Origin of the sequence: Saccharopolyspora erythraea NRRL 2338 (assembly GCF_000062885.1) — a bacterium.
Lineage (GTDB): Bacteria > Actinomycetota > Actinomycetes > Mycobacteriales > Pseudonocardiaceae > Saccharopolyspora_D > Saccharopolyspora_D erythraea.
In genome coordinates this window covers 7673943-8123642 of record NC_009142.1, presented here as the reverse complement: position 1 = coordinate 8123642, position 449700 = coordinate 7673943, and the positions used below count along the sequence as shown (strand labels likewise).

Genomic DNA, 449700 nt, shown 5'->3' with positions numbered 1-449700 from the left:
GTCTGAGAGGTCACGTCCCACTGCTTGGTGCCCCAGAACTTCACCGTGATCGACGACGGCGTCCACTGCGTGGTGATCATGATGCCGCTCTTGCTGGTGTTCTTGAACTTCACGTCGATGATGCTGCGGCCGTCGGGGCTCTGGAACACCGTCGCCTCGCGCCCGGCGGGGTAGCGGCTGATGTAGTAGCTGTGCGCCTTGTGCTCGACGTCCTGCATGCCCGCGAAGTACGAGGCGTTGTAGATCGTCGTGGCGAACTGCGAGATGCCGCCGCCGACGGCCTTGCCGGGACGGCCGTCCTGGATGATGCCCGACTCGACGTAGCCCTGCGCGGCACCGCGCGGACCGGTGTGCCCGTTGAGGCTGAACGTCTCGCCCGGCTTGACCAGCGCGCCGTTGACCTGCTCGGCGGTGCGCCGGATGTTCACCCCGGACGCCGGCTCGAAGCCGCCGGTGGTGAACTCGCCGACCACCTCGCGGACGCCGAGCTGGTTGGCCTGGTCGGTGGTGAAGCGGGCGGGCTGGTGCACGTAGATCGCCTGCAGGCTGCGGTTCCCGGGCTGCTTGAGGATCTCCGGCAGCCGCTCGAAGCTCTTGTTCCAGTCGATGCCGATGCCGTCGGTCGACGGCTTCACCACCGGGGCGCCACCCTCCAGGACGATCTGCGCGTCCTTGCCGGGCACGATCGTGCTCGCCAGCTGCGGCTCGACACCGGCGACGGCGGTCCGCATGTCCACCACCGGCTTCAGCCCGCCGTTGCCGTCGGGCTCGAAGCGCAGCGACTTGGCGATCGCCTCCGGCGCGAACGTGGCGTCCTTGCCCTGGCCGCGCACCGTCACCGGCGCCGACACCGCGGGCTTGGCCACCTCGTTGAGCGCCCGCTGCACGCCCTCGCGGGTGGTGGTCACCGGCTGCTCGGTGAAGGGCAACGCGACCGGGTCCGGTTCGGCCCAGCCCGCGAGCACCGCGTCGGTGGCGCCCTGGAGGTCGACCTGGCGGCCGGTCACCGGGTCGCTGGGGACCGGCTTCGCGCCCTCGAAGGTGATGTCGCCCTCGGCGGGCGCGCGGTCGAGCTGCGGCTTGACCTGCTCCAGCACCTGGGTGAGCTGGGCCCGGTCACCGTGGCTGACCGGGTGCACCTCGCGGGTCGTGAACAGCGACGAGACGCGGGTGAAGGGGTTCAGCGGCTGGGCGCCCGCCTGCTCGACGGTCTCGGCCCAGTCCATCTCCAGCCCGGCGGCCGCCGGGTCGATCGTCGCGGTCTGGTCGCCGGCCCGCAGCTCGACCGGCTCGCCCAGGCCGGGCCCGAGCCGGTCGCGGAGCTCGGTCTCCGCCGACGCCTTGTCGAGCCCGCCGATCGCGACATCGGCGACGACCGTGCCGCGCGGAACCTTGCCGCTGCTGAACACGAGGTCGCCGACGTAGAGCAGGGCGAGCGCGCCCACGACGGCACCCGCCGCGATACCGGCGCGCACCAGGCCCCGCCGCTTGTCGGCACCGCCGTCACCGGACTCGGCCGAGGGGCGCGGCGGCACCGGTGGCGGCTGCTGGCTGTTCGGCGCCTCGGACCAGACCGGGATCGACTGGGTCTGGCTCGCCGAGAAGTCGGGGAAGTCCGACGGGACCGCGGTGAGGTTCTGCGTCCGCTCGTTGTCGGACTCGGGGACGACCTGGGTCCGGGTGTCCGTCGCCGGGCGCGTCCGCTCGGTCGCCTCGTCGGGGACCGCCGAGATCCTCATGGTCTTCTCGGCGTCGCTCTCCGGTCGGCTCGGCGTGGGCCGATCGACCGGCATCCGCTCGGTGGCGTCTGCGGCCTTGGGGTGTTCGTGGTTATCCGGCACCGCTTCCCCTTCTCGATCGGTCGTGCGGTGGGGGTCGACAGCGAACTGCGAACGTGGTCGGCGAACGGCGGCCACGGTAGTGGATCCGGTTGCGGCGCTGATCGGGCGATGGGCCGTCTACGCCACGCGTGCACGGCCGGTCACAGGTACAGGCCGGTGCCCTGCTCGGTCTGCTCGGTCGCGACGGCGTGCAGGTCGCGCTCCCGCATCACCAGGTAGGGCTGGCCCTGGACCTCGACCTCGAACTGCTCCTCGGGGTTGAACAGCACCTGGTCGCCGACCTTGACGGTGCGCACGTGGCTGCCCACCCCGAAGACCTCGCCCCAGAGCAGCCGCTTGGCCACCTGGGCGGTCGCCGGAATCACGATGCCGCCACTGCTGCGACGTTCCCCGGATTCCTGAGAGATCCGCACCATGACCCGGTCATGCAGCATCTGGATCTCGAGCTTGGCATCGGTCACCCGAAAAGTTTACTTGCCGCCCTCACGGGCCTGACACCCCGGCGGGGACATCACGCCTCGTCGTCGAGACCGCCCATGACCAGCGGCAGCCGGTTCGGGCCACCCGCGGCCACCCGCACCGGCACGCCCCAGTCCTGCCTGGTCAGCCGGCAGGCGGGGTGCTCGACCGACGGGTCGTCGTCGCAGCTGGCCGCCTGGGCCACGACGTGCAGCACGCCGTGGGCGATGTCGTCGGCCAGCACGAGCCTGCGGTTCAGGTCGGTCCCGACCCCGGCGCCCTCCACCAGCAGCCCCTCGGGTGAGGAGCTGACCTCCAGCCGCGTCGACGGTCCGTAGCGGTCGTCGAGCTTGGTCCCCGGCGGCGGGGTGAACACCACGGCCAGCTCCAGCTCACCCGGCCCGACCTCCGTGTCCGGCCGCTTGACCTGCTGCGACGTGCCGCGCACGAGCTTGGCCGCGACGCCGGGCGGCACCGGCCGCTCCAGCCGGTGCGAGGCAGAGGCGACCACCACCAGCTCACCGTCGACGACCGCGGCCCCGGAGGGCTCGGCGACGTGGTCGGCCAGCGTCGAGACCTCGTCGCTGGCCGGGTCGTAGCGCCGGATCGCGCCGTTGTAGGTGTCGCACACCGCGACCGAGCCGTCCGGAAGCACCGCCACCCCGAGGGGGTGCTGGAACAGCGCCTGGTCGGCCGCGCCGTCGGCGTGGCCGAAGTCGAACAGCCCGGCCCCGACGGCCGTGCGCACGGCGAACCCGTCGCCGCCGGCCTCCACCCAGCGCAGCGCCGACGTCTCGGAGTCGGCCAGCCAAAGCCGGTCGCCGCCGTCGGCGAGCCCGGACGTCTGGGCGAAGAAGGCCTCGTCCGCGTCACCGTCGCGCAGGCCCTCGACGGTGGTGCCCGCGAACCGCCGCACCTGCCCGGCGCGCGGATCGAACAGGCCCAGCGTGTGGTTGCCCGCCATCGCGATGACGACACCGCCCGCGGGCTCCCACCACGCCACGTCCCACGGGCTGGTCAGCGGCGTCTCCAGCGCGGGACCGGCGTCGGAGCCGTCGCGCCACTGCTCGCCGGTGCCCGCGACCGTGACGACCTCGCCGTCGGCGAGCTGGACACCGCGCAGCAGGTGGTTCACCGTGTCGGCGACCACGACGTCGTAGCCGACCTCGGCCGCGACGTCCTCGGGCAGCAGCGCCAGCCCGGCGGGTTCGGCGAAGCTCGCCTCGTCGGCGGCGCCGTCGGCCCGCCCGCGCTCGCCGGAGCCGATGCGGCGCACCGGGGTCTCCCCGTCGGCGGTGAACTCGACGAGGCTGTGGTGCGCGGAGTCGGAAACCAGGAGCGTGCCGCCGTCGAGCGGGAGGACCTTGGCGGGGAAGCGCAGCGTGGTGTTCTCGGTCTCCGCCGGCACGTAGGGGCCGTCGCCGCGGTGCAGCGTGCCCTTGGCGTCGTGCTCGGCGACCAGCTCGGCCACGACCCCGCGCAGCGTCTCGACGTGGCCCTCACCCGCGGCGACGTGCACGACGTAGCCCTCGGGGTCGACCACGACCAGCGTCGGCCACGCCTTGACGGCGTAGTGCTGCCACGTCGTGAGCTCGGGATCGTCGAGGACCGGGTGGTGCACCGCGTAGCGCTGCACGGCGGCGGCGACCGCGTCCGGGTCGGCCTCGTGCTCGAACTTCGGCGAGTGCACGCCGACCACGACCACCTCGTCGGCGAACTCCTCCTCCAGCGGACGCAGCTCGTCGAGCACGTGCAGGCAGTTGATGCAGCAGAACGTCCAGAAGTCCAGGACCAGGACCTTGCCGCGGAAGTCGTGGAGGGACATCTCGCGGCCACCGGTGTTCAGCCACCGGCGGCCCACCAGCTCGGGGGCGCGGACACGGGCACGGCGCTTCTGCTGCTCAGCACTCACGCCCGGAGTCAACAACACCGCCTCGGGTGCTGTTCCGAGGGGGTGCCGGCCGTCTCGTGGGGCCGCGATCGGCAACGTCGAAAGCCGAGCAGCGCGCCACGGCCCGGCCAGCGATCACTGTGGCTTGTGCTCAGCAGGCCTGCGATCATGGTCCGGACTCGCGGCGGGCACGAGGGGCGACATGAGCGACGACGAGTGCGTGTTCTGCGCAATAGTGCGCGGGGATGCGGAATCAAGCGTTGTTCACGACGACGCCGAGGTCCTGGCGTTCATGGACCTTCAACCGGTGACACCTGGACACCTGTTGGTGGTGCCGAAGACCCACGCTGTGGGTCTCGAAGACCTCGACGTGGAAGACGGCCAGAAGGTCTGGGCGGTCGGCCACCGGCTCTCCAGGGTTCTTCGCCGATCAGGACTCCGGTGCGACGGCATCAACCTGTTCCTGGCCGATGGAAGGGCGGCGTCCCAGGAGGTGTTCCACGTTCATCTCCACGTGTTTCCCCGGTTCGCCGGAGACACCTTCCGCATCAGCGCGGACTGGCGCGAGCGTGAACGAAGCGAGCTCGACGAGACGGCTGCCGTTCTGCGGAAAACTCTCGCGGCCCTCACCGCCGGAGCCCCCGCACGTCCGCAGCAGACGAGTTGATCCTGTGGTCTAGAACGTCCAGAAGTCCAGGACCAGGACCTTGCCGCGGAAGTCGTGGAGGGACATCTCGCGGCCACCGGTGTTCAGCCACCGGCGCCCGACCAGTTCGGGGGCGCGGACACGGGCACGGCGCTTCTGCTGCTCAGCACTCACGCCCGGAGTCGACAACACCGCCTCGGGTGCTGTTCCGAGGGGGTGGCGGCCGTCTCGTGGGACCGCGCTCCCGGAAGCGAACCGCGCGCGGCCGATCACTCAGCGCGCGCCGCATCCAGCAATGTGAGCACTCGGACGCGGAGGGTTTCGTACTCATCGCGGAGGCGGCGGATCGCGGGCGGTCGTTCGATTACCGTGGCGGGGCCGACGGTCTCGCCCGGAGCGAACTGCTCCCGGGTGAGGTCGATCTCGATGCCGTCGGCGAACCGGTTCCACCAGTGGAAATCGACTCGCATCCCGTCGCGGTGCACCTCGCCGCGCACTAGGTCGCCGCCGAGCAGGTCGTTGAGCACCAATGCCGTGACGCCGCACTGGCCCCGGGCGGGATTGGCGGGGTGCCAGTCGGGCCGGTCTTCAGGAGCGCAGGTGTCCGCGCCCCACGAGGACCGGATCGCGTGCTCGACGTCCGCCAGAGTCCACACCGCCACGCCGAGCAGCCTGCCGAAGGCCACCGACATCCACGTCCGCAGGTCGCCGTCCAAGAAGGGCATGCGGCTCGTCTTGCGCCCAGCACCAGGGACCCGTAACGTACAACCATGTGGTTGTAGATCAGATGACCGCGGACGAGGTGGACCGCATCTTCCACGGCCTCGCCGACGCGACCCGGCGCGACATCATCGGGCAGGTGCTGCGGCAGGAGCAGTCGATCTCCGCGCTGGCGAACCGGTACGACATGAGCTTCGCGGCGGTGCAGAAGCACGTCGCGGTGCTCGAGCGGGCCTCGCTCGTCATCAAGCAGCGGCGCGGACGGGAGCAGCTCGTCCGCGGCAACCCCGATGTCCTGCACAGGACCGCGCGTCTGCTCGACGAGTACGAGGAGATCTGGCGCCACCGCGCCCGGGGCATCGAAGAACTCCTGGCCGAAGACCGAGAGACGAGGGCCGAGCAATGACCGTGACCAGCACCCACAAGGACGTGGACGCGCTGACCCTGACGTTCGTCGCGGAGTTCGACGCGCCGGTCGGACGCGTCTGGCAGGTGTGGGAGGACCCGCGCCGGCTCGAACGCTGGTGGGGGCCGCCCACCTGGCCCGCGACCTTCGAGCGCCACGACTTCACCGTCGGCGGCTCCTCGCTGTACTTCATGACCGGCCCGAACGGCGAGAAGGCGTACGGCTGGTGGCGGATCACCGCGATCGACGCGCCGCACCGCCTGGAGTTCGACGACGGCTTCGCCGACGAGAACGGCGAACCCGTCACCACGATGGAGTCCACGCACGCCGTGGTGACGCTCGAACCCGCCGGGACGGGAACCCGCATGGTCACCGTCAGCACCTTCGCCAGCGCCGAACAGCTCGAGCAGCTGGTCAAGATGGGCATGGAGGAAGGAATGCGGCAGTCCATGGGGCAGATCGACGCACTGCTCGCCGAAGGCGAGGCCTGAGCTGCGCTCCGGCGTCACCTCGGGGCCACGATGCGTGGTCCCGAGGTGCTCGGCCCTGCACGCCCCGGGGCCTAACGGGCACGGCTGTCCCGCGTGGCGGGAGTGCCCCGCGTCTCCGACGATTCCTGCGTGCGCGGTGTCGAACCGCGGCGAGCCCGTTCGTGTAGTGGGTGCAGTGGAACCGATCGGAGGGATACCGATGAAGCAGTACCTGCTCAGCATCTACCAGCCCGACGGCGAACCGCCCGCACCGGAAGTGCTCGACCCGATCATGCGCGACGTCGAGGCCGTGAACCAGCAGATGGGGGAGGCCGGGGCGTGGGTCTTCGCCGCCGGGCTGCACCCGCCGGACACGGCGGTGGTGGCACGCGGCCGAGGTGCGGGGGCGATCACCACCGACGGCCCGTACCTGGAGGGCAAGGAGCACATCGGCGGCTTCACCGTCATCCGGGCCGACGACTTCGACGCGGCGCTCGAGTGGGGTCGCAAGCTGGCCGCGGCGACCACGCTCCCCGTCGAGGTGCGGCCGATGCAGGACGGTAGCTGCGGCTGAACACTTCGAGTGATCTACCCGCGGATCGACACGACCGGCGGCGTCCCTCGCCAGGAAGCCTGACCGCCCCGCGGCGGAACGGGGCGGAGCGGGCCCGGCGGTCGGCGAGAGCGTGTCGGTCCGGGTGAGCGACGGCAAGCAGGCCGTGGCGACGGACGGCCGGGCGAGGCGTGGCAGCGGATGCGGCTGCGCGTCACCCGGCGCCGCTCTCCCGAGCACCACCTCGACTGCGTTCTGCACTCGTCCGGCGAGGTGAGGGACTTCTTCGTCGGCCACCCGTGCCGTTCACCGGCCAGGACGCTGGTGCCGTTGGACGTCGGCGCAGGCAACGCCGTCGCCGTGTCGATCGCGTGGGTGCGGACCCGCGGTTGATGGACGCGATCGGTGCTGTTGCCGCCGCCGTGAAGCGAGGGCTCACGGCGAGCGGCAGGCCATGGGCCGGATCACCTGGTGCGCTTGGCAGGGCGGAGCCATTGAAGGGCCGCGATCAGGCCGAAGGGCAACGTCGCGGCCAGGGGTAGCCACTGCGACAGCACTTCCGAGGGGCCCAGGACGTCCAGTGCTATTCCGGTGACCACGGCGACCACCACCGCTGCCCCGCCGATGCCGCCGACCGCGGCGCCTCGTCGCCGCGGCCCCGAGGCGCCGCCGGTGCCAGGGCCCGCGCCGCGGTCCAGCACGGTTGCGGCGGTGATCGTCGACAGGACGAACGCCGCGCACAGCACGATGCCCCCGGCAATTCCGCCGAGGATCGTGAACACCGCGGCGCACATCGCGCCAACCGACGTGGCGATGCCTCCGAGCAGGGCCGCGCCGGCGACGTGCACCCACGGCCGTCGCCGGCCGACGGGGAGCTCCGGCGTGTCCGGGCCCTCACGGCGCAGGAGGCGGTGGCACAGCAGCGCGGCCCCGGCCAGGGCCAGCAACACGAGGACGACGGCGACCAGCGTCAGCACCGTGGTCTTCGCGGGCGAGATGTAGTCGTGGACGAGCGGCGCCGAGCCGTCGTCGAAGGTGATGACGCACTGCGCGCTCGGCGGGAACTCCGTCTTCACGACGCGCAGCGAAGCGCCCTCCGGCTCCGGGCACGAGTCGCCGGGGTCGAACCACGACGGCATCGCGGCCTGCACCGCGAACGACCACACCATGCCGCCGGCCAGGCCGGTGCCCAGCATCGACCAGCCCAGGCCCCGCCCGGCCGAACTTCCCCCAGAACTCACGATCAGATCATCGCAGGGAAGCGGTGGGGCGAAGCGGAGAACGCCGTGCTCGGGCCGCGAGTCCGGCGCCCGCGCGGTGACCCCGGCTTGTCAGTCCTGGTCGTCGGAGCGGTGGCCGGTCACGTAGTAGACGCTGGCCGCGAGGGTCGGCACCAGCGCGCTGATGACCGTGATGACGGTTTCCACGAGTGCCTCCTTCGACGCCGAGGCGATTCGCCAATGCGAATCGAGGTTTGCGGGAATATGCCTGGGATCGGCCGGTTGTAGTGGGTGTCGCGAGGTTCCCGGTGATGTGGGCACCGACCGCACGAGACCGGAGGAGACCGGAGAAGAACCCCGGAAATTGGAAGGCCCCGCGGTGCTGCCAGGTCGGGGGTCCGACAGCATCGCGGGGTCATCCGGAGTATCGGCGCGCGACGGCTTCTCGTTACACGCATGACGGTATGTGACTCGCGTCACAAGAAAGACCACCCGATCGAGGAGCTGACCTGCACTGATCGAGTTACCTGAATCCTCCCGCTACGGCTGAGGCCGGCTAGTCCTGGGTGAGCAGGTAGCGGCCGAAATGCGGCACGGTGAACGCGATCCGGCCCCGCTCGGCCGAGTAGACCAGCCCCTTCTTGATGAGGCTGTCCCGCGCCGGCGACAGCGACGACGGCCTGCGCTCCAGGAACTCCGCGACCGACGACGTGCCCGCGGCCTCGTCGCGGCCCTCGACGACCTCGGCCATCGCGCGCAGGTACTCGCGCTCGGCCGGGGTCGCACGCTCGTAGCGCGAGCCGAAGAAGCCGACAGCCAGCTCCCCCTCGGCCTCCGGTGCCGCCAGGCGCACGTCGTCGCTGCCGATCGGTGCCCTCGGCGCCGCGTCCCACGCCGCCTTCCCGTAGGCCTGGACGAAGTACGGGTAGCCGCCGGAGACCGAGAACAGCGCGTCGAGCGCTTCGGAAGTGATCTCGGCTTCCTCCCGCTCGATGGGCGCGATCACCGCGTGGTCGGCGTCGGAGCGGGCGAGCCGGTCGATCCGCACGTACCGGAAGAGCCGCTCGGAGTAGGACTTGCTCGCCGACAGCACGGCGGGCAGGTGCGGCAGCCCGGCGCCGACCACGACCAGCGGGGCGCCCGACTGCGACAGCTCGTGGCAGGCCGCGCACAGCGCGGACACGTCCTCCGGCCGCAGGTCCTGCATCTCGTCGATCAGCAGCGCGACGCCGGTGCCGACGTCGGCGGCCAGCTCGGCGACCTCGGTGAACAGCTCGACGAGGTCGATCTCGACGTCACCGGAGTCGGCGCGGCCCTGCGCTGCGGGTACGTCGATGCCGGGCTGCCAGCGGTCGCGCAGTTTGGCGTCGGCGGGGTTCGCCTTGAGTGCGAACGCCTTCAGCACGCCGAGCACCTCGTCGACGCGGTCTGGTGCGCGGTGGCGCACCGCGAGGTCGCGGATGGCACGGTGCAGCGCCGCCGACAGCGGCCGGCGCAGGCCCGCCTCCGGGCGGGCCTCCACCTTGCCCGCGCCCCAGCCGCGCCGGACCGCCATCGACCTCAGCTCGCCCAGCAGCACGGTCTTGCCGACTCCGCGCAGGCCGCTGAGCACCAGGCTCCGCTCGGGACGGCCGCGCGCGACCCGTTCGAGGACGACCTCGAAGGCGTCGACCTCGCGGTCCCGCCCGGCGAGCTCGGGCGGCCGCTGACCGGCGCCGGGGGCGAACGGGTTGCGCACCGGGTCCATTCCTCGGACTGTATCCAGCCGTATAGGGCTGAACCGATACTCCGCGAGAAACCGCCATCGGCGTGTCGGCCGCCGGTTGCCTTGCTCAAGAGGCGAGGGCCGCCCGTCCAAGTGGAGCGCGCTGGCTCGACCAGCGGACACGTCGGCTCAACCAGCGGGCGCACCGGCTCGGCCAGCGGGTCTGTTCCGCGATCCGGTCAGCTCGGCGAGCCGGTGAGGTGCTCGATGAGGAGGTCCAGCGCCTCGGCCCAGCCGTCGTGGACGTAGCCGTCGCCCGGGTGGCCCGCGATGCCGCGCAGGTGGAACGTCATCGCCGTGCGCTCGCCCCGTTCCTGGAGGGTCACGGTGACGACCGGGGCCGACTCGGCGGACTCGTCCAGGTCTCCCCAGGTGAACACCAGGCGCTCGGGCTCGGCGATCTCCAGGTACGTCCCGCCCGTCGGGTACTGCTCGCCGGTCTTCTCGTCGACCATGGTGTAGCGGTAGGTCCCGCCCTCGCGCAGGTCGACGCTGATGCTTTCGGGCGGTGTGGCGAACCCCCGCGGGTGGTACCAGTGGGTCATCTCGGCCGGGTCGGTCCACGCCCGCCAGACGGCCTCGCGGGGCGCGTCGAACTCCCGGGTGATCGTGAACTCCGCTGCGGTGGTGCTGGGCGTCTCAGTCATCGTGGTCGTCCTCCTTGGTGCGCCGGAGCCGCTCGTCGAGCAGGTCGAAGCGCTCGTTCCAATCCCGCCGGTGCTTCTCGACCCATTGCGCCACCTCGTCGAGAGGTTCTGTGCGCAGCGACACCGTGCGCCATTGCGCCCGCGCGGTTCGCTCCACGAGTCCCGCGCGTTCGAGCACCTTGAGGTGCTGCGAGACGGCAGGGGCGCTGATCGCGAACGGCGTGGCCAGGTCTCCGACGGTGGTCGCGCCCCGGGAGAGCCGGGTCAGGATCGCCCGGCGCGTCGGGTCGGCCAGGGCCGAGAACACGAGGCTCAACGGATCGGCGGCAGTCAATTAGCCAACTCCTTAATTAAGGAAGTGCTTCAACGCTAGGCCCGTGCGGGCGGCTCGTCAATGCTGACCTGGTTGTAGGTCTTTATATCCATCTATTGAATAAATCCGATATTGATCAATACGACGCCATGGAGCCGCCGGAGTGCTTGGGTGGCGGGCATGGCCGAAGTCGTGACCAACGGAAACGGGCAGGTGCTGCGCACCGCCGACCGCGCAACGCTCACCGTCTCCTTCAGCGCGTCGGCGCAGGAGAGGCGGCCGGCTGTCGACGCGCTCGCCGACCGCGTCAGCGGCATCGAGGACCTGCTGTCGACGGTCGAGGTGCGCAGCAGGAATCTCACCGTGCACCCCACCTACGAAGAGGGACGCCAAATCGGCTGCCAGGCGCGGCAGTACTACACCCTGCGCGTCGCTGGTCGGGAGGAGCTGGAGCGCCTGGCGGGAGCGCTGCTGGAGGCGGAGCCGGAACGGCTCGACGGCCCGCGCTGGGAGCTGAGTGACCAGGCCGACGCGGCGGCCGAGGCGCAGCGGCGGGCCGTGGCCGACGCCCGCGGGCGCGCGGAGGCGTACGCCGACGCGCTGGGGCGGGCGCTCGGGCCGCTGGTGCGCCTGGTCGACGGCGGCGCGGAGCGCCGCGGGCCGGCGGCGCCCGCGTTCGGCGGAGCCGCCGCGCCGGGCGCGCGGAGCGCGGCCGACAGCGTGCGGGCGCTCGACCTCGCGCCGGGGCAGGTGAGCGTCACGGCCTCGTGCACCGTCACCTGGGCGCTGGACTGACGCGGGCCCGGGCTCGCGGGTGGCGGTCACCCGCGAGCCGGTCGCCGGTCAGCGTTCGACGATCGCGGTGACCCCCTGGCCGCCCGCGGCGCAGATGGAGATCAGGCCGCGGCCGGAGCCGCGCTCGGCGAGCAGCTTCGCCAGCGTGGCCACGATCCGGCCGCCGGTGGCGGCGAACGGGTGACCCGCTGCGAGCGAGGAGCCGTTGACGTTCAGCTTCTCCGGGTCGACCGAGCCCAGCGGGGCGTCCAGCCCGAGCCGGTTCTTGCAGAAGTCCGGGTCCTCCCACGCCTTCAGCGTCGCCAGCACCTGGGAGGCGAAGGCCTCGTGGACCTCGTAGAAGTCGAAGTCGCCCAGTCCCAGCCCGGCCCTGGCCAGCAGTCTCGGCACCGCGTAGGCGGGCGCCATCAGCAGCCCCTCGTCGCCGCTGACGTGGTCGACCGCGGCCGACACGAAGTCGTTGAGGTAGGCCAGCACCGGAAGCCTGCGCTCCTGCGCCCATTCCTCGCTGGCCAGCAGCACCGTCGAAGCGCCGTCGGAGAGCGGCGTCGAGTTGCCCGCCGTCATCGTCGCGTCCTCGCCGCCGCCGAAGACCGGCTTGAGCTTGGCGAGCTTCTCGGCCGTGCTGTCCGGCCGCAGGTTCTGGTCCTGGGCGAGGCCCTGGAACGAGGTGACCAGGTCGTCGAAGAACCCGCGCTCGTAGGCCGCCGCGAGCCGCTGGTGGCTGCGGGCGGCGAGCTCGTCCTGCGCCTCGCGCCCGATCTGCCAGGCCGGCGCGGTCCTGGCGGCGTGCTCGCCCATGGAGAGCCCGGTGCGGGGCTCGGAGTTGCGCGGGATCTCGGGCACGACGTGCTGGGGCCGGATGCCGGCCAGCGCCTTGAGCCGCGCGGCCGGGGTCTTGGCGTGGTTCGCCGCGAGCAGCACGCGCCGCAGGTCCTCGTTGACGCCGATGGGGGCGTCGCTGGCCGTGTCGACGCCACCGGCGATGCCGCTGTCGATCTGGCCGAGCGCGATCTTGTTGGCCACCGAGATGACCGACTCGAGCCCGGTCGCGCAGGCCATCTGCACGTCGTGCGCCGGGGTCCGGGGGTCCAGCCTGGAGCCGAGGACCGTCTCGCGCGCCAGGTTGAAGTCCCGGCTGTGCTTGAGCACCGCTCCGGCGACGAACTCGCCGACCTGCTCGCCCTGCAGGGCGAAGCGGGCGATCAGCCCGTCGAGTGCCGCGGTGAGCATGTCCTGGTTGGAGGCGCGGGCGTAGGGGCCGCCGGCGCGCGCGAACGGGATCCGGTTGCCGCCAACTACCGCGACCCGGCGAACGGAGGACATACCTGACTCCCTCACTGGTGCTGACTCTCTGGGCAATCTAACCTACCGATGAGTAGCTTATGCGTCGAGCCGTCAGTCCGCAGGAGTGTCGAATGTCCGACCGGTACCTACAGTTCACCTCGTCCCCGCTGGGACGGCAGATCAGCAAGCGCCTCGGTCTCCCGCAGCCGACCCCGCTGCGGCGCCACCGCCCGGGCGACCCGGTCGTCTCCGGCCCGGTGCTCACCGGCGCCGCCGCCGGCTCGCGCCTCGGCGCCTCGGTGGCCGCCACCCTCAAGGACGTCCACGCCCAGGTCCACGACGTGCGCACCGACGGCGCCCGCTACGCCGGGCTGGTCTTCGACGCCAGCGGCGTGCACTCCAGCACCGACCTGCGGCAGGTCTACGAGTTCTTCGCCTCGACGATCCGGCAGGTCGACCGGTGCGGCCGGGTGGTCGTGCTCGCCGCACCGCCCGAGGAGGCCGCCGACCCGCGCGAGCAGGTCGCCCGCCGGGCGCTGGAGGGTTTCACCCGCAGCGTCGGCAAGGAGCTCAAGCGCGGGGCGACCGTGCAGCTCGTCTACGTCTCCGAAGGCGCCGAAGGGGCACTCGACTCGACGCTGCGCTTCCTGCTCTCGGCGAAGTCCGCCTACGTGTCCGGGCAGGTCGTGCGGATCGGGCCGGCCGAGGTCCCCGAGGTCGACCAGGCGCAGCCGCTGCGCGACAAGGTCGCGCTGGTCACCGGCGCGTCCCGGGGCATCGGCGAGGCGATCGCCGAGACCCTGGCTCGCGACGGCGCGCACGTGGTCTGCCTCGACGTCCCCGCCCAGGGCGGTGACCTGACCCGGGTCGCAAACAGCATCGGCGGCTCGACGCTCCAGCTCGACATCACCGCCCAGGACGCGCCGCAGCGCATCCTCGAGCACTTCACCGAACGACACGGCGGCATCGACGTCGTCGTGCACAACGCGGGCATCACCCGGGACAAGACGCTGGGCCGGATGACCGAGCAGCAGTGGGACGCGGTGATCGCGGTCAACCTCACCTCGCAGGAGCGCATCAACGAAGCGCTGCTCGCGGAGGGCTCGCCGCTGCGGCCGGGCGGGCGGATCATCGGGGTCGCCTCGATCAGCGGCATCGCGGGCAACGTCGGCCAGACCAACTACGCCACGTCCAAGGCGGGCGTGATCGGTCTGGTCCAGGGCACCGCCCCGGTCGCCGCCGCCCGCGGGGCCACCGTCAACGCGGTCGCGCCCGGGTTCATCGAGACCAAGATGACCGCCGCGGTGCCGTTGTTCGTGCGCGAGGCGGGCAGGCGGATGAACAGCATGTCGCAGGGCGGCCTGCCGGTGGACGTCGCCGAGACGATCGCCTGGTTCGCCGGCCCCGCCTCCGCCGGGGTCAACGGCAACGTGGTCCGGGTCTGCGGCCAGAGCCTGCTGGGAGCCTGACATGCCGGAGCTGACCAGCGCACCGAACCTTTCTTCCCTGTACCTCAGGGCGGTCGCCTCCGGCCCGGCGCGGCGGGGCTCCAGCCTGCCCGACACCGAGTACGTCCGGCACGGCATCACCGTCGACCGCGAGCACCTCGCCGACTACAACCGGGTGTGCGGTTTCGGGCTGCGCGACGAGCTGCCGCTGACCTACCCGCACGTGCTGTCCTTCGGCATGGCGGTGCGGCTGATGACCGACCAGGGCTTCCCGTTCCCGCTGGTCGGGCTGGTGCACGTGGCCAACACGATCCAGCAGGATCGGCCGCTGCTGGTGACCGACGAGCTGAGCCAGCAGGTGCGGGTGCGGAACCTGCGCCCGCACCCGAAGGGCAGGCAGTTCGACGTCATCACCGAGACCAGCACCGGCGGCGAGGTGGTCTGGCGGGAGGTCAGCACCTACCTGCGCAGGGGAAAGCAGGAAGACGGCGCCGAGGCCGCGCGTACGGAGCGGGCGGGCATCGAGGCGGGCGAGGCCACCGCGCGGTGGCGGCTGCCCGGCGACCTCGGCCGCCGCTACGCCGCGGTGTCGGGCGACCGCAACCCGATCCACATGCACCCGCTGACCGCGAAGGCGTTCGGCTTCCCGCGCGCCATCGCCCACGGCATGTGGTCGAAGGCCCGCTGCGTGGCCGCCTTCGAGGGCAGGCTGCCCGAGGCGTGCGGTGTGGAGGTCGAGTTCCGCAAGCCGGTGCTGCTGCCCTCGTCGGTGGAGTTCACCGAGCGCGGCCAGGAGTTCGCCTTGCACTCCGGGTCGGGCAAGCCGCACCTGTTCGGCACGATCACCCGCTGAGCGCGGGGTGCCGGTTCCATCCGGAGCCGGCACCCGGGTCACTCCGGTTTCCAGTCGCGGCCCTCGACCAGGTCGCCGAAGCCCATCCAGACCATGTTCATCAGGCGCATCGCCATGCCGTCGGCGGTGTGGTCGGGATTGTCCAGCCACCAGTCGACCAGCGACTCGCCCGCGCCGACCAGCGCAGCGGCGAACGGCTGCATCTGCTCGGGCTGCATCTGCTGCTCGGCCGACTCGGTCGCCCGGGCCAGCAGCATCGCGATGACGTCGCGGGTGCGGCTGCGCCACTGCGCGAGCTCGATGGAGAACGGTTCGCCCTGGGCGTTGGCCTGCCGGTGCAGCACCGCCCAGCTCGACCGGTACTGCTGGGTGTACTCGAAGAACGACCGCAGCCCGCGCCAGAGCTGCTGGTCGGGCCGCAGGCCGGTGTCGACCGCGCCGCGGATGGCGTCGAGCAGCCTGGCCGCCTCCCGCTGGATGCAGGCGACGAACAGCTCCTCCTTCGACCCCAGGTAGGCGTAGATCATCGGCTTGGAGATGCCCGCGACCTCGGAGATCTCGTCCATCGACGCCTGGTGGAAGCCGTGCGCGGCGAAGACGTCCACCGCCGCGTCCAGGATCTGCCGTTCCCGCACCGAGCGCGGCAGCCGCTTGGTGCGGGGGCGGGGGCGATCCGAGTGCTCCACGTCGGCCTTCATCTCACCTCTCACCACGGCGGCCTGCCGGCCGCGCCTCACCCAGGGTGCTTCCCCCAAGGCTAGAACAGCCGCGATCAAGCCGGGGCCGCGTCCGTTGAACCTGCTCGTTCGCAAGTTCACCGGGAGTGGGTCGGACGGAGGCCGCCCGATGCCGTCCGGCCCGAGGGCGCGCCCGGTGGCATCGCGTCCGTTCCGCCGTGGGGGCACGACGCCGTGCGGTGGGCTCCCTTCCCTCATTCGGCCGCGTTGCGGAAGGCAGGAGTGGCGCTCGCCACGGTGCGGAATTGCACAAAGCCCGAGCGGGTTTGACCGAGAACAGGCAGGATTTCGTGGGCGCCATGCCCGCGCGGGTGGGCAGAAGCACTATCTGACTCACCCGAACAGGTGAAAATGGGCGGCTGACGCGACACTTGCTCGGTCAGCGCGCGTCCCAACGGCGCGATCGGCCACGCGTGGAGCCGAACGCGCCGGGTGGGCCCATCGGGGAGGGACCACACCAAGCGCGACCGGGACCGGCGAGGGCTCGCGAGCCCCGGCCGGGACCGGGCACGGCTTCGAGAGCGAAACGGGAGGGCGAAGCGGTGAACACCACCCACGACCCGAAGACTCCGATCTTCGGAGAACTGAACAAGGAACTCGGCGAGCTGCCCGAGATCGACGTGCACGACTTCGACATGCACGCGTTCGACTTCATCCGCGAGGCGGAGGCCGAGAGCGCCAAGCGCCACGAGCAGGCGAAGGTCGCCGACTCCGAGAGCGCGACCGCGTCCGCGGGCAAGAAGGGCGGCAGGCGCCGCAAGCAGGACTGATCGCGTCCCGCCCCCGGGCGGGACGAACGGGCTTCACCGGTTCGCACCGGTCTGTCGGTGATCGGTGCGAACCTGGTGCCCGTGGTCAGCTGGAAGCAGTTCTCCGCCGAGGAGCCGCGGATCGCGGCGGACGTGCGGCGGCGGTTCGGGGCGAGCAGGCGCCACGTGCTCGCGACCCTGCGGCGGGACGGCTCGCCGCGACTCAGCGCCATCGAGGTCCACTGGCGCGACGACGTGCTGGAGCTGTGGTCGATGCCCGGCTCGCACAAGGCGCTCGACCTGCGGCGCGACCCGCGCATGTCGGTGCACGCACAGCCCGGTGAGGCGGGTCTGGGCGATCCCGACGTCAAGCTCTCCGGCAGGGCTTTCGAGGTCACCGCCCCCTCCGAGCGCCGTGCCTGGATCGAGCGCGCGAAACCCGCCGGTGACGACTCGCACCTGTTCCGCGTGGAGATCACCGAGGTCGTGACCACCGGTGTGGACGAGGCCGCGGGGCAGTTGCTGATCAAGCTGTGGCGGCCTGCGCGGGGCGTGGTGGTCTTCCGGCGCCATTGATCGCGGGGGCGTGCGCACCATCCCGATTGCGCCGTCCGGCCGCTCCCGCTGTTGCTTGTCGTCGGAAAGCATGACGTTGTTCGTCAGAAGATCACGAGCAACGGAGACCAGCATGCGCCGACTCCTGGTCGTGGCCGCCACCGCGGTGCTGGCCGGGGCGCCCGCCCTGCCCGCCGCCGCAGCGGCCCCCGAGGCACCCGCCCAGGTGCGGGTCGCGGCCGCGAAGTCCCTCGACGTCGACTACCAGGTGCAGGAGACCGGCTACTGGTGCGGTCCCGCCGCCACCCGCATCGCGCTGTCCGCCCGCACCGGCGACCTGCCCAGCCAGGAGACCCTCGCCGCCGAGCTCGGCACCACCGAGAACGGCACCGACCACATCTCGCAGGTGACCGGCGTGCTCAACAACCGGCTCTCGGGAACCGGCAGCGAGTACTCCACCGTCGAGATGCCCGACGACCCGCCGACGCAGGAGCAGAAGGACAAGCTCTGGAGCGACATCGTCGCCGACATCGACTCCGGGCACGCGATCGTGGCCAACATCGTCGCGCCGCCCGGCAACCAGCCGCCCGGCTACCCGCCCGGGCAGACGATCTACCACTACTTCACGGTCATCGGCTACGACAGCGAGAACATGACCGTGCACATCGCCGACCCGGCGTCGTTCTCCGGCAACCAGCTCTACTGGCTCAGCTTCGACCAGCTCTCGACGCTGATCCCGCCGAAGGGCTACAGCGCCTGACAAGCGAGAAGGGCCCCTCGTCCACAGCGGGGGTTCTAGCGGTCCTCGCAACACCTGCGACCTGTGGGAGTTGCGAGGACCGTGGCATGTGAGGGTGACAGTGCCGAGCTGAAGCAACGTTTCCTGGACCGGCTTGATGCGGTTGGGAGCGTCACTGTGGCGGCCCGTGAGCTGGGCCTGAACCGGAACACGGCCTTTGGTTGGGCCCGGCAGGCTGGGCGGCGGTCGATTCGGGCGTCGCGTCGACACCCACGGCGCGAGGAGTACGAGCGGTTGCGTTCCGAGGGTGTGGCCCGACGTCGGGCGGCCGAGCGGGTGGGCATCAACGAGCGCACGGCGAAGGACTGGGACTACGGGGTCCGCAAGAGCCGGAACGCGCGGACCTACCCGAACGGGGTTCGTGTCGATTACGCGGCGGGGACCAGCACGATTGTCGACGTGAACTCCCCAGCGCCCAAGCTGTCCGCACTGGACAAGCAGTTGCATCCTCGGCTGCTGACCTTGGTGGAGCGGGAGCGGATCCGGGACCTGCGGGCCGAGGGCCACTCACTGCGGGCGATCGGGAAGGCGTTGGGGCGGTCGGCCAGCACGATCTTGCGGGAGATCCGCGCGAACTCCACCCACGGCGCCTACCGGCCGTATGCGGCTCACCGAGCGGCGGCCGCCCGTCGACCGCGCCCGAAGCAACGCAAGCTGATCGCGCAGGGACCGTTACGCCAGTTCGTGGCCGACGGGCTGCGCGAGCGCTGGTCACCGGAGCAGATCTGCCACGCTCTAGGCAAGGAGCATCCCGGCGACCAGAGGATGCGAGTGAGCGTGGAGACGATCTACCAGGCGCTGTACTTCCAGGCCCGCGGTGGTCTCAAACGCGAAGTACAGGCCGCGATCCGCACCGGCCGGACCCGCCGCAAGCCACGCCGCAACCCGAACCAGCGCACCGCGCGGTTCATCGACCCGATGGTGATGATCAGCGACCGCCCCGCCGAGGCCGCCGACCGGGCCGTGCCCGGCCACTGGGAGGGAGACTTGATCATTGGCGCTGGCAGCCAGTCCGCGATCGGCACCCTGGTGGAACGCACCACGCGGTACACGATGCTGGTCCACCTACCGAACGGGCATGACGCCGAAACGGTCCGGGACGGACTCGTAGCGACTATCACAACGCTGCCGACTCACCTTCGTGGCTCGCTGACCTGGGACCAGGGAGCCGAGATGGCCCGCCACAAGCAGTTCACCATGGCCACCGACATGCCGGTCTACTTCTGCGACCCGGCCAGTCCCTGGCAGCGCGGCAGCAACGAAAACACCAACGGACTGCTGCGCCAGTACTTCCCCAAGGGCACCGACCTCAGCGTTTACGGACCCGAGGACCTTGAACACGTCGCCCAACAGCTCAACGGGCGACCACGCAAAACGCTCGGCTGGGACTCCCCAGCCGAGCGCCTCGCTATGCTCCTGACCAAAGCCAGTTGACCATCTGTGTTGCGACGACCCCTTGAATCCGCCCACCGGAACGAGGGGCCCTTCTCGCGTGCGTCAGTAGGTGATCGCCATGCTCGGGTCCGACAGCAGCGCCCCGACGTCGGCGAGGAACTGCGAGCCCTGCTGGCCGTCGACCACCCGGTGGTCGAAGCTCAGCGCGAGCTGGCAGACCTTGCGCGGCACGACCTGGCCGTCGACCACCCACGGCATGTCCCGGACCGCGCCGAACGCCAGGATCGCCGACTCGCCGGGGTTGAGGATCGGGGTCCCGGTGTCGACGCCGAACACGCCGACGTTGGTGATCGTGATCGTCCCGCCGACCATGTCGGCCGGGGGCGTCCTGCCCTCGCGGGCGGTCGCGGTCAGCGACTCCAGCGCCTCGGCCAGCTCCCGCAGCGACATGCCGTCGGCGTCCCGGATCTTCGGCACCACCAGGCCGCGCGGTGTCGCCGCCGCGATGCCCAGGTGCACGTAGTCCTTGTAGACGATCTCGCCCGCGGCCTCGTCCCACGTCGCGTTCACGTCCGGCGTGCGCCGCGCGGCCAGGCACAGCGCCTTGGCCGCGAACGCCAGCGGCGTGACCTTGACCCCGCGGAACTCGGGGTGGGACTTCAGCCGCTCGCGCAGCTCCATCATCGGCGTGACGTCGACGGTGAGGAACTCGGTGACGTGCGGTGCGGTGAAGGCGCTGCTGACCATCGCCTGCGCGGTGGCCTTGCGGACCCCCTTGATCGGCACGCGCCGCTCGCGGGCGCCCGGTGCCGCCGCCGGGGCGGCGGCCGGAGCCGCGGCGGAACGCACGTCTTCGCGAGTGATCACGCCGCCCTCACCGGAGCCGGCGACCCCGTGCAGGTCCACCCCGAGGTCCTTGGCGAGCTTGCGCACCGGCGGCTTGGCCAGCGGCACGTATCCGCCGTTGCGCGCGGGCGCCGACGGCTGCGCGGGCACCTGGACCTCGGCCGCGACGGCGGCGGGAGGCTCGGCCGCGACCGGCGGCTCGACGGGTGCCGCGGAAGCGGGGGGCGCGGCGGAAGCGGCGGGTGCGGCCTGGGCCGAGCCCTTGCGCGGGCGGCGCTTCGCCGAGCTGGTCCGCGGGCCGTAGCCGACCAGCGTGGCGATCCGCCCGTTGGACTCCTCGCCGATCTTGCCCTCGCTCTCGGCGGGGGCGGCCTCCTGCGGTGCCGCCGCGCCGGACGGGTCCAGGTCGATCGTGATGATCGGGGTGCCGACCTCCACCGTCTGACCGGTGTCGGCGAGCAGCTCGCTGACCTGGCCCGCGAACGGGCACGGCAGCTCCACGGACGCCTTGGCCGTCTCGATCTCGACGATGATCTGGTTCACCGAGACCGCGTCGCCCGGCTTGACCTTCCAGTCCAGGATCTCGGCCTCGGTCAGCCCCTCGCCGACGTCGGGCAGCGGGAAGTGCTTGAGCTGTGGCATCGATGACTCCCTCAGAAGGCCAGCGAGCGGTCGACGGCGTCGAGTACCCGGTCGAGGTCGGGCAGGAAGCCCTCCTCCAGTTTGCTCGGCGGGTACGGGGTGTCGAAGCCGGTCGTCCGCAGCACCGGCGCCTCCAGGGAGTAGAAGCACTCCTGCTGCACCCGGGTCGCGATCTCCGAGGTGATCGAAGCCTCCGGCGGAGCCTCGCTGACCACCACCAGCCTGCCGGTGCGCCGCACCGACTCGTAGACCGGACCGAGGTCCAGCGGCGACAGCGTGCGCAGGTCGACGACCTCCAGGTCGTGGCCGTCCTCCTCGGCGGCCTTGGCCGCGTCCAGGCAGGTGCGCACCATCGGCCCGTAGGTGGCCAGCGTCAGCGACGACCCCGGGCGCAGCACCCGCGACGAGAACAGCGGTGCGGGCTCGGCGGTCGGGTCCAGCTCGGCCTTCTCGTAGTAGCGGCGCTTCGGCTCGAAGAAGAGCACCGGGTCGTCGCACTCGATGGCCTGCTGGAGCATCCAGTAGGCGTCCACGGCGTTGGAGCAGGAGACCACCTTCAGCCCGCCGATGTGGGCGAACAGCGACTCCGGGGACTCCGAGTGGTGCTCGACGGCACCGATGCCGCCGCCGAAGGGCACCCGCACGACCACCGGCATCTTCAGCTTGCCCTGGGTGCGGAAGTGCAGCTTGGCGAGCTGGGAGACGATCTGGTCGAAGCCGGGGAAGATGAACCCGTCGAACTGGATCTCGCACACCGGCCGGTAGCCGCGGATGGCCAGGCCGATCGCGGTGCCGATGATGCCGGACTCGGCCAGCGGCGTGTCCAGCACGCGGTGCTCGCCGAAGTCCTTCTGCAGGCCGTCGGTGACGCGGAAGACGCCGCCGAGCTTGCCCACGTCCTCACCCATCACCAGGACCTTGGGGTCGCGTTCCATCGCCGCCCGCAGCCCGAGGTTGAGGCCCTTGGCGATGGTGACCATCTGGGTGGCGACCGGGGCCGTGGGACGTTCCAGTGCAGGTGCGGCCATCAGTGCACACCTCCCGCGAGCGAGTCGTCGGCGAAGCTGTCGAGGTAGCGCAGGTACTCCCGCTCCTGTTCGGCCAGCTGCGGGGTCTGCTCGGCGTAGACCTGGGAGAACATCCGCTGAGGCGGCGGGTCGGCCAGGTTGAAGCAGTAGTCGCGGAAGCGGGCGGCCAGCTCGTCGGACTCGGCCTCCACCGAGTCGAAGAAGTCCTGGCCGGCGATCTGCTCGCGCACCAGGTGCACCCGCAGTCGCTCGATCGGGTCCTTGAGCTTCCACGCCTCCAGCTCGTCGGCCAGCCGGTAGCGGGTGGCGTCGTCGGAGGTGGTGTGCGCGTCCATCCGGTAGGTGAACGCCTCCACCAGCACCGGGCCGTTGCCGTGGCGGCACTCGTCCAGCGCCCACTTCGACACGGCCAGGCTGGCCAGCACGTCGTTGCCGTCCACCCGGATGCCGGGGAAGCCGTAGCCGGAGGCGCGCTGGTACAGCGGCACCCGGCTCTGGCGCTCGGTCGGCTCGGAGATCGCCCACTGGTTGTTCTGGCAGAAGAACACCAGCGGCGCGTCGTAGACCGCGGCCCAGACCATCGCCTCGTGCACGTCGCCCTGGCTGGTGGCGCCGTCGCCGAAGAAGACCATCGTGGCCTCGCCGTCGTCGTCGCCGACGCGGCCCTCGAAGCGCTGGCCCATCGCGTAGCCGGCCGCGTTGAGGCACTGGTTGCCGATGACGATGGTGTAGAGGTGGAAGCCGGTGGCCTTCGGGTCCCAGCTGCCGTGGTCGGTGCCCCGGAAGATGCCCAGCACCTCGGTCGGGTCCAGGCCGCGGCACCAGGCGACGCCGTGCTCGCGGTAGCTGGGGAATGCCATGTCCTGCGGCTTGAGCGCGCGGCCCGCGCCGATCTGGGCGGCTTCCTGGCCGAGCAGCGGCACCCAGATGCCGAGCTGGCCCTGCCGCTGGAGCGCGTTGCCCTCCCGGTCGGTGCGCCGCACCAGCACCATGTCCCGGTAGAGGTCGCGCAGCTGCGCGTCGGTGACGTCGATGTCGAAGTCCGGGTGCGAGACCCGCTCGCCCTCTGGGGTGAGGAGCTGAACCAGGTCAGCTCCGCCTTCGCTTGTCGCCCGCAAACCGGCGATCACCTGCTCCCGTGTGGGTTTGGCTGCGGTTGCGGCAGGTGGGCCGGTGTCGGTGGCTTCGCCGGAGTGGCCTTCTCGCGTCCATCGTTCCGGGGACATGTGGATCTCCTCGTCTCGCGCCGGCCGGTCGCTCGTGACGACCGCCGGCAAGCTCCGGCCGCGCCCCGCGGTGGACGTGGGTGGTCGCCCGCGGAACCCGGCCAAGCGTTGGATCGCTCCCCGCCATCCTGGCACGAAAACCGCCGAACCAGTGAGCCCTGCCACAGCGGTCGGCGGCCGGCGCGCACGCCCGCCACCAACCTGCCTACTGCACCGTAAAGCGCCGCGGATCCGGCTGAATTCCCAGGTCATCAAAGCAATGGAGGTCCGACTAACGCGGTTGGGACCATCGCGGTCCCGATACTGTGTGCCCCTGTTCGCACGATCGCCACTCGAGGGCGCGGCCGAGGTTGCACACTTGGGTGCATGAGCGAGCCGACCTTGAACCTTCCGGAGCAGTTCGTGCTGCTGCTCTACAAGTCCAACGGCAGCTACCGCAGCACCGCCGACCACACCGGCGCCGCCGAGCTGGGTGAGCTGGTGCTGCGCGGCCGCGTCGAGTTCGAGGGCAAGAAGGTGCGGGTGCTCGACGGCTCGCCCACCGGGGTCGGCTGGGTCGACGACGCCGCGTCGTGGCTGGTGGCGAAGTCAGGAGCGAAGCAGAAGCCGGTCGACGGGGCGCGCTTCATCATGAGCCGCAAGTCCGCGCGCAAGACGCACTGCGCGGCGCTGGTCCAGCGCGGCGTGTTCCGCGAAGAGAAGAGGACCTTCCTCGGCTTCCGCGCCGACCGCCACTACCCCGATCAGGCGATGCAGCAGGCGCTGCTCGCGGAGCTGCACCAGGTGGCCTCCCAGCAGCGCGACCCCGACGACCGGCTCGCGCTGCTCGCGTCCCTGGTCCACGCCACGGGCCTGGCGTACTCGCTCGGCTTCGACCGCCCCGAGCGCAAGCGGCTGAAGGAGATCAGCAAGGGCGAGAACCTCGGCAAGGCGGTCCAGGCAGTGATCGCCTCCACCGCGGCCGTGATCGGCGCGGTCGCGGCCACTTCCGCCGGCAACGGCGGCGGCGGAGACGGCGGCGGAGGCGGCGGAGCCTGACGCGTGGCCGGGCTCGCCCTGGCCGCCCAGCTCGCCCTCGCAAGCCACTCCTGCACCGGTGGCCTGTTCCCCACCGTGCGCCACTTCCCCGAACCGAACGCGCGGGCTGCCGTGCTGGCGGACCTGTGCCACCTGTTGCAAGGCCTGGCACCGCCGGAGCGGCGAACGGTGGCGCCGGCCGGGCTCCTGCACGGCAGCGGGATCGGCAGGCACGTGGTCCCGCACCGCGCCGACCGCGTGGCGATGCGCCACTACGGCATGCTCGACACGCTGGGGCGGGCCATCGCCTGGATCCTCGCCGTGCGGACCGCCCACCGGTCGAGCGCACGCCGCTCATAGCTCGGCCCGCGTGTCGGCTTCCCGTCGCGGGCGGCCGGGAGGGTCCGGAGCGGCATATCATCGCGCCCGTGGATCACGCAGCAGTGAAGCGAACCGTTGAGGACACCTGGGACACCTCGGTCGTGCCGAGCCTGTCCGACCTGGTCAGGGTGCCCGCGCTGTCGCCCGCCTTCGACGCGGGGTGGGAAGCCTCCGGGCACCTCGACGCCGCCGTCGCGCACGTGCGGGAGTGGATCGCCGCGCGCGGCATCCCGGGCGCGCGGCTCGACGTGGTGCGGCTGCCGGGACGGACTCCGCTGCTGCTGGTCGACATCCCCGCCACCGGCGGCGGCAGCGGCGACGAGACCGCGCTGCTGTACGGCCACCTCGACAAGCAGCCGCCGGTCGGCGGCTGGTCGCAGGGCCTGGGGCCGTGGAAGCCGGTGGTGCGCGACGGCCGCCTCTACGGCCGCGGCTCCGCCGACGACGGCTACGCCGGGTACGCCGCCATCACGGCGATCGAGGCGGTCCGGGCGCACGGCGGCGCGCACACGCGCTGCGTCGTGCTGCTGGAGACCGGCGAGGAGTCCGGCAGCCCCGACCTGCCCGCCTACCTGGAGCACCTCTCCGACCGGCTCGGCCGGGTGTCGCTGGTGGTGTGCCTGGACTCCGGTGGCGGCGACTACGAGCGGCTGTGGCTGACCACGTCGCTCCGCGGCATGGCGGGCATGGACGTCCGGGTCCAGGTGCTCGACCAGGGGCAGCACTCCGGGATCGTCAGCGGCATCGTGCCCAGCAGCTTCCGCGTCCTGCGCCTGCTTCTCGACCGCCTGGAGGACCCGGCGACCGGCGAGGTCCTGGTGCCCGAGCTCAACGCCGAGATCCCGCCGAACCGGGTCGCCGAGACCAAGGCGGCCGTCGAGGCCGTGCCGGGCATGGTGCGCGGCAGCGTGCTGCTGTCGGAGGGCGTCCGGCCGGTGACCGACGACGAGGTCGAGCTGGCCCTCAACGGCACGTGGCGCCCGACGCTGTCGGTGATCGGCGCCGACGGACTGCCGCTGCCGGCCGACGCGGGCAACGTGCTGCGCCCGTTCACGACGCTGTCGCTGAGCTTCCGGCTGCCTCCGACCGTCGACGCCGACGCGGCGCTGCGCGCGGTCGAGCAGCGGCTCACGACCGACGTGCCCTACGGCGCCCGCGTCACCATCGAGCACAGCGAGGCCGGGCCGGGCTGGAACGCCCCGGACACCGCGCCGTGGCTGCGCGCGGCCCTCGACGACGCGAGCGCGGACGTCTTCGGCAGCGGATGGCGCACGATGGGCCTGGGCGGTTCGATCCCGTTCATGGGCCTGCTGCACAGCGTGTACCCGGACGCGCAGTTCGTCGTCACCGGCGCGCTCGGGCCGGACAGCAACGCGCACGTGCCCGACGAGTCGCTGAACCTCGGCTTCGCCGCGAAGGTGACCACCGCGGTCTCCTACGTCCTGGACGCCCACGCCCGGCGCTGAGCCGCCGATCCTGCCCGGACATCCGAACCTGCCCGAAAGGCCGAGCCCGCCCGAAAGGCCGAACCCGACCGGACAGCCGTCCTGGCCGGAATCCGGCCGCGGCGACGGTTCGCGGACTATGTTTGGCGGCGTGGAGTCCACTTCGCTGCTTCGGCTGCACGGGGTCACGAAGCGCTACGGCTCCGGCTTCCAGGTCCTCCGCGGCGTCGACCTCGTTCTCGAACCCGGGCAGGTGACGGGAATCCTCGGCGCGAACGGTTCCGGCAAGTCGACGCTGCTGCGCATCCTGGCCGGGCTGTCGCGGCCGTCGTCGGGCCGGATCACCGGGCACCCCACCACTTCCTACGTGCCAGACCGGTTCCCCGCGCGCCAGCGCATGAGCGCCCGCGCGTACCTGTGCCACATGGGACGCGTGCGCGGGCTGCGCACCGCCGATGCCAGGGCGCGCGCCGAGCACTGGCTGGTGCGCTTCGACCTCGCGGGCGGCCCGGCGACGCCGCTGCGCGAGCTGTCGAAGGGCAACGCGCAGAAGGTCGGGCTGGCCCAGGCGCTGCTGGAGCGGCCCGACCTGCTCGTGCTCGACGAGCCCTGGTCGGGCCTGGACCTCGCGGCCCGCGAGGTGCTGACGGAGGTGATCGGCGAGGTGCGGGCCGAGGGGACCGCCGTGGTTTTCACCGACCACCGGTCGGCGTTCGCGCGGTCGCCTGCCACCAGCACGCACCGGCTCGTCGGCGGCAGGCTGGTCGCCGTGGCGGGGGCCGAACCGACGGCCCGGGTGCTGCTCTCGGGAGGTCGCCCGGTCGACTGGAAGGCGCGGGCCGGTGTGGTCGAGCACCACGGCGACGACCAGGAGGTGACGCTGACCGTGCGGGTGTCCGAGCGCGAGGCGGTGCTGATGACCGCGATCCGCGCGGGCTCGTCGGTGCTCTCGGTGGAGCAGGCGCGTTGATCGCACTGGTCAGGTACCAGCTCGCAGTGCTGGGCCACTCCCAGCGCTACCTCGCGCCCGTGCTGCTCCACGTCGGCGTGGTCGGCACGCTCCACCAGGACAACCGCGGCGCGGTGCTGCCGGTGTTCGCGGTGACGGCGGGCTCGCTGCTGGTCGTCGCGGGCTGGCTGACGATCGCGCTCGTCGACGTCGAGGACCCGGTGCAACGCATGGTCACCCAGGCCCACGCCGGGTCGCCGTGCCGGCTGACGGCGTCGGCGTCGGTGGCGGTGCTGATGTGCTCGGCGGCTCTCGGGGCTGTGCCGGTGGTGTGGTCGGCGCTGGCGCACGACCCGCGGCCGACCGGTCCGGAGCTGCTGACCGGGGCGCTCGCGCACCTGGCGTGCGCGGCGGTGGGGATCGGGCTGGCGCTGCCGTGCTCGCGGCTACTGGTGAACGGGCTCGGCCGCAGTCTGGTCCTCTCGGCGGTCCTGTTCGCCACCGTCCTGCTGGCCAGGTGGGTACCGCTGGTCTTCCCGCTGCTGCACGCGATGAACTCCGAGCTGCCCGGCCCGGCCCTGCTGGGTTGGACGGGGCTCGCCGCGAGCGCGGTGCTCGCGGCGAGCGTCCTGCTGACCGCGAAAGCCGCGGCCAGGCGAGTCGGCTAGTGGGCGGTCATCGGCTCTCGGGGTTCAGCGGCTCTTGGGGATCAGGATCCAGAGGACGATGTAGATCAGCACCTGCGGGCCGGGCAGCAGGCACGACAGGATGAACAGGAATCGGACCAGGCCCCGCGACATGCCGAAGCGGTCCGCGAGGCCGGCGCACACGCCGGCGATCCGCTTGCCGTGCTGGGGGCGGGTGAGCTTCATTTCCGGATGCCTTTCGCCGTTGGTGCTTCCATCGTCGGCTCCGGGAGCCGACCGCACCTCATGGTGGTACCCGGATTTCAGCCTCCGCCAACCCCTAGGTGCGTCCGCCGGCGAGGGGACGCGGCTCAGGCGAACCGGGAGGGCACGAAGCCGCGCAGCAGGTCGGCGGCCGGGCGCATGGGGTCGCTGTGCGAGCCCGGGGCGGTTCCCGCGACGTCCGGCGCCCCCGCCGGGGGCGGAGGCGCCGAACCTTCAGCGGGCGAGCTCGACGAGGAAACCGGGGTGGTCGGAGCCCTCGATGGGCAGGTTCTCGGTGCGCTCGAAGCCGAACGCGCCGGTGGCGAACACGTGCTGCATGGTGCCGTCGCCCTTGCTGTACCAGCCTTGCGGGACGCAGGCGCGCACGTCGGGGTTGCCGCCCTCGGCGAGGTTCAGGTCCCCGCCCAGCAGCGTCGCGGCACCGAGTCCGGCGGCGGCCTGCGCGAGCTCCACGCACTGCTGGGCGGCGACGTTGCCGTCCATGGAGAGCTGGCCCGTGCATGCGGCGAACTGCGAGAACGGCGCGCACAGCAGCACCCGCGCCTCCTTTCCGCCGTCCTGCGCGGCGAACTGCTTCTCGACCAGACCGTCCACGAGCGACCCTTGGTCGGGGTGGGCCAGCACCGCCACGCCGTAGTCGCCGCGGCCCTCCGAGCAGGGCTGGGGCGCACCGGTGACCTTGCTGCCGATCGGGGTGAACTCCCCGGCGTAGCCGGTCTCGTGCGTGAGGCGCGTGATGTCGGGGGCGCAGACCTCGTTGAGCGTCACCACGTCCGGACGCCGCTGCCGGATCGCGGCGATCGCGGAGTCGACGGACCTGCCCGCCGAGTAGCAGTGTGCGAACCCACCGTTGCAGAGGTTGAGCTGGAGCACGTCGAACGAAGCCGCCTTCGGCGCCTCGGCCTGGGCCGGGGTCGCGAAGGCGGTCGCGATCGCGGCCAGCGCGGCCACCAGGACCGCCACCGACCGCCGCCGTCCCGCTGTGACGGCACGCATCATCCTTACCTCCTCCGTGGTTGTGCGCTTTCGGCACCGCCCGGTCCTCGGACGGTCCACGAGGAGTGTTGTCAACTCGTGATGTGCGGCTCGACCGCCATCTGGTCTAGCTCGGTGCGCAGCCCCGTCGGTGCGCACTCGAACGACCTTGATGATCACCTACCGTGACGGCCTATTCCGGCTGCCACGACCGTCCCACCAGCCCCGCACACCGCTTCCGTAACGCGTTCGAAACTGCTGTTGACCGGTGGCATGCGTCACACGAAACTGAAGTTCTCCATCGCGAGAGGCACAACAACCGGCCGGAACGGGGGCGGAAACGCGCAAGAACAGTGTCGTAGCGGTGGTTCGCCCACAGAGTTTCCACTTCGGGCATCCCGGACGGGCCGGGCGGCCGCGAAAACTTGACGGGTTCGCAATACGCGAGTCTGGGATTGCGCCCATTCGAGTGGCAGTATTCCGGAACTCGCGTTCTCACCTACTAGGAGTGACACCGTGGCGCGTCGGACGATGAAACGAGCGGCAGCCGTGCTGCCCGCCCTGGCACTGGTGTTCGGGCTGGCGGGCTGCGCCCAGCCGACCACCGGCGGCGGCGGTACCGCGGCGGGCGGGGTGCAGCTGATCGAGAGCGGTCACCTGACCACCTGCACGCACATGGACTACAAGCCGTTCCAGTTCCACGACCAGGGCAAGATCGTCGGCTTCGACGTCGACCTGGTCGACCTGATCGCCCGGGATCTCGGCGTGCAGCAGAAGATCGTGGACACCCCGTTCGAGGGCATCCAGTCCGGTGAGGACCTCAACACCCGCCGCTGCGACGTCGCCGCGGCGGCCATGAGCATCACCGACGTCCGGGAGCAGAACTTCGACTTCTCCGACCCGTACTTCGAGGCGACGCAGGCGCTGCTGACCAAGAAGGGCACCGGCCTCAACAGCCTCGAGGCCCTGCGCGGCAAGAAGCTCGGCGTGCAGCTCTCGACCACCGGTGAGACCTACGCCAACGAGAACAAGGCCGCCCACGGCTACGAGGTCGTGCAGTTCGAGGACCTGCCGCTGTCGGTGACCGCCGTGCAGACCGGTCAGATCGACGCGGCCATCAACGACAACAGCGTGCTGGGCGACTTCATCAAGAACAACCCAGAGGTGGAGATCACCACCGAGTTCACCACCGGCGACCAGTACGGGATCGGGGTCGCCACCGGCAACGAGGCGCTGCGCAACGCGGTGAACCAGTCGCTGAAGAAGATGAAGGAGAACGGCGAGTACGACGCGATCTACCAGAAGTGGTTCGGCAAGAAGCCGGAGTGACCTCCAGCGGCTGCTGAGACCCCGGGGCCGGCGGGCGGGAGCCGCCGGCCCCGACCACTGACAGGAGATTCGATGACAACCCAACTCGAGCGGCCGGCCAGGGCGGGCATGGGCCGCAGGCAGCGGGCGCGGCTCAACCGCGGGATCCAGTACGCGGTGCTGGTCGTGGCGGTCGTCCTCGCGGCCGTGCTGGCCGACTGGGGCTCGATCGTCCGCGCGTTCTTCAACGTCGAGGTCGCGGTCGCGCAGTTCCCCGCCGTGATCACCACGGCGCTGGTCAACACCGTCGTCTACACCGTGCTCGGCTTCGGCTTCGGTCTCGCGCTGGGCATCGTGCTGGCGCTGATGAAGCTTTCGCCGGTGGGGCCGTACCGCTGGATCGCCACCGCCTACATCGAGCTGTTCCGCGGGCTGCCCGCGCTGCTGGTGTTCATCGCGCTGGGCTTCGGCGTGCCGATCGCCTTCCAGATGCGCTTCGACATCTACTCGACCGTGATGCTGGCGCTGGGCCTGGTCGGTGCCGCCTACATGGCCGAGACGATCCGCGCCGGCGTGCAGGCGGTGCCGCGCGGTCAGGTCGAGGCGGCGCGTTCGCTGGGGATGTCGCCGACGCGGACCATGCTGACCGTCGTCATGCCGCAGGCGTTCCGGATCATCCTGCCGCCGCTGACCAACGAGCTGATCCTGCTGACCAAGGACTCCTCGCTGGTCTACCTGCTCGGTCTGGCCAGCAACGAGTACGAGCTGGCCAAGTTCGGCCGCAACGCGCTCAACGAGTACGCCTCGCTGACGCCGCTGCTTGTCGCCGGGCTGTGCTATCTGATCATCACCATTCCGCTGTCCCGGGTGTCCAACGTGCTCGAGCGCAAGTACGGCGGCGGCGTTTCCGCGACCACCCAGTGAGGAGCCCGAGCATGAGCGACGTGATGATCGAGACCTCCGGGCTGCGCAAGGCGTTCGGCTCGCTGGAGGTGCTGCGCGGTGTCGACCTGCGGGTCGGCCGCGGAGAGGTGGTCTGCGTGATCGGGCCTTCCGGTTCCGGCAAGTCCACCCTGCTGCGCTGCGTGAACCTGCTGGAGGAGCCGACCGAGGGCAAGGTCGTCGTGGACGGTGCCGAGCTCACCGACCCCGACGCCGACCTCGACGCCGCGCGCAGGCACATCGGCATGGTCTTCCAGCAGTTCAACCTGTTCTCGCACCTGACGGTCGTGGAGAACCTGACCGTGGCGCAGCGCAAGGTGCTCCGCCGCGGCAGGACCGAGGCCGAGCGGATCGCCCGCGAGAACCTGGCCCGGGTCGGGCTGTCGGAGAAGGAGCGGGCGATGCCGGCCCAGCTCTCCGGCGGTCAGCAGCAGCGCGTGGCCATCGCCAGGGCGCTGGCGATGAACCCGCACGTGATGCTCTTCGACGAGCCGACCTCGGCGCTGGACCCCGAGCTCGTCGGCGACGTGCTCGGGGTGATGCGCCAGCTCGCCAACGACGGGATGACCATGCTGGTCGTCACGCACGAGATGCAGTTCGCGCGCGAGGTCGCCGACCGGGTGCTGTTCATGGACGGCGGCGTGATCGTCGAGCAGGGACCGCCCGCGGAGGTCATCGGCGCCCCGAAGCAGGAGCGGACGCGCACCTTCCTCGCCCGCGTCCTCGATCCCACCCACACGAGAGCCGAGTGAGCGCACGGCCGTGCCGGGATCTCCACCCGGCACGGCCGTTGCCGTTTCACGTGGAACCACACCGCCGCACGGCCCGACGCGGAAACGGCGATCGGCGGTCGTGGGGATTTCAATCAAATTCAACTCGATGTTCCGTTGTTCCGGGGACGGGCAATGCGCTTTCCGCGATCGCGACGCGCGCGTCCAGAGTGGGCGTGAGTGCCCGCGCGGCGGCGAATCGACTGGTCGGCGGCCCTTCCTCCGAACGGTTCCACGGCATAGCGCGATCTTCGGCCATCTCGGTGCAGTAATCGCCGACCGCAACTGATCGGCCTCGCCACGCGTCATATTGGTAGTGGTGGTTGATCGACTACCGTTCGTGCAAGTCGTCGGTTCGACAGCGATGGAGCATCGAGTGCCGGGCAGGCCGTGGGACAACAACGGGCCGCTGACCGCGGCCGAGCAGCGCTTCGACGAGCTGCTCAGGCAGGGCAGGTCGGAGGTCCGGCGCAGCGACGAGTCCGTCCGCACGCTCGACGTGCACGCGACGAACTTCGCCCGGGAGCGGGAGATCCGCGGCGAGTACCTGAGCCGCAGGCTGATCGACTCGCTGGAGGAGGGCGGTTGGCGCCCCTTCAGCAAGCGCAGCGCCCAGCAGCTGGTGATCCCGATCGAGAACGCGGTCATCACCGGTCAGGTCGACCTGCGCGCCGCGGAACTGCCTTACCTGCTGGAGTTCGTGCACTGCCGCTTCGAGCACGCCCCGGACCTGCGGCAGACGCGGCTGGCCGGGCTCGTGTTGTGGCACTGCCGGTTCCCCGGCATCAACGCGCGGAACCTGAGCGTCACCAACGACACGGTTCTGCGCAACTGCAACAGCATCGGCGGGATCGTCGACATCGCCGACGCCGACCTCGGCGGTTCGCTGGTGCTCAACGACAGCGAGCTGCGCAACCCCGGCGCGCGTGCGGTCTACGGCGACCGCCTCTCGGTCGGCGGTGCCCTGCTGGGAATCCGGTTGCAGGTCGCGGGCGAGATCCGCATCCCCGGCGCCAAGGTAGGCGGCAACCTGACGCTTTCCGGTGGCGCGCTGCGCAACCGCGGCCGCTACGCGCTCAACGGCACCGGCATCCAGATCGGCGGCTCGCTGCGGCTCGACGTCGACCCGCTGACGCGCAGGCCGTTCACCGTCGCGGGCAAGATCTTCCTGCCCAGCGCGCACATCTCAGGCGACCTGCGGATGCGCGACGCCATCCTCGAACCCGGCGTCAGCCCGCCCCGGCGCGGGGAGTCCAAGTACGACGACCCGACCAGCACCCTGATCGCCGACCGCAGCGAGGTGCGCGGCGACGTGCAGCTAGACCAGGGTTTCCGCAGCGGCGGCACGATCCGCATGGTCAGCGCGACGGTCGGCGGCGACCTGCGGATGTCGGGCGCGCAGATCGACCTCGGCTGGCTGCGCTCGCCGAGGGCGTCGGTGGAGGAACCGCTGCGCGCGGTGCACATCGACGGCACGCAGGTCCTCGGCAACCTGGAGGCCGCCAAGGTCGAGTTCCGCGGCCAGTTCCGGATGACCGACGTCCGGGTCGGCGGCAGCTTGCAGATCAACAAGGCCAAGCTCGACGGGCCGCGCACCGATGTGCTGCTGGCCAGCAGGGTCGTCGTGGGCAGCAACCTGGACGCCCGCGACGCCGACATCACCGGCTCGATGCAGCTGCAGGGCGCGCAGGTCGGCGCGAACCTCGACCTACGCTCGACCTACCTGACCAAACCCGCCTGGCACCGGCACCGGATGGCCTACAAGGCGTCGCTGGACCTGCGCGCGGCGCGCATCGAGCGCGACCTGGTCTGCGCCGAGGGCAGCAGGAAGTTCCGCGCCGAGGGCACGGTGCAGCTGCGGCGGGCGACGATCGGCAGGCAGCTCAACTTCTGGGGTTGCGTGCTGGGTGACGGCACGTCCACGACCGCCATCAACGCCTTCGGCGTGGTGACCCAGGAGCTGACGCTGTTCCCGTCGGAACCACCGCGCGGCCGCGTCACCCTGCGCCAGGCGCAGTGCGAACTGCTGGCCGACAACGCCGAGCTGTGGGACGCCACCGGCGGCGTCGACGTGGAGGACTTCAGCTACGAGAACTTCACGACGCCGTTCGAGATCGCCGACCACGACCGCGTGGAGGAGCGCCTGGCCTGGCTGCGGGCCACCACCGGTGGCAAGTACCAGCCGGGGCCCTACGACCAGCTGGCGAACGTGTTCCGGGGCAACGGCAACGAGGAGCACGCGGTCACGGTGCTGATCGAGAAGCAGTTGCGGCGCTACCAGGCGATCGCGAAGGCGACCCGGCCGGCGTTCCGCTGGACGGTGCGGTTGTGGAGCCTCCTGCAGCGGATCACGGTCAGCTACGGCTACCGCCCGCTGCGCGCGCTGGCGTGGCTGTTGCTGTTCGGCGTGGTGGGCACGGCGTGGTTCAGCTTCCACGAGCTGGTGCCCATCAACCAGGACGACCACCCGGTGTGGAACCCGCTGCTGTACACAGTGGACCAATTGGTGCCGATCATCAACCTCGGCCACGACGGCATGTGGCAGGCGCGCGGGCACTCGCAGTGGATCACGGTGCTGCTCATCGCCGCGGGCTGGATCCTGGCGACCACGGTCGCGGCAGGTATAAGCCGGGGACTGCGCCGAGAGCGTTGATACCACTCGGCGGAAGAGTGAACTTCGCCTAGGCCAAGCCGTTTCTGTGCTACTTCCTTATGAGGTTCCGCCCAGCGCAGGAGGTCCTCGTGGGAGACCAGCTCGGCCGTCGCCTCGCCCGCACGGGTGTCGCGGCGGCTTTTTCGTTGACGTGCGTGTTCACGCCCGCGAGCGCGCAGGCGGCCGACGTGCTGGACTACGTCGCGCTGGGCGACTCCGCGGCGGCCGGTCCGCTGATCCCGGGCCCGGACCCGAACCTGGCCTGCCTGCGGTCTGGGTCGAACTACCCGGGTGTCGCCGCCGGGCTGCTCGGTGCGCGGCTCACCGACGTCACCTGCTCCGGTGCCGAGCTCAACGACCTCACCGGCAGGCAGCACGGTTTCGTGCCGCCGCAGTTCGACGCGCTCGGGCCGCAGACCGACCTGGTGTCGGTGACCATCGGCGGCAACGACGCAGACCTGGTGCAGGCGGCCATCTCCTGCATCAACCTGCTGCCCGAACCGATCGGCCGGTCCTGCGCGGACGGCTTCACCTCCGGCGGCCGCGACGAGCTGGGCGCCCGCATCGACGCGGTCGCACCGCGGTTCGGCGAGGCCCTCGACGCGATCCGCGACCGCGCGCCGAACGCCGAGGTCGTCGTGGTCGGCTACGGCACCTACATCCGTCCGGGCGGCTGCTACCCGGTCCAGCCGATCTGGGCGCGCGACGCCGACTACATCCAGAACAGCGTGGACCGGCTCAGCGCGATGCTGCGCGCGGAGGCGGCCGAGCACGGCGCGAAGTTCGTCGACATCGGCCCGCTGAGCAGGGGCCACGACACCTGCGCCGCCCCGTCGGAGAAGTACTTCGAGGGCGTGATCCCGACCTCGATCGCCGCGCCGCTGCACCCGAACGCCAACGGCATGCGCGCCTTCGGCCAGGCACTGTCCGAAGCGGTGCGCTCGGAGGCACCGACCGTGAGCTGACCGGGCTCGGACGCCCCTGAACGGGCCTTGGACGTCCTCCCCGCACCGGGCCGGAATGCCGGGAAGTGTTCGTGCCGGTCGGTGGTCTGGGGCACGCTGGAGGCATGTCCACACCTGCCGCCTCGACGTCATCCGATCCGCTGTCGGCGGTGCTCGGCTCCGTCGCGCGCCACGCCGCCACGCAGTTCCGCGACCGCAACCTCGTCGTGCGCAACCGCGGCACGGTGCACGCGGTCGCCTGGACCCGGTGGATGGGCGGCCACGAGCTGCCCGCGCCCGCCTGCCACGTCGGCGTCGCGGGCTGGGCGGTGGAGGACATCCACCCCACCCGCGATCCTGTGACGTGCAAGCTCTGCCTGCGCCGCACCACCGGCGCACCGCCCGCCACCGACGCGGAGACAGCCGGTCAGCTCGCGCTCGAGCTGACCTGACGCGCGGCTACGAGCCGAGGAGCGTGGCCAGGCGCGGTGAGTACGCGTGGTCGAGCACCAGCGACGCGGCGCCGACCGCTCCCGCGTCCTCGCCGATGAGCGCCGTGCGCACGCGCACCGGCCGCACCGCGGGCGCCCACACGTGCGCGGCGAGGGTCTTCTCCACCCGAGATCGGACCAGTTCCTCGACGTGGCGCAGCGCCGGTCCGCCGAGCACGACGTGGTCGACGTCGAGCACGCTCACCACCGTCGCCAGCGCCTGTCCCAGCTTGGTCGCGGCCTGCCGCAGGAGCCGTACCGCCGTCGCGTCACCACCGGCCGCCGCGCGGCAGATCTCCTCGTAGTCCGCCGAAACCGAATCGCCCTCCGGGCTCCCGGTGGCCGACAGCCACTCGTCGACGATCGCCCGCATCGAGCAGTAGGCCTCCAGGCAGCCGCGCTTTCCGCAGGAGCACGGCCGTCCGGCGCCGCCTCCGTTGACGTGCCCGATCTCGCCGGCGTTGTTGCTGGTGCCGCGGTGCACCTGGTCGCCGAGCACGACCCCGACGCCGACGCCCGCGCCGAGGTAGACGTAGACGAACGAGCCCCGGCGCGCCTTGCCCGCCGCCCAGCGCTCGCCGATCGCCGCCGCGGTGGCGTCGTTGTCCATCACGACCGGCATGCCCGCCCGCTGCTCCACGAGGTCGGCCAGTGCGACGTCGTCCCAGCCCGGGAGGTTCGGCGGGCCCAGCACCCTGCGGTGGTCGGCGTCGAGCGGTCCCGGGACGGCGAGCCCGACCCCGAGCACGCGCGACTCGTCGATGCCCGACCGCCGCACGAGCTGCTTCAACGTCCGGGTCAGGGCCGCGGCGACGGTCGCGGGCGAGGCGTCCTGCGGTACGCGACGGCGGCTGCGCAACCGCACGCCGCCCGCGAGGTCGAGCAGGACTCCGGTGATGGACTCGGGATCCAGGTGCAGCCCGACCGACGAGTACGCGTCCGGCACCACGCGCAGCAACACGCGCCGCTTGCCGCCGGTGGAAGGCGCGTGGCCGTTCTCGGCGACGAGCCCGTCCGCCATCAGCGCCCGCACGATGTTGGACATCGTCTGCGCGGTCAGCCCGGTGCGTTCGGCGAGTTCGACGCGGCTCACCTCGCCGTGGGCCCGGATCGTGTCGAGCACGACCGCGCGGTTGAAACCGCCGACCCGCGGCAGGTTGGTGCCCTGCCAGAACTCATGAGGCATCGGTGCTCTCCCGAGTGGCTGCGCTGGAACGGACGACGAGGTGGACACCCTGGCAGACCGGGCCCGTTCCCGGAACAGCCCGCGGACCTCGGCGGACAAGATCGTTGACTTGCTTCATCGAATGGAATTAAGTTGCACACGTGTGATCCCGGTCTCAGCATAGGCGCAAGATTCCTCGGAGGACCACGATGCGGCGCAGGAAAGCAATGGCCGTGCTGACCGCCGGTGTGCTGGGGTTCTCCCTCGCCGCCTGTGGCGGTTCCGCCGCCGGTGACCCCAACACCATCACCGTCGCCTACCACCGCTACGGCAACACGCAGAACGTCGACCAGTGGATGCAGCGCGTCAAGCAGCAGTACGAGCAGGCGCATCCGGGCAAGACCGTGAAGCTCGACCCGGTCGTGGCCCCGGAGAGCGAGTACCTGTCGAAGCTGCAGCTGCGGATGCGCTCGGCCTCGACCGCGCCCGACGTCATCTACGAGGACTCCTTCAACCTCAACTCCGACGTGGAGGCCGGTTACCTGGCCCCGCTCGACGAGCGGTTGGCGCAGTGGCCGGAGTGGAACCAGTACATCGAGACCACCAAGCGGGCCGGCCGGGCCGCCGACGGCCGCACCTACGGCGTTCCGCTCGACACCGACACCCGCGGCCTCTGGTACAACCGCGACCTTTTCGCCCGCGCCGGACTGCCCGCCGACTGGAAGCCGCGCACCTGGGACGACGTGCTCGCCGCGGCGCGGCAGGTCAAGCAGCGCTTCCCGGACGTCATCGGGCTCGACCTCTCGCTGGGCAAGGCCGAAGGCGAGTCGGTGAGCATGCAGACGGTGGAGATGCTGCTCTACGGCACCGAGACCGGCACGCTCTACGACGAGCAGCAGAAGAAGTGGATCGCGCCCAGCCGCGGTTTCGCCGACGCGATGCGCTTCCTGTCCACCGCCATCGGCGAGAACCTGACGCAGAGCAAGGCCCAGATCGCCGACGCCCAGTACGACAAGAACGCCCGCGACAACCTCGCGCAGCAGGGCAAGGTCGCGATCCGGCTGGACGGCAGCTTCGCGGCGGGCAACTGGGACGCCGCGGGCTGGAAGAACTGGAGCGAGACGATGTCGGCGACCGCGATGCCGACCCAGTTCGGCCAGGCGCCGGGGTCGGTGTCGATGTCGGGCGGCTGGACGCTCGCGCTGAGCGCGTCGGGCAAGAAGCAGGACGACGCCTTCGAGTTCGTGAAGCTGGCCATGTCCAAGGACAACGTCGTCGAGTACTCCGTCGCCAGCGGCAACCTCCCGGCCAGGGAGGACGCCGCGGCCGATCCGCGGGTCGCCGACGCCAGCCCGGTGAGCCGCTTCTGGATCGGGTTGCTGGGCAACACCCACTACCGGCCCGCGCTGCCGGAGTACCCGAAGGTCTCCGAGGAGATCCAGCAGTCGGTGCTCGAGGTGGTGGACGGCAGGCCTCCGGCCGAGGTCGCCGACCAGTGGGCGCAGAAGGTGAGCCGGATCGTCGAGGCCGCGAACACCCGGGCGGGCTGATGGCGGTCCTGCGGCCCCAGCGGGTGGGGAGCTGGCTGGCGCCGATGGCACCGGCGCTGGTCCTGCTCGGCCTGTTCGTGGTCGGGCCGATCCTGTGGAGCTGCTACGTCGCTTTCACCGACGCCGCGCTCACCGGCAGCGGCGCGACCGACCCGCAGTTCGTCGGCCTGGACAACTTCCGGCGGCTGTTCGCCGATCCCGCGCTGTGGCACTCGGCCTGGCTGACCGTGCTGTTCACGCTGGGCTCGGCGGTGATCGGGCAGAACTGCCTCGGCATGCTCATCGCGCTGCTCACCCGGCACCGCAGCCGGTGGCTGCGCAACAGCGTGGGCATCGTCGTGGTGTCGGCGTGGGTGCTGCCGGAGCTGGTGGCCGCGTTCGCGATCTACGCGTTCCTCAACCCGGAAGGCACGCTGAACAACCTGTTCGCGGCGGTCGGAGCCGGCGAGCAGGACTGGCTGTTCAGCGCGCCGATGGCCGCGATCGTGCTGGGCAACGTCTGGCGCGGCACGGCGTTCTCGATGCTGGTCTACCAGGCCACGTTGTCGCAGGTGCCCGGCGACCTGTCCGAGGCCGCCGAGGTCGACGGCGCCGGGCCGCTGCGCCGGTTCTGGCACGTCACGCTGCCGATCATCCGCGGCGCGGTGCTCACCAACCTGATGCTGGTGACGTTGCAGACCATCGGCATGTTCACCCTGATCTACGTGCTGACCGCGGGCGGTCCCGGCGACGCCACGCAGACGCTGCCGCTGCTGATGTACGACACGGCGTTCGAGTTCGACGAGATCGGCTATGGCGCGACGATGTCGCTGGTGCTGCTGGGCATCGGCGGTCTGTTCGCGGTCGTGTACGCCAAGAGCCTCCGGGACGAGGTGTGAGCATGGTGGCCATCACCTCCGCGCGCAGGAGTTCGGCGTCGGCCGTGGTGCACGTGGTGCTCGGCCTGATCGCGCTGGCCTTCCTCGCGCCGCTGCTGTGGCTGGTCACGGCGGCCTTCGACGCCGACGCGCCGCTGTCGGCCGGAGTGCCGAGCAGCTTCACGCTCGACAACTTCACCCAGGTGCTCAACTGGGAGACCAGTCTTCGTCCACTGTGGAACGGGCTGCTGATGTGCGGCGGTGCCGCGCTGCTGGCGGTCGCCGCGGCGGTGCTCTGCGCGTACCCGCTCTCGCGCTACCAGCTCCGCTTCAAGCGGCCGTTCCTCTACACCGTGCTGTTCGCGACCGGGCTGCCCATGACGGCGGTCATGGTGCCGGTCTACAGCATGTTCGTGCAGTTCTCGCTGATCGACTCGATGTTCGGCACGACCCTGTTCCTGGCGTCGAGCTCGCTGCCGATCGCGATCTGGATGACCAAGAACTTCATGGACGGCGTGCCGATCAGCCTGGAGGAGGCGGCCTGGGTGGACGGCGCCTCCGGCATGCAGGCGCTGCGTTCGGTGGTGCTGCCGCTGGTCGTGCCGGGCATGAGCGTGGTCGCGATCTTCACGTTCATCACGTCGTGGGGCAACTTCTTCGTGCCGTTCGTGCTGCTGCTCGACCCCGCCAAGCAACCCGCCGCGGTCGGCGTCTACACGTTCTTCGGACAGGGCGGCCTGATCGCCTACGGACAGCTCGCGGCGTACTCGATCCTCTACACGGCACCGGTGATTCTGCTCTACCTGGTGGTTTCGCGTTCCCTCGGCGGCGCCTTCGCCCTCGCGGGTGCGATCAAGCACTAGCGTCCGGACCTCGCGACGACCTCCCTTCCGGGTGAGGATTCGCTGACATCTGTCACATGAAGTGCTGACTACTGGTTCTACTTCGATTTCTGTTCGCTCGATGGAATGAACGTCGTGATCACGAGTGGTCACGACGCCGCCAACTCGAAGGCGGCGCCCATCGAACAAGGGGAATCGATGCGCAGACTGATGATCGGCCTGGGGGTGACCGCGGCGGTGGCCGGCCTGCTGGCCACCGGCCAGCCGGTGCCGGCCGAGCCGGCAGCGCCGCCGCAGGCGCCGTCGCGGGCGTTTCCGGAGGCACCGGCGGAGTACGCGGGTCAGCGGATCCAGTGGCAGCCCTGCTTCCCGCCCGGGCAGCCGCTGCCGCCCGGCCTTCCGCCGGGCTCGGAACGGCTCGAGTGCGGCGAGCTGACCGCGCCGCGGGACTGGCACCACCCGGCAGGCGGCGAGGACGTCACCATCGCCGTGACGCGGCTTTCGCCCGCGAGCGGCCCGGCGGGGCGCGCACTGTTCACCAACCCCGGCGGTCCGGGCGGTGCCGGGGTGGAGATGCCGCTGGCGATGCTGGTCCAGAACCGCACCAGGGTGCTGGAGAACTTCGACATCTACGGCATCGACGTCCGCGGCACCGGGCTGAGCAGCACCGTCTCGTGCGGCCCGCAGGAGGCCACCAGCGCGCTCGACGCCCGCGACCGCAGCCCGCAGAGCATCCGCGCGCAACTCGCGCTCACCGAGGAGTTCGCCGCGGACTGCCGGCAGCACAGCGGTGAGCTGGGCCGGTACGTCACGACCGAGCAGACCGTCGCCGACCTGGACCTGCTGCGGCGCGTCGAACAGCGTGAGAAGGTCAACTGGTACGGGGTCTCCGGCGGCACCTGGCTGGGCGCGTACTACGCCACCTACTTCCCGGAGACCGTCGACAAGTTCGTGCTCGACTCCAACGCGCAGTTCACCGGGAGCTGGCAGGAGGTCTTCGGCTGGCAGCCGCTGGCCTTCGAACGCCGGTGGCGCGAGGACCTGCGCCCGTGGCTGGCCGCCCACGACGACGTCTACGGTCTCGGCGCGACGCCCGACGCGGTGCAGAAGACCGTCGACGAGCTGCGCGCCGAGCTGAAGCGGAACCCGCTCCCGAACCCCGAAGGCGCGCCGCTGGACCACAACGCGTTCGACTCGATGCTGCTGTGGACCATGTACAGCAAGCAGGCGTTCCCGTCGCTCGGCGACGCGCTGGCCGGGTTGCGCGGCGGCACCGTGCCGCAGCGCGAGGACGCCGTCCGCACGATGGCCCGCGCCAACGCCATGGCGCTGCCGATGCGGCCGACGCCGGTGGCCGACGGCCAGGACCCGGTACTGGACAGCCAGACCGCGACGATGTTCTCGATCCGCTGCAACGACACGCGGTTCCGCGGTCGTCCCGGCGACCTGGTGTGGAACTCGGAGCTGCAGGGACGGCTGTTCCCGACCTACGGCTACAACACGATCTTCCAGCCCTGTGCGTACTGGGACCGGCCTGACGTGGAGCTTCGCGAGCCCACCGGCGAAGGCGTGCCGCCGGTGCTGATGCTGCAGTCGGAGAACGACCCGGCGACCGCGGTCGAGGGCGCGCGCATCGCGAACCGCGACTTCGCCGGCTCGCGCATGGTCACCGTCGCGGACGAGGGAGACCACGGGGTCTACGCGGCGGGCAACGCCTGCGTGGACGACGTGGTGGAGTCCTACCTCGTCGACGGCGTCGTGCCGGCGCGGGACGTGACGTGCCAGGGCGTCGGTCTCCCCGAGCCGCGGCAGGCGCGCACGGCCGCGGCGAAGCCGGCCGGACTGCTCGACGTGCTCGCCGACCTGGCGGACACCCTGGGCTGACCCCGCAAAGCACGCGGGCGGTGATCGGGATTTCTCCCCTCACCGCCCGCGTCGCTCGTTTTCGCAAATTTCATCGCAGCATTGTCCTCCCTTCGCGGTCTAGCTCGGACTCACCGCGGGGTAATGGGATGCCGTCGATCTCGCCATCGGTCTTCTCGCCGGTCTCGTCGTCGTCGACGCGCATCGCCACGAACACCGCGGCGACCGCGATCAGCGACAACGCCAGCATCGCCAGATCAGCCATGACACCTCCCTCCACGCCCTCGGAACGCTGATTGTGACAGCGGATACAGATAGGACGCCGTGTGCCGGGAAGCGGTTGCTGATCGACTCCGGTTTTTCGCGACTACCCGTTCGGCGTAGTCAAACCGCACCTTCGAATGCAAAAAGCGGCACTTTCCCGAAAGAGACTCATCTCTCTCCGGGAAAGCGCCGCACGATTGCGCACGCTGGAGGCGGGACCGGCACGTCCGGGTGGTCTACTCGCCGAAGCGCCGTTGCTCCGACCCAAGACCACCCGGACGGGCGATCCGCGGATCAGGCTCCGAGGCGCTGCTTGAGGGCCTCGAACTCGTCGCGCATGGAGCTCGGCAGCGAGTCGCCGATGCTGGCGAACCACTCCTCGATCAGCGGCAGCTCGGCCTTCCACTCCTCGACGTCGACGTGCAGCGCCGTCTCGACGTCCTCGCGCGGGGTGTCCAGGCCGGACAGGTCGATCTGGTCCGCGGACGGGACCCGGCCGATCGGGGTGTCCTCGGCGGCGGCGTTGCCGTCCAGGCGCTCGACGATCCACTTGAGCACCCGGGAGTTCTCGCCGAAGCCCGGCCACACGATCTTCTTGCCGGACTCGTCGCGGCGGAACCAGTTGACGTAGAAGATCCGCGGCAGCTTGGAGGAGTCGGCCTCCTTGCCCACGTTCACCCAGTGCTGGAAGTAGTCGCCGACGTTGTAGCCGATGAACGGCAGCATGGCCATCGGGTCGCGGCGGACCTCGCCGACCTTGCCCGCCGCGGCGGCGGTCTTCTCCGAGGACAGCGTGGCGCCCATGAACACGCCGTGCTGCCAGTCGAACGCCTCGTTGACCAGCGGGATCGTGGTCTTGCGGCGGCCGCCGAACAGGATCGCCGAGATCGGCACGCCGTTGGGGTCGTCCCACTCGGGCGCCAGGATCGGGCACTGCGACATCGGCGTGCAGTAGCGGGAGTTCGGGTGCGCGGCCTTCTCGTCCGACTGCGGGGTCCAGTCGCGGCCCTTCCAGTCGGTGAGGTGCTGCGGCTCGCCCTCCATCTCCTCCCACCAGACGTCGCCGTCGTCGGTCAGCGCGACGTTGGTGAACAGCGAGTTGCCCTGGTCGATGGTGCGCATCGCGTTCGGGTTGGTCTTCCAGTTGGTGCCCGGCGCGACCCCGAAGAAGCCGGCCTCCGGGTTCACCGCGTAGAGCCTGCCGTCCTCGCCGAAGCGCATCCAGGCGATGTCGTCACCGAGGCTCTCGACCCGCCAGCCCGGGATGGTCGGCTGCAGCATCGCCAGGTTGGTCTTGCCGCAGGCCGACGGGAACGCCGCGGCCACGTAGTGGACCTTGTCCTCCGGCGAGATCAGCTTGAGGATCAGCATGTGCTCGGCCAGCCAGCCCTCGTCGCGGGCCATCGCCGAGGCGATCCGCAGCGAGAAGCACTTCTTGCCCAGCAGCGCGTTGCCGCCGTAGCCGGAGCCGAAGCTCCAGATCTTGCGCTCCTCGGGGAAGTGGGTGATGTACTTGGTGTCGTTGCACGGCCACGGCACGTCCTGCTGGCCCGGCTCCAGCGGGGCGCCGACGGAGTGCAGAGCCTCGACGAAGTCCTCGTCCTCGCCCAGGCGTTCCAGGACCTTCGACCCCATGCGGGTCATGATGTGCATGGAGACCACGACGTAGGCGGTGTCGGTGATCTCCACGCCGAGCTTCGGCTTGTCGGCATCGAGCGGGCCCATGCAGAACGGGATGACGTACATGGTGCGACCACGCATGCAGCCCCGGTAGAGCTCCGTCATGATCGCCTTCATCTCGTCCGGCTGCATCCAGTAGTTGGTTACACCGGCGTCTTTCTCCTCGCGGGAGCAGATGAACGTGCGCTCCTCGACGCGGGCGACGTCGCTAGGGTCGGAAGCGGCGTAGAAGGAGTTCGGCTTCTTCTCCAGCCGTTTGAAGGTGCCGGCCTCGACCAGCTGTTCTGTCAGCCGCTGCCACTCGTCCTGCGAACCATCGCACCAGACCACCCGGTCAGGGGTCGTCAGCTCGGCGACCTCGCGCACCCACGACAGCAGGCGCGCGTGCGTGGTCGGTGCCTGGTCGAGACCGGGGATGGTCAATGAGGTCATCGCGTCTTGTCTCCTGACTGGGCGCCGCAGCCCGGAATCGGGTCTTTAGGGAAAGCTCCGCCCAACCCGCAGATCGGGCAGATTCAAAGGGATGCAATGAGGCTAACCGCGCCGGGCGCCCGCAATGCAGATCAGGATTGTCGGTTCTCTCACAAGAACGATAAGGGAATCGATTCAGAATCCAACGACGCAATGGATCGTCCGTGACCGAGGTCCCAGTCGCCCAAGAATTTCCGGCGAAGTGGACACGCGTGCGAACGGAGGGTGGCCGGGACGAGGCGGCCGAACGGCGGTTGATCGACGCCGCGAGGAAGCGAACCGCCCGGTGCCCTCGCGTGGAGGGCACCGGGCGGCGGGTGTCGCGTCGGAGCGGGCGTCAGCTCCAGAGCGTGTCCGAGTCGGCGGCGGGCGCCCCCGAACCGCCGTGGGAGCTGCCGGCGGCGCGGCCTGCGCCGCCTTCCGGCTTCGGCTCCGGCTGGGGCTCCGGGTCGCCGAAGCTCCAGGCCGCGTCGTCGGTCGGGCCGACGGCCGGGCTCGGCGTGTACTGCCCGTGCTCGTCGATGCGCCCCTGCTCGACCACGGTCCACTGCCCGTCGCCGGTGTGGTGGGCCGTGGTCACGTCGCCGGTGCTGCTGATGTCGATGATCTGGTCCGCCGACCCGTCGCCGTCGACGTCGGTGACCAGCCTGGTGCCGTCGGCGGTGCTGACCACGGCGGTGTCGGCGACGCCGTCCTGGTTGGTGTCCTCGGTGGCCGGGCCGATCTGGACGTCGCCCTCCGGGGTGTCGACGACCATCGCCTGGCCGCCCTGCTGCCTGGGGTCGGCCTCGCCCGGGTGCTGCTGCGGCTGCTCGGCGACCCAGTCGCCGGTCGCGGCGTCGAAACGGGCCTGGCTGACGACCTGGCCGTTGGCGTCGACGGTCTGCATGACGTCGGCGGCGCCGTCGGCGTTCTCGTCGACGTAGCCCACGTAGCCGTCGTCGGCCATCACCGCGACGGTCTCGTCGACCCCGTCACCGTCGAGGTCGAAGTTGGCCTCGGCGGTGTACTCCTCGCCCTCGACGGAGATCTTGATGTCGCCGTCGTTCGCGCCCGTCTCCTCGATGTACACGTGCGCACCCCTCAACTCCGCGTCCGCTTCCACAGCTATGACGCAGAGTAGAGGCAGCGGGTTCCCGCGCGACAGCCGCGCTCAGGCCGCGTGCGCCATCCCGGGCCGGATGTTCTGGTTCAGGTGGAAGAGGTTGTCCGGGTCGTAGCTGCGCTTGATCGCGGCCAGCCGCTCGTAGTTCTGCCGGTAGTTGGCCCTGATGCGCTCCTGGTCGTCGCCCGCCATGAAGTTGATGTAGCCGCCGGCCTCGGCGTGCGGTGCGGTCGCGGCGTAGAAGTCGCGCACCCAGGCGATGTTGGCCTCGTTGTCGGCAGGATCGGGCCACATGCCGGCGATGACGCTCGCGAAGTTGGCGTCCCGGTAGGCGAAGGCGGTCCCGTCCTGGCCGACCCGATGGCACGCGCCGTTGATCGGGTAGATGTGCACCGCGGTGTTGACGGAGGGCACCCGCGCCCCGTAGGTGATGTGAGCCTCGATCGACTCGTCGGTGAGCTCCCGGACGAAGCTTGCTTTCCAGTAGTGCTGGAGCCCGGGAGGCACCAGGGCGTCGAACGCGCTGTTGAGCAGCGGGTACGGCATGACGCCGACGTGCTCGGCGACCACGGGTGCCACTTCGCGCAGCCGGCCGATCACCTGTTCGCCTTCCCGGACGTCGCCGGTCCAGCACGTCACCACCAGCTGGTGCGGCAGGCCGTGCCGGTTCTGCGGGATGAACGGCAGCGGCGGTGCGAGGTGGAACCCCGGGAACCCGCCGAACTCCTCGGGAGCCTCGGCGATGAACTCGCGGAAGAAGCGGAGCACGTCGCCCGCGCGGTCCAGGTCGAAGAACATCGGCCCGCCGTAGATGTCGGCGACCGGGCTCAGGCGGAACTCGAAGGAGGTCACCACCCCGAAGTTGCCGCCGCCTCCGCGGATCGCCCAGAACAGGTCCTCCTCGGAGTCCTCGTCGACCAGGCGCATCGTGCCGTCGGCGGTGACGACGTCGGCGGAGACGAGGTTGTCGGCCGAGAGCCCCAGCCTGCGGCTCAGGTACCCGATGCCGCCGCCCAGCGTGAGACCGCCGACGCCGGTGGTGGAGATGATGCCGCCGGTGGTGGCCAGTCCGAAGGCGTGCGTCGCGGCGTCTAGGTCGCCCCACGTAGCCCCGCCCTCGACACGAGCCGTCCGGCGCACCGGGTCGACCCGCACGCCGCGCATCGCCGACAGGTCGATCACCACCCCTTCGTCGCAAGTGCCGAACCCGGGCACGCTGTGCCCGCCGCCGCGCACGGCGACGTCGAGCCGGTTCGCCCTGGCGAAGTCGACCGCCGCCATGACGTCCCCCGCGTTGGCGCACCGCACGACTACCCACGGCTTGCGGTCGATCATGGCGTTGTGGACCCTGCGCGCTTCGTCGTAGCGCTGGTCGGTCTCGGTGATGACGGGGCCGCGGACGCGGTCCCGCAGGTTCTCGATCGTGACGGTCATGGCCGCCTCCCGTCCACGGGAGTTCTGCCCGCGCGGCCGGATATCCGCGCGGTGGCACCAACGTCACGGCATGTCGCGGCGACCCGCCAGGGTCGAGAGACCCGTGGGCGTCACGACGGGTCCCGCGTCTCGGCGCGGAGCCGGTAGTGGATCCGCACGTCGCGGTAGGTGACCCCGGCGCGCACCGGTTCAGGCAGTCCGGTGCGCTCCGACTCCGACGTGCCAGCCGCGTCGCCGGTGAACTCGACCCGGGCGTCGGGTTTCACGTGGAACCGAAGGCGCTGCGCCCGCACCGTCGCGGTGAAGCTGATGTCCGGCCCGCTCACGACGGCCGGTCCCCGCGGCGGCCCCGGCGACTCGGGGGAGGTTCGCGCCGGGGGCGCCGGCGCTCCGGTTCGGCCCGGGTGGCCGGGCGACGGCGCGGTCGTGCGGTCTCCGCGCGCTCGGTGCTCTCGGCGTCGGCTTCGCTCTCGCGCCGGGGCTGGTCTCGGTCGGCACGACTGCGGGACGGGGTTCGGCGCGTCGAGCGCCTGGGGGCCTCCGCCGCGCGCTCGACCGTTTCGCCGACCTCGCCGCCCAGGTCCTCGGCCGCCGCGCCGACGTCGTCGGCGGCTCGCCCGGCACCTCGGCCGACGTCCTCGACCGCTCGCCCGGTACGGCGCCCGACATCCTCGACCGTCTCCCCGGCGCCCCGTCCGACGTCCTCGACCGCCCGCCGCGCGCCGCGTCCGGCTTCGCCGACCGCCTCTCGGGCACCTCGCCCGACTTCGCCGCCGAGCTCCTCGACGGCTCCACCCGCGCCGCGGCCGACCTCGCCGACCGCTTCCCCGACACCGCGCAACGCGGGCTCGACGCCGCGCACGAGCTGTTCGAGCAGCTGCGGGTTCCGGTCGATCGTCGCGAGCACCCGCTCGATGATCCGGGCCACCCGGTCGAGCCGCACCTTCAGCAGCGCCTGCGCCTCGACCCCGGTGATGGTCAGCGACACCTTCCCGAGCGTCACGTCGGCGCCGACGTTGAGCTTCAGCAGGTCGAGCACCTCGGCCCGCAGCGAAACCCGCGCTGCGAGGTCTTGCACCTCGAGGTCGATCTCGTCGACCGACAGCCCGGGGACGTCCAGGAGGACGTCGGGTTCAGCGCTGTCCGGACCGTCGGACGCGGTGTTCTCACGGGCGTCGGGCTCGGTGCGTTCCCGGGCGTCGGGCTCGGTGCGCTCCTGGTCATCTCGTTCTTCTGCCGGGACTGCCTCGTCGTCCGCTCCTGCCACGCGACCACCTCCCAAGACGCACACCGTCTCGGCGGCCACCGCTCGGCGCCAGGGGCGAACGTCCTCGCCGGCTAGGGGCTCTCCCGGACCGGCGAGTACTGCTGAGGTCGAGGTGCGGATCCGTTCGCGGGCCGACGCGTGCGTACCCGCCGAACACCGAGGGTGTCGGCATGACGACGAAGAAGTGGGTCCTGGCCGCCGCCGCGCTCGGCATCGTCCTCACCGCGGCCCCGGCCGCCGCCGACGTCCAGCCGAAGATCGTCGGCGGCACGCCGGCCGGCACGGACGACAACCCCTGGATGATGTGGATCACCGACGCGCCGGACGCTCCGGAGGGCGACACGCTGCACTGCGGGGGCACGCTGGTCACCCCGACCAAGGTCGTGACCGCCGCGCACTGCGTCGACGAGCACCCCGCCGACCGGATGCACGTCGTGGGCGGGCGCACCGACCTGCGCACCGACGACGGTGAGGTGCGCGGGGTCGTGTCGGTGTGGAAGCACCCCGGCTGGCAGCACACCCCGCCGCCGCCCGGTGAGCTGCCGCGGATGCACCCCGACGTCGCGGTCGTCACGCTCGACCGCCCGATGCCGTTCCCCGCGCTGCCGCTCGCCACCGTCGAGGACGCGGCGCTGTACCGCGCGGGGGCGCCCGCCCGGATCCTCGGCTGGGGCGTCACCGACCCGGACAAGACCTACCCGCCGGACCCCGGCGAGCCGCTGCCGACCACGTCCCGCATCCTCCAGCAGGCACAACTGCCGATCACCGAGGACGAACCCTGCCTGGCGGCTTCGGAGAGCGACCCGTACCACGCCGTGACCTTCGACCCCCGGCAGTACGTTTGCACCCGGTACGAAATGGGCGAGGTCACCACGCACGGCGGCGACAGCGGCGGGCCGCTGGTCGCGGGCGGCAAGCTGATCGGCGTCGCCGCCGGCGGCACCTACGGCCTGCACGCCAACTACAGCACCTTCACCGAGCTGATCACCTTCAGCGAGCAGATCCAGGAGCAGCTGCGCTGACCCCTGGGGCCCTCGGCGGTCCGGCCGCCCGACCTCCGTCAGGCCGCGCGGTCGCGGAGGTTGCGGATGCTCTCGAGCAGCTTCTCCGCCTTCTCCCGGCCGGTGGTGGCCTCGGTGAGCCTGCGGCCGACGGTCTGCAACCGGCGGCTGCGTTCGGCGGCGTCCATCTTCAGCGCCTTGTCGACCTCCCGCAGCTCGCCCTCGATGGCCTCGATCCGCCTGGTCAGGGCGTCGTCGAGGGCCAGCGACAACTGCTGCTCGGCCTCGATGAGCTGCTCGGACACCAGCTGGTCCAGAGTGGAGCGCGCGTCGGCGATCGCCTCGGTCAGCCACTGCTTCATGTGCTGCTTGTCGGCCGCGTGCTTGCGGGTTCGCGCCATCCACCAGCCCGCACCCAGCCCGAGCACGATCGTCACCGGCAGCACGATCGGGTTCAGCACGCCGATGCCGACCCCGGCCAGCGGCATCGCCGCGGCCCGCCCGACGCCGAGACCACCCGAGATGCCCATGAACACCAGCAGCTTGTCCTCGGCGGTCGGCGGGCGCTTGTCCGGCGGGCGCAGCGCGATCGGCGCCTGCGCGCCACGGGCGAACTGCGAGCGGATCACGTCCAGCTCCTCGGCGGAGAACAGCTCCGCCAGCGAGGACTCCGCGACCTTGGCCAGCCGCGTCGACAGCATCGTCGCCACCCGCGTCGAGACCATCTGCAACGCGATGTCGACCTGCTGCGGCAGCTCGGGAAGCTGCTGGCGGTCGGCGCCGTCGATCGAGCGGCGGAACCAGTTCTGCACCTCGCGGACCTGCCGGGTCACCTCGTGCCCGGCCTCGACCCGGGTGCGCTGGATCTCGCCGCGCAGCCGGACCTGCCAGCCGCGGGTCGACGACCGGCGCGCCGTGGTCAGCTCGTCGCGGCGTCCGCGCAGCGACTCCGCCTCGTCCTCCCCGACGGTCAGCGCCCGCTTCTCGGCCTCGAGCTTCGCGGTCAGCTCACCGAGCACGGTCGACAGCGCGCGCATCGTGTTGGCCTCGCCGAGCATGGCCGAGCGGCCCGCGACGAGCTGCTCCAGCGCCGAGCGCAGCTCGGTGATGCCGGACTTCTCGCGCAGCATCGCGCCGGCCTGCTCGCTCGGCGCCTTGGCCGCCATCTCCTGCATGCGGGCCGACACCGGGTAGATCGGGACGTCGGCGAACCGCGGCGCATGCTCGGCCAGCAGCCTGCGGTCCTCCTCCAGCACCTGCCGCCACCCGCGGTGCTGGTCGGTCTTGGCCAGCGCGAACACCACCGTCTCGACCCGGTCGCCGACCGTGCGCAGGAAGTCCAGCTCACCGCGGGTGAACGGGGCGGAGGCGTCGACGACGAACAGCAGCGCGGTAGCCGATGCCGCCGCCTCCAGGGCCAGCTCGCCGTGCACGGAGTCGAGCCCGCCGACGCCGGGGGTGTCCACGACGGTCAGCTTCGACAGCGCCTCCAGCGGCGCCTCGACCCGCACGTAGCGCGGCGGGAGCTGACCGTCGGGCAGCTCGTGGCCGACCGCGGACCAGGCGGGCAGCTCGGCGATCGGGAAGGCGACCGGCTCCTGCTGGCCCGGATAGCAGGCCAGGCCCGCCCACTGCTCGCCGTACTGGAACTGCAGGTAGGTCGCGGTCGCCACCCCGGCGTCCACAGGGGACATCCCGGGGCTCTCCAGCAACGCGTTGACCAGCGAGCTCTTGCCCCGGTTGGTCTCGCCGACGACGACCACGCCGGGCGTGGCCGGGCGGGACCGGCGCACCTGGTCCACCCACTCGGCGGCCCCCGGATCGGCCTCGCGCAGCAGCGCGAACAGCTTGTCGCGGGTCTGCTTGACCAACTGCGGCAGCGCCGTCGCGACCGCCTGTCCCGGGCTCGGCGCACTCATCGTCGTCCTCCCTCGCGCACGCCGATCACCGCGGCGGGGTGTCGTGCAGGCGGTACACGGTGACGATCGGGGCGCGCAGCACGCGGTCGCGGTCGGCGAAACCGAGCACCTCGGTCTCGGCGATCATGCCGTCCAGCGCCGGGTCGTCGGTGGGCATGGTGCCGCCCGCCTCGTGGTGGGCGGGGTCGAAGCGCATGCCGTCCGGGCGCAGCGCAACCACGCCGATCCCGCCCAGCCCCTCGGACAGCCGCTCCACCACGCCGCTGCTGCGGGCGCGGTCCATGGCGTACATGCAGAGCTGGATCAGCGTCGCCCGCTCGGCCAGCGCCTGGTCGAGCGGGCTGGCGAGGGCGTCGGTGTCCACCGCGGTCATGTCTGCCCCCAACTCGGAGTCGGAATCGGGGGCCGTGGCCGGCCCCCCTTCCGGCTCCGACGCCGCGGACGCCGCTCCGGTTCCACTGACGGGTGAACTGCCGGACAGGCGGAACCAACCCCGCATGGCCATACCCTCACGTCCCCTGCGCCCGCAAGTGCTGCCAGATCAGGAAGTAGGCGCGGTGCACGACGTGGGCGATCCGGCTCTGCGCGGGTGTAGCCCCGAACGAGGAGAACGAGCGCCACCAGCCGGCGCGCTCCAGCGCGTAGTCGGTCAGCTCCTGCCTGCCGCGGCCGGGCAGCCCGAGCTGCTCGCCGACGTCGGAGGCGCTGCCGACCCGCATGACTTCCTCGGCGAGGTCCTCGGGCATCTCCACCGCGCCGGAGGCGACCAGCGTCAGCGCCTCCAGCAGCCGCAGCTGGTGGGCTTCGGGCTTGGCGAGCAGCACCTCGATCGCGTCGTGCACGCGCTGGCGCTCACCCTGGTCGCCGGAGGCGTGGGCGAGGGCGGTGACCGACGCCAGCGCCGCGGCGGCCTTGATCCCGTCGGCGCGGGCGCGGAACACCGAGTCGAGCCTGCTCATCACCCCGGCCAGTCCGGAGGAGTCCAGCAGCCTGCGGCGCAGGTCGCCCGCGGTGATCTCGGGCTCGGCGTCGATCGCGGCCAGCGCGTGCCGGATGCCGTAGAGGTCCATCCGCTCCAGCAGCCGGGTCCGCACCCCGGCGGGCACGTCGCAGTCCCAGCTGGTGAACAGGTCCGCCGACATCAGCAGAGTCTCGCGGGTGACCTCGTCCAGCGCCGCGAGCCGGCGCAGCGCGTCGGCGTCGGCGGAGGTGAACCCGCCGGTCTCGGCGGTCTCGGCGAGCAGGCCGATCACCGGCAGCACGTCGGCGACGCGGGGTTTGAGCAGCTGGGCCTGTTTTCCGGCGATCAGCGTCGCCGCGGTCCACACGTCGCCGCCGGACTCGGAGACCGAGTCGGGCTCGATGGTGTCGGCCTTGTTCAGCAGCGCGATGGCGTTGACCGGCCCGGCCTCCCGGCTGGCGGTGGCGGCGGTGAAGGACGCCAGGGCCTGCTGGTCGTCGGCGCGCACCGCCTGGGTCACGACGTAGAGGACGGCCTCGGCGCCCGCGACGGCGTTGCGGGAGACGGGGTCGAGGTCGTCGCCGGCCTCGCCGTCGCCGCGCCTGGTGCCCAGCAGCTCCTCGGTGCGGGCGACCGACGCCGCGTCCAGCGACCCGAGACCGGGGGTGTCGATCACGGTGAGGTCGCGCAGCACCGCGTTGGTGAGGTAGGCCTCGAGGTGGGAGATCTTCTCGAGGTCGATGCCCAGGTCGGCGGGGATGCCGCCGTCGGCGTCGAACGGGATGGCCTGCTTGCCGCCGTCGTGGAACACCACCTCGACCCGGTCGACGGTGCCGTACTGGAAGCGCGTGACCAGCCGGGTGCACTCACCCACGTCGGTCGGCGCGACCCGGCGCCCGATCAGGGCGTTGACCAGCGTGGACTTGCCGGACTTGATCCGCCCGGCGACCGCGACCTGCAGCGGCGCGGAAAGCCGGCGCAGCACCTCCCGGAAGCCCTCGGCGGTGCGCTCGGAGACCTGCGGCTGCAACCCGGTGCAAAGCGCGGCCACGGCGGACGACAGCGGACCGGGCCAGTGCTGATGCTCGGTTCCCGTACCCACCACGGCCCTTTCGATCAGCGGCGACATCCGCGCCGGTCGGCGCGTGCGCAACATCCTGCCACGCCCCGCGCGCGCATCGCGCCGATCTGCACGAACCCGGCCGCGGGCCCGGGGCGGTGGTGGAGCCTCCTACGGGCCGGGGCCGGCGGCTCCGAGCGAGGGGACGTACGGCACGGACGCCGTGCAGACGAGCTATCTCGGCTCCGTCTCCTTGGGATGGCCCGTCATGCACCGTTCGAGCAGCACACGGCCAGCGACCTTGGAACGGGGTGTCGGCTCGACGAAGTACCAGAGCCGCCCGCCATTGGTGATCTTGTACTGGTAGCGCTCGAAGGTACGACGGCCGTAGGTGCCGACGGCGAAGTCAGCCGAGAGCCGGTAGAGCCGCTCATCTTCGTGCGTGGGTGCCGTGGTGAGACGCTCCCACGCCTGCACCGTGGCGTTCCGGGCGACGGCAAGGCAGTCCTGCCACCCCTTCTGCGCCTCCCGGGTGATGAAGAAGATCTCGTACTCCACGCGTTTGAGCGGTCGTTCAACACGTTCGGACTTGCTCATCCGGTCTCACGCGGGTCGTCGGCCACCTCGGCGGTGGGGAGGTAGTCCAGATCGGAGCCGTCCGGGGTCACGGACGGGTCGGCGTAGGCCTCGGCGGTGGCTCGCCAGGAGTTCAGGGTGATCGTCAAGCGTTCGAAACGCCCGATGGAGGCGCAAGCGCGGGCGACTCGGAGGAACTCGCTGACGAATTCCCGGCGTCGATCCGCGGGCAGGAACGTCACCCAGGGGAACGGTTCGGTCAGCCGCGTGACGATCCGGTCGCAGGCATCCTCGTCCAGTGAAGCGGCGATCAGCTGGGCCAGCGCTTGCAGGGTGTCGACCTCCCGCTCGGCGTCGCCGGCCTTGGACAGCCGCAACGACTCGCCGTCGCGACGGGAGAGGAGCACGTCCCCGTGATCGAGCTGCTTGACCACCTCGTTGGGTTCGCGCAGAAGCTTGGAAAAGGACACTGTGGTACTCACACCTCCATACTTCAGAACTAGTTCTGAAGTGTCAAGTGGCGGCATCCGTCCGGGCCTCGGTCTTCACGCGCGAGGCGGAGATCGAACGCGCCCTATACCGCGTCCTCCAGCAGCGGGCCTGATCCCTCCGTCGTACGACCTGGGGCGTACGACGGCGTCGCCGCCAGGATGACGCCTGGCCCGGTGGGGCCTGCCTAACCTCGACGGGATGCGAAGGCTGAGTCTGTGGATGCGGGAGCACCCGGTGGTCGGCGACTCCACCATCGCCGCGCTCGTCCTGCTCCTGGACCTCAGCGAGCTGCTGGTGGGCGTCGAGGACCGGGGTGTCCCGCCGTGGCTCTACGCCGCGGTCGGTGTGGTGACGGTGGTGCCGCTGTGCGTGCGCAGGCGGTGGCCGCTGGCCTCCGCCTACGCGGTGCTCGCCGGCCTGGCGCTGATGGTCCTCACCCAGGACGGCGCGATGGTGCGGGTCGCGGGCCTGGCCGTGTGCGTCTCCGTCTACACGGTGGTGGCCTACGCCGGCCGGCGACCGGCCGCGCCGTACACGTTCCTCGCCGCCGTGGTCGTGGCCTGCCAGGTCCTGTTCAAGACGCCCACCTTCGACGACCGGGGCAACGCGATCACCGTGATGGCGGTCGTCTACGTCCTGGTCGCCGCCGTCTGCTGGGTGCTCGGCGAGTTCGTCGGCGCCCGCCGCGCCTACAACGCCGAGGTGGAGCGGCGGCTGCGCCACCTGGAGTTCGAGCAGGACCAGCAGTCGCGGATCGCCGTCGCCGAGGAGCGCAACCGGATCGCCCGCGAGCTGCACGACGTCCTCGCGCACTCGGTAAGCGTGATGATCACGCAGGCCGACGGTGCCACGTTCGCGCTGCACGGCAAGCCGGAGATGGCCGAGAAGGCGCTGCGGGCCATCGGCGAGACCGGCCGCGACGCGCTGTCGGAGCTGCGCGGCCTGCTGGAGGTCCTGCGCAATCCGGACGAAGGCGGTGGCCGCACCCCGCAGCCCACCGCGGCGGGCCTGCGCGAGCTCGCCGACCGGGTGCGCGGGCTCGGGCTGCCGGTCGAGCTGCGGCTCGACGGCGACTTCGAGGTGCTGCCGACCGGCATCGGGCTCGCCGTCTACCGCATAGCGCAGGAGTCGCTCACCAACGTGCTCAAGCACGGCGGACGCGACGTGCGCGCCGCGGTGCACGCCGCCAACGACGGCGAACGCATCGAGATCGAGGTGCTCGACGACGGCGCGCGGCGGGAGCCGACGACGCTGGTCTCCGGCGGCAACGGACTCATCGGCATGCGCGAGCGGGCCACCGTCTACGGCGGTGAGCTGCACGCGGGACCCCGCACCGAGGGCGGCTGGCGCGTGCGCGCGGTGCTGCCGCTCCCCCGTGGTTAGGCTGGCGAACATGGCTCGTGTCCTGCTTGTGGACGATCAGGAACTCATGCGGATGGGCTTCCGCATGGTGCTCGAGTCGCAGGACGACCTGGAGGTCGTCGGCGAGGCGGGCAACGGCGAGGAAGCCGTGGAGCTGGCCAGGAGCCTGCGGCCGGACGTGGTGCTGATGGACGTCCGGATGCCGGTCGTCGACGGTGTGGAGGCCACCCGGCGCATCGTCGCGGAGGGCAGCTCGAAGGTCCTGGTCATGACCACCTTCGACCTCGACGAGTACGCGCTGGCGGCGCTGCGCGGCGGGGCCGGCGGCTTCCTGCTGAAGGACACCCCGCCGGACGGGCTGGTCACCGCGGTGCGCTCGGTCGCAAGCGGCGACGCGGTCGTCTCGCCCAGCGTGACCAGGCGGCTGCTCGACCGCTTCCTCGGCGGCGACGGCGGCGCGCTGCGCGACCCCGGTGTCCTGGACGTGCTCACCGAGCGGGAGCGCGAGGTGCTGGTGCTGGTCGCCAAGGGGCTCTCCAACGCAGAGCTGGCGTCGCGGCTGTTCCTGTCGGAGGCCACCATCAAGACCCACGTCGGCCGCATACTGTCCAAACTGGACATCCGCGACCGGGTGCAGGCCGTTGTGCTGGCCTACGAGACCGGACTGGTGCGTCCCGGTGAAAAGTGAGGCGGGACCGTGAGATCTGCCGCGTCACGCGGCGCACCGGCGCCGGACGCGCATAGCCTGCACTGGTGTCCTCCGCCTGGAAGCCCAAGCTGATCGCCCTCGACGTCGACGGGACCCTGCTCGACCCCGAGACCCAGTCCGTCTCCGAAGTGGTCCGGGCCGCCGTGCGGCGGGCGGTCGGCAGCGGGGCCCAGGTCGTCGTCTCCACCGGCAGGAGCACGCTGGGCACGCGGCCGATCCTGGCCGAGCTCGGCCTGACCGGCGGTGTGGCGCTGTGCTCCAACGGCGCGGTCCGGATGGACGCCGCCACCGGCGCGGTCCTGGCGGTGGAGACCTTCGACCCCGCGCCCGTGCACGCGGCGCTCTCCGAGCGCCTGCCGGGCGCGATCTACGCGGCCGAGCGGGTCGGCGTGGGCAGCCTCGTGAGCAGCCTGTTCGGCGAGGAGGAACTGCACGGACCGCAGCAGCTCGCCGGGCTCGACGAGTTGGTCGCGCGGCCCGTACCGCGGCTGATCGCGAACTGGACCGGCCACGCCCCCGAGGAAGTGCACCACGCCATGGGCGGTGTCGAGTTCCCGGCGTGCACGATCACCCTCGACCACTACGAGCCGTGGGTCACGGTGGTGCCCGCCGGTGTGACGAAGGGCTCGGCGCTGGAGAAGCTGCGCACCGAGCTGGGCATCCCCGCCGAGGACACCTTCGCCGCGGGTGACGGCGACAACGACATCGAGATGCTGGAGTGGGCCGCGCACGGCGTGGCGATGGGCCAGGGCCCGGCCGTCGTGCACGCCGCCGCGGACGAGGTCACCGGCCCGGTCTCCGAGGACGGCCTGGCGGCCGTGCTGAACCGCATCTTCGGCTGATCCCGCCTGTTCTCCGGGTGACTGCGGGAAAACCCTGAGACGACTGTCACCGCGCGGGCGCGCGAGTACGACCTGAGGACGATCGTGTTCTGGCCCATCGACCGATGACGGCGACCGGCGCCGCCCGGCAGAGTGGGGCCCGCAAATCGCGAGAACGCCGCCGCGAACGGGAGAGATCATGATCGAGGCTGTCGGCCTCACCAAGCGCTACGGATCGACGGTCGCGGTCAACGACCTGTCGTTCACCGTGAAACCGGGCAAGGTCACCGGGTTCCTCGGGCCGAACGGAGCGGGCAAGTCGACCACGATGCGGATGATCCTCGGGCTCGACGCGCCGACGTCGGGACGGGTGCTCATCGACGGGAAGCCGTACCAGGAGCTCAAGCACCCGCTGCGCAAGGTCGGCGCGCTGATCGACGCGAAGTGGGTGCACCCGAACCGTTCGGCGCACTCCCACCTCAAGTGGCTCGCGCGGTCCAACGACCTGCCGCTGAGCCGGGTGGACGAGGTGCTGGCCATGGTCGGGCTCGAACAGGTGGCCAAGCGGCGCGCCGGCGGCTTCTCGCTCGGCATGTCGCAGCGGCTCGGGATCGCGGCCGCCCTGCTCGGCGACCCCGAGGTCCTGATGTTCGACGAGCCGGTCAACGGCCTGGACCCGGAGGGCATCCACTGGATCCGCCGGTTCATGCAGGGCCTGGCCGCCGAGGGGCGCACCGTCTTCGTGTCCAGCCACCTGCTCTCGGAGATGTCGCTGACCGCCGAGGAGCTGGTCGTCATCGGCCGCGGCGAGCTGATCGCGCAGTGCAGCACCGAGGAGTTCGTCGAGGGCGCGAGCATCGCGTCGGTGCGGGTGCGCACCCCGCAGGCCGAGGAGCTGCGGGCGCTGCTGGACGAGCAGGGCCTGACCGTCCAGCAGCCGCTGGACGGCACACTGCTGGTCGGCGACGCCACCAGCGAGCAGCTCGGCGAGCTCGCCGCCCGCAACGGCATCGTGCTGCACGAGCTGACCACCCAGCGCGGCTCGCTGGAGGAGGCGTTCATGCAGCTCACCAGCCAGGCGGTGGAGTACCAGACGGACCTCGGCGGCACCGCCGCGCTGACCACGGCAGGGAAGTGAAATGACACTGCTCGCAGTTGAACGCATCAAGCTGTTCTCCACCCGCTCGCCGTGGTGGTGCACGGTCGTCGCGCTCGGCCTGACCATCGGCTTCGGCTGGCTGTTCGTGGCCAACATCGACAACCCGACGCTGTCGATGAGCCAGCAGGGCTCCCAGTTCGGGCAGATGGTCGTGATGGTGATGGCCGTGCTCGCGGTCACCACCGAGTACCGGTTCGGGACCATCCGCTCGACGTTCCAGGCGGTCCCCAACCGCACCGCGGCGCTGCTGGCGAAGACGACGGTGGTCGCGCTGATGGCGCTGGTCGTCGGCGAGCTCGCCGCGTTCGGTTCGTGGCTGGTGGCCAAGGTGGTCGCGCCCGCGGGCATGGAGCTGGCCACGGCGGAGGACTGGCGGCTGGTGGCCGGGGTCGGACTGGTCTTCGCCCTGGGCGCGGTCTTCGCGGTCGCCGTGGGCGTGCTGGTCCGCCAGAGCGCGGGCGCGGTGACCATCCTGCTGATCTGGTCCATGCTGGTGGAGAACCTGGTGGCGGCGATCCCGAACATCGGCGTGGACATCCAGCGCTGGCTGCCCTTCACCAACGCCAACCACTTCCTCTCGGAGGCCTCCCCGTTCGGCTCCTCCATGCCCTTCGGGCCGTGGGGATCGCTGGCGTACTTCGCCGCGATCGTGTTCGCGGTGCTTGCCGCCGCGCTCGCGGTGGCCAACCGGCGGGACGCCTGACCAGGCCGGATGTGATCGGGGTGAAGCGCGAGATCAACTTCGTCGAAACCCCTGATGGGGCCGGAGATAACGAAACGTTACCCCTCCCGGCCGAGAGGCTGGTCACGTCAACCGATAGGATCTCCGCAAAGCATCGTCCGCGGCAGCGCCGCGCGACACGCCGGTACCGATCCGGTGGAAGACGTCCGATGTGGACGTCCTGACCGGTCGGTGGTGGAGCCCGGGCAAGCGCCCGGTGCGCACAACAGGATCGACCGACTGCACAAGCGCTCGGGGGCGCCGCGGTCGGGACGGGGGAGGGCCCGGGCTGTCATTCGGGGGATGGCCCGGGCCCTGTGCTGTCCAGGGTCTGTTCGAGTGAGCCGGTCCAGGGCCGCCGCGAGGCCGGCCGGTGCGGGCGAGCCGACCGCCTCCCGGCGCCCGCACCGTTCCGGCCGCGCCCCTAGATGTTCGGGCGGACCACCAGCACCGGGCACGCCGCATGCCGCACGACCTGCTCGGCGACCGAGCCGAGCATCAGCCCGGCGAACCCGCCCCGGCCGCGGTGGCCGACCACGAGCAGGTCGGCGCCGCGCGAGGCCGAGAGCAGGGCCTGCGGGGACGGCGAGTGCACTATGTGGAGCTCCACCGGCACCGCGGGCTCGGCACCCAGTTTGCTGTTGACGATCCGCTGGGTGTCGGCGATGACCGCCTGCTGGTACTGGTCGGTGCTGGGCACCGTCCCGGGCGGGCACTCCTCCGGTCGCGGCGCCGTCCGCATGCTCCACGCCCGCACCACGTGCAGCACGGTTTGTCGCCGCTTGGCCTCTTCCGCGGCCATGATCAGCGCGCGTACCGACGAGGCCGAGCTGTCCACGCCGACGGCGACCCCGCCGTCGATCTCGACTCGTTGCATCGTGTGGTCCACGTCTCCCACTTCAACGTCCCGCGCCCGGCTTGTCGAGCCGAGTTGCCGGTTGCATCCCCAACGAGATGCGAAGTTGTGACGTTGGACACAATTGTGCACGAAGTGTCACGTTCTGGCGCCCCAGTGGTAATGCATGGGTAGAACGTTTTGTCCCGAACCAGCGTCGCTTGGGGGCATGCGCCGTTCGGGGGCCACCAACGCGGTGTGCTCGCGACCTTCTCAACAGCAGATGGGGTGGGCGAAATGGTGCGTTCCGCTGAACGTCCGACTGCGCAGGCACAACCGGACCCTGCACGACGGAGCCGGCAGCACCCGCGACCCGGGACCGACGTGCACCTGGAGCCGGTGCCGCGCCTGGAGTGGTCGCTGGCGACCGAGATCCATCCGCTCGTGGACGAGCCGGCCCGGCCTGCGGCGCTGCGCAACAGCTGGATCCACACCGCCCCCGAGGAGCAGGTGCTGGAACTGTTCCGCAGGCTCCAGGGGGCCCGGCGGCGGTTGCCCGCGCCGTGGTGGCTGCGCGCGCTGGACCGCGGCGAGCTGCCGTCCCGGGCCAGGGCGTTCGAGCTCGAGGACGAGGTCCACACCCTGCTGACGGGTCGTCCCGGCTGGGTGTTCGTGCCGTGGCGCGCGCTCGGCGAGGTCGGCTACTGGGAGTACGGCCCGTCCGACCGCGGCCCGATGAAGGCGCCCACGACGGTGCTGTTCACCGACCAGCACCCCGGCTGGGTCCACGTCTTCGCCGCGCACCGCGACACCTCTCCGCTGCCGGTGCCGGTGGACCGGGCGCCCGGGCTGCTCTCGGCGTTGCCGCAGATCGAGTCGTGGTGACGGGGCCGGCGCCAGTCCCGAGCCTGCCGGCCGCATGGGCCGATGCGGCGCCGGGCGACCGTGTGAGGGCGGGGTGTCCAGCCGGGCGGTGAGGTCGGCCGCCGGAGCCGGCCGGACGGTGGCCCCAGGACGGCCGCCGTCCCGGCCGACGCGTCCGGCTCGTGTCCTCGCGGCCCGGCGGGCAATGCCCGCCCACCATCGGCGGTTTGCGATACTGGCTCCTCGTGAATGCCTCTGACCAGCAGGTTCCGTTTCGTCGTACGGTCGTCAGCTACGTCCAGCGCGGCGAGCGCATGACGAGCGGCCAGCAGCGGGCCTGGGACCAGTACTGGCCGGATTTCGGCGCCGAGGTCACCGCGCTGCCGGAAGGCCCGCTCGACACCACGTCGTGGTTCGGCCGCCAGGCGCCGGTGGTGCTGGAGATCGGTTCGGGCATGGGCGAGACCACCGCGCAGCTCGCGGCCGCCGCGCCCGAGGTCAACTACCTGGCCATCGAGGTCTACAAGCCCGGCCTGGCCCAGCTCATGCTGCGGGCCGAGAAGCTGGAGCTGACCAACCTGCGGCTGCTGCGCGGCGACGCGATCGTCCTGCTGCGCGACCACGTCGAGCCCGGGTCGCTGTCGGAGGTGCGGATCTACTTCCCGGACCCGTGGCCGAAGAAGCGCCACCACAAGCGCAGGCTGGTCCAGGACGCCTCGGTCGAGCTGATCACCTCCCGGCTCGCGCCGGGCGGCGTGCTGCACATGGCGACCGACTGGGAGAACTACGCCGAGCAGATGCTGGAGGTCTGCCAGGCCCAGCCGCTGCTGCGCAACCGCTACGCGGCCGAGCCCGGCGGTTGGGCCCCGCGTCCGGACTGGCGGCCGGTGACGAAGTTCGAGAACCGCGCCCACGACGAGGGCCGCGTGATCCACGACCTGATCTTCGAGCGCATCTGAGGGATGTTTCAGAAGTGGTTCGCGCGGCGGTGTGGGTGGCGGAACCTCAGAAGCCTTCTCGCTCCGGGATCGCCGACATCATGAATGCCCGACTCACCACGTCGGCGCTGTCCTCGCGAGAAGGGCTTCTGAGAACCGCCGGCTGAGTCCCGCACCGCAAGCGGCTCACGCCGCTTGTAAAACAGCCCTGGCCGGATTTCCTCACCCGATCGGACGATCAAGAGGTGGCGTGGCCGCGCCGATGCACACCACAGTGGGTTGGGAGACCACCGGATCAGGTGGCGAAAGTTCACAACAAAGACTGGCTGTGCGAGAGTGCCGCGTGAACGTTGATCGAGACTATTTTACGGGTCCGTGACGGCTATTCGCGGCGATGCAACCCCGGCTCAGCAGAACGCTCCCGCAGGTCCCGGTTCGGCGGCGACCGACGTCGCGGCGGCCGAGAAGTTCCTGCGAGCGTTCCACGACGCCCACCCGGAGGCCGGGGAGCTCGACCCGCGGCTGGCCGAGGTCCGCGCCGAGATCGCCAGGACCGGTACCTACCGGCACACCCCGGAGGAACTGGCCTACGGCGCCCGCGTCGCGCTGCGCGACAGCGGGTGGTGCACCAGCGGCGTTCCCTGGCGGCGGCTGCTCGTGCGCGACCTGCGCGGGCTGCGCAACGCCACCACGGTGGCCAAGGAGTGCTTCGAGCACCTGCGGCTGGCCACCAACGCCGGTCGCATCCAGCCGCTGATCAGCGTCTTCGCCCCGGATACCCCGCACGAGCCGGGTCCGCGCATCTGGAACGAGCAGGTGGTGCGCTACGCCGGCTACGCGGGTCCGGGCGGGGAGGTGCTCGGCGACGCCCGCTACGTCGGCTTCACCGCCGCCGCGCAGCGGCTGGGCTGGCGGCCGCCGAAGACCCGCGGGCGCTTCGACCACCTGCCGCTCGTCGTGGAGACCGCCCACGAGGGGCCGAGGACCTTCACCGTCCCCAGGGACCTGGTGCAGGAGGTGCCGCTGGAGCACCCGGACCTGCCGTGGTTCTACAAGCTGGGGCTGCGCTGGCACAGCGTTCCGCTGGTCAGCAACATGCGGCTGCTCATCGGCGGGATCACCTACCCGGCCGCGCCGTTCAACACGTGGTTCGTCGGGACCGAGATCGGCACCCGCGCTCTGGCCGACGAGATGGCCTACGGGTTCATCCGCGAGGTGGCGGACCGGATCGGCCTGGACACGACCTCGGAGCGGACGCTGTGGCGGGACCGGGCCATCGTCGAGATCAACCGGGCGGTGCTGTACTCGTTCGACTCCGCCCGGGTCACCATCACCGACCACCACAGCGAGACGCTGCACCGGCTGGCGTGGCTGCGCACGGCACCCGAGGAGGGCACCGAGCGGCCCGCGTTCGTCGCGGGCGGGGAAGCCGACAGGCGGGCCAGGAAGGGAGCACCGGCGTGCTTCCCGCTGGTGGCCCGGACGGCGACCGCCCGGGCCACCGGCGAACCGGGCTGACGGCCGGACTCCGGCCGGGCGCCCGTCTGGAACGCGGTGCTGGACATGGTTCGGATCAACTCTTCCTCGTCCGGCCCCTTCAGTGCCGGGCTCGGGACGACTCCGAGAGGTCGGGTAGTACCGAGCTGGCCGCCATCAGCAGCAGCACACCCACCGCGAGCACGGTGCCCGCGACCGTCAGCAGAGTGGTGAACATTTCGTGAACCTCCTGGTGGTCTTGCGTTTTCCGGTACTCAGAATCGCTGTCGGAAGGCGCTGGACGTATCGGCCAAGTGGCTGGTGGCCCCGGCCCTCCGGCCGGTCTCGGAGTGACCGGACCGGCCGGACGGGTGACGTGCGGGCGGTTCAGCGAACCGATCGGCGCAACGGGACCAGCCGCCACCAGGTGGCGCAGCGCCAGAGCCACTCCAGCGGCCCGTGGCCGAACCGGCGCAGCCACCAGCGCGAGAAGGCCCATTGGGCGGCCAGGACGCCGATCGCGAACAACAGCATCCGGTCGTACCGGATGGAGCCTTCGCCAAGGCCGATCAGCGGCCCGAACGACAGCGTCAGCAGCGTGGCGCTCACGAAGTTCGTCAGCGCCATCCGGCCGAGCGGGGTGAACACCGCGGCCAGCGCGCCCCGCAGCCGGGTGCGGAACAGCAGCAGGAACCCGGATGCGTAGGCGACCGCGCCGAAGAGTCCCGCCGTCGCCCAGATCAGGAAGAACGTCGGCTCCTGTTTGGAGATCACCTGGATCCACACGCCGATCCCGGCCGGCACGACCGAAATCCCGAAGACGACCCCGAGCTGCCTCGTCCGGTGGTCGAGCGTCTCCACGAGTCCGCAGCGCACCGCCGCCGCGCCGAGCACCAGCAGACCGGGTACCAGGAAGACACCGCCGTCGGCGGCGATCAGCCCCGTCAGGAGCAGCGCGAGCCCGCCCCACAGCAGAACCCATCGCGGCAGCCTCGCGGTCGGCAGCAGCACGACCATGCCGGCGACGGCGTAGATCAGCAGCGGTTCGCCGGGCATCAGGAACTGGTGCCCGACTCCGATGAGGGCCAGCACGGCGAGCCTGCGGAACAGCAGGACCCGCGGATGGGCCACCCGGGCGCCCGCCCGGTCGAGAAACAGCGCGAACCCGACGCCGAACAGGAAGGCGAAGATCGGGTGGAAGCGCTGCTGCACGAACATGTTCAGCGCCGTCCGCACCGGGTCGGCCACCCCGATGGCCGGGCCCCAGCCCATGTGCGCGATCGAGGGGATGTTGACGAACAGGATTCCGCACAGGGCGAAGCCGCGCAGCGCGTCGAGATCGTGGATCCGGCCGGTGAGGCGTTGTGTCCGCACGTCGAGGGTCGTCATGGCTCACTCCTCCGCGAACGGCTCGGAAGCGACCCGGCGCAGCATCGGGCCGCTCGCCGACGCCGCCAGGACCGCGACCAGTACGCCCAGCGCGACCGGCGCGAACACCCAGGGACTTAGCGCCCCGTCGATCTTGAACAGGCTCAGCAGGCCGTAACCGACCCCGACACCACCGGCACCCGCACCGAGCGTCGCCACCAGCGCGGGCAGCGCGGCCTCGGTGCGCAGCGCCCGCGCCAGCACCCGCCGGGGCGTACCGGCAGCGATCAGCGCGCCGAAGGTCCTGCGACGGTCGACCACCGACGAGGCGGCCGTGATCGCGGCACTGCACCCCGCCAGCACGGACGCGATGACCAGGCCGATCGCGGTGATCCGGCGCAGGTCGCCGAGGATCGTCTGCTGATCGGCCAGCACAAGCTCGCGGCTCTGGACGACGGCACCGGGTGCGGCCAGCGCCATCGCGGTGCGCACCTCCTCGCGGTCGGCGTCGTTGCGCGGAGCGACCGCGACCGTGGTCTCCCCGGTGGCCAGCACGCCGGGCACCAGGCTCGGGTCGACCAGCACCGAGTCGACGAGATCGGGGTCCTGACCCCCGAGCGGGCGCACCGGAGTGCCGGGCGGCACCGGCACTCCGCCTTCCGAGCCGTTCGACTCGCCGTAGCCGCCGGTGGGCACCACCCGCAGCCCGACCGCCTGCAGGTTCAGCGCCGGATCGGCGCGCACGCTCGGCGGACCGGCGCACGCCCCCACGGCCATGCGGGTCACCTCGGCCGCTTCGGCGCAGCCGATGACCAGGCCGGAGTACGAGTTCCCGGGCGTCTCCACGACGACCCGGCCTGCCGTGGCCACCGTCGCCTCAGTGCCGCCGCGCGCGAGCTGTTCGGCGATGAGTCGCCGCTGCTCGGCGGCCTGGGCGGCGGGCACGTTCAGGTACAGCACGGAGTCCTTGAACGACCGGCCGCCGCCGGCCTGCGACTCGAAGCCGGGCAGCAGCGTCAGCGCCATCGAGCCGACGAACACGGCGAGCACGACGCCCGACGCCGAGCGGTAGGCGGCCTTCGGGTCGTTGCGCAGCCGGCGTCCGGCCAGCAGCGTCGACGGCCGCCGCCACAGCTTCGAGAACAGCGTCCCCAGCACGGCGGTCAGCCACGGTCCGACGACCGACGCCGACAGGACGATGACCACGAGCGAGGCGAGCAGCACGGCGATGTTGCCGGTCTGCTGCGCGAACGCGAGACCGAAGACGAAGAACGCGGCCGCCGCGGCGATGGCCACCAGCCGCCACGCCTTCGGCGCCTTCTTCGAGTGCTCCATCGCCGCCCCGACCGGTGCGCGCACCACCCGGCGGAGTCCGAGCACCGCCGCGAGCACGACCAGCGCGGGAATCCCGGCGGCCACGCCGAGGACGGTGGCCGACGACGGCGTGAAGTCCGAGGCGAGCCAGGTGCCGCCGCCCCACGGCACGTGCATCACGAGCATCCGCAGCGGCCAGCCGAGCAGCAGCCCGCCCGCGGTGCCCGCCACGGCGGCGAACCCGGTCTCGGCGGCGACGGTGGCCACGACCTGGCCCGGCGTCGCACCGGCTAGCCGCAGTGCGGCCAGGCGCCGTTCGCGCCGGGCGGCCGTCAGCCGCGACGCCGAGGCGACCAGCACCAGGCTCGGCGCCGCCAGCAGCGCGATCCCGACCCACGCCAGGAACTTCAGCAGGAAGTCCTGCGTGCCGGCCTGCCCGGCGGCCCAGCCGCCCTCGTGGCCGGCGGCGGTCGCGTCCAGCGCGCCCGGCGGGTGCGCGACCACCGCGACGAGCTGTTCCGGGTAGCGCAGGTGCTCGGGGCCGATCGTGCCGGCGACCTCACCGGGGAAGCGGTCGGCGAGCTCGCCCGGCGGCATCGTCCTGGTCAGCTCGGCCAGGCGCGGCGAGAGCAGGACCTGCCCCGGCGCGGGAAGGCGCGGCGCGTCCGCCGGAACTCGCGGGTCTCCGGAGACGTCGAGCCGGGTGATCTGCTCGCCCCGCACGAAGTCCGCGCTCGACAGCGCGGTCCCGGTGGGCTCGGCGTGCTCGGAGTACTGCCACTGCGAGCGCTCCCCGCGGGCGTCGACGGCGCCGGGCAGGCTCGAAAGCAGCACGACCAGCGCGGTGCCGACCGCGACGCCCAGCGCCGTGAGGACCGCCGACAGCCGGGAGCGGGAGTCGCCCCGCAGAACGCGCAGCGCCAACTGCACGGGATTCATGCCGCTACCACCCCGTCGGCGATGCGGCCGTCGCGGATCTCGACGATGCGGCCCGCGCGGGCGGCCAGGTCCCGGTCGTGCGTCACGACCACCACGGCCGCGCCGGTCGAGGCCGCCGCGCCCAGCAGCGCGCTCATGGTCTCCTCGCCGGTGCGCGTGTCCAGCGCACCGGTCGGCTCGTCGGCGAAGATCACCTTCGGCTGGTGGGCGAGCGCCCGCGCGATGGCCACGCGCTGCGCCTGACCGCCGGAGAGCTCGCCGGGACGCCGGGTCTCCATGCCCGCCAGCCCCAGCCTGCCCAGCCACTCGCGGGCCCCTGCCATCGCCCGCTGCCGGTTCGCGCCCGCCAGCAGCAGCGGCAGCGCGGTGTTCTCCTCGGCGGTGAGCTCGGCGACGAGCATGCCGTTCTGGAAGACGAACCCGAACTCCCGCCTGCGCAGCTCGCTGCGCTTGGACTCGCCGAGGCGGTCGACGCGGTGCCCGTCGAGCACCACCTCGCCGTCGTCGGGGCGCAGGACACCGGCGAGCACGTGCAGCAGGGTCGTCTTGCCCGACCCGGACGGCCCGACGATGGCCAGCACCTCGCCGGCCGAGATCCCGATGTCCACCCCCGCCAGGGCGCGGTGGTCGCCGTAGCGCTTGACCAAACCCCGCCCGGTCAGCACCGGACGCCCGGTGGCCGGACCGGCCGCGAGCCGGCCGGACGCCATTGGACCTGACACTGTGATCCTCCTGGTTCCCTGCGCCGCGGCCCGACGCCGAGCGCGATCGGTGACAAGGTTCGCCGCGGAGGGGCGGTCGGCGGCTCCACCAGCGGGCCGGAGCACGCGCGCGGGCGGTCGGCCGATCGGTCGGCCGTTTCGGACCTATCGGCCAAGGGTGTGGCGATCACGCGCCCTATACGGTCGTGCCGTGAGCGAGCTCCCCACGCACCCCACCGCTTCGACCTGGCCGGCCCGGCTGTGCGGGCTCGTGCGCGCGCAGTGGATCTTCGCGCTGGTCATCGGCCTGGCGTGGTGCGGGGAGATGGTGCACTCGATCGATCGCTCCGAGCGCGACGCCGTCGTGCTCCCCGGGCTCACCGCGATGGCGGCGCTCGCGGTGCTGGCCAGCCGCTGGCCGGTGTTCTGCGGACTGGCGGGCGCCTTCGCGCTCGGTGCGAGCACCGTCGCGATCGACTACTTCAACGCCGACTCCTACTCGTTCGGCCTGCTGGCCGTCCGGCCCACGGAGAACATCGCCGGCCTGGCCATGGTCGTCCACGTCTTCTGGCTGCGGCGCAAGCGCTACGCGATCCCGGTGACCACCGCGCTCGTCGTGTCGTGCCTGGCGGCGCTCTTCGCGCGCACCGGCACCTCCTACGTCCACGCCAGCCAGGACGTCTCGCGCTCGATCGGTGTCGGGTTCGTGGAGCTGGTCCTCGCCGTCGGCACCGGTGTGTACCTGCGAGGGCGCAAACCCCGCTCCGACGACACCCCGCTTCAGGCCCTGCTGCGCCGGCAGTGGCCCGTGATGGGCGTGCTGTTCGCGTTCCTGTGCCTGGAGCTGCTCAGCGGCCAAGGGGTGATGTCGACGGTGATCGTCGCGCTCGGCGGCGCGGTGCTGGCCGTGCTCGCGGTGCTCGCGCCGCTGCGGCCGTCGGAGACGGCGATGCTGGGCGCGGTCGCGCTGGCGACCACGGCGTTGACGATGTGGATCACCGGCGCCGGGGCCAACACCTGGCTGCTCGGTCCGATCTCGCCGTCGGCGATCGCTTCGGGGATGATCCTGCTGGCCTTCAGCACCCGCTACGCGCCGCCCCGCAACGCCGTCCGGAATGGCTGCGCGCTGGTGGGCGCGGCCTTGTTCGCGCTGTTCGTGACGCCTTCCGACGACTCGACCCGGGTCGGCGACTACCTGAACTACATGTTCATGGGCGGGTTGCTGCTCGTGCTGTCGGTGGGCACCGGCGTCTACTTCCGGGCCCGCGACGACGAGCGTGCCAGGACCGTGCACAACGCGGTCAGCAGCGCCCAGCAGGCCGAGCGGATGGCGCTGGCCCGCGAGCTGCACGACGTCGTGGCCCACCACGTCACCGGCATCGTGGTGCAGGCGCAGGCCGCACAGCTTGTGTCGGAGAAGAACCCGCGGGCAGCGACCGAAGCGCTGGCGCGGATCGCCGACAGCGGGACCGAGGCGCTGACCGCGATGCGCCGCCTGGTGGCCAGCATGCGCGGTGCCGAACCCGCCGGCGCCTCGCGCGCCACCGAGCAGGCCACCACGGACCTGGAAGCCGACCTGCTTGCGCTGGTCGAGGGCGCCCAGCGGCACGGCGCCGAGCGCGCGGACCCCGCCCGCATCGACCTGTCGGTCGACATCCGGCACGAGATCCCGCTGGAGGTGGCGCGGTCCGCGTTGCGCGTCGTGCAGGAGTCGCTGACCAACAGCGGCAAGCACGCGCTCGACGTCTCCCGCGTCGAGGTCGCGGTCACCTCCAACGAGACCCACCTGCACACCCGCGTCTCCGACGACGGCACCGGCACGCACGCCCGCCCGGTCGGCGGGTCGGGCGGATACGGTCTGGTCGGAATGCGCGAGCGCGTGGAACTGCTCGGCGGGCGGTTCCACGCCGGTCCGGGAGACCACGTCGGCTGGCGCGTCGAGGCCTGGCTCCCGCTGGGCGAGCAGAACAAGGAAGAAGAGGGCGCTGCATGATCCGGGTGCTGATCGCGGACGATCAGGAGATGGTGCGGGCGGGTTTCCGGATGATCCTGGAGTCCCAGGGGACCATCGAGGTCGTCGGCGATGTCGCCAACGGTGTCGACGCGGTTCGCGTGGCGCGCGAGAAGCGGCCCGACGTGTGCCTGATGGACATCCGGATGCCCGGCATCGACGGGCTGGAGGCGACCAAGCGGCTCGCCGGCCCCGGAGTGACCGACCCGGTCAAGGTCGTCGTGGTCACCACCTTCGACCTCGACGAGTACGTGGACGCCGCGCTGGCCAACGGCGCCAGCGGTTTCCTGCTCAAGGACGCCGGGCCGGCGCTGCTCATCGAGGCGATCCAGGCCGCGGTGCGCGGTGACGCGCTGGTCTCGCCGCAGATCACGGTCCGGCTGCTCAAGCACTTCTCGCAGTCGCGGGAGAGGGTTCGCTCGGCGGTCGCGCCGCCGAAGGAGGAGCTCACCGAGCGCGAGCTGCAGGTCGTGCGCGCGACGGCCAAGGGGCTGACCAACACCGAGATCGGCCGGGAGCTGTTCATGTCCCTGTCCACGGTGAAGACCCACCTCGCCGCCGCGCAGGCCAAGATCGGCGCCCGCAACCGCGTCGAGACCGCGGCCTGGGCGTGGCGCAGCGGCCTCATGGAGGACCTGTGAGCCTGCTGGGACGTGTTTCAGAGGTGGCTTGCGCAGTGGGGCGCTTGGCGGAACCTCAGCCGCCTTCTCGCTCCGGGATCTTCGACTGATGCATGTCCGGACGCGGCGTCGAAGCTGTCCTCGCGAGAAGACGGCTGAGAACCCGCGGGTGGTCAGGCTGAGTCCCACACCGCCGCTTGTGGAACAGAGCCTGGGCCGCCAAGGCGACCCACAGGACCCGCGGCTCTGCCCGCGGTCGGCCGGAAGGCCGGGCCGCGCGGCCGATCGACCGAGGTGACCGGGCCTTTCAGCCGAGGTCGGCGGCCCGCCCGGCGCGGATGCTGGAGGCATGGAACAGCGACTTCCCGGCAAGGTCACCGACATCGTCGTCCTCATCACCGTCGTCGCGTTCGTGCTCGCGGCGGGCGCTGCGATGTGGCTCTCGATGAGCACGATCGGCGGCCGGTAGGTCCGGCAGAATGCGGGCCATGCCGATCGCACTACGCCTCCACGCGCCGATGGCGCTGCCCTGCGACCCGAACTGCTCGATCATCCGGGACGCGGTGGTGGACGTCGACGCGGAAGGTCGAATCCTCTACTGCGGTCCGCGCGTCGACGCACCGGCTCGGCCCGCGGACGCCCTGGTCCGGGAGTGCAGCGGAATCCTGCTGCCCGGACTGGTCAACTCCCACGCCCACAGCCCGATGACCCTGCTGCGCGGCATGGGCGCGGACCTCCCGCTGCTGCCGTGGCTGCAGGACGTGATCTGGCCCGCCGAGTCGCGGCTGCGGCCCGCCGACATCCGGGCGGGCATGGAGCTGGGCTGCGTGGAGATGCTGCGCGCGGGCGTGACCACCAGCGCGGAGATGTACTTCGGCGGTGAGTCGGTCGTCGAGGGCGTGCTCGCCGTCGGCTCGCGGGTGGTGCTGGCCTCCGCCGTGATCGACACGCCCGCGCTGAGCGCCTTCGGCACCTGGCAGGGCATGGTCGACGGGATCAGCGGCTGGATCGACGCCGACGGGCTGCGCTTCGGCTCCGGCGAGCGGGTCGAGCTCGCCTACGGCCCGCACTCGGCCTACACGCTGCCGCCGGAGGCGCTGGAGACCATCGGCGGGGCGGCGCGGCAGCGCGGCGCGCTGGTGCACACCCACGTCGCGGAGACCCTGCAGGAGGACGTCGCCCAGCGCGAGGAGTTCGGTTCGGTGCCCGCGCTGCTGGAGAAGGTCGGGCTGCTGGGCGGGCGGGTGCTCGCCGCGCACGGTGTGCACCTCAGCGACGACGACATCGCGCTGTTCGCGCGGCGCGGCGTCGGGGTCGCGCACTGCCCCGGCTCCAACGCCAAGCTCGCCTCCGGCACGGCGCGGCTGGTCGACCTGCTGGCCGCGGGGGTCGCGGTCGGCCTGGGAACCGACGGTCCGTCGGCCAACGACGACCTCGACCTGTGGGAGGAGGTCCAGCTCGCGGGCCTGTTCGCGCGCACCGTCACCGGCGAGGCCACCGCGCTGAGCGCGGACGCGGCGCTGCTGGCCGCCACCCGCGGCGGCGCCGACGCGATGCACCGCGACGACATCGGCGCGCTGGAGCCCGGCCGCTGGGCCGACGTCGTGCACCTGGACGTCGACAACCCGGCGTTCGCCACCGGCCTGGACGCCCCGGACGACCAGGTGCTGGCCAACGTGGTGTGGGCGGCGGGTTCGCGCTGCGTGCGCGACGTCTGGGTCGCGGGCGAGGAGGTCCTGCACGACCGGGAACCCACCCGCGTCGACCGCAGGCGCGTCCAGGCCGCGGCCCGCACCGCCGCCGCCCACGTCAGGGGCTGACCGCCCGGCTCCTCCGGGTGGCCGCACCGGCCGCCCGGAGGGATGGCGTGTTCAGAGCTGTCTTCGGGCTCACCTCGCGTGGCGGAACCTCAGGCGCCCTCGGGGCTCCGGGATCTTCTTCTCACGTATCACCCATACGCCGCGAAAAAGCTGTCCTCGCCGGAGAACGCCTGCGAACCCGCGGCGGTGCCGGTTGCGAGAGTGGGCCAAGCGGCCGCTTCAAAGACCGGAAACAGGCTCTCAGGCCGGGCGGATGACCAGCTCGGTCATGTGCGCGTCGCGGGAGGACCGCACGGCGGAGACGATCGGCTCGGCCACCGACTCCGGGCGCAGGTAGTTCTCCGGCTCGAACTCGCCGCCCTCGGCGGCGCGCACCCCGCGCTGCATCTCGGTGGCGGTCCGGCCGGGGAACACCGAGGTCACGCGGACTCCGCTGGCCGCTTCCTCCGCGCGCAGCACGTCGGCGAACGCGCGCAGCGCGAACTTGCTGGCCGCGTAGGAGCCCCAGTTCGGCTTGGCCGACAGGCCCGCGCCGGAGTTGACCAGCACTACGTGCCCCTTCGCCGCGCGGAGCGCGGGCAGCAGCAGGCGGGTCAGCTCGGTGACCGCGAAGAGGTTGAGCTCGAAGGTGCGGCGCCACGAGTCCGGCGGCGCGTCGGCGACCGGCGCCAGCTCGACCAGCCCGGCGCTGTGCACGAGCACGTCCAGGCGGTCGATCTCGGCGACGGCGGCGGCCACCGACTCGTGGTCGGTGAGCTCGACGGGCCAGGGGCGGGCGCCGGGGATGTCGGCGGTGACTTTCTCCAGAGCGGTGGTGTCGCGGCCGCCCAACAGCAGGTCGTGCGTGTCGGCCAGCGAGCGGGCCACGGCGGCACCGATGCCACGTGAGGCACCGGTGACCAGGGCAATCGGTCGTTCGGGCATACCCAGAACGGTAGTCGGGCCGTTCCGGCGCCCCTCGACCGGCCGTCCCACCAGGCGGTCGCGGTCTTGACTGCGGCGGGTGCGTCGGCTTAGGACTGCCCGGTGAACAGCGCCGAAGCCGCCGCACCCGGGCTGGAGAACCGCGTGGTCCGCAAGGTCGCGGTCCGGCTCATGCCCTTCCTCTGCCTGCTCTACTTCGTCAACTACCTGGACCGGGTCAACATCGGCTTCGCCGGCCCGAACGGGATGAACGAGGAGCTCGAGCTCACGGCCACCGTGTTCGGGTTCGCCTCGGGGATCTTCTTCCTCGGCTACCTCGTGCTGGAGGTGCCCAGCAACCTCGCGCTGCACCGCTTCGGCGCCCGCAAGTGGCTGGCCAGGATCATGATCTCGTGGGGCGTGGTGGCCACCGCGATGGCGTTCGTGCCGAACGCGACGACGCTGGTGGTGCTGCGCTTCCTGCTCGGCGTGGCCGAGGCGGGCTTCTTCCCCGGCATCATCCTGTACCTGACCTACTGGTTCCCGGCCGCGCAGCGCGCGAAGGCGGTGGCGCTGTTCATGGCGGCGGTGCCGGTCTCCAGCGCCATCGGCGCGACCGTCTCCAGCGTCCTGATCAGCAGCGGCGAAGGGGTCTTCGGGCTGTCGGGCTGGCGGTTCATGTTCGTGGTCGAGGGCGTCCCGGCGATGCTGCTGGCCGTGGCCACCTGGTTCTACCTGACCGACCGCCCCGACCAGGCGAAGTGGCTCGAGCCGGAGGAGCGCCGGTGGCTGACCGAGCGGCTGGAGGCCGAGCGCCGCGAGACCGAGGCGAGCCACCACTGGCCGCTGCGCAAGGCGCTGACGCACCCGCGGATCATCGCCCTGGCGTTCGTCTACTTCGGAATCGCCTACGGCCTCTACGCGCTGGGCTTCTTCCTGCCGACGATCATCGCCGGGTTCGAGCAGCAGTACGGCACCGAGATGACGACGGTCGAGTCCGGGCTGGTGACCGCGGTGCCGTACGTGGTCGGCGCGGTCGCGATGGTGATCTGGGCCGCCCACGGCGACCGCACCCGCGAGCGCGTGTGGCACGTGGCGCTGCCGATGCTGCTGGGCGGGGTCAGCATTCCCATCGCCCTGTACATGGGCAACCCCTACAGCGCGATGGTGGCGGTGACGATCTGCGCCGTCGGTGTCTGCGCCGCGCTGCCGACGTTCTGGGCTCTGCCGAGCAACTTCCTGTCCGGCGCGGCGGCGGCGGGCGGCATCGCCCTGATCAACTCGCTGGGCAACATCAGCGGTTTCGCCGCGCCCTACATCACCGGTGCGCTGCGCGACGTCACCGGCTCGCAGCGGGCCGGGCTGTGGGTGGTCGGCGCGGTGATGGTCGTCGCGGCGCTGGTGGTCCTCGTGCTGCGCGCGGCTCCGCGGGAGCGGACTCCGGTGCAGGCCGAGCCGGGCAGCGGCGTGGGCTAGCCGCTGAGCCTGCGCCCGAGGTCGCGCACCCGGCGGGTGATCTCGCCGGGCGCGTCCAGGCTGTACTCCGCGCCGAGCGCGGCGACGGCCGCGACGTACTGCGTCACCAGCTCCGGGGACTCCGCGCTCACGCGGACGGTGCACCGCTGGGGGCCGTGGTCCTCGATGTCGCCGGGCAGCGGCGCGAACAGGCCGGCCCGCACGTCCTCCGCCGGCAGCGCGACGCTGATCCGCGCCGTGTAGGTGTACCGGGCGCTGGCGAAAGACCTGGTCAGGTAGGTCGCGGCGTCCGGAGCGGGCAGCTCGCGGGGTTCGTGGTGCCGTCGGGTGGGGCTGGGCCGTTCGATCCGGTCGACGCGGAAGGTGCGCCAGTCCGCGCGGTCCGGGTCGTGGGCGAGCAGGTACCAGAAGCCCTGGACCGTGACCAGGTGGTGCGGTTCGACGCGACGCGCGCTCGGCTCGCCGCCGCGGCCCCGGTAGTCGAAGGACAGGATCTCCCGGTCCCGGCAGCACGCGGCCAGCACGGCCAGGACGGCCGGGTCCACGCGCGGCGTGGGATGGCGGTGCGGTGCCGCCGCGGTCGCGCCGGTTACGGCCGCCAGCCGCGGGCGCAGGCGCGCGGGCAGCACCTGTTCCAGCTTCGCCAGCGCCCGCATCGAGCTCTCCTCGATCCCGGCCACCCCGCGGTTGTCGGCCGTGGCCAGACCGATCGCCACCGCGACGGCTTCGTCGTCGTCGAGCAGCAGCGGCGGGAGGTCGCGGCCGGACACCAGCCGGTAGCCGCCCGCCGTGCCGGTGGTGCTCCGCACCGGGTAGTCCAGCTCCCGCAGCCGCTCGACGTCGCGCCGCACGGTCCGGTCGGTGACGCCGAGGCGGTCCGCGAGCTCGGCACCCGACCACTCCCGCCTGCTCTGGAGCAGGGACAGCAGACGCAGCAGCCGTCCCGGCATGCCCTTGCGGGTGGAGCCTCCGTCCATGCGATCGAGACTGCCACGCTTGCGGACAAGGTGTGTCCGGAACGCGCCCTAGCTTGGCGGTATGTCTGGAACAACAACGGAACTGAGCACCGCCATCGCCTCGCTCGCCGACCGCGTGCGCGGCCCCGTCTTCACCCCGGACGCCGCCGAGTACGACGCCGAACGGACCGGGTTCCAGCTCCTGGGTCCGCACCGCCCGGCCGTGATCGTGGGTGCGACCGACGCGCGGGACATCCGTGCCGCGGTCGGGTTCGCCGCCGCGCACGGTGCGCGGGTGGCGGTGCAGGCTGGAGGTCACGGGCTGAACGCGGCGCTTGAGGGCGGCGTGCTGATCGGCACCCGCCGCATGTCGGACGTCCGGGTGGATCCACGGGCCCGCACGGCGTGGGTCGAGGCGGGCGCGAACTGGCAGCAGGTGATCGACGCGGCCGCCCCGCATGGCCTAGCCCCGCTGGCGGGCAGCTCGCCAGGCGTGGGCGCGGTCTCCTACACGCTCGGCGGCGGCGTCGGGCTGATGGCCCGGCGCCACGGGTTCGCCTCCGACCACGTGCGCCGCTTCGACCTGGTCACCGCCGACGGGCACCTGCGGCGCGTGACTCCCGAGGAGGAACCCGACCTGTTCTGGGCGCTGCGCGGCGGTGGCGGCAACTTCGGCGTGGTCACCGGCATGGAGATCGACCTGGTGCCGGTCAACGCGCTGTACGGCGGTGGTCTGTACTTCGACGTCGAGCAGGTGCCCGGCGTGCTGGAGTCCTGGCGGCGCTGGACGGCCGACGTGCCGGAGGAGCTGACCTCGGCGGTGTCGATGCTGCCGTTCCCGGACCTGCTCGTGGTGCCGGAGGCGCTGCGAGGTCGGCACGTGGCTCAGATCCAGATCGCCTACCTCGGGGCGGAGGAGGAAGGCGCCAGGCTGGTCGAGCCGCTGCGCGCTCTCGGCCCGAGCTTGCGCGACACGCTGCGCGTGCTGCCCTTCAGCGAGTCGAGCAAGGTCTTCGACGAGCCCGACCAGGCCCACGCGTACCGGTCGGCAAACCTGCTGCTGCCCGATCTCGACCCCGAGGCGCTCGCCACGCTGCCCAAGCTCGCCGGACCGTCGGCGCCGGTCATGTGCGTGGTGGGCATCCGCCACCTCGGCGGCGCGCTGGCCCGTCCGCCGAAGACCGCGAGCGCCGTCGGCCACCGCGACGCCGGGTACTCGCTGGGGGTCCTGTCCCCCGTCGCACCCGGCGAGGAAGACCTCGTGCGCGCGACGCACCTCGAAGCCCTCGAACCGTGGCGGGGCGAGGAAATCGGGCGCTCGCTCAACTTCAGCTTCGGTCCGCTCGACGAGGAGCAGGTGCGCTCGGCGTTCGCACCGCGCGACTACCGGCGCCTCACGGAGCTGAGGGCCCGCCACGACCCGCACGCGCTGTTCCACAGCAACCACCCGATCCCGCCGGCGGGCGGCTGAGTCCTGTCTTTGCGGCTGCGCCGCTTCGAAGTCGAAGACAGACTCCGGAACGCGACGAGGCCCCCCGGCCGGCCGGCCGAGGGGCCTCGTGCTGCGACCGGTCACCGTGAGCCGGTACCGGCCGGGTCCGCGCGGAGCACCCCTGCGCGCGGACCCGCTGTCAGAACGCCGCCACGTCGACGTCCATCAGGGAGTTGTCCGCGGCCTCGACGATCTTGCGGCGGGACTTCAGCTCCGGCAGCACGTTCTTGGCGAAGAAGCGCGCCGCGGCGAGCTTGCCCTGGTAGAACGGCTTGTCCTTGGCCGACGAGCCCGCGTCGAGAGCGGCCAGCGCGACCTCGGCCTGCCGCAGCAGCATCCAGCCGATGAGCAGGTCGCCCATGCTCAGCAGCAGCGTCACCGCGTGCTGGCCGACCTTGTAGAGGTTGTCGACGTCCTCCTGCGACGAGGTCAGGAACCCGAAGATCGCGCCGAGCATGCCCTGCGCGTCCTCCAGGGCCGCGGCGACCAGCGCGCGCTCCTCCTTCAGCCGCTCGTCGGCGCCCTCGGCCTGCAGCGACTTCTGGATCTCACCCGCGAGGTGGCCCAGCGCCTGGCCGTTGTTGCGCACGATCTTGCGGAAGAAGAAGTCCTGCGCCTGGATCGCCGTGGTGCCCTCGTACAGGCTGTCGATCTTGGCGTCCCGGATGTATTGCTCGATCGGGTAGTCCTGCAGGTAGCCGGAGCCGCCCAGGGTCTGCAGCGACAGCGTCAGCATCTCGTAGGCCCGCTCCGAGCCGACGCCCTTGACGATCGGCAGCAGCAGGTCGTTGACCGCCTCGGCCAGCGCGACGTCCTCACCCGCGCCCTTGCCCTGAGCGACCTGGTCCTGGTAGGTGCCGGTGTAGAGGTACACCGCGCGCAGGCCCTCGGCGTAGGCCTTCTGCAGCATCAGGATGCGGCGCACGTCGGGGTGGTTGGTGATCGGCACGCGCGGCGCGGTCTTGTCGGTGGCCTTGGTCAGGTCCGCACCCTGCACGCGCTCCTTGGCGTAGTCCAGGGCGTTGAGGTAGCCGGTGGACAGCGTGCCGATGGCCTTGGTGCCGACCATCATCCGGGCGTACTCGATGACCTGGAACATCTGCGCGATGCCGTCGTGCACCTCGCCGAGCAGCCAGCCCTTGGCCGGCGTGCCGTGCTGGCCGAAGGTCAGCTCGCAGGTGGCCGAGGCGTTCAGGCCCATCTTGTGCTCGACGTTGGTCACGAAGGCGCCGTTGCGCTCGCCAGGCTCGCCGGTCTCGGAGTCGAAGTGGAACTTCGGCACCAGGAACAGGCTCAGGCCCTTGGTGCCCGGCTTGGTCTCCACGCCTTCGCCCTCGGGGCGGGCCAGCACCAGGTGCATGATGTTCTCGGTCATGTCCTGGTCGGCGGAGGTGATGAACCGCTTCACGCCGTCGATGTGCCACGAGCCGTCGGCCTGCCTGACCGCCTTGGTGCGGCCCGCGCCGACGTCGGAGCCGGCGTCCGGCTCGGTGAGCACCATGGTGGCGCCCCAGCCGCGGTCGATCATCAGCTTGGCCCAGCCGCGCTGCTCCTCGGTGCCGTTGTTCCAGAGGATCGTCGCGAAGTTCGGGCCCGCCATGTACATGTAGATGGCCGGGTTGGAGCCGAGGATCAGCTCCGCGGCCGCCCACACCACGGTCGGCGGGATGCCGTAGCCGCCGAGCTCGTCCGGCAGCCCCAGCCGCCACCACTCGCCCTCGATGACCTGCTGGTAGGACTTCTTGAACGCCTCGGGCAGCGTCACCGAGTGCGTCTTGGGGTCGAACTCGGCAGGCGTGCGGTCGCCCTCCTCGAAGGACTCCGCCAGCGGCCCCGTCGCGAGCGCGTTCAGCTCACTGAGCACACCGCGCACGGTGTCCTCGTCGGACTGCGCGAAAACACCGGTTCCCAGCCGCTCCTGGACCTTGAGCACCTCGAAGAGGTTGAACTCCAGATCGCGGACGTTGCTCTTGTAGTGGCCCATGCGAAGGCTCCCTCTTGCGCGCTTTGGACGGGCGGGGCCGGCTCACCCGGATTCCATGCCCTTACTCGTCGGTAACAAGAGGGTATTACCTGGCGGTAACTTCTGCCAAGGTGCTGTGGCGAAGCAGGCATGACTTCGCCATCCGGAACTCCACGTGCTCCGAAGTCGTTCCAACCGGCCATTTTCTCACTCTGCGTGTCTGGATGATGACAGTGCGGCCACGGAGCCGCAGGGGCAGCTCCCACTGCGAGTGACCAAGGCAACACTGGTTCCCGTGCGGCCACCGCCGGAATTCAGGTTGACCCTCACGTCGCGTGGGGCCGCAGGCTCGGAGCCGTGGAGGTGGGCGAAGTGAGCTACTCGGTGGGCGAGGTGGCCCGGCTGTCGGGAGTGACGGTGCGGACGCTGCACCACTACGACGAGGTCGGGCTGCTGGTGCCGAGCCGCCGGACGCGCGCGGGCTACCGCAGCTACTCCGACGGCGACCTGGACCGGCTGCGCCGGATCCTGTTCTACCGGGAGCTCGGCTTCGGCCTCGACGAAATCGCGGGCATCCTCGCCGACGGTGACGCCAAGGATCACCTGAGGCGGCAGCAGCACGCGTTGCTCGGCCGGATCGAGCGGCTGCGGCGGATGCTCGCGGCGGTGGAACGCGAGCTGGAGGCGAGTGACATGGGCGTCAACCTGACGCAGGAGGAGAAGTTCGAGCTGTTCGGGGACTTCGACCCCGACGACTACGCGGAGGAGGCCGAACAGCGCTGGGGCGGCACGGACGCGTACAAGCAGTCGCAGGAGCGGATGAAGTCCTACACCAAGCAGGACTGGGCGCGGTTCATGGAGTCGCAGCAGGCCATCGGCACGGCGTTGGCCGAGGCGTTCACCGACGGCGTCGCGCCCGACAGCGAGCGGGCGATGGACCTGGCCGAGCAGCACCGCGCCCACATCACGAAGTGGTGCTACGACTGCACGTACGAGATCCACCGCGGCCTGGGCGAGATGTACGTGTCGGACGAGCGCTTCACCGCCACCTACGACGAGATCGCGCCCGGTCTGGCGGTGTTCGTCCGCGACGCGATCATCGCAAACGCGAACCGCGCGGGGGCGTAGCCCTGCGAGGATGCGCGGATGGCGGGGTACGGCGTGCAGAGAGCGGTCCGTGCGGCGGTCGGTGCCGCGGCGGCGCACGGGGTGCGGGTGTCCGAGCCGGTCGTGCTGGCCGCCGGCTACAACGTGGTCGTCCGGCTCGATCCGGCACCGGTGGTCGCCAGGGTGGTCCTGGTCCCGGCCGTGCTCCGCTCCGATGTGGACGGTCTGGTCGCGCGCGAGATCGCGGTCACGTCGTTCCTGGCCGAGCGCGGGGTTCCCGCGGTGCGGCCCAGCGCGGTCCTGCCGCCTGGGCCGCACCACCACGACGGCCTGCGGGTGAGCTTCTGGGAACCGCTGCCGGCGATCTCGGAAGGCCTGCCCGGCGCGGCCGAGTTCGGCACCCGCCTGCGCGAGCTGCACGAAGCCCTGCGGGACCACCCCGCCCCGACACCGGCGCTGGACGTGCCGATCGGAGACGTCGAGGCGTTCCTGCGCAGCCCCTTCGCCACCCGCGACGACCTGGAGATGGCGCGGACGCTGGAGCGGATCGTGCCCGAGGTGACCGCGGTGCGCCCGGTGCAGCGCGTGCACGGCGACGCGCACCCGCGCAACCTGGTGCGCGCGGGAGGCACGTGGACGTGGACCGACTTCGAGGAGTCCTGCACCGCCCCGGTCTCATGGGACCTGGCCGTCATGCGCGGTACCGGCAGGCTCGACGGCGCCGAGGCGCTGCGCGCCTACGGGGGTGATGATGGGGAGCTGGAGCCGTTCCGGCTCCTGCGGGAGTTGCAGGCGACGGCCTGGGTGCGCACCCGGGCGGCGGTTGGAGGCGCATGACCGAGCAGCCGGCGTTCCCGCGGCAGGCGCGGTGGCGCCCGGCCGGGGCGAGCTGGGACGTGCTGGGCGCGGTCGCGCTCGGCGGCGCCCTCGGCTCGCTGCTGCGCTACGGCGCCGGGCTGGCGTGGCCGGGACCGTGGTCGACGCTGAGCGTCAACGTGGTGGGCTGCTTCGCCATCGGGGTGCTCATGTTCGTCATCACCGAGGTGGTCAGCACGCACCGGCTGGTACGCCCCTTCCTCGGTGTGGGCGTGCTCGGAGGGTTCACGACGTTCTCCACCTACGTAGCCGACGCCGTGCACCTGGTCGTCGACCATCGGCCCGGCCTCGCGCTGGTCTACCTGGGCGCGACGGTGGTCGCCGCGCTCGCGGCCGTCGTCGCCGGGGTCGTGTTCGCCCGCGTCTGCACCGGCTGGAGGAGGTGAGGAGCGTATGGGGCTCGACGGCAGCGCGCTGCGGCTCACCGCGCTCATAAGCGAGGCCGACACCTACGAGCACCGGCCGCTGTTCCACGAGATCGTCCGGCGCGCCCATCGCGCCGGACTGGCCGGCGCCTCGGTCTTCCGGGGCGTGGAGGGCTTCGGCGCGTCCTCGGCGATCCACACCACGCGGGTTCTTTCGCTGAGCGAGGACCTGCCGGTCGCGGTGGTCATCGTCGACACCGAGCAGCGGATCCGGGACTTCCTGCCGCAGCTCCGCGAACTGGTCGCCGGGGGATTGGTGCTGCTGGAGCACGTCGAGGTGGTCGTCGGCGGCCGTGAGGAGGAAACGTGACGTTCGTGCTGGTCGCGGTGGGTGGAGCGGTCGGCGCGTGCGTGCGGTTCCTTCTCGACCGCTGGATCCAGCGCAGGCACGACGCGGTCTTCCCGTTCGGGACGCTGACGGTGAACGTCGTCGGCTCGTTCGTGCTCGGCGTGCTCACCGGCGCCGCGCTCTCCGGCGTGCAGGCGCCGGCGGTGCAGCTCCTCGTGGGCGTGGGGTTCTGCGGCTCCCTGACCACCTACAGCACCTTCGGCTACGAGACCGTGCGGCTGTTCACCGAGGGCGCGCGGCTCCTGTCGGCGCTCAACGCGGTCACGACGGTGCTCGCCGGCATCGGGGCGGGAGTGCTCGGCGTGGTGGTCGCCGCGGCGGTGTGCGGCTGGCCCGGCTGACGCCCCGAATTCCGTTGGCACGGCGGGAAAATCGGTGGAGACGGCCGTCCGCTGCCGCCTACTCTGCTTCCCATGTCGTTGACGCTGCTCACGGGCTTCCTGCTGGTCATGCTGCTGACCTACGTCGTACCCGGCCCGGACTTCGCCATCGTGCTCCGGTACGCGACCAGGAGCAGGCGCGCGGGCAGGCTCGCGGCGGCGGGCGTGCTGACCGGCGTGTGCCTGCACGCCACCGCGGCGGCGCTGGGGCTCTCGGCCCTGCTCGCGAAGTCGGCGACGGCGTTCATGGTGGTCAAGGTGGTGGGCGCGGCCTACCTGCTGTTCCTCGGTGCGCAGGCCCTGTGGTCGTCGCGCCGCGGCGCCCCGCGGTCGGCCCCCGCACCGGTCGAGGACGGCACCCGCGACCGCCGGGCGTTCGTCCAGGGCTTTCTGACCAACGCGTCCAACCCGAAGGCGATGCTGTTCTTCGTCAGCCTGCTCCCCCAGTTCATCTCCGACGGCATGCCCGTCCTGCCCCAGACCCTGCTGCTCGGCCTGATCACGGTGGCGTTCGGCATCGTCTGGTGGGGCCTGTTCGTCGTCCTGGCCGACCGCATCCGCGGCTTCCTCGGCAGGCCCGCGGTGCGCCGCGTCCTCGACCGCGTCACCGGCGTCGCCTTCATCGGCCTCGGCATCCGCCTCCTGCGCACCCCCGCCGCCGCGGCGACGTGATCAGGCCGAGGGCCGCATCCAGCCGCGACGCACGCCCTCGTCGATCATCTCCCGCGCCGCGGACCACAGCGACGACGACGCGTCGCCGATGACGGACTTGCGCCTGCGGACGTCGTCGACGGTCACACCGGGTGCCTGCCAGGTACCGCCGCGCGCCATCCAGTTGAGCAGGAACGGCTGGAGGCGGTCCATGGCCTTGGCGAAGCGCGCTTCCGGCGTCCGGCGCTGCTCGAACTCGTCCCACAGCGCGCGGAAGTGCTCGGCCTGGTCGGCCGGGAGCAGCGGGAACAGCCGGTCCGCCGCGGCCCGCTCCCTCGCCTCCTGGTCGTGACCCGCCTCGGCGTCGTACAGCGGGGTGTCGCCTGCGTAGATCTCGATCAGGTCGTGCACCACGACGAGCTGGATCGTGCGCCCGACGTCGATCGGCTCGTCGGAGTACTCGGCCAGCACCGGCACCATCATCGCCAGGTGCCAGCAGTGCTCGGCGTCGTTCTCCCTGCGCTCCACCGCGGCCAGCGGCGACTGCCGCAGCACGGTCTTGAGCTTGTCGACCTCGACGAGGAAGTTCAGCTGCGCCCGAAGCCGCTCGGGAATGGCGGTGGGAAGGGGATTGCGCTCGCTCAGCAGGCGTTCATCGCTCACGTGCCCCGATGTTTTCAGCGCTGGCCAGCGCCGCGCAATCGGATTCTCCGCGCCGCCGACGGGCCGCGCGGCGTGCGCGACCCGTCGGTCGCCCGGGTCAGTCGAGCGGAGCGCAGGTCGCCGGGTCCGCCTGGAGCCGCGGGTCGTCGCGGCCCGCGCCCTGGACCGGGACGTCCGCGACGAGCGTGGCGACGCCGTCGCGAACCGCGTAGGTCACCCGCTCGCCCTCGAACGCCGAGTCGTCCGGCGTCGCGAAGGCGTTCACCCCGACCAGCAGGCGTCCGTCGGCCGCCGGGGTGCAGCCGTAGGAGGACAGCGCCCTGGCACCGCCGCCTTCGGCGAGGGTCAGCGGCTTGCCGTCGGCGGTGCGCACCGGGTGCAGCCCGGCCTCCGGGGTGTAGCGCCACGTCGTGTAGATGACCGTGTTGGCCCCGACCGACTCCGGGACCATCACCTCGTCGATGCCGTCGGCGTTGACGTCGACGGGGATCAGCGGCAGCCCCCGGGCGTTGCCGCTCACCACGGCGTCGGTGAACTCCTCGCTCAGCCCGGCACGCAGCAGCATCTGGTCGTCGGAAACCTGCCGCAACGACACCGGATCGGCGCGGCCGTCACCGTCGATGTCCGCCTTGACGCCGGGTTCCTGCGCGTGTGCGGGTGCCTGCGAGAGCACCGCCATCGACGCCGCGGCCACGCCGGTCACGAGCTTGCTCCTCATCTTCGACCTCCAGGTTCGGGTCCGGATCTGGAGACCGATGTGCACATCGTCTTCACCCCGGAAGACGTGGTGAACGCCTTCCGGGTTGCCTGCCGCCGCGATCTTCACGCCATCGCTGGAACTCCGGCGCCATGAATTGCGATGATGTCCCGGCGCGCCCGGGCGGTCCGGTGCCGCGCGAACTGCGGAGAAGGACGTGGACCTCGACACAGCGGACAAGCTCGCGTCGGTGCTGTCGGCCGGGCTCGCCGGCATCAGCCTGCTGCTGACGCTCGGCGCGCTGTGGATCACGCTGGCCGACCGCCGCGAACGCCGCCGCGGCGACCAGCTGATACGGGCGTGGATCCTGCAGAACCAGCAGGTGAGCGCGTTCGCGCCGGAACTGGCGGCGAATCCGCCGGTCGAGGGTCCCACACGGCCGTGGAACGCGGGGGCGACGGCTTCCGCGCAGGAGCAGCCGCCGGACATGTCCGCGAGCGCACCGGCGAACCCGTCGCAGGCGCCCTCCCCGTTCGTTCCGCCACGCCACGAGTGGGTGCCGTCCGCGGACCTGCGGCCTGCCCCGGGTTACGGCCAGCCACCTGACGCGGACCCCTACCCCGCGGCCGACGAAGACGCGGAGCAGGAGTCCGGGTGGTACGCGGAAGCCGGGGAAGTCGTCGGTTACGACCAGGGGTACGCACCACCGGTCAGCGGCGAAGAGACACCACCCGCCGGTCAGGCGCTACCACCCGCGGGCCCTCCACGGAGCGAGACGACGCAGAGCGTCCCGCCCCCGCCGAGCCGGCCGCAGCCGGCGTGGCCCGCGCAAAGCCGGCCGGTGCCCGCCTCGCCCCGGTTCCCCTGGGGCCAGCCCGCCTACGGTGAGGCACCGCGGACTCCGGCCCCGGCGGCCATGAGGCCCGCGCCGCGGTCCCGGCGGGGCGCGGTCGTCGCCATGCTGGCGGCCGCCGCCACCTGCGCGACGCTCTCCGCGGTCCTGTTCGTCGTCCTGTGAAGCACCACTGACGGCACTACGCTCCCGGCATGTTCAGGGACGGGCGCGGCGGCGGACCGATCGGAGCGAGCTCCGCTCGGGGCCGTCGAAAACGCCGCCGGACTGCCAGAATCAGGCCATGGTGACGAAGAATCGAGCCAGGGTGTCGGAGGGGGCGTCCCGGCACCGGGTCGCGGTGCTCGTCCGGGACGGGCTGCTGCCGATGGAGCTGGGCCTGGTCCACCAGCTCTTCGGGCAGGCCGCCGACGCCGACGGCGAAGCCCTGTACGAGCTGGTGACATGCGCGCTGGTCCCGGGGCCGGTGCGCACCGACGCCGACTTCCCGATCCTGGTCGACCACGGTCCGCAAGCCCTGGCCGACGCCGACACCGTGATCATCCCCGCCTCGCACGAGTTCGACGCCACCGAGACCGAGGGCAGGCTGCCCGAGCCGCTGGCCGACGCGCTGGGCAGGATCCGTCCGGGCACCCGGATCGCCTCGATCTGCACCGGGGCGTTCGTGCTCGCCGCCGCGGGCATGCTCGACGGCCGCCGCGCGACGACGCACTGGAAGTCCGCCGAGGACTTCCGGCGGCTCTACCCCGCTGTGCGGCTGGACCCCGACGTCCTCTACACCGACGAGGGCGACGTGCTGACCTCGGCGGGCGAAGCCGCCGGGATCGACCTGTGCCTGCACATGATCCGCAGCGACCACGGCGCGGCCATCGCCAACGACGTGGCGCGCTCGACGGTCGTCCCGCCGCACCGCGACGGCGGCCAGGCCCAGTTCATCAAGACGCCCGTGCCCGAGCCGGAGAGCTCGTCGACGGGCAGCGCCCGCGCCTGGGCCCTCAAGAACATCCACCTCCAGCTCAACCTCAGCGACCTGGCCAGCAGGGAGTCGATGAGCACGCGCACCTTCACCCGCCGCTTCCGGGAGGAGGTCGGCATCTCGCCCGGCCAGTGGCTGATCCAGCAGCGCATCGAGCGCGCCCGCCAGCTGCTGGAGGACACCGACATGCCGGTCGAGCAGGTCACCGAGAACGCGGGCTTCGGCACCACGGCCTCGCTGCGCCAGCACTTCCAGTCCGCGCTGGGGGTTTCGCCGAGCGCCTACCGCAACACCTTCCGCGGCACCTCGGTCGTCGAGGACGGTGAAGCGGAGCTGCAGGGCGCGGGCACATGAGAACGCGGTGATGGCCGAAGCCACCACCGCTTCCGCCGGATGCCCGGACTAGTGCGTCGTCGGGCGGTCCAGGTTGCCCCGCCACCACGTGACGAGCAGGGTGCCGTCCAGCGCGAAGGCCAGTCCGGCGACGACCGCCGGCAGCAGGATCGCCAGTGCGTCCACGAGTAATCCCTCCCTTGTGCCGAATCCGGTTCAGTCGACGCAGACCGCCGACCTGCGCTCGGTGTCGAGCGCGTTCCCGTCACCGCTGCCACCGCGGATCAACGGGGAGAGCAGCGCCGCCAGCACGCAGAGCCCGCCCGCGGCGACCCACACCAGGTCGTAGGAGCCGAACAGGTCGCGGGTCACGCCGCCGAGGAACGCCATGAGCCCCGCGCCGAGCTGGTGCGAGGCGTTGACCCAGCCGAAGACGATGGCGCCGTCCTCGCCGTAGAAGCGGTGCGCCAGCGCGATCGTCGGGGGCACGGTGGCCACGTCGAGCACGCCGAAGACGACGACGAACGCCACCAGCGACGGCCGCACCGTCGCGGCGAACAGCAGCGGCAGGCACATCAGCGCCACGGCGCGCAGCGCGAAGCAGCCGGCAAGCAGCCACCGCGCGTCGAAGCGGTCGGTGAGCCAGCCCGAGCCGACCGTGCCCACCACGTTGAAAACGCCGACCATCGCCAGCAGCGACGACGCGATCGTGACCGGCATGCCGTGGTGGTTCGCGGCGGGCACGAAGTGGCTCCACATGATGCCGTTGGTCGACGCGCCGCAGATCGCGAACGTGCCCGCCAGCAGCCAGAACGGCCCGGTCCGCGCCGAGGACAGCAGCACCCGCACGGTCCGCCGCGCCGCACCGGGCACCGGCGCGGGCTTGCTCTCGAACTCGGTCGCGCCGTAGTCCTTCATGCCGGCGTCGGCCGGGTGGTCGCGCAGCAGCAGCCACACCAGCGGCACGACGCAGACGGCCGTCAGCGCGACCGTCACCAGCGAGGCACGCCACTGGTAGGTGTCGGCGATCCAGGACAGCACGGGCAGGAACACGAACTGCCCGAACACGCTCGCGGCCGTCAGGATCCCGGTGACCAGCCCGCGGCGGGCCACGAACCAGCGGCCGGCGACGGTCGCGGCGAAGGCCATCGCCATCGACCCGGTGCCGAGCCCGACGAGCAGCCCCCAGTACAGCGTGAGCTGCCACGCCGCGGTCATGGCGGTGGTCAGCACCGCGCCGAGCGCGACCAGCGACAGCGCCCCGGAGACCACCGAGCGGATACCGAAGCGGTCCATCAGCGCCGCCGCGAACGGCGCGGTCAGGCCGTAGAGCACCATGTTGACCGACACGGCGACGCTGATGGAGCCGTGCGACCAGCCGTACTCGTGGTGCAGGGGAGTGACCAGCAGCCCCGACATCGTGGTGAAGGCGCCCGCGGCGATGATCGCCAGCCCGGCGGCGGTGATCACCCACCACGCGCGGTGGATGCGGGGCTTCTCGATGGGAGATCGGATGCTCTGTGCCATGTCTCCGAGCGTGCGCGCCGGGCCCGGCGGCCACGAGTGTCCCGACGGACAACATGCGAAAGAATCGGGACAAGCTGCGCTGCCGTGGAAGCGTTGCTCGGTTGCGGTCCTGAGGGTGTGCTCTTGACCCAGCGCCGCTCGCCTTCCACCGCTGACCCGCTGGCCCTGCTCGCCGCGGCCTCTGGTGCCATCGGTGCCCGGAAGGCTCGCCCCAAATCGATTCAGCGCCGATCAGACGCTCGCAGTGTGACGTATACGTAGGGGTCTGAGAGCTATCCGAGGCCGCGCTCGGGCCTTACTCTGAGGACGTCCGAGAACGCTCCGCCCGCGGCGCAAACCCGGCAGCACTGCACGGCAGCGTGTGAACGTCGATCAAGACAGGAGTTCAACTTGAGCGAGCCGACGTACTACGCCCCCGAGGGCGGCCTTCCGTCGCAGACCGCGCTGCTGACCGACCGGGCCATCGTCAAGGAGGCGTACACCGTCATCCCGCGCGGCGTGCTCCGCGACATCGTCACGAGCAACCTGCCGGGGTGGAACGGCACGCGCGCATGGATCCTCGCCAGGCCCATCGCCGGGTTCGCCACCACGTTCGCCCAGTACATCGTCGAGGTGTCGCCGGGCGGCGGCAGCACCGAGCCGGAGCCGGAGAGCGGCGTCGAGTCAGTGCTGTTCCTGCTCACCGGCAACCTCGACGTGCAGATCGAAGGCGACAAGCACGCCCTCACCCCGGGCGGCTACGCCTACCTGCCCGCCGGCGCGAACTGGTCGGTGGCCAACGAGTCGGGTGAGAACGCCACGTTCCAGTGGGTCCGCAAGGCCTACGAGCCGCTGGAGGGCTACACGCCGAAGGCGTTCGCGGTGCAGGAGCAGGACGTCGAGCCGACCCCCATGCCCGACACCAACGGCGCGTGGGCGACCACGAGGTTCGTCGACCCCGCCGACCTGGCCCACGACATGCACGTCAACATCGTCACCTTCGAGCCGGGCGCGGTGATCCCCTTCGCCGAGACCCACGTGATGGAGCACGGCATCTACGTCCTGGAGGGCAAGGCCGTCTACCGGCTCAACGACGACTGGGTGGAGGTCGAGGCCGGTGACTTCATGTGGTTGCGCGCCTTCTGCCCCCAGGCCTGCTACGCGGGCGGTCCCGGCAAGTTCCGGTACCTGCTCTACAAGGACGTCAACCGCCAGATCAAGCTGACCTGACGCCAGGCGCCGCTCGGCGGACCCCCAGCCGCCGAGCGGCGCCCCTCACACCCGCGCCGCTTCAGCGCGGATCTTGGTCACGGCGTTTTTGCCGTCGTCGCAACGGAATCGCACCCGATTCGCCATGCCGCTCGTGCCGTCCGGTTTCGTCACGGACACGGCTTTCTCCAGCTTGACAACGACATCTGTCCAGCCGCCCACCGCGATGTGCAGCTCCGGGACATCCTTGTCGGCGAACTGGATCGCCGCGCCGCTGTGCCGTTCGCGTTCGGCGCGCACGGATTCGACCAGCGTCAGCGGCACTTCCACTTCGAAAAGGGCACCTCCGCGCAGGAGCCGCCGACCACCGCCGACCAGGTGCGGCCGCGTGACGGCGACCGCGGCGACGGAAAGCACCTGGAGCACCGCGAGGACGTCCAGCACGTGCACGATCGGCCAGGGCACCAGCAGCCCGACGACAGCGGTCTCCAACCCGAGCACGAAGGCCAGCGCAAGCACCATCGGCACCAGCTCGCGCGCATGTCCAAGCGCGACGTCACCCGTGCCGACCCCGATGCGCCGGCGCAGCAACCACGCGCCCAGGCAGACCAGCCCGCGAACCTGATGCCAGGCCAGCCGCCGCGCGACCCTGTTCACGACGTCGCCGACCGAGCGGCGAGCATCCGGATGACCTGCCTCAACACCTCTGCCTGTGCCGGGCCGACCGACCCCGGCAAGGCGGCGCTGAACGAGTCGCCCATGTCGAGGTCCCGAAGCCCCTCCGCCTCGAGCGCCGCCACGACCTCCGCCGGAACGCCCTCGACGATTGCCGCGGCCAACGCTTCCACCCGCGGATCGTCCACCGCCGCATCCGCCAACTCGTCGAGCCGGAGGTGCAGCTCATGCCCGCGGACCGCGTCCTCCGGCGTCACCGGGAGCATCGCCGCCAGCGGCCGATCGCCACCGCCGGTCGAGTCCATCAGCGCCAGCAGCTCGCGCTCGCGCTCGGCCATTTCCGATTCCGGCAGGACCCGGATTGCCGAGTCGCGCTTGCTCAGAAACCGCCGCATGTCTTCGGAAACCGCATCGTCGGCTTCGAGTTCTCCCCGCTCGGCGCTCTCGATGAGCACGGCGAGCCGCCCGCGGCGCTCCCGAATCCGCTGCTCCTGCACGGCAAGGTCTTCGTCCAGGGCGAGCAGGATCTCGTGCAGCTCACGCCCCTGATCGTCGGCCAGCACGTCCCCGACCTCGTCGAGGCTCAGCCCCAGCTCCGTGAGCCGCCGGATCCGCGCCAGCACGATCGCATCCCGCAGCCCGTACACCCGGTATCCGTTGGCCCGGCGCACGGGCTCCGGCATCAACCCCCGCCGGTGGTAGTGCCGAACCGTTCGCGTCGACACCCCGACCAACTCGGCGAGCTCACCAATCCGCATGCACCGAGTAAAGACCTTGACGTCGCGGCAAGGTCAACGCTTCTCCGGCATCGACGCCTCAGCCCCGACCGGACTCCCCGCCCGCCGCCCGCACGAGGCGCAACTGCCCGATCTCGGCGACGTTCTTCATCAGCTCCGCGTTCACCCAGGCGACCATGTGCGCCACGGACTTCTCCGGATCGTCCTGCCACGGAAAGGGTGCCGGCGCGTCCAGATCCGCTTCCTTCAGCCGCCCCAGCACGTCCAGCCACTCGTCACGCAGACCCCGCAACCACTCGACGGCCGCTTTCCCGTTCCCGGGCCAGGTGATCTCCGTCCTGTCGCGCGGCGCGCGTCCCTGCGCGTGGTCGATGGTCACCGACCACCACCAGCCGATGTGCCAGGTGACCCACCCGATCGTCGGCACCGGGATCGGATCGGGCTCCGACTCGGCCCAGTCCGGCACCCACACCCCGTCGGCCCCCGGCCGCACCGTCCAGACGACCGGAGCCGGCTCCCACAGGAAGTCCTCTTCCTCCAACGCCTCCAGGTGCAGCTCGAACAACGACCAGTTCAGCTCGAACTGCCACCGCAACAACCCACCACGCGAAACGGACATACCGCGATCGTGCCACCGCCCCGTCCGCCGACGCACCTGATTTGGCACGCCACCCGATGAGCACGAAAATCCAAGCGCCATCAGGATTTCCTGACCCCGACGCCATGCGCTGCGCGCAATGCGCGGCTTCATATCGCCCGCTGTTTCCGCGCGTTCAGAGACGCACGGGGACAGCCCGGGTTGCTTCTTCATCGCGGACCCCACACCGACGCATCCCCACATGCCGATGCGCGTCTTCCGGGATGACGAACCGATGAGGAGGAACTCCGATGATGAAGCACTTCCGCCGTACTGCCGTGGCTCTCGCCGTCACCGGTGCCGCCGCCGGAGCCGCCCTGTTCGGCGCTGGTGCCGCGTTCGCGAACCCTAGCGACAAGCCGTGCTCGAGCGAAGACGTCCGGGTCCAGGTGACGAAGGACCCCTCCCACGCGGCCGGCCACGAGGCTTTCCTGATCACCTACACGGCCACGAGCCCCACCACGAACTGCTCGTTGCAGGGCGCCCCCACCGGCGTGTCCTTCACGTCCGCCGACGCTCCGGTCGACGGTGTGGTGGTCGCCCCCGATTCCTCGCAGGCGCTGCCGGTCAACCTCACCGCCTCGCACCGCGCCGAGTCCCGCATCATCCAGCGGACCGCGGCCGAGCCGAACCCCTCGGTGCCCACCTCGGTGACCTTCGACCTGCCGACCGCGGCAGCGGGCCAGCCCACCCGGGCGACTGCCGCCTGGCCGGCTGCCGAGATGCTCAAGGGCAGCTCCCTCAGCGCCACGCCCGTCAGCCCGGCACAGCTGCCGACTCAGGTCCCCGTGGGCAGCCCGGGCGACGCCAACAACAACGGCCAGCTGGATTCGAGCGAGACCCCGGACAACCCGGACCAGTTGGCGGCCTGAATCGCCAGCCCTGTCGGGCGCAATCGAAATTCCGGGTGCTTGGCGACATGGAAGGAAATCGATGGCTGCGGCTATCGCTCCATCGTTGGGATGATGTTGAGCACCCAGGACTGCTCTGAAAAGCACCGAAGGCCTAGGCGAGAGCATCAACGCTCTGACCTGGGCCTTCGTGTCTTGAGCGGATGACGGGAATCGAACCCGCGTTCTCAGCTTGGGAAGCTGATGTTCTACCATTGAACTACATCCGCAGTGCCGCTTCCGGCGCGTCACAGCCTAGCATGATGGGCGTCGAAGATCCGCAACCGGCTGCCCGATACGCTTGCCGCGTGTTGCTGAGTGACCGGGACCTGCGCAAAGAGCTCGAAGACGGCCGCCTCGAACTCGATCCGTTCGACGCCGCGATGATCCAGCCGTCGAGCATCGACGTGCGGCTGGACCGCTACTTCCGGGTGTTCGACAACACCAAGTACACCCACATCGACCCGTCCCAGCAGCAGGACGAGCTGACGTCGCTGCGGGAGGTGCCCGACGACGAGCCGTTCGTGCTGCACCCGGGCGAGTTCGTTCTCGGCTCCACCTTCGAGCTAGTCGGCCTGCCCGACGACCTCGCCGGTCGCCTGGAGGGCAAGTCGTCGCTGGGGCGGCTGGGGCTGCTGACGCACTCCACGGCGGGCTTCATCGACCCCGGCTTCTCCGGTCACATCACGCTCGAACTCTCCAACGTCGCCAACCTGCCGATCACGCTGTGGCCCGGCATGAAGATCGGCCAGCTCTGCCTCTTCCGCCTCTCCAGTCCCGCCGACCACCCGTACGGCACCAAGCAGGCAGGGTCGCGGTACCAGGGCCAGCGGGGGCCGACACCGTCACGCGCGTACCTGAACTTCGTTCGCGCGGACACGAAGCGCTGACGGGGTAGGGGCCGAGCAGCGTTTACGCGGGTAGGCGCCAAGGTCTGACGTACCCGGCGGCATCGGGCGCTGGTGCTCGCCGCTGATAGCAGCCAGTGCCGCGAGTCGCGGGCTGTAGCCGGGTGGATGCGCGCTGTTGCCGCTGGTCAGCGGCGGCAACGTACGACATGAACGATTCAGAAGGCAAGGTGAGAAGCGTCACTCTGAATCGTGGAAGTCAAGTTCGGGTTCAGAACTTACGGTGTCGTGGCCCGGCGCACTGGAACGATCCCGCAAAGGGGCGGGGTCGGCGAGCGGGCAGCGGGAGACCTCGATGTCGGTATCGCAGTCGCGAGCCCCTGGCGCTTCGACCGAACACCTGGGCCACGTGGTGATGATCGCCGGAGCGGCCGCCCTGGGCGGCTTCCTCTTCGGCTACGACACCTCCGTCATCAACGGAGGCGTCGACGCCATTCAGGCGCACTTCAACGTCGGGTCCGCGATGACCGGACTCACCGTCTCGTCGGCGCTGCTGGGCTCCGCCGTCGGGGCGGGGATCGCCGGCGGCCTGGCCGACCGGATCGGCCGGATCCGGGTCATGCAGCTCGCCGCGATCCTGTTCATCGTCAGCGCCGTCGGTTCGGCGGTCCCCTTCGCGATCTGGGACCTCGCCGTGTGGCGCGTCATCGGCGGCGTGGCGATCGGCATCGCCTCCGTGATCGCCCCCGCCTACATCGCCGAGGTCGCACCCGCCGCGTACCGGGGACGGCTGGCCTCGCTCCAGCAGCTCGCGATCGTCCTGGGCATCGCCCTGTCGCAGCTGGTCAACTACGGGCTCGCCGCTGCCGCGGGCGGTAGCGCCTCCGGCATGCTCGGACCGTTGCAGGCCTGGCAGTGGATGCTCGGCGTCGCCGCGATCCCGGCGGTGATCTACCTGGTCGTCGCCTCGGCGATCCCCGAGTCGCCGCGCTACCTGGTCGCCGCGGGCAAGCTGGACCGCGCACGTGCGGTCCTCGCCAAGATCGAGAGCGGCGACCCCGACGCCAAGATCGCCGAGATCAGCGACGCGCTCGGCGGTGAGCAGAAGCCGAAGCTGAGCGACCTGCGCGGCAAGTTCGGCGTGCTGCCGATCGTCTGGGTCGGGATGGCGATCGCCGCGTTGCAGCAGTTCGTCGGCATCAACGTGATCTTCTACTACTCGTCGTCGCTGTGGCAGTCGGTCGGCATCGACGAGAGCAGCTCGCTGCTGCTGAGCCTGTTCACCTCGATCGTGAACATCATCGGCACGCTCATCGCCATCGCCCTGGTCGACCGCATCGGCCGCAAGCCGCTGCTGGTCATCGGCTCGCTGGGCATGGCGGTCTCGCTGGCCGTGACCGGCTGGGCCTTCAGCTTCGCCGAGGTCGTCGGCGAGGACGCGCACCTGCCCGCCCAGTGGGGCGTTGTCGCCCTGGTCTCCGCTTCGGCGTTCGTCCTGTTCTTCGCCGGCTCGTGGGGCGTGGTGATGTGGGTGCTGCTGGGCGAGATGTTCCCGGCCCGCGTCCGCGCCGCCGCGCTGGCGGTCGGCACCGCCACGAACTGGGTGGCGAACTGGCTGGTCACCGTCAGCTTCCCGAGCCTGCGCGACTGGAACCTGCCCGCGACGTACTTCATGTACGCGCTGTTCGCGCTGATCTCGCTGGTGTTCGTGCTCCGCTACCTCAAGGAGACCAACGGCCGGTCCCTCGAGGAGATGGGCCGCTGAGGCGAAGACCGCCGCGACACGGCTCCTGAGGGCGCCTCCTGACGACGTCGGGAGGCGCCCTCAGGCTTTCCGGGGACTGGGGAATACGGACGCCACCCTTCGCGTAATAGATACCGTACGGCGTACGGATTGTCTGGGAGGGCGGTGGCCGTTGGCCCCGACGGATCGTGCGGTGCAAGCGACGGAGAACGGGGCATCGGAAGCGCCGGAGCTACTGGAACCAGCAGAGGTAGCGGTCGGCGCGGAACTGGCGGGCTCTCGGAGGCGGGCCGCGGTGGACGCAGCGCTCGGGCAGCGGGTGCGCGAATCGGCGCGGACCGGGCTGCGGGAGGCCGGTCCGGCGGCGGCTGAGTCGACGGTGAGCAGGGCTGCAGTGAGCGGGGCAGCGGTGAGCGAGCCGACCGCGCCCGGCTTGGCCGTGCCCGACCCGGCTGTGCACGAGTCGCCGGTGTGCGACTCGGCGGTGTCGGTGGCGGCGCCGACGGAGTCGCAGGAGGGTACGGATCCGAAAGCCCGGCCGGAAGCAGCCGGACCGCCGTCGCCGGGCCGGATCACCGCGTCCGTCGACGGGGACCACGACACCCACCGGACGTCGGTGTCGGTCGAGGTGCTGAACGACGCGGAGTGGTCGCGGCTGCTGGACCGCGTCGTGGCCCGCTCCGGGCACATCGCGGCGCTGCTCGACGGCGAGATGCCGCGCGAGCTGGTGGAGTCGGCCGACGACGCGGGTGTCCGTCTGCTGCCCGGCATCGGCGACCTGGAGCCGGACTGCGACTGCCCCGGCTTCGAGCACCCGTGCCGGCACGCGGCCGCGCTGGGCCACCAGGTGTCCTGGCTCCTGGACGCCGATCCGTTCGTAATGCTGCTGGCCCGCGGCCGGGGTCGTGAGGAACTGCTCGCCGAACTGCGGTGGCGCCGCACCTGCGCCGAACCGGATGCGCCGCTGCTCGAACCCGGCGAGTTGTCGCGGTTGGCCGACGGCGCGGTGGCGCGTGCGGCGCGGTTGCTGGCCGAGTGGGACGACGCGGATCAGCTCCTGGAGCCCTTCGCCGGATAGGAGCCGCGATACCTCCCGCACCGGGTGCTCCAAGATCGAAAAGCATTCGGACGTGTGTCCCTCGGTCCAGTGGCGGCGGCGGAGAACGACGCGGCGCGGCACCGGGGTGGGGGATACCGTTCGGGTAAGCGCCACCTGCGGAAACGCTGCGCTCCACCGGCCTTTCCGGGATGGTGGGCGGCTTCCGCCGCATCACCGCACCGGTGGGCGCGATGATCCACCCGCCCCACGGTCCCGCCGGAAAGCGACACGCTTTTCGACCTGCGCCGTTGCGGCTCGTACATCATCCGGCGACGAAACGTGAAACTACAACGGGTAGTCGCGGGCGAATTTTGCAGCCTATCGAAGGCTCGAAGGCACCGGGACGGGTGGTCGTGCCCGATTGGGTCAGCGGGGCTGATCAGTTGCCCGTACTACTTGTCAACAGGCGATCTGATCAGTCGCCGGAGGAAAACCCAGAGTCAGATGAAGAGAGGTATTCACCAATGAAGGCTTCGAGCTTCCTCAAGCTGGCGGCGGCGGCCGGAATCGCTGTGGGGCTGAGCGCGTTCGCCGCTCCTTCGGCGCTGGCCGACGTCAACATCTCGGGTGGGGACCAGGCAGTCGTGGAGCAGGACGGCCTGGTCAACAAGTCCGACCTCACGGCGAACAACAAGTTCGACCTCCACCAGCACATCGTGGACAGCCTCCTCATCGAGCGCCACCACTGATTCTCCGCGCAGGGAAGGGCGGACCCCGAGTGGCACGCCCTTCTCCGCGTCCGCGCCCCGATTCCGGGTGCGGAAGAATTCGGTCCCGACGAGTACTTTGAACTTTTCGCTTACCGCGAATGCGAAGGAGGGGCGGACCCGGCCGGGTCCGCCCCTCCTTCTTTCGTCATCCGATCATGCTTCGGCGCTCTCGGACTCCTTCGGAGTGTCCTCGGTGCCGCGTTTGACCGAGGTGAGCAGCAGCTGTGCCACGTCGACGACTTCGACGCTTTCGGCTGCGGTCTTCTCGTTCTGGCGTGCGGTGAGGCCGTCGGTGAGCATGACCCGGCAGAACGGGCAGCCGGTGGCGATCTTCGACGGCGCGGTGCCGAGGGCTTCGTCGACCCGTTCCAGGTTGATGCGCTTGCCGACGCGCTCTTCCATCCACATCCGGGCGCCGCCGGCGCCGCAGCACATCGACCGGTCGGCGTGCCGCGGCATCTCCCGGTAGGTCGCGCCGGAGGCGCCGACCAGATCCCGCGGCGGGGTGTAGACCTTGTTGTGCCGGCCCAGGTAGCACGGGTCGTGGTAGGTGACGTCCTCGGCCACCGGGGCGACCGGCACCAGCCGCTTTTCCCGCACCAGCTTGTTCAGCAGCTGGGTGTGGTGCACCACCTCGTAGTCCCCGCCGAGCTGGGAGTACTCGTTGGCCAGCGAGTTGAAGCAGTGCGCACAGGTCGCGACGATCTTGCGCTTGCCCGGCTCGCGGCCCTCGAACACCGAGTTGAGCACTTCGACGTTTTGCTGGGCCAGCATCTGGAAGATGAACTCGTTGCCCGCGCGCCGCGCCGGGTCACCGGTGCAGGTCTCCTCCGGGCCCAGCACGGTGTAGTTGACCCCGGCGATGTGCAGCAGCTCGGCCACCGCGCGGGTGGTCTTCTTGGCCCGGTCCTCGAACGCGCCCGCGCAACCGACCCAGAACAGGTACTCCACGTCGTCGGCGAGCTCGCCGTCGAACACCGGCACCTCGAAGTCCAGCTCCTCGGTCCAGGCCAGGCGGTCCTTGGCGTTCTGGCCCCAGGGGTTGCCCTTGTTCTCCAGGTTCTTGAACATCCCGCCCAGCTCGGTGGGGAAGTTCGACTCGATCATCACCTGGTAGCGGCGCATGTCCACGATGTGGTCGACGTGCTCGATGTCGACCGGGCACTGCTCCACACACGCACCACACGAGGTGCAGGCCCACAGCACCTCCGGGTCGATCACACCCATCTCGTCCGGCCCGCCGACCAGCGGGCGCTCGGCCTCGGCCAACGCCAGCGCGTCGATCTTGGCGAGCTTGTCCTCGGCGCCGTCGCCGGTGATGCCGACCTCGTCACCGGCCATGTCCTTGCTGCCCCCGGCCAGCAGGTACGGGGCCTTGGCGTAGGCGTGATCGCGCAGCGAGGTGATCAACAGCTTCGGCGAGAGCGGCTTGGCGGTGTTCCACGCCGGGCACTGCGACTGGCAGCGACCGCACTCGGTGCAGGTGGTGAAGTCCAGCCAGCCCTTCCACGAGAAGTCCTCGACCTTGCCCGCGCCGAACACGTCGGTGTCGGGGTCGGCCTCCTCGAAGTCCAGCGGCTTGCCGCGCGACATCATCGGCTTGAGCGCGCCCAGCGCCACGTCGCCGTCGTCCTCGCGCTTGAAGTAGATGTTGAAGAACGCCGAGAACCGGTGCCAGGCGATGCCCATGGTCATGGTCCGCGAGATCACGATCAGCCAGACCGTGGCGCTCATCAGCTTGACGAAGGCGAAGAACGACACCAGGGCCGGGCTCGCGGGAAGCAGCGCGCCGACGGGGCCGGAGACGAACTCCGCCCACAGCGGCATCTCGTGGACGCCCAGCGCGGCCTTCGCCGCGCGCACGCCGAGGATGCCGATGCCCTCGATCAGCACCACGGCCTCGATGAAGTACGCCCAGGCGAAGTTCGACCCCTGGAAGCGGGAGACCCGTCCGGCCCGGCGCGGGTGGTTGCGCTGGCGGACGACGATCAGCACCACGATTCCGACGATGGTGCCGACCCCGAGGATCTCCATGAGCAGGTGGAAGACCGCCAGGTCGTCGAGCACCGGCCAGCCCCACGTCGGGACGAAGACCTCGCCGTAGGCCTCGAACAGCGCCAGGGAGCCGATCAGGAAGCCCCACATCACCAGCCAGTGCCAGACGCCGACGTTGCGGAACTTGTTCATCCGCGTGTGCGCGGCGAACTCCTTGACCATGGTGGCCAGCCGGGCCATGACGGGACCGTTGCGGGTGCCGTCCGGTTGCCCGAGGCGGATGATCCGCACGAACCGGGCGATGGTCATTGCGAACATGCTCCAGGCGACGACGCCGAGCGCGACCGAGATCGCACCAAGCGTGAGCTGTACAGCACCCATGCTCGCGGCCTCCTGTTCGGGGGGTTGTCCGTTTGGGGAGCGTACGCCCTATTACTCGTCGGTAACCACTGGGGCGGTGCTCTGCGGTGGGAACGCGGTGATTCTGCGAGGTCCGCTGGGCGAAAATCCAGCCCAAACTAACTGTGCAGTCGTACAGTTTTCTCGGATACGATGGCTCCGCGAACGGAACTGGGGTTCGGAGGAAGCATGCCGTCGCTGCTGGGGTTCTACGGGTTGTCCCTGCTGGACGCCCTCAATCCGTCGGCGCTCGTGGTCACGGTGCTGCTGCTGTTGCGCGGCGGTCCGTACCGGACGCGGGTGGCCACTTACGTGAGTGCGATATTCGCCACTTACCTGGTTCTGGGGGTCCTGATCTACTTCGGGCTCGACGGGGTGATGCGGCTGGCCGACAGCCTCGTCGTCGAGCGGGCCGGGTACGCCCTGGCCGCCGTGGGCGGCTCGGCGATGCTGCTCTACGCGCTGTTCCCGCCGAAGTCCGTGCGGGGCGGGGTGCGGATGCCGAAGCTGCCCGAGAACCTGCCGCTGCCGCTGGTGTTCACGGCGGGCCTCACGATCACCGTCGCCGAGTTCACCACCGCGCTGCCCTACCTGGGCGCCATCGGCGTGCTGCGCTCGCACACCGCCGAGCCGCTGGCCGCGGTGCTGCTGCTGGTCAGCTACAACGCGATCTTCGTGTTCCCGCCGCTGCTGCTGATGGCGGGCTTCGCGGTGTTCGAGCCGCGCGTGCGGCCGAGGATGGCGGGCTGGCTCGCGCGGCGCCGGGAGAAGAAGGACGACACCTGGTTCTGGATCCTCGGCATCGTCGGCTTCCTGCTCGCCAGGGCCGGGATCATGTACTGGGTGGGTGTCCTCGGCCTCCTGCCGCCCGCGAGCTGAAGCCGTGGGGCCCGAGGGACTGGCTGGGTATCGTCGGTTGCGCACCGGTGAGAGCCGGAGCGCCGCGTCGGTGGTTCCGGGCTCGGCCCGGCATGCCTGGTGGGGGTGTCTGATGTCTGAGCCGGACTCGGTGCGCGCGTCCGACGCCGACCGCGAAGCGGTCGCCGAGCGGCTGCGCGCCGCCATGGGCGAGGGGCGCCTGGACCTCGCCGGGTTCGACGAGCGGGTGCGCGCCGCTTACGCCGCGCGCACCCTGGCCGATCTCGCGCCGCTGACGGCCGACCTCCCGGCGCCGGTCCCGTCGAAGCAGTCCGCCGAGGTCGCGCGAAAGGAGCGCGAGCGCAAGAAGCTCGCGAAGGAGTGGCGGGACTGGGCCGGCACCTCGTTCATGCTCACCGGCATCTGGCTGGTGACCTGGCTGCCGTCGGGACAGCCGTACTTCTTCTGGCCGATCTTCCCGATGGGGATCTGGGCCGTCGTGCTGGTCGCCGGGATGCTCTTCGGCGGCAGGGGCGGCGACGACGCCAAGACCTAGGAATGTTCGGTGGCGGTGCAGGCGGAGCCCCGCACCGCCCGCTCGTTGAACAGACCGTAGGCGGCCTGGGTGAAGACCTCCCGCGCTCGGCGGATGGTGTTCAGGGTCGCCTCGCGGGAGCCTGCGCCTTCGGGCATGAGCAGGACTCGGCCGACACCGAGAGCCGCCGTCCGGTCTGCCAGTTGCGCCGCGCAGTCGGCGACGTCCCCGGCGACGTGGCAGTCCGCGAGCTCCGCCGCCTCGGCGCGGGCCTGGTCGGCCGTCGGCGCCGGGCACGGCACCAGGGGTGTGACCAGCCGCGCGAGCTGGTGGTTCAGCTCCGCGATCCCGGTGGTCAGCAGCTCCCGCGCGGCGGGAGTGTCGTCGGCGACGGCGAAGTACGCCGAGTCGATGTTGTCCCGCGGGTCGAGCCGGTGACCGCGTTCCGCCGCCGCGGCCGCGTGCTCGTCGAGCAGCGCGCGCTTGGTCCGCACGTCGACGAACGGGCTGAGCAGCACGGGCAGCCCGCGCTCGCCCGCCATGCGCGCGGACTCCGGTGACGACGACGCCAGCGCGAAGGGCGGGCCGGACCGCTCGGGTGCCGGCATCACCGCCACCTCGTCGAACCGGTACCGCTCACCGTCGCCCTTCGCCCGCCCGTGTCGCAACGCGTCGTCCAGCAGCGCCACCGACTCGCCGACGTCGCGGAAGCCGGCCAGCCCGGTGCCGAGTACGTCCAGGTCCACCAGCGGTTGCCCGCGTCCGACGCCGAGCGTGAAGCGGTCGCCGGACAGGTGTTGCAGCACCGCGGCCTGTTCGGCGAGTGCGATCGGGTGGTGGTTGGGCAGCACGGCCACCGCGGTGCCGACGTGCAGGTTCGTGCGGCCGAGCAGGAACGCCGCCATGGCCAGGGCCGAGGAGTTCTGGGCTCGCGGGTTGAAGTGGTGCTCGGTCGTCCAGAGCTCGTGCCAGCCGTGCCGCTCGGCCTCGCGCGCGTAGTCCAGCGCCCACTCGAAGACCTCGCGACTGCCGGCATCGCTGCCGAAAGAGTCGGTGAACAGGACGAGCCCGTACTGGGTGGTCATGCCCCCTCCATTTTTTCGTACTTAGGACGAAAAAGGTAGCAGCAGGGAGCGGCGCGATCGAGCAGGTGCGTTAGGTTCGGTGCGTGACCATCTCAGACGCCCCGCGGCGGCGCGGCAGGCCGCCGAAGCTGACCCGCGAAGCCGTCGTGGCGGCGGCGCTGGAGGTGCTCGACGAGTCGGGGCACAACGGGCTGACCATGCGCGCGGTCGCCGAGCGCCTAGGCGTGGGCAAGATGAGCCTGTACCACCACGTGGCCGACCGGGCGGAGCTGGAGCGGCTGGCCATCGAGCACCTGCTCGCCGAGCTGGACGTGCCGGCGCCGTCGCTGCCGTGGCAGGAGCGGATCGCGGCGCTGGCGCACGGCGTTCGGGCGCTGGTGCGCACGCACCCGAACGCCACGCCCCTGCTGGCGATGCGCGAGTACACCGACCCGGCGGCTCTGCGCCTGCCGGAGGCCGTGATGGCCGCGCTGCACGAGGCGGGCCTGCGCGGCGCGGACGTGGTCGGCGGGGCGCGCCTGGTCTTCGGCTACGCCATCGGCTTCGCCCAGCTCGACCTCATCGGCTCACCTGATCCGGGTGCCTCTCCGATGGAGTCGCTGCCCGAGTCCGACTTCCCGCACGTCGTGGCGGGTGCCCGCGAAACCCGGCACCACGGCCTGGACGCCCAGTTCGTGCTGGGCCTGCGGCCGCTGCTCGCGGGCCTGGCCGCCTGCGCCGGGTAGGGCGTCCTGCCCGGCGCAGGCGGGAAGGGTCAGGCCGCGTCGGCGACCCAGGGCGGCGGCGTGCCCTGCGTCCACTGGACCGCCAGCGACACCTCCCGGAAGCGCCAGCCGCCCGGCGTGCGCACCGCCTCGGCGGTGAAGTGCGCCCCGACGTCGAAGTGCGTGCCCGGCTGCTCGCCGCGCTGGTCGGTGGTCTCCCGCGCGTGCACGTGGGTCATGATCGCGTTCCACCGCACGCGCGCCCGGTCGCCGTCGAGGTCGATGACGTGGTTGCCGGTCAGGTGCTGGGTCCGCTCGTACGGGGCCATGAGCGCGAGGTTGGACTCCTCGTAGCCCTCCAGCGTCCTGCCGTCCCCCACCGGGTAGGAGAAGCGCACGTCGTCGGTGAACAGCCCGGCCGCGGTGGCCGGGTCGAAGCGCCGCTCGTCGAGGCTCAGCGCGTAGCGGTCGACCAGCTCGCCGAGCTCGGCGCGGTCGGTCAGCAGCCGGATCTGCGTGCGCAGCTCGGCGATCTCGTCATCCCTGGTCATTTCGGTCTCCCCGGTCCGCGATCTCGTTCGCGCCGAAAGCCTGCGATCTCCAGTCGGGTAGAGGTCAAGTCGGCGGCGGGAGCAGTCGGAGGAGGCCGTATCCTGGACAAGTAGTGCGACCGTACAGGTTTTTCGCGGGAAGGTGATGACAGGTGGCGTACCTGCTGTTGGCCGTGGCGATCCTCTCCGAGGTGACCGCGACGGTGTCGCTGAAGCTCTCCGAGGGGTTCAGCAAGCCGGTCCCGTCGGTCATGGTCGTCGTCGGCTACCTGGCCGCCTTCGCCGCGCTGGGCGCGGTGCTCAAGCTCGGCCTGCCGGTCGGTGTCGTCTACGCCATCTGGGCCGGAGCGGGCGTCGCGCTGGTGGCGGTCATCGGCGCGGTGTTCCTCGGCGAGACCATCACGCCGGTGCAGATCGGGGGTGTCGTGCTGATCGTCGGTGGTGTGCTCGCGCTCGAGATGGGAGGCGCGCATTGAGCTCGCAGAAGCCGGAGGTCGACGGCCGCCGCGCCAAGGGCGCGCGCAGGCGCCGCGCCATCGTCGACGCCACGCTGCGGGTCGTGGCCCGCGACGGCATCGCGGGGGTGAGCCACCGCAACATCGCGCGCGAGGCCGGGGTGCCCGCGGCCTCGGTCGGCTACTACTTCGACAGCATCGACGACCTGCTGGTGGCGACGCTGCTCGACAGCGTCGAGGTGCTCATCGCCGAGATCGACCGGATGACGAGCGAGGTCGGGTCCGACGAGCAGTGGCCGGGAGTGGTGGCCCGGATGCTCGCGCGGATGATCGACGAGCACCGGGAACGCACCCTCGCCGAGTACGAGCTGTACCTGCTGGCCGCGCGCAGGCCGGCGCTGCGGCCCGCGGCGCGGCGCTGGATCGAGGTGGCCACCGGCTACGTCAACGGCGGCGAGGGCGGCGACCCGCACGCGATGCGCGCGTTCTTCGCCGCCATCGACGGCCTGGTGCTGCAGGCGCTGGTGGCCGACGAGCCGCCCACTGCCGAGGAGCTGGAGGCGTCCCTGCGCTACGTGATGCAGCCCGGGAGCTACCTGCGCTCGCTGGGCGTGATCTCGTGAGTCACTCCCGGGCGGCTGCCTCGGCGGGCGCGGTGCCGCGCACGCGGCCGCGCATCGCCAGCCAGTAGATGAGCCCCGGCACCGCGAGCCCGAGCAGCCACGCGATGTCGGCGCCGCCGAGCCAGGGCACCGCGAACCCGGTGAACACCTTCTCGACGTGCGAGAACGGGATCTGCACGAGGATGCCGAGCAGGTAGGCCACCAGCGCGGGCACGCACCAGCGCCCGTAGCGGCCGTCCGGGTCGTAGATCTCCTCCAGCGCGTACTTCTCCTTGCGCAGCAGGTAGAAGTCGACGAGGTTGATCGCGCTCCACGGGGTCAGGAAGTACAGCAGGAAGTGCAGGAACAGCACGAAGTTCGACAGGAAGTCGCCGCGTCCGAGCACCGCGATCGCGCCGCCGGCGACGCCGACCAGCGCGATGTAGGCGATGCGCGTCGCGGGTGAAAGCCTCCTGGTCCCGCTGTTGAACGCGGTGAGCGTGGTGGCCACCGTCATGTAGCCGCCGTAGATGTTGAGGACGTTCACCGTGAACTTGCCCAGCGCGATGGCCAGCAGCAGCGGCAGCACCAGCGCCTCGCCGCCGAGTCCGACGACGTAGGCGACCTCGCGGCCCTTGAAGGCGTTGCCGGACACGGCGTAGGCGAGCGCGCCGAAGGACATCGCCCAGACCGCGCCGATCACCGTTCCGGCGTAGGTCCACCAGAACGTCGCGCGGATGGAGGTCGCCGACGGCAGGTAGCGGGAGGTGTCGGCGACGTAGGGCCCGAAGGTGAGCTGCCAGGACGCGGTCAGCGACAGCGCGAGCAGGAACGCGGGGAAGTCGAGCTCCGCGCCGGCCAGGACCGCCGCGAAGTCGTGGCTGCCGAGCAGCCGGAACGTCAGGTACACGAACACCACGACCGACAGCAGCGACGCGATCCAGCCGAACCGGTGGATCAGCCGGTAGCCGACGATCGCGATCAGCGCCGACATGCCGGCGTAGACCAGCACGCTCAGGTCCACCGGGAGGCCGGTGATCTCGGCCAGCGCCTGCCCGCCCAGCACGTTGCCGCTGGCGAAGTAGCCGAGGTACATCAGCACGACCAGGAGCAGCGGCAGCACCGCCCCGTGCACGCCGAACTGCGCCCGGCTCTGGATCATCTGCGGGATGCCGAGCTTGGGACCCTGCGCCGCGTGCAGCGCCATCGGGACCGCGCCGAGCGCGTTGCCCAGCGCGATCGCGACCAGCGCCCACAGCGGGTGCAGCCCGACCAGCACCGTCAGCGCCCCGGTCACAGCCGATGTGATCTGCATGTTCGCGGCGAACCAGAGCGTGAACAGGCTGCGCGGGCGCCCGTGCCGCTCGTCTTCCGGGATCGGGTCGATGGACCTGCGTTCGACTTCCAGGGATGTTGCCATGTCGCCTCCTCGGCGCTGCGCGTTGCGTTCCATTGGCGGGGCACGACGCCGGTGGGCCAATGCCCGATCCGGAGCTGATGTCTGCGATCCAAGACACCGGAGGCGTGCGTTCGGCCGGTCCGCCGCCGCCGATCGGCGGCACCCGGACTCGGGGACCGGTTCAGGGGCGACCCCGATGTACGGGCCTCGGGCCGGGCGTAACTTCTGTCCGGAGCGGAGATGGGGGCGACGGCATGGCCCGAGTGGGATTGGCGGTCGGCGGCGCGGCACTGGTGCTGCTGGGTGGAGCGGCGCTGGCCTGGGGGCAGATCGGCGGCCGGGAGCAGACGCGGACGGTGCCGGTGGACGGCGTCAGCGCGGTCGAGCTCATCGGGGGTGCGGGCTCGGTCGAGGTCCGGTACGCGCCCGGAGCGCGCGGGGAGGTCCAGGAGCGGATCAGCTCGTCCTGGGGCGGCGGTGATTCGCGGCTGCGGGTCGATGGCGGCAGGCTCGTGCTCGACACCGACTGCGGGTGGAACTGCAGCGTCGACTACCAGGTGACCCTGCCCGCGCCGGTGCCGGTGACCGGCGAGCTCGGGTCGGGCGACCTCGAGGTGGCCGGGATGGCCTCGGTCGACGCCAGGCTCGGCTCGGGCGGGGCGGACGTCCGGGACGTCGCCGGGGCGGTCTCGGTGGAGACCGGTTCGGGGTCGGTCTCGCTGGCCGGCCTCGGCGGCGACGTCGACGTGCGCACCGGCAGCGGCGGTGTCGACGGCCGGGACCTGCGGGGCGGCCGGTTCCGCGCCGAGCTCGGCTCGGGGACAGCCGCGGCCGAGCTCACCGCACCGCAGGAGGTCGACGTGCGGACCAGCAGCGGCGGAATCGAGCTCGAGGTGCCGCAGGGGGCCTACCGCGTGCGCGCGGACACCGGCAGCGGCGGCGAGGAGATCGGCGTGACCCAGGACCCGAACGCGCCCCGGAGCCTGGAGCTCTCCACGGGCAGCGGGTCCATCCAGGTCGTGCCCCGCTGACGACCGCGCTCACCCCGCTCCCCTGGTCGCGGGTTCTCGCCGCCGGTGTCCTCCAGCGGTCTCGGCGGGTACCCGGACGGGCGAACACGCGTGCGGAAGCGGCCGCCGGGAACTCCAACGCCTGCTCAGACGTTGTCGAGGCAGAAAGCTTGAGTGTGACCGGCTCAACCGGCGTTTGACGAGACGCGGTCGGGCTCGGTAAAACTTGAGTCAGCAAGGCTCAAGGACTGATCACGTCCTGGGCGCACGGGCAATGAGCAGGAGGAACCATCCATGGCGCGAGCGGTCGGTATCGACCTGGGGACGACCAACTCCGTCGTTTCCGTCCTCGAGGGCGGTGAGTCGACGGTTATCGCCAACTCCGAGGGCTCGCGGACCACGCCGTCGATCGTGGCCTTCGCGAAGAACGGCGAGATCCTGACCGGTCAGCCCGCGAAGAACCAGGCCGTGACCAACGTGGATCGCACGATCCGGTCGGTCAAGCGGCACATGGGCACCGACTGGAAGACCACGATCGACGACAAGGCCTACACGCCGCAGGAGATCTCCGCGCGCGTGCTGATGAAGCTCAAGCGCGACGCCGAGTCGTACCTGGGCGAGGACGTCACCGACGCGGTCATCACGGTCCCGGCCTACTTCGAGGACGCCCAGCGGCAGGCGACCAAGGAGGCCGGCCAGATCGCGGGCCTGAACGTGCTGCGGATCGTCAACGAGCCGACGGCGGCGGCGCTGGCCTACGGGCTGGACAAGGGCGAGAAGGAGCAGACCATCCTGGTCTTCGACCTGGGTGGCGGCACCTTCGACGTCTCGCTGCTGGAGATCGGCGAGGGCGTGGTCGAGGTCCGGGCCACCAGCGGTGACAACCACCTCGGTGGCGACGACTGGGACGAGCGGATCGTCGAGTGGCTGGTCGAGAAGTTCAAGTCCTCGAACGGGATCGACCTGACCAAGGACAAGATGGCCCTCCAGCGGATCAAGGAAGCCGCCGAGAAGGCCAAGATCGAGCTGTCCTCTTCGTCGACGGCCAACATCAACCTGCCCTACATCACGGTCGACTCGGACAAGAACCCGCTGTTCCTGGACGAGACGCTGTCGCGGGCGGAGTTCCAGCGCATCACCTCCGACCTGCTGGAGCGCACGCGCAAGCCGTTCGAGGCGGTCATCCGCGACGCGAGCATCAAGGTCGGCGACATCGACCACGTGGTGCTGGTCGGCGGCTCGACCCGCATGCCCGCGGTGAGCGACCTGGTCAAGGAGCTGACCGGCGGCAAGGAGCCGAACAAGGGCGTCAACCCCGACGAGGTCGTCGCGGTGGGTGCGGCGCTGCAGGCGGGTGTGTTGCGCGGTGAGGTCAAGGACGTCCTGCTGCTGGACGTCACGCCGCTGTCGTTGGGCATCGAGACCAAGGGCGGCATCATGACCAAGCTGATCGAGCGCAACACCACCATCCCCACCAAGCGCTCGGAGACGTTCACCACCGCCGACGACAACCAGCCGTCGGTGCAGATCCAGGTGTTCCAGGGCGAGCGCGAGATCGCCGCGCACAACAAGAAGCTCGGCATGTTCGAGCTCACCGGGCTGCCCCCGGCGCCGCGCGGCGTGCCGCAGATCGAGGTCTCCTTCGACATCGACGCCAACGGCATCGTGCACGTCAACGCCAAGGACCTGGGCACCGGCAAGGAGCAGTCGATGACCATCACGGGCGGCTCTGCGCTGCCCAAGGACGACATCGACCGCATGGTCAAGGACGCCGAGGCCCACGCGGAGGAGGACAAGAAGCGCCGCGAGGAGGCCGAGGCCCGCAACCAGGCCGAGACGCTGGTCTACCAGACCGAGAAGGTCCTCAAGGACAACGACGAGAAGCTGCCGCAGGACGCCAAGGACAAGGTCAAGGCGGCCATCGACGAGGTCAACGAGTCGCTCAAGGGCGAGGACGTCTCGGCGATCAAGACCGCGGTGGAGAAGCTGGCCACCGAGTCGCAGGCCCTGGGCCAGGCGCTCTACGCCGACGCCGGCGCCGGCGCCGCCGGGGCCGACGCGGGTGCCGGTGACGGCGCCGCGGGTGCCTCGGGTTCGGCCAAGGCCGACGACGACGTGGTGGACGCCGAGATCGTCGACGACGAGGACGAGAAGAAGAAGTGACGTCGGACAGGCCAGAGATGTCGCGGAACGAGGGTGAGCAGGAGCCGGTAGTGGTCAGGGATCGGCGCCGGATCGACCCGGAGACCGGCCAGCGCCGGACTCCGGCACCGGCGGAGAGCGAGCCGAAGATCGCCGAAAGCATCTCCGGGACGCTCGACGACGAAATCGCCGAAGCCGAGGCCGAAGCCGCGGTGGGAGAGGCCCCGTCGTCCGGGCTGCAGCAGCAGGTCGACGAGCTGACCGCCGACCTCAAGCGGGTCACCGCCGAGTACGCGAACTACCGCAAGCGGGTGGAACGCGACCGCGAGGCCGTGATCGAGGCCGCGAAGGCGTCGGTCGCGGGTGACCTGCTCACGGTGCTCGACGACGTCGAGCGCGCCGAGTCCCACGGCGACCTCAACGGAGCTTTCAAGGCCGTTGCCGACAAGCTCATCGGGTCGCTGAACGGGGCGGGGCTGGCGCCCTTCGGTCAGGAGGGCGACGAGTTCGACCCGTCGGTGCACGAGGCGGTGCAGCACAGCACGTCGCCGGAGGTCTCCGGGCCGACGGTGACCGCGGTGCTGCGGCGCGGCTACCGGTTCGGCGACCGGGTGCTGCGGCCCGCGATGGTCGCGGTCACCGACCACGAGCCGGGCGAGCAGCCCGCGGAGTCGGCGGCGGGTGAGCAGGCGCAGGCCGGTGAGAAGTCGGCAGACCAGGGTTGATGCGAGCGGGAGGAGGGGCGTCCAGTGAGTGCAAGGGAATGGCTCGACAAGGATTTCTACGCCGAGCTGGGCGTCTCTTCCGACGCTTCGGCGGACGAGATCAAGAAGTCCTACCGGAAGCTGGCGCGGGAGAACCACCCCGACGCCAACCCCGGTAACAGCAGGGCCGAAGCCAAGTTCAAGGCCGTTTCCGAGGCGTACGGCGTGCTCTCCGACCCGGAGAAGCGCAAGCAGTACGACGAGGCCCGCAGGCTGTTCGGTGCCGGGTTCGGCAGCGGCCAGGGCGGTGGCGGCTTCGGCGGCTTCGGTGCCGGTACCGGCACCGGCGGCTTCGACCTCGGCGACCTGTTCGGCGGCGCGCAGGCCGGCGGTGGCATCGGTGACCTCTTCGGCGGCCTGTTCGGCAACCGCCGCGGCGGTGCCACTTCGGCCAACCGCCCCCGGCGCGGCGCCGACGTCGAGACCGAGGTGACCATCGACTTCACCGAGTCGGTGCGCGGCGCGACCGTGCCGCTCCGCCTGTCGAGCCCGGCGACGTGCGCGACCTGCCACGGGTCGGGCGCGCGTCCCGGCACCCGGCCCCACAGCTGCGCCACGTGCGCGGGGGCGGGGCTCGTGACGCGCAACCAGGGCGCTTTCGCCTTCAGCGAGCCGTGCCCGGACTGCCGCGGACGCGGGCAGATCATCGACGACCCGTGCCCGGAGTGCCGGGGCGAGGGAGTCAGCACCCGCACCCGCACCCTGACCGTCCGCATTCCGCAGGGCGTCTCCGACGGCCAGCGGATCCGGCTGGCCGGTCAGGGCGAGCCGGGCAGGCACGGGGCCGCGGCGGGCGACCTGTACGTGGTGGTGCACGTCAACCCGCACCGCGTGTTCGGCCGGTCCGGCAGCGACCTCACGATCACCGTTCCGGTCACTTTTCCCGAACTCACCCTTGGAACCACGTTGACGGTGCCCACGCTGGACGGCAAGGTCTCCTTGAAGGTCCAGCCCGGCACCAGCAGCGGCCGCACCCTGCGGGTCCGCGGCAAGGGCGTGGAGGGCAAGAGCGGCAGCCGAGGGGATCTCCTGGTGACCCTGCAGGTCGCCGTTCCGTCCAAACTGGACGGCAAGGCGGAGGACGCGTTGCGCGCGTACGCGGAGGCGACCGCGGATCACGACCCTCGCGGGGACCTCGACGAGCTGCTCGGGAGGTAAGGCATGACCACCGGTCGGAGTCGCACGAAGCTGAGCATGACGGTCGGGTTCCCGCCAGGTGCCAACGAGGACACGCCGGTCTTCGTGATCTCGGTGGCCGCCGAGCTGTCCGGGCTGCACGCCCAGACGCTGCGCAGCTACGACCGGCTCGGCCTGGTCTCTCCCGGACGGACCGCGGCGGGCGGGCGCCGGTACTCGGCGCGTGACATCGCCCTGCTGCGCGAGGTCCAGCGGCTCTCCCAGGAGGAGGGCGTCAACCTCGCGGGCATCAAACGCATCATCGAACTGGAGAACGAGGTCGACGCGCTGCGCGAGAAGGTGCAGGAGCTGATGACCGAGGTCGCCGCGGCGCACGCCGCCGCGGAGCAGGCGGCGGCGCAGGTGCACGCCTCGTACCGCCGCGACCTCGTTCCGGTTCGCCAGGAAACCGCGCTGGTCGTCTGGAAACCCGACCGCAAGCGCTGACCACGCCGTGCCGCCCCCCACGCGGGGGCGGCACTGTCATGTTGGGGGCACCGGGTCAGGAGCGGACCCGGCAGGACTAGCTGGACTGGCGATGTCGGCCGGAGCGGCGGTTCGGTCCGGATGTGTCCGTGGGCCGACGCAGAGGCGGGGCCTGCGCCCGCGTCCTAAGTAGACTCTCGCTGCGGCGTGTGTGCCGCACTCAAACCGGTAGGGGCTACCGGTAGCTCACAGCACGCGGGTGACCGCAACGCTGGCTGGCGGTACCCCGCAGCTCGCACTGGCGGTGATCTGCGGCGGGCCTTGGCGGCGGCTGTGGCGCTGCCTGTCGGGTGAGCCCCGGTCCGCATTGCCGGTATTCGGCCTCGATGATCTTGGCTCCGCTCTCCAGGAACCGAGCGGCACGGCTGTGCCCGGCGTGTGCCGCGGCCACGATCTCCCGGCGTCGCCGGAATCACCAAGGTCGCCCAGATGCAGTCGCACGCCTGGACGGACGTCCGGTGCCTCCCCGGCGAGACGCTGTCGCGTGTGGCCTCACCGGTCCGGCGACGTTCCCAGGCAGAGCGACCTGTCCGCGCCCAACGATGTGCTCTGCCCGGGAGGCCACGCGGAGACGTCCGCCGCCTTGCGACCGTCCCGCGTTCCTCGTGACGTCCCCGCGCTCAGTCCAGCGTGAACGGGTCGTACTGGATGTGGTCGAGCGGCGTGCCCGCGACCAGCATCCGCGACACGGTCGCGCGGATCATCGCCGGTGAGCCGCTGACCAGCACGTCGCGTTCGGACCACGCGCCGTAGCGGGTCACGACGTCGGCGAGCGTGCCGTGCTCGGCGCCGGTGGCGCCCGGGTCGTTCTCCAGCACTGGCGTCACCGTCAGCCACGGGTTGCTCATCGCGACGCGCTGCAGGCCCTCGAGGTCGTAGAGGTCATCGCGGTTGCGTCCGCCGTAGAAGAGCTGCACGCGCGGGTTGTCGCCGTACTGGGCGAGGTCGTCGATGATCGCGCGCATCGGCGTCAGGCCGGTGCCTCCGGCGATCATCAGCACGTCCCGGTCGCGCTCGCGGTCCACGCTGAGCCGCCCCATCGGGGAACCGATGCGCCAGGTGTCGCCCGGCCGGGCGTGGCCGACCAGCGCGCGGCTGACCCAGCCGCCCTCCACGGACTTGATGTGGAACTCCATGGTGCCGTCCTCGCGCGGCGCGTTGGCCGGTGTGAGGTAGCGCCACAGCCGCGGGCGCTGCGGAACCTCGACGCTGACGTACTGCCCGGGCTGGTATGGCACCGGGTGGTCGGGTTGCACGCGCACGATCGCGACGTCCCAGCTCAGCCGCTCGTGGTGCACGATCTCGCCGTTGTACCAGGCGGGGCCCTCGTCGGCGGCCGCCGCTTCGGTCATCGCCGAGGCCATCACGGTGTAGGCCTCGGCCCAGGCGCGCTCGACGCTCTCGGTCCACGCCGGGCCCGCGTGCTTCTTGATCGAGGCCAGCAGCGCGGTCCCCACCGCCTCGTAGTGCGCGGAGACCACGCCGAACTTGCGGTGGTCCCGGCCGAGCTGGTGCAGGAACGGCAGCAGGTCGTCGGGGCGGTCCACCATCTGGATCACGTGGACGAGCGCCCGCAGCAACCGGCTGCGCTGCACCTCCATGTTCACCGCGAACAGGTCGCGGGTTGCCGGGGAGAGGCTGAAGAGCATGCCGTAGAAGAACCTGGCCACGTCATCGGCCTGCGGCTCCACTTCGGCCCAGCTCTCGCGGATCAGGCGGACCATCTGGCTGACCCCGGGTGATGGCTCGCGGTTCGGGGGAGGACCGGGGCTCAGTACGGCGTTCGCTGTCATGGTTCGGGCGCAGTCTTCTCCACGTAGGCGGTCGCACCGTTCGGGCACGTCGCTGTCGGCCAAGCGTCCCCCGACTAGGGGGGACCCTAACGTGTCCGCTGTGCCGCGTGCGCCTTGATGGCACTTTTGAGTGCATTTTAACTACGTCTTGTTGATAAACCGGGTCTCCGTTGGGCGAACCTGGTAGCCATCGCTGTTCGAACGAAGCGATGCGTGACACGGTGAGGCGCGTGATCCCCGACCACTTACCCCCGACCGGCCGCTTGCGTCCCCCGACCGGCCCACCTCGTCCCCCGACCGGCCCTGTGCGCTCCACGACCGGAGCAGCGCGTCCCGCCGCCGGTCCCCTGCGCCCCCCGGCCGGAGCCGTGTTCCCGCAGCTCACCCCGAGCGGCACCGCCGACGACGACCTGCTGGAGCTGGAGCTCGCCGACCCTCCGTCCGCGCGGCCGTCCCAGCCGCAACCGTCGCCCGCGAGGGCGGACTCCCCGAACCGCTCCGACGACCCGAACGACCCCTTCACGGAGGGTCACCAGGGCGCCGCGCTGCCCGGGTCGGCGGGTGAGCACCTGCTGCAGTGCGCATACGGCACCGCCAAGCGCGCCCGGCGCTTCTACGACGACCAGGTCCTCGACCACCTGAACCCGCAGATGAAGGAGTTCATCTCCCGGATGGAGATGGCCTTCGTGGCCACCTCCGACTCGCGTGGCGAGTGCGACTCCAGCCTGCGCGCCGGTCCCCCGGGCTTCATCGAGGTGCTCGACGACCGGCACATCGCCTACCCCGAGTACCGGGGCAACGGCGTGCTGGCCAGCCTCGGCAACATCAGTGAGAATCCGCACATCGGGATCCTGATGTGCGACTTCGTGTCCGACCTGATCGGTCTGCACGTCAACGGCAGGGCACGCATCGTCGAGGACCCGGACCTGAGGGCCATCCACCCGGCCCTGCCCGCGGAGTTCGACCGCGGCCGCACGCCCGAGCGGTGGGTGGTCGTGCAGGTCGAGGAGTCCTACGTGCACTGCCGCAAGCACATCCCGCGGATGGCTCCGGTCGTGCGGCAACGCAGCTGGGGCACCGACGACATCAAGCGCAAGGGCGGCGACTACTTCGAGGCGAAGGGCACGCCGCGGCCGTGGCACCGCGTCGACGCCGAGGTCGGCGCGGGCTAGACGACGCCGACGCCCGGGCCGGGGCCTGGCTGCGTCCGAGGGGCGGGCGATGGGACGGTGGTGCTTCCCGCGTCGACCGGCCCCTCCCACTCGGCGGGATGTCCCTGTTCGCTCGAAGGGATCAGGGCCACGACCTGCCCAAGCCAGACATTTCGCAAGATACTGTCACCGGGGTCGCCGTGCGGGCGACCCCGGTCGGCGGAGCGCGCCAGCGCGGACGGTAGGAGAGTCGTGATCGAGCAGGAAGAGGCCGGTGCTGCCGGCTCCGCCGGTGGCGTGCGGGACGAGGGCATCGACCGCCGCACGGCGGCCGAGTCCATCGAACGCGAGCTCGTGATGATGTTCCGCCGGGCGCGCAACGTGTCGAGCATGGTCGCCGAGCAGGTGCACCCGGACCTCGACCCGGCCTCCTACAGCCTGCTGCTGATGGTCGACGAGCACGGGCCGCTGCGGGGCATGGACGTCGCCGACCGCACGCGGCTGGACAAGTCCACGGTGAGCAGGCAGATCGCGACGCTGGTGGAGCTGGACCTGCTGGAGCGGGTGCCCGACCCCGACGACGGCCGGGCCCGGCGCATCCAGCTCTCCGAGCTGGGGCGCGCCCGCCTGGAGCAGGTCCGCAACCAGCGGCGCAAGCACCTGCACGGCCAGTTCGCGAGCTGGACCACGCAGGACCTCAAGGACATGGCCCGGCTGCTGAACAAGCTGAACGGCATGATGTGACCCTCTGATGGCCGAGCGGGCCGCCGGTCCCGCGACCTGCGGTGACCTGCGGACGACGGGCCCGGCGGCAGCCGCTGCGCGGCCCTCGCGGTCTTGGCGCGCATGAAATCGGCGGTGGGGCACGGTTCCGCTGCTGGCACATGGCTTGGGATAGCGGCGCACGGCTCGGGCTGCTGGCGCACAGCTTGGGCGGCGGCGTGCGGCTTGGGCGGTGGCACATGGCTTCGGCTGGTGGCACATGGCTTCGGCGGCGGCGCGCGGCTTGGGGTAGCGGCGCGCAGCTTGGGCAGCGGCGCACGGCTCTGCTGCTGGCGCACGGCTTCGCCTGGTGGCGCGGTTTCCGGCTGAAGGCCACAGGTCTCGGCGGCGGTGGGCCGATCCGGCTGCTGGGCCGTAGGTCCCGGCTGCGGTGGGCAAATCCGGCTGTCGGTGCGTAGATCGCGGCTGTCGGCCCGCGTGTCGGTCTGGTGGTCCGGCCCCTTCTCCCTTCTTGTTGATCCACCTCACACGGCAATCGTTCGACTGCCATCAAGTTGCCTAACGCAACTAACCTTTGTATAGTTGCCTCGAACAACTAAAGGGATGTAGCCAATGGGACCCACGCCTGAACTCTGCAGCGAGCTGCTGCGCCCGCTGCGCTTCCTGGTCGGCCTCAAGCACGTGGCGTTGCAGAAAGGCTTCCAGTTCAACGACGAAGTGCCCTACGCCGCGACCGGTCTGCTGGCCGAGCTCGTGTACCGCGGCGAGTGCCGGGCCTCCGACCTCGCCCAGCACCGGGTCGTCGACGCCTCGGTGGTCAGCAGGCAGGTGCACCAGCTCGAACAGGCCGGGATGATCACGCGCCGCCCCGACCCCGCCGACCGGCGGGTCTCGCTGCTGCGCGCGACGCCCGACGGCGAGCGCGCGCTCGCCGCGCTGGAGCGCCGCAAGGCGGAGTGGCTCAGCCGGGCGCTGAGCGAGTGGGACGACGACGCCGTCCGGCGGCTGGTCGACCTCCTGTCGACGGCGGCGAAAGACCTGCACCGCGCGGCCCACGCGCAGGAGGAGGTCCCGGCGGACGCGCGGCGGGGCGCCGAGCCGTCCACCGGCGCGGAGCCCACGTCCTCCGCGGCGACGCCCGCAGCCGAGCGGCCCGCACCCGAACACCCCGGGTCCGAGCGGCCCACGCCACAGCCGCCCGCACCCGAGCCGCCCGCACCCGAGCGGCCCACGCCTGAGCGGCCCGCACCTCGACAACCCGCGCCGGCCGCGACGCCCGCGCCCGCGGCGCAAACGCCCACGACGACGGAAGGAGCCTGATGACCAGCTCGACGATCCGGCACGCGGCCCCCGAGCGGGTCGCGCCCGCGCATGCGGACGGGACGTCCGAGCCGATGACCCACCGGCAGATCATGGAGGCGATGTCGGGCCTGATGCTGGCCCTGCTGGTCGCCATCCTCAGCTCGACCATCGTGTCGAACGCGCTGCCGCGCATCCTCGCCGATCTGAACGGCAGCCAGAGCCAGTACACCTGGGTCGTCACCGCGATGCTGCTGACCTCGACCGCGAGCACGCCGATCTGGGGCAAGCTCTCCGACCTGTTCAGCAAGAAGGCGCTCTACCAGCTCGCCATCACGATCTTCACGGTCGGCTCGGTGCTCGGCGGCTTCGCGCAGTCGATGCCGGTGCTGATCGGCTTCCGCGCGGTGCAGGGCATCGGCATGGGCGGGCTGCAGGCGCTGATCCAGGTCGTGATCGCCGCGATGGTCTCGCCGCGCGAGCGCGGCCGCTACAGCGGCTACATCGGCGCGACCTTCGCGGTGGCCACGGTCAGCGGACCGCTGGTCGGCGGCGTCATCGTCGACACCCCGTGGCTGGGCTGGCGCTGGTGCTTCTGGGTCACGGTGCCGATCGCGGTCATCGCGTTCATCGTCCTGGGCCGCACGCTGAAGCTGCCGGTCGTCAAGCGCCCCATCAAGATCGACTGGTTCGGCGCGCTGTTCCTCGTCGGCGGTGTGAGCCTGCTGCTGGTCTGGGTGTCGATGGCGGGCAAGCAGTTCGCCTGGGCCTCGCCGGAGACCGCCGCCCTCGTCGGTGGCGGCGTGGCGGCGCTGGTCGTGGCGGTGATCATCGAGAGCAGGGTCGGCGAGCCGATCGTGCCGCTGCGGATGTTCCGCAACGGCACCGTCACCTGGCCACGATCGGCACCGTCGCGGTCGGTACGGCGATGTTCGGCGGCGCGGTCTTCCTGGGCCAGTACTTCCAGATCGCGCGCAGCTTCAGCCCCACCCACGCCGGCCTGATGACGCTGCCGATGGTCGGCGGGCTGTTCCTGTCCTCGACGATCTCCGGCCAGATCATCTCCCGCCGCACCGGGCGCATCAAGCCGTTCCTGGTCGGCGGCGGCATCGTGCTGGTGGCCGGGATGGCGCTGCTGAGCACGATCGACCACGAGACGAACCTGGTGCTGGTCGGCTGCTACCTGGCCATGATGGGCATCGGCGTCGGCGCGCTGATGCAGAACCTCGTGCTGGCGGTGCAGAACACCACCGACAGCCGGGACATGGGGTCGGTCACCTCGGTCGTGACGTTCTTCCGGACGCTGGGCGGCTCGGCGGGCGTCTCGGTGCTGGGCGCGATCCTCGCGACGCGCGTCTCGGACTACATCGTGGCGGGACTGGCCGGAACGCCCGCCGCCTCCGGAGCGGGCGGAGGCGGTTCGCTCGACATCGACTCGCTGCCAGCGCCCGTCCAGGTCGTGGTCCGGGCCGCCTACGGAGACGCGATCGGGGACATCTTCCTCGTGTCCGCGTGCATCTCCGTGGTGACGCTGCTAGCTGTGCTGTTCATCAAGGAGGTCCCGCTGCGCACCACGGTTGATTCACAGCCCGCGCAGGGGGCTGTGGACAACTCCGCCGAATCTGTGGACAAGTCGGTGGATACCAGCGCGCACGAAGCCGCCGCCACCAGCGGCTATCCCCAGGTTGGGGGTGTGCGCGAAGGCACTGTGCACAGCCGCCGCGAACCTGTGGACAACTCTGTGAACAACGGGTCCGATGCCTGGTCAGAGCCGGTGAGGCCGCGGCCGTACACCACCGAAGGAGTGCAGTTGACGGGAATCCTCGACGATCTCCACCTACACGGTTCGGTGACAGACGCTTCCGGCGCTCCGGTCGAGGGCGTGGTGCTCACCCTCACCGACTCCAGCGGGCGCCAGGCGGGCCGGGTGCGCACCTCGGGCGACGGCCGCTACCGCCTCGCGGTCCCGCACGGCGGCAGCTACGTGCTGATCGCCTCCGGCGGCAGCTACCAGCCGACCGCGTCGATGGTCGTGATCGGCGACCGGCCGGTGGCCCACGACGTGCGGATGTTCGGCGCGGGCGGGGTCAGCGGCGTGGTCCGCGCCGGCGCGCGGGAGGTCTCCGGCGCGATGGTGCTGCTCACCGACGTCCGGGGCGAGGTCATCGGTTCCTGCGCCACCGGCGAGGGCGGCCGGTACGTGTTCGGCGGTCTGGTCGGCGGCGTGTACGCGCTGACCGTCACCGCCGACGGCTACCGCCCGACGGCGACCTCGGTCCACGTCGACGACGGCGAGCAGGTGCAGCTGGACGTGGCGTTGCAGGCCGGCACGACGCTCAGCGGCGTCGTGCGGGCTCCCGGGCTCGACGCCCCGGTGCCCGACGCCAGGGTCACCCTGCTGGACGTCGACGGCGTGGTCGTCGCGGCGGCCACCACCGGTGCCGACGGCGGCTACGAGTTCACCGACCTGCCGGAGGGCGAGTACACCGTCATCGCCACCGGCTATCCGCCGGTCGCGTCGTCGCTGCGGGTCGCGGGCGAGCAGGTCGCCCACGACGTCGAGCTGGGCCACCCCGGGAACTGAGCAGGAAGGGCATGCTGAACATGGACAACGGCCACGGCGCGGTGACCGCCACCGTGCGCGCCGGCGACGGCTGGCCGGTGCCCGGCGCCGCGCTGACTGTCATCGACCCGGCGGGCGCGCAGGTCGCCAGGGTTCTGGGCGACGACGACGGCTCGGCGGTCGCCGCCGGGCTGCCCGCGGGCACCTACACCACGATCATCACCGCGCTCGGCTACGAGCCGGTGGCGCGGACGACGATGGTGCACGAGGGCCGGGCGGCGGCGCTCGGAGTGGTCGAGCTGCGGCAGGCCGGTGGGTTCGACCTGCCCGCGCCGGGGCGGTGGCGGATCGACCCGGTGCACTCGTCGATCCGGGCCAGCGCGCGGCATCTGGGGATCAGCAGCATCCACGGCCGCTTCACCGACTTCACCGGTGACGTCCACGTCGGCAACCCGATCGAGACGTCGGTCGTGGAGGTCGTGATCGACGCCAGGAGCATCGACACGGCCAACGAGCAGCGCGACGAGCACCTGCGCGGCGCGGACTTCCTCGACGTCGAGCGCTACCCGGAGATCGCGTTCCGCTCGACCGCGCTGCGCCCCCGCGGCGGCGACGCCTGGGACCTCGACGGCGTCCTGATGCTGTGCGGGGTGAGCAGGCAGGTGCGGCTGGACACCCGCTTCGCAGGCGTGGGGCCGGACCCGTGGGGCGGTACTCGGGCTTCGGCTTCGGCGTCGGTGCAGCTGCGCCGGGAGGACTTCGCGATGAACTTCAACCAGGCGCTGCGCACGGGCATCGCCGCCATCGGCACCACGTTGCGCGTCGACATCGACATCCAGGCGGTCCGGCAGGGCTGAGGCCGTGCGGCGGAAGGGCTGGTCATCGGCTCCCCGGGGGTTGCGGGAGCATCCGAGGCGCGTGCGGTCACCGGCGGGTGGCTGCACGCGCCTCTTCTTGCCGCTAGACTTGAGTGCGGGCCGCTCAACTTTCCTAACGCCGGCTCGTGACGGCGGCGGGGTACCGGGTGGCAGGCAAGTGCGACGAGGTGAGGAATGGACGCTTTCAACCCGACCACGAAGACCCAGCAGGCGATCTCTTCGGCGGCGCAGGCCGCGACCGTCGCGGGCAATCCCGACGTCACGCCCGCCCACCTGCTCGGCGCCCTGCTCGCCCAGGGCGACGGGCTCACCGCGCCGCTGCTGTCCGCGGTCGACGCCGACCCCGCCGAGGTGCGCTCCGAGCTGGAACGGATCATCAACGCCCTCCCGGCGGCCAGCGGCTCCACCGTCTCCGCGCCGCAGCTCTCGCGCGAGGCGGTCAGGTCGCTGACCCACGGCCAGCACCTGGCCACCGAGATGGGCGACGACTACGTCTCCACCGAGCACCTGCTCGTCGGGCTGGCGACCGAGGGCGGCCAGGTCGCCGACCTGCTGCGCAAGCACGGCGCCACGCCGGAGGCGCTCAAGGACGCCTTCGCCAAGGTGCGCGGCTCCGCCCGGGTGTCCAGCCCCGATCCCGAGGGCACCTACAAGGCGCTGGAGAAGTACGGCCAGGACCTCACCGACCGCGCCCGCCGCGGTGACGTCGACCCGGTGATCGGCCGCGACGCCGAGATCCGCCGCGTCGTGCAGGTGCTGTCCCGGCGCACCAAGAACAACCCGGTGCTGATCGGCGAGCCCGGCGTCGGCAAGACCGCCATCGTCGAGGGGCTGGCCCAGCGGATCGTGGCCGGCGACGTGCCGGAGTCGCTGCGCGGCAAGCGGGTGGTGTCGCTGGACCTGGGCTCGATGGTCGCGGGCGCGAAGTACCGGGGCGAGTTCGAGGAACGCCTCAAGGCGGTGCTCAAGGAGATCACCGAGTCGGCGGGCCAGATCATCACCTTCATCGACGAGCTGCACACCATCGTCGGCGCGGGCGCGACCGGTGAGGGCGCGATGGACGCGGGCAACATGATCAAGCCGATGCTCGCCCGCGGCGAGCTGCGCATGGTCGGCGCCACGACCCTCGACGAGTACCGCGAGCACATCGAGACCGACGCGGCCCTGGAGCGCCGGTTCCAGCAGGTGCTGGTCGGCGAGCCGAGCCCGGAGGACACCGTCGCCATCCTGCGCGGCCTCAAGGAGCGCTACGAGGTCCACCACGGTGTGCGGATCACCGACGGCGCGCTGGTCGCCGCCGCCACCCTCTCCGACCGCTACATCACCGCGCGGTTCCTGCCGGACAAGGCCATCGACCTCGTCGACGAGGCCGCGTCCCGGCTGCGCATGGAGATCGACTCCCGTCCGGTGGAGATCGACGAGGTCGAGCGGGCCGTGCGCAGGCTGGAGATCGAGGAGATGGCGCTGGCCAAGGAGGAGGACCCGGCGTCGCTGGACCGGCTGGCCGCGCTGCGCTCCGAGCTGGCCGACCGGCGCGAGAAGCTGTCCGAGCTGACCGCGCGCTGGCAGGGCGAGAAGGAGTCGATCGACAAGATCCGCGTGCTCAAGACCCAGCTCGAGCAGCTGCGCGGCGAGTCCGAGCGCGCCGAGCGCGACGGCGACCTCGGCAAGGCCGCCGAGCTGCGCTACGGCCGGATCCCGACGCTGGAGAAGGAGCTCGACTCGGCCACCGCGGCCCAGAGCAGGCACAAGGCGATGCTGCAGGAGGAGGTCACGCCCGACGACGTCGCCGACGTGGTGAGCGCGTGGACGGGCATCCCCGCGGGCCGGCTGCTGGAGGGCGAGACGACCAAGCTGCTGCGGATGGAGGACGAGCTCTCCGCCCGCGTCGTCGGCCAGGCCGAGGCGGTGCGCGCGGTCTCCGACGCGGTGCGCCGGGCGCGCGCGGGCGTGTCCGACCCGGACCGGCCCACGGGCTCGTTCATGTTCCTGGGGCCCACCGGCGTGGGCAAGACCGAGCTGGCCAAGGCGCTGGCGGGCTTCCTGTTCGACGACGACCGGGCGATGGTCCGCATCGACATGAGCGAGTACTCCGAGAAGCACTCGGTCGCGCGCCTGGTCGGTGCGCCGCCCGGCTACGTCGGTTACGACCAGGGCGGCCAGCTCACCGAGTCGGTGCGCCGCCGCCCGTACTCGGTGGTGCTGTTCGACGAGGTGGAGAAGGCGCACCAGGACGTCTTCGACGTGCTGTTGCAGGCCCTCGACGACGGCAGGCTGACCGACGGCCAGGGCCGGACGGTGGACTTCCGCAGCACGATCCTGGTGCTGACCTCGAACCTGGGGTCGCAGGCGATCGCCGACCCCAACCTCACCGAGCAGCAGCGCGACGAGGCCGTCCGGGCGGTGGTGCACCAGCACTTCAAGCCGGAGTTCCTCAACCGGCTCGACGACGTCGTGGTGTTCCACGCGCTGTCGACCGAGGAGCTGACGTCCATCGTGGACATCCAGGTGGAGCGGCTGGCGCAGCGGCTGGCCCAGCGCAGGCTGGTGCTGGACGTGCAGCCCGCGGCTCGCGACTGGCTGGCGCTCAACGGCTTCGACCCGGTCTTCGGCGCCCGGCCGTTGCGGCGGCTGGTGCAGTCGGCCATCGGCGACCAGCTCGCGAAGAAGCTGCTGGGCGGCGAGATCCGCGAGGGCGACAAGGTGCGGGTGGACACCAACGACGACAGCTCGGCGCTGGTCGTCGAGTCTGCCTGACGACGCAGGGGGCGGTTCTGTCCGGAACCGCCCCCTGCGCGCACCGCGCTGACCGGCTTTTCGCCATCTGCGCCCTGTGAACCGGCTCGCACGCGGTGTCAGCGCCGGGCCAGCGTGGAGATCCCGGCGACCGCAGCGAAAGTCCCGGCCGCCGCCGCGAACACCACGGTCGCCGCGGTCAGGCCGAAGGCGGTGGTGAGGAATCCCAGGGTGACGCTGGGAACTCCGGCCGACAGGTAGGCCACGACGTAGATCATCGCCGAGGTGCCCGCCCGGTGCTCCGGGGTGGCCATGGCGGTGAGCAGCCGGAAACCGCCCATGAACATCATTCCCCAGCCGACGCCGAGCACGATCGAGGCGGCGAAGAACAGCACCGGGCTGCTCGCGACGACCGAGGTCGCCACCCCCGCCAGCGACGCGATGAGCAGGGGCGTCGCGACCAGCACCGCGCGCCTGCCCGGCCACCCGGAGAACACCAGCTGCGCCAGTCCCCCGACCCCGGCGAGCGTCGCCACCGCGAGCCCGCCCACCAGGTACGGCGCCCCGCTGACCATGCCCTTGGCCACCGACGGACCCAGCGACATGTACATGCCGCCGACCGTCCAGGCCGCGAGCATCGTGGTCGCCAGCAGCGCGAAGTCGCGGCCGCGTCCGGCGGGAACCGTCGGTCGCTGCGGGCGCAGCAGCTCGCGCCACGTGCGCCCGCTGCCGGTCACCCGCTCGGGCATGGCGAGCACGGCGGGCACCGCGGCGGCCAGCCCGATCAGGATCACCACGTAGCTCAGGGTGGTGGGGCCGGGCGCGTACTGCACCAGCGCCCCGGCCATCAGCGAACCGAGCGCCATGCCCAGGCTCGCCGAGACGCCGTTGATCAGTGGTCCGCGGTTGGTGCCGGGAGGCTGGAAGTCCAGCAGGGCGCCGCTGACCGCGCTGGTCGCCGCGCCCGTCGCCAGGCCCTGGAGGATGCGGCCGAGGTAGAGCCAGCCCACCGCGGGCGCCGTGGCCAGCACGATCACCGAGACGATCTCCACCAACAGCGAGACCAGCAGCACCGGCCTGCGGCCGACGTGGTCCGACAGCGAGCCGAACATGATCAGTGACACCAGGATCGCCACCGCGTACACCGCGAACACCTCGGTGAGCACGGTCGTGGTGAAGCCCCAGCGCTGCTGGTAGATCGAGTACATCGGGGACGGCGCGGTGGAGGCCATCAGGAAGACGCACAGGATGCCGCCCACCAGCCAGAAGGAGAGCGATCTGGGCAGCCGCCGCGGCGGCGCGGCGGTGCTGCGACCGGGGGTGGGGGCGAGCTCCTGCGTGGTCATGTCGGGTCTCCCTCGGAACGGATCATTCCGTTCCGGAGCAACGCCCGCGGCGGAACGAAGTATTCCGCTCCGCGTGGAAAACTTTCACGTCGTGATCAGTCGGGCTCGGCGGGCGCGAGGAAGTCGTCTGCCGACGGGTCCGGTTCGCCCTGTTCGTCCACCTGCGGAACGGATGGTTCCGCTCCGGGGTATCGTGGGGGGATGGCGGCCCCTGGTAAGACGGTCTCGTACGACGACCGGGTCATCGCCGCTGCTCGCGAGGTGTTCGGCGAGCAGGGCTTCGCGGCTCCGATGTCGGAGGTCGCCAAGCGCGCGGGGGTCGGGGTGGCCAGCGTGTACCGCCGCTATCCGAGCAAGCAGGCGCTCGCCGAGGCGGTCCGCATGGCCTCCCTGCGCCGCATCATCGCCGAGGCGGAGGCCGCGCTGTCCGAGGAGTCCGACGCCTGGGCGGCCCTGGTCCGTTTCATGTCCCGCTGCCTGGGCGCGGAGACGCCGATCGGCACCGTGCTCCCGCCGGTCGACGAGCTGCACGTCCACTCCGACGAGTTCCTGCTGTTGCAGGACCGGATGGCCGAGCTCGTCGAGCGGATCGTCACGGCGGCGCAGCGGTCCGGCGCGATGCGCGCCGACGTGCACTGGACCGACATCCCGCTGCTGTTCAAGCACCTCAACCCGAAGCTGCCGATCGGCGAGGACCGCCGGGCCGAGCTGCGCGCCCGCTACCTGACCCTGGTCCTGCAGGGGCTGCGCGACGACCGCGCCGGGCCGCTGCCGACTCCCGCGCCCGACGTGGACGAGTGGCGCGCGATGTGCGACAGCCGCGCCCGCGGCTGACGGCGGAACCAGGATTCTCCGGCGAAGGGCCGTCCGCGCCCGCGGCTGGCGGAAGCGGGAGACTCCGGCGAAGCAGCTCACGCCCGCGGCTGGCGGAAGCGGGAGGACTTCGGCGAAACGACCTCCGCGCCGGCAAGCCGCGGCCCGGGGACTGCGCGCCCGCCCATCGGGGGTGGGTGCCCGGCGTACCCCCATACGCCGGGCACGCGGTGCGCACGGCCTCGGGCCACGTCGCTGCCTGCCGGGTTGTGCGGTGCGCCGCGGCTCGCCGGCCGCCCGCGCACGGGTGGGCCTGGAACATCGCGATGCTGATCACCAGGACACCACCGCGTCGTGGTTGTGGCGCGCGGCGACCGCCGCGGACGCGTCCGGGCACGACGGCCCGAAGTGATCACGTGAACACCGGCAGACACCTCAGCACGCGAGGGCCGGGCCCCACATCCGCAACCGCTACTGAGGGGGGCACGGAGTTTAGTGAGTACGTAGTGGCCGCTGACTAGAGTTGACCTCCGCGTTCGAAGGAGGTTGGGCAGTGTGAGCAGGGCGGGGGAGCTACCCGCGGAGGTCACGCGGTTCGTCGGCCGTGCGGAGGCGCTGACCGAGGGCGCCCGGTGGCTGGCTTCGGGCAGGGAGGCCGCGGGCGAGGGGCGGCTGCTCGTGCTGACCGGGATCGGCGGTGCGGGCAAGACGCGCCTCGCCGTCCGGCTGGCGCGCCAGGAGCGCGACCAGGGCCACTACGACGAGGTCAAGCTCGTCGAGCTGGCCGGGGTGAGCGGCGGGGACGACGTCGTCATGGAGGCGATCGGCCGGGCCCTGGGCCTGCGCCGCCACGACCAGCGCCCGCGCGCCGAACGCGTCGTGGAGCACCTCGGCGACCGCCGCGTCCTGCTCGTGCTGGACAACTGCGAGGAACTCGTCGAGCCGGTGGGCCGCTCCCTGACGGACCTGCTGCGCGCCGCTCCCGGCCTGTCGGTGCTGGCCACCTCGCGGCGGAGCCTGGGCCTGCACGCCTGCGGCGAGTACGACCTGCGCCTGGGACCGCTGGAGGTGCCGGCGGCGGACGCCGCGCCCGATCGGGCCGACGCCTCCGAGGCGGTGGAGCTGTTCCGGGTGCACGCGGTCCGCAGCGCACCGGGTTTCGTCCTGGACGCCTCGACGAGACCGCTGGTCGTCGAGATCGTCCGGTTGCTCGACGGCCTGCCGCTGTCGATCGAGCTGGTCGCATGCCGGTTGCGCGGCGCGAGCCTGCCGTCGCTGGCCGCGATGGTGCGCCGCTGGCTGCACGAGCTGACCGATGACGGCAAGAGCGTGCCTGCGCCGCTGGCGGCGCTGCGCTCGGTGATGTGGTGGACCTACGAGTCGTGCCCGCCCGAACAGCAGCGGCTCTGGCGGCGCCTGTCGGTCTTCCGCGACGGTTTCACGCTCGCCGCGGCCGAACACGTCGGAGGTGACGACCTCGGCGGCGCCCCGGTGGACGAACTGCTGCTGGAACTGGTCGACCGCTCGGTGCTCACGCTCGGCCGCGACGGCCGCTACCAGATGCTGGAAACGCTGCGGCAGACCGGACTCGACCGGCTCCGCGCGGCCGGTGAGGAGTCGCGGATCGCCGATCGCCACCTCGGCTACTACCGCCTGCTGGCCCACGACGCCGCCCGCGGCTGGTACTCGGAACGCGAGATCGAGGCGCTGCAGGGCATGGGCCGGGAGATGCCCAACGTGCGGGCCGCGCTGTCGTGGTGCGAGACCGGAAACCGCAAGACCGACGCCCTGCTGCTGCTGTGCGACCTGGGGGCGCTGCGGATCTGGTGCTACGACGGCCTGCTGCCCGAGGGCGTGGACTGGTTCCGGCGGATCCTGGCGCTGCCAGCCGAGGCGCCGCCCGAGGTCGAGGCCGTGGCGTGGGCGCACACCACGGTCATCGTGGTCTCCCAGGGGCTCGGCGCGCGCAGCGGGCGAGAGGTGCTGGCCAACGCCGAACGCGCGCTGGAGCGGACCGACGACCCCGGTGCCGCGGCGGCCGTGGAGTACGCCCGGGGCACCTACCTCGGGTTCGCCGCGGCTTCGGCGGAGTCGGCCGAGGTGCTGGCCAACGCCCTCGACGCGGCACGCCGCGTCGGTGCCCCCGGCGGCACGGTCCACATGATCTCGCTGTTCCGCGCGGTGTTCCTGGCCAGCTACCGCGACGACCCGCAGGAGGCGCTGTCCGCGGGCCGCGAGCTGGTCGCCGACGCGGACCGGCACGGCGCGCGGTGGGCGCAGAGCTGGGCGGTGTGGCCGCTGGCCGTCGCCGAGACCGGCCAGGGCCATCCCGAGCGCGCGTTGCCCCGGCTGCGTGCCGCGCTGCGCACCCAGCTCGACATCGAGGACGCGTGGGGCCCGCCGTGGTTCGTCGAGCTGTGCGCGTGGGCGCTGGAGTCGCTGGGCCACAACCGGGCGGCGGCGCAGGTCTTCGGCGCCGCCCGGGCGTTGCAGGACGCGGTGGGGGCCGACCTCTTCGGGCTCGGGGTGTTCAGCGCGCGGCACACCGCGGCCTGCGACCGGGTGATCGCCGCGATCGGCCGGCGCGCCTTCGACACCGCCTACGAGCAGGGGCGCTCGGCCGGCGCGGCGTCCCGCGGCGGCGCCTCCCCGCGCCGGGACCACGCCGAGATCGTGCGGATGGTCCTGCGGATCATCGCGTCCCTGGAGGGGACGGCGACGCCCGTGCCGGGCGACGTCGTGTTGACGCGCCGCGAGACCGAGGTCGCGCGGCTGGTCGCGCACAACCTCACCAACCGCGAGATCGCGGCCAGGCTGGTGCTCTCCCCGCGCACCGTGGAAACCCACGTGCAGAACGTCCTCAACAAGTGGGGCGTCTCCAGTCGCGAAGCCGTGGCGCAGCTCGTGCCGGTCCGTCTGGCGAGCGCCGACGAGACCGAGCCAGGCGGCTGACGGCCGAAGTAAACGCCTCGACCCCGCGCGCACGGTCGCCTCGACTGACTCGTACTACCCCGCAATCACCGCCCCGAATTCCGTCTTGGGGCGGTTTTCGCTGTTCAGAGGCCGATTTCGGGACTGTGGCTTGACCAAGATCGCAGTCTGATTATCCTATGGTCATAGGTAATTAGTACGTTAGGAGAAGGTGCTTGATCGAGTTCAGGGTCGACACCGGTTCGGGCGTGCCGCCCTACCGGCAGCTCGTGCACCAGGTCGAGCACGCGCTGCGGCTGGGGCGGCTGCGCGTCGGCGACCGGCTGCCGACCGTCAAGGACGTCGCCAAGCGGCTGGTGATCAACCCGAACACGGTGCTCAAGGCCTACCGCGAGCTGGAGCACAAGGGGCTGGTGAAGGGCCGCCCCGGCCAGGGCACCTTCGTCGAGCGCGGCCTGACCGGCCTGCCCGCCGACAAGCAGGCCGAGCTGCGTGCCGGCCTGGAGCGGTGGCTGGCCGAGGCATACCGGGCCGGCATGGATTCCGACGGCATCGCCGCTCTCGTGGCGACGGTGCTGCACGACTTCAAGTCCTGAGGGGGACGCATGACAGAAACCGCGATCTCCGCGGTCGACCTGGGCAAGCGGTACGGCCGCAGATGGGGTTTGCGGCACTGCTCGCTGGAGGTGCCCGCGGGCCGCGTCGTCGGCCTGGTCGGGCCCAACGGCGCAGGCAAGTCGACGCTGATGAACCTGGCGGTCGGGCTGCTGCGCCCGACCGAGGGCGAGCTGCACCTGCTCGGTGAGCGCGTCGGCCCTGGCACCGTGCTGGAGCGGGTGGCCTACATCGACCAGGAGCACTCGCTCTACCGCGACTTCAAGGTCCGGGAGATGCTCAGGGCCGGGCGGGTGCTCAACCGCCGCTGGGACGAGCGGATCGCGCTGGACCGGCTCGGCGAGCTGGGCATCCCGCTGGACCGCAAGGTCGGCGGCCTTTCCGGCGGTCAGCGCGCGCAGGTCGCGCTCGCGGTGGCGCTGGCCAAGAAGCCGGACCTGCTCATCCTCGACGAGCCGGTGGCCAGCCTGGACCCGCTGGCCCGGCGCGAGCTGATGAGCGTGCTGATGGCGACCAAGGCGGAGTGGGACTGCACCGTCGTGCTGTCCTCGCACGTGGTCTCGGAGCTGGAGCGGCTCTGCGACCACCTCGTGGTGCTCGACCGCGGCACGGTCAAGCTCGCCGCCGACATCGACGACCTGCTGGAGGAGCACCACCTGCTGACCACCACCGCCGACGCGGTGGAGGGCGTGGTGGGGGCGATCTCCGGCGAGGTCCTGCACCGCGAGGACGACCGCGGCGCGGTGTCGCTGCTGGTGCGCGGGCGCCCGCCTGCCGGTGCCGTCCACGACGTCCAGCCGGTCAACCTCGAGTCGCTGGTCATGCACTACCTGTCCGCGCCGGGACGGCAGGAGGTCGCCGCGTGATCTGGTTGACCTGGCGCCGGCACCGGTTCGCCGTCGCGGCGTTCACCGCGCTGTTCCTCGCGATCGTCGCGGTCTACCTGCTCTCCGGGCCGCTCGGCAGCGACGCCCGCACCGTCTACACCTTCGCCTCCGGGTTCGCGCGGCTGGTCAAGGCCGGCGAGGACGTGTGCGGCTTCATGCTGCTGCCGCTGCTGGTCGGCATGTTCGCCGGTGCCCCGCTGGTTTCCCGCGAGCTGGAGCGCCGCACCTTCCGCTACGCCTGGACGCAGGGCGTGTCGCGCACGCACTGGCTGCGCACCGAGGTCCTGCTCGTCGGCGGTGCGATCCTGCTGATCAGCACGCTGTACTCGGCGACGCACATGCTCTGGTTCGCGCCGCTGGTGCCGGAGGAGGGCTGGTTCCGCATCTTCAACCAGGGCGTCGTGGTGTTCCCGGCGAGCTGCCTGTTCGCGTTCGCCTTCGGCGTCCTCGCGGGCACCGTGCTGAAGCGGACCGTGCCCGCGATGGTGGCGGCGCTGGTCGGTTCGGCCGTCGTGTTCAGCGCGCTCGGCTACCTGCGACCCCACTACATGGCGCCGCTGCACCGCACCCAGGTCGAGGACGGCCGCCTGGCCCCCACGACCGGGGAGTCGCTCCGCGACGACTTCATCGTCTACAGCCAGTCGGGTCCCGCCGGCTACTCGCCGGACACGGGCGTGAGCACCTGGGCGTACACCTACCACCCCGCCGAGCGGTTCTGGACCTTCCAGGTCGTCGAGGCGGGCATCCACCTCGGTCTCGTCATGGTCTGCCTGGTCGCCGCCTTCTGGTGGCTGAACCGCAAGACCGCCTGACCCTGGAAGGGAAAACCCGTGCGCGTATCCAAGTCGATGACCGCTGCCCTCCTGTCCGCCGCCGCGCTGCTGACCGGCGCGGGCACCGCGGGCGCGGATCGTGGGCGGAGGCCCCGCCGACGAGCCCTACCCGTTCATGACCTCGCTGCGGGTTCCCGGCGAACCCGGGTTCCAGTGCGGAGCGGCGCTGGTGGATGAGCAGTGGGTGCTGACCGCGGCGCAGTGCGTCGACAGCTTCCAGCCCGGGTGGATCACGACCCGCACCGGCAGCGCCGACCGCCTCGACGGCGGTGAGGAGCGCGGAGTCGCCGAGATCGTCCTCCATCCGCGGTACGGGCAGGACAGCGCGGCGCGGCACGACTTCGCGCTGCTGAAGCTGGACCGGCCCGTGGAGCTGCCCGCGGTGCCGATCGCGGCTCCCGGAGTCCCGGCGGGCAAGGACACCCGGCTGGTCGGCTGGGGCCGGGAGTGCGGCGAGGCCGAGTACGGCGCGGACACCGCCGGCTGGCTCACCGGGATCGTCTACGTGGACCGCTCCGGTGCGGAGTACGGCATCAGCGAGGCGCTGTCCCGCATCGGGCAGTCCTCGCAGGGAGTCGGCACCGAGCAGTTCACCCAGCTCGAGCGGGCCGGGTACACCGCGCAGTACCTGCTCCAGCCCGCGGACCGGTTCTGGACCTTCCAGTTCATCGAGGCCGGGATCTTCCTCGCCCTGGCCGCGGTGTGCGCCGGTGCCACGTACCGGTTGCTGCGGCGGAGGCCGGTGTGACGGCGGCGGGGAACCGGGCACGCACCGGTTCCCCGCCGTCACCGCAGGTCATCCGGCGACGACTAGCCCGGTCCGGGCCGAACCCCCAGGTGATCTTCGTGTTCTGCGGCGATCGGACTACCCTGCGCTGTGTGGGTATGCCTGCGTGGGTCTGGTTCGCCGTAGCCGTCGTCGCGATCGGAGCCGGGGTCGCACTGCTGATCACCGACCGGTCGCAGCGGACCTCGAAGAACAACCGCGAGCGACGACGCTGGGCCGCGCTGCGCGGCTGGCAGTTCGCCGAGGCCGACCAGGTGCTGCCCACCCGCTGGGAGCGCGGCGCGCTCGCCCAGTACGGCGGGGCCACCGCCACCGACGTGGTCGCGGGCTCCACCTTCACCGCCGACGGCCGCCGCCAGGTCTATGTGCTCGACCTCGAGGCCGGTGGCCGCAGCGCCGCCGTCCTCGCCGCGATCCGCTGCCGCCGCAGCGTGGCGGCCACCGTCGAGCTGTGGCTGCCGGACGTGCCGGTGCCGCAGGACTCCGGCCTCGATCTGCTCGGCCCGGTCGGGTCGCGCTACGCCTTCGTCACCGACGTCGCGGCCGCGCGCCCGCTGGTCACCCCCGATCTGGTCGACGCGACCGAGGACATCGGCACCGACGTCACGGTGGTCTGGCTGGAGGGCGACTGGGTGCTGGCCGCCATCGACCCGGCCGAGGCCGAGCCGGCCCGCCTGGAACGCCTCCTGCGGGCCCTCGGTGAACTGGCCGACCTGGTCGACCCGTTCGACAGCGACCCGAACGAGGAACCCGGCGTGGCCGAACGCACCATGGAGGAGTCCGAGCAGGCGTGACGCGCTCGGCGGCCGGTGGATACCGTTCCGGTATGCCGACCGCACTCGTCACCGGTGCCACCTCGGGCATCGGCAACGCATTCGCCCGCAGGCTCGCCGCGGAGGGCTTCGACCTGGTCCTGGTGGCCAGGGACGCCGAACGACTGACCGCGCTCGCCGAACGGCTGAGCGCCCGGCACGGCATCCACGCCGAGGTGCTGCCCGCGGACCTGACCGACGCCGGTCAGCTCGCCACCGTCGAGGAGCGCGTCGGCTCCACCGGCCGGCCGGTCGAGGTGCTGGTCAACAACGCCGGGTTCGGCACCTCCGGGGCGTTCTGGGACACCCCGGTCGAGAAGTTCCAGACCCAGCTCGACCTCAACGTCGCGGCCGTGCTGCGGCTGACCCACGCCGCCGTCCGCGCGATGCGCGAACGCGGTCGCGGTGACGTGATCAACGTGTCCAGCGTCGCGGGCTTCTTCGCGGTGTCCGGCTCGACCTACGCGGCCTCGAAGGCCTGGGTCACCGCGTTCTCCGAGGGTCTCTCGGTGCCGCTGACCGGTACCGGTGTGCGGATCATGGCGCTGTGCCCGGGTTTCACCCGCACCGAGTTCCACGAGCGCGCGGGGCTGGAGATGAGCGGGATGCCCAGGGCGTTCTGGCTGGACACCGACACCGTCGTCCACGAGGCGCTGGCCGACCTGCGTGCGGGCCGGACCGTGTCGATCCCCGGCATCCAGTACAAGGCGCTGGTCGCGGTCGGCCGGCTGATCCCGCGCTCGCTCCAGCGGCGCATCGTCGCCCGATCGGCGCCTGACCGCACCTGAGCAGCGGGTACGATGGCCGCTCGTGGAAAAGGTCGACGAACAGCAACGCAAGGAACTGGCCCGGCTGATCGAGCAGCTCGCCGTCGTGCACGGGCGGGTCGTGCTCTCCTCCGGCAAGGTTGCCGACTACTACGTCGACCTGCGCAGGGCGACGCTGCACCACGCGGCATCCCGCCTGATCGGCACTTTGCTGCGCCAGCTCACCGCTGACTGGGACTACGCCGCCGTCGGCGGGCTGACGCTCGGCGCCGACCCGGTCGCGACCGCGATGATGCACGCCGACGGCCCGGTGCTCGACGCCTTCGCCGTCCGCAAGAGCGCCAAGACCCACGGCATGCAGCGGCGCATCGAGGGGCCCGACGTCGAGGGCAGGCGGGTCCTGGCCGTCGAGGACACCTCCACCACCGGTGGCAGCGTGCTGACCGCCGTCGAGGCCCTGCGGGAGGGCGGTGCGCACGTCGTCGGCGTGGCGACCGTCGTCGACCGCGACACCGGCGCCCGCGAGGCGATCGAGGAAGCCGGGCTGACGTACCGTTCGCTGCTCGGGCTGGCCGACCTCGGCCTGCGCTGACCGATCCCCGGAGGAGTGGGCATGGGAGCCATCGTCCTGATCGCGCTGGTCCTGATCGTGCTGATCCTGGCGGGTGGCGTGGGAGCCGGTCTCCTGCTCCGCAAGCGCCAGTTCGGCAAGTACGGCGAGCTGGTGCGCCAGGGCGCGGGCTGGCGCCAGGTGCCCGCGAACCCGCAGCTCTGGCAGCGGGTCGCCGCGCTGCGGTGGTTCGCGGGCAGGCGCGGCCTGCAGGACTTCTTCCACATGGCCGGTGAGCACCGCGGCGTGCCGTTCGAGGTCGTGCAGTACCGGCGCCCGCCGGGCGTCGGCGAGCGGGTCTACACCGCCGCGGCCGTCGTCTACGTGCCGCGCCCGGTCCCGGGTCCCGGGCTCCACCTCGCCCACCGCGACTCATGGACGCCGCTCGGGCAGGACGTGGAGGTGCCGACCGGGCACCCGGAGTTCGACCGCTCGTTCCTGGTGTCGTCGCAGAACCCCGACTTCGCCCGCGCCATCATGCAGCCCGGGCTGGTCGAGGGGCTGCTGCGCGACGGCCGGATGCGCTCCCGGGTGGTCGAGTTCGCCCCGGAGCACCTGGTGGTCTTCGCGACGGTGGTCGCGACGAAGGACGCGGTGCTGCCGATGCTGGACATGTTGGTCGACATCCGGGAGAACGTGCCGTGGCAGAACTTGGCGCGGTAGTGGACGAGCAGGAACCGGGCCCCACCGAGTGGGGCACCACCGTCGGCGTCGGCCCCTGGGAGGGGCCCTGGCCCGACGACGAGCGCTACGACCCGGAGCTGCTCGCGCACGGCGACCGCCGCAACGTCGTCGACGAGTACCGGTACTGGCGGCGCGAGGCGATCGTGGCCGACCTGGACCGGCGCAGGCACGGCTTCCACGTGGCGATCGAGAACTTCCAGCACGACCACAACATCGGCACGGTCGTGCGCACCGCCAACGCCTTCGCCGCGCGTGCGGTGCACATCGTCGGCCGGAGGCGGTGGAACCGGCGCGGGGCGATGGTGACCGACCGCTACCAGCACGTGCACCACCACCCGGACCTGGAGTCGCTGCGCGCCTACGCGCGCGAGCACTCGCTCGCGGTGGTCGCGGTGGACAACACCCAGGGCTCGCGACCGATCGAGCGGACCGCGCTGCCCGAGCGCTGCGTGCTGCTGTTCGGCCAGGAGGGCCCCGGCCTGCGGGACGAGTCGCGGGAGGGCGCCGACCTGGTGGTGTCGATCGCCCAGTTCGGCTCGACCCGCTCGATCAACGCCGGTGTGGCCGCGGGGATCGTCATGCACACCTGGATCGAGCAGCACGCCGACCTCGCCACCGCCTGGTAGCCCGGCGCCGCGCGCGAAGTCCCCGCAAAACAATCGCGCGGGCCCCGGACGGACCGGGACCCGCGCGTGTGCGGCTCGTGGCTCAGGCGGCTGCCTTGGACTTGCGGCGCCGCTCGCGGACGTACTCGATGATGATCGGCACGACCGAGATCAGCACGATCAGGATCGCCATGGCCTCCAGGTTCTCCTTGATCCACGGGATGTTGCCGAGGAAGAAGCCGAGCAGCGTCATGCCGACGACCCAGGCGACACCGCCGATGGCGGAGTAGAGGAAGAATTTGCGCTGGTCCATCTTGCCGACCCCGGCGACGGCCGTGATGAAGGTCCGCACGATCGGCACGAACCGCGCCAGGATGATCGCGCGGGCCCCGTAGCGCTCGAAGAACTCGTGGGTCTTGTCCACGTGTTCCTTCTTGAACAGCTTCGAGTCGGGTTTGTTGAACAACGCCGGGCCGACCTTCCGGCCGATCCAGTACCCCGTCACGTTGCCCACGAACGCGCACACCGTGAGGATCAGGCAGGTCAGCCAGATCGGCGTCTGGATCGCGTCGGTGGCCACGAACAGGCCGGTGACGAACAGCAGCGAGTCACCGGGCAGGAAGAACCCGACCAGCAGGCCGCATTCGGCGAAGATGATCAGCGCAACGCCGATCAGCGCGAACGGGCCCAGCGACTTGATGATGTGCTCCGGATCGAGCCAGTCCGGCAGCAGAGCGAGCGATGACGTGCTTGCGGCGTCGATGAGCGCGGGCAATTCGGGCGTCACGCCTGCCAACGGTACCTTGGCCGTGCGCGGACCGGCGGACAGCCCGATCGCAGCCGGTGACCGCCTGGTCGCGGCGGCGGTGCGCGGCCTGATCGACACGTCGCGCAGCGGCGGACCGCCGGGCTAGAGCGTCGAGACCACTCCGGCGACGGCGCCCGCGAACAGGCCCAGCGCCAGCGCGAACAGCAGCACCCGGGCAACCGGCAGCCGCCTGCGCACCTCGGCGGGCGGCGGAGGGGCGCCGGGCGCGAGCGGGGCGGGCGGGGCGCCGTGACCGGTGCGAGCGCCGTGGCCGGTGGGGTCGCCGCCGGGACTGCCGACGGCCTGGGCGCGCAGGGCCGCCGACAGCAGCCGCTCGGGGTTCTGCTCGTCCACGCGGCCAGCCTAGGGGGTGACCGCCGCCGCCCGCGGCCGAACCGCCCAGCGCCTGTTCGGCCGGATCACCGAGACGCGGCATCCCGCACCGGGCCACCTGGAGCAGCCGTCAGCGCGCTCAGGCGTCGACCCAGCGCCCGTCCTTCATCACGCGGTGCAGGCCGAGGTCGTCGTCGAGCACGACCAGGTCGGCGGCCAGGCCCGGCCGGATGGCGCCGATACGGTCGGACAAGCCCAGCAGCGCGGCCGGGCGGGCGGACGCGGCGGCGACCGCGTCGGTCACCGGCAGCCCGCACGCCACCAGGTTGCGGAACGCCACGTCCATGGTCAGGGTGCTGCCCGCCAGCGAGCCGTCGGCCAGCCGGGGCTCGCCGTCGGTGACCGTGACCGGCAGCTTGCCCAGCTCGTAGACGCCGTCGCCGGCCGCCGTCGCGCTGATGGCGTCGGTGATCAGCACCGTCCGGCCCGCCCCGGCGTGCCCGGCGGCGAGCTTGACCACGCCGGGGTGCAGGTGCACCAGGTCGCAGATGAGCTCCACGGTCACCCGCTCGTCGTCGAGCAGGGCGCCGATCGGACCCGGCTCGCGGTGGTGCAGCGGCCGCATCCCGTTGAACAGGTGGGTGGCCACCGTCGCACCGGCGTCCACGGCGGGCACGACCTGCTCCAGCACCGCGTCGGTGTGCCCGACGGCCGCGATCACGCCGTGGTCGACGAGCCGGCGGACCGCGTTCACCGAGTTGTCCAGCTCCGGCGCCAGCGTGATCATCCGGATCGTCCCCTGGCCGGCGTCGAGCAGTTGCTGGACGGCGTGGGTCTCCGGCGGGCGCAGGATCGCCGGGTCGTGCGCGCCGCAGCGGGCGGCCGAAAGGAACGGGCCCTCCAGGTGGATGCCCGCGATCCTGCCGTCGGTGACCAGCTCGCCGAGCGCGCTGATCTGCTTGCACAGGTCGGCCGGCGGCGCCGACACCAGGCTGGCCAGCATCGTCGTCGTGCCGTGCGCGCGGTGGGTGTCGATGGCGGCCAGCGCCTGGTCGACCTCGGTGCCGGTGAAGGAGCCACCCCCGCCGCCGTGGCAGTGGATGTCGACGAAGCCGGGCACCAGCCACCGCCCGCCCAGGTCCACCGCTCCGGCGACCGCACCGGTGCCGACGGCTTCGATCGTCGAACCCGACACGCGCACCCAGCCGTCGTCGAGGACCCCGTCCGGGGTGACGACGCGCCCGCCTGCGAGTGTCAGCGAGGGGGACTCGTTCACCGTTGCAACCCTTCCGTCGCCAGCAGTGCCGCGCCCAGGCAGCCTGCCGTGTCACCCAGTTCCGCCAGTTCCAGCCGCGGCCTGCGGTGGAACGGCAGCAGCATCTCGTCCAGCCGCGCGGCCAGCGGGTCGGTGAGCAGCCGGCCCGCCATCGCCAGCCCGCCGCCCAGCACGATGCCCTCCGGCGCGAGCACCGCCGTCAGCGTCACCAGCCCCCTGGCCAGCGCGTCGACCGCCTCCTGCCACACCGCGGCGGCGTGCGGGTCGCCCGCGCGGACGGCGTCGGCGACCGCGGCGGCTCCGTCGACCGGGGTGCCGACGCGCGCGGTGTAGCGGCGGGCGACGGCGGCCGAGGACGCGACCGCCTCCACGCAGCCGGTGCCGCCGCAGGGGCACGGCTCGCCGTGCCCGATGTCGACGTGGCCGATTTCGCCCGCGTGCCCGCCCGCGGAGTAGATCTGGCCGTTGAAGACCAGGGCGGCGGCGATGCCGGTGCCGATGGGCATCACGATCACGTCGCGCATGCCGCGCGCCGCGCCGAGGCGGGCCTCGGCCAGGCCGCCCGCCCGGACGTCGTGGCCGAAGGCCAGCGGCAGGTCGAAGCGGGCCGCCAGCTTGTCGCGCAGCGGTTCCTCCCGCCACCCCAGGTTGGCCGAGTAGACGCCCATGCCCCGCTGCTCGTCGACGATGCCGGGCACGACGACGCCGATGGCGTCGGCGTCCGCGTCGGCGCGCAGCTCCGCCACGATCTCGGCGACCGCGTCGATCACGCTCTCGGCGGTGGAAGGGCCGTCGGCACCGCGCGGGGTCCGCCGCCGGGTCTGCCGCAGCGTCCGCGCGGCGCCGGGCTCGACGGCCACCAGCGCGGCCTTCATCTCGGTACCGCCGACGTCGACGGCGATCGCATGTGAGGTCACGAGCCGATCCTCCGCTACGGTTCCCCCAGTGGTCTACACCAACACGTGTGGTGTTGATTCTGGACGAACTGTCCCCGGCGGGGCGAGCCGGCCGTCGCGCCTCGCGCGGGACCCGCCCGCGGAGTACCCGCTCGGCGCCCTTCATCGCTCAACTCGCGTGGCGGTGCCCGACGGTGGGGCCCAAGCGGCTGCGCCGCTTCGAAGAACGAGAACAGGCACTCAGGTGCGGCGTGAGCCGCAGCGGTGAGGGGCCCGCTCAGTGCGAGCGCATGATCCGTTGCAGGGCGTCCAGCGCCCGGCTCGCGGTCGACTTCACCGTCCCCTTGGACACGCCGGTGGCCTCTGCGATCTCGGCCTCGGAGAGGTCGCCGTAGTAGCGCAGCACGAGCACCTCCCGCTGCCGCGGCGGCAGCTCGGCCAGCGCGGCCACGACGGCCTGGTGCTCGGCGGTCAGCATCGCCAGCGACTCCGCGGACCTGGCGTCGGCCTGGTGCGGCGGCTGGTACTCGCGGGCGGTCTTGCGTCGTCGCAGCACCGAGCGGCTGCCGTTGACCACGGCGGTGCGCAGGTACCCGATGGCGGCCTTGGCATCGCGAAGGCCAGACCAGTTGCGGTAGAGCCCGGTGAACGCCTCCTGAACGACATCCTCGGCCGTGGCGGGATCGTCGACCAGCAGGATCGCCAGCCGGACCATCCGCATCCGCTGCTGCCGGTAGAGGTCCTCCAGCGTCAACGGCCGCTCGGCGGCCTCGGCGGAGGCGGTGTCCAGCGCTCGCAGGTGCCCCAGGGTGCGTTCGACGCTCCGCTCGACTCCGAGTCCGGAAGAATCGCCGACCATGATCCGGGAACCTACCGGCTCACCGATGCCGGCCGTCGCCCGACCGGGTAGCGTGCCTGCCGGACCTGGGATCGAAGGCGTCCGGAAGCGGAGGACGAGGATGGCGAAGTTCGTGGTCGAGCTGGTGTACGGCGAGGATCGGGACCACCGGCTGGAGGTCCGGCCGGCCCACCGCGAGTACTCCAGGGACCTCGCCGCGCGCGGTGTGCTGCTCGCCGGCGGGCCCTACGCCGACGAGCGCGGCGCGATGCTGGTCTACGAGGTCGCCGACGCCGACGAGCTGCGCCGGGTGCTCGACGCCGACCCCTACACCGAGGCGGGCGTGATCGCCGGGACCACCGTCCGGGAGTGGAACGCCGTCACCGGATCGTGGGTCGCCTGAGCCGTACCCCCAGGCGGGACGGCGTGTGAGTATGTCCACAGGGGCAGTTCTCATCTGAATCCTGTCACCGGCTGGAACGCCGGCCCCGAGTGCGGCACTGTGACTCGAAAGTGTCGTGCCGATCAGGCACGCCCGAGCGCGGTCCCTCACTAGGATGCGGCGCAACTCCCGCCACCCACACAGACTCCACCCCCGAGGAGGACGACCGATGCCCATCGCGACCCCCGAGGTCTACGCGGAGATGCTCGACCGGGCGAAGTCGGGCGAGTTCGCCTACCCGGCCATCAACGTGACTTCGTCGGAGACGCTCAACGCGGCGCTGCGCGGCTTCGCCGAAGCCGAGAGCGACGGCATCATCCAGTTCTCGACCGGTGGTGCCGAGTTCGCGTCCGGCACCAAGGTCAAGGACATGGTCACCGGTGCCACGGCGCTCGCCGAGTTCGCGCACGTGGTCGCCGCGAAGTACCCGGTCAACATCGCCCTGCACACCGACCACTGCCCGAAGGAGAAGCTGGACGGCTTCGTCCGGCCGCTGATCGAGATCAGCCAGGAGCGGGTCAACCGCGGCGAGAACCCGCTGTTCCAGTCCCACATGTGGGACGGCTCCGCGGTCGAGCTGACCGAGAACCTGGAGATCGCCGCCGAGCTGCTGGACCAGGCGGCCAAGGCCAAGATCGTCCTGGAGATCGAGGTCGGCGTCGTCGGCGGCGAGGAGGACGGCGTCGCCAACGACATCAACGAGAAGCTCTACACCGCCCCCGGCGACTTCGAGCGCACCGTCGACACCCTCGGCGTCGGCGAGAAGGGCCGCTACCTGCTGGCGGCGACCTTCGGCAACGTCCACGGCGTCTACAAGCCGGGCAACGTCAAGCTGCGCCCGGAGATCCTGAAGCAGGGCCAGGAGGTCGCCGCGCAGAAGCTGGGCCTGGACGCCGGGTCCAAGCCGTTCGACCTGGTCTTCCACGGCGGTTCCGGCTCGCTGCTGGAGGAGATCCACGAGGCGGTCTCCTACGGTGTCATCAAGATGAACATCGACACCGACACCCAGTACGCCTTCACGCGTCCGATCGCGGACCACATGTTCAAGAACTACGACGGCGTGCTCAAGGTGGACAACGAGGTCGGCAACAAGAAGACCTACGACCCGCGCAGCTACCTCAAGGCCGCCGAGCAGTCGATGGCCGCCCGGGTCGCCAACGCCTGCGAGACCCTGAAGTCGGCCGGCCGGATGCTGGCAGGCTGAGGTCCGCGGACCGTCGTCGACGGCCCGTTCGCCGCGCGGGGCCCGCGCGGTGGACGGGCCGTCCGCTTTTCCGCGCGGGTGAGAGGATGTCGGCATGACGCACGGGAACCTGCTGGAACCGCCGGCCACGCTGCTGCCGGAGAACGAGCCGGCGCAGGCCGAGCTCGCCGCCGGCACCGACGCCGCCGAGGTCGCCGCCCACCACCCCGCCTTCAGCGCCGCGTGGGCGCAGCTCGGTGAGCTGGCCCTGGAGTCCGGCGAGACCGTCGCCGCCTACGCCTACGCGCGCACCGGCTACCACCGCGGCCTGGACGCGCTGCGCAGGTCCGGCTGGAAGGGCTTCGGCCCGGTGCCGTGGAGCCACGTGCCGAACCAGGGCGTGCTGCGCGCAATCGCGGTGCTGGCCAAGGCCGCCAGGGAGATCGGCGAGTACGACGAGTACGACCGCTGCCGCCAGCTGCTCGCCGACAGCGACCCGGCTTCGCTGGAGGCGACGGGCCTGGCCTGACGACCGTCGCGGCCCGGCGCCCCGCGCGCCGGGTCAGCGGGTCCGCTGGTATCCGAGCGCGGCGAGGCCGAACAGGACACCGCCCGCGAGGAAGAACGGCTCGTAGAGCACCGTCGCGAAGTACGCCATCGGGTCCAGCTCGGACAGGTGCAGCCGGCCCAGCGCCAGCGCCGCCCAGTCCACCATCGACGGCGCGCTGTGCACGCCGAGCAGCGCGGCGGTGCCCCACGCTCCGGCCAGCACGAGACGGCGCGGGAACCGGCGTCCCCAGCCCCGCACCAGGGCGAGCGCGAGCGCTGCCGCGCCCGCGCACAGCGGGATCGCGACGAGGTCGATGACCAGCAGCGGCAGGTTGCCCCGCACCGACAGTGCGGCGGGCAGGCCGAGCCGCCCGCCGAACAGCCAGTAGGCGTGGACGAGCGCGAACAGCGCGCCCCACGTCGCCGCGCCGTACGCCGCGGCTCGTCGCGAATCCATCGAGATGTCCATGCGGAGACGATCGCCCGCCGCTGCCCCTGTCCGGTTCCCGCTCGGGAGCGGTCGTCCTCCGTCCCGGGAGGGATTCGCCGAACTCAGCAGTACTCCAGGCGGGACTTGAGGTCGTCGAGCCGCGCGTGCCAGTACTCCCGGGTCGGCTCGACGTCCTCGGCCGAGTCGAGCCGGTGGTGCTCGACGTGGACGCTGCTCTTGTCCGCGTCCTTGGCGATGATCGTGATGCTGACCCGGGAGCGCTCGCCCCAGTCGAAGCGCGCCGATCCCGGTGCGGTCGCGGTCCGCAGCCGCAGCGGCGCGTCGGCCAGCCACTGCCTGCGTTCGCGGTCGTCGGTGAACGCGCGGTGCACCTGGGCAGCACCCGCCGCGATGGTCCTGGAGACGGTGACCGCGGTGCGCATGCCGCGTTCCTGCTCGTAGCCGACGGTGATGCTCTGCGCCGACCAGTCGTCGACCCCGTGCTCGGCGCTGAGGTGCGCCGCTATCTCGCGGTGGGTGCGCCCGGCGGCTCCCCACCGGTCCAGCAGCGCGAACCACTCGTCCCAACCCCGCCCGGTGCGCTCGGTCAGCACCCCGTCGGACAACCGATCACGTTGACGCCCCGCACCCACCACGCACCTCCGACTCGCCGATCCGGATCAGAGACACCCCGTCCGCGGCGCTCACCAACGACGCGGACACCCGCGACGCCGCGCGTCGCGTGACGGACAATGCCCAGTGTGCATCGACTGCGCGAGGAGCTCAGCCGCCGAATGCGCCGCCTGCTGCGCACCGGGACGCCGATCGTGCAGTGCGCGGTGGCTGCCGGGCTGGCGTGGGCGCTGGCCAAGAACGTGATCGGACACCCGCAGCCCTTCTTCGCGCCGATCGCCGCGGTGATCTCGCTGGGCGTCTCGCTGGGTCAGCGGATGCGCCGGGCGCTGGAGCTGGTGGTCGGGGTGAGCATCGGCATCGGGGTCGGCGACATCCTGATCTCGGTGATCGGCACCGGCTGGTGGCAGATCGCCCTGGTCGTCGCGCTGGCGATGAGCACGGCCGTGCTGCTCGACAGCGGCGGCGTGATCGTGCTCCAGGCCGCGTCCTCGTCGGTGCTGGTCGCCACGCTGCTGCCGCCGGCGTCGGCGGGCGGGCTGACGCGGATGATCGACGCGGCCGTCGGCGGCCTCGTCGGGTTCGTGGTGGCCGCGCTGCTGCCGGCCAACCCGCTCACGGTGGCCCACCGCAACGGACGCGTGGTGCTCGGCGCGCTGGCCGACGCGCTGCGCGGGGTCGCCGGGGCGGTGGCCCGGCTGGACACGGCGATGGCGTCCAACGTGCTGGCCGCGGCCCGCAAGAGCCAGCGCTCGGTGGAGGAGTTCCGCTCGGCGCTGGAGGCCGGGCGCGAGATCGCCCGGTTCGCGCCGATCCGCTGGCGGCGCCGCGGCGACCTGGAGCGCTACGAGACCGCGGCGACGCCGATAGACCGCGCGCTGCGCAACACGCGCGTGCTGGCCAGACGCGCGCTCGCGGCGTTGCAGGACGGCGAGCCGGTGCCGAGACCGCTGCCCGGTCTGCTGGAGGAGCTGGCGGGCGCGGTGGTGCTGCTGCGCGACGAGCTGGCCAGCGGCGTGGAACCGTTGCAGGCGCGGGAGACCGCCCGCGCGGTGGCCCGCAAGTCCACAGTGGAGCTGCTCGGCGAGGGCGACTTCTCGATGCAGGTGGTGGTCCTGCAGGTGCGGTCGATCGCGGTCGACCTGCTGCAGGCCACCGGGCTGAGCCGGACCGAGGCGATCTCCGCCCTGCCGCCCCTGCACCCGCGGGAGGAGCAGAGGGAGGACTGAGCCGCCCGCGCCGGGGCGCCGGTCACCGGCGCCCCGGTCCGGGGAGGTTTCAGCAGGTGCCGAGGGCGGTGTCGAGGGCGCCCTTCTCGGAGTCGGTGATGGTGAGCTTGTACTTGTGCTTGGAGGCCACCCACATCGAGGCGTAGGTGCAGTGGTAGTCGGTCTTGGACGGCATCCACTGGTCGGGCGTCTGATCGCCCTTCTCCTGGTTGATGTTGTCGGTGACGGCGATCAGCTGCGGGCTGTCGAGGTCGTTGGCGAAGGCCTCGCGCTGCTGCTGGGTCCACTGGGCGGCGCCGGAGCGCCAGGCGGCGGCCAGCGGGACGACGTGGTCGATGTCGACGTCGCTGGGCTTGGTCCAGCTGCCGCCGTCGTAGGGGCTGTTCCAGGTGCCGGAGGTGGGGTAGCAGTCGGAGCCGGTCTGGACGTTCTCGCCGTCGCGCTTGAGCACGGCCTCGCGGGTGTCGCAGTTGTCGGCGCCCTCGCTCCAGTGCGGGAACTTCTCGCGGTCGTAGCCGTCCATGGAGCCTTCGGGGGCCACGGTCAGCTCGGCGAGCCAGCTCTTGGCGGTGGATGCGTCCGGGATTCCGGGCGGCGTCGCCCCGGCCGGAACGGCCAGCCCGGCGGTGAGGGCACCGGCGAGGGGCAGGGCGAGCAACGTGGCGCGCAGCGATCGGTGGAGTGTCATGGCGTCCCTTTCGCAGGCAGCTTTCGCCGATGACCATGAAGCAGCCAGGTGGCCGGATCAATGCCAAAGGGTGGCCGACGGATGACCTGACGTGAATTCGCCACCTATCGTCACACCGATCGGTGACTTGTGCACGGCGTTCAGCCGGAGGCCAGCCGCAGGTCCTCGGTGTGCCGGTACCAGCCCCACTTCTCCGCAGGTCGCGGGTGCGCCACGCCGTCGCGGACCACCGTCGCCGAGCGGAAGCTCGCCTGCAGCGCCCGGCCGCGCACCACCTCCTCGCGCCTGCGCAGGAACGCGCGGCGGGTGGTGGTGACCCGGATGCCGTCGGAGGCGGGTTCCAGCATCGCCGACAGCGGGTCGGAGGTCGGCTCCGGCAGCGGCGCCGCGTCCGGGTCCGGCGCGACCTCCATGCGCAGCGCCGAGCCGTTGAGCACCTGCTGGTCGTCGCAGTAGACCTGCCCGGTGATCGGCTCGACCACGCCGGAGGCGACCAGCACGCCGCCGGAGTCGTCCCTGATCAGCGGCACCGGCCGGACCGCGCCGTGTAGCGCTTGCTCGAACCCTGCGTCCCCGGTGGCCAGGCCGTAGAGGCGGGTCGCGGGCGACTCCGCGACCGGCACGTAGCCGACCTCCACGTGGGCGATCCGGTCCTTGCGCAGCAGGCGCAGCACGACGGCGGCGAGGTCGGCGTCGGTGCCGTGCACGAGCAGCCGGCCCTCGAGACCTGCCAGCAGCGAGTCGACGTCCGCGCGGCCCGGCGTGGCCGGGACGTCGAACCATCGCACACCGTGTCCGGAAGGACGCGCTGTGCGATCGACGTTTCCGCAGGACAATGCAGTCGTACTCACGTTTGGCTCCTGGTTTACCCTGATCGACCGGCATACCCGTGGTGGACGCAGGTCCGCGTGAGCGACCACCCCAGTCCAGGTTGGAGTTTCACATGCCGGCGATCGTGCTGATCGGAGCCCAGTGGGGCGACGAGGGCAAGGGCAAGGCGACCGACCTGCTCGGCGAGCAGGCGCAGTGGGTCGTGCGCTACCAGGGCGGCAACAACGCCGGCCACACCGTGGTGCTCCCGGACGGGCAGGACTTCGCGCTGCACCTCATCCCGTCGGGGATCCTCACCCCCGGTGTGACCAACGTGATCGGCAACGGCGTCGTGGTCGACCCCGGGGTGCTGCTCGACGAGCTGGCCGGGCTCGAGGCCCGCGACATCGACACCAACAGGCTGCTCATCTCCGCCGACGCGCACCTGATCATGCCCTACCACGTGGCCATCGACCGGGTCACCGAGCGCTACCTGGGCAAGAAGCAGATCGGCACCACCGGCCGCGGCATCGGGCCGTGCTACCAGGACAAGATCGCGCGGGTCGGCGTCCGGGTGCAGGACGTGCTCGACGAGAAGATCCTTCGGCAGAAGGTCGAGGCCGCACTCGACATCAAGAACCAGATCCTGGTCAAGGTCTACAACCGGCGCGGGCTGGACGTCGACGAGGTCGTGGACACCGTGCTCGGCCAGGCCGAGAAGTTCGCGGGCCGGATCGCCGACACCAAGCTGCTGATCAACCAGGCGCTGGACCGCGGTGAGACGGTGCTGCTGGAGGGCTCGCAGGGGACCCTGCTCGACGTCGACCACGGCACCTACCCGTTCGTCACCTCCTCCAACCCGACCTCGGGCGGCGCGTGCGCCGGGTCCGGCATCGGGCCGACCAGGATCAACGGCGTGGTCGGCATCCTCAAGGCCTACACCACCCGCGTCGGTGCCGGTCCGTTCCCGACCGAGCTCACCGACGACGCCGGGGAGAACCTGCGCAAGGCGGGCGGCGAGTTCGGCGTCACGACCGGGCGCTCGCGCCGCACCGGCTGGTTCGACGCCGTCATCGCCCGCTACGCGACCCGCGTCAACGGCATCACCGACTACTTCCTCACCAAGCTCGACGTGCTCACCGGGCTCCAGACCATCCCGGTCTGCGTGGCCTACGACGTCGACGGTGAGCGCGTGACCGAGATGCCGATGACCCAGACCGGCGTGCACCACGCGGTCCCGGTCTACGAGGAGCTGCCGGGCTGGTGGGAGGACGTCAGCGGCGCCCGCAGCTTCGAGGAGCTGCCCGCCAACGCCCAGGCGTACGTGAAGCGGCTGGAGGAGCTCTCCGGTGCCCGCATCTCGGCGATCGGCGTCGGCCCGGGCCGCGACCAGACCATCGTGCGACACACGATGGCGTGATTCTCGCTCTCGTCGACAGGCCCCGGTGCTCCGCGCCGGGGCCTGTTCCTTTCCCGGTGTCCTCGTCGTGGGATCACACCCGTTCGCCGGAATAGCGTCATCCGGAGCGCGGTTGTGGTGCACCGTCCGATCACCGCGAGAGAGGTCGTCATGCGCGCACTCCTGATCACGCCGGGCACCGCGTCCGGCCTGTCCCTCGGCGACACCCTGGATCCGGTGCCCGCCGCGAACGAGGTGCTGGTCGACGTCGAGCACGTGTCGCTGAACTACGGCGAGATCGGTTTCGCGCGGGCGCCGGAGGCCGAGCGCGGCGCGGTGCACGGCTGGGACGCCGCGGGTGTCGTCGCGCGGGCGGCCGCCGACGGCTCCGGCCCGGCCGTCGGTTCCCGGGTGGTGACCTTCGGCGGCGGCGGGGCGTGGGCGCAGCTGCGCGCGGTCCCGGTCGGCGAGCTGGCCGTGGTGCCCGACGACGTGTCGCTCGCGGTGGCCTCCGCCGTCCCGGTCGCGGGCGTGACGGCGCTGCGCGCCCTGCGGCGCTCTGGCCCGTTGCTGGGGCGTCGCGTGCTGGTGACGGGCGCGTCGGGCGGTGTCGGACGGTTCGCGGTGCAGCTGGCGGCGCGGGGTGGCGCGCACGTGGTCGCGGTCTCCGGCCGCGGGGCGGGCCTTGCCGAGCTGGGCGCGCACGAGGTGGTGAGCAGCCTCGACGACGTGGGGCCGCTCGACGTGGTGATCGACAACGTGGGCGGGCCGCAGCTCGTGCGGGCGTGGGAGTTGTTGGAGCCGGGCGGTGTGGTGCAGAGCATCGGCTGGACCTCCGGCGAGCCCGCGGTCTTCCAGCCCTACTCGACGGTAGGCCCCGCCAAGTCGCTCACGGCGTTCCAGATGGGTAGCGATCTGAGTGCGGATCTCGAATATCTGACCAGCCTGATCGCCGCGGGAGCGCTCACCGTGGACATCGGCTGGCGCGGTTCGTGGTTGCGCTACGACGAGGCGGCCGAGGCACTGCTCGGACGGGAAGTCACTGGCAAGGCCGTGCTCGACGTCGAGTGAGATGCCGCGGCGGCCGTGACCTTCATCGCCCCGACCGACCGATGGGGTGTCACTCGTTCGTGTTCGGCTGTCTCTAGGATTCACCGGTGCCCCGCGACGATCACGCACCACCGCGCGGCACTGCTCATGGACCGGCTGTCTGAGGATGAACCTTGAGCGACCAGCAGAACACGAGCAAGAGCAAGGGCCTTTGGCTCTCCCGCGCGGCGCTGGGCTTCGTGGCGATGGCCGCGGTGATGGGATGGGGCGCCAGCTTCGTCGGCCTGCACGCCTACGGCCAGGACCAGATGGTCGGCTTCAGCTACTGGTCGGCCTGGCTGATCCCGGCGACCTTCGACGGCGCCGCCTTCGGCGCCACGCTGATCACCTACCGGGCCTCCATCCACGGCCGCAGCGCCTTCCGCGGCCGGCTGCTGATGTGGATCTTCACCGCGATCAGCTCGTGGATCAACTGGATCCACCAGATGACGCCGGAGGCGCGCATCGTCGCCGCCGGGCTCCCGGTCGCCGCGGTGGCGGTGTTCGACGTCGTGCTCGCCGAGCTGCGCGCCGACTACGAGGAGCGGCACGGCAAGCGCCGGCTGCGGCTGCGGCCCGGGCTCCTGCTGCTGCGGTGGCTGGTCGACCGCGGCGGCACGTCGGTGGCGTTCCGCAGGCAGGTCACCGACATCCCGGTCTCCGAGATCGCCGGGCTCGGCACGTCGACCACGGTCTCGACCGAGTCGCCGGCTTTCGTCGAGCCGTCGCGCGACGTCGCACCGGCGGTCGCGCCGCAGGGCCAACCGGTGCGGCAGCAGGCGGTGGCCGCGGCGGAACCGGCGGAGGCTCCGACGGTCGCGGTCGCACCGGCTGCGCCTGCCGCGCGGCCCGTGGTCGCGGCCGAGGAGCGGGAGCGCGCGGTGCCCTCCGCGCCGAGCGCGGGCGAGCCGCAGGCGGTCCCGCACAGCGCTGCCAGGGCGACCGGCGCGCCCGAGGAGCCCGCCGCGAAGGCCGATGTGCCCTCCGCCGACCGCGAGCCCGCGAAGACCGCCGTGGATGTCCACGCCCCGGCGCAGCGCTACGACAGGTCCGCGGGGAAGGCCGCGGCTGAGCCGGCACCGGCGCCCGCCGAGGCTCCCGAGCCGCTGCCGGAGACCGCGGCGGACAAGGCCGTGGAGGCCGCCGAGCCGGCTCCCGCGAAGGCGAGTGACACCGCCACCGTGGAGGCCGCCGAAGGCGACGCCGAGAAGGCAGCCGCCGCCGAGGACAAGGCCGAAGGCCCGTCGAAGAGCGACGCCGACGACACGTCCAGCAGCGAGGCCGGCGAGTCGGCGACCGTGCAGACGGACACCGCGCAGAAGGACACCGCCCGGAAGGACGAGGACCCGGGCGAGAAGACGGAGGTCCTGCCCGTCGTGAAGCCGGAGCAGATGACCGACCAGGACAAGCGCGAGGCCGCCCGCCGCGACTACCGCCGTTCCCTGGAGGACGGCCAGCCGCTGAGCGGGGTGGCGCTGGGACGCCGCTACGGCTTCTCCGAGCGCTGGGGCCGCACGCAGATCGCCGCGGTGCGCGACGAGCGCCGCAGCCAGGAGCAGGCGGAGGAGCAGGAGCACGGGCTGGTCGGCGCCGACCACGCCTGAGCGCCTGTCCGCCGACTCACCTTGCCGGTTGCGGAGGTGGGCCGAGCGGCTGCACCGCGTCAAAAGACCAAAGGGCAGGCCCACTGCCCTCAGCGGTTGCGCCAGGAGTTCTCCAGCGCGGCCTCCTGCAGGTCCAGCTCGCGCAGGACGCGGCGCAGGACCTCGTCGTCGAGGCGACCCGCGTCGCGTTCGTCGGCCATGGCGGCCCGCTGGACTTCCAGCAGCTCCCGGCGAAGGTCGGTGAACACCTGCCGGGTGGTGTCCTCCCGCTCGTCTGGGGTCTGGCCGACCTGGTCGGCGGCGAGCATGCCCTGGTGCTCCAGCATCTTCCGGATGCGCGGCAGCACCCGGTCGAAGCGCTCCTGGTCGCAGCGCAGGTCGCGGGGGCCGAGCCGGCCGAGGTGGGCCAGCGCGGCACCGGTGGCGATCCGCCTCGCCTCCGCCTCCGACCGGTCGTCGTCCTCGGCCTCGCGCGGGTCGGCGACGCCGAGCCTGCGGATCAGCCACGGCAGCGTCGTGCCCTGGATGAGGATCGTCCCGACCGTGACGACGAAGGCGATGAACTGGACCGTCTCCCGCGCCGGGAACGGCGCCCCGCTGGCCGTCGTCTCCGGGATGGCGCCCGCCGCGGCCAGGGTGACCACGCCGCGCATGCCCGTCCACGCCAGCACCGCGCTGCGCCGCCACGTGCCGCGGGGCTCGCCCGAGCGCAGCAGGTGCGACAGGCCGGGCAGGTAGTTCGACGTGTACATCCAGACGACGCGGAAGGCGATCGTCGCGAACAGGATCAGCAGGGCCGCAAGCACCACCCACCGGATGTCGCGCCCGGTCGACACGACCTGGGCGATGACGTCGCTGAGCTGCAGGCCGATGTAGGCGAAGACCAGGCTCTCCAGCAGCAGGTTGATCGACTCCCAGACCGTGTGCTCCTGGAGGCGCCCGGCCGCGCGGGCGCGCGGCTGGTCGTGCCCGACGTAGAGGCCCGCGGCGACCACGGCCAGCACCCCGGAACCCCCGAACTGCTCGGCGAGCAGATACGCCGAGAACGGCACGAGCACGCCCAGCAGCGTGGCGACCTGGACGTCGGGCACCCGGGTGCGCGCGGCGTGCGCGAGCACGCCGAACAGCAGCCCGACCGCGACGCCGACGACCACGGCCTGGCCGAAGACCCGCAGGTCCTCGGCGAGCGTCGGCGCGGTGCTGACGACCGCGACCATCGCCATCCGGTACAGCGTGAGGGCGGCGGCGTCGTTGATCAGGCTTTCGCCGCCGAGGATCGTCATCAGTGCCCGGGGCAGGTGGAGCTGCCTGCCGATCGCAGAGGCCGTCACCGCGTCCGGTGGCGCGATCACCGCTCCGAGCACCAGCGCCGGGGCCAGCGGCAGGTCGGGGATGAGGACGAAGGCGAGCCAGCCGACGAGCAACGCGGTCACCACGACCTGGATCACGCCGTGGTAGGCGATCGGCCGGATGCGCGAGCGGAAGTTGGTGTAGGAGCTGCCCAGCGCGGCGGCGTAGAGCAGCGGCGGCAGGACCGCGGTCAGCAGCAGCTCCGGGTCGATGCGGAAGTCCTCGGTCCCCGGGATCAGCGACACCACGAGCCCGGTGAGCACCAGCAGCAGCGGTGCGGCGATCTCCCGGCTGCGCGCGAGGGCGGTGACCAGCAACGCCCCGATCAGGACCAGCAGCAGTTGGGCCACCGCGCACCACCTCCGTCCACGGTGGACAGGCTACGCACGGGAGGCGCCCGGTGGCTCTTGCCGCGGCCGGAGGTCCGCGATGCGGACGGGGCCCTCGGCGCGGCACCGGGGCGCCGCGCCGAGGACGGCCTCAGCGCCCGGCGTGCTCGTCGCGCGCGATGACGGCGGTGTCCGGGTGGTCGGCGAAGATGCCGTCGATGTCCTGGGCGAACAGCGCGGCGTAGAAGCCGAACACGTCGCCGTAGGCCGACGGCACGTCCGAGGAGCGGAAGTCCGCGGGCAGGAAGTGGTTCTCGGCGCGCACCGTGTACGGCACGACCTGCAGGCCCGCCGCGTGGGCGTCGGCGACGACGGTGGTCGGCTCGGTGAGCCGGCCCTGGTCGTCGACCGGCAGGACCACCTTGGTGTCCGGGCCGATGACGTCGGCGTAGCCCGCGATCTCCCGCAGCCCCTCGGGCTTGACCAGGTCGGCGTAGGTGCGCGGGTCCCCGGCCTCGACGAAGTCCTGCGGCGCGCCGCTGTTGCTGATGAGCTGGACCAGCCCCACCTCCAGCGACTCGTCGAGCCGCTTGAGGTTGCCCACCTCGAAGGACTGCACCACGACCTTCGCCTGCCGCTTGTTCAGCCCGTTGCGGTCGAGGGTCTGCACCACGCCCGGCTCCAGCGGCAGGCCGATTCGGGCGAAGTAGCTGGGGTGCTTGGTCTCGGGCGCGACGCCGATCTCGCGGCCCAGCTCCTTGGACAGCCGGGCCCGCAGGTCCAGCACCTCCTGGAACGTGGGCACCTGCCAGCGGCCGTCGTAGACGGTGTTGTTGGGGCGGATGTCGGGGATGCGCTCGACGGCGCGCAGCGTCTTGAGCTCCGCCAGCGTGAAGTCCTCGGTGAACCAGCCGGTCAGCTCCTGGCCGTCGATGACCTTGGTGGTCCGGCGGTCGGCGAACTCCGGGCGCCGGGCGACGTCGGTGGTGCCGCTGATCTCGTTCTCGTGCCGGGACACCAGCACGCCGTCCTTGGTGGGCACCAGGTCGGGCTCGATGTAGTCGGCGCCCATCCGGGCCGCCAGCTCGTAGGAGGCGAGGGTGTGCTCGGGGCGGTACCCGGAGGCGCCGCGGTGCCCGAAGACCTCGATGCGGTCGCCCGGCTGGGAGGGGGCCGCGCTCGCGGGAAGCTGGACCACCGTGCCCAGCACCGCGGCTCCCGCGACGGCCAGCGCCGTCAGACGTGCCCGGATCATGTTTGGACCTCCGTGTGTGCTCCGGCGGCCTCGCGCCGGTCGACGATCAAGGCTCGCGCCCAACCCGAACCGGTGCAAGCGACCATTCGCCCACCGGGAGTGGGACCGGCGCCGACCGGTGGGTGAACAGTGCCGGCCGGGGCGGGGACGGGGAGCTGAACAGGTGACACCGGCCACTCCGGCGGCGCCCGGCTTGCGCCGGATGTCCGATCCGACACACCTGAACGGGGGCAGGGCTCGCCCGCGGCACCGGAAGTTCTACGCTGCGCCCGTGCGAATCCTCGTGATTGGTGCCGGCGGCCGGGAGCACGCGATCGTGCTGGCGTTGTCCCGCGACCCGTCGGTGACCGCGCTGGCCTGCGCTCCGGGCAACGCCGGGACCGCCGCGCTGGCGGAATCCTATGGTGTGGACGTCGCCAAGCCCGCCGAGGTCGCGGAGCTGGCCAGGAAGTGGGCCGCCGACCTGGTCGTGTTCGGCCCGGAGACGCCGCTGGTCGCCGGGGCGGCCGACGCGGTGCGCGCCGCGGGCATCGCCTGCTTCGGGCCGTCGAAGGCGGCCGCGCGGATCGAGGGCTCCAAGGCCTTCGCCAAGGACGTGATGCTCGCCGCCGGGGTGCCCACCGCGCACAGCGAGATCGTGGACAACCCCGCCAAGCTCGACGCCGCCCTGCACCGCTTCGGGCCGACCTGGGTCGTCAAGGACGACGGACTGGCCGGGGGCAAGGGCGTGCTGGTCTCCTCCGACTTCGACGCGGCCCGCGCGCACGCGCTGACGCTGCTCGACGACGGGCACCCGGTGCTGCTGGAGTCGTTCCTGGACGGTCCGGAGGCGTCGCTGTTCTGCTTCGTCGACGGCACGACCGTGGTGCCGCTGCTGCCCGCGCAGGACTTCAAGCGGGTCGGCGACGGCGACCACGGCCCCAACACCGGCGGCATGGGTGCCTACGCCCCGCTGCCGTGGGCCCCCGACGACCTGGTCGAGACCGTCGTGCGCACCGTCGTGCAGCCGACGGTCGACGAGCTGGCCGAGCGCGGCACCCCCTTCTCCGGGCTGCTCTACGCGGGTCTGGCGCTGACCTCCACCGGACCGCAGGTGATCGAGTTCAACTGCCGGTTCGGCGACCCCGAGACCCAGGCGGTGCTCTCGCTGCTGCGCACGCCGCTGGCGTCGGTGTTCGACGCGGTCGCCCGCGGCGAGCTGGCAGGCCTGCCGCCGCTGGAGTGGGAGCCGGGTTGCGCGGTGACCGTCGTCATCGCCGCCGAGGGCTACCCCGGCCGCCCGCGGGTGGACGACGTGATCAACGGCGGCGACGGCCGGGGCGTGCTGCACTCCGGCACCCGCAGGCGCGAGGACGGTGCGGTGCTCTCGGCCGGTGGCCGGGTGCTCTCGGTCGTGGCGACCGGCGACGACCTGGAGTCCGCCCGCGAGGAGGCGTACCGGCGCGTCGCCGGCGTGCACCTGCCCGGATCGCACCACCGCACCGACATCGCGCTGCGCGCCGCGCGCGGCGAAGTCGCCGTGCCCACAGCCTGAGCGCACCCGCCGAAAACGGGAGAACAGCGCGAAAATCGCATAACCGGCGAGAAAGCCGCGACGGCGCGGCGGAAACGGCGCCGCGAAACGAGTGAACCGCTCGGCGATTCCGGGAAATCCCGGTCGCCGGGCGGTTCGTTTTGGTATGCATGAGCTGGGGATCCGATCTCCGCCGCGGATCGTTTCGCGTCATCGGCGGAAAAATCCAGGAGAGCGATTGTGACCAGAGCTGGTTACAACATGGAGGCGCTGGACGACTGCCGTGCGGCGCTGGACTCCAAAGCGGGGCCGGTCGGCGCGATCGGCGACGGTTTCGAGCACCAGCACGTGGACGCGGCGATCTTCGGCGAGCTGGATGCGGCGGGCGCGATCGCCTCGGCGATCAGGAACTTCGACATCACGGCCAAGCAGCAGTTCGACGCGGCTGAGCAACTGCTGCGCAGCGCCGGCTCCGCGCTGGACGCGGTCCGCACCGACGTCGACGACGTCGACGCGGCCAACGCCGAGTCGATGCGGGCCTGAGGCGGGCCGATGGGGATATCCGGGGAGATCGCGGGCCTGCCGGGCGGCGGCGAGCTCGCGGAGCAGGTGCGCAGGATCGAGAACAGCCGGCCGGGCGAGATCCGCCAGATCGGCACCAGGTGGCGCGAGTCGGCGGGCAAGACGGGCGAGAGCGGACAGGACCTCTCGCTCGCGGTCACCGGGCTGGACGGGGCGTGGGGCGGCGCCTCCGCCGACGCCTTCGTCGCCTACATGGGCAAGCTGACCGGCGCATTCGACACCGCGCGGCAGTCGGTGGAGAGCTCGGCGGCGGCGCTGGACCGCGCGGCGCAGGTCGTGGAGACAGCCAGGGAGGCGGTGAACGCGATCGGCGAGCGCGCGCTGGCCGATGCCAGGCGCGCCGAGCAGGACTACCAGAAGGCGGTCCGGGCCGCGGGCGACGATGAGGAAGCCGAGAAGCGGGCGGCGCAGGAGCGCGACGACACCATCAGGCGGGCCATGCGGCAGCATGCGGGCGAGGCACGCACCAAGATCGCCGAGGCCAACCAGGGGCTGGGTGCGGTGCAGGGTGAGCTGAGCGGTGCCGCGGCCGGGATGGCCGACGTCTTCTCGAAGCTGCCGAAGACAGGTGACGAGAGCTTCACCCCGGCGCCGGGCCGCAAGGTCGACTGGGACATGATCCCGCCTCCACCGCCCGCGACGTCCAACCCGCAGAGCACGGGTCCTTCGGGTGAGTCGGGTTCCGGCTCCGGCGGCTCCGGTTCAGGCGGTTCCGGTGGCTCGGGCGGATCCGGCGGAGGCGGCGGATCGGACTCCGGCTCCGGCGGTGGTGGTGGCGGAGCCGGTGGCCTCGGCCCGAGCGGTGGGCCGCCGAGCGGCGGACCGCCCCCGGGCAACGTGGAGGAATGGATCCGCGAGGCGATCAAGATCCTGCAGGCCAACGGCATCCCGGTGACCGAGGAGAACATCGACGAGATCTGGACGATCATCGAGAAGGAGTCCGGCGGAAACCCGCACGCCATCAACAACTGGGATTCCAACGCCGCCAAGGGCACGCCGTCCAAGGGCCTGATGCAGTGCATCGACCCGACCTTCCAGTCGTACAAGCTGCCCGGCCACGACGACATCTACAACCCGGTGGACAACATCATCGCCGGTGTCCGCTACACCTTCTCCCGCTACGGCGGCTTCGAAGGCCACCCGGGGCTGAAGTCGATGTCGCAGGGCGGCGGCTACCGGGGCTACTGACCGGACGCCGGCCGCGGGCACACCGCGGCCGCACCCGCTCGCCCTGCCTGGGACGGCGTTCCCCGGCGTGCCGGTGCCGAGCCGGCGGTCCGGCCCACCCGGTTCGTGAGCCGTCCGGTCTCTCTACCCGCCGTTCGAGTCGGCCGCTGCCCGTGCTCGCCGGTCCGGCCGCTCGACGCCCTGGGACTACGTCCGCTCCGTCGGAGCGTTGCTCCGCTCGGAGGCCGCGGTGCGGGACTGGGCGTTGGAGTGCCGTGCGGAGCCTGGCACGCTGGGGCCATGCCAGACTCGTTGCTCGCCGCCGCCACCAGGGCCGACGTCCCGCCGTTCCACGTGATGGAGGTCGTGTCCGCCGCGGCGGCCCGGCAGCGCACCCGCGGCGACGTCGTGTCGCTGGCCGCGGGTCAGCCGTCCTCGCCGGCCCCGCGGGCGGTGCGGGACGCCGCTGCCGACGCGCTGCACCGCCACCCGCTCGGCTACACCGAGCAGCTCGGCCTCGCCGAGCTGCGCGAGGCCATCGCCGGGCACTACAACCGCACCTACGACGTGTCCGCCGAGGCGGGCGACGTCGTGGTCACCACCGGTGCCTCGGGCGCCTTCCTGCTGGCGTTCCTGGCCGCCTTCGACGCCGGTGACCGGGTCGCGCTGGCCAGGCCCGGCTACCCCGCCTACCGCAACATCCTCGCCGCCCTCGGCTGCGAGGTCGTCGAGCTGCCGTGCGACGAGTCGACCCGGTTCCAGCCCACGGTGGAGATGCTCGAGGCGCTGGACGAGCCGGTGCGCGGACTCGTCGTGGCCAGCCCCGCCAACCCGACCGGCACGGTGCTGGCGAAGCGCGAGCTGGCCGAGCTGGCCGCCTGGTGCGAGCGCAACGACGTGCGGCTGATCAGCGACGAGCTGTACCACGGCATCAGCTACGAGGAGCCGCTGCACACCGCGTGGGAGTTCTCCCGCGAGGCGATCGTGGTCAACAGCTTCTCGAAGCTGTGGTGCATGACGGGCTGGCGGCTGGGCTGGATGCTGGTGCCGCCCGGGCTGCTGCGCGCGGTCGACTCGCTGACCGGCAACTTCACGCTGTGCCCGCCCGCGCTGTCGCAGTACGGCGCGCTGGGCGCGTTCACCTCCGACGCCTACGAGGAGGTCAGCGCCCACGTGCAGGTCTACCGGACCAACCGTGAGCTGCTGCTGGCCGGGCTCGCCGAGCTCGGCATCACCCGGGTCGCCCCCGCCGACGGCGCCTTCTACGTCTACGCCGACATCGGCCACCTCGCCGAGGACTCGATGGCGTTCTGCCGCAGGCTGCTCGAGGACACCGGCGTCGCGGTGGTCCCCGGCATCGACTTCGACCCGGTCGACGGCCACCGCTTCGTCCGGATGTCCTTCGCGGGCAGCACGGCCGACATCTCCGAGGCCCTGGCCCGGCTGGCGACCTGGCTCCGCCGCTGACGCGGCCCGGCGGCCGGAACACCGCTGGTCAGAGGGGGCTGGCCGGGGCGACCCCGAGAACCCTGAGTTTTCCCGGAATGTCGGTTCGGGGCGGTCGCGCGAGCCGGTTCCTCTGGCAGGCTGGACGTACGGTCCGCTCGGGGCCGCTGTCGGCCGAGTTGAGGTGGCTTCGGATGTTGTGGAAGGTGATCGGCGGGCTGCTGTTGCTGTGGCTCGTGATCTCGGTGGCCGGCGTGGTCGTCAAGGGCCTGTTCTGGCTCGCCGTCATCGGCGGCGTGCTGTTCGTCGCCACGGCGGCGCTGGGCTGGGCGCGCGACCGCAAGCAGATCAAGTGACCAGGCGCCGCTAGCCCAGAACGCCCAGCTCCCGCAGCTTCCGGCGGGCCGCCTCCGCGCCGGTCCAGGTCTCGGCGTGCAGGCCCGCCTCACGCGCCGCGTCGATGTTCTCCCGCCGGTCGTCGAAGAACAGGCAGTCCTTCGGCCGGGCCGCGATGGTGTCCAGCAGGTGCAGGTAGATCGCCGCGTCCGGCTTGCCCAGCCGCAGGTCGCCGGAGAACACCAGGTGCTCGAAGTTGCGCGCCCACGGCTGCTGCTCGGCCACGCGGGCGAAGGTCGATGGCGCGTTGGACAGCAGCGCCAGGGTCACCCCGGCGTCCACGAGCTCGTCGATGAGGCGCAGCGTCTCGGTGTCGGTGTCCAGCCAGCCCTCGGTGTCGGTGCCGGTCAGGGCCTCGACGCGGGTGTCGTCGACCTCGACGTCGAAGTGCGCGCCCACCGCGCGCCAGTAGTCGGTGTCCGTGCCGCCCCGGTCGTAGGCGACCCGTTCGGCGAAGTAGGCCGTCTCGAACGACTCCGGGTCGGTGCCCAGCATCGCGGCCAGCTCCGGCAGCGCCCGCGTCCGCACGCTGATCACCTCGCCGTAGTCGAAGACCACCCAGCGCAGCACTCCGACCTCCCCGTCGGCCGACGCTCGCGATCCGGCCCGGCTCATCGGTCCGACCGGCCGATCCGGCGCAGCGCCTCCTCGATCGTCGCCTTGCCGACGTCGCGGTGGGTGACGAACCGGACCTGGCCGTTCATCGGCACGGCCAGCACGCCGGCCTTGCGCAGCCGCTCCAGGGTGCGGCCGACGTCGGGGACCCCCGCGAGCACGATGTTGGTCTGCGGGGTCGACACGTCCCAGCCGCGTTCGGCGAGCCCTTCGGCCAGCAGCCGCGCGTTGCCGTGGTCCTCGGCCAGCGAGTCGATGCGCTCCAGCGCCACCAGGCCCGCGGCCGCGAGCACCCCGCCCTGGCGGACGCCGCCGCCGAGCATCTTGCGCATCCGCCGCGCCTCGGTGACGAACTCCGTCGACCCGGCCACCACCGAGCCGACCGGCGCGCCGAGCCCCTTGCTCAGGCACGCCTGCACGGTGTCGACGCCGACGGTGAGGGCGGCGGGCGGCAACTCCAGGGAAACCGCCGCGTTCCACAGCCGCGCCCCGTCGAGGTGGACGCGCAGGCCGCCGTCGCGGGCCGCGGCGGCGAGCAGCGCGTGCTCGTGCGGCGGGATGACCGCCCCGCCCGCGCCGTTGTGGGTGTTCTCCAGGCACAGCAGCGTCGTGTGCAGTGCGTCGTAGCGCGCGCTCTGAACGGTGTAGGTCCGGATTAGGTCCGCCGTGGGGCGCCCCGGTCCCGCGTTCCACTCCAGCGGTTGCGGCATGCCGCCCGCCAGCCAGGCCGCGGTGCCGAGCTCGAAGTCGAGCACGTGCGCGCCGCGCGGGGCGAGGAACCGGTCGCCGCGCTGGAGGTGCAGGGAGAGCGCGATCAGGTTGCCCATGGTGCCGCTGGGCACCCACAGGGCGGCCGCGGTGCCGAGGAGGCCGGCGGCCTTCTCCTCCAGCGCGCGCATCGTCGGGTCGTGGTCCAGCACGTCGTCGCCGACCTCGGCCGCGGCCATCGCCGCTGACATCTGCCCGTCGGGACGCGTGACCGTGTCGGAACGGAGATCGATTGGCGCCGCTTTGGTCACGAACCGATCACACCACACGAACACCCGTTCAGGGAATCGGCCCGGTGTGTGGCACGGGCCCGGGCTTCGGTATGAAGGTCCGGTGTGAGCTGGATCGCCGCGGTCCGCCGTGCAACGGTTGGGGCCGGGCGTTCCGTCCAACAGGTGGCAGTACTGACGAGCGGAGAGTTCCGCGTGGACCAGCGCGAGGAGCAGGAGTTCGCGGAGTACTTCGCGGCTCGGCGGGAGGCGGTGCGTCGGATGGCGTACATGATGTGCGGTGACTGGCACCGCGCGGACGATCTCGCCCAGACCGCGTTCATCGCGCTGCACCGCCATTGGCGCAAGGTCCGGGACAAGGGCGCGCTGGACGCCTACGTGCGCCGCACGCTGACCCGGGCGGTGATCGACGAGTCCCGGCGGCCGTGGCGCCGGGAGCGTTCCACCGAGGTCCTGCCGGACGCACCAGAGGTCTCGGGAGAGGTGGCCAACGCGGTGGCCACCCGGCAGACGCTGCTGGCCGGGCTGCGCAAGGTCCCGCCGAAGCAGCGGGCGGTGCTGGTGCTGCGATTCCTGGAGGGACTCGACGTCGCGGGAGTGGCCGAGGTCATGAAGTGCAGCGAGGGCACGGTCAAGAGCCAGTGCGCGCGCGGTCTCACCGCGCTGCGCGAGGCCCTCGGTGACGAGCTCGGCGATCTCCGGTCGGCGTTGTGAGGAGGTGCGGTCAGGTGGACGAACGCAAGCTCGAGGAGCTGTTCCGCGAGGCGGTGCCCTCGGCGCCACCGGCGTCCTTCGACGAGGGCGACGTGGTGCGGGGCTCCCGCCGGATCACCGCGCGGCGCCGGATGGCGGCCGCCGGCGGTGGTGTCGCCGCTGCCGCGGTGCTGTTCGCCGGGGTCGGTTTCGGCACCGGCCTGTTCACGCCCGGTGAGCAGAACACCGTCGCCTCGCTGCGCGAGTCCGACCCGAAACCGCCCGCGCAGCCCGCGCCGCCGACCAACGGCCCGATCGTCATGAGCGACCCCGGCACGCGGTCCGCGTGCGGCGCCCCCGACGCCTGGCTGGCCGACGCCCTGGTGGGCGCGCTGCCGGAGGCGGCCGGACGGGCCGCCGTGTCCGCGTCCGGCCCCTGCCCGTCCGGCTCGCGGTCGGCGGCGTTCGAGCTGGCCGAGGGCGCGTCGACGGGCAACGTGAGCGTGATCGTCAGCCCCGCGTCGTCGGTCGGGGCGGAGCAGGCCGAGCCGACCGAGGTCCGGCGACCGGACGGCACCGAGCAGGTCGTCCGCAAGGCCGTCAGCGGCCAGGTGCTCGTGGTGCGCAGCGACCCGGACGGCGCGACGGAGGCGCCGTTCGCGGAGCGGCTCGTCGCCATCGCCGACGGCCTCGCCGGCCGTCTCTGAACGGTCCGGAGGCCGCCCGGTCGCGCTGCCGACCGTGAGAACGGCCTGGAGCTGACGGCTGTTCGCAACCGCGCGGCGGACGCGTGCCTGCCTGCGGCGCTCGGGTCGGGACCGGCGGCGCCGGTGACGGGATCGGTGGTCACGGCAGCCGCGATGTGAGGCGACTGCGGTAGGCGTTGGTCCGGCGGTCCGGCCTGACCTGCGGTGTGCGTGGCGTTGGCCCGGTGGCCCGCTGAGCCGCCGCGACGGTGGCGGCCATCCGTTCTCGCGCCCTGAAGGCCCAGGCCAGAGCGATCTACCGCGATGCCGGTCGGTGTCTTCCCTCACCGGAACGGTACATGCGTACCAAATTTTTGTACGGTAGTACCAGTCCGAGGTGGCCGGGGCTGCACCGGTCGCCGAGCGAGTGGAAGTGAGAGGAACTCATGGCCTGGGTCGTGCTGATGCTTTCCGGGATGCTGGAAGCGGGTTGGGCCATCGCGCTGAAGATGTCCGACGGCTTCAGCCGGCTGTGGCCGACGGTCTGGTTCGCCGTGCTGGCCACCGGCAGCTTCGCGGGCCTGGCGTGGGCGATGCGGACCCTGCCGGTCGGCCCGGCCTACGCCGTCTGGGTCGGCATCGGTGCCGCGCTGACCGCCGTGATCGGCATGGTGTGGCTCGGCGACCCCGTGTCGGTGCTGAAGGTCGTCTCGATCGTGCTCATCGCGGCCGGCGTCATCGGACTGAACCTCAGCGGTGCCGCGCACTGACGCGTGCGGCGGCCGCGGCGCAACGCAATAGGATCGGCGACCATGACGACGGCCAGCACTCCCAAGGGTGAGCGACGACGGCAGGCGCTGGTGGTGGCCGCCGCGCAGCTCCTGGCCGAGGGCGGCTTCGACGCGATCCGGCATCGCGCGGTCGCCGACCGGGCGGGGTTGCCGCTGGCGTCCACCACCTACTACTTCTCCAGCCTCGACGACCTGGTCAGCGCGGCGGTCGAGTTCGAGGGCAGGCAGGAGCTCGCCGCGGCGCGGGAGTGCCTCGCCGGGCTGGGCGACGAACGGCTGCCCGCCGAGACCGTGATCGACCTGATCCTCGACCTGCTGCTGGGTTCCCGGTCCAGGGACGGGGGTGTCGAGCCGGTGCTGCTGCGCTACGAGCGCCTGGTCGGCACGCCGCGGCGGCCCTACCTGGCTCCGCTGATCAGGGAGCTCAACGCGGAGTTGCAGGAGCTCGTGCGCGAGATCCTGGAACGCGGCGGCGCCGCCGGTGGCCCGGAGCAGGTGCGCCACCACTTCGCGCTCGTGGACGGCGCGGTGGTCAACGCCCTGATCGAGAGCGACCCGGACCCGCGCGGAGCCGCCCGCCGCATGCTGAGCAAGCAGTTCTAGGTTCCGTTCCACAAGCGGCGGAGGCCGCTCGCGGTGTGGGACTCAGCCGGATCACTTGCGGCTGAGGTTCCGCCAGGCGACCCACTGCGCAAGCCACATCTGGAACACGTTCCAGCCCACCCGCGTCAGGCGCGTTCCGGGGTCGCGGCCCGGTGCAACTCGGCGTAGGAGCCGCCCGCCGCGAGCAGTTCCGCGTGGGTGCCGAGCTCGACGATGCGCCCCGCCTCCATCACCGCCACCTGGTCGGCGTCGCGCGCCGCGTGCAGCCGGTGCGCGATGGCGATCACGGTGCGGCCCGCCAGCAGCGTCGACATCGACCGCTCCAGGTCGCGCGAGGTCTCGTTGTCCAGCAGCGAGGTGGCCTCGTCCAGCACGAGGGTGTGCGGGTCGGCGAGCATGACGCGGGCCAGGGCGATCTGCTGCGCCACGGCGGCGGGTACCGGGTGTCCGCCCGCGCCGAGCACGGTGGAGAGCCCTTCGGGCAGCCGCGACGTCCACTCGCCGAGGCCGACGGTCTCCAGCGCGGCGAGCAGCCGCTCGTCGCTCCAGCCGTCGTCACCGGCAGGCAGGCACAGGTTCTCCCGCAGCGAGCAGGCGAACACGTGGTGCTCCTGGGTCAGCAGCACGACCTCGCGGCGCAGCCGGTCGGTCGGCAGCGACGTGATCTCGGTGTCGCCGAAGGCCACCGAACCGGAGTCCGGCGCGTTGACCCCGGCGATGAGCCGTCCCAGCGTGGACTTGCCCGCCCCCGAGGGGCCGACGATGACCAGGCGCTGCCCGGCCCCCACCGTCAGGTCGACGCCGTGCAGGATCTCCTGGCCCTCCCGGTAGGAGAAGCGCACGCCGCGCACGGACAGGTCGTGGCCGCGGTCGCGCTCGACGGCGGCGCCGCCCTCGCCCGGTCCGCTGACCGGCGCCCGGCCGACGCCCAGGATCCGGCGCAGCGCGGCGTTGCCGATCTGCAGCTCGTCGATCCACGCGAGCAACTCGTCCAGCGGGTTCGACATCGCCTGGGCGTAGAGCACGACCGTGGTGATCGTGCCCAGCTCCACCGAACCCGCCGCGTACGCCCAGCCGCCGATCAGCAGGATCACCCCGATCGGCAGGACGTAGGACATCTCCAGGCACGGCAGCCAGATCGTGAGCAGGTTGCGGTGGCGCTGCTCCTTGTCCACAGCGTTGCCCAGCACCCGCTCGTTGTGCGCGATGCGGCGATCGGAGAGCCGCAGCGCGTCCACGGTCCGCGCGCCCTCGACCGACTCGTGGGTGCTCGACTGCACCTCGGCCCACCCGGCCAGCACGCCCTGCAGCACCGGCCGGGCGCGCGGGTAGTACCAGCGGGTGCTCAGCACGATCAGCGGCACCGCGATCAGCATCCCGCAGGCCAGCAGCGGTGACGTCACGACCATGGCGACCGCGGTCAGCAGGAGGGTGATCAGCGCGACGGTGATCTCCGGGACCGCGCTGCGCACGGTGTAGTCGAGCCGGTCGACGTCGGTGGTGGAGCGGCTGAGCAGGTCGCCGGTGCCCGCCGACTCCACGGTGCTCAGCGGCAGCCTCAGCGCGTGGCCGACGACCTCCTCGCGCGACTTGGCCAGCAGTTGCTCGCCGAGCAGCGTCGCGCGCAACCGCGCGGCCCGCGCCAGCAGCGCCTGCGCCACCAGCACGGCCAGGAACACGCCTGCCAGCACGTCCACCCGCGCGGTCGACGCGCCCGCCACGACCGAGTCGACCAGCATACCGAGCAGCTGCGGACCGGCGAGCCCGACGACGGTGGCGGAGACGAACAGCGCCATCATCGCGGCGTACGCACCGCGGTTGGCCAGCGCGGTCCGCCAGACCCAGGCGCGCACGGCGCTCTGGCCGGCCAGCGGAAGCCGGGTGTTCACGAGGTCCGTCCTTCCAGCGTCGCGGTCTCGTCGGCGGCCTGCCGCCACAGCGGGCTCTGGCTGAGCACGACCGTGGTCCGCCCGGCCCGCAGCTCGCGGACCCGCCGCACGATCCGCGCCTCGGTGTGCGCGTCGACCGCCGAGGTCGGCTCGTCGAGCACGAGGACGTCGGCGTCCGAGCACAGCGCCCTCGCCAGCACCAGCCGCTGGCGCTGGCCACCGGACAGCGACCGCGCCCGCTCGTCGAGCACCGCGTCGGCGGGCAGCGCCTCGATCACGTCGTGGGCGTCGGCGGTGTGCAGCGCGGTCGGCACGTCCACGGCGGTGCCGAGATCGAGTTCGGTGTGCACCGGACCGGAGAACAGCAGGTCCTGGTTGTGCGCGAGCACGATCCGGCGGCGCAGCTCCGCGGGCGCGACCTCGTCGAGCGGGACGCCGTTGGCGAGCACGCGCCCGCGGGCATCCCGCGCGTTCGCTTCCGCGGGCCGGTCGTCGGAACCGTTCTCCACCGCAGGGCGTTCGCCTGCGCGTGCGTTCGCTTCCGAGGCGCGGCCATCGGAACTGGCGCTGGGAGCCTGTTCGTGTCCGCCGGCAGCTTCGCCGTCGAGCACGAACCGGTGCCCGGCCAGGCGTTCCGCCAGCGCCTCCCCGTCAGCGCCCGCGTCGATCACCGTCAGCTTGCCCGCGGCGATCTCCAGGCCGCGCGACTCGTCGCGCAGCGCGAGCGGACCGCTGTCCAGCGGCCTCGGCCGCTCCGGCGGTCCGGGCTCCGGCCGGGTGCGCAGCAGGCCGCACATGTGCCGGGCGGCGACCTTCGCCGTCGCGTAGGAGTAGGCGGCCTCGGTCGCCGTGCGCACCGGGATCACCAGGAAGGCCGAGACGCCGTAGAAGGCCACCAGCTCGCCGACCGAGATCGTGCCGGCCAGCGCCAGCCGCGCGCCGAGCCAGGTGACCAGCACCGTGACCAGGCCGGGCAGCAGGATCTCGGCGAAGGCCAGCCACGCCTCCACCCGGCCGGACGCCACGCCCGCCGCCCGCACCCGCTGGCTGGACTCGACGAACCGCGCGTGGAACCGCGACTCCCCGCCGACGCCGCGCAGGATGCGCAGCCCCGACACGATGTCGGTGGCCAGCGCGTTGAGGTCGGCCACCCGCTCGCGCTGGACCTCCTCGCGGCGGTGCAGCGGCGACAGCAGCGGTCCGATGCCGATGGTCGCCAGCGGCACGCCGACCAGCACCACCGCGCCCATCACCGGCGACAGCGCCAGCACCACGCCCGCGGCGATGGCGAACGAGACGAGCGAACCCGCGGCCCGCCCGATGACCTCGAACAACGCCGCGATCCGGTAGATGTCGGAGGAGCCGATGGCCACGACCTCGCCCGCCCTCACCTTGCGCGTAAGCGTGGCGCCGAGGCGGGCGACGTGGGCGAGCGCGAGCCGCTGCGAGGTGGCCGCCGCGTCGATCCACATCGTGTGCGAGACCCATTCCAGGCCGGCCGCGCTCGCCGTCTGCACCGCACCGAGCCCGAGCACCACGAGCAGCCACGCCAGCAGCACCGGGACCTCGCCGGTGCGGATGCCGCCGTCGATCGCGTTGCCGATCGCCAGGGGCATCAGCGCGGTCGGCAGCATCCAGAGCGCGCCGGTGAGCACCGCGATGGCCGGCAGCCCGGGGCGCCGCCGCAGCAGCGACCACAGGAAACGTGATGAACCGCGCGTATCGGGAGTCATGGCGGACCGAACGGTAGTCCGGCCCGGTCAGCGCGGCGACTCATTTTCGCGCCGTCGCACCGCGCGGCCCGGGCGGACGTGCCCGGAAGTCCGGGTGGAGGTGCTCAGAAGTCCCAGGAGATCGTGGAGAAGCCGCAACGCTCGGCTTCTTCGCTGCATTGCGGGCAGCGTTCGGTGATGCTTTTCGAGTTCGGTTCCCGGCCGCTGGGCGTGGCCTGCGGGACCTTGATCAGGTCGTCGCAGAGCGTGGGCACCTGCTGGCCGGAATACGCCGCACCAGGGCGCATCTTGGTCGCGTGCCTGAGTTTCAGGCCGGACCCGACGATCCAGAACACGTCGTGGCGATCCGGGCCGAACATTTCACCAGACCATCCGTTCGTTTCTATTCCGGTCGGTTGACGATGAACGACGAACTGGTGAACAGCCTGTCATTCGGCCGCCGACCTGGCTATTATTTACCCTTCAATCAAGGAATAGCACGTTCTCCGATTAGGGCCGTTCGCCGGTCCGGAGAGCCGATGAAGCGTCGATATGCGTGAAATCTGGTCGTTCGTGCTGTTCTGAACGCCCCTGCCGTTCGCTCTCGACAGCCCTTCGTACGAACCGGCATGACGAGCATCACAACCGGGTCGGTCCTGCCTGTGGCGGGTTCCCGCCGCCTGGCAACCGCGCGCCCGCCCGCGCGTCCACCGACACGTGCAACCCCCTCCCGGCGCGGTCCGTACTACGAGGTGGTGGCGCGGAGAGGAAATCAGGTCGATGCGGGCGGAAGAGGAGCGGTCTTTCCGCGAGTTCGCCAGGAGCCGTGCCGTGGTGCTGCGCCGCTCGGCGTACCTGCTGTGCGGTGACTGGCACCTCGCCGAGGACCTCGTCCAGAACACCCTCCTCAAGCTCTACCGCGCCTGGCGCCGGGTGGACGGGGACGCGGCCGACGCCTACGCGCGAAAGGTGCTGATGCGCGTGTGGCTCGACGAACGGCGCAAGCCCTGGCGGCGTTCGGAGAACCGCGACGGCGTCGTGCCCGACCCGGGAGACCCGCTGGCCGACCCGGCCGTGGCGGGCCAGCGCGCGCAGGCGCGCGACCTCGTCCTGAGCGCGCTGGCCGAGGTTCCGCCGCGGCAGCGGGCGGTGCTTGTGCTGCGCTACTGGGAGGACCTGCCGACGGCCGAGGTGGCCGCGGCGCTCAGGTGCTCCGAGGGCACGGTCAAGAGCCAGGCGTCGCGCGGCCTGCGCAACCTGCGGGCCGCGATCGCCAGGACCGCTCCCGACCTGGCCGGGGCGGGCGCGAGGAGGAGTGCGTGATGGATCCGGAACTGCTGCGCGAGGGCATGCGGACCGCCGTCGCCGACGAGCCGCCGCTGGGGTTCGACCCCGACGACGTGGTGACCGAGGCGGCGCGGCGGCAGCGGCGCCGCCGGACGACGGCGGCGGCGGTCGCCGCGGTCGTGGTGGCGACCGTCGCGGGCCTGGTGCCCGCATGGCTGACCGAGCCCGACCTGACCCCGGCCGCACCGCCCGCCGCGCGTCCGGTGGAGTGGCCGCCGCGGGCGGTGGCTCCGCTGCGGATCAGCGAGCCGGAACTGGCTGCACGCGCCGAACGGTTCGAGGCCGACCTCACGCGAATGGTGTCGCGGGAAGTCCCGGACGCCAGGGGGCTCCGCGCCGGCCACCGGACCGGTTTCGTGCCCGCTGCCCACGGCGGCGGCTCGGCCAACGTGAACGTCTCCGCCGATTTCGTCCGCCCGGTGAACAGCCCCGGCGTGGGGACCGCGCCGATCGGGGTGCGACTGGAGACCACCGTCTACGCACCCGGTGCCGCGGGGCTGTCGCCGCGCGAGTCGTGCGGCCAGGAGGACCGGTACAAGGCGGTGCTGGACTGCCGGAGCTGGCCGCGGCCCGACGGCTCGCTCGTCGTCGACGTGCTCACCCGGCTCCACTCCGGCGCGACGGGGACGCCCCTGCACGACGTCTACCACTTCCGCGCCGACGGAAGCGCCGTGCTGACCTCGGCCGCCTTCCTGACCGCCGAGGCCGGGGAACCCGCTTTCGAGCTGGAGCGCGTGATCATCCAGCACGACCTCCGAACCCGCGATGAGCTCGAAGGAGCTCGCCGCGATCGCCACCGACCCGCTTCTGACCCTCTCCCGCTGACCACGGCGGTGGCGCTCGCGCGGGACCGCCACCAGGCCCGCGCCGACGTGCGCGTGGGACCAGCACAGCGTCCGTCCCGAGGTGCGCTCCACCGGGCCGCGGCTCGCGCTCCGACCGGTCGTCGGACGTTTGACCTGGTCAGCGGCAGCGGGGTGAGCGTCCCCGCAACCAGGGGCGGCAGTATCCTGGCTGCTCGTGACGGTCAAGCCCAACCTCCCGAACGTGCTCGCCGCCCGCTACGCCTCGCCGGAGCTGGTGGAGCTGTGGTCTCCCCAGCACAAGGTCGTCCTCGAGCGGCGGCTCTGGCTGGCCGTGCTGCGCGCCCAGGCCGACCTCGGCATCGACGTCCCCGAGCAGGTGCTCTCCGACTACGAGCGGGTGGTGGAGAGGGTCGACCTCGACTCCATCGCCGAGCGCGAGCGCCAGACCCGCCACGACGTCAAGGCCCGCATCGAGGAGTTCAACGCGCTCGCCGGGCACGAGCAGGTCCACAAGGGCATGACCTCGCGCGACCTCACCGAGAACGTCGAGCAGCTGCAGGTGCGCCGCAGCCTCGAGCACGTCCGCGACCGCGTCGTCGCCGTGCTGGTCCGCCTCGGCAGGCTCGCCGCCGAGCACGGCGAGCTGGTCATGGCCGGTCGCTCGCACAACGTCGCCGCGCAGGCCACCACCCTCGGCAAGCGCTTCGCCACCGCCGCCGACGAGCTGCTGGTCGGCTTCCGGCGGCTGGAGGAGCTGCTCGACCGCTACCCGCTGCGCGGGATCAAGGGCCCGGTCGGCACCGCCCAGGACATGCTCGACCTGCTCGGCGGCGACCCGGACAAGCTCGCCGAGCTGGAGCGCAGGGTCGCCGAGCATCTCGGCTTCGGCCGGGCGCTGACCAGCGTCGGCCAGGTCTACCCGCGTTCGCTGGACTACGAGGTGCTGACCGCGCTGGCCCAGCTCGCCGCCGCGCCCTCCAACGTGGCGACCACGGTCCGGCTGATGGCCGGGCACGAGCTGGTCACCGAGGGCTTCAAGCCCGGCCAGGTGGGCTCCAGCGCGATGCCGCACAAGATGAACACCCGCTCGTGCGAGCGGGTCAACGGCCTGGCGGTGGTCCTGCGCGGCTACGTGTCGATGACCGGCGAGCTGGCGGGCGACCAGTGGAACGAGGGCGACGTGTCGTGCTCGGTGGTCCGCCGGGTCGCGCTGCCCGACGCGTTCTTCGCCTTCGACGGCCTGCTGGAGACCTTCCTGACCGTGCTGGACGAGTTCGGCGCGTTCCCCGCCGTGGTCGCCCGCGAGCTCGACCGCTACCTGCCGTTCCTGGCCACGACCAAGGTGCTGATGGCCGCCGTGCGGGCCGGTGTCGGCCGCGAGACCGCGCACGAGGCGATCAAGGAGAACGCGGTCGCGGTGGCGCTGGCCATGCGGGAGAAGGGCGCCGAGCGCAACGACCTGCTCGACCGGCTGGCGGCCGACGACCGGCTGCCGCTGGACCGCGAGGCGCTGGAGGCGCTGCTCGCCGACCGGCTGGCCTTCACCGGCGCCGCGGCGGCGCAGGTCGGCGACGTGGTCGCGCAGGTCGAGGAGATCGCCGGGCGCTACCCCGGCGCGGCCGCCTACACCCCGTCGCCCATCCTCTGACCTGTCGGGGCGGGCGGCGACCGCCGCCCGCCTACCGGTCGCGGAGGAAGAAGAACAGCAGCAGCGACATCAGCGTCACGACGATGCAGACGAGGATGCCCACGGCCAGCAGGGCGCCCGTGCTGTCGCTGATCACGGGGATGTCGGGCCGGCCGGGACCGCCGTCCACGGTCACCCCGTCGTAGACGACGATGTAGCGGATCATGAGCACGAGCCCCGTGCCGGACGCGATGGCCAGCAGGGGCAGCCCCCACAGCACCGCGGTCTCGCCGTCCCGGCGGGGCAGGTGGCCCGGCGCGTTCGGGCAGTGGCTCGTCAGCGCCTCGACGACCCGCGCGCCTTCGGCGGTGTGGTCGTCGATCACGACCTTGGACCCGTCGGTGAACCTCGCGGTGCACGGCACGGTCGCGGTGGGCCGGGCCCGGGGCGACGGATCGAGCGAGCTGACCTCCTGCCAGGTCCAGCTCCGGCGTCCGGTCAGGGCGAGGCGCGCCAGGCCGCGCTCGTAGAGCTCGACCGTCTCCCGACGCCCGCCGCGAACCGCCCGGGACAGCCGGACCACCGCCACCGGCAGCCCGACGGCGATGAACACCAGCGCTAGGCCCATGAACCCGCCCCTGCCGGGCACCGCCGCCCAGACGAAGAACACCAGCATGCCGACGCCGGTCAGGCAGGCCGCGAGCGCCACCGCACCGGTCCACCAGCGGCGGCGGTTGTCAACGGGGTGCGTGCTGAGCAGCCTGCCGAGCCGCGCGTCTGTCGCCACCGGTTCCATCGCCCGTGCCCTCCCGCCCGGAGCCGCGGCCCCGCGGCTGTGGTCGGGCGCATTATCGGGCCGGCCGCCGGCGAGTCCGGCCGGTCCCGCCGGTGTTCACCTGTATGGCCCAGCGGGGCGGGCGGGTCAGTCCCAGTGCGCGTTGAAGAAGTCCAGCTCGCAGCGCGTGGCCTGCTGGAACAGCCGCAGGCAGCGCGCCCGCGCGCGTTCGTCGAGCGCGGCGCCGACGCGGTCGAGCTCCCCGCACAGCCACTGCACCCACCGCCGGAAGCCGTGGTTGTTGTGCAGCTCGATCCACTCCGCGTGCACGAAGTTCTCCGGCGCGGCGGCGGGCGCCCGCATCGCCCACTCCAGGTAGCTCCACTCCGCAACGGTGAGCACCGTAAGCACCTCGGCGTAGCCGCCGCGCGCGTTGGTGTCGGCCATCAGCTCCCGGAACGCCGTCGTCGCCGGGTCCAGCGCCGGGCTCGTCCGGTCGGACTCGCCGACGCCGAGCGCGTCGAAGGCGCGCTGGAAGTAGGTGTTCTCCTCGCTGGTGACCACGCCGATGCTGCCCGCGATGGCGAGCCTGGAGGAGTAGCGGTCCGCCTTGGCCAGCGCCGAGCCCAGCAGCGCGAGGAAGTCGTCGACGAACTGGAAGTCCTGCACCAGGTAGGAGCGCATCTTCGCGGCCGGGACCAGCCCCTCGAACAGCGCGTCGGTGAACGGGTGGGTGGTCACGGCGGTCCAGTCCGGTTCGCTGCGGCCGCGCAGCCACTCGGTGAAGGACGGTGCGGATGTCTCGGTCACGGCAATCCTCCTCGCCAGCCAGTCATACCAGCCCCGTCCGGCCGGGGCGCGGGACCGATGGGGGACAATCCGCCACGTGGTTGCACTCGCCGATTACCCCCAGATCGCGGCAGGCAAGGTCCGCCAGCTGCACGCCGTGGACGACGAACACCTGCTCCTGGTGGCATCCGACCGCATCTCGGCGTTCGACCACGTGCTGAGCACGCCGATCCCGGACAAGGGCCGGGTGCTGACCGCGATGAGCGTGTTCTGGTTCAACCTGCTCTCCGACGTCGTCCCGAACCACCTGGTCGCCTGGGACGACCCGCGCATCCCCGCCGAGGTCCGCGGCCGCGCGCTGCTCGTGCGCAGGCTGGAGATGCTCCAGGTGGAGTGCGTCGCGCGCGGCTACCTGACCGGCTCCGGGCTGCTGGACTACCAGCGCACCGGCGCGGTGTGCGGGGTCGTGCTGCCGGAGGGCCTGACCGAGGCGTCCCGGCTGCCGGAGCCGATCTTCACCCCGGCGACCAAGGCCGAGCTGGGCGCGCACGACGAGAACGTCAGTTTCGAGGCGGTCGCGGAGGCGGTCGGCCAGGAGCTGGCCGCCGAGCTGCGCGAGCTGACGCTGCGGGTCTACGGGCGGGCCGCCGAGCACGCCCGCGAGCGGGGCGTGATCCTGGCCGACACCAAGTTCGAGTTCGGCGTCGCCGGTGGCGGGGCGCTGGTGCTCGGCGACGAGGTGCTGACCCCGGACTCCTCGCGGTACTGGCCCGCCGACGGCTACGAGCCCGGCAAGGTGCAGCCGTCGTTCGACAAGCAGTACGTGCGCAACTGGCTGACCTCGGCCGAGTCGGGGTGGGACCGCGCCTCGGACACGCCTCCGCCGCCGCTGCCCGACGACGTCGTCGCGGCGACGCGGGCGCGCTACGTCGAGGCGTACGAGCGGATCACCGGCCTGGACCTCGCCGACTGGCCTTCCCCGGCGGCCTGATCACGCGGCCGGTCAAGCCACCGCGCCACGCGGTCGCTTGACCGCGCCACCTGGCCGCTCACTGCTCCACCTGGCCGCCTGCCGAGCCGCGGTAGCGCTGGATTCGCCGGATCTGTTCCCGCCGGACATCTGCGGGTCAGGCGCAGGTCACCGGCGCAGGGCCCAATGGTGTGCCGTGAGCATGCCGCTCGTCGTCTCGCTGTCCGGGCTCGACCACCGGGTCCTGGACCAGTGCGCGGACTTCGCCGCCGAGATGGACCGCCGCCGCGTACCGCTGTCGCTGCTGTTCGCGCCCCGGCCGGGCACCGACGAGCAGCTCCTCGACTGGATCCGGCACCGCCGCCGCGGGCGGGACACCGTGGAGCTGCACGGCTTCGGGCGAGGGGAGACCGCGATGGGCGTGCTCAGCCGCCTCGGACGCCCGGCCGCGACGCTGCGCAGGGCCGAGTTCGCCACCATCCCGGCGCACGAGGCCGGGCTGCGGCTGCTGCCCGCGCTGGCGTTGCTCGACCGGCTCGGCCTGCGCACGGACACCTTCGTGCCGCCGAGGTGGTTCGCCTCCCCCGGCACGCTCATGGCGCTGCGGCGCCACGGCTTCGCGGTGTGCGCGGACGCGCTCGCGGTCCGCGAGCTGGAGGCCGGCCACGCGCACCGGGCCCGCGTGCACTCGCTCGGCTCCGGCGAGCGCGCCGAACCGTGGTGGTGCCGGGCGCTGGTGCTGGGCGTCGGACGCGCGGCCCGGCGCGGGCGCATGGTCCGGATCGCGGTGGACGCCGCCGACCTGCGGCGCAGCGGGCCGAGGCAGGCGGTGCTGGACGCCGTCGACCTCGCCCTGCACCACGGCGCCCAGCCCACGACCTACGCCTCCTACGCGGGGCCCGTGCGCATCCCGCGTCCCCGCGAACCGCGGCACCGGTCGCGCAACACCGACCCGCTGTCGAGCTGAAAGGGCAGATGAAAAGCCCTTCACAGCGGGTTCAGGGGCATCTCACCGGCGCCTCCGATGCTGGTTCCTGTCAGGGCGAGAAGCCGATCGGAAGGAACCGAGGCGGAAGATCATGCGTATTCGCAACACGAAGCGGGCCTGGCTGGTGGCGACCGCGGTGACGGCGGCGGTGGGAGTCGGCGGTGCGGGTGTGGCGCTGGCGGGCGAGACCGGCGCACCTCCGGCGCCGCCCCAGCAGCAGGTGCCCGGACAGCCCGGTGCGGTGGTGCCCGGCCAGGTCCCGGCTGCCGTGCCCTGCGTCGACGACGACCGCGACGACCGGTTCGACGACCGGGACGACAGGTTCGACGGCAGGTTCGACAACGACGCCGACGACCGGTTCGACGACTGCGATGACCGGTTCGACGACGACCGGTTCGACAACCCGGCGGATGACCACGACGACCGCTTCGACGACCCGGCCGACGACCGCGACGACCACCACGACGACGCCGACGACGTCGCCGGGCGCGACGACTGATCACGAGTGGGGAGCACGGCCGTGAACCCCGCCGAGGCCGGCGGCCATCACGGCCGCCTCCCGGCGGCGGGTCAGAACCGGGTCGGCACCTCGCGGTCGAGGACGTTCACGGTCGTGTCCTCGGGGCCGAGCTGCTCGAACATCCGGTAGTGCATCTCGGGGCGGGCCAGCACCGCCTCGTGGATCGGCACCGCGACGCGCGGCCCGACCGCCCGCAGGAAATCCACCGACTCGGAGAGCTTCAGCCACGGGGCGCCCGTCGGGAGGCCGAGCACGTCCACCCGCTGCTGCGGCACGTGGAACGAGTCGCCCGGGTGGTAGAAGGCGCCGCCGTCGACCAGGTAGCCGATGTTGTCGACCAGCGGGAGGTCCGGGTGGATCACGGCGTGCTTGCCGCCGACGACGTCGACCGTCGTGGCGCCGAAGGACAGCGTGTCCCCCGGCGCGGCGGTGGTGACCCCGAAGCCCTTGCTCTCGGCGATCTCGGCCGAGCCGTGGTCGGCGATGAAGCGGGCGTGCGGGTTGTGCTCCAGCAGCGCGGGCACCCGGTCGAAGTCGAGGTGGTCGGGGTGCTGGTGGGTGATCAGGACGCCGTCGAGGTCCCGCAGGTCCTCGAAGCCCGACGAGAACGTGCCGGGGTCCAGCAGCAGCCGCGCCGAGCCGGTCTCCAGCAGCACGCAGGAATGTCCGAAGTGGGTGATCTGCACCTTCGCGCCCTTTCTCGCCCGCGTCGATTCCGGTTGTCACTCTGCCACAGCGGCGCGGGCGCGATACGACTCCTCACCAGGCGCGTTGCGGGAGATCGGCCAGCAGGGCGGCCTCTTGCCCCGGGGTGAGCCCGGCCTTGCGCTCCCGGTCGGTGCCGAGGCGGCGTTCGGTGTCGAGGGCGTCCTGGACGGTGCCGCCGAGCGGCCGGATGCCGAGCCCGGCGCCCCACGCGGCGGAGGCGTCGCGGGTGACCACGCCGTAGTGGGTCTTCGGCGCCCAGAACGGCAGCGACTTCGGGCCGGACCACGGGTTCACGCCCGCCCCGGTCAGGTCGGCGGGTGCGACCGCGGCCAGTTCGGTGCCTTCCGGTGCGACGAGTGCCGCGACCTCCCGCAGCAGGTCGCCCAGTTCGAGGACCGGACCGGTGGCGTCGAAGGTGCCCGTGGTGCGCTGCTCCGCGGAGTCGACGATCCACTTCGCCAGCGCCACGACGTCGACGTGCTGGATCGGCTGCGCCGGCTCGTCGGGGACCAGGACCCGGCCGCCGCGCGCGAACCGGGCCACCCAGTAGCCGAAGCGGTCGGTGGCGTCCCGAGCCCCGGTGATCAGCCCGGGCCGGACTATGAACGCGCGGTCGCCGACGGCGTCGCGCACCGCGTTCTCGCTCGCCACCTTGATCGCGCCGTAGACCTCGGCGAGCTTGTCGTCGGGGATCTCGGCGGGCGGCTCGGCAAGCGGTTCGAGCAGCTCGTCGGTCGCGGTCGCGGTGTCCGCGTAGACGTTGACGGTCGAGACGAACGTCCAGTGCCCGGCCGTCGCGCCGACCGCCGCGAGCGCGTCCCGCACCCAGGGGTACGACATCTTGGCGACGTCCACGACGGCGTCGAAGCGCTCGCCCGCGAGCACGTCGACGCTCCCCGGGGCGTCGCGGTCGACCTTGACCAGCCGCGCGCCTTCCGGCACCGGGCCGGTGACGCCGCGGGCGGCGCACACGACGTCGTGGCCGCGGCGCACGCCGTCGGCCGCGACCGCTTGGGACAGGAACTCGGTTCCACCGAGCACGAGGAGTCTCATGCGATCACTCTGGTCCGCGATCCCCGCTACGGCGACCGTTCTCGCTACCGGCGAACGCCGCTGCGCGCCCGTGAGCCTCTTCGGTCGCTACAGCAGACCAAGAGACTCGCGGGTTCGAGCGATCACTCGACGACGGTGATGGTCGTGCTCGGGCCGACGCCGCCGCCGACGCGGGTGTGGACCTCGTACACGCCCGGCGGCACGTCGGCGATGGTGGCGACAGCCGAGGCGTGGCCGTCGTGGTCGCCGACGATGCGGGCCACGCCCTCGTCGGCGCCCATGGGGTGCTCGGCGTCACGGACGAAGGCCGGCGACGAGATCCAGCTCACCGCCTCCTGGCCGTGGTCCAGGTCCAGGTGCAGCGTGTTGCCCGCCCGGACCACCGAGAGGTCGGCCGTCAGCCCCGGCTGCCCGGCGGGCCGCACCGCGGCGGCGGGCGCGGTCGCCTGCGCCGCGAGTGCCGGAGCTGCGAGCATCGGGGTCGCGGGCGCGAAGGCGAGGCCGCAGGCCAGGGCGGCGGTCACGAGAACGGTTGGCTTGCGCATGGGTCTTCCTCCCCGGTCGCGGTTCGGCGAGCTGGTCGCTCGCCGCCTTTCCACATCAGGAAGACGCGTGACCCGGGTGGAGGTTCAACAAGAAGTCCAACCGTGATGTCGGGAACCGGCCGCTGCGATGCCGGGAACCGGCCGCCACCTGTCGGCCGTGAGCCACGCCGCAGCTCGGCGCCCCTGTCCTCACGGGTGAACTCCCAGGTCAGTTACCCTTTCAAAGTACTGCTGGCCATCCGACCGGCTCGCGAGCAGCCGGTGGATCCGCACGGAAACCGGGAGCAGCACCAGTGGCCCGAGTCGTTGTCGACGTCATGCCGAAGCAGGAGATCCTCGACCCCCAAGGTCAGGCGGTGGCCAACGCGCTGCCCCGGCTCGGTTTCGAGGGGATCTCCGAAGTCCGCCAGGGGAAGCGTTTCGAGCTGGAGGTCGCCGACTCCGTCGACGACGCGACGCTCGCCCGGATCGCCGAGACCCTGCTCGCCAATCCCGTGATCGAGGACTTCGCCGTGCGGCGGGTGGAAGCATGAGCCCGGCCGAGGGCGCCGGCACGGGCGCCAGGGTCGGTGTCGTCACGTTCCCCGGCACCCTCGACGACGTCGACGCCCAGCGCGCGGTCCGCCGCGCGGGCGCCGAGGCCGTGCCGCTGTGGCACGGCGACCACGACCTGCGCGGTGTCGACGCGGTCGTGGTGCCAGGTGGGTTTTCCTACGGCGACTACCTGCGCTGCGGTGCGATCGCCAAGTTCGCGCCGGTGATGACCGAGATCGTCTCCGCCGCGGGCAAGGGCATGCCGGTGCTCGGCGTGTGCAACGGCTTCCAGGTGCTGTGCGAGGCGGGCCTGCTGCCCGGCGTGCTCACCCGCAACGAGGGCCTGCACTACGTGTGCCGCGACCAGTGGCTGAAGGTGGAGAACAACACCAGCGCCTGGACGGCCCGCTACGAGCGCGGTGCCGAGCTGCTGATCCCGGTCAAGCACGGCGAGGGCAACTACGTCGCCGACGAGGCCGTGCTCGACGAGCTCGAGGGTGAGGGCCGGGTGCTGTTCCGCTACGCCGGGGAGAACCCGAACGGGTCGCGCCGCGGCATCGCCGGCATCACCGACGCCCGCGGCCGGGTGGCGGGCATGATGCCGCACCCCGAGCACGCGATCGACCCGCTGACCGGGCCCACCGACGACGGCCTCGGCATGTTCCTGTCCGTTCTGGATGCACTGGTGGCAGCGTGACCGACACCGACCTGCACGTGGACAGCGTCCAGCACGCGAAGTCCACCCCCGAAACCCCGCAGCCCTACGCGGAGCTGGGGCTCAAGGACGACGAGTACGCCCGCATCCGGGAGATCCTGGGCCGCAGGCCCACCGACGCCGAGCTGGCGATGTACTCGGTGATGTGGAGCGAGCACTGTTCCTACAAGTCGTCGAAGGTGCACCTGAAGTACTTCGGCGAGACCACGACCGCCGAGATGAAGGCGAAGATGCTCGCCGGCATCGGCGAGAACGCCGGGGTGGTCGACATCGGCGACGGCTGGGCGGTGACGTTCAAGCTGGAGAGCCACAACCACCCCTCCTACGTCGAGCCCTACCAGGGCGCGGCCACCGGTGTCGGCGGCATCGTCCGCGACATCATGGCGATGGGCGCGCGGCCGGTCGCGGTCGCCGACCCGCTGCGCTTCGGTCCCGCCGACGCCCCGGACACCAAGCGGGTGCTGCCGGGTGTGGTGGCCGGTGTCGGCGGCTACGGCAACTGCCTCGGCCTGCCCAACATCGGCGGCGAGGTCGTGTTCGACGAGAGCTACGCGAGCAACCCGCTGGTCAACGCGATGTGCGTCGGCGTGATGAAGACCGAGGACCTGCACCTCGCGCACGCCAGCGGCACCGGCAACAAGATCATCCTGTTCGGTGCCCGGACCGGTCTGGACGGCATCGGCGGCGTTTCGGTGCTGGCCTCGGAGACCTTCGAGGGCGACGAGAGCGGCGCCGGCCGCAAGAAGCTGCCCAGCGTCCAGGTCGGCGATCCGTTCGCCGAGAAGGTGCTCATCGAGTGCTGCCTGGAGCTGTACCACTCGGGACTGGTCGTGGGCATCCAGGACCTCGGCGGCGCCGGGCTGTCCTGCGCCACCTCCGAGCTGGCCTCCGCCGGTGACGGCGGCATGCGGGTCGACCTCGACCAGGTGCCGTTGCGCGCCAAGGGGATGAACCCGGCCGAGATCCTCTCCAGCGAATCCCAGGAACGCATGTGCGCGGTCGTGAAGCCGTCCGATGTGGACGCCTTCATGGACGTGTGCGCCAAGTGGGACGTCACCGCGACCGTCATCGGCGAGGTCACCGAGGGCGAGAACCTGGAGATCTACTGGCACGACGAGCTGGTGGTGGACGTGCCGCCGCGCACCGTCGCGCACCAGGGCCCGGTCTACGAGCGGCCGGTCGAGCGGCCGGCCGAGCAGGACCTGATCGCCGCCGACAGCGCGGCCACCCTGGCGCGGCCGTCCACTCCGGACGAACTGCGCCAGACCGTCCTGCGGATGGCCGCCTCGCCGAACCTGTGCTCGCGGGCGTGGGTCACCGACCAGTACGACCGGTACGTGCGCGGCAACACCGTGCTCGCCCAGCCGTCGGACGGCGGCGTGCTGCGCATCGACGAGGAGACCGGCCGCGGCATCGCGGTCTCCACCGACTGCAACGCCCGCTACACCCGGCTCGACCCGTACGCGGGTGCGCAGCTCGCGCTGGCCGAGGCCTACCGCAACGTCGCCACCACCGGTGCGACGCCGCTGGCGGTCACCAACTGCCTGAACTTCGGTTCGCCGGAGGACCCGGGCGTGATGTGGCAGTTCCAGGAGGCGGTGCGCGGGCTGGCCGACGGCTGCCGGGAGCTGGGCATCCCGGTCACCGGCGGCAACGTCAGCTTCTACAACCAGACCGGCAGCAAGCCGATCCTGCCGACGCCGGTCGTCGGCGTGCTGGGCACCATCGACGACGTCACCCGCCGCATCCCCACCGGAATCGGCGGGGAGCAGGGCGAGACGCTGATCCTGCTCGGCGAGACCCGCGAGGAGTTCGGCGGTTCGGAGTGGGCCAAGGTCGTGCACGACCACCTCGGCGGCACGCCGCCGCAGGTCGACCTGGCCCGGGAGAAGCTGCTGGCCGAGGTGCTGGTCGCCGGTTCCCGCGACGGCATGATCTCCGCGGCGCACGACCTGTCCGAGGGCGGCCTGGCGCAGGCGCTGGTGGAGACCGCGCTGATCGGTGAGACCGGTGCGCGCGTGGTGCTGCCGGAGGACGCGGACCCGTTCGTCTGGCTGTTCTCCGAGTCGGCCGGCCGGGTGCTGGTCGCGGTGCCGCGCAGCGAGGAGCTGCGGTTCACCGAGATGTGCTCGGCGCGTTCGCTGCCGTGGGCCAAGGTCGGCGTCGCCGACGCCGGCTCGAAGAGCCTGGAGATCCAGGACATCGCCGACATCCCGCTCGCCGAGCTCCGCGAGGCGTGGGAAGGCACTCTGCCGAAGCTGTTCGGCTGAGGTCGGGACCCGTGGGTCTTCCCGGCTGCTATTGCGGCGCGGAAGACTCACGGGTCTCTCCCAGTTCCGGCACCTCCCCTTGCCAGGTGGTGCCTGCGAGGTCCACGTGACCGGCGAAGCGGACCGCCTTGAAGTTGGCGTCGTCGGCGAACGCGCAGCCGGTCATCGACAGCGATCCCTCCACTGTGGAGTCGGCGAACTTCGCCCTGCCGCGGAAAGTGGTTCCGTCGAATTCGGCCCGGCCGTGGAAGTGCACCTTGCTGAACCAGGCGCGGTCCTGGAATTCCGTCTCGGCGCAGCGAAAACGGCTCGACAGCCGACCTGATCCCGTCGTCATGCCGGTGAACCACGCGGGGCCGGTGACGACGCAGCGGCTCAGGTTGGAACTGCTGAAGAGCCGCGCATACCGCAGGACCAGCGTGCCCATCCTGCGGTCGGACAGGTCGAAGTACTCCAGCGTCGCGCCGGTGAGATCGAGGTCGTAGCGCGGTGCTTCGGCGTCGCCGGCCTCGGGCAGCAGATCGGCGATGATCCGCTGCGCGCTGAGCCGGACCTGGAGCTTGCGCTCGGCGTTGGCGGTGGCCGGACCGGGCCACCCGCCGTCGTCGTCCGGTTTCGCCGGCGCGTCGCCGTAGCGGGGGTGCAGGAACGGCCGCCGCAGGTAGGAGCACAGGACGTCGAGCACGGTCTGGGTGTAGGAGGGGTTGCTGCGCGCGAGCCCGGCGAGCGCGTGCAGCGCACCGACCCTGACCTGGTCGGCCTCGCTGCCGAGGAGTTCGACGGCGCGGGCGAAGCGTTCGTCGGAGACGCGATCGCGGTCCAGATCCGTGCGCCGGGTCTCCAGCTCCTGGCGCTGCCGCTCGACGTCCTGCCGCTGCTCCTCGACGCGGCGCCTGCGGTCGTTGAGCCACAGCGCGTAGAGCGCGACGATCGAGCCTGCCGCGAGTCCGCCGGTCCGCAGCGCGTCCGCCCCGGTGGTCCGGGGGTCCAGGACGAGCAAAGCCGCGCTCACCCCGACCAGTGCCAGCACCGCCAGCGCGATCGTCACGACCAGACCAGCCCCGCGCTCACCCATGCGGATGATTATCGGGGCCGTCATCCGCTGTCGGTGCCCGTGGGCACACTCCCCGCCGAAGCGGCGAGAGGAGAGACGATGCGGACGTTGTTCGACGGCGAGGTGCACGTCCACTACGGCCAGATCTACGTGCAGAGCGAGATCGGCGCCCTGACCCTCGAAGAGCACAGGGCGGGGCAGTCCAACGGGCTCTGCGGAGCCGCGGTGCCCGGACAGCTCTTCCTGACCACCGGCCTGCACACCGGCCACGTCGGGTTCACCGTCGAAGTCCACGACGAGCGGCCCGACGTGGACGAGGCGTGGGAGGAGGCCGTCGAGGCGTCGTTCCGGCCGTTGTCACCGGAGGTCGCGCTGGTCGAGTGGGGCGGCGAGGCCGCGTGGTCGCTGGACCTGGAGGAGATCGACTACCGAGTCCGCTACTGCGCCGTCGCGATGGACGAGAGCCGCCGGGTCGACACCAGGACCGACGGCGAGCCGATGGTGGACCGGTACCTGCTCCAGTTCTGGCCGGCTCCGCCGGGGCCGGACGCCGTGGTGAAGCAGACCAGCGTGACCGCCGAGTACTGGCACCAGGTCGCCCGCAGCCTCCCGCCGCCGCCCACGCCGGAGGAGAAGGCCGAGGCCGAACGTGAGCGGCGGTTGGAGGAGGAGCGCAGGCGCGAGGAAGTGCGTGCTCGCGCCGAGGCCGAGAGCTGGGCGGGACGGGCTCCGAGCGAACGGCTCCGCCAGGCCGGTGGCCACGCGTGGGCGATGGCGCAGCTCGACCGCGACCTGGTCGACGAGATCGCCGACCTGGACGCCGACGCACAGCGGTCCTTGGCGCGGTGGGCGGTTCGCCGGGCGTACGAGCTGGCCGGGCTCGACGGCATCGACTGGATCGCACCCGCGCTCGCGGCCCTGGAGCAGGGGCGAGAGCTACCGCCGCCCTTCGACGACAAGCTCGGCGTGTGGGAGGTCCTTCTCAACGATCCGCGAGTCCCGCACACGACCGTGACCCTGCCCGACCGCAGCACCGAAAACTTCCTGCAGCAGGCGGCGGCGCTTCCCGCCATCTTCGGTGCGACCGAGGACGATCCGCTGTCCGCCGCGTTCGAGGCGCTGCACTCGGCGGCCGGTGCCTTCGGCACCGACTACCCGGACCTGTTCGCCGAGGTCCGGCGCGAGTTCACGCGGCGGACTCCCTGACCAGGTAGCCGTCATCGGGGGAGGCGACCAGCTCCCAGCTCACCGGCACCGACGACTCCCCGGACACCCGGATGTCGTGCAGGTACGTCCGGGTGGCGTCGGTGCGCGGGGAGAACTCCACTCCGCCGTCGAGGCGGGCGTGGCGCAGGTCCAGCTCTCCGCCGAAGAACGTGCGCCGCAGGTAGATGCGATCGGCGGCCTCGACGTGCTTGAGGTCCAGCGTGCCGTGGAACTCGGTGCCGTCGAAGCTGCACGGCTCGAAGGTGGTGCAGCTGTGCAGTTGCAGCCCGCCGTGGAACACCGCGCCGTCAGCGCGGATCCGCCCGAGGAAGCGGCTGTCCCGCAACGCCACGTCGCCGTGGATCCTCGCGCCCTTGAAGTTCGTCGTGTGCCGGAACCGGCACCGGTATGCCGCGATCCGCCCGACCACCCGGTTCGACAGGTTGAAGCGCTCCAGCCACGCCCTGGTCAAGTCGAGGTCGTAGACCGCGGGGTCGTCGTCGCCGGTGGTGGGCAGCAGGTCGGTGATCAGGCGTTGCGCGGTCTGGCGCACGTGCCGTTCGCGCTCCACCTCGTGCGGGATGTCCGGCCGGTCCGCGTCGTCCTCCGGAAGGTCGCCGGGCCAGGTCCACTTCGGATGGTCGAAGGGGCGGCGCAGGTACGAGCAGAGCACGTCGAGGACGGTCTGGGTGTAGGCCGGGCTGCTGGCGGCCAGCCCGGCCAGCGCGTGCAACGCTCCCACCCGCACCTGGTCGGCCTCGTGGCCCAGCAGCTCGACGGAGCGGGCGAAGCGTTCGTCGGCGACGCGTTCCCGGTCGTGGCCGGTGCGCCGGTCCTCCAGCTCCTGGCGGCGCTGCTCCAGCGCGTAGCGCTCGCTGTCCAGCCGCTGCCGTTCGGCTTCCAGCTCCTGGCGGCGCTCCTCGACCACGCGGCGCCGGTCGTTGAGCCACAGCGCGTAGAGCGCGACGACCGAACCGGCCGCGAGACCTCCGGTGCGAAGCGCCTCGGCGCTGGTAACGCGGGGGTCGAAAACCAGCAGGGCGGTACTGGCGCCGACGAGCGCCAGTACCGCGAGGGTGATGGTCAACGGCAGGCGGCGATCACGCATGGCGTGATCTTCGCGCCCGCGGTCAGCCGTTGGCCAGTGCCTGCAGGCGGTCGTACCCGCCGTTGAAGGAGTTCTGGTCGATCGGTGACGAGGTGTACTGCCAGATGGTGTGGAAGCCCCAGTTGTACGGCAGCTTGCCCACCGTGCTGGCGTAGCGGGCGACCCACAGCGGGTTGGTCGAGCTGAAGTCGCCGTTGACGCACGAGCTCCACCAGCTGGTGCTGGTGTAGATGACGGGCCAGCGCCCGGTGCGGGCGTGGTAGGTGTCGCTGAAGTCCTTGATCCACGCGGTCATCTGCGCGGGCGTCTTGCCGTAGCAGGTGCCGCCGTAGGGGTTGTACTCCATGTCCAGCGCGCCGGGCAGCGTCTTGCCGTCCTTGGACCAGCCGCCGCCGTTGTCGACGAAGTAGTTGGCCTGGGCCGCGCCGCTGGAGCGGTCCGGCAGCGCGAAGTGGTATGCGCCGCGGATCATCCCGATGTTGTAGGAGCCGTTGTACTGCTGGGCGAAGTACGGGTTCTTGTAGCCCGTGCCCTCGGTCGCCTTGACGTAGGCGAAGCGCTTGCCCTGGTTCCACCAGTACTGCCAGTCGACGTTCCTCTGGTGGCCGCTGACGTCGATGCCAGCCACGGTCGCCTGCGCGTCGACGTCCTGCGGGGCCGCCTCTGGGTCTCCGCCTTCGTGCTTACGGATCTGTGAGCCCATCTCGGCGTCGTCTGCCTGGTTGCTCATCGGCCGTTCCGTTCCTGGAGGGGGAGTTGCGGTTGCGTGCGCGGGAGCGCCGAACAGCAGAGCGCTCGCGCAGGCAACCGATAGTAAGGAGATCAACCGGCGCTTGCGACCACGTCCACTCGGATGGTTCATCGTCGTCCCTCTCGGGGGATCATCGCCGCAGCTACCCTCGGGGGAGGAGGCCGGGCGGCGTCTCACCTGAAAGTGTGGGCAGCTTTTTTCTTAATAGGTAGATCTCGTGTTATTTTCTCACCGTATTGGCCCAATCCGGACATTCCGCGGAAGGGCCCGCTGGTAAAGGTGGGATTTCGATGACCTGCACAACCCGGCGCCCGGGATGAGCGTCGAACACAGCACGGACCGCACGCGTTCCGTCACCGACCACGGGTTGCGCGCCACCGCGGGAACCCGCTCCGCAGACATCATCTGTCCTGCTCACCCGGCGTTCATCGTTACTCTGGGTGCGGTGGGTGGATGTTCGACCACCGGGTAGTCGCGACCGTATGCTCCGGACGAGATGGCCTAGGCGACTACGACGACTGGAGGGCGTCGCAGGCATGACCGGCTGGACAGCGCCTGTGCCCGGCGCTCGCGAGGCGGCTGGGGTCGTGAGGCGGGCGGACAGGCGGCGTTACGCGTCGGCCTGGGCACAGGCACTGATGGGAACCAGCTACGTGCCGATGACCAGCGCCGAAGTGGAAGGCCGCCTGTGCGGCTACACCGACCGCCTGGTCGACGCGCTGCTCAGCGAACCCTTCGACGCCGCACCGGCCCGCGACGTGGGGGTCGACCTGGTCGGCGTGCACTTCACCAGCGCCGAGTCCCTTGCCAGGACCGTCGACCTGATCGGCGCGAACCTGCTGCGCACCCTCAAGCTCGGCCCGGGACCGGACTGGGACTGCCGCATCGCGGCGCTGCAGGGCGCGGTCTGCTCCGGGTTCGTCCAGGCCGTGCGCAAGCGCACCCTCGACGAGCAGGAGGCCATCCGGCAGGCCGTGCTCGACGCCCGCGACTCCGTCGAACAGGCGCTGCGCACCAGCGAGGCCCGCTTCCGCGCCATCTTCACCGAAGCCGCGATCGGCATCGGCATCGCCGACATGAGCGGCCGGATACTCGAGGTCAACGCCTCGCTGCGGCGAATCCTGGGCCGCCCGGCCGAGAAGCTGCGCGGCTCGATGGTCAACGACTGGATCCACCCCGCCGACAACGCCGGGATCTGGCGCCTCTACGAGGAGATGGTGCGCGGCGAGCGCGACCAGTACCGCGTGGAGAAGAAGTTCAGCAGGCCCGACGGCGGCACGGTGTGGACCGAGATGATCGTCTCGCTGGTGCGCGGCGAGGACGGTCTGCCGCTGTACCAGGTCGCGATGATCGAGGACGTCACCGACCGCAGGCTGCTGCAGGAACGATTGCGGCACCAGGCCATGCACGACCCGCTGACCGGGCTGCCGAACCGGGCGCTGTTCCTGGAGAAGCTCGGCGTGGCGCTGGAGAACCACGGTCCGGGCGAGCGGGTGGCGCTGTGCTACATGGACCTCGACGGCTTCAAGGTGATCAACGACAGCCTCGGCCACCACGTCGGCGACGACCTGCTGATCGCGGTGTCGGAGCGGCTTGCGCTCAGCGCGCGCGGCGAGAACCGGCTGGTCGCGCGGATGGGCGGCGACGAGTTCGTGATCCTCGTCCAGGACTCCCCGGGCACCGAGCAGGCCATCGAGGTCGCCGACCGGGTACTGGACGCGCTGGTCGAGCCGGTCCGCATCGGCGGCCACGAGCTGTCGGTGTCGGCCAGCATCGGCATCGTCGAGCGCCCGGTGCGGGGGCAGACGGCGGCGGAGCTGATGCGCGACGCCGACGTGACGCTGTACTGGGCGAAGGCCGAGGGCAAGGGGCAGTGGGCGCTGTTCGACCCGGACCGCAACGCCACCGAGGTCGCCCAGTTCCGGCTGTCGGCGAAGATGCCCGCGGCGCTGGACTCCGAGGAGTTCTACGTCGAGTACCAGCCGCTGATCGGCCTGCGCGACTTCGGCGTCGTGGGCGTGGAGGCGCTGGTCCGCTGGTGGCACCCGGAGCTGGGGCGGCTCGGCCCGGACCGGTTCATCGGGCTGGCCGAGGAGACCGGCCTGATCGTGCCGCTGGGGCGCTGGGTGCTGCGGCAGGCGTGCCGGCAGGCGCGGCAGTGGCAGGACGAGTTCGGCGACGCGGCGCCGTTCGTCAGCGTCAACCTCGCGGTACGCCAGTCCCGCGACCCGAACCTGGTCGACGACGTGGCCGCGATCCTGCGGGAGACCGGGCTGGAACCGTCGAGGCTGCAGCTCGAGCTCACCGAGAGCGCGATCATGGGCACCGCCGACGAGCCGCTGGACGCACTGCGCGCGCTGTCGAGGATGGGCGTGCGCATCGCCATCGACGACTTCGGCACCGGCTACTCGAACCTGGCCTACCTGCGGCACCTGCCGGTGCACGAGCTGAAGATCGCCGGGTCGTTCATGGAGGGCCTGCGCGACGCCGAGCGCGCCGACCCGGTCGACGCGCGCATCGTCGGCACCCTCGTCGACCTCGCGCACGCGCTGGGGCTGACGGTCACCGCGGAGGGCGTGGAAACCCATGCGCAGGCCCGGCGGGTGGCCGACATCGGGTGCGAGACGGGGCAGGGCTACTTCTTCGCGCGTCCCTGCTCGCCCGAGCGGATCAACGCGATCATCGCCGACCACTTGGCATGAGCACCTGTCCTCCCACTGATCGGGTGAAATCAGCGATCACTTTCGGATGCCCGCCGATCGAGTGCTGATCACCCGTTCGCGCAAGTCGGTCGTTCGGGCGATGACCGGGGACCTCCGAGTTGCGAGCCCAACGGGTTTTCGCTCAGCCGCGGCGCGTTCCACCGACCGCACGGCGGTCGCGACGCGCGTACACGTTCGACCGCATGCGCTCTGCCGCCCGCGACGGGCCGCGCGCGGTCCTCCCTAGGGCTTTGTCCTCAAAGCCAGATGAGAAGTGCGCCAGTCGATCATTGCTCGGTAGGAGTGGGCGGTTCTGTCGTAGCGGGTGGCGATGGCTCGGTGTTGTTTCACGCTCGATGCTGGAGCCCACCGACACAACACATCTAGCTCATCGATCGCTTCGGCGATCACTCTTACCCGAGTGACGAGCATGCAGCGCCAGAACCGGTTGTAGACGGTCTTCGACGGCCCATACCGCTCGCGCAGACCCCGCCACGCGATGCCGGTCCTCGTGCGGCATCCCGTTGATCGACCGACGGCCATCCGCCCGAGACCGACCCGCCACACCCGACGCCGGCAACAACGGCTCGATGACCTGCCACTGCTCATCGGTCGACTCATGCTTACGCACCGTCGACCAAGATCAAATCAGGTCACACACACCCACATTGAGAACGCCCCTAGCGGTCGCCGCGGCCGTCGCGCCTGCTGGCTTCGTGCCGTGCGTGCCCGCCGTAGAGCACCGCCGCCGAGTTGACCAGCGCGACGTGGGTGAACGCCTGCGGGAAGTTGCCGACGAACCGCCCGCTGCGCACGTCGTACTCCTCTGCGTAGAGCCCGACGTCGTTGGCCAGCGCGACCAGCTTGGAGAACATCTCCTCGGCCTCGTCGCGCCGTCCGCCCAGCGCCAGCGCGTCCACCAGCCAGAACGAGCACGCCAGGAACGCGCCCTCGCGGCCGGTCAGCCCGTCGACCCCCACGACGCTGGTGTCGTCCGAGGTGCTGTAGCGCTCGACGAGCAGCCCGCCGGGCTGCAACTCGCGCTGGATCGCGCGCACCGTGCTCCGCATCCGCTCGTCGTCGGCGGGCAGGAACCCGACGGCGGGCAGCAGCAGCGTCGCCGCGTCCAGCGTCCGGCCGCCGTAGTACTGCGTGAACGCGCCGACATCGTCGTTCCAGCCGTGCTCCAGCACCTCCGCGCGCACGGTGTCGCGGATGCCGCGCCAGCGGTCCAGCGGCCCCGGCAGCCCGTCCTCCTCGATGGCGCGCACCGCGCGGTCGAAGGCCACCCACACCATCACCTGCGAGTGCGTGAAGTACCGCTCCGGACCGCGCACCTCCCACAGTCCGCGGTCGGGCGCGCGCCAGATCTGTTCCAGGTGGCGCATCATGCCGCGCTGCACCGCCCACGACTCCGGCGTCTCGGTCAGGCCGCGCTCCCTGGCCAGGTGCAGCGCGTCCATCACCTCGCCGTAGACGTCGAGCTGGCGCTGCCGGTGCGCGGCGTTGCCGATCCGAACCGGCGCGGCGCCCTGGTAGCCGGGCAGCCAGTCCGCCTCCCACTCCAGCAGATGCCGCTCACCGCCGACGCCGTACATGATCTGCAGCTCGCGGGGGTCGCCCGCGGTCGCCCGCACGAGCCACCGCCGCCAGTCCCCGGCTTCCATCTGGCAGCCGAAGTTGTCCAGCGCCAGCAGCACGAACGTCGCGTCGCGAAGCCAGCAGAAGCGGTAGTCCCAGTTGCGGTCACCGCCCAGCGTCTCCGGCAGCGACGCGGTCGGGGCGGCGACGATCCCGCCGGTCGGCGCGTAGGTCAGCGCTTTGAGCGTGGCCAGCGACCGGTAAACCGCGTCTCGGTGCGGACCGCAGTAGGTGATCTTGCGGGTCCACGTCCGCCAGAAGTCCTCGCTGTCGCGGGTCTCCTGTTCGGGGTCCATCGGCGCGGGCAGCTCGTCCGGGTCGGGGGACCACTGCATCACCCACGACTTCCGCTCGCCGGCACGCACGGTGCAGACCGCCTCGTGCGCCCGCTGGTGCGGCACCCGCCTGGGCAGGTCGTCGCCGCGCAGTACCACCGTGTGCGGGCCGGCGACGGCGAGGATGTACTCGTCGAGCACCGGGTCGGTCTCCCGTACCCGCCGCACCCACGGCGTCGTGTCGCCGTAGGCGAAGCGCACGACCCAGCGCATCCGGACCGCGACCTCGCCGGAGACGCCCTCGACCATCCGCACCAGGCACGGCTGGTCGTCGTGGTTCTTCTCGTGCGGCGGCATGCTGTCGACGACCCGCACGACCCCGTTGTCGGTGTGGAAGTCGGTCTCCAGCACCAGGGAGTTCTCCCGGTACCTGCGTTCCACGCGGCGCACCGGCGCGACGGGGGCGATCTGCCAGTGCCCGTCGTGGTCGGCGCCCAGCAGCCGGGCGAAGCACGACGGCCAGTCGAAGCGGGGCAGGCACAGCCAGTCGACCGAGCCGTCCCTGCCGACGAGGGCGGCGGTCCGCAGGTCCGACAGGAGCGCGTAGTCCTCGATCAGCCCCGGACCGCCGCGATCGGTGTCCAGATCGTCGGGATGCGCATCGGCCGACGGTGACCCGCCGGTGGTGCTTGCGACGCCGTCAGCGCCGCCCGGCGCGGCGCTGGGTCCCCCGGGATCGGCGACCTCGTCGCCGTGCAGGGCGCCCGCCACACCCAGGTCCGCACCCGGCTCGGCGAGGTCGGCCCCGAGCTCTGCCAGGTCCGGGCCGTGTTCGTCCGGGCCGACATCGGGTTCGGCCGGATCTGCTCGTGCTCCGGCCCGGTCGGTGTCCTGAGCGCCTCGTCCACCGGGAGCGTCCGTCATCCGCGATTCCCCTGTCCTGGCGTCGGCCCTGCCACGAGCGTCGACGACGTCGCGGCGCGCCGAGCGGTGCGGGAGCCGCGGTCGCCGAACCCACCGGGCGCGAACCACGCCGCGATCGTCCGCCGCCGAGGCTATGCACGCACGCCGGCGGCGTCCACCCGCGCACCGACGGCGTGCACCTGGGCATTGACGGCGTGCACCTGGGCATTGACGGCGCGTGCACCTGGGCATTGACGGCGCGTGCACCTGGGCATTGACGGGGGTCCCTCCGAGCACTGACGGCGTCCACCCGCACGCCGACGGCGTGCACCCGAGTCCACGGAGTCCGCCCGCATCCCCACGGCGTTCCGCCCGGGCGACGACCGCCTTCGTCCGTGCGAGGGCCATGTCCGCTCAGGCGACGACCGCGTTCACCGTCCGACGACCACGTTCGCCCGCGCGCCCGCACCGCACCGCCGCCCCGCGCTCGGCGCCCGGCGTCATCCCCGTTCCGCGGCCGCCTGCACGAGCACGCTGTGCGGGATGATCGCGCGGATCGCGTCGTCGACGTTGAGCCCGAGGTCCAGCCCGCTCAGCACCTCCGGCAGGTCCGCGCCGGGCACCCGGCGGAAGCCTGGCCAGCTCCGCGGGACCCGCGACTCCGAGGTGCACGCGGGCACGAGCTGCGAGCCGTCGTCCATCTCCGCGGCGAAGATCGCGTCGTCCTCGCCCTCCTCGGCGTAGAGCAGGATCTCGGCGTCCAGGACCGCGGGCGGCAGGTCGCTCTCCGGCGCCTGCCCGGTGGCGATCCGGTGCAGAACCTGCTCCAGGTCGTTGGTCGGCTCCGGTAGCGAGACCGCCATCTCCGACGGCACGTACTCGTCGTTGAACTGGAAGTCCTCGTCGATCTCACCGCTGTCGTCGATGCGGTAGGCGCCGATGACTCCCTCCGGCGGCACCTCGTCGCCGGACTCCTGGTACCCGGGATCGACGATGTAGAGCCAGGTACCGGGGGTCTGCCGGGCCTCCTCGCGCATCTGGTCGGTGATCGGCGGCGGCGCCGGGCGCTGGGGCTGCTGGGACATCGGAACTCCGTCCTCGAGGTGTGCTGGTCGTCGGGCGTCGCCCTGCGGTGTACCCGTCGAGGGTGCCAGTAGCCACCTGGACTGTGCCGAGTGGACGGAACCGGTTGGAAGTCATCCCTTTCGAGGTGCCGCCCGGACCGCGGAGGTAGCAGACTGGCAGGGGTGCGGCAGGCGCCGGGGTCGGGAGGTGGGCGAGGATGATCGGGCAGCGTGAGGCGTTGCGGTTGTTCGGCTGCGAGGTCTTCGACCCGGACGGCCACCGGATCGGCATCGTCGGCCAGCTCTTCCTGGACGACTTCACCGAACAGCCCGCCTGGATCACCGTGCAAACTGGACTGTTCGGCACCAACGAGAGCTTCGTGCCGCTGGAGGCCGCGGCCTTCGACGGCGACACGCTGACCGTGGCCGTCACCAAGGACGCCGTCCGGCAGGCGCCGCGGGTCGCGCTCGACGAGGGCGACCTGCCGCCGGACCAGGAGCGGGCGCTCTACCTCTACTACGGTGTCACCTATGGAGTGACCCCGGAATCACCCGATGAGGAACCCGAAGTATCCGCTGAGTACGTGGAAGCCGTCCGGCTGCGGCTGCGCCGCTGGGTCGCGGCGAGCTGACGGCACCGCCTGGCGCGCGGCGGCAAAACTGTGATCCACTTCGCCTCGAAGTGGCGCGGACGAGCGCGTTTCCCCTCCGGTTCCCAGTAAGAAACCCGCAGCTGGGAAAGGTTTCATCCCCCGGAACGACCTGGTGGCGACTACTCGCCAACACGGCCCGATCGTGGAGGCCCGTGGTTACGTTCCGTTCCGAAACACCGCCGAGTCGCGTTCGGCCCCACCCGAACGCCACTTATTGGAGGGGACCACATGAAGAAGCTGCTGTACGGCACCGGAGCCAGCGTCGCGGCGGCGGCGCTGGTGTTCGCCGCCGCCCCGGCGGGCGCGGCTCCGCAGCCGGAGCTCGCCCCGCTGACCGAGCACCCGCACGCGGCCGCCGCGGGTGCCGACGCCGACACCTACATCGTCAACCTCAAGGACGGCATCGCCCCGCAGGGTGTCGACCGCGAGCTGGGCGTGCAGGCCAGGAGCGTCTACACCAAGACCATCAACGGCTTCTCCGCCAAGCTCAGCAAGGAGCAGCTGCAGAAGGTCCGCGAGAGCGGCAAGGTCCAGAACGTTTCGCAGAGCTTCCGCATCCAGGTGCAGCCGTCGACCAAGGCCCCGGCCATCGGTTCCTGGGGGATCGACCGCATCGACCAGCCCGAGCTGCCGCTGGACGACAAGTACGAGCCGAAGGGCACCGGTGAGGGCGTGACCGCCTTCATCCTCGACACCGGCATCGACCCGTCGCACCCCGACTTCGGCGGTCGCGCCTCGGTCGGCTTCGACGCCACCGGCGGCAACGGCCAGGACGGCCACGGCCACGGCACCCACGTCGCGGGCACCATCGGCAGCAACACCTACGGCGTGGCCAAGGGCGCGAAGCTGGTCGGCGTGAAGGTGCTCGACGACCAGGGCAGCGGCACCACCGAGCAGATCATCAAGGGCATGGACTGGGTCGCCCAGAACTCCAACGGCCCGTCGGTGGCGAACATGTCGCTGGGCGGCAGCAAGGACCCGGCGCTGGACGAGGCCGCGACCAACCTGGTCAACGACGGCGTCTTCCTCGCGGTGGCCGCCGGCAACGAGAGCCAGGACGCCGCCAACGTCTCGCCCGCCAGCGCCGAGGGTGTCTTCACCACCGCCGCTTCGGGCCAGGACGACACCTCCGCCGACTTCACCAACTTCGGCAAGGTCGTCGAGGGCTACGCGCCCGGCGTGGACATCGTCTCCACCGTTCCCGGTGGCGGCACCGAGACCATGAGCGGCACCTCGATGGCCAGCCCGCACATGGCCGGCGTCGGTGCCCTGTTCCTGCAGGCCAACCCCGACGCCAAGCCGGCGGACGTCATCACGGGGCTGCAGGGCCAGGCGGCCAAGGGCGTGGTCAAGAACGCGCCGCAGGACACCATCGCCGACCTGCTGCAGATCGGCGAGCTGTGACAACGCAGCGGTGAACCGCGGTAGACAGCGGTGAGAACAGCGGGCCCTTCCCCGACGTGGGGGGAGGGCCCGCTGTCTTCCCATTATTCCCGCAGTTCAGGACGCTGCCGTGGGCCGCGAGGGGGAACGCGGGACTACGCTGAACGGAGCTAATTCGAAGGTTGTTCGACTAAATCCTTCTAAAGTCGGTTCCTGGCGTGCGCCCGCGGTGGTTACGTTTCTGATCAGGGGGTTGTTCGGTGCCCGTTGCGGTACTGATCCGAAGCAGTGCTGCCTGGGCACATCGAGGAGGGGTGTTCCGTGCTACCCGGATACACCGAAGCGCTGGAGCGCACGCAGGCTGACGGTCGGGAGACCCGCGACTCGTCGGTGACCGAACGAGCGGTGCAGGCCCAGGTCGAGGCCAGGGAAGCGGTCGCGTCCGTCGCCAAGGCCGCCAAGGCCCAGTCCGGCAGCGGGGGCGTGCTCCAAGTGGTCAACGGCGCCAAGCGCGTCGGCTGGGCGGCCTACGAGCTGCAGCGCAACGCCAGCCACCTGGTGCAGGGAGTGGCCAAGCCGCCCTACATCACCACCGGACCGCTCGACTCGCTGGAGTCGCGCAAGCTCGCCGAAGGCGTGGAGTTCCAGGTGCTCTACGACCGTTCGGCGCTCGCCCGCCCGCCGCAGCTGGAGATCACCTCGAAGCTGGTCGCGCTGGGCGAGCAGGCGCGGGTGATCCACGTCGCGCCGACCAAGCTCATCGTGGTCGACAACGAGATCGCGCTGCTGCCGCTGACCGCGAGCGAGACGTCGGTGGAGAGCGCGGTCGTGATCCGCAGCTCGGCGATGCTGGGGGCGCTGGCCCGCATCTTCGAGGACCTCTGGCGGTTCGCCGCGCCGTTCAGCGCCGACCAGGACCCGATGATCGGCGACAACCAGCCGTCGGAGGAGGAGCGCTGGATCCTGTCGCTGCTCGCCTCCGGGGCCACCGACGACACCATCGGCAGGCTCATGGGCTTCAGCGCCCGCACCGCCCACCGGCGCGTCCGGGAGCTGATCGCCCGGCTCGGCGTCGAGACCCGCTTCCAGGCGGGCATGCAGGCCGTCAAGCTCGGCTGGCTGTAGTCCGGGAACCTGTGAGGCGGGCGCCCGCCCCACCCGCCGGGCGTCTCTCACGTACCCGCGACTTGCGCCGCCCGGAACGCGCCCAGCGCCTCGGTGGCCTTCGCGACCAGGTTCGCCAGCCCCGACTCGGTCGCGGTCAGCTCCAGCACGTCACCGCCGTCGCCAACCCGCAGCTCGATCACGTCCTTGCACACGTTGTAGTCGATCGGGCATCGGTCGATCATCGCCCACGCACCCATTTCCAACCCGCTCAACGCACTTGCTCCTTTCGCTCGGGGACCATGATCGAAACGCTAGCGGCTAATGCTTTAGCCGCGCTATGACTCGATAGAGTGGTGACTTCTCGATCGCGGCTCGGAAGAATGATCGGCATGGCGGCACGAACCGATCCGGCGGCGCTGCGCTGGCTGGTGGGCATCGAGTTGAGGCACTTCCGGAGCCGGGCGCGAATCTCGGCGGCAGCGGCGGGCAAGGAGATCCGCACGAACCAGAGCAAGATCGCGCACATGGAAAGCGGCCGGTACCGGCAGAAGCCGGACGAAGTCGCCGTCCTGCTGAAGCTCTACGGCGCGCCGCAGTCCGAAGTGGACCGCGTGGTCGCGATCGCCAGCCAGGACGACGGACCGGCCTGGTGGGAACCGTGGCGCAAGGTCGTCTCCGACGACTTCGGCATCTTCCTCGGCCTGGAAGGAATGGCGGAACGGGAGTTCCGCTACGACCCGATGGGCGTACCGGCACTTTTCCAGACCGAGGCGTACGCGATGGCGGTGACGGCACTGAGCCACCGTGTTTCGATTGATCGGCAGGACATGGTCGTGGAGTTGCGGATGGAACGGCAGCGGCGACTCTTCGAAGAGGAGCCGTTGAAGGTCCATGCCGTGATCGAGGAGTCAGTGCTCCGGCGGGTCGCAGGTGACGCCACTGCCATGCGCGATCAGTTGGAAAGGCTGATCTACCTGGGAGAACTCCCGAATGTGACGATCAATGTCCTGCCCACGGCACGTGGTATCCGGGCTGCCATGTTCGGCGACTTCAACCTGCTCAGCCTGCCCAGTGGCAGGGAGGTCGTGTACCTGGAGTCGCTGTATGGGTCCGAATACGTGTACGACAGGGACGCCGTGCGTGGATATAACCTGATGGTGAACAGCGTCCAGGCCGACATGCTCGACGAGCAGGAATCCGTCGATCTGATCAAGTCGGTGATGGCCGAGGCCACCTAGCCCGGAGGTACCCCGTGAAGGCCACTGACCTGCCCGGAGCCTCATGGCGGAAATCGAGCCGCAGCGGGGACAACTTCAACTGCGTGGAGGTCGCCCGTTCCGGCTCCGTCGTCGGGATCCGGGACTCCAAGGATCCCGGAGGCGACGTCCTCGCCGTTTCCGCCTCCGCTTTCCGCTCGTTCGTCGCCGGGCTGCGCTCCGGGCGGGTCCGCTGAGCGGCGCACCTTCGGGTTGGGCTCAACCAGCTCGCTGCGTCGCACCGCCCGTGAGCTGTGCTCGCAGGACCGCGAAGGTCGGGTTGGCGAGCAGTGCTTCCCAGAACTCCGGCCCACGCGCTTCCAGCTCTGCCGGGGGAACGACGGTCTCCTGGCGGTGCAGGTTGGTGAATCCCACCCGCTCCAGCGAGGACTCGACCACGCCCGGTGGCCAGAAGAAGGACTCGAACTCGAACGGTGGCTCGACCTCCACCCTCACCGTGGTGCGGATCCGGCCGTCCGCTTCCCCGATGGGCGTGCAGGTCAGCCCGTAGCGGGAGTAGTTGGCGAGTCCGTCCCAGTCCGGATGCGGGTTGGGGTACAGCAGGACCAGGTCGCCGCCGGGCCGGACGTTGGCGGCGAGGCGCGACAGCATGTGCTCCAGCGCGGCCATCCCGGGGGCGTAGCCGATGAGCCATATCGCGGTGACCACGTCGAAGGTTCCGAGCACCGGCAGTTCCGAGGCGTCGACGTGGTCGTACCGCACGCCGAGCGGTTCGGCGCTCTCGACGCGTCGAGCGTGCGCGATCATCTCCTCCGCCGAGTCCACCCCCAGCACCTCCGCGCCGGCGCGGCGGAACAAGCGCGGGTAGAAGCCGGTGCCACATCCGACGTCCAGCACCGACTTCCCGGCGAGCGGCGGCACGGCCGCCATGAGCGTGGCAACCTCGGCCAAGCCGATCGGAATCCGCTTGACCTGTTCGTAGGTTTCGCCGAGAACGTCGTACTGATCCGTCATCTCGCGCACCTTGATGTCACACGCTTTACGGCGCCTAATGCTTGCGCGCTCCTTCGTCGCCGGGCTGCGCGCCGGGCGGGTCGGCTGAGCCATAGGCTCGTCGGCATGTCCAAGCGTCGAGCCGTCGATCCCCGGGAACTCCGCGCTGCCGTGATCGCGGTGCGTGCGTGGCTGGCCGACGAGGAGGAGCCGAAGCCGCCGCGGACCGATCTCGCCGCCGCGGTTCGCCTCAGCCTGCGGACGTTGGAGCAGGTCGCGCCCGGTCGTAGCGTCGAGGTGCGGGTGCCGCCGTTCGCGGCGGTCCAGTGCGTGGAGGGGCCGCAGCACACTCGCGGCACCCCGCCGAACGTCGTCGAGACCGACGCCCGGACCTGGCTGCTGCTCGCCACCGGCCGTCTGACCTGGTCCGATGCGCTCGACTCCGGAAGGCTCACCGCGTCGGGCTCCCGCGCGGACGTCTCGCAGTGGCTCCCCCTGGTCAGCGCCGATCAGGGACCGTGAGCCCCGCAGATCAAGGCTGAGCCAGGGGCTTTCCCGACGAGGCGGAGTGCGGGCGATCCCGAATCTTGGGGCATGAGACGAACTCTTCGAGCCATGGCCGCCGCCTCCGTGGCGTTGCTGGTGCTGGCGCCGACGGCGGTGGCCGCGCAGGACTCCGCTCGCGCTGCCGAAGCCTTCCGGTCCGCACGCGGTCGGGACGACCACCCTGCACCTGCGCGACGACGCGCGCCCGGACCCGTGGGTGCCTGAGGAGCGCATGGAACTGATGGTCTCGCTCCGGTACCCGTCCGAGTCGCGTCACGGCCCGCGCGCCGCTTATGTGACGCCGACCGAGTCCGAGCTGATCCTCAAATCGGCGGGGGTGACCGGCGTGCCGGGCGATGTCCTGAGCACTGCTCGCCGACGCCCTCCTGGGCGACCTGCGCGGGGAGCCGAACCTCGCCCGTCGGCACTTCCTGCGGCTCGGAACCCGCGCAAGCTCCGGGGCGGAGGAGTTCGGCCGGATCGCGGCGGCGCGCCTGCGGGCCGCAGGAGCGCGCTACCCGTGCGACGAACCGCTGGCCCGGCTGCTGGTGGAGCTGCGTGCGAACAGCGAGGAGTTCCGCGTGCTCTGGGACACCCATCCCGTGCACGCACCCGGTCACCGCACGAAGGTGCTCCCCCATCCCGAGGCCGGGCGGCTCCGCGTCAACTGCGACGTGCTGCCGGTCCACGACGACCAGCAGATCGTCTTCATCACGGCCGAACCCGGCTCCCGCGCCGAGCGCGTCTTCCGCCACCTGCTCGAATCGCGCCGGGGGTGACAGGCACGCGATACCGGTCACGAGTCGCCACCGCCCGTGCTGTGACCAGCCTCAACGGGGCTTCGGAGAACGGCAGGACACGAACGGCTTACAATGAGGTGTAACTCCGGCTCCGTCCCCAGGGAGTTCTCGGTGGTCACCGACCGGCCCGACCCGGACCTGACAGTCAGCTCGTCCCCGATTTCCCCGGCAACTCAGCCGTCGGCGTCATCGGCAGCCGACCAGCTGGAGAGCGACGTCCCGCGCGAGGAGTGCGGCGTGTTCGGCGTGTGGGCGCCGGGCGAGGAAGTCGCCAAACTGACCTTCTACGGACTGTTCGCCCTCCAGCACCGCGGCCAGGAGGCGGCGGGCATCGCCGTCGGCGACGGCTCGCAGGTGCTGGTCTACAAGGATCTCGGCCTGGTCAGCCAGGTGTTCAACGAGCAGGTGCTGGCCTCGCTGCGCGGCCACGTCGCCGTCGGGCACGCCCGCTATTCCACCACCGGCGGCGGATCCTGGGAGAACGCGCAGCCCACCTTCCGCACCACCGCCACCGGCAGCGGCCTGGCGCTGGGCCACAACGGCAACCTGGTCAACACCGCCGAGCTGCGGGAGCGCGTGGTCGCCGAGGGCGTGGACTCCTCGGCGAACACCTCCTCGCCCGCCAACGGCTGCGACCGCGCCACCAGCGACTCCGACCTGGTGTGCGGGCTGCTCGCCGCGCACGCCGCGGACAAGGGCATCGAGCAGGCGGCGATGGAGCTGTTCCCGACCGTGCGCGGGGCGTTCTCGATGGTCTTCGCCGACGAGTCGACCCTCTACGCCGCCCGCGACCCGCAGGGCGTGCGCCCGCTGGTGCTCGGCAGGCTCGAGCGCGGCTGGGTCGTGGCCAGCGAGACGGCGGCGCTGGACATAGTGGGCGCCTCCTTCGTGCGCGAGGTCGAGCCTGGCGAGCTGCTGGCGATCGACGCCGAGGGCCTGCGCTCCTCGCACTTCGCCAACCCGAAACCCAAGGGCTGCGTCTTCGAGTACGTCTACCTGGCCCGGCCCGACACCACGATCTCCGGCCGGTCCGTGCACAGCACCCGCGTCGAGATCGGCCGCAAGCTCGCCGCCGAGCACCCGGTCGAGGCCGACCTGGTCATCCCGGTCCCGGAGTCCGGCACGCCCGCCGCGATCGGCTACGCGCAGGCCTCCGGCATCCCCTACGGCAACGGGCTGGTCAAGAACGCCTACGTCGGGCGGACCTTCATCCAGCCGTCGCAGACCATCCGCCAGCTCGGCATCCGGCTGAAGCTGAACCCGCTGCGCGAGGTCATCCGCGGCAAGCGGCTGGTCGTGGTCGACGACTCCATCGTGCGCGGCAACACCCAGCGCGCCCTGGTTCGGATGCTGCGCGAGGCGGGCGCCATCGAGGTGCACGTCCGAATCGCTTCGCCGCCGGTCAAGTGGCCCTGCTTCTACGGCATCGACTTCGCCTCCCGCGCGGAGCTGATCGCCAACGGGCTCGACCTCGACGGCGTGCGTCGCTCGATCGGGGCGGACAGCCTCGGTCACGTGTCGCTCGATGGGTTGATCGCGGCGACCGAGCAGCCGCGCACCCGGCTGTGCGCGGCGTGCTTCGACGGCGAGTACCCGATCCCGCTGCCCGAGGACGCCAAGATCGGCAAGTACCTCCTGGAAGGCATGGGCGACAGGGGCGTCTCCGGGCCGGCCGAGCCGGTCCAGCCCGCGGGCTACGGGGCGGCCGACGCCCTGCGCCGGCCCTGATCCGGGCCGGTCAGATACCTCAGGGGTTCGCCTGACGCGCGTAGCGTGGGTCGTGCTACACAGTCGCGCGTCGGCGAATCGCAAACTCGCACCAGATGTGGAGCCAGTCGTGTCCGAAGACCTGTTGTCGGGGTCGAGCGTGAACAACGAGCAACCGTCCGCCACCTACGCCGCGGCGGGCGTGAGCATCGAGGCGGGGGACCAGGCCGTCGAGCTGATCAAGCCCTGGGCCCAGCGCGCGACCCGGCCCGAGGTGCTGGGCTCGCTCGGCGGCTTCGCCGGGCTCTTCCAGCTCAAGCTGGACCGCTGGAAGGAGCCCGTGCTGGCCTCCTCCACCGACGGCGTGGGCACCAAGCTCGCCGTCGCCCAGGCGCTCGACCTGCACGACACCATCGGCATCGACCTGGTGGCGATGGTCGTCGACGACCTGGTCGTCTGCGGCGCCGAGCCGCTGTTCCTGCAGGACTACATCGCCGTCGGCAAGGTGGTGCCGGAGCGGGTCGCGGCCGTGGTCAAGGGCATCTCGGAGGGCTGCGTGCAGGCCGGCTGCGCGCTGCTGGGCGGCGAGACCGCCGAGCACCCCGGGCTGATGGGCGAGGGCGAGTACGACGTGTCGGCGACCGGCGTCGGCGTGGTCGAGGCCGACTCGATGCTCGGCCCGGACCGGGTGCGCCCCGGCGACGTGGTGATCGCGATGGGCTCCTCCGGCCTGCACTCCAACGGGTACTCGCTGGCCAGGAAGGTCCTGCTGGACATCGCGCGGATGCCGCTGTCCGGGCACGTCGAGGAGTTCGGCCGCACGCTCGGCGAGGAGCTGCTCGAACCCACCCGCATCTACGCCAAGGACTGCCTCGCCCTGGCCGCCGAGGCCGAGGTCCGCACGTTCGCGCACGTCACCGGTGGTGGCCTGGCCGCGAACCTCGCCCGGGTCGTCCCGGAGGGCCTGACGGCCGTGCTCGACCGCGGCACCTGGACGCCGGACCCGGTGTTCCGGCTGATCGCCCAGCGCGGCCGGGTCGACACCGCGGAGATGGAGCAGACGTTCAACATGGGCGTCGGCATGGTCGCCGTGGTCACCGCCGAGGACGTCGACCGCGCGCTGGCGGTGCTCACCGCCCGCCACGTCCCCGCGTGGGTGCTGGGCGAGGTCGCCAAGCAGCCGACGGTCGAGGAGGCCGGCGAGCACGACCGCGTCGTCCTGCGCGGCAACCACCCCCGGTTCTGACGGGGCACTCCACCTGACTAGACCAGTCGGGCCGACGCGGATTCCGCGCCGGCCCGACTGGCCCTCCGTCAGCGCCCCAGCAGCGCCGTCATCTCGTCGATCTCGGCCCGCTGCGAGTCGGTGATCCGCTGGGCCATCGCCTTGGCCTCGGGGTTCCGGCCGTCCCGCAGCTCGGTCGCGGCCATGTCCACGGCGCCGCGGTGGTGCTCGATCATCATCCGCAGCCACATCTCGTCGAACGCCGGGCCGCGGGCCTGTTCGAGCGCCCGCATGTCCTCGGCGCTCATCATCCCGGCCATGTCGTGACCCATGCCGTCGCCGGACTGACCGGCCTGGCCGTGCTCGCCGTGCCCTTGATCGGGCTGCCCGGCCGGGGCATGGCCTTCGTGGCCGCCGCTCCCGGCCGCGCCCCACGCCGCCAGCCATCCGCTCAGCTGGTCGATCTCGGGCTGCTGCGCGGCGCGGATGCGGTCCGCGAGGCCGACGACGGCGGGGTTGGTGGTGCGGCTCGGCACCTGGTCCGCCATCTCGATCGCCTGGCGGTGGTGCGGGACCATGCCCTGGGCGAACGCGACGTCAGCCTGGTTGAAGGTGCTCTGCTGCTGGTGCGGCGCGGCGGGCGGCGGGGTGTCGGTCTGGCCCCCGGTCGCGCAACCGGCGGCGAACAGTGCGGAAGCGGCCACCATCGCGGCGGCCAATGAGCGCGTGCTCATAGGAAGTCTCCTCGGGTCGAACTCGGGCGTGTCCGGGCTCCGGTCCGGTGGGAACCGGACCGGCCTGACCCGTCACAGCCGGAGCACCCGCAGGCGGTAGATGTCGGGAACCACGCAGGGCGGGGGGAGGTGCCGCCTCCTGCCGTCGATGAGCCGGTGGAACAACGTTCGCCGGAACGGGCGGGCTGTCCCCGCCCACCACAGCGCCAGCAGCCCCAGCGCGGCGGCGGCGATGATCGCCAGGCACAGGTGCAGGTGGGAATGGCCGGAGCCCTGCACGTCGCAGCAGTCCGAGCTCGACCGCTCGTGGTGCTGCGCTTGCGCGTCGTGCGCGCTGTGGACGTGCTCCACCGCGGTCGGTGGCGGCGTCTCGTGCGGCACCGGGAGCTGGTGCATCGCCACGACGCCGAACAGGACGAGCGCGATGAGGACCAGGCGGGTCAGCCCACCGCCTCGCCGGTTCGTCCGCATACCCGGGAATGTACCCCCAGGGGGTAAGCGTTGCGGGGTGCGGGGGTGAGCTCATGACGACGACGCCCAAGGCTTCCTGGTCGATGGCGGCATCGGCGACGCTGCACTGCCTGACGGGCTGCGCGATCGGCGAGGTCCTCGGCATGGTGATCGGCACCGCGCTCGGCTTCCACGACGCGACGACCATCGTGCTCGCGGTCGCCCTCGCGTTCGTGTTCGGCTACGCGCTGACCATGCGCGGCGTCCTGCGCGCCGGAGTCGGCCTCGCCGCCGCGCTCAAGCTCGCGCTGGCCGCCGACACGCTGTCCATCGCGGTCATGGAGATCGTGGACAACGCGGTCATGGTCATCGTTCCCGGCGCGATGGACGCCGGACCGCTGTCGTTGCTGTTCTGGGCGGCGCTGGCGTTCTCGCTGGCGGTGGCCTTCGTGGTGACCTGGCCGCTGAACAGGTGGATGATCAGCCGTGGCAAGGGCCACGCCGTCGTCCACCACGTTCACCACAACGACTGAACCGCACCGGGAATCATCCGCCGCGTTCGCCCGTTGTACGGGGAGCCGGTGTGCGCGTGCCCCCGGGCTCCAACAATCGCCTGCTTGGAATACCGTTCGGCTGGAGCCTTGCAGAGCCACCCGCCGAGAGGCGGCCCGCACACCGGCCCTCGCTTCTTCGGCGCTGCGCGCCTTCGCTCGGGCCTCGTTTTCTTTGCGGGGGCCGAGCCCCCGCAGGCCCCCGCGGTGCGGTGGTCGCTTCGCCCGGTGCTCCTCAACTTCGTGGAGCGTTCCCGGCCTCGTCTCGGACCAGCCCCACGTCTTCCAGGTGCGGAGCGGGTTTCTCCGCTGCTCACGGGTTCGGATTGGGACGTGGTGGCTCGCGGAGCGAGCTGGTACCGCGGCGTTCCGACCTGGGATGGCAACCAGCCGCGGCGTATTCCGGCTCGAAACGGTGTTTCCCGGCTCGGATGCGCTCATCCGCAGGTGCGGCCCAATTTCGGGCGGAGAGTGCGCTTGCTGCGCGACGGCTGCACCGTGCGCGGGATTGCCGCTGGAAACCGGAGTTCCGTCGCCGGTGGTACCGATCCGCTTGAGGTGCCTTCTCCGCACTGCGCTCGGTCTTGCCCGCAAGGTGTTCGGTCCCAGGGCACGACATCGACGCGAGCGGCGGTCGCCGGGTCGGCGATGCCACTCACGTCGGTCGTCGGATTCGAATAGGGATTTTCATGCCCGTCGGGTGTGCGTCGTGGAGCTCATCGCCGCACACCGGACGGGCACGTGGTGACCACAGCTCGTCAACCCACCCGCCACGGGTTGGATCACGGCGGCTTCCGGCAGCACAGACCACCGAGTGAGCAGCACCTGCGTGCTGCTCACTCGGTGGACTTGTGCGTCAACGCCGGTAGTCGTCGTACCCGTCGTCGTATGAGTCGTCGCGGTCCTCGTCGGACCGCTCGCCAGGTGACTCCGAGGACAGCTCGCGCTGCAATGCCTCGACGTCCATGGCGGGGGAGCTGTACTTAAGCTCGCGGGCCACCTTCGTCTGCTTGGCCTTAGCCCGGCCGCGCCCCATGGCTCGACCCCCTCGCGCAGGGTGCGCGGGGCGGCCAGGGGAACGGCGGCCCCGCATGATCTCGACAACTTTTCCTGTAACTACCGTACCGTGTCGATGCGGTTCGATGCGACGTGGTGCCTGCACTGAGTCGACGTGTCTTCGGTGATGTATGCCCCACCCCTCCGGCGCGGGTCGGCACGGTGCCGCCGGCGCCCGCTTCGCGGGCGTTCCGGCCGGTCGGTCCGGGCCTCCCGGAACGCCTGAGCGGCCAGCCGAAGCCGTCCCCGCCGGGCATGGGACGATGCTCGCTGTGCCAGAGCCGTTCGTCGCCTACCTGAGGGTGTACGAACCCTTGTCCTCATTCGACTCCCCGCTGCGCGAGGCGCTTGCCTCGGCGGTGCGCAACGGCCCGGTGGAGCCCTTCGAGGCGGGGGTCCGCGAACAGGACATGTGGCTGCGCAGCCAGGTCGCGGCCCCGCCCCGGCTGCTGCCCGGCGAGTCGCCGGACGGGCAGGCGCTGGAGGCTCGGGAGGTCATGGTCCTGGAGCCGCATGACGTCCCCACCGGACCCGCCGCCACCGTGGGGCCCGGCCCGCTGGTGTGCCCGATGGACCTGCGCGGCCGGTCGGCCGCGGCGCTGGTCGGCTTCCTCGGCGAGGCCGAGATACCGCTGCGATCGGCAGTGCTGTCGCTGCCGGTGGAGAAGGCCAGGGTCCGCGCCAGCGCGGTGGTCGGGGAGCTCGCGGGCAAGGCGGTGCACGTGCTGTCGTCGACGTGGACGGTCCCGCTGCCCTGGTTCGTGCTGGTCGACCCCACCGAGCGCCGGCTGGTCGCCTCGTCGGACGGCACCCGCAAGCGGGTCTCCTGGCGGGCTCCGATGGCCGACGCCCGCCGCCGCGTCGCGCGGGCGCACTCGGTGGCGCGGGAGTCGCTCGGCGAGGAGGGGCCGACCAAGATCCTGCGGGAGACCGGCCGCTGGCTGGAGCGCTTCCACCCGCACTCCGCCGTCGAGCTGGACTACGGCGGCCTGGTGCAGATGATGAGCGACAGCGACCTGATGGCCGACACCTCGGCCGAGGACGTGCACGCGATCGTCGACGCGATGGAGTCCGGCGACGCGGGCGAGGTCGGCGAGCGCTACGAGGCCCTGCGCGACTTCTGGTCCGAGTTCGCCGCCCACGAGCGCTACAACTGATCGACGCGCTGAGCCGCCGGCAGTGCCCCTGCCGGCCGGTGGCGACCGACCTGCGAGCGGGGCCGCGGACCGGCGACCATGCCGGCCGATCACGATCGGCTACGAGCCGGCCGACGGCGACCGACCTCCGAGCCGCGCGGGTGGCTAGGGGTGGCAGATGATCTCGCCGTTGAGGACGGCGAACCAGCCGTCGGCGGCCTCGGTCCACTCGTGCCACGCGGCGGCCAGCTCGTCGAGCCGCTCCCGCGTGGCCAGTCCGGCGGCGACGGCCTGCTCGGCGAAGGACGTCATGCGGACCCGGTCCGCCCACAGGCCGCCCCACCACGCCCGTTCCTCCAGCGTCGCGAAGCACCACGCGGTCGCGGTGCATGTGACGTCGGTGAAGCCGGCCTCCAGCGCCCAGCCCCTGAGCATCCGGCCGCCGTCCGGGTAGGCCTCGTTGCGGTGCGCCACGCGGCGGTAGAGGTCGAGCCAGTCGGCCAGCCCGCTGTTGTCGGGTGACCAGCGCATGCCGCCGTAGTCGGCGTCGCGTGCGGCCACGACGCCGCCGGTGCGGCAGACCCGGCGCATCTCGCGGAGCGCGGCGACCGGGTCGGTGAGGTGTTGCAGCACCTGGTGGGCGTGCACGACGTCGAAGGAGTCGTCGGGGAACGGCAGGCGGTAGACGTCGGCGGTGCGGAACGCGACGTTGGCGGTGCCCCTCGCCTCGGCCTCGGCTCGTGCGGTCCGCAGTGGTTCGTCGACGTTGTCGACGCCCAGGACCGTGCCGGGGCCGACCAGCTCGGCGAGGTCCACTGTGATCGTTCCCGGTCCGCAGCCGACGTCGAGGACGTCCTGGCCGGGACGCAGGTGCGGGATCAGGTAGGCCGCCGAGTTCTCCGCCGTCCGCCAGCGGTGCGAGCGCAGCACGCTCTCGTGGTGGCCGTGCGTGTACTGGTCAGCGCACATGGGCGTATCCCGCGATGCGGAACGACAGTGTCAACATGCGAACAGATTAATCGCGAGGTGCTGGTGGCGGAAGTGCCGCGGAGGGTCAGAAGACGTCCGGCAGCAGGCGCGCGGCGCCGACCGGCCGGCCTCCGCCGAGCACCGGCGGTTCGGCCAGCGCGTCGAGCGCGGTGCCGTCCACACCGAGCGCCCGCAGCGCACCGACGGCGACCGGGGCCCTGCCCCGCGCCGCGCCGTCGGCGATCTTCACCGCGACCGCGCGCCCGTCGGGCAGCGCGAAGGCGAAGACGCCCTCCGCGCCCTCCTTGGACAGCAGCCCCGGAACCGCCCGCATCAGCTCCGTGTCCAGCCTGCCGGTCCCCGCGACGAGCCAGGGGTGGCCGCGCATCGAGTCGGCCACGCGGCGGCGGAGATCACCGCTGAGGGCCAGGTTCCGGAACATGCGTGCCAGTCCGGTCAGCGACATCGCGAACAGCGGCGCGCCGCAACCGTCCACTGCGGTCACCCGCACCTGCTCGCCGCACAGATCCGCCACCGCGTCGCACAACGCCACCTGCAACGGGTGGCGCGGATCGAGGTAGTCCTCTGTGGACCAGCCGCGCAGGACGCACGTGGCGAGCATCGCCGCGTGCTTTCCCGAGCAGTTCATGGTGATCGGCCGCTTGCCGTGGCCCTGAGCGATCAGCGCGTCCCTCGCGCTGTCGAGCAGGGGCCAGTCCGGTGGGCAACCGAGCGCGTCCTCGGCGAGACCGTGCCTGCGCAGCACCTCCCGGGCGCGGCGGACGTGGTCGGGCTCGCCGTTGTGGGACGCGGCGGCGAGCGCGACGTCGGCGTCGTCGGGCAGCTCCAGCCCCGCCCGCAGCATGCCGACGACCTGCGCGGGCTTGTTCGAGGAGCGCGGGTACATCGGGGAGTCCACATCGCCCACCGCGCGCAGCACCGAGCCGTCGGCGCCGAGCACGACGACCGAGCCGTGGTGCAGGCCCTCGCGCATGCCGTCGCGGACGACCTCGACCAGCGGGACCGGGCCGTTCACGACCGGACCCGGTGGGTCGTTGGTCCAACCAGGTCCGCCGGCGCGCCACCCCTCACGACTTGTCGCGTTCCTCCGCCAGGAGCTGGTCGACCGAGGCCGCGCCCTCCCGGTAGCGGCGGGCGATCTCGGCGTTGAGCCGGTCGACCACCTGCTGCACCTCGCGGCGCCGCTGCGACACCGAGTCCTCCTCGGCGGTGTAGTGGTGCAGCGTGGTGTCGAGCTTGGCGTCCGACAGCGACATCACGTCCGACAGGTCGACGTCGGACACCAGCGCCTCGACGTGCCTGCGGTGCGCCTCGGCCCGCGACGGCTCGATCGTCTGGTACCGCCCGGAACCGGCGGCCGGGCCGACCGCGTTGTCGGACAGGATGTTGACCAGCTGCTCGACGACCGAGGCGGAGCCGCCGTCGCGGCGCCTGCGCTGCTCGGCGCGCACGATGTCGATCCGCGCGTGCAGCACCCTGCGCAGGTAGGAGAGGTCGGTCTCCTCCTGGGCGGCCTCGTCGCGCAGCCGGCGGACCTCGCCCAGCTCGCGTTCCTCGATGCCACTGGCGTAATCCGGGGACAGGACCCTGTCGATTCGGCGCCGTCCACCCGGGCGGACTTCGATCACGTGTCCATCCTCCGGTAACTCGTGCGTACCCGCCAGCACTTCCGCTGACCTCGTCCGGGCACTGCTGTCAGGTGAGGACCTCCGCGGCGTCGGCCAGCGGAGGTCGTTGGGCGATCTTGGCCAGTCCGGCGGCACGCGCGACGAGCTGCGCGTTGTCGCGGGCCGGGGTGTCCTCGGCGTACTCGGTGGTGTCGGCCAGCCCGACCCGCAGGTGCCCGCCCGCGGCCAGCGCCGCCAGCATCACCGGCATGCTCGCGTCTCCCGCACCGGCCGCGGTGTAGGAGACCCCTTCGGGCAGCAGCTCGATCGCCGCCGAGAACGTCCGCACGTCACCAGGCATACCCTGCCCGTCAAACACCAGCACGACGTGCGAGGCGTCCGGGGGCAGCTTCCGCAGCTCGTCGAGGCTGGTCGCCTCGTAGTGGACGGTGATGCCCAGCGCGGCGGCCCGCGCCCGCAGGTCGTCGGCGAACCCGGCGGGCGCGCCGAGCGGGCAGACGACGATGTCGGCGCCGGAGTCCAGCAGCGCGCCCAGCGGCTCGGAACGGGCGTGCGCCGTGATGCGGATGAGCTGCGCCGACCGCTCCCGCACCGCCATCACCACGTCGGCCAGCACGGTGTCGGCCCGGGGGACCAGGTCGACCACCGACGCCCCGACGCGCTCGCAGTCGGCCACCGCGCGGGCGACCTCCTCCGGCGCGACCGGCAGACCCGGTACGTCGTCGGCGGAGTGCACGCCCGTCGGTGCCACGGACAGGACCGTGCCCTTCGGCAGAGCTGTCATGCCGTCGATACTGGCACAGCGCGGCCCCGGCGCGCGGGGATCGTTCGCACCACTCGGCTCCCCCGGCCGCGCCGGGCGGCGGCCGGCGCGGGTGCGCGGCGGATGATCAGCGGCCCTTCAGGCCCTGCGCGGCGATCCGCCCCGGCGGTTCGCCGGTGTCCGGCGGGACCGAGTCCGGGTCGACGGCCGCGGCGACCGCCCGGTCCTGTTCCGGGTCGCCCGCCACCAGCTCGGCGTCCACCGGTGCGGTGCGCTTGAGCAGCGCCAGCGCGATCGGGCCCAGCTCGTGGTGCAGGACCACCGTCCCGACCCGGCCGACCTTGCGCTCCCCGTGCCACACCGGATCACCGGTCTCCGGCCGGATCTCCACCGAGCCGTCCAGGTGCAGCAGCACCATCCGCCGCGGCGGCTTGCCGACGTTGTGCACCTTGGACACGGTCTCCTGACCGCGGTAGCAGCCCTTGGCGACGTGTGCGGCGACGTGCACCCAGCCCAGTTCGTGCGGGATCGCGCGGTCGTCGGTCTCGAAGCCGACCCTCGGCCGCAGCGCCTCGACGCGCAACGCGTCGTAGGCCATCGTCCCGGCCGGACGCATACCCGCGTCGGTCAGCTTCGTCCACCACTCGACCAGGTCCGCGCGGGGCACCACGAGGTCCGCGGTGAACAGCCCGCGGAACGGGACCGTCCGGACGAAACCGCCGCCCGGCAATCCGGCCACCTCGTCGCCGCCGGATGGGACGGTCGCGAACTTCGACAGGAGCTGCGCGGCGTCCGGGCCGATGACCGACAGCAGCGCGAACTCCTCGCTCGCGTCGCGCGGCTCGACCTTGGACCAGAACCGCATCGCCTCCAGGTACTCCAGCAGCGACTGCCTGCCGTCCACGCCGAGGCTCGGCAGCGCGCTGGTCGCCTGCGCGCCCGGCTCGGTGTCCAGGTACACCACGCCGTCGTGGTGGGCGACCATCACGTGGCAGTCGACGTGGCCGTGGCTGTCCAGCACCAGCGCCTCGGTCGCCCGGCCGTCCGGGAGCTCGGTCATGTGCTGCGAGAGGACCAGGTGCAGCCAGCTCAGCCGTTCCTCGCCGGGCACCGCGATCACCTGCCGGTGCGACCGGTCGACCACCACGGCCGACCTGGTCGCGGAGCGCTGCTCGGCGAACGGGTCGCCGAAGTGCCAGGGCACTCCGGCGTCCGCCGAGTCGTCCGGCGGCGGGACCGCGCCGGGCAGCTCCAGCAAGGGTGATTTCATCGACGCTCCTCGACGTGGGGGTTTGCTTCGCGGCACTTGCGGCACACACCGGACAACGCCAGGTGCGTGGCGTCCAGGGCGAAGCCGCGCGCCGCGTCGAGCCGGTCGGCGAGGTCGCCGAGCAGCTCGGTCGGGACCTCGTCGATGTCGTCGCAGCGGTGGCACACCAGGTGCACGTGCTCGTGCTCTTCGACCGAGTAGGTGGGGGCGCCGTGCCCGAGGTGGGTGTGGCGGACCAGCCCGAGCTCCTCCAGCAGGTCCAGCGCCCGGTAGACGGTGGTGATGTTGACCGTCGCGGCGGTGCCCTGCACCCGCTTGCAGACCTGCTCCGGCGTGGCGTGCTCCAGCTCGCGCACCGCGTCCAGCACGAGCTGGCGCTGCGGGGTCATCCGCATGCCGCGCTGGTGCAGGGTGCTGCGCAGCGATCCCCGGTCTGTCACTGCCTGCTCCTGTGGTCGGCGCGTCGGCTTGGCCTCATCGATCGTAACTCCGCGCAGCCGCGGACCGGGTCGCAGCCGGACGCCGCCGGTCGTGGCGGGACAGGACGTTCTAGGCTGCGCTCATGCGCGTACTGGCACTTCTAGACGGGACCCTGGCCGATCCGGAGGCGCCGCTGCTGCGCGCCGACGACCTCAGCGTGATGCGCGGGGACGGCGTCTTCGAGACGATCCTGGTCGCCGACCGCAAGCCGCGTGAGCTCGGGCCGCACCTGGACCGGCTGGAGCGCTCCGCCCGGCTGCTCGAGATGCGGCTGCCGGAGCGCGCCGCGTGGGAGCGCGCGGTCCGCACCGTCATCGACAACTGGCCGTGGGACACCGACCGGGAGATGGCGCTCAAGCTGGTCTGCTCGCGCGGCGTCGACGGCGGCGACGGCACCCCGTCGGCGTTCGCGATGGGCATGCAGATCGGGCCGGAGACGATCCGCAAGCGCCGCGACGGCGTGTCCGTGGTGACCCTGGACCGCGGCTTCGCGCCCGACCTGATGGAGCGCGCCCCCTGGCTGCTGCTGTCGGCCAAGACGCTGTCCTACGCGGTCAACATGGCCGCGATGCGGGAGGCCGAGTCCCGCGGGGCCGACGAGGTCATCTTCGTGGCCACCGACGGTACGGTCCTGGAAGGACCCACCTCCAACGTCGTGCTCGCCAAGGGCCGCACCCTCTACACCACGCCGCCGAGCACCGGCATCCTGCGCGGCACCACGCAGGGCGCGGTGTTCCGCGCCGCGGAGGAGGCGGGCTGGCAGACCCGGGTGGAGACCTTCTCCGCCGAGGAGCTGCTGCGGGCCGACGGGCTCTGGCTGGCCTCCAGCGTCCGGCTGCTCACCCAGGTGCACACCGTCGACGGCACCCGCATCCCCGCCGACGCCGACCTGCACGCCGAGCTCAGCAAGCTCTACGAGTCGAACTACTGAGCCCGCTCAGCGGCCGTCTTCGGACTCACCTCGCGCGGCGGCTCCGGTGGCGGAACCTCAGGCGCCCTCTGGCTCCGAGGGTGGGCCGAGCAGCCGGCGCCGCTGCAAAGATCAAAGACAGGCTGTCAGCACGAAGGGCCCGCTCGCGCACGAGCGGGCCCTTCGCGGGTTCTGCAAGGTCAGCCGACGACGCGGTCCAGCTTGGCCGACAGGCGCGGCTGGAGCTCGTGCTCGGAGGTCGCGCGCTCCTCGACGTAGGCCAGCGCGCCCTCGACGACGCCGTAGAGGCGGCTCGCGGCGGTGGCGTCCTCGGCGCTGGGCGTGCGGACCACCGCGTCGGTGCCGAACTCCCAGGTGGTCTGGTTGCGCGGCTTGCCGAAGAACATCTCCGAGAGGCCGCCGGAGTGCACCAGCAGGAACTCGATGGTGTCGTCGGGCTGCGGACGCAGCCAGCCGACCTCGCGGAAGTCCGGGGCGACGACCTCGCCGCCCTCGCGGTCGAGGCGCCACGCGCGGCTCTCGTAGAACAGGAACGGCCGTCCGTCGTGGGCGAAGGACACCTGCTGGCGGAACCAATAGGACTCCTCCAGCGACGGGTGCTTGGCCTCGCCGTCGCCGCGCCACACGCCGACCAGCGGCAGCAGCGCCAGGCACGCCTGGTTCAGCTCCGGGCCGAGCCGCAGGTTCGCGGTGTCGCCGACGCCGGGCAGGTCGTCGAACTGCGGGACGTTGCGCCCGCGGGTCTGCTCGGCGCGCTCGGCGGCGGCCTGCACGGCCGCGTCGCCCGAGCCGCGCTCCGGCTGGTCACTCGAAGTCATCGGACGAAGGTTACCTGGTCAGGAGCTCAGTCGTTGTAGAGGCGGTACACCACGTAGAAGGCGAACCACAGCACCGCGACGGTGGCGAGGCCGAGCATGCCGACGAGCGAGTAGTGCAGGAAGTCAATCAGATCCACGTGCAAGAGGATAACCACCGCGAGCCCCCGGTGGGGTGTGGCGTCCGGCATGATCTGGGGCGACGCATCAGGTGAGGAACTGGACGGAACTGATGGACTTCGACACCCTGCGCGAGCGGGCGCTGGCCTTCCGGGAGGACCTGCTCGCCCGCAAGGAGAAGATCGCGCCCGCCGAGTTCGGCTGGTACCCGTACGACACGATGGCCAACATCCTGCACCTGGACGCGCTGCTGTCCGGGCCGCGGCGCTCGGTGTTCGACTCCATCGCGGGCGGCCGCATCGCCGACATCGGCGCGGCCGACGGCGACTTCGGCTTCTTCCTGGAGTCCGAGCTCGGCTGCCAGGTCGACCTGATCGACAACGCGCCGACCAACTTCAACGGCCTTCGCGGCGCGCGGCGGCTGGTTGAGGAGCTGTCGTCATCCACGCGGGTGCACGAGATCGACCTGGACAGCCAGTTCGGCCTGCCCGCAGAGCACTACCACGCGGTGTTCTTCCTCGGGCTGCTCTACCACCTGAAGAACCCGTTCTACGTGCTGGAGGCGCTGTCGGCGCGGGCCGACCTGTGCTTCGTCTCCACCCGGATCGCCCAGCTCGCGCCCGACCACCAGACCCGTCTGAAGGACCAGCCGGTGGCCTACCTGCTGGACCCGCGGGAGGCCAACAACGACGCCACCAACTTCTGGATCTTCTCCGAGACCGGCCTGCGCAGGCTCTTCGACCGCACCGGCTGGGACGTGCTCGACTTCGTCACCGTGGGCTGCACCGAGGGGTCGGACCCGGCTGCCCAGGACCGCGACGAGCGCGCGTTCGCGCTGCTGCACTCCAAGGCCGCCGCGGGCCGCTGAGCACCGAGAGCTGTCCTCGCCGGAGAACGCCTGAGAACCCGCGGCGGTGCTGGTCGCGGGGTGGGCCGAGCGGCTGCGCCGCTTCGGAGACCGAAAGCAAGCTCCGAGATGCAGAAGGGGCCGGTGCCGCGGTCGGCACCGGCCCCTTCGACCTGCTTCAGCCGTCAGGCCACCGCGATGTCCACCGGGTGGAAGCCCGGGCCCTCGGCGGAGACATCGGCCTGGCCCTTGCCGTCCCGGTGCAGCGCGCGGACGGTCCAGCTGCCCGGCGCCGCGTAGAAGGTGAACTCGCCCTCTGCCGACGACACGACCTCGGCGGTGAACTCGCCGGAGCCGTCCAGCAGCCGGACGAACGCACCGCCCACCGGCTGGTCACCGGCGCGCACCTTGCCGGTCACCACCACCTGGTCGGTGTCGGCGGCGACCGTCGTGGTGCCCTGCTGCGGCGCACCGCATCCGTTGGCGCTCATGCTCACGCTCCCTGTTCCTGGGGGTTCTCGATCGGCACGCCGACCAGCGAGCCGTACTCGGTCCACGAACCGTCGTAGTTCTTGACGTTGGTGTGCCCGAGCAGTTCCCGGAGCACGAACCAGGTGTGCGACGAGCGCTCCCCGATCCGGCAGTAGGCGATGGTGTCCTTGTCGGTGTCCAGCCCGGCCTCGCCGTAGACCTGCTTCAGCTCCTCGTCGGACTTGAAGGTGCCGTCCTCGTTGGCGGCCTTGCTCCACGGCACGTTGATCGCCGACGGGATGTGGCCGGCGCGCTGCGCGGACTCCTGCGGCAGGTGCGCCGGGGCCAGCAGCTTGCCGGCGAACTCGTCAGGCGACCGCACGTCGACGAGGTTCTTGTTGCCGATCGCGTCGACGACCTCGTCGCGGAAGGCGCGGATGGAGGCGTCGGGCTCCTGCGCCTTGTAGGCGGTGGCGGCCCGGTTCGGCTCCTCCTTGGTCAGCTCGCGGCCGTCGAGCTCCCACTTCTTGCGGCCGCCGTCGAGCAGCTTGACGTCGGAGTGCCCGTACAGCTTGAAGTACCAGTACGCGTAGGCGGCGAACCAGTTGTTGTTGCCGCCGTAGAGGATCACGGTGTCGTCGTTGCCGATGCCCTTGGCGGACAGCAGCTTCTCGAAGCCCTCCCGGTTGACGAAGTCGCGGCGGACGTGGTCCTGCAGCTCGTTCTTCCAGTCCAGCTTGATGGCCCCGGGGATGTGGCCGCCGTCGTAGGCGGTCGTGTCCTCGTCCACCTCCGCGAACACGACACCGTCGGTGTTCAGGTTCTGCTCGGCCCAATCGGTGGAGACCAGGACCTCTTCACGACTCATCGAGCGACTCCTTCTTCCAATCTCGTCGGTTATCGAGTGTCTGTTGTGGACAGTCCGGCCGGTGCGAACCGACGGAGCACCAGGTACATCTGGCAGCCGAGGCAGTAGCCGAACGCCGCGTTGAGCAGTGCCGCCACCAGCGCGAAGGCGTTCGCCACGAGGCCGAGCGAAGTCCAGCCCGCGGCGTAGGCGACCGTCGCGACCAGCGTGAACACGAACCCGACCCCTTGCGAGAACCGCACCGGCGCGGGGTCCTCGCGCTGGGTCTCGGGGACCGGGGACAGCCGAGGCTGCAAGGTCTGCCGGTACACGTAGCCCCAGGGGTTCAGCCGCATCCCGATGAACGCGCACATCGCGAAGAGGACGGTCTGGGCGGCCAGCACGCGCCAGCTCCCGGTGACCAGGCCGAGGGCGAGGATCACGCTCGTCAACGCTGCGGTGAAGCGAACCCCGCGGGGGTCCAGAGATCCGGCGGACATGGAGGGCCCTTTCGGTGACCGTTGGACTTGCTTGCCAGCTCGTCAGGCGGTGGGATGCCTACCCCCGCAGGGGCACAACCGCGCAAGCGCCGAGGACATCGCACTACCGCCCGGTCAGTGCCTCCAACACAGGCTGCTGCACACGCGGCAGTAGTCCACCGCGCGCCTTCTGGTCAGCAGAACGTGCACGAGCGCGAGGTTACTCCGGAGACCGGGTGTCGGAAAGGATGTTCACCAGGTGAGACGCCGCTGGGCCGACCGGGCGTCCCGAAACCGCCGTTCAGAGGGCCGCCACGGGTGGAGCCGGCGTGGGTGGCGGGCGGCCGTTCGGCCGAGGCGCCGGAGGCCGCAGCGATCTCCAGGGCCGGCCGAGGCAGAACCCGTCCGCCGGACTTCGCGGGCCGACCAGGACGCCAGCCGCCGCCCGCCACAGGGCCTGCAGAAGCCGTGCCCGCCAGGCCGTGCGTCAGGCCAGCAGGGGCCGCAGCGCCGCGTCCAGCTCGTCGCGGCGGGGCACGCCGCCGACCCGGAAGACCTCCCGGCCCGCGCCGTCGAGCACCAGCGTCGTGGGCGTGCGGTGCACCCCAAGCGGCGTCGACCACTCCGGGTGGTCGGTGAGGTCGACCTCGACGTGGCGCACGCCCTCGGTGCGCCCCGCGAAGTCGGCGAGCAGGATCCTGGTGTGCCTGCACGGCGCGCAGAACGTGGTGGAGAACTGCAACAGCGTCACCGGCGCCGCGGGCTCGTCGTCGAGCCGCCTGCGCAGCTCATCGGGCAGCTTGTCGTACAAGGTCACCTCGGCACTGCCTCCCCGGACGCGCACCCTGCCCTCGCGGCTGCGCCACACCAGCCCGAAGACCAGCGCGACCGTCACCGCGCCGAGCAGCGCCCACACCCCGGCGGTCATCCCGTCGTCATCCCGCCCGGCCCGATCGTCACGTTGGCCGCGCTGCCTTCCACGATCAGCGCGCCGCGCTCGACGCCCACCGCCGTCGGCGTGACCTTGAACGGCAGCAGTCCCGGGTCGAGGCTGGTGTTGAACTGCTCCAGCACCGAGCGCTCGAAGACCTCCGGCAGCGGGATCTCGCCATAGGAGCCGGTGACGATGTCGAGCTTGCGCGGCTCGATCTTGAGCTGGCCGTTGAGCAGCGACAGCACCGCGATCACCTTGACCTTGGTCTGCTCACCGGCGATGTTGACCGACCCGTCGAGCTGCACGGTGGTCCGGGTCCGGTCGACGGTGCTGCTGGGACCGCTCTGATCGGCGTCGCCCGAGCCTTCCGAGGAGCCGCCCTCGCTGGTGAGGGCGTCCTTGGGGGCCGGGTTGATGGTCAGGTCGGTGATCCCGATGAAGCGGCCGACGTCGGATGCCTTCAGCTTGACCCGCCCCACCAATTCGTCGACCTGGATGCGGTCGGCCTTGCCCGCGACCACGTCGGGCGTGGAGACGCGCGCGTGGTGCAGGTCCGCCTCGATGCCGACCTCGCTGAGCTGGCCGACCTTCACCGCCTGGGCGGCGAGCCGCACGTCCCGGAAGTCGCCGACCGCGGCCTGGTAGAGGAACGGGAAGCCGTTGATGCGCACCGAGGGGTCCTCGTTGAGGGCCAGTTCCTGGCGCATCTTCTTCGACACCTGGTACTCGGCGATCGCGGCCGCGCCGAAGTCGGCGGCCACCAGCAGGCCGATGACGATGACGAGCGTGATGGCGAGCTTCTTCACGGCGAGCGTCGTCCGTTCCTGTCGGGTCCGTGGGGCTGGTGCAGCCTGGACGATGTCCCGCCTCGGCGGCAACCACGATCGTGTGAAGTCACTGTATCGGCAGCTCGCGCACCCGATCGGCAGCCCACGCGGCGACGCGGTCGACGAGCCCGGGCGTGGCGGCGCTCTCGGCGTGGCGCATGCCCGGCTCCAGCCACAGTTCGGCGCGGGCGGTCTCGGCGAGCGCGACCGCGTCGGAGACCGGGAAGTAGTGGTCGTCGGCGCCGTGCACGACCAGCGCCGGGGTCGGCGGAACCCGGTCGGCGAGCTCGATCGGCGAGATCGGCACGTCCTGCCACGGCGGCGCCAGCCGCACCCCGATCAGCCGGGCGCTCCAGCGGCCGTGCGGCTGCTCCAGCAGCCAGTGCACGCGGCGCATTGCCGCGGTGTCGCGCACCCACCAGCGCGCCGGGCTGCTCACCGCGACCACGGCGTCCGGCCGGTCGGCGGGGCCTGACAGCGCGGTCTGGCGCAGCACGACCGACCCGCCGAGCGAGAAGCCGACGGTGACCACGCGGCGGCAGCCGAGCGCGCGCATGTGCGCCACCGCGGCGGCGATGTCCAGCGCCTCGGCGGGGCCGACGGTGGTGCGCCCGCCGGAGCGCCCGTGCCCCCGGAAGTCGATGCCCAGCACCGGCGCGTGCGCGCTGAACCGGCGCAACACGCGACGAACCCACGGCTTTCGGATGTGGTTGGTGAACCCGTGACCGACCACGACGCCGAGCTCGGCGGGCAGCCCCAGCCCGGTGTACAGCAACCCGTCCAGCGCGGTACCGTCCGCGGCGGTCAGCGCCACCTGGCGGGTGCGACACATGCCCGTAACCTGCGTTCGCCTTCTGTTCACAATTGTGACCCGGGTAGCTCGACCTGGGCTTTTCCCAGGTGTTTCGGTTATTCTCCTAGCCATCCACAGGCAACGAAGCCGGGTCGTCCAGTGATTCTGCTCCCCGCGGACGACCGATTCCGCAGCCCCCGGCTGTTCTGCCGCCCTGGGATGGAGGCCCTCCTCATGAGCTCTGAGCTTCTCCTGCTCACCAGCGACCGCGACTGCGAAGCCGTGCTGCCCGCGCTGGGTCTGCTGCCGCACCGGGTGCGCGTGCTGCCTCCGGAGCCGGGCGCGATCCTCTCCGCGGGCACCCACGACGTGGTGCTCGTCGACGCCCGCACCGACCTGGCGGGCGCCCGCGACCTGTGCCGCGTGCTCGCGGTGGGCGACGCCCCGGTCCTGGCGGTGGTCAACGAGGGCGGTCTGGTCACCGTCAGCGCCGAGTGGGGTGTGGACGACATCCTGCTGCCGACCGCGGGTCCGGCCGAGATCGACGCCCGCCTGCGGCTGCTGACCACCCGGCGCGGCGCCGACGCGGGCGAGGGCGACGGCATGCTGACCGTCGGCGACCTGGTCATCGAGGAGTCGACCTACACCGCCCGCCTCAAGGGCCGCGCGCTGGAGCTGACCTACAAGGAGTTCGAGCTGCTGAAGTACCTCGCCCAGCACGCGGGCCGGGTGTTCACCCGCGCCCAGCTGCTGCAGGAGGTCTGGGGCTACGACTTCTTCGGCGGCACCCGCACCGTCGACGTCCACGTGCGGCGGCTGCGCGCCAAGCTCGGCCCGGAGTACGACTCCATGATCGGCACCGTGCGCAACGTCGGCTACAAGTTCGTCCGCCCGTCGCGCTCCAGCCAGCCCGCGTCGCCGATCGTCGCCGAGGAACGGCAGGACGCCGCGACGCAGGCCGACGCCCCGGCGCAGCGCAGCGCGGAGTCCGCGGTCGTCCGCTGACCCCACCACCGACCCGCGGCCCCGGCCCTCCCGAGCGGAGTACCGGGGCCGCGTTGTTGATCTAGGTCACGCGTTCCGGCCACGGCCGGCGGGGCCGCTCGCACGCCCGGACCGGTACCGTTCGAAGCGTGCAGCTCACCTGGCGAAACGGACTTGATGAGGCGGAAGCGGCCGAGGTCATGGCCCTGCTGCGGGAGACGGAGCGGGCCGACGGGGTCGCCCCGGTCGGCGAGCACGTGATCCTGCGGCTCAAGGCGCACCTCGACGTCGTGCACCAGATCGAGCCGGTGCAGGCCGACGTGCCCGGCTCCGAGCACTTCGTCGTGCGCGACTCCGGGGGCGAGCTCGCCGGCTACGCCCACGTCGACACGGCGGAGGAGAAGACCGCGGGGCAGCTCGTCGCCGAGCTGGCGGTGCACCCGCGGCACCGGCGGCGTGGCGCGGGGGCGCGGCTGGTCGAGGCGCTGCTCGACCGCGCGGACCTGCCGGTCGAGCCCAGCCCCGACGACACCGACACCGCCCGGCTGCGGATCTGGTCGCACGGCGAACATCCGGGCGCGCTGCGGCTGGCCGAGCGCTACGGCCTGGTGCGCGCGCGGGAGCTCTGGCGGATGGGCCGCCCGCTGGACACCGAGCTCGCCGAGGCCGAGCTCCCGCCGGGAGTGACGATCCGTGCATTCCGGACGGGCGTGGACGAACCGGCCGTGGTCCGGGTCAATCACCGTGCGTTCTCATGGCACCCGGAGCAGGGCGCCATGACCGAGGACGATCTGCGGCTCAAGGAACGCGAGGATTGGTTCGACCCCGCGGGGTTCCTGCTCGCAGTGGACTCGCACGACACGCTGCTCGGCTTCCACTGGACCAAAATTCACCCGGACGGCACGGGTGAGGTGTACGTGGTCGGCGTCGACCCCGATACGCAGGGTAACGGGCTCGGCCGGTCACTGACCGTGGCCGGACTTCGCCATCTGCGGGCCAAGGGCTGTGCCCAGGTGATGCTCTACGTGGAGGCGGACAACACCGCGGCGATCAAGGTCTACCAGCGGCTGGAGTTCGCGCGGTGGGACACCGACGTCCAGTTCGGACGGTAGTCCGTACCCTGTGCGACAGGTCACTGACCGCAAACGCCGAGATCACGGTGGAGTTGCGAGATCACCCGGTGGGACGTGTGTCTGCTTACTAAGAGTGCCTTGTTCACCTGGGGTTCACCTCCAGGGCGGCGCCTGTCCACTCCGGCTGCTTAGCGTTCTCGTCGGCGGCAGACAGCTACGGGCTCGGGCCCTGCCGCGCAACCGCCGAAGTTTCCCTGAGTGGAGGAACGAAGTGAAGATCAAGCGGCACAGCGCTGCGCTGGGCTTCCTCGCGGCGGGCACGCTCGTGCTCTCCGCCTGTGGCAGCGATCAGAACGTGCCCCAGGGGGGCGGCAACCCCGCGCTGGACGCCATCCAGGTCCAGTGCGGCACCAAGCCCGTCTCGGCCGAGGGCTCGTCGGCGCAGAAGAGCGCCATGGACGTCTTCGCCCGCGACTACGGCCTCAAGTGCGCCGACCAGAAGCTGAACTACACCAAGTCCGGTTCCGGCAAGGGTGTCGCCGCGTTCACCGCCGGCCAGATCGACTTCGGCGGCTCGGACTCGCCGCTGAGCGACGAGAAGGGTGAGGTCGCCGCCGCCGCCCAGCGCTGCCAGGGCAACCCGGCGTGGAACATCCCGATGGTCTTCGGCCCGATCGCGATCTCCTACAACATCCCCGGGGTCAACGACCTGGCGCTGAGCCCCGACCTGATCTCCAAGATCTACCAGGGCCAGATCAAGAAGTGGAACGACCCGGCGATCGCCGCGCTGAACCCGGGCAAGCAGCTCCCGGACCTCGACATCGTCCCGTTCTTCCGCTCCGACGAGTCTGGTACCTCGGACAACTTCCAGAAGTACCTGAACACGGCGACCAACGGTGCGTGGACCGGTGAGGGCAAGCAGTTCCGCCCCGGTCCCGGCGTCGGCCAGGGCCGCGACGGCAGCGACCAGGTCGCGCAGTCGGTGAAGGCCACCCCCGGCGGCATCACCTACGTCGAGTGGTCCTTCCCGAAGAACCTCGGCCTCGGCATCGCCAAGATCGACAGCGGCGCCGGCCCGGTCGAGCTGAACACCGCCAACGTCGGCAAGGCCATCGAGGGCGCCAAGATCGAGGGCCAGGGCAACGACCTGAAGGTCGACCTCGACTCGATCTACGGCAACAAGGCCGCGGGCGTCTACCCGGTCGTGCTGAACACCTACGAGATCGTCTGCTCCAAGGGCTACGACCCGGAGACCGCCAAGGCCGTCAAGGCGGTCCTGACGGTTGCCGCCAACGCCAACCCGCAGGAGCTGGAGAAGGCCGGGTACGTGCCGCTGCCCGAGGCCTTCAAGACCAAGGTCCTCGACGCGGTGAACGCGATCTCCTGATGAGGGAGCCGGCGGGTCCGTCCGGAGCAGCCACCGCTGCCCCCCGGATCCGCCGGTCCGAGAAGTGAGAGGCTGCAACAAGCAGTGACCGACTCCACGAGAGCCGATACACGCCCTGCGGGCACCGGTGAGGACGCCGGTGCCCCGCGGGGCGTTTCGGCGCCCAGCCCCGGACCGGAGGCCACCATTTCCGCTCCAGAGACCACAGCGGACGCGCCCGGCACCTCGCCGGGCAAGAAGGTCGTCCGCATCGGCGACCGCGTGTTCTCGTCGATCGCGACCGGATCCGGCGCGTTCGTCGTGGTGCTCATCGCGGCGATCGGAATCTTCCTGCTGATCCGCGCGGTGCCCTCGCTGCAGGTCAACAACGAGAGCTTCCTGTTCAGCGGCGTCTGGGACACCCGGAACCCGAGCAACCTGCACTTCGGCGTGCTGTACCTGGCCTGGATCACGGTGGCCAGCTCGCTGGTCGCGCTGGTCCTGGCGATGCCGATCTCCTGCGGGATCGCGCTGTTCCTCACCCAGTACGCGCCGCGCAGCCTCGCCCGCCCGTTCGCCTACATCGTCGACCTGCTGGCCGCGGTCCCGTCGGTGATCTACGGCCTGTGGGGCTTCCTGGTGCTGGCGCCGGTGCTCAAGCCGATCGCGCTCTGGCTGAACACCGACCTCGGGTTCATCCCGCTGTTCGCCGACGGCAACTCCGACACGCTGATCAGCGGCGGCAACGTCTTCACCGCCGGCGTCGTGCTCGCCGTGATGATCATCCCGACGATCACCGGTGTCAGCCGGGAGGTCTTCCAGCGCACGCCCACCTCGCACATCGAGGGCGCGCTGGCGCTGGGCGCGACCCGGTGGGAGGTCGTGCGCACCACGGTGTGGCCGTTCGGCCGCAACGGCTTCATCGGCGGCTCGATGCTGGGACTCGGCCGCGCGCTCGGCGAGACGATGGCGCTGACGATCATCCTCAGCGCCACCTTCGACGCGCCGCGCTACAGCATCTTCGACGCCGGCGCGACCTTCGCGTCGAAGATCGCGCTGGGTTCCGGCGAGTTCAACAACAACATGCAGGTCGGTGCCTACATCTCGGCCGGTCTGGTGCTGTTCATCATCACGTTCGCGGTGAACGCGCTGGCCAGGTGGATCGAGAGCGCCAGCGGTAAGGGGAAAGAATGAGGACCGACACCGCCGACGTGGACCGGCTGGCGACGCCCCCGGCGTTCCAGCACCTCAGCCTCGGCCGGAAGCTGAAGAACAACCTGGCGACCACGCTGTTCGCCGCCGCGTTCGTGCTGGCCGTCATCCCCCTGCTCTGGGTGCTGTTCACGCTGCTGCAGCGGGGGCTGACCCCGCTGCTGAGCAGCACCTGGTGGTCGCACTCGTTCTACGGCCTGCTGCCCAACGACTTCGGCGGCGGCATCTACCACGCGCTGATCGGCACCCTGCTCCAGGGACTGGTCACCGCGATCATCGCGGTGCCGCTGGGCGTGATGGTCGGCATCTACCTGATCGAGTACGGCCGGGAGTCGCGCCTGGCCAGGGTCGCGACGTTCATGGTCGACATCCTCAGCGGCCTGCCCTCGATCGTGGCCGGCCTGTTCATCTACGCGCTGTGGATCACCACGTTCGGCTTCACCCGCAGCGGCTTCGCGGTGGCGCTGGCGCTGCTGCTGCTGATGCTCCCGGTCGTCGTGCGCGTCACCGAGACGATGCTGCTGATCGTGCCGGACGAGCTGCGCGAGGCGTCCTACGCGCTGGGCGTGCCGAAGTGGAAGACGATCCTGCGGATCGTGCTGCCCACGGCCCTGTCGGGCATCCTCACCGGTGTCATGCTCGGCCTCGCCAGGGTGCTGGGCGAGACGGCGCCGCTGCTGATCCTGGTGGGCTACGCCAGCTCCATCAACTTCAACCTGTTCCAGGGCGAGATGGCGTCGCTGCCGCTGACCATCTTCATGGAGCGCAGCACCGGCACGGCTGCCGGTGACGCGCGGATGTGGGGCGCCGCGCTGACGCTCGTCGTCGTCATCATGCTCATCAACCTCTTGGCGACGCTGTTGTCCAAGATGGTCGCGGTCAAGACCAAGTAGGGCGGTATCCAACTCATGGCCAAGCGTCTCGACATCAAGGACCTGAACCTGTTCTACGGCAAGTTCCACGCCGTGCAGGACGTGACGTTGCAGGTGCCCGCCCGCAGCGTCACCGCGTTCATCGGCCCGTCGGGTTGCGGCAAGTCCACGGTGCTGCGCTCGCTGAACCGGATGCACGAGGTCATCCCCGGCGCGCGCGTCGACGGCAAGGTCCTCCTCGACGGCGAGGACATCTACGACGGCAAGGTCGACCCGGTGCAGGTGCGCCGGACGATCGGCATGGTGTTCCAGCGGGCGAACCCGTTCCCGACGATGTCGATCAGGGACAACGTCGTGGCCGGGCTGAAGCTGTCGGGTGAGAAGAACAAGAAGCACCTCGACGAGGTCACCGAGCGCGCCCTGCGCGGCGCGAACCTGTGGGAAGAGGTCAAGGACCGGCTCGCCAAGCCGGGCGGCGGCCTCTCCGGCGGTCAGCAGCAGCGGCTCTGCATCGCGCGGGCCATCGCGGTCAAGCCGGACGTGCTGCTGATGGACGAGCCCTGCTCGGCGCTCGACCCGATCTCGACGCTCGCGATCGAGGATCTGATCGCCGAGCTCAAGCAGGAGTACACGATCGTCATCGTCACCCACAACATGCAGCAGGCCGCCCGCGTCAGCGACCAGACGGCCTTCTTCAACCTGCGTGCCGTCGGCCAGCCCGGCGAACTGGTGGAGATCGACGAAACCGGCAAGATCTTCTCCAACCCGAACCAGAAGGCGACCGAGGACTACATCTCGGGTCGGTTCGGTTAAAGCACCAGATGGTGCTTTAAAACGGCGCGGTAGCGCCATCCAGCCGAAGGCTGGATGAGCTCGACGGGGTTGGGACCGAGCGGTCCCAACCCCGTTTTCGTCTTTCCGAGCAGGGCCGCGCCGGTTTTCGACGCATCCAGTGGGGCTGGCGGGTCGCTTTCAGCGCGGGGCCGCGCCGGCTTTCGAGCCACGCACCCTGGCCTTGCGGCTTGCGGTGGGTTTGGGGTTTCTGGGGCGCTCGCCGCCCCCAGCCCCCGGCAGGTCTCCGGGATGAGTGGGTTTTCGGGGGATGCTGCGGTTAGCGGTCGGCGGTTCTCATCCCGTCGACCTCCACGAGGGCTATCAGACCGCGTCAAGGGGGCCGGTTTTCGAGAAATCCTGCGGTGGGGAGCGGAGGGCCCCTTGACCCGGTCTGATCGGGCTGGCGCCAGGTCGACGGGATGAGAACCGGGCACCGCCCTGTTGGGGGCGGAGCTGTGGGAGTGGCTCAGGCTGCCGGGATCTTGTCCAGGAAGCCGAGTACGGACTTGATGCGTCCGGTGTCGTCGAGGACTGCCACGTCGAAGCCGACCACGACCGCTTCGCCGCCCTCCGGGCCGAGTTCCCAGGTGAAGCGGCCGATGTGGTGGTGGGCGTCGACGGGCCCTCCGAGGCGGAAGCTGAAGTCGGGGAACTGCCCCTGCACGGCCGCGATCATCCCGTCGATGGCGTCCCTGCCCGCCACGTCGACGGGCGGGTCGGTGTAGGTGGCGTCCTCGGTCCAGATCTGCTCGATGGCGGTTCGCCTGCGCTGCGGGTCGCGCTCGTTCCAGCTCGCGATGTAGCGGCCGATGACGTCGTCGAAGTCGCTCATGGTGCTTCCCTTCGGAGGGTGCGGGCCCCGGTGGCCCGTCGTTGGGATCAATCCTGGGGAGCAGAGGTCGTCGCGTCGATTACCTCCGGGGTAATGGCCCTGGCGACTAGATTTCCGGGTGTGGCGACAACTACGAAGCGGGCGGTGGGAGAGCTGCTGCGTGAGTGGCGGGAGCGGCGGAGGCTCAGCCAGCTCGCGCTCTCCATCGAGGCGGAGATCTCCACCAGACACCTGAGTTTCGTGGAAACCGGGCGGTCGCGGCCGACCAGCGACATGGTGCTTCGGCTCTGCGAGCACCTGGAGGTGCCGCTGCGGGAACGCAATGGTCTGCTGCTCGCCGCGGGGCACGCGCCGGTCTACCCCGTCGGCGACCTCGACACGTCGGAGATGAGCGAGGTGCGCGCCGCGCTGCGGCAGGTGCTCACCGCGTACGAGCCCTACCCCGCGCTGGTCGTCGACCGCGGTTGGAACCTCGTCGACGCCAACGCCGCCGTGGGGATGTTCCTGGCGGGTGCGGACGAGGATCTACTGGTCCCGCCGGTCAACGTCCTCAGGCTCAGCCTGCACCCGCGGGGAATCGCCCCGCGCATCGCCAACCTCGGCGAGTGGCGCGCCCACGTCCTCGGCCGCCTGCGCAGGCAGGCGGACGCGACTGCGGACCCCGGGCTCGAGCTGCTGCACCAGGAGTTGCGCGGATACCCGTGCGACCAGCCGGAACCCGACGTCGAACGTCCGGCCGCCGGGGAGGTCGCGGTCCCCCTGCGCTACCGCCACGAAGGCCGCGACCTGGCGTTCATCAGCATGACCGCAGTCTTCGGCACCCCGCTCGACGTCACCCTCGCGGAGCTGGCGATCGAGTCGTTCCTCCCCGCCGACCCCGCGACGGCCGAGGCCCTGCGCGACTCGTAGCGGGCGGCGCCCCTACCCGAGCGTTCAGCCCGAGGCCGGCACGCTGCCGGCATCGGTGCCGAGCGTGGACAGGAAGACGCGCACGCCCTCTTCCCACCCGTCGACGTGGGGAACGCTGGTGTGGAAGGCCACCACGGACAACGCCAGGTGCAGAGCGCGGAGCTCTGAAAGGGCCCGCATCCGGTCGGGGTCGGGGTTGTGGTGGCGGGCGACGGCCTCGGGGTCGGACCAGAACAGCATCGAGAGGTCCCACTCCCGGGGGCCGAGGCAGGCGTCCTCGAAGTCGCACCACACCAGGCCGTCGCGGCCGTGGATGAGGGTCTCGGTGTGAACGTCGCCGTGCAGCGGCTGGAGGTCGCCGCTCGGCGCCTCCCACCAGGGCCGGAGGCGGTCGGCCGCCGACCGGAGCTGGTCGATCTCCGAGTCGGTCAGCACGCCCCTGGCGCGGTCCAGCGCGGCGAGGCCGAGCGGGACCTCGTTCGCCACCGGGGCGAGCAGCGGCAGGTTCCCCGGGTATTCGCGCAGGACGCTGTGCAGGTCGACCAGCATCGCCGCGTAGTCGTCGGTGCTCGCGGTGCGGTCGGGGTCGGGCTCCACGTACGACCAGAAGCTGATGGTGAACCCGTCGTGCTCGTGCGGCCCCGGGGGCAGCTCGCCGCTGGGTGTGATGACGGGTGCGCCCTGACCGGCCAGGAACGTCGTCACGTCGATCTCGCGGCGGAGCCAGTCCGCGATCGGTTGCCGCAGCTCGGTCAGGTGGGTCGGGATCCTCGCCACCACGGGCGCCGGCCGCAGGTGGACCACCACCGAGACCACGTCGGCGAGCACGGTCGGCTCCTCGACACGCAGCCCGTGCGACCGGGCCAGGCCGACGGCCGCGTCCACGGCGCGCGACGAAGTCTCGTCATGCCACGGCGGCAGCCGCTGCCGCAACTCATCCAGCGTCGACACCGAGCGCCACCCCCGACTACCAACGGCGATTCGTGCCGCTCGACGGTAGCGCGGCGCACCGGAATCGGCCGGTTGGCGCTGCGCGGCCGTCAGGTGTACTGGTCGGCGATGGCGGAGATGAAGGCGCTGGAGTCCTTCGGGTTGAGCGCCGCCTTGCACACGTGCTCGAACGCCGCGAGGTAGCCGCTGGTGTCGGCTGGCTTGTCCAGGAACCGCGAGTTCGCCGTGTCGCCGACGTGCACCACCTGCGGGTCGGCGTCGTCGGGGAACGAGAACACCGAGATCCGGTCGCCCATGAGCGGATGCCCGCCCGCGGCGAAGGGCAGAACCTGGATCGTCACGTTGCGCCGGTAGCCCATCAGCACCAGGTGCTCGAGCTGCTGGCGCATCACGGCCGGGCCGCCGACCGCCCGCCGCAGCGCGGCCTCGTCGAGCACCGCCCACAGCTCCAGCGGCTGGTCCCCGAGCAGCCGCTGCTGCCGGGTGTGGCTGACCGTCAACCGCTCGTCCAGCTCGGCGGCGGGCGGCTCGGACAGGCCCAACACCGCGCGGCCGTAGTCGGCCGTGTGCAGCAGCTCCGGGATCGGGTCGGCGCCGTAGCAGCTGACCGCCTTCGCCGCGGTCTCCAGACCCAGGTACGTCTCGAAACCAGGGCGCTGCGCGGTGGTCGGGTACTCCTGCCACCAGCCGCGCTGCTTGGAGTCCTGCGCGAGGTCGACCAACGCGGCCACCTGCTCGTCGGTGGCCCCGTAGAACTCGGCCATCAGCCGCACGTCGGAGGTGCGCACCGGCACCCTGCCCAGCTCGATCTGGCTGATCTTGCCCTGGGAGCAGTCCAGGTGGGCCGCGACCTCGCGGTGGGTGCGCCCGGCGCCTTCGCGCATCTTGCGCAGATCGGCGCCGAGGCGCCTGCGGTGCACTGTCGGGCTCTTACGCACGCCGCACCTCACGTGGCGGCCGGATCGCTGCTCTCACCCGATCGAGGATCGCACAAGACGATCGAGCTAGCGAGCAATGAGACCGAGTATTAATACGACGATCTCGAAACTCGGTCCGACCTGCGCAAACGGCTCAGCTGGTCGGCATCTGCCCGGTCACGGTGAACACGACCCGGCGCGCCACCGACACCGCGTGGTCGGCGAAGCGCTCGTAGAACCGGCCCAGCAGCGTCACGTCCACCGCGGCGGCGACCCCGTGCGACCACTCGGGGCTCATCATCACGGTGAACAGGTGGCGGTGGAGGTCGTCCATCTCGTCGTCGTCCTCCTCCAGCCCCCGCGCCGCCTCGACGTCCTGGGTCTGGATGACGGTGCGGACCCGGCCGGCCAGCTTGACGGCGATCCGCCCCATCTCGGCGAAGTGGGTCCGGACGTCGTCGGCCAGCACCGGGTGGGGGTGCCTGCGGCGCGCGGTCTTGGCCACGTGCAGGGCCAGGTCGCCCATCCGCTCCAGGTCCTCGGCGGCGTGGATGGTGGAGATGACCGTCCTCAGGTCGCCCGCGACCGGTGCCTGGAGGGCGAGCAGCCCGAAGGCGTGCTCCTCGGCGCGTGCACGCGCCTCGTCGACCTGCACGTCCTCCTCGATCACCTGCTCGGCGAGTCCGAGATCGGTCTCCAGGAGTGCCTTGGTGGCCCGCTCCATCGCCGTGCCGACCATCGTGGACATCGAGGCGAGCTCGTCGGCGAGCTTGCCGAGTTGTTCCTGGTAGACCTCACGCATACACACCAGCCTACTTCTCGGAGGAATCGGACAAGGCGCACCGTGGTGAACCGCGGGTGAACGGGTCGTGATCGACCCGTTCGCCGCAGGTCAGAAGTGTGCCCAAGGTCACTTCGCGCACACGTCGGTGCCCGCGTTGACGGTCGCGAGGTTCTCGGGCACCTGCGCGGGCGCCGTGCTCGGGGCGTGCACCGCGCCGTCGAAGCCCGCGCCCAGTTCCAGCCGCAGCACCGACCCGGCGGAGGCGTCCTCGACCAGCCGGGCGCCCGGGACGCTGCTGGCGAGCAGCTTGGCCGCCTCGGCGTTGGCCGGGCTGTGCTTGATGACCGTGCCGCTCGCGGAGCTCCCGGACTGACCGGTGCCCGTGACGTTGAACCCGAACTCGCGCAACCGGTCGCCGGTGGTCCCCGCCGACCCGCCGGACCCGGTGGTGTTGACGACCTCCACCTTGACCTGCGACGGCTGGATCGCCGGCAGCGGGTGCGCGGTGAAGGCGGTCGCCATCGGACCGGTACCGCCGCTGGGCGTGGAACCGCCGGTCCCGCCCCCGCTGGCGGGCGGGGTGACCGGGACGCCCTCGATGATCGCCCGGAACAGCGCGTCGTTGTCGGCCGCGCGCAATTCCTCCCGGCCGTCGTCGTTGGCGTAGCCGGTGGTCGGGACGGTGACGAAGGTGACCTTGCTGGGGTCCAGGCCCTGCATCGACTGGCCCAGCTCGAGCAGCCGGTCGGTGCCGACGTTCTCGCCGAAGGTGTTGGCGGCGACCGCGTTGACGAAGCCGCTGAGCTTGTTCGGGTCCAGCAGCACCTGGCTGGACATCGTCTTGCGCAGCAGCGCCGACAGGAACAACTGCTGGCGCTGCATCCGGCCGTAGTCGGCGGTCACGTCGCCCTGCACGTGCCGGGCGCGCACATAGCTCAGAGCCTGCTGACCGGTCAGGTTGTAGTGGCCCGGGTTGGGCAGCACGGTGCCGATCACGTCGTCGACGACCGGCTTCTGGGTGCAGATGTCGACGCCGTGGACCGCGTCGACCATCGACTTGAAGCCCTGGAAGTCGATGCCGAGGAAGCTGGTGATCGACAGCCCGGAGAGCTGCTGGATGACCTTGGTGGTGCACTTCGGCCCGCCGACCGCGTAGGCCTGGTTCAGCTTCGCCTTCTCCTGCGCGGGCGCCTGCACGCCGGTGTACCTGCCGGTCGCGGCGTCCCACCGCTCGCAAGCCGGGATCGCGACCTCCAGGTCGCGCGGGAAGGAGACGACCACGACGCGGCTGCGGTCGGCCGGGATGTGGGCGATCATCGTCGTGTCGGCGCGCGCGCCGGGCTCGTCCTCGGTGTTGCCCACACCGTCGTCGGCGGTGGCACCCGCGCGGGTGTCCGAGCCGATCAGCAGGAAGTTCTGGTCGCCGGTCTGCTTGGCCGCGTCCTTGATGTCACCGGAGTTCGGGTCCAGCGAGGCGACCTCGCGGAACTTGCCGTCCACCCAGGTCTTGGCACCCCACATGGTGCCGATCGTGACGAATATGGTCAGCGCGGCGGCCACCGCGAGCGCTTTGACGATCAGGCCGGTGCGCCGCTTGCGCTGCTGGCGCTTCCACTCCACGCGGGAGGCCCCGGCATCGCGCCCCTCGACGTAGTCGAACGGCATGTCGGTGCCGAGCTCGGGCTCGCGGCGCTTGCCGAACAGCCACGCGTACTTCTTGCGGCGCTCGGCCTCCTCCTCGGCGATCTGGTCGTGCACGGCCGAGAAGCGCGCCAGCGTCGCGTCGATCGCGCGGACCTCGTCGTTGTCGTCGTCCTCGTCATCGTCGTCGAAGTCGTCGAACACGTCGGCTTCGGACTTGGCCTTGGCGTCCGACGACTTCGCGTCGGTGCCCAGAGCGGCGACTACGGAGGTCTTGTCGGCCGACCCGCCGCCGACCGGCCGCGCTAGCACGGTCGCGTCGGGGCCGGAACCGTCGTCCTCGGACGCGTCGCGCTCGGGCGGCTTGGCGGCCGGAACCCGCGCGACGACCGTCTCGTCGCCGCCCTGCGGGCCGGGCTCGGCCGGGACCGCGGCGTGCTGGGTCGTCGCCTCCAGATCGGGGTCCGGTGCGGGACGGCCGGGTGCCTTCGCGTGCGGTGGGCCGCCGGCCCGGCCCGGCGCGGGACCGGAAGCGGGCGCGCCATGGCCCGCGGGTGCCTGCGGACCCGCCGGAGGTGCGGAAGGCCCGGAAGATCCGGAAGGCCCGGGAGGTGCGGAAGGTCCGGAAGCCGGTCCGCCGAGAGCTTCGGTTATGCGCGTCGCCTCGGCGCCGGAAGCGTCCGCGGCGCCGCCCATGGCGGCACCCGCCGCTCCACCTGCCGCGGCGCCCATGGGCGGCGGCCCACCGGCGGGGCGGGGCGGTGCGGGACGGCCGCGTCGGCCCGCGGGCGGCTCGGCCGGACGCCGGGTCGCGTCCGGGCCCGGAGCCGGCGGCTCACCGCGGCCAGGGGCCTGCGGACGCCGAGGCGGCGTCCAGGCGTCCGGCGAAGAGGAACGCGGGTCGGCCGTCTGAGGCGGAGCCGGACGCTCGGACCCCGGAGGGGGGCCCGGACGGCGGGGTGCCTGCGGAGCGCGCGGTTCGGCACCGCCGGGCGGACCCTGCGGCGGACGCTGCCCTTCCGGCGGCTCCGGCTGCACGTGGCGTCCGGTCCCCTGCGAGACGGCGCGACGGCCGGAAGGCCGCGGCTCGTCGCCCGACGGACGCGGCTCGGCCTGGTGCGGCCCGGTGCCGCGGGGTTCGGCTTGGTGTGGCCCTGTTCCGCGGGGTTCGGCTTGGTGTGGCCCTGTTCCGCGGGGTTCGGCTTGCTGCGGGCCCGTGCCGCGGGGTTCAACTTGGTGCGGGCCGGTGCCCCGGGGCTCGGCGGAACGCGGCTCCGCGGCGGGAGGTTCGGTGGCGTGCGAACGGGACCGGCGCGGTTCGGCCGGAGGCGTGGCGGGGCGCTGCTGGCCGGACGCGGGACCTGGCTGTCCCGCCGGCGGGTGCGCGGACTCCGGCGGCTCGGGCCGGGCCCGCCTGCGGCCGCCCGTCTCGTTCGGCCCGGGCGGGCCGCCGCGCTGCGGGCGCCCGCCCGCCGGCGGCTGCCACGGCTGCGCGGTACCACCGCTCGGGCGCTCACCGTTCGGCGGCGGCTCGGCCTGCCTGCGGTGGTGCGAACCCGTTCCGGGGGCCTTGCCGTGCTTGGAGAGCAGGTCGATGACCCGGGTGCCGCCGGTGCCGTCGTCGCCAAGCGCACGGCGGCGCCTGCCGCCGTTGGCGTTCTCGGCCGGTTGCTCCTGTCCAGGATCCTGCTCGGGACGGGAACGTCGGTGCGCGTTCATGCCTTGGCGGGGGTCCTGCGGCACCCGTTTTCCCTCCCACCTCGTGATCGATCATGTGCAATGGTTCGCCGTCGCCGGCGATCAACCCCCCGCAGTCGTATCGCTCAGCGCTCTCGAGATAGTACGGCTGATCGCCCGAACTGACGATAGTGCAGACAATTTCTTCACAATCAGTGCACGATCCTGCCTGCCTACTAGGCCAAAACACGCAGGTGTGTTAGGCCACTTGCCCGGCATGACCGGCTTGTTGCCACCCCGGGTCGGGGCGCGGTTGCGATCAGTAACCGCCGGAGCGGTGTCCGGAGGCGAGCCGGACCTCGCTGCCCGTGCGGTAGGCGACCGCGTTGCGCCCGGACTGCTTCGCCGCGTAGAGCAGGGCGTCCGCGCTGATCAGCTGCTGTTCGGCCGACGGCGGCGAGGCGTCGGATCCCAGTGTGGTGTGCTGCTCGTGCGCGACGCCGATGCTGACCGTGACCCGCAGTCCCGGTGCCATCTGCCCCCAGGGGAACCGCTCGATGCGGGCGCGGGCGCCTTCGCAGGCCGCGACCGCCGCCGCCGCGTCGATGGTCGGGAACACCAGCACGAACTCCTCGCCGCCGTAGCGGGCGCAGAACGCCCCTGTCGGCAGCACTTCCTGCAGGAGGTCGACGACGCGTTGCAGCACGCGGTCGCCGAGCAGGTGCCCGTAGGTGTCGTTGACGTGCTTGAACCAGTCCAGGTCGACCAGCGCCACCGCGAGGCCGTCGGCCTCGGGGTCGTCGCTGACCAGATCGGCGAGCCGCTCGTCGAGGTAGCGCCGGTTGTAGCTGGCGGTGAGGCTGTCCCGGCGGCTCTGCTCGCGGGCCTCGGCGTGTTCCCGCCGCAGGCGCTTGACTTCGTGGCGTAGCTGCTCGGGCACCCTCGGAGTGTCCTCTGTGGACATGAGGTCGAGAGCGGAGCGCAGGTGGTGGTAGGCCTGCCGCCACTGCCCCCGCGAGGCCAGCAGGCTCGCGATCGACTCGTGCAGCTCGGCCATGCCCGCGCCGTCGGCCAGGTCGCGTCGCCTGCCGGGAGGCGGTGTCGGGCACCGGGCCGACGCGGATTCGTCGCGCAGAGGTTCCGGGCCTGCGAAACCGTTGCGCAGTCCGGTCATCGCACTCACCTCCCGTCCGTGGTGTCGTCGGGTGTGACGGATCGCTTGAGCTGGTCCGGCTCATGCGCACCGCTAATTCGCTCATCCGGCTGACCCGGCGTTGCTCTGAAATGGTGAGCGCGGCTCGAGTCTTCGGCTCTTGGATGTGTACCCGCAGGAGGGGTCACTTCGGAAGCGAATCGGTTCGGACCCACCCGCACGGACGAGCAAAACCGCGTGTGTTTTCGATCACGCCATCGCAACTCCATCGCAACTCCACCGAGGCCGTGTTACGGCGCCTGCGCCGAAAGTGGGAGAACGCTGATGGACCGGGGCAACGAGTCGCTCACGACGGGCACGGCGCGAAGCCGTGCACGCGGCCGTCGAGGACGACGACGTGCTGCGAGCCGACCTGTCTGCCGGTCACCGTGCCATCCCGCCGCAGGACCACTTCGACGCCGATGATCCACACCTCGCCGCGCGGCGGGCCGGCGCCGTCCGGGGAGAAGGCGGGATCCGGCCGCAGCGTGGACATCGCCGGGTCGAGCTCGACGGTGGTGTCGCCGAGATCGCAGGTCTGGTCGGTGAAGTCCGGATGCTGGGTGCGGGCGAGGAAATCCCGCTGCGCGGCCGGGCCCTGCCGCGCGGCGGTGTTGTAGTCGGAGAAGTACTGCCGTACCGGATCCGCGCCGGACGGCGCGCACCCGGTCGCGGCCAGCCCGAGCAGCAGTCCACAGTGGACGAGCGCTCCGGTGCGCGGCGCGGTGGGCATCGGCGTCGGCTCAGCCGCCGCTGTGGTCGATCTCGGCCGCGGTGGGCACGCACAGATCGTCGGGGTCGTCCAGCCAGCCCTCCGGCAGCACGACGCGGCCCGCCGAGCCCTGCCTGCCGCGTGGTCCCTCCGCGTCGACCGGGAACGGGACCTCGTGGTCGAGCTGCGCCAGCAGGTCGTCGAGTTCGGCGAGCCCGGAGACCAGCCCGAAGCGGTGCCGCAGGTCCGAGCCGACCGGGAAGCCGCGCAGGTACTGCGCCATGTGCTTGCGCAGGTCGCGCAGGCCCTTCTCCTCGCCCATGTGGTCGGCGAGCAGCTCGCCGTGCCTGCGCAGGACCCGGCACACCTCGCCCAAATTCGGCCCCTCCGGCACCGGCTCGCCGGCGAACGCGGCCTGCAGGTCGCGGAACAGCCACGGCCTGCCGAGGCAGCCGCGCCCGACGACCACGCCGTCGCAGCCGGTCTCGGCGACCATCCGCAGCGCGTCGTCGGCGCTGAAGATGTCGCCGTTGCCGAGCACCGGGATCGTGCGCACCGTCTCCTTGAGGCGGGCGATGGCGGACCAGTCGGCCTGGCCGGAGTAGCGCTGCGCGGCGGTGCGGCCGTGCAGCGCGACGGCGGCGGCGCCGTTGTCCTCGGCGATGCGCCCGGCGTCGAGGTAGGTGATGTGCTCGTCGTCGATGCCGATGCGGAACTTCACGGTCACCGGCACGCCCGCGGGCTCGGCGGCGCGCACCGCGGCGCGCACGATCTCGCCGAACAGCCTGCGCTTGTACGGCAGGGCCGAACCGCCGCCCTTGCGGGTCACCTTGGGAACCGGGCAGCCGAAGTTCATGTCGACGTGATCGGCCAGGCCCTCCTCGACGATCATCCGCACGGCCTGCCCCATGGTCTCCGGGTCGACGCCGTAGAGCTGCATCGAGCGCGGGTGCTCGTCGGGGTCGAAGGTGACCATCTGCATGGTCGTCGGATGCCGTTCGACCAGCGCCCGGCTGGTGATCATCTCGCAGACGTAGAGGCCGGCCCCGTACTCCCGGCACAGCCAGCGGAACGCGACGTTGGTGATCCCGGCCATCGGCGCGAGCACGACCGGCGGGTCGACCTGGTAGGGGCCGATCCGCAGGGGCGCGGTGCGGGTCGCGGGCGGCGCGACCGGGGTGTCGAGTGCGGTCATCGCCGCCCATTGTCCCCGATGCCGGGGCGATCACAGCCGTGACGTCGGCCCCGCGCGACGCCGGCCGCGACGCCTGGCGCCTTGCGGAGCAGCCGAGGAGGCACCGACCGGAGGCGTCGCGGACCGCCGAGCGGCCCTGCCGCGCCCGCCGCGATCCGTGCGAGCCTGGCCGGGTCCAAGACCGTCTGTTCCTGTCTCGGTGGCCGAAGTGACGTCGGGGGCTCGGCTGGCCGTGGAGGCGCAGGCGTTCCTTCTTCTACGGGCGCGGAGTGGTGCGTGGTGCATGCCGCGCGCCCCGCTGCGCCGCCGAGGGAGCAACGCGTCATGCCCGTGCTCGTCGACGTCCTGGTCCACGCGCCGCTGCCGATCGCCGCGGTCGTGCTGCTGCTCAGGTACGGACCTTCCGCACTGCTGGTGACCATCGCGGGGGTCGTCGCCGTGCTCGCCGTCGGCGAGCGGGGTGACCGGGCCCTCACCGTCCTCCGGCTCCTCCGGGCCACCGGCCAGGCACGCGGCCGGACCCGTCGGAGCTGATCCGCCTCGGCCGTCGGCGTTCCTGGGCGTGGTTCGCCTCGGCCCGGCCGCGGAGGTCGACTCCGCAGCCGGGCCGCAGCGATGCCGCGCGGCGGAGCCGTCAGAACTTGGCGGTGACGCAGCCCAGGCGTGCGCCGGCGGTACCGGCCTTGCCCGGTTCGGTGTGCGTGTGCGTCTGGTGGATGACGAACGAGTTCGCGTCGGTGCGGCTGTCGAACTGCCAGTTGCCCTTGGCGCTCGGGTTCGCGTTGCCCTGCGCGTCGGTGTGGAGGTCCAGCCAGACCTCGTTCTGCGGGTTGGCGTACGCCGGGTCGACCGACGGCTGGACCGGGTCGAGCTTCTGCTGGAAGTGCGGTCCGGCGTCCTCGCCGGTCGGCCCGCAGGGCTTGGTGTGCACGTGCGCGCCGTAGGTCCGGTTAGGCTGCAGGCCGGTGAGCGCGATCTTGATCTCGGTCTGGCCGTCGCCGAGCCGCTGCGAGCTGATCTTCGCCGTCGCGCCGGGCGGTACCTGTGCCTGGTCGTAGGTGACCGCCGCGGCGCCCTGCTTGTAGGGCTCGTAGGTGCCGGTGGTCTCGATCGGCGCGGACGCCTGCGGGCTGGGTTGTCCGGCGGGCGGCGGCTGGGTGTTCTCGGCGCTGCCGCAGCCCACGAGCAGCGCGCTCGTCGCGCACAGTCCGGCGAGCGAGCCGAGCGCTCGGGTTCGGTGGAGCATTTCGTTCACTGTCCCCTTCTGGTCACCGACTGGAACCAGACCGATTCTGCCCGTAACCGGAGCGCTCGGCACCGGTCGTCGGTCCTACTGCCGGGTGCTTCCCACGGAGAGGGATCGCCACCTGCCCGTACGCGCCGCGCACTAGGTTCGCGGCATGGCTTTCGCGCAGGGGAGCGCCGGTCGGGACCGGACGTGGCTGGTCGCCGTCGCCACCGCGATGTGGGGCACCGACGCGTTGTTCCGCAAGCCGCTGGCCACCAGCCTGCCCTCGGCCAGCGTCGTGTTCTGGGAGCACGTGATCATCGTGCTGCTGCTGGCGCCGTTCCTGCCGCGGGCGTGGCGGGCGTTCAGGGCCTGCGGCGTCCGGGAGCGGATCGCGGTCGTCGTGATCGGCGTCGGCTCGTCGGCCCTGGCCACCGCGCTGTTCACGGCCGCCTTCAAGGCCGGCGACCCGGTGACGCCGCTGGTGTTGCAGAAGCTGCAACCGATCTTCGCGGCCGTCGCTTCGCTGGCGCTGTTGCGCGAGCGGATCCGCGGGCGCTACCTCGCCTTCGCGCTACCCGCGCTGGCCGGCGCGTGGCTGCTCGCCTTCCCCGACCCCCTGGGTATCCAGGTGTCCCAGCTGCGGCCGGTGCTGCTCGCGCTCGGCGCGGCGGTGCTGTGGGCGGCGGGGACCGTGCTGGGCCGCATGGTCAGCACGGTCGTGCCCGCCCGGGACGTCACGACGCTGCGGTTCGCGGTCGGGCTGCCCTCGGCGGCGCTGATCTTGCTGCTGCGCGGCGACCCGGTGGCCGTCGGCTGGGAGAACGCCCCGGGCCTGGTCCTGCTCGCGCTCGTGCCCGGCCTGCTCGCGCTCTGGCTGTACTACGTCGGGCTGCGCACCACCCCGGCGGCGCGGGCGACCCTGGCCGAGCTGTCGTTCCCGGCCACGGCGGCGATCGTCGGCGTCGGCGTCCTCGGGGCGGAGCTGACGGCGACGCAGTGGGTCGGCTTCACCGCGGTGGTCGCGATCGTCGCGGCCCTGGGCTGGCACGAGCGGGTCAGCCGCACCAAGCTTGTGACCGCGCCCGAGGCCGCCCGGCGGCCCGCCGGGAGCGTCACCAGCCGTTGAGCACCCCGGTCTCCCATGCACACGACGCTCCGGGGCACCCTCATGTCCACAGTGGATGGCCTGGTGGCGCTGGCTCGACGACCCCGGGAAGCCACCGCGGGCCCGCCCGCCGTGAACTTCCGCCCACTCGGCCACGAGATCAATCCGGCCTTGTAATCTAGGCATACGGGGCGTTAGCTCAACTGGCAGAGCAGCGGACTTTTAATCCGCGGGTTCAGGGTTCGATCCCCTGGCGCCCCACCAAAACCCCAGGTCAGCGGCCTGGGGTTTGGCTTTTGCAAGATCGCTACCACACCTTGGCCACACAAAACGCTTAAGCTCATTAGACCGAGTCTTCCAGCGCGTCGGCCGTCTCCCGGCTGATGACCTTGCGACCTTGACACGTCCTGGGGCATCGACGGCCGGGGGTGTCCGAGCTGATTGGCGATCAGGCGGGGAGTCAGCCCGCTCGTCCAAGATCCTAGCGGCGGGTCTTGCGGAACACGTCTGACGTGACCCACTCGAAGCCCTCAGCGCTCCGTGCCTCGCGCAGTGCGCGCCGGGTGTTCGACGGGTCGCGCAGGGGCACCAACATCTGGCCCCGGTGGTTGCTCGTGACCAGGTTGCAGGCAAACACGATCTTGGCCCCCTGGCGCTGGTAGATCAGCCAGCGTCTGAACCACGCCCGCAGCAGCCGCCCGGCGAAGCAGTCGAAGGTGGGCTTGTCCAGCAGCCACCATGACGCACCCGCGAAAACTGCGATCCCGGCGGCCATGAGGACCGTTTGGTAGCCGACCCAGAGCCCGGCGGAGCCGAGCACCACCGTCGAGGACGACGAGCGCCCGCCCGTTCGAACTCAGCTTCGTCCAGTTCCCATTGCGCCGCGCGTGCGAGGACTGCGAGTGCTTGCCGATCCGACACCATGACTCGTCCAACAAGGCAAGCAAGGAAATCAGGTATTACGCGTAGGTCGAGGCATGCAAGGCAGCGACGCTCGTTCGGGGCACCGAGTATGGCGGTGTGCGATGTCGAACCGCCGTTGATCAGGAGCACCGAGCTCGCGAACAAGCTCTGCCTGTCTCGGCGGACGATCTCCCTCTACGCAAAGCAAGGTTTGATCACGCCTGCGATCATCACGCCGGGCGGTCAGTACCGATGGAGGTACGACGACGTGCTTGCAGAAATGCGCAAGCTTGCCGAGGAGTGCCGCGCGGAGCACAAGTAGCTAGTGGCGAGACGTGCGCGGGCCGGACCACGGAGAAGTACCAGCGATCAGCGATCCAGGCCCCACTCTGTGACCTCTCGGGCTTCAGGTGGTGGACGTTTTGGCTTCATCTGGTCCTTGACGCAGGACCTAGTGAGATTAGTTGTTCTGGGCTCTACGGTGGTTGATCACCTCGGTGGTGGTGCGTGCGGCGGTGACCAGTATCTGCAGCCCCGTGGACCTGGATGGTGTGTTCGTCGATGGTTGCGGTGACCACCTTGTGAGCGTGGGTGCGGCCGATCTGGAGGCGTTGGCGGGCGATCATGATGCCGCCGCTTGCTGTGCTGGGCGGGGGAAAAATAGGGCAGCAATGTTGCCCTTGTATGCAATGGGGTGCGCTAGCTGGATGGGGCCTGGTAGTTTTTCGTTTGTCTTCGGTGGATCAAATATTTGGATTGGAGTTCGACTGCTGATGATTCGGAAGGTTATCGCCGCATCCGCTCTGTCCCTTGGTCTGGTCGGCGGCGCCGGATTGGTCTCCGGGGTCGCTTCGGCAGGTCCGATCAACCACTTTATTGGGACGTATCCGGACGAAGCGACTTGCGTACGCGCAGGCATCAACGGCATGCATGCCGGATGGTTCGAAGAATGGAAGTGCGACGGTGCCAGCCTTTGGGTGAGCTACCCAGGTTGACCCGCACCAACCTCCGGTTCCGCCGAGTTGATAGGGGTGGGGCGTGCCGGTTTACGCTGGTGACTCACGAAGGCGGCGCTCGTAACTTCCCCGGTCTCAAAGCGGCCGGGACGGGCGATGTGATCGAGAGCCGCGCCGACGCCGCCACCCGCTTCTGCCATGCGAGTTCGCCAGAACGCGCATTGACGACGCATTGATGCTCTGGCCCTCGTCGGCAGCCCCCGTTTGGCAAGTTCTGCGCAGCGCTGTTCAACCGGTATCGGGGCCATCCCATGGATGCCCGCTGTTGCACTCGCGCGTTCATCGGTCAGGCTGGTCCGGCCCTGCTTCCGCAACGGTGACCAGCACGAATGGAGCCCGGCGAGGATCATCCCGCCGGGCTCCATTGGCACGGTGAGGGCAGCTCTCCGGGCGGTGGGAGCGGTCGGCCCGGCCGGCCAGTCCGCCCTGCCGATACCGCTTCACCCAGGTGTGCACCGATTGACGCGACACCCGGTATCGGGTCGCGACCTCAGTCACCGGGATGCCTGCCAGAACCTCCATCGCGGCGTGATACCGCTGCTCGACCACACTCAGCTCCACCAGCATCAGGCCCAAGTCCTCCACCCCGAACGGCGATAGTGGGTGATCAAACCTGTGACCAGCGGTGTCAAGCATCAGGTGAAGCCAGCGTGTCAAGCATCAGCCGAAACCCGATAGTTCCGACAAAACACCAGGTCAGGAGCCTGGGTTTAGTTCTTTGAAATCATGGATGTGCTTCGCGTGCACAAAAGGATCCGGGGTGTCCGTCCGCGCTGCTCTCGCGTCGAGGCCGCGGACCGCCCGGCTCGGTCAAGGGCCGGGTGGCCGACGCGTGGGTTGCCTGGGCGTGGTCCCGCTGCGGAAGATGGTCCGGGAGGAGCTGCCGGTCGAGGGGCATGGCGATGCTCGCGGCAAGCAGGTCTGCTGTGGCCTGTCCGGCCGGTCCCCACGGGGCCGTCCCCACGGGGCCGTCCTCACGGGTCCGGGGCGCCCGGCATGATCAGCGTGCCGGGCCACCGAGATAGGGGAGTTCCATGAGCGACGTCGAAGTCACCGAGCTGAGCGAGGAGAGCTACCGGGACCTCACCGTCCTGTCCTTCCACGCCCAGGAGGTCGACGACGCCGAGCGCGCCCGCGGCCTCGCCCCGATCTACGAGGAGATCCGCGGCACCGGCAGCGGCGCGGCCGCCGGCGACGAAGGCAGCGAGCTGCACGCCAAGCTGCAGGCGCTGCGCGGGGAGTGGGAGGACTCCGACCCGACGGTCTGCGAGGTCAGGGTCAGCCGCGAGGGCGTCAAGGTGCGCCGGTCCGGTGCCTGGAGGGTGACCTGGATCGAGGAGGCCGGCGAGGGTCACTCCAAGGAGATCTCCACCCTCCATCGGGAGAAGGACTTCGCCCAGGTCGGGCAGGGCCCCACCGAAGGCACAGTCGCGGTGGACCTGCACAACCACTGGGTCTGCGACTCCGCCAGCAAGGACGGTGACGTCGTGACGGTCACCTTCGGGCCTGGCGAGACCGTCAAGACCGTTTCCTTCCCGCGCATCGAGCCGCAGCGGCGCGCCACGCTGGAGCTGCGGCTGGACAACCCCCGCTGGATCGAAGGCAGCGGCGGACTGAGCTGCGGGCTGAGCATGCTCGACGACCCCAAGCACCTCTCCGACGAGGAGCAGGCCGTCCTGCAACGCCACCAGGAGAAGCTCACCGACCTCCAGAAACGCGCCGACCAGGGCGACAGGGCGGACAAGCTGAAAGTCGCGCAGGCGCGGGCGCAGGGCCCGCCGCTCTCGATCTGGGTTACCCGCAACGCGACCTACACGAGCAAGGTCCCCGCGGCCGAATGATCCACCGCCGACCCGCCTGAACTCGAATCGAAGGTGCTGATCGCCGTACCGGAAGATCAGCGCTCGGAGCGGCCGGCTGCTCACTGTCGATGCTCGCTCGATTGCGCTCTGCTTCCCCGTTGTGTCCTCACGCACAGCCCAGCCTCGGGAGCGCTGGACGCCCTTCCCGGAGCGGTCCTAAAGTCGGCCGCTTCCGCGTGAAGGGCCACTCCAATGCGTCTTTGCCTGTCCATCACCGCCATCGCGGCGTCCCTGCTGGTCGCGCCTGCCGCTACTGCTGCCGGTACGGCGCCTCAGGTCATCGGCGGCAACAACGCGGTCGATTCGTACCCGTTCATGACGAGCCTCGACCACAACGGCAAGTTCTTCTGCGGGGGCTCGCTCGTCGCCCCTGACTGGGTGCTCACGGCCGCGCACTGCGTGTCGGATCCGGGGGCGAACGGATCACCCGTCGCGCGACCGGCCGACGGCGTGACCGCGCGAGTCGGCAGCGAGGACCGGATCACGGGCGGCAGCACGGCCAAGGTCACCCAGATCGTGGTGAACCCCGAGAACAAGGAGTCGACGGCGGATCTCGCCCTGCTGCGACTGGACCACTCCGTCCCGCAGAAGCCCGTCAAGCTCGCGACGAACCCCGAAGCGCCGGAGTCCATGACCCGTGTCATCGGCTGGGGCAGGACCAACGAGAACACCCAGGACATCCCGCGCGAGCTGCAGGAGCTCAGCGCTCGGGTCGTCCCCGACGACAGGTGCACTGCGGGAATGGACAAGGCCCGGAACATCTGCGGGCAAGGCGCTGTCCCCGGCACCAACCTCTGCCAAGGCGACTCGGGCGGCCCGCAGCTGCGAGGCAGGCCGGGTGACTGGGAACTGGTCGGTGTCACCAGCGGGCCCGCCGACGAGGACGGCAAGTGCGGCACGGGGTACGGCCAGTGGAACGCGGTCTCGTCCTACCGGACCTGGATCGACGACACGATCCACAAGCGCGCCAGCCCGTCGGCAGGCTCGGGAACCCGACACGCGACGGCGACCCCGCTCTCCTTGCTTCCCCAGGTGCCGGACCGCCTGTCCGCTGTCCGCCTCCTGGCTGTGCAAGCGGGTATGCCGGGCATGCGGTAGAACGCCTGACCCGGGCTATCTGCGACCGGCCTCCCGGCCGTGGGCGGCCAACGCGTAGAGCACGAGCACGTCGAGCACGATCACCACCGCCGACCAGAGCGGGTACGCCGCGAAGAAGGCGATGTTGGCCAGCACGCTGATCGTGGCGATCGCGATGCCCACGGCACGCGCCCAGGTGCGGCCGCCGAACAGCCCGATACCGGTGGCGGCGAGAACCGCACCCGTGATCAGGAAGCTCCAGCCGACCCCGGCGTAGCTGACCTCGACCGCGAGTCCGGACGGCGTGATGAGCGTCGATCCGGAGCGGCTGAAGGCGATCAGCCCACTGATCACCTGGATGATGCCGGCCAGCAGCAGGACGGTGGCTGCGAAGTACACCCAGCCCACCCAGCCGGTGCGCGCGGGCCGTGCCCCGTGTGTTGCCATGGTCGCTCTCCGTTCCACGTGGTGACGGTGCTCGAGCAGGATCGAGCACGGGAGTCACCGTGCGAGAAGCGGAAACGCCGTTCCAGGGGCTAAAGGCCTGGCTCGGAAACCCCGACGTGCTCGGGGCTTTCGCCCCTTCTCGGTCGCAACACCCGGTCCCACGCTGGATCGCGCATGGCGATACAGAACCTGGGAGCTGAGTGAAGATGACTGCATCGGTGGAACAGCGGCTCGATGCCGTGGCGCACGGCGACATGCCCATGCTGGAAGAGCTCGCCCAGATGCACCTGGACACGCTGCCGAACTCGGGCCTCGACGAACGCACGTACCACCTGGTGCGCCTGGCGGCGCTGATCGCGATGGATTCCGCCCCGGCGTCCTACCTCGCGAACCTCAAGGTCGCTCGCGACGCGGGGTTGACCGCGGAAGACGCCCAGTCCGTCTGCGTGGCGATCGCCCCGATCGTCGGCAGTGCGCGGATCGTCTCGGCTACGGGGAACGTGCTGCGCGCCCTGGGGCTCGGCGAGATGATCCCCGAACAGGGATGAACCATCGCCTTCCGCCGCGACCTCGCATTGCGTCATCGTTGGCGGAGACGTCGTGACCATGGCAGTCAGAACGGAAGGACCGGTGCTCGCGGCGTTGCGCGGCGCACGAATGGCGGGTGCGAGGGCCGGAACTGGAGTGGATGCATGTCCGGCGCTGTGCTTGTCGCCGTCGACGAGGATGCGGATGCGCTGCGAGCCGTCGAGCGGGAGCTGTGCGAGCGCTACGCGAGTCACTACCGGATCCTGTGCGTGCGCTCGTCGCACGAGGCGCGTGCACGCCTCGACGACCTCGCGGCAGCCGATGACGAGGTCGCCCTGGTTCTTTCGGGCCAGCGGCTGACCGGGATGACGGCGGGCGAGCTGTTGGACCACGCCCGCCGCCTTCATCCGCACGCCAAGCGCGGGCTGCTGATCGGGTGGGGAGACTGGGGAGACCGAGCGACCGGCGAGGCGATCTTCGACTCGATCGCTCGCGGGCTCATCGACCACTACGTGCTCAGGCCGTCGGCTTCCCCGGACGAGCTCTTCCACCAGGCGATCTCGAGCCTGCTGCTGGACTGGGCGGAGGCCCGGCGAGCCTCGCCGTACACGATCCACGTGGTGGCCGAGTCCTGGTCGGGCCGGGCATATGAGCTGAGAGAGCGGCTGGGGCGCTGCGCGATCCCGCACTCGTTCTGCCTGGCCGACACGAGCGAGGGGCGTGCCCGGGTCGCCGAGATCGGCGAGGGCGTGCAGCTGCCGGTCGTCATCTTCCCCGACGGCAAGGTGCTGACCGATCCCACCGATGCCGAGATCGCGATGGCGGCCGGCTCACCGGTGAACCCGGAGCGGATGGAGTTCGACCTCGTGATCGTCGGCGCCGGACCCGCCGGTCTGTCGGCGGCCGTTTACGGCGCGTCGGAGGGGTTCAGCACGCTGGTCGTCGACGAAGGCGGGCTCGGCGGCCAGGCGACCTCCAGCTCGCTGATCCGCAACTACCTGGGCTTCCCCCGCGGCATCAGCGGTCGCCGCCTGGCCCAGCAGGCGTACGACCAGGCGTGGGTGTTCGGCGCGAAGTTCGCGTTCATGCAGCGGGCCACCGCACTCCGGCGCGAGCACGACGACCACTTCGTCACCCTGTCCGACAGCGTCCGGGTGCGTGCCCGCGCGGTGCTCCTGGCCACCGGTGCCAGCTACCGCCGGCTGGACGTGCCCGCGCTCGACGCGCTCAGCGGTGCCGGCGTCTTCTACGGTGGTCCGGCTTCCGAGGCGCCTGCCATGGCCGGCCGCGACGTCTACGTCCTCGGCGGCGGGAACTCCGCCGGGCAGGCCGCCCTGTACCTCACCCGCTACGCCCGGCGGGTCACCCTCGTCGTACGTGCCCCCTCGCTGCGCGCGGGGATGTCGCACTACCTGGCGCGCGAGGCGGAGGCGACGCCGGGACTGGAGATCCGTCTCGGCACCGAGATCGTCGGCGGCGGGGGCGCGGGACGGCTCGAGCACCTCGTGCTCCGCGACAGGGAGGACGGCAGCGAGGAGACCGTCTGCGCCGACGGGCTCTTCATCGTGATCGGAGCACGCCCGCACACCGAGTGGCTGCCACCCGACGTGGCCAGGGACGAGCGCGGTTTCGTCCTGACGGGAGCCGGTCTGCGCGACGACCGCACCTGGCCGCTCGATCGCGGTCCGCTGCTGCTCGAGACGAGCATGCCGGGGGTCTTCGCGGCGGGCGACGTCCGGTCCGGTTCGGTGAAGCGGGTGGCGTCCGCGGTGGGAGAAGGCTCGGTGACGATCCAGCTCCTCCACCAGCTGTTCGCGGCCAACGCGCTGCATCCGCGCGGCCGCCCGCAGGAGCCCGCCAGCCCCATCGGACGGTGACGCGCCGGTCGGACCCCGCGCCGGCGAGCGAAGCCCGCACCCCGCGGTCATAGGGCGTCCGGTGCGCGGGACGCGTTCGAACGGAGGCGCCGGGAAGGTTCAGATCAGGACCTCGTCCTCCGGCCGCACCTCCAACGACACCACCCGGTACAGCTCGTCCGTGCCGTCGCTGCCGTCGGCGAAGGCGTGCAACACCGCCGAGCGGTCCTCCCAGCGCACCGCCTCGTGCCCGCTCCGCGCGGCCGACTCCTCGACCTCGGCCTTGGCCTTCTCGCGGCTGAGGTGCACGTGCGCCCAGTACCGCGTCGTTCGTGCCTGGTCGGTGTGGTCCTCGATCAGGTACACCAGCTTCGGTCGCGCGGCCGGCCTCCCGGTTGGCCGCAGGAGGCGGGCCACGGCGAGCATGATGAGGGCGAGCACGAGCAGCGTGACGATCGGGTACATGAGGGAACCGGTGTCGATCATGGCCCCGCATCGTGCCTGGTGTGCGTGCCGGCCCCTTGTGCGGGGCGGCTGTGGCGGCCCTGCCTACGGGCGCCACTCCTCGCGGAACTCCGGGTGCCCGGCGTACTCCAGGGCGAGGTTGGTGACGGCGCGCTCGACGGCCGCGAGGTACTTCGACCCCGCCGGCTCCGTGCGCAGGCTCGCCTGGCACTCGTCGAGGACGAATCGCTTCACGTCCACGGTCCGCAGGTGGCGGTCGACGACGTCCTGTGAGGCCGCCTGGCCGCGTTCTCCCGCCGCGGCGCGGCCGAAGCTGAGTCCGGCTATCTTGGCGGCCTCCTCGTCCAACCGGGTCCGCACGAAGTCCACGAGGGCGATGTCCACGCTGCTCCCTCCCCGAGCGCAGGTCTGTCCCGCCCCGGTGACATTGCCTTAGCGATCTTGCGAAGGGGAGGCCCGAGGTGGCGAGTTCGCCTGTCCGTGTCACATCCCGCGCAGGCACGAGAACCCGAACGACCTACCCCGCGCGCGGTCCCCGACCCGAGGAGGGCGAGTTCGAGGGTCACGTCGTACGCGCGACGGCCGTTGAGGCCGGATACCCGGTCACCGTCCTCGGAGTCCCGGTCTCATGGCACCGGCCCGGTCGGGGGTCGGGCGCGATCTGCGGGGCGTACGCGGCGGTGGCAAGGTGACTACCTCGGCTACCCGGCTGCCGAGCTACCCGCGCACTGGAGGGGCTATGGGCGGGCCCGCGTGGCTGCGCTGGTGCCTGCTCGCGGTCATCGGCACCTTCACGCTGCTGGCGCTGGTCCGGCAGGTGTCCGGGCTGTGGCGGGTCGAGGGCGGCCGGGCGATGGCCGTCGACTTCCCCGTCGCGTTCACGCACGTGCTCATGGGCGTGGGTTTGTGCGCGCTGCTGCTGCCGGGGCCGGGCGCGGCGATGGCCGTGTGGTGGCAGGCGCTGTTCCTGGCGGGTGCGGTGTGGACGTGCGTGCTGGCCTACCGGGGCCTCGGCGGCGTGGCCCTGTACGCGCACCTGCTGGTGATCGACCTGGCTATGTTCTACCTGTTCGCCGCCGTGCGGGCACCGGACGCCGGGCCCGCTCCGCAGGTCCGACCGGTGGAGCCGACGGCACCGGCGCACCCGCACGATGCACCGCTGTTCGACATCCGCGTGATCGACGGTGGCGGGACCGTCATCGCGCTGCCGCTGGTGGCGCTGGTGCTGGCGGCCTACTTCGTGCTCCGCGCGGGCTACTCGGCGACCGACCTGGTCACCGGCCGGGACGAGGAGTCCGCCGACCCCGCCTCCGTGCCGCCGCCGTTCAGCGCGCGGCTCGACCACGCCACGGCGCTGGTGATGCAGCTCGGGTTGGCGTACATGTTCTTCACCCTGCTCTGACCGGCTCCGGTGGGACACCGTCCGCCCCACCGGAGCCGGCCCGGAGCTCAGCTCGCGTCGATCAGGTCGATCACGAAGACCAGGGTCTTGCCCGAAAGCCGGTGCCCGCCGCCTGCCGGGCCGTAGGCCAGCTCCGGCGGGACGGTGAGCTGGCGGCGTCCGCCGGCCTTCATGCCGGGGATGCCCTCCTGCCAGCCCTTGACGAGACGGCGCAGCGGGAACCTGACGGTTTCGCCGCGGTTCCACGACGAGTCGAACTCCTCGCCCGTCTCGTAGTCGACGCCGACGTAGTGGACCTCGACCACGCCGTCCGCGACCGCCTCGACGCCGTCGCCCTCCACCAGGTCCTTCACCACGAGCTCGGCGGGCGGGGGACCCGCCTGGAACTCGACCTCCGGCTTGTTCATCCGCTGCGTTCCTTCCTGGCCCTGCCAGACGATCGACAGGTTCCGCGTAGTGGCGTTCACCGTAACCGCGCACCCGCCGGTCACCGCGCTCACACCGCCTCGCGGCGCTTCCGCACCAGCACGACTCTGGTTGTTATTAAGCACCAGGCGATACACTTTGAAAACTCCGGTGCGGACCTGACTCCGCCCGGAAACCGCAGCCAGGGGGTGCGAATCGCCGCTGCGTCCGTGCGGACGCAGCGGCGATTCGTCATCCCGGCCCGGAAGGGGGAACCCACCCCCCCCGGGGGCTCCTCGTTCAGCCGGACTTGCGGCGGAAGGTGCGCTTCTGCCCCGCGCGGTTGTGAGCGGCGTCGGCCTTCGAACGGCGGTCCTGGTGCGCCTCGCCGGCCTTGGTGCGGCCGTTCTTGCGTTCCAGGGCCTCGCGCATCCGGCGCTTCAGGTCGTCAGGCCCGCTCGTCTGCTCGTCGTCAGGTCGGCTCGTCTGCTCCGGTACTTCTGCCATGCGAACCTCCTGGGGCGGCGGCATGCGACCGCGCTTGTCTACGACGTCGAACATGGCATGGCGGCGGCCGGCGGGCCACCGGTTTTCAGGACGTGACCTCGGTGCGCTGCTCTCGGGCGACGTGGGCCAGCAGGCGCATGGCGTCCTCGTCGGGCGAGCCCGGCGGGGCCTGGTAGACCACGATCCGCTGCGGCGCGCCGCTGACGTCGAGCGCCTCGTAGGCGAGGTCCATGCGGCCCACGGCGGGATGGTTGAACGACTTCACCCCGCCGGACTTGGGCTGCACGAGGTTTCGCCGCCACATCGCGTCGAACTCCTCGCTCCTGCTGGAGAGCTCCTCGACGAGGGCGGTGAGCTCCCGGTCGCACGGGTTGTCGCCGAAGGTCGAGCGCAGGTGCGCGACGGACTCCTGCGCGACCTGGCGCCACCGCACGAACAGGGTGCGCGCGCTGGGGTGCAGGAACAGGTAGCGCAGCGAGTTGCGGCGCTCGGGCTCCCACTGGTCGATCCCGACCAGCAGGGCCAGCCCCGACGGGTTCGCCGCGACCATGCGGTTGGCCCGGTTCAGCACGTATGCGGGCGACTCGCCGAGCTGTTCGAGCAGCCGCAGCACGGTGGGCCGCACCGGCTCCGGCTCGGGCGCGGACTTTCCGCGGTGCGGGTGCGCGGCGTGCCTGGCGAGGTTGTGCAGGTGCTGCCGCTCGGCCTGCGCCAGGCGCAAGCACGCGGGCCAGCGCCTCCAGCACCGAGTCGCTCGGGTGCCGTTCGCGCCCCTGTTCGAGCCGCGTGTAGTAGTCCATGCTGATCCCGGCCGCGGCCGCGACCTCCTCGCGGCGCAGTCCCGGGGTCCTGCGCACGCCACCACCGGCCGGAATGCCGAGTTCTTCCGGTTTGCGCCGGTCGCGGCACGCCTTCAGGAAGTTGCCGAGCTCGTTCTTGCTGCCCACACCACCGATGTTGGCACAGCCGCGCGCCCCGGGGCCCCGCTTCGCCTGGGTGCGTCACACCCAGGAAGCCCGCGTCCAGGAAGAACGCGACCTGCCCGGAACCCGCGGCGCCGCCCATGCTCGGTGAGGTACGGCCGACGGAAGGGACGAGATGAACGACAAGCAGGTGAGGCTGGGTGTCCGCGGCCCGGTGGTGGGCGCGCAGGGACTCGGCTGCATGGGCATGAGCGAGTTCTACGGGCCGACCGACCAGGACGAGGCGCGCCGCACGCTGGAGCACGCCCTGGAGCGGGGCGTGACCCTGTTCGACACCGCCGACATGTACGGCATGGGCGCCAACGAGGAGTTCCTGTCGCCGTTCGTGCGCGCGCACCGCGACGAGGTGACGCTGGCGACCAAGTTCGGCATCGTCCGCGACCCGGCCGACCCCGGCAGGCGGGAGATGCGCGGTGACGCCGAGTACGTGCGCAGCGCCGCGGAGGCGAGCCTGCGCAGGCTGGACGTCGAGGTGATCGACCTGTACTACATGCACCGCCGGGACCTTTCGGTGCCGATCGAGGAGACCGTCGGTGCGATGGCCGAGCTGGTCCAGGCGGGCAAGGTGCGCCACCTGGGACTGTCGGAGGTGACCGCGGGCGAGCTGCGGGCGGCGTCGGCGGTGCACCCGATCGCGGCGGTGCAGAGCGAGTGGTCGGTGTTCAACCGCGACGTCGAGAACGCGGTGGTGCCCGCGGCGGCGGAGCTGGGTGTCGGCTTCGTGCCGTACTCGCCGCTGGGGCGCGGGTTCCTGACCGGTGCGTTCAGCGACGCCGCGAAGCTCGGGGACGGCGACGTGCGCGAGGTCTTCCCGCAGTACACCGGGGACAACGCCGGTCACAACGTCACGCTGCTGGAGCCGATCCGCCGGATCGCGGAGCGGCACGGCGTGACCATGGCGCAGGTGGCGCTGGGCTGGGTCCACGCGCGGGGCCGGGTCCACGGCCTCGGTGTCGTCCCGATCCCGGGCACCCGGCGCCGGGCGCGGCTCGACGAGAACGTGGCGGCGCTCGGCCTCGATCTGTCCACTGAGGACCTGGCGGAGCTGGAGCCGATCGCGGAGCAGGTGCACGGCACCCGCTACGCCGACATCAGCTTCGTCTCGGCCGGACGGGAGTGACCCGCTGGCCTGCGGGGGACCCGCCACACCCCCGCAGGTCCGACCGGGTCCGTCCACTGAGGTGTCAGTCGTGGTCGGTGGACTCCGAAACCTTGCGCCACGCTTCCAATTCGGTGCGCACGTGGTCGAGTTTGGCCTCCACCTTGGCGACCGCGTCCGGCCCGAGCTGGAGGCGTACGGGCGGCCGCGGGCAGTGGGCGAGGTCGGCGATCGCCGCGGCGGCCTTGGCGGGGTCGCCTGCCTGCCTACCGTGGTTCTGCCCGATCGCTTGTCGGCGGGCGCCGGCGGTCGCGCGGTAGTCGTCGATGACGTGCCGCGCCTGCCGGATGCTGGTGCCTGCGAGGAAATCGGTGCGGAACGCGCCCGGTTCCACGACCGTGACGGCGATTCCGAGCGGTTCGAGCTCGGCGCGCAGCGCTTCGGAAACGCCCTCCACGGCGAACTTCGTCGCCGCGTAGGCGCCGGAGCCGGCCTGGGTCGTGAAGCCGCCGATGGAGCCGATGTTGACGACGCGGCCCGACCGCCGCTCCCGCATGCCGCGCACGACGGCGCGGGTCACCGCGAGCAGGCCGAACACGTTGGTGTCGAACAGCGTCCGCACCTCGGTGTCGGAGACCTCCTCGACGGCGCCGAACAATCCGTAGCCGGCGTTGTTCACCAGGACGTCGACACGGCCGAAGGCCGCGGTGGCTGCTTCGACGGCCTGCTCGACCTGCGCGTGGTCGGTGACGTCGAGGGCGAGCTTGGCCAACACCTCCTGGTCGGGCAGCGGGATGGTGCGCGGGTCCCGCGAGGTCGCGGCGACCTGGTCGCCGCGTTCGAGCGCGGCCCGCGCGATTTCCAGACCCAGGCCGCGGGAAGCACCGGTGATGAACCAGACGGACATGAGGACCTTCCTGCGATGGTTGCGATCACCTCAGGCTAGGAAGAACCGCGCTGTTCAGGATGGGTGCGTCATACCCAGGAACCGCAGAGCCCGTGTTCGAACCCACCTCGCGTGGCGGACCCCAATACGCCTCTGGCTCCGGTGGCTGCGTCGCGTCGAAGATCATCGGCGCGCTTCGCACACCGAGGGCAGGGCGCGTCCGACGGCGGTGCCGTGCAGGGCGTCGAGCCGCATCTCGTGGCCGACGGTCAGGTACGCCCCGGTGAGCCGGGGGCCGCAGGACGGGTGCTCGCGCAGCGGGGCGGAGTCGCGGATGTGCTCCAGCAGCTCGTTGTTCAGGCGGTCGATGACCGGCCGGATCTCGCCGAGGTCGGGCCGCTCGGTGGGCCGCGCGGCGGGGTTGGCCGCCCAGTACGCGTGCAGCCCGTGCTGCACGAGCTTGTTCGCCTCGATCTGGTCGCGGAAGATCCGCTCGACCACCTCGGGGTCGATGCCCATCCCGGTGGCCTTGGCCGACATCGCGTCGAGCACCTGCTGCTCGCGGGCGGGGTCGTCGATGGGCTGGTCGGTCCCCCACTTGGCGGCGGCGACCTGGTCGGCGGTGGCGACCCGTTGCGCGGCGGTCTCCACCAGCGGGACCAGGGAGGCGTCGGTGGCCGGTGACGCCGCCGCCGTCCCGCCGGTGAGAGCGGCGACGGCGGCGGCGGTGAGCAGGAGTGAGCGGATTCGCACGGCGTGACCTCTCGTGGCGAGAACGGTGTCGCCGCTGACGTTAGCGGCGGCCCCGCCCTCCACACACCTGCGGAGGAACGGAATCCGCCCGCTTCACCGCAGTTCCGGTGCCTCCCCGAGGAAGACGTCGAGCACGCCGTCCCCGACCCGCACCGGGCCCTGCGGTCGCGTCTCACCCGGAACGGTGTGGATCTCCCCGGCCCGGCGCTGGAGCTCCGCGGCTTCGGCGAACTTCGCACGGGCGTCCTGCTCGTTCCCGTCGATCCGGGCCTTCAGCCCGTCCGCGGTGAGCACCAGCGCGTCGCCGAGCAGGTCGGTCGCGTCCAGCCAGGGCGCGGCGTCGGACGCGAAAGCCTCGTCGGCCACGCCCGCCCTGATCCGCTCCGGCGCGTTGGCGATCAGCGCCGCGTAGGGCCGCAGCGCGACCAGCGCCCCGGCCTTGTCGCCCGACTCCCACGCGGCCCGGAACTCCGCCAGCCGCCGCGCGAGCTCCGGCGCCTGCGGTTGCCACGCGACTCCGTCGCCGGTCGGGGCCAGGTGCTCCAGGTCGAAGAACGCCAGCAACGCCTCCGCCGTCCGGCCGTCGCCTCCGGCGAGGTACCGAGCGGACTCGCGCCAGGCGCGCAGCGGGTCGTAGGCGGTGTCGTTCCAGGTGAAGTCGGCGGCGCCGAACTCGGCGACCTTGCTCGCCGAAGCCTGGTTCATCGGGTTGAGCACGATCCCGGAGAGCTGGCCGTGCAGGCCGGGCTCGCGCTCGGCGTACGGGGCGAGCAGCAACCTGCCCTCGGTGGCGTCGAAGTCGTTGACCGGGTAGTTGTCCCAGACGAAGACCTTGCGGCCCCACACCCGCGCGGCCTGCTGCGCCTGCTCCACGGTGATCTCGACCGGGATCACCCCGACGCCGGTCCACATCATCTCGACGCGCTTGTCGAGCTGCTCGCGGATGGTGCGCTTGTACGGGCTGTCCTCGGTGTCGGAGTACTCCGTGGGCACCGTCTGCAACGGCCTGGCGCCCTCGTGGCTGTCGATGAACTCCTTCTGCAGCCGGTTCAACAGGTCCACTTGGGCCTGTCCCGCGCTCTGCTGCGACGGCGCCCCGTACTTCTGCTCATCGCCCGCGCAGTTCCACTTCGTGTAGTCGATGTCGTCCAGCGGCAGGGAGAACGCGCGCACGCCGAGGTCGTACATCGCCTGGAGCTTGGCGGTGAGCGCCTTCCAGTCGTCCTCGCTGCTGTAGCAGATGGACAGTCCCGGGGAGAGCGCGAAGGTGAACCGGACGTGGCCGCGCGAGCCCTGGTCGACCAGCTCGTCCAGCTCGGCGAGCTTGTCGGGCGGGTACGGGTCGCGCCACTTCTCGCGGTGGTACGGGTCGTCCTTCGGGGCGTAGACGTAGGTGTTGAGCTTCAGGTCGCTGTAGAACGCGAGCTGGTCCAGCCGTTCCTGATGGGTCCAGGGACTGCCGTAGAAGCCTTCGATCGCGCCCCGCAGCGGCATCAGCGGGTGGTCGACGACGGCGGTGCCCGCGACGGAGCCGGGGCGCGCCAGCCGGCTCAGCGTCTTCGCCGCGTAGAAGACGCCGTCGCCGTCCACGCCGCCGAGCACGACGGTGCGTCCGGTGGCAGCCAGGGCGTAGCCCTCGGCGGGCAGGTCCGGCGGCACCTCGACACCGGCGTCGCGCAGGCCCCTGGCGACGTCGTCGGTGGTCAGCGCGCCGACCCGGACGGTGAGCCCGCCCGGTGCGGGACCGCCCGCCTCGACCACGTCGACCTGTTGCGCGCCCGCGGCCCGGAAGGTCCCGGCCAGCAGGTCGCGCGTCGGCTGGTCGACCTCGCGGTCCACCACGACGGTGACGCGGCCGGGCACCGCGACATCGGCGCCGAGCGGCCGGATCTGCTGCGGCTGCGGCGTCACCTGCGGTACCCGGTCCGGTGCCGCCTGCACCGGGGGCGGCGCCGGTGCGGCGGCCGATGCCGCTCCGGTCGCGGTCGCCGCCGCGAGCAGCACGGCTCCGGCGAGGCTGAGAACGCGGGTGTGCGCTCTGGTCACTGCTCCTCCTCTGCGCATCAGGCGTCGCCCGCCCACACGCGGTACGCCACGGCTCCGTGCGACGGGACCGACGCGCCCAACTCGCCGTCGTTCTGGCTCTCATCACCGGTCCACAGGTCGCGCACCCGGTACCGGTCGGCGCCGGGCAGGCCGACCTCCTCGGTGGTGGCGCTGATCCGCCGCTCCTGGCCGTCCCGGTTGAAAAGCACGACCGCGACCGAACCGTCCGACACGGGCTTGGCCCACACCTCGGTCTCGCCGTCGTCGCGAACCCGGTACCCCTGCTTGCCGCCCCAGTCCTGGTTGATCGCGATGAGCTCGGGGTTGAGCAGGATCCGCGCGGTGGGCTCGTCCATCGACCGGAGGTCGTTGCCCGCCAGCAGCGGGGCGTTCAGCAGCGCCCACAGCGAGAAGTGGGCGCGGTACTCGGTGTCGGTCATGCCGCCGTTGCCGACCTCCAGCATGTCCGGGTCGTTCCAGCCGCCGGGCCCGGAGTGCTGCTCGATGCCGACCTGCTGGTCCAGCAGGCTCGTCATGCTGGACCACGAGTCGCTGATGTCACCGGTCGTGCGCCACAGGTGCCCGCCGACGTCGCGGCCCCGGTTCCACGGGTCGTTCTCGCCCCACTCGCAGATGCTGTAGACGATCCGGCGGCCGGTCGCGCGCAGCGCCTCGCTCATCTCGGAGTAGCGCTCGACCGCGGGTCGGCCCTCGTTGTTGCAGTTGTCGTACTTGAGGTAGTCCACGCCCCACTCGGCGAACGACCGCGCGTCGATCTCTTCGTGGTCGAGGCTGGCGGGCAGGCCCTGGCACGTCTTGGTGCCCGCCGACGAGTAGATGCCGAGCTTCAGCCCCTTGGCGTGCACGTGGTCGGCGAGGGCCTTGATGCCGGAGGGGAAGCGGTGCGGGTCGGCCTGCAACCGCCCCTCGGCGTCGCGTTCCGGGGCCATCCAGCAGTCGTCGATGTTGACGTAGGTGTAGCCGGCGTCCTTCATGCCGGACGCGACCATCGCGTCGGCGGTCTCGGTGATCAGCCGCTCGTCGATGTCGCAGGCGAACTTGTTCCAGCTGTTCCAGCCCATCGGGGGCGTGGGCGCCGGGTCCTCGGGCGCCGAGGTCGCACCGGCGGTCGCGGAGGTGGTGAGCAGGAGTGCCGTCGCGAGCAGTGTTCCGGCCAGCAGTGTCCGTTGGTGCACAGAATCACCCCGTTTCGAACGCGAATCAACACCTTGGCTCATTGGCCCAGACCTGTACACCTCCGGATGGGGCACTGCGGCGACTGACGAAAGTCAATGCGGGTGATGCCGAAAGAGCGCGGTGCCCACCTGCGCCTGATCCATAGCGTCAACCGGGTGTTCACAGAGAGTTCGCATCCGCACCCGGCGGTCAACGAGATCGAGGACGTGCCGGACGTCAGCGCGCACTGGTACCGCGCCGTCACCGACCTGGCCGCCGACGCGCCGGGGTGGCTCCGCGCGCCGGCCCCCGTCGCCACAGAGGCGATCATCCTCATATTCCTCGGCCTGTTCGTCCTGACGTGGTGGCGGGCCAGAGCCGGCGGCGACCGGCAGCTGACCGCGGCGCTGCTGGCGCCGGTCGCGACCGCGGTGGCCTACCTCGGCAGCGAGCTGCTCAAGACGTGGTGGCAGCAGGAACGCCCGTGCCGCGCGGTGCGCGACATCGCGGCGACGCTCGCCGAGTGCCCGGAGCCCGGCGACTGGTCGCTGCCGAGCAACCACTCCGCCATCGCGGCCGCTTCGGCCGTGGCGCTGGCCTTCGCGTGGCGGCGGCTCGCGGTGGCCGCGGTCCTCCTCGCGCTGCTGGAGGGCTTCTCGCGGGTGTACGTCGGGGCGCACTACCCGCACGACGTGATCGCGGGCTTCCTGCTCGGCGCACTGGTCGCGACGGCGGTGATGCCGCTGACCGGGCCGCTGACGCCCACGACGCACCGCATCCGCTCGCACCGCGCGTTCCGCACCGCCCTGGACTCGCGGCAGGCGGCCGCGTCGCGCTGACGCGCCGGTCAGCGGTCCTCGTCGACGAGCCCGGCCTCGTAGGCGAGGATCGCTGCCTGCACGCGGTTTCGGAAGCCGAGGTGGTTGAGGATCGCGCTCACGTAGGCCTTCACCGTGCCCTCCACGACGTGGACGCGCCGCGCGATCTCGGCGTTGGAGAGGCCGGCACCGACCAGTGCGAGCACTTGCCGCTCCCGCTCGCTGAGCCCTTCGATCCGGTTGCGCGCGGCGACCTCGCGGGACAGCCGCGGGCCGCCGAGGTCGCGGATCACCCTGCGGGCGACCGGCGGCGACAGGTACGCCCCGCCGTCGGCCGCGGCCCGCACGCCGAGCACCAGCTCGCGCGGGTCTCCGGTCTTGAGCAGGAATCCGCTCGCCCCGCCGTGCAGGGCGCGGGTGATGTAGTCGTCCTCGTCGAAGGTGGTCATGATCAGCACGGCGGTGCCGGTGCCGCGCAGCTGCTCGGTGGCGGCCAGGCCGTCCAGCACCGGCATCCGGATGTCGAGCACCGCGACGTCCGGCCGGTGCCTGTGCACCAGGTCCACGGCCGCCCGGCCGTCGGCGGCCTCGGCGACGACCTCGATCTCCGGGTCCGACGACAGGATCGCCCGCACGCCCGCGCGGATCACCGCCTCGTCGTCGGCCAGCACGACCCGCACCATCGAATCCCCTACCTCCCGGCGATGAAGTCCTTGCCGACCAGCACGTCCGCCCGGAAGCACAGCCGGTACAGCTCGAGCCGCCGCTCGTCGAAAGGATTGTGGTGGGTGCTGTAGTACAGGCACTCCGCACCCGGTGGTCTGGGCGGGTCCCTCCGCGGTGGATCGTCGATGCGGGTGCGCGACGGCAGGTACGGCTCGACGTCGGCCCACGACTGCCCCGGCCGGAGCCGCTGGTAGTCGGCCGGGGACAACACCGACGTCACCGCGTCGTAGACCGCGATGGCGCCGGACACGGTCGCCAGCCCGACCACGCAGCCGGTGGCGACGGCGATCGCGACGGTGCGGCTGCTGCGCACCTTCCGCTGCGCCGCGGCCAGCCGGGCGGCGGATTCGGAGCCCTCGGGCGCGGGCGCGATCTGCTGCGCCTCCTGCGGAATCCGGGCGTGCACGGTGAATTCGCCGCCCCGTTCGCCCGCGTGGAACTCGCCGCCCGCCAGACGCACCCGTTCGGCCAGCGCGACCAGCCCGTACCCGCCGCCACCGCCGCCCTCGCCAGTGGCGGGGTTCGCGACGAGAACGCGGGTTTCGCCGGGCTCGTGCTCGACGCGCACCGACACCTCGGCGCCGGGCGCGTGCTTGGCGGCGTTGGTCAGCGCCTCCTGCGCGACCCGGCACACCGCGCGCTGCCGCATCGACGTCGTGTCCGCCGGTTCCCCGGACTCCGCCAGATGGATCCGCATGCCGGAGGTCTCGGCGCGTTCCACCAGCTCCCGCACGCTCCCGCCCGGGGTGAGCGGCGGCGGCTCCTCGCGCAGCATCTCGACGACCTCGCGCAGGCGCTGCGCCGCCGAGGTCACCGCGGCCCTGGCCTCGCCCGCGACCTCCCGGTGCCGGGAGTCGAGGTCCGGTGCGACCTCCAGTCCGCCGATCCGCAGCGCGACCAGGCTCAGCTCGTGGCCGAGCAGGTCGTGCATGTCGCCCGCGATGCGGGTGCGCTCGCGCAGCCGCGCCTGCTCGGCGATGATCCGCTGCTCGCGTTCGAGCTGCTCGGCGCGTTCCCAGCCCGCCCACACCAGGTCCCGGTACTGGCGGCGGTGACGGCCCACCAGCCACGGGACCGTGCCGAGGAACGCGATGCCGATGACGGCGACGAGCACCGCGCCGTCGTCCCGCGTCGCGGCCGCCACCAGCGCCGACACCCCGGCGGTGGTCCAGGCGAACCCCGCGACCGCCTGGTGCGCCTCGGAAACCCGCACCCCGGCGGAGTAGCTCGTCGCCACCGCGAGCGGCAGCATCGCCACCAGCCCCACCTCGGTCGGCGCGGACCGCGCCACGGTGGCCAGCGCCCACGCCGCCAACGCCACGAACACCGCCCACGACGGGCGCCGCCTGCGCAGGGCGAGGGCACCGGCGACGACGGCGAGCCCGATGACGCACTCCCACCAGGCGAACCGGCCCTGGTGCGAGGTGGCGACCGCCCACCACACCGGAAGCCCGAGCACCGCCCACAGCAGCGCATCCCGGACCTTCGGCGAACGCAGAACTCCCACCCGGCCGAACCTAGCCGAGTTCCGGGCACGCACGGCGGCTCAGCGGCGGTTGCGCAACCGCTCGTGGAGCAGCGCCGTCACCAGATCCGGCCGCTCCCGGTGCGCGTCGTGGCCGGTCGGCGTCTCGACCACCTCCACCGCGGGGTTGGCCTCGGCCGCGGCGGCCAACTGCTCGCGTGTCCACCGCTCGAACGCCCGCCAGACATCGCGGTTCGCGGCGGGCAGGATTTCCGCCGCGGAACCGGTCGACCTGGTGACCACGAGCGGACACCGCACGCGGCGGTAGACCGCGAAGAGATCGAGGCCGTCCACCCGCGCGCATGATCGAGCGCTGGTGATCGGTGGGCTCCGCCGACATCGCTGAGATCACCTCCCGCAGTGCGGTGTGCTCCTGCTCGGCACGCTCCAACCCCGCGTAGTGCTCGGGTCGGCTCGGATTGCAGTGTGCACGTGACCGACCACGGCGGTCGCGGTCGAGCGGTCGTGCTGCTGCACGGAGGCGGGCACTCCGGTTCCCACTGGGACGAGCTCGCCTCCCGGCTGCGGGCCCTCGGCCACCGACCCGTCGCACTGCACCTGCGCCGGGCATCGGTCCATTGTGAACAGTCCGCTCGATGGTCGTCACCTGGCCAGCCAACCAGCGGCACCATTCACTCGTTTTCGCGCCGGCTCACGCCATGTGCGCCGCGACGAAGTCGCGGAACGAGCGCGGTGGACGTCCCGTGAGGTCTTCGACGGCCGATGTCGTGCGGTCCTCCGTGCCCGCCCGGATTTCGGCGTCGATGGCGGCCAGTGCCCGCGCGAACGGTTGCGGCATGACCTCGCCGAAGATCCGGGCGCGCTCGGCCACGCTGACCTCGGTGTGGCGGACCGGACGGCCGGTGACCTCGGTGATGACCGCCGCGGCGTCGGCGTAGCTCAGGGACTCCGGCCCGGTCAGGACGTGCTCGGGCGCCGGGTCCGGGCCGGTGAGCACCTCGGCGGCCACCGCCGCGATGTCCTCGGCGTCGATCCAGCCGAGCCTGCCCGGGCCGCTCGCGCTGACGATCTCGCCGCGTTCGCGGATGCCGGTCGCCACCGGGTGCGCACCCAGGAAGTTCTGCATGAACCCCGACGGCCGCAGGATCGACGACTCCGGCATCCGCTGGACCGCCCGCTCCAGCTCGACGATGCCCGGGGCGCCGGGCAGCACCGCCAGCGACCCGAGCAGCACCACCCGGCGAACCCCGGAAGCAGCCGCCAGGAACGGCTCGACCAGCGGCATCGGTTCGAGCGTGGCCGGCGGCGGCACCAGGTAGGCGACCTCGACGCCTTCGAGCGCAGGGCCGTGCGTGGCCGGATCCGCCCAGTCGAACCGCACGTGGTCGGCGGCGTTCCCCGGATTCCTGCTCGCGACCCTGATGTCCGCGCCCCGCGCGCGCAGCGCCGCCGCCAGCGGGCGGCCGGTGTTGCCGGTCCCACCTGTGATCAGGATGCGCACGACGGCTCCTCCCTCAGTGCCGACACCAGCGCGGGCAGCTCGCCTGCGGCCCGCGCGGCCATCACGGGGCTCCAGTAGTCGCGGTATTCGGTGATCAGCCCGTTCCGCACGGTGATCACGGCGATGTAGCGCATCTCGTACGCGCCGCCGGTGCTGACGGTGCGGCCGTGCGCGGTGAACTCCGCGGTGATCGTGTCCGGATCGAGCGTGCGGTGCACCTCCACGGCGGGGAACTCGCGGATGTCCATGCGGTCCGGGTAGTCGCGCAGGTACTCCCACAACGCCTCCCTGCCGTCCAGCCGCGTCGGCGAACCCGCGTCGGCGAACGGGAACTCCAGCACGCAGTCGGCGGCGAACAGCTCCGTGAAGGCACGCATGTCCTTGTCCAGCAGCAGTCGCAGCGCTTCGTCGAAAATCTTCGTCGGCAAGCCGAACCTCCTCATGTCCGCTGCCAGCTTCGTCGCGTCGCCGGCCCGCGGGAACGGCTGTCCAAGCCCCGGACCGCCGGTCCGTGGATGACCGGTGCGGGCGGTGGCAGGCTGGGGCCGTGGACAGGCACGAGCTCGCGCAGTTCCTGCGCAACCGCCGCGAGTCGCTGCGGCCCGCCGAGGTCGGGCTGCCAGCGGGGACCGGCCGCCGCCGCACCCCGGGACTCCGGCGGGAGGAGGTCGCCTGGCGGGCCGGGGTGTCGGCGAACTACTACGAACGCCTGGAGCAGGCCCGCGCGCCGCGGCCGTCTCCGCAGGTCGTGGCCGCGCTGGCGCGGGCGCTGCGGCTCGGCGACGACGAGAGCGCGCACCTCGCGCGGCTGGCGGGCCAGACCCCGCCGTCGCGCGAGCGGCCCGCCGCCGAGGTGCCCGAAGGCGTCCGCATGCTGCTGGACCGGGTCGGCGCGGTCCCGGCCTACGTGCTCAACGCCAGGCACGACGTGCTCGCCTGGAACGCGATGGCCGCCGAGCTGATCACCGACTTCGCCGCGCTGCCGGCGGCCGAGCAGAACCTGCTGCGACTGTCGGTCCGCTTCGGTGAGCAGTGGTGCCGGGGCAGCGGGGACGGCTTCCTGCGGCAGGCCGCTGCGGACCTGAGGCAGGCCGCGGTGCGCTATCCGTCCGACACCGGGATCGCCGAACTGGTCAGGGACTGTTCGGCGGTTAGTGCGGAGTTCGCGGCGAGCTGGCACGCGCACGACGTGCGTGGGCCGCAAACGCTGCGCAAGCGCATCAACCACCCGGAACTGGGCGCGCTGGACCTGGACTGCCAGACGCTGCACGTCCCGGGCACCGACCAGCGCCTGGTGACCTTCAGCGCCGAACCCGGCAGCGTCGACCACGACAAATTGCTGCGCCTGCAACTGCGCGCGCTGCGGAACACGTGAGCGGTGGCGCCGGGCAGGCGCCACCGCTCACACCCCCGGTCGGTCAGGCGCGCGCTCGGCGTTGCGGTGCCCGGTAGGCCCAGTTCCAGACCAGCTCCAGCGGCCCGCGCTCGAAGCGCCGCAGCCAGAGCGAGGACAGCACCATGAACGACAGGCAGATGCCCGCCCAGGCCCCGATCACCCACCACGGCCGCGCCGCGTCGAGCTCGGCCGCGAGCCCGAATCCCCAGCCGTAGCACAGGATCGCGGCGACCAGGTTCTGGAAGACGTAGCAGGACAGCGCGGTGCGGCCCACCGAGGTCAGGCCCCGGCGCAGCACACCGGGCGCCGGCCGCATCGCGTACACCGCGGAGGTGACGAGTCCGAGCAGGCCCAGCGCCACGACCGGCGGCAGGATGTAGCGGTCCACCATGAACCACTGCTCCCCGCCGAACGCCGTCAGCAGGTTCAGCGGTGCGCCGACGCCGAACCCGATGGCCATCAGCCTGGCGCGCAGCCGCCTGCCCCGCTGGTCGTCACCGAACACGCCCGCTCGCATCAGCCGCGCGCCGAGCAGGAACAGCACGGTGGACATCGGGATGATGAAGATCGCCTCCAGCCGGTAGGCGAACAGCCCGTCCAGCCGCGCGGCGACCTGCTCCGGCCAGCTCCCGCTGGCGAGAAGCGTGCTGTTGCCGCCGGAGTCCAGCGACACGACGCCGGCCATGAGGCCGAGGGTGACCCAGCTGATGAACGCGACGTGGATCGAGCCCATCACGATCATCCACCAGCGGACCGCGCGGTCGCTGCGGCCGATCAGGTAGGCGACCAGCATCGACGTCACGGCGTAGCTCATCAGCACGTCGAACTCGAAGATCAGCACGAAGTGCAGCAGGCCCTCGATGAACAGCAGCGCCGCGCGCCACAGGTACCAGCCGGGCCAGCGGTGCCCGCGCCGCCGCGCCGACCGGTACTGCAGCTCCAGGCCGACGCCGAACATCAGCGTGAGCAGCGCCAGGAACTTGCCGTTGGCGAGGTAGCGCAGGAACGCCTCCACGTTGGCGGTGAAGGTGCCGGTGTCGGCGGAGGACAGCATCCCGGCCGGGCCCTGCGGGTCGGTGAAGATCCAGATGTTGGTGCCGAGCGTGCCCATGATGGCCACGCCGCGCACGACGTCGAGAGCGCTTATGCGCCCGCCGGACGTGCTCCGCGTCGTCGGTTGGGCGTATGCGGTGGTCATGGATTCCCCAGTGGTAGTTGTGGTGCAGCTCGCCGCGCTGGCTACGCACGGTTACAATGCGTTTGCATCGTAACCAGTCGGCCGGTGTTTTTGCAATGCGATTGCATGGGAAAGGGGTGCCGTGCCGAAACGGGTGGACCACGCGGCGCGTCGGGAGCAGATCGCCGACGCGCTGATCCGCATCGCGAGCCGCGAAGGGCTGGAGGGCGTGAGCCTGCGCGACGTCGCGGCGGAGGCGGGCGTGTCGATGGGCGCGGTGCAGCACTACTTCAAGACCAAGGAGCAGATGCTGCTGTTCGCCACCGCCCACGCCAACGACAAGGTCACCGAACGAATCCGGGAGCACCTGGCGCGCGCCGACGTCGCACCGACGCCGCGGGAGGTCGTGCGGACCGTCATGATCGAGATGCTGCCGGTCTCGCCGGAAGGGCGCTCGGCACTGCTGGTCAGCATCGCCTTCATGCTCCGGGCGCTCAACCAGCCGGAGATGGCCGAGGTCTACAACGCGGAGTGGCCGAAGGTGGTACGCCTGCTCACCAACGAGCTGCGCGCGGCGCAGGAGCACGGCCTGCTGGTTGCCGACATCGATCCGGAGCGGGAGGCGGAACTGCTGCTGGCGGTCCCGGACGGGCTGGCGGCGGGCATCCTGCTCGGCATGCGCAGCGGCGACGAGGCCATCGCGGTGATCGACTACCACCTCGACCGCATCTTCCGGTCGTGACCGGGTGAAGGCCCCCGGTCTTCGCCGGCCGCGGATCAGAGCTCGTCGGTGCTGAACCCGAGCTGGTCGCCGACCCGGCCGACGCGCGGCACGTCCCGCTCGCCGACGGTGGCCAGCAGGTCGACGGTGGTCTCGGTGCCCAGGACGATCCCGCGCGTGCCCGGGAAGTCCTGTTCGGGCGTGCCCAGCGCCCACACGTCGCTGCGGCAGCCCTCGGTGAGCAGCAGCAGTCCCTCCGGCTCCAGCCGGCTCTGCCGCAGGTCGAGCATCGCGTAGAAGAGGCTGGTGCCGCTGCTGCGGTAGGTGTGCGGGGGCAGCTCGACCTCCAGGTAGACGCTGCGGCCCTGGACCCACCACCTGGCCTGGGCGATCAGGCTCTCGCACAGGCCGGTGCCGGGACGCTCGCGGAAGACCGTGACCTCGCGCGTCACCGGGGTTTCCTCGGGATACCCCGTGGGATTTCGCATTCCGACCTCTCAGTGCGGGCGGTTCCGCGGGCGGGTTCCCCCGTCGCGCTCGGCTGCCGCCGGACTCGGACGTCGCCTGGCCAACGCCTGCACGCACGCCCTCCCCAGGCCTCGAAGATGAACACAGCGGACCGTGACGTTAGCGCAACACGCGGTTACGGAACGTCGGTAACCGGCCGATTCGGCCAGTGGTCATACCCACAGCGCGTTCTGGGCTGTTCGGCGGTAAAGACGCCACGTAAGACGGCCGAAGGGGTGAAACCGCGGGGACTTTTTCGATCCACACAGGATCGTACTTGCGACCTGGAAGTCCAATGTGGACTTCCGTCGCGCCGGCCGTCTCAGGCCTCGACCTCGGCGTGGGTCAGGTCTCCGAGGACCATCGACGCGGAGCCGCCGGTCGCCTCGGCGAGCCAGGTCTCGAACTCCGCCACCGACGCCTCGCCGACGCCGATGTCGATGCGGACCCGCTCGCCGTACTCGACGCCGGTGATCCGGTGGCCCGCCGAACGCAGGTCGTTCTCCAGCTTCCCGGCCTGCAGGTAATCCACCGTCGTGGACACGATCCGCACCGGACGGCGCTCGAGCAGCCCGACATGCTCCAGCGCGGCCGACACCGCGCCGCCGTACGCGCGGACCAGGCCGCCCGCGCCCAGCAGGACGCCGCCGAAGTAGCGGGTGACGACGGCGGCGGTGTTGGTGAGCTCGTTGCGGCGCAGCACCTCCAGCATCGGGACGCCCGCCGTGCCCGCAGGCTCGCCGTCGTCGCTGGACTTCTGGATCTCGCCCAGGTCGCCCAGCACGAAGGCCGAGCAGTGGTGCCTGGCGTCGTGGTGGAGCTTGCGGCGGGACTGCACGAACTCGCGGGCCTCGGACTCGCTGGTCACGCGTGCGAGCGCGCACAGGAAGCGGGACTTCTTCACCTCGAGCTCGAACTCGCCGGCCTGCCTGATGGTGCGCATGGTCAGGATCCGGACGAGGAGGGCCGGGGGGCCGGTCGCCCAGGCCGGGCCGTAGTGCCTCCGGTCGGCGCGTGCCGGTGGTTCGGCCGGGAGTGCCGGTCGGGGCGGTGGGCGGACACCCGGCTCATCCTACCGGCGGTTCCCGCCGTGCCTGGAGTCTCCGGATTCGGGGCTCTCGTGCGGCATCCGGCGGTCTCCGCTCCCATTTGCCGGATTTCCCGTCACTCTGGGTGATGTCACTCACGATGACTTGCATCACACCAACGAGCTAATCCGGCCCTTCAGAGGGATTGAAACAGCAGGTCAACGCGTCGATTCGAGGATCACTCGGACGCGGTTTCCCGAATCGCCGCCAAGACACGTAACGTCCCCCCTCATGGAGCAGTCATCGAGTCCGTTTGAACCCGGCACGCGAGTGCGTGCTTCGTTCGGCCGGTTTCGTGATCAGACGGGGACGGTGGTGGAGACCGCCACCGGGCTGCCCGACGTCTTCGACGGCCCGGTCCTCTGGGTCCGTTTCGACGGCGACGAGGAACCTGGGCTGATCGCGGGCAGGTTCCTCGAACCAGCCGCCTGAGCCGGGCGTCTGCGAACAACGGCCGGGCGCTGCCCGGCCGTCGGTCGGGGTCGTTCGCGGTCGCGGACCACTCGCCCGCGGACGCGGGCGGGGGCGTCAGCCCCACACCTCGGCGGCCGTCTCGGCGACGAGCCGCAGCTTGGCCACCTGCTCGTCGTAGGTGAGCGCGTTTCCCTCCTGAGTGGAGGCGAAGCCGCACTGCGGTGACAGGCAGAGCTGGTCCGGGTCGACGTACCGGGCCGCTTCGTCGATGCGCCGCTTCAGCTCGTCCTTGGACTCCAGCTCGCCGCGCTTGGTGGTGACCAGGCCCAGCACCACGACCTTGCCCCTGGGTACGAACCGCAGCGGCTCGAACCCGCCGGATCGGGCGTCGTCGAACTCCAGGAAGAACCCGTCCACGTCCAGCCGCGAGAACAGCGCCTCGGCGACGAAGTCGTAACCACCCTCGGCCACCCACGACGAGCGGTAGTTGCCGCGGCACATGTGCGTGGTCACCGACAGCGTGTCCGGGCGGTCCCGCAGCGCGGCGTTGATCAGGTCGATGGTGCGCTCGTGCTCGTGCTCGCCGTCGTCGCCCCGCGCGGCCAGCCGCTCCCGCTGCGCCGGGTCGTTGAGGTAGGCCAGGCTCGTGTCGTCGAGCTGGAGGTAGTGGCAGCCGATGTCGGCCAGCGCGCGGATCTCGGCGCGGTAGGCGTCGGCGAGGTCCGCGCGGAACTGCTCCAGGTCCGGGTACACCGACTCGTCGATCGCCGCGCGGCCGCCGCGGTAGTGCAGCATCCCCGGCGACGGGATGGTCAGCTTCGGGGTGGCCCGGCCCGCCTTGTCGGCCAGGAAGCGGAAGGCGTCGGCGAAGATCGGCTCGGCCAGCCGGATCCGGTCGTCCACGCGCATGTCCGGGGTGGCGAACTCGATGTCACCGTCGGCGTTGTGGAACCGGACGGTGAGCTCGGAGTCGGTGACCTTGCTGACCCCTTCGAGCTGGTAGAGGAAGTCCATGTGCCACGAGGAGCGGCGGAACTCGCCGTCGGTGGCGCTGGAGAGCCCGATCTCCTCCTGCATCGCGATCACCTCGGTGATCGCCTCGTCCTCCACCGCGCGCAGCTCGTCGGCGCCGATCCGGCCGGCGGCGTGCTCCTCCCTGGCCGCGAGCAGTCGCTGGGGGCGGAGGAGGCTGCCGACGTGGTCTGCGCGGAAGGGCGGGGCGACGCGAGTGCTCATGGCCCGAACGTAGTTAGCGGAGGGCGCACCTGCATAGTCCGGACTTCAACGATCGGTTCTCGGACGCGCAACGGGTCCGCAACGCGCATGAGCTGTGACGAAGGACAAACCGGTCCATCCGGTCGTCTGGATAAAATCGGCGGGACAGCACCGTCGGTGAATTGGATGGAGACGATGCGGGTTCTCGTGGTCGGGGCAGGTATCGGAGGACTCGCCGTCGCCAACGGGCTGGTCGAACAAGGTCACGACGTCCAGGTCTTCGAGCACGCCGAGGCGCTGCGCGACGGTGGCGCGGCGGTGACGGTGTGGAGCAACGGCACGGCGGCGCTTCGCGACCTCGGCGTCTCCCTCGACGGAGTCGGGCGCGAGCTGCACAGCCTGCGGTCGGTCACCGAGAGCGGGCGGCTGCTCTGGGAGGCCGACCTCGACGCGGTCACCGAGCGCCTGGGCTCGCCGACCGTCGAGATCCCGCGCCGGACGCTGATCGCCAGGCTCGCCGAGGCGCTGCCCGCCGAGGTCCTGCACTTCGGGCGGCGCTGCACTGGCGTGACCGAGTTCGAGGACGGCGTGGTCGTCCGCTTCGACGACGGCACGGTCGCCACCGGCGACCTGGTGATCGGTGCCGACGGCCAGCGCTCGGCGGTGCGCCGCTCGGTGCTCGGCGGCCCGCCCGCCAAGCTCACCGGGTGGGCGAGCTGGCAGGGCCTGACCCGCAGCGACCTGCCCATCGCGCACGGGTCGCGGACGCTGAACATCGCGGGCCGCAACGGCCACGCCGGGCTCATCCCGGCCGGTGACGGGCTGCTGCACTGGTGGTTCGACATGCCGTGGCGGGAGGGCGACCCCGAGCTCTCGGTCGCCGACCTGCGCGCGGCCTTCCGCGGCTGGCCGGAGCCGGTGGAGGAGCTGCTGTCCTCGGTCACCGACGACGACCTCGGCTTCTTCCCGCACATCCGCCACCAGGTGCCGCGGGTGTGGGGCGGTCCGCGCAGCACGCTGCTCGGCGACGCGGTGCACGCGATGCCGCCCGCGGTCGCGCAGGCGGCCAACCAGACCCTGGAGGACGCCTGGCTGCTGTCCCTCCTGCTGCCCAACATCGCCGGGGTGAGCGCCGACCCGGAACCGATGCTGCGCACCTACGAGCAGGAGCGCAGGCCGCGGGCGGTGAAGGTGTCGCGCACCGCCGCGCTGACCTCGGCGCAGCGCAGCACGCCGTTGCAGCGGCTGGGCAGGTTCCCGAAGTGGGTGGCCACCCGCAGCCAGGTGGTTTCGCTGCGTTCGGGCAGCAACGTCCTGCAGGCGCTGGCGCCGCAGGTCAAGGTCGCCTGAAAACCGCTGGACCCGGCGCCGCCGCGTCGGGTTCAATGTGTCCGCAGGCCTTGTTCCGCGATCGGGAAGCTCCAGGAGGTGACGTCGATGGCCGCCTGGGTGAGTGCTGCCACGCGCAGCGCCCGGACCATTCGAACGTCCCGGGCCCCGGTCGCACGTTCTCTCGCCGCCTGAGCCTTCTCGAAGACGTCGGCTCCGCCCTGCTCGGCGAACGGACCGCTGATCACGTGAGCTTCCCGCGCGTCCTCGTGGCGCGGCGCTGAACGCTCGCGTGCTCGGACCTGTCTCCGCATCGCGCACGTGTCCGGCCGGGGCTCCTCATGACAGGAGCTCTCCCGTTGTCACAGCAATCCGATTCCGCACGCCAATCCCATCCCGCACGTCCAACTGAGACCGCAGGTCCCGCTGAGATCGCAGGTCGAGCTGAGCCCGCAGGTCCCGCCGAGACCGAGTCGTCCGCGCCTGCGGAGATGTGCTCGGACTCCGCCGCGGCGCGCTCCGAGCGCGCCGACGCCGTCTCGTCCCTCTCGGCCTACGGCTGGGACGACGACCTGGAAACGTCGTTCGCCCCGCACCGGCGGGCCGGTCTGGTCCCGGCCCGCGTCGTCGGCGTCGACCGCGGCAGGTGCGACGTCGTCACCGGCGCGGGGCCGCTGCGCGTCGCCTTCTCCGCCGCCGACGGTCCCTGCACCGGGGACTGGGCCGCGGTGCGCCCGGCCTCCGGCGGCGAGCCGGCGCTGGTCGCGCTGCTGCCCCGCCGCACGGCGATCGTGCGGGCCGGCTCCTCGCGCTCGTCGCACGGCCAGGTGCTGGCCGCCAACGTCGACACGGTCGCCGTGGTCGTGTCCGCAGCCGTGCGGCTCAACGCCGGCCGGGTCGAGCGGCTGCTCGCACTGGGTTGGGAGAGCGGCGCGGTGCCGGTCGTAGTCGCCACCAAGGCCGACCAGGCGGCCGACCCCGGCGGCCTGACCGCCGAGCTAGCCGACCTGGCGCCCGGCGCCGAGGCGGTCGCCACCAGCGCCGTCACCGGCGAGGGGCTCGACCGGCTGCGCCGGCTGCTCACCGGCACCGTCGTGCTGCTCGGAGCGTCCGGCGCGGGCAAGTCCACCCTGGCCAACGCCCTGCTCGGAGCCGACGAGCTGGCCACCGGTGCGGTCCGCGCCCAGGACGGCAAGGGCAGGCACACGACCGTGCGCCGCGAGATGGTCCCGCTCCCGGAGGGCGGGGTGCTCATCGACACTCCGGGGCTGCGCGGCGTCGGCCTGTTCGGCGCCGAGGAGGGTCTGGAGCGGACCTTCGCCGAGATCGAGGAGCTCGCCCTCGGCTGCCGGTTCACCGACTGCGTGCACCACACCGAGCCGGGCTGCGCGGTGCTGGCGGCGATCGAGTCGGGCGAGATCAGCGCCCGCCGCCTCGACAGCTACCGCAAGCTGCAACGCGAGAACGCCTGGATGGCCGCGCGCAGCGACGCCCGGCTGCGCGCCGAGCGCGAGGAGCGCTGGAAGGTGATCACAAAGCAGCAGCGGGCGGCCTACAGGTTCAGGGGGAAGAAGTGAACGACGACCGCAAGCCGCCCCGGGGCCCCGGGGCCACCTCCGAGGAGCACAGCCGAACCGTGCAGTGGCGCACCAGGCCCGAGACGGCCGCCGACATCGCAGCCATCCGCGCGGTCAACCTGGCCGCGTTCCCGACCGCGCTGGAGGCCGACCTCGTCGACGCGCTGCGCGCCGGCCCGGCCTGGATCGACGGGCTGTCGATCGTCGTCGAGACCGCCGCGGGCGAGATCGCGGGGCATGTCCTGCTGACCCGCTCCCACGTCGACGGCTCCCCGGCGCTGACGCTGGGGCCGTGCGCGGTGCTACCGCGCCACCAGCGCGCAGGTGCCGGTTCGGCCGGGATCAGCGCGGGGCTGGATGCCGCCCGCGCCATGGGCGAGAACCTCGTGCTGGTGCTGGGACATCCCGACTACTACCCGCGCTTCGGATTCACCCGGGCCTCGGAGTTCGGGATCGGCCTGACCATCGAGGTGCCCGACGAGGCGATGATGGCGCTCGCGCTCGACCCGCACGGGCACGTGCCGAGCGGGACCGTCGAGTACCCGCCACCGTTCGGCATCTGACCGTCCCCGACAGGACACAGTGGACGCAGAACACCCCCGCTCCGGAAACCGGGGCGGGGGTGTTCGCGGTGTGGTGGACGATCAGGCGCCGAGGACGTCCGGGTCCGGGCCGACGCGGTTGCCGGTCTCCAGGCCGGAGATCACGGCCATGTCGTCGTCGGCCAGCTCGAAGTCGAAGACCTCGATGTTCTCCCGCACGCGGGAGGGCGTCACCGACTTCGGGATCACCACGTTGCCGAGCTGGATGCTCCAGCGCAGCGCGATCTGCGCCGGGCTCTTGGCGTACTTCTCGGCCAGCGACCGCAGCGTCTGGTCCTCGAGCAGCCCCTTGCCCTGGCCCAGCGGGCTCCACGCCTCGGTGGCGATGCCGTGCTCGCTGTGGAAGGCGCGCAGGTTGGACTGCGGGAGGTTGGGGTGCAGCTCGATCTGGTTGACCGCGGGCACCACGTCGGTCTCCTCGGACAACCGGCGCAGGTGCGGGATCTGGAAGTTCGACACGCCGATCGACTTCGCGCGCCCGTCGGCGTGCAGCTTCTCGAACGCCTTCCAGGTGTCGACGTAGGCGTCCTTGCCCGGCGCCGGCCAGTGGATCAGGTACAGGTCCACGTAGTCCAGGCCGAGCCTGGTCAGGCTCTCGTCGAAGGCGCGCAGCGTGCTGTCGTAGCCCTGGTCGTCGTTCCACAGCTTGGTGGTGACGAACAGGTCCTCGCGGCGCACACCGGACTCGGCGATGGCCTTGCCGACACCTTCCTCGTTGCCGTAGACCGCCGCGGTGTCGATGCTGCGGTAGCCGGCCTCGATCGCGGTGCGGACCGGTTCCACCACCTCGTCGGCCGGAACCTGGAAGACGCCGAAGCCGAGCTGGGGCATCTCCGCGCCGGTGTTGAGGGTGATGTGAGGAACCTGAGTCATGTGTGTTCTTCCTCCGAAGATTCGAACTTGCGTTGCTGACCGGGCCGCCCCCATCACAGCACGGCCTGCGGTGCCGAGCTAGCCGGACACCTCGCTCATCGCGACCGGCTCGGCGCGCTCGGTGACGCGGGCCGGCTGCGCGGTGCGCGACCTGCGGTCCAGCTGCCCGGACACCACCGCGAAGCCCAGGCCGACCAGCGCCAGCAGCGCGCCGACCCAGCTCGGCGAGGTCAGGCCGAAGCCGCCCGCGATGACCAGGCCGCCCAGGTAGGCGCCCAGCGAGTTGGCGATGTTGAACGTCGACTGGATGCTCGCCGAGCCCAGCGCCGGGGCCTCCTTGGCCTGGTCCAGGATCCGGGCCTGGATGCTGGGGATCGCGGCGAAGCCGAACGCGCCGATCAGGAACACGTTCACCGCGGCCAGGACCGCGCTGTGCGAGGCGAACACGAACGCCGTCAGCGCGACCGCGAGCAGGGTCAGGAACACGTACAGCGTCCGCATCGGGGCGCGGTCGGCCAGCCGGCCGCCGACGGCGGTCCCGACGGTCATGCCCACGCCGAACAGCGCCAGCAGCAGGGTGACCGCGGTGGGGGTGTAACCGCTGATGTCGGTGAGAACCGGCTTGATGTAGGTGTAGAAGGAGAACGTCGCTGCGAAGCCGAACACCACGATGGCGAAGGCCAGCCACACCTGCGGGCGGCGGAACGCCTTGAGCTCGCCGCGCACGCTCACGTCGGTCGGCTTGGGCTGCTGCGGAACCAGGGCGGCCACGGCCGCCAGCGCCACCAGCCCGATCACCGCGACCAGGCCGAACGTCCAGCGCCAGCCCATCGCCTGGCCGAGCAGGGTGCCCAGCGGGACGCCGACGATGTTGGCCACGGTGAGCCCGATGAACATCATCGAGATCGCCTGGGCCCGCTTGTCGGCGGCGACCAGGCTCGCGGCGACCACGGCGCCGACGCCGAAAAAGGCGCCGTGCGGCAGGCCTGCCACGAAGCGGGCCGCCAGCAGCAGCCCGTGGGTGGGAGCGAGCGCGGAGAGCAGGTTGCCGACGGTGAACAGCACCAGCATGCTGCTCAGCATCGTCTTGCGCCGCGCGCGCATGCCGGCGATGGTCAGCAGCGGTGCGCCGACGACGACGCCGATCGCGTACAGGGAGATGTAGCCGCCCGCATCGGAGATCGACACGTGCAGGTTCGACGCCACGTCGGGCAGCAGCCCCATCATGACGAACTCGGTCGTTCCGATGCCGAAAGCAGCGATGGCCAGTGCCAGCAGGGCAATGGGCAAGGAGTACTCCTCGAGGACAACGTGCCGGGCGGGAATCGGTGCTCGCACCTCGGCCGTCCGCCGCGCGTGGGCTGGCCGGAACCGGCTGAGGGAACGATTCAGGAACGCGGCAATCGATGGCGCCTCCCAGACATCATCAACAGTAGACCTGTGCGAGCTGTTCCCGCGAATCGCTATGAACCGCCTCACTTCGCAGGCCACGAACCGTGCATAGTGGACAGTCGCGGGGTTGGGTGGCCGCACAGTCCGGCGCTGCCGCGGATGTGCGCACTGCCCATCCGCCGGATTGCCTTCCGCGCAGTGAAAGCGTGGAAACTTTAAGAAATCGGCTGTTCGAGGATGTTCGACCGGTGGTAGACGTGTCGGCCTGATCTTCGGGTGGACGGAGCGCTTCATGGACCGGGCAGTCCGGCACGACTCACGCCGAACGCTGTGGTGGAACTCGTTGGTGGCAGGGCCTGTCGTGGTCCTCGCCGCACTCGCGCTGCTCTTCGCTTCCGCGACGGCGGGCAGCGCGCAGTTCATGGACGAGGGCGAGAGCTCCGGGGCACCGCCGCGGCCCAGCCACTTCGTCACCCGTCCCGATCTGACGCCGCCGGTGGTCGACGTCGAGACCCCGGCCAACGGCACCGCTCCCGGCTACGTCTTCCTCGCGCCCTACGGCAGGGGAGCGCAGGGCGGACCGCTGATCGTCGACGACACCGGCCAGCCGGTGTGGTCGCAGCCCGTCGGCGACGGCGTCGGCCAGTTCGGCATGGATTTCAAGGCCCAGCAGTACCAGGGCAAGCCGGTGCTCACGTGGTGGCAGGGCCGCCCGCACCCCGGATACGGCTCCGGCGAGTACGTGATCACCGACCAGTCCTACAAGCAGATCGCCACCGTCCGGATGGGCAACAACCTCCAGGCCGACCTGCACGAGCTGGTCATCACCCCGCGCGACACGGCGCTGGTGATGGCCTACAACACCGTGCAGCTCGACCGCCCGGTGACCGAGGGCGTGATCCAGGAGATCGACATCGCCACCGGCAAGGTCCTGTTCGAGTGGCACAGCCTCGACCACGTCGGGCTCGACGAGTCGACGGTGCCGGTGCCCGAGGGCAAGCCCCACGACTACGTCCACCTCAACTCGATCCAGGAGACCGCCGAGGGCGACCTGCTGGTCTCGGCGCGCCACACCAACGCGCTCTACCTCGTCGACCGCGAGACCGGCGCGGTGCAGTGGCGGCTCGGCGGCAAGCGCAGCGACTTCCAGGTCGCCCCGGAGGCCGCGTTCGCCTGGCAACACGACGCGCGTTGGCAGCCCGACGGCACCGTCACCCTGTTCGACAACGCCTCCGACCGGCCGGGCCCCGTCTCGCGGGCCCTGGCGCTCGGCGTGGACCAGCAGGCGCGCAAGGTTTCGCTGGTCAAGGCGTTCCCGCACCCGAAGGCAACCACCAGCGTCAGCCAGTCCAGCCACCAGGTCCTGCCGGGCGGCAACCACTTCGTCGGCTGGGGCTCGCAGTCGAACTTCACCGAGTTCGACGCCGAGGGCAACGTCGTCATGCACGGCGAGTTCGGCGACGGCATGCCCTCCTACCGCGCGTTCCGGCTGCCGTGGGTGGGAACGCCCTCGGAGCCGCCGGTGGCGGCGTTGCAGCCCGGCGCCGACGGCGCGCCGACGGTCTACGCGAGCTGGAACGGCGCCACCGAGGTCCGCGGCTGGCGCGTGCTGGCAGGCCCGGCCGCCGACCAGCTGCGCCCGGTGGCCGACGTGCCGCGCAGCGGCTTCGAGACGGCCGCCGCCCTGCCCGCCCCGGAGGCGTTCGCCGCGGTCGAGGCCCTCGACGCGGGCGGCAACGTCATCGGCCGCTCCGCTCCCGTCCAGGCTCCGGCCGCGGTGCCGGCGTTCGCAGGCTGACCCGGAGGGCTTCGCGCCCGGCGCCGGTCACCCGAGGTGGCGGTAGCCGGGGTGCACGCCCGGCGTGAGGTCGTGGTGCTCAGCCAGCCGGCGCAGGAGACCGGCGAGCTGTTCGCGCTCCGCGGTGTCCAGCGGGCCGCAGAAGTCGGCGTCGTGCTCGGCCGCGACCTCCCACACCTGCCGCATCAGCTCCTCGCCCTTGTCGGTGAGCGTCAGCTCGTAGACGCGGCGGTCGCGGGCGCTGCGCGTCCGGGCCACCAGACCGCGGCTCTCCAACTCGTCGACGAACGAGACGACCTTGCTGGGCAGCATGCCCAGCCTGCCCGCGAGCTGCTGCTGGCTCAGCCCCGCCTCGACGCCGATCATGCGCAGCATGCCGACCTGCGGCGGCGTGAGGTCGAGGGCCGCGACGCGCTCGGCGAAGAGCATCGCGGCGCGCGTGCCGAGCTGGGTCAGCAGGAATGCGGGACCGGACTTTGCGTGGGACTGCGATGGCACCCCGATACTCTACCAATCGCGAATCGTTCCTGGTACAAATGATTCGTGGGTGGAGTCATGTCGCGGAGTGGCCGCCGGACGAGCGCCGTCCTGCCGCCCAAGGCCCGCAAGGCGGTGCTGACGGCGCACGTGATCGCCTCGGTCGCCTGGATCGGCCTGAGCGTCTGCCTGCTCGTGCTCGGCCTCACCGGGCTCCTGCACCCGGACCCGCAGGTCAGCCGAGCCGCCTACATCGCGCTCGGTGTCGTCGTGACGCCCGGTCAGCCCATCAGCGGGCTGGCGCTGGTCTCTGGGATCGCCCTGTCGCTCGGCACGAAGTGGGGGCTCCTGCGCCACTGGTGGGTGGTGGTCAGCCTGGTGCTGACCGCCGTCATGACCGCGCTCGTGCAGCTCTCGCTCGCCCCGCTGATGCGCGGGGCCGCGGCGAAGGTGCTCGCCGCGGCCCCGGAAGTCCCCGCCGCCGACGCGGTGGGCGGCGACGCGGTCTCGATCGTGGTCGCCCCGGCCGTCGCCATCACCGCGCTGAGCTTCGTCGCGGCGATCAACGTCTACAAGCCGTGGGGCCGGACCAGCCGGTCCGGCCCCGCGAACCCGGCAGCTACACGCCTCGGCGCATCGCCCGGGTCCCCAGCCACATCCCGATCCCGGCGATGAGCCCGGCCGCGACGACGCCGTAGAGCACCGGCATCTCCGCGAAGCGCCCGTCGAACAGCGCTCGCTCTGCCTCGACGATGTGGGCGACCGGGTTCAGCCTCGAGGCGGCCTGCAGCCACCCAGGACCGAAGTCCATCGGCAGCAGCACCCCGGACAGCAGCAACACCGGGAACAGCAGCACCTGCGTCACCATGTAGAACAGCTCGCCGCTGGGATGCGACACGATCGCCAGCACGAACGACAGCGCGCCGAGTCCGACCGCGAACAGCGCCAGCAGCGCCAGGCCCGCCAGCACGCCGAGGATGTGCAGCCGGAAGCCCATCGGCAGCGCCACCGCGATGATCAGCACGGCCTGCGCGACCAGCAGCACGAACTCCTTGAGCGTGCGGCCCACCAGCATCGCGCTGCGGTTCAGCGGGGTCACCAGCATCCGCTCCATCGAGCCGCTGCCCAGCTCGACCAGCAGGTTGTAGCCGGCCATCATCGGCCCGAACAGGCACATCATGATCAGCACGCCGGGCACGAACCACTGCCACGTCGACCCGCCGCCCGCGGCGGTCCCGCCGAGCAGCGGTCCGAACAGGAAGAGGAACAGCAGCGGCTGGGCCATGCCGAACACCATGGCCAGCGGTTCCCGCCAGGCGGGTGCGAACTCGCGGGCGAACACCGTGGCGGTGTCGCGGACGAAGCTGCTCATGCGTCGGCTTTCTCCTGGTGAGGTGGTCACGTCTTGCGGTGTACCGGCGAGGTCGCTCACGCCGTCTCCTTCTCGCTCTCGCGCAGGCTGCGGCCGGTCAGCCCGAGGAAGACGTCGTCGAGGGTGGGCCGCGCGGTCTCGGCCGCGGTGACCTTGACGCCGTCCGCGTCGAGGGCCCGCAGGTAGCCGGGCAGCGCCGTCGTGGCGTTGGGCATCCGCACGCGCACGGTCGTGCCCTCCAACGACGCCTCGCCGAGCCGCGACCCGATCTCGGCGGCCACCGCCGCGCCGGCCGCGTCCTCCGCCACCACCGTGATGCGGTCGCCCGCGAGGTCGCTCTTGAGCTCCTCGGCGGTGCCGTCGGCGATGATCCGGCCGTGGTCGATGATCACCACCCGCTCGGCCATCGTGTCGGCCTCCTCCAGGTAGTGCGTGGTGAGGAAGAGGGTGGTGCCGTGCTGCTCGCGCAGCCGCAGGACGTGCTCCCAGATGTTGGCGCGGCTCTGCGGGTCCAGGCCGGTCGACGGCTCGTCCAGGAACAGCAGCTCCGGCCGGTGGATCAGGCCCATCGCGATGTCGAGCCTGCGGCGCTGGCCGCCGGAGAGCGTGCCCGGATTGCGCTTGGCCAGCGGCGTGAGGTCCAGCAGCTCCATGATCTCGTCGGCGCGCCTGCCCGCCTCGGCCCGGCCGAGGCCGTAGCAGCGGCCCTGCGTCACCAGCTCGTCGCGGACCCGGAAGTTCTCGCCCGCGCTGTTCTTCTGGCCGACGTAACCGATGCGTGCGCGCACCGCGGCGGGGTCGCCCACCACGTCGTGGCCCGCCACCGTGGCCGTGCCGGAGGTCGGCGGCAGCAGCGAGGTCAGCATTCGCAGGCTGGTCGACTTCCCGGCGCCGTTGGGGCCGAGGAACGCGACGAGCTGCCCTCTCTCCACGTCCAGGTCGAGACCCCGCACCGCCTCGACACTCTCCTTCTTGACCTTGAACCTGCGGGTCAGTCCGCGGGCATGGATCAACCTCGGCCTCCTCTGGGCTGGGCATGACGAGGAAACCCCTGGTCAGGGGTTTGCTCTCGGATGAATTGATCCTGTGCGCACCGAATGCGGCCTGTCAAACGTGAACGACGCATTCATGTTCGGGCTGACCTGCGAAAACGTCCGTCGGACATGAATGCCGGCGGAATTGTCAAACGGCCCCTGAAATGGACTTTTCCCGCTCCGGTAAAGAAACGGTCACGAAGACGACTTGCTCCCCCGCAGGGACAGCGTCGCGTGCGCCTCGGACTCCAGCCGCTCGGTCATGTGCGGGTAGTGCAGCTCGAACGCGGGCCGGATCGAGCGGATGCGCGGCAGGTCGGTGAAGTTGTGCCGCGGCGGCGGGCACGAGGTCGCCCACTCCAGCGAGTTGCCGTGGCCCCACGGGTCGTCGACGTCGGCCACCTCGCCGAAGCGGTAGCTCTTGAACACGTTCCACAGGAACGGCAGCATCGACGCGCCGAGGATGAAGGCGCCGATCGTGGAGACCATGTTCAGCGCGGTGAACCCGTCGCTCTCGAGGTAGTCGGCGTACCGGCGCGGCATGCCCTCGTCGCCCAGCCAGTGCTGCACCAGGAACGTCATGTGGAAGCCCACGAAGGTGAGCCAGAAGTGCAGCTTGCCCAGCCGGTCGTCCATCATCCGGCCGGTCATCTTCGGGAACCAGAAGTAGACCCCGCCGAACACCGCGAACACGATCGTCCCGAACAGCACGTAGTGGAAGTGCGCGACGACGAAGTAGGTGTCGGTGATGTGGAAGTCCAGCGGCGGCGAGGCCAGCAGGATGCCCGTCAGCCCGCCGAGCAGGAACGTCACCAGGAACCCGACCGCGAACAGCATCGGCGACTCGAACGTGAGCTGGCCCTTCCACATCGTCCCGATCCAGTTGAAGAACTTGATGCCCGTCGGCACCGCGATCAGGAACGTCGCGAAGGAGAAGAACGGCAGCAGCACCGCGCCGGTGGCGAACATGTGGTGCGCCCACACGATCGCCGACAGACCCATGATCAGCAGCGTGGCGAACACCAGCCCGGTGTAGCCGAACAGCGGTTTGCGGCTGAACACCGGGATGATCTCGGTGATGATGCCGAAGAACGGCAGCGCCACGATGTAGACCTCGGGATGTCCGAAGAACCAGAACAGGTGCTGGTAGAGGATGGCACCGCCGTTGGCGGGGTCGAAGACGTGCCCGCCGAGGTGGCGGTCCACCAGCAGGCCGAACAGCGCCGCGGTGAGGATCGGGAACGCCATCAGCACCAGCAGGCTGGTGGCGAAGATGTTCCAGGTGAAGATCGGCATCCGCCACATCGTCATGCCGGGGCAGCGCATGCAGACCACGGTCGTGATCATGTTGACCGCGCCCAGGATGGTGCCCAGACCGCTGACGATCAGCCCGGTGATCCACAGGTCGCCGCCGTAGCCGACGTTTATCTCCGAGAGCGGCGCGTAGGCGGTCCAGCCGAAGTCCGCCGCGCCGCCTGGCATCAGGAAGCCGCTCATCACGATCAGGCCGCCGAACAGGAACAGCCAGTACGAGAAGGCGTTGAGGCGGGGGAACGCGACGTCGGGCGAACCGATCTGCAGCGGCAGGATGACGTTGGCGAAGCCGAAGACGATCGGCGTCGCGAACAGCAGCAGCATCACGGTGCCGTGCATCGTGAAGAGCTGGTTGTACTGCTCCTGGGACAGGAACTGCATCCCCGGGGAGGCCAGCTCGCCGCGGATCAGCAGCGCCATGGCGCCGCCGGCGATGAAGAACCCGAACGCGGTGATCAGGTAGAGCAGCCCGATCTGCTTGGGGTCGGTGGTGTGCAGCCACGGCACCAGACGCTTGCCCTTGACCGGGCGCGCGGACGCCCGAGTAGGCACCGCCGTCGGGCGTGCTTGGACCGTGGCCATGGCCTGCCTCCCTGGCTTGCCGACCTCGACGATTCCAGTCTTCGCCCCTGGTCAGCCCGGTGCAAACCGTGTACTTGATCCGTTCGGGTGAGATCGTGAGGGTCAGCCGCCCGGGACCGCCGCGGGTGCGGAGAGGGCGTTGAGCGCCATGCGGTGCAGGAGGTCGGACATCGACCCGGTGCCCAGGTGGGCGCTGTAGGGCGTGGAGTTGATGAGCCCGAGCACCGCGTGCGCCGCCGCGCGGGCGGTGGGCTCGTCGAGGTCGGTCCGCACCCGGCGCAGCACCTCCACCCAGACCTCCACGTAGCCGCGCTGCAGCTCGCGCACCTTGCGGCGGTCGGCCTCGGCGAGGCTGTCGAGGTCGCGCATGTGCACGGTGATCAGCGCCGGGTTGGTCAGCGCGAACTCGACGTGCCAGCGCACCAGCGCGTCGAGCGCGGTGTGCGCGTCGGCCGCCGCGGCGACCCTGCCCTGGCCGCCGTGCAGCAGCCGGTCGCTGATGCCGGTGAGCATCTCGGCGAGCATCCCGTCCTTGCTGCGGAAGTGCCGGTACAGCGCGGGGCCGGAGATGCCCACGGCGGCTCCGATGTCGTCGATGCCCACGCCGTGGAAGCCGTAGCGGGCGAACAGCTCCGCGGCGGCTTCCAGGATCTGCTCGCGCCGGGACGGCTTTGCCTCCATCGTGTCGATACTAGACGAAGGGGTTAGTCGTCGTTAACATCGATCCCGTTGGTTAACGATGACTAACGCGCTGACCGCGGAAGGTGTGCACAACGCATGGATGCGCCCGTCCTCACCACGGCCGTCGACCCGGCCTCGGAGTCCTACGCGCGCTACACCGAGCACCACGGCAAGCTCGTCGCCGACCTCGACGCCGAGCTCGACCGCGCCCGCCTCGGTGGGCCGGAGAAGTCCCGCCTGCGCCACGTCGAGCGCGGCAAGCTGCTCCCCCGAGACCGGGTGGACGCGCTGCTGGACCGCGGCTCGCCGTTCCTGGAGCTGTCCACGCTGGCCGCGCACGGCCTCTACGACGACGAGGCGCCCTCGGCCGGGATAATCACCGGCGTCGGCCGCGTGTCGGGGCGCGAGTGCGTCGTGGTCGCCAACGACGCGACCGTCAAGGGCGGCACCTACTACCCGATGACGGTCAAGAAGCACCTGCGCGCCCAGGAGGTGGCGCTGCACAACAACCTGCCGTGCATCTACCTGGTCGACTCCGGCGGCGCCTTCCTGCCCAGGCAGGACGAGGTGTTCCCGGACCGCGAGCACTTCGGGCGGATCTTCTACAACCAGGCGACCATGTCCGCGCGCGGCATCCCGCAGATCGCCGCCGTGCTCGGCTCGTGCACCGCGGGCGGCGCGTACGTGCCCGCGATGAGCGACGAGGCCGTGATCGTGCGCGAGCAGGGCACCATCTTCCTCGGCGGCCCGCCGCTGGTGAAGGCCGCGACCGGCGCCGAGGTGACCGCCGAGGAGCTCGGCGGCGGGGAGCTGCACTCCCACACCTCCGGCGTCACCGACCACCTCGCCGCCGACGACCCGGACGCGCTGCGCATCGTGCGCTCGATCGTGAGCACCCTCGGCCCGCGCGCGGCCCGCCCGTGGGACGTCGCCCCGGTGGAGGAACCGGTGGTCGACCCCGGCGACCTCTACGGCGTCGTGCCCACCGACAGCCGCACCCCCTACGACGTGCGCGAGGTCATCGCCCGCGTCGTCGACGGCAGCCGGTTCGCCGAGTTCAAGCGCGACTACGGCCCGACCCTGGTCACCGGCTTCGCCCGCATCCACGGGCACCCCGTGGGCATCATCGCCAACAACGGCATCCTGTTCAGCGAGTCCGCGATGAAGGGCGCGCACTTCATCGAGCTGTGCGACAAGCGCTCGATCCCGCTGGTGTTCCTGCAGAACATCTCCGGCTTCATGGTCGGCAAGGAGTACGAGGCGGGCGGCATCGCCAAGCACGGCGCGAAGATGGTCACCGCGGTGGCGTGCGCCCGGGTCCCGAAGTTCACCGTGGTCATCGGCGGCTCGTTCGGGGCGGGCAACTACTCGATGTGCGGGCGGGCCTACTCGCCCCGGTTCCTGTGGATGTGGCCCAACGCCCGGATCTCGGTCATGGGCGGCGAGCAGGCGGCCTCGGTGCTGGCCACCGTCCGCCGCGACCAGTACGAGGCGCGCGGCCAGGAGTGGTCGGCCGAGGACGAGGAAGCGTTCAAACAGCCCATCCGCGACCAGTACGAGCACCAGGGCCACCCGTACTACTCGACCGCCCGGCTGTGGGACGACGGCGTGATCGACCCGATGCAGACCCGCACCGTGCTCGGCCTGGCGCTCTCAGCCGCGGCCAACGCGCCGCTGGAGCCGGTCGGCTACGGCGTCTTCCGGATGTGACCGGTGGCCACCCCGAGACCTGGAGGGACTTCGATGGTGCAGCACTTCGACTCGGTGCTGGTCGCCAACCGCGGTGAGATCGCGGTCCGGGTGATCCGGACGCTGCGGCGGCTCGGCATCCGCTCGGTGGCCGTGTACAGCGACGCCGACCGCTCGTCCCGGCACGTCGCCGAGGCCGACACCGCGGTCCACATCGGACCGCGCGCGGCGGCGGAGAGCTACCTCCACATCGAGCGGATCATCGACGCCGCGCGGCGCACGGGCGCGCAGGCGATCCACCCCGGCTACGGCTTCCTCGCCGAGAACAGCGCGTTCGCCGCCGCCTGCGCCGAGGCGGGCATCGTCTTCATCGGTCCGCCGGCATCGGCCATCGACTCGATGGGCGACAAGATCCGCGCGAAGCAGACCGTGCAGGCCGCGGGCGTGCCGGTGGTGCCCGGCCGCAGCGAGCCGGGCATGTCCGACACCGACATCCGCAAGGCCGCGGTCGACGCCGGCTTCCCGGTGCTGCTCAAGCCGTCGGCGGGCGGTGGCGGCAAGGGCATGCGGGCCGTGCACGACGAGTCCGCGCTGGACGAGGCGATCGCGTCGGCCCGGCGCGAGGCGCGGGCGTCCTTCGGCGACGACACCCTGTTCGTCGAGCGCTACGTCGCGCGCCCGCGCCACATCGAGGTGCAGGTGCTGGCCGACGCCCACGGCGGCGTCGTCCACCTCGGCGAACGCGAGTGCAGCCTCCAGCGCAGGCACCAGAAGATCATCGAGGAAGCCCCGTCGCCGCTGCTCGACGCCGAGACGCGGGCGCGCATCGGCGCATCGGCGGTCGACGCGGCCCGCTCGGTCGGATACGTCGGCGCGGGCACCGTCGAGTTCATCGTCTCCGCCGACGCCCCGGACGAGTTCTTCTTCATGGAGATGAACACCCGCCTGCAGGTCGAGCACCCGGTGACCGAGCTGGTGACGGCGGTCGGCGCCGAACGCGGCGTCGACCTGGTCGAGCAGCAGGTCCGGATCGCCGCGGGCGAGCCGCTGCCGTGGGCGCAAGACGAGCTGCGCATCGAGGGGCACAGCGTCGAGGCGCGCGTCTACGCCGAGGACCCGGCGCGCGGCTTCCTGCCCACCGGAGGTGACGTCCTCGCCGCGCACGAACCGGCGGGCACCGGCGTGCGGGTCGACTCAGGGGTCTGGACCGGGATGGCGGTCGGCTCGGACTACGACCCGATGCTGGCCAAGGTCATCGCCTGGGCGCCGGACCGCGCCGGCGCGCTGCGCAGGCTCGACGCCGCGCTCGCCGACACCGCGGTCCTCGGCGTGCACACCAACGTCGCTTTCCTGCGCTCGCTGCTGACCAACCCCGACGTGCGGGCAGGCAGGCTCGACACCGGACTGGTCGAACGCGATCTCGACGACCTCGTGGCCGCGAGCGCGACCACCCCGCAGGAGGTCTACGTCGCCGCCGCCCTCGACCGGCTGCTCGCCGACGAGCCGACCGGTCCGGTCGTCGACCCGTGGGACGTGCCGGGAGGCTGGAGGCTCGGCGCCCCGGCGCCCGCCGTGTGGCGGTTCGCCGGCCCCGAGGAGCAGGTCGAGGTCCGCATCCGGGGCCGCGCGGCCGACGCGGTGGTCACCGCCGGCGACTCGACCGGCCCGGCCCGCGTCGAGCTCCGCGACGACGTGCTGACCGTCACCTACCAGGAACGCACCCGCCGCTACCGGGTCGCCCGTGCCGACGGCGTCACCTGGCTCGCCGCCGACGGCCACGCCTGGGCGCTCACCGAGCACCGGCTGCTGGCCGACCGGGGTCCGGGCGCCGCGGGGTCCGACGGCGCGGTGACCAGCCCGATGCCGGGCACCGTCCTCGTCGCCGACGTCACCGCCGGCCAGCAGGTCCGGGCCGGCCAGACCCTGTTCGTCGTCGAGGCGATGAAGATGGAGCACACCATCACCGCCCCCGTCGACGGCGTCGTCACCGAAGTACACGTCCGAAGAGGACAGTCGGTCGGGCTGGACCAGCCGCTGGCCGTCCTCACCGCAGGTGCCCACGAGGAGGCCTGAGATGGTGGATCATCGGCTGAGCGAGGAACACGAGGCGCTGCGCGAGAGCGTGGAGACCTTCGCCCGCAAGGACGTAGCGCCGGTCATCGGCGACTACTACGAGCGCGAGGAGTTCCCGTACCCGCTCGTGGCGACCATGGGCCGGATGGGCCTGTTCGGACTGCCGGTCTCCGAGGAGTACGGCGGCATGGGCGGCGACTACTTCGCGCTGTGCCTGGCGCTGGAGGAGCTGGCCAGGGTCGACTCCTCGGTCGCGATCACGCTGGAGGCGGGGGTGTCGCTGGGCGCGATGCCGATCTACCGCTTCGGCAGCGAGGAGCAGAAGCGCACCTGGCTGCCGAAGCTGGCCACCGGGGAGGCGCTCGGCGCCTTCGGGCTCACCGAACCCGGCGGCGGCTCCGACGCGGGCGCGACCCGCACGACGGCCGTGCTCGACGGCGATGAGTGGGTGATCAACGGCTCAAAGGCGTTCATCACCAACTCCGGCACCGACATCACCTCGTTCGTCACGGTCACCGCGGTCACCGGGCACAAGCCCGACGGTGGCAAGGAGATCTCGACGATCATCGTGCCGTCGGGCACCCCGGGCTTCACCGTCGCCAAGAAGTACTCCAAGGTCGGCTGGAACGCCTCCGACACCCACGAGCTGTCCTTCGACGACTGCCGGGTGCCCGCGGCGAACCTGCTGGGCGAACGCGGCCGCGGCTACGCCCAGTTCCTGTCGATCCTGACCGAGGGCCGGGTCGCCATCGCCGCGCTCGGCGTCGGACTCGCGCAGGGCTGCGTCGACGAGTGCCTGCGCTACGCGGGCGAGCGCGAGGCGTTCGGGCACAAGATCGGCGAGTACCAGGCGATCCAGTTCAAGATCGCCGACATGGAGATGCGCGCGCACACCGCGCGGCTGGCCTACTACGACGCGGCGGCCCGCATGCTGCGCGGCGAGCCCTACCGCAAGCAGGCGGCGATCGCCAAGCTGGTCTCGTCCAACGCGGCGATGGACAACGCCCGCGACGCGACCCAGATCTTCGGCGGCTACGGGTTCATGAACGAGACGCCGGTCGCGCGGTTCTACCGGGACGCCAAGATCCTGGAGATCGGCGAAGGCACCAGCGAGGTCCAGCGGATGCTGATCGCCAGGGAGCTCGGCCTCTAACGGCCTCTGACGGACCTCCAGCGGTCCGCGGACGAAGCAGCCGTGCGCTTGCGGGAAGCGCACGGCTGCTTTCGCTGAATCTGCCGACGGGGTCAGTCGGGGGTGTCCCCGTCGGCAGAAACCCGGTTCCGTTCCAGCGCGTCAGCTGAAGAACGGGCTCACGCGGGACTGGCGGCCACCGCGCGGCATGGTGATCTCGGTGTCGGTCTCCTCGGGGTCGCCGTAGGGCTGTTGCGGCCCCGGCTGCGGGTGGTACCCCGGGTAGGTCTCGTCGTAGCCGTCGTGGGCCTCCTGCGGCCATGCCGGGGGCTGCGAGGGCCCCGGCGGCTGCGGACGCCCCGGGTGCGGCTGACGAGTCGTCGGCGGCTGTGTCGTCGGGGGCTGGGCCATGGGCGGGTGCCCGGCGTGCTGCTGCCCGGGCGCCGGCACCTGCTGCGTCGGCGGCTGGACGTTCTGCGTCTGCTGGTGGGGCGACTGCTGGGTCTGGGTCTGCTGCGCCGGCGCGGAGTCCTGCGGCTGCGCGGGGGCGTCCGGGTCCTCCAGCGCGAGGTGCTGCATGACCCAGTCCCGCGCCAGCGCGGCGGGCGAGGTGCCCTGCTTCGCCGCGAGTTCCTTGAGCTTCTCGTTGGCCATCAGGGGCAGGCGGAGCTGGTAGACCTGCGAGACGCCGAAGCGGCGCCCCGAACCAGTCGTCTCGACGCTCTCCTCCGGCGCGAGCGCCGCGAGGTAGTCGTCGAGCTCGTGATCCGGCTCGGCCACCTCCGGTTCGGCGTAGCTGTCCGCCTTCTGCCGGCGCCCGATCTTGGTTCGTCCTAGAGCCACGCGGACACGATAACGGTTCGATTGCGATCAGCACACCGGCGTGGCCTGCATCACACAGTGGAGGGCCCCCGCGCCAGGGGGAGGAGCACGGGGGCCCGGAGGGGATCTCCACAGTTGCTGACCGGGGGTTCGTCAGCGCCTGCGATTGTGGCACGGCGTCCCGGGTCGTGGGGAGGAGTCGGCGGCCATCGTTTCGATGACAACCGGAGACGCGGTTTCCGGTGCCCCGGACCTGCGGATCTCCTCGTCTTCGGGCGTTGCCGGCCCGATTTCGGGTGCCTGCTCGGCTTGATCGGCCGCCTTGCGTTGGCGGGGCTCCGGGTTCCGGTGCGCCCGCGCGAGACGCGGAGTCCGGAGCGCCCGCCGCGGGCGGCCCCGCGTCGGCAGGCGGTGGCGCAACTCACGGCGGGCGGCGGATGTCTGCCGCCCGCGCTCAGTTCCAGGCGGAGATGTCGTAGCCCGCCTCGCTCACGGCGGCGGTGGCGGCGTCACGGCTCAGCTCCTGCTCGCTGGTCACCGAAACCAGGCCGCTGTCGAGGGTGACCTGCACGTCGGTGACGCCGGGGATCTCGGAGAGTTCCTCGGTGACCGACTTGACGCAGTGTCCGCAGGTCATGCCGGTGACGGTGAACGTCTGGGTGCTCATCGGGGGTCCTTTCGCGGTCGGACTGGCCGGACTGCCGCCGACTATATACCCCTGGGGGGTAGCCGTGGGCGTGCCCGGTCGGAGGGCGCCCGCGCCGTGTCCGAGGTCCGGAGTGGACGGGCGTGCCCGGTTCGGGTCGCCGGGTTGCCGATGTCACGGGGACGGGTCAGCATCCGATGTGGATCGAGACCGGCAAGGTCGATTACTCAGCGTCGACGTCAAATCACTCTGTGGGGGGCTGCGGCTGTTGACAACCTGTGGATAGCCTGCGGCGAAACCCGAGCGGGGAGGCACCATGTACGGGTCGCTCGACGTAAGAAAGTTCTTGTGGCAACAGGAAGACGGGCTGTCGCGGTCCGGTTCCGGCGTGCCCGCTCAGCGCAGCGGGGAACCCAACCGGATATCACCCGAGCAGGTCCACCGGGCGCGGATCGCGGTCGCGCGCCGGGCGGAGAACGCGGCCGACTGCCGCCTGCTGCTCGACATGCTTGGCCTGGTCCCGGACGGGGACGGGGAGGCACCGGTCACCCGGTGATCGGTGTGAGCCGCACACCCCCCGGTCTGCGGCTCACACCGAACGCGGCGGCCGGCAAGCGGCCACCGCGGGAAAACATACCTGTCGGTCTCTTTTTCCGGGGCCGCCAGGTCGGCTCGGCGGATGTGCGGCCGCCGAACACCGGATAGGCACCGGGCGGGCCCACGCGGTAACTTCGCGGCGTAGTTGATCAACTGTTCGTGGGCCGCGACGCTGAGGTCAGGCAGGCCGCGGCCGACGCCGGAGTCGCCGGAGCCGCGTCATGCCCCAGCAGCGTCGGGCGCAAGCCACTCGGCGAACGATCCTGGTCGCGGCCGCGGAGGAGTTCGACCGCGTCGGCTACGAGGCGACCACGCTCAACGGCATCCTGCGTCGCGGCGGGGTCACCAAGGGCGCCTTCTACTTCCACTTCGCGTCCAAGGAAGACGTCGCGCGGGTGCTCGTCCGGGAGCAGCGCGAACGCTGGCCCGCGCTCTGGCGGCGCTGGGTCCGCCGGGGTCTCGACCCGTTGTCCACGGCGATCGGCCTGGTCGACGAGCTGCTCGCGGTGCTCGACGAGGACGTGGCGACGCGGGCCGGGATGCGACTGGCCTGCCGGCGCGAGATCGAGGCCGCCGACCCGCCGGACTGGGAGCGGGTCCTGACCGAGCTGCTCGACCGCGCCGCTGACCGCGGGTACCTCCTGCCGACGGTCGATCCCCGCGCGCTCGCGCGGGTGGTGTACTCGGCGCTTGTAGGCGCTCGGACGATCGATCGCGGCGCGGTGTCCACCGGGCGCACCGCCGAGGTGTGGCGGATCGTCCTGCGCGGCGCCGCGACCCCGGAGTGGCTTCGCACCAACCCGGTGCTCCAGCCGCCCGACGAACGCCCCCGCTGATCTCCCGGCGCGCTGCCGCTCAGTAGTCCTGCCCGCCGCTCTGATCATGAGACGTGGATCACAATATTCGCCGAGGCCTGCTTTCAGGTCCGAATCGGCCCTTGGAGCCGCCTGTGGGGGCGCTGGGCGGCGGAGGCGGGGCAGTGGGCCGACTGAGGATAGGCGATGGAAAAGGCTGGTCAGATGGCATATGGTGGCGACCGACGTGACCGGCGGGCGTGGGCCGCGCGGGGGCTCGTGAGGTTTGGGGACCCCCCCGTTGTGGGGCGCTGGGGGGTGTGTCGTAAGCTTTCACTGCTCCCAACGGGGCGCCCCGAAAGGGAAAGCCGGTTGGAGGCGAGGCCGGGTCGGTTCCGAATCGGCCAAGCCCCCATCGTCTAGCGGCCTAGGACGCCGCCCTTTCAAGGCGGTAGCGCGGGTTCGAATCCCGTTGGGGGTACGCAACAACAGAACATGGCCCAGTGGCGCAGTTGGTTAGCGCGCCGCCCTGTCACGGCGGAGGTCGCGGGTTCGAGTCCCGTCTGGGTCGCCACAGCGGTTCGGCTTTGAGCCGGGCGCGAACGGCCAGGTAGCTCAGTTGGTACGAGCGTCCGCCTGAAAAGCGGAAGGTCGGCGGTTCGACCCCGCCCCTGGCCACCACCAAGAGCTGCCAAAACGCCCCCGTCGATCTCGACGGGGGCGTTTTGGGTCTCAGTCTGGGTCTCAGTTGGTGCCCCAGAAGTAGGTGTTCAGGCGGTCCGCTACGTCGTTCCGGACGGAGTCGATGACGTGCATGTACCGCTGCTTCATGGTGACGGACGACCAGCCCATCAGCTCCATCACGACCCGGTCGGGCACTCCGAGGACCAACAGCACAGTCGCGGCGGTGTGCCGTGCGTCATGTAGCCGCGCCTCGCGGACTCCGGCTTCAACAAGGATTGCTTTCCACTCGTCGAGGTCCTGACGTGGATCGATCGGCTTGCCGTTGGGCTGGGTGAACATCCACTCGCCGTCGTGCCACTCCGTGCCCGCGAGCTCCCGTTCGGCCCCCTGAAGCTTTTCGTGCTTGAGGATCAAGTCGAACAGTTGGTCGGGCAGCGTCACGGTCCGTCGTCCAGCCCTCGACTTGACGTCGACCTCGACCAGCCCGCCACCGGTTCGCTGCGGGCACCACCGGGCGTGTTCGGTGCAAGCTGGCGGGCATGGCGGCGGACAAGCTCGCGTGTGCCGCTTGCAGGCCGCCTTGCACGGCTCGGTCTTGTGGTAGGTCGCGCCGCACCGATGCGGGTCAGAGCACCCGTGCTTCCACGTCTGACGTTGGAGTGCCTTGGTGATCCGCAGCGTGCGCTTCTGCCGGTTCAGCCGCGGCCACTTCAGCGCGAGCGATTCGCCCTGCCGAGTTCCGAGAGCCAGTGCGATGACGTAGCGGACGCCGTTTCGGCGTTCCAGGGCGGCCTTGATGACCAGCTGCATGTCCTCGACCTCAAGCGGTTCGACCTCCTCCTCTTCCACCCGAGGTGCCTTTGCGATCGAAACCGGGTTCCTCTGGATGCGTCCCCGCTTGTACGCCTCGCCGAAAGCCGTTCGCGCCGTGCGGTGTACCTGGTGAGCCGTCGCCGGCTTCAGTCCCGACTCGATCATTCGCAGGTAGAACTTCTCGAAGTACTCCGGATGGTTCTGGATCCGATCGAGCCTGTGCGCGCCCAAACCGGGGATGAGGTGCTTGTACACGGCCGTCTGGTAGCCCCGCATGGTCTTGTACCGGCAGGTCAGCGGCGCGATGCTCTCCACCCAGTGCGTCAGCCACCGCTCGACTGTCCACGGCTGGCCCTTCTTGCGGACGTTGCCGGAGTCCCGCTCCCGTTCGAGCTTGCCGACCTCCTCGACAACTTCGTCCTTGTCCTTGCGCTTGACGTGGCGCCGGTCAGGCTTGCCGTCGTCGCCGATGCCCATGGTGACGCGGCCGTGCCAGTAGCCGTCGTTCCCGAGGTAGATCGTCGATCGACCGTTGGGGTTTCGGGTGCGCTTTTGTTCCATAGTGGTTCCCTTCAGGCGGCGCTCTGCTGGGCGATGAGTCGGGCGGCGTAGTCGTCGATGGCGGTGCGCGGGATGCGCCTGAGCCGACCGATCCGGACAGATTCGATCTCGCCAGACGCCACCAGCGCGTAGGTCTTGGTCCTGCCGAGCCCCAGTTGCTTGGCCGCTTCCTCGACCGTGAGCAGCACGCGGTTGGGCAGCCTGCGGGCGGCCGGTTCGGGCTCGGGTTCCGGGGCGGGCTGCTGTTCGGCGAGCAGGGCCGCGAGCGAGGCGAGCGTGGCGGCGAGTTGGGTGACGTTCGTGGTCATGCGGCCCCCTTGGTGTTAGTGCTGGGAGGGGTGTCCGTCCCAGCCGTCCCAGCCGTCCCAATGCAGGTCAGGCTGGGACGGCTCGGTGCGGTGGGACGGCTTGTGCCGTCCCAGAGGTCTGGGTCGGGTTCGTCGTTGGGACGGCTGATGCCGTCCCAGAGGGTCAAGCCGTCCCGCTCTGACCTGCGGTGGGACGCTTGGGACGGCTGGGACGGCACCCCCTCTGGCCGGTCGTGCGGGGCGTCGGGGCAGTAGCGGGTCCAGGCGTCGAAGAAGTGGGCTCGCTGGTAGCCCTTGGCCTGGGTGCCGTCGGGGAAGCGGACGTTGGCGGAGCGGATGTCGAATTCGGCGAGCAGCTTGGAGAGCTTGGCGGCGTTGAGTCCGGTCTTGCCGTAGGTGGGCCAGGGTGCTTCGGGGTCGGAGTTGAGCTGGCGCAGCAGTTCGGTGGTGGACAGCGTGGGGTGGTCACCGAATGCGGTGCGGCAGTCGACGAGCAGCCGGGTCCGCAGGGAGCCTTGGTCGTTGTCGGCGGCTTCGGCCAGCAGGTCGACCGCGGCGTTGCGGGCTCGGGTAGGCCAGTCGCCGCCGGCGTGGTCGGCGACGATGATGAGCGGTTCCCAGGTGTCGGCGGCCCGGTCCTCCAGCGGCATGTCGGGTTCGGCGCGTTCGAGGTCGGGCATCGAGGCGCGGAGCCAGGCGGCGAGCCGCTTCGCGAGCGCGGTCAGGTGTGGGCGGTCGCGGCGGTGCCGGTAGGGCGCGACGGTTTCGCCGGGGGCGCGGCGCCGCATGCGCACGATGACGGCGCGGTCCTCGATGGTGTCGGGCATGGCGCCGATTCCGGCTAGTGCGGCCATGGCGAAGGTGGGGATGGACTCGACGCGGCCGGATGCGGCGTCGTAGCGCTTGGCGGGTCGGTTGCGCTGGTGTCCGGCGTTGAGCAGCCCGCGGACTTCTTCGTTGGTGCCGGCGTCGGGGCCGAAGATGGTGTCGGCCTCGTCGACGAGCATGGTGGGCGGGTCGTCGCTGATCGACCGGTACACGGCGGAGGGGGAGGCGTTGACGGTCAGGAACGGCTCGTGGCAGGTGCCTTCGACGATGTCGAGCAGTCGGGACTTGCCGCAGCGCTTCTCGGGGGCGCGGATGACCAGGCGGGGGGCGTGGGCCCAGGCGGGTTGGGCGTGGGTGGCGGCGATCCAGAGCACCACGGCGTCGATGGCCTGCGGGCTGGGCAGGATCACGAATTTGGTCAGGGTGGCGTGCAGTTCGTCGAGCAGGACGGCGCCGTCGCTGGGCTGCTGAGCGGGTGTGGTCACGTGCTCACCTCCATCGGGTGCGGATCGGGTGGTCATGCGGCCGTCGCCGCAGGGCTGGCGGCGCGGGCGGCCAGTAGTGCGGTGCCGAGGTGGTGGGTGTAGGCGGGCGGGATGGCTTCGGCGAGGGACTTGCGGACGTCGGTCCAGGTGATGCCCATGGCCTGCTGCCACTGGGCGACGGTGCCTTTGCCGCCGCCGTCGCCGTAGACGGCGAAGTAGGGGCCGGTGAACCACTGGCCGTGGCGCATTCCGGAGACCCGGCCACGGTGGGCGGGGTGCGGGGGTCTCGGCGTGGTCCAGCCGCCCAGCTCGAAGAACCGGTGCCGCAGGACGGCGAGGCCGAACATCTCGCCGCAGAGCATGAGGTCCTTGCGGATCGGGGCGCCGGCGACGTTCTCGATCACCCACGGCACCCCGAGCTGCACCAGGGCGGTGCGGGTCTGGGGGATCAATTGGGGGTAAGACCGGCCGCGGTTGGTGCCCTTGGTCAACGCGCTGGACGCCTGGCACGGAGGCGAGGCGTGCACGACGTCGAACTCGGTGCCGTGGGCGGCGAGGAAGGTCAGCGCGTCGGCCTGGTGGAACTCGAACGGGTAGTCGGGCTGGGGGGCGATGTCGACGCCGACGACGTCGAATCCGGCGTCGGCGTAGCCCTTGCCGGCGCCGCCGGCGCCGCAGAACAGGTCCAGAAGCCGTGGGCTGGTCACGAGGGATTCCTTCCGGGATGTCGGGCTCATGCCGCGCCGCCCAGGCCGATCAGGGAGTCGGGGCCGTCGTGGGTGCCGCGGTCCCAGCCGCGCTGGGCGTTGCGGCGTGCGGTGGCGGGCTCGGTGGGTTTGCCGGTGTGCTCGCGGCGGCGGATCGCGGCGGCCTCCAGCTCGTCGAGCACCTCGTGCTCGGTCCAGGGGGCGCCGTCGTGCACGGCGAGGTTGGCCAGGCGGCGGGCGGCGTTGTAGACCAACTTCCAGCGCTCGCCGTCCTCGTACTCGACCTTGTCGAGCACGCTCTTCCACACCGTTTTCCAGTAACCGGGCTCATGACCGTCCCCGTGACGGATTCGCCCGAGGTTGGGAGCCTTCCCCGGTCCGGTCGGTGTCGCGGGTGGCGGGGTGACCCGAGGGCGCAGCCAGTCCGGCAGCGGTGCGATGTCCACTGTGGTCGATACGCGGGTGTAGGTGCCGAAGACGTCTTCGGGTGGTGCGGTGATCTGGCAGCCGGGGGCGACGACGTAGCCACCCTGGGCGCGGATGTCGATCTGGTGCCCGACCCGGCCGTTGGCGTCGCTGGCGACCTCCAACCCCGCAGGGCGGCGGAAGTACAGGTGTCGCCCTTCGGACGGGGTGGCAATGGTCAGGGTGTCGGGCCAGTCGGCGCCCTCGTGCGTGGTGATTGCGTCGAGGGCTCCCAATCCGTCGGCGACGAGGATGGGCACGTCGTGCGCGGCGGCTGCGGGAGCCTTGGGCTTGCGGTCGAGGTCGAGCACGACCGTGTCGGAGAGGTCGGTGCTGATGCCGACGTTGGCTGCCGGCATACGGGTGAACCAGCGGCGGGCCCGGCGGTGCTGGTTGGTGGCGGCGAGGTAGCCGTGGCAGGGACGGTCGGCGGTCAGGCACGGGCACGGCTGGGTGCAGCGGTTGTCCTTGCAGCGGCGGCAGTTGCCGAACGGGCGCTTGGAGTAGGGGCGCAGCGGGAAGACGTACATGCCGTGCTCGATCAGCCAGTGCGCGAGCCGGATCGGGTCGGTCATCGCGGAGTCACCTCCTGTCGTGGGTGTGGTCGGGTTTCAGGCGGCGTGGTCGGGCGGGGTGGCCCGGTCGCGGGCGCGCCGCGGCTCGCCGGCGGGCAGTGCGGGCAGGTGGTGGGTGGCCTTGACCTGGTACATGTGCTGGTCGGCGGTGTTCAGCAGTTCGCCGAGTGGGGTGCGGGCGGGGGCGACGGCGACGCCGACGCTGCCGGGCACCACGAGCCGACGGCCGCCGATCTGGAGGGGTTCGGCGAGGGCGTCGGCGATCTGGAGGGCGCGGCCTTCGGCGCGGGCGGTGGAGGTGATGCGTCCGAGCCAGATCGCGAACTCGTCGCCGTGCAGCCGCACCGCGCGCTCCCCGCGCAGCGTGTTCTCAATCAGGCGGGTGGCGATGGCGGTCAGGACGCGGTTGCCGAAGGGGTGGCCGTGGGTGTCGTTGATCTGCTTGAACCGGTCGAGGTCGACCATGAGCAGTCCGACGAGCCCGCTGCGGGCGGTGGTGCGGCGGGCGGTGCGGTAGAGGGCGGCGCGGTTGCCGATGCCGGTGACCGGGTCGGTCAGCGTGCGGCGTCGGTAGTTGATGGTGGTGGCGGTGGCGACGGCGGCCCATCCGCCGGTAAGGACGGGGATGGCGATCTCTGCGAACATGACGGTTACCTATCTTTGAGGGGTGGTGGCCCCGCCCGGGTTCTGTGGCGGAATGGCGGGCGGGGCCGCGTGGACGGGGTTCGGGTCAGGCGGCGCGGATGCCGGGGTCGGCCAGCGCGTCGCGCAGCAGCTCGTCGTCGAGGCCGGGCGGGATGGCGGCGTAGGGGCGGACCGCATCGAGCACGGCCCCGGGACGGAGCACGGGCTCGATGGAGTCGCCGAGGTCGACCGGGATGGCGCCGCTGTGGTCTTCGACGACGGCGTAGAAGGTCCGCATGGGCGAGTCCCAGCCGACGACCACCTCGCGAACGTTGTTGGGGTTGCGGGGTTCGAGGCGATGCCTGCTCATGGCGATGTGTCCTTTCTGGAGGGTGTTCACTGCCGGCGCTTGTCGTGGGTCCAACCGGAGCGGCGGTAGCACTCCGGGCACAGCGGGGCGTTCTTCGCGGCGCCGTCCTCTGGCTGGCGGAGCTTTTTGCCGCAGAGGGTCTTGGCGCTGGTGAGTCCGAGCTGGTGCAGGGCGGAGCGGGCGCTGCCGACGATGTGCATCACGGTGGTGTCCTTCCGGTTGCCGGTTCAGTGGCCGCGGTTGCGGCGGTGGACGCGGCGCAGGGCGTTGACGGCTTTGCGTCCGGTGCGCAGCCGCAGGCCGGTGGCTTCGCAGGCGGGGCAGAGGCGGTAGCTGCGCAGGAACGGGGAGCGGAGGCGGCCGGTGCCGCGGCAGGTGCGGCAGTCCTTGAACGGCCAGATCACACACACCAGCGAGTAACAGAGCGTGACCATTCCGAGGAGCAGGGTCAGGCTGGTGTTAGCGAGGTCGGCGGGGGTCAAAGGTGCCTCCAGCAGGCGTTTTTGGGCGTGTTTGGCCAGGCGCCGCTAGGGACTAGGGCGCTGGTGGCGGTGGAGATGGGTTGCTAGCGGAGCCGCTAGGTCTAGCGGGGCCGGCCGCTAGACCTAGCGACCCGGCGGGGGCTAGCTCGCTTCCCGTCCTCGGTCACGTTCAGTGACGGTTTTGGTGATGTCGTCGCGGTGGAAGCCGCGGCGGTTGCGGCCCTCGCCGCTCTCGTCGGTGCCCCACACCTGACGGTTGGCTCGGATGCCGTGGGGCTTGAGCGCGGCGGAGAGCTGGTCGGCTTCCCAGCTCCCGTAGACCTCGGGGCGCAGCTCGGCGAGCCGGGCCACGGTGGTCTCGTTCCACACCTTCGCCTCGGTTTCCGGGGTCACGGCGAGGATGTCGTCCAGCAGCGTGTCCCGGCGGTGGTCCTCATCGGACGTGACGGTCTCGCCGATGGCGTGTCCGGACAGGGTTCCGGCCTGCTCGCGCAGGTGGCGGGCGTAGGCGGCGACCTTTTCGGCGGCGGGGCCGTCGAGTCCGGCGACGGTGCGCACGATCTGGGCGTCGGAGCCCTCGCCGACCAGGTAACCGATGCCCTTGTCGGCCCAGGCGAACGTGGTGGCCCGCACGCCCTGCTTGTACTTCGAGGTGCCCAGCACCATGTCGTTTTCGGTCTGGCCCTGCACCTTCAGGCAGAACCGGGTGGAGACGTTCGCCGAGATGCCGGTGGGCAGGCTCTTGGCGTCCGGGCGCTGGGTGGCCAGCATGATGATGATTCCCAGCGCCGGACCCCGTTTCACCAGGTCAGTGCAGATCTCTTCGAACTCCTCGCCGTACTTGGCGTGCTCGAACCACACCTGGCATTCATCCACGCCGATGACGATCGGGTGCAGGCCCAGCGACTTCGTGGAGGCCAGCTCCGGGGTGACCTTGTTCTCCGGGGCGAGGCCCTGCTTGGCCAACTGCCGGATGAGCTTGGCCCGTCGCCGCAGCTCGGTGCGCACGGCCCGCATGTCGGCCAGGTGCAGGTCCAGGTCGTCATCGCCGACACCGTGGGCGTGGGTGACCTTCTCCAGCGGGTCGAGGTCGCCGGTGCCCTTGAGGTCGTAGGTGTGCAGCTCGGCGCGCGGGTCCAGGGCGGCGATGAGCAGCAGCTCGCGCAGGGCGAAGGTCTTGCCCATGCGGGGAATCGCGCCGATCGCGACGCTGGTGAACATCAGCCGCAGGTCGACCCACCGGCCGCGCTGGTCGGTGCCGAACGGCTGGGGCTGGAACAGGTCGACCTGCACGCCCTTGCGCAGCGCCCACGCGGACTGTTTGGCCTTGCGCATGTCCTGGTCACCGACCCACAGCACCAGCCGACCGGCGTGCTCGGCGTTGTCGGACTCGGGCCACACGCAGCCGGTCGGGCGCCGCAGACCGGACGCGAGCTTTTCGCGGCGGTCCATGATGTCGCCCGGGGTCACGCCGTGGGGCAGGTCGATGTCGGCGCGCCAGCCCTTGCCATCGCGGCTGATCGGCCGCGGGTAGCCGATGCCCTCCCCACCCTTGCCCATGGCCTGGTTGATCTGGGAAATCCCCAGCGCAGCCAGCGCGCGGGTCACCGCGTCGCTGGTCAGCTTGGGCACCCGGGTGGCCTCGATCGCCCGGCTGGCGATCGGCTTGTCCGCCGGAGCACCGAGCCAGCCCAGCCCACCGATCGCGGCGGCCACGATCGACCACTGCACCAGCTCGGGCAGCATCGCCCGGCCGAGCAGGAACGCCGCGATGCCGGCCGCCCCCAGCCCGGCCGTGAGGACCGCGCGGGAGCGGATCCGCCCGTCGCGCTGCGTGGACAGCTTCAGGTACTCCGTGGCGTCCTCGCGACGGGCCGCGGCGTTGCGCACCGGGCGGCCTTCGGCGTCGGTCAACCATCGAGCCAGCCCGCGCAGCAGCCGCAGCGTGCCCTGCGGCACCCGGGCGATGATGCGGGCGATGTAGACCGGGCAGCGCACCGCGTGAAACCCGGCGGTATGTCCGGCATAGCCCAGCGCCCACCGTGCGGTGTCGGCGAACTCCTGGGAGTCCTTGGCCCAACTGGGAAGGATCGGCTCGCGCTTCTCCGTCCGCGCCAGCGCGGACCCGGTGCCGCGGGGCTCGGGCTGGTCAACCTGGGGCGGCTCGACGATCTCGCCCTCGATCACCTCACCCTCACCCTCACCGGCACCTGCGGTGTCGGCGGGCTCGGCGCGTTCGACGGGCAGGTGGAACACCTGCGCCTCGGTGTCGGGTTCGGTGACCTCGGGGGTGTGCTGGGGCTCGTGGTCGTGGGTGGTCATCGGGTCACCTCCAGGTCGGGGGTGTGCAGCAGGTGGGTCAGGGCGGCGCCCATGCCGAGCACGGCCACGGGAAGGCAGGCGACGATGGTGGTGATCCACCACGGGGCGGCGGTCATGCCTGCCGCGGTCATCAGGTGGTAGGCGATCTGTCCGAGCGCGCCCAGGGCCAGCGAGCCCAGCGCGGAGACCTTCGCGAAGTGGCGGGCTCGCGCCGGGACCTGCCCGGAGAGCCAGACCCGCAGGGCGTAGGCGGCGTAGGTCTCCACCCCGATCGGCAGCGTGATCGCGGTGTTGAGTTCGAACTCGTCCCAGATCCCCGGAAGCGGGTGCACGATCCCGAACCCGGTGAGCCCGCCCAGGCCCACCCAGCCCGACCAGATCGCCACGAACGCCGGCAGCGCCAGCAGCAGCACCGGCCACGTCGACACCGCCTTGCGCTCCCGGACCTCGCCCGGGGGCGTGCCCGGGTCTGCGGGCGCAGTGACCTGCTCCGACGACCCCTCCGCCGCCGGGGTGTGCGCCTCGACCGTGGCCGGGTCCGCCCCCGGAACCGACGGGGTCGGTGCGGCAGGCTCGGCAGGGGCGTCGCTGACCGGGTCCGGCTCGGTCGTCGACTCGGGCAGAGCCCGGCCCTCAGCCACCAGGTGCAGACCCGCCGGACGGGCCGTGGCCGGGTCCGGGTCGGCCTTGAGCTTGTCCAGCAGTGCGTTGGCCTTCGGTGCCCCGATCTTCAGCTCGGACATCAGCCGGTTGCGGGGCGGGATCGTGCCCAGGTCGTCGGCGAGCTGGCGGGCCTGCGGCAGCAGCTCGTCCACCGGCACTGGGTAGGCACTCTTCGCCGCGGTCATCGACCGGTCACCTCCAATCGGAAGCCGTAACGGGGGTTCGGGGCGTACTCGCCGACCAGGTCGAGCACGGTCATCGCGGCCTTGAGCGCCACGACCACACAGAAGGCGCCCAGGGCGGTCGTGCGCACCACGCCGGACAGCAGCGACAGCGCCACCAGCAGCAGCACCGGGACCGCCACCCAGCCCGTGAAGCGGACCGCGACTCGCAGCATCGAGAAGACGCGATTCACGACGCCCTCCCTTCGAGGCGTTCGGCGATCCCGACGTAGCGGTCGGCGGCGCCTCGGCAGGCGTCGACGCCGCGAAACACCGCATTGATCAGGGGCACGAACGGGCCGACGGAGTAGGCCAACTCGCCGTAGACATCGGCGAGAGCCAGCTCGGTACGCGAGCGGGCCCGCCACAGGGCAGCCAGATGGGTTGGGTCCGTGTCGACGCCGCTGGCGTCGACGTCGTCGAGGGCGGCGCGCCACGCCTCGTAGGCGCCGCTCAGCTTGGCCGCGAGGTCAGCGGGGATCGTGACCGTCACGTCGCCGGTCTCGGGGTCTAGCATCGGGCTTCTCCTTGCAGATTCGAAGGATCAGTGGGGAGCCCGGCCCGGCAGGTGCTTCGTGGTGGTTGCGGCTGCCGGGCCGGGGCGGGGTCACCAGTCGACGGTTTCGCCGCGTTCCTCGGCCATGCGGCGGAGGATGTCGGCGTCCCGGCCGCTGGTGACGGGGTTTCCGTCCTGGTCGATCGGGCCGGTGTAGCCGCTGTCGCGCAGGTCGTGGAAGCGGCGGTCACCCTCGGTTTCGGGCGAGCGGTCCCAGTTCCGACTCCTCAGGCTCATCGGATGTGCTCCTCTCACTTGGTGGTGCGGTGGATGACGGGCTTGTCGATGTCGCGGTGTTCGAGTTCGCCCTGCCAGCCGCAGACACGCATGACGTTGGCCAGGTCGTTGGCCAGCACGACGGAGCGGTGGCGTCCGCCGGCGCAGCCCAGGGCGATGGTCACGAGCTTTTCGCTCCCGGTGTGGAGCAGGGCGGCGGCCAACTCCGCCAGGGCTACGCGCATATTGGCGGCGCCGGGCGCGGCCAGGACCTTGTCGTGCACGGCGAGGTCGAAGCCGGTGAGCTGGCGGAAGGCGGGGTCGACGTGGGGGTCGCGCAGGTGGTTGCGCAGGTCGATGACGGCGGTGGCCTCCGGCGCGGGGCCGTGGAGGTAGCCGAAGCTGGTAATGGCGAGCTGGATCACGGTGGTGGTCCCTTTCGGACTCGCAGGCGGGCGGCTAGATCTGGGCGGCGTAGGTGTTGAGGTCGGTCTCGCCGGTGCGCACCAGCTCCAGGGCCTGCCGCAGCGGTTCGGTGGCCTGGATCAGCGCCAGCGCGCCGCGGTTGTAGTGCTCGTTGCTGCTGCCCTGGCCGACGTTCTGCAGCAGGGCGTCGATCTGGTCCAGCTCCAGCGCGGAGGACTGCAGCGCGGCCACGACCTGTTCGGTGCGGTAGGTGGCGGACTGCATGGCGGCGCGGACCTGTTCGATGCTCGACATTGCGGTTCGTTCTCCTCGCGTTCTCGACAGAGCGGGTGGATGTGCGGGTGGGGTTAGAGCTGGGCGGCGTAGGTGTCGATCGAGTCCCTGCCGGAGATCACCAGCTCCTGGGCCTGTTCGGCCTGGCTGAACGCCTGGTGGAACGCGCTGATGGCGTGCTGGGCCGACTCCCGGGCGCTGCTGGCCACGGTGTCGTCGAGCACGCGCTGGACCTCGTTGATGGTCAGCGCGGCCTGCTTGAGCGCGTAGAGCGCTTCGCTGGCCTGGGTGGTGGCGGCGGACAGGTTCGCGCGGACGTCTTCGATACCGGCCATGACGGCTTCCTCCTGAAGAAGGGGTTGGTGTGCTGGGGGAACGGGGTCAGAGGGTCTGCTGGTAGTTGCTGAGGTGGTCGGTTCCGTCGTGGATGACGCCGACGACCTCGGAGAGCTGGGTCCGGGCGAGGCCGAAGGTGGCCAGGGCCCGCTGCACCAGCTCGTTGTCCGAGCCCTGGGTGACGGTGGCGACCATGTTGGCCAGGGCCTCGATGTGGCGCTGGGACTCGACGAGGGTGGCCATCACCTCGCCGGACTGGAGGTTGGCCTGCGACAGCACGCTGCGGATGTCGTCGATGCTGGACACGAAATCTCTCCCTGAGGGTCAGTTGCGGTTGAAGGTGATGCCGCCGTGGATGGCGCCGGCCTGGATGCCGTGGTTGTCGCCGTGGGCGACGTTGACGACCTGCCCGTTGGCCGGGGTGACGTTCGGGTCCTCGGCGATCTCGTGCCAGTTCTCGCTGGTGTAGGTCTTGCCGCCGATCTGGATGCGGGGCTCGGACATGACGCTCGTTCTCCTGATGCGATGGGTCGTGTTGGTGCTGTGTGGTTCGTCAGGCCGCGGCGGTGTCGGGCAGGTAGCAGTCCCAGCACTGCCCGGCCGAGGTCGGCAGGTAGTAGGGCTTGACCTGCTGCCCGGGCGGGCAGGTCGGGCACGTACGACGGGCGGTCAGCGCCCGCTCGATCGCTTCCCGCTGCGCGGGGGTGGCGGTGCGCTTGGGCTTGGCCAGGTCGATGCGGAACAGCTCGGCAAGCTCTTCGCGCCGGTAGGGCTGGCGGTGGCGGAACCGCAGCAGCGCCACCGGATCCGCCCCACCGGGGCACAGGCCCATCTGCCGGAGCTGGCGGCGGGTGGCCAGCTCGAGCCGGGACGGGACCGAGCAAGGGCGACCGCGCCAGGCGAACACCGGCAGCCCGTCGAGGTGGCCGTGGCAGAACTCCCACGTGCCGTCCCACAGCACCGTCTTGACGATCGGCCACTGCCGCGCCATCACTCGGTCCCCCACAGCGGGCACGCGTAGAACTCCCCGTCGCGGACGTAGAAGACGTCGCGGTCAGACCAGTAGAGGCTGTGGCAGTCGCACGGAGCGAGGTGGAACTGTCCCCACGTGCTCCACACCGTTCCGCCGTTGAAGCGGTTCACCGCCTCCAGCGGAATCGACGTCCGTGTCAGCGCCGTGATGTCGACAGGCTCGAGGCCGGCCATCACGCCGCCTCCCCGAAGTTGGGAGCTGCCGAGCCCTGCTCGACCGCGACGTTGTCGGCCACCAGTCGCAGCGTGGTGTTGGCCGCCCGCCGCGCGGTGCGGCGCAAGCGCTCCCGCTCGCCCGGGCCCATCGACCGCCACACCGACGGCCGAGCCTGCGGCTCGGGGGCTCCCAACTCTTCGGCGATGACCGCGGCCCAGTAGTCCCGTACGGCCAGCCGCTCCCAGTCCTCCAGCTCTGCCTCGCAGGTCGCCAGCTCATCTGCCGACGGCTCGAAGTCCAGGTACTCCATGTCGTTCTCCTAAGCTCTGATGTCTTGAGACATCCTTGATGTGTTGAGACATTAAGGGTTGGGGGTGGCCTTGTCAACCGGATGTCTCAAGACGTTTTGGGTAGGCTGATCACGTGAGTGCGAGCGCTGAGTCCGAAGACAAACGCCCAGCTAGCCGACGTGTCGCCGATGACCTGATCGCTCGGATCGAGGCTGACGAGTTCGCTCCTGGCGCTTCACTGCCGCCGTATCGCCAGCTCGCCGATCACTACGACGTGGCGGTGAACACGGCGATCGCCGCGGTGAAGCTGGTGCGAGACGCGGGCCTCGTGACGATCAAGCGGCACGTTGGCGCGCAGGTCCGTGATCGCACGGAAGACGTCGACGTCGCAGGGGAGATCAACGCCGTTCGCCAAGCCGTCGTCGGCCTCCGGGTCGAGGTCGACCGCGTCAGCGCTGAGCTGGCCGACCTCGAAGCCCGCCTGGCAATGCTCGCCGAACGGTCGGGGAGCGACACGACGTAGCAGGACTTCGCCATGAGCGCTCTCTACTTTCCGAGCTGCAGCAGGAAGCTCATGAGCCCTTCCACCGCCGCGCCGAGTGCCGCGCCCGCGCCGGTCAGCATCTCGGCCGCGGCGGCGGGCTGCTTGATCACCATGGCGAGGAACGCCAGCGTGAGCAGCGCGCCAACGAACTTCGGTAGAAGACCGCCGCCGGTCTTCATCATCGGAATCGGACTCTTGGCCATCGCCATCTCCTTAAGCTCTCTCCGCCGTTGCCCTGGAGGGCGCCGGTTGTTGGAGTTGGTTTCTCCTGGGATGGCTCTAGTTCACGGCAATTCGCGGGACGCTCCCACGGCCTTTGCAGGGATCTTGAAGACGTTCTGATCGACCGGGTAACGTCCCAATCCGTCCTGGGAACGTCCCGCGAGGGGAGCGGGCAGAGTGCCGAATGACCGCCTACGTGCAGCTTTCAACGCTGCGGGGCTGACGATCGAGGACGTTTCAGAACGTCTACAGGTCGACCGCAAGACCGTCGAGCGGTGGATCACCCACGACGGCCGGAAGCCGCACCGATCGACGCGGAAGAAGCTTGCGGGGTTGCTAAGCATCGACGAGGTACACCTATGGCCTGACCTGGCGGGCGACCTCCATACGCAGCCGACCAAGCAGACCGAGCTGGTCCACCTCTACCCGACACGTTCGGACGTGCCGTACTCGCTGTGGAACGAGCTGATCGCTGGCGTGAAGGAGAGGATGGAGGTCCTCGTCTTCTCGGGGCAGTTCCTTGTCGAGCAGCACAACATCATCCCGATCGTCCGACAGAAGGCCGAACAAGGCGTTCAGTTCCGCTTCGTGGTCGGGGATGAGAAATCGCCCGCAGTCGTCCAACGAGCCATGGAGGAAGGCACCACGGGTGGGCTCGAAGGCCGCGTGCAGATGATGCGCCGTTACCTGAGCGAGGTGTCGGGCCTGCCCAAGGTCGATGTGCGGACACACGGAACGATCCTCTACAACTCGCTCTACCGGTTCGACGGACAGTTGCTCGTGAACGGACATGCCTTCGGCGCGCTCGCCGGACAGAACCCCGTCATGCACCTTCGCGAGTTGCCTGGTGGTCGGATGTGGAAGCACTACATGGAGTCCTTTGACCGGGTGTGGGAGCAGGCCACGCCCGAACCGACGTAGGAGGCACGAATGGCAAGGGTGGACTACTTCAACGATCCGAACGCGCCGGAGGCCAACTCGGTGGTGCCGTCTGTGACGGCTGCGGTGAGGAACGAGCGCGGCGAGATCTTGCTGATCCACAAAGTGGATAACGACCTCTGGGCTCTACCCGGCGGCGGACATGACGCTGGAGAGAGCATCGCCGACACTGTGGTCCGCGAGGTCCAGGAGGAAACCGGGCTGACGATTGAGGTTGTCAGGCTCGTTGGCACGTACACCAACCCGCACCATGTCATGGCTTATGACGACGGTGAGGTCCGTCAGCAGTTCTCTCTGTGCTTCGAGGGCCGATGGATTGGTGGCACGCCGCGAGAGGACGGCAGTGAAACCAAAGAGGTCCGCTGGGTTCCCCCAGCGGACCTCAACGGCCTCAATATCCACCCGTCTATGCGGCTCCGTATCGACCACGCTCTCGACGACGCGCGGACCGAGCCCTACATCGGATGACTGCCGGCAAGGCGGCGGTCGGTACGCGCGATGGCTTCCGCGATGATCGGCCTCGCCTTGGTCCACGTGCGATACACCGGGTCGTCGGGTGAGTACCGGCTGAGGATCTCGTCCATGCGTTCGTCGTAGGTCAGCCGTTCGCCGGATGGTCCCGTCGTGAGGTCGGCAGTCGCAAGAGTGTCGAGCAGCGGGGAGTCGTCGAACGGGAACTCTGCTAGCTCACCTGCCATCCCTCGCTCTGCTGCTTCGAACCGCGCACCGGAATGGTGCGCGACGAGGTTAACCAGCACCTCGGGCCAGTCCTCGGCTTGCAGGTACCGCGCCCCATCGAGCGGATGGAACCCGGTGTGTCCAATCTCGGGTGAGTATCCAATGTCGTGCAGCCAGGCAGCCGCCACGAGCATGTCCCGGTCGGCGGCCGGCACTGCGTGGCTCAGTTCATGCGCGCGTTCGGCGACAGCTTGGACGTGCAGCCATCGCCGACCAAGTGGGCGGACGAAGTGCTCTGCGATCGTGGCGGCGCGGGGAACCAGCTCCATGCATCGAAGCTACCTCGCGCGGAGGCTTAGGAGCCCGGCACGCGGCATGGCTAGCTGACGCAGAAGGGTGGCCTCGTCGCCGCTGAGGCTGCGACACAGGGCCCAAGACCCGGGGTGACCCTTATCCGGTGGCCCTGGACGAGCGACCGCACATGCTTTCTCAAGAGCCTCTGAGATCGCCGTAGAGCGGACTTCTCGACGGGCTGGGGGTTTTGCCAAGGGGTGACCTCTGCCTCTGGTTCCCGTGGTCAGTTGGTGCTGGGGTCGGTCACGTCGGCTGGAGGGAGGTGGTGCTGATGGCGTCTGCGGTGTGGGGTGGAGTGCTGTCGTTTCGGTCTGGTGTCGGTGCCGGTGCAGTTGTTCACCGCGGTCGAGCGGCACACGATTCGCTTCCATCAGGTCCAGCGCGGCACCGGTGACCGGGTGCGGCAGAAGCGGGTCAACGAGCGCACCGGCCAGGAGGTGCCTTTCGAGGAGGTCGTCAAGGGCTACCCCACCGAAGACGGCTGGGTCATCGTCGACCCGAAGGAACTGGAGGACATCGCCCCGGGCCGCTCCCGGACGCTGGAGATCGTCGGGTTCGTCGACCTCGACGAGATCGCCCCGGTCTACTTCCGCGACACCTACTACCTCGCCCCATCTGGACCGCAGTACACCAAGGTCTACGGCCTGCTCCGGGAAGCCCTGGCCACCGCCAACCGGGCAGGGATCGCCACCTTCGTCATGCGCAACCGCCAGTACCTCGCCGCGCTCAAGGCCGAACACGAGGTGCTCGCGGTCTACCTGCTGCACTGGGCCGACGAAGTCCGCGACCCCCACCGCGAACTCGGTGCCAGCCTGCCCGACCACAGCGGTGCATCCGAGCAGGAGTTGCGGATGGCTGTGCAGTTGATCGAGGCCATGGCCATCGACTGGGACCCGGCCGACTACCACGACACCTACCAGCAACAGGTCCAGGCACTCATCGACGCCAAACGCGCCGGCGGCACTCTCGAACCCGGCATCCCACCGCCACGCGAGACCGAAGCCGTCGACCTCATGCAGGCGTTGCGGGCCAGCGTCGAACACGCCCGCGCCGGGCGCAGCGGCGACCGCGATACCCATTGACCTGCTACCGCGGGCGTACGGCGGCTCCGGGCGCCCACAGCTCGGTCTCCAGCGCGCCGCGCTGGTTGCGGTTGTGCAAGGTGAGCCGGATCTGAGCCCACCAATCGCCAGTGGCGGTCAACTGCCACGCCAGCAGCTCACCAGGGACGGTGGCGGTGTTGTCGATCCCGTAGGCCCGGACACCAATCGGAACCTCCCTGCTGACCACCCGCGCAGGCGGGAAGACCAACGGCAGGTAAACCCACACAGGCCTGGGCTCGCCCACAGGCCGGCGGGTACCCCACCATTGGTCATCTCTGCTCGTCACCAACCCCGCCCCGATGTAAAGGGCGGGCCGCGCCACCAATGGGGTGCAGTGACCGGCCCGCGGGGCCCGGCGGTCTTCCCCACCACCGAGCACGCAAAGCATAGAACGCACGTTCGACTGATTGCCAGTGCGCGCACCTTCCAACAAGGCGGCGTCCGAATGCGGGCGGGATGGCGCCGCTGCTGGCACGTCAGGACCGGGTCTCAGTTCTGGTCTCGTTCATCGATGTTCAGCGTCGTTCAGTGCAGGTCCGGATCGGGCCGTGACCAGGGCAAAAGTACGACACGAACGGCGCTGAACTGCCGTTCGTAGACCTGAAAAGCGGAAGGTCGGCGGTTCGACCCCGCCCCTGGCCACCACCAAGAGCTGCGAACAGCCCCTGCCGATCTCGGTGGGGGCTTTCTTCTTTCCCGGTCCGCGATCGTGCGGCCTCGGCATCCGACCGTTGGACTGGCCCCAGGGAGACCCAGCGCCTGCGATCACGCCGTCCAGCAGCCGGGTGGCCCGCTGATTGGTCCCGGCATGCCTGCGCAGGTTGATATTCTCGGCGGCCTGATGTCTGCAACCCTCGTCGCCAGGAACCTCGCCGCCGGGCACGGTGACCGCTCCCTGTTCACCGGGCTCGAGCTCGTCGTCGCACCCGGCGACGTGATCGGACTCGTCGGCGCGAACGGCGCGGGGAAGTCCACGCTGCTCCGCCTGCTCGCCGGAATCGACACCCCGGAGCACGGCGAGGTCCAGCTCTCACCGCCCACCGCGACCGTGGGCCACCTGCCGCAGGAACCGTCGCGCCGGCCCGGCGAGACCGTCCGCCGGTTCCTCGCCCGCCGCACCGGCGTCGCCGCGGCGCAGCGCGCGATGGACGACGCCACGCAGGCCCTCTCCGACGGGGCGCCGGGCGCCGACGACGCGTACGCCGTGAGCCTGGAGCGCTGGCTCGGCCTCGGCGGTGCCGACCTGGAGGAGCGCGCCGAAGGCGTCGCCGACTCGCTCGGTCTGTCGGTGAGCCTCGACCAGGAGATGGTGTCGCTGTCGGGTGGCCAGGCCGCCCGCGCGGGACTCGCGTCGCTGCTGCTGTCCCGCTACGACGTGTTCCTGCTGGACGAGCCGACCAACGACCTCGACCTGGACGGCCTCGAACGCCTGGAGGGGTTCGTGTGCGGGCTGCGCGCCGGCACCGTCGTCGTCAGCCACGACCGCGAGTTCCTGTCCCGCACCGTCACCAAGGTCCTGGAGCTGGACCTCGCCCAGCAGCAGATCAACCTCTACGGCGGCGGCTACGACGCCTACCTGGAGGAGCGCGAGGTCGCCCGCAGGCACGCGCGCGAGGCGTACGAGGAGTACGCGGACAAGAAGTCCGCACTGGAGGCGCGGGCGCGCACGCAGCGCTCGTGGATGGAGAAGGGCGTCAAGAACGCCCGGCGCAAGGCCACCGACTCCGACAAGATCGGCCGCAAGTTCCGCTCCGAGTCCACCGAGAAGCAGGCGGCCAAGGCCCGCCAGACCGAGCGCCTCATCGAGCGGCTGGAGGTCGTCGAGGAGCCGCGCAAGGAGTGGGAGCTGCGCATGGAGATCGCGGCCGCGCCCCGCTCCGGGGCGATCGTGGCCTCCCTGCACGACGCGGAAGTGCGGCGCGGCGACTTCGTCTTCGGCCCGGTGACGCTGCAGATCGACTGGGCGGACCGGGTCGCGATCACCGGCGACAACGGCTCGGGCAAGTCGACGTTGCTCGGCGCGCTGCTGGGCCGCGTCGAGCTGGACTCCGGCCGGGCGGAGCTGGGTTCCGGTGTCGTGGTCGGCGAGGTCGACCAGGCCCGCGCGCTGTTCCACGGCTCCGAGTCGCTGCTCGACGCGTTCTGCGCGGCGGTGCCCGACACCGAGCCGGCCGAGGTCCGCACGCTGCTGGCCAAGTTCGGGCTCAAGGCCGACCACGTGCTGCGCTCGGCGGCCACGCTCTCGCCCGGCGAACGCACGCGGGCCGCGCTCGCCCTGCTCCAGGGCCGCGGCGTCAACCTGCTGGTGCTCGACGAGCCGACCAACCACCTCGACCTGCCCGCCATCGAGCAGCTGGAGTCGGCGCTCGACTCGTACCAGGGCACGTTGCTGCTGGTCACCCACGACCGCCGGATGCTCACCGCGGTCCGCACCACCCGCCGCCTCGAGATGGCCGACGGCAAGCTCACCGAATCCCACGTGTGAGCCCCTGCCGGTTCGCCGGCCGGGATTGTCGGACCCCGGTGCGATGATCGCGGCACCACGGAAGCGGAAGGGGCCGCCGATGAAGTTCGCGCTGGTGATCGTCGAGACCGAGGCGTCGCGACAGCGGATCAGGCAGGACCGCGCCGCGCACCGCGCTGCCTACGAGCAGTGGATCGGCGCCGTCGCCGGTGCGGGCAAGCTCGTCGGGGGCGAGGCGTTCGAGACCGAGCACAGCAGTCCGGTCACGGTCCGGCGCGACGCCGACGGCTCGCACGTGGTCACCGAGACGCCGTTCGCCGGCGAGTCGGAAACGCTCGGCGGCTGGTTCGTCGTCGACGTCGAGGACCGCGCGGAGGCGGTCGAGCTGGCCAAGGCGCTGGAGACCCCGGAGACGGTCGAGGTGAGGCCGCTGCAGGAATCGGCCTGAACCGCGGTCCGCCGCAATTGGAAACGCCCCCGCGCTCAACCGGCCTGGGGGTCACCGGGAGTGCGGGGGCGTACAGTCCACCCCTGGGGGTCAGGTGGACGACACCAATGTTACTTCGTGGTACTCGAGATGTCTCTAGTACCGGAGATCTTTTTTCTCGAGATCACCACACGGGGTAGGAAGAACTGGGTGACCGGCCCGATGGCCAGGGCGTACACCACCGTGCCGAGGCCGGCGGTCCCGCCGAGGATCCAGCCCACGGCCAGCACGGTGATCTCGATCCCGGTTCGCACCACGCGCACCGACCAACCCGTGCGGGCGTGAAGCCCGGTCATCAAGCCGTCGCGCGGCCCCGGTCCCAGGCGCGCCCCGACGTAGAGCGCGGTGGCGAAGCCGTTGAGCACGACGGAGCCGATCATCATCAGCAGTTGCCAGCCGAACGCGGCCGGCGCCGGCGTCACCGCGAGTGCCAGGTCGACCGACATCGCGATGACGACGACGTTCGCGACCGTGCCGATGCCGGGTCGCTGCCGCAGCGGCACCCACAGCAGCAGCACGACGGCGCCGGTCAGGGCGGTGACCGCACCGAAGGTCCAGCCGATCAGCCGGGCGAGGCCGTGGTGCAGCACGTCCCAGGGGCCGAGACCGAGTCCGGCTCGGACCATGAAGGCCATGCTCGTCCCGTAGAGCACCAGTCCGACGACGAGCCGGATCAGACGGCTGGTGGGTTGGACGCTGATGCGCAGCGGAGACAGGTCCACGTTCGGTGCGGTTGAGGCCATGCGCACCGTTGTATCCCATATTGGTATTGGAAACGAAGTCCAATATTGCATAATTGGACTCATGGGTTACCCGTCGGCAAGTCACATCACCGGGCGCAAGCTCGCTGAGCTGCTCGGATCGTGGAGCGCTGACCAGCGGCCGTCCTCGCAGAGCCTGTTCCAGTACGTGAAACAGCTCGTGCTGGACGGTCGGCTGCCGCCGGGGACCAGGCTGCCCGCCGAGCGCGACCTCGCCGAAACCCTCGGCGTGAGCCGGACGCTCGTCGCACGGACGCTGGAGCGGCTGCGCGAGAGCGGGTTCGCCGAGAGCCGGCGCGGCGCCGGCTCGTGGGTGACCCTGCCGGGCGGCAAGTGCTCCCCGACGCCGCACGGCGGCTGGTACCCGTCGGCGTCCGGCAACGAGATCATCGACCTCGCGCAGGCGACGCCCACGGCGCCTCCGGAGGTCGGCGAGGCCACCGACCGGGCGCGGCTGCGCCTGGTGGAGGAGATCACCGGGCACGGCTACCACCCGCAGGGCCACCCGGTGCTGCGCGAGCGCATCGCGGAGCGCTACAGCAGGCGCGGCCTGCCGACCCGCCCGGAGCAGATCCTGGTGACCAACGGAGCGCAGCACGCCTTCGCCCTCGTGCTGCGGATGCTCGTCGCGCCGGGCGAACGGGTGCTCGTCGAGCACCCCACCTACCCCAACTCGCTCGAAGCGATCCGCGGGACGAACGCCTCGCCGGTCGCGGTCCCGATGGTGCCCGGCGGCTGGGACCTGGAGCTGCTCGAAGCGACGCTGCGCCAGTCCTCGCCACGGCTGGCCTACCTCATCCCGGAATTCCAGAACCCGACGGGCGCGCTCATGGGCGAGGCCGACCGGGCCAGGCTGGTCGCGATGCTGCGCCGCTCCCACACCACCGCCGTGATCGACGAGACGCTGGTGGAGGTGGACCTGACCGGCAGCGCTCCGCCTCCGCCGGTGGCGAGTTTCGCCGAGCGCAACGTGATCACGATCGGCTCGGCGAGCAAGGCGTTCTGGGGAGGGCTGCGGCTGGGATGGCTGCGCGCGCCCGAGGACGTGGTGCAGCGGATGGTCGTCGGCCGGGCACAACTGGACCTGGGATGTCCGGTGCTGGAGCAGCTCGTGCTCGCCGAACTGCTGGCGGATGCCGAAGCGATCCTGGCGCGGCGTCGGGAGGAATGGGCAGCGCGCCGCGACTGCCTCGCCGCCGCGCTCGGCGAGCACTTGCCGGACTGGAGCTTCCGCGTCCCCGACGGTGGCCTGTCGCTGTGGTGCGACATCGGTGCTCCGATGGGCAGCAGGCTGGTGATGGCCGCCGCGGAACACGGGGTGCGGTTGGCGCCGGGCTCGCGGTTCGCGGTCAACGGATCCCAGGAGTCACGGGTCCGGCTGCCGTACGCGCTGCCCGAAGAGCACCTGGTGGAGGCAGTCCGCCGGTTGGCGAAGGCGGTTTCGGCGCTCGGGGAGGTGGCTGCGGCTCCCGCGCTGGAGCCGCAGGTCACCTGAGACCCCGGGCCACCCGCCGGCACGGCCCCTCGTCGTGCCGGTGGGTGGCCCGGGCGGGGCTCCGGTGCCGCAGGGGCATTGCGACACCGGAGCCGGGGCACCAGCCGAGGGCGTTTCCGGCAGGTCGCTGCCGGTGTCAGGCCGGGCCAGTGGTGCCCGCATCCGATCCGTCCGGGCGCAGTCGGCGGACCGGAGTCTGGTGCGGTGTTGGAAGGGCTCCGACGATCAGTCGGGCGAAGCGGGCAGTTCGAACGGCACGAGCCTGCCGGGCGGGACCGTCTCCCGGCCGGCAGGTGTGCTCGGCAGCGCGTCGGGCAGGTCGGGCCCGGACGGCAGGATCGCCGCCATGGTGCGCATACCACCGCCCGCGCCGACGGAGGGTCCCCCCGCTGACGTCGGCGGCGGATTCGGGGCGGGAGCCGGCGGCAGCGGCGCCTGGTCATCGTGGGTGTGGCGCTCGTGCCGAGAGACACCTGTTGCCGCGAGGGGTGAAGTCCGGTCGCGCGCAACGGGACCGGTGGGCGCGGTTTGCGCTTCCTGGGTGCTCACCTGCGACGACAGGAGAAAGTCGTGCGATGCGACGGGAGCCGCGGGCTGGCCGAGGTGCGGTCCGAAGTCTTCCAGGACCGGTGGTGTTTCCGCTTCCGGCTCGCTGGGGTCCGGCTTGTCGGCGAACAGTGCGACGTCGGGCAGGTCGGGAGGCCGCATGTGCGGCACAGCCGCCGTGGGCTTGGGTTGCTGTGCCATCTCGACTCGGCGCGCGGGCGCTGCCGCCTGCACTCGACCGCTCGGGTCCGCCGCCTCGATTCGATTCGTGGCGCTGCCGTGCTGCGCGGCGTCGATCCTGTCCGCGGCGCTGCCGTTCTGGGCCGCCCGGTCCGCCTGCGCGGTCTGGACCCGATCCGCCGCACTGGCGTGCTGCGTGCTCTCGATCCCCTGAGCCGCTGAGCCGGTCTTGATCCTGTCGGCGGCGCCGCTCTGTTCGATCCTGTCCGCGGTTCCGCCCTGTTGGGCCGCTTCCACGCGGTCCGCGGTTCCGGTTGGCTGAGCCGCTTCGACGCGGTCCGCGGTGTTGCTTTGCTGGGTCGCCTCGACGCGGTCCGCGGTGTTGCTCGACCGGGCTTCGACGCTCTCCGCGGTCCCGCCCTGCCGGGGTGTCTCGAGGCGATCGGCCTCGGTGCTCGACTGGGCGGCTCCGCCGGCAGCCGGGCCCTGCCGGGCCTCTGCGTCACCGTTCCGCGCTGTTGCGTCCTGCTGTTGCGCGGTGCCGCCCTCCCGGGCGGGCACGAGGCGGAACTGAGCCTCCTGCCGTAATGGCTGCGGGGCTTCGCCGTGCAAGGTGATCCCGACGCTTGCGGCGTCGTCGCCCGACTTGCCGTCGGCGGTGGCTACGGACGCGCCCGCGAACCAGGCGCCGGTGAGGAGGCCTCCGACGACCACCGCCCGGGTGGCGTGGGCGCGGAGTCGGGACCAGCGGCTGCGCGATGCGCAGTATCCGGTCACCCTCATCACCGCCCTGTCGGTACGTTCGCGCCGTATCGTCTCCCGCGCCAGGATGGTCGGCACCTCACTCGGGGTTCAACCACCCGTACAGGCGGTGTCGTGCCGCCGAATGCAGTGAACACCGGGAGACCGTTCTGATTCTTCAGGTAGAGCACCGCCTTGCCAAGGTCGAACAGCTCGCCGGTCGGGTGATTGCCGGACGCCCGATGGCGTGTCCGCTGTGGACCTGATCATGCTCACCCAAAGTGTCCCTTGTGGATCAGAGCGAAGCTTTCAGCGCCGCTGAGCTCCGGGACCGCTGGGCGCGACGCGGTCATGACCTCCTGCTGCACGACCCCGAGGGACCCGCGGAGTGCCTGGTGCGGCGCGGCGAGCTGGTGGCGCCGGCCGATGCCGCGGGCGCGGTGGCGGACAGGCTGCGCCGCTGGGTCGACGAGGTCCGCCACGATGCCGCGCTCAGCGTGGCCATGTTCCGGCTGCGGCCTGCTGAGCAGGACAGATGCGTCGACATCGCCCGGGAGCACGACGGGGTCGCGGCCAACCACGTGCACCTCGGCTCCGCGCAGATGTTCGGCGCGCCGGTGATCTGGGGCACCGGGTCCGAGGTCGAGGACGCCCCACCGGTTCCCGCCCCTCCCGACGTGCCGTGGCGTCGGCGGATCACCGTCGGCGTGCTCGACACCGGCCTGGACCCGCATCCGTGGTTCCGGTCGCGGCCGTGGTTCGAGAGCGTGCCCGAAGTGCTCGACGCCGACGACGATTCCGGTCAGGACCGCCAGGCCGGGCACGGCACCTTCGTGTCCGGTGTGGTGCTCCAGCACGCACCCGGCGCGGTGATCCGGTCCCGCCGCGTGCTTTCCCCGCTGGGGTTCACCGACGACGTCACGGTCGCCGCGGGTCTGCGCTCGCTGCTGGACGAGCGGCCGGACGTCGTCGTGCTGACCGCCGGCTGCCACACCCCGGACGACGTCTGCCCGCCGGTCCTGCGCGCGGAGGTCGAACGGTTCGGTGCCGCGGTGGTCGTCGCCGCGGCCGGCAACCACTCGCTCTCGCGGCCCTTCTGGCCCGCGGCGCTGCCCTCGGTGATCGCTGTCGCCGCCACGGGTGGGGACGGCGCGCTCGCGGACTTCTCCAACTCCGGGCCGTGGGTGGACGCCGCCGCGCCGGGAGTGGACGTCGTGAGCAGCTACGTCCGGTTGCGGCCGAAGGGCGTGCGCACGTACGGATTCGCGCGCTGGAGCGGGACTTCCTTCGCCGCTCCCAGGGTCGCGGCGGCCGCGGCGGTCGCGCTGGACGCTGGCTGTACGGCGGCGTCGGCCCGGCAGGAGGCGCGGCGGCGTTACCCGTTCGGGCGTTAACCGGGAAAACCTGAATCCAGCGGACCCCTTCGCTTCTCTTATTCGCGGGCGTGTTGATCGATCGAGAAGCGAAGGGAAGTCGTCATGCGCGAGGTCCGGGAAGTCGGTGGCTCGGCGGCACTGCTGCACAGCGCGGCGCGCGGTAGCGCTCAGGCGTGGGAGGAGCTGGTGGACCGCAACGGCCCGGTGGTGTGGGGTGTGGCCAGGGCGTACTGCTCGAACCCCGCCGACGCCGAGGACGTGTACCAGGCCACCTGGTTGCTGCTGGCCGAGAACCTCGAGCGGCTGCGAAGTCCTGACGCCCTCTCGGGGTGGTTGGTGACCACTGCGCGCCGCGAGTCCGCCCGGCTCGCCCGGGCCCGTCAGCGCGAGGCGCCGACGGGTGTGGACCCGTCGCTGTTCGACGTCCCGGACCACGACGACGGACCCGAGAGCAAGGCTCTGCGCTCGATCACCGCCGCACGGTTGTGGCAGGCGTTCGGCCAGCTCTCGCAGCGCTGCCAGCAGTTGTTGCGCGTGCTGGCGGTCGCACCGGAGACCAGCTACGCGCAGGTGAGCGAGGCGCTCGGCATGGCGCGCGGAACCATCGGGCCCAAGCGCAGCAGGTGCCTGGCGCTGCTCCGGCAGCGGATGACCTCGCTCGGCGGAGCGGAGGAGGCGGCGTGATGTTCCTGCTGGAGAGCTGTGGCGGCGCCGGAGCCTACGTCCTCGGCACGGTGTCGCGTTCTGGCGTTGGTGGTCTTGCTCGCGGGACCCGAGGCCGTGCTCGACCACTTGTCCGGCAGCGCGTCCACCCTGCGCCGGACGATGTTGACCGCCCGGTTCGGCCGGCCCCGGTCTCATGCGCGATCTCCGCGCGAGAACCGCTGCCCGGTGCCGCGCAACGCGATCGGCACGCGGGAGAGCCGGCTGATCGGTCCGGACTGTCCGTCCACTCCGTTCTCCACCGGCGAGCCGGTACGTCCGTGGAAGGCAGGGCTGTGCGATGAGGGTGCGACCTCCGGCCGAACTGCGGGTCCTGCGCGACCTGTTCGAGGCCTGCGATCCGGCGCCGCGGCGGCTCGTCGAGGCCGCCTATGCGGCGGCGTCGCGGAAGTGGTCGGGCGGCGGCTCGGCGCTGCGGTTGATCGGCGACTCGGCGGACGCTCCGGCGAGGACCCGGCGCGCGGGCATGGGCGAGACCAGGGTGCTCACGTTCGCGATGCCCGGGCGGATGCTCGAGATGGACCTGATCCCGGTCGCGGAAGGCTTGTTCCGCGCGGTGGGGCTGGTGCTCGGCCGTCCCGGGCACAGCGCCCCCGCCGGTGACGTCGTGCTCCGGCACGCCACCGGCGAGAGCGTCGGTGCGCTCGACGAACGCGGTGGGTTCGCGGTGGACGACGTGCCCCGGGGACCGCTGAGCGTGGTGTTCCGGCAGGAGCGGTCCGCTGCCGCCGTCGCGGATTGGCTGGTCTGTTGAGCGCCGGGACTGCCGTCCGTGCGGACGGCGAGACGAGGATCGAGACCGCGCTGCGGTGGCGGGCGCGTGCGAGCACAGCTCCGCAGGAGGCCCTCCGCCACGCCGAGCGCTGGCTGTCGGATCCGGTTCGCGACGTCGAGTTCCGGGTGCTGGCCAGGCACGTCGCCGCCATCGCGGAGGTCGAGCGGGGCAGGCTGCGGGACGCGCGCAAGCACGCGCGGCTGGGGCTGACGGCGGCGCGGCGCGGTGGGCTGGAGCAGCGCGAGGCCCAGTTCCGGCTGACCCTCGCCTGGATCGAGTTCGACCGGGGGATGACCGACGCCTGCTGGGAGCACCTCGTCGCCGCCGAACCACGGCTGCGCGGGCGGGACCGACGGCGCGCGGTGTGCCTGCGCGGGCTGCTGTACTGCCAGAACGACCGGTTCCCCGAGGCGATCACCCAGCTCACCGAGGCGCTGGCGCAGTTGGACGCGCACCAGGTCTCCGGGAACGAGGACTCCGCGCATGAGAAGCCCGAACACTCGCACGAGCGTCGGTCGAAGGAGGACCTGCGGTGGGTCGCCAACGCGCTGCTCGGACGCGGGCTCGCGTGGATGTACTCGAACGGCCTGGAAGAAGCCGAAACCGACCTGGCTCGCGCCGAGCGGATCTTCGCCTCGGCGGATCAGCCCGGACGGGCCGCCGGTTGCAGGCACAACCGCGGCTGCGTGGCGTTCCGGGCCGGCGACCTGCCCAGGGCGCTGAGGCTGTACTCGGCGGCGTTGTCGATGGGCCTCGACACCGAGTCGAACCCGGAGGCGCTGGTCGACCGCGCCGAGGCGCTCGCCGCGGCCGGGCTCACCGCTGAGGCGCGCACCGAGATGGAGCGGGCGGCGGACCGGCTGGCCGCCCGCGGACGGGCTGTGCGGCTGGCCGAGACCAGGCTCGCCCTCGCCGGGTGCGCCCTCCGGGACGGCGACGCGCGGGCCGCTGTCGAAGCCGCCGGTGAGGCCCGGCGGTTGTTCCGCGCACAGCGGCGTCCCGCCTGGGTGGCGCTCGCGGCGGCCACCGAGTGGCAGGCGAAGCTCCGCAACGGGCACCGCTCGCGGTATGCCCTGGTCGCGGCGCGACGGGCGGGCGTGGTGTGCGCCGGTTTCGGCTGGTCCGCGGCGGCCGCGGAGCTGTGGCTGGTCGCGGGTCGCGTGGCGGGCGGGGCCGGCATGCCCGCACTGTCGCGCAAGCTGCTGGCCCTCGCGGCGGCCTCGAGCGATGACCCGCGGGCGGGTGCGTCGCAGCTCGCGGTCGGTTGGCACGCCCGGGCGCTGCTGGCCGAGCAGGTAGGCGACCTGCCGGGGCTTTTCGCCGCGTGCCGGAGCGGGTTGCGGGCGGTCGAGAACTACGCGGCTCCCATGGCGGCGTTCGAGCTGCGGGTGCACACCTTCGGACTGGCAGCCGACCTCGCGGACACGGCGGTGACCGCGGCGTTGCGCGTCGGCGATCCGGAGCTGGTGTTGCGCTGGACAGAATGCGCACGCGCCAGCGCGTTGCAGCGCCGGGCGCTGCAACCACCCGCCGACCCGGAACTGCGCCGGTCGCTGGTCGAGCTGCGCGCGGCGGTGGCTGACACACGTGGTTCGAGGAACGGTGGCGCGCTGCGGCGGGTCGAGGAGCTGGAAGGCCGGGTGCGCCGTCGCGCGATGCTCGTCAACGGTGCCACCGAAGGTGCGTGGGGCCGCTGGGAACTCGGCGACGTCGTCGGCGAACTCGGCGATGCGGTGCTGCTCAACTTCTTCACCGTTGACGGTCGACTGCGCGCGGTGTCCATTGTGGATGGCGTGGTGCGGCTGCACGCGCTGGCAGACGAGTCCGCTGTGGTGGCCGAGGTGGAGAGGTTGCGCAACTTCCTGTCCAGGCAGGCGGAAAAGCCCGACAGCACGGTCCGCGCGATGTTCGACGGCTGGGTGCGCGGGTCCGCCGAGATCATCGCCGAGCGGGTGCTGGGGCCGGTCGCCGACGAACTGCAACGGGGGCGCCCGCTCGTGGTCGTGCCCACCGGAAGCCTGCACGCGCTTCCGTGGGCGGCGCTACCGCCGCTGCATGGACGCGGTGTGACCGTCGCCCCTTCGCTGCGGTGCTGGTTGCGCGGAGCGGCCGACATCGCCGAGACGACTCCCGCGACCCGGCAGGTCTGGGTGGCGGGGCCCGGCCTGGAGCATGCCGAGCGCGAGGTCACCGACCTGCATGCTGCGGCAGGTGGGGAACTGCTCACGGGAGCGGACGCGACGGCCGAACGCGTTCTGGACACAGTGGACGGAGCGGGCACCGTGCACGTCGCCGCGCACGGCCGTTTCCGCAGCGACCAACCGCTGCTCTCCTGCCTCGACCTCGCCGACGGTCCGCTCTACGGCTACGACCTGGACCGCCTGCACCGCGGCCCGACGACCGTGGTGCTCTCGGCGTGCGAGGTCGGCCAGTCGGCGATCAGCCCATGCGACCAGCTCAGCGGGCTGGCTGCCGCACTGCTCGGCCGCGGCACGGCGACGGTGATCGCGAGCGTGATCCCGGTGCCGGACGAACGCACGGCCGAGGTCATGGTCGCGTTGCACTCCGCGCTGCGGCGCGGGGTGCCGCCGGCGACGGCGCTGGCCCAGGCGCAGGCAGCACACGGCGAATCCGGGTTCGTGTGCCTCGGATACGGAGGACGCTGATGTCAGCGCAGCTTGTGGAGCCGTTCGACGGCCTCGTCCAGGACCTCGTCGCGCTTGCAGAACGCGAAGCGAACCAGGTGCCTGGTCGCGTCGGGGTGGTCGCAGAACACCTGCACCGGAATCGCGGCGACCCCGATCCGCTCGGGCAGCTCGCGGCACAGCTGCGCCCCGTCGCTGAAGCCCAGCGGGCGAACGTCGGCGCAGATGAAGTAGGTGCCCTCGCTGGCGAGCACGTCGAAGCCCGCTTCGGCCAGACCGCTCGAGAGCAGGTCGCGCTTGCGCTGGAGGTCCAGCCGCAGCTGTTCGGCCCAGTCGAGCTCGTGCTGGAGCGCGTGCGCGACGGCCGGCTGGAACGGCGCACCGCCGACGAAGGTGATGAACTGCTTGGCGGCGCGCACCGCCGCGACCAGCTCCCGCGGTCCGCAGACCCACCCGATCTTCCACCCGGTCGCGCTGAAGCTCTTGCCGACGCTGGAGATCGACAGGGTGCGTTCGGTCATGCCCGGCAGGGTCGCCAGCGGCTTGTGCTTGCGCCCGTCGAACAGCAGGTGCTCGTAGACCTCGTCGGTGATGGCGATGACGTCGTGCTCGCGGCAGACGTCGGCGATCGCCGCCAGCTCGTCGTCGGTGAAAACCGTGCCGGTGGGGTTGTGCGGAGAGTTCAGCACCAGCGCGCGGGTCTGCGGCCCGACCGCCGCGCGCAGCGCGTCGACGTCGAGCACGAAGCGGTGGTCCGGCCCCTGGGTGAGCGGCACGGTCCGGCGCACGCCGCCGGCCATCGCGACGGCGACGGGGTAGGCGTCGTAGTAGGGCTCGATCAGCACGACCTCGTCGCCGGGCTCTACCAGCGCGAGCATCGCGGCCGACATCGCCTCGGTGGCCCCGACGGTCACCAGGATCTCGCCCTCGGGGTCGTGCTCGATGTCGTAGCGACTGCGGCGGTGCGCGGCGATCGCCCCGCGCAGCTCGGGCGCGCCCGCGCCCGGCGGGTACTGGTTCACGCCGTCGGCGATCGCCTGTTGCGCGACTCTGAGCATGCCCTCGGGTCCGTCGGTGTCGGGGAAGCCCTGACCGAGGTTGACCGCCCCGGTCCGCCTCGCGAGCTCGGTGATCTCCGCGAAGATCGTGGAAGTGAACGGTCGGAGGCGGGAGGTGAGAGCAGGAGTACGCACGTTGCCGCAGCGTAGTCGAAACCGCCCGCGATCAGCAGATGCCGAACGTGCGGCTTCGCACCGCTGACCGGCCTCGGCGGACCCGTCCCTGGGAATGGATGTGGCAGTCGTCGGGGCGCCTTCGTGGCGACGGGCGCCGCCGCGCTGCTGTGCCCGCGACGGGCACAGGCGCACCGCTCCGCCCGCAGTCGCTCAGCCTGGCTCCGGGCGCCGCTCGGCGTCCGCCCAGCACACCAGTGTCCAAGGGTTGAGCCTTCCCGGGAGCTGCGTCGGTCGCCTGTGGCCGTGCCGCAACGAGTCCGCGAGGTCTCCGCGAGGCTGCTGCTTGCGGTCGGCCGTGGCCGTGTCGGATCCGGCGTCCGGAATGTCCGTTACGGGCGGTGTCGCGAGGCTCGGTCCTGGACACTGCCACAATCGAAGCGTGCAGCGTACTGCGGTATCCGATGAGGAGAAGCGCCGGAGCCTGCGGCGGATGAAGGCCGTGGCCGGCGCGTTCCTGCTGGTCGCGACCCTGATCTACGTGATCGCCCGGTGGCAGGAGAACGGCGGGGCGGCCTGGGCGGGCTACATCCGGGCGGCGGCTGAAGCGGGCATGGTCGGCGCCCTGGCCGACTGGTTCGCGGTGACGGCGCTGTTCCGCCGTCCGCTGGGACTGCCGATCCCGCACACCGCGATCATCCCGACCCGCAAGGACACCCTCGGGCGCAGTCTCGGCGACTTCGTGGGGAGCAACTTCCTGTCCGAGCGCGTGGTGCGCGACAAGCTGCGCCGCGCCGAGATCAGCAAGCGGCTCGGCGGATGGCTCAGCGAGCGGGACCACGCCGAGCGGGTCACCTCGGAACTCGCCACCGCGGTGCGCGGTGCGGTCCAGGTCCTGCGCGACGAGGACGTGCAGGCGGTGCTGGAGCAGGCGGTCGTGCGCAAGGTCCTCGCCCAGCCGTGGGGTCCGCCGCTGGGACGCATCCTCGGCCAGGTCTTCGCCGACGGCTCGCACCACAAGCTCGTCGACCTCGTCTGCGACCGCGCCTACGACTGGGTGCGCGACAACCACGAGACGGTGCTGCGCGTGGTGAGCCAGCGCGCGCCCTCCTGGTCGCCGAAGTTCTTCGACACCATGGTCGCCGACAAGATCTACGCCGAGGTGCTGTCGTTCGCGTGGGCGGTCAAGACCGACCCCGAGCACCAGATGCGCAAGGCGGTCGACCGCTTCCTGGTCGAGTTCGCCGACGACTTGCAGCACGACCCGCGCACGATGGCCAAGGCCGAGCAGATCAAGCAGCAGGTGCTGGAGCACCCCGAGGTGCAGAACCTGGTCTCGTCGGCGTGGGGCACGGCCAAGAAGATGCTGCTCGACGCCGCCGAGGACCCTTCCAGCGAACTGCGGGTCAGAGTGCGGGAAGGCCTGCGTTCGATGGGCCGCCGCCTGGTCGAGGAGCCCGAGATGCGCGCCAAGGTGGACGGCTGGCTGGAGGGCGCGGCGGTCTACGTCGTGTCGAACTACCGGGCCGAGATCACCACGCTCATCACCGACACCGTCGAGCGCTGGGACGCCGAGGAGACCTCGCGCAAGATCGAGCTCCAGGTCGGCCGCGACCTGCAGTTCATCCGCATCAACGGCACGGTCGTCGGCGCACTCGCAGGCCTGGCCATCTACACGATCTCGCAACTGCTCCTCTGAGGCGCAGCGAGCGGGAGGGCCGCGCCGCGGCCTGCGGCGCTAGCCCGAGTGGCGTTCGCGCCAGGAGCGCGCCTTCTCCCGGTTGCCGCAGACCCGCATCGAGCACCACGTGCGCGAGCGGTTCCTCGAACGGTCGTAGAACGCCCAGAGGCAGTTCTCGGCCGGGCAGATCTTGATGCGGTCCCAGTAGCCGGTGTGCACCAGGTGCGTCGCCGCGACAAGCACGTCCCCGAGTGCGTCGGCGCCGGTGAGCACCGGGATTCCCGCCCGGAACTCGACCTGCACCTGCCAGGCCGGCGCGACGAGCGCCGCCGGTGCGGAGCAGGAGATCGCCGCGCGCATCGAGTAGCGGATCTCCCGCGCCGCGGTCGACTCCGGCGCCGCACCGAGCCCCCGCTCGGCGCACCATCGGCGCCAGTGCTCCGGATCGTCCAGGACGTCGGTTCCGGCTTCGACGTCGCATGTGTTGAGGAAGTTCAGGACGAGTTCGAGGTCGCGGTCGGCATCGAGGGCGGCGGCCTGCTGAGCGGGCGGCCGGACCACCTCGGGCGCGACAGCATCGCTGTTCACGAACACCATCGTAGGCCAATAGGAGGTTGCACCTCGGTTCGCTAACCCCCATACTCGTCTCACAGGTTAGTAACCTTCTAATCGAATACACAGGTTTGGTGAGGCGACATGAACGCGTTCCCGATCGAGTTCCCGCTCCGGGACGAGTCGAACCGGCGCCGCTCCGCGGAGGCCGCGGCTCAGGCCGACATCGAGCGCGCGTTGCGGGAGGGCGGCAGGCTTCGTCCTGTCTGGCTCGACCGCTTCGCCAACTGGTGGGCGATGGCGGTCCGGGAACTGCGGCCGGGCGCCGCGGTGGATCCGGGACCCGCGCCCCGCGGCTGCCTCAACTGACCGAGAGCGAGGAGAACCATGACGGCGTCCACTTCGACAGCGCTGCGCTTGGCGGCGTTCGCGCTCGACTGCCCCGACCCGCGCGCGCTCGCCGCCTTCTACGGGCGGCTGCTCGGCTGGGAGATCGACGAGGCCGAGTCCGAGGACGACTGGGTCGAGCTGGCCGACCCGGCGGGCGGGGCTCCGCTGGCGTTCCAGCGCGACCCGCACTTCCAGCCTCCGACCTGGCCCGGCCGGGAGCGGCCGCAGATGGCCCACCTCGACGTCCGGGTCCAGACGCTCGAAGAAGGGCACGAGCGGGCGCTCGCGGCGGGCGCGACGCCGCTGCCGCAGCCGGAGGACCAGCTCGACGCGAGCTGGCGCGTCTACGCGGACCCCGCCGGTCACCCGTTCTGCATGTGCGCCTGCACCTAGGGGCGCGGGGCTTCGCCATCCGCGCCTGCGCGATGGGCGCCTGCGCCCATAGGGCTTTGGCGTCGGGGCAGTAGGGCTTTGGCGTCGGGACAGCAGGCTTCGGGATCGGGGCAGCAGGCTTCGGCGTCGGGGGAGCAGGGCTTTTGCGTCGGGGCGGCAGGGCTTCGGCATCGGGCGCGAGCCGCACGGCTCGCGCCCGGTTCGCGTCTCCGGGCCCCGCGAGGCCACCGCCGAGCGGTGATGCGCGGCCTTCTCGCGCGCTGGTCGGCCATCGGCATGCCAGAGGAGCCCACCTGTGCGCTCCGCCCTCGCCCGCCTCCTCCGGTCGGCGCAAGGCGCTGCGCCGGCAAATCACCCGCCAGTGGTAGCAATCACGCCCGATAGGTGCAAGCTGTGTGCTTGCAGTAGCTAGCATGCCTGGTTATCGTGGATTTCGACCGGAAAGGTGATCGCAGATGGAACGCGTGGACAAAACGGTCAACAAGGCCGTGAACCAGGCGGTCAGCGATCTCGGCGCCTACATCCGCACGCAGCGCGGCAACGCCCAGATCTCGCTGCGGCAGCTGGCCAAGCGCGCCGGAGTGTCCAACCCCTACCTGAGCCAGGTCGAGCGCGGGCTGCGCAAGCCGAGCGCGGAGATCCTCCAGCAGATCGCCAAGGCGCTGCGGATCTCCGCCGAGGCGCTGTACGTGCAGGCCGGCATCCTGGAGCGCCGCGAGGGCGGTCCGGTGGTCGACGCGATCCTCGCCGACCCCGACCTCAACGAGCGGCAGAAGCAGGTGCTGCTGGACATCTACGGCACCTTCCGGCGCGAGCAAGGCGGCCCCGCAGCGGCTGACGGGGCACCGGAGGGGACGACCTCCGCGACGGCAGACGCCGCGCAACCGCAAACCGAGGAGTGATCGCCATGCCCACACTGCCCAAGTCCGAGGACGTCCAGAAGATGCGGGAGCAGGCCGCCCTGGCCTTCGGCGGTGCCGTCGAGCACGCGCGTCAGCCGCTGCTGGCCGCGCTCGGCGCCGGTGACCTCGCCGCCCAGGCGGTCGTGGACACCCTGACCCGGATCCGCACCGAGCTGAACGATCGCGCCGAGTCCGCGCGCGCCGACCTGCCGAGCGACCTCAACGAGCTGCGCGGGCAGCTCGACCCGGCCGAGCTGCGCAAGCGGCTCGACGCCTACACCCAGTCCGCGGTCAAGCTCTACGACTACCTCGCCGAGCGCGGCGAGGGCGCGCTGGAGCGCCTGCAGCCGCAGGTCCAGCAGGCGCGCAAGCAGGCTGAGACCGCGCAGGGCCGGGTCGAGGAGGTCGTCGGCGAGGTCCGCGTGCTGGCCGACGACGTGCTCGGCAAGGTGACCCGCGGCGCCCGCTCCTACGGCGAGAAGGCCGCCAGGCAGACCGAGCAGGCCGCCGACGAGGCCGCCGAGACGGTCAAGGCCGCCGGTTCGAAGGCGGCTTCCGCCACGCGCAGCACCGCCCGCAAGGCCGCCGCGAAGACCTCGGCCGCCAGGACCGGCGAGTCGGAGAAGTCCGGCTCCGCCGAGAAGGCGACCGCGGCGGGCAAGCCGAGCGCCAAGAGCACGTCCGGCTCGGCGAAGACCAGCGGGGGCAAGGCCACCTCCGGTGGTGGCAAGTCGACCGGCACCAAGGGCACCACCGCCCAAGGCGCCTCCGGCGAGAGCGAGAGCTGAGCCGATAGCACGTGGGTGCCGTGGCCGGAGCCGAGCACGTAGGGTGGGTGGCGTGGGTCTGGACACGTGGACGTTGCTGATCATTTGGGGTGCGGGGATCCCGGTGGGGATCTACGCGTTCGTGCACGCCGCGCTCCAGCGCGCCGACGCGTTCACCGCCGCGGACAAGATGACCAAGCCTGCCTGGCTCGGCATCACCGGCGCGGGCGCGCTCGTGCTGATCCTGTTCCGCGGGCCGATGACCATACTGTGGATCATCGGCATGGTCGCGGTGCTGGTCTACATCGTCGACGTGAAGCCCAAGGTCACCGAGGTCCAGAAGGGCAGCTCCTGGTAGTGGCCGTCACCTGGACGACGCTCGGCCGCGGCGCGCCGGTCACGCTAGTCGTGCACGGCCTGGGCGCTACCGAGGGCGAGGCGCGCATCCCGTCCTCCGGGCTTCCCGGAACCCGGGTGGTGCTGAGCCTGCCCGGTCACGGCAGCGCTCCGGACTCCCCTCCCGGCTACTGGGACTACGGCCGCGTCGCCGCCGACGTGCTCGCCGCCGCCGACGAGGTGGGTGCGACGCGCGCGGTGGGCGTCTCGCTGGGCGCGGGCGCGCTGACCAGGATCGCCGCCGACCACCCGGACCGGTTCGAGCGGCTGGCGCTGCTGCTGCCCGCCTCCCTGGACCGTCCCCGCGACGTGGCGGCGATGTGGGCGTTCGAGCGCCTCGCGGAAGCCGTCGCGGCGGCGCCGGGCGACGGTGGGGCGAAGCTGCGCGCCGCCGTCGCCGCCGAGATCCCGGAGGGCGTCGACGTCGGTGAGCACGTCGCGCGCCGGGCCGACGCGCTGCTGCGGCTCGAGGACGCGTTGCGCACGCTGCCCGAGCGCAGCGCCGTGTCCGACGCCTCCGCGCTTGCGGCGGCGACCGCGGAGGTGCTGGTCATCGGCGCCACCGAGGACCCGATGCACCCCGCCGAGGTGGCCAAGGCGGTGGCGGCCGCCTTCTCCGGGGCCCGGCTGGAACTGCTGCCTTCGGCGGCGCCGATGCTCACCCACCGCAGGGAGCTGCGCGCGATGCTCGTGGACTTCCTGGGCTGACCGCGCCGGCTTGTATCGTCGCGACATGGCTGTTGACTGGTCGCTGGCCGCGGGCACGCTCGAGGTCGTCCCCGCGCTGGAACGTCCCGACCTGCTCGCCGATCCGGTCGCCGAGGCCGTCCGCGCTCTCGACGAGGCCGAGGCGGCGCGCGTCGGGGTGACCGAGATCGACCCGGAGCTCGCCGACACCGCCGCGTTCTGCGCGCAGTACGGGTCGCCGCTGGAGCTCTCGGCGAACTGCGTCGTCGTCGCGGGCAAGCGCTCCGGTGAGGTCCGCTACGCGGCGTGCCTGGTGCTGGCCACCACCCGCGCGGACGTCAACGGGGTCGTCAAGCGGCGGCTGGACGTGCGCAAGGCGTCCTTCGCGCCGATGGACGAGGCGGTTGCCCTGACCGGCATGGAGTACGGCGGGATCACCCCGTTCGGTCTTCCCGAGGGCTGGCCGGTCCTGGTCGACGCGGCGGTCGCCGAGGTGCCCGCCGCCGTGGTCGGCAGCGGGCTGCGGCGCAGCAAGATCCTCACCGCGGGCGAGGTGCTGGCCGGACTGCCCGGCGCGGAGGTCATCGAGGGCCTCGGCCGCTGACTGGTCGCGGCCGGCGGAGCGGACCCGTGGCCGTCGGCGCCCCCGCGCCGCTGATCAGTCGAGGCAGAACTCGTTGCCCTCGGGGTCGGCCATCACGATGTGACCGCCGTCGAGCGGCGGCGCGGGCTCGTGGCGCCGGACCCGGGTGGCGCCGTGGGAGACGAGCCGCTCGGCCTCCGCTTCCAAGGCCGTCATCCGCGCGTCGCCCTCGAGCCCGGGGGCGGCTCGTACATCGATGTGCACGCGGTTCTTGGCCTGCTTGCCCTCCGGCACCCGCTGGAAGAACAGCCGCGGCCCGGCGCCTGCGGGGTCCAGCACGGCGGAGGCGTCGTTGCGGTTCTCGGGCGGCACCCCCATCGCCTCCAAGGCCTGCTCCCACGACTCGAAGCCCTCGGGCGGGTCCTGCAACCGGTAGCCGAGGGCCTCGGCCCAGAACGCGGACAGCCCGGCCGGGTCGCCGCAGTCGAAGGTGATCTGGACGTCGCGGGCCATCTCAGCTCGCCTCCCGAGTCCGCCGGTGGGTGTGCAGGTGCAGGTCGCGGAGCAGGCACACCTCGGCCAGATGGTGCACCACCTCCCGGTTGATGTGCAGCACCAGCGCCGCCATCGGTCGCTCGGCGTGCGCTCCCTCCGCCTCCCCGCACGGGCGGGCGAGGCCGCTTTCGCCGAGCGACTCGACCCCGGCCTGCCAGGTCGCGTACTCCGCGTCGAGCTGTTCCAGCGCCTCGGACGCGGTCGCGGCGTACTCGAACGACCAGTAGTCGGTGGGCGTGCGGCCGAAGTGCGAGGCGTTGCGCATCGCGAGCACCCCGACGATCACGTGGCCGAGGCGCCAGGCGATCGTGGTGAACGGCGCCGGGTCGGGCTCCGGCATCGCGAAGTCGATGGTCATCGCGCCGGACCCGCCCTGCACCGGTGCGGTGCCGGTGCCGCGCGGGCGCACGTTCCAGCAGCCGGGCGCCGGCTCCCAGAAGTACTCGTCGTCGGTGAGCCCGTCGAGGCGTTCGCGGAGCTGGTTGGTCCAGTGCCACGCGAGCTGCTCTCGGAGCAGGGGGTTCCAGGTCAGGTCGGTCATGCGCCCAGCCTCCCGCCAATAGCGGACAGGGCCGTTCCGTGATCCGTGCGACGATGAGGGCGTGACCGTGGAGGCGACGACCGAGCGGGTGCTGCGGTTGCTGGCGCTGCTGCAGCGGCGGCCGTCCTGGACCGCCGCCGAGCTCGCGAGCGAGCTGGGGGTCACCGACCGCTCGGTGCGCCGCGACGTCGAGCGGCTGCGTGCGCTCGGCTATCCCGTGCACGCGACGGCGGGCGTCGGCGGCGGCTACCAGCTCGGCGCGGGCACCCGGCTGCCGCCGCTGCTCCTCGACGACGAGGAGGCGACCGCGACGGCAGTCTCCCTGCGGCTGGCGGCGGGTGGAACGGTCGCCGGGGCGGGCGAGGCTGCGCTGCGGGCGCTCGCGAAGCTCGACCAGGTGATGCCGCCCAGGCTGCGCGCCGAGGTGCGGGCGGTGCACGGCGCCACCGAGACCCTCGTCGGCCCCGGGGTGGAGATCGACGCGGAGCTGCTGGTGACGCTCGCGCGAGCCTGCCGCGACGCCGTGCGGGTCCGCTTCCGGTACACCGGCCGCGACGGCGAGGCGCGCGAGCGCACCGCGGAGCCGGTGCGGATGGTCACCACTGGTCGCCGCTGGTACCTGATGGCCCGCGACGTCGACCGCGACGACTGGCGCACCTTCCGGCTGGACCGGATGCGCGAGGTGGAGGCGACCACCTGGCGCTTCCGCCCGGCCGAGCATCCGGACCCGGTCGCCTACGTGCAGCGGTCCGTGGCCGAGGCGCCGTACCGGTACCTCGCCCGGGTGCGGCTGCACGCCCGGCCCGAGCAGGTGCGGGAGCTGGTGCCGCCCCAGGTGGGCCGCGTCGAGGACGACGGCGACGGGTGGTGCGTGCTCGTCGCCGGCGGCGAGGACCTGGACTGGCTCGCCGTGCACGTGGTCCGGCTGGGCTTCGACGCGGAGGTCCTGGAACCGCCGGAGCTGCGGGAGGCCGCCGCCCGGCTCGCCCGCCGCCTCGCGGCGATGGCCGGGACCGGCTGACCGACGCGGCAGCGCCTCGGTCGGTCCTCGCTGGACACCGCGCCCGGCAGGCCGAGCTCCGGCTGCAAGACGACCGGCTAGAAGACGACCGTGCGCTTGCCGTGCATCAGCACGCGGCCCTCGAGGTGCGAGCGCAGACCGCGGGCCAGCACCAGCTTCTCGATGTCGCGTCCTTTTCGGACCATGTCGGCCACCGAGTCGGTGTGGTCGACGCGGATCACGTCCTGCTCGACGATCGGGCCCGCGTCCAGTTCGGCCGTCACGTAGTGGCAGGTCGCGCCGACCAGCTTCACCCCGCGCTCGTAGGCCTGGTGGTACGGGCGGGCGCCGGCGAACGACGGGAGGAAGCTGTGGTGGATGTTGAGCGCGCGGCCCGACCACGCCTCGCACAGCTCCGCGGGCAGGACCTGCATGAACCGGGCCAGCACCACCGCGTCCGGCTCGTGGGCGTCGACCAGCTCCCGCACCTGCGCGAACGCGTCCGCCTTGCCCTCGGAGTCCTTCGGGAACGGGACGTGGTGGAACGGGATGCCGTGCGCCTCGGTGATCGGGCCGAGGTTCGGGTGGTTGCCGATCACCGCGCGCAGGTCGACGTCCAGCTCGCCGGAGCCGATGCGGCCGAGCAGGTCGTGCAGGCAGTGACCTTCGCGCGAGACCAGGATGACCACGCGGCGGCGCTCCGCGGTGTCCGAGACCCGCCATTCGGTCCGGTCGCCGAGTTCGGCGGCCACCGCCGCGAAGCGGGTGCGCAGCTCCTCCAGGTCGAACGGGACGGAGTCGGCGCGGACCTCCTGCCGGGTGAAGAACCAGCCGGTGTCCGGGTCGGTGTGGTAACCGGCCTCGACGATCCAACCGCCCCAGTCGGCGAGGAAACCCGCGATGCGGGCGACGATCCCGGTGCGGTCGGGGCAGCCGAGGCTGAGGACGAAACGACGTTCAGGCGTGGTCACGGTTGGTCATTCTCGCAGGCCGGACGTGGTGCCGTGGGAGGCGCCCGGTCACGCGCGGTGATTCTCGTCCGGTAGGGACGCGGCCGGGCTCAGCGGCCAGCCGCGACGTGCGCCAGCACGGCGTCGCCGGTCACCGACGCGTGGCTCGGCCGCCCCCACACCTTGCGGTAGACGGCGTCGGCGGTGCCCGCGACGGTGGCGTCCACTTCGGTCGCGTCGAGCGCGGAGTCGTGCGGCGAGCCGATGTCGGGCGCCGCGCCCGGCCGGTAGGTGACCAGCCACGCCCGGCCCGCGTCGGCGGCGTGGTAGAGGACGCGTCCGCTGTGCTCCTTCGCGGACCAGTCGCCGAGCGGCAGCAGCAGCGACAGCAGCTCGTCGATTCCGTCGGCGGCGAACTCCGGGTCGAACAGCAGCTCCTGCACGTGTTCGCCGCAGGCGTGTTCGGCGTCGAGCCGGTGGATCGCGGTCTCGTGCGCCATCCGCCGGGTCCACGAGGACGGTGTGCCGCCGGGGAAGAAGGACCACACCGGACGGTCCGGGTCCGCTGTGGACAGCGCGGTGGTGAACTCGACGAGCTGCTGGTTCCAGAAGTCGAAGGCCGCGTCGAAGTCCTCGGGAACGCTCTGCGGCGCAGGCCGCTCGTCCGACGGACCGAGTTCCAACGCCAGGTTGGCCATCGCGTAGACCCGCGCGAGGTGGCGCACCAGCCGGGTGACGTCCCAGCCGGGACAGGTCGGCACGGGCGCGTCCGGTCCGGCGTCGACGGCCGCGGTGCGGAACGCGGAGGCCTGCTCTTCGAGTGCGTCGCGGAGGGAGGCGCTCATGTTGCGGATTCTAAGACCCTCACCCGGAGTTCCGACCCTTCGATTGGAACGGACTCCCCGGGGACAGTCCGGCGCGGGGGATGCTGGGGGCGACGGCCGACCACGGGACGGTCAGCTCGCCGAGGCGCCAGCGGCGCCGCCGGTCCAGCACCGGCCAGCCGAGCCCGGCCAGCATGGCCACCGCCTCCGCCCACCTGGCGCGCGGGCCGAACGGCGCGTGCGGTGACGCCTTCGCCCAGCACGCGTCCAGCTCGGAGAGCAGGGCGTGCACGCGCTCACCGGGCACGTTGCGGTGGATCAGCGTCTTGGGCAGCCGCTCGGCCAGATCAGACGGCCGGTCGAGGTCCGAAGGCAGGCACGCCAGAGTGAACGTCAGCGGTCCGTCGCGGTCCAGCGTCACCCAGCAGCAGCGGCGGCCGATCTCGTCACACGTGCCCTCGACCAGCAGGCCGCCCGGCGCCAGCCGCGAGCGCAGCTCGTCCCACGCCTTCCACGCCTCCGCCTCGGTGTACTGGCGCAGCACGTTCAGCGCCCGCACGAGCGCCGGGCCGTCCGAGCCCGCGACCCCGGCCGCCAGCCCGGCCAGCTCGAACCCGCCGCGGCGGAACTCCAGCGCGGGCGGGTCGGCGACCAGCTTGCCCGCCGCCACCCGCTCCGGGTCGATCTCCAGTCCGAACACGCGCGTGTCGGCGCGCAGCGGGCGCAGCCGCGAAGCCAGCTCGACGGTCGTCACCGGGGACGAGCCGAAACCCAGGTCGACCACCAGCGGGTCGGCGGCCTCGCGAAGCGTGCGCGCGACCCACGGCGTGCCGGCCATCCAGCGGTCGATGCGGCGCAGCCGGTTCGGGTTGGTCGTGCCCCGCGTCGGCACCCCCAGCGCACGCGCCCTCCCGGCGGCCAGCCGCGGCGCCTTCTTCCGAGGCGTCGACATCAGCTGTGCCGGGCCAGCCAATCGCTCGTGTAGCGCTCCTCGGCGGCGAGCAGCTGCTGGATCTGCTCGCAGACGAACTCCTCCAGCTTGCCGCCGACGAACGGCACGTTGACCCGCACGCTGCCGTCCACCACGAACTCGCTGACCGCGGCACCGGCCGGTTCGGCGAGGTCGCGCAGCCACATCGAGCCGGTGATGGAGCACGGCGCACCGGCGATCTCGGCGGCGATCTCGCCGGTGTAGTGGCCCTCCTCGGCGCACCGCCACGACTCGCTGCGGTCGATCATGAGATCGCCGCCCACCACCGTCCGCGCGATCGGCGGCAGCGACTCCGCCCGCACCCCCTGGCGCACCTGGAACCGCACGTCTTCACCGGTGGCGACGTGTTCTACCAGCTCGGTCTTGGTGCCGCCGATCTCGTTGAGCCGGTTCTTGAGGTAGTCGACGTCGACCAGCGCCTCGTACACCCGAGATGCGGGCCATTCGGAGGTGCTTCGGTGCTCGATGCGGCGTGCCATGCAGCGGAGGTTACCTTTGGCAACCGTGATGCCCTCCATGTCCGGTGCCGAAGGAACCCGCGACGGCGCCTCCCCGACCGGCGGCTCCGCGCTGGCCGCGTACACCACGCTGCGGCTCGGCGGCCCCGCCGCCGGTTTCGTGGTCGCCGAGGACGCCGAGACCCTCGCCGACGCCGTGCGCGAGGCCGACGCGGCGGGCAGCAGGCTGCTGGTGCTCGGCGGCGGCTCGAACCTCGTCGTGGCCGACGAGGGCTTCGACGGCCACGTCGTGAGGATCGCCACCAGAGGACTGCGCTTCGACAGCGTCGGCGACGGGCTGGTGCAGCTCACGGCCGAGGCGGGCGAGGACTGGGACGCGGTGGTGGCCGAGACCGTGCGCCAGGGCCTCGGCGGCCTGGAGTGCCTGTCCGGCATCCCCGGGCTCACCGGCGCGACCCCGGTGCAGAACGTCGGCGCCTACGGCGTCGAGGTGTCAGAGCTGCTGCTCTCGGTCGACCTCCTGGACCGGCGCACCGGCAACGTCCGGACCGTGCGCGCCGAGGACCTCGGGCTGGTCTACCGGGGCAGCGTGCTCAAGCACAGCGATCAGGCCGTGGTGCTGCGGGTGCGCTTCCTGCTGCGCGACGGCGGGCGCTCGGCACCCGTGCGCTACGCCGAGCTCGCCCGCACGCTGGACGCGGAGCCGGGTTCGCGCGTCGACGTCGCCGAGGCCAGGGAGGCGGTGCTGGCTCTGCGCCGCGGCAAAGGCATGGTGCTCGACCCCGCCGACCACGACACCTGGAGCGCGGGCTCCTTCTTCACCAACCCGATCGTGGAAGCCGCCGACCTGTCCGCGGTGCTGTCGCGGATCGGCGCGAAGGTCGGCCCCGACCAGCGCGTTCCGCAGTACCCGGCGTCGGACGGGCGGACGAAGCTGTCGGCGGCGTGGCTGATCGAGCGCGCCGGCTTCGGCAAGGGCCACCCCGGCCCCGGCGGCCGCGCCCGGCTCTCGACCAAGCACACCCTGGCGCTGACCAACCGCGGCGAGGCCACCACGGCCGACCTGCTCAGCCTTGCGCGTGAAGTCCGGGACGGGGTGCTGGCGCAGTTCGGCGTGTCCTTGGCGCCGGAACCCGTTCTGGTGGACTGTGCCCTGTAGCAGGCGTGGCGCACCGGCCGTAAGAGTGACTCTTCGTGACTAATTAATCACCCTGTGTGTTAATGGTAGGTGGAGGGGCCACCATGCTGAGCATCAGGGAACTTCGTGACCGCGCGGTCATCCGGCCGATCAAGCGGGCGGTGGAAGACCAGTTGCTGGATCTTCCGGGTGTCACCGCCGTCGACATCGGCGAGAAGCGCACGTCCGGACGAAGCACCGGTCAGCAGGTCATCGTGGTGTCGGTGGCGAACAAGCTGCCCGCCGACCGGCTGGCGTCCGAGCTGCAGGTGCCGGCCGACATCCTCGGCATCCCCACCGACGTCATCGAGGAGACGCCGGTGCTGCACCACCTGCACGCGGGAGTCGACCAGCCCGCGCCCCCCATGCAGCGCCGCACCGACCGGATCGGCGGCGTCCGGGCGGGTGGCGGTATCGCTCCGCACCGCTCGGTGCAGCTCGCACCCCCCTTCGTGCCCGCCACCGGCGAGTACCGGCGGATCGGCACGCTGGGACTGCTGGTCACCGGCAACGGCCCGGCCTCGGTGACCATGGGCCTGACCACCTTCGACGTGGCGTGCCTGGACGACGCGTGGTCGGTCGGCGACCGGATGATCGACCCCGACCTCGACGAGGTCTACGCCGACCTGGCGCGGGCGGCGCTGTCCGGGCGGGTCGACGCGGCGGCGGTCAGCCTCGGACCGGGCGTCCACCACCGCGGGGCGATCGACGGCATCGGCCCCGTCGGGGGGCAGCGCGGGGCGTACCCGGGCGAGGTGGTGCGCAAGAGCGGTTACGCGACGGGCCTGACCTCGGGCATCGTCACCTCCATCGACACCACGCTGCGCGTGGACCACGGCGACGCGCTCGGCGTCCGCATCCTGCGCGAGCAGATGCGCATCACGACCACCGCGGCCCGCTTCGCCGGCGCGGGCGACGCGGGGGCGGCGTTGATCGACTCCACCGGCTACGTCGTCGGCCTGCACATCGCGGGCAGCGGCGACGGCGAGACCGGCTTCGCCAGCCCCATCGCCGACGTCCTCGCCGAACTCGACGTCGAGCTCTACACCGAGAGCGAGAGGTTGGAGGTCTGACGCGCAGCGTCAGGTGGCCCGAAGGGCCTCCGGCCGCAGGCCGGAGGAAAAGCGGCGGTGGTGGTGCCGCTCGCGCTCGTGCCGCCCCGCCGCTCGCGTGCTGCTTCCGACTCTGCATGGCTGCGCGCTCGCGCCGCTCCGTCTGACGTCGGCCCGCGCACTGCCTTCGACTCGGCGCGGGCTGCACGTTGCCCGGGTCTTGCCCGGTCGCTCGCGTGTTGCCTCTGACTCCGTGCGCGGCTGCGTGCTAGCGCCCGCCCCGGGCTAAGACCGCCCGGTCGCCCCGCGCACTGCCTCCGGCGCCGTGCGTCGCCCTGCGCAGTTGCCGCCCCGCCGCCCGCGCCCTGCCCGGGGCGCGCCCGTCGCTCGCGCGAGCCGCCGCGCCCTGCGCGCGCACCGGCGCCGCGCGTCAGGCCCGCCGAAGTCCACCCCGCGCGCCGCCTTCCGCGGCGCGCGGGGTGGACTTCGGCGTCACGACTGCCGGTGCGCGCGGGTGGCGGAAGCCTGGTCGCGCGGCTTCATCTCGATGAAGTCGAGGTTGACGTGGGAGGGCCGGGTCACCGCGAACGCGATGACGTCGGCGACGTCGTCGGCCGTGAGCGGGGTCAGGCCCTGGTAGACCGCGGCCGCGCGCTCGGCGTCACCGCCGAAGCGGACCTCGGAGAACTCGGTCTCCACCATCCCCGGCGCGATCTCGGTGAACCGCACCGGCTCGCCGAGGTGCTCGCCGCGCAGCGTGCGGTGCAGCGCGCCCTGCGCGTGCTTGGCGGAGGTGTAGCCGGAGCCGTTGTCGTAGATCTCCGTCGCGGCGATCGACGTCACGGTCACCACGTGTCCGTCGCCGGAGGCGACCAGCTTGGGCATCAGCGCCTTGGTGACGCGCAGGGTGCCCAGCACGTTGGTCTCCCACATCCAGCGCCAGTCGTCCTCGTCGGCGTCGGCGACCTTGGCCAGGCCCTTGGCGCCACCGGCGTTGTTGACCAGCACGTTGCAGGTCTCGACCCGTTCGACGAAGGCCTCGACCGAGGCCGGGTCGGTGATGTCCAGCGCGACGGCGACGCCGTCGATCTCGGAGGCCAGTTCGTTGATGCGCTCGACCCGGCGGGCTCCCAACACAACGCGGAAACCCTCGGCGGCGAGCTTGCGGGCGGTGGCCGCGCCGATGCCGGAACTGGCACCGGTCACCACGGCCCAACGGGTGTCAGGTGTCGTGCTCACGCCCCGATCTTCCCCCAACCCCGCGGCGGGGGGCGTGCGCTCACCCGATCGATGTGACACGAGACACTGTGGTGCCCGGACATCTTTTCGGGGCGTCATACGTCTTACACACAGGGTCAAAGATCGATCGGAAAGAAGGTCAAGGTGCTGAGCAGGGTTGGGCGCTCGCGTTCGCGGGCGCTGTGGACCGCGGTGGCGGGCATGCTGGCGGCGTTGCTGCTGGTGTCGGGATGCGGATCGAGCGCGCCCGGCGGCAGCGGGAACGCGGCGCAGGCGGCACCGGTCGCCAAGGTCTCGATCGAGCCGGGTGCCGGTGCGGTCGACGTCAACCCGGCCGCGCCGATCAAGGCGGGTGTCGAGGGCGGCAGGCTCGACGAGGTCACCCTGACCAACTCCGACGGCAAGCAGGTCGCGGGCGAGCTGGCCCAGGACGGCCGGAGCTGGAAGGCCACCGAGGCGCTGGGCTTCGGCAAGACCTACACCTGGTCGGGCAAGGCCACCGGTTCCGACGGCCGGACGGTGCCGGTCGAGGGCGAGTTCACGACGCTGAAGCCGGCGAAGACCGTGCGCGCGACGATCAACCCCACCGACCACGCCGAGGTCGGCGTCGGGATGCCGATCAGCCTGAAGTTCGCCGAGCCGGTGCAGGACAAGGCCGCCGCGCAGCGGGCGCTGGCGGTGCGCACCTCGGTTCCGGTCGAGGGCTCGTGGGCGTGGCTTTCGGACACCCAGGTCGACTGGCGGCCCAAGGAGTTCTGGCCGGCGCACACCAAGGTGTCGGTCGAGGCCAAGCTCTACGGCGTGCACTACGGCAAGGGCCGCTACGGGGTGGCGGACCTGAGCACGGAGTTCACCATCGGCCGCGCGCAGATCGTCAGGGCCGACGTCAACACCCACATGATGGTCGTGGAGCGCGACGGCAAGCAGGTCGCCAGCTACCCGGCGAGCTACGGCAAGTCGGCGGACCCGAACCTGAACACGCCGAACGGCACCTACGTCGTGATGGAGAAGAAGCCCGTCGAGATCATGAACAACCCGCGCTACGGCTACACCGACGTGGAGAAGAAGTGGGCCCTGCGGATCTCCAACCACGGCGAGTTCATCCACGAGAACGAGGAGAACCGGGCCGCGCTGGGCAAGGTGAACAACTCGCACGGCTGCGTCAACCTCAGCGAGGCCGACGCGAAGGCCTACTTCGACAGCGCGCTGCTCGGCGACCCGGTGGTGGTGACCGGCTCCAACGCCGGCATGCCGCCGCACTACGACGTGTTCGACTGGCTGCTGAGCTGGGACCAGTGGAAGCAGAAGTCCGCGCTCTGACGCGCTGAACGACCGCCGAACGGCCTGTTCGTCCGGAAATCCCGGATGGGCAGGCCGTTCGTCGTTGCGCCCTGGCGCGGCGTCAGCCGCCCGCCGCGGGCGTCGCCGCTTCCGGCTGCTTCGCCGCGTCGAGGATCGCGTGCAGCAGCCCCGGGAAGCGGGCGTCGAGGTCGGCGCAGCGCAGGGTGAGGAAGTGCTCGCGCCCTTCCGGCCGCTGGTGGATGACGCCGCTCTCGCGCAGGACGCGCCAGTGGTGGGTCATCGTCGACTTCGAGACCGGCGAGGGCAGCGCTCCGCACGAGTGCTCGCCGCCTTCGGCCAGCGCCCGCACGATGCTCAGCCGCACGGGGTGCCCGAGCGCGGTGAGCACGTCGGGGAGCTGGATCTGCTCGCGGGTCGGATGGTGGAACGCCACTGCCGCATAGTACGCGAACCGTCGTACTGATCACATCTGATCTTCCCGCCTTGTAGCGGCACCCACGAATGTACGACGATCTGCGAACAGTAAAACTGTTCGATGGTCGCCTTACCATCGTACGGAGGAGATCGACTTGTCCACCGCAGTTCTGCCGGACGCCCGGCCGCGCCACCGCGCGGCCCTGGCCCTGCTGGCGTTCGCGCAGTTCATCATCGCTATGGACTACAACATCGTGTTCGTCGCGCTGCCCGAGATCGGCGTCGGGCTGGAGTTCTCCGCGCAGACCCTGCAGTGGGTGGTCAGCGCGTACGCGGTGGCTTTCGGAGGCTTCCTGCTGCTCGGCGGCCGGGCAGGCGACCTGCTCGGGCGACGCCGCACGTTCGTCGCGGGCATGACGCTGTTCGCGCTGTCGTCGCTGGTCGGCGGGCTCGCCGCGACGCCGTGGCTGCTGGTCGTGGCCCGCGCGGTGCAGGGCCTCGGGGCGGCGCTGCTGTTCCCGGCGGCCCTCTCGCTGATCAACACGACCTTCGCCGAGGGGCGCGAGCGCAACCGCGCGCTCGCCGTGTGGAGCGCGGCCTCGCGCTCGGCGCGCTGTTCGGCGGGGTCCTCACCAGTGCGCTCGGGTGGGAGTCGGTGTTCCTGGTCAACGTGCCGCTGTGCGCGGCCGGCGCGCTGGCGGCGCTCCGGCTGATCCAGCCGGACCCCGTGCGCGAAAGCGGGCGAGCCTTCGACCTGCCGGGCGCGGTCACCGCGACGGCCGGGGTGACGCTGGTGGTGTTCGCCCTGGTGGAGGGGCCCGAGATGGGCTGGGGGCAGCCCGCCGTCGTCGTCAGCGCGGTGCTCGGCGTCGTCCTGCTGGTGGCTTTCGCACGCATCGAGTCGCGCAGCGCGGACCCGGTGATGCCGCTGCGACTCCTCCGCCACCGCGACCTGGTCGTGGCGATGGCGGTCACCGCGGTCTTCATGGCCACCTTCGGCGTCCAGTACTACTTCCTGACGCTGTACCTGCAGGACGTCCACGGGTACTCGGCGTTGGCCACCGGGCTCGCGTTCCTGCCGCAGAGCCTGCTGACGACGGCCGGAACGTTGCTGGGCGAGCGGATGGTCGGCCGCTTCGGGGTGCGGAACACGCTGGTCACCGGGCTGCTGCTGGGTGCCGTCGGCATGGTGGCGCCGGCGTCGGGCATGGCAGGCGACGGGACCTACGCCGGACTGCTGGCCGGGATCGCGGTCCTCAGCCTGGGGCAGGGCCTGACCTGGACCGGCATGTGGATCGCGGCGGGGACCGGGGTCGAGCACCACGAGCAGGGCGTGGCTTCGGGAATGGCCTCGACGGCGCAGCAGGTCGGCGGTTCGGCCGGGCTGGCGGTCCTGGTGGCCGTGGCCGGCGCGGCGGCGTCCCCGGTCGGCGGCCTGCGCACGGCGGTGTTCGCCACCGCCGGTGTCGCCGCGGTCGGCGCGCTGGCGGCGCTGGCGTTCCGGCGGCGCGAGGACCGCGCCCTCCGGTAACCGGGAGCCGAACACCGCGCGTCCGGCCGCCGAATGTGAACAGCGCCACCCGGCGGCGCCGGAACAGGGGGTATGGCGCCGCCGGGGCGGTAGCGTCGTCGCGGGCCCCGGCGCGATCGGACGCTACGGGAATGTTTCCGCGGTCGAAAATGTCGGGGTGGAGGGCGCTCGAAAGGCTCGGGCCGCCGGCGAAAGGCCTCGATGGACAGCAGATGACCGCCACCACTGATCTTTCGCGCACCTGGCCGCGCCGGGCCGCGGTGCTCTCGCTGCACACCTCCCCGCTCGAGCAGCCGGGCACCGGCGACGCGGGCGGGATGAACGTCTACATCGCCAAGACCTCGGCGAAGCTGGCCGAGCTGGGCACCGAGGTCGAGATCTTCACCCGCGCCACCTCCTCCGACATCCCGCCGGTCGCGCAGCTCGCGCCGGGCGTCACGGTGCGCAGCCTGCTGGCGGGCCCCTTCGAGGGCCTGGACAAGAACGACCTGCCGTCGCAGATCTGCGCCTTCGCCGCCGGCGCGCTGCGCGTCGAGGCGCGCCACGACCCCGGCTACTACGACGTCGTGCACTCGCACTACTGGCTCTCCGGGCAGGTCGGCTGGCTGGCCAGGCAGCGCTGGGGCGTGCCGCTGGTGCACACCGCGCACACCCTCGCCAAGGTCAAGAACGCCGCGCTCGCCGAAGGCGACACCCCCGAGCCGATGGTGCGCGTGATGGGTGAGGAGCAGGTCGTGGCCGGCGCCGACCGGCTCGTGGCCAACACCGAGTTCGAGGCCGCCGACCTGATCGAGCGCTACGACGCCGACCCCGAGGCGGTCGCGACCATCCCGCCCGGTGTCGACCTGGAGCGGTTCACCCCCGGCGACCGGTCGGCCGCGCGAGCGGAGTTCGGGTTACCCGCGGATGCGGTCGTGCTCGGCTTCGTCGGCCGCATCCAGCCGCTGAAGGCGCCCGACGTGCTGCTCAAGGCCACCGCGGCGCTGCTCGACCGGCACCCCGGACTGCGGGAGCGGTTGGTGGTGCTGGTCGTCGGAGGCCCGTCGGGCAGTGGTCTGGAGCGGCCGCGCGCCCTGCACGAGCTGGCGAGGTCGCTCGGCATCACCGACGTCGTCCGGTTCCTGCCGCCGCAGCGCGGCGACGCGCTGGCGTCGGTGTACCGGGCGTGCGACGTCGTCGCCGTCCCCAGCTACAGCGAATCCTTCGGTCTGGTGGCATTGGAAGCGCAGGCTTGCGGTACTCCGGTGGTCGCGGCGGCGGTCGGCGGACTGCCGGTCGCCGTCGCCGACGGCGTCTCCGGCCTGCTGGTCGACGGGCACGAGACGCGGCGCTGGGCCGACGCGCTGGCGTCGGTGGTGCTGAGCCCGGGACGCCGTGCCCGGCTCGCGGCGGGGACCACGGGGCACGCGGCGGGGTTCTCCTGGGAGAGCACCACCGAGGCGCTGCTGGACACCTACGCGCGGGCCAGGACGACATTCGACGCACGACTGCGGATCCGGGAGGTCACCGCGTGAGCCTCGACGAGGTCATCAGCTCAACCCTGGACGAGATCGGGCTGGAGTACCAGCACCGCGAGGACGGGCGCTTCTTCGTCACGCTGCCCGGCACCAAGAAGCTGCAGACCAACTGCTGGCTGCTGGTCGCCGAGCACGCGCTGGTGGTCGAGGCGTTCGTGTGCAGGCAGCCGGACGAGGCCCACGAGGAGGTCTACCGCCACCTGCTGCGCCGCAACGCCCGCCTCTACGGCGTGCACTACACGATCGACTCCAACGGCGACATCTACCTCGTCGGGCGCATCGGCCTGCACGCGGTGACCGCCGACGAGCTGGACCGCATCCTGGGCCAGGTGCTGGAGGCCGCCGACGGCGACTTCAACACGCTGCTGGAGATCGGCTTCGCCACCGCGATCCGGCGCGAGTGGGACTGGCGCACCTCGCGCGGCGAGTCGCTGGCCAACCTGCGCCCGTTCCAGCAGCTGATCGAGCGCGATCGGCCCATGTCGGGCTGAGCGCCCACGAGCGCGGCCCTGCAACGCCGTGATCACCTCCGCTCGTCCTCCGGTTGTCCGCGACGCGGACGCAGACCGAGGAGAGTGGAATGCGCGAACGCAAGGGCACGTGGCGATTACGTCGACCGGCCGTGGCGTTGCTGGTGGGGGTGCTGGCGGCTGGATGTTCGGCCGGGCAGGACGTCTCCTCGCAGGCAGGGCAGCCGGCGATCGCCCCGGACCGGGCGACCGAGTCCGACTCGAAGGGCCTGCACGCCCAACGGCAGCCGAATCCTGCGGTGCCGGAGCGGCAGGTGGTCCGCACCGCCGAGCTCGGCCTGGAAGCCGCCGACGTGACGGGCACGGCAGCCCGCGTGCGCGGGATGGCCGAGGCAGCCGGAGGCCACCTGGCCCAGGAGGACAGCTACCGCGGCGGCACCGACCTGGTGCTCAGGGTGCCGTCGGAACGACTCGACCGGATGCTCGACGAGATCGCCGGTCTGGGCGAGGTCACCGCGCGGAGCCAGCGCGCCGAGGACGTCACCGACCAGGTCGTCGACACCAGGAGCCGGATCGAGTCCCAGCGGGCGAGCGTGCAGCGCCTGCGGGCTCTCATGGACCAGGCCACCAGCGTGGCCGACATCGTGCGGATCGAGAGCGAGCTGAGCAGTCGCGAGTCCGAGCTCGACGCCCTGCTGCGGCGTGACGCCGCGCTGTCCGGGCAGGTGGAGCTGGCCACCCTGGACGTCCGGATCTCGGCTCCGCCGTCGGTCGCGGGCGATGACGGCGACACGGGTTTCCTGGCCGGGCTGGCAGGCGGGTGGAACGCGCTCACGGCCTTCGGGGCGTTCGCGCTCACGGCGCTCGGCGCCGTCCTGCCGTTCGCGGTGGTGCTCGCGGTCCCGGCCACCGCGGGATGGCTGCTGCTGCGGCGCAGGCGGCTGCTGAGGCGTTCGGAACTCTGAGAGCCCGCCGGGGGTGGGCCGAGCGGCTACGCCGCTTCGAAGATGGCTCTGTGGCTCCCCGGCTGCGGGTGGTCCGGGGTGGCGTCCTGAGCGGGACGCGCGGGGCGGTTCGGGAGAGAGGGGGAGTCGCGAGCTCGAACCGCCCCGCGTAGGGGTCCCGCCTGTCGGGCCGATGGGCGGGGGGCACCCGCGGCCCGGCGGGGCGCGGTCCAGATTGGGGGAAAGCGAACCGCGCTCTTTGCTCTCATCGAATCGGGGAGTGCGTGGGAGCCGATCAATGAGAGCGATGACAACTTCGCAGAGTCGCGCACCGGTCACAAGTCCGGCGCTTTACTCCATTGGGGTGAAGTTGGGCACTGAAAGTAACGCACCGGAATCGAGACGCTGTCGGTTTGCGAAAGTGAGTGAGCTGCACCACTTTCGAGTTACGGAGATGCGGTGATCGGATAACCGTCCCGTGACGGCCACAACCAAAGCTGCGGCCTGCCGCGCGCTGCGGGATCGTGGCCGGAGGGTCCGTGCGGGCCCGCGCGTGCACCGATGAGCGAACCCGCCGAGGAGCGTGAAATGACCGAGCGAAACGCCACCACCCAGTGGACCGGAGACCTCAAGTCCGGCTCCGGCAACGTCGCGCTGGAGTCCTCCGCGGCCGGGACCTTCCCGGTCACCTGGGCGTCCCGGGCCGAGGCGCCCGAAGGCAGGACCAGCCCCGAGGAGCTCATCGCCGCCGCGCACTCGTCGTGCTACTCGATGCAGCTCTCCGGGCTGCTCACCGCGGCGGGCACGCCGCCGGAGTCGATCAGCACCAGCGCCGAGGTCTCGTTCGGTCCCCGCGGGGACGGCTTCGCGATCACCGGCATCGCCCTGACCGTACGGGCCAGGGTCCCCAGCGCCGATGCCGCGTCCTTCGACGAGGCCGCCCGCAAGGCCAAGGACATCTGCCCGGTCTCGGCGGCGCTGACCGGCACCACGATCAGCCTCGACGCCGCTCTCGAGTGACGCCCGCGCCCACCGGGGCGCCCGGCCCCGGTGGGCGTCGTCACGGGTCGCTCCGGAGCCGTATCCGCTGGTTATAGCCTGGGCCCATGACTGCTGGGACTCTGGTGCTGCTGCGGCACGGTGAGAGCACATGGAACGCCGAGAACCTGTTCACCGGCTGGGTGGACGTTCCCCTCTCCGAGAAGGGGCAGGCCGAGGCGACGCGCGGCGGTGAGCTGCTCCGCGAGAGCGGAGTGCTGCCCGAGGTGCTGCACACCTCGCTGCTGCGCCGCGCCATCTCGACCGCCAACATCGCCCTCGACGTCGCCGACCGGCACTGGATCCCGGTCCGCCGCGACTGGCGCCTCAACGAGCGCCACTACGGCGCGCTGCAGGGCAAGAACAAGAAGCAGACCCTGGAGGAGTACGGCGAGGAGCAGTTCATGCTCTGGCGCCGCTCCTACGACACGCCGCCCCCGGAGATCGAGCCCGGCAGCGAGTTCAGCCAGGACGGCGACGCCCGCTACGCCGGCGTCGACGCGCCGCGCACCGAGTGCCTGAAGGACGTCGTCGCCCGCCTGCTGCCGTACTGGGAGGACGCGATCGCGCCGGACCTGCGCGCCGGCCGCACCGTGCTGGTCGCCGCGCACGGCAACTCGCTGCGCGCGCTGGTCAAGCACCTCGACGGCATCTCCGACGCCGACATCGCGGGGCTGAACATCCCCACCGGCATCCCGCTGCGCTACGACCTCGACGACGACCTCAAGCCCACCAACCCGGGCGGCACCTACCTCGACCCCGAGGCCGCGGCGAGCGCCGCGGCGGCGGTCGCCAACCAGGGCCGCTGACCGCATCCGGGCGGGGCGCCGTGCGCGGTCGCCCCGCCCGTTCCCGGCGCTCCAGCACGGACCCGTGCACCTGATCAAGTGACACCGGGACGAATGATGCGAGTGGTGTTCGTGTCTCTGCGTCCAACGCGGCGGAACCGCTCGTCGTGGCACACGTGAACCGGCCCCGACCCCAGGGTGAAATGGGGGTGAAGAAACGGACCGATTCGTGTCATGGGTATCACGGAACGCCCATGTGGACTGGCCTCCGCCCGCCTCGGCCTGCTTACGATGCTTGCGTGACCGCATTGGGCTACACCGCCCTGATCATCGCCGTGCTGCTCGTGGGCGCGGCGAGTGGCTATCTGGCCGCGAGGGCGACTCGGCGTTACGAGCGAAAGCAGCCGAAGGGCCCCACCGTCGCCGAACTCCTCCAGCGACTGGTGCACACGACCGACAACGGCGTCGTCGTGGTCAACAAGTTCGGCGACGTGGTGCTGCACAACCCGCGCGCCGACGAGCTGGGGCTCATCCGCGACAACCAGGCCGACCCGCGCGCCAGGAAGGCCGCCGAGCAGGCCATCGCCACCGGCGAACCCACCGCGGTGGACCTCTCCCCGCTCGGCCGCGTCCTGCGCGGCCGCGGCCCCGCCGCGGTCCTCGGTGACGCCCGCCCGCTCGGCGACGGCTTCGCCGTCATCGACGCCGGTGACGAGTCCGACGCGGTCCGGCTGGAGGCGACCCGCCGCGACTTCGTCGCCAACGTCAGCCACGAGCTCAAGACCCCGGTCGGCGCGCTCGCGCTGCTGGCCGAGGCGGTGCTCGACGCGGCGGACGACCCCGAGGAGGTCCGCCGCTTCTCCACCAAGATCCTGCACGAGTCGACCCGGCTGGGCACGCTGGTCTCCGAGCTGATCGCGCTGTCGCGGCTGCAGGGCGCCGAGCGGCTGCCCGAGCTCACCACCCTCGAGGTGGACGCCCTGGTCGAGGAGGCGCTGGGCCGTTGCCGCATCGGCGCCGAGTCGGCCGGGATAGAGATCGCCGTGGACGAACCGTCCGGCCTGCTGCTCGACGGCGACCGCACGCTGCTGGTCACCGCGCTGAGCAACCTCGTCGACAACGCCGTGTCCTACTCGCCGCCTGGCAGCCCGGTCTCGATCAGCCGCAGGCTCTCCGGCGACTTCGTCGAGATCGCCGTCACCGACCGCGGCATCGGCATCGCGCCGGAGCACCAGGAACGTGTCTTCGAGCGGTTCTTCCGCGTCGACCCGGCGCGGTCGCGGGCCACCGGTGGGACCGGCCTCGGGCTGGCCATCGTCAAACACGTCGCCGCCAACCACGGCGGTGAGGTGAAGCTGTGGAGCAGGCTCGGTACCGGCTCCACCTTCACACTGCGGGTGCCCAGGCACGCCATCGGTGACGAGGGCGCACAGCCCGAGCCGGAGCGGGCGCCCGCGCGGTCGAAGACCGAGAGTGCGGACGGGGTCGAAACCGTCGAAACGGGAGGAGTCCGGTGACCAGGGTGCTGATCGTGGAGGACGAGGAGTCCTTCGCCGACCCACTTGCCTTCCTGCTTCGGAAGGAGGGCTTCACGGCGGCGGTCGCGACGACCGGTCAGGAGGCGTTGGAGGAGTTCGACCGCAACGGCGCGGACATCGTCCTGCTCGACCTGATGCTGCCGGGCATGAGCGGGACCGACGTCTGCAAGCAGCTCCGGCAGCGCTCGGCGGTACCGGTGATCATGGTGACCGCGCGGGACAGCGAGATCGACAAGGTGGTCGGGCTGGAGCTCGGTGCCGACGACTACGTCACCAAGCCCTATTCGGCCCGCGAGCTGATCGCCCGGGTGCGCGCGGTGCTGCGCCGCGGCGGTGAGGCCGAGGACATGCTGCCGCAGGTCCTGGAGGCCGGGCCGGTGCGCATGGACGTGGAGCGCCACGTCGTGACGGTCTCCGGCGAGGAGGTCAGCCTCCCGCTCAAGGAGTTCGACCTGCTGGAGTACCTGCTGCGCAACGTGGGCCGGGTGCTGACCCGCGGGCAGCTCATCGACCGGGTGTGGGGCGCGGACTACGTCGGCGACACCAAGACGCTCGACGTGCACGTCAAACGGCTGCGCTCGAAGCTCGAGCCCGACCCGGCCGAACCCCGCTACCTGGTGACGGTGCGCGGGCTCGGCTACAAGTTCGAGGTGTAGCGGGCGCTCGTGGACCTGGGGCGCGGGACCGGTTTCCAGGGCGCTGGGGCCGGTCCCGCCCCATGTCCGGACGGCCGCGCCCGGCCCGCCCCATGTCCGGACGACTGCGCCCGGCCTCCGCGCCCCGGCGACGGCCTCCCGGCGGAAGGCGGTCGGGGCCTTGGCGGGCGGAGGGCGGTTTCGACGGCGCGGTGGCCAGAGGGCGGCTCGGCGGTGCCGTGGCCGGAGGGTGGCCTGACCGCGCGGTGGTCGGAAGGTGGCTCGACGGCCTGGTGGCCAGAGTGTGGCTCGGCGGTGCTGCGGCCGGAAGGACGTTTCGAGTCCTGGTGGCCAGAGCGTGGCTCGGCGGTGCTGCGGCCGGAAGGACGTTCCGAGCCCTGGTGTCCGGAGGGCGGCTCGCCGGCGCGGTGGCCGGAAGGCGGTTCGCGGTCCTGGCGGCCGGGTCGGTTCGACGGTGCCGTGGCCGGAAGGCCGGTTCGAAGCCCAGGTGCCCGGCGGTTGGCTCGCCCCCACGGCGTCCGACGCGCGCGCCCCGAGACCGGGCCGGAGGCGTCCGCTCCGGCTGGGCCGGCTTCGGGGTCGTCCGCCCCGGCTGCGTCCGCGCCGACTGCGTCCGCTCCGGCTGCGCCGGCATCGGACGCCTCCGCGTCGACTGCCTCCGCCCCGGCCGTTGCGCCCTCCGGGCCCATCACCTTCGCCCTGTCTGCCCGCTTCGCCGCATTTGTTGCTTCCGCCGGACCTGCCGCGCTACGCCGATCGGGTGGTTTCGCGCGGAGTGTCGGCGTGTCGGACACACCCGAATGGGCGCTGCCGACGGCTCACCTGCCGCGTCGCCGGGCTGTCGTACCACGCCACGTCGTCTTCCGCGCAGCGTTGCCACCGACCGGGTGAACAGCGGTGTTCCTGGTGCAGAAGAGCAGGTACGGACTGTGACAAGCATCCGTCATGGGCCCCACCTGGCCCAGTCGCGCGGTCGCAGCCGGTAACGTTGTCGCTCATGCGCCTAGGGGTGCTCGACGTCGGATCCAACACCGTCCACCTGCTCGTGGTGGACGCGCACCGTGGTGCCCATCCGACGCCCATGACATCGGAGAAGACCGTGCTGCGCCTTGCCGAGCGGATCGGCGACGACGGCCACCTCGGTCCCGAGGACGCCGACGAGCTCGTCCGCACCGTCGCGGGGGCCCAGGAGGCCGCGGTCGCGGCCGGGTGCGAGGAGCTGATGGCCTTCGCCACCTCCGCGATCCGCGACGCCGACAACGCCACCGAGGTGCTGGCGATGGTCCGGGACCAGACCGGCGTCGACCTCGAGGTCCTGCCCGGCGAGGATGAGGCCCGCTTCACCTTCCTCGCCGCCCGCCGCTGGTACGGCTGGTCGGCGGGCAACCTGCTGCTGCTCGACATCGGCGGTGGCTCGCTGGAGATGGCGATGGGCATCGACGAACAACCCGACCTTGCCGTGTCGTTGCCGCTGGGCGCGGGGCGTCTCGCGCGCACCGTGCTGCACGACCCGCCGAGCCGGCAGGAGGTCGAGGACCTGCGGGAATGGCTGGAAGGCGAGCTGGCGGGCACCGCCAAGCGGTTCCGCAAGCTCGGCAAGCCCGACCGGGTGGTGGCCAGCTCCAAGACGTTCCGGTCGCTGGCCCGCCTGACCGGCGCGGCGCCGTCCTCGGCGGGCCCCAGGGTGCCGCGCAAGCTGACCGACACCGGCCTGCGCCAGCTCCTGTCCTTCATCACCCGGATGTCGTCGGCCGACCTCGCGGCCCTGGACGGGGTCAGCAGCGCCCGCGCGCACCAGCTGGTCAGCGGCGCGCTGGTCGCCGAGGCGGCGATGCGAGAGCTGTCACTGCGGGAACTCGACATCTGCCCGTGGGCGTTGCGGGAGGGAGTGATCCTGCGTCGGCTGGACCACACCAACGGCAACGGCCACACTGCCATCCAGACCCGGGCCGCGGTCGGGTCCGGGCTGTCGGGGCCCCAGCAGGACGCGCAGCGAGTAACTGGACGGAAGGCTCAGCACGGGGCACGGTGGAATCGATGAGTCGGGACAGCGGGGCCAATGACCCCAGCCAGCGCACCGTCGCGGAGCTGCTCGCCGAGTACGGCGGCGGCTCCCAGCGCAGCACCCGGCGACGCCGCAGGCGTGCCGAAGATCCCAGCGAGACGGCTCCGCAGGCGATCATCGAACGGGTGATGTCGGACAGCGGCCAGCTCCGCGCCGTCGATCCGGACGCCGAGCCGCCGCAGCGCACCAGCCACCGCCCGCAGCCGAGGTCGGGCAAGCAGGCCCAGCCGCAGCAGGAGGCCCCGCCGACGGCGGGAGCCACGCAGGTTCCCCCGCCGACCGCTGGGGCCACGCAGGTCCCGCCGCCCGCGCCCCCGGCTCCTCCGCAGGAGTCGGCACCCGCGCAACAGCAACCGCCCGCACCCCCAGCGCAGCAGCAACCGCCCGCACCTCCAGCGCAGCAGCAACCGCCCGCGCCACCCGCGCAGGAGCCGGTGCACGAGGCGCCTCCCGCGCCGAAGAAGGAGGCTCCGGAGCCGCCGCCGAAGAGCAGCGGTGGCAGCTTCTGGGCGCAGCGCTTCTCGGCGGGCGCGGGGGACAAGCCCGCGCCCATGCCCGCTCCGCCGCCACCGGCCGCGGCCCCCGCCGACGGGCCGGGCGGGGACCCGGAGGCGACGATCCAGCAGCCCGCGCTGCCGCGTCGCCCCTCCCCGAAGCCACGGCCCAAGCCGGGGCCGCCGCAGGAGGTCGAGGGCGCCACCGAGCAGTTGCCGCGCGTCGAGGCCGAGGCCCGCAACGACGCCGACGGCACGGCGATGATGGCGTACCCGCCGCAGGCCGCCGAGCCGGAGGGCACCGCCATGATGGCGTACCCGCCGCAGGCCGCCGAGCCCGAAGGCACGGCGATGATGCCCTACCCCCAGCAGGCGGACGCCGACCGCGACGACGACCCGTACGACGACTTCGACTCCTACGGGGACCCGCGGGAGTACCAGGACGCCCAGGACTACGACGACTACGGGGACGACTACGCCGAGCCGAGGGACCGCGAACGCGCCCGCGACTACGACGACTACGACCCCGAGGCGCCCGCCGGGCTCGACTCCGACGACTACCTGTCCGACGAGGACGACGCCGACGACGACGAGGAGCGGTCGCCGACCAAGGAGTGGGGAACCCTGGTGCTGCAGGGCGGCGTCGGCGTCGTCAGCGGCATCGGCGTCTGGTTCGCCTTCAACTGGCTGTGGCTGCAGCTCGCCCCCGCGGCGCTCGCTGCGGCGCTGGTCGTCACCGGCTGCCTGGTGTTCATCGCCAAGAAGTTCTTGCGCGGAGACGATCTGAACAGCATTCTGCTGGCGGTCGTGGTCGGCCTGGTGTGCACGGTCTCGCCGGCGGCTCTGCTGCTGCTTTCGCACTGACCGCGCCACCGGCTGGGGAACTACACCGGACCTCGGGCATGCTGGGCAGGACATGACATCGGAACGAGTCCCCGAACGCACAGACGAACCGCACGAGAAGCACATACCGGTCGGGCTCTCGAGCGCGTCGGTGTGGCCCCAGCCTGCCCGGGCCGCCTTCGAGATGGCCGCGGACCTGGGTTTCGACGGCGTCGAGGTGATGGTCTGGGCCGACGCCGTCAGCCAGGACGTCGCCGCGCTGCACCGGTTGGCCGACCGCCACGGCGTGCCCATCCTCGCGGTGCACGCGCCCTGCCTGCTGATCACGCAGCGGGTGTGGTCGCCGGAGCCGGAGGAGCGGCTGCGGCGCTCGGTGGTGGCCGCAAGCGACCTGGGCGCCTCGACTGTGGTGGTGCACCCGCCGTTCCGCTGGCAGCGCCGCTACGCCGAGCGCTTCAGCGACCTGGTGGCGGAGCTGGAGGAGGCCAGCGGCATCCGGGTCGCGGTGGAGAACATGTTCCCGGTGCGCCCGCCCAACACGTGGAAGCGGCTTCGCGGTGGCAAGGCGTCGGGCCTGTCCGCGTTCAAGCCGTCGCCGGACCCGACCGACGTGGGCTACAACAACTACACCCTCGACCTCTCGCACGCCGCAGCCGCGCACGTCGATGCCATAGAGCTGCTGAAGCGGATGGAGGACCGCCTGGCCCACGTGCACCTCGCCGACGGCACCGGCGCGCCGCGCGACGAGCACCTGCTCCCCGGGCAGGGCACGCAGCCGTGCGCCCAGGTGTGCGAGGCGCTGGCGGCCGACGGCTTCGACGGCTCGGTGGTGCTGGAGATCAACACCCGCAAGGCCCGCAGCCCCAAGCAGCGCGCGGCCCTGCTGGCCGAGGCGCTGCTGTTCGCCCGGCTGCACCTGGAGCCGGCGGCCTCCTGAGGGGCCCACCGACCGGTGACCACCTGCGCGAAACCGATCCCGTGACCGCGAAGTGATCAAGAACGAGCAGGGTCCGTAGAATCGCTAACATGAATCGACTCCGCGCTTTGCTCCCCGATGAGCGTGGTTACTCGGTGGGTCGAGCGTGACCGACCTCCCAGACCTCTTCTCCGCGGCCACCGCTGTTCGTTCCCTGGGGGACGGCAGTTCCGTCGCCGATCTGCACCCGGACTGGTCAGTCGGAGACCGCCCGCACGGCGGCTACCTGCTGGCGATGATGGCCAGGGCGGCCACCGAGGGCACCGACCTGGCACCGCTCGCCGTCAGCGCGCAGTTCCTCCGCTCCCCGCAGACCGGCCCGGTCCTGGTCCGCACCGAGACGCTTAAGACCGGCCGCACCGTCACGGTCCGCCGCACCACGCTGGAGCAGCGGGGGCAGGTCTGCGTCGACACGACGATCACCCTGGGCCGGGTCCCGGTCGAGGAACCGGCGTGGTCCGATGTCCCGGACATGCCGGTGAACCCACCCGCGGAGGCGCTGGACCTGTCCACCTCCGACGCGGTGAAGTTCTACAACCTCGCCCGCACCTGCGACGTCCGCCTCGACCGCGCGAGCGCCGGGTTCCTGGACGGCGACGTGGACCAGCCGCCGAGGCTGCGGCTGTGGGCGAGACCGCGCGGGGCGCAGCCCGACGTGCTGTTCAGCCTGGTCGCGGGCGACCTGACGATGCCGGTGACGTTCAACATGGGCCGCTTCGGCTGGTCGCCCACGGTGCAGCTGACGGCCCTGCTGCGGGCCCGGCCCGCCAACGGCTGGTTGCGCCTGGTCGTCGACTGCAGGTCCGTGCACGGTCGCTGGTTCGACGAGGACACCACGGTCATCGACTCGACCGGCCGCATCGTCTGCCAGGCCCGCCAGCTCGCGATCAGCGCCTGAGGTCGCGCAGGCGGAAGCGCCGCGCCGGGCAGGCGGCGGGCAGCAGCCCCGCCGTCTGCGACCGGCAACAGGCGACCGGGCCGCCTCAGCCGAGGGTCTGCACGTCGAGCTCGCCCTGCGAGTGCTGCTGGCGCAGGCGCTTCTTGTCGAACTTGCCGACGCTGGTCTTCGGGGTCTCGGCGACGAAGGTCCAGTGCTCCGGCAGCTGCCACTTGGCCACCCTGCCCGCCAGGAACTCGCTGAGCTCCTCGGCGGTGGCCCGCTGGCCTTCCCGGAGCACGACGGCCACCAGCGGCCGTTCGTCCCACTTCTCGTCCGGCACGCCGATGACCACCGCCTCGGCCACCGCCGGGTGCGACATCACGTGGTTCTCCAGCTCCACCGACGAGATCCACTCGCCACCGGACTTGATGACGTCCTTCGCGCGGTCGGTCAGGCGCAGGAACCCGTCGGGGGAGATGTGCCCCACATCGCCGGTGCGCAGCCAGCCGTCGTGGAACTTCTCCGGGTCGTCCTCCTGGTAGTAGGCCCCGGCGATCCACGGCCCGCGCACCTCGAGCTCCCCGACGCTGCTGCCGTCCCACGGCAGCACCGAGCCGTCGTCGCCGACCAGCCGCGCCTCCACCCCGGCGGGAACGCGCCCCTGGCTGGAGCGGTAGGCCCACAGCTCGTCACCGGTCGCCCCCGCCGGAGGCCGGGCGACGCTGCCCAGCGGCGAGGTCTCGGTCATGCCCCACGCGTGCAGCACCGGGATGCCGTAGCGGTCGTGGAAGGCCCGCATCAGCGACGGCGGGCACGCCGAGCCGCCGACGACGACCTCCCGCAGCGACGACATGTCCTGCGGGTCCTGTTCGAGGTGCTGCAACACCCCTTGCCAGATCGTCGGAACCGCCGCGGCGAACGTCGGCCGCTCCGCGGCGATCATGTGCGTCAGCGGCTCCGGCTGGAGGAAGCGGTCCGGCATGATCAGCGACGACCCGACCAGGAAAGCGGCGTACGGCAGGCCCCACGACATCGCGTGGAACATCGGCACCACCGCGAGCGCTCGGTCGGCCTGCGACAGCGCCATCCCGTCGGTCATGCACACCTGCATCGAGTGCAGGTAGATGGAGCGGTGCGAGTACACCACGCCCTTCGGGTTGCCGGTGGTGCCGGACGTGTAGCACATCGCCGCGGCTGAGCGCTCGTCCAGCTCCGGCCAGTCGAACTCGTCCGGCTGCGCCGCCAGCAGCGCCTCGTAGTCGTGCACCTCCACGCCCTCGGGCGCCTCCAGCGATCCGCCGCCGACCACGACGACGTGCCGGACGGTGCCGAGCTGCGGGAGGATCTTGGCGAACAGCGGCAACAGCGTCGAGTCGACGATGACCACCCGGTCCTCGGCGTGGTCGGCGACGTAGACGATCTGCTCGGGGAACAGCCGGATGTTGAGCGTGTGCAGCACCGCGCCCATCGACGGCACCGCGAAGTAGGCCTCCAGGTGCTCCGCGTTGTTCCACATGAACGTGCCGACCCGCTGGTCGCCGGTCACGCCGAGCGCGCGCAGCGCGTTGGCCAGCCGCGCGACCCTCCGCCCGACCTCGGCGTAGTCCGAACGCCGCGCACCGTCGCCGGTCCAGGTCACGACCTCGGCGGTCCCGTGCGGTCCGCTGCCCTGGGCGAGTATCCGGGCGGTCGTGAGGGTGCCGTCCTGCATCGTGCTGAACATCGAGGTCATCCGCTCCTTCGATCAGGTGTCGCGGCGGGGTGGCTTGTGGTGGCAGACACACTAACGATCGGCGGCAGCGTCCGGGAGGGGCCGGAGAGGGGCTGGCGGGAGCACCCAGCGTGTTCTGGCAGGCTGCTGGGCATGACGACCATCGCGGTACTCGGAGCGGGCAAGATCGGTGAGTCCCTGATGTCGGGGCTGCTGCACGCCGGGAGGTCCCCGGAGGACCTGCTGTTCACCGAGCGCTACCCGGCGCGGGCCAAGGAGCTGACCGCCAAGTACGGCGTCGAGCACGTCGACGTCGCCGGAGCGGTGCGCCGCGCGGACGTCATCGTGGTCGCGGTCAAGCCGCAGGACATCGAGCCGCTGCTGGACGAGATGGCCGCCGACCTGCCGTCGGGCAAGCTGGTGGTGTCGCTGTGCGCGGGTCTGTCGACCGCGCTGTTCGAACGCAGGCTGCCCGAGGGCACGCGGGTCGTGCGGGTCATGCCGAACACGCCGATGCTGGTCGGCGAGGCGATGAGCGCGATCTCCGGCGGCGAGCACGCCGAGGACGAGCACCTGCGGCTGGTCGAGGAGCTGCTGGGCAGCGTCGGGAAGGTCGTGCGGGTGCCCGAGAGCCAGCAGGACGCGGTCACCGCGCTCTCCGGATCGGGCCCGGCGTACTTCTTCTACCTGGTCGAGGCCATGATCGACGCCGGGATCCTGCTCGGCATCCCGCGCGCGGTGGCCGCCGACCTGATCGTGCAGTCCGCGGTGGGCGCGGCGGCGATGCTGCGCTCCGACGAGGGGCACCCGGTGATGCTGCGGGAGGCGGTCACGTCCCCGGCTGGCACCACCATCGCCGGCATCCGGGAGCTGGAGAAGCACGGCGTCCGGGCGGCGCTGATCGACGCGATCGAGGCGGCCAGGGACCGCTCCGTGGAGCTGGGCCGCGCCCACCGCGAGGACTGAGCGCAAGCGGGCGAGCCGAGCGTGGCTGAACCTGTACGGGCGCGCAGAGGCGTTTGAGCCGGTACGGGCGAGCCGCACACGCTGAGCCCGGCCGGCGTGGACGGCCGGGCCGCCTGAACCCGCCCGCGCGCCAGGGCTCGCCGTGCGCGAGCGGCGCGGACGGCGGAGCATCGGTTGCGCGCGTCACCGGCCGAAGCACCAGGCAGCAGCCGGTGTCCAGCGGTTCGATACGTCGCATGCAGCACAGCAGTCCCGCTACTCTCGATGGAGCACGCGCGTGAGTTCTCGCCGGAGGGGAAGCCGGTGACGCGACGCGTGCGGAGGATCGGTGAAGCATGTCCGCGAACTCCGAACCCAGCCAGCAGTCCCCTCCCGGTATCGGCGAGGTGCGGTTCCTCACCGTCGCCGAGGTGGCGAAGCTGATGCGAGTGTCGAAGATGACCGTCTACCGCCTGGTGCACGCCGGCGAACTGCCCGCCGCCCGCGTCGGGCGCTCCTTCCGCGTCGCGGAGAAGGATGTGCACGCCTACCTGGAGCACGCCTACTACAACGCGGGTTGATCGCGCGACCGCGAGTGGCCGAGCACCCCGCGCAGACGGGCCGACGTACCCCGCGTCGTCGGGCCCTCACCCGTGGGCGGGTAAAGTGGCCAGTCGGTCGTGCCTGGTGCCATTGCTCCCGCGGTGCCGCGCCGGCACGTGATGACATCAGTTCCGCCGACGACAGCTAAGGATTCCGCATGGGCTCGGTCATCAAGAAGCGCCGCAAGCGCATGTCCAAGAAGAAGCACCGCAAGCTTCTCCGCAGGACCCGCGTCCAGCGTCGCAAGTTGGGCAAGTGAGCCTTCGCCACCTGCCTCAACCGCCGTCGGCCGAACAGGGCCGGCGGCGGTGGTTTTTCTCGACCGCCCGTTCGGCCCGGTCCGGGAGCCGTCCCACCGGGTGACCCGGTCGTCCAGGGGGAAACCTGATGGTGGCGATGTGGACCCGGCGCCGTTACCTCGCGGACCCGTTTGGTGGAGGATTGCGGCGGTAGCATCGGCAGCCGGGTCGTAGGACTGCCGCAGGACGTGAGCTGCCGGGAGGCGCGAGCGCGCCGCTCCGGGCAGCTCCTCGTAGACGCGGAACGGGGAGGCGCGAGGTGCCGAACGTCGTCCTGGTCACGGGGGTCAGCCGGTTCCTGGGCGGACATCTGGCCGCGCGCCTTGCCGCCAACCCCGCCGTGGAGCGCGTACTGGGCGTCGACACCACCCAGCCCGGCCGCGAGCTGCTCCGCCGGATGGGCCGCACCGAGTTCGTCCGCGCCGACATCCGCAACCCGCTGATCGCGAAGGTGATCGCGACCGCCAAGGTCGACACCGTCGTGCACGCCTCGGTGAACTCGCATTCGAGTCCCGGCGGGCGGGCCACGATGAAGGAAATGAACGTCATAGGCACCATGCAGCTGCTGGCGGCCTGCCAGAAGTCGCCGCTGGTGCGCAAGGTCGTGGTGCGCTCCACCAGCGCCGTGTACGGGTCGAGCCCCCGCGACCCCGCGGTGTTCACCGAGGACATGGAGCCGAAGGACCTGCCGACCTCCGGCTACGCCAAGGACGCTGTCGAGATCGAGGGGTACGTCCGCGGCTTCGGCCGCAGGCGCCCGGACGTCGGCATCACCACGCTGCGCTTCACCAACCTGATCGGCCCGCGCATCGACGCGGTGCTGACCCGCTACTTCGAGCTGCCGGTCGTGCCGACCGTGTTCGGGTTCGACGCGCGGCTGCAACTGCTGCACTCTGAGGACGCGCTGGCCGTGCTGGAGCAGGCGACGATGGGGGACTCCCCCGGCGTCTTCAACGTCGCGGGCGACGGGGTGCTGATGCTCTCGCAGGCGATCCGGCGGGCCGGGCGGATCGCGATGCCGGTGCCCAGCCTGGCGCTGTCGCCGGTGAGCCGCTTCTTCCGCAGCACCCGGTTGGTGGACTTCTCGCCCGAGCAGTTGCGGTATCTGAACTTCGGCCGCGTCGTGGACACGACGAGGTTGCGGGAGCGGTTCGCGTTCACCCCGCGGTGGACGACCCAGCAGGCCTTCGACGACTTCGTGCGCGGGCGCGACCTGCGGCCGGTGATCGCGCCGGAGCGGGTGCGGTCGGTCGAGCGCGGGATCGGCGACGCGATCGCGCGACTGCGTTGAGCGAGTACTGCCCGAGGGAGGGGCGATGGCGGAAGCACGGGTGATCCCGCTGCGCGCGTCGGAGCGGAGGTCCGCCTCCGACGCCGGCGCGCCGGCCGGCGGCGGGCGCGCCGGCTCGGTCCGGTCGAAGGGCTCGTCCGCGCGGGCCGAGGCCCCTGCGGACGCGGCGCCCGACGAGCGGGCGGGCACCGGCGGGCAGGCGCGCGACGTCGGGCCGGACCTCGTCGATGGCCGAACGCCGGAGGACGGTGCGGGGCAGGCCGGTTCCGCCGGCGTCGCCGGCGCCGGCACGGCAGGAGGCCGCCCTGACTGGGAGGACGCGCTGGCCGACGCGCTGGCGTTCACCCGGCGCAGGCTGCTCGGCGACTACAAGGTCGACGAGTTCGGCTTCGACGAGGAGCTGACCGACCAGATCTTCATGCCCCCGCTGCGGCCGTTCTACGAGAAGTGGTTCCGGGTCGAGGCGACGGGCCTGCACAACATCCCCGACGACTCCGGCGCGCTGGTCGTGGCCAACCACTCCGGAACGCTGCCGTGGGACGCGATGATGACCACGGTCGCGCTGCGCGACCACCACCCGGCCGGTCGCCACCTGCGGATGCTCGGCGCCGACCTGGTGTTCCGGCTGCCGGTCGTCGGCGCGCTGGCCAGGAAGGCCGGGCACACGCTCGCGTGCAACCCGGACGCCGAGCGGCTGCTCAGCGGCGGCGAACTGGTCGGGGTGTGGCCGGAGGGCTTCAAGGGCATCGGCAAGCCGTTCCGCGACCGCTACAAGCTCCAGCGCTTCGGCCGCGGCGGTTTCGTGTCGGCGGCGCTGCGCACCGGCGTGCCGATCGTGCCCTGCTCGATCGTGGGCGCCGAGGAGATCTACCCGAAGCTCGCCGACATCAAGCCGCTGGCGAGGCTGCTCGGGCTGCCGTACTTCCCGGTGACGCCGTTCTTCCCGCATCTCGGGCCGCTCGGGGCCGTCCCGCTGCCGTCGAAGTGGTACATCGAGTTCGGCGAGCCGATCGAGACGGCCGGCTATCCGGATGGTGCGGCTGACGACCCGATGCTGGTGTTCGGCCTGTCCGACCAGGTGCGCGAGACGATCCAGCAGACCCTCTACCGGCTGCTCTTGCAGCGCCGGAACGTCTTCCTGGGCTGATCCTCCGGACCGGGACGCGGTTGCCGCTGTCCCCGCGCCGGAACGCACGCACGGGTCCGTCAGCGCTGCGCTGTCGGCGTTGCCGTGGCGGGCGCGGATTGTAAGGCGATCAGCGCCGCGCCGCCTGAGTTGCCGCCGCGGTGATCCCTTGGTCTATTTGTGCTGTTCGGCACGGTCGGCCTGTGGGGAAGGGGGCCGTGCGAACCGTGCCGCACGCCGTGTCCGGGACCTGCTGCGGCAGGCCCCGGCACCGGAACGGCGATCTGAACGCTGCACCGCGCATCCCCCGCGACGGCATCCACTTGCCGTCCGCGACGTGCGAGCGCACGGTTGCGGCAGACGGCCGGACTGCGCGCGGCCGGTCGAGTCCGGGGACGGGGCCGGGCTTTCCGCCTCCGGTCCTCACCGGACCTACTCAGGCTCGGGATGGTGCAGGATGAGCGTTCCCTCCTCCTTCAGTTCCCACGACCCGTTCGCCGAGCTGCTCAACCGGTTCCTCGGCATCGCGCCGACGGCCTCGCCGCCCGCGGTGCAGCGGGTGCCGATCGGCAGGCTGCTCACCGAGGCGGGCACGGAGCTGATCTCCGCGGCCGCCGAGCGGGCCAAGCAGGACGGCAGCTCCGACCTCGACACCGAGCACCTGCTGTGGGCGGCCACCCAGATCGAACCCGCGCGCGGCCTGCTCATCCGCGCCGGAGCCGAACCGGACCACCTGGCCGACCGCATCGCCGAGATCCTGCCGGGCGCCAGCAGCCAGCCCTCGGCCAGCCCGGGGCTGACGCCCTCGGCCAAACGCGCTTTGATCCGGGCGCACGCGCGCTCCCGCGCGGCCGGCGTGTCCTACATCGGTCCGGAGCACGTCCTCGGCGCGCTGCTCGACGACCCGGACGCCGCAGCCGTCAAGCTGCTGCGGTCCCAGGAGATCAACACCGACAAGCTGCGCGACCGCGTGGACGGAGCCGCGAGCGCGGAGGGCATCCCGGCGACCGCCGGACCGAGCGACACCCCGACGCTCGACGACTACGGCCGCGACCTGACCGAGCAGGCGCGGTCCGGCAGGCTCGACATCGTCGTCGGGCGCGGCGAGGAGATCGAGCAGACCATCGAGATCCTCTCCCGCCGCACCAAGAACAACCCGGTGCTCATCGGTGAGCCGGGTGTCGGCAAGACCGCCATCGTCGAGGGCATCGCGCAGCGCATCGCGTCCGGGGACGTCCCGGAGACGCTGGCCGGCAAGCGGGTGGTCGCGCTCGACCTCACCGGCCTGGTGGCCGGCTCGAAGTACCGGGGCGAGTTCGAGGAGCGGCTGAAGAAGGTCATCGACGAGGTCCGCGACGCCGAGGGACGGGTGGTCCTGTTCATCGACGAGCTGCACACCGTCGTCGGTGCCGGGGGCAGCGAGGGCGGCATGGACGCGGGAAACATCCTCAAGCCCGCGCTGGCCCGGGGCGAGCTGCACGTCATCGGCGCGACGACGGTCGACGAGTACCGCAGGTACGTGGAGACCGACGGTGCGCTGGAGCGGCGCTTCCAGCCGGTCATGATCCCGGAGCCGTCGGTCGAGGAGACCGTCCAGATCCTGGAGGGCCTGCGCGACTCCTACGAGGCGCACCACGGGGTCCGGTTCACCGACGAGGCGCTGACCGCGGCCGCGGTGCTCTCCGACCGCTACGTCAGCGACCGCTTCCTGCCGGACAAGGCCATCGACCTGGTCGACCAGACCGGTGCCCGCGTGCGGCTGCGCTCGATGCGCCGCAGCACCGGTGTCCGGGAGCGCCAGGACGAGCTCGCCAAGCTGCGCAGGGAGAAGGACCAGGCGGTCAGCGGCGAGCACTACGAACGCGCCGCCCAGCTCAAGCACCACATCGAGGTCGTCGAGGGCGAGCTGGCCGGGATCTCCGAGCGGCGGGAGGGCGTCAGCGACGTCACCGGCCACGACATCGCCGAGGTGCTCTCGCGGCGGACCGGCATCCCGGTCGCCCAGCTCACCGAGAGCGAGAAGGAGCGGCTGCTGAAGCTCGAGGAGGCCTTGCACGAACGGGTCGTCGGGCAGGAGGAGGCGGTCACCGCGGTCGCCGAGGCGGTGCGGCGGAGCCTTGCCGGGATGGGTGATCCGGATCGCCCGGTCGGGTCGTTCCTGTTCCTCGGGCCCACCGGGGTCGGCAAGACCGAGCTGGCGAAGGCGCTGGCGGGGCTCCTCTTCGGCGATGAGGACCGGTTGGTGCGCTTCGACATGAGCGAGTTCCAGGAGCGCCACACGGTGTCGCGGCTCGTCGGCGCCCCGCCCGGCTACGTCGGCCACGAGGAGGCCGGGCAGCTCACCGAGAGGGTACGGCGCCAGCCCTACAGCGTGCTGCTGTTCGACGAGATCGAGAAGGCGCACCAGGACGTCTTCAACGCGCTGCTGCAGGTCCTGGACGACGGGCGGCTGACCGACGCGCAGGGCCGCACCGTCGACTTCCGCAACACCGTGGTCATCATGACCAGCAACATCGGCGCGAAGCGCATCCTGGCCCACCACGGCTCGGTGGAGACCATCCGGGACGAGCTGATGCAGGACCTGCACAGCCGCTTCCAGCCCGAGTTCCTGAACCGGGTCGACGAGATCATCATCTTCCACGGGCTCGCGCGGGAGCACCTGGCGGGCATCGTCAACCTGCTGCTGGACCGCAGCAGGCGGCTCCTCCGAGCGCAGGAGGTCGACCTGGAGGTCACCGACGGGGCCAAGCGGTGGCTCGTCGACCGGGGCCACCACCCGGAGTTCGGCGCCCGCCCGCTGCGCCGCACCATCCAGACCGAGCTGGACAACCGCATCTCGCACCTTCTGCTCAAGGGCGACGTCGAACCGGGCGACACGATCCTCGCGGCGGAGGAGGACGGCGAGCTGGTCTGCACGCTGGCCCGCCCGAGCAGGGACGGCTGATCGCCCCTTGCGGCGGGTGGCAGCCTGGCCGGGTGAGCGACGACGAAGGCACCCGCATCGGCGAGGAAGCGGCGCGCCGGCTCGCCGAACTCGGTTGCTGCGAGATCGAACCCGGGTTGACCGACGCCGAGTTCGACTGGGTTGAGGCCCGCCACGGCTTCGAGTTCGCCGCCGACCACCGCGCCTTCCTCGCGGTGGGGCTGCCGGTGGGCCGGCCGAGGTCGGAGCGGTCCGGCCCCTGGCCCGACTGGCGAAACGGCGACCCTGGCGAACTGCGCGCGCAGATCGGCAAAGCCGCCGACCTCCTGCTGTGCGACGTCCGGCACGGGCACTGGCGGCGGAGCTGGGGGCCGCGTCCCGATAAGCCGGAGGAGGCGGTCGAGGTGGCGAAGGTGCACGTGGCGCAGGCCCCGGCCATCGTCCCCGTTTACGCCCACCGCTACCTGCCGGCGGGCCGCGGTTCCTACGGCCACCCCGTCCTGTCGCTGTACGGCGCGGACTGCATCTACTACGGCGCCGACCTAGCCGACTACGTGCGCCGGGAGTTCGAGGTGCCGCCACCTCCGCGCGACGACGGCTGGCGACCGCGAGCCACGGTCCCGTTCTGGCGTGACTACCTCTGAGCGGGGAACCAGGTTGCCGCACCGGTCACCGCGGTGGCACTGATCCCGCCAACGCGCCGAACTCGGTGCACCCGTTCGGCTGCTCTCGGCGGATGCATCGCCCGGCCCGGACGTCCATTGTGGACACCGATGCGCGTGGCGATGGCGGGCGACACCCTGATCGGCTAGCAGCCGGCTGTCGGCTGCTGAGCCACCTGAACCGAGCCCTGGGCGGGTACGGGCCCCGGCGGCGTCAGGCGTCAGGAGCGGTCGCGGCGCCGGTAGGCGAGCCCGGCCGCTATCGCCCCGGCGACCGCGCTGGCGCCGGCGATCGAGTTGAGCCCGATCTTGGCCGCCTTGCGGCCGGTGCGGAAGTCGCGGATCTCCCAGCCTCTGGTGCGTGCGATGTCCCGCAACCGCTGGTCGGGGTTGACCGCGACCGCGGTGCCGACCGCCGACAGCATCGGAACGTCGTTGGAGGAGTCCGAGTAGGCCGTGCAGCGCCGCAGGTCCAGGCCCTCGCTCGCCGCCAGCGCGCGCACCGCGTGCGCCTTGGCCCTGCCGTGCAGCATCTCCCCGACGAGCCGGCCGGTGAACACGCCGTCCTCGCTCTCTGCGACCGTGCCCAGCGCGCCGGTGAGCCCGAGCCTGCGGGCGATGATCTGCGCGAGCTGCACCGGCGTGGCGGTGACCAGCCACACCCGCTGCCCGGCGTCGAGGTGCATCTGCGCCAGCGCCCGGGTGCCCGCCCAGATCCGGTCGGCCATCAGCTCGTCGTAGATCTCCTCGCTGAGCTCGACCAGCTCCTGCACCGCACGACCGCGCACGAACGACAGCGCCTGCTCCCTGCTGGCCTTGACGTCCTGCGGGTTCTCCCGGCCGCCGACGCGGAACTTGAGCTGCTGCCAGGCGAACCCGGCCAGGTCGGAGGCGGTCAGGAACTTTCGGGCGGCCATCCCCCTGGCGAAGTGGAACAGCGAGGCGCCCATCATCATCGTGTTGTCGACGTCGAAGAACGCCGCCGCGGTGAGGTCCGGCGGCGCGGCCAGCGAGCCGTCCGGCACCCCGGCTGCGGCGACGGCGGCCTCGGCAGAGGCGCGACCGGCGACCTTGGCGCTGTCCATCGGATCGGGCACGTGAAGATCCTGCTCGCCGTCGTGGCTCGCGCCATCGGCTGAGCCCTGACGTGTCGGCACCGCCGCGCCTCCCGGGGTTCCTCCGGTGTTCGTGTCGTCCTGGTAGCCCAGGGCTGGGATCCGGGCTCGGCACGCCCGAACAGCAGGGCCCTAGCTTAAAGCCTGTGTTCAACCGGGATGCCGTGGCTGTGGCAACTCGCCCGGCTCCTCAGCGCACGTCGTCGGGCAGGAGCTGGGCGAGGCGCCGGATCGCGCGGTGCTGGAGCGCCTTGATCGCACCCTCGTTGCGGTTCATCCGGGCCGCCGTCTCGGTGACCGACAGGCCCTGGAAGAACCGCAGCCGGATGCATTCGCGCTGGTCGGTGTTGAGGCGGCAGACGCTGTGCAGGAGCTCGCGGTTGGTCACCTCGCTGAGCACGTGGTGCTCCGGCCCGACCTGGTGCGTTCTGCGCTGCGACGGCGTCTCGGCCAGGTCGGCGGTGGGCACCTCCAGGCGGTTCCGGCTGGACTTGATGTGGTCGAAGATCAGGTTCTTGGCGATGGTGATGAACCAGGCCGCCACGTCGCGGCCCTGGTAGCTGACCGAGGCGATCCGGCGCAGCGCCCGCAGGAAGGTCTCGCTGGTGATGTCCTCGGCCAGGCAGTGGTCGCCGACCCTGAACAGCACGTAGCGGTAGACGACCTGGGAGTACTCGTCGTAGAGCTTGCCGAACGCGTCGCTGTCGCCTTTCTGCGCGGCGTCGACGTAGGCCCAGTTCTCGCCGGGCCCCTCGGGTTCGGCCGCGGGTGACGTCCCTGGCGTGGCTTCTGGGGCCGGCGCGTTCGCCTCAGCCGGCGTAGCGGGCGCGGGCGCGCCGGTCCGGGGCAGCGTCGCCGTTCCGACGGCTGGTCTGGGCTCGACCGCGCTGGGCACCGGGGTTCGCGCGGTCGTGGCGGGTGCCGCGATGGTCCCCGGCGCCGTGACCCGGTCGGCCGTCTCCGCGAACTCCGGCGACGGCGTCTCGGGCGCGGTGCGCGCAGGCCGGACCCGGGTGGCGTGCCGGGCCGCGATCTGGGTGACCGGGGGTTCGAGCGTGTCCGTGCTGCTCATTTCTCGACCGACCTCCTGCCTTGGGGGCGTTTCGGTCCGGTCTCGGTGTGGAGCACCGAGAGGCGTCGCCGGTTGCGGCCGTGTGGCCGGCTTGCTGTCGATGTTGGGCGGTTGGGGGAGCAGCATACGTGTTGCTACTCATAAGTAGGTAGGCCAAGAGGTAGGTGAATTTGGCACCGAGGGCCATTCGTTACGCACGATCCAGGCGAATTGCTGGGTGATTTCGGCCACTCGTGCAAGACTGCGGCCGACGAGTTCGGCGCGGAAGCGAGGAGGTCGCCATGTCGGCGGAGACGTCCCCGGGCATGAACGGTGACGGTCCCGGCCTCCAGCCGGCGAGCCGGCTGGAGGCCGGCAACATCGCGGACCTGGTGGCGGCAGCCGCCCGCCGCGGGCCCCAGTACCCCGCGCTCATCGATGGTCCGACCGCGCGCCGACTGACCTGGTCCGAGCTGGACGCCGTGGTCGACGGCGAGGCGCGCAGGCTGCTCGCCGCGGGGGTCGCCCCCGGCGACCGGGTGGCGATCCGCCTGCCCACCGGCGTCGCGTTCTGCGTGGCCCTGTTCGGGGTGCTGCGCGCGGGCGGCGTGGTGGTCCCGCTGCCGACGTCCTCACCCGGTCCCGAGCTGGCGCGGATCGTCGCCGACAGCGGCGCCGGGGTCCTGATCGCCGACCAGGACGCCGTGGACGGGGCCGAGGCGCGGGTCCTGCCGCCACCCGAACTGACACTCAGTGCCAAACCTGATCCGGTGTCCGTGCGGACCCGCGGCGACGACCTCGCGGTGCTGTCCTACACGTCTGGAACCTCCGGTCCTCCGCGTGCGGCGATGCTCTCCCACCGCGCGCTGCTGGCCAACGCCCGCCAGTGCGGCAAGCTCCGCCCGATGCCGGTCAACGCCGCCGACCGGGTGCTGCTCGCGCTGCCGCTGTTCCACGTCTACGGGCTCGGTCCCGGACTGCTGCAGGTCGCCTCGGTCGGTGCGACCGCAGTGCTGCTGCCGCGCTTCGACGCCGAGGAGGCGCTCGACGCGATCGTCCGGCTGCGCGTCACGACCGTCGTCGGTGTCCCGCCGATGTACGCGGCGTGGCTCGGTCTCCCGTCCGACCGGCTGCGCGAGGGGATGGCCACGGTGCGCCTGCTGACCTCCGGCGCCGCCCCGCTCGGGCCCGAGGTCGCCGCCGCCGTGCGCGCCGCGACCGGACTCGACGTGTTCGAGGGCTACGGCCTCACCGAGACCGGTCCGGTGGTCACCACGACGCTCGCGGGCGGGCACGCCAAACCCGGCTCGGTCGGCAGGCCGCTGCCCGGTGTCGAACTGCGGCTGGTCGACTCCGACGGAATGCCGCTGGCCGAGGACGACGACGGCGACACCGGCCGGGTCTCGGTGCGCGGGCCGAACCTGTTCAGCGGCTACTGGCCCGACGGCGAGCACGGTCCCGACGCCGACGGCTGGTTCCGCACCGGCGACGTCGGCTACCTGGACTCCGACGGCGACCTGCACCTGGTCGACCGGGCCAGCGACCTGATCATCGTCAACGGCTTCAACGTCTACCCGCACGAGGTCGAGCACGTGCTGCTGGAGCTCGACGGGGTGGTGGAGGCCGCCGTGGTCGGCGTGCCCGACGGCGGCACGGGCGAGGCGGTCAAGGCGGTGGTCGTGCAGGCCGACGGCGCCGGGCTGTCGGCGGCGGACGTGCGCGAGCACTGCGCGGCCAGGGTGGCGAAGTTCAAGGTCCCGGCCGTGGTCGAGTTCGCCGAGTCGCTGCCGCACTCCCCGACCGGCAAGGTCGCGCGGCGGGTGCTCCGCGGCTGAGCCGCCCGGACGCCGCCCGGGCCGGGCGGCGAGAATGGGGGCGAACCCGAGCTCGTGGAGGCGCAGCGAACATGACCGGCACCGCCGCTCACACCGTCACCGTGATGGTCCGGGAGGACTGCCACGCCTGCCACCAGGCCGTCGCCGACGTCGAGCGGATCTGCGGTGAACTCGGCGTCGGCTGGCACGCCGAGGACGTCGACACCGACCCGGACCTGCGCGCCGAGTACGGCGACCGGGTGCCGGTCATCCTGATCGACGACGTCGAGCACGGCTTCTGGAAGGTCGAGGAGGACCGGTTCCGCGCCGCGCTCGCGCGCTGAGCCCACGCGGACAGCCGAGTCCCTCGGCCCCTCCTGATCAGGAGAGGCAAACGCCCAGCACCACCGGAGGCCTCCCACAGGGTGGTGCTGTGGTTCTCATCCCGTCGACCTGGCGCCAGCCCGATCAGACCGTGTCAAGGGGGCCCGCTCGCTCCCCACCGCAGCATGCCTCGAAAACCGGCCTCCTTGACGCGGTCTGATAGCCCTCGTGGAGGTCGACGGGATGAGAACCGCCAACCGCCAACCGCAGCATGCCTCGAAAACCCACTCATCCCGGAGACCTGCCGGGGGCTGGGGGCGGCGAGCGCCCCAGAAACCCCAAACCCACCGCAAGCCGCATGGCCAGGGGTGAGTGGCTCGAAAACTCACGCGCCCCCGCGCTGAAGGTGGCCCGCGATGCCAAGCCGGCTGCCCCGAGAACCCGCGCGCCCCCGCTCTCAAGGCGATCCGCGATGCCAAGCCGGCTGCCCCGAGAACCCGCGCGCCCGCTCCAAAGGCGACCCGCCAGGTCAAGCCCGCTGCCTCGAAAACCCGTGCGCCCCCGCTCCAAAGGCGACCCGCCAGGTCAAGCCCGCTGCCTCGAAAACCCACGCGCCCCGGCCCCAAAACCGACCCACCCCGCCAAGCCACCCCACCCAGGCGCCGACCCCCGCCGCCCCCGCGACACGCCGCCCCCGACACGCCGCGGCACCGCCGCCGTGATCGGCGGCACCGCCGACGTCACGGGCCGCCACGGCGGGCCCGGGCGGCCCGCCCGCCGGCTCCGCGGCGGACGCCCCGGGGCGCGAGTGACGTTCGCCGCAGCCCTCTCACCAGACGTTTTGGCACGTCGGGGGGCGATCGGCGATGATGTGGGCGCCAGGCTGTGGGTCTGGCTACCTTCCCCGGCATCGACTTTGTGCATGTGTTCACAAGTAGCTACGGTGTAAGGGGTCGTGTCGCCGGATCCGCGCGACGGCAAGTCGAGTGACCCCCGAAAGGGTGGTGCTCGGTCGTGGCCGTTACGCCGAGCGGGCGGCGTGGGATCGGCAGCGGAACCGGTGTGCGAATCGCCGGGCTCCGGCACGGCCGCACGTGTTCCGCCTCCACCGCGCCGGAACACGGGTGACCGAACGCGCGCCACCGGAGAAGCGGACGGCGTGCGGAACGCAGCACCAGGGCGAGGGAGAGCCAGTGACGGCCCACGGAGAGGGCGTGCAGGACGGCGACGGGCAGGCCGCGGCCGACGGTCCGTCGCAGCCCGGCCAGTCGTCGAACCGGCCGCCGGAGGCGGCGATCGAGGTGCCCGCGGCGCGGGAGCGGGCCCGGGCCATCCCGGAGGCGGCGGTGGCGCGGCTCGCGGTGTACCTGCGTGCGTTGTCGGCTCTGGGGGAGCAGGGCGTCAGCACGGTGTCCAGCGAGGAGCTGGCCGCCGCGGCCGGGGTCAACTCGGCCAAGCTCCGCAAGGACCTGTCCTACATCGGTTCCTACGGCACCCGGGGCGTCGGCTACGAGGTCTCGGTGCTCGTCGGCCAGATCGAGCGCACGCTCGGACTGACCCGCAAGCACAGCGTCGCGGTGGTCGGGATCGGTAATCTTGGTCACGCCCTGGCCAACTACGGCGGCTTCCCGAGCCGGGGTTTCCCGGTCTCCGCGCTCTTCGATCTCGACCCCGATCTGGTGGGCGTCCCGGTCGGAGGTATCCCGGTCAGCCACATCGACGACATCGTCGAGGTGTGCGCCGAGCGCGAGGTGACGATAGGCGTGATCGCCACTCCGGTGCAGGGGGCGCAGGAGGTCTGCGACCGTTTGGTCGCCGGAGGCGTTGCGTGCATCCTGAATTTCGCGCCCGTCGTCCTCCAGGTCCCCGAGGAGGTCGAGGTGCGCAAGGTGGACCTGGCGGTGGAGATGCAGATTCTTTCCTTCCACGTCGCCCGCAGGCAGCAGGAAGCGGCCGCGGTCGACGGTGCCGGCATCGGTGCCCCGTCCCCGGACGGCGCGGCACCGGACGGCGCGCCCTCCGGCGGTGCGGTGGGCAACGAGATCGACCCGATGAACGGGATGGTGGTTCGGCCGTGAACCTGCTCACCGTCGGGCTTTCGCACCACAGCGCGCCGGTGCGGGTCCTGGAGCGAGTCGCGATCGGTGCCGACGAGCTCGGCAAGGTCCTGCACGAGCTGCTCCAGCGCGACCACATCTGCGAAGCCTTCGTGGTGTCGACCTGCAACCGGGTCGAGGTCTACGCGGTCGCCGAGACGTTCCACGGCGGCCTCGAGGACGTGACCTCGGTTCTGGCCCGCCACTCCGGTTCCGACGTGGCCGAGCTCACCGACCACATGTACGTCTTCTACGCCGGCGCCGCCGTCGAGCACCTGTTCTCGGTCGCCGCCGGGCTGGACTCGATGGTCGTCGGCGAGGCCCAGATCCTCGGCCAGATCCGCCAGTCCTACGGCGTGGCCGACGAGGCTGGCACGGTCGGCAGGACCCTGCACGAGCTTGCGCAGCAGGCGCTGCGGGTCGGCAAGCGGGTGCACGCCGAGACCGGCATCGACTCCGAGGGCGCCTCGGTGGTCTCGGAGGCGCTGGCCGACGCCGAGACCGAGCTCGGCGGCCTGGCCGGACGCCGCGCGCTGCTGGTCGGCGCCGGCTCGATGGGCGGGCTCGCCGCCGCGCAGCTGCGCCGCGCGGGCATCGGCGAGGTCGTGATCGCAAACCGCACCGCCGTCAACGGCGAGCGGCTGGCCGAGTCGCTGCGCACCGACGGCGTGCCCGCCAGCGCGGTGGCCCTCGACGGGCTGCGGTCGGCGATCTCGTGGGCCGACCTCGTCGTCACCTGCACCGGCGCCGTCGGCGCGGTGGTCACCACCGAACACGTCGAGACCGGCGACCGCGGTCCGCTGGTGTTCTGCGACCTCGGCCTGCCCCGCGACACCGCGCCCGAGGTGGCCGAGCTGCCCGGGGTGACCGTGGTGGACCTGGCGACGCTTCAGCGCAGGCTTTCCGAGCAGCAGGGCGGCAACGAGTCCGAGCGGGCCGCCGCGATCGTCGCCGAGGAGGTGCGCGGCTACCTCGCCGCGCAGCGCTCGGCCGAGGTGACCCCGACGGTGACCGCGCTGCGCAAGCGCGCCGCCGAGGTGGTCGACGCCGAGCTGCTGCGGCTGGACTCCAAGCTGCCCGCGCTGGAAGGCGACGTCCGAGACGAGCTGGCGCGCACCGTCCGCCGCGTGGTGGACAAGCTCCTGCACGCGCCGACCGTCCGGGTCAAGCAACTCGCGTCGACGCCCGGTGGCTCCGGCTACGCCGACGCACTCCGCGAACTCTTCGAACTCGATCCGCAGACCGCCGCGGTGCTCGGCACCGCGCAGGCCGACGACGGCCGCGCGCGCGGCTCGGCCTCGGTGGCCGAGGCCCGCCGGGCCGGCGCTCCGGGCGCCCGCGACGAGCTGCGCGATCTGCCTGCACAGGACGGTGATGACCGTTGAACAAGACCCTCCGCATCGGTACCCGGGGCAGCGCGCTGGCGATGGCGCAGACCTCATGGGTGGCCGAAGCGTTGGAGAAAGCCGGCTACCGCACGGAGCTGGTGACGGTGAGCACGCCGGGGGACCGGTCGATGGCGCCGATCGCCGAGATCGGCGTGGGCGTGTTCACCTCCGCGCTGCGCGACGCCCTCGCCGACGGTGAGGTCGACGTCGCGGTGCACTCCTACAAGGACTTGCCGACCGCACCGGACCCGCGGCTGTCGCTGGCCGCCGTTCCGGTTCGCGAGGACCCCCGGGACGCGCTGGTGGCCCGGGACGGTCTGACGCTCGGTGAACTGCCCCCGGGCTCCGTCGTGGGCACCGGTTCGCCGCGTCGCGCAGGCCAGCTCAAGGCCCTCGGCCTCGGGCTGGAGGTGCGCGACATCCGCGGCAACGTGGACACCCGGATGCGCAAGGTGACCGACGGCGAGCTGGACGCCGTCGTGCTCGCCCGCGCCGGCCTGGCCCGCGTGGGCCGGCTCGCCGGGATCACGGAAACGCTCGATCCACTGCAGATGCTGCCCGCGCCCGCACAGGGCGCGCTGGCAGTGGAATGCCGCGTCGACGACGTGGACACCGAGCACCTGCTGCAGTCCGTTTTGGACGATCAGGCCAGCCGCGTCGCGGTGGCCGCCGAGCGCGCCATGCTGGCCGCGCTCGAAGCGGGCTGTAGTGCGCCTGTCGGCGCGCTGGCCGAAGTGGTGGAGGACCTCGACGCAGACGGCCGCGTGGCGCAGCGGCTGTTCGTGCGCGGGGTGGTGGCTGTCGACGACGCTTCCGGGCGCGTCGACCTGCTGCGCGCCTCCGTCACTGGTGAGACGACCGCCGCTGAGCAGCTGGGCCGTGAACTGGCCGCCCAGCTGCTCGATGCCAGGGCCGCCCTGCTCAGCGGCCCTGGGCAGTAGTTGATGGGGAGTGCCCTGATGACCCGAGCACGTAAGACCCCCGGACGGATTGCTTTCGTGGGCTCAGGCCCCGGTGATGCTGGACTGCTCACCGTCCGGGCCAGGCACGTGATCACCAGCGCATCGCTGGTGGTCACCGATCCGGACGTACCCGCCGACATCGTCGGGCTGGCCGCCGAGGGCGCCGAGGTGCGCCCCGCGGTGGGCGACCCGGCCGACGTGGCGCTGGACCTGGCCAACGAGGCCAAGACGGGCCGCCCCGTGGTCCGGCTGGTCGCGGGCGACCCGCTGACCGCCGACGCGGTGGTGCGCGAGGTGCAGGCGGTCGCCAAGACCGACGTCGCCTTCGACATCGTTCCCGGCGTTCCCGCCGGCTCCGCGGTGCCCGCCTACGCGGGTGTCGCGCTGGGCGCGGTGCACGCCGAGGTCGATGTCCGCGGCGACGTCGACTGGGCCTCGCTGGCCAAGGTGCCGGGTGCGCTGGTGCTGCACACCGCGGGCACCCACCTGGCCGAGGCGGCCTCCGCGCTGGTCGAGCACGGCAGGGCCGCGCAGACCCCGGTCGCGGTGACCGCGTCGGGCACCACGGTCCAGCAGCGCACCATCGACACCACGCTGGCCTCGCTGGCCGCCGACGCCGGTGAGCTGCAGGGGCAGCTCGTGGTGACCATCGGCGACGTGGTGTCCGAGCGCAACAGCCTGTCGTGGTGGGAGTCCCGCGCCCTGTACGGCTGGAAGGTCCTGGTGCCGCGCACCAAGGAGCAGGCCGGTTCGATGAGCGAGCGGCTCTGGTCGCACGGCGCCGTCTCGCACGAGGTCCCGACGATCTCGGTGGAGCCGCCGCGCAGCCCCGCGCAGATGGAGCGCGCGGTCAAGGGCCTGGTCGACGGCCGTTACCAGTGGGTGGTGTTCACCTCGACCAACGCCGTGCGCGCGGTGTGGGAGAAGTTCCGGGAGTTCGGGCTGGACGCCCGCGCCTTCTCCGGCGTCAAGATCGCCTGCGTCGGCGAGGCCACCGCGGAGAAGGTCCGCTCCTTCGGCATCAACCCCGAGCTGGTCCCCTCCGGGGAGCAGTCCAGCGAGGGTCTGCTGCAGGACTTCCCGCCGCACGACGACATCCTGGACCCGGTGGACCGGGTGCTGCTGCCGCGCGCGGACATCGCCACCGAGACGCTGGCGGCCGGTCTGCGCGAGCGCGGCTGGGAGATCGACGACGTGACGGCCTACCGCACGGTGCGGGCGGCGCCGCCGCCGGCCGAGACCCGGGAGATGATCAAGACCGGCGGGTTCGACGCGGTCTGCTTCACCTCGGCCTCGACCGTGCGCAACCTGGTCGGCATCGCGGGCAAGCCGCACGCGCGGACCCTGGTGGCCTGCATCGGCCCGAGCACGGCGGAGACGGCCAAGGAGTTCGGCCTGCGCGTCGACGTCCAGCCGGAGGTCCCGCAGATCCCGGTCCTGGTCGACGCCCTGGCCGAGCACGCCGCCCGCCTCCGCGCCGAAGGCGCCCTCCCGCCCCCGAAGAAGGCCAAGAGGGCCCGGAGGTCTTGACGCTCCAGATGGAGCGTCAAGTGGTGCGAAGCACCATCCGCCCTTCGGGCGGATGACGGCTCGTGCACTCTCCGGCGTGTCGGGTAGGTCGAGGTCCAGCCTCGGCCTGCCCGGGCCTGGATGTCGGCTCGTGCTTTCTCCGGTGTGTCGGGTGGGTCGAGGTCCAGCCTCGGCCTGCCCGGGCCTGGATGTCGGCTCGTGCTTTCTCCGGTGTGTCGGGTGGGTCGAGGTCCAGCCTCGGCCTGCCCGGGCCTGGATGTCGGCTCGTGCTCTCTCCGGCATGTCCGGTGGGTCGAGGCCCAGCCCCGACCTGCCCGGGCCCGGAGTCGGCCCGGGCACTGCCCGCCGTGTCGGAAGGGGCGAGCCCGAGCCCGACCCACCGGCCCAGACGACACCCCGGAAACCCTCCGGCGTGTCGGAAGGCCGACCGCCGCGCCCGGTAGCTCGGCCCGGTAGGTCCGCTCCGGCCGGAAGGAAGCCGCGATCCCGCAGCCCCTCCGGCCGGACAGACGCTGCCGCGTCCGTCCGCAGGCCACCCGGCCCACGGCTCCGCCGCCCGGTCCGCGGCTCCGCCGCCGGCCGGACCCCGTCCGCCGTGACGCTGTCGCGTCTGGTCCGCCGTGACGCTGTCGCGTCCGCCGCGAGGTTGCCGGCTCCGCCGCCGACCGGACCCCGGCTCTCCAGACGCTGCCGCGTCCGCCGCGACGCTGCCGCGTCCGCCGCGACGCTGCCGCGTCGTCCGGGCGCCCGGCAGGCCAGGCCGTCAGCCACCACCGGACCGAGACCTACATGCCGACGTCAGCCGGTGGTCATCACCCACCTCCCGGCCCGCCCGGCAGACGCTGCCGCGTCTGTCCGCCGCGACGCTGCCGCGTCTGTCCGGACCCGGGTCCGACCCCCATCCGCCCCCGGGCGGATGATGGACCGGGATGCGCCGGTGCGTCCGGTGCGTCCCGGCCCGACCTCCATCCGCCTCCGGGCGGATGCAGTCCTCCGCCCGGCGGCACCGGCCCGCGCGGCCGGTGCTTCCCGGTGCGGGCGGACCCAACCTGAAGACGAGCAGTTCGCGAGGAAGCCCATGTACCCGTCGCACCGTCCGCGTCGGCTTCGCAAGAACGCCGCTGTCCGCCGCCTGGTCTCGGAGACCTCCGTGGAACCCAGGCATCTCGTGCTGCCGATGTTCGTGCGGGAGGGCATCGCCGAGCCGATGCCGATCCCATCCATGCCCGGCGTGGTGCAGCACACCCGGGACTCGCTGCGCAAGGCCGCCGTCGAGGCGGTGTCGGCCGGAGTGGGCGGGCTGATGCTGTTCGGCGTGCCCGCCGAGCGCGACGCCGTCGGCTCGGCGGGCACGGACCCGGACGGCATCCTCAACGTGGCGCTGCGTGACCTGTCCGCCGAGGTCGGCTCCGACACCGTGCTGATGGCCGACCTGTGCCTGGACGAGTTCACCGACCACGGCCACTGCGGACTGCTGGACTCCGAGGGCGCCGTCGACAACGACCGGACCCTGCAGGTCTACGGCGAGATGGCGGTGGTGCAGGCCGAGTCCGGCGCCGACGTCGTGGGCCCGAGCGGGATGATGGACGGCCAGGTCGGGGTCATCCGCGAGTCGCTGGACGCGACCGGCTTCTCCGACACCGCCGTGCTCGCCTACTCGGTGAAGTACGCGTCGGCGTACTTCGGCCCGTTCCGCGACGCGGTCGACTCCCAGCTCAAGGGCGACCGCAAGACCTACCAGCAGGACCCGGCCAACGGCCGCGAGGCGCTGCGCGAGGCGGACCTCGACCTGGCCGAGGGCGCCGACATGGTCATGGTCAAGCCCGCGATGTCGTACCTGGACGTGCTGCGCGACATCGCTGGTGTCGCCGACGTGCCCGTCGCGGCCTACCAGGTGTCCGGGGAGTACTCGATGGTCGAGGCCGCGGTCGCCAACGGCTGGCTGGACCGGGAGCGCACCGTGCTGGAGTCGCTGACCTCCATCCGGCGCGCGGGGGCCGACATCGTCCTGACCTACTGGGCGGCCGAGGCCGCGCGTTGGCTGAAGGCGGGCCGGTGAGCCAGGTCGACGCCTTCGGGCGCCCGGTCGAACCGAAGACCCCAACCCCGCCGCGCTGGCTGCTGCTCGCGCGGCGGCTGTGGGTGGCGGGGGTCCTGGTCGGCTTCGCCGGCTCCTTCGTCCGCCTCAGCGACCGCTCGGCGCTGGTCGCCAACCTGCGGCAGCAGGCGCCGGAGCTTCGCCAGGACCAGGTCGACTCCGCCGTCACCAGCACTATCGCCTCCTCGCTGATGATGTCGGCGCTGAGCCTGCTGGTCTACGTGATGCTGTCGACGCGGATGGTCCAGGGCCGCAACTGGGCGCGGATCGTGCTGACCGTGCTCGGCGGCCTCAACGCGCTGGGCACCGCGATGCTGTCACTGCTGATCGGCGCACTCGGATTCGACATGATCAACCGGCTGGCGGGTGGCACGCTCACCGGCGTGGACATCGCCTTCTCCGTCGTGATCATGTTCGTGGACCTGGCCGCCATCGTGCTCATGTTCCACCCGGAGTCCAACGCGTACTTCCACGAGCTGCGCGGACGCGGCCCCAAGCAGGCCGTTCGTCCTTAGACGGGCAGGTCCGGCGTTCCTACCGTCGGGGTATGACTACTCCGGACCAGCCCTGGCAGCAGCCGTACTCGGCGCCGCCCCCGCCCGACCGGGAGTCCGCGGTGGCGCGGCCTCCCGACTCGGTCACGCTGTCGTTCTGGATGGGCATCGCCAGCGTGGTCGTCGGCTTCGCGATGATGCTGGCGTCGTTCCTGTCGATCGACGACGCCGAGCTCGGGATGATCCTGCGGGAGGCGCAGTCGCCGGACGTGCAGCTCTCGATGCAGGAGGCGCGCACGATCTACACCGCGTTCGTGGTGGGCTCGCTGGTGTTCATGGCGGCCGTGGCGGCGTTGTGGATCATGTTCCTGTTCTTCATGCGGCGCGGGCGCAACTGGGCGCGGATCGTCATCACCGTGGTCGGCATCATCTGGTTCGTGGTGACCGGCCCCGCGCTGCTGGGCGGTTCCACGGGTGGCGCCACCGCGATGCTGCTGGCGCTGCTGCAAATGCTGGCCGTCGGCGCGACGGTCGTGTGCGCGTGGCTTACGCCTTCCAACCAGTACTTCGCGACCGCGAAGCGCCGCTGACCGGCGACGTCGTCGCACGAGCAACGGTTGTGGCCGATTCGGTGGACAACCGTCGCTCGCGGTTCCTACTGTCTCTGCTGTGACATCTCCACAGGGTCCTTGGCAGCAGGGCGGGTACCAGCAGTACCCGCAAGGGGGACAGCAGTACGGGACGCCTTCGGGCGGCTTTCCGGCGCAGGGAGCGCCTGGTTACGGGCCCGGTCAGATGAGCCCCTACGCGGCACCGCAGGTGCCCGCGCACGAACTCGCGGGCGTCCGGCGGCCCCAGACGGTCAACCTCGCGTTCTGGGTCGCCATCGTCAACCCGCTGCTGTTCACCGTCCTCACCGCCGTGGTCATGCTCATGGCGATGCAGGCCCTCAGCGGAGCGATGCCGCAGGGGGACGGCATGGACGACTTCCGCAACGCCATCGGCTACACGGTGATGATCGTGATGGGGATCTTCATCTTCTTCTACCTGATCCTGACCGGTCTCTGGATCGCGTTCGGGTTCAAGCTGCGCGCCGGCCGCAACTGGGCCCGCATCACGCTGACCGTCCTCGCGTCGATCTGGGCGGTGTCGTGCCTCACCGGTCTGGTGAGCGGGCCGATCAACCTGACGGGCAGCGAGGGCTTCGAGCTGCCGGGCGGGCTCATGGCCATGAGCTACGCCACGAACGCGCTCGGCCTGGTCGGCTGCGGGGCCTTCATCGCGCTGGTGTTCGTCAAGCCGTCGAACTGGTACTTCCAGGCGGCGAGCCACCGGGGCTGAGGCCCCCGCAAGCAAAGGGGGCGCGGTGGTTCCGGCGGAACCACCGCGCCCCTCGCGTTTCCGGCGCTGCTAGGAAGTGGGCATGAACACCGCACCCGACCGCGACGGCCCGCCGCGCCAGCTCCTGGTGGCGATCCTGCTGTGGTGGGTGGTGGCCGCGTTCCTCGTCGTGCGCGTGGCCGGCATGTGGCTCGACCGCGCCGAGCTGCCGGTTCGCCTGGTCCAGGAGGGTGCGGCCTCGCCGGAGCACGCCGCGCAGCGGGCGTGGGAGCTGCTGACCCTCAACACCGCTGTTCAGGTGTTCTTCGTGCTGGTTTACTGCGCCACGACCCTGCTGATCCGCAAGCGACGGCCGTGGGCGCGCATCGTGCTCTCGGTGTGCGGCCTGCTGCACCTGGTGGTGACGATGTCCTCCGGAATCTCGAACCTGCCGCTCGCCGTCGGCCTGGTGGCGGCGCTGGTGCTGCTGTGGTGGCCGGCCAGCGGCGAGTGGCTGACGGGTGAGCATGACTGAGCCCGTCCTCTACGCCGAACGCGGCGCGAGCTGGTGGCCGGTGCTGTGGGGCCCGGCCTTCGCGCTCGTGGGCGTCGCGGTCGAGCTGCTGACTCCCGGGCCGAGGCACCTGGTCGCCTGGCTGCTGCTGGCGGGAGCTCTCGCCGCGGCTGCGACCGTCTGGGTGTACGGCAGGCGCAAGGTCTGCTCGGTGCGGCTCACGCCCACGAACCTGGCGGTCGGCCGCGAGGTGCTGGAGGTCGAGCGGATCGCCGCGGCCACCGACGTCGGCGCGCCGGTCGGCGCGCGGGTGCTCGGCGGCGGCTGGACCGCGCCGAAGGGCACCGGCGAGGTGCCGCTGCGCCTCACCGACGACCGCGTCGTGCTGGCGTGGGCCCGCGATCCCGAATCCCTGGTCACGGCCCTGCGGAGGCTGCTCCGCGAGGAGTGACCGCTACGCGGAGCAGTTGGACGACCGCGTTGGGTGATCGATAGTCTGATCGACAAGGCTGGCCGAGGAAGGCCTCAGCGGCAGCAAAATGCCCCGGGTGGCATGCAAAGCAGAGGCGCCCCGGGGCTCACGCGTTGAACACTACCACGGGAAATCCGGTCCGCCGCAACCATCACCATCCTTCTGAGGGACTACATGAACACCGAAGCTCTGGACTGGGTCCACGGTGCCCTTTCCGCGGCGAGGTTCGACCGCTACCGCACGGCCGCCGATGGTGACGCCGAGGTGGCGCTGCGCCTGTACCAGTGGAACATCGAGCTCTCCGAGGCCTTCTACGGTCCGCTGCACTGGCTCGAAGTCAGCCTGCGCAACGCCCTGAACGAGCGCCTGCGCCGCCGCTTCGGCCGGGACGACTGGTGGGCGGTCGCACCGCTGCGGTCCAACGGTCAGCGCAAGGTCGCGCACGCCAAATACAAGATCAAGCGCAAGGAGGTCGTCGAGCCCACCGCGGACGACATTGTGGCCGAGCTGACCTTCGGTTTCTGGGTGTCGCTGCTCAGCCGGTCCAACGACCGGGACTTCTGGATCCCGGCGCTGCACCTTGCTTTCCCGCACTACTCCGGTCCCCGGGACCAACTGCACCACGACCTGATCCGAATGCTGGACCTGCGCAATCGGATCATGCACCACGAGCCGATCTTCGACGGCGACCTCACGACCCACCGCGAGCGGATCTTCCGCTTGCTCGGCTATCTCTCGCCGCAGGTGGTCGCACAGGTGCGGCAGCACGACCGCGGGCCAGAGGTGCTGACGCGGTGGGGCGGCGCGGGGGGAACCGGCCACGCCGGGCGTTCGTGAGAGTCTTTCCGGTGTGACGGTTCCGGATCCCTGGCCCGCCGGCGGGCCGAGGCTGAGCGAGGAAGAGCTGGAGGCACCGCGGACGCCCGCGCCGCTGCACCAGCCCTGGCGCGGTGTGGTCGCGGCGGCCGAGGCCGGGGTCGCGGTGCTGCTGGTGCTGCTCGCCTGGTGGGTCTGGGGCAAGGCGGTGGTGTCGGTCCCGCTGCCCGTCGACAGCGGTGTGGCGGGCGCCTCGACCCGGCTCATCGGCAGCCGGATCGGGATGGCCGTGGCGGTGGCGACGCTGGCCGGGCTGCTGGTGCTGGACGCCGGCCGTCAGGCCGTGCTGGCGGTGCGCACCCGCACGAGCTGACTCAGGGTGACGTCGAGCACACCCGGCAGCCTGTCAGACTGGGTGCCGTGACTGCTGCGAATCCCGCATCGACTCCGAACCCCGAAAGCGCTCCGCGCTCGCGCGAGCTGTTCGACCGGGCGCTCGCGGTGACGCCCGGCGGTGTCAACTCGCCGGTGCGCGCGTTCCACTCGGTCGGCGGCACCCCGCGGTTCATGGTGCGCGGTGAAGGCACCTACCTGTGGGACGCCGACGACAACCGGTACGTGGACCTGGTCTCCTCCTGGGGCCCGATGATCAACGGCCACGCGCACCCGGACGTCGTGCGGGCCGTCCGGCAGGCGGCCGCAGGCGGCCTGTCGTTCGGCACCCCCGGGGTCGGGGAGATCGACCTGGCCGCGGAGATCATCGACCGGGTCGGCCCGGTCGAGCAGGTGCGGCTGGTCAACTCCGGCACCGAGGCGACGATGAGCGCGGTGCGGCTGGCGCGCGGGTTCACCGGCCGCCGCAAGGTCGTGAAGTTCGCGGGCTGCTACCACGGGCACGTCGACGCGCTGCTGGCCAGCGCCGGTTCCGGGGTGGCCACCCTCGGCCTGCCGACGACGCCGGGCGTCACCGGCGCGCAGGCCGCCGACACGATCGTGCTGCCCTACAACGACCTGGACGCGGTGCGCCGGACCTTCGCCGAGTACGGCGACGAGATCGCCTGCGTGATCACCGAGGCCGCCGCGGGCAACATGGGCGCGATCGCCCCGGCGCCCGGCTTCAACGGGGGCCTGCGCGAGATCACCAGCTCCGCGGGCGCGCTGCTGGTCATGGACGAGGTCATGACCGGCTTCCGGGTCTCGGCCGCGGGCTGGTTCGGCATCGACGGGGTGGCGGGCGACCTCTACACCTTCGGCAAGGTCATGTCCGGCGGGCTGCCCGCCGCGGCCTTCGGCGGACGCGCCGACGTCATGGAGCGGCTCGCGCCGTCCGGGCCGGTGTACCAGGCGGGCACGCTCGCCGGGAACCCGGTGGCCGTCGCCGCGGGACTGGCGAACCTGCGCGCCGCGACCCCCGAGGTCTACGCCGCCCTGGACCGCAACGCCGAGCGGCTGGGCGAGCTGCTCGGGTCCGCGCTGAGCGCCGAGGGCGTCCCGCACCAGGTGGCGTTCGCGGGCAACCTGGTCAGCGTCTTCTTCTCCGAGGACCCGGTGCGCGACTACGCGGGGGCGCAGGCGCAGCAGTCGTGGCGCTTCCCGCCGTTCTTCCACGCGCTGCTGGAGCGCGGCATCTACCCGCCGCCGAGCGCGTTCGAGGCGTGGTTCGTCAACGCCGCGATGGACGACGCCGCGTTCGACGCGATCGCCGAGGCGCTGCCGCACGCCGCCAAGGCCGCCGCGGCTGCCACCGAGCCGGGAGCCGGGGCATGACCGACGAGCGCAGGACCGTCGTGCACTTCATGCGGCACGGCGAGGTGCACAACCCGGAGGGCGTGCTCTACGGCAGGCTCCCCGGCTACCGCCTGTCGGACCGCGGTGAGCAGCAGGCCAAGATCGTCGCGGAGTTCCTGTCCGGGCGCCGCGTGACCCACGTGGTGGCCTCGCCGCTTCAGCGCGCGCAGCAGACCGCCGGGCCGATCGGCGCGATGTTCCACCTGGACGTGGCGACCGACGACCGGCTCATCGAGGCCGACAACCGGTTCGAGGGCCTGAAGGTGTCGGTCGGCGACGGCGCGCTGCGCTCGCCCCGGCACTGGCCGAAGCTGTGGAACCCGCTGCGCCCGTCGTGGGGCGAGCCGTACCTGGAGATCGCCCACCGCATGCTGGCGGCGGCGCACCGCGCCCGTGCCAAGGCGGAGGGCGGCGAGGCGGTGTGCGTCTCCCACCAGCTTCCGATCTGGACGCTGCGGCGGTTCGTGGAGGGCAAGCCCATGTGGCACGACCCGCGCCGCAGGCAGTGCTCGCTGGCGTCGCTGACCAGCCTGGTCTTCCAGGGTGAGGAACTGGTGCGGGTCGCCTACGTCGAGCCCGCGGGCGGTACCGACCCGAAGGTGACCGGGGCATGAGGCGGCTTTTGGTCCGGGCGGCGCTGGCGCTCAGCGCGGTTGCGCTGGTCGGCGGCTGCGCCACCGCGGGTGAGGACGCGGTGGAGAAGGGCGGCGAGTTCACCTTCGTCTCGCCGGGCGGGCAGACGCGCATCTTCTACCCGCCGCAGGAGCGCGGCAGGCTCACCGGCCTGCACGGGGAGAACCTGCTGGAGAAGGGCAAGGACCTCGGCATCGCCGACTTCCAGGGCAAGGTCGTGGTGCTCAACGTGTGGGGCTCCTGGTGCGGACCGTGCCGTTCGGAGGCCGACGACCTGCAGGCGGTGCAGGACAAGACGGCGGCGCAGGGCGTGCAGCTGCTGGGCGTCAACGTGCGCGACAACCGCTCGGCCGCCGTCGACTTCCACCGCGACCGCGGCCTGACCTACCCGTCGATCTTCGACCCGTCGGGGCGGTCGCTGCTGGCGTTGAAGAACTTCCCGCGCAGCACGGTGCCCGCGACCATCGTCCTGGACCGCCAGCACCGGGTCGCGGCGATCTTCCTGACCGACCTGCTGGAGAAGGACCTGCTGCCCGAGGTGCAGCGCATCGCCGCCGAGCCGTAGGCCGAATCCGAGGTGCCGCCCGGGCCGCCGGGCCCGAGTCGTCGGGCCGTGGCGGCGCGGGCGCCTGGTATGTCCCGGCCTGTCCGGATCGACATGGCGGTCTGCGGGGCGTTTGCGCTGGTCGGATGCCGCCGAGTGGCCGATGTCCCGAATTCGGAGGACCTATGGCCCTGGCGGACCCCGCCGGAACCTGCGCCAACGCCCTCACCAGGTACGACTGTGCGCGGGCTCACCCGGCCCGGTGACGGGGTCCCCTCTTGACTTCCCTACCCTCGAAGCCGTGGACCCCACTGAGCTCGCCGCGTCCGGCCCGCTGCTGCTCGCGGCCGGTGTGGCCGTGCTCGCCGGGGCGATCAGCTTCGCCTCGCCCTGCGTCGTGCCGCTGGTGCCGGGCTACCTCGCCTATCTCGCGGGCGTCGTGGGCGCCGAGGTGCCACCGGTCGACGAGGCCCAGGCGCGGGAGGGCCGCCGGGGTCGCTGGCGCGTCGCCGGTGCGGCTCTGCTGTTCGTCGCGGGCTTCACCGCGGTGTTCTCCGCCGGGACGCTGCTGCTGCTCGGCCTCTCCGACGCACTGCTCGCCAACGAGCTGCTCCTGCAGCGCGTCGGCGGCGTCGTCACGGTCGCGATGGGGCTGGTGTTCCTCGGGTTCGTCCCCGGCCTCCAGCGCGACGTCCGCATCCACCGCGCTCCCAACGCCGGGGTCTGGGGCGCTCCGCTGCTCGGCGCCGTGTTCGGACTGGGCTGGACGCCGTGCCTGAGCCCGACGCTGATCGGGGTCATCTCGGTGGCCTCCGGGACCGAGGCGGGCGGCTCCGCCGCGATGCGCGGTGTCCTGCTGGTCGCCGCCTACTGCCTGGGCCTGGGCGTCCCGTTCGTCGTGCTCGCGCTCGGCGCCCGCTGGGCGGTGCGCAGCACGGGCTGGCTGCGGCGGCGCGGCCGGGCCATCCAGCTCGCCGGCGGCGCGCTGCTGGTGATCGTCGGCCTGATGCTGGTCACCGGCCTGTGGAGCGACCTGATCGCGCTGCTGCGTGAACCCATCTCCGGATTCGAGATCATCCTCTGATGCCTAGTCCAGTCAAGACCGCGCTCGCGTTCCTGCGCAACACCTGGCGCGGGCTCACCTCGATGCGCACCGCGCTGGTGCTGCTGTTCCTGCTGGCGCTGGCGGCGCTGCCGGGCGCGCTGATCCCGCAGCGGTCGCTGAACCAGCGCGAGGTCGACAAGTACTTCGCCGAGTACCCGACGCTGGCGCCGTGGCTGGACGAGGTCGGCGCGTTCGAGGTCTTCAGCTCGGTGTGGTTCGCCTCGATCTACGTGCTGCTGTTCATCTCGCTGATCGGCTGCCTGCTTCCGCGCTGCCTGGAGTACTACAAGCAGCTGCGCGGCAGGCCGGTGCGCACGCCGCGCAACCTCGCCCGCATGCCGCACCACGACAAATCCACTGTGGACGCATCGGTGGACGAGGTGATGACCGCGGCCAGGAAACGGCTTCGCGGCTGGCGCACCGAGGAGCGCGAGGAGGAAGACGGCTCCCGCTCGATCAGCGCCGAGCGCGGATACCTGCGGGAGGCGGGCAACCTCGTCTTCCACTTCGCACTGGTCGGCCTGCTGGTCGGCGTCGCGGGCGGCAAGCTGTACGGCTACGAGGGCCAGGTCATCGTGATGGCCGACGGGTCGGAGTTCTGCAACTCCGGCACCTACAACTACGACTCCTTCCGCGCCGGGCTCACCGTCGACGGCACGAAGCTCTCGCCGTTCTGCGTCCGGGTCAACGACTTCGGCGTCGAATACCTGCACACCGGCCAGGCCCAGAGCTACAAGGCGAACCTGGAGTACCAGTCCGGTGAGGACCTGGAGACCGGCACCTGGAAGCCGTACCTGCTCGAGGTGAACCACCCGCTGCGCACCGCGGGCGACCGCGTCTACCTCTCCGGCAACGGATACGCGCCGCAGTTCACGGTGACCTTCCCGGGCGGTGAGAAGCGCACCGGGCTGGTGCAGTGGCAACCGGTGGACGTCACGACGATGCTTTCGCAGGGCGCCACCAAGTTCGACCCGCCGGGAGTCACCGACGAGGCGCAGCGGCGGCAGAACCAGCTCGCGGTCACCGGGCTGTTCGCGCCGACGGCCTCCTTCGACGGCGCGCTGGTCACCTCGCGCTTCCCCGACAAGCTCGACCCGGTGGCCGCCGTCGACGTGATGCGCGGCGACCTCGGCCTGGACTCCGGTCGGGGCCAGTCGATCTTCGGGGTCGACCAGTCGATGGTCGAGCAGGGCCGCCTGAACCGGGTGGCCCGGCAGAACCTGCGCCCCGGCGAGGAGCTCCGCCTCGACGACGGCACCACCGTCCACTTCGACGGGGTGCAGCGCTGGGTCAACCTCCAGATCTCGCACGACCCCTTCCAGCCGTGGGTGCTCGGGTTCGCGATCGCGGTCATCTTCGGCATCGGCGCCTCGCTGAGCATCAAGCGGCGCCGGATCTGGGTGCGCGTTCACCCGCAGGGCGGAGACGGCGACGGCGGGCGTAGCGTTGTCGAGGTCGGCGGACTCGCCCGCACCGATCAGGCCGGTTATGGCGAGGAGTTCACCAGGCTGGCCGCGGACCTGCTCGCCACGGACGGCGAGCGTTCACCGGAATCCCGCACGAGGGCTGAGTCCGTGCGCGAAAAGGAGCACTGATGCCGGTCAACCAGGCGCTGTCGACCTACAGCGACATGGCGTACGCGACTTCGGTCGTCGTCTACATCTTCGCGATGCTGCTCTACTTCGGCGAGTTCGCCTACGGACGTCCCGCCAAGGCCGCCCGCAAGCGGGAGTCGGCGCTGGTCGGCGCCGGCGGCGAGTCGACCGGCGACGCGGGGGTCGGCCACGTCGAGCAGCCGCGGCGGCGCCCGCTGCCGGAGCGGCTCGGCGGCATGGCCGTGGCGATGACCGTCCTCGGCGCGCTGGTGCACGCCGCCTCGCTCGGCCTGCGCGGTTTCGCGACCGGCCGCGTGCCGTGGGGCAACATGTACGAGTTCGGCTCGGCCATCTGTCTCGCGGCGGTAGTCGCCTGGCTGGTCGTGCTGGTGCGCCAGCTCCGCACCGAGCGGCGCGACGCCACACCCGCCCAGCTCCGCGGACTCGGCGGCTTCCTGCTGCTGCCGATGATCATCCTGCTGTTCCTGTCGGGCACCGTGCTCTACGCCAGGGCGGCGCCGCTGCAGCCCGCGCTGCAGTCCTACTGGATCATCATCCACGTCTCGGCCGCGATCGTCTCCAGCGGCGTGCTGCTGTTCGCCGGGGTGGCCAGCGTGCTGTTCATGCTGCGCTCGCGCTACGAGAACAACCCGCTGAAGATGCGGAAGTTCGGTTCGCGGCTGCCCACGACCCAGGCGCTGGACCGGATGGCCTACCGCACCACCGTGATCATCTTCCCGGTGTGGACCTTCGCGATCATCGCCGGCGCGATCTGGGCGGAGGCCGCGTGGGGCCGGTTCTGGGGCTGGGACCCGAAGGAGACCTGCTCCTTCATCGCGTGGGTCGTCTACGCCGCATACCTGCACGCCCGCGCGACGGCGGGCTGGCGCGGCGTTCGCGCGGCGTGGATCAACATCTTCGGCCTGGCGGTGATGATCTTCAACTTGTTCTTCATCAACATCGTTGTCGCCGGACTTCACTCGTACGCTGGACTGTGAGCGCGTGATCGACGGCGGGTGGCGGCGGCCGCCCGCCGTCCGCCGGAACGGCCGGGACGGGCACCGGGCGCTGGTGACCAGCGGGATCCGGTGTACCGGACGGCGGTCAGCGGCGGATTCCGCCTGACGACCCCCGGTGACGTGGGGGCGTGCCTGGGACTACGGTCCCAGGCGGGGTCGGAAGGGTCTGGATTCGGTCCTGGACGGGTCGACTCAAGTCTTGGAGGGACGGCAACGGTGACCGGACGGTACGAAGAGCCCGAAACGCAGCGTGACACGGGCGCGGCAGTTCCGGCCGACGGTGCGGGGATCGAGCACGCGACGCCGGACTACGGCGACTCCGGCGGGCCGTACGCGCCCGCATCGGCAACCGGCCATCCCGCCCCGTCGTACACGGATCCGGGACAGGTCGATCCGTCGGCGCAGCAGCCGCCTCCGGCACCCGATGCCGGGGCGCCCAGGCCGTACTACCCGGGCGGCGCGCCGCAGCCGGGCCAGCCCGCGCCGCAGCCCGACGCGCCGCAGTACTACGGCGATCCGTCGGTTTCCGGGCCGCAGCAGCCGAACTTCCCCAGCGCCGACGCGCAGTCCGGGCCGCACGCGGTGCAGCAGGGGCAGCAGTCCGGTCCGTACAGCGTGCAGGGTTCGGGGCCGTACAACGTTTCGGGTCAGCAGTCCGGCCCTTACAACGTTTCCGGTCAGCAGTCCGGTCCCTACAACGTTTCCGGCCAGCAAAGCGGTCCCTACAACGTGCAGGGCCAGCAGTCCGGACCGTACGCCGTCGGCGGCCAGTCGGGTCCGCACTCGGTGCAGGGCCAGCAGTCGGGTCCGTACACCGTGCAGGGCCAGCAGTCCGGTCCGTACACCGTGCAGGGTTCCGGGCCGTACAACGTGTCCGGTCAGCAGTCCGGTCCGTACCCGGTGCAGCCCGACCAGTCCGGCCAGTACCCGCCCGGACAGCAGTACGGCCCGCACAACCCGGTGCAGCCCGGCCAGCCGTACCCGGTGCCGCAGGGCCCGCACCCCGAGCAGCAGGGCCCGGCGCAGGACCTCTCGTCCGCGCAGCTGCTGCGCCAGAGCAAGCGCCCGCCGCAGTCCGGCTGGCGCAAGGCGGTCTACGTCGCCACCGGCCGTTCGCTCAACCTCGGCGAGAGCTCCTCGGACCTGCGCAGGCGCGAGCTGATCTCGCGGATCAACCAGCCGCTGCAGGGCTGCTACAAGATCGCGATGCTGAGCCTCAAGGGCGGCGTCGGCAAGACCACGACCACCGCCACGCTCGGCTCGACCTTCTCGTCCCTGCGCGGCGACCGGGTCATCGCCGTCGACGCGAACCCGGACCGCGGCACGCTGAGCCAGAAGATCCCGCTGGAGACCACCGCGACCGTCCGCCACCTGCTGCGCGACTCCGGTCACGTCCGCAAGTACAGCGACGTCCGCTCCTACACCTCGCAGGGCCCGAGCAGGCTGGAAATCCTTGCCAGCGAACAGGATCCGGCCGTCTCGGAGGCGTTCAGCGAGGACGACTACCGGCGCACGGTCACGCTGCTCGAGCACTTCTACAACATCGTGCTCACCGACTGCGGCACCGGCCTGATGCACTCGGCGATGAAGGGCGTGCTCGACCTCGCCGACTCGCTGGTGATCGTCTCGTCCGGTTCCATAGACGGTGCCCGCAGCGCCTCGGCGACCCTGGACTGGCTCGACGCGCACGGCTACGGCGCGCTGGTGAAGCGTTCCGTGGCGGTGATCAACTCGGTGCGTCCCGGTTCCGGCAAGGTCGACGTCGACAAGCTGATCGCGCACTTCGGCTCGCGCTGCCGTGCGGTGTCCCGGATCCCGTTCGACCCGCACCTGGAGGAGGGCGCGGAGGTCGAGCTGGACCAGCTCGCCGCGCCGACCCGGATGGCGCTGCTGGAGCTCGCGGCGGTCGTCGCCGACGACTTCCCGCAGGCGCTGGGGCGTCAGCGGCAGAGCTGACCGACGACGGCGGCGATCGCGGCGCTGGTCTGGCGGATCTGGTCCGCCGACAGCGCCGCGTAGCCCAGGACCAGTCCGGGGAACGGCGCCGGACCGTGCGCGTAGCCCGACAGCGCCGGTGCGGCGATGCCCTGGTCCGCCAGCGACTCCTGCACCTGCCGGTCGTCGACCCGCGGCGGTAGCCGCAGCACCAGGTGCAACCCGGCGGCCACGCCGACCGGCTCGCAGCCGTCGACGTCGGACAGCGTGGACAGCAGCATGTCGCGCCGCCGCCGGTAGAGCGCGCGGGTGCGGCGCAGGTGGCGGTCGTAGCCGCCGGTGCGCAGCAGGTGCGCGAAGGCGGCTTGCGGCAGCGTGGCGCAGCCGAGGTCGTCGAGCCGCTTGCGCTCGACCAGCTCCGGCAGCAGCGCCGGCGGCAGCACCAGCCAGCCCAGCCGCAGCGCCGGGGCGAGCACCTTGCTGACGCTGCCCTGGTAGATCACCCGCGTCGGCGCGAGCGCCTGCATCGCACCGAGCGCGGGCCGGTCGTAGCGGTGCTCGGCGTCGTAGTCGTCCTCGACCACCAGGCCGTCCTGCTCGGCGGCCCACTCCAGCAGCCGGTGCCTGCGGTCGGGGTGCAGCACGACGCCGAGCGGGAACTGGTGCGCGGCGGTCACCAGGACGGCCCGGCAGCCGGTGGCGGCGAGGTCGTCGACGCGGATGCCGTGCTCGTCGACCGGCACCGGGACGGGGCTCAGCCCGTGCGAGGCGAGCAGTTCGGACTGGCCGCGGTGGCTCGGGTCCTCGACGGCGATCGAGCGGTGGCCGCGGCGGTGGAGCTCGTCGGCGACCAGCGCCAGGCCCTCGGCGGCGCCGTTGGTCACCAGCAGCGAGGCGGGCTCGGCCGCGACCGCCCGCACCCGGCCGAGGTAGGCCGACAGCTCGGTGCGCAGCGCGGGCAGGCCGGCCGGGTCGGGGTAGCCCAGCTCGTCGTTCGGCAGGTCGGCCAGCGCAGCCCGGTGCGCGGCGAGCCATTCGGCGCGGGGGAACGAGCTCAGCGACGGAAGCCCCGGGTGCAGGTCGACGCGGGCTCGTGGCGCTCGCGCGGTGGCGCCGTCGGCGGGCGTGCCGATGTGGCTGGTGACCCGCGTTCCCGAGCCGCGTTCGGCGATCAGGTAGCCCTCGGCGACCAGCTGGTTGTATGCGGCCGCGACGGTGCCGCGGGAAAGCCCGAGCTGACCGGCGAGGTCGCGGCTGGACGGCACGCGGCTGCCGGGCGGCAGCCTGCCGTCGCGGATGGCACCGCGCAGCTCGTTCTCCACCGTCCTGCCGCGCTTGCCCCGGGTCGTGCCGGCGACCGCGGGGAGCAGCAGCTCGCGCAGGGTCTGCCACTCGCGTTCCATCGGCACCGAGCTTACGTCCGGCGGGCGCAGCCCGGCCCCCGTCGTCGCATGCCGGAGGCCCGTTGAGGGATGGCGCGCATCACGTCGGTGGGCGAGCGGGTCGGTTCACGGCGCCGGAAGTGGACCAAAGTTGTGACGGGAAAGTGGCGCTTATAACTGGTCCAATTCGGGCCGACCATGGGTTCCGTGATCATCACCGGGGTTCGGTATGAGCGCGCCGCGATCGCGGGCGCGGCGGTGGCAGCGGCGGCGGTGGGTGCAGCGGTGCCGGTCAACGGCCTGCTGCGCGACTATCCGATGTGGACGGGCCAGGGCTTCCGCTACGCCTTGGCCGGGGTGCTGCTCCTGGGGTGGGCGAGGGTCCGGGGCCGGTCGCTACCGGTGCCGCGGGTGCGCGACCTGCCCGCGCTCGCCGGGCTGGCCGTCTCGGGGATGCTCGGGTTCTCGCTGCTGCAGATCCACGCCCAGCGCTACGCCGACCCGGGTTTCGTGGCCGCGGTCGTCGGCGCCAGCCCGCTCCTGCTCGGCCTGGCCGCCCCGCTGCTGTCCCGGCGGCGTCCGTCGCCGCCCGTCGTGGCGGGTGCCGCGCTGGTGGTGGCCGGCATCGCGGCGCTCTCCGGTGGTGGGGCGTGGCGCGGTGCGGGCCTGGCGCTCTCGGTGGGGAGCCTGCTGTGCGAGGCGTCGTTCACGCTGCTGGCCGTCGGTGTGGTGGCCCGGCTCGGCGGACTCGCGGTGTCGATGTGGTGCTGCCTCATCGCCGGCGGTATCGGCCTGGCCGCCGGGGCCGCCACCGAGCCGCTGCGCCCACCGGGAGCGGTGGAACTGGCCGCGCTGCTGGTCGTGGCGGTCGTGGTGACGGCGGTGGCGTTCTGCCTCTGGTACCACGGGCTCGCCGTTCTCGGCGCGGACCGCGTCGGGGTGCTGATCGGCCTGATGCCGGTGTCGGGGTTCGCGGTCGCCGTCGTGCTGGGCACGCAACAGCCGACCTCGGCTTCGGTCGCCGGAACGGCGGTGGTCGCGGTCGGCTGCGGCTCGGCCTGCGCCGCGGGCGCGCGACAGGCAGCCGCGGCCCGTGAGCCCTTCGGGCTGTTCACGGGGTCACGGGCGCGGCCCGTGACCGCCGGGTCAGCTCTCCTCGCCGGGGTTGCGCGGCTTGCGCTGCTGCTCGCCGAGCCTGCGCAGGAACTCGGGGTCGTCGTCCGGCGCGATCGGGGCACGGCGGCCGCCGCTGGTCGGGCGGGTGGTGGTGTCCGGACCGAACGCCTTCCAGAGCAGCACCGCGACCGTGACGAAACCGATCGCCGCCAGCACGTAGATCATCTTGGCGCCACCTCCACTCGTCACCCACGAGACTAGCCAAAACCGGGCATCGAGGTCGAAGACGCCGGCGCGACCGGAGCCAGGTGACGCCTCCTCTGCGGTGAGGCGTCACCTGGCTCCGCCGGGTCTCCCTGGGCGCTGTCGGCGGTCCGGGACCTACGCGCTGCGGCTGACGTCGTTGGTCAGCTCGGCGAGCAGGGCGCGGACCTCGGACTCGCGGAAGCGGCGGTGGCCACCGGGCGTGCGGATGGAACCGATCCGGCCGGCGGTCGCCCACCGGGTCACGGTCTTGGGATCGACGCGGAACAGCGAAGCGACCTCACCGGGGGTGAGCAGCTGCTCCTGTCCGTTCTGGCGGGTCTGCTGGGGCGTCGCGGTCACTGGTGACCTCCACGGTGCGAGGACGGTTTTCGGGCATTCCGGTCGCATCCTGGCACTTGGGAGGGCAGGTACTCGAACATTTGGGTCCAGGTAAAGGGAAGGTAAGGGACGAAAGCGGCGCTTCGGGCGACGGCCTGCGCCGAAGGGCGCCCGAAGGCGTGCTTTACCCTGGTTGACGTGCTGAAACAGCAAGAGGACGAGCAGGTGACCGAGCAGCCCGGTTCCACCCTGGCCCGCGACGTGGCGCTTTACACGCTGGCCAGGCTGGGGATGCTGGCCGCCGCGACCGCGCTGCTGCTGGTGTTCCAGGTGCCGTTGCTGGTGGCCATGGCCGTCGCGGTGGTGCTGGTGATGCCGATCTCGATGCTGGTGTTCGGGTCGCTGCGGCGCCGGGTCGCCACCGGCATGGCCGAGCGCGCCGAGCGGCGCCGGGCCCAGCGCGACGAGCTGCGCGCGCAGCTGCGCGGCGAGCGCGACGAAGACGACCAGTGACCCTGCTGAGCAGGGATTTCGGCGAGGACGGTGCGATGACCGCGGTGATCGGCAGCAGCGTGGACCGCTCCTCGGCGCGCGGCGGGCGGTGGACCAGCGAGGCGATCCGGATCATCGAGGCCGACGCCAACCGCAGCGCCGACACCCACCTGCTGCGCTACCCGCTCCCCGCGGAGTGGGGTGTTGATCTCTACCTCAAGGACGAGTCAACACACCCGACGGGTTCTCTCAAGCACCGGCTCGCCCGGTCGCTGTTCCTGCATGCGATCTGCAACGGCTGGGTGACCGAAAACACACCGGTCATCGAGGCGTCATCGGGCTCGACCGCGGTCTCCGAGGCCTACTTCGCCTCCCTGCTGGGCCTGCCCTTCATCGCGGTGATGCCCCGGTCGACCAGCCGGGAGAAGGTCGCGCTGATAGAGCGCCGAGGCGGCCGCTGCCACTTCGTCGACACTCCCGGGGCGATCTACGACGAGTCCCGCAGGCTGGCCGCCGAGCTCGGCGGGCACTTCATGGACCAGTTCACCCACGCCGAGCAGGCCACCGACTGGCGGGGCAACAACAACATCGCCGAGTCGATCTTCGAGCAGATGGCGCTGGAGACCCACCCGGAGCCGGCCTGGATCGTGGTCGGCGCGGGCACCGGCGGCACCAGCGCGACGATCGGCCGCTACATCCGCTACCGCAGGCACCGGACCCGCCTCGCGGTCGTCGACCCGGAGCACTCGGTCTTCTTCGACGCCTGGTGCGACGGCGACGCCACCCGGACCGGGCAGCGCGGCTCGCTGATCGAGGGCATCGGCAGGCCCCGGGTGGAACCGTCGTTCATCGGCCAGGCCATCGACCGGATGATCAAGGTGCCGGACGCGGCGTCCATCGCGACTATCCGGTTCGCCGAGCAGGTGCTCGGCCACCGCGTCGGCGGCTCCACCGGCACGAACCTGTGGGGCGTGTTCGGCCTGGTCGCGGAGATGCGGCGCGCCGGGGAGCGCGGCAGCATCGTCACCCTGCTCTGCGACGGCGGCGAGCGCTACGCCAACACCTACTACGACGACCGCTGGGTGGCCGAGCAGGGCCTGGAGCTGGACGAGGCGCACAAGATCCTGGACCGCTTCCACACCACCGGGGAGTTCCCGGCAGACTGACCCGAGCAGATCGTCCGCCGAGGTGGGGTAGTTCGTCGATGCGGTGTCCGAGGTTCGTCCAGCGCAGGCCCGGCAGCGGGCCGAAGTTGCTCGCCCTGGCCCCGGTGCTGGGCCTGGCGGTGGCGGGCTGCGCGCCCGGCGGGGAGCCCGGTGCGCCGAGCCGGCCGCCCGCGGCGACGACGTCCGATGAGACCTCGTCGGAGTCGGTGACGCCGTCGATCACCCGCGACCTGCCGCCGGAGCAGCGGCGTCCGCTCACCGCCATCCCGACGAACGAGCTGTGCGGGCTGGTGAGCCCGGACGAGCTGGCCCGGCTGGCGTTCCCCGTCGAACCGGGGACCGCGCGCGAGGTCGGCTTCGACCCGCCCGCGCGGGGCTGCTCCTACCAGGCGCGCACCGGCGACCAGTCGGTGCTCGTCGCCGCGCAGCCCGAGGGCTACGCCGAACTCGGCACCACGCCGGTGAACCTGGGTTCGGCGCAGGGCGAGCAGACGCTGCACGCCAACGACTGCACGGTCTTCGCGGCGCTGCCCGGGGCCACGTTGCAGGTCGTGGTGGGCGCGGGCGAGGCCGACGCGGAGCAGTGCGACACCGCGCAGGCGGTGGCGCAGTACGTGCTGGGTGCGCTGGCGCGCTGACGGATTCGCCCCGGGAAAGGGGCTTTTCGGGCGAGTGCCCTCCCTCGGATGTCACAGCTTGAACACTATTGCCGGTTTCCGAGAACCGGTTCGCACGGTGCTGCTGTCATACCTCCGGCGGTACCGGAGGGCGGGACCGCCTGGCTTGGAAAGCGGGTCGGGAGGCGCGATGGCCGGGAGTCTCAAGGCGGTTCCGGAGGAGCTGAGGGGGTTCGCAGGGCTCCTCGAACGGAATGCGAACCATTTCACCGAAATCGATGCGTGGGCGGAGAGCACCGCGTCGAACACCAGCGGTTTCACCGGCCTGATGACGGTGCTGGTCCCGGTCGTCGAGGGCGTCACGGCCCTCTACGGCGAAACCCTCGACTTCGCGCGTTCGGCGCTCATGAAGGTCAAGGAAGAGCTGGGGAACACATCCGCCGAGTACGAACAGCGCGAACAGCGGATGGTCGAGATGCTGCGTGCGATCGAGGCCGATCTCGACAAGATGAAGGTCTGAGGGGATTTCGACATGGGGGCGTTCGCGGACGAGGAAGACCCGATCGCGCTGCTGGAAGCCGATCCGACCAAGAGCAACGCCGATGCGCTCGACGCCGCGGTCGAGGACGCCGGATGGCAGGTGCAGGCGGTCAACTGGGTGTACGAGAAGGTCACCGGCGAGAACCTGATCGAGTCGCTGATCGCGCCGATCACCGGTGACTTCTCCAGGATCGAGGTCAACGCCGAGGCGTGGGGCCAGGTCGGCGAGGCGCTCTCGGCGATCCGCACGAACCTCAACGCGGGCATCAGCGAGCTGCGCGAGAGCTGGGACGGCGCCGGGGCCATCGCGTTCGAGGGCATGCTCGTCGGGACCTGGACGGTGGCGCTGGAGGGCGACGCGCTGCTGGCCCGGCTGATCGGCCAGGGCTTCCAGAAGGCCGCCGACATGTCGCGGCGGATGACCGACAAGGCGCTGGAGCTGATCAAGAAGCTGGTCGACCGGCTGATCGAGACCGCGGCCACCGGCTGGATCCCGGTCGCGGGCTGGGCGAACGCGGTCCGGCAGGTCGAGCGCTGCGTCAGCATCGTGATGACCGTGATCGAGCTCTACGAAGCGCTGACCGCGATGTACGAGGCGGTCGTGGCGCTGGTCGACAGCATCAGGAGCGCGGGGACGAACCTGTCCAAGATCAAGGAGGTCAACAGCCTCGGCGACGCGGTCAACCTCGCGATCGGCATCAAGGACGACGCCACCGCGGTCCGCGACGGGGCAACCGGTGTCCGCGACTCCGCGAAGCAGGTCAGGACGAGCACGACCGAGACGCGCAGCACCATCTCCGGCGGTTCCTCCGGTTCCTCCGGTTCCTCCGGTTCCTCCGGTCAGAACGGCTCCGGCTACCGGACAGCGGCCGCGGGCACCCTCTAGCGCACCCGAGCGGGAGAAGACGTGAGCGAAGACATGCTGACCCCCGAGATCCGGGCGGCGCGCGACATGGTCGAGGAGCGCATGCGCCAGGTCGAGGAGGCGATGGCGAAGGCCGAGCGGCTCAGCGCCGCACTGCCCGAGGTCAGGCTGACCGAGGACAAGATCTCCGAGATCGAGCGGCTCATCCGCGAGGGCAGGGCGCCCGCGGAGCTGGCCGCCCTGCAGGAACGCATCGACGCCGGCGAGCTGACCTGGAACGATGTCGCCGACGGTACGGCGCTGCACGACGAGTCGGTCCAGGCCGCGTTCGCCGCCGGCATCGCCAACATGCGGAAGGCCAAGGAACTGCTCGACGAGGGCCACGACGTCGCGACGGTCATCAACTCCGACCCCCACGCCGCCACGGACGACGGCTACGACGACGAGCCGCCGGACTCGTTCCTGCGGTGAGGGAAACGGTGAGTGAGCAGTCATGAGCCGCAAGGCACTGATCGGTGTGACCGCGGCCTGGGGGATCCTCGCCGGCATCGCCGCGGCGGTGTTCCTGGCGATCGCGATCTTCGGCGGCACGAAGCTCGACGGGACTTCCGCCACGCCCGGCTCGAGCAAGGTCGTCGAGCAGTACCGCTGGGACGGCAGGCCGATCCTGATCACCTCGGCCAGGTCCGGGGGCGGCGTCGCGCGCTGCCAGGTGACGCCGGAGAGCGGTGAGCCGCGGGAGATCAGCACCCGCGGTGCGGAAGGCCGCTACGAGGTACGCGAGACCACTGCGTGGTTCTCCGGCTCGGCGACGCTGGTCTGCAGGGACCGGGCCGTCGTGCGCACCGGTTCCCAGATCACGATGTACGAGCTCGCGACCAGGAACCGGATCGCGCAGATCGCCGCCGTGGTGGTCGGTGCGGGACCGTTCCTGTCGGTCTTCGTCTTCGGGCTCGGTCGCCGCAAGGTCGAAGCCTGAGCGGGCCTTCGATGACAGCGGCCCCGGAACGCGTGTTCCGGGGCCGCTTCGCTGTCCGGGTCAGGAACCTTGCCAGTGCGCGGGCCGGCTCAGCGCCGGCGGGATCCTGGTGGCCGCGTCGCCCTTGGCTGCGTTGACCTGCGCCTGGGTGAGGAAGATGCTCCCGGTGAGGTCGGCGCCCCGCAGGTCGGCGTCGCGGAAGTCGGCCCCGATCAGGTCGGAGCCGCGCAGGTCCGCGCCGCGCAGGTCGGCCGCGATGAGGTAAGCACCGCGCAGTTTCGACCCGCGCAGGTCCGCGCCCTTGAGCTTGGCACCCATGAGGTCGGCGCCGCGGCGGTTCTTCCTGCGCCCCGGGAACTTCGAACGCACCAGCTCACTGGTGCGCAGCAGGAGCTCGTCGACCTCCGCGCGCACCCCGGCGACGTCGACCTCCGCCAGCTCGTCGGCGCTGCCGCGGGTGAGGCGCTCGACTTCGTCGAGCCGACGCCGCAGGTCGTCGTGGATCTCGCGGGTCTCGGTGCGGGCGAGCGCGTCGGTCAGGTACCAGAGCAGCTCTTGCAGCTGGCGCATGACGGGGAACACGCCGAACATCCGCCGCGCGGTGCTCTGGTCCTCGCGCCAGCCACGTCCGCTGAAGGTGACTTGCGAGACCTTCTGGCCTGCGCCGAAGCAGTCGAACACGGTGCAGCCCGGGAAGCCGCGCTCGCGCAGGTTCGCGTGGATGCCGCAGCGGTAGTCGGCGAGCAGGTTCGAGCAGGGCGACCCGGCCACCTTGTCCACGGCGAAGTCCGCCGACTTCGCGAAGGGCAGCGCGACGCAGCAGAGCCCGAAGCAGCTCGCGCAGTCGGCCCGCAGGTCCGCGCGGTCGGTGGTCGCGGGCTGTTCGGACAATGTGGGTGATCTCCTGCCGCTGGGCGGCGCGGCAGGCCGCCGCGCGCCGCCCATTGTCCCTCAGCCCTGGCCGAGGGCGAACGCGATGCCGGTGGCCACCGCCCACAGCAGCATCGCGAATCCGGTGTCGCGCAGCGCCGGGATCAGCTTGCGCCCCTTGGCCCCGGTCAGCACCGCGCGCAGCGAGGTGACCAGCAGCGGCAGCGCCAGGAAGCCCAGCAGCGCCCACGTGTTGCGCAGCGCGATGAGCACCGTGATCAGGAACGGCACCAGCACCAGGGTCACGTAGAGCGTGCGGGTGTCGCGGTCGCCGAGCAGCACCGCCAGCGTGCGCTTGCCGGTGGTCCGGTCGGTCGGGATGTCGCGCAGGTTGTTGGCGACCAGCACCGCGCTGGAGAACGAGCCGATCGCGACCGCGGCTCCGATGCCGAAGCCGGTGACGCCGGCCGCCTGGGCGAACTGGGTCCCGAGCACCGCGATCACCCCGAAGAACAGGAAGACGGCGACCTCGCCGAGCCCGGCGTAGCCGTAGGGCTTCCTGCCGCCGGTGTAGAACCACGCCCCGGCGATGCACAGCGCGCCGAGAGCGAGCATCCACCACTGGCCGCTGAGGACCACGACCCCGATGCCGGCCAGGGCCGCCAGGCCGAAGCACACCCACGCGGCGGTGCGCACCGCGCCCGGCTCGGCCGCGCCGGAACCGACCAGGCGGAACGGCCCGATCCGGTCGGCGTCGGTACCGCGGATGCCGTCGGAGTAGTCGTTGGCGAAGTTCACGCCGATGATCAGCAGCATCGACACGGCCAGTGCCAGTACCGCGATCGCCGGGTCGAACTCGTCGATGCCCGCCGCGGCGCCGGTGCCGACGAGCACGGGTGCGATCGCATTCGGGAAGGTGCGGATCCGAGCGCCTTCGATCCACTGCGCGACAGTCGCCATGTGAGCCATCTTCGCTCACGCTTTCGGACGGCCGGCCCGAGCCTCCCCGAGCGGGGCGGGAAGCGGGTGCGGTGCGGTGGTTGGATTTCGCCGGAGCGGGCCGCTGAACAGGCCGAACCATCCGGCTCTAGCCGGCGAAGTGCTGCCGCAGGGCGGTCCGGTCCGGCTTGCCGGGGCCGCGCAACGGCAGCTCCGGCAGGAAGACGATGTTCTTCGGCGCCGCCGCGGGCTGGGCGCGCTCGCGGACCGCCGCGCGCAACGCCTCCGCCGACGGCGGGCACGCCGGGTCGGAGGGCACCACGGCCGCGACCACCGCCTGGCCCCACTCGGGGTCCTCCACGCCGAGCACGCAGACCTCGCGGACGCCCTCGTGCTCGGTGAGGATCCGCTCGATCGGCGTCGGTGCGACGTTGACCCCGCCGGTGATGATCACGTCGTCGGCCCGGCCGAGGATCTCCAGCCGGTCGCCCGCCCAGCGGCCGAGGTCACCGGTGCGGAACCAGCCGCCCGCGAACGCCGGAGACCCGGGCACGCCCCGGTAGCCCCTGGCCAGGGTCGGCCCGGCCAGCGACACCACGCCGCCTGCGTCGATGTGCACGCGCACGCCGTCCAGCGGCACACCGTCGTACACGCAGCCGCCGGCCGTCTCGCTCATGCCGTACGTCGGCACCACGCGCACCCCCGCGTCGAGGGCCCGCCGCAGCAGCGCGGGAGGCGTCGCCGCCCCGCCGAGCAGCACGGCGTCGAACCGGCGCAGCGCGGCGAGCCCCTGCCCACCGTCGTTGACCAGGCGGCTGAGCTGCGTCGGGACCATGGAGGTGTAGTGCGGGCCGTCGTTCGCCAGCGTCTCCGCGGCGGCATCGGCGAAGCGGTCGGGCCGGAAGCCGCCCGCGGTGTCGACCGCCACCGGCGTCGTCCCGGCCAGCAGAGCGCGGACCAGTACCTGTATGCCCGCGATGTGGTGCGCGGGCATCGGCAGCAGCCAGTGCCCGGGACCGCCGAGGCGGAGGTGCGTCGCCTCGGCGGAGGCGCGCAGCGCCGAAGCGGGCAGCAGCACGCCCTTCGGCACGCCGGTCGAACCGGAGGTGGCGATGACCAGCGCGGTCGGGTCGCCGGCGGTGTCCTCACCCGGCCCGAGCGCGGCGCCGGGCCCCAGCGCCCGCACCGGCTCGGAACCCTCGGCCACCGGCAGCAGCGCCGGACCGTCCCCGTCGAGCGCCTTCCGCAGCGCGGGCAGCACCTCCGGCGCACGCCTTCCGGCGGGCACGACCAGCGGCTCGATGACACGTGGGCTCGGCATGGCGCTCATTCTCGGCGACGCCGCGCACCAGGCGAAATCATCGACCACGCGTTCGAGTGAGTTCGCTCAAGAATTCGAGCCCCTGCGGCGATGGTGTTGCTGAGTACGCTTGGAGAGGAGATTGAGGTGATGACCTTGGCGGCACCGGCCTACCACGATCCTTCGCAGGCCCCGTTCGACCCGCTGGTCGACCTCGCAGGCACCTGGACCACGGATCTCGCCGAGCAGTACCTGCCCATCCCGGGCATGCCCGCGGTGAAGTACGAGTGCCTGGACGGAAGACTGATCGTGAGTCCGTACGAGTCGTCGGCCAATTCCTACGCGGCGGGGAAGCTGAACCGGATCCTGGCCCCGCCTGCGGAAGAGGCCGGCTTCCTCGCCTGCCTGACCGTCAACGTCGCCTTCTCGCCGAAGCGGTGGATCCAGCCGACCCTGACGATCGTCAAGTCGCTTCCCGAGCCCGATGTCGACGTCTGGGTCCCGACCGACCAGGTGCTGATGCCCGTCGAGTTCGTCTCGCCGTCGAGCCGCCGCAAGGACCGCATCGACAAGCCCGCGCTGTGCGCGGCGGCGAAGATCCCCTACTTCATGGAGGTCGAGGTCCGCCGGTCGCAGGTCCGCTCGGAGGTCAAGCTGTTCGCGCTCGACATCGACCACTACGTCGAGGTCGCCGTCGCCGGGGCGGGTTCGCGGTTCGAGATCGAGTACCCGTTCCCGGTGTCGTTCGATCCGAAGGAGCTGCTGCCACCGCAGCCGCGCTGACATCCACGGCCCGGTGTGGGCACCGCCACGCGTGCCGAGCGACACCTCTCGTGGCCGACGGCGATGCCTCCGACGGCCACGAGCGGGCATTCACGCGCACTGGCCGCTGGTCGGCGCGCAGTGCGACCAGGCGCTATTAGCACCGATCAGTAGTACCAGGGGAAGGACGACCAGTCGGGGTCGCGCTTCTGCAGGAAGGCGTCGCGGCCCTCCACGGCTTCGTCGGTCATGTAGGCCAGCCGGGTCGTCTCGCCCGCGAAGAGCTGCTGGCCGACCAGGCCGTCGTCGATGGCGTTGAACGCGTACTTGAGCATCCGCTGGGCGGTCGGCGACTTGCCGTTGATCTCGCGGGCCCACTGCAGGGCGGTCGCCTCCAGCTCCTCGTGCGGCACGGCCTCGTTGACCATGCCCATCCGGAAAGCCTGTTCTGCGGTGTAGGGGCGGCCGAGGAAGAAGATCTCCCGCGCGAACTTCTGCCCCACCTGGCGGGCCAGGTACGCCGACCCGAACCCGCCGTCGAAGCTGCCGACGTCGGCGTCGGTCTGCTTGAACCGGGCGTGCTCGGCGCTGGCCAGCGTGAGATCGCACACCACGTGCAGGCTGTGCCCGCCACCGGCCGCCCACCCCGGCACCACCGCGATGACGATCTTGGGCATGAACCGGATCAGCCGCTGCACCTCGAGGATGTGCAGCCGCCCCGCCCGCGCCGGATCGACGGTGTCGGAAGTCTCACCGTCGGCGTACTGGTAGCCCGAACGGCCGCGGATGCGCTGGTCACCGCCGGAGCAGAACGCCCAGCCGCCGTCCTTGGGCGACGGTCCGTTGCCGGTCAGCAGCACGCAGCCGACGTCGCTGGTCATCCGCGCGTGGTCCAGCGCGCGGTAGAGCTCGTCGACGGTGTGCGGGCGGAACGCGTTGCGGACTTCCGGGCGGTCGAAGGCGATGCGTACGGTGCCTTTCCCAGGTCCGTCCTCGACGCAGCGGTGGTAGGTGATGTCGGTGAAGTCGAAGCCGTCCACGGGCTCCCACACGACCGGATCGAACAGCTCAGAGACACGCGGATTCTGCACACCTGGGACAATAGGCCCAGCAAGCACCGGGGCACGGGCCCGCCCGCACCGCCTCGGGGCCTGCCGGGCCGGCGGCCGGGGTGACGTCTGACCGCCGACCGCAAGCGATTTTCAGGGGTGATGGGTTGAATCCGTCCACGGCCCAGGCCGAGGTCCTCGTCGACGAGCTCGTCCGCAACGGGGTGCGCCAGGTGGTGCTGGCCCCGGGGTCCCGCAACGCACCCCTGTCCTTCGCTCTGCACGACGCCGCCGAGGCGGGCAGGCTCGATCTGCACGTACGCATCGACGAGCGCAGCGCCGGGTTCCTCGCGCTGGGCATCGCCACCCGCACGCGGCGCCCGGTGGTCGTGGTGTGCACCTCGGGTACCGCGGCGACGAACCTGCATCCGGCCGTGAGCGAGGCGTGTCACGCGGGGATCCCGCTGATCGTGCTGACCGCCGACCGCCCGCCCGAGCTGCGGGCCGCTGGCGCGAACCAGACGATCGACCAGTACCGGCTCTACGGCACCGAGGTCCGGCTGTTCGACGAGCTCGCGGTGGCCGAGAACCGGCCCGGCCAGAACGCCTACTGGCGCACCCAGGTGTGCCGGGCGGCGTCGATGGCAGCCGGCACCACCTGGGGCGGCCCGGTGCACCTGAACCTGCCGTTCCGGGAGCCGCTGGTGCCCAGCGGCGACCGCGACTGGTGCGAGCCGCTGGACGGGCGGGCCGACGGGCAGCGCTGGACCGAGGTCTCCGGGAACGAGAGCGCGCCGAGCACGCTGTCGAAGGTGCGGTCGCGCCGCGGTCTGGTCCTGGTCGCCGACGGCGGCGCCGATAGCGCGAGCGCCTGGGGCGAGCGGTACGGCTGGCCGGTGCTGTCGGAGACCGGCGGTGTCGGGCTCTCCGGCGCGGCCGCGATCAGCACCGGCATGTGGCTGCTCAAGCTGCCCGGCTTCATGCGCGACCACCGCCCCGAGCAGGTGCTGTGCGTGGGCCGCAACACGGTCTTCCGCCAGGTGCAGAGCCTGCTCGCCGACTCCGAGGTCGAGGTCCTGCTGGCCCACGGCGGCTCGCACTGGCCGACGCCCGCGCACAACGTGCGGGAGGTCGCCGAGACCTTCGGCGCCTCGCCGGGACCCGCCGACCCCGACTGGCTGACCGGCTGGCAGCAGGCCGACCAGAAGGCGTCGGCGGCCCTGCACGCGGCGCTGGACCTGGAGCGGTGGCCGAACGGGCCGGTCGTCGCCCGCGACGTCGTCGACGCCCTTCCGGCGGGTTCGCTGCTGGTGCTGGGCTCCTCGAACCCGACGCGCGACGTCGCCCTCGCCGCGAACCACCGACCGGACGTCGTCGTGCACCGCAACCGCGGCGTGGCCGGGATCGACGGCACGGTGTCCGCGGCGATCGGTTCCGCGCTGGCGCACGGCGGCCCGTCCTACGCGCTGCTCGGCGACCTGACGTTCCTGCACGACAGCAACGGGCTCATGCTCGGCCCGCAGGAACAGCGCCCGGACCTGACGATCGTGGTCCTCAACGACGACGGCGGCGGCATCTTCTCCCTGCTGGAGCAGGGAAGTCCCGAACACCGCGGCTCCTTCGAGCGGGTCTTCGGCACCCCGCACGGCACCGACATCGGCAGCCTCTGCGCGGCCCACGGCGTCGAGCACACCGTGGTGCGGCAGCGCTCGGAGTTCGGCGTCGCGCTGCGCCGGCGTCCCGGGCTGCGCGTGGTCGAGGTCCGCGCCGACCGCGCCGAGCTGCGCGGCGTGCACGAGCGCCTGCACGCCGCGGTGCGCGGCGCACTGCACGGCTGATCGGGTCGCGCACCTCCCGGATTCCCGTTTTTCCTTGTGAGATGGGAAAAACCGCTTCCTCCGTTTCGCTCCGGGGAACACCGCGCCTTCCTTAGTCTCCTTGCGGGCCACGCCTGGTGGCCCGGATTCCAAGGAGGTAGCAGGTGTTTCGACGACAGGGCCTGCGAGTGGCGGCCGCTGCCTGCTGCGCCGCGGCGTTCCTCGCCACGCCGGCGCTGGCCGGCAGCGACGGTCCCGGCGCGCCAGGGGTGGGCGACGACTACTTCCCCGGTTACGGGAACGGCGGCTACGACGTCTCGCACTACGACGTCCAGGTGCGCTACCGGCCGGCGGACGACTACCTGCAGGGCACGACCACCATCGTGGCCAAGCCGACGCAGAACCTGACCGCGTTCAACCTGGACTTCGCTTTGAAGGTGAAGTCGGTGCTTGTCAACGGGCAGCGTGCGCAGTTCGAGCACGACGGTCTGGAGCTGACCGTTACCCCGCCGCGGACTCTGCCGCAGGGCAGCCTGGCGACGTTCGTCGTCGAGTACGACGGCGTCCCGTCGACGGTCGAGGCCGGCGGGATCAAGCCGTGGATCCGCACCGCCGACGGCGCGCTCGCGATCGGGCAGCCGGAGATCTCGTCGTGGTGGTTCCCCGGCAACGACCACCCGCGCGACAAGGCGACCTTCGACATCGCCGTCACCGTGCCCGACGGCACCGAGGTGCTGGCCAACGGCGTCAACACCGGGAAGTCGAGCCTGGCGGGCCAGACCACGTGGCAGTGGCGGACCACCAAGCCCACCGCGACATACCTGGCGTTCATGGCGGTCGGGCAGTACGAGATCAGCACCAAGCCCGGCGCGTTCGGCCAGCCGTTCGTCACCGCCTACTCCGACAAGCTCGGCGAGTACGAGGGCGCGGCCAAGGCCAGCATCGAGCGGACGCCGGAGGTCGTGGAGTTCCTCTCCGGGCTGTTCGGCGAGTACCCGTTCGAGGCGCAGGGCGGCGTGGCCACCTCCGAGGGCATGAGCTTCGCGCTGGAGAACCAGACCCGGCCGACCTACAGCCACCTGTTCTTCCGCCGCGGCGCGAACATGTCGGTGGTCGTGCACGAGATCGCCCACCAGTGGTTCGGCGACTCGATCTCGGTCGACACCTGGCGCAACATCTGGCTCAACGAGGGCTTCGCCTCCTACGCGGAGTGGCTGTGGTCGGAGGCGCAGGGCACCGGCACCGCGCAGCAGCTCTTCGACCACTACTACTCGTCGACACCGGCCGACGACCCGTTCTGGCAGGTCAAGCCCGGCGATCCGGGCGCTGCCAACGTGTTCCACGGCGCGGTCTACGACCGCGGCGCGATGACCCTGCACGCGCTGCGCAACGTCGTCGGCGACGCGGCGCTGCTGGACATCACGCGCACCTGGGTCGCGGAGAAGCGCTACCAGACCGGGACCATCGAGGAGTTCATCGAGCTGGCCGAGCAGCGCTCGGGCAAGCAGCTCGACGAGTTCTTCGAGGCGTGGCTGTTCACGCCGGGCAAGCCCGCCGTCGGCGCGGCGACCGGCGTCCCGGCCAGCGCCACCACCGCGTCGCTCGTGCCGCCTCCGGCGGTCGCCGAGATCGACGCGGTGCACGAGCGCGTGCACGACCACGACTGACGAACGGTTCCGTCCTGCCGGCGGCGCCGGGCACCACGCCCGGCGCCGCCGGTTCGCGTCCAGGCGCCGACGGCCCGGGTCTTGCGGCGCTAGGCGATGCCTTCCAGCGCCTCCCGCATCGGCAGCAGCTTCGCTTCCGCCTCGGCCACTTCCAGGTCGGGATCGGAGTCGGCGACGATGCCGCACCCGGCGAACAGCCGGACCCGGCCCTCCCGGTCCTCGGGGGCCGACTGGATCTGCGCGCAGCGCAGCGCCACCCCGAACTCGCCGTTGCCGCGGGCGTCGACCCAGCCGACCGGACCCGCGTAGCGGTCGCGGTCCATGCCCTCCAGCTCGTGGATGAGCTTCACCGCCTGCGGAGTCGGCGTTCCGCCGACGGCGGCGGTCGGGTGCACGGCGTCGGTCATCCGCAGCAGCGTCGCCTGGCTGCCGCTCAGCACGCCGGAGACGTCCGACGCCAGGTGCATGACGTTGCGCAGGCGGAGCACCGACGGTTCCTCGGGCACGGTCAGCTCGGTGCAGAACGGGCTCAGGCAGGTGGCCAGCGAACTGGCCGCGTAGTCGTGCTCGCTGCGGTCCTTGCCGGAGGCGAGCAGCTCGGCGGCGAGCTCGTCGGCACCGCGGCCCTCGCGCGGCCATATCGTGCCCGCGAGCACCCGGGAGCGGACGAGCTGCCCGGTGCGCTCCAGCAGCAGCTCCGGGGTCGCCCCGACCAGCCCGTCCACCGAGAAGGTCCAGCAGCTCGGGTAGCGGGCCGCCAGGTTGTTCAGCAGGAAGCGGCCGTCCAGCGGGTCGGACGTGCAGGCCAGCAGGTCGTGGGCCAGCACGATCTTGTCCAGGTCGCCGACCTCCCGCATGCGGCGCACCGCGTCGGCCACGGCCTGCCGGTATCCGGTGGCGCTGAGCTGCCCGTCGCTGTAGCGGACCATGCCGGGGTGCGCGACCGGTTCAGGCGGGCGCGCGGCGGCCGGCTCGCCGACCGTGGTGACCCAGCGCACGCCGTCGCGCTGGCCGACGAGCACCTCAGGCACCACGAGTACGGAACGACCGGGCTCCTCCGCGAACGCCATGCTCGTGAAAGCGACCGGCCCTGTACCGGGCAGCCCGACCTCGTCGTGCACCTCGACCTGCTCCGCCCAGTCCTGCCACCAGGCGTCCGCCTCGACGAAGCGCTCGGTGCCGGAGGTGTCCAGCCGGGCCGCGCAGCCCCAGCCGACCAGGCCGTCGCCGTCGCGCACCCAGCTCATCGGGGTGTCGCGCGGCAGGAGTTCCAGCAGAGGCCGATCGTGCAGGGGATCACCTGCACGGAGCCTCCGTGTACGCGCGGTCAGCAGACGCGAGGTAGTGGCCACCCTTGGAGGGTAAGCGGAGCGTGCACGAGAGTGGCGGTGGCCGATGCCCTGCCCGCCCGAGCACGCCAAGTCCCTACAATCGGTCACCGTGGCGAGCGACGCGGTGGCACCGGACGCGGCCGACTCGGTGACCGACCCGAGCACGGTAGGTGACGAGGCGGCGACTCGCAGTCCGGCGTCCGGCGAGGAGGCGGCCCGCCGCCGCCCGGAGGAAGGCGGCGACGAGGCGGCTCGGGCCCCGCGCGACGGCGACGTCAGCCGGGACTCGCGCGGCGACGAGGTGACCCGCGGCCCGCGCGGTGACGACGTGGCACAGGACCCGCGCGACGCGGTTCGGGACTCGCACGGCGACGACGCAGCCGAGGGCCCGCGCGGCGATGAGGCGGCTCAGGCCCCGCGCGACGGCGACGAGACGGCTGCCCGTCCGCGCGCCGGCAGCGGGGCGGGGCGCCGACCGCGGCGCGATGCGCGGCGGATCGCCGCTCGCGGCGTGCTCGGCCTGTTGCTGCTGCTCACCGGTCTCCTGCTGGCGATCATCGTCGGCTGCTTCATCAACGACCGCACCATCGAGGAGTCCCGCGGCCAGGCGGTCGCCGAGGTGGTGGACAGCTCCTTCACCCGCACCGTGGTCCGCTTCAGCACCGACGAGGGCCGGGTGTACATCCCGCCGGCAGGCGTCCTCTACCCCTCCGGGCTCCAGCAGGGACAGCTCGTCCGCGTCGAGTACGACACGCGCAACCCCGACCTGGTCCGCGTCGCGGGACGGACGATGGTGCTCTCGCTCCTGCCCGTCGGCACGGCGATCGCGGGGACCTGGCTCGTCCTGCTGCCGACGTACCTGGTGCTGCGCAGGCGCCGCGCCTGAACCCGCGCCGGGTGCCGTCGCAGGCGGTCGGCGTGAACCTGGCTGCGACGCTGCTGAACCCGGCGCGGATGCTGTCGAACCCGCCGCGGGCGCTGTGAACGTGGTGTGTGCGTTGCTGAACCCTCCGCACACGGCGGTCCCACGCGGCGAGCGCTGACTTCCGTATCGTGGCGCCCGGTGTGACACTGGTGCGTGCTCCGGGTGCCACACCGCGGCACCGTCGCACTCGCGTGCGAGGTCGTCATGAACACTCCGGGTACGCGATCCAACACGGCGGGATGGGTGCTCGGCGCACCGTCCGCCTCCACTGTGGACAGGTCGGTGCCGGACTCGGTGTCCGCAGTGGACCTCTCCACCTACTGCCTGATGCTGGGCGACGACGCGCTGGTGCTGTCGGCCCGGCTGTCCGAATGGGGCGTCCGGGGATCCGACCTCGCGACCGACATCGCGCTGGCCACCATCGCGCTGGACCTGTTGCGCCAGGCCAGGATTCTCCTGGAACGCGCGGGCGAGCTCGAAGGCGCCGGCCGCGACGAGAACCGGCTGGCCCACTTCCGCGACGCGGCGCACTTCCGCAACGTCCGGCTCGCCGAGGTCGACTGCGGACCGGGCCGCAGCGGCGACTTCGCGGCCACCGTCGCCCGGCTCCTGGTGATGTCGACGTGGCGCGCGGCCGTGTTCGAACGCCTCGCCCGCACCCGCGACCCCGTCCTGTCCGACCAGGCGTCCCGGAGCATCGCCACGCTGACCGCGCACCGCGACCACGCCGGCCGCTGGGCCGCGTCGCTGGGCCGGCGCGGCACCGAGGAACGCGCCGCGCTGGCCGACGGGCTCGAGCGCATCTGGCCGCTGGTCGGCGAGCTGTTCAGCCCGCACCCGGTCGAACTGTCGCTGGCCGAGGCGGACTGCGCCGTCGACCCGGCGGCGGTGCGCTCCGACGTCGTCGCCCACCTCGACACCGTCCTCGCCGAGGCGCGCGTCGACCGCCCCGACCCGGCGGTGTTCACCACCTTCACCCCGCCCGGCGGGCGGGAAGGGGCGCACACCGGTTCCATGGAGTTCCTGCTCGCCGAGATGCAGTACCTAGCCCGGTCGGCCCGGTAAATGAGTAGTTACCCGCAAGAACCCGATGCCGTCGCGGGTGCACAGTGAAGCGATGGGTCGGGAACCCGTCCACGGCGCGCACCGTCGCAGCGGGTGAGGGGACGGCACGGCGTCCGAGTCCGGCGCGGGTTTCCTTCCAACGCCGAGCGGAAAGGCACAACTCGACATGGACGGGTTATGGGTGCAGGTGCTGGTAGCGGTCGTCGCGGGCGCCGTCGGCGCCGCTGCGACGATGGTGTTCGCCGCCGCCGTGCGGCGCCGCGTTCCCGGGCGGCAGCAGCGGCAGGAGGTGCACGCACCGCCGCCACCCGCCGCCCCGGCCGTCCCGCCGGACCGGTGGTCACCCCAGCTCCAGCGGTGCGAACAGGCCATCCGCCGCGCAGGCAGCGCCGTCGAGTCGGTGTCCTCGGCGCACGCGCGCCAGACGCTCAACGCCGTCGTGCAGCGGATGGACGCCGAGATGCCCCACATCCGCGCGCTGGTCGAGCTCGGTCGCGGTCTCGACGCCGACGCGGTGGGTCAGGAGGTCGTCCTGCACCGGGTGCACCAGCAGCTCGAGGACGCCGCGGTCCGCTTCGCGATGTTCACCGACCACGTGCTCGAGGTCGTGCTGCAACTCGTGGCCGACCCCGACATGGGCCGCGTGCACCAGCAGGTGACGGTGCTGAGGGAGCAGTTCCCGCTGCTGCGGCCGATGTCGGCCGTGCTCGCGCCGGACGCCGCCCCGCGCCGCTCACTGCTCAACGTCTGAGCCGCGAAGGGCTTGGGGAGCGGGTGCGGTCAGTCGCACGTCAGCCGGTCGACTCCGGCCTTCGGCCAGCCGGAGGGGCGGTCAGGGTAGGTGACTCCGACGCGCAGCCAGCCGGTTGACTCCGGTGTTCGATCAAATCGGTCGACCGCGCGCGGTCGACCGGACGTTCTGTCAGCCGGTCGACTCCGACGTCCGGTCGCCGGTCGACTGTGACCACCAGTGCAGGACGTTGTCGGCGACGCCGGGCGCGGCGACCAGCAGGCCGTCGGAGGGCAGCGCGGTGTGGCGGCCCTGGCGGTCCAGCACCGCGGCACCGGACTCGGCCGCCAGCGCCAAGGCCCCCGCCACGTCCCACTCCTCGTACGAGTCGAGCACCGCGGCCATCGCGTGGCCCAGCGCGACCTGGGCGATCGCCAGCGCCGGCGACCCGAGCAGCCGCACGCCCACCTGCGCGGCCGTGGCGTTGGTGATGAACCGGTCCATGCCGCACCACGCGCCGGTCCTGGTCAGCTCGGTGCACACGATCCCGGCGCGGGTCTCCTGCTGGTCGGACAACCGCACCGGAGTCCCGTTCGCCCGCATCCCGCGCCCGCGCGCCGCCGCGTAGATCTGCCCCCGGTACGGGTCGGCGACCACCCCGACCACCGGCCCGTGCTCGTCGAGCATCGCCAGGCTGTAGGCGCACCACGGCAGTCCGGCGACGTAGTTCGCGGTGCCGTCGACCGGGTCGACCGACCACCGGAACCGCGCCGAACTCGACCGCGCGGCCCACTGCTCGGCGACCGTCGTACCTGGTGAGGAGTCGAACTCCTCGCCGAACACCGGGATCCCCGGGAACTCGTCGGCCAGCACCCGGCGGGTGTGGCGCTCCAGGATGCGGCCGGTGTCGGTTACCCAGTCGAAGGGCGACTCGGTCGCCGCGGGTCTGGCTCCCCGCCCCGCCGTGTCGGTGATGACGTCGGCAGCGTCATTGGCAAGCCGGCCCGCGATCTCCAGAGCGCGGGAAACCAGGCCGGGCTCGACCCGCTGGGCGGGCTCGGATGGCAAGGCGGTCATGCCGCCTCAGCGTCATCGCGCTCGGTGTCCGCAGCGCTACGTGCAGGTGGACGGCGGGGGATGAGCAGGTCACGTTTCCGGGAGCTCTCCGCGACCGCCCGGCGAGCGGGTTTTCCGGACGGTATGGGGGAAAACGGCCGAACGGGGAGCGGGCGGGTTCGGTGCGGACGGGGTTGGTGGCGGGCCCGAGGCCAGCGGAACGCTACCCGAGCGGGGCGCTTGCGGTGGGCGGTTCGGGTTTCGCGCTGGTGTGACGTTGGCGATGGCGGAGGCGGGTGCGGGTGTGCCTGGTGGCGGGCGTTGGCGGCCGGAGGTTTGGGGGACTGCCGGTTGTGGTGGTGAGCGGTGGCGGGTGGCTGTTGCGGTGGCTGGTCGGCTTGGCGGCGCGTTTCCCGGCGGTGGGCGGCCGGCTTGGCAGGGCGCCTCCCGGCGGCGGTGGTCGGCGCGGCGGAGCGCTTCCTGGCGGTGGGCGGTCGGCTCAACGGAGGTGGCCGCTGGTGGGGCGGCCGGCGTGTTGGGGGTGTCTTCGGTTGCAGTTGGGGCACCCGTCATGTTGCGGTCGTCTGATCGCCGGTCCGGCCCGGGACGGTATGAGCGTGCGGATCGCTATCGTCACCGAAAGCTTCCTGCCCCAGGTCAACGGAGTGACCAACTCGGTGCTGCGGGTTCTGGAGCACCTGCGCCACCGCGGGGATTCCGCGCTGGTGGTCGCTCCCGGCGCGGGCCCGGCCGAACACGCGGGCACCCCGGTGGTGCGGCTGCCCGCCGTCGACCTGCCGGTGGTCTCCTCGCTGCCCATCGGCTTCCCCACCCGCAGGCTCGTGCAGTCGCTGCACGAGTTCCAGCCCGACGTCGTGCACCTGGCGTCGCCGTTCGTCGTCGGTGCCCGCGGCCTCGCCGCCGCCCGCAAGCTCGGCGTGCCTACGGTCGCGGTGTACCAGACCGACGTCGCGGGCTTCGCGGAGTCCTACGGCCTGGGCCTGACCGCCCGCGCGGCCTGGCGCTGGACGCGCAGGCTGCACAGCGGCGCCGACCGCACCCTCGCACCCTCGAGCTGGGCCGTCGATGCCCTGCGGAACCACGGCGTCCCTCGCGTGCACCGCTGGGGCCGCGGAGTCGACACCGCCCGGTTCTCCCCCCGCCACCGGGACGAAGCGCTGCACGACGAACTGGCTCCCAACGGCGAACTGCTGGTCGGCTACGTCGGCAGGCTCGCCCCGGAGAAGCACATCGAGAAGCTCGCGGTGCTAAACGACATGCCGGGTGTGCGGGTGGTCGTGGTCGGCGACGGACCGCAGCGCGCGTCGCTCGAAGAGGCACTGCCCGGCGCCGCCTTCCTCGGCCTGCGCACCGGCGAGGAGCTGGCACGCATCTACGCCAGCCTCGACGTCTTCGTGCACACCGGGCCATACGAGACGTTCTGCCAGGCCGTGCAGGAGGCGATGGCCTCCGGCGTCGCGGTGGTCGCACCGGACGCGGGCGGCCCCAGGGACCTGGTGCTGCCCGGCCGCACCGGCTACCTGCTGCCGCCGGACGACACGGCGGCCCTGCGCGACGCGGTCAACGCGTTGCGCGACGGCGCGCTGCGCACCAGGTTCGGCCAGGCCGCGCGGACCGCGGTGTCGGGCCGCACCTGGCCGGCGCTCTGCGACGAGCTGGTCGCCCACTACCGCGCGGTGCTCGACACGCCCCTGCGGGCAGCGGCCTGAGGCAGCGGCCGGAGCTTGAGGCACGGCCTTACGGGGTTTGACGGGCCGAGGCTCTGCGGAGCGGGCGGCGGTGCGTGTCTCGCGGGCGGAGCTGTGGCGGAGCAGGCAGCGGCCTGGCCCGCGGGAGCGCGGGTGCGGGCGCGGACCTTCGGGCAGCGGGAGACCCCGGTGGAGGAGCGGGCAGCGGCCTGACCTCCGGGGGCGCCGCGTAGGCTGACGGCGTGTCTAGGGCAGGTTTGGACAAGAACCCGCGTGAGGTCGCCGCGATGTTCGACGGCGTCGCGCGACGCTACGACCTGACCAACACGGTGATCTCGTTCGGCCAGGACCGGCGCTGGCGCCACGTCACCCGCGACGCCCTCCAGCCGAAGGCCGGCGAGCGCATCCTGGACCTGGCCGCGGGCAGCGGAGTTTCCACGGTCGAGTTCGGCCGCTCGGGCGCCTGGTGCGTCGCGGCGGACCTGTCGGTCGGCATGCTCCAAGCGGGCCGCCACCGCGAGGTGCCCATGGTCGCGGCGGACGCCCTGCGGCTGCCGTTCGCCGACGAGTCCTTCGACGCGGTGACGATCATGTTCGGCCTGCGCAACCTGACCGACACGGTCGCGGGCCTGCGGGAGATGGCCCGCGTGGTGCGGCCGGGAGGACGGCTCGTGGTGTGCGAGTTCTCCACCCCCACCTGGAAGCCGTTCCGGTCGGTCTACATGCTCTACGTGATGCGGATCCTCCCGCTGGTGGCGGGCGCGGTCGCCTCGAACCCGGACGCGTACACGTACCTGGCGGAGTCGATCCGCGACTGGCCCGACCAGAAGGCCCTCGCGGGCAAGATCGCCGAAGCCGGGTGGGGCGAGGTCGCCTGGCGCGACCTCACCAACGGCGCCGTCGCCGTCCACCGCGCCGTCAAGCCGGCGAGCTGAGGGAGCGGTACAGCTGGGCGGTCTTCGACGGCGGTTCTTTGGTGTCGGGTCGCCTTGGGTGGTGGGGGCGCGTGGGTTTTCGAGGCACTCACCCTGGCCTTGCGGGTCGCTTTGAGGGCGGGGGTGCGCCGGTTTCGGGGCAGCCAGTGGGGCTGGCGGGTCGCTTTGAGGGCCGGGGGCGCGCGGGTTTTCGAGGCAGCCAGTGGGGCTGGCGGGTCACCTTGAGGGCGGGGGCGCGCGGGTTTCGACGCATCCGGTAGGGCTGGCGGGTCACCTTCAGCGTGGGGGCGCGTGAGATTTCGACGCATCCAGTGGGGCTGGCGGGTCACTTTCAGCGTGGGGCGCGTGGGTTTTCGAGCCACTCACCCTGGCCATGCGGGTCGCGGTGGGTTTGGGGTTTCTGGGGCGCTCGCCGCCCCCAGCCCCCGGCAGGTCTCCGGGATGAGTTTTTTCGAGGCATCCTGCGGTTGGCGGTTGGCGGTTCTCATCCCGTCGACCTCCACGAGGGCTATCAGACCGCGTCAAGGGGGCCGGCTTTTCGAGGCAGCCTGCGGTGGGGAGCGAGCGGGCCCCCTTGACCCGGTCTGATCGGGCTGGCGCCAGGTCGACGGGATGAGAGCCGGGCACCGCGTTTTTGGTTGTGGTGCCTGTGTGGTTGGTGTTGCGTGTGGTGTCCGTCGTTCGGCTGTTCGGATCGTCACGTTCGCCGTTGGGGTGGTGGTGGGGGTGCTCTGTGGGGCGGAACAGGCCTTTCACCTGCGATGACGGTCACCCGGCTGGCCTATTTCGCGGACTCGATCGCGGGCTGGTCGCGGCTTAGACTCGGAGTTAGTGAACTCGTTCACAAGCGGGATCCGAAGGGGTCCCGGGGAGTCGAAGCACGATTCGAGGAGTGTCATGACGAGCGCCACCAGCCGCCGCGGGCCGAACGAAGACGCCGACGTGATCGTCGTCGGTGCGGGTCCGGCCGGATCGACGGCTGCGACGTACCTGGCCCGGGCGGGCCTGGACGTGCTGCTGCTGGAGAAGAGCACGTTCCCCCGCGAGAAGGTCTGCGGCGACGGGATCACGCCGCGCGGTGTCAAGCAGCTCGTCGACCTGGGTGTTGACACTCGCGAGGAAGCGGGCTGGCTGCACAACCGCGGCCTGCGCGTGGTCGGGGGCGGCGTGACGGTCGAGCTGGACTGGCCGAGCCTCGCCGACTTCCCGCCCTACGGGGTGGTGCGGCCGCGCAACGACTTCGACGACCTGCTCGCCGGGTGCGCCAAGCAGGCGGGGGCCCGGATGGTGGAGAACACCACGGTCACCGGCGCGGTGACCGACGACCGGACCGGGCGCGTGGTCGGTGTCGAGGGCAAGAGCGGGCCGGAGCGGGAGCCGGTGACCTACCGCGCGCCGCTGGTGCTGGGCTGCGACGGGGTGTCGGCGCGGCTCGCGCTGTCGGTGGGCATCCAGAAGCGCGAGGACCGGCCGATGGGCGTGGCGGTGCGCCGCTACTACGACAGCCCCCGCACCAAGGACGACTTCCTGGAGTCGCACCTGGAGCTGTGGGACCGCTCGAACCCCGCCGAGCCGACGCTGCTGCCCGGCTACGGCTGGATCTTCGGCATGGGCGACGGGACCGTCAACGTCGGGCTCGGCATCCTTTCGACGTCCAAGGCGTACGGCAACACGGACTACCGGCAGCTGCTCCGGTCGTGGCTGGACGGCACGCCCGAGGAGTGGGGGTTCCGGGAGGAGAACGCCACCGGGCGGATCGGCGGCGCCGCGCTGCCCATGGGCTTCAACCGGGTGCCGCACTACCGCGACGGCCTGCTGCTGGTCGGGGACGCCGGCGGCATGGTCAACCCGTTCAACGGCGAGGGCATCGCCTACGCCATGGAGTCGGCCCGGCTGGCAGCCGAGTGCGTGGTGCACGCGATGGCCCGGCCCGCAGGGCACTCCAGGGAGCAGGCCCTGGGCCGCTACCCGCGGGTGGTGTCGCAGTCGATGGGCGGCTACTTCCGTATGGGCCACATCTTCACCAAGTTGATTGGCAATCCCACCGTGATGCGGATGGCCACCAAGCACGGTCTACCCAGGACCACGCTCATGCGTTTCGTGTTGAAGTTGCTGGCAAATCTCTACGACGCCAAGGACGGTGACGCCATGGACCGTGTGATCAGCGCCACTACTCGGCTCACCCCTAGCGCCTGATGGCGGGAGTCTGGTCAGATGTGCACGAAGGACGTGTGTGACAAGTCATAAAGTTAGGTTCGCCTCACTACTGAGCCGACACGGTCGACCGCATAGAGTGCGCAACTGACGGCTGTGGCGTGATTTCCGTCTCGGCGGGGGCCATCGAAGGAGGGCAGTGCGGTGCTCAACCAGTACGGGCTCGATGCCTACGTCCCGCTGGTGCTGATGTTCGCGTTGGCACTGGGGTTCGCGGTGTTCTCCGTGGCGATCGCTCCGCTGGTGGGCCCCCGCCGGTACAACCGCGCCAAGCTCGACGCCTACGAGTGCGGCATCGAGCCGTCACCGCAGCCCGTCGTCGGCGGCGGCCGGATGCCGGTCGCCTACTACCTCACGGCGATGTTGTTCATCCTGTTCGACATCGAAATGGTCTTCCTCTATCCGTTCGCGGTCTCCGCGGACTCCCTCGGCCTGTTCGGCGTGGTCGAGATCGTGTTGTTCATCGCCACCGTCGGGTTCGCCTACGTATACGTGTGGCGGCGCGGCGGCCTGGACTGGAACTAGCCGCAGCGACGCGGGAAGGAGTGCCGAGATGGGGCTGGAAGAGAAGCTGCCCAACGGCATCCTGTTGGCCAACGTGGAGAAACTCGTCAACTGGACGCGGAAGACATCCGTGTGGCCTGCGGCCTTCGGGTTGGCGTGCTGCGCGATCGAGATGATGACCGTCGGCGGATCCCGCTACGACATCGCCCGGTTCGGCATGGAGCGGTTCTCCGCCACGCCCCGGCAGGCCGACCTGATGGTCGTCGCCGGCCGGGTGACCAACAAGATGGCCCCCGTCCTGCGGCAGGTCTACGACCAGATGCCCGAACCCCGCTGGGTGATCGCGATGGGCGTGTGCGCCTCCAGCGGCGGGATGTTCAACAACTACGCCGTCGTGCAGGGCGTCGACCACGTCGTGCCGGTCGACATGTACCTGCCGGGCTGCCCACCGCGCCCGGAGATGCTGCTCGACGCGATCCTCAAGCTGCACGCCAAGATCATGGACGAGCCGATCAACGCCAAGCGGGCCGCGCTGCGACTGGAGAGCGGCGCCCGCACCGAGCTGGTCCCGTCCTCCGAGCGCTACGCGCCCAAGAACCGCTCGCAGCGAAAGCTCGCCGAGCGCCAGCAGGCGGCGCAACGACGTGAGATGGGCGCCGAGAAGCCGTTGGGCGCTCTCGAAGAGCGCGCAGAGCTCAACGCGGGCAGGTGAGTTCGTTGACCGAGAACCAGACCACGCCGGACCCCGGCGAACCCGGCTCCAGCGCCGACCGACCCGGTGGCCTCGTGCCGACCGGCGACAGCGCGGAGTTCGTCGCCGGCCGCTCCCGCAAGGGCATGTTCGGAGTGCGCGGCACCGGTGACACCTCCGGCTACGGCGGCCTGCGGCTGCCGGCCTACGTCCCGGCACCCGCCGAGCGCCCCTACGGCGGGTGGTTCGACGAGGTGGCCGACGGCCTCTTCCTCGCTCTGCGCGAGCGCGGCGTCCCCGCCGAGTCGGTGCTGCAGGTGACCGTCGACCGCGGCGAGATCACCTTCTACGTCGACCGCGACCACCTGCTGGAGATCTGCCGCAGCCTGCGCGACGACCCCGCGCTGCGCTTCGAGATGTGCGCGTCGGTGTCCGGTGTGGACTACGGGCCGGAGGTCCCGCAGCGGCTGCACTCGGTGTACCACCTGCTGTCGATGACCTACCGGCGGCGCATCCGGCTGGAGGTCGCGCTGGACGTCGACGACCCGCACGTGCCGTCGGTGGTCGAGGTCTACCCGACCGCCGACTACCAGGAGCGGGAGACCTACGACATGTTCGGCATCGTTTACGACGGGCACCCCGCGCTCACCCGCATCCTGATGCCCGACGACTGGGACGGCCACCCGCAGCGCAAGGACTACCCGCTCGGCGGGATCCCCGTGGAGTACAAGGGCGCCGAGATCCCGCCGCCCGACCAGCGCAGGGCTTACTCGTGACGCACGCGGCCCGGCCGAAGTGCCACACCACGAAGGGGTGGAGATGAGTACCGAACCACTGGCCGATCCCGCCGCCGGCCTGGGTGATCCCTACGCGGCGTCGTCCCGGGAGACCACCGAGGGACGGGTCTACACGGTCACCGGCGGCGACTGGGACGAGTTCATCGACGAGTCCGCGGGCGAGGAGCGGATCGTCATCAACTTCGGCCCGCAGCACCCTTCCGCGCACGGCGTGCTGCGGCTGGTGTTCGAGCTCGAGGGCGAGACGATCGTCAAGGCCCGCTCGGTCATCGGCTACCTGCACACCGGCATCGAGAAGAACGTCGAGTACCGCACCTGGACCCAGGGCGTCACGTTCGTGACGCGCATGGACTACCTCGCGCCGCTGCACAACGAGACCGCCTACTGCATGGCGGTCGAGAAGCTGCTCGGCGTCGAGGCGCCGCCGCGGGCGCAGACGTTCCGGGTGATGCTGATGGAGCTCAGCCGGATCGCCTCGCACCTGGTCTTCCTGGCCACCGGCGCGATGGAGATGGGCGCCACCACCGGCATGACCTTCGGCTTCCGCGAGCGCGAGGAGGTCCTGCACCTGCTGGAGTACCTCACCGGCCTGCGGATGAACCACGCGTTCGTCCGCCCCGGCGGGGTCGCCCAGGACCTGCCCGAGGACTACCGGCAGAAGGTCCTGGACTTCATCAAGGTGATGGACTCCCGGCTGCCCTCCTACGACAAGCTGTTCACCGGCCAGCCGATCTGGAAGCAGCGACTCAAGGACGTCGGTTACCTGCCGCTGGACGGCTGCATGCAGCTCGGAGTGACCGGGCCGGTGCTGCGCTCGGCCGGGCTGGCCTGGGACCTGCGCAAGGTGCAGCCCTACTGCGGCTACGAGGACTACGAGTTCGAGGTGCCCACCAGCACCGGGGCCGACTGCTACGCCAGGTACCTGCTGCGGCTGGAGGAGATGCACCAGTCGCTCAAGATCATCCGGCAGTGCCTGGACAAGATGGAGCCGGGCCCGGTGATGGTCTCCGACGCCAAGATCGCCTGGCCGGCCAAGCTGACCATCGGACCCGACGGCATGGGCAACTCGCTGGAGCACGTCCGCAAGATCATGGGTCAGTCGATGGAGTCGCTGATCCACCACTTCAAGCTGGTGACCGAGGGCTTCGACGTGCCGCCCGGCCAGGTCTACGTGCCGGTCGAGTCCCCGCGCGGCGAGCTCGGCTACCACGTGGTCTCCGACGGCGGCACCCGCCCGATGCGGGTGCACGTGCGCGAACCCAGCTTCGTGAACCTGCAGGCGCTTCCGGCGATGGTCGAGGGCGGGCTGATGGCGGACGCGATCGCCTCGCTCGCCTCGCTCGACCCGGTGATGGGCGGGGTGGACCGGTGACGGACATGAGCAACACGAGCGCGGTCTTCGGCGAGGACGTGCGGGCCGACGCCAAGCAGATCATCGGCCGCTACCCGGAGTCGCGGTCGGCGCTGCTGCCGATGCTGCACCTGGTGCAGTCGGTGCAGGGCCACGTCAGCACCGAGGGCATCGAGTTCTGCGCCGAGCAGCTCGACCTCTCCACCGCCGAGGTCAGCGCGGTGGCGACGTTCTACACGATGTACAAGCGCAAGCCGTGCGGGCAGCACCTGGTCAGCGTCTGCACCAACACGCTGTGCGCGGCGCTGGGCGGCGACTCGATCTACCGGACGCTCAGCGAGCACCTCGGCGTCGGTCACGACGAGACCGCGGGCACGCCCGGTGAGGAGGGCTCGCTGACGCTGGAGCACGCCGAGTGCCTGGCGGCCTGCGACCTCGGCCCGGTACTCCAGGTGAACTACGAGTACTACGACAACCAGACTCCGGAGAAGGCGCTGGAGCTGGTCAAGGCGTTGCAGCGCGGGGAGAAGCCCGCGCCGACGCGGGGCGCACCGCTGTCGGACTTCCGGGGCGCCGAGCGCCAGCTCGCCGGGTTCTTCGACCGGCCGGGCGGCAGCTACGAGGACACCGTGGACGGCCCGTCGGCGGCGGAGGAGACGTTGCGCGGAGCGCGCATCGCCAACGAGCGGGGCTGGACCGCCCCGGCGATGCCCGACGACGCCGAGCTCCCGCCGCTGCCGGAGAAGAAGTGAGGGTGGCCATGACCGAATCCAAGCCCAGTCCGCTGACCCCGGTGCTGACGAAGCGGTGGCTGTCACCGAACTCCTGGACGCTGGCGACCTACGAGCAGCTCGAGGGCTACAGCGCGCTGCGCAAGGCGCTGAAGGCCCACCCGGACCAGCTCATCGAGCTCGTGAAGGGCGCGGGCCTGCGCGGTCGCGGCGGTGCCGGGTTCCCGGCGGGCGTGAAGTGGAGCTTCATGCCCAAGGAGCCGGTCAAGCCGCACTACCTGGTCATCAACGCCGACGAGGGCGAGCCGGGGACCTGCAAGGACATCCCGCTGATGATGGCCGACCCGCACTCGCTGATCGAGGGCTGCGTCATCGCCAGCTACGCGATGCGTGCCAACAACTGCATGATCTACGTGCGCGGTGAGGCGCTGCACTGCATCCGCCGCCTCAGCAGCGCCGTGCGGGAGGCCTACGCCGCCGGCTACCTCGGCAAGAACATCCTCGGCTCCGGCTTCGACCTCGACATCGTGGTGCACGCCGGCGCCGGCGCCTACATCTGCGGCGAGGAGACGGCGCTGCTGGACTCGCTGGAGGGCAAGCGCGGCCAGCCCCGGCTCAAGCCGCCGTTCCCGGCCGCCGCCGGGCTCTACGCGTGCCCGACCACGGTGAACAACGTCGAGACCATCGCCTCGGTGCCCTACATCGTCAACGGCGGCTCGGACTGGTTCCGGCTGATGGGCAGCGAGAAGTCGCCAGGACCCAAGATCTACTCGGTGTCCGGCCACGTCGAGCGGCCCGGGCAGTACGAGGCCCCGCTGGGCACCACGCTGCGGGAGCTGCTGGAGCTGGCGGGCGGCATGAAGGACGGCATCCCGCTGAAGTTCTGGACGCCCGGCGGCTCGTCGACGCCGCTGTTCACCGCCGAGCACCTGGACGTCCCGCTGGACTTCGAGGGCGCGGCCGAGGCCGGCTCGATGCTCGGCACGACCGCGGTCATGGTCTTCAACGAGACCGTCTCGGTGCCGTGGGCGGTCATGAAGTGGACCCAGTTCTACGAGCACGAGTCCTGCGGCAAGTGCACGCCCTGCCGCGAGGGCACCTTCTGGCTGGCCCAGGTGCTGGAGCGGATGGTCGAGGGCCGGGGCACCCCGGAGGACGTCGACACCCTGCTCGACGTCTGCGACAACATCTTCGGCCGTTCGTTCTGCGCGCTCGGCGACGGCGCGGTCAGCCCGATCACCAGCGGCATCAAGTACTTCCGCGAGGAGTTCCTCGCGCTGTGCACCAAGACCGAAGAGCCCGCACTCGCAGGAGCGGCCCGATGACCGTGGCACCAGAAGCGCAGACCCGCCCCGTACCGGAGGGCCACGTCCGCCTGACCATCGACGGTGTCGAGGTGGACGCGCCCAAGGGCGAGCTGCTGATCCGCACCGCTGAGCGCATGGGCATCGTGATCCCGCGGTTCTGCGACCACCCGCTGCTGGACCCCGCGGGCGCCTGCAGGCAGTGCCTGGTCGAGGTCGAGATGAACGGCAGGCCGATGCCCAAGCCGCAGGCGTCGTGCACCATGACCGTCGCCGACGGCATGGTCGTCAAGACCCAGCGGACCTCGGCGGTGGCCGACAAGGCGCAGCAGGGCGTGATGGAGCTGCTGCTGATCAACCACCCGCTGGACTGCCCGATCTGCGACAAGGGCGGCGAGTGCCCGTTGCAGAACCAGGCGCTCAAGCACGGCCGGTCGGACTCCCGCTTCCACGACACCAAGCGGACATTCGCCAAGCCGGTACCGATCTCCTCGCAGATCCTGCTCGACCGCGAGCGCTGCGTGCTGTGCCAGCGCTGCACCCGGTTCTCCAAGCAGATCGCGGGCGACCCGTTCATCGAGCTGCTGGAGCGCGGTGCGATGCAGCAGATCGGCATCGGCGAGCAGCAGCCGTTCCAGTCGTACTTCTCCGGCAACACCATCCAGATCTGCCCGGTCGGCGCGCTGACCAGCGCCGCCTACCGGTTCCGCTCCCGGCCGTTCGACCTGGTCTCCACGCCGGGCCAGTGCGAGCACTGCGCATCGGGCTGCGAGATCCGCAACGACTGGCGGCGCGGCAAGGTGATGCGCAGGCTGGCCGGGGACGCGCCGGAGGTCAACGAGGAGTGGATCTGCGACAAGGGCAGGTTCGGCTTCCGCTACGTCACCGCGACCGACCGCTTCACCCGGCCCATGGTCCGGGAGGGCGGTGAGCTGCGGCCGGCGTCCTGGACCGAGGCGCTCGGCGCGGCGGCGGCCGGACTGGCCGCGGCCCGCGACGGCGACGGCGTCGGGGTGCTGCCGGGCGGGCGGCTGACCGTCGAGGACGCCTACGCCTACTCGAAGTTCACCCGGATCGCCTTGCGCACCAACGACATCGACTTCCGCGCACGCGCGCACTCGGCCGAGGAGCTGGCCTTCCTGGAGTCCACTGTGGTCGGAAGCTCGCCGGAGAGCGGCGGCGTGACCTACGCGGACCTGGAAGCCGCACCGGCGGTCCTGTGCGTGGCTTTCGAGCCGGAGGAGGAGTCGCCGATCGTCTTCCTGCGGCTGCGCAAGGCGGCCCGCAAGGGGAAGACGAAGGTCTACCACCTCGGGCAGTGGAACTCGCCGGGCGTGGAGAAGACCACCGTCATCGTGCACGACGGCGGACCGGTGAGCACCGGCTCGCTGGTCGCCTGCCCGCCGGGCGGGGAGGCCGCCGCGCTGGCCGAGCTCCCGTCCGAAGTGGACCAGGCACTGCGCGCCGAGGGCGCGGTGCTCGTCGTCGGCGAGCGCGCCGCGCAGGTGCCCGGCCTCTACTCCGCCGTCCTGCGCACCGCCGCGGCCACCGGCGCCCGGGTCGCCTGGGTGCCGCGCCGCGCGGGCGAGCGCGGCGCGATCGAGGCCGGTGCGCTCCCCACGCTGCTGCCGGGCGGACGGCCGGTCTCCGACAAGGCGGCCCGCGCCGAGGTCGAGCAGAGCTGGGGCCTGGACGTCGGGACGCTGCCGGCCGCACCCGGCCGCGACGGCAACGCCATCCTGGCCGACGCAGCCGAGGGCAGGCTCTCCGGTCTGCTCGTCGGCGGTGTCGACCCCGACGACCTGCCCGACCCCGAACTCGCCGAACGCGCCCTGCGCCGCGCCGGCTTCGTGGTCAGCCTGGAGCTGCGGCCCAGCGCCGTCACCGAGCACGCCGACGTCGTGCTGCCGGTCGCGGCCGGCGTCGAGCGCGCGGGCTCCTACCTGAACTGGGAAGGACGCCGCCGGGAGTTCCAGACCACGATCGACGGCACCGGCGCCCTGCCGGACTGCCGGGTGCTCGACACCCTCGCCGTCGAGATGGACGCCGACCTGTTCACCCAGACACCTGCCGCCGCGGCCGGTGAGCTGGAGCGGCTCGGCACCGGAACCGCGCCCCGCACCCCGGCGCCCGACCAGCCCGCGCCCGCCGTCCGGCCCGGCCCGGACCAGGTGCTGCTGGCCACCTGGCGGCAGCTCCTCGACGACGGGTCGCTGCAGGACGGTGAACCCAACCTCGCGGGCACCGCCCGGCGGCCGGTCGCGCGGATCTCCCAGCGCACCGCGCAGCGCGTCGGCCTGCAGCCCGGTCAGCGGCTGGAGGTGCGCACCGCGCGCGGCGCGATCACGCTGGAAGCCGAGATCAGCGAGATGCCCGACGAGGTGGTGTGGCTGCCCACCGACTCCGGGCCCTCCAAGGTCAACCGCGCCCTCGGCGCGGGGCACGGCTCGGTGGTCGAACTGGCCGCCACCACCCCGCTGCCCGCGGGCGGCAACGGCCACGTGCCGCACCTCGAGGGGGGTAGAGCATGACCAACACCGCGGAACTGCTCGCCGACGACCCGATCTGGCTGGTCCTGATCAAGGTCGTGGCGATCTTCGCCTTCCTCGTGGTGATGACGCTGTTCTCGATTTGGGCAGAGCGGCGCGTCATCGGCCGCATGCAGCACCGGCCGGGCCCGAACCGGGCCGGACCGTTCGGCCTGCTGCAGTCGCTGGCCGACGGCCTGAAGCTGGCGTTCAAGGAGGACATCCGGCCGGTGCTGGCCGACAAGTGGGTGTACTTCCTGGCCCCGGTGATCTCGGCGACGCCCGCGCTGGTGGCGTTCTCGGTGATCCCGATCGGCGGCGAGGTCAGCGTCTTCGGCCAGCAGACCGCGCTGCAGCTCGTCGAGCTGCCGGTCGGCCTGCTGGTGGTGCTGGCCTGCGCCTCGATCGGCGTCTACGGCATCGTGCTGGCCGGCTGGTCCTCGGGCTCGCCCTACCCGCTGCTGGGCTCGCTGCGCTCGGCGGCGCAGGTGATCTCCTACGAGATCGCGATGGGCCTGTCGTTCGTCGCGGTGATCATGTACGCCGGGACGCTGTCGACCTCGGGCATCGTCGAGGCGCAGAAGGACGGCTGGTTCGCGCTGCTGCTGCCCTTCAGCTTCCTGGTCTACGTGGTGTCGATGGTCGGCGAGACCAACCGCGCCCCGTTCGACCTCCCGGAGGCCGAGTCCGAGCTGGTCGGCGGCTTCCACACCGAGTACTCGTCGCTGAAGTTCGCGCTGTTCTTCCTCGCCGAGTACATCAACATGGTCACCGTCTCGGCGCTGGCGACGACGCTGTTCCTCGGCGGCTGGCACGCCCCGTGGCCGCTGTCGGCGATCGGCGGCGGGGTCCTCAACACCGGCTGGTGGCCGGTGCTGTGGTTCCTCGGCAAGACGCTGGCCTTCCTGTTCGTCTTCGTCTGGCTGCGCGGCACCCTGCCGCGGTTGCGCTACGACCAGTTCATGAACCTGGGCTGGAAGTTCCTGGTGCCGCTGAGCCTGCTGTGGATCATCGCGGTCACCGTCATCCGGGCCCTGCGCAACAACGACGCGGTCACCTCGCAGCAGTTCCTGATCGCGGGCGGCGTGGTCATCGCCGTCCTGCTCGTCGCGACGTTCCTGATCCCGGACCGCAAGGTCCCGGAGTCCGACGGCGAGGTCCCGCTCGCGGGCAGCGGGTACCCGATCCCGCCGCTGGACCTCGAAGTGCCGAAGGCCCCGCCGCGGCGCAGCGCGGTGCACGCGGGTGCGCAGGCCGCGCCGGCCGGGCAGCTGCCGGGCGAAGGCGCCGGCTCGACCAAGGAGGAGCCCAATGGGAGTGTTTGATCCGATCAAGGGCTTCGGCGTCACCTTCTCGACGATGTTCCGCAAGGTCGTCACCGAGGAGTACCCGGAGGTCAAGAAGATCCCGGCGCCTCGGTTCCACGGCAAGCACCAGCTCAACCGCCACCCGGACGGGCTGGAGAAGTGCGTGGGCTGCGAGCTGTGCGCCTGGGCGTGCCCCGCCGACGCGATCTTCGTCGAGGGCGGCACGAACACCGAGGACGAGCGGTACTCGCCCGGCGAGCGCTACGGCATGGACTACCAGATCAACTACCTGCGCTGCATCGGCTGCGGGTTGTGCATCGAGGCCTGCCCGACCCGCTCGCTGACCATGACCAACGAGTACGAGACCGCCGACGACAACCGTCGCGACCTCATCTTCACCAAGGAAGACCTGCTCGCGCCGCTGCTGCCGGGCATGGAGCAGCCGCCGCACCCGATGCGGCTCGGCAACGACGAGCAGGACTACTACGTGCGCGGTCCGGAACTGGCACGGCAGGCCGGGGTTCCCGAGGGCGAGACCGTGGAGACCGGTCCTGAGGAGGCCAGAAGGTGATGGCACTCGCGGCCCAGATCCTCCAGCAAACGCAGTACCTGGCGCAGACGCAGGCCCAGGACGTGGTCGGAACCGGCGAGGCCGTGGTCTTCTGGACCCTCGGCCCGCTGGCGCTGCTCGGCGCCATGGGCATGGTCTTCGCCCGCAACGCGGTGCACTCCGCGCTGTGGCTGGTGCTGACGATGCTGTGCCTCGGCGTGCTCTACATGGCCCAGAGCGCGCCGTTCCTCGGCTTCACCCAGATCATCGTCTACACCGGCGCGATCATGATGCTGTTCCTGTTCGTGCTGATGATGGTGGGCCGCGACTCGTCGGACTCGGTCGTGGAGGTGCTGCGCGGGCAGCGGCTGGCCGCGGCGCTGGCGGGCGTGGGCTTCGCCGTGCTGCTGGTGACCGGCCTGGCCAGGTCGCTGACCGACGTGCCGGTCGCCGCGCCGCTGAACCCGTGGTCGCCGCAGGGCGGTGGCGCGGGCGGCCTCGGGCGGCTGATCTTCACCGACTACCTCTTCCCGTTCGAGCTGACCTCGGCGCTGCTGATCACCGCGGCGCTGGGCGCGATGGTCCTGGCCTACGGCGGCAAGGGGCGGGCCAAGCGGCTGTCGCAGCGCGACATGGCCGACGCCCGCTTCCGCAGCGCGCGGGTCTCGCCGCTGCCCGGCCCCGGCGTCTACGCGACGGCGAACTCGGTGGCCACGCCCGCGCTGCTGCCCGACGGCTCGGTCGCCCCGGAGTCGCTGTCGGAGCTGCTGGACAACCTGCCCGCCGACCGGCTCCGCGATGAGCGCCGGGCGGTTTCGGGGGACGCGTCCGAGCCCGGGCCGCGGGCGCTGACCGGTGAGGGGCAGTCCGAGCGGGCCACGACCCCGGAGCGCTCCGAGCCGGAGCACACCAACGGCGACGGACCGCACCCCGGCGGCGGCAACGGCAGCGGGAACGGCAACGGCAAGGAATCCGAGCAAGCATCCACCGAGGAGGTCCGGCGGTGACCCCGACCTACTACCTGCTGTTGTCGGCCCTGCTGTTCAGCATCGGGGCGGTGGGCGTCCTGGTCCGGCGCAACGCGATCGTCGTGTTCATGTGCGTCGAGCTGATGCTCAACGCCGTAAACCTGACGCTGGTGACCTTCGCCCGCATCAACGGGTCGGTGGACGGGCAGGTCATGGCCTTCTTCGTGATGGTCGTCGCCGCGGCAGAGGTCGTGGTCGGCCTGGCGATCATCATGTCGATCTTCCGTACGCGTCGCTCGGCCTCGGTCGATGACGCCAACCTCCTGAAGTACTGAGAGGCGCGTGGTGACGGCAATGATGACAACCGGGGTGACCCCCGGCGGGGTACCGCCCGCCCTGGACGTGGTCAGCGCGACGGGTGCGATCCAGCAGAACGCGTGGCTGCTCATCGCGCTGCCCGCGTTCGGCGCGCTGGTGCTGCTGCTGGCCGGGCGCCGGGCCAACGGGTGGGGCCACGTCCTGGGCTGCGCGACGGTGATCGGCTCGTTCGCGTACGCGCTCGCGCTGTTCTTCTCCATCAACGGCCTGCCGGCGGCGCAGCGGGAGCGGGAGCTGCACCTGTTCTCCTGGATCCCGGTCGAGGCCCTGCAGGTCGACTTCGGGCTCCGGCTGGACCCCCTGTCGATGGTGTTCATGCTGCTGATCACGGGCGTGGGCGCGCTGATCCACGTCTACTCGATCGGCTACATGGCCCACGACCAGGAAGGCCGCACCGGCAGGGACAACACCGAGCGGCGCCGGTTCTTCGCCTACTTGAACCTGTTCGTCGCCGCGATGCTCGTGCTGGTCATGGGCAACAGCTTCGTGACGCTCTACCTCGGCTGGGAAGGCGTCGGCCTGGCGTCCTACCTGCTGATCGGCTTCTGGCAGGGCCGCCCGTCGGCGGCAGCGGCGGCGACCAAGGCGTTCGTGATGAACCGCGTCGGCGACATCGGCCTGGCGCTGGCGATCTTCCTGCTGTTCGCCAACCTCGGCACCACGCAGTACTCGGAGGTCTTCACCAGGGCCGGTGAGCTCTCCCCGGGCGTGCTGCTCGCGATCACGCTGCTGCTCCTGCTCGGGGCCTGCGGCAAGTCCGGCCAGGTCCCGCTGCAGGCGTGGTTGCCGGACGCGATGGAGGGCCCGACCCCCGTCTCCGCGCTCATCCACGCCGCGACCATGGTCACCGCCGGTGTTTACCTGATCGCCAGGGCGAACCCGCTCTACACGCTCTCGCCGGACGGCAGGCTGGTCGTCACCATCGTCGGCGCGGTCACGCTGCTGGTCGGATGCGTCATCGGCTGCGCCTACGACGACATCAAGAAGGTGCTTGCCTACTCCACGGTCAGCCAGATCGGCTACATGATCCTCGCGGTGGGCCTCGGCCCGGCCGGCTACGCGCTCGGCATCATGCACCTGCTCACCCACGGCTTCTTCAAGGCCGGGCTGTTCCTCGGCGCGGGCTCGGTGATGCACGGCATGAACGACGAGGTCGACATGCGCAAGTTCGGCGGCCTCCACCGGTACATGCCGATCACCTTCGCCACCTTCGGGATGGGCTACCTCGCACTGATCGGCTTCCCGTTCATGTCGGGCTTCTACTCCAAGGACGCGATCATCGAGGCCGCGTTCGGCCAGGAGGGCTGGCGCGGCTGGGTCTTCGGCGGCGCGGCGCTGCTGGGCGCGGGCATCACGGCCTTCTACATGACCCGCCTGGTGCTGATGACGTTCTTCGGCGAGAAGCGCTGGGAGAACCTGAAGACGAGCGACGGGAAGGACTTCCACCCGCACGAGTCCCCGGGGGTGATGACCGGGCCGATGGTCGTGCTCGCGGTCGGCTCGATCGGGGCCGGCGGGTTCTTCGTCGCGGGCAACCGCCTGGTCGACTACCTGACGCCGTCGCTGGGCGGGCTCGCCGAAAGTCACCACGGGGTGCTGCCGCACGAGGTGGTCCCGTACCTGACGGTCGCGCTCTCGGCGCTCGGCGTCCTGGTCGCCTGGCTGGTCGTCGGGCGCAAGCCGGTCCCGGTCGTGCGGCCCGAGCGCGTGTCCCCGGTCGTGCGCGCGGCCCGCGCCGACCTCTACGGCAACGCGCTGAACCGCGGACTCGTGGTGCTGCCGACCACGCTGCTGACCCGCGGCCTGGTCGAGGTCGACCGCAAGGGCGTCGACGGCACCGTCACCGGGGTGGCCGGCCTGCTCGGGTTCGGATCCACCCGGATGCGGCGCTGGCAGACCGGATTCGTCCGCTCCTACGCCCTGTCCATGCTCGCAGGCGGCGTGATCCTGATCGCCGCCCTGATGGCCGTGGGGACGCCATGACGAACCTGCCGGTGCCGTGCGCACCTCTGCCCCGCGAGACCGCGCCGGGTGAACCGTTGGAGGAGATCCGATGACCGTGCTCCTCGCACTGATCCTGCTGCCGCTGTTCGGCTCGGTGGTGGTCGGTCTGCTGCGCGGCAACGAGCAGGTGGCGAAGTGGACCGCGCTGGCGTTCTCGCTCGTCGAGGTCGTCCTGGCCGCCGTCGCGTGGCTCGAGTACGACCCGGCGGGCGCGCGGATGCAGCTCACCAGCTCGGTGCCGTGGATCCCCGCCTTCGACATCAACCTGTCGTTCGGCGTGGACGGCATCGCGCTGGTCATGGTCGCGGTGATCGCACTGCTGCTGCCGCTGGTGCTGGGCTACAGCTGGGGCGAGAAGCTGCCTGCGGGCCGCACCCACGGCGGGTTCTTCTCGCTGCTGCTGCTGGAGCAGGCGCTGACGGTCGGCGTCTTCGCCGCGACCGACGTGTTCCTGTTCTACGTGCTGTTCGAGATCATGCTGATCCCGATGTACTTCCTCATCGGCGGGTACGGCGGTGAGCAGCGCACCTACGCCGCGGTGAAGTTCTTCCTGTACTCCTTCCTCGGCGGCCTGATCATGCTGGCCTCGGCGATCGGCGCCTACGTCTACTCGGCGCAGGTGCTGGGGCAGGGCACCTTCGACTGGGCGAAGCTGGTGCCTGTGCTGGCAGACGCGCCGACAGACGTGCAGGTGTGGATCTTCCTCGGCTTCTTCACGGCGTTCGCCATCAAGGCCCCGCTGGTGCCGTTCCACACCTGGCTGCCCGACGCCGCCGCGCAGGCGCCGATCGGCGTCGCGGTCATCGTCGTCGGCGTGCTGGACAAGGTCGGCACCTTCGGCTTCCTGCGCTACAGCCTGCCGCTGACGCCGGAGGCCTCGAAGCTGCTGACGCCGCTGGTGCTGGTGCTGGCGGTGCTCGGGGTGCTGTACGGGTCGCTGCAGGCGTTCGGCCAGGACGACCTCAAGCGGTTCATCGCCTACGTCTCGATCGCCCACTTCGGCTTCATCGCGCTGGGCATCTTCGCCTTCACCTCGCAGTCGCAGGTGGGCGCGGTGTCGTACATGATCAACCACAGCATCGCGACCGGCATGCTGATCCTGGCCATCGGCATGGTGATCAGCCGCGGCGGCTCGACCCGCATCGCCGACTACGGCGGCATGGCGCGGCTGACGCCGCTGCTGGCGGGCGTGCTGCTGGTCGCCGGGCTCAGCACGCTGTCGCTGCCCGGCACCAACTCGTTCATCAGCGAGTTCCTGGTGCTGATCGGAGCGTTCCCGACCCAGCCGGTCTACACGGTCCTGGCGACCGTCGGCATGGTGCTGGCCGCGGTGTACGTGCTCCGGATCTACCAGCAGGTGATGCAGGGGCCGGTGCGCGGCGACGCGCTGCTGGCGTCGGCAGCGGGCCCCGGCGCGGTCGGCGACCCGGAGCTGCCGGAGAAACACCGGCGCGGCATCACCGACCTCGACCTCCGGGAGAAGGCGGTCCTCGCGCCGCTGATCGTGCTCGTGCTGGCGCTGGGCTTCTACCCGAAGCCGGTGCTGGACGTGATCGGCCCGTCGGTCGGCGCAACCATGAGCGAGGTCGGTGTCACCGACCCCGTCACCTCGCAGGGAGGTAACTGACAGTGAGTCAGGTCGAGCTGCCGCTGATCGACTACGCGGCGATCACTCCGATCCTGGTGATCCTCGGGGCGGCGTGCCTGGGGGTGCTGGTCGAGGCGTTCCTGCCGCGCCACCAGCGGTGGTCGGCGCAGGTCGGGCTGAGCCTGCTGGCGCTGGTCGCGGCCGGGGTCGCGCTGGCGCTGCACGCCCGGCAGGGCGGCACCGGCGTCACGACGCTGTCGGACTCCCTGGCCATCGACGCGCCGACGCTGTTCCTGTGGGGCACGCTGCTGGCCCTCGGCCTGGGCGCGATCCTGCTGATCGCCGACCGCTCGGTGGAGTCGGGTGGTGCGTTCGTCGCCGAGTCCAACGACACCGGCCCGGCCGGTGCGGGCGAGATGACCCGCGCGACCGCCGCGGTCGCGGGCATGCGCACCGAGGTGTTCCCACTCGCGCTGTTCGCCCTCGGCGGGATGATGGTCTTCTGCGCGGCCAACGACCTGCTGACGATGTTCATCGCGCTGGAGGTGCTGAGCCTCCCGCTGTACCTGATGTGCGGCCTGGCCAAGCGCCGCAGGCTCCTCTCGCAGGAGGCGGCGGTCAAGTACTTCCTGCTGGGCGCGTTCGCGTCGGCGTTCTTCCTCTACGGGCTGGCTCTGCTCTACGGCTACGCCGGCTCGGTCAAGCTGTCGGCGATCGCCGCCGCGACCGCGGGCACCGACCGCTCCGACACCCTGCTGTTCGCCGGGCTCGGCCTGCTGGTGGTGGGCCTGCTGTTCAAGGCGTCGGTCGGGCCGTTCCACACCTGGACCCCGGACGTCTACCAGGGCGCGCCGACCGCGGTGACCGGCTTCATGGCGGCCTGCACGAAGGTCGCCGCGTTCGGCGGCATCCTGCGGGTCCTGCAGGTCGCCTTCGAGGCGTCGAGCTGGGAGTGGCGCGGGGTGCTGTACGCGGTGGCGATCGTGTCGATGGCCATCGGCGTGGTGCTGGGCCTGACCCAGAGCGACATCAAGCGGATGATCGCCTACTCCTCGGTGGCCCACGCCGGGTTCCTGCTGGTCGGCTCGATCGCGCTGACCGAGCGGGGGCTGGCGGGCACCATGTTCTACCTGCTGGCCTACGGCTTCACCACGATCGCGATCTTCGGCGTGATCAGCCTGGTCCGCACCTCCGATGGTGAGGCTACTCACCTTTCGGACTGGGCCGGGCTGGCCAAGCGGTCGCCGGTGGTGGCCTGGGTGTTCACCTTCCTGCTCCTCGCGCTCGCGGGCATCCCGATGACCAGCGGCTTCGTCGGGAAGTTCGTGGTCTTCGAGGCCGCTCTCGCCGACGGTATGGCACCGTTGGTGGTGGTGGCCCTGGTGGCTAGTGCGGTCGCGGCGTTCTTCTACCTTCGTGTCATCGTGCTGATGCATTTCAGCGAACCGGCCGAGGACGGCCCCACCGTCAGCGTGCCGGGCGCGTTCACGACGGCGGCGATCACGCTGGGCGTGGTCGTGACGCTGTTGCTGGGCGTGCTGCCGTCGTTGGCACTGGACTGGGCCAACCTCGGTGGCTTCGTGTCGTAGAGTGCTCGCCCGTAGGGGCTAGCTTGGGGGAGCGAAGGCGACGGTGACGTGAGCAGGCCAGCGGGTGACCCGAACAGCTACCTGAGGGGCGGTGTTCCGGGTCCGACGGGATTCGAGATCACCGACTCGGCACTGGCCGAGTCGGTTCGACAGGGCATCGCCGACGTCGAGGCGCTGCTGCACGAGTCGGTGCGCAGCGACCTCGAGTTCGCCACCCGCACGTCGCTGCACCTGGTGGACGCGGGCGGCAAGCGGTTCCGCCCGCTGTTCGCGCTGCTGGCCGCGCAGTTCGGGGACCCCCGCACGGAGAACGTCATCAAGTCCGCCGCGGTCGTGGAGATGGTCCACCTGGCCACGCTCTACCACGACGACGTCATGGACGAGGCGACCATGCGCCGCGGCGCGACCAGCGCCAACGCCCGCTGGGACAACTCGGTGGCGATCCTGACCGGCGACTTCCTGTTCGCCCAGGCGTCCCGGCTGGTCGCCGACCTCGGCACCGACGCCGCCCGCGAGATGGCCAGGACGTTCGAGGCGCTGGTCACCGGCCAGATGCGGGAGACGGTCGGGGTCGGCCGCGACGAGGACCCGGTCGACTTCTACCTGAAGGTGATCTACGAGAAGACGGGCTCGCTGATCGCCATCGCGGGCCGGTTCGGAGCGCTGTTCTCCGGGGCGAGCCCGGAGCAGGTGACGGCGATGGAGCGGCTGGGCCGCATCCTGGGCACCGCCTTCCAGATCTCCGACGACGTCATCGACATCGCCTCGCCCGCCGTCGAGTCCGGAAAGACCCCGGGCACCGACCTGCGCGAGGGCGTGCGGACGCTGCCGATGCTCTTCGCGCTGGCCGACGAGGGCACCGACGTCCGGCTGCGCGAGCTGCTGGCCGGGCCGCTGGAGCACGACGCCGACGTGGAGGAGGCGCTGAAACTGCTGCGGGAGTGCGACGGCCTGACCCGCGCCCGGCGCACCCTCGACGAGTACGCGGCGGAGGCGCGCACGGAGCTCGCGGCGCTGCCCGACGTGCCGGCGCGCGACGCGCTCGCCACGCTCGTCGAGTACGTCGTCGCCCGCACCAGGTAGTCCGGGGAAGGCGTTCGCGGGGTGGTCGTCCCGTCCGCTGCCGGTGCAGCCGTCCTGACACGCGGGGCCGCGCGCGGCTCTGCGAGGGCACGCCGGGCGGTCGGTTCGGCCGCTCCTGACGAATTCACCCCTGTGAGCGAACGACGCAATACCTCGCTTCCGGCGTTGCGGGTCGCGCGCCGGTCAAGCTGCGGTAAGGATCTGCCCCCGATCACTTCCCGGTCGAGGGGCCGGGACGATACTCGTGCTTCGAGCTCGCCCGGCCGCATGCGCGGGCCCTTGGATCCGGAGGAGGGACGTCGTCCGTGATGTGGCTGTTCACCCAGGTTTGGTTGTGGAGCCTGGCCGCCTTCGCGTTGGGTTCCCTGCTCACCTGGCTGCTGTTCGTGCGGCCGCTGCGGCGCCGCCTGGACGCGGTCTCGGCGGACTACGCCGACTACGTGCGCGAAACCGAGGACTCCGGGCGCGACCGGGATCGGACGCTGACGGCGATGGAGCCGGACGAGGGTCCGCTGGCGCTGCTCGAGCCCGCCGAGCCCGCGCAGGCGGACCGGCTCGGTCCGGCGCGGCAGCCGACCGCGCGGGTCGACCGCGACGACCTGCCCGGCCAGGCGCAGGACGAGGCGGAGGAGCCGGCGTTCGGCGCCTGGGACCGCGCTCCGCGCGCGTGGGCCGCGCCTGTCCCGCCGGCGGAAGACTCCGCCGAGGTGACCCAGCAGGTCGAGCGCGTCACCGACGACGACACCGCCCGGCATCCGGTCGAGCCTGCGCCGCTTCCGCCCGAGCCGGCGTGGGGGTCCGACGGCCCGTCCCGCGAGTTCGCCGCGCAGACCCGCGCGGCCGCCGAGAGCGAACCGGAACCGGTCGAGCCCGCGTGGCAGCCGGCCGACACCTCGCGCGACGCGGCGGAGTCGGCGCGGGTGCCGGAGGGCATCGAGCTGGCCGACGACGAGCCCGCCGGCCGCAGCACGTGGTTCCAGAAGTCGTCGCGGGCTGATGAGCAGGCGAGCCCGGAGTGGCCTGCCGAGGCTGAGGAGCCTGCCTCGGGCTCGGCCCATGACTCCGCCGAGTCGCCCAGGAGCGCTGAGCCGTCAGCGCAGGCGGCTTCCGCCGAGTCCGACTCGCGGGAGGACACCGAGCGGGATGCGCAGCTCTCCGGGCAGCTCCGGTCGCTCTTCGAGCCGCTGGGGTCCCCGGGAGCCGACGAGGCCCGCAAGGACACGCCCTACGTCCCGCCGCTGGGTGCCGAGGCCACCCAGAACATCCCGCGCATCACCGAGGACGTCGAACCCGACGCGGACGCACCGCCGCTGCCGCGCCGCACACCCGGGGCGGGGCCCCGGCCGGGCAAGCCGAAGACGACGTCGAACTCCGTACACAACGGCTCATCGAACGGCTCCGGTGCGGCCGGGTCCAACGGCAGCTCCGGTTCCGCGTCCAGCGGCAGCTCCGGTTCCGCGTCCAACGGCTCCGCGGAGGGCCCGTCGAGCGATGCGAACGGGAAGAACGCTCCGACCACCGACACCAAGCAGCACGTGGGCCGGACGCGGCGCGAGGGCTACATGGTCAAGGGCCACTTCGCCTCCCGGCAGTACCACACGCCCGAGTCGCCGCAGTACGAACGCATAGTGGCCGAGGTGTGGTTCCGCACCGCCGCCGACGCCGAGCAGGCCGGCTTCGAACCCTGGGACGGCCGTCCGCGCAACACCTGAGCCGCCGCGCAACGCCTTCGCGCACCGCGAGCCGCCGCCGTCCTCCGGACGACGGCGGCTCGTCCGTTTCCGCTCACGCCTGCGGCGGTCGCTCCAGCAGCCGTGACAGCACCACCGTCGACACGGTCCGGCTGACGAACTCCACCGCCCGCAGCCGCTCCAGCGCGGTCTCGAGGTGGTGGATGTCCGCGGCGCGCAGGTGCACGATCGCGTCGGCCGGTCCGGACACCGTGTAGGCCGCGACGACCTCGGGCAGCGGCTCCAGGCCGCTGCGGATTCGTTGCGTGGGCACGTTGCCGTGGCAGTGCACCTCCACGAACGCCTCGGTGCCCCAGCCGAGCGCCTCCGGATCGACCACCGCGGTGAATCCCTGCAGGACACCCAGGTCGAGCAGCTTGTCGACCCGTCGTTTCACCGCCGGGGCCGACAGCCCCACCTCCGCGCCGATCTCGGCGTAGCTGGCCCGCGCGTCGGCCACAAGCCGCGAAACGATTCGCTGATCCAGGGAGTCCATACGCAACATTCTGCCGTATCCGGCGCAACGGAGTGCCGTTGTAGGTGGTCCAGGCACCGGTTAGATTTCGATTCATGACGGTCTCCGCTGCGCCCGCCGCCGCTGACTCGCGCGCCAAGCTCCCGACGGCCCGGCACTACGTGATGTGCCCGCCTAAGCACTTCGCCGTCGAGTACTCGATCAACCCCTGGATGGACCCCACCTCGCCGGTCGACACCGAGCTGGCGATGAAGCAGTGGGAGGCCCTCAAGCAGACCTACGAGCGCCTCGGCCACACCGTGCACGTCATCGAGCCGCAGCCCGGACTGCCCGACATGGTCTTCTCGGCGAACTCCGCCACCGTGATCGAGGGCCGGGTGCTCGGCGCCCGGTTCCGCGCACCGGAGCGGGCCGCCGAGGCCGAGCACTTCCGCCGCTGGTTCACCACCCGCGGCTACCGCGAGCTGGTCATGCCTTCGCGGATCAACGAGGCCGAGGGCGACTTCGCCTGGACCGGGACGCTGTTGCTGGCCGGCTCCGGTTTCCGCACCGACCCAGAGGCGCACGCCGAGGCCCAGGAGGTGCTGGGCGTACCGGTCGTTTCGCTGAGCCTGACCGACCCGCGCTACTACCACCTCGACACCGCGCTGTTCGTGCTCGAGCGCGGCGAACGCCCGCAGATCGCCTACTACCCGGACGCGTTCTCCGCGGGTTCGCGGCGGGTGCTGGAGCGGCTGTTCCCCGACGCCGTGGTCGCCGATGCCGACGACGCCGCGTGCCTGGGCCTCAACGGCGTCTCCGACGGCCGCAACGTGGTGCTGCCGCTGGAGGCGACGGGCCTCGCCGCCCAGCTCACCGCCCGCGGCTACGAGCCGATCATGCTCGACGTCTCCGAGCTGCGGAAGTCCGGCGGCGGACCGAAGTGCTGCACGATGGAACTGCACTGACCCGAGGGCGCCGACCCGGCCGCGGGCGCTGGTGAGCGAGGTGCCGACGACCCCGCTCACCAGCGCCGAGTGTTGTTCGGCACGCCCGCCCGCCGGAACTTCGGGTCGCGTGACAGCGTTTCCTGAGTGACCTTCGACTGCAACGACGGTTTCCCGGCGGAGGCAGGAACGCTGTGAACAGTCACTTCAACGGGTTGAAGACCGCTCTGCTGCTGGGCGGCATGAGCGCCCTGGTGCTGCTGGTCGGCTCGCTGTTCGGGCGCGGCGGCCTGGTCATCGCGCTCGTCGTCGCGCTGGGCATGAACGGCTTCGCCTACTTCAACTCGGCCAAGCTGGCCCTGCGCGCGATGCACGCACGCCCGGTCTCGGAAGCCGAACAGCCCGCGATGTACCGGATCGTGCGCGAGCTGGCCACCTCGGCCAAGCAGCCCATGCCCGCGCTCTACATCAGCCCCACCGCGGCGCCCAACGCGTTCGCCACCGGACGCAACCCGCGCAACGCGGCGGTCTGCTGCACCCAGGGGATCCTCGAACTGCTCGACGAGCGCGAGCTGCGCGCGGTGCTCGGCCACGAGCTCTCCCACGTCTACAACCGCGACATCCTGATCTCCAGCGTCGCGGGAGCACTGGCCAGCGTCGTCACGTTCCTGGCGAACTTCGGACTGCTCTTCGGCATGTTCGGCGGCGACGACGAGGACCGGCCGAACGCCTTCGCGCTGCTGCTGGTCGCCCTGCTGGGGCCGATCGCGGCCGGAGTCGTGCAGATGGCGGTCAGCCGCTCCAGGGAGTACCAGGCCGACGCGTCCGGCGCCGAGCTCACCGGCGACCCGCTGGCACTGGCCTCGGCGCTGCGCAAGCTCGAGCGCGGCACCCAGCTCGCGCCCCTGCCGCCGGACCCCAAGCTGGTGTCCGAGTCGCACCTGATGATCGCCAACCCCTTCCGCCCCGGCGAGCGGATGACGCGGCTGTTCTCGACCCACCCGCCGATCAGCGAACGGGTCCGGCGCCTGGAAGGCATGGCGGGACGCCGGCTTCCCCCGGCGATGTGGTGACCGTCAGCCGGGCGCCCCGGCGCTGCGCGCGACGGACATGACGTACTCGCCGTAGCCGGACTTCGCCAGCTTCGCGCCCAGCGCGAAGCACTCCTCGGGCGAGATGTAGCCCATCCGCAGCGCGATCTCCTCCAGGCACGCGATCCGCACGCCCTGCCGGTTCTCCAGCACCTGCACGAACTGCGAGGCGTCCAGCAGCGAGGAGTGCGTACCGGTGTCCAGCCAGGCGAACCCGCGGCCCAGCTCGGTCAGCCGGGCGCTCCCGCGCCGCAGGTACTCCATGTTGACGTCGGTGATCTCCAGCTCGCCCCGCGCCGACGGGCGCAGACCCCGGGCGATCTCCACCACGGCGTTGTCGTAGAAGTACAGCCCGGTGATGGCGGTGTTCGAACGAGGCCGCTCCGGCTTCTCCACGATCGAGACGAGCCTGCCGTCCCCGTCGATCTCACCGACCCCGTAGCGCTGCGGATCGCGCACCGGGTAGCCGAAGAGCATGCAGCCCTCCAGCTCCCGCGTGCACTGCTGCAGCAGCTTGGAGAAACCCTGCCCGTAGAAGATGTTGTCGCCCAGCACCAGCGCCACCGAGTCGTCACCGACGAAGTCGGCACCGATGACGAACGCCTCGGCCAGACCGTTGGGCTCGGGCTGCTCGGCGTACTCGACCGAGATGCCGAACTGCGAACCGTCGCCGAGCAGCCTGCGGAACAGCGGCAGGTCGTCCGGGGTCGAGATGAGCAGGACCTCCCGGATGCCGGCCAGCATCAGGACCGACAACGGGTAGTAGACCATCGGCTTGTCGTAAACCGGCAACAGCTGCTTGGACACGACCTGCGTCAGCGGGTGCAGCCGCGTCCCGCTGCCACCTGCCAGCACGATCCCCTTCACCCGGATTCCCCTCCAGCGACGGCGCCGCAGCCCAAGTTACCGGTAGTTCTCGAACTGCAGGGCGACATCGAAGTCGCTGGACTTCAAAAGCTGGATGACGGTCTGCAGGTCGTCCTTCTTCTTGCCGGACACGCGCAGCTGGTCACCCTGGATCTGCGCCTGCACGCCCTTCGGGCCCTCGTCCCGGATCTTCTTCGAGATCTTCTTGGCCACGTCCTGGGCGATGCCCTGCACGAGCTTGCCGGTGACCTTGTAGACCCGGCCGGAGGAAGCCGGCTCGCCCACGTCGAACGCCTTCAGCGAGATGCCCCGCTTGATCAGCTTCTCCTTGAAGACGTCGATCGCGGCCTTGCAGCGCTCCTCGGTCTCCGACTCGAGGGTGATCGCCTCCTCACCGGACCACTGGATCCTGGTCCCGGTACCCCGGAAGTCGAACCGGTTGGCCAGCTCCTTGGCGGCCTGGTTCAGCGCGTTGTCGACCTCCTGGCGGTCGATCTTGCTCACCACGTCGAACGACGGGTCTGCCACCTCTCCTACCTCCTGTTGCGCTCGCCGATGCGGTCACCGGACACGCTACCGCCACGCCCCCCTGCGAATCCGGTGGACGCCGGTATGTATCCTTTCCACGCAAGCCAGTTCCGACTGGTGCGCGAAGCCGGGTTGCCCGAGTGGCCAAAGGGAGCTGACTGTAAATCAGCCGCGCAAGCTTCGGAGGTTCGAATCCTCCACCCGGCACTCGAGAGTGGGTGAGCCCTGTCCGCGGATTGCGCGGACGGGGCTCTCTTCGTTTGTGCTGGTCGGGGGGTCGAACCCCCCGGGCCCCCCACGGTGCGGTGGTTGCTTTCGGCTTGCTCCTCGGCTCGTGAGCGTTCCCGGCCTGGGTTTCTACCAGCGGTCTTCGCTTGTGCTCGGTCTCCTTCGGGGACCTTCACGGCGCGACTTTCACTGCGGGGACCTTCACGACGTGGCCTTCACTGCGGTGACCTTCTCAGTGGTGACCTTCTCAGTGGTGACCTTCACGACGTGGCCTTCACTCCGGTGACCTTCACTGCGGGGACCTTCACGACGTGGCCTTCTCAGCGGTGACCTTTTGAGCGGGCCCTTCACTGCGGTGGTTTCTTCGGGGCTGCCTTCCGTGCGGTGTGCTCTTGGGTACGGCTTGGCTGCTGCTGTGACCTACGGGGCACCGGGGTCTCTGGCTGGGGCTTTGGGGGTTCTAGGGTTTCTTGTGTGGGTGATCCGTATTTCGTGCTCGTCGAGACCTCCGAGCTGGGTGGGCTGGTGGGGGCGCTGGACGTCGTCGACGAGCGGGCGGAGCTCAACCACCGGTACCGCAAGCTCATCGCCGATTCTCGGCAGGTGCTGGAAGGTCCGCGGGTGCGGCTGACACAGGCCAGGGGGATCGCAAAGCGGCTGATGGTGCTGGTGAAAGCCGCCGGGCCGGGCTTCGCGGACGGGCTCGGCGAGCGCGAGCGCGCCGCGCTGGAGGAGGGGCTCGCGCAGGCCGAGTCGCTGGTGCAGCGCGGTCCCGCCGCGGGTTCGTGACGCTCGGCCTCGGCCCCTTCGGCGGCTAGGCTGGCGGGGTGGCCATCGACCGCGCGGCCCGCGCGCGACGCAGGCGCGAGCAGCGCGCCGCGGCGCAGCACGCCCCGCCGCCGGAGGAGCGGCGGCGGCTGGGAGCCGCCGCGACCGAGGTCGAGGGGCTCTTCAGCGCTGGTGCCAAGCACCGGCTGGAACGGCTGGAGTGGGTGGCCGTGGCGCGGGAGGACGAACGCGAGTCCGGCGCCGGGCCGCTGGACTTCGACGCCGGGGTGATCCGCTTGGGACCGGCCGACGACGAGCGCACCGGCTGACATCAGCCGGAGATGAACACCCGACGCGGTGGCCCCTGGCCCCGTATGTTCGAGATGTGCCCTTGAGCGCCCGACCGACCTCCGAGCGCCCCGCCGAAGCCGGCGCCGGATACCTCCACCACCGCCAGTGGTTGAGCTACCAGGAGTTCTTCCCCGGCGGCCTGCGCCTCACCGCCGAGACGGCACCCGACGAGCAGTGGTGGCGCTGGCGCGGGATGGACGTGCACCTGGACCGGGTGGCGCGCCCGGACGCCCCCGCCAAGCTCGTCGCGCTGCACGGCGCGGGCGGGTACGGGCGGATGCTCGCCCCCTACGGCAGGCTCCCCTCGCTGTACGACCTCGACTACCTGGCCCCGGACCTGCCCGGGTTCGGGCTCACCGACCCCGGACGCAACCACGTCACCTACCGGACCTGGGTGGAGTGCGTCGCGGCGCTGCTCGAGCGCGAACGCCGCACCGACCCGCGCCCGGTCGTGCTGCTCGGTGTCGGCACCGGCGGCCGGCTGGCCTACGACGTCGCCGCGGCCGCCGGATCGGTCGCGGGCGTCGTCGTGACGTGCCTGGCCGACCCGCGGCGCGGGGAGGTGCGGCGGCGCCTGGCGGTGCGCCCGGAGCTCGGCCAGTGGTCCGGTCTGCTGTCGCTGGCCCCGTGGCCGCTGCGGCAGGCGCGGGTGCCGGTGCACTGGCTGGCCAACGTCGCCGCGGTGTCGAACAACGTCAAGTTCGCCGAGCTGGTGTGGGCCGACGCGCTGGGCGGCGGGAACTGGATCTCGCTGAGCTTCGTGCGCAGCTACCTCGCCGGCGCTCCGGTGACCGAGCCCGAGGAGTTCCGCGGACCGCCGGTCCTGCTGGCCCACCCCGACGAGGACCGCTGGATACCCACCAGCCTGTCGACCCGGTTCTTCGACCGGATCGCCGGACCGACCCGCTTCGCGGCGTTGCGCGGCGGCGGGCACCTGCCGGTGGAGGAGATCGCGCTGGCCGACCTCGACCGGGCGGTGCGGGACTTCCTCGACGAGCTCGGCCTCACGTAGAAACCCGCAGGTCGATCACCTTCCGTTCCAGGCCGGACACATAACGTGAAGGCTTTTTCGGGTTGTTGCGCGTCCGCTCACAGCCGACCGGACGACTTTCTCGACGACATTTCCGCCCGGGTGCCCACGAGCACGTGATCGGCGATATCCGCAGGTCAGTCCGCCGGACGCGGTCGAACAGGCGGTTCCACATGGCGAACTCCACACCCGCCGGGGTGCGGCGAGGATCTCCGGCCACTGGCCAAGGTCACCTGTCGTGAGTCACGATCCCAACGGCAATCCGGTGCGGCGCCCGTGTCGCCAGGCGACTAGGAGGGTGGATGATCGAGCGTCACCGCTCTCTGGAGTCGCCGGCCGCGCTCGACGCCGCCCGCCCTCCGGTGCGGGCCGAGGTCGACCCGGTTCGGCGGCGGATGTTCACCGCCTTCTCACTCGTGGTGCTGCTCACCGGCGTGGCCGCGTCGGCTGCGACCTCGGCGTGGCTGCCGTTCCACTACAGCACCAACCTGCTGCTCATCGGACCGCTGCTGGCGATGGGCTTCCTGCTCGCCGAGCAGCTCACCATCGACGTCGACGTCAAGCGGGTCGGCTGGACGATCTCCTTCACCGAGATCCCGCTGATCCTCGGCCTGCTCACCGCCCCGTTCGAGGTGGTGCTCGCCGCGAACCTGCTGGCCGGCCTGGGCGCCCAGGTCGGGCGGCGGGCCGCCACCCACGTCGCCTACAACGCCGGCGTGATGTGCCTGGAGATCGCGGTTCCGTTCGCGGTCGCCAGCGTGGTCACCCGGACGGTCGGCACCGCGAGCCCGGAGTGGTTCGGCCCGGTCGTCGGCACCCTGACCTCGCCGCTGATCAGCTGCGGGTTCGCGCTCGCCGCCCTGCACGTGCTCGGCGGCGCCATGCGGGTGTCGGCGGGCGCGCGGCTTGCGGTCAACACGCTGGCGGTCGGACTGCTCAACACGTCGGTCGGCCTGATCAGCTACGAGGTCGCCAGCACCACCCCGTGGGGCTGGCTGCTGGTCGGGCTGGTCGCGGTCGCCGTCCTCGGGCTCTACCGGGCCTACTCCGGCCTGCTGCGCGAGCAGCGCGACCTGGAGGCGCTCAGCGACGTCAGCCTCAGCGTCGCCCGGTCGGGGCAGGCCACCGCCCGCGGACCCTCCTCCGACGCCGACCTGGAGGCCCCGTCGGTCACCGAGTGGGAACCGGTGGCCGAACGCATCCGAGAGCAGCTCAACGCGACCAGGGTCGTGCTGCGGCTGCGGCTGGACCCCAACGGCGAGGTCAGCACCCTGGTGGCGGGCGATCCGCTGCCGGAGGCCGCCGAACAGGCCGCGCCCTCGGCGCTGCGCGACGACCCGCTGCTGCAACTGCCCGGCAGCCACGTGCGTTCGTTCCGGACGCTGGAGGCGCCGGAGGAAGTGCGCCGGGCGCTGCGGCAGCGCGGGGCGTACGAAGCGCTCGTGGTGCCGCTGCGAGGAGCCAGCCAGCTCCTCGGCGCGGTCGAGGCGCACGACCGGGTCAGCCGTTGGCGCGGCTTCGGGCGCGCCGACGTCCGGCTGCTGCACACGCTGGCCAGCCACCTGGCCACCGCCATGGACAACCGCAGGCTGCTCGCCCGCCTGCGGCATGACGCTTATCACGATCCGCTGACCGGCCTGCTCAACCGGACCGGTTTCCGGGAGATGTCGGCCGAGGAGCTGCGCAACGGCCGCACGGCGGTCGTGCTGCGGATGGACCTCGACGTCCTGACCACGGTCAGCGAGGCGCTCGGCTACACCTGGGGCGACCGGATGGTGGTCGCGGCGGGCCGCCGGATGCGCGACGCGCTGGGGGCGGAACCGCCGCTGGCGCGGCTGGAGGCCAACGCCTTCGCGATGCTGCTGCTCGACCACACCGAGGACGAGGCGCGTGAGGTCGCCACCCGGCTCCGGGAGGTGATCGCCGAGCCGTACCCGCTGGACAAGCTGGTCGTGGAGGCCACCGCGGTCGCGGGCTACGTCTCGTCGGCCCCGGCCGACGGCGAGCCCGAGAACGACGTCGACACCCTGTTGCAACGCGCCGACGTCGCCGTCCGGGCCGCCCGCAACGGCGAGGACGGCGTGCGCCGCTACGCGCCGGCGATGGGCCAGGTCTTCCTGCGCCGCTTCCAGCTCGTCACCCAGTTCCGCCAGGCCATCGACTCCGGCCAGATCGAGGTGCACTACCAGCCGAAGGTCTCGCTGCCGGAGCGCCGGGTGGTCGGGGCCGAGGCGCTGGTGCGCTGGTCGCACCCGGAGTACGGACGGCTGGATCCCGACGAGTTCGTGCCGGTGGTGGAGGCCACCGGCCTGGTCGACGCGCTGACCTCCTTCGTCATGGAGTGCGCGCTGGTGAAGGTGCGCGAGTGGCTCGACCGCGGGCTGCGGATGTCGGTCGCGGTGAACCTCTCGGTGCGCAACCTCGCCGACGAGTCGTTCCCGGACCGGGTCGCCGAAGCGCTGGGGCGCCACGAGATCCCGCCCGAACTGCTCACCTTCGAGCTGACCGAGTCCAGCGTGATGGAGGACCCGGAGCGCTCGATGCCGGTCCTGCGCAGGCTGCACGCGCTCGGCGTGGTGCTGGCCGTGGACGACTTCGGGACCGGCTACTCCTCGCTGGCCTACCTGCGCCAGCTCCCGGTGGACGAGGTCAAGATCGACAAGAGCTTCGTGCTGGGCATGGGCACCGACCTCGGTGACATGGCCGTGGTGCGCTCCATCGTCGAGCTGGGCCACTCCCTGGAGCTCGTGGTGGTGGCCGAGGGCGTCGAGGACGACGCGGCCCGCGACCAGCTCGTCGCGATGGGCTGCGACATCGCGCAGGGCTACCTGATCTCTCGTCCGCTGCCCGAGGACCGGCTGGAGGCGTGGCTGCGGGCCCGCACCGTCCGGGCTCGCGGGCCGAGGTCGGAGACCGTGCTGACCCTGGTGCACTGACCAGCGGTTTCCCCGTTAGGGGACCCCCCGTTCCAGGGGGCCTGAGGGGGTGTGTAAAGTTCTAATCGCTCCGCAAGGGCACGCCCCAATAGCTCAGTCGGCAGAGCGTCTCCATGGTAAGGAGAAGGTCTACGGTTCGATTCCGTATTGGGGCTCGGAAGGCAGCCGCGGTGCTCGACAAATGGGTACTGCGGCTGTTTTTGCATGGGATAGGCTGTATCCCAGCGCGGCGGTGTAGCTCAGTCGGTAGAGCAAGCGGCTCATAATCGCTGTGTCGCCGGTTCAAGTCCGGCCACCGCTACCATTGACCGGTTCGCGTTGTAGCGAGCTGTCCCAGCAAGTTCGAAGAGAAAGGCACCCCCGTGGCCGCGACCGACGTTCGCCCCAAGATCACGCTCGCGTGCGAGGAGTGCAAGCACCGCAACTACATCACCAACAAGAACCGGCGCAACGACCCGGACCGTCTGGCGATGAAGAAGTTCTGCCCGAACTGCGGTACGCACCGCGTGCACAAGGAGACCCGCTGACCGCAGCGGATCCTCTCGCGAGATCCAGCTTCACCGAAGACCCGTCTCGGCCGCGCCGGGGCGGGTCTTCGTGCTTCCTCCCGGTCGGCGGGAGTCCTCGTGGCGAAGGTCGCGCCCGGCGCCCGGACGTCCAGCGCGCGTAGGTCCGGCCCGACCGCGCGTGTGGCTCCGGCCCGACAGCGGGCGTGAACCGGTCGAACCGCGCGCGTGGCCCCGGCCGAACCGCGCGCGTGACCCTGGCTCGACCTGCAGGCGGGCCCCGGCCTGGCCGCGCGGGTGACCCTGGCTCGGCCTGCAGGCGGGCCCCGGCCTGGCCGCGCGGGTGACCCTGGCTCGACCTGCAGGCGGGCCCCGGCCTGGCCGCGCGGGTGACCCTGGCCCGACCCGCAGGCAGGCCCCCGGCCTGGCCGCGCGCCGAGCCCGCCGACGAGGGCCGCCGCAGTGGCGCGGAGCGGCCGGTAATCTGCACACGTGCCGCTCGACCAGTCATTCATCGGACGTGAGTACCCGCCGACGCCGGCCTACGAGGTCGGCCGGGAGAAGATCCGCGAGTTCGCCGAGGCGATCAAGGACCGCTCGCCCCTGCACCGCGACCCCGAGGCCGCCAAGGCCGCCGGGTACCCGGACGTGATCGCCCCGCCGACGTTCGCGGTGCTGCTGTCGATGAAGGCCCACGACGCGATCGTGGAGGACCCGCAGCTCGGGCTCGACTACAGCCGGGTCGTCCACGGCCAGCAGGAGTTCGCCCACCACCGGCCCATCCAGGCCGGCGACCGCCTGCGCACCGTCGTGCACGTCGACGACATCAAGGCCCGCGCGGGCAACGACTTCCTGACCGTGCGCGCCGAGATCACCACGGTCGAGGGTGAACCGGTCTGCACGGCGAAATCGACACTGGTCGCGCGGGGAACCGCGGAGGACCCGGAAGGTGAGGACGCATGACGCTGCGGATGTCCGAGGTCTCCAAGGGCGACCTGCTGCCGGAGCTCAACGTCCCCGTCACCCGCGCCGACCTGGTGCGCTACGCCGGGGCCTCCGGGGACTTCAACCCGATCCACTGGAACGAGCGCTTCGCCACCGAGGTCGGGCTGCCGGACGTGATCGCGCACGGCATGCTCACCATGGCGCTGGCGGGCCGGCTGGTCACCGAGTGGACCGGCGACCCGGGCGCGATCGCCAACTACAGCGTCCGCTTCACCCGCCCGGTCGTCGTGCCCGACGACGGCGAGGGCGCGCTGGTCGAGCTGTCCGGCAAGGTCGCGGCCAAGAACGACGACGGCACGGTGAAGGTCAGCATCACGGCCCGCAGCGCGGGCCAGGGCGTCCTGGGCGGCGCCAGCGCGGTGGTCCGCCTGGCGCAGGACTGAGACCCGGCAGCGCCCGTCCTGGCGGCGCCGTGGCCGGGTCGCCGCACCGAGGCCGGAAACGGCCGTGGGCCGCCCGGGAAGTCCGGACGGCCCACGGTTCTCGCGGTTCGTGATTCCCTACTTCGCCTCGCGCAGCAGGTCGCCCATCCGGCGGACGCCCTCGGCCAGGTCGTCGTCGCCCAGCGCGTAGGACAGCCGGAAGTAGCCGGGCGTGCCGAACGCCTCACCGGGCACGACCGCCACCTCGGCGTGCTCCAGCACCAGCGCGGCCAGCTCCACGCTGGTCTGCGGACGCGAGCCCCGGATCTCCCTGCCCAGCAGCTCCTTCACCGACGGGTACGCGTAGAAGGCGCCCTGCGGCTCCGGGCAGCTCACTCCCGGGATCGCCGACAGCAGCTCCACGATCTTGCGCCGCCGCCGGTCGAACGCCTCCCGCATCGCATCGACCGCGTCGAGCGAGCCGCTGACGGCCTCCAGGGCCGCCCGCTGCGAGACGTTGGAGACGTTCGACGACAGGTGCGACTGCAGGTTCGTCGCGGCCTTGATGACGTCGGCCGGGCCGATCATCCAGCCGACCCGCCATCCGGTCATCGCGTAGGTCTTGGCGACCCCGTTGAGCACGACGCAGGTGTCGGCGAGCTCGGGCACCACCGCGGGCATCGAGACGTGCTCGGCGCCGCCGTAGACCAGGTGCTCGTAGATCTCGTCGGTGATCACCCAGATCCCGTGCTCGACGGCCCAGCGGCCGATCGCCTCGACCTGCTCCGGTGGGTAGACCGCGCCGGTCGGGTTCGAGGGCGAGTTGAACAGCAGGACCTTCGTGCGCGGCGTGCGGGCGGCCTCCAGCTGCTCGACGCTCGCCAGGTAGCCGGTCGACTCGTCGGTGCCCACGACCACCGGGACACCGCCGGCCAGCGCGATCGCCTCGGGGTAGGTCGTCCAGTACGGCGCGGGCAGCAGGACCTCGTCGCCCGGGTCCAGCAGCGCGGCGAACGACTGGTAGACGGCCTGCTTGCCGCCGTTGGTCACCAGGACCTGGCTCGGCTCGACCTCGTACTGGGAGTCGCGCTTGGTCTTGGCGGCGATCGCCTCGCGCAGCTCCGGCAGCCCGGAGGCCGGGCTGTAGCGGTGGTTGCGCGGGTCGGCGCACGCCGCCGCGGCGACGTCCACGATCGGCTTCGGGGTGGGGAAGTCGGGCTCGCCGGCGCCGAAGCCGATCACCGGACGCCCGGCGGCCTTGAGCGCCTTGGCCTTGGCGTCGACGGCGAGGGTCGCCGACTCGGCGATCCCTCCGACTCGCGCGGAGATCCGCGGCTTCCCGGTGTTGTTCTCGGACTGCGTCTCAGGTGCGGCCATAGCAGCATCCTTGCAGATGAGCTGTGGTGCGCGACACGGGTGCGGGAGCTCGGGGTATGGTGTGCCGGCGGCTCGGGGGAGCCCGGCTCCGATGATCTCGACACCCCGCGGGGGGTGCGGTTGGAGCTTGGTCGACTTCGTGCCGTACACTTTTGAACTTGGGATGCCACGGCACCTTCGAAACCCGCCGACCGGACCGGGTGGCGGGTCGGGTACCGGGCGTCCCGAACTGCGGTCGAGAACGCGGGCCGCAAAGGGGTGTAGCTCAATTGGCAGAGCAGCGGTCTCCAAAACCGCAGGTTGCAGGTTCAAGTCCTGTCACCCCTGCGTCGATGCGACGGTGAGCGGAGGATGGGCGTGAGCGAGGACCGCGAGCAGGAGCGGGACGGACAGCGCGAAGACGCTGCCCAACCGTCCAGCGCCGCGGCGCGGCGGGAACGCCGCGCCTCCGCCCGCTCGGCCGCCCGAAAGGGGCGGTCCGGGGAGTCGGCCGACGCCGGCTCCACGCGCACAACTGAGTCGAAGGGTCGGCCGACCCCCTCGCGGGACGGCCGGCAGGGTCGGGTTTCGCCGTTCCGGAAGATCGGACGCTTCCTGCGCGAGGTCGTCGCCGAACTGCGCAAGGTCATCTGGCCGACGCGCAAGGCGCTGGTGACCTACACGCTCGTCGTGCTGGTGTTCGTCAGCGTGATGGTGGCGTTCATCGCGGGCGTGGACATCCTCTTCGCCAAGGGCGTGGACTGGCTGTTCGGCGGCTGACCACTTCCGGCCGCGCACCGCGTGGGGCGGCGGATGCCATCGACCCGGCACGCAATGCACGAGAGGAAGCGAGACCGACTGTGACCTCCCACGAGGGTCAGGAACTCACCGGCCCCACCGATGAGCAGGCGCCAGCCGCCGATTCGACGGCTGACTCGGTCGACGCTGTCGAGACCACCGACGCCGGCGAAGCGGTCGCCGGCGAGCAGGCCGCCGAGGACAGCGCGGGCGAGGCCGCGGAGTCCGCTGACGAGCAGGCCGCCGACGACGAGTCCGGTGACGAGGCCGAGGCCGAGGAGACCGACGAGGAGGCCGAGGAGGCCGACCCGGTCGAGGAGCTGCGCGCCGCGCTGCGCCGCGCCCCCGGCGAGTGGTACGTCGTGCACTCCTACGCGGGCTACGAGAACAAGGTCAAGACCAACCTGGAGACCCGGGCCCAGACGCTCGACGTCGAGGACTACATCTTCCAGGTCGAGGTGCCGACCGAGGAAGTCACCGAGATCAAGAACGGGCAGCGCAAGCTGGTCCAGCGCAAGGTGCTCCCCGGCTACATCCTGGTCCGGATGGAGCTCAACGACGCTTCCTGGAGCGCGGTCCGCAACACCCCGGGTGTCACGGGCTTCATCGGTGCGACCTCGCACCCGTCGCCGCTGAGCATCGACGACGTGCTGAAGTTCCTCGCGCCGCGGGCCGAGAAGGAGGCCAAGCCGGAGGCGGGCAAGAAGGCGGCCGCGCCGGCCGCCGCCAAGCCCTCGGTGGAGGTCGACTTCGAGGTCGGCGAGTCCATCACCGTCATGGACGGGCCGTTCGCGACGCTGCCCGCGACGATCAGCGAGGTCAACGCCGACGCCCAGAAGCTCAAGGTGCTGGTGTCGATCTTCGGCCGGGAGACGCCGGTCGAGCTGTCGTTCAACCAGGTTTCCAAGATCTGACCGGCTCCCCGCGCGGGGAGCACGGCGGCCGTGGGAGGACCCGGGCAGGACCCTCCCGCGGGAGCCGACGTCGCCAAGTCGTGGGCCCCGTCGGCATCTCGGCTCAGTGGTTCGGGCCGATCAACCGGATAGAAGACCAAGGAAGCGAACATGCCGCCCAAGAAGAAGAAGCTCGCAGCGATCATCAAGCTGCAGATCTCGGCTGGCCAGGCCAACCCGGCCCCGCCGGTCGGTCCGGCGCTGGGTCAGCACGGCGTCAACATCATGGAGTTCTGCAAGGCCTACAACGCCGCCACGGAGAGCCAGCGCGGCGACGTGGTGCCGGTCGAGATCTCCGTTTTCGAAGACCGTTCCTTCGACTTCAAGCTGAAGACCCCGCCGGCCGCGAAGCTGCTGCTGAAGGCCGCCGGTGTGCAGAAGGGCAGCGGCGAGCCGCACAAGACCAAGGTCGGCAAGGTCTCGATGGACCAGATCCGCGAGATCGCCCAGACCAAGATGGTCGACCTCAACGCCAACGACCTGGACCAGGCCTCCAAGATCATCGCCGGCACCGCCCGGTCGATGGGCCTGACCGTCGAAGGCTGAGCACGCCCCTTCAGGGCTTTCAGCGTGGGAGGGCTCCAGCGCAGCCCGACCAACCACAACTGATCCATTGCGATAAGGACAGACATGGCTAAGCGCAGCAAGGCATATCAGCAGGCGGCCGAGCTGGTCGACAGGGCGCGGTTGTACGCGCCGCTGGAGGCCGCCGAGCTCGCCAAGAAGACCGCCAAGGTCAAGATGGACCCCACCGTCGAGGTCGCCATGCGGCTGGGCGTCGACCCCCGCAAGGCCGACCAGATGGTCCGCGGCACCGTGAACCTGCCGCACGGTACTGGCAAGACTGCCCGCGTCATCGTGTTCGCCGTTGGTGACAAGGCCGCCGAGGCCGAGGCCGCCGGGGCGGACGCGGTCGGTTCCGAAGACCTGATCGAGCGCATCCAGGGCGGCTGGCTCGATTTCGACGCGGCGATCGCCACCCCGGACCAGATGGCCAAGGTCGGCAAGATCGCCCGGGTGCTGGGCCCGCGCGGCCTGATGCCGAACCCGAAGACCGGCACCGTCACCCCGAACGTCACCAAGGCGGTCGCGGACATCAAGGGCGGTAAGATCAACTTCCGGGTCGACAAGCAGGCCAACCTGCACATCGTCATCGGCAAGGCCTCGTTCGACACCGACAAGCTGGTGGAGAACTACGCGGCCGCGCTCGACGAGATCCTGCGGGCCAAGCCGTCGACCTCGAAGGGCCGCTACCTGAAGAAGGTCACCTTCACCACGACGATGGGTCCGGGCATCCCGGTGGACCCGAACCGCACCCGGAACCTGCTCGAGCCCGCCCAGGTCTGAGCGGTTCCACAGCGACAGCGGAGGCGGGCCGTCCCGGAAGGGGCGGCCCGCCTCGTCGCATTTCAGGGGTCAGCGCCGGCACCGGTCGGGCTCGAGCTCGTAGCCCGAGATGATCCAGCCCCCGTCGCGCTGGCGGGTGAGGCCGAAGCTGCCGAGCTTGGGGCCCCCGGTGACCTGCATGAAGCAGCTGTACACCGACGCCTTGCCGTTGACCTCCTCGATCGCGTCCGGCCCGAAGCCGGGAGCCGCGTACGAGGCGGGCGCGGTGATCTGCTCGTGGAGCCGGTTCGCGGCGGTGTTGCAGTCCGGTGCTTGGTGCACGGTCGCGAAATAGCCCTTGGCCTGGTCGCTGAACAGGTCGCACACCTTGGACGGCGGGTTCTCCCGGAGGGAGTTGTAGACCGCGGACACGGCGTCGGCCGGATTCGTCGAGGTGATCGGGGAGGAGTTGGGCGGGGCACCGCCGGTGCCGGTGCGGGAGTCGTCGCGGCCGCCGCCGAAGAGGTCGGTGAGGACCACGCCGATGAGGTTGTAGGCCACGATGACGATGACGAGCAGGTAGATCAGGCGGCGGACGAGCTTGAAGCGCAGGGGCCACAGCAGGCGCCTGAACCACACCGTGCCGCGGTGGGCGGTGCTGGTCTCCGGCCACGCCGGGGGCCCGCCCTGCGGGGCGTCGGGCCACTGGACCGGTTGCGCGGGCGGCGCCTGCGCCGGCGCCGATGGCGGGGTGGGGACGGCGAGGTCGGCGCCACCCCCGAGGCCCTGCTGGGAGCGCTGCCATTCCTGGAACTTCTGGAACTCCAGGAACTGCTGGTACTGGCGGAACTGCTCGTCGTCGGACGGCGGGGCGGCGCCGGTGCTCGACGCGGGGCCGTCCTCGACGACCTCTGCGTCGACGACCTCCGGCGCCCGGCTCCGGTCGGGCAGGTGGTCTTCGGGGTCCTGCGGGCGGCGGTCGCCGTGCGACTCGTTCGGGTCGGCCACGCACCACATGATGCCGTGCCCGCCGCCCGTGGTCATCACAGGCGATCAACGGGCCAGGTGAGCGGGGGTCGTGCACGACCTCACGACGCGGTGCCGTATGCTGGTCGAGGTTCCACCCAAGACCGCTGGTCTTCTTCGCGCTCCGGCGTGGGGAACGAAGGTCCCGTGCGACACGGGCGGCCCGCGCAGGAGGACGAGGCAACATCAGTGCGCGCCCGCGCGCCCATGGTTTTTCACGCCCCGTGCTTGCTGCGCCGGGGCGTTTTGTCGTCTCAGGGCTTTTCGACAGGTGGATCGGTCCGGACGCCGTCGCTGGCGGCGGTCGCCCGGGCCTTCTGTAGTCGCGAAGCACTAGAGAGGAGGCGACATGGCGAAGCCCGACAAGGTCGACGCGGTCACCGAGATCGCGGAGCGGTTCAACACCTCGACCGCCGCGGTCGTGACCGAGTACCGCGGGCTGTCCATGGCGAAGCTGGTTCAGCTGCGCCGGGCCCTCGGTGAGGGCACGACCTACCGTGTCGCGAAGAACACGCTGGTCAAGCGTGCCGCGGAGCAGTCGGGTGTCGAGGGCCTGGACGAGCTGTTCGTCGGCCCGACCGCGATCGCCTTCATCGAGGGCGAGCCGGTGGACGCCGCGAAGGCGCTGAAGGAGTTCGCCAAGGACAACAAGGCGCTGGTGATCAAGGGCGGCTACATGGACGGCCGCCCGATCTCGGTCTCCGAGGTCGAGTCGATCGCCGACCTCGACTCCCGCGAGGTCACCCTCGGCAAGCTCGCCGGGGCCATGAAGGCCAAGATGAACCAGGCCGCCGCCCTGTTCGCCGCTCCGGCGACCAAGGCCGCGCGTCTGGCCGCCGCCCTTCAGGAGAAGAGGGAGGGCGGCGAGTCCGACGCCTCCTGAGTCCGTTGTGGACCCAGGTGAGCGCCGGGTGCCTCGGCCGCACCACCACCCAAGATCTGCTCGCGGGTGCGCGGGCACCGATGTGAAAGGAACGCCACCATGGCGAAGCTGAGCAACGAAGAGCTGTTGGACGTCTTCAAGGAGATGACCCTCCTGGAGCTGTCGAGCTTCCTCAAGGAGTTCGAGGAGACCTTCGACGTCACCGCCGCGGCCCCGGTCGCCGCCGCCGCCCCGGCCGCCGCCGGTGCCGCCGCCCCGGCCGCCGAGGAGCAGGACGAGTTCGACGTCGTCCTGGAGTCGGCCGGTGACAAGAAGATCCAGGTCATCAAGGTCGTCCGCGAGATCGTCTCCGGCCTGGGCCTGAAGGAGGCCAAGGAGCTGGTCGAGGGCGCCCCGAAGCCGATCCTGGAGAAGGTCGACAAGGAGAAGGCCAACGAGGCCAAGACCAAGCTGGAGGAGTCCGGCGCCAAGGTCTCCCTCAAGTGATTTCTCGCTGACGCAGCGTGAAAGGGCGGACACCCTCCGGTGTCCGCCCTTTTCGCGTTCTCGGAGCTTTTCCACGATGCGGACCCTGGCGCCGCTGACAAATCCGGGAAATGCCGGACCCGCCGGGACCGGACAAATCATCTATTGATCAAGCGGGTCTGGAATTGGAACCCAACTCGTGAGTAACCTGCGCGGGTCGCGCTCGTTGCACAGGTGTGATGCGAACGACCTTCGTTAAGCGCATCACGTATGCCAGGCTCCCCGTCCGGGGAGGGCGAAACGCCCGGCGACGACGAAGATGCGGAGGTGCTCATGGGCGTCGAGGTGGTCGTCGACGGACTCTCCAAGTCGTTCGGCTCCCAGACCATCTGGCGGGACGTGACGCTGACGCTTCCGGCCGGTGAGATCAGCGTCCTGCTGGGACCGTCGGGCACCGGCAAGTCGGTGTTCCTGAAATCGCTCGTCGGTTTGCTCAAGCCGGAGCAGGGCCGGGTCCTGATCAACGGCGTGGACGTCTGCGACTGCTCGGAGTCGCAGCTCTACGAGATCCGCAAGCTGTTCGGCGTGCTGTTCCAGGACGGTGCGCTGTTCGGCTCCATGAACCTCTTCGACAACATCGCGTTCCCGCTTCGCGAGCACACCCGCAAGTCCGAGTCCCAGGTCCGCGAGGTCGTTCTCGAGAAGATGGAGATGGTCGGGCTCCTCGGGGCGGAGGAGAAGCTGCCCGGCGAGATTTCCGGCGGTATGCGAAAGCGCGCCGGACTGGCCAGGGCGCTGGTGCTCGACCCGGAGATCATCCTGTTCGACGAGCCCGACTCCGGTCTGGACCCGGTGCGCACCGCGTACCTGAACCAGCTCATCGTCGACCTCAACGCCCAGATCGACGCGACGTTCCTGATCGTCACCCACGACATCGGCACCGCGCGGACCGTTCCGGACAACATCGGCATGCTGTTCCGCCGCAACCTCGTCATGTACGGCCCGCGGGAGGTGCTGCTGACCTCGACCGAGCCGGTCGTCGAGCAGTTCCTCAACGGCCGCAGGCAGGGCCCGATCGGCATGAGCGAGGAGAAGGACGCCGGGCAGATGGCCGCCGAGCTGGCGGAGCTGCGCGGCGCCGACAAGGGCGTGCCGCACATCATCCCGCAGCTGGAGGTCTCGCCCGGCCTGCCGGAGCGCTCGGCGGTGCGCCGCAGGCAGGCGCGGGTGATGCGCGACATCGGCAAGCTGGCCCCGGCCGCGCAGCAGGAGATCATGAAGACGATCCACCCGCAGGACATCGCGCGCACCGAGTCGATGCACGGCTCGCTCACCGACACCGATGCCGCCCAGGTCCCGAGGAAGGCACCGCTGCCGCACCGCAAGCCGTCGCCGCGTCCGCGCGTGCAGGAGCACGTTCCGGCGGGCGGCGAGCCTGCGTGGACCCGGGAGCCGGAGCCGGAGGCGGGCGCCGGGCAGCGCAGGCGCTGGTTCGGCCGCAAGCGGGGCGGTGAGCAGTGAGCGCACGCTCCCAGGTCCGGTTCCCCGGGGCGGGCGGGATCCGCGAGACCGGACGCCTGTTCGCGCTGATGCTCGACGTGGGCCGGGCGCTGCCGAAGCGTCCGTTCCAGGTCCGCGAGTTCGTCCAGCAGTGCTGGTTCATCGCCAGCGTCACGATCCTGCCGACCGCGCTGGTCGCGATCCCGTTCGGCGCGGTGATCGCGCTGCAGCTCGGTTCGCTGACCCGCCAGATCGGCGCGCAGTCGTTCACCGGTGGCGCGAGCGTGCTGGCGATCATCCAGCAGGCCAGTCCGATCGTGACCGCGCTGCTGATCGCCGGCGCGGGCGGTTCGGCGATCTGCGCCGACCTCGGCTCGCGCAAGATCCGCGACGAGATCGACGCGATGGAGGTGCTCGGCGTCTCGCCGGTGCACCGGCTGGTGGTGCCGAGGGTGCTGGCCGCGATGCTGGTCGCGGTGCTGCTCAACGGCATGGTCAGCGTCGTCGGCGTGATGGGCGGCTACTTCTTCAACGTGATCATGCAGGGCGGCACGCCGGGCGCCTACATGGCCAGCTTCAACGCGCTGGCGCAGCTTCCCGACATCTGGATCAGCGAGCTGAAGGCCCTGATCTTCGGGTTCCTGGCGGGGGTGGTGGCGGCCTACCGCGGGCTGAACCCGCCGCCCGGCCCGAAGGGCGTCGGCGACGCGGTCAACCAGTCGGTGGTGATCACGTTCCTGCTGCTGTTCGCGGTGAACTTCGTGCTGACCACGATCTACCTGCAGCTCGTGCCGCCCAAGGGGATGTGAGGCGGATGGTGACGGTTTCCCGGCGGGCGCGCCGGATGGTTCGCAGGCCGCTGGAGTTCCTCGACGACCTCGGCGACCAGATGTCGTTCTACCTGCGGACGCTGGCGTGGATCCCGAAGGCGGTCACGCGCTACGTCAAGGAGACGATGCGGCTGCTGGCCGAGGTGAGCTTCGGCAGCGGTGCGCTGGCGGTCATCGGCGGCACGGTCGGCGTGATGGTCGGCATGACCCTGTTCACCGGCACCGTGGTCGGCCTGCAGGGCTACGCGGCGCTGAACCAGATCGGCACCTCGGCGTTCGCCGGGTTCGTGTCGGCCTACTTCAACACCCGCGAGATCGCGCCGCTGGTGGCCGGGCTGGCGCTGTCGGCCACGGTCGGCTCCGGGTTCACCGCGCAGCTCGGCGCGATGCGGATCTCCGACGAGATCGACGCGCTGGAGACGATGGGCGTGCCGAGCCTGCCGTACCTGGTGACGACGCGGGTGGTGGCGGGCTTCGTCGCGGTGGTGCCGCTCTACGTGCTGGGGCTGCTGACCTCCTACCTGGCGGCCCGGTTGGTGACGGTGCACGTCTACGGGCAGTCGGCGGGCACCTACGACCACTACTTCAACCTGTTCCTGCCTCCCGAGGACGTGCTGTGGTCCTTCGGGAAGGTCCTGGTCTTCAGCGTGGTGGTGATCATGACGCACTGCTACTACGGCTACCGGGCCAGCGGCGGCCCCGCCGGGGTCGGCGTCGCGGTGGGGCGCGCGGTGCGGACCGCGATCGTGACCACCGCGCTGCTGGACTTCTTCCTCAGCCTCGCGATCTGGGGCACCACGACGACGGTTCGGATCACCGGATGAGCACCAGAGGGGCGATGACGACGTTGCGGCGCCGCCTGCTGGGCGTCGCCTTCCTGATGACCATCGTGCTGTTCCTGAGCCTGACGGTGGCCACCTACCAGCGCGCGTTCACCTCGAGCGTGGACGTCGTGCTGCACACCGCGTCGGTGGGCAACCAGCTCATGGCCGACTCGGACGTGAAGGTGCGCGGCATGATCGTCGGGCGGGTCAGGGAGATCGAGCCGACCGCCGACGGCGCGAAGCTGCACCTGGCGCTGGAGCCCGACAAGGCGAGCAGGCTGCCTGCGAACGTGTCGGCGCGGTTGCTGCCGCGGACGCTGTTCGGCGAGCGCTACGTCTCCCTGGAGGTGCCCGAGAACTCCTCCGGCGCCGTGCTGGCCTCGGGCGACGTGATCGAGCAGGACCGCAGCAGCGCGGCGGTCGAGCTGGAGACCGTGCTGGCCGACACGATGCCGGTGCTGCAGGCGGTGCACCCCGACGAGCTGGCGGTGACGCTGAACTCGCTGAGCCAGGCGCTGGAAGGCCGGGGCAGGCCGCTGGGCGAGACGCTGTCGCAGCTCAACACCTACCTGGACGGCCTGAACCCGTCGGTGCCGGACCTGCGGGAGAACCTGCGCGAACTGGTCGGGGTCGCCGAGACCTACGAGGACGCCGCGCCGGACGTGCTGGAGGCGCTGGAGAACCTGTCCACCACCTCCCGGACCCTGGTCGAGCAGAAGGACGACCTCTCGGCGCTGACCTCGCAGCTCACCACGACCTCGCAGGACGCGACGCGGTTCTTCCAGGACAACGGCAAGAACCTGATCCGGCTCGGCGAGGCCCAGCGGCCGACGCTGGACGTGCTCGCCAAGTACTCGCCGGAGTACACCTGCTTCCTCAACCAGATGCACGAGTTCGTGCCGACCGTGCGCAAGGCGTTCGGCGAGGGGACCTCCGAGCCCGGCCTGCACATCACGCTCGAGGTGGTGGCCAACCGCGGCAAGTACGTCCCCAACCAGGACGAGCCGGAGTTCGCCGACAAGCGCGGCCCGCGCTGCTACGACATCGAGCCGCTGCCGGACCCGGTGCCGGAGTACCCGCCGGACGGGCCGTTCGAGGACGGTTCGGTGCCGCCGCCGGCGTCCCGGCCGGTCGACGGCGGGCTGCTGCCGCCGTCGATGGGCGAGCAGTACCTGCCCGCGGGCAACGCACCGGCGAGCACTTCGCCGCAGTCGGCGGGCGGCCTCGGGATGGTGAACTCCCCGATGGAGCGCGACTTCATCTCCGCGCTGCTGGCGCCGTCGATGGGCGTTGCGCCCGCTCAGGTGCCGGGCTGGGGTTCGCTGCTGGGCGGGCCGGTGCTGCGCGGTGCGGAGGTGAGTTACCGGTGAACGGTCGCAGCATCACAGGGCCGCTGGTGAAGTTCCTGGTGTTCGTGCTGGTCACGGTGCTGGCCACCGGGATTCTGGTGCTCACCATCGCCAACAACGACCTGCGTTCGGCCGAGACCTACACCGCGCGGTTCACCGACGTCACCGCGCTCAACGAGGGCGACGAGGTGCGCATCGCCGGGGTCAAGGTCGGCGAGGTGCAGGACATCGCCGTGGTCGACCGCAGGGTCGCCGAGGTGCGGTTCACCGTCACCGACCGCAGGCTGCCGGAGTCGGTGACGGCCACCGTCAAGTACCGGAACCTGGTTGGCCAGCGCTACATCTCGCTGGAGCAGGGCGCCGGTTCCCCCGGGCGCTACCTGCCCGCGGGCGGCACGATCCCGCTGGAGCGCACCCGTCCCGCGCTGGATCTGACCGTGCTGCTCGGCGGTTTCAAGCCGCTGTTCCAGGCGCTCTCGCCGCAGGACGTCAACAAGCTGTCCTTCGAGATCATCCAGGTCCTGCAGGGCGAGGGCGGCACGGTCGAAAGCCTCTTGGCCCACACCGCGTCGCTGACCTCGACGATCGCGTCGAAGGACCAGGTGATCGGTGAGGTCATCAACAACCTCAACGGCACGCTGGAGACGGTCAACGCACGCGACGAGCAGCTCTCCGGGCTGATCGTGCAGTTGCAGCAGGTGGTGTCCGGTCTGGCCGCCGACCGCGACTCGATCGGCGACGCGGTCACCGCGATGGACGGGCTCACCAACACCACCGCCGGGCTGCTGTCCGAGGCACGTCCCGGCCTCCAGCAGGACATCGCGTCGCTGGGCGACCTGTCGAAGAACCTCAACGACCACGAGCAGCTCACCGACCACTGGCTGAAGAACATGCCCGGCAAGCTGGAGACGATCGGCCGCACCGCGACCCACGGATCGTGGTTCAACTTCTACATGTGCCAGGCGCAGGGCACGGTCGGGGTCGGTGACCTCAACCTGCCGTTGCCGCTCCAGCCGGTTACCCAGCCGAGGTGTCAGCGATGAGCTCCTTCCAGCAGCGCGACCCGCTCAAGATCGGCATCGCCGGCATCCTGGTGCTGGTGCTGGCGGTCGTCCTCGCGATGAACTTCGAGAGCCTGCCGTTCGTGGGCGGCAAGACCTACCAGGCGCACTTCACCGAGGCGGCGGGCATCAAGCCCGACGCCGAGGTGCGGGTGGCCGGGGTGAAGGTCGGCTCGGTCAGCGACGTCGAGCTCGACGGCGACCACGTGACGGTGTCGTTCCGCGTCAAGGACGCCTGGCTCGGCGACCACACCACCGCCGCCATCAAGATCAAGACGCTGCTCGGCCAGAAGTACCTCGCGCTGGATCCGCAGGGCAGCCAGGAGATGTCCACATCGGACCCGATCCCGGTGCAGCGCACGATGTCGCCCTACGACGTCATCGAGGCGTTCAGCGACCTGTCCAACACCGTCGGCCAGATCGACACCAAGCAGCTCGCCGACAGCTTCCGGGTCATGTCCGACACCTTCTCCGGCACGCCCGACGAGGTCACCGGCGCGCTCAACGGCCTGTCGGCGCTGTCGCGGACCATCGCCTCGCGCGACGAGCAGCTCGAACAGCTGCTGACCAACACCAGCAACGTGTCGAAAACGGTCGCCGACCGCAACGCCGAGTTCGAGAGGCTGCTGGCCGACGGCAACCTGCTGCTGGAGGAGATCCGCCACCGGCGGGAGTCGATCGCGTCGCTGCTGGACGGCACCCGCGAGCTGTCGGCGCAGCTGAGCGGGCTGGTCGACGACAACGCCGCGCAGCTCGGCCCGACCCTGGAGCAGCTCGACCGGGTGACCAAGCTGCTCCAGCGCAACCAGGACAACCTCGACGCGAGCCTGGCGAGGTTCGCGCCGTTCACCCGGCTGTTCTCCAACGTGCTCGGCAACGGCCGCTGGTTCGACACCTACATCTGCGGTCTGCTGCCGCCCGCCGTCGGCCCGGTCAACCAGAAGGGCTGCCAGCCATGAGGAAACCCCCGCTGACCCGGATGCTGGCCGTGGCCTGCGTGCTCGCGCTGGCCGCCACCGCAGGCGTGTGGTGGCTGTTCAGCGGCAGCGAGCGCCGGATCACCGCCTACTTCGACGCCGCCGTCGGCGTCTACCCGGGCGGCGACGTCCGGATACTGGGCGTCGCGGTCGGCACCGTCGACGAGGTCAGGCCCAACGGCAAGACGGTGCGCGTGGACATGTCGCTGGACCGCGACGTCGACGTCCCCGCCGACGCGGGCGCCGTGCTGGTCTCGCCCAGCGTCGTCAGCGACCGCTACGTGCAGCTCGCGCCGGTCTACCGGGGCGGCCCGACGATGGAGGACGGCGCGGTCATCCCGAGCGAGCGGACCGCGACACCGGTCGAGCTCGACCAGGTCTACCGCAGCCTCAACCAGCTGACCACGGCGCTCGGACCGCAGGGCGCCAACGCCGACGGGGCGCTGACCGAGCTGCTCAACACCGGTGCGGCCAACCTGGACGGCAACGGCAAGGCGCTGGCCGACTCCATCCGACACCTCGGCGAGCTGGGCACGACGATGTCGGGCAACAGCGAGGAATTCTTCGGAACCGTCGACAACCTCCAGCGCTTCACCTCCATGCTGGCGGCCAACGACGAGCAGGTCCGGCGGTTCAACACCCAGATGCAGCAGGTCAGCTCCTTCCTGGCCGCCGAGCGCGGGGACTTCGCCGCGGCGATGGCCGAGCTCGCGGTCGCGCTGGGCAAGGTCGAGGGCTTCGTGCGCGACAACCGGGCGAACCTCAAGTCCAACGTGGACCAGCTCAACGGCGTCGCGCAGGTGCTGGTGAAGCAGAAGGCCGCGCTCGACGAGTCGCTGAACAACGCACCGCTGGCGCTGAGCAACCTCAACAACGCCTACAACGGCGCGTCGGGCACGCTCGACACCCGGGCGAACATCAACGAGCTGAACCAGCCGCCGCTGGTGTCGGTCTGCAAGCTCCTGCAGCAGTCGGGCCGCCAGGACGTGCCGCTGCCGCTGGCCGACGCCTGCAAGTCGCTGCAACCGGTCATCGACGGCGTGGCACCGCTGCCCACACCGGCGCAGGCCATCAACTCCCTGCAGCAGGGCCAGCTCCCGCCGCTGCCGCTGCCGCTGCCGCTCGTCGACCAGTCGCAGGGAGGTGGCCGGTGATGGCGCGCAGAAGAGGCACACTGCGGCGGTCCGCGGTGGTGCGGCTGGCCGCGCTGGGCGCGGCGGCGCTCGTGCTGATCAGCGGCTGCGGTTTCCGCGGCGTCGACAGCATGCCGCTGCCCGGCGGCGCCGACGTCGGCAGCGACCCCTACACGGTGAAGGTGCGCTTCCAGGACGTGCTGGACCTGGTGCCCAACGCCGGGGTGCGGGTCAACGACGTGCCGGTCGGCCGCGTCTCGGAGATCGGGCTGGCCGCGGACTCCTGGCAGGCCGAGGTGACGGTGCTGGTCAACGGCGACGTGAAGCTGCCGGCCAACGCCACCGCCCGGCTGCGCCAGTCCAGCCTGCTCGGTGAGAAGTACGTCGAGCTCGGTCAGCCCGCCGAACCGGTGCAGCCGGTGGGCAGGCTGGTCGACGGCGACGTGATCGACTTGGCGCGCACCAGCCGCAACCCCGAGGTCGAAGAGGTGCTGGGCGCGATGTCCATGCTCCTCAACGGCGGCGGCGTCGCGCAGCTGCAGAACATCACCAAGGAGCTCAACGCCGCGCTGGAGGGCCGCGAGTCCGACGTGCGCAGCCTGCTGTCCAACGTGGACCAGCTGGTGGCGGGGCTGGACGCCCAGCGCGACGACATCACGCGAGCGCTGGACAGCGTCAACCGGCTCAGCGCCAGCCTCAACGCCCAGCGCGGCAACATCGACACCGCCCTGCGCGACATCGAGCCCGGACTCCGGGTCCTCAACGAGCAGCGCGGGCAGCTGGTCACCATGCTCCAGTCGTTGGACAAGCTCAGCGGTGTCGCCACGAACGTGGTGAACCAGAGCAAGGACGACCTGGTGCACAACGTCAACCAGCTCGCGCCGACGCTGCGCGAGCTGGCGGCGGCCGGCGAGGACCTGCCCAAGTCGCTGGAGGTGCTGCTCACCTTCCCGTTCCCGGACAACGCCGTGGAAGGCATCAAGGGCAGCGACTACACCAACCTCTACGTCAACGTCGACCTCAACCTGAGCAACATCCTGGACAACCTCGGCCGCAGCAGGCAGCCGCTGATCCACCCGCCGAACGGGTTGCCGCCGCTGCCGCTGCC

The 449700-nt window shown here is 71.5% G+C and carries 453 protein-coding genes, 9 tRNA genes and 3 pseudogenes (2 of these 465 running past the window's edge); 279 read left to right on the top strand and 186 right to left on the bottom strand.

From position 1 onward, the window contains the following. The 3 genes from SACE_RS35330 to SACE_RS35320 all read right to left on the bottom strand — a co-directional run. A protein-coding gene (locus tag SACE_RS35330) for a VanW family protein (RefSeq protein ID WP_009948369.1) crosses the window boundary here: on the bottom strand, nucleotides 1-1841 show its 5' portion. The gene continues 235 nt to the left of window position 1, outside the view; only the first 1841 of its 2076 coding nucleotides appear in the window; its start codon is at nucleotides 1839-1841; its stop codon lies off the left edge, out of view. Nucleotides 1842-1981: 140 nt separating this feature from the next. After that, nucleotides 1982-2302, bottom strand: coding sequence for a GroES family chaperonin (locus tag SACE_RS35325; protein ID WP_009948370.1), 321 nt, complete (start codon nucleotides 2300-2302; stop codon nucleotides 1982-1984). 50 nt (nucleotides 2303-2352) lie between these two features. Beyond that, a complete protein-coding gene (locus SACE_RS35320) occupies nucleotides 2353-4212 on the bottom strand; it encodes an NHL domain-containing thioredoxin family protein (protein ID WP_009948371.1) in 1860 nt (619 codons plus the stop codon). Between the two features lie 181 nt (nucleotides 4213-4393). Here SACE_RS35320 and SACE_RS35315 point away from each other — a divergent pair, with 181 nt between their 5' ends. Further along, the gene (locus SACE_RS35315) at nucleotides 4394-4858 is read left to right on the top strand and encodes an HIT family protein (protein ID WP_009948372.1); all 465 of its coding nucleotides are present in this window, start codon (nucleotides 4394-4396) and stop codon (nucleotides 4856-4858) included. 9 nt (nucleotides 4859-4867) lie between these two features. Here SACE_RS35315 and SACE_RS38125 read toward each other — a convergent pair whose 3' ends face one another. Further along, nucleotides 4868-5011, bottom strand: coding sequence for a thioredoxin domain-containing protein (locus tag SACE_RS38125; RefSeq protein WP_009948373.1), 144 nt, complete (start codon nucleotides 5009-5011; stop codon nucleotides 4868-4870). Nucleotides 5012-5106: 95 nt separating this feature from the next. Continuing rightward, nucleotides 5107-5562 carry a YunG family protein gene (locus SACE_RS35310; RefSeq protein WP_009948374.1) on the bottom strand — a complete coding sequence of 152 codons (456 nt, stop codon included), beginning with the start codon at nucleotides 5560-5562 and terminating at the stop codon, nucleotides 5107-5109. A gap of 62 nt (nucleotides 5563-5624) precedes the next feature. Between SACE_RS35310 and SACE_RS35305 the strand changes: the two genes are divergently transcribed. From SACE_RS35305 to SACE_RS35290, 4 genes are all read left to right on the top strand, one after another. After that, nucleotides 5625-5963 (top strand): ArsR/SmtB family transcription factor, encoded by a 339-nt coding sequence (locus tag SACE_RS35305; RefSeq protein ID WP_009948375.1) that lies wholly within the window; start codon nucleotides 5625-5627, stop codon nucleotides 5961-5963. Further along, nucleotides 5960-6454, top strand: a complete 495-nt coding sequence (locus tag SACE_RS35300) for an SRPBCC family protein (RefSeq protein ID WP_009948376.1) — start codon at nucleotides 5960-5962, stop codon at nucleotides 6452-6454. Before SACE_RS35305 ends, SACE_RS35300 begins: the two co-directional genes overlap by 4 nt. 199 nt (nucleotides 6455-6653) lie before the next feature. Continuing rightward, entirely contained in the window at nucleotides 6654-7007 is a 354-nt protein-coding gene (locus SACE_RS35295; RefSeq protein ID WP_009948377.1) for a YciI family protein, read from the top strand. A gap of 180 nt (nucleotides 7008-7187) precedes the next feature. After that, nucleotides 7188-7379 carry a hypothetical protein gene (locus SACE_RS35290; protein ID WP_009948378.1) on the top strand — a complete coding sequence of 64 codons (192 nt, stop codon included), beginning with the start codon at nucleotides 7188-7190 and terminating at the stop codon, nucleotides 7377-7379. 71 nt (nucleotides 7380-7450) lie between these two features. Here the strand turns inward: SACE_RS35290 and SACE_RS35285 are convergent, their stop codons facing one another. The 4 genes from SACE_RS35285 to SACE_RS35270 form a co-directional block, all read right to left on the bottom strand. Next, a complete protein-coding gene (locus tag SACE_RS35285) occupies nucleotides 7451-8227 on the bottom strand; it encodes a hypothetical protein (protein WP_231849885.1) in 777 nt (258 codons plus the stop codon). A gap of 535 nt (nucleotides 8228-8762) precedes the next feature. After that, on the bottom strand, nucleotides 8763-9953 hold the full coding sequence (locus tag SACE_RS35280) for an ATP-binding protein (RefSeq protein ID WP_009948381.1): 1191 nt from the start codon (nucleotides 9951-9953) through the stop codon (nucleotides 8763-8765). A gap of 197 nt (nucleotides 9954-10150) precedes the next feature. Beyond that, nucleotides 10151-10618 (bottom strand): SRPBCC family protein, encoded by a 468-nt coding sequence (locus SACE_RS35275; RefSeq protein WP_009948382.1) that lies wholly within the window; start codon nucleotides 10616-10618, stop codon nucleotides 10151-10153. Then, entirely contained in the window at nucleotides 10611-10952 is a 342-nt protein-coding gene (locus SACE_RS35270; protein WP_009948383.1) for an ArsR/SmtB family transcription factor, read from the bottom strand. The genes SACE_RS35275 and SACE_RS35270 overlap by 8 nt, the downstream gene beginning before the upstream one ends. 159 nt (nucleotides 10953-11111) lie before the next feature. Here SACE_RS35270 and SACE_RS35265 point away from each other — a divergent pair, with 159 nt between their 5' ends. Next, nucleotides 11112-11726, top strand: a complete 615-nt coding sequence (locus SACE_RS35265) for an SIMPL domain-containing protein (protein WP_037304717.1) — start codon at nucleotides 11112-11114, stop codon at nucleotides 11724-11726. Between the two features lie 48 nt (nucleotides 11727-11774). Here the strand turns inward: SACE_RS35265 and SACE_RS35260 are convergent, their stop codons facing one another. Beyond that, nucleotides 11775-13052: an acetyl-CoA C-acetyltransferase gene (locus tag SACE_RS35260; protein WP_009951469.1), complete on the bottom strand. Its 1278-nt coding sequence runs from the start codon at nucleotides 13050-13052 to the stop codon at nucleotides 11775-11777. Nucleotides 13053-13144: 92 nt separating this feature from the next. Here SACE_RS35260 and SACE_RS35255 point away from each other — a divergent pair, with 92 nt between their 5' ends. Together SACE_RS35255 and SACE_RS35250 are read left to right on the top strand one after the other, a co-directional pair. Then, nucleotides 13145-14482 (top strand): 3-oxoacyl-ACP reductase, encoded by a 1338-nt coding sequence (locus SACE_RS35255; protein WP_009951470.1) that lies wholly within the window; start codon nucleotides 13145-13147, stop codon nucleotides 14480-14482. A gap of 1 nt (nucleotide 14483) precedes the next feature. After that, the gene (locus tag SACE_RS35250; protein ID WP_009951471.1) at nucleotides 14484-15314 is read left to right on the top strand and encodes a MaoC/PaaZ C-terminal domain-containing protein; all 831 of its coding nucleotides are present in this window, start codon (nucleotides 14484-14486) and stop codon (nucleotides 15312-15314) included. A gap of 38 nt (nucleotides 15315-15352) precedes the next feature. Here the strand turns inward: SACE_RS35250 and SACE_RS35245 are convergent, their stop codons facing one another. After that, nucleotides 15353-16012 (bottom strand): TetR/AcrR family transcriptional regulator, encoded by a 660-nt coding sequence (locus SACE_RS35245; RefSeq protein ID WP_009951472.1) that lies wholly within the window; start codon nucleotides 16010-16012, stop codon nucleotides 15353-15355. Nucleotides 16013-16593: 581 nt separating this feature from the next. Between SACE_RS35245 and SACE_RS35240 the strand changes: the two genes are divergently transcribed. From SACE_RS35240 to SACE_RS35225, 4 genes are all read left to right on the top strand, one after another. After that, the gene (locus SACE_RS35240) at nucleotides 16594-16821 is read left to right on the top strand and encodes a hypothetical protein (RefSeq protein ID WP_009951474.1); all 228 of its coding nucleotides are present in this window, start codon (nucleotides 16594-16596) and stop codon (nucleotides 16819-16821) included. Nucleotides 16822-16878: 57 nt separating this feature from the next. Then, nucleotides 16879-17376 carry a pyridoxamine 5'-phosphate oxidase family protein gene (locus SACE_RS35235; RefSeq protein ID WP_009951476.1) on the top strand — a complete coding sequence of 166 codons (498 nt, stop codon included), beginning with the start codon at nucleotides 16879-16881 and terminating at the stop codon, nucleotides 17374-17376. Between the two features lie 112 nt (nucleotides 17377-17488). Then, nucleotides 17489-18115 (top strand): C39 family peptidase, encoded by a 627-nt coding sequence (locus SACE_RS35230; protein WP_009951477.1) that lies wholly within the window; start codon nucleotides 17489-17491, stop codon nucleotides 18113-18115. A 288-nt stretch (nucleotides 18116-18403) separates the two neighbouring features. Next, nucleotides 18404-19588 (top strand): IS30 family transposase, encoded by a 1185-nt coding sequence (locus SACE_RS35225; RefSeq protein WP_143538272.1) that lies wholly within the window; start codon nucleotides 18404-18406, stop codon nucleotides 19586-19588. A gap of 63 nt (nucleotides 19589-19651) precedes the next feature. Here the strand turns inward: SACE_RS35225 and SACE_RS35220 are convergent, their stop codons facing one another. Genes SACE_RS35220 through pdhA form a run of 3 tightly spaced genes read right to left on the bottom strand, consistent with a single transcriptional unit; the run spans nucleotide 19652 to nucleotide 23291 of the window. Beyond that, complete coding sequence (locus SACE_RS35220) at nucleotides 19652-21037, bottom strand: dihydrolipoamide acetyltransferase family protein (protein ID WP_009944424.1); 1386 nt, start codon at nucleotides 21035-21037, stop codon at nucleotides 19652-19654. 11 nt (nucleotides 21038-21048) lie between these two features. Further along, nucleotides 21049-22065: an alpha-ketoacid dehydrogenase subunit beta gene (locus SACE_RS35215; RefSeq protein WP_009944425.1), complete on the bottom strand. Its 1017-nt coding sequence runs from the start codon at nucleotides 22063-22065 to the stop codon at nucleotides 21049-21051. Further along, nucleotides 22065-23291: a pyruvate dehydrogenase (acetyl-transferring) E1 component subunit alpha gene (pdhA, locus tag SACE_RS35210; protein ID WP_081468262.1), complete on the bottom strand. Its 1227-nt coding sequence runs from the start codon at nucleotides 23289-23291 to the stop codon at nucleotides 22065-22067. The genes SACE_RS35215 and pdhA overlap by 1 nt, the downstream gene beginning before the upstream one ends. A gap of 366 nt (nucleotides 23292-23657) precedes the next feature. On the opposite strand from pdhA, the gene SACE_RS35205 reads away from it, so the two are divergent. The 5 genes from SACE_RS35205 (at nucleotide 23658) to SACE_RS35185 (ending at nucleotide 27751) form a co-directional block, all read left to right on the top strand. After that, nucleotides 23658-24329, top strand: a complete 672-nt coding sequence (locus SACE_RS35205) for a GOLPH3/VPS74 family protein (protein ID WP_009944427.1) — start codon at nucleotides 23658-23660, stop codon at nucleotides 24327-24329. Between the two features lie 3 nt (nucleotides 24330-24332). After that, nucleotides 24333-24668, top strand: a complete 336-nt coding sequence (locus SACE_RS35200; RefSeq protein WP_009944428.1) for a GOLPH3/VPS74 family protein — start codon at nucleotides 24333-24335, stop codon at nucleotides 24666-24668. 59 nt (nucleotides 24669-24727) lie between these two features. Continuing rightward, nucleotides 24728-26155, top strand: coding sequence for a M20/M25/M40 family metallo-hydrolase (locus tag SACE_RS35195; protein WP_037303381.1), 1428 nt, complete (start codon nucleotides 24728-24730; stop codon nucleotides 26153-26155). Between the two features lie 130 nt (nucleotides 26156-26285). Further along, complete coding sequence (locus SACE_RS35190) at nucleotides 26286-27104, top strand: ABC transporter ATP-binding protein (RefSeq protein ID WP_009944430.1); 819 nt, start codon at nucleotides 26286-26288, stop codon at nucleotides 27102-27104. Next, entirely contained in the window at nucleotides 27101-27751 is a 651-nt protein-coding gene (locus SACE_RS35185) for a hypothetical protein (RefSeq protein WP_009944431.1), read from the top strand. The genes SACE_RS35190 and SACE_RS35185 overlap by 4 nt, the downstream gene beginning before the upstream one ends. A gap of 24 nt (nucleotides 27752-27775) precedes the next feature. Here the strand turns inward: SACE_RS35185 and SACE_RS35180 are convergent, their stop codons facing one another. Both SACE_RS35180 and SACE_RS35175 read right to left on the bottom strand, forming a co-directional pair. Further along, the gene (locus SACE_RS35180) at nucleotides 27776-27955 is read right to left on the bottom strand and encodes a PspC domain-containing protein (RefSeq protein ID WP_009944432.1); all 180 of its coding nucleotides are present in this window, start codon (nucleotides 27953-27955) and stop codon (nucleotides 27776-27778) included. Nucleotides 27956-28207: 252 nt separating this feature from the next. After that, the gene (locus SACE_RS35175) at nucleotides 28208-28993 is read right to left on the bottom strand and encodes an endonuclease/exonuclease/phosphatase family protein (protein WP_009944433.1); all 786 of its coding nucleotides are present in this window, start codon (nucleotides 28991-28993) and stop codon (nucleotides 28208-28210) included. 507 nt (nucleotides 28994-29500) lie between these two features. Between SACE_RS35175 and SACE_RS35170 the strand changes: the two genes are divergently transcribed. The 6 genes from SACE_RS35170 to SACE_RS35145 all read left to right on the top strand — a co-directional run bounded on the left by SACE_RS35170 (nucleotide 29501) and on the right by SACE_RS35145 (nucleotide 36038). Continuing rightward, a complete protein-coding gene (locus SACE_RS35170) occupies nucleotides 29501-30298 on the top strand; it encodes an ABC transporter substrate-binding protein (RefSeq protein WP_173401333.1) in 798 nt (265 codons plus the stop codon). 108 nt (nucleotides 30299-30406) lie between these two features. Further along, nucleotides 30407-31201: an amino acid ABC transporter permease gene (locus SACE_RS35165; RefSeq protein WP_009944435.1), complete on the top strand. Its 795-nt coding sequence runs from the start codon at nucleotides 30407-30409 to the stop codon at nucleotides 31199-31201. 11 nt (nucleotides 31202-31212) lie between these two features. Beyond that, the gene (locus SACE_RS35160) at nucleotides 31213-31971 is read left to right on the top strand and encodes an amino acid ABC transporter ATP-binding protein (protein ID WP_009944436.1); all 759 of its coding nucleotides are present in this window, start codon (nucleotides 31213-31215) and stop codon (nucleotides 31969-31971) included. Between the two features lie 382 nt (nucleotides 31972-32353). Continuing rightward, nucleotides 32354-34642: a bactofilin family protein gene (locus SACE_RS35155; RefSeq protein WP_231849884.1), complete on the top strand. Its 2289-nt coding sequence runs from the start codon at nucleotides 32354-32356 to the stop codon at nucleotides 34640-34642. Between the two features lie 89 nt (nucleotides 34643-34731). Continuing rightward, complete coding sequence (locus SACE_RS35150) at nucleotides 34732-35607, top strand: SGNH/GDSL hydrolase family protein (protein ID WP_021341489.1); 876 nt, start codon at nucleotides 34732-34734, stop codon at nucleotides 35605-35607. A gap of 104 nt (nucleotides 35608-35711) precedes the next feature. Continuing rightward, a complete protein-coding gene (locus SACE_RS35145; protein WP_143538034.1) occupies nucleotides 35712-36038 on the top strand; it encodes a hypothetical protein in 327 nt (108 codons plus the stop codon). Between the two features lie 7 nt (nucleotides 36039-36045). On the opposite strand, the gene SACE_RS35140 is transcribed toward SACE_RS35145, so the two are convergent. Further along, nucleotides 36046-37263, bottom strand: a complete 1218-nt coding sequence (locus tag SACE_RS35140; RefSeq protein WP_009944440.1) for an ROK family transcriptional regulator — start codon at nucleotides 37261-37263, stop codon at nucleotides 36046-36048. A gap of 206 nt (nucleotides 37264-37469) precedes the next feature. On the opposite strand from SACE_RS35140, the gene SACE_RS35135 reads away from it, so the two are divergent. The 4 genes from SACE_RS35135 to SACE_RS35120 all read left to right on the top strand — a co-directional run bounded on the left by SACE_RS35135 (nucleotide 37470) and on the right by SACE_RS35120 (nucleotide 42375). Beyond that, nucleotides 37470-38792, top strand: coding sequence for an extracellular solute-binding protein (locus SACE_RS35135; protein ID WP_009944441.1), 1323 nt, complete (start codon nucleotides 37470-37472; stop codon nucleotides 38790-38792). Beyond that, on the top strand, nucleotides 38792-39670 hold the full coding sequence (locus SACE_RS35130) for a carbohydrate ABC transporter permease (RefSeq protein WP_009944442.1): 879 nt from the start codon (nucleotides 38792-38794) through the stop codon (nucleotides 39668-39670). The genes SACE_RS35135 and SACE_RS35130 overlap by 1 nt, the downstream gene beginning before the upstream one ends. A 2-nt stretch (nucleotides 39671-39672) precedes the next feature. Beyond that, the gene (locus SACE_RS35125) at nucleotides 39673-40512 is read left to right on the top strand and encodes a carbohydrate ABC transporter permease (protein WP_011875300.1); all 840 of its coding nucleotides are present in this window, start codon (nucleotides 39673-39675) and stop codon (nucleotides 40510-40512) included. Nucleotides 40513-40689: 177 nt separating this feature from the next. After that, nucleotides 40690-42375: an alpha/beta hydrolase gene (locus tag SACE_RS35120; protein ID WP_011875299.1), complete on the top strand. Its 1686-nt coding sequence runs from the start codon at nucleotides 40690-40692 to the stop codon at nucleotides 42373-42375. Nucleotides 42376-42445: 70 nt separating this feature from the next. Here the strand turns inward: SACE_RS35120 and SACE_RS38535 are convergent, their stop codons facing one another. From SACE_RS38535 to SACE_RS35095, 6 genes are all read right to left on the bottom strand, one after another. Then, on the bottom strand, nucleotides 42446-42619 hold the full coding sequence (locus tag SACE_RS38535; protein ID WP_009944445.1) for a hypothetical protein: 174 nt from the start codon (nucleotides 42617-42619) through the stop codon (nucleotides 42446-42448). A 293-nt stretch (nucleotides 42620-42912) separates the two neighbouring features. Continuing rightward, nucleotides 42913-44730 (bottom strand): phosphoenolpyruvate carboxykinase (GTP), encoded by a 1818-nt coding sequence (locus SACE_RS35115; RefSeq protein WP_011875298.1) that lies wholly within the window; start codon nucleotides 44728-44730, stop codon nucleotides 42913-42915. Nucleotides 44731-45106: 376 nt separating this feature from the next. After that, nucleotides 45107-45841, bottom strand: coding sequence for a DUF6802 family protein (locus SACE_RS35110; protein ID WP_009944447.1), 735 nt, complete (start codon nucleotides 45839-45841; stop codon nucleotides 45107-45109). Between the two features lie 81 nt (nucleotides 45842-45922). Beyond that, the gene (locus SACE_RS35105; protein WP_009944449.1) at nucleotides 45923-47308 is read right to left on the bottom strand and encodes an FAD-binding oxidoreductase; all 1386 of its coding nucleotides are present in this window, start codon (nucleotides 47306-47308) and stop codon (nucleotides 45923-45925) included. 110 nt (nucleotides 47309-47418) lie between these two features. Further along, entirely contained in the window at nucleotides 47419-47634 is a 216-nt protein-coding gene (locus SACE_RS35100; RefSeq protein ID WP_009944450.1) for a hypothetical protein, read from the bottom strand. After that, on the bottom strand, nucleotides 47631-48575 hold the full coding sequence (locus SACE_RS35095; protein WP_009944452.1) for a hypothetical protein: 945 nt from the start codon (nucleotides 48573-48575) through the stop codon (nucleotides 47631-47633). Before SACE_RS35095 ends, SACE_RS35100 begins: the two co-directional genes overlap by 4 nt. 170 nt (nucleotides 48576-48745) lie before the next feature. Between SACE_RS35095 and SACE_RS35090 the strand changes: the two genes are divergently transcribed. Next, nucleotides 48746-49597 carry a S1 family peptidase gene (locus tag SACE_RS35090; protein WP_009944453.1) on the top strand — a complete coding sequence of 284 codons (852 nt, stop codon included), beginning with the start codon at nucleotides 48746-48748 and terminating at the stop codon, nucleotides 49595-49597. A gap of 38 nt (nucleotides 49598-49635) precedes the next feature. On the opposite strand, the gene SACE_RS35085 is transcribed toward SACE_RS35090, so the two are convergent. The 5 genes from SACE_RS35085 to SACE_RS35065 all read right to left on the bottom strand — a co-directional run bounded on the left by SACE_RS35085 (nucleotide 49636) and on the right by SACE_RS35065 (nucleotide 54574). Further along, nucleotides 49636-51495, bottom strand: a complete 1860-nt coding sequence (locus SACE_RS35085) for a dynamin family protein (protein ID WP_009944454.1) — start codon at nucleotides 51493-51495, stop codon at nucleotides 49636-49638. 25 nt (nucleotides 51496-51520) lie between these two features. Next, entirely contained in the window at nucleotides 51521-52000 is a 480-nt protein-coding gene (gene grpE / locus SACE_RS35080) for a nucleotide exchange factor GrpE (protein WP_372491232.1), read from the bottom strand. Between the two features lie 4 nt (nucleotides 52001-52004). Next, nucleotides 52005-53585: a dynamin family protein gene (locus SACE_RS35075; RefSeq protein ID WP_009944456.1), complete on the bottom strand. Its 1581-nt coding sequence runs from the start codon at nucleotides 53583-53585 to the stop codon at nucleotides 52005-52007. A gap of 165 nt (nucleotides 53586-53750) precedes the next feature. After that, entirely contained in the window at nucleotides 53751-54113 is a 363-nt protein-coding gene (locus tag SACE_RS35070; RefSeq protein ID WP_031334271.1) for a hypothetical protein, read from the bottom strand. Next, a complete protein-coding gene (locus SACE_RS35065; RefSeq protein WP_231849883.1) occupies nucleotides 54110-54574 on the bottom strand; it encodes a hypothetical protein in 465 nt (154 codons plus the stop codon). Before SACE_RS35065 ends, SACE_RS35070 begins: the two co-directional genes overlap by 4 nt. Before the next feature lie 208 nt (nucleotides 54575-54782). Between SACE_RS35065 and SACE_RS35060 the strand changes: the two genes are divergently transcribed. The 5 genes from SACE_RS35060 (at nucleotide 54783) to SACE_RS35040 (ending at nucleotide 59338) form a co-directional block, all read left to right on the top strand. Continuing rightward, a complete protein-coding gene (locus SACE_RS35060; RefSeq protein ID WP_231849882.1) occupies nucleotides 54783-55967 on the top strand; it encodes a sensor histidine kinase in 1185 nt (394 codons plus the stop codon). Between the two features lie 10 nt (nucleotides 55968-55977). Continuing rightward, entirely contained in the window at nucleotides 55978-56634 is a 657-nt protein-coding gene (locus tag SACE_RS35055; RefSeq protein WP_011875295.1) for a response regulator, read from the top strand. 65 nt (nucleotides 56635-56699) lie between these two features. Then, the gene (locus SACE_RS35050; RefSeq protein ID WP_009944461.1) at nucleotides 56700-57497 is read left to right on the top strand and encodes an HAD family hydrolase; all 798 of its coding nucleotides are present in this window, start codon (nucleotides 56700-56702) and stop codon (nucleotides 57495-57497) included. A 178-nt stretch (nucleotides 57498-57675) separates the two neighbouring features. Further along, nucleotides 57676-58614, top strand: a complete 939-nt coding sequence (locus tag SACE_RS35045; RefSeq protein ID WP_009944464.1) for an ABC transporter ATP-binding protein — start codon at nucleotides 57676-57678, stop codon at nucleotides 58612-58614. A 1-nt stretch (nucleotide 58615) separates the two neighbouring features. After that, complete coding sequence (locus SACE_RS35040; protein WP_009944466.1) at nucleotides 58616-59338, top strand: ABC transporter permease; 723 nt, start codon at nucleotides 58616-58618, stop codon at nucleotides 59336-59338. 442 nt (nucleotides 59339-59780) lie between these two features. Here SACE_RS35040 and SACE_RS35035 read toward each other — a convergent pair whose 3' ends face one another. After that, entirely contained in the window at nucleotides 59781-60233 is a 453-nt protein-coding gene (locus tag SACE_RS35035; protein WP_011875294.1) for a universal stress protein, read from the bottom strand. A gap of 342 nt (nucleotides 60234-60575) precedes the next feature. Between SACE_RS35035 and SACE_RS35030 the strand changes: the two genes are divergently transcribed. From SACE_RS35030 to SACE_RS35020, 3 genes are all read left to right on the top strand, one after another. Next, a complete protein-coding gene (locus tag SACE_RS35030) occupies nucleotides 60576-61076 on the top strand; it encodes a hypothetical protein (RefSeq protein ID WP_009944468.1) in 501 nt (166 codons plus the stop codon). A 293-nt stretch (nucleotides 61077-61369) separates the two neighbouring features. Next, on the top strand, nucleotides 61370-62014 hold the full coding sequence (trmB, locus tag SACE_RS35025) for a tRNA (guanosine(46)-N7)-methyltransferase TrmB (RefSeq protein WP_009944469.1): 645 nt from the start codon (nucleotides 61370-61372) through the stop codon (nucleotides 62012-62014). Nucleotides 62015-62368: 354 nt separating this feature from the next. Beyond that, nucleotides 62369-63511 (top strand): nitric oxide synthase oxygenase, encoded by a 1143-nt coding sequence (locus SACE_RS35020; RefSeq protein WP_009944471.1) that lies wholly within the window; start codon nucleotides 62369-62371, stop codon nucleotides 63509-63511. 345 nt (nucleotides 63512-63856) lie between these two features. Here SACE_RS35020 and SACE_RS35015 read toward each other — a convergent pair whose 3' ends face one another. The 3 genes from SACE_RS35015 to SACE_RS35005 are packed head-to-tail and all read right to left on the bottom strand — an operon-like array spanning nucleotide 63857 to nucleotide 67800. Then, nucleotides 63857-64858, bottom strand: coding sequence for a DUF418 domain-containing protein (locus SACE_RS35015; RefSeq protein ID WP_009944474.1), 1002 nt, complete (start codon nucleotides 64856-64858; stop codon nucleotides 63857-63859). Between the two features lie 3 nt (nucleotides 64859-64861). Beyond that, nucleotides 64862-67090, bottom strand: coding sequence for an FtsX-like permease family protein (locus tag SACE_RS35010; protein ID WP_021341488.1), 2229 nt, complete (start codon nucleotides 67088-67090; stop codon nucleotides 64862-64864). Then, the gene (locus tag SACE_RS35005; protein ID WP_009944476.1) at nucleotides 67087-67800 is read right to left on the bottom strand and encodes an ABC transporter ATP-binding protein; all 714 of its coding nucleotides are present in this window, start codon (nucleotides 67798-67800) and stop codon (nucleotides 67087-67089) included. The genes SACE_RS35010 and SACE_RS35005 overlap by 4 nt, the downstream gene beginning before the upstream one ends. A gap of 202 nt (nucleotides 67801-68002) precedes the next feature. On the opposite strand from SACE_RS35005, the gene SACE_RS35000 reads away from it, so the two are divergent. The 3 genes from SACE_RS35000 to SACE_RS34990 all read left to right on the top strand — a co-directional run bounded on the left by SACE_RS35000 (nucleotide 68003) and on the right by SACE_RS34990 (nucleotide 72242). Continuing rightward, on the top strand, nucleotides 68003-69784 hold the full coding sequence (locus tag SACE_RS35000; protein WP_009944477.1) for a sensor histidine kinase: 1782 nt from the start codon (nucleotides 68003-68005) through the stop codon (nucleotides 69782-69784). Further along, nucleotides 69781-70443 carry a response regulator gene (locus SACE_RS34995; protein WP_009944478.1) on the top strand — a complete coding sequence of 221 codons (663 nt, stop codon included), beginning with the start codon at nucleotides 69781-69783 and terminating at the stop codon, nucleotides 70441-70443. The genes SACE_RS35000 and SACE_RS34995 overlap by 4 nt, the downstream gene beginning before the upstream one ends. Before the next feature lie 458 nt (nucleotides 70444-70901). Continuing rightward, nucleotides 70902-72242, top strand: a complete 1341-nt coding sequence (locus SACE_RS34990) for an amidohydrolase family protein (RefSeq protein ID WP_011875290.1) — start codon at nucleotides 70902-70904, stop codon at nucleotides 72240-72242. A gap of 240 nt (nucleotides 72243-72482) precedes the next feature. On the opposite strand, the gene SACE_RS34985 is transcribed toward SACE_RS34990, so the two are convergent. Next, nucleotides 72483-73166, bottom strand: a complete 684-nt coding sequence (locus SACE_RS34985; RefSeq protein WP_009944481.1) for an SDR family oxidoreductase — start codon at nucleotides 73164-73166, stop codon at nucleotides 72483-72485. A gap of 102 nt (nucleotides 73167-73268) precedes the next feature. On the opposite strand from SACE_RS34985, the gene SACE_RS34980 reads away from it, so the two are divergent. Beyond that, nucleotides 73269-74621 carry an MFS transporter gene (locus SACE_RS34980; protein ID WP_009944483.1) on the top strand — a complete coding sequence of 451 codons (1353 nt, stop codon included), beginning with the start codon at nucleotides 73269-73271 and terminating at the stop codon, nucleotides 74619-74621. Here the strand turns inward: SACE_RS34980 and SACE_RS34975 are convergent. Then, nucleotides 74618-75598 carry a helix-turn-helix transcriptional regulator gene (locus SACE_RS34975; RefSeq protein WP_009944484.1) on the bottom strand — a complete coding sequence of 327 codons (981 nt, stop codon included), beginning with the start codon at nucleotides 75596-75598 and terminating at the stop codon, nucleotides 74618-74620. The genes SACE_RS34980 and SACE_RS34975 overlap by 4 nt on opposite strands. A gap of 61 nt (nucleotides 75599-75659) precedes the next feature. On the opposite strand from SACE_RS34975, the gene SACE_RS34970 reads away from it, so the two are divergent. Beyond that, the gene (locus SACE_RS34970; protein WP_009944485.1) at nucleotides 75660-77048 is read left to right on the top strand and encodes an FAD-binding oxidoreductase; all 1389 of its coding nucleotides are present in this window, start codon (nucleotides 75660-75662) and stop codon (nucleotides 77046-77048) included. A 160-nt stretch (nucleotides 77049-77208) separates the two neighbouring features. On the opposite strand, the gene SACE_RS34965 is transcribed toward SACE_RS34970, so the two are convergent. Beyond that, entirely contained in the window at nucleotides 77209-79053 is a 1845-nt protein-coding gene (locus SACE_RS34965) for an acyl-CoA dehydrogenase (RefSeq protein WP_009944486.1), read from the bottom strand. Between the two features lie 351 nt (nucleotides 79054-79404). Here SACE_RS34965 and SACE_RS34960 point away from each other — a divergent pair, with 351 nt between their 5' ends. The 6 genes from SACE_RS34960 to SACE_RS34935 all read left to right on the top strand — a co-directional run bounded on the left by SACE_RS34960 (nucleotide 79405) and on the right by SACE_RS34935 (nucleotide 82841). Continuing rightward, a complete protein-coding gene (locus tag SACE_RS34960) occupies nucleotides 79405-80160 on the top strand; it encodes a MerR family transcriptional regulator (protein ID WP_009944487.1) in 756 nt (251 codons plus the stop codon). Nucleotides 80161-80178: 18 nt separating this feature from the next. Then, nucleotides 80179-80976 carry a phosphotransferase gene (locus tag SACE_RS34955; protein WP_011875289.1) on the top strand — a complete coding sequence of 266 codons (798 nt, stop codon included), beginning with the start codon at nucleotides 80179-80181 and terminating at the stop codon, nucleotides 80974-80976. Beyond that, entirely contained in the window at nucleotides 80973-81401 is a 429-nt protein-coding gene (locus SACE_RS34950; RefSeq protein WP_009944490.1) for a fluoride efflux transporter FluC, read from the top strand. The genes SACE_RS34955 and SACE_RS34950 overlap by 4 nt, the downstream gene beginning before the upstream one ends. A gap of 7 nt (nucleotides 81402-81408) precedes the next feature. Next, nucleotides 81409-81750, top strand: a complete 342-nt coding sequence (locus tag SACE_RS34945; protein ID WP_009944491.1) for a DUF190 domain-containing protein — start codon at nucleotides 81409-81411, stop codon at nucleotides 81748-81750. Further along, a complete protein-coding gene (gene crcB / locus SACE_RS34940; RefSeq protein WP_009944492.1) occupies nucleotides 81747-82130 on the top strand; it encodes a fluoride efflux transporter CrcB in 384 nt (127 codons plus the stop codon). The genes SACE_RS34945 and crcB overlap by 4 nt, the downstream gene beginning before the upstream one ends. 72 nt (nucleotides 82131-82202) lie before the next feature. Then, nucleotides 82203-82841: a LysE family translocator gene (locus SACE_RS34935; RefSeq protein ID WP_011875288.1), complete on the top strand. Its 639-nt coding sequence runs from the start codon at nucleotides 82203-82205 to the stop codon at nucleotides 82839-82841. Here SACE_RS34935 and SACE_RS34930 read toward each other — a convergent pair whose 3' ends face one another. Further along, nucleotides 82842-83483, bottom strand: coding sequence for an HD domain-containing protein (locus SACE_RS34930; protein ID WP_009944496.1), 642 nt, complete (start codon nucleotides 83481-83483; stop codon nucleotides 82842-82844). A gap of 97 nt (nucleotides 83484-83580) precedes the next feature. Beyond that, nucleotides 83581-84201 carry a hypothetical protein gene (locus tag SACE_RS34925; protein WP_143538032.1) on the bottom strand — a complete coding sequence of 207 codons (621 nt, stop codon included), beginning with the start codon at nucleotides 84199-84201 and terminating at the stop codon, nucleotides 83581-83583. 196 nt (nucleotides 84202-84397) lie between these two features. Between SACE_RS34925 and SACE_RS34920 the strand changes: the two genes are divergently transcribed. Both SACE_RS34920 and SACE_RS34915 read left to right on the top strand, forming a co-directional pair. Then, nucleotides 84398-85198 (top strand): hypothetical protein, encoded by an 801-nt coding sequence (locus SACE_RS34920; protein WP_009944498.1) that lies wholly within the window; start codon nucleotides 84398-84400, stop codon nucleotides 85196-85198. Between the two features lie 118 nt (nucleotides 85199-85316). Further along, nucleotides 85317-86363 carry a GlxA family transcriptional regulator gene (locus SACE_RS34915; RefSeq protein WP_173401332.1) on the top strand — a complete coding sequence of 349 codons (1047 nt, stop codon included), beginning with the start codon at nucleotides 85317-85319 and terminating at the stop codon, nucleotides 86361-86363. 195 nt (nucleotides 86364-86558) lie between these two features. Here the strand turns inward: SACE_RS34915 and SACE_RS34910 are convergent, their stop codons facing one another. Further along, entirely contained in the window at nucleotides 86559-87869 is a 1311-nt protein-coding gene (locus tag SACE_RS34910) for an MFS transporter (protein ID WP_011875286.1), read from the bottom strand. 390 nt (nucleotides 87870-88259) lie between these two features. Here SACE_RS34910 and SACE_RS34905 point away from each other — a divergent pair, with 390 nt between their 5' ends. Beyond that, a complete protein-coding gene (locus SACE_RS34905) occupies nucleotides 88260-89078 on the top strand; it encodes a bifunctional allantoicase/(S)-ureidoglycine aminohydrolase (RefSeq protein ID WP_009944503.1) in 819 nt (272 codons plus the stop codon). A 45-nt stretch (nucleotides 89079-89123) separates the two neighbouring features. On the opposite strand, the gene SACE_RS34900 is transcribed toward SACE_RS34905, so the two are convergent. From SACE_RS34900 to SACE_RS34890, 3 genes are all read right to left on the bottom strand, one after another. Further along, entirely contained in the window at nucleotides 89124-89648 is a 525-nt protein-coding gene (locus tag SACE_RS34900; protein WP_231849881.1) for a hypothetical protein, read from the bottom strand. A 62-nt stretch (nucleotides 89649-89710) separates the two neighbouring features. Next, the gene (locus tag SACE_RS34895) at nucleotides 89711-90490 is read right to left on the bottom strand and encodes a MerR family transcriptional regulator (protein WP_009944505.1); all 780 of its coding nucleotides are present in this window, start codon (nucleotides 90488-90490) and stop codon (nucleotides 89711-89713) included. 58 nt (nucleotides 90491-90548) lie between these two features. Beyond that, complete coding sequence (locus tag SACE_RS34890) at nucleotides 90549-91088, bottom strand: DinB family protein (RefSeq protein WP_031334115.1); 540 nt, start codon at nucleotides 91086-91088, stop codon at nucleotides 90549-90551. A 269-nt stretch (nucleotides 91089-91357) separates the two neighbouring features. Here SACE_RS34890 and SACE_RS34885 point away from each other — a divergent pair, with 269 nt between their 5' ends. Further along, the gene (locus SACE_RS34885; RefSeq protein WP_009944506.1) at nucleotides 91358-91978 is read left to right on the top strand and encodes a DUF4232 domain-containing protein; all 621 of its coding nucleotides are present in this window, start codon (nucleotides 91358-91360) and stop codon (nucleotides 91976-91978) included. 177 nt (nucleotides 91979-92155) lie between these two features. Here SACE_RS34885 and SACE_RS34880 read toward each other — a convergent pair. Beyond that, nucleotides 92156-92226, bottom strand: a tRNA-Gly gene (locus SACE_RS34880). A gap of 78 nt (nucleotides 92227-92304) precedes the next feature. Between SACE_RS34880 and dcd the strand changes: the two genes are divergently transcribed. From dcd to SACE_RS34860, 4 genes are all read left to right on the top strand, one after another. Beyond that, complete coding sequence (gene dcd, locus SACE_RS34875; RefSeq protein ID WP_009944507.1) at nucleotides 92305-92886, top strand: dCTP deaminase; 582 nt, start codon at nucleotides 92305-92307, stop codon at nucleotides 92884-92886. A 313-nt stretch (nucleotides 92887-93199) separates the two neighbouring features. Then, nucleotides 93200-94609: a sugar porter family MFS transporter gene (locus SACE_RS34870; protein WP_011875282.1), complete on the top strand. Its 1410-nt coding sequence runs from the start codon at nucleotides 93200-93202 to the stop codon at nucleotides 94607-94609. A 274-nt stretch (nucleotides 94610-94883) separates the two neighbouring features. Beyond that, nucleotides 94884-95666: an SWIM zinc finger family protein gene (locus tag SACE_RS34865; RefSeq protein WP_009944509.1), complete on the top strand. Its 783-nt coding sequence runs from the start codon at nucleotides 94884-94886 to the stop codon at nucleotides 95664-95666. Between the two features lie 485 nt (nucleotides 95667-96151). Then, nucleotides 96152-96376, top strand: a complete 225-nt coding sequence (locus tag SACE_RS34860) for a hypothetical protein (RefSeq protein ID WP_009944511.1) — start codon at nucleotides 96152-96154, stop codon at nucleotides 96374-96376. A gap of 174 nt (nucleotides 96377-96550) precedes the next feature. On the opposite strand, the gene SACE_RS34855 is transcribed toward SACE_RS34860, so the two are convergent. Next, nucleotides 96551-98773 (bottom strand): (Fe-S)-binding protein, encoded by a 2223-nt coding sequence (locus tag SACE_RS34855; protein ID WP_011875280.1) that lies wholly within the window; start codon nucleotides 98771-98773, stop codon nucleotides 96551-96553. A 171-nt stretch (nucleotides 98774-98944) separates the two neighbouring features. Here SACE_RS34855 and SACE_RS34850 point away from each other — a divergent pair, with 171 nt between their 5' ends. Beyond that, nucleotides 98945-99670 carry a GAP family protein gene (locus SACE_RS34850; protein WP_231849880.1) on the top strand — a complete coding sequence of 242 codons (726 nt, stop codon included), beginning with the start codon at nucleotides 98945-98947 and terminating at the stop codon, nucleotides 99668-99670. Nucleotides 99671-99782: 112 nt separating this feature from the next. Then, nucleotides 99783-100205: a DUF1707 SHOCT-like domain-containing protein gene (locus SACE_RS34845; protein WP_009944513.1), complete on the top strand. Its 423-nt coding sequence runs from the start codon at nucleotides 99783-99785 to the stop codon at nucleotides 100203-100205. On the opposite strand, the gene SACE_RS34840 is transcribed toward SACE_RS34845, so the two are convergent. Next, the gene (locus SACE_RS34840; protein ID WP_009944514.1) at nucleotides 100202-101269 is read right to left on the bottom strand and encodes an LLM class flavin-dependent oxidoreductase; all 1068 of its coding nucleotides are present in this window, start codon (nucleotides 101267-101269) and stop codon (nucleotides 100202-100204) included. The two genes, SACE_RS34845 and SACE_RS34840, sit on opposite strands and share 4 nt — an antisense overlap. 83 nt (nucleotides 101270-101352) lie before the next feature. On the opposite strand from SACE_RS34840, the gene SACE_RS34835 reads away from it, so the two are divergent. Beyond that, nucleotides 101353-101994, top strand: a complete 642-nt coding sequence (locus SACE_RS34835) for a TetR/AcrR family transcriptional regulator (RefSeq protein WP_009944516.1) — start codon at nucleotides 101353-101355, stop codon at nucleotides 101992-101994. A gap of 29 nt (nucleotides 101995-102023) precedes the next feature. Here SACE_RS34835 and SACE_RS34830 read toward each other — a convergent pair whose 3' ends face one another. Continuing rightward, a complete protein-coding gene (locus SACE_RS34830; protein WP_009944518.1) occupies nucleotides 102024-102524 on the bottom strand; it encodes a nuclear transport factor 2 family protein in 501 nt (166 codons plus the stop codon). A gap of 152 nt (nucleotides 102525-102676) precedes the next feature. Between SACE_RS34830 and SACE_RS34825 the strand changes: the two genes are divergently transcribed. Both SACE_RS34825 and SACE_RS34820 read left to right on the top strand, forming a co-directional pair. Further along, complete coding sequence (locus tag SACE_RS34825; protein WP_009944520.1) at nucleotides 102677-103000, top strand: DMT family transporter; 324 nt, start codon at nucleotides 102677-102679, stop codon at nucleotides 102998-103000. Next, on the top strand, nucleotides 102997-103602 hold the full coding sequence (locus SACE_RS34820; protein ID WP_009944521.1) for a TetR/AcrR family transcriptional regulator: 606 nt from the start codon (nucleotides 102997-102999) through the stop codon (nucleotides 103600-103602). Before SACE_RS34825 ends, SACE_RS34820 begins: the two co-directional genes overlap by 4 nt. Before the next feature lies 1 nt (nucleotide 103603). Here the strand turns inward: SACE_RS34820 and SACE_RS34815 are convergent, their stop codons facing one another. Beyond that, nucleotides 103604-105001: a purine-cytosine permease family protein gene (locus SACE_RS34815; protein WP_009944523.1), complete on the bottom strand. Its 1398-nt coding sequence runs from the start codon at nucleotides 104999-105001 to the stop codon at nucleotides 103604-103606. Nucleotides 105002-105234: 233 nt separating this feature from the next. Here SACE_RS34815 and SACE_RS34810 point away from each other — a divergent pair, with 233 nt between their 5' ends. The 5 genes from SACE_RS34810 to SACE_RS34790 all read left to right on the top strand — a co-directional run bounded on the left by SACE_RS34810 (nucleotide 105235) and on the right by SACE_RS34790 (nucleotide 110519). Beyond that, entirely contained in the window at nucleotides 105235-106011 is a 777-nt protein-coding gene (locus SACE_RS34810; RefSeq protein ID WP_011875279.1) for a DUF4097 family beta strand repeat-containing protein, read from the top strand. A 273-nt stretch (nucleotides 106012-106284) separates the two neighbouring features. Next, complete coding sequence (dnaK, locus tag SACE_RS34805; protein ID WP_011875278.1) at nucleotides 106285-108153, top strand: molecular chaperone DnaK; 1869 nt, start codon at nucleotides 106285-106287, stop codon at nucleotides 108151-108153. 17 nt (nucleotides 108154-108170) lie between these two features. After that, complete coding sequence (grpE, locus tag SACE_RS34800; RefSeq protein WP_009944526.1) at nucleotides 108171-108857, top strand: nucleotide exchange factor GrpE; 687 nt, start codon at nucleotides 108171-108173, stop codon at nucleotides 108855-108857. 24 nt (nucleotides 108858-108881) lie between these two features. Continuing rightward, a complete protein-coding gene (gene dnaJ, locus SACE_RS34795; protein ID WP_009944527.1) occupies nucleotides 108882-110054 on the top strand; it encodes a molecular chaperone DnaJ in 1173 nt (390 codons plus the stop codon). Nucleotides 110055-110057: 3 nt separating this feature from the next. Next, nucleotides 110058-110519: a heat shock protein transcriptional repressor HspR gene (locus SACE_RS34790; RefSeq protein ID WP_009944528.1), complete on the top strand. Its 462-nt coding sequence runs from the start codon at nucleotides 110058-110060 to the stop codon at nucleotides 110517-110519. 659 nt (nucleotides 110520-111178) lie between these two features. On the opposite strand, the gene SACE_RS34785 is transcribed toward SACE_RS34790, so the two are convergent. Beyond that, entirely contained in the window at nucleotides 111179-112282 is a 1104-nt protein-coding gene (locus tag SACE_RS34785) for an FAD-binding oxidoreductase (RefSeq protein ID WP_009944529.1), read from the bottom strand. Nucleotides 112283-112719: 437 nt separating this feature from the next. Between SACE_RS34785 and SACE_RS34780 the strand changes: the two genes are divergently transcribed. The 7 genes from SACE_RS34780 to clpB all read left to right on the top strand — a co-directional run bounded on the left by SACE_RS34780 (nucleotide 112720) and on the right by clpB (nucleotide 121722). Beyond that, nucleotides 112720-113523 carry a pyridoxamine 5'-phosphate oxidase family protein gene (locus SACE_RS34780; protein WP_009944531.1) on the top strand — a complete coding sequence of 268 codons (804 nt, stop codon included), beginning with the start codon at nucleotides 112720-112722 and terminating at the stop codon, nucleotides 113521-113523. Nucleotides 113524-113754: 231 nt separating this feature from the next. After that, nucleotides 113755-114246, top strand: coding sequence for a MarR family winged helix-turn-helix transcriptional regulator (locus SACE_RS34775; protein WP_009944532.1), 492 nt, complete (start codon nucleotides 113755-113757; stop codon nucleotides 114244-114246). A gap of 591 nt (nucleotides 114247-114837) precedes the next feature. Then, nucleotides 114838-115545, top strand: coding sequence for a MarR family winged helix-turn-helix transcriptional regulator (locus tag SACE_RS34770; RefSeq protein WP_009944533.1), 708 nt, complete (start codon nucleotides 114838-114840; stop codon nucleotides 115543-115545). Then, nucleotides 115545-116528 (top strand): MFS transporter, encoded by a 984-nt coding sequence (locus SACE_RS40415; RefSeq protein ID WP_011875276.1) that lies wholly within the window; start codon nucleotides 115545-115547, stop codon nucleotides 116526-116528. The genes SACE_RS34770 and SACE_RS40415 overlap by 1 nt, the downstream gene beginning before the upstream one ends. Continuing rightward, nucleotides 116453-118108: an MFS transporter gene (locus tag SACE_RS40410; protein WP_011875275.1), complete on the top strand. Its 1656-nt coding sequence runs from the start codon at nucleotides 116453-116455 to the stop codon at nucleotides 118106-118108. The genes SACE_RS40415 and SACE_RS40410 overlap by 76 nt, the downstream gene beginning before the upstream one ends. 11 nt (nucleotides 118109-118119) lie before the next feature. Then, the gene (locus SACE_RS34760; protein WP_009944535.1) at nucleotides 118120-118944 is read left to right on the top strand and encodes a YceI family protein; all 825 of its coding nucleotides are present in this window, start codon (nucleotides 118120-118122) and stop codon (nucleotides 118942-118944) included. Nucleotides 118945-119139: 195 nt separating this feature from the next. Further along, complete coding sequence (clpB, locus tag SACE_RS34755; protein WP_009944536.1) at nucleotides 119140-121722, top strand: ATP-dependent chaperone ClpB; 2583 nt, start codon at nucleotides 119140-119142, stop codon at nucleotides 121720-121722. Nucleotides 121723-121820: 98 nt separating this feature from the next. Here clpB and SACE_RS34750 read toward each other — a convergent pair whose 3' ends face one another. Further along, nucleotides 121821-123047, bottom strand: a complete 1227-nt coding sequence (locus SACE_RS34750) for an MFS transporter (RefSeq protein ID WP_009944537.1) — start codon at nucleotides 123045-123047, stop codon at nucleotides 121821-121823. Nucleotides 123048-123248: 201 nt separating this feature from the next. Here SACE_RS34750 and SACE_RS34745 point away from each other — a divergent pair, with 201 nt between their 5' ends. The 11 genes from SACE_RS34745 (at nucleotide 123249) to SACE_RS34695 (ending at nucleotide 133412) form a co-directional block, all read left to right on the top strand. Further along, nucleotides 123249-123881, top strand: a complete 633-nt coding sequence (locus tag SACE_RS34745; protein WP_009944538.1) for a TetR/AcrR family transcriptional regulator — start codon at nucleotides 123249-123251, stop codon at nucleotides 123879-123881. 534 nt (nucleotides 123882-124415) lie between these two features. After that, nucleotides 124416-126812 carry an ATP-binding protein gene (locus SACE_RS34740; RefSeq protein WP_009944540.1) on the top strand — a complete coding sequence of 799 codons (2397 nt, stop codon included), beginning with the start codon at nucleotides 124416-124418 and terminating at the stop codon, nucleotides 126810-126812. Between the two features lie 194 nt (nucleotides 126813-127006). After that, entirely contained in the window at nucleotides 127007-127387 is a 381-nt protein-coding gene (locus tag SACE_RS34735) for a GntR family transcriptional regulator (protein WP_009944541.1), read from the top strand. Between the two features lie 9 nt (nucleotides 127388-127396). Further along, nucleotides 127397-128272, top strand: coding sequence for an ABC transporter ATP-binding protein (locus tag SACE_RS34730; protein ID WP_009944542.1), 876 nt, complete (start codon nucleotides 127397-127399; stop codon nucleotides 128270-128272). Beyond that, complete coding sequence (locus SACE_RS34725) at nucleotides 128269-129105, top strand: ABC transporter permease (RefSeq protein ID WP_009944543.1); 837 nt, start codon at nucleotides 128269-128271, stop codon at nucleotides 129103-129105. The genes SACE_RS34730 and SACE_RS34725 overlap by 4 nt, the downstream gene beginning before the upstream one ends. Before the next feature lie 100 nt (nucleotides 129106-129205). Beyond that, nucleotides 129206-129874, top strand: a complete 669-nt coding sequence (locus tag SACE_RS34720; protein WP_009944545.1) for a S1 family peptidase — start codon at nucleotides 129206-129208, stop codon at nucleotides 129872-129874. A gap of 137 nt (nucleotides 129875-130011) precedes the next feature. Beyond that, nucleotides 130012-130707, top strand: a complete 696-nt coding sequence (locus SACE_RS34715; RefSeq protein WP_009944547.1) for a type III secretion system chaperone family protein — start codon at nucleotides 130012-130014, stop codon at nucleotides 130705-130707. A gap of 32 nt (nucleotides 130708-130739) precedes the next feature. After that, nucleotides 130740-131513, top strand: coding sequence for an SDR family NAD(P)-dependent oxidoreductase (locus SACE_RS34710; RefSeq protein ID WP_009944548.1), 774 nt, complete (start codon nucleotides 130740-130742; stop codon nucleotides 131511-131513). A gap of 22 nt (nucleotides 131514-131535) precedes the next feature. After that, nucleotides 131536-132084, top strand: coding sequence for an orotate phosphoribosyltransferase (gene pyrE / locus SACE_RS34705; protein WP_009944549.1), 549 nt, complete (start codon nucleotides 131536-131538; stop codon nucleotides 132082-132084). 21 nt (nucleotides 132085-132105) lie between these two features. Beyond that, nucleotides 132106-132765, top strand: a complete 660-nt coding sequence (locus SACE_RS34700) for a hypothetical protein (RefSeq protein ID WP_009944550.1) — start codon at nucleotides 132106-132108, stop codon at nucleotides 132763-132765. Further along, a complete protein-coding gene (locus tag SACE_RS34695; protein WP_009944552.1) occupies nucleotides 132765-133412 on the top strand; it encodes a TrmH family RNA methyltransferase in 648 nt (215 codons plus the stop codon). Before SACE_RS34700 ends, SACE_RS34695 begins: the two co-directional genes overlap by 1 nt. 82 nt (nucleotides 133413-133494) lie before the next feature. Here SACE_RS34695 and SACE_RS34690 read toward each other — a convergent pair whose 3' ends face one another. From SACE_RS34690 to SACE_RS34670, 5 genes are all read right to left on the bottom strand, one after another. Continuing rightward, nucleotides 133495-134178 carry a DedA family protein gene (locus SACE_RS34690; RefSeq protein WP_231849879.1) on the bottom strand — a complete coding sequence of 228 codons (684 nt, stop codon included), beginning with the start codon at nucleotides 134176-134178 and terminating at the stop codon, nucleotides 133495-133497. Nucleotides 134179-134301: 123 nt separating this feature from the next. Next, complete coding sequence (locus SACE_RS34685; RefSeq protein ID WP_009944555.1) at nucleotides 134302-134553, bottom strand: hypothetical protein; 252 nt, start codon at nucleotides 134551-134553, stop codon at nucleotides 134302-134304. Between the two features lie 118 nt (nucleotides 134554-134671). Further along, nucleotides 134672-135808, bottom strand: coding sequence for an N-acetylglucosamine-6-phosphate deacetylase (gene nagA, locus SACE_RS34680; RefSeq protein ID WP_009944556.1), 1137 nt, complete (start codon nucleotides 135806-135808; stop codon nucleotides 134672-134674). Next, nucleotides 135805-136725: an ROK family protein gene (locus SACE_RS34675; protein ID WP_009944558.1), complete on the bottom strand. Its 921-nt coding sequence runs from the start codon at nucleotides 136723-136725 to the stop codon at nucleotides 135805-135807. The genes nagA and SACE_RS34675 overlap by 4 nt, the downstream gene beginning before the upstream one ends. Before the next feature lie 256 nt (nucleotides 136726-136981). Beyond that, nucleotides 136982-137563, bottom strand: a complete 582-nt coding sequence (locus SACE_RS34670) for a SigE family RNA polymerase sigma factor (protein ID WP_009944559.1) — start codon at nucleotides 137561-137563, stop codon at nucleotides 136982-136984. Nucleotides 137564-137663: 100 nt separating this feature from the next. On the opposite strand from SACE_RS34670, the gene SACE_RS34665 reads away from it, so the two are divergent. The 3 genes from SACE_RS34665 (at nucleotide 137664) to SACE_RS34655 (ending at nucleotide 139696) form a co-directional block, all read left to right on the top strand. Further along, on the top strand, nucleotides 137664-137945 hold the full coding sequence (locus tag SACE_RS34665; protein WP_009944560.1) for a YciI family protein: 282 nt from the start codon (nucleotides 137664-137666) through the stop codon (nucleotides 137943-137945). A gap of 208 nt (nucleotides 137946-138153) precedes the next feature. Beyond that, nucleotides 138154-139188, top strand: a complete 1035-nt coding sequence (gene fbaA, locus SACE_RS34660; RefSeq protein WP_009944561.1) for a class II fructose-bisphosphate aldolase — start codon at nucleotides 138154-138156, stop codon at nucleotides 139186-139188. Between the two features lie 94 nt (nucleotides 139189-139282). Then, nucleotides 139283-139696: a DUF3151 domain-containing protein gene (locus tag SACE_RS34655; RefSeq protein WP_009944562.1), complete on the top strand. Its 414-nt coding sequence runs from the start codon at nucleotides 139283-139285 to the stop codon at nucleotides 139694-139696. Between the two features lie 33 nt (nucleotides 139697-139729). On the opposite strand, the gene SACE_RS34650 is transcribed toward SACE_RS34655, so the two are convergent. Together SACE_RS34650 and SACE_RS34645 are read right to left on the bottom strand one after the other, a co-directional pair. Then, nucleotides 139730-140173: a DUF3995 domain-containing protein gene (locus tag SACE_RS34650; RefSeq protein WP_231849878.1), complete on the bottom strand. Its 444-nt coding sequence runs from the start codon at nucleotides 140171-140173 to the stop codon at nucleotides 139730-139732. Between the two features lie 95 nt (nucleotides 140174-140268). Continuing rightward, a complete protein-coding gene (locus tag SACE_RS34645) occupies nucleotides 140269-140772 on the bottom strand; it encodes a hypothetical protein (protein WP_009944565.1) in 504 nt (167 codons plus the stop codon). A 126-nt stretch (nucleotides 140773-140898) separates the two neighbouring features. Here SACE_RS34645 and SACE_RS34640 point away from each other — a divergent pair, with 126 nt between their 5' ends. After that, nucleotides 140899-142008 carry an FUSC family protein gene (locus SACE_RS34640; protein WP_231849877.1) on the top strand — a complete coding sequence of 370 codons (1110 nt, stop codon included), beginning with the start codon at nucleotides 140899-140901 and terminating at the stop codon, nucleotides 142006-142008. 49 nt (nucleotides 142009-142057) lie between these two features. On the opposite strand, the gene SACE_RS34635 is transcribed toward SACE_RS34640, so the two are convergent. Together SACE_RS34635 and SACE_RS34630 are read right to left on the bottom strand one after the other, a co-directional pair. Then, nucleotides 142058-142696, bottom strand: a complete 639-nt coding sequence (locus SACE_RS34635; protein ID WP_011875272.1) for an HNH endonuclease family protein — start codon at nucleotides 142694-142696, stop codon at nucleotides 142058-142060. Nucleotides 142697-142836: 140 nt separating this feature from the next. Beyond that, nucleotides 142837-143484, bottom strand: coding sequence for a hypothetical protein (locus SACE_RS34630; RefSeq protein ID WP_009948759.1), 648 nt, complete (start codon nucleotides 143482-143484; stop codon nucleotides 142837-142839). A 155-nt stretch (nucleotides 143485-143639) separates the two neighbouring features. On the opposite strand from SACE_RS34630, the gene SACE_RS34625 reads away from it, so the two are divergent. From SACE_RS34625 to SACE_RS34615, 3 genes are all read left to right on the top strand, one after another. Beyond that, nucleotides 143640-144926: an adenylosuccinate synthase gene (locus SACE_RS34625; protein WP_009948760.1), complete on the top strand. Its 1287-nt coding sequence runs from the start codon at nucleotides 143640-143642 to the stop codon at nucleotides 144924-144926. 150 nt (nucleotides 144927-145076) lie between these two features. Next, the gene (locus tag SACE_RS34620) at nucleotides 145077-145976 is read left to right on the top strand and encodes a zinc-binding dehydrogenase (RefSeq protein WP_029621881.1); all 900 of its coding nucleotides are present in this window, start codon (nucleotides 145077-145079) and stop codon (nucleotides 145974-145976) included. 152 nt (nucleotides 145977-146128) lie between these two features. Further along, entirely contained in the window at nucleotides 146129-147598 is a 1470-nt protein-coding gene (locus SACE_RS34615) for a DUF2637 domain-containing protein (RefSeq protein ID WP_009948763.1), read from the top strand. Nucleotides 147599-147687: 89 nt separating this feature from the next. Here SACE_RS34615 and SACE_RS34610 read toward each other — a convergent pair whose 3' ends face one another. Then, nucleotides 147688-149298 carry a Na+/H+ antiporter gene (locus SACE_RS34610; RefSeq protein ID WP_009948764.1) on the bottom strand — a complete coding sequence of 537 codons (1611 nt, stop codon included), beginning with the start codon at nucleotides 149296-149298 and terminating at the stop codon, nucleotides 147688-147690. Nucleotides 149299-149428: 130 nt separating this feature from the next. Further along, nucleotides 149429-150532 (bottom strand): glycerophosphodiester phosphodiesterase, encoded by a 1104-nt coding sequence (locus SACE_RS34605; protein ID WP_009948765.1) that lies wholly within the window; start codon nucleotides 150530-150532, stop codon nucleotides 149429-149431. A 271-nt stretch (nucleotides 150533-150803) separates the two neighbouring features. Here SACE_RS34605 and purD point away from each other — a divergent pair, with 271 nt between their 5' ends. The 5 genes from purD (at nucleotide 150804) to SACE_RS38530 (ending at nucleotide 155596) form a co-directional block, all read left to right on the top strand. Then, nucleotides 150804-152066 (top strand): phosphoribosylamine--glycine ligase, encoded by a 1263-nt coding sequence (gene purD, locus SACE_RS34600; protein ID WP_009948766.1) that lies wholly within the window; start codon nucleotides 150804-150806, stop codon nucleotides 152064-152066. A gap of 219 nt (nucleotides 152067-152285) precedes the next feature. Further along, nucleotides 152286-152588 (top strand): hypothetical protein, encoded by a 303-nt coding sequence (locus tag SACE_RS34595; protein ID WP_011875270.1) that lies wholly within the window; start codon nucleotides 152286-152288, stop codon nucleotides 152586-152588. A gap of 9 nt (nucleotides 152589-152597) precedes the next feature. Further along, nucleotides 152598-153815 carry a transglycosylase SLT domain-containing protein gene (locus SACE_RS34590; protein WP_009948769.1) on the top strand — a complete coding sequence of 406 codons (1218 nt, stop codon included), beginning with the start codon at nucleotides 152598-152600 and terminating at the stop codon, nucleotides 153813-153815. Between the two features lie 279 nt (nucleotides 153816-154094). Next, on the top strand, nucleotides 154095-155261 hold the full coding sequence (locus SACE_RS34585) for a pyridoxal phosphate-dependent aminotransferase (RefSeq protein ID WP_009948771.1): 1167 nt from the start codon (nucleotides 154095-154097) through the stop codon (nucleotides 155259-155261). A 173-nt stretch (nucleotides 155262-155434) separates the two neighbouring features. Next, on the top strand, nucleotides 155435-155596 hold the full coding sequence (locus SACE_RS38530) for a hypothetical protein (protein WP_009948773.1): 162 nt from the start codon (nucleotides 155435-155437) through the stop codon (nucleotides 155594-155596). A 10-nt stretch (nucleotides 155597-155606) separates the two neighbouring features. Here SACE_RS38530 and SACE_RS34575 read toward each other — a convergent pair whose 3' ends face one another. Both SACE_RS34575 and SACE_RS34570 read right to left on the bottom strand, forming a co-directional pair. After that, nucleotides 155607-156206 (bottom strand): HAD family hydrolase, encoded by a 600-nt coding sequence (locus SACE_RS34575; RefSeq protein WP_009948774.1) that lies wholly within the window; start codon nucleotides 156204-156206, stop codon nucleotides 155607-155609. A 41-nt stretch (nucleotides 156207-156247) separates the two neighbouring features. Further along, nucleotides 156248-157270: a threonine aldolase family protein gene (locus SACE_RS34570; RefSeq protein ID WP_029621887.1), complete on the bottom strand. Its 1023-nt coding sequence runs from the start codon at nucleotides 157268-157270 to the stop codon at nucleotides 156248-156250. A 174-nt stretch (nucleotides 157271-157444) separates the two neighbouring features. Here SACE_RS34570 and SACE_RS34565 point away from each other — a divergent pair, with 174 nt between their 5' ends. The 4 genes from SACE_RS34565 (at nucleotide 157445) to SACE_RS34550 (ending at nucleotide 160022) form a co-directional block, all read left to right on the top strand. Further along, on the top strand, nucleotides 157445-157963 hold the full coding sequence (locus SACE_RS34565) for a SigE family RNA polymerase sigma factor (RefSeq protein ID WP_009948776.1): 519 nt from the start codon (nucleotides 157445-157447) through the stop codon (nucleotides 157961-157963). Nucleotides 157964-157977: 14 nt separating this feature from the next. After that, nucleotides 157978-158649 (top strand): hypothetical protein, encoded by a 672-nt coding sequence (locus SACE_RS34560; protein ID WP_009948777.1) that lies wholly within the window; start codon nucleotides 157978-157980, stop codon nucleotides 158647-158649. Nucleotides 158650-159074: 425 nt separating this feature from the next. Continuing rightward, entirely contained in the window at nucleotides 159075-159398 is a 324-nt protein-coding gene (locus SACE_RS34555) for a DMT family transporter (RefSeq protein WP_009948778.1), read from the top strand. Between the two features lie 42 nt (nucleotides 159399-159440). Then, complete coding sequence (locus tag SACE_RS34550; RefSeq protein ID WP_011875268.1) at nucleotides 159441-160022, top strand: TetR/AcrR family transcriptional regulator; 582 nt, start codon at nucleotides 159441-159443, stop codon at nucleotides 160020-160022. A 125-nt stretch (nucleotides 160023-160147) separates the two neighbouring features. Here the strand turns inward: SACE_RS34550 and SACE_RS34545 are convergent, their stop codons facing one another. The 3 genes from SACE_RS34545 to SACE_RS34535 form a co-directional block, all read right to left on the bottom strand. Further along, nucleotides 160148-161911, bottom strand: coding sequence for an ABC transporter ATP-binding protein (locus SACE_RS34545; RefSeq protein WP_009948781.1), 1764 nt, complete (start codon nucleotides 161909-161911; stop codon nucleotides 160148-160150). Continuing rightward, a complete protein-coding gene (locus tag SACE_RS34540; RefSeq protein ID WP_009948783.1) occupies nucleotides 161908-163644 on the bottom strand; it encodes an ABC transporter transmembrane domain-containing protein in 1737 nt (578 codons plus the stop codon). Before SACE_RS34540 ends, SACE_RS34545 begins: the two co-directional genes overlap by 4 nt. Before the next feature lie 104 nt (nucleotides 163645-163748). Further along, nucleotides 163749-164003 carry a hypothetical protein gene (locus SACE_RS34535; RefSeq protein ID WP_009948784.1) on the bottom strand — a complete coding sequence of 85 codons (255 nt, stop codon included), beginning with the start codon at nucleotides 164001-164003 and terminating at the stop codon, nucleotides 163749-163751. Between the two features lie 400 nt (nucleotides 164004-164403). On the opposite strand from SACE_RS34535, the gene SACE_RS34530 reads away from it, so the two are divergent. Both SACE_RS34530 and purB read left to right on the top strand, forming a co-directional pair. Further along, complete coding sequence (locus tag SACE_RS34530) at nucleotides 164404-164946, top strand: RNA polymerase sigma factor (RefSeq protein WP_009948785.1); 543 nt, start codon at nucleotides 164404-164406, stop codon at nucleotides 164944-164946. A 1044-nt stretch (nucleotides 164947-165990) separates the two neighbouring features. Next, nucleotides 165991-167424, top strand: a complete 1434-nt coding sequence (purB, locus tag SACE_RS34525; protein WP_009948791.1) for an adenylosuccinate lyase — start codon at nucleotides 165991-165993, stop codon at nucleotides 167422-167424. Nucleotides 167425-167455: 31 nt separating this feature from the next. On the opposite strand, the gene SACE_RS34520 is transcribed toward purB, so the two are convergent. Continuing rightward, nucleotides 167456-168199, bottom strand: coding sequence for a hypothetical protein (locus tag SACE_RS34520; RefSeq protein ID WP_009948793.1), 744 nt, complete (start codon nucleotides 168197-168199; stop codon nucleotides 167456-167458). Between the two features lie 126 nt (nucleotides 168200-168325). Next, nucleotides 168326-168988: a TenA family protein gene (locus SACE_RS34515; protein ID WP_009948795.1), complete on the bottom strand. Its 663-nt coding sequence runs from the start codon at nucleotides 168986-168988 to the stop codon at nucleotides 168326-168328. A gap of 76 nt (nucleotides 168989-169064) precedes the next feature. Here SACE_RS34515 and SACE_RS34510 point away from each other — a divergent pair, with 76 nt between their 5' ends. The 3 genes from SACE_RS34510 (at nucleotide 169065) to SACE_RS34500 (ending at nucleotide 171424) form a co-directional block, all read left to right on the top strand. After that, nucleotides 169065-169958: a phosphoribosylaminoimidazolesuccinocarboxamide synthase gene (locus SACE_RS34510; protein WP_009948796.1), complete on the top strand. Its 894-nt coding sequence runs from the start codon at nucleotides 169065-169067 to the stop codon at nucleotides 169956-169958. Between the two features lie 181 nt (nucleotides 169959-170139). Continuing rightward, the gene (locus SACE_RS34505) at nucleotides 170140-170904 is read left to right on the top strand and encodes a DUF2334 domain-containing protein (RefSeq protein WP_011875267.1); all 765 of its coding nucleotides are present in this window, start codon (nucleotides 170140-170142) and stop codon (nucleotides 170902-170904) included. A gap of 112 nt (nucleotides 170905-171016) precedes the next feature. Further along, nucleotides 171017-171424 (top strand): hypothetical protein, encoded by a 408-nt coding sequence (locus SACE_RS34500; protein WP_009948798.1) that lies wholly within the window; start codon nucleotides 171017-171019, stop codon nucleotides 171422-171424. Between the two features lie 71 nt (nucleotides 171425-171495). Here SACE_RS34500 and SACE_RS34495 read toward each other — a convergent pair whose 3' ends face one another. From SACE_RS34495 to SACE_RS34485, 3 genes are all read right to left on the bottom strand, one after another. Then, nucleotides 171496-172131 carry an MBL fold metallo-hydrolase gene (locus tag SACE_RS34495; RefSeq protein ID WP_009948799.1) on the bottom strand — a complete coding sequence of 212 codons (636 nt, stop codon included), beginning with the start codon at nucleotides 172129-172131 and terminating at the stop codon, nucleotides 171496-171498. Between the two features lie 73 nt (nucleotides 172132-172204). Further along, the gene (locus SACE_RS34490) at nucleotides 172205-173206 is read right to left on the bottom strand and encodes an NAD-dependent epimerase/dehydratase family protein (protein WP_011875266.1); all 1002 of its coding nucleotides are present in this window, start codon (nucleotides 173204-173206) and stop codon (nucleotides 172205-172207) included. Nucleotides 173207-173328: 122 nt separating this feature from the next. Then, on the bottom strand, nucleotides 173329-173751 hold the full coding sequence (locus SACE_RS34485) for a hypothetical protein (RefSeq protein WP_009948803.1): 423 nt from the start codon (nucleotides 173749-173751) through the stop codon (nucleotides 173329-173331). A 293-nt stretch (nucleotides 173752-174044) separates the two neighbouring features. Between SACE_RS34485 and purS the strand changes: the two genes are divergently transcribed. Genes purS through purL form a run of 3 tightly spaced genes read left to right on the top strand, consistent with a single transcriptional unit; the run spans nucleotide 174045 to nucleotide 177270 of the window. Next, nucleotides 174045-174284 carry a phosphoribosylformylglycinamidine synthase subunit PurS gene (gene purS, locus SACE_RS34480; RefSeq protein WP_009948804.1) on the top strand — a complete coding sequence of 80 codons (240 nt, stop codon included), beginning with the start codon at nucleotides 174045-174047 and terminating at the stop codon, nucleotides 174282-174284. Then, complete coding sequence (gene purQ, locus SACE_RS34475; RefSeq protein ID WP_009948805.1) at nucleotides 174281-174982, top strand: phosphoribosylformylglycinamidine synthase subunit PurQ; 702 nt, start codon at nucleotides 174281-174283, stop codon at nucleotides 174980-174982. Before purS ends, purQ begins: the two co-directional genes overlap by 4 nt. Beyond that, entirely contained in the window at nucleotides 174979-177270 is a 2292-nt protein-coding gene (purL, locus tag SACE_RS34470; protein WP_009948806.1) for a phosphoribosylformylglycinamidine synthase subunit PurL, read from the top strand. Before purQ ends, purL begins: the two co-directional genes overlap by 4 nt. A gap of 28 nt (nucleotides 177271-177298) precedes the next feature. On the opposite strand, the gene SACE_RS34465 is transcribed toward purL, so the two are convergent. Further along, nucleotides 177299-178345 (bottom strand): pentapeptide repeat-containing protein, encoded by a 1047-nt coding sequence (locus tag SACE_RS34465; protein ID WP_009948807.1) that lies wholly within the window; start codon nucleotides 178343-178345, stop codon nucleotides 177299-177301. A gap of 78 nt (nucleotides 178346-178423) precedes the next feature. Between SACE_RS34465 and SACE_RS34460 the strand changes: the two genes are divergently transcribed. After that, the gene (locus SACE_RS34460; protein ID WP_009948808.1) at nucleotides 178424-179530 is read left to right on the top strand and encodes a hypothetical protein; all 1107 of its coding nucleotides are present in this window, start codon (nucleotides 178424-178426) and stop codon (nucleotides 179528-179530) included. On the opposite strand, the gene SACE_RS34455 is transcribed toward SACE_RS34460, so the two are convergent. Then, nucleotides 179511-180638, bottom strand: a complete 1128-nt coding sequence (locus tag SACE_RS34455) for a pentapeptide repeat-containing protein (RefSeq protein WP_009948810.1) — start codon at nucleotides 180636-180638, stop codon at nucleotides 179511-179513. The two genes, SACE_RS34460 and SACE_RS34455, sit on opposite strands and share 20 nt — an antisense overlap. Before the next feature lie 22 nt (nucleotides 180639-180660). Further along, entirely contained in the window at nucleotides 180661-181368 is a 708-nt protein-coding gene (locus SACE_RS34450; protein WP_009948811.1) for a lysozyme, read from the bottom strand. 659 nt (nucleotides 181369-182027) lie between these two features. Here SACE_RS34450 and SACE_RS34445 point away from each other — a divergent pair. Further along, entirely contained in the window at nucleotides 182028-184091 is a 2064-nt protein-coding gene (locus SACE_RS34445; RefSeq protein ID WP_009948812.1) for a putative bifunctional diguanylate cyclase/phosphodiesterase, read from the top strand. Between the two features lie 680 nt (nucleotides 184092-184771). Here the strand turns inward: SACE_RS34445 and SACE_RS34440 are convergent. Both SACE_RS34440 and SACE_RS34435 read right to left on the bottom strand, forming a co-directional pair. Beyond that, nucleotides 184772-186931: a glycoside hydrolase family 15 protein gene (locus SACE_RS34440; RefSeq protein ID WP_009948813.1), complete on the bottom strand. Its 2160-nt coding sequence runs from the start codon at nucleotides 186929-186931 to the stop codon at nucleotides 184772-184774. Between the two features lie 479 nt (nucleotides 186932-187410). Then, on the bottom strand, nucleotides 187411-187995 hold the full coding sequence (locus SACE_RS34435) for a type VII secretion system-associated protein (protein ID WP_011875264.1): 585 nt from the start codon (nucleotides 187993-187995) through the stop codon (nucleotides 187411-187413). Nucleotides 187996-188192: 197 nt separating this feature from the next. On the opposite strand from SACE_RS34435, the gene SACE_RS34430 reads away from it, so the two are divergent. From SACE_RS34430 to SACE_RS34420, 3 genes are all read left to right on the top strand, one after another. Continuing rightward, nucleotides 188193-188606, top strand: coding sequence for a PRC-barrel domain-containing protein (locus tag SACE_RS34430; RefSeq protein WP_009949148.1), 414 nt, complete (start codon nucleotides 188193-188195; stop codon nucleotides 188604-188606). 249 nt (nucleotides 188607-188855) lie between these two features. Continuing rightward, on the top strand, nucleotides 188856-190031 hold the full coding sequence (locus SACE_RS34425) for a S8 family peptidase (RefSeq protein ID WP_011875263.1): 1176 nt from the start codon (nucleotides 188856-188858) through the stop codon (nucleotides 190029-190031). Between the two features lie 300 nt (nucleotides 190032-190331). Continuing rightward, nucleotides 190332-191135: a helix-turn-helix domain-containing protein gene (locus SACE_RS34420; protein ID WP_009949152.1), complete on the top strand. Its 804-nt coding sequence runs from the start codon at nucleotides 190332-190334 to the stop codon at nucleotides 191133-191135. Nucleotides 191136-191182: 47 nt separating this feature from the next. Here the strand turns inward: SACE_RS34420 and SACE_RS34415 are convergent, their stop codons facing one another. Further along, a complete protein-coding gene (locus SACE_RS34415; protein ID WP_231849876.1) occupies nucleotides 191183-191389 on the bottom strand; it encodes a hypothetical protein in 207 nt (68 codons plus the stop codon). Between the two features lie 117 nt (nucleotides 191390-191506). Here SACE_RS34415 and SACE_RS34410 point away from each other — a divergent pair, with 117 nt between their 5' ends. Further along, nucleotides 191507-192355: a DUF5753 domain-containing protein gene (locus tag SACE_RS34410; RefSeq protein ID WP_009949154.1), complete on the top strand. Its 849-nt coding sequence runs from the start codon at nucleotides 191507-191509 to the stop codon at nucleotides 192353-192355. A 14-nt stretch (nucleotides 192356-192369) separates the two neighbouring features. Next, nucleotides 192370-192570 (top strand): DUF397 domain-containing protein, encoded by a 201-nt coding sequence (locus tag SACE_RS34405; protein ID WP_009949155.1) that lies wholly within the window; start codon nucleotides 192370-192372, stop codon nucleotides 192568-192570. Nucleotides 192571-192592: 22 nt separating this feature from the next. Here the strand turns inward: SACE_RS34405 and SACE_RS34400 are convergent, their stop codons facing one another. Next, nucleotides 192593-193348, bottom strand: coding sequence for a class I SAM-dependent methyltransferase (locus SACE_RS34400; protein WP_009949156.1), 756 nt, complete (start codon nucleotides 193346-193348; stop codon nucleotides 192593-192595). A 105-nt stretch (nucleotides 193349-193453) separates the two neighbouring features. Here SACE_RS34400 and SACE_RS34395 point away from each other — a divergent pair, with 105 nt between their 5' ends. The 4 genes from SACE_RS34395 to purM all read left to right on the top strand — a co-directional run bounded on the left by SACE_RS34395 (nucleotide 193454) and on the right by purM (nucleotide 197626). Further along, nucleotides 193454-193849, top strand: a complete 396-nt coding sequence (locus SACE_RS34395) for a sterol carrier family protein (RefSeq protein WP_011875261.1) — start codon at nucleotides 193454-193456, stop codon at nucleotides 193847-193849. Between the two features lie 392 nt (nucleotides 193850-194241). Continuing rightward, complete coding sequence (locus tag SACE_RS38120) at nucleotides 194242-194652, top strand: MmyB family transcriptional regulator (protein WP_157894876.1); 411 nt, start codon at nucleotides 194242-194244, stop codon at nucleotides 194650-194652. Nucleotides 194653-194832: 180 nt separating this feature from the next. Beyond that, nucleotides 194833-196401 (top strand): amidophosphoribosyltransferase, encoded by a 1569-nt coding sequence (gene purF, locus SACE_RS34385; RefSeq protein WP_044548102.1) that lies wholly within the window; start codon nucleotides 194833-194835, stop codon nucleotides 196399-196401. Nucleotides 196402-196510: 109 nt separating this feature from the next. Next, nucleotides 196511-197626 carry a phosphoribosylformylglycinamidine cyclo-ligase gene (gene purM / locus SACE_RS34380; RefSeq protein WP_009949162.1) on the top strand — a complete coding sequence of 372 codons (1116 nt, stop codon included), beginning with the start codon at nucleotides 196511-196513 and terminating at the stop codon, nucleotides 197624-197626. Nucleotides 197627-197694: 68 nt separating this feature from the next. On the opposite strand, the gene SACE_RS34375 is transcribed toward purM, so the two are convergent. Further along, a complete protein-coding gene (locus tag SACE_RS34375; RefSeq protein WP_009949163.1) occupies nucleotides 197695-198339 on the bottom strand; it encodes a DUF305 domain-containing protein in 645 nt (214 codons plus the stop codon). Nucleotides 198340-198411: 72 nt separating this feature from the next. Then, the gene (locus tag SACE_RS34370; protein WP_009949164.1) at nucleotides 198412-198810 is read right to left on the bottom strand and encodes a DUF6153 family protein; all 399 of its coding nucleotides are present in this window, start codon (nucleotides 198808-198810) and stop codon (nucleotides 198412-198414) included. Nucleotides 198811-198863: 53 nt separating this feature from the next. On the opposite strand from SACE_RS34370, the gene SACE_RS34365 reads away from it, so the two are divergent. Then, nucleotides 198864-199322 (top strand): DUF4396 domain-containing protein, encoded by a 459-nt coding sequence (locus SACE_RS34365; protein ID WP_011875256.1) that lies wholly within the window; start codon nucleotides 198864-198866, stop codon nucleotides 199320-199322. A gap of 874 nt (nucleotides 199323-200196) precedes the next feature. Here SACE_RS34365 and SACE_RS34360 read toward each other — a convergent pair. Further along, a complete protein-coding gene (locus SACE_RS34360) occupies nucleotides 200197-200376 on the bottom strand; it encodes a DUF3073 domain-containing protein (RefSeq protein WP_009949167.1) in 180 nt (59 codons plus the stop codon). A gap of 292 nt (nucleotides 200377-200668) precedes the next feature. Between SACE_RS34360 and SACE_RS34355 the strand changes: the two genes are divergently transcribed. After that, nucleotides 200669-201553: a DUF8083 family protein gene (locus tag SACE_RS34355; RefSeq protein WP_009949168.1), complete on the top strand. Its 885-nt coding sequence runs from the start codon at nucleotides 200669-200671 to the stop codon at nucleotides 201551-201553. 144 nt (nucleotides 201554-201697) lie between these two features. Here SACE_RS34355 and SACE_RS34350 read toward each other — a convergent pair whose 3' ends face one another. The 6 genes from SACE_RS34350 to SACE_RS34325 form a co-directional block, all read right to left on the bottom strand. Beyond that, nucleotides 201698-202501 (bottom strand): methyltransferase domain-containing protein, encoded by an 804-nt coding sequence (locus SACE_RS34350; protein WP_009949169.1) that lies wholly within the window; start codon nucleotides 202499-202501, stop codon nucleotides 201698-201700. A gap of 85 nt (nucleotides 202502-202586) precedes the next feature. Further along, nucleotides 202587-203537: an asparaginase gene (locus tag SACE_RS34345; protein ID WP_009949170.1), complete on the bottom strand. Its 951-nt coding sequence runs from the start codon at nucleotides 203535-203537 to the stop codon at nucleotides 202587-202589. Nucleotides 203538-203589: 52 nt separating this feature from the next. Then, the gene (locus SACE_RS34340) at nucleotides 203590-204150 is read right to left on the bottom strand and encodes an RsiG family protein (protein WP_009949172.1); all 561 of its coding nucleotides are present in this window, start codon (nucleotides 204148-204150) and stop codon (nucleotides 203590-203592) included. A 67-nt stretch (nucleotides 204151-204217) separates the two neighbouring features. Further along, nucleotides 204218-204934 carry a 3-keto-5-aminohexanoate cleavage protein gene (locus SACE_RS34335; RefSeq protein ID WP_009949173.1) on the bottom strand — a complete coding sequence of 239 codons (717 nt, stop codon included), beginning with the start codon at nucleotides 204932-204934 and terminating at the stop codon, nucleotides 204218-204220. 106 nt (nucleotides 204935-205040) lie between these two features. Next, nucleotides 205041-206183, bottom strand: a complete 1143-nt coding sequence (gene ygfZ / locus SACE_RS34330) for a CAF17-like 4Fe-4S cluster assembly/insertion protein YgfZ (protein ID WP_031334202.1) — start codon at nucleotides 206181-206183, stop codon at nucleotides 205041-205043. Continuing rightward, nucleotides 206180-206623, bottom strand: a complete 444-nt coding sequence (locus SACE_RS34325; RefSeq protein WP_009949177.1) for a Fur family transcriptional regulator — start codon at nucleotides 206621-206623, stop codon at nucleotides 206180-206182. Before SACE_RS34325 ends, ygfZ begins: the two co-directional genes overlap by 4 nt. Before the next feature lie 122 nt (nucleotides 206624-206745). On the opposite strand from SACE_RS34325, the gene SACE_RS34320 reads away from it, so the two are divergent. Next, the gene (locus SACE_RS34320; protein ID WP_009949178.1) at nucleotides 206746-207594 is read left to right on the top strand and encodes an aminodeoxychorismate lyase; all 849 of its coding nucleotides are present in this window, start codon (nucleotides 206746-206748) and stop codon (nucleotides 207592-207594) included. A gap of 179 nt (nucleotides 207595-207773) precedes the next feature. Here SACE_RS34320 and SACE_RS34315 read toward each other — a convergent pair whose 3' ends face one another. Next, nucleotides 207774-208412 carry a heme-binding beta-barrel domain-containing protein gene (locus SACE_RS34315; protein ID WP_009949180.1) on the bottom strand — a complete coding sequence of 213 codons (639 nt, stop codon included), beginning with the start codon at nucleotides 208410-208412 and terminating at the stop codon, nucleotides 207774-207776. A 229-nt stretch (nucleotides 208413-208641) separates the two neighbouring features. On the opposite strand from SACE_RS34315, the gene SACE_RS34310 reads away from it, so the two are divergent. Beyond that, nucleotides 208642-209397, top strand: coding sequence for a class I SAM-dependent methyltransferase (locus SACE_RS34310; RefSeq protein WP_009949182.1), 756 nt, complete (start codon nucleotides 208642-208644; stop codon nucleotides 209395-209397). 164 nt (nucleotides 209398-209561) lie between these two features. Here the strand turns inward: SACE_RS34310 and SACE_RS34305 are convergent, their stop codons facing one another. The 6 genes from SACE_RS34305 to SACE_RS34280 all read right to left on the bottom strand — a co-directional run bounded on the left by SACE_RS34305 (nucleotide 209562) and on the right by SACE_RS34280 (nucleotide 213766). Continuing rightward, nucleotides 209562-209867, bottom strand: a complete 306-nt coding sequence (locus SACE_RS34305; protein WP_011875253.1) for a DUF1416 domain-containing protein — start codon at nucleotides 209865-209867, stop codon at nucleotides 209562-209564. 2 nt (nucleotides 209868-209869) lie between these two features. Continuing rightward, on the bottom strand, nucleotides 209870-210715 hold the full coding sequence (locus SACE_RS34300; RefSeq protein WP_009949184.1) for a sulfurtransferase: 846 nt from the start codon (nucleotides 210713-210715) through the stop codon (nucleotides 209870-209872). 29 nt (nucleotides 210716-210744) lie between these two features. Beyond that, entirely contained in the window at nucleotides 210745-211194 is a 450-nt protein-coding gene (locus tag SACE_RS34295) for a DUF4395 domain-containing protein (protein WP_011875252.1), read from the bottom strand. Between the two features lie 466 nt (nucleotides 211195-211660). Then, complete coding sequence (locus tag SACE_RS34290) at nucleotides 211661-212101, bottom strand: TlpA family protein disulfide reductase (RefSeq protein ID WP_009949187.1); 441 nt, start codon at nucleotides 212099-212101, stop codon at nucleotides 211661-211663. Continuing rightward, the gene (locus tag SACE_RS34285; RefSeq protein ID WP_009949188.1) at nucleotides 212098-212913 is read right to left on the bottom strand and encodes an LmeA family phospholipid-binding protein; all 816 of its coding nucleotides are present in this window, start codon (nucleotides 212911-212913) and stop codon (nucleotides 212098-212100) included. The genes SACE_RS34290 and SACE_RS34285 overlap by 4 nt, the downstream gene beginning before the upstream one ends. 88 nt (nucleotides 212914-213001) lie before the next feature. Then, nucleotides 213002-213766 (bottom strand): alpha/beta hydrolase family protein, encoded by a 765-nt coding sequence (locus SACE_RS34280; RefSeq protein WP_011875251.1) that lies wholly within the window; start codon nucleotides 213764-213766, stop codon nucleotides 213002-213004. 195 nt (nucleotides 213767-213961) lie between these two features. Between SACE_RS34280 and SACE_RS34275 the strand changes: the two genes are divergently transcribed. From SACE_RS34275 to pstB, 6 genes are all read left to right on the top strand, one after another. Further along, a complete protein-coding gene (locus SACE_RS34275; protein WP_009949190.1) occupies nucleotides 213962-214732 on the top strand; it encodes a winged helix-turn-helix transcriptional regulator in 771 nt (256 codons plus the stop codon). Between the two features lie 128 nt (nucleotides 214733-214860). Further along, a complete protein-coding gene (gene mshD, locus SACE_RS34270) occupies nucleotides 214861-215823 on the top strand; it encodes a mycothiol synthase (RefSeq protein ID WP_081468375.1) in 963 nt (320 codons plus the stop codon). Between the two features lie 232 nt (nucleotides 215824-216055). Beyond that, the gene (pstS, locus tag SACE_RS34265; RefSeq protein ID WP_009949192.1) at nucleotides 216056-217171 is read left to right on the top strand and encodes a phosphate ABC transporter substrate-binding protein PstS; all 1116 of its coding nucleotides are present in this window, start codon (nucleotides 216056-216058) and stop codon (nucleotides 217169-217171) included. Nucleotides 217172-217255: 84 nt separating this feature from the next. After that, entirely contained in the window at nucleotides 217256-218344 is a 1089-nt protein-coding gene (pstC, locus tag SACE_RS34260; protein ID WP_009949194.1) for a phosphate ABC transporter permease subunit PstC, read from the top strand. Continuing rightward, the gene (gene pstA, locus SACE_RS34255) at nucleotides 218341-219255 is read left to right on the top strand and encodes a phosphate ABC transporter permease PstA (protein ID WP_009949195.1); all 915 of its coding nucleotides are present in this window, start codon (nucleotides 218341-218343) and stop codon (nucleotides 219253-219255) included. Before pstC ends, pstA begins: the two co-directional genes overlap by 4 nt. Nucleotides 219256-219270: 15 nt before the next feature. Beyond that, complete coding sequence (gene pstB, locus SACE_RS34250; RefSeq protein ID WP_009949196.1) at nucleotides 219271-220047, top strand: phosphate ABC transporter ATP-binding protein PstB; 777 nt, start codon at nucleotides 219271-219273, stop codon at nucleotides 220045-220047. Between the two features lie 487 nt (nucleotides 220048-220534). Here pstB and SACE_RS34245 read toward each other — a convergent pair whose 3' ends face one another. Then, nucleotides 220535-220900 (bottom strand): nuclear transport factor 2 family protein, encoded by a 366-nt coding sequence (locus tag SACE_RS34245; RefSeq protein ID WP_009949198.1) that lies wholly within the window; start codon nucleotides 220898-220900, stop codon nucleotides 220535-220537. A gap of 120 nt (nucleotides 220901-221020) precedes the next feature. On the opposite strand from SACE_RS34245, the gene SACE_RS34240 reads away from it, so the two are divergent. Beyond that, nucleotides 221021-221809 (top strand): helix-turn-helix domain-containing protein, encoded by a 789-nt coding sequence (locus tag SACE_RS34240; protein WP_011875249.1) that lies wholly within the window; start codon nucleotides 221021-221023, stop codon nucleotides 221807-221809. A gap of 24 nt (nucleotides 221810-221833) precedes the next feature. Here the strand turns inward: SACE_RS34240 and SACE_RS34235 are convergent, their stop codons facing one another. The 7 genes from SACE_RS34235 to dusB form a co-directional block, all read right to left on the bottom strand. Continuing rightward, entirely contained in the window at nucleotides 221834-222760 is a 927-nt protein-coding gene (locus tag SACE_RS34235; protein WP_009949200.1) for an aminoglycoside phosphotransferase family protein, read from the bottom strand. A gap of 89 nt (nucleotides 222761-222849) precedes the next feature. Further along, nucleotides 222850-223698, bottom strand: a complete 849-nt coding sequence (locus SACE_RS34230; RefSeq protein WP_231849875.1) for a helix-turn-helix domain-containing protein — start codon at nucleotides 223696-223698, stop codon at nucleotides 222850-222852. A 133-nt stretch (nucleotides 223699-223831) separates the two neighbouring features. Then, the gene (gene phoU, locus SACE_RS34225; protein WP_009949202.1) at nucleotides 223832-224479 is read right to left on the bottom strand and encodes a phosphate signaling complex protein PhoU; all 648 of its coding nucleotides are present in this window, start codon (nucleotides 224477-224479) and stop codon (nucleotides 223832-223834) included. A gap of 108 nt (nucleotides 224480-224587) precedes the next feature. Then, nucleotides 224588-226798 carry an LCP family protein gene (locus tag SACE_RS34220; RefSeq protein WP_231849874.1) on the bottom strand — a complete coding sequence of 737 codons (2211 nt, stop codon included), beginning with the start codon at nucleotides 226796-226798 and terminating at the stop codon, nucleotides 224588-224590. A 1300-nt stretch (nucleotides 226799-228098) separates the two neighbouring features. Next, nucleotides 228099-228953, bottom strand: coding sequence for a GGDEF domain-containing protein (locus SACE_RS34215; RefSeq protein ID WP_009946060.1), 855 nt, complete (start codon nucleotides 228951-228953; stop codon nucleotides 228099-228101). 325 nt (nucleotides 228954-229278) lie between these two features. Next, nucleotides 229279-229704 carry a hypothetical protein gene (locus tag SACE_RS34210; protein WP_009946062.1) on the bottom strand — a complete coding sequence of 142 codons (426 nt, stop codon included), beginning with the start codon at nucleotides 229702-229704 and terminating at the stop codon, nucleotides 229279-229281. 10 nt (nucleotides 229705-229714) lie between these two features. Then, nucleotides 229715-230878 carry a tRNA dihydrouridine synthase DusB gene (gene dusB, locus SACE_RS34205; protein ID WP_009946064.1) on the bottom strand — a complete coding sequence of 388 codons (1164 nt, stop codon included), beginning with the start codon at nucleotides 230876-230878 and terminating at the stop codon, nucleotides 229715-229717. Between the two features lie 324 nt (nucleotides 230879-231202). On the opposite strand from dusB, the gene SACE_RS34200 reads away from it, so the two are divergent. Then, a complete protein-coding gene (locus tag SACE_RS34200; RefSeq protein ID WP_009946065.1) occupies nucleotides 231203-231412 on the top strand; it encodes a hypothetical protein in 210 nt (69 codons plus the stop codon). A gap of 100 nt (nucleotides 231413-231512) precedes the next feature. Here the strand turns inward: SACE_RS34200 and SACE_RS34195 are convergent, their stop codons facing one another. Beyond that, entirely contained in the window at nucleotides 231513-232124 is a 612-nt protein-coding gene (locus SACE_RS34195) for a superoxide dismutase family protein (protein ID WP_011875248.1), read from the bottom strand. Between the two features lie 154 nt (nucleotides 232125-232278). Here SACE_RS34195 and SACE_RS34190 point away from each other — a divergent pair, with 154 nt between their 5' ends. Both SACE_RS34190 and SACE_RS34185 read left to right on the top strand, forming a co-directional pair. Beyond that, nucleotides 232279-233235: a DMT family transporter gene (locus SACE_RS34190; protein WP_009946067.1), complete on the top strand. Its 957-nt coding sequence runs from the start codon at nucleotides 232279-232281 to the stop codon at nucleotides 233233-233235. A gap of 167 nt (nucleotides 233236-233402) precedes the next feature. Beyond that, nucleotides 233403-233478, top strand: a tRNA-Lys gene (locus SACE_RS34185). A gap of 217 nt (nucleotides 233479-233695) precedes the next feature. Here SACE_RS34185 and SACE_RS34180 read toward each other — a convergent pair. After that, nucleotides 233696-234037, bottom strand: coding sequence for a hypothetical protein (locus SACE_RS34180; RefSeq protein ID WP_009946068.1), 342 nt, complete (start codon nucleotides 234035-234037; stop codon nucleotides 233696-233698). Between the two features lie 99 nt (nucleotides 234038-234136). Between SACE_RS34180 and SACE_RS34175 the strand changes: the two genes are divergently transcribed. Together SACE_RS34175 and SACE_RS38115 are read left to right on the top strand one after the other, a co-directional pair. Then, nucleotides 234137-234439 carry a MerR family transcriptional regulator gene (locus tag SACE_RS34175; RefSeq protein WP_331386495.1) on the top strand — a complete coding sequence of 101 codons (303 nt, stop codon included), beginning with the start codon at nucleotides 234137-234139 and terminating at the stop codon, nucleotides 234437-234439. Between the two features lie 163 nt (nucleotides 234440-234602). Then, nucleotides 234603-235112, top strand: a complete 510-nt coding sequence (locus SACE_RS38115; protein ID WP_157355929.1) for a hypothetical protein — start codon at nucleotides 234603-234605, stop codon at nucleotides 235110-235112. 390 nt (nucleotides 235113-235502) lie between these two features. Here the strand turns inward: SACE_RS38115 and SACE_RS37045 are convergent. Continuing rightward, nucleotides 235503-235688: pseudogene (locus tag SACE_RS37045) on the bottom strand (helix-turn-helix domain-containing protein); the annotation flags it as partial. 479 nt (nucleotides 235689-236167) lie between these two features. On the opposite strand from SACE_RS37045, the gene SACE_RS34170 reads away from it, so the two are divergent. Both SACE_RS34170 and SACE_RS34165 read left to right on the top strand, forming a co-directional pair. Further along, nucleotides 236168-236974 carry a hypothetical protein gene (locus SACE_RS34170; RefSeq protein WP_009946072.1) on the top strand — a complete coding sequence of 269 codons (807 nt, stop codon included), beginning with the start codon at nucleotides 236168-236170 and terminating at the stop codon, nucleotides 236972-236974. Nucleotides 236975-237187: 213 nt separating this feature from the next. Further along, nucleotides 237188-238093, top strand: coding sequence for a S1 family peptidase (locus tag SACE_RS34165; RefSeq protein ID WP_009946073.1), 906 nt, complete (start codon nucleotides 237188-237190; stop codon nucleotides 238091-238093). Between the two features lie 15 nt (nucleotides 238094-238108). On the opposite strand, the gene SACE_RS34160 is transcribed toward SACE_RS34165, so the two are convergent. After that, entirely contained in the window at nucleotides 238109-238519 is a 411-nt protein-coding gene (locus tag SACE_RS34160; protein WP_011875247.1) for a DUF7144 family membrane protein, read from the bottom strand. A 206-nt stretch (nucleotides 238520-238725) separates the two neighbouring features. On the opposite strand from SACE_RS34160, the gene SACE_RS34155 reads away from it, so the two are divergent. Both SACE_RS34155 and SACE_RS34150 read left to right on the top strand, forming a co-directional pair. Beyond that, nucleotides 238726-239067, top strand: coding sequence for a carboxymuconolactone decarboxylase family protein (locus SACE_RS34155; protein WP_011875246.1), 342 nt, complete (start codon nucleotides 238726-238728; stop codon nucleotides 239065-239067). A 144-nt stretch (nucleotides 239068-239211) separates the two neighbouring features. Then, nucleotides 239212-240924, top strand: a complete 1713-nt coding sequence (locus SACE_RS34150; protein ID WP_011875245.1) for an NAD(P)/FAD-dependent oxidoreductase — start codon at nucleotides 239212-239214, stop codon at nucleotides 240922-240924. 99 nt (nucleotides 240925-241023) lie between these two features. On the opposite strand, the gene SACE_RS34145 is transcribed toward SACE_RS34150, so the two are convergent. Further along, complete coding sequence (locus SACE_RS34145; RefSeq protein ID WP_009946077.1) at nucleotides 241024-241389, bottom strand: hypothetical protein; 366 nt, start codon at nucleotides 241387-241389, stop codon at nucleotides 241024-241026. 63 nt (nucleotides 241390-241452) lie between these two features. Then, nucleotides 241453-241752, bottom strand: coding sequence for a DUF6221 family protein (locus SACE_RS34140; RefSeq protein WP_009946078.1), 300 nt, complete (start codon nucleotides 241750-241752; stop codon nucleotides 241453-241455). Nucleotides 241753-242056: 304 nt separating this feature from the next. Between SACE_RS34140 and SACE_RS34135 the strand changes: the two genes are divergently transcribed. Beyond that, nucleotides 242057-242770: a DUF5134 domain-containing protein gene (locus tag SACE_RS34135; protein WP_231849873.1), complete on the top strand. Its 714-nt coding sequence runs from the start codon at nucleotides 242057-242059 to the stop codon at nucleotides 242768-242770. 47 nt (nucleotides 242771-242817) lie between these two features. Here the strand turns inward: SACE_RS34135 and SACE_RS34130 are convergent, their stop codons facing one another. From SACE_RS34130 to SACE_RS39635, 4 genes and pseudogenes are all read right to left on the bottom strand, one after another. Next, entirely contained in the window at nucleotides 242818-243177 is a 360-nt protein-coding gene (locus SACE_RS34130; RefSeq protein ID WP_009946080.1) for an FKBP-type peptidyl-prolyl cis-trans isomerase, read from the bottom strand. Nucleotides 243178-243475: 298 nt separating this feature from the next. Further along, a complete protein-coding gene (locus tag SACE_RS34125; protein WP_011875244.1) occupies nucleotides 243476-243682 on the bottom strand; it encodes a DUF5302 domain-containing protein in 207 nt (68 codons plus the stop codon). Nucleotides 243683-243767: 85 nt separating this feature from the next. Next, nucleotides 243768-244403 carry an MmyB family transcriptional regulator gene (locus SACE_RS34120; protein ID WP_011875243.1) on the bottom strand — a complete coding sequence of 212 codons (636 nt, stop codon included), beginning with the start codon at nucleotides 244401-244403 and terminating at the stop codon, nucleotides 243768-243770. Between the two features lie 55 nt (nucleotides 244404-244458). Then, nucleotides 244459-244629: pseudogene (locus SACE_RS39635) on the bottom strand (helix-turn-helix domain-containing protein); the annotation flags it as partial. Between the two features lie 151 nt (nucleotides 244630-244780). On the opposite strand from SACE_RS39635, the gene SACE_RS34115 reads away from it, so the two are divergent. Then, nucleotides 244781-245785 (top strand): aldo/keto reductase, encoded by a 1005-nt coding sequence (locus SACE_RS34115; RefSeq protein ID WP_009946084.1) that lies wholly within the window; start codon nucleotides 244781-244783, stop codon nucleotides 245783-245785. Between the two features lie 64 nt (nucleotides 245786-245849). Here the strand turns inward: SACE_RS34115 and SACE_RS34110 are convergent, their stop codons facing one another. The 4 genes from SACE_RS34110 to SACE_RS34095 form a co-directional block, all read right to left on the bottom strand. Continuing rightward, nucleotides 245850-246671, bottom strand: a complete 822-nt coding sequence (locus tag SACE_RS34110; RefSeq protein WP_009946085.1) for an oxidoreductase — start codon at nucleotides 246669-246671, stop codon at nucleotides 245850-245852. Between the two features lie 162 nt (nucleotides 246672-246833). Then, nucleotides 246834-247403 (bottom strand): chorismate mutase, encoded by a 570-nt coding sequence (locus SACE_RS34105; RefSeq protein ID WP_009946086.1) that lies wholly within the window; start codon nucleotides 247401-247403, stop codon nucleotides 246834-246836. Between the two features lie 93 nt (nucleotides 247404-247496). Then, a complete protein-coding gene (locus SACE_RS34100; RefSeq protein ID WP_009946087.1) occupies nucleotides 247497-249449 on the bottom strand; it encodes a glycoside hydrolase family 84 protein in 1953 nt (650 codons plus the stop codon). 17 nt (nucleotides 249450-249466) lie between these two features. Further along, on the bottom strand, nucleotides 249467-250645 hold the full coding sequence (locus SACE_RS34095; RefSeq protein ID WP_009946089.1) for a glycoside hydrolase family 27 protein: 1179 nt from the start codon (nucleotides 250643-250645) through the stop codon (nucleotides 249467-249469). 156 nt (nucleotides 250646-250801) lie between these two features. Here SACE_RS34095 and SACE_RS34090 point away from each other — a divergent pair, with 156 nt between their 5' ends. Further along, nucleotides 250802-251464, top strand: coding sequence for a phosphatase PAP2 family protein (locus SACE_RS34090; protein WP_011875242.1), 663 nt, complete (start codon nucleotides 250802-250804; stop codon nucleotides 251462-251464). Between the two features lie 8 nt (nucleotides 251465-251472). Here the strand turns inward: SACE_RS34090 and SACE_RS34085 are convergent, their stop codons facing one another. From SACE_RS34085 to SACE_RS34065, 5 genes are all read right to left on the bottom strand, one after another. Then, nucleotides 251473-252126, bottom strand: a complete 654-nt coding sequence (locus tag SACE_RS34085; protein ID WP_009946092.1) for a response regulator — start codon at nucleotides 252124-252126, stop codon at nucleotides 251473-251475. 8 nt (nucleotides 252127-252134) lie between these two features. Then, on the bottom strand, nucleotides 252135-253676 hold the full coding sequence (locus SACE_RS34080; RefSeq protein WP_009946094.1) for a sensor histidine kinase: 1542 nt from the start codon (nucleotides 253674-253676) through the stop codon (nucleotides 252135-252137). Nucleotides 253677-253715: 39 nt separating this feature from the next. Then, nucleotides 253716-253988, bottom strand: coding sequence for a hypothetical protein (locus SACE_RS34075; RefSeq protein ID WP_009946095.1), 273 nt, complete (start codon nucleotides 253986-253988; stop codon nucleotides 253716-253718). A gap of 358 nt (nucleotides 253989-254346) precedes the next feature. Then, nucleotides 254347-255156, bottom strand: a complete 810-nt coding sequence (locus SACE_RS34070; protein WP_009946096.1) for an NmrA family NAD(P)-binding protein — start codon at nucleotides 255154-255156, stop codon at nucleotides 254347-254349. After that, entirely contained in the window at nucleotides 255144-255584 is a 441-nt protein-coding gene (locus tag SACE_RS34065; protein ID WP_009946097.1) for a nuclear transport factor 2 family protein, read from the bottom strand. Before SACE_RS34065 ends, SACE_RS34070 begins: the two co-directional genes overlap by 13 nt. 119 nt (nucleotides 255585-255703) lie before the next feature. On the opposite strand from SACE_RS34065, the gene SACE_RS34060 reads away from it, so the two are divergent. Beyond that, on the top strand, nucleotides 255704-256531 hold the full coding sequence (locus tag SACE_RS34060) for a helix-turn-helix transcriptional regulator (protein ID WP_009946098.1): 828 nt from the start codon (nucleotides 255704-255706) through the stop codon (nucleotides 256529-256531). Between the two features lie 43 nt (nucleotides 256532-256574). Here SACE_RS34060 and SACE_RS34055 read toward each other — a convergent pair whose 3' ends face one another. Next, the gene (locus SACE_RS34055; protein ID WP_037303225.1) at nucleotides 256575-257750 is read right to left on the bottom strand and encodes a DUF418 domain-containing protein; all 1176 of its coding nucleotides are present in this window, start codon (nucleotides 257748-257750) and stop codon (nucleotides 256575-256577) included. A gap of 121 nt (nucleotides 257751-257871) precedes the next feature. On the opposite strand from SACE_RS34055, the gene SACE_RS34050 reads away from it, so the two are divergent. After that, nucleotides 257872-258471, top strand: a complete 600-nt coding sequence (locus tag SACE_RS34050) for a TetR/AcrR family transcriptional regulator (protein WP_011875239.1) — start codon at nucleotides 257872-257874, stop codon at nucleotides 258469-258471. A gap of 35 nt (nucleotides 258472-258506) precedes the next feature. On the opposite strand, the gene SACE_RS34045 is transcribed toward SACE_RS34050, so the two are convergent. The 3 genes from SACE_RS34045 to SACE_RS34030 all read right to left on the bottom strand — a co-directional run bounded on the left by SACE_RS34045 (nucleotide 258507) and on the right by SACE_RS34030 (nucleotide 261695). Then, nucleotides 258507-258902 carry a hypothetical protein gene (locus SACE_RS34045; protein WP_009946103.1) on the bottom strand — a complete coding sequence of 132 codons (396 nt, stop codon included), beginning with the start codon at nucleotides 258900-258902 and terminating at the stop codon, nucleotides 258507-258509. 377 nt (nucleotides 258903-259279) lie between these two features. Continuing rightward, nucleotides 259280-259900, bottom strand: coding sequence for a YigZ family protein (locus SACE_RS34040; RefSeq protein WP_009946104.1), 621 nt, complete (start codon nucleotides 259898-259900; stop codon nucleotides 259280-259282). A 673-nt stretch (nucleotides 259901-260573) separates the two neighbouring features. Continuing rightward, nucleotides 260574-261695 carry a 5-methyltetrahydropteroyltriglutamate--homocysteine S-methyltransferase gene (locus tag SACE_RS34030; protein ID WP_009946107.1) on the bottom strand — a complete coding sequence of 374 codons (1122 nt, stop codon included), beginning with the start codon at nucleotides 261693-261695 and terminating at the stop codon, nucleotides 260574-260576. A gap of 174 nt (nucleotides 261696-261869) precedes the next feature. Here SACE_RS34030 and SACE_RS34025 point away from each other — a divergent pair, with 174 nt between their 5' ends. Continuing rightward, nucleotides 261870-263024, top strand: a complete 1155-nt coding sequence (locus SACE_RS34025) for an FAD-dependent monooxygenase (protein WP_011875237.1) — start codon at nucleotides 261870-261872, stop codon at nucleotides 263022-263024. A 32-nt stretch (nucleotides 263025-263056) separates the two neighbouring features. On the opposite strand, the gene SACE_RS34020 is transcribed toward SACE_RS34025, so the two are convergent. After that, nucleotides 263057-263251: a hypothetical protein gene (locus tag SACE_RS34020; protein ID WP_009946109.1), complete on the bottom strand. Its 195-nt coding sequence runs from the start codon at nucleotides 263249-263251 to the stop codon at nucleotides 263057-263059. Nucleotides 263252-263494: 243 nt separating this feature from the next. Between SACE_RS34020 and rsgA the strand changes: the two genes are divergently transcribed. After that, nucleotides 263495-264580, top strand: coding sequence for a ribosome small subunit-dependent GTPase A (rsgA, locus tag SACE_RS34015; RefSeq protein ID WP_009946110.1), 1086 nt, complete (start codon nucleotides 263495-263497; stop codon nucleotides 264578-264580). After that, complete coding sequence (locus SACE_RS34010) at nucleotides 264577-265143, top strand: GNAT family N-acetyltransferase (RefSeq protein ID WP_009946112.1); 567 nt, start codon at nucleotides 264577-264579, stop codon at nucleotides 265141-265143. The genes rsgA and SACE_RS34010 overlap by 4 nt, the downstream gene beginning before the upstream one ends. Nucleotides 265144-265224: 81 nt before the next feature. Here the strand turns inward: SACE_RS34010 and SACE_RS34005 are convergent, their stop codons facing one another. Both SACE_RS34005 and SACE_RS34000 read right to left on the bottom strand, forming a co-directional pair. Further along, entirely contained in the window at nucleotides 265225-266055 is an 831-nt protein-coding gene (locus tag SACE_RS34005; RefSeq protein WP_009946113.1) for an aldo/keto reductase, read from the bottom strand. A 78-nt stretch (nucleotides 266056-266133) separates the two neighbouring features. Continuing rightward, nucleotides 266134-267345 (bottom strand): MFS transporter, encoded by a 1212-nt coding sequence (locus tag SACE_RS34000; protein ID WP_009946114.1) that lies wholly within the window; start codon nucleotides 267343-267345, stop codon nucleotides 266134-266136. A 394-nt stretch (nucleotides 267346-267739) separates the two neighbouring features. Between SACE_RS34000 and SACE_RS33995 the strand changes: the two genes are divergently transcribed. Then, nucleotides 267740-269245, top strand: a complete 1506-nt coding sequence (locus SACE_RS33995) for an arylsulfotransferase family protein (protein ID WP_143538027.1) — start codon at nucleotides 267740-267742, stop codon at nucleotides 269243-269245. A 27-nt stretch (nucleotides 269246-269272) separates the two neighbouring features. Here SACE_RS33995 and SACE_RS33990 read toward each other — a convergent pair whose 3' ends face one another. Next, nucleotides 269273-269743: a MarR family winged helix-turn-helix transcriptional regulator gene (locus tag SACE_RS33990; RefSeq protein WP_009946117.1), complete on the bottom strand. Its 471-nt coding sequence runs from the start codon at nucleotides 269741-269743 to the stop codon at nucleotides 269273-269275. 57 nt (nucleotides 269744-269800) lie between these two features. Between SACE_RS33990 and SACE_RS33985 the strand changes: the two genes are divergently transcribed. After that, nucleotides 269801-270397: a hypothetical protein gene (locus SACE_RS33985; RefSeq protein WP_009946118.1), complete on the top strand. Its 597-nt coding sequence runs from the start codon at nucleotides 269801-269803 to the stop codon at nucleotides 270395-270397. Here the strand turns inward: SACE_RS33985 and SACE_RS33980 are convergent. From SACE_RS33980 to SACE_RS33965, 4 genes are all read right to left on the bottom strand, one after another. Beyond that, the gene (locus SACE_RS33980) at nucleotides 270342-271094 is read right to left on the bottom strand and encodes an ABC transporter permease (RefSeq protein WP_009946119.1); all 753 of its coding nucleotides are present in this window, start codon (nucleotides 271092-271094) and stop codon (nucleotides 270342-270344) included. The two genes, SACE_RS33985 and SACE_RS33980, sit on opposite strands and share 56 nt — an antisense overlap. 56 nt (nucleotides 271095-271150) lie before the next feature. Continuing rightward, nucleotides 271151-272107 carry a daunorubicin resistance protein DrrA family ABC transporter ATP-binding protein gene (locus tag SACE_RS33975; RefSeq protein WP_009946120.1) on the bottom strand — a complete coding sequence of 319 codons (957 nt, stop codon included), beginning with the start codon at nucleotides 272105-272107 and terminating at the stop codon, nucleotides 271151-271153. A gap of 216 nt (nucleotides 272108-272323) precedes the next feature. Then, the gene (gene ctaD, locus SACE_RS33970) at nucleotides 272324-274024 is read right to left on the bottom strand and encodes an aa3-type cytochrome oxidase subunit I (protein WP_009946121.1); all 1701 of its coding nucleotides are present in this window, start codon (nucleotides 274022-274024) and stop codon (nucleotides 272324-272326) included. Between the two features lie 102 nt (nucleotides 274025-274126). Next, nucleotides 274127-274705, bottom strand: coding sequence for an SACE_7040 family transcriptional regulator (locus SACE_RS33965; protein ID WP_009946122.1), 579 nt, complete (start codon nucleotides 274703-274705; stop codon nucleotides 274127-274129). Between the two features lie 96 nt (nucleotides 274706-274801). Between SACE_RS33965 and SACE_RS33960 the strand changes: the two genes are divergently transcribed. From SACE_RS33960 to SACE_RS33950, 3 genes are read left to right on the top strand one after another with little or no spacing between them, the layout of a single operon-like run. Further along, entirely contained in the window at nucleotides 274802-276415 is a 1614-nt protein-coding gene (locus SACE_RS33960; RefSeq protein WP_009946123.1) for a carboxyl transferase domain-containing protein, read from the top strand. Nucleotides 276416-276448: 33 nt separating this feature from the next. Next, nucleotides 276449-278467, top strand: a complete 2019-nt coding sequence (locus SACE_RS33955) for an acetyl/propionyl/methylcrotonyl-CoA carboxylase subunit alpha (RefSeq protein ID WP_009946124.1) — start codon at nucleotides 276449-276451, stop codon at nucleotides 278465-278467. Nucleotide 278468: 1 nt separating this feature from the next. Further along, nucleotides 278469-279620 (top strand): acyl-CoA dehydrogenase family protein, encoded by a 1152-nt coding sequence (locus SACE_RS33950; RefSeq protein ID WP_009946125.1) that lies wholly within the window; start codon nucleotides 278469-278471, stop codon nucleotides 279618-279620. Between the two features lie 141 nt (nucleotides 279621-279761). Here the strand turns inward: SACE_RS33950 and SACE_RS33945 are convergent, their stop codons facing one another. Both SACE_RS33945 and SACE_RS33940 read right to left on the bottom strand, forming a co-directional pair. Then, the gene (locus tag SACE_RS33945; protein WP_009946127.1) at nucleotides 279762-280442 is read right to left on the bottom strand and encodes a hypothetical protein; all 681 of its coding nucleotides are present in this window, start codon (nucleotides 280440-280442) and stop codon (nucleotides 279762-279764) included. Nucleotides 280443-280875: 433 nt separating this feature from the next. Then, nucleotides 280876-281088: a heavy-metal-associated domain-containing protein gene (locus SACE_RS33940; protein WP_009946128.1), complete on the bottom strand. Its 213-nt coding sequence runs from the start codon at nucleotides 281086-281088 to the stop codon at nucleotides 280876-280878. Nucleotides 281089-281383: 295 nt separating this feature from the next. On the opposite strand from SACE_RS33940, the gene SACE_RS33935 reads away from it, so the two are divergent. From SACE_RS33935 to SACE_RS33915, 5 genes are all read left to right on the top strand, one after another. Then, a complete protein-coding gene (locus SACE_RS33935; protein WP_009946129.1) occupies nucleotides 281384-281623 on the top strand; it encodes a hypothetical protein in 240 nt (79 codons plus the stop codon). A 262-nt stretch (nucleotides 281624-281885) separates the two neighbouring features. Continuing rightward, nucleotides 281886-282500 (top strand): ScbR family autoregulator-binding transcription factor, encoded by a 615-nt coding sequence (locus SACE_RS33930; RefSeq protein WP_009946131.1) that lies wholly within the window; start codon nucleotides 281886-281888, stop codon nucleotides 282498-282500. 366 nt (nucleotides 282501-282866) lie between these two features. Beyond that, nucleotides 282867-282939 (top strand) — tRNA-Glu (locus tag SACE_RS33925). 16 nt (nucleotides 282940-282955) lie between these two features. Next, nucleotides 282956-283032: transfer RNA gene (locus tag SACE_RS33920), tRNA-Asp, on the top strand. 30 nt (nucleotides 283033-283062) lie between these two features. After that, nucleotides 283063-283139, top strand: a tRNA-Phe gene (locus SACE_RS33915). Nucleotides 283140-283202: 63 nt separating this feature from the next. On the opposite strand, the gene SACE_RS33910 is transcribed toward SACE_RS33915, so the two are convergent. The 22 genes from SACE_RS33910 to SACE_RS33810 all read right to left on the bottom strand — a co-directional run bounded on the left by SACE_RS33910 (nucleotide 283203) and on the right by SACE_RS33810 (nucleotide 295872). Next, nucleotides 283203-284516 carry a tyrosine-type recombinase/integrase gene (locus SACE_RS33910; protein WP_009946133.1) on the bottom strand — a complete coding sequence of 438 codons (1314 nt, stop codon included), beginning with the start codon at nucleotides 284514-284516 and terminating at the stop codon, nucleotides 283203-283205. Between the two features lie 11 nt (nucleotides 284517-284527). Continuing rightward, entirely contained in the window at nucleotides 284528-284824 is a 297-nt protein-coding gene (locus SACE_RS33905) for a helix-turn-helix domain-containing protein (RefSeq protein ID WP_009946134.1), read from the bottom strand. Further along, complete coding sequence (locus SACE_RS33900; protein ID WP_009946135.1) at nucleotides 284821-286137, bottom strand: DUF3631 domain-containing protein; 1317 nt, start codon at nucleotides 286135-286137, stop codon at nucleotides 284821-284823. Before SACE_RS33900 ends, SACE_RS33905 begins: the two co-directional genes overlap by 4 nt. A gap of 32 nt (nucleotides 286138-286169) precedes the next feature. Then, nucleotides 286170-286844: a DNA cytosine methyltransferase gene (locus tag SACE_RS33895; protein WP_009946136.1), complete on the bottom strand. Its 675-nt coding sequence runs from the start codon at nucleotides 286842-286844 to the stop codon at nucleotides 286170-286172. Nucleotides 286845-286870: 26 nt separating this feature from the next. Next, nucleotides 286871-287884, bottom strand: a complete 1014-nt coding sequence (locus SACE_RS33890; protein WP_009946137.1) for a bifunctional DNA primase/polymerase — start codon at nucleotides 287882-287884, stop codon at nucleotides 286871-286873. A gap of 36 nt (nucleotides 287885-287920) precedes the next feature. Continuing rightward, nucleotides 287921-288529, bottom strand: coding sequence for a GGDEF domain-containing protein (locus SACE_RS33885; RefSeq protein ID WP_009946138.1), 609 nt, complete (start codon nucleotides 288527-288529; stop codon nucleotides 287921-287923). An 85-nt stretch (nucleotides 288530-288614) separates the two neighbouring features. Beyond that, the gene (locus SACE_RS33880; protein WP_009946139.1) at nucleotides 288615-288878 is read right to left on the bottom strand and encodes a hypothetical protein; all 264 of its coding nucleotides are present in this window, start codon (nucleotides 288876-288878) and stop codon (nucleotides 288615-288617) included. A gap of 26 nt (nucleotides 288879-288904) precedes the next feature. After that, a complete protein-coding gene (locus SACE_RS38110) occupies nucleotides 288905-289081 on the bottom strand; it encodes a hypothetical protein (protein WP_009946141.1) in 177 nt (58 codons plus the stop codon). Nucleotides 289082-289105: 24 nt separating this feature from the next. Then, nucleotides 289106-289360, bottom strand: a complete 255-nt coding sequence (locus SACE_RS33875; RefSeq protein ID WP_009946142.1) for a hypothetical protein — start codon at nucleotides 289358-289360, stop codon at nucleotides 289106-289108. A 141-nt stretch (nucleotides 289361-289501) separates the two neighbouring features. Continuing rightward, on the bottom strand, nucleotides 289502-291682 hold the full coding sequence (locus tag SACE_RS33870) for an FtsK/SpoIIIE domain-containing protein (protein WP_009946143.1): 2181 nt from the start codon (nucleotides 291680-291682) through the stop codon (nucleotides 289502-289504). Then, nucleotides 291679-292530, bottom strand: a complete 852-nt coding sequence (locus SACE_RS33865) for a hypothetical protein (RefSeq protein WP_009946144.1) — start codon at nucleotides 292528-292530, stop codon at nucleotides 291679-291681. The genes SACE_RS33870 and SACE_RS33865 overlap by 4 nt, the downstream gene beginning before the upstream one ends. After that, nucleotides 292527-292760 (bottom strand): hypothetical protein, encoded by a 234-nt coding sequence (locus SACE_RS33860; protein WP_009946145.1) that lies wholly within the window; start codon nucleotides 292758-292760, stop codon nucleotides 292527-292529. The genes SACE_RS33865 and SACE_RS33860 overlap by 4 nt, the downstream gene beginning before the upstream one ends. Next, complete coding sequence (locus SACE_RS33855; protein ID WP_009946146.1) at nucleotides 292757-293083, bottom strand: hypothetical protein; 327 nt, start codon at nucleotides 293081-293083, stop codon at nucleotides 292757-292759. The genes SACE_RS33860 and SACE_RS33855 overlap by 4 nt, the downstream gene beginning before the upstream one ends. A 90-nt stretch (nucleotides 293084-293173) precedes the next feature. Further along, entirely contained in the window at nucleotides 293174-293359 is a 186-nt protein-coding gene (locus tag SACE_RS33850) for a hypothetical protein (protein WP_009946147.1), read from the bottom strand. Between the two features lie 14 nt (nucleotides 293360-293373). Further along, a complete protein-coding gene (locus SACE_RS33845; protein WP_009946148.1) occupies nucleotides 293374-293763 on the bottom strand; it encodes a RapZ C-terminal domain-containing protein in 390 nt (129 codons plus the stop codon). A 34-nt stretch (nucleotides 293764-293797) separates the two neighbouring features. Beyond that, nucleotides 293798-294058 carry a hypothetical protein gene (locus SACE_RS33840; RefSeq protein ID WP_009946149.1) on the bottom strand — a complete coding sequence of 87 codons (261 nt, stop codon included), beginning with the start codon at nucleotides 294056-294058 and terminating at the stop codon, nucleotides 293798-293800. 53 nt (nucleotides 294059-294111) lie between these two features. After that, the gene (locus tag SACE_RS33835; protein WP_009946150.1) at nucleotides 294112-294372 is read right to left on the bottom strand and encodes a hypothetical protein; all 261 of its coding nucleotides are present in this window, start codon (nucleotides 294370-294372) and stop codon (nucleotides 294112-294114) included. A 46-nt stretch (nucleotides 294373-294418) separates the two neighbouring features. Then, nucleotides 294419-294679, bottom strand: a complete 261-nt coding sequence (locus SACE_RS33830; protein ID WP_009946151.1) for a hypothetical protein — start codon at nucleotides 294677-294679, stop codon at nucleotides 294419-294421. An 18-nt stretch (nucleotides 294680-294697) separates the two neighbouring features. Further along, nucleotides 294698-294877 (bottom strand): hypothetical protein, encoded by a 180-nt coding sequence (locus tag SACE_RS33825; RefSeq protein ID WP_009946152.1) that lies wholly within the window; start codon nucleotides 294875-294877, stop codon nucleotides 294698-294700. Nucleotides 294878-294926: 49 nt separating this feature from the next. Next, the gene (locus SACE_RS33820; protein ID WP_009946153.1) at nucleotides 294927-295364 is read right to left on the bottom strand and encodes an RRQRL motif-containing zinc-binding protein; all 438 of its coding nucleotides are present in this window, start codon (nucleotides 295362-295364) and stop codon (nucleotides 294927-294929) included. Then, nucleotides 295364-295579: a hypothetical protein gene (locus SACE_RS33815; protein WP_009946154.1), complete on the bottom strand. Its 216-nt coding sequence runs from the start codon at nucleotides 295577-295579 to the stop codon at nucleotides 295364-295366. The genes SACE_RS33820 and SACE_RS33815 overlap by 1 nt, the downstream gene beginning before the upstream one ends. Then, nucleotides 295579-295872 (bottom strand): hypothetical protein, encoded by a 294-nt coding sequence (locus SACE_RS33810; RefSeq protein WP_009946155.1) that lies wholly within the window; start codon nucleotides 295870-295872, stop codon nucleotides 295579-295581. The genes SACE_RS33815 and SACE_RS33810 overlap by 1 nt, the downstream gene beginning before the upstream one ends. Before the next feature lie 113 nt (nucleotides 295873-295985). Between SACE_RS33810 and SACE_RS37040 the strand changes: the two genes are divergently transcribed. Continuing rightward, nucleotides 295986-296375: a GntR family transcriptional regulator gene (locus SACE_RS37040; protein ID WP_081468300.1), complete on the top strand. Its 390-nt coding sequence runs from the start codon at nucleotides 295986-295988 to the stop codon at nucleotides 296373-296375. 23 nt (nucleotides 296376-296398) lie between these two features. On the opposite strand, the gene SACE_RS33800 is transcribed toward SACE_RS37040, so the two are convergent. Continuing rightward, complete coding sequence (locus tag SACE_RS33800; protein ID WP_011875231.1) at nucleotides 296399-296599, bottom strand: hypothetical protein; 201 nt, start codon at nucleotides 296597-296599, stop codon at nucleotides 296399-296401. 196 nt (nucleotides 296600-296795) lie between these two features. Between SACE_RS33800 and SACE_RS33795 the strand changes: the two genes are divergently transcribed. Both SACE_RS33795 and SACE_RS33790 read left to right on the top strand, forming a co-directional pair. After that, on the top strand, nucleotides 296796-297539 hold the full coding sequence (locus tag SACE_RS33795) for a helix-turn-helix domain-containing protein (protein ID WP_009946161.1): 744 nt from the start codon (nucleotides 296796-296798) through the stop codon (nucleotides 297537-297539). 9 nt (nucleotides 297540-297548) lie between these two features. Next, nucleotides 297549-298025, top strand: a complete 477-nt coding sequence (locus SACE_RS33790; protein ID WP_009946162.1) for an NUDIX domain-containing protein — start codon at nucleotides 297549-297551, stop codon at nucleotides 298023-298025. On the opposite strand, the gene SACE_RS33785 is transcribed toward SACE_RS33790, so the two are convergent. Further along, nucleotides 298013-298564 (bottom strand): HDIG domain-containing metalloprotein, encoded by a 552-nt coding sequence (locus SACE_RS33785; RefSeq protein WP_009946163.1) that lies wholly within the window; start codon nucleotides 298562-298564, stop codon nucleotides 298013-298015. The two genes, SACE_RS33790 and SACE_RS33785, sit on opposite strands and share 13 nt — an antisense overlap. 339 nt (nucleotides 298565-298903) lie before the next feature. Between SACE_RS33785 and ku the strand changes: the two genes are divergently transcribed. After that, the gene (gene ku / locus SACE_RS33780) at nucleotides 298904-299671 is read left to right on the top strand and encodes a non-homologous end joining protein Ku (protein WP_009946164.1); all 768 of its coding nucleotides are present in this window, start codon (nucleotides 298904-298906) and stop codon (nucleotides 299669-299671) included. A gap of 4 nt (nucleotides 299672-299675) precedes the next feature. Here ku and SACE_RS33775 read toward each other — a convergent pair whose 3' ends face one another. Then, complete coding sequence (locus SACE_RS33775) at nucleotides 299676-299936, bottom strand: hypothetical protein (protein ID WP_203449398.1); 261 nt, start codon at nucleotides 299934-299936, stop codon at nucleotides 299676-299678. A gap of 597 nt (nucleotides 299937-300533) precedes the next feature. Here SACE_RS33775 and abc-f point away from each other — a divergent pair. Beyond that, complete coding sequence (abc-f, locus tag SACE_RS33770) at nucleotides 300534-302177, top strand: ribosomal protection-like ABC-F family protein (protein WP_009946166.1); 1644 nt, start codon at nucleotides 300534-300536, stop codon at nucleotides 302175-302177. A gap of 79 nt (nucleotides 302178-302256) precedes the next feature. Further along, nucleotides 302257-302604 (top strand): YciI family protein, encoded by a 348-nt coding sequence (locus SACE_RS33765; protein WP_009946167.1) that lies wholly within the window; start codon nucleotides 302257-302259, stop codon nucleotides 302602-302604. 110 nt (nucleotides 302605-302714) lie between these two features. On the opposite strand, the gene yczE is transcribed toward SACE_RS33765, so the two are convergent. Then, complete coding sequence (yczE, locus tag SACE_RS33760) at nucleotides 302715-303386, bottom strand: membrane protein YczE (protein WP_031334425.1); 672 nt, start codon at nucleotides 303384-303386, stop codon at nucleotides 302715-302717. A 61-nt stretch (nucleotides 303387-303447) separates the two neighbouring features. On the opposite strand from yczE, the gene yczR reads away from it, so the two are divergent. Beyond that, nucleotides 303448-304899, top strand: a complete 1452-nt coding sequence (yczR, locus tag SACE_RS33755; protein ID WP_009946170.1) for a MocR-like transcription factor YczR — start codon at nucleotides 303448-303450, stop codon at nucleotides 304897-304899. A gap of 225 nt (nucleotides 304900-305124) precedes the next feature. On the opposite strand, the gene SACE_RS33750 is transcribed toward yczR, so the two are convergent. Further along, nucleotides 305125-306465, bottom strand: a complete 1341-nt coding sequence (locus SACE_RS33750; protein WP_021341675.1) for a hypothetical protein — start codon at nucleotides 306463-306465, stop codon at nucleotides 305125-305127. Nucleotides 306466-306647: 182 nt separating this feature from the next. On the opposite strand from SACE_RS33750, the gene SACE_RS33745 reads away from it, so the two are divergent. The 4 genes from SACE_RS33745 to SACE_RS33730 all read left to right on the top strand — a co-directional run bounded on the left by SACE_RS33745 (nucleotide 306648) and on the right by SACE_RS33730 (nucleotide 311906). After that, the gene (locus SACE_RS33745; RefSeq protein WP_231849872.1) at nucleotides 306648-307760 is read left to right on the top strand and encodes a S8 family peptidase; all 1113 of its coding nucleotides are present in this window, start codon (nucleotides 306648-306650) and stop codon (nucleotides 307758-307760) included. Between the two features lie 84 nt (nucleotides 307761-307844). Then, a complete protein-coding gene (locus tag SACE_RS33740; RefSeq protein WP_009946173.1) occupies nucleotides 307845-308426 on the top strand; it encodes an RNA polymerase sigma factor in 582 nt (193 codons plus the stop codon). Between the two features lie 319 nt (nucleotides 308427-308745). Next, on the top strand, nucleotides 308746-309219 hold the full coding sequence (locus tag SACE_RS33735; protein WP_011875224.1) for a hypothetical protein: 474 nt from the start codon (nucleotides 308746-308748) through the stop codon (nucleotides 309217-309219). Next, nucleotides 309216-311906 (top strand): CHAT domain-containing protein, encoded by a 2691-nt coding sequence (locus tag SACE_RS33730; protein WP_009946177.1) that lies wholly within the window; start codon nucleotides 309216-309218, stop codon nucleotides 311904-311906. The genes SACE_RS33735 and SACE_RS33730 overlap by 4 nt, the downstream gene beginning before the upstream one ends. 2 nt (nucleotides 311907-311908) lie before the next feature. Here SACE_RS33730 and SACE_RS33725 read toward each other — a convergent pair whose 3' ends face one another. After that, nucleotides 311909-313078 carry a pyridoxal phosphate-dependent aminotransferase gene (locus SACE_RS33725; RefSeq protein ID WP_009946178.1) on the bottom strand — a complete coding sequence of 390 codons (1170 nt, stop codon included), beginning with the start codon at nucleotides 313076-313078 and terminating at the stop codon, nucleotides 311909-311911. Between the two features lie 472 nt (nucleotides 313079-313550). Here SACE_RS33725 and SACE_RS33720 point away from each other — a divergent pair, with 472 nt between their 5' ends. Beyond that, complete coding sequence (locus SACE_RS33720) at nucleotides 313551-314756, top strand: DUF445 domain-containing protein (RefSeq protein WP_009946179.1); 1206 nt, start codon at nucleotides 313551-313553, stop codon at nucleotides 314754-314756. Nucleotides 314757-314795: 39 nt separating this feature from the next. On the opposite strand, the gene SACE_RS33715 is transcribed toward SACE_RS33720, so the two are convergent. Continuing rightward, complete coding sequence (locus tag SACE_RS33715) at nucleotides 314796-315335, bottom strand: CGNR zinc finger domain-containing protein (protein ID WP_009946180.1); 540 nt, start codon at nucleotides 315333-315335, stop codon at nucleotides 314796-314798. 99 nt (nucleotides 315336-315434) lie between these two features. On the opposite strand from SACE_RS33715, the gene SACE_RS33710 reads away from it, so the two are divergent. From SACE_RS33710 to SACE_RS33680, 7 genes are all read left to right on the top strand, one after another. Next, complete coding sequence (locus tag SACE_RS33710) at nucleotides 315435-315659, top strand: hypothetical protein (protein WP_009946181.1); 225 nt, start codon at nucleotides 315435-315437, stop codon at nucleotides 315657-315659. A gap of 18 nt (nucleotides 315660-315677) precedes the next feature. Next, nucleotides 315678-316073 (top strand): VOC family protein, encoded by a 396-nt coding sequence (locus SACE_RS33705; RefSeq protein ID WP_009946182.1) that lies wholly within the window; start codon nucleotides 315678-315680, stop codon nucleotides 316071-316073. A 455-nt stretch (nucleotides 316074-316528) separates the two neighbouring features. Further along, complete coding sequence (locus SACE_RS33700; RefSeq protein ID WP_009946183.1) at nucleotides 316529-316975, top strand: helix-turn-helix domain-containing protein; 447 nt, start codon at nucleotides 316529-316531, stop codon at nucleotides 316973-316975. Between the two features lie 5 nt (nucleotides 316976-316980). Continuing rightward, nucleotides 316981-317763 (top strand): hypothetical protein, encoded by a 783-nt coding sequence (locus tag SACE_RS33695; protein ID WP_009946185.1) that lies wholly within the window; start codon nucleotides 316981-316983, stop codon nucleotides 317761-317763. Nucleotides 317764-317815: 52 nt separating this feature from the next. Next, nucleotides 317816-318100 (top strand): DUF2516 family protein, encoded by a 285-nt coding sequence (locus SACE_RS33690; protein ID WP_009946186.1) that lies wholly within the window; start codon nucleotides 317816-317818, stop codon nucleotides 318098-318100. Continuing rightward, a complete protein-coding gene (locus tag SACE_RS33685; protein WP_009946187.1) occupies nucleotides 318100-318846 on the top strand; it encodes an alpha/beta fold hydrolase in 747 nt (248 codons plus the stop codon). Before SACE_RS33690 ends, SACE_RS33685 begins: the two co-directional genes overlap by 1 nt. A gap of 25 nt (nucleotides 318847-318871) precedes the next feature. Then, nucleotides 318872-319429 (top strand): YbaK/EbsC family protein, encoded by a 558-nt coding sequence (locus SACE_RS33680; protein ID WP_009946188.1) that lies wholly within the window; start codon nucleotides 318872-318874, stop codon nucleotides 319427-319429. A gap of 54 nt (nucleotides 319430-319483) precedes the next feature. Here SACE_RS33680 and SACE_RS33675 read toward each other — a convergent pair whose 3' ends face one another. Beyond that, on the bottom strand, nucleotides 319484-319921 hold the full coding sequence (locus tag SACE_RS33675) for a VOC family protein (protein ID WP_009946189.1): 438 nt from the start codon (nucleotides 319919-319921) through the stop codon (nucleotides 319484-319486). Between the two features lies 1 nt (nucleotide 319922). Continuing rightward, nucleotides 319923-320504, bottom strand: coding sequence for a DinB family protein (locus SACE_RS33670; RefSeq protein WP_011875223.1), 582 nt, complete (start codon nucleotides 320502-320504; stop codon nucleotides 319923-319925). Between the two features lie 61 nt (nucleotides 320505-320565). Here SACE_RS33670 and SACE_RS33665 point away from each other — a divergent pair, with 61 nt between their 5' ends. Continuing rightward, entirely contained in the window at nucleotides 320566-321525 is a 960-nt protein-coding gene (locus SACE_RS33665) for a helix-turn-helix transcriptional regulator (protein WP_009946192.1), read from the top strand. 77 nt (nucleotides 321526-321602) lie between these two features. Here the strand turns inward: SACE_RS33665 and purU are convergent, their stop codons facing one another. From purU to SACE_RS33645, 4 genes are all read right to left on the bottom strand, one after another. Further along, nucleotides 321603-322475 (bottom strand): formyltetrahydrofolate deformylase, encoded by an 873-nt coding sequence (gene purU / locus SACE_RS33660; protein WP_009946193.1) that lies wholly within the window; start codon nucleotides 322473-322475, stop codon nucleotides 321603-321605. 89 nt (nucleotides 322476-322564) lie between these two features. Beyond that, a complete protein-coding gene (locus SACE_RS33655) occupies nucleotides 322565-323299 on the bottom strand; it encodes a maleylpyruvate isomerase N-terminal domain-containing protein (RefSeq protein ID WP_009946194.1) in 735 nt (244 codons plus the stop codon). Between the two features lie 19 nt (nucleotides 323300-323318). Continuing rightward, nucleotides 323319-324230: a class I SAM-dependent methyltransferase gene (locus tag SACE_RS33650; protein WP_011875221.1), complete on the bottom strand. Its 912-nt coding sequence runs from the start codon at nucleotides 324228-324230 to the stop codon at nucleotides 323319-323321. Continuing rightward, nucleotides 324230-324748 carry a DUF2505 domain-containing protein gene (locus SACE_RS33645; RefSeq protein WP_011875220.1) on the bottom strand — a complete coding sequence of 173 codons (519 nt, stop codon included), beginning with the start codon at nucleotides 324746-324748 and terminating at the stop codon, nucleotides 324230-324232. The genes SACE_RS33650 and SACE_RS33645 overlap by 1 nt, the downstream gene beginning before the upstream one ends. Before the next feature lie 37 nt (nucleotides 324749-324785). Between SACE_RS33645 and SACE_RS33640 the strand changes: the two genes are divergently transcribed. Both SACE_RS33640 and SACE_RS33635 read left to right on the top strand, forming a co-directional pair. Beyond that, entirely contained in the window at nucleotides 324786-325886 is a 1101-nt protein-coding gene (locus SACE_RS33640) for a UDP-N-acetylmuramate dehydrogenase (RefSeq protein WP_011875219.1), read from the top strand. Nucleotides 325887-325969: 83 nt separating this feature from the next. After that, a complete protein-coding gene (locus SACE_RS33635; RefSeq protein WP_009946199.1) occupies nucleotides 325970-326977 on the top strand; it encodes a chymotrypsin family serine protease in 1008 nt (335 codons plus the stop codon). 471 nt (nucleotides 326978-327448) lie between these two features. On the opposite strand, the gene SACE_RS33630 is transcribed toward SACE_RS33635, so the two are convergent. Then, entirely contained in the window at nucleotides 327449-328195 is a 747-nt protein-coding gene (locus SACE_RS33630) for an SDR family NAD(P)-dependent oxidoreductase (protein WP_011875218.1), read from the bottom strand. 144 nt (nucleotides 328196-328339) lie between these two features. Here SACE_RS33630 and SACE_RS33625 point away from each other — a divergent pair, with 144 nt between their 5' ends. Continuing rightward, entirely contained in the window at nucleotides 328340-329515 is a 1176-nt protein-coding gene (locus tag SACE_RS33625) for a L,D-transpeptidase (RefSeq protein ID WP_011875217.1), read from the top strand. A gap of 82 nt (nucleotides 329516-329597) precedes the next feature. Here SACE_RS33625 and SACE_RS33620 read toward each other — a convergent pair whose 3' ends face one another. Further along, nucleotides 329598-329930, bottom strand: a complete 333-nt coding sequence (locus SACE_RS33620; protein ID WP_009943952.1) for an ArsR/SmtB family transcription factor — start codon at nucleotides 329928-329930, stop codon at nucleotides 329598-329600. Nucleotides 329931-330150: 220 nt separating this feature from the next. Here SACE_RS33620 and SACE_RS33610 point away from each other — a divergent pair. From SACE_RS33610 to SACE_RS33555, 12 genes and pseudogenes are all read left to right on the top strand, one after another. After that, nucleotides 330151-331442 (top strand): annotated as a pseudogene (locus SACE_RS33610) (MFS transporter). Nucleotides 331443-331654: 212 nt separating this feature from the next. Next, a complete protein-coding gene (gene mshA / locus SACE_RS33605; protein WP_009943956.1) occupies nucleotides 331655-332956 on the top strand; it encodes a D-inositol-3-phosphate glycosyltransferase in 1302 nt (433 codons plus the stop codon). Then, on the top strand, nucleotides 332953-333450 hold the full coding sequence (locus tag SACE_RS33600) for a type III secretion system chaperone family protein (RefSeq protein ID WP_009943958.1): 498 nt from the start codon (nucleotides 332953-332955) through the stop codon (nucleotides 333448-333450). The genes mshA and SACE_RS33600 overlap by 4 nt, the downstream gene beginning before the upstream one ends. Nucleotides 333451-333539: 89 nt before the next feature. Next, nucleotides 333540-334394 carry a DUF4349 domain-containing protein gene (locus SACE_RS33595; protein WP_011875215.1) on the top strand — a complete coding sequence of 285 codons (855 nt, stop codon included), beginning with the start codon at nucleotides 333540-333542 and terminating at the stop codon, nucleotides 334392-334394. Nucleotides 334395-334961: 567 nt separating this feature from the next. Continuing rightward, on the top strand, nucleotides 334962-335393 hold the full coding sequence (locus SACE_RS33590; RefSeq protein ID WP_009943962.1) for an OsmC family peroxiredoxin: 432 nt from the start codon (nucleotides 334962-334964) through the stop codon (nucleotides 335391-335393). An 86-nt stretch (nucleotides 335394-335479) separates the two neighbouring features. Beyond that, the gene (locus SACE_RS33585) at nucleotides 335480-336220 is read left to right on the top strand and encodes a phosphoglyceromutase (RefSeq protein WP_009943963.1); all 741 of its coding nucleotides are present in this window, start codon (nucleotides 335480-335482) and stop codon (nucleotides 336218-336220) included. 278 nt (nucleotides 336221-336498) lie between these two features. Next, nucleotides 336499-337716, top strand: a complete 1218-nt coding sequence (locus SACE_RS33580; protein ID WP_031334437.1) for a sensor histidine kinase — start codon at nucleotides 336499-336501, stop codon at nucleotides 337714-337716. Further along, nucleotides 337713-338393, top strand: a complete 681-nt coding sequence (locus SACE_RS33575) for a response regulator transcription factor (protein WP_009943965.1) — start codon at nucleotides 337713-337715, stop codon at nucleotides 338391-338393. The genes SACE_RS33580 and SACE_RS33575 overlap by 4 nt, the downstream gene beginning before the upstream one ends. Before the next feature lie 997 nt (nucleotides 338394-339390). Next, nucleotides 339391-340434, top strand: a complete 1044-nt coding sequence (locus SACE_RS33570; protein ID WP_011875214.1) for a Ppx/GppA family phosphatase — start codon at nucleotides 339391-339393, stop codon at nucleotides 340432-340434. Then, nucleotides 340431-341816 (top strand): hypothetical protein, encoded by a 1386-nt coding sequence (locus tag SACE_RS33565; RefSeq protein WP_009943967.1) that lies wholly within the window; start codon nucleotides 340431-340433, stop codon nucleotides 341814-341816. The genes SACE_RS33570 and SACE_RS33565 overlap by 4 nt, the downstream gene beginning before the upstream one ends. A 52-nt stretch (nucleotides 341817-341868) precedes the next feature. After that, nucleotides 341869-342732, top strand: coding sequence for a sugar phosphate isomerase/epimerase family protein (locus tag SACE_RS33560; protein WP_009943968.1), 864 nt, complete (start codon nucleotides 341869-341871; stop codon nucleotides 342730-342732). A gap of 145 nt (nucleotides 342733-342877) precedes the next feature. Further along, nucleotides 342878-343669 carry a thioesterase family protein gene (locus SACE_RS33555; RefSeq protein WP_009943969.1) on the top strand — a complete coding sequence of 264 codons (792 nt, stop codon included), beginning with the start codon at nucleotides 342878-342880 and terminating at the stop codon, nucleotides 343667-343669. Between the two features lie 85 nt (nucleotides 343670-343754). On the opposite strand, the gene SACE_RS33550 is transcribed toward SACE_RS33555, so the two are convergent. Further along, entirely contained in the window at nucleotides 343755-345374 is a 1620-nt protein-coding gene (locus tag SACE_RS33550; protein WP_011875212.1) for a long-chain fatty acid--CoA ligase, read from the bottom strand. A gap of 141 nt (nucleotides 345375-345515) precedes the next feature. On the opposite strand from SACE_RS33550, the gene proC reads away from it, so the two are divergent. The 7 genes from proC to SACE_RS33520 all read left to right on the top strand — a co-directional run bounded on the left by proC (nucleotide 345516) and on the right by SACE_RS33520 (nucleotide 353193). Continuing rightward, nucleotides 345516-346328, top strand: coding sequence for a pyrroline-5-carboxylate reductase (proC, locus tag SACE_RS33545; protein WP_009943972.1), 813 nt, complete (start codon nucleotides 345516-345518; stop codon nucleotides 346326-346328). A 335-nt stretch (nucleotides 346329-346663) separates the two neighbouring features. Beyond that, on the top strand, nucleotides 346664-346888 hold the full coding sequence (locus tag SACE_RS33540) for a helix-turn-helix domain-containing protein (protein ID WP_009943973.1): 225 nt from the start codon (nucleotides 346664-346666) through the stop codon (nucleotides 346886-346888). Between the two features lie 179 nt (nucleotides 346889-347067). Continuing rightward, the gene (locus tag SACE_RS37035) at nucleotides 347068-347169 is read left to right on the top strand and encodes a 30S ribosomal protein bS22 (RefSeq protein ID WP_003402602.1); all 102 of its coding nucleotides are present in this window, start codon (nucleotides 347068-347070) and stop codon (nucleotides 347167-347169) included. A gap of 299 nt (nucleotides 347170-347468) precedes the next feature. Beyond that, a complete protein-coding gene (locus SACE_RS33535; protein WP_009943974.1) occupies nucleotides 347469-348500 on the top strand; it encodes an NAD-dependent epimerase/dehydratase family protein in 1032 nt (343 codons plus the stop codon). A gap of 25 nt (nucleotides 348501-348525) precedes the next feature. Continuing rightward, nucleotides 348526-349647 (top strand): lysophospholipid acyltransferase family protein, encoded by a 1122-nt coding sequence (locus SACE_RS33530; RefSeq protein ID WP_009943975.1) that lies wholly within the window; start codon nucleotides 348526-348528, stop codon nucleotides 349645-349647. Between the two features lie 436 nt (nucleotides 349648-350083). Next, nucleotides 350084-352570 (top strand): ATP-dependent Clp protease ATP-binding subunit, encoded by a 2487-nt coding sequence (locus SACE_RS33525; protein ID WP_009943977.1) that lies wholly within the window; start codon nucleotides 350084-350086, stop codon nucleotides 352568-352570. A 32-nt stretch (nucleotides 352571-352602) separates the two neighbouring features. Continuing rightward, a complete protein-coding gene (locus SACE_RS33520; protein WP_009943979.1) occupies nucleotides 352603-353193 on the top strand; it encodes a hypothetical protein in 591 nt (196 codons plus the stop codon). Nucleotides 353194-353432: 239 nt separating this feature from the next. Here SACE_RS33520 and SACE_RS33515 read toward each other — a convergent pair whose 3' ends face one another. After that, nucleotides 353433-354296 (bottom strand): HAD family hydrolase, encoded by an 864-nt coding sequence (locus SACE_RS33515; protein ID WP_009943980.1) that lies wholly within the window; start codon nucleotides 354294-354296, stop codon nucleotides 353433-353435. A 220-nt stretch (nucleotides 354297-354516) separates the two neighbouring features. Further along, the gene (locus tag SACE_RS33510) at nucleotides 354517-355176 is read right to left on the bottom strand and encodes a sigma-70 family RNA polymerase sigma factor (protein ID WP_231850120.1); all 660 of its coding nucleotides are present in this window, start codon (nucleotides 355174-355176) and stop codon (nucleotides 354517-354519) included. A 503-nt stretch (nucleotides 355177-355679) separates the two neighbouring features. Here SACE_RS33510 and SACE_RS33505 point away from each other — a divergent pair. The 21 genes from SACE_RS33505 to SACE_RS33405 all read left to right on the top strand — a co-directional run bounded on the left by SACE_RS33505 (nucleotide 355680) and on the right by SACE_RS33405 (nucleotide 377845). Next, nucleotides 355680-357212, top strand: coding sequence for an AMP-binding protein (locus tag SACE_RS33505; RefSeq protein ID WP_009943982.1), 1533 nt, complete (start codon nucleotides 355680-355682; stop codon nucleotides 357210-357212). A gap of 71 nt (nucleotides 357213-357283) precedes the next feature. Continuing rightward, nucleotides 357284-357535, top strand: a complete 252-nt coding sequence (locus tag SACE_RS33500; protein ID WP_009943983.1) for a glutaredoxin family protein — start codon at nucleotides 357284-357286, stop codon at nucleotides 357533-357535. 1173 nt (nucleotides 357536-358708) lie between these two features. Further along, on the top strand, nucleotides 358709-359593 hold the full coding sequence (locus SACE_RS33495; RefSeq protein WP_009943984.1) for a redox-sensing transcriptional repressor Rex: 885 nt from the start codon (nucleotides 358709-358711) through the stop codon (nucleotides 359591-359593). After that, a complete protein-coding gene (locus tag SACE_RS33490) occupies nucleotides 359590-360996 on the top strand; it encodes a glutamyl-tRNA reductase (RefSeq protein ID WP_009943986.1) in 1407 nt (468 codons plus the stop codon). Before SACE_RS33495 ends, SACE_RS33490 begins: the two co-directional genes overlap by 4 nt. Next, nucleotides 360993-361940 (top strand): hydroxymethylbilane synthase, encoded by a 948-nt coding sequence (gene hemC / locus SACE_RS33485; RefSeq protein WP_009943987.1) that lies wholly within the window; start codon nucleotides 360993-360995, stop codon nucleotides 361938-361940. The genes SACE_RS33490 and hemC overlap by 4 nt, the downstream gene beginning before the upstream one ends. An 18-nt stretch (nucleotides 361941-361958) precedes the next feature. Further along, a complete protein-coding gene (locus SACE_RS33480) occupies nucleotides 361959-363491 on the top strand; it encodes a bifunctional uroporphyrinogen-III C-methyltransferase/uroporphyrinogen-III synthase (RefSeq protein WP_011875209.1) in 1533 nt (510 codons plus the stop codon). A 1078-nt stretch (nucleotides 363492-364569) separates the two neighbouring features. Beyond that, nucleotides 364570-365550, top strand: a complete 981-nt coding sequence (gene hemB / locus SACE_RS33475; protein WP_009943990.1) for a porphobilinogen synthase — start codon at nucleotides 364570-364572, stop codon at nucleotides 365548-365550. After that, nucleotides 365547-366104, top strand: coding sequence for a hypothetical protein (locus SACE_RS33470; RefSeq protein WP_009943991.1), 558 nt, complete (start codon nucleotides 365547-365549; stop codon nucleotides 366102-366104). Before hemB ends, SACE_RS33470 begins: the two co-directional genes overlap by 4 nt. A gap of 32 nt (nucleotides 366105-366136) precedes the next feature. Continuing rightward, on the top strand, nucleotides 366137-366673 hold the full coding sequence (locus SACE_RS33465) for a hypothetical protein (RefSeq protein WP_009943993.1): 537 nt from the start codon (nucleotides 366137-366139) through the stop codon (nucleotides 366671-366673). 79 nt (nucleotides 366674-366752) lie between these two features. After that, complete coding sequence (locus SACE_RS33460) at nucleotides 366753-367424, top strand: hypothetical protein (RefSeq protein ID WP_143538267.1); 672 nt, start codon at nucleotides 366753-366755, stop codon at nucleotides 367422-367424. Nucleotides 367425-367506: 82 nt separating this feature from the next. Next, on the top strand, nucleotides 367507-367938 hold the full coding sequence (locus SACE_RS33455; RefSeq protein ID WP_009943995.1) for a hypothetical protein: 432 nt from the start codon (nucleotides 367507-367509) through the stop codon (nucleotides 367936-367938). After that, nucleotides 367931-368368, top strand: coding sequence for a hypothetical protein (locus tag SACE_RS33450; protein ID WP_009943996.1), 438 nt, complete (start codon nucleotides 367931-367933; stop codon nucleotides 368366-368368). The genes SACE_RS33455 and SACE_RS33450 overlap by 8 nt, the downstream gene beginning before the upstream one ends. Nucleotides 368369-368563: 195 nt before the next feature. Next, nucleotides 368564-369226 carry a hypothetical protein gene (locus SACE_RS33445; RefSeq protein ID WP_009943997.1) on the top strand — a complete coding sequence of 221 codons (663 nt, stop codon included), beginning with the start codon at nucleotides 368564-368566 and terminating at the stop codon, nucleotides 369224-369226. A gap of 13 nt (nucleotides 369227-369239) precedes the next feature. Next, nucleotides 369240-369578, top strand: a complete 339-nt coding sequence (locus SACE_RS33440) for a hypothetical protein (protein WP_009943999.1) — start codon at nucleotides 369240-369242, stop codon at nucleotides 369576-369578. Nucleotides 369579-369625: 47 nt separating this feature from the next. Next, entirely contained in the window at nucleotides 369626-370972 is a 1347-nt protein-coding gene (hemL, locus tag SACE_RS33435; protein ID WP_021341652.1) for a glutamate-1-semialdehyde 2,1-aminomutase, read from the top strand. Continuing rightward, nucleotides 370969-371607, top strand: coding sequence for a histidine phosphatase family protein (locus SACE_RS33430; protein WP_009944001.1), 639 nt, complete (start codon nucleotides 370969-370971; stop codon nucleotides 371605-371607). The genes hemL and SACE_RS33430 overlap by 4 nt, the downstream gene beginning before the upstream one ends. Further along, on the top strand, nucleotides 371604-372191 hold the full coding sequence (locus SACE_RS33425) for a TlpA family protein disulfide reductase (protein ID WP_031334407.1): 588 nt from the start codon (nucleotides 371604-371606) through the stop codon (nucleotides 372189-372191). The genes SACE_RS33430 and SACE_RS33425 overlap by 4 nt, the downstream gene beginning before the upstream one ends. Before the next feature lie 280 nt (nucleotides 372192-372471). Further along, nucleotides 372472-373254: a cytochrome c biogenesis CcdA family protein gene (locus tag SACE_RS33420; protein WP_009944003.1), complete on the top strand. Its 783-nt coding sequence runs from the start codon at nucleotides 372472-372474 to the stop codon at nucleotides 373252-373254. Continuing rightward, nucleotides 373254-374870 (top strand): cytochrome c biogenesis protein ResB, encoded by a 1617-nt coding sequence (resB, locus tag SACE_RS33415; RefSeq protein ID WP_009944004.1) that lies wholly within the window; start codon nucleotides 373254-373256, stop codon nucleotides 374868-374870. The genes SACE_RS33420 and resB overlap by 1 nt, the downstream gene beginning before the upstream one ends. Next, nucleotides 374870-375868, top strand: coding sequence for a c-type cytochrome biogenesis protein CcsB (ccsB, locus tag SACE_RS33410; protein WP_009944005.1), 999 nt, complete (start codon nucleotides 374870-374872; stop codon nucleotides 375866-375868). The genes resB and ccsB overlap by 1 nt, the downstream gene beginning before the upstream one ends. A gap of 750 nt (nucleotides 375869-376618) precedes the next feature. After that, nucleotides 376619-377845: a MinD/ParA family ATP-binding protein gene (locus tag SACE_RS33405; RefSeq protein WP_009944006.1), complete on the top strand. Its 1227-nt coding sequence runs from the start codon at nucleotides 376619-376621 to the stop codon at nucleotides 377843-377845. Here the strand turns inward: SACE_RS33405 and pdxR are convergent. Continuing rightward, nucleotides 377830-379227 (bottom strand): MocR-like pyridoxine biosynthesis transcription factor PdxR, encoded by a 1398-nt coding sequence (gene pdxR, locus SACE_RS33400; protein ID WP_009944007.1) that lies wholly within the window; start codon nucleotides 379225-379227, stop codon nucleotides 377830-377832. The genes SACE_RS33405 and pdxR overlap by 16 nt on opposite strands. Nucleotides 379228-379413: 186 nt before the next feature. Here pdxR and SACE_RS33395 point away from each other — a divergent pair, with 186 nt between their 5' ends. After that, entirely contained in the window at nucleotides 379414-380583 is a 1170-nt protein-coding gene (locus SACE_RS33395) for a DMT family transporter (RefSeq protein ID WP_162131629.1), read from the top strand. 120 nt (nucleotides 380584-380703) lie between these two features. Here the strand turns inward: SACE_RS33395 and SACE_RS33390 are convergent, their stop codons facing one another. Further along, nucleotides 380704-380928 carry a BldC family transcriptional regulator gene (locus SACE_RS33390; protein WP_009944010.1) on the bottom strand — a complete coding sequence of 75 codons (225 nt, stop codon included), beginning with the start codon at nucleotides 380926-380928 and terminating at the stop codon, nucleotides 380704-380706. A 177-nt stretch (nucleotides 380929-381105) separates the two neighbouring features. Between SACE_RS33390 and SACE_RS33385 the strand changes: the two genes are divergently transcribed. The 7 genes from SACE_RS33385 (at nucleotide 381106) to SACE_RS33355 (ending at nucleotide 385566) form a co-directional block, all read left to right on the top strand. Then, nucleotides 381106-381420, top strand: coding sequence for a DUF4229 domain-containing protein (locus SACE_RS33385; RefSeq protein ID WP_009944011.1), 315 nt, complete (start codon nucleotides 381106-381108; stop codon nucleotides 381418-381420). Nucleotides 381421-381455: 35 nt separating this feature from the next. Then, nucleotides 381456-382565 (top strand): L-cysteine desulfhydrase Cds1, encoded by a 1110-nt coding sequence (cds1, locus tag SACE_RS33380; RefSeq protein WP_011875200.1) that lies wholly within the window; start codon nucleotides 381456-381458, stop codon nucleotides 382563-382565. Between the two features lie 38 nt (nucleotides 382566-382603). Then, the gene (locus SACE_RS33375) at nucleotides 382604-383203 is read left to right on the top strand and encodes a DUF3558 family protein (RefSeq protein ID WP_009944014.1); all 600 of its coding nucleotides are present in this window, start codon (nucleotides 382604-382606) and stop codon (nucleotides 383201-383203) included. Between the two features lie 169 nt (nucleotides 383204-383372). Further along, entirely contained in the window at nucleotides 383373-383702 is a 330-nt protein-coding gene (locus tag SACE_RS33370) for a hypothetical protein (RefSeq protein ID WP_009944015.1), read from the top strand. A 12-nt stretch (nucleotides 383703-383714) separates the two neighbouring features. Beyond that, entirely contained in the window at nucleotides 383715-384608 is an 894-nt protein-coding gene (locus tag SACE_RS33365) for a hypothetical protein (RefSeq protein WP_009944018.1), read from the top strand. 21 nt (nucleotides 384609-384629) lie between these two features. Continuing rightward, nucleotides 384630-385058, top strand: a complete 429-nt coding sequence (locus SACE_RS33360) for a hypothetical protein (protein WP_021341655.1) — start codon at nucleotides 384630-384632, stop codon at nucleotides 385056-385058. A gap of 22 nt (nucleotides 385059-385080) precedes the next feature. Beyond that, complete coding sequence (locus tag SACE_RS33355; RefSeq protein WP_009944021.1) at nucleotides 385081-385566, top strand: hypothetical protein; 486 nt, start codon at nucleotides 385081-385083, stop codon at nucleotides 385564-385566. Between the two features lie 60 nt (nucleotides 385567-385626). On the opposite strand, the gene SACE_RS33350 is transcribed toward SACE_RS33355, so the two are convergent. The 3 genes from SACE_RS33350 to menE form a co-directional block, all read right to left on the bottom strand. Beyond that, the gene (locus SACE_RS33350) at nucleotides 385627-386457 is read right to left on the bottom strand and encodes a pentapeptide repeat-containing protein (protein WP_009944022.1); all 831 of its coding nucleotides are present in this window, start codon (nucleotides 386455-386457) and stop codon (nucleotides 385627-385629) included. A gap of 60 nt (nucleotides 386458-386517) precedes the next feature. Continuing rightward, nucleotides 386518-387396: a 1,4-dihydroxy-2-naphthoate polyprenyltransferase gene (locus SACE_RS33345; protein WP_009944023.1), complete on the bottom strand. Its 879-nt coding sequence runs from the start codon at nucleotides 387394-387396 to the stop codon at nucleotides 386518-386520. Nucleotides 387397-387523: 127 nt separating this feature from the next. Further along, the gene (gene menE, locus SACE_RS33340) at nucleotides 387524-388696 is read right to left on the bottom strand and encodes an o-succinylbenzoate--CoA ligase (RefSeq protein ID WP_009944024.1); all 1173 of its coding nucleotides are present in this window, start codon (nucleotides 388694-388696) and stop codon (nucleotides 387524-387526) included. A 129-nt stretch (nucleotides 388697-388825) separates the two neighbouring features. Here menE and SACE_RS33335 point away from each other — a divergent pair, with 129 nt between their 5' ends. Next, complete coding sequence (locus tag SACE_RS33335) at nucleotides 388826-389458, top strand: Uma2 family endonuclease (protein ID WP_009944026.1); 633 nt, start codon at nucleotides 388826-388828, stop codon at nucleotides 389456-389458. 146 nt (nucleotides 389459-389604) lie between these two features. Here the strand turns inward: SACE_RS33335 and SACE_RS33330 are convergent, their stop codons facing one another. Continuing rightward, a complete protein-coding gene (locus SACE_RS33330) occupies nucleotides 389605-390528 on the bottom strand; it encodes a 1,4-dihydroxy-2-naphthoyl-CoA synthase (protein WP_009944027.1) in 924 nt (307 codons plus the stop codon). Nucleotides 390529-390653: 125 nt separating this feature from the next. Here SACE_RS33330 and menD point away from each other — a divergent pair, with 125 nt between their 5' ends. Together menD and SACE_RS33320 are read left to right on the top strand one after the other, a co-directional pair. After that, on the top strand, nucleotides 390654-392324 hold the full coding sequence (gene menD / locus SACE_RS33325; RefSeq protein ID WP_009944029.1) for a 2-succinyl-5-enolpyruvyl-6-hydroxy-3-cyclohexene-1-carboxylic-acid synthase: 1671 nt from the start codon (nucleotides 390654-390656) through the stop codon (nucleotides 392322-392324). A 143-nt stretch (nucleotides 392325-392467) separates the two neighbouring features. Beyond that, nucleotides 392468-393970, top strand: coding sequence for a M1 family metallopeptidase (locus SACE_RS33320; RefSeq protein WP_011875195.1), 1503 nt, complete (start codon nucleotides 392468-392470; stop codon nucleotides 393968-393970). An 89-nt stretch (nucleotides 393971-394059) separates the two neighbouring features. On the opposite strand, the gene SACE_RS33315 is transcribed toward SACE_RS33320, so the two are convergent. Continuing rightward, nucleotides 394060-395322, bottom strand: coding sequence for an isochorismate synthase (locus SACE_RS33315; protein ID WP_231849870.1), 1263 nt, complete (start codon nucleotides 395320-395322; stop codon nucleotides 394060-394062). A gap of 88 nt (nucleotides 395323-395410) precedes the next feature. Here SACE_RS33315 and SACE_RS33310 point away from each other — a divergent pair, with 88 nt between their 5' ends. The 3 genes from SACE_RS33310 (at nucleotide 395411) to SACE_RS33300 (ending at nucleotide 398042) form a co-directional block, all read left to right on the top strand. Beyond that, nucleotides 395411-396187 (top strand): DUF3592 domain-containing protein, encoded by a 777-nt coding sequence (locus tag SACE_RS33310; protein WP_021341348.1) that lies wholly within the window; start codon nucleotides 395411-395413, stop codon nucleotides 396185-396187. A 243-nt stretch (nucleotides 396188-396430) separates the two neighbouring features. Continuing rightward, the gene (gene paaC / locus SACE_RS33305) at nucleotides 396431-397291 is read left to right on the top strand and encodes a 1,2-phenylacetyl-CoA epoxidase subunit PaaC (RefSeq protein WP_044548088.1); all 861 of its coding nucleotides are present in this window, start codon (nucleotides 396431-396433) and stop codon (nucleotides 397289-397291) included. A gap of 166 nt (nucleotides 397292-397457) precedes the next feature. Next, a complete protein-coding gene (locus SACE_RS33300) occupies nucleotides 397458-398042 on the top strand; it encodes a hypothetical protein (protein ID WP_011875192.1) in 585 nt (194 codons plus the stop codon). Nucleotides 398043-398213: 171 nt separating this feature from the next. On the opposite strand, the gene SACE_RS33295 is transcribed toward SACE_RS33300, so the two are convergent. Further along, a complete protein-coding gene (locus tag SACE_RS33295) occupies nucleotides 398214-399098 on the bottom strand; it encodes an inositol monophosphatase family protein (protein ID WP_009944038.1) in 885 nt (294 codons plus the stop codon). A 596-nt stretch (nucleotides 399099-399694) separates the two neighbouring features. Between SACE_RS33295 and SACE_RS33290 the strand changes: the two genes are divergently transcribed. The 19 genes from SACE_RS33290 to SACE_RS33200 all read left to right on the top strand — a co-directional run bounded on the left by SACE_RS33290 (nucleotide 399695) and on the right by SACE_RS33200 (nucleotide 423020). Further along, nucleotides 399695-400807 carry a glycosyltransferase family 4 protein gene (locus SACE_RS33290; protein WP_197537719.1) on the top strand — a complete coding sequence of 371 codons (1113 nt, stop codon included), beginning with the start codon at nucleotides 399695-399697 and terminating at the stop codon, nucleotides 400805-400807. Between the two features lie 221 nt (nucleotides 400808-401028). After that, a complete protein-coding gene (locus SACE_RS33285; RefSeq protein ID WP_009944043.1) occupies nucleotides 401029-401721 on the top strand; it encodes a demethylmenaquinone methyltransferase in 693 nt (230 codons plus the stop codon). A gap of 897 nt (nucleotides 401722-402618) precedes the next feature. Beyond that, the gene (locus SACE_RS33280; protein WP_009944044.1) at nucleotides 402619-403917 is read left to right on the top strand and encodes a geranylgeranyl reductase family protein; all 1299 of its coding nucleotides are present in this window, start codon (nucleotides 402619-402621) and stop codon (nucleotides 403915-403917) included. Nucleotides 403918-404079: 162 nt separating this feature from the next. Further along, complete coding sequence (locus tag SACE_RS33275) at nucleotides 404080-404460, top strand: NADH-quinone oxidoreductase subunit A (RefSeq protein WP_009944045.1); 381 nt, start codon at nucleotides 404080-404082, stop codon at nucleotides 404458-404460. 28 nt (nucleotides 404461-404488) lie between these two features. Further along, on the top strand, nucleotides 404489-405151 hold the full coding sequence (locus tag SACE_RS33270; protein WP_009944047.1) for a NuoB/complex I 20 kDa subunit family protein: 663 nt from the start codon (nucleotides 404489-404491) through the stop codon (nucleotides 405149-405151). Nucleotides 405152-405156: 5 nt separating this feature from the next. After that, nucleotides 405157-405906 (top strand): NADH-quinone oxidoreductase subunit C, encoded by a 750-nt coding sequence (locus tag SACE_RS33265; protein WP_011875189.1) that lies wholly within the window; start codon nucleotides 405157-405159, stop codon nucleotides 405904-405906. A gap of 43 nt (nucleotides 405907-405949) precedes the next feature. Continuing rightward, nucleotides 405950-407299: an NADH-quinone oxidoreductase subunit D gene (locus SACE_RS33260; protein WP_011875188.1), complete on the top strand. Its 1350-nt coding sequence runs from the start codon at nucleotides 405950-405952 to the stop codon at nucleotides 407297-407299. 5 nt (nucleotides 407300-407304) lie between these two features. After that, nucleotides 407305-408030, top strand: a complete 726-nt coding sequence (gene nuoE, locus SACE_RS33255; protein WP_011875187.1) for an NADH-quinone oxidoreductase subunit NuoE — start codon at nucleotides 407305-407307, stop codon at nucleotides 408028-408030. Between the two features lie 8 nt (nucleotides 408031-408038). After that, nucleotides 408039-409334, top strand: coding sequence for an NADH-quinone oxidoreductase subunit NuoF (gene nuoF, locus SACE_RS33250; RefSeq protein WP_009944054.1), 1296 nt, complete (start codon nucleotides 408039-408041; stop codon nucleotides 409332-409334). After that, on the top strand, nucleotides 409331-411844 hold the full coding sequence (locus tag SACE_RS33245) for an NADH-quinone oxidoreductase subunit G (protein ID WP_009944055.1): 2514 nt from the start codon (nucleotides 409331-409333) through the stop codon (nucleotides 411842-411844). Before nuoF ends, SACE_RS33245 begins: the two co-directional genes overlap by 4 nt. Continuing rightward, on the top strand, nucleotides 411841-413166 hold the full coding sequence (gene nuoH / locus SACE_RS33240; protein ID WP_009944056.1) for an NADH-quinone oxidoreductase subunit NuoH: 1326 nt from the start codon (nucleotides 411841-411843) through the stop codon (nucleotides 413164-413166). The genes SACE_RS33245 and nuoH overlap by 4 nt, the downstream gene beginning before the upstream one ends. Then, entirely contained in the window at nucleotides 413153-413719 is a 567-nt protein-coding gene (gene nuoI, locus SACE_RS33235; protein ID WP_009944057.1) for an NADH-quinone oxidoreductase subunit NuoI, read from the top strand. The genes nuoH and nuoI overlap by 14 nt, the downstream gene beginning before the upstream one ends. Beyond that, on the top strand, nucleotides 413719-414705 hold the full coding sequence (locus tag SACE_RS33230; protein WP_009944058.1) for an NADH-quinone oxidoreductase subunit J: 987 nt from the start codon (nucleotides 413719-413721) through the stop codon (nucleotides 414703-414705). The genes nuoI and SACE_RS33230 overlap by 1 nt, the downstream gene beginning before the upstream one ends. Next, on the top strand, nucleotides 414702-415001 hold the full coding sequence (nuoK, locus tag SACE_RS33225; protein ID WP_009944061.1) for an NADH-quinone oxidoreductase subunit NuoK: 300 nt from the start codon (nucleotides 414702-414704) through the stop codon (nucleotides 414999-415001). Before SACE_RS33230 ends, nuoK begins: the two co-directional genes overlap by 4 nt. 88 nt (nucleotides 415002-415089) lie before the next feature. Next, nucleotides 415090-417027 carry an NADH-quinone oxidoreductase subunit L gene (nuoL, locus tag SACE_RS33220; RefSeq protein WP_037303103.1) on the top strand — a complete coding sequence of 646 codons (1938 nt, stop codon included), beginning with the start codon at nucleotides 415090-415092 and terminating at the stop codon, nucleotides 417025-417027. A 70-nt stretch (nucleotides 417028-417097) separates the two neighbouring features. Further along, complete coding sequence (locus SACE_RS33215) at nucleotides 417098-418675, top strand: complex I subunit 4 family protein (protein ID WP_009944063.1); 1578 nt, start codon at nucleotides 417098-417100, stop codon at nucleotides 418673-418675. Between the two features lie 2 nt (nucleotides 418676-418677). Continuing rightward, a complete protein-coding gene (gene nuoN / locus SACE_RS33210; RefSeq protein WP_009944064.1) occupies nucleotides 418678-420225 on the top strand; it encodes an NADH-quinone oxidoreductase subunit NuoN in 1548 nt (515 codons plus the stop codon). A gap of 48 nt (nucleotides 420226-420273) precedes the next feature. Further along, on the top strand, nucleotides 420274-421308 hold the full coding sequence (locus SACE_RS33205; RefSeq protein WP_009944065.1) for a polyprenyl synthetase family protein: 1035 nt from the start codon (nucleotides 420274-420276) through the stop codon (nucleotides 421306-421308). A 308-nt stretch (nucleotides 421309-421616) separates the two neighbouring features. Then, the gene (locus tag SACE_RS33200; protein WP_009944066.1) at nucleotides 421617-423020 is read left to right on the top strand and encodes a sunset domain-containing protein; all 1404 of its coding nucleotides are present in this window, start codon (nucleotides 421617-421619) and stop codon (nucleotides 423018-423020) included. A 73-nt stretch (nucleotides 423021-423093) separates the two neighbouring features. Here the strand turns inward: SACE_RS33200 and SACE_RS33195 are convergent, their stop codons facing one another. Then, on the bottom strand, nucleotides 423094-423534 hold the full coding sequence (locus SACE_RS33195; protein ID WP_009944067.1) for an Lrp/AsnC family transcriptional regulator: 441 nt from the start codon (nucleotides 423532-423534) through the stop codon (nucleotides 423094-423096). Between the two features lie 74 nt (nucleotides 423535-423608). Between SACE_RS33195 and ddaH the strand changes: the two genes are divergently transcribed. Together ddaH and htpX are read left to right on the top strand one after the other, a co-directional pair. After that, complete coding sequence (ddaH, locus tag SACE_RS33190) at nucleotides 423609-424460, top strand: dimethylargininase (RefSeq protein ID WP_009944069.1); 852 nt, start codon at nucleotides 423609-423611, stop codon at nucleotides 424458-424460. A 173-nt stretch (nucleotides 424461-424633) separates the two neighbouring features. Next, entirely contained in the window at nucleotides 424634-425512 is an 879-nt protein-coding gene (gene htpX, locus SACE_RS33185; protein ID WP_009944070.1) for a zinc metalloprotease HtpX, read from the top strand. A gap of 3 nt (nucleotides 425513-425515) precedes the next feature. On the opposite strand, the gene rfbA is transcribed toward htpX, so the two are convergent. Both rfbA and SACE_RS33175 read right to left on the bottom strand, forming a co-directional pair. Next, a complete protein-coding gene (gene rfbA, locus SACE_RS33180; protein WP_009944071.1) occupies nucleotides 425516-426397 on the bottom strand; it encodes a glucose-1-phosphate thymidylyltransferase RfbA in 882 nt (293 codons plus the stop codon). A gap of 36 nt (nucleotides 426398-426433) precedes the next feature. Beyond that, entirely contained in the window at nucleotides 426434-426925 is a 492-nt protein-coding gene (locus SACE_RS33175; RefSeq protein WP_009944072.1) for a YajQ family cyclic di-GMP-binding protein, read from the bottom strand. A gap of 126 nt (nucleotides 426926-427051) precedes the next feature. On the opposite strand from SACE_RS33175, the gene SACE_RS33170 reads away from it, so the two are divergent. From SACE_RS33170 to SACE_RS33125, 10 genes are all read left to right on the top strand, one after another. Next, a tRNA-Tyr gene (locus SACE_RS33170) sits at nucleotides 427052-427132 on the top strand. Between the two features lie 495 nt (nucleotides 427133-427627). Beyond that, entirely contained in the window at nucleotides 427628-427942 is a 315-nt protein-coding gene (locus SACE_RS33165) for a hypothetical protein (protein WP_011875183.1), read from the top strand. Nucleotides 427943-427980: 38 nt separating this feature from the next. Continuing rightward, nucleotides 427981-428250 carry a hypothetical protein gene (locus tag SACE_RS33160; RefSeq protein WP_009944075.1) on the top strand — a complete coding sequence of 90 codons (270 nt, stop codon included), beginning with the start codon at nucleotides 427981-427983 and terminating at the stop codon, nucleotides 428248-428250. A gap of 56 nt (nucleotides 428251-428306) precedes the next feature. Then, nucleotides 428307-429284, top strand: a complete 978-nt coding sequence (locus SACE_RS33155) for an alpha/beta hydrolase (RefSeq protein WP_232292678.1) — start codon at nucleotides 428307-428309, stop codon at nucleotides 429282-429284. A 320-nt stretch (nucleotides 429285-429604) separates the two neighbouring features. Then, nucleotides 429605-432238: a putative bifunctional diguanylate cyclase/phosphodiesterase gene (locus SACE_RS33150; protein ID WP_009944077.1), complete on the top strand. Its 2634-nt coding sequence runs from the start codon at nucleotides 429605-429607 to the stop codon at nucleotides 432236-432238. Between the two features lie 82 nt (nucleotides 432239-432320). Then, nucleotides 432321-432393 (top strand) — tRNA-Thr (locus SACE_RS33145). Nucleotides 432394-432466: 73 nt separating this feature from the next. Continuing rightward, a tRNA-Met gene (locus SACE_RS33140) sits at nucleotides 432467-432542 on the top strand. A 58-nt stretch (nucleotides 432543-432600) separates the two neighbouring features. Beyond that, on the top strand, nucleotides 432601-432765 hold the full coding sequence (rpmG, locus tag SACE_RS33135; RefSeq protein ID WP_009944078.1) for a 50S ribosomal protein L33: 165 nt from the start codon (nucleotides 432601-432603) through the stop codon (nucleotides 432763-432765). Between the two features lie 471 nt (nucleotides 432766-433236). Next, nucleotides 433237-433707: a MaoC family dehydratase N-terminal domain-containing protein gene (locus SACE_RS33130; RefSeq protein WP_009944080.1), complete on the top strand. Its 471-nt coding sequence runs from the start codon at nucleotides 433237-433239 to the stop codon at nucleotides 433705-433707. Beyond that, entirely contained in the window at nucleotides 433704-434132 is a 429-nt protein-coding gene (locus SACE_RS33125; protein WP_009944081.1) for a MaoC family dehydratase, read from the top strand. The genes SACE_RS33130 and SACE_RS33125 overlap by 4 nt, the downstream gene beginning before the upstream one ends. A 117-nt stretch (nucleotides 434133-434249) precedes the next feature. Here the strand turns inward: SACE_RS33125 and SACE_RS33120 are convergent, their stop codons facing one another. Then, on the bottom strand, nucleotides 434250-435488 hold the full coding sequence (locus tag SACE_RS33120) for a pyridoxal phosphate-dependent aminotransferase (RefSeq protein ID WP_009944083.1): 1239 nt from the start codon (nucleotides 435486-435488) through the stop codon (nucleotides 434250-434252). Between the two features lie 254 nt (nucleotides 435489-435742). Between SACE_RS33120 and SACE_RS33115 the strand changes: the two genes are divergently transcribed. The 5 genes from SACE_RS33115 (at nucleotide 435743) to rplA (ending at nucleotide 438565) form a co-directional block, all read left to right on the top strand. Next, nucleotides 435743-435815 (top strand) — tRNA-Trp (locus SACE_RS33115). Between the two features lie 30 nt (nucleotides 435816-435845). Continuing rightward, nucleotides 435846-436247 carry a preprotein translocase subunit SecE gene (secE, locus tag SACE_RS33110; RefSeq protein ID WP_009944084.1) on the top strand — a complete coding sequence of 134 codons (402 nt, stop codon included), beginning with the start codon at nucleotides 435846-435848 and terminating at the stop codon, nucleotides 436245-436247. A gap of 80 nt (nucleotides 436248-436327) precedes the next feature. After that, entirely contained in the window at nucleotides 436328-437179 is an 852-nt protein-coding gene (nusG, locus tag SACE_RS33105) for a transcription termination/antitermination protein NusG (RefSeq protein WP_009944085.1), read from the top strand. Between the two features lie 150 nt (nucleotides 437180-437329). After that, the gene (gene rplK / locus SACE_RS33100) at nucleotides 437330-437764 is read left to right on the top strand and encodes a 50S ribosomal protein L11 (protein ID WP_009944086.1); all 435 of its coding nucleotides are present in this window, start codon (nucleotides 437330-437332) and stop codon (nucleotides 437762-437764) included. 84 nt (nucleotides 437765-437848) lie between these two features. Next, nucleotides 437849-438565: a 50S ribosomal protein L1 gene (rplA, locus tag SACE_RS33095; RefSeq protein ID WP_009944087.1), complete on the top strand. Its 717-nt coding sequence runs from the start codon at nucleotides 437849-437851 to the stop codon at nucleotides 438563-438565. A gap of 69 nt (nucleotides 438566-438634) precedes the next feature. On the opposite strand, the gene SACE_RS33090 is transcribed toward rplA, so the two are convergent. After that, the gene (locus SACE_RS33090) at nucleotides 438635-439561 is read right to left on the bottom strand and encodes a hypothetical protein (RefSeq protein WP_011875182.1); all 927 of its coding nucleotides are present in this window, start codon (nucleotides 439559-439561) and stop codon (nucleotides 438635-438637) included. Between the two features lie 358 nt (nucleotides 439562-439919). Here SACE_RS33090 and rplJ point away from each other — a divergent pair, with 358 nt between their 5' ends. The 10 genes from rplJ to SACE_RS33040 all read left to right on the top strand — a co-directional run. After that, the gene (gene rplJ, locus SACE_RS33085) at nucleotides 439920-440453 is read left to right on the top strand and encodes a 50S ribosomal protein L10 (protein WP_009944090.1); all 534 of its coding nucleotides are present in this window, start codon (nucleotides 439920-439922) and stop codon (nucleotides 440451-440453) included. 99 nt (nucleotides 440454-440552) lie between these two features. Then, entirely contained in the window at nucleotides 440553-440939 is a 387-nt protein-coding gene (gene rplL, locus SACE_RS33080) for a 50S ribosomal protein L7/L12 (protein WP_009944091.1), read from the top strand. A gap of 312 nt (nucleotides 440940-441251) precedes the next feature. Beyond that, complete coding sequence (locus SACE_RS33075; RefSeq protein WP_173401375.1) at nucleotides 441252-442439, top strand: ABC transporter ATP-binding protein; 1188 nt, start codon at nucleotides 441252-441254, stop codon at nucleotides 442437-442439. After that, a complete protein-coding gene (locus tag SACE_RS33070; protein ID WP_009944093.1) occupies nucleotides 442436-443227 on the top strand; it encodes an MlaE family ABC transporter permease in 792 nt (263 codons plus the stop codon). The genes SACE_RS33075 and SACE_RS33070 overlap by 4 nt, the downstream gene beginning before the upstream one ends. A 5-nt stretch (nucleotides 443228-443232) precedes the next feature. Continuing rightward, on the top strand, nucleotides 443233-444072 hold the full coding sequence (locus SACE_RS33065; protein ID WP_009944094.1) for an MlaE family ABC transporter permease: 840 nt from the start codon (nucleotides 443233-443235) through the stop codon (nucleotides 444070-444072). After that, nucleotides 444069-445442: an MCE family protein gene (locus tag SACE_RS33060; RefSeq protein WP_011875180.1), complete on the top strand. Its 1374-nt coding sequence runs from the start codon at nucleotides 444069-444071 to the stop codon at nucleotides 445440-445442. Before SACE_RS33065 ends, SACE_RS33060 begins: the two co-directional genes overlap by 4 nt. Further along, entirely contained in the window at nucleotides 445439-446464 is a 1026-nt protein-coding gene (locus SACE_RS33055) for an MCE family protein (protein WP_009944097.1), read from the top strand. Before SACE_RS33060 ends, SACE_RS33055 begins: the two co-directional genes overlap by 4 nt. Next, on the top strand, nucleotides 446461-447441 hold the full coding sequence (locus SACE_RS33050) for an MCE family protein (RefSeq protein ID WP_011875179.1): 981 nt from the start codon (nucleotides 446461-446463) through the stop codon (nucleotides 447439-447441). The genes SACE_RS33055 and SACE_RS33050 overlap by 4 nt, the downstream gene beginning before the upstream one ends. Nucleotides 447442-447461: 20 nt before the next feature. Then, nucleotides 447462-448613, top strand: coding sequence for an MCE family protein (locus tag SACE_RS33045; RefSeq protein ID WP_009944101.1), 1152 nt, complete (start codon nucleotides 447462-447464; stop codon nucleotides 448611-448613). Further along, nucleotides 448613-449700: the 5' portion of an MCE family protein gene (locus SACE_RS33040; protein ID WP_011875178.1), read on the top strand. It continues 124 nt past the right edge of the window; the window shows 1088 of its 1212 coding nt (coding positions 1-1088); its start codon is at nucleotides 448613-448615; its stop codon lies beyond the right edge, outside the window. The genes SACE_RS33045 and SACE_RS33040 overlap by 1 nt, the downstream gene beginning before the upstream one ends.

Coding starts and splice junctions, on each gene's coding strand:
- SACE_RS40410 (WP_011875275.1), top strand. CDS start 116,453: ATGTTCGGCGGCGCGGTCTTCCTGGGCCAGTACTTCCAGATCGCGCGC.
- SACE_RS33985 (WP_009946118.1), top strand. CDS start 269,801: ATGTCGCGGAGTGGCCGCCGGACGAGCGCCGTCCTGCCGCCCAAGGCC.
- phoU (WP_009949202.1), bottom strand. CDS start 224,479: ATGCGTGAGGTCTACCAGGAACAACTCGGCAAGCTCGCCGACGAGCTC.
- SACE_RS35145 (WP_143538034.1), top strand. CDS start 35,712: ATGTCCACACCTGCCGCCTCGACGTCATCCGATCCGCTGTCGGCGGTG.
- hemB (WP_009943990.1), top strand. CDS start 364,570: ATGTACCCGTCGCACCGTCCGCGTCGGCTTCGCAAGAACGCCGCTGTC.
- SACE_RS33650 (WP_011875221.1), bottom strand. CDS start 324,230: ATGTCGACGCCTCGGAAGAAGGCGCCGCGGCTGGCCGCCGGGAGGGCG.
- grpE (WP_372491232.1), bottom strand. CDS start 52,000: ATGGCCATGCGGGGTTGGTTCCGCCTGTCCGGCAGTTCACCCGTCAGT.
- SACE_RS34310 (WP_009949182.1), top strand. CDS start 208,642: ATGGACTTCGACACCCTGCGCGAGCGGGCGCTGGCCTTCCGGGAGGAC.
- nuoE (WP_011875187.1), top strand. CDS start 407,305: ATGAGCAACACGAGCGCGGTCTTCGGCGAGGACGTGCGGGCCGACGCC.
- SACE_RS33335 (WP_009944026.1), top strand. CDS start 388,826: ATGACCTTGGCGGCACCGGCCTACCACGATCCTTCGCAGGCCCCGTTC.
- SACE_RS35135 (WP_009944441.1), top strand. CDS start 37,470: ATGGCCGTGCTGACCGCCGGTGTGCTGGGGTTCTCCCTCGCCGCCTGT.
- SACE_RS34300 (WP_009949184.1), bottom strand. CDS start 210,715: ATGAGTCGTGAAGAGGTCCTGGTCTCCACCGATTGGGCCGAGCAGAAC.
- SACE_RS34840 (WP_009944514.1), bottom strand. CDS start 101,269: ATGACCACCCAGTACGGGCTCGTCCTGTTCACCGACTCTTTCGGCAGC.
- SACE_RS38535 (WP_009944445.1), bottom strand. CDS start 42,619: ATGGCTGATCTGGCGATGCTGGCGTTGTCGCTGATCGCGGTCGCCGCG.
- pdxR (WP_009944007.1), bottom strand. CDS start 379,227: ATGGAACGCGAGTGGCAGACCCTGCGCGAGCTGCTGCTCCCCGCGGTC.
- SACE_RS34145 (WP_009946077.1), bottom strand. CDS start 241,389: ATGATCGACACCGGTTCCCTCATGTACCCGATCGTCACGCTGCTCGTG.
- SACE_RS33450 (WP_009943996.1), top strand. CDS start 367,931: ATGACTGAGCCCGTCCTCTACGCCGAACGCGGCGCGAGCTGGTGGCCG.
- SACE_RS34810 (WP_011875279.1), top strand. CDS start 105,235: ATGGCCCGAGTGGGATTGGCGGTCGGCGGCGCGGCACTGGTGCTGCTG.
- SACE_RS34335 (WP_009949173.1), bottom strand. CDS start 204,934: ATGACAGCTCTGCCGAAGGGCACGGTCCTGTCCGTGGCACCGACGGGC.
- nuoI (WP_009944057.1), top strand. CDS start 413,153: ATGGGAGTGTTTGATCCGATCAAGGGCTTCGGCGTCACCTTCTCGACG.
- SACE_RS34110 (WP_009946085.1), bottom strand. CDS start 246,671: ATGTCCGTCTGGTTCATCACCGGTGCTTCCCGCGGCCTGGGTCTGGAA.
- SACE_RS34850 (WP_231849880.1), top strand. CDS start 98,945: ATGGCTCCGCGAACGGAACTGGGGTTCGGAGGAAGCATGCCGTCGCTG.
- SACE_RS33735 (WP_011875224.1), top strand. CDS start 308,746: ATGAGGGTGCGACCTCCGGCCGAACTGCGGGTCCTGCGCGACCTGTTC.
- SACE_RS34625 (WP_009948760.1), top strand. CDS start 143,640: ATGCCGGCGATCGTGCTGATCGGAGCCCAGTGGGGCGACGAGGGCAAG.
- purQ (WP_009948805.1), top strand. CDS start 174,281: ATGAGCCCGGCCGAGGGCGCCGGCACGGGCGCCAGGGTCGGTGTCGTC.
- pstB (WP_009949196.1), top strand. CDS start 219,271: ATGGCCAAGCGTCTCGACATCAAGGACCTGAACCTGTTCTACGGCAAG.
- SACE_RS34910 (WP_011875286.1), bottom strand. CDS start 87,869: ATGGCACAGAGCATCCGATCTCCCATCGAGAAGCCCCGCATCCACCGC.
- menE (WP_009944024.1), bottom strand. CDS start 388,696: ATGCCGAGCCCACGTGTCATCGAGCCGCTGGTCGTGCCCGCCGGAAGG.
- SACE_RS33455 (WP_009943995.1), top strand. CDS start 367,507: ATGAACACCGCACCCGACCGCGACGGCCCGCCGCGCCAGCTCCTGGTG.
- SACE_RS34640 (WP_231849877.1), top strand. CDS start 140,899: ATGCCCAGTGTGCATCGACTGCGCGAGGAGCTCAGCCGCCGAATGCGC.
- SACE_RS33800 (WP_011875231.1), bottom strand. CDS start 296,599: ATGGCCAAGAGTCCGATTCCGATGATGAAGACCGGCGGCGGTCTTCTA.
- nuoF (WP_009944054.1), top strand. CDS start 408,039: ATGACCGAATCCAAGCCCAGTCCGCTGACCCCGGTGCTGACGAAGCGG.
- SACE_RS34305 (WP_011875253.1), bottom strand. CDS start 209,867: ATGAGCGCCAACGGATGCGGTGCGCCGCAGCAGGGCACCACGACGGTC.
- SACE_RS33120 (WP_009944083.1), bottom strand. CDS start 435,488: ATGGCCGCACCTGAGACGCAGTCCGAGAACAACACCGGGAAGCCGCGG.
- SACE_RS34860 (WP_009944511.1), top strand. CDS start 96,152: ATGAAGGCTTCGAGCTTCCTCAAGCTGGCGGCGGCGGCCGGAATCGCT.
- SACE_RS33680 (WP_009946188.1), top strand. CDS start 318,872: ATGGCTGTTGACTGGTCGCTGGCCGCGGGCACGCTCGAGGTCGTCCCC.
- SACE_RS34550 (WP_011875268.1), top strand. CDS start 159,441: ATGACGACGGCCAGCACTCCCAAGGGTGAGCGACGACGGCAGGCGCTG.
- SACE_RS34465 (WP_009948807.1), bottom strand. CDS start 178,345: ATGGGTGAGCGCGGGGCTGGTCTGGTCGTGACGATCGCGCTGGCGGTG.
- SACE_RS34715 (WP_009944547.1), top strand. CDS start 130,012: ATGCCTGCGTGGGTCTGGTTCGCCGTAGCCGTCGTCGCGATCGGAGCC.
- SACE_RS33525 (WP_009943977.1), top strand. CDS start 350,084: ATGAGCGTTCCCTCCTCCTTCAGTTCCCACGACCCGTTCGCCGAGCTG.
- fbaA (WP_009944561.1), top strand. CDS start 138,154: ATGCCCATCGCGACCCCCGAGGTCTACGCGGAGATGCTCGACCGGGCG.
- SACE_RS33065 (WP_009944094.1), top strand. CDS start 443,233: ATGGTGACGGTTTCCCGGCGGGCGCGCCGGATGGTTCGCAGGCCGCTG.
- SACE_RS33075 (WP_173401375.1), top strand. CDS start 441,252: ATGGGCGTCGAGGTGGTCGTCGACGGACTCTCCAAGTCGTTCGGCTCC.
- SACE_RS35315 (WP_009948372.1), top strand. CDS start 4,394: ATGAGCGACGACGAGTGCGTGTTCTGCGCAATAGTGCGCGGGGATGCG.
- SACE_RS34665 (WP_009944560.1), top strand. CDS start 137,664: ATGGCGAAGTTCGTGGTCGAGCTGGTGTACGGCGAGGATCGGGACCAC.
- SACE_RS34995 (WP_009944478.1), top strand. CDS start 69,781: ATGATCCGGGTGCTGATCGCGGACGATCAGGAGATGGTGCGGGCGGGT.
- SACE_RS33375 (WP_009944014.1), top strand. CDS start 382,604: ATGCGGTGTCCGAGGTTCGTCCAGCGCAGGCCCGGCAGCGGGCCGAAG.
- SACE_RS33820 (WP_009946153.1), bottom strand. CDS start 295,364: ATGGCGCGGCAGTGGCCGATCGTCAAGACGGTGCTGTGGGACGGCACG.
- SACE_RS35175 (WP_009944433.1), bottom strand. CDS start 28,993: ATGATGCGTGCCGTCACAGCGGGACGGCGGCGGTCGGTGGCGGTCCTG.
- rsgA (WP_009946110.1), top strand. CDS start 263,495: ATGTGCTCGGACTCCGCCGCGGCGCGCTCCGAGCGCGCCGACGCCGTC.
- SACE_RS33280 (WP_009944044.1), top strand. CDS start 402,619: ATGACGAGCGCCACCAGCCGCCGCGGGCCGAACGAAGACGCCGACGTG.
- SACE_RS34760 (WP_009944535.1), top strand. CDS start 118,120: ATGCTGAACATGGACAACGGCCACGGCGCGGTGACCGCCACCGTGCGC.
- SACE_RS35075 (WP_009944456.1), bottom strand. CDS start 53,585: ATGTCGCCGCTGATCGAAAGGGCCGTGGTGGGTACGGGAACCGAGCAT.
- SACE_RS34450 (WP_009948811.1), bottom strand. CDS start 181,368: ATGAGCAACCAGGCAGACGACGCCGAGATGGGCTCACAGATCCGTAAG.
- dnaK (WP_011875278.1), top strand. CDS start 106,285: ATGGCGCGAGCGGTCGGTATCGACCTGGGGACGACCAACTCCGTCGTT.
- SACE_RS34520 (WP_009948793.1), bottom strand. CDS start 168,199: ATGGAACCGGTGGCGACAGACGCGCGGCTCGGCAGGCTGCTCAGCACG.
- ddaH (WP_009944069.1), top strand. CDS start 423,609: ATGACGGTCTCCGCTGCGCCCGCCGCCGCTGACTCGCGCGCCAAGCTC.
- SACE_RS34360 (WP_009949167.1), bottom strand. CDS start 200,376: ATGGGGCGCGGCCGGGCTAAGGCCAAGCAGACGAAGGTGGCCCGCGAG.
- SACE_RS33355 (WP_009944021.1), top strand. CDS start 385,081: ATGAGCCGCAAGGCACTGATCGGTGTGACCGCGGCCTGGGGGATCCTC.
- SACE_RS34975 (WP_009944484.1), bottom strand. CDS start 75,598: ATGGACGGAGGCTCCACCCGCAAGGGCATGCCGGGACGGCTGCTGCGT.
- nuoH (WP_009944056.1), top strand. CDS start 411,841: ATGACCAACACCGCGGAACTGCTCGCCGACGACCCGATCTGGCTGGTC.
- SACE_RS35155 (WP_231849884.1), top strand. CDS start 32,354: ATGGAGCATCGAGTGCCGGGCAGGCCGTGGGACAACAACGGGCCGCTG.
- SACE_RS35260 (WP_009951469.1), bottom strand. CDS start 13,052: ATGTCCTCCGTTCGCCGGGTCGCGGTAGTTGGCGGCAACCGGATCCCG.
- SACE_RS33230 (WP_009944058.1), top strand. CDS start 413,719: ATGGCACTCGCGGCCCAGATCCTCCAGCAAACGCAGTACCTGGCGCAG.
- SACE_RS33430 (WP_009944001.1), top strand. CDS start 370,969: ATGACCGACGAGCGCAGGACCGTCGTGCACTTCATGCGGCACGGCGAG.
- SACE_RS34750 (WP_009944537.1), bottom strand. CDS start 123,047: ATGACCACGCAGGAGCTCGCCCCCACCCCCGGTCGCAGCACCGCCGCG.
- SACE_RS33270 (WP_009944047.1), top strand. CDS start 404,489: ATGGGGCTGGAAGAGAAGCTGCCCAACGGCATCCTGTTGGCCAACGTG.
- SACE_RS34815 (WP_009944523.1), bottom strand. CDS start 105,001: ATGGCAACATCCCTGGAAGTCGAACGCAGGTCCATCGACCCGATCCCG.
- SACE_RS34950 (WP_009944490.1), top strand. CDS start 80,973: ATGACCGAGCAGCCGGCGTTCCCGCGGCAGGCGCGGTGGCGCCCGGCC.
- SACE_RS33560 (WP_009943968.1), top strand. CDS start 341,869: ATGACATCGGAACGAGTCCCCGAACGCACAGACGAACCGCACGAGAAG.
- SACE_RS34540 (WP_009948783.1), bottom strand. CDS start 163,644: ATGACTCCCGATACGCGCGGTTCATCACGTTTCCTGTGGTCGCTGCTG.
- SACE_RS34845 (WP_009944513.1), top strand. CDS start 99,783: ATGTCTGAGCCGGACTCGGTGCGCGCGTCCGACGCCGACCGCGAAGCG.
- SACE_RS34890 (WP_031334115.1), bottom strand. CDS start 91,088: ATGTCCGTTTCGCGTGGTGGGTTGTTGCGGTGGCAGTTCGAGCTGAAC.
- SACE_RS33295 (WP_009944038.1), bottom strand. CDS start 399,098: ATGACCGCCTTGCCATCCGAGCCCGCCCAGCGGGTCGAGCCCGGCCTG.
- SACE_RS33935 (WP_009946129.1), top strand. CDS start 281,384: ATGTACGGGTCGCTCGACGTAAGAAAGTTCTTGTGGCAACAGGAAGAC.
- SACE_RS34170 (WP_009946072.1), top strand. CDS start 236,168: ATGAGCGACGTCGAAGTCACCGAGCTGAGCGAGGAGAGCTACCGGGAC.
- SACE_RS33705 (WP_009946182.1), top strand. CDS start 315,678: ATGACGGCGTCCACTTCGACAGCGCTGCGCTTGGCGGCGTTCGCGCTC.
- SACE_RS34490 (WP_011875266.1), bottom strand. CDS start 173,206: ATGAGACTCCTCGTGCTCGGTGGAACCGAGTTCCTGTCCCAAGCGGTC.
- SACE_RS33835 (WP_009946150.1), bottom strand. CDS start 294,372: ATGGCCGGTATCGAAGACGTCCGCGCGAACCTGTCCGCCGCCACCACC.
- SACE_RS35290 (WP_009948378.1), top strand. CDS start 7,188: ATGCGGCTGCGCGTCACCCGGCGCCGCTCTCCCGAGCACCACCTCGAC.
- SACE_RS35170 (WP_173401333.1), top strand. CDS start 29,501: ATGAAACGAGCGGCAGCCGTGCTGCCCGCCCTGGCACTGGTGTTCGGG.
- SACE_RS35070 (WP_031334271.1), bottom strand. CDS start 54,113: ATGAGCAAGTCCGAACGTGTTGAACGACCGCTCAAACGCGTGGAGTAC.
- SACE_RS34730 (WP_009944542.1), top strand. CDS start 127,397: ATGACAGAAACCGCGATCTCCGCGGTCGACCTGGGCAAGCGGTACGGC.
- SACE_RS33715 (WP_009946180.1), bottom strand. CDS start 315,335: ATGGTGTTCGTGAACAGCGATGCTGTCGCGCCCGAGGTGGTCCGGCCG.
- SACE_RS33585 (WP_009943963.1), top strand. CDS start 335,480: ATGACTGCTGGGACTCTGGTGCTGCTGCGGCACGGTGAGAGCACATGG.
- SACE_RS35255 (WP_009951470.1), top strand. CDS start 13,145: ATGTCCGACCGGTACCTACAGTTCACCTCGTCCCCGCTGGGACGGCAG.
- SACE_RS34895 (WP_009944505.1), bottom strand. CDS start 90,490: ATGCGGATTGGTGAGCTCGCCGAGTTGGTCGGGGTGTCGACGCGAACG.
- clpB (WP_009944536.1), top strand. CDS start 119,140: ATGGACGCTTTCAACCCGACCACGAAGACCCAGCAGGCGATCTCTTCG.
- SACE_RS35215 (WP_009944425.1), bottom strand. CDS start 22,065: ATGGCCGCACCTGCACTGGAACGTCCCACGGCCCCGGTCGCCACCCAG.
- SACE_RS34150 (WP_011875245.1), top strand. CDS start 239,212: ATGTCCGGCGCTGTGCTTGTCGCCGTCGACGAGGATGCGGATGCGCTG.
- SACE_RS40415 (WP_011875276.1), top strand. CDS start 115,545: ATGACCAGCTCGACGATCCGGCACGCGGCCCCCGAGCGGGTCGCGCCC.
- SACE_RS34375 (WP_009949163.1), bottom strand. CDS start 198,339: ATGAGCACGCGCTCATTGGCCGCCGCGATGGTGGCCGCTTCCGCACTG.
- SACE_RS33590 (WP_009943962.1), top strand. CDS start 334,962: ATGACCGAGCGAAACGCCACCACCCAGTGGACCGGAGACCTCAAGTCC.
- SACE_RS34160 (WP_011875247.1), bottom strand. CDS start 238,519: ATGGCAACACACGGGGCACGGCCCGCGCGCACCGGCTGGGTGGGCTGG.
- SACE_RS33865 (WP_009946144.1), bottom strand. CDS start 292,530: ATGACCGCGGCGAAGAGTGCCTACCCAGTGCCGGTGGACGAGCTGCTG.
- yczR (WP_009946170.1), top strand. CDS start 303,448: ATGGGTTACCCGTCGGCAAGTCACATCACCGGGCGCAAGCTCGCTGAG.
- SACE_RS34555 (WP_009948778.1), top strand. CDS start 159,075: ATGGCCTGGGTCGTGCTGATGCTTTCCGGGATGCTGGAAGCGGGTTGG.
- SACE_RS33570 (WP_011875214.1), top strand. CDS start 339,391: ATGCGCCTAGGGGTGCTCGACGTCGGATCCAACACCGTCCACCTGCTC.
- mshA (WP_009943956.1), top strand. CDS start 331,655: ATGACCGCCACCACTGATCTTTCGCGCACCTGGCCGCGCCGGGCCGCG.
- SACE_RS33565 (WP_009943967.1), top strand. CDS start 340,431: ATGAGTCGGGACAGCGGGGCCAATGACCCCAGCCAGCGCACCGTCGCG.
- abc-f (WP_009946166.1), top strand. CDS start 300,534: ATGTCTGCAACCCTCGTCGCCAGGAACCTCGCCGCCGGGCACGGTGAC.
- SACE_RS33635 (WP_009946199.1), top strand. CDS start 325,970: ATGCTGAGCATCAGGGAACTTCGTGACCGCGCGGTCATCCGGCCGATC.
- SACE_RS35060 (WP_231849882.1), top strand. CDS start 54,783: ATGCGAAGGCTGAGTCTGTGGATGCGGGAGCACCCGGTGGTCGGCGAC.
- SACE_RS34280 (WP_011875251.1), bottom strand. CDS start 213,766: ATGTGTCGCACCCGCCAGGTGGCGCTGACCGCCGCGGACGGTACCGCG.
- SACE_RS35120 (WP_011875299.1), top strand. CDS start 40,690: ATGCGCAGACTGATGATCGGCCTGGGGGTGACCGCGGCGGTGGCCGGC.
- SACE_RS35035 (WP_011875294.1), bottom strand. CDS start 60,233: ATGCAACGAGTCGAGATCGACGGCGGGGTCGCCGTCGGCGTGGACAGC.
- SACE_RS33465 (WP_009943993.1), top strand. CDS start 366,137: ATGACTACTCCGGACCAGCCCTGGCAGCAGCCGTACTCGGCGCCGCCC.
- SACE_RS35160 (WP_009944436.1), top strand. CDS start 31,213: ATGAGCGACGTGATGATCGAGACCTCCGGGCTGCGCAAGGCGTTCGGC.
- SACE_RS33365 (WP_009944018.1), top strand. CDS start 383,715: ATGGGGGCGTTCGCGGACGAGGAAGACCCGATCGCGCTGCTGGAAGCC.
- SACE_RS34990 (WP_011875290.1), top strand. CDS start 70,902: ATGCGGGCCATGCCGATCGCACTACGCCTCCACGCGCCGATGGCGCTG.
- SACE_RS33445 (WP_009943997.1), top strand. CDS start 368,564: ATGAACACCGAAGCTCTGGACTGGGTCCACGGTGCCCTTTCCGCGGCG.
- SACE_RS33720 (WP_009946179.1), top strand. CDS start 313,551: ATGAAGGCCGTGGCCGGCGCGTTCCTGCTGGTCGCGACCCTGATCTAC.
- SACE_RS34190 (WP_009946067.1), top strand. CDS start 232,279: ATGGCTTTCGCGCAGGGGAGCGCCGGTCGGGACCGGACGTGGCTGGTC.
- SACE_RS33505 (WP_009943982.1), top strand. CDS start 355,680: ATGTCGGCGGAGACGTCCCCGGGCATGAACGGTGACGGTCCCGGCCTC.
- SACE_RS34025 (WP_011875237.1), top strand. CDS start 261,870: ATGCGGGTTCTCGTGGTCGGGGCAGGTATCGGAGGACTCGCCGTCGCC.
- SACE_RS34210 (WP_009946062.1), bottom strand. CDS start 229,704: ATGCCCACCGCGCCGCGCACCGGAGCGCTCGTCCACTGTGGACTGCTG.
- SACE_RS35165 (WP_009944435.1), top strand. CDS start 30,407: ATGGGCCGCAGGCAGCGGGCGCGGCTCAACCGCGGGATCCAGTACGCG.
- SACE_RS33710 (WP_009946181.1), top strand. CDS start 315,435: ATGAACGCGTTCCCGATCGAGTTCCCGCTCCGGGACGAGTCGAACCGG.
- SACE_RS34115 (WP_009946084.1), top strand. CDS start 244,781: ATGAACGACAAGCAGGTGAGGCTGGGTGTCCGCGGCCCGGTGGTGGGC.
- SACE_RS33640 (WP_011875219.1), top strand. CDS start 324,786: ATGTCCGGTGCCGAAGGAACCCGCGACGGCGCCTCCCCGACCGGCGGC.
- SACE_RS33740 (WP_009946173.1), top strand. CDS start 307,845: ATGCGCGAGGTCCGGGAAGTCGGTGGCTCGGCGGCACTGCTGCACAGC.
- SACE_RS34200 (WP_009946065.1), top strand. CDS start 231,203: ATGCCCGTGCTCGTCGACGTCCTGGTCCACGCGCCGCTGCCGATCGCC.
- SACE_RS34965 (WP_009944486.1), bottom strand. CDS start 79,053: ATGGGCCACTACAAGAGCAACGTCCGCGATCTGGAGTTCAACCTCTTC.
- SACE_RS34585 (WP_009948771.1), top strand. CDS start 154,095: ATGCCAGACTCGTTGCTCGCCGCCGCCACCAGGGCCGACGTCCCGCCG.
- SACE_RS34040 (WP_009946104.1), bottom strand. CDS start 259,900: ATGCGCACCATCAGGCAGGCCGGCGAGTTCGAGCTCGAGGTGAAGAAG.
- SACE_RS34505 (WP_011875267.1), top strand. CDS start 170,140: ATGCCGCTCGTCGTCTCGCTGTCCGGGCTCGACCACCGGGTCCTGGAC.
- SACE_RS33995 (WP_143538027.1), top strand. CDS start 267,740: ATGGACCGGGCAGTCCGGCACGACTCACGCCGAACGCTGTGGTGGAAC.
- SACE_RS35130 (WP_009944442.1), top strand. CDS start 38,792: ATGGCGGTCCTGCGGCCCCAGCGGGTGGGGAGCTGGCTGGCGCCGATG.
- SACE_RS34915 (WP_173401332.1), top strand. CDS start 85,317: ATGGTGACGAAGAATCGAGCCAGGGTGTCGGAGGGGGCGTCCCGGCAC.
- SACE_RS33500 (WP_009943983.1), top strand. CDS start 357,284: ATGACCGGCACCGCCGCTCACACCGTCACCGTGATGGTCCGGGAGGAC.
- SACE_RS35010 (WP_021341488.1), bottom strand. CDS start 67,090: ATGAATCCCGTGCAGTTGGCGCTGCGCGTTCTGCGGGGCGACTCCCGC.
- SACE_RS34620 (WP_029621881.1), top strand. CDS start 145,077: ATGCGCGCACTCCTGATCACGCCGGGCACCGCGTCCGGCCTGTCCCTC.
- SACE_RS34485 (WP_009948803.1), bottom strand. CDS start 173,751: ATGCGCAAGCCAACCGTTCTCGTGACCGCCGCCCTGGCCTGCGGCCTC.
- pstA (WP_009949195.1), top strand. CDS start 218,341: ATGAGGACCGACACCGCCGACGTGGACCGGCTGGCGACGCCCCCGGCG.
- grpE (WP_009944526.1), top strand. CDS start 108,171: ATGTCGCGGAACGAGGGTGAGCAGGAGCCGGTAGTGGTCAGGGATCGG.
- SACE_RS33930 (WP_009946131.1), top strand. CDS start 281,886: ATGCCCCAGCAGCGTCGGGCGCAAGCCACTCGGCGAACGATCCTGGTC.
- SACE_RS34400 (WP_009949156.1), bottom strand. CDS start 193,348: ATGACGGATCAGTACGACGTTCTCGGCGAAACCTACGAACAGGTCAAG.
- SACE_RS35280 (WP_009948381.1), bottom strand. CDS start 9,953: ATGGACCCGGTGCGCAACCCGTTCGCCCCCGGCGCCGGTCAGCGGCCG.
- SACE_RS34290 (WP_009949187.1), bottom strand. CDS start 212,101: ATGACCGCCGGGGTGTGGGCGCTGCTCGGCGCGGTGACGGTCGCGCTG.
- rplK (WP_009944086.1), top strand. CDS start 437,330: ATGCCGCCCAAGAAGAAGAAGCTCGCAGCGATCATCAAGCTGCAGATC.
- rplL (WP_009944091.1), top strand. CDS start 440,553: ATGGCGAAGCTGAGCAACGAAGAGCTGTTGGACGTCTTCAAGGAGATG.
- SACE_RS34955 (WP_011875289.1), top strand. CDS start 80,179: ATGGCGGGGTACGGCGTGCAGAGAGCGGTCCGTGCGGCGGTCGGTGCC.
- trmB (WP_009944469.1), top strand. CDS start 61,370: ATGACGAGCGGCCAGCAGCGGGCCTGGGACCAGTACTGGCCGGATTTC.
- SACE_RS33885 (WP_009946138.1), bottom strand. CDS start 288,529: ATGTTCGCAGAGATCGCCATCCCCGTCCTTACCGGCGGATGGGCCGCC.
- SACE_RS33050 (WP_011875179.1), top strand. CDS start 446,461: ATGAGCTCCTTCCAGCAGCGCGACCCGCTCAAGATCGGCATCGCCGGC.
- SACE_RS34925 (WP_143538032.1), bottom strand. CDS start 84,201: ATGAGGAGCAAGCTCGTGACCGGCGTGGCCGCGGCGTCGATGGCGGTG.
- SACE_RS34370 (WP_009949164.1), bottom strand. CDS start 198,810: ATGCGGACGAACCGGCGAGGCGGTGGGCTGACCCGCCTGGTCCTCATC.
- SACE_RS34430 (WP_009949148.1), top strand. CDS start 188,193: ATGATCGGGCAGCGTGAGGCGTTGCGGTTGTTCGGCTGCGAGGTCTTC.
- SACE_RS33260 (WP_011875188.1), top strand. CDS start 405,950: ATGAGTACCGAACCACTGGCCGATCCCGCCGCCGGCCTGGGTGATCCC.
- SACE_RS35295 (WP_009948377.1), top strand. CDS start 6,654: ATGAAGCAGTACCTGCTCAGCATCTACCAGCCCGACGGCGAACCGCCC.
- SACE_RS35055 (WP_011875295.1), top strand. CDS start 55,978: ATGGCTCGTGTCCTGCTTGTGGACGATCAGGAACTCATGCGGATGGGC.
- SACE_RS34175 (WP_331386495.1), top strand. CDS start 234,137: ATGACTCGTCCAACAAGGCAAGCAAGGAAATCAGGTATTACGCGTAGG.
- cds1 (WP_011875200.1), top strand. CDS start 381,456: ATGACCGCGGTGATCGGCAGCAGCGTGGACCGCTCCTCGGCGCGCGGC.
- SACE_RS34655 (WP_009944562.1), top strand. CDS start 139,283: ATGACGCACGGGAACCTGCTGGAACCGCCGGCCACGCTGCTGCCGGAG.
- SACE_RS35265 (WP_037304717.1), top strand. CDS start 11,112: ATGGCCGAAGTCGTGACCAACGGAAACGGGCAGGTGCTGCGCACCGCC.
- SACE_RS35115 (WP_011875298.1), bottom strand. CDS start 44,730: ATGACCTCATTGACCATCCCCGGTCTCGACCAGGCACCGACCACGCAC.
- SACE_RS34785 (WP_009944529.1), bottom strand. CDS start 112,282: ATGGTCCGCCTGATCCGCGAGAGCTGGGCCGAAGTGGAGCCGCAGGCC.
- SACE_RS33515 (WP_009943980.1), bottom strand. CDS start 354,296: ATGGACAGCGCCAAGGTCGCCGGTCGCGCCTCTGCCGAGGCCGCCGTC.
- SACE_RS33300 (WP_011875192.1), top strand. CDS start 397,458: ATGGACGGGTTATGGGTGCAGGTGCTGGTAGCGGTCGTCGCGGGCGCC.
- SACE_RS34790 (WP_009944528.1), top strand. CDS start 110,058: ATGACCACCGGTCGGAGTCGCACGAAGCTGAGCATGACGGTCGGGTTC.
- SACE_RS34770 (WP_009944533.1), top strand. CDS start 114,838: ATGGGACCCACGCCTGAACTCTGCAGCGAGCTGCTGCGCCCGCTGCGC.
- rplJ (WP_009944090.1), top strand. CDS start 439,920: ATGGCGAAGCCCGACAAGGTCGACGCGGTCACCGAGATCGCGGAGCGG.
- SACE_RS33810 (WP_009946155.1), bottom strand. CDS start 295,872: ATGGAGTACCTGGACTTCGAGCCGTCGGCAGATGAGCTGGCGACCTGC.
- SACE_RS34945 (WP_009944491.1), top strand. CDS start 81,409: ATGGGGCTCGACGGCAGCGCGCTGCGGCTCACCGCGCTCATAAGCGAG.
- SACE_RS33060 (WP_011875180.1), top strand. CDS start 444,069: ATGAGCACCAGAGGGGCGATGACGACGTTGCGGCGCCGCCTGCTGGGC.
- SACE_RS35085 (WP_009944454.1), bottom strand. CDS start 51,495: ATGAGTGCGCCGAGCCCGGGACAGGCGGTCGCGACGGCGCTGCCGCAG.
- SACE_RS35205 (WP_009944427.1), top strand. CDS start 23,658: ATGAGCGAGCCGACCTTGAACCTTCCGGAGCAGTTCGTGCTGCTGCTC.
- SACE_RS34885 (WP_009944506.1), top strand. CDS start 91,358: ATGATGAAGCACTTCCGCCGTACTGCCGTGGCTCTCGCCGTCACCGGT.
- SACE_RS34440 (WP_009948813.1), bottom strand. CDS start 186,931: ATGACGGACGCTCCCGGTGGACGAGGCGCTCAGGACACCGACCGGGCC.
- SACE_RS33940 (WP_009946128.1), bottom strand. CDS start 281,088: ATGAGCACCCAGACGTTCACCGTCACCGGCATGACCTGCGGACACTGC.
- SACE_RS33655 (WP_009946194.1), bottom strand. CDS start 323,299: ATGAGCGCCTCCCTCCGCGACGCACTCGAAGAGCAGGCCTCCGCGTTC.
- SACE_RS33880 (WP_009946139.1), bottom strand. CDS start 288,878: ATGAGCAGGCATCGCCTCGAACCCCGCAACCCCAACAACGTTCGCGAG.
- SACE_RS34410 (WP_009949154.1), top strand. CDS start 191,507: ATGGCGGCACGAACCGATCCGGCGGCGCTGCGCTGGCTGGTGGGCATC.
- SACE_RS33550 (WP_011875212.1), bottom strand. CDS start 345,374: ATGTTCAGCACGATGCAGGACGGCACCCTCACGACCGCCCGGATACTC.
- SACE_RS33345 (WP_009944023.1), bottom strand. CDS start 387,396: ATGGCGACTGTCGCGCAGTGGATCGAAGGCGCTCGGATCCGCACCTTC.
- SACE_RS33785 (WP_009946163.1), bottom strand. CDS start 298,564: ATGGAGCTGGTTCCCCGCGCCGCCACGATCGCAGAGCACTTCGTCCGC.
- SACE_RS33540 (WP_009943973.1), top strand. CDS start 346,664: ATGTCCGCGAACTCCGAACCCAGCCAGCAGTCCCCTCCCGGTATCGGC.
- SACE_RS34295 (WP_011875252.1), bottom strand. CDS start 211,194: ATGTCCGCCGGATCTCTGGACCCCCGCGGGGTTCGCTTCACCGCAGCG.
- SACE_RS34530 (WP_009948785.1), top strand. CDS start 164,404: ATGCGGGCGGAAGAGGAGCGGTCTTTCCGCGAGTTCGCCAGGAGCCGT.
- SACE_RS34005 (WP_009946113.1), bottom strand. CDS start 266,055: ATGACTCAGGTTCCTCACATCACCCTCAACACCGGCGCGGAGATGCCC.
- SACE_RS35305 (WP_009948375.1), top strand. CDS start 5,625: ATGACCGCGGACGAGGTGGACCGCATCTTCCACGGCCTCGCCGACGCG.
- SACE_RS34165 (WP_009946073.1), top strand. CDS start 237,188: ATGCGTCTTTGCCTGTCCATCACCGCCATCGCGGCGTCCCTGCTGGTC.
- SACE_RS33480 (WP_011875209.1), top strand. CDS start 361,959: ATGACCCGAGCACGTAAGACCCCCGGACGGATTGCTTTCGTGGGCTCA.
- SACE_RS34745 (WP_009944538.1), top strand. CDS start 123,249: ATGGCGGCCCCTGGTAAGACGGTCTCGTACGACGACCGGGTCATCGCC.
- SACE_RS34970 (WP_009944485.1), top strand. CDS start 75,660: ATGTCTGGAACAACAACGGAACTGAGCACCGCCATCGCCTCGCTCGCC.
- SACE_RS34445 (WP_009948812.1), top strand. CDS start 182,028: ATGGGAACCAGCTACGTGCCGATGACCAGCGCCGAAGTGGAAGGCCGC.
- SACE_RS33855 (WP_009946146.1), bottom strand. CDS start 293,083: ATGCTAGACCCCGAGACCGGCGACGTGACGGTCACGATCCCCGCTGAC.
- SACE_RS34085 (WP_009946092.1), bottom strand. CDS start 252,126: ATGGTGCGGGTCGTGCTGGCCGACGACGAGGCGGTGATCCGCGCGGGC.
- SACE_RS33090 (WP_011875182.1), bottom strand. CDS start 439,561: ATGTGGTGCGTGGCCGACCCGAACGAGTCGCACGGCGACCGCCGCCCG.
- SACE_RS34320 (WP_009949178.1), top strand. CDS start 206,746: ATGCGCGTACTGGCACTTCTAGACGGGACCCTGGCCGATCCGGAGGCG.
- SACE_RS33965 (WP_009946122.1), bottom strand. CDS start 274,705: ATGGAGGCAAAGCCGTCCCGGCGCGAGCAGATCCTGGAAGCCGCCGCG.
- SACE_RS33890 (WP_009946137.1), bottom strand. CDS start 287,884: ATGACCGACCCGATCCGGCTCGCGCACTGGCTGATCGAGCACGGCATG.
- SACE_RS34605 (WP_009948765.1), bottom strand. CDS start 150,532: ATGATCCGGGCACGTCTGACGGCGCTGGCCGTCGCGGGAGCCGCGGTG.
- SACE_RS35310 (WP_009948374.1), bottom strand. CDS start 5,562: ATGCCCTTCTTGGACGGCGACCTGCGGACGTGGATGTCGGTGGCCTTC.
- SACE_RS33765 (WP_009946167.1), top strand. CDS start 302,257: ATGAAGTTCGCGCTGGTGATCGTCGAGACCGAGGCGTCGCGACAGCGG.
- SACE_RS33980 (WP_009946119.1), bottom strand. CDS start 271,094: ATGAGCAGCTTCGTCCGCGACACCGCCACGGTGTTCGCCCGCGAGTTC.
- SACE_RS34455 (WP_009948810.1), bottom strand. CDS start 180,638: ATGCGTGATCGCCGCCTGCCGTTGACCATCACCCTCGCGGTACTGGCG.
- SACE_RS33960 (WP_009946123.1), top strand. CDS start 274,802: ATGGATGCGCCCGTCCTCACCACGGCCGTCGACCCGGCCTCGGAGTCC.
- SACE_RS34670 (WP_009944559.1), bottom strand. CDS start 137,563: ATGGTCGGCGATTCTTCCGGACTCGGAGTCGAGCGGAGCGTCGAACGC.
- SACE_RS33700 (WP_009946183.1), top strand. CDS start 316,529: ATGGAACGCGTGGACAAAACGGTCAACAAGGCCGTGAACCAGGCGGTC.
- proC (WP_009943972.1), top strand. CDS start 345,516: ATGACGACCATCGCGGTACTCGGAGCGGGCAAGATCGGTGAGTCCCTG.
- SACE_RS34130 (WP_009946080.1), bottom strand. CDS start 243,177: ATGAACAAGCCGGAGGTCGAGTTCCAGGCGGGTCCCCCGCCCGCCGAG.
- SACE_RS34650 (WP_231849878.1), bottom strand. CDS start 140,173: ATGGATTCGCGACGAGCCGCGGCGTACGGCGCGGCGACGTGGGGCGCG.
- SACE_RS34315 (WP_009949180.1), bottom strand. CDS start 208,412: ATGACTTCGAGTGACCAGCCGGAGCGCGGCTCGGGCGACGCGGCCGTG.
- SACE_RS33950 (WP_009946125.1), top strand. CDS start 278,469: ATGGTGGATCATCGGCTGAGCGAGGAACACGAGGCGCTGCGCGAGAGC.
- SACE_RS35015 (WP_009944474.1), bottom strand. CDS start 64,858: ATGACGACCCTCGACGTGCGGACACAACGCCTCACCGGCCGGATCCAC.
- SACE_RS34855 (WP_011875280.1), bottom strand. CDS start 98,773: ATGGGTGCTGTACAGCTCACGCTTGGTGCGATCTCGGTCGCGCTCGGC.
- SACE_RS35045 (WP_009944464.1), top strand. CDS start 57,676: ATGATCGAGGCTGTCGGCCTCACCAAGCGCTACGGATCGACGGTCGCG.
- pdhA (WP_081468262.1), bottom strand. CDS start 23,291: ATGTCCCCGGAACGATGGACGCGAGAAGGCCACTCCGGCGAAGCCACC.
- SACE_RS34245 (WP_009949198.1), bottom strand. CDS start 220,900: ATGAGCGACTTCGACGACGTCATCGGCCGCTACATCGCGAGCTGGAAC.
- SACE_RS33670 (WP_011875223.1), bottom strand. CDS start 320,504: ATGACCGACCTGACCTGGAACCCCCTGCTCCGAGAGCAGCTCGCGTGG.
- SACE_RS33370 (WP_009944015.1), top strand. CDS start 383,373: ATGGCCGGGAGTCTCAAGGCGGTTCCGGAGGAGCTGAGGGGGTTCGCA.
- SACE_RS35220 (WP_009944424.1), bottom strand. CDS start 21,037: ATGCCACAGCTCAAGCACTTCCCGCTGCCCGACGTCGGCGAGGGGCTG.
- SACE_RS33815 (WP_009946154.1), bottom strand. CDS start 295,579: ATGGCCGGCCTCGAGCCTGTCGACATCACGGCGCTGACACGGACGTCG.
- SACE_RS33825 (WP_009946152.1), bottom strand. CDS start 294,877: ATGTCCGAGCCCCGCATCCAGATCGGCGGCAAGACCTACACCAGCGAG.
- SACE_RS33840 (WP_009946149.1), bottom strand. CDS start 294,058: ATGTCGAGCATCGAACAGGTCCGCGCCGCCATGCAGTCCGCCACCTAC.
- ctaD (WP_009946121.1), bottom strand. CDS start 274,024: ATGGCCACGGTCCAAGCACGCCCGACGGCGGTGCCTACTCGGGCGTCC.
- SACE_RS35250 (WP_009951471.1), top strand. CDS start 14,484: ATGCCGGAGCTGACCAGCGCACCGAACCTTTCTTCCCTGTACCTCAGG.
- SACE_RS34055 (WP_037303225.1), bottom strand. CDS start 257,750: ATGACCACCGCATACGCCCAACCGACGACGCGGAGCACGTCCGGCGGG.
- SACE_RS34635 (WP_011875272.1), bottom strand. CDS start 142,696: ATGACACTCCACCGATCGCTGCGCGCCACGTTGCTCGCCCTGCCCCTC.
- SACE_RS33150 (WP_009944077.1), top strand. CDS start 429,605: ATGATCGAGCGTCACCGCTCTCTGGAGTCGCCGGCCGCGCTCGACGCC.
- paaC (WP_044548088.1), top strand. CDS start 396,431: ATGAACACTCCGGGTACGCGATCCAACACGGCGGGATGGGTGCTCGGC.
- SACE_RS35245 (WP_009951472.1), bottom strand. CDS start 16,012: ATGAAGGCCGACGTGGAGCACTCGGATCGCCCCCGCCCCCGCACCAAG.
- rplA (WP_009944087.1), top strand. CDS start 437,849: ATGGCTAAGCGCAGCAAGGCATATCAGCAGGCGGCCGAGCTGGTCGAC.
- SACE_RS35140 (WP_009944440.1), bottom strand. CDS start 37,263: ATGCCTCATGAGTTCTGGCAGGGCACCAACCTGCCGCGGGTCGGCGGT.
- SACE_RS35275 (WP_009948382.1), bottom strand. CDS start 10,618: ATGACTGAGACGCCCAGCACCACCGCAGCGGAGTTCACGATCACCCGG.
- SACE_RS34220 (WP_231849874.1), bottom strand. CDS start 226,798: ATGGGCGGCGCCGCGGACGCTTCCGGCGCCGAGGCGACGCGCATAACC.
- SACE_RS34350 (WP_009949169.1), bottom strand. CDS start 202,501: ATGTGCGCTGACCAGTACACGCACGGCCACCACGAGAGCGTGCTGCGC.
- SACE_RS34710 (WP_009944548.1), top strand. CDS start 130,740: ATGCCGACCGCACTCGTCACCGGTGCCACCTCGGGCATCGGCAACGCA.
- SACE_RS35125 (WP_011875300.1), top strand. CDS start 39,673: ATGGTGGCCATCACCTCCGCGCGCAGGAGTTCGGCGTCGGCCGTGGTG.
- SACE_RS34460 (WP_009948808.1), top strand. CDS start 178,424: ATGCGGACGTTGTTCGACGGCGAGGTGCACGTCCACTACGGCCAGATC.
- SACE_RS37035 (WP_003402602.1), top strand. CDS start 347,068: ATGGGCTCGGTCATCAAGAAGCGCCGCAAGCGCATGTCCAAGAAGAAG.
- SACE_RS34195 (WP_011875248.1), bottom strand. CDS start 232,124: ATGCTCCACCGAACCCGAGCGCTCGGCTCGCTCGCCGGACTGTGCGCG.
- SACE_RS35090 (WP_009944453.1), top strand. CDS start 48,746: ATGACGACGAAGAAGTGGGTCCTGGCCGCCGCCGCGCTCGGCATCGTC.
- SACE_RS33790 (WP_009946162.1), top strand. CDS start 297,549: ATGGCAAGGGTGGACTACTTCAACGATCCGAACGCGCCGGAGGCCAAC.
- SACE_RS35005 (WP_009944476.1), bottom strand. CDS start 67,800: ATGGCGTCCGGCCGGCTCGCGGCCGGTCCGGCCACCGGGCGTCCGGTG.
- SACE_RS33870 (WP_009946143.1), bottom strand. CDS start 291,682: ATGACCACCCACGACCACGAGCCCCAGCACACCCCCGAGGTCACCGAA.
- SACE_RS34435 (WP_011875264.1), bottom strand. CDS start 187,995: ATGTCCCAGCAGCCCCAGCGCCCGGCGCCGCCGCCGATCACCGACCAG.
- yczE (WP_031334425.1), bottom strand. CDS start 303,386: ATGGCCTCAACCGCACCGAACGTGGACCTGTCTCCGCTGCGCATCAGC.
- resB (WP_009944004.1), top strand. CDS start 373,254: ATGCCTAGTCCAGTCAAGACCGCGCTCGCGTTCCTGCGCAACACCTGG.
- SACE_RS35180 (WP_009944432.1), bottom strand. CDS start 27,955: ATGAAGCTCACCCGCCCCCAGCACGGCAAGCGGATCGCCGGCGTGTGC.
- SACE_RS33905 (WP_009946134.1), bottom strand. CDS start 284,824: ATGACCACGAACGTCACCCAACTCGCCGCCACGCTCGCCTCGCTCGCG.
- SACE_RS34700 (WP_009944550.1), top strand. CDS start 132,106: ATGGGAGCCATCGTCCTGATCGCGCTGGTCCTGATCGTGCTGATCCTG.
- SACE_RS34425 (WP_011875263.1), top strand. CDS start 188,856: ATGAAGAAGCTGCTGTACGGCACCGGAGCCAGCGTCGCGGCGGCGGCG.
- SACE_RS34870 (WP_011875282.1), top strand. CDS start 93,200: ATGTCGGTATCGCAGTCGCGAGCCCCTGGCGCTTCGACCGAACACCTG.
- SACE_RS34215 (WP_009946060.1), bottom strand. CDS start 228,953: ATGACCGGACTGCGCAACGGTTTCGCAGGCCCGGAACCTCTGCGCGAC.
- SACE_RS33645 (WP_011875220.1), bottom strand. CDS start 324,748: ATGGCACGCCGCATCGAGCACCGAAGCACCTCCGAATGGCCCGCATCT.
- SACE_RS34275 (WP_009949190.1), top strand. CDS start 213,962: ATGAGCTCTGAGCTTCTCCTGCTCACCAGCGACCGCGACTGCGAAGCC.
- SACE_RS34155 (WP_011875246.1), top strand. CDS start 238,726: ATGACTGCATCGGTGGAACAGCGGCTCGATGCCGTGGCGCACGGCGAC.
- SACE_RS33530 (WP_009943975.1), top strand. CDS start 348,526: ATGGCGGAAGCACGGGTGATCCCGCTGCGCGCGTCGGAGCGGAGGTCC.
- SACE_RS35040 (WP_009944466.1), top strand. CDS start 58,616: ATGACACTGCTCGCAGTTGAACGCATCAAGCTGTTCTCCACCCGCTCG.
- SACE_RS33195 (WP_009944067.1), bottom strand. CDS start 423,534: ATGGACTCCCTGGATCAGCGAATCGTTTCGCGGCTTGTGGCCGACGCG.
- SACE_RS38530 (WP_009948773.1), top strand. CDS start 155,435: ATGTTGTGGAAGGTGATCGGCGGGCTGCTGTTGCTGTGGCTCGTGATC.
- SACE_RS33675 (WP_009946189.1), bottom strand. CDS start 319,921: ATGGCCCGCGACGTCCAGATCACCTTCGACTGCGGCGACCCGGCCGGG.
- SACE_RS35300 (WP_009948376.1), top strand. CDS start 5,960: ATGACCGTGACCAGCACCCACAAGGACGTGGACGCGCTGACCCTGACG.
- ccsB (WP_009944005.1), top strand. CDS start 374,870: ATGCCGGTCAACCAGGCGCTGTCGACCTACAGCGACATGGCGTACGCG.
- SACE_RS33850 (WP_009946147.1), bottom strand. CDS start 293,359: ATGAGCCTGAGGAGTCGGAACTGGGACCGCTCGCCCGAAACCGAGGGT.
- SACE_RS34365 (WP_011875256.1), top strand. CDS start 198,864: ATGACGACGACGCCCAAGGCTTCCTGGTCGATGGCGGCATCGGCGACG.
- SACE_RS35105 (WP_009944449.1), bottom strand. CDS start 47,308: ATGACCGTCACGATCGAGAACCTGCGGGACCGCGTCCGCGGCCCCGTC.
- SACE_RS33045 (WP_009944101.1), top strand. CDS start 447,462: ATGCTGGCCGTGGCCTGCGTGCTCGCGCTGGCCGCCACCGCAGGCGTG.
- SACE_RS33200 (WP_009944066.1), top strand. CDS start 421,617: ATGTGGCTGTTCACCCAGGTTTGGTTGTGGAGCCTGGCCGCCTTCGCG.
- SACE_RS34395 (WP_011875261.1), top strand. CDS start 193,454: ATGTCCAAGCGTCGAGCCGTCGATCCCCGGGAACTCCGCGCTGCCGTG.
- SACE_RS33425 (WP_031334407.1), top strand. CDS start 371,604: ATGAGGCGGCTTTTGGTCCGGGCGGCGCTGGCGCTCAGCGCGGTTGCG.
- ygfZ (WP_031334202.1), bottom strand. CDS start 206,183: ATGAAATCACCCTTGCTGGAGCTGCCCGGCGCGGTCCCGCCGCCGGAC.
- SACE_RS35230 (WP_009951477.1), top strand. CDS start 17,489: ATGCGCCGACTCCTGGTCGTGGCCGCCACCGCGGTGCTGGCCGGGGCG.
- dusB (WP_009946064.1), bottom strand. CDS start 230,878: ATGACCGCACTCGACACCCCGGTCGCGCCGCCCGCGACCCGCACCGCG.
- SACE_RS33215 (WP_009944063.1), top strand. CDS start 417,098: ATGACCGTGCTCCTCGCACTGATCCTGCTGCCGCTGTTCGGCTCGGTG.
- SACE_RS34830 (WP_009944518.1), bottom strand. CDS start 102,524: ATGACCAGGGATGACGAGATCGCCGAGCTGCGCACGCAGATCCGGCTG.
- SACE_RS33245 (WP_009944055.1), top strand. CDS start 409,331: ATGACCGTGGCACCAGAAGCGCAGACCCGCCCCGTACCGGAGGGCCAC.
- SACE_RS33955 (WP_009946124.1), top strand. CDS start 276,449: ATGGTGCAGCACTTCGACTCGGTGCTGGTCGCCAACCGCGGTGAGATC.
- SACE_RS33910 (WP_009946133.1), bottom strand. CDS start 284,516: ATGGAACAAAAGCGCACCCGAAACCCCAACGGTCGATCGACGATCTAC.
- SACE_RS34125 (WP_011875244.1), bottom strand. CDS start 243,682: ATGGCAGAAGTACCGGAGCAGACGAGCCGACCTGACGACGAGCAGACG.
- SACE_RS34590 (WP_009948769.1), top strand. CDS start 152,598: ATGGGGATATCCGGGGAGATCGCGGGCCTGCCGGGCGGCGGCGAGCTC.
- SACE_RS34030 (WP_009946107.1), bottom strand. CDS start 261,695: ATGAGCACTCGCGTCGCCCCGCCCTTCCGCGCAGACCACGTCGGCAGC.
- SACE_RS34500 (WP_009948798.1), top strand. CDS start 171,017: ATGCGTATTCGCAACACGAAGCGGGCCTGGCTGGTGGCGACCGCGGTG.
- SACE_RS33695 (WP_009946185.1), top strand. CDS start 316,981: ATGCCCACACTGCCCAAGTCCGAGGACGTCCAGAAGATGCGGGAGCAG.
- SACE_RS33595 (WP_011875215.1), top strand. CDS start 333,540: ATGCGCGAACGCAAGGGCACGTGGCGATTACGTCGACCGGCCGTGGCG.
- SACE_RS34985 (WP_009944481.1), bottom strand. CDS start 73,166: ATGCCCGAACGACCGATTGCCCTGGTCACCGGTGCCTCACGTGGCATC.
- SACE_RS34935 (WP_011875288.1), top strand. CDS start 82,203: ATGTCGTTGACGCTGCTCACGGGCTTCCTGCTGGTCATGCTGCTGACC.
- SACE_RS34535 (WP_009948784.1), bottom strand. CDS start 164,003: ATGTTCGGCCCGGATCGCCACGACGTGTTCTGGATCGTCGGGTCCGGC.
- SACE_RS33125 (WP_009944081.1), top strand. CDS start 433,704: ATGACGCTGCGGATGTCCGAGGTCTCCAAGGGCGACCTGCTGCCGGAG.